This is a genomic window from Qipengyuania sp. MTN3-11 (genome assembly GCF_042851825.1).
Taxonomy (GTDB): domain Bacteria; phylum Pseudomonadota; class Alphaproteobacteria; order Sphingomonadales; family Sphingomonadaceae; genus Qipengyuania.
The window spans coordinates 56,110-381,110 of sequence record NZ_BTGM01000003.1 but is presented as its reverse complement, the minus strand read 5'-3'; the positions used below and the strand labels follow the sequence as shown (position 1 = coordinate 381,110).

General features: G+C 65.1%; 321 protein-coding genes, 10 tRNA genes, 1 other RNA gene and 1 pseudogene (1 of these 333 running past the window's edge). 207 read left to right on the top strand and 126 right to left on the bottom strand.

All coding sequences use genetic code 11. The annotated features are described in order from the left end of the window. The 7 genes from ACGHN1_RS12815 to ACGHN1_RS12785 all read left to right on the top strand — a co-directional run. Nucleotides 1-217, top strand: a 217-nt coding sequence (locus ACGHN1_RS12815) for a hypothetical protein (RefSeq protein WP_390551244.1), incomplete at its 5' end; no start/stop codon positions are given. Beyond that, a complete protein-coding gene (locus ACGHN1_RS12810) occupies nucleotides 217-549 on the top strand; it encodes a hypothetical protein (RefSeq protein ID WP_390551243.1) in 333 nt (110 codons plus the stop codon). The genes ACGHN1_RS12815 and ACGHN1_RS12810, both read left to right, overlap by 1 nt. After that, a complete protein-coding gene (locus ACGHN1_RS12805; RefSeq protein WP_390551242.1) occupies nucleotides 536-784 on the top strand; it encodes a hypothetical protein in 249 nt (82 codons plus the stop codon). The genes ACGHN1_RS12810 and ACGHN1_RS12805 overlap by 14 nt, the downstream gene beginning before the upstream one ends. Nucleotides 785-804: 20 nt before the next feature. Beyond that, entirely contained in the window at nucleotides 805-996 is a 192-nt protein-coding gene (locus tag ACGHN1_RS12800) for a hypothetical protein (RefSeq protein ID WP_390551241.1), read from the top strand. Beyond that, on the top strand, nucleotides 993-1,289 hold the full coding sequence (locus ACGHN1_RS12795; protein WP_390551240.1) for a hypothetical protein: 297 nt from the start codon (nucleotides 993-995) through the stop codon (nucleotides 1,287-1,289). Before ACGHN1_RS12800 ends, ACGHN1_RS12795 begins: the two co-directional genes overlap by 4 nt. Further along, the gene (locus ACGHN1_RS12790) at nucleotides 1,286-1,642 is read left to right on the top strand and encodes a hypothetical protein (protein ID WP_390551239.1); all 357 of its coding nucleotides are present in this window, start codon (nucleotides 1,286-1,288) and stop codon (nucleotides 1,640-1,642) included. The genes ACGHN1_RS12795 and ACGHN1_RS12790 overlap by 4 nt, the downstream gene beginning before the upstream one ends. Beyond that, nucleotides 1,642-1,860, top strand: coding sequence for a hypothetical protein (locus ACGHN1_RS12785; RefSeq protein WP_390551238.1), 219 nt, complete (start codon nucleotides 1,642-1,644; stop codon nucleotides 1,858-1,860). The genes ACGHN1_RS12790 and ACGHN1_RS12785 overlap by 1 nt, the downstream gene beginning before the upstream one ends. Before the next feature lie 141 nt (nucleotides 1,861-2,001). On the opposite strand, the gene ACGHN1_RS12780 is transcribed toward ACGHN1_RS12785, so the two are convergent. Continuing rightward, entirely contained in the window at nucleotides 2,002-3,189 is a 1,188-nt protein-coding gene (locus ACGHN1_RS12780; protein WP_390551237.1) for an RNA-guided endonuclease InsQ/TnpB family protein, read from the bottom strand. Between the two features lie 38 nt (nucleotides 3,190-3,227). Here ACGHN1_RS12780 and ACGHN1_RS12775 point away from each other — a divergent pair, with 38 nt between their 5' ends. The 6 genes from ACGHN1_RS12775 to ACGHN1_RS12750 all read left to right on the top strand — a co-directional run bounded on the left by ACGHN1_RS12775 (nucleotide 3,228) and on the right by ACGHN1_RS12750 (nucleotide 7,241). Beyond that, nucleotides 3,228-3,458 carry a hypothetical protein gene (locus ACGHN1_RS12775; RefSeq protein ID WP_390551236.1) on the top strand — a complete coding sequence of 77 codons (231 nt, stop codon included), beginning with the start codon at nucleotides 3,228-3,230 and terminating at the stop codon, nucleotides 3,456-3,458. Then, nucleotides 3,455-3,670 carry a hypothetical protein gene (locus tag ACGHN1_RS12770; protein ID WP_390551235.1) on the top strand — a complete coding sequence of 72 codons (216 nt, stop codon included), beginning with the start codon at nucleotides 3,455-3,457 and terminating at the stop codon, nucleotides 3,668-3,670. The genes ACGHN1_RS12775 and ACGHN1_RS12770 overlap by 4 nt, the downstream gene beginning before the upstream one ends. Then, nucleotides 3,660-4,418, top strand: coding sequence for a hypothetical protein (locus ACGHN1_RS12765; RefSeq protein ID WP_390551234.1), 759 nt, complete (start codon nucleotides 3,660-3,662; stop codon nucleotides 4,416-4,418). The genes ACGHN1_RS12770 and ACGHN1_RS12765 overlap by 11 nt, the downstream gene beginning before the upstream one ends. Continuing rightward, nucleotides 4,418-4,729 carry a hypothetical protein gene (locus ACGHN1_RS12760; protein ID WP_390551233.1) on the top strand — a complete coding sequence of 104 codons (312 nt, stop codon included), beginning with the start codon at nucleotides 4,418-4,420 and terminating at the stop codon, nucleotides 4,727-4,729. The genes ACGHN1_RS12765 and ACGHN1_RS12760 overlap by 1 nt, the downstream gene beginning before the upstream one ends. A 653-nt stretch (nucleotides 4,730-5,382) precedes the next feature. Beyond that, on the top strand, nucleotides 5,383-5,949 hold the full coding sequence (locus ACGHN1_RS12755) for a DUF1643 domain-containing protein (RefSeq protein ID WP_390551232.1): 567 nt from the start codon (nucleotides 5,383-5,385) through the stop codon (nucleotides 5,947-5,949). 158 nt (nucleotides 5,950-6,107) lie between these two features. Further along, the gene (locus ACGHN1_RS12750) at nucleotides 6,108-7,241 is read left to right on the top strand and encodes a tyrosine-type recombinase/integrase (protein WP_390551231.1); all 1,134 of its coding nucleotides are present in this window, start codon (nucleotides 6,108-6,110) and stop codon (nucleotides 7,239-7,241) included. 9 nt (nucleotides 7,242-7,250) lie between these two features. Here the strand turns inward: ACGHN1_RS12750 and ACGHN1_RS12745 are convergent. The 5 genes from ACGHN1_RS12745 to infA form a co-directional block, all read right to left on the bottom strand. After that, nucleotides 7,251-7,325 (bottom strand) — tRNA-Phe (locus ACGHN1_RS12745). A gap of 84 nt (nucleotides 7,326-7,409) precedes the next feature. Continuing rightward, a complete protein-coding gene (yacG, locus tag ACGHN1_RS12740) occupies nucleotides 7,410-7,598 on the bottom strand; it encodes a DNA gyrase inhibitor YacG (RefSeq protein ID WP_390551230.1) in 189 nt (62 codons plus the stop codon). Beyond that, nucleotides 7,595-8,551: a ribonuclease E/G gene (locus tag ACGHN1_RS12735; protein ID WP_390551229.1), complete on the bottom strand. Its 957-nt coding sequence runs from the start codon at nucleotides 8,549-8,551 to the stop codon at nucleotides 7,595-7,597. Before ACGHN1_RS12735 ends, yacG begins: the two co-directional genes overlap by 4 nt. Further along, complete coding sequence (locus ACGHN1_RS12730) at nucleotides 8,544-9,116, bottom strand: Maf family protein (RefSeq protein ID WP_390551228.1); 573 nt, start codon at nucleotides 9,114-9,116, stop codon at nucleotides 8,544-8,546. Before ACGHN1_RS12730 ends, ACGHN1_RS12735 begins: the two co-directional genes overlap by 8 nt. Before the next feature lie 10 nt (nucleotides 9,117-9,126). Then, entirely contained in the window at nucleotides 9,127-9,384 is a 258-nt protein-coding gene (gene infA / locus ACGHN1_RS12725) for a translation initiation factor IF-1 (protein WP_006833527.1), read from the bottom strand. A 235-nt stretch (nucleotides 9,385-9,619) separates the two neighbouring features. Between infA and ACGHN1_RS12720 the strand changes: the two genes are divergently transcribed. Continuing rightward, nucleotides 9,620-12,532 carry a hypothetical protein gene (locus ACGHN1_RS12720; RefSeq protein ID WP_390551227.1) on the top strand — a complete coding sequence of 971 codons (2,913 nt, stop codon included), beginning with the start codon at nucleotides 9,620-9,622 and terminating at the stop codon, nucleotides 12,530-12,532. On the opposite strand, the gene ACGHN1_RS12715 is transcribed toward ACGHN1_RS12720, so the two are convergent. From ACGHN1_RS12715 to ACGHN1_RS12695, 5 genes are all read right to left on the bottom strand, one after another. Next, complete coding sequence (locus tag ACGHN1_RS12715; RefSeq protein ID WP_390551226.1) at nucleotides 12,529-13,326, bottom strand: esterase/lipase family protein; 798 nt, start codon at nucleotides 13,324-13,326, stop codon at nucleotides 12,529-12,531. The two genes, ACGHN1_RS12720 and ACGHN1_RS12715, sit on opposite strands and share 4 nt — an antisense overlap. After that, nucleotides 13,323-14,870 carry a wax ester/triacylglycerol synthase family O-acyltransferase gene (locus ACGHN1_RS12710; RefSeq protein WP_390551225.1) on the bottom strand — a complete coding sequence of 516 codons (1,548 nt, stop codon included), beginning with the start codon at nucleotides 14,868-14,870 and terminating at the stop codon, nucleotides 13,323-13,325. Before ACGHN1_RS12710 ends, ACGHN1_RS12715 begins: the two co-directional genes overlap by 4 nt. A gap of 142 nt (nucleotides 14,871-15,012) precedes the next feature. Then, nucleotides 15,013-16,197 carry an NAD(P)/FAD-dependent oxidoreductase gene (locus ACGHN1_RS12705; protein WP_390551224.1) on the bottom strand — a complete coding sequence of 395 codons (1,185 nt, stop codon included), beginning with the start codon at nucleotides 16,195-16,197 and terminating at the stop codon, nucleotides 15,013-15,015. A gap of 1 nt (nucleotide 16,198) precedes the next feature. Continuing rightward, on the bottom strand, nucleotides 16,199-17,485 hold the full coding sequence (locus ACGHN1_RS12700; RefSeq protein WP_390551223.1) for an APC family permease: 1,287 nt from the start codon (nucleotides 17,483-17,485) through the stop codon (nucleotides 16,199-16,201). A gap of 146 nt (nucleotides 17,486-17,631) precedes the next feature. Continuing rightward, nucleotides 17,632-18,576, bottom strand: coding sequence for a division plane positioning ATPase MipZ (locus ACGHN1_RS12695; RefSeq protein WP_390551222.1), 945 nt, complete (start codon nucleotides 18,574-18,576; stop codon nucleotides 17,632-17,634). Nucleotides 18,577-18,747: 171 nt separating this feature from the next. Between ACGHN1_RS12695 and uvrC the strand changes: the two genes are divergently transcribed. Further along, nucleotides 18,748-20,721, top strand: coding sequence for an excinuclease ABC subunit UvrC (gene uvrC / locus ACGHN1_RS12690; RefSeq protein ID WP_390551221.1), 1,974 nt, complete (start codon nucleotides 18,748-18,750; stop codon nucleotides 20,719-20,721). A 9-nt stretch (nucleotides 20,722-20,730) separates the two neighbouring features. Here uvrC and ACGHN1_RS12685 read toward each other — a convergent pair whose 3' ends face one another. The 3 genes from ACGHN1_RS12685 to ACGHN1_RS12675 all read right to left on the bottom strand — a co-directional run bounded on the left by ACGHN1_RS12685 (nucleotide 20,731) and on the right by ACGHN1_RS12675 (nucleotide 26,135). Beyond that, the gene (locus ACGHN1_RS12685) at nucleotides 20,731-22,521 is read right to left on the bottom strand and encodes a DEAD/DEAH box helicase (protein ID WP_390551220.1); all 1,791 of its coding nucleotides are present in this window, start codon (nucleotides 22,519-22,521) and stop codon (nucleotides 20,731-20,733) included. A 181-nt stretch (nucleotides 22,522-22,702) separates the two neighbouring features. Continuing rightward, complete coding sequence (locus ACGHN1_RS12680) at nucleotides 22,703-23,437, bottom strand: EcsC family protein (RefSeq protein WP_390551219.1); 735 nt, start codon at nucleotides 23,435-23,437, stop codon at nucleotides 22,703-22,705. Nucleotides 23,438-23,474: 37 nt separating this feature from the next. Beyond that, entirely contained in the window at nucleotides 23,475-26,135 is a 2,661-nt protein-coding gene (locus ACGHN1_RS12675; RefSeq protein WP_390551218.1) for a M14 family zinc carboxypeptidase, read from the bottom strand. A gap of 151 nt (nucleotides 26,136-26,286) precedes the next feature. On the opposite strand from ACGHN1_RS12675, the gene ACGHN1_RS12670 reads away from it, so the two are divergent. Genes ACGHN1_RS12670 through ACGHN1_RS12660 form a run of 3 tightly spaced genes read left to right on the top strand, consistent with a single transcriptional unit; the run spans nucleotide 26,287 to nucleotide 29,857 of the window. After that, the gene (locus ACGHN1_RS12670; RefSeq protein WP_390551217.1) at nucleotides 26,287-27,444 is read left to right on the top strand and encodes a PepSY-associated TM helix domain-containing protein; all 1,158 of its coding nucleotides are present in this window, start codon (nucleotides 26,287-26,289) and stop codon (nucleotides 27,442-27,444) included. After that, nucleotides 27,441-27,653: a hypothetical protein gene (locus ACGHN1_RS12665; protein ID WP_390551216.1), complete on the top strand. Its 213-nt coding sequence runs from the start codon at nucleotides 27,441-27,443 to the stop codon at nucleotides 27,651-27,653. Before ACGHN1_RS12670 ends, ACGHN1_RS12665 begins: the two co-directional genes overlap by 4 nt. Nucleotides 27,654-27,667: 14 nt before the next feature. Beyond that, entirely contained in the window at nucleotides 27,668-29,857 is a 2,190-nt protein-coding gene (locus ACGHN1_RS12660; protein ID WP_390551215.1) for a TonB-dependent receptor, read from the top strand. 30 nt (nucleotides 29,858-29,887) lie between these two features. Here ACGHN1_RS12660 and ACGHN1_RS12655 read toward each other — a convergent pair whose 3' ends face one another. From ACGHN1_RS12655 to hisG, 8 genes are all read right to left on the bottom strand, one after another. Then, nucleotides 29,888-30,820, bottom strand: a complete 933-nt coding sequence (locus tag ACGHN1_RS12655; protein ID WP_390551214.1) for an acyl-CoA thioesterase — start codon at nucleotides 30,818-30,820, stop codon at nucleotides 29,888-29,890. A 25-nt stretch (nucleotides 30,821-30,845) separates the two neighbouring features. Further along, entirely contained in the window at nucleotides 30,846-31,724 is an 879-nt protein-coding gene (locus ACGHN1_RS12650; RefSeq protein WP_390551213.1) for a transcriptional regulator, read from the bottom strand. Next, a complete protein-coding gene (locus tag ACGHN1_RS12645; RefSeq protein WP_390551211.1) occupies nucleotides 31,721-32,893 on the bottom strand; it encodes a GNAT family N-acetyltransferase in 1,173 nt (390 codons plus the stop codon). Before ACGHN1_RS12645 ends, ACGHN1_RS12650 begins: the two co-directional genes overlap by 4 nt. A 140-nt stretch (nucleotides 32,894-33,033) precedes the next feature. Then, nucleotides 33,034-35,190, bottom strand: coding sequence for a sodium-translocating pyrophosphatase (locus tag ACGHN1_RS12640; protein ID WP_390551210.1), 2,157 nt, complete (start codon nucleotides 35,188-35,190; stop codon nucleotides 33,034-33,036). A gap of 126 nt (nucleotides 35,191-35,316) precedes the next feature. After that, nucleotides 35,317-36,189 carry a thiamine-phosphate kinase gene (gene thiL / locus ACGHN1_RS12635; RefSeq protein ID WP_390551257.1) on the bottom strand — a complete coding sequence of 291 codons (873 nt, stop codon included), beginning with the start codon at nucleotides 36,187-36,189 and terminating at the stop codon, nucleotides 35,317-35,319. Then, the gene (nusB, locus tag ACGHN1_RS12630; protein WP_390551209.1) at nucleotides 36,186-36,638 is read right to left on the bottom strand and encodes a transcription antitermination factor NusB; all 453 of its coding nucleotides are present in this window, start codon (nucleotides 36,636-36,638) and stop codon (nucleotides 36,186-36,188) included. The genes thiL and nusB overlap by 4 nt, the downstream gene beginning before the upstream one ends. Further along, nucleotides 36,635-37,924 carry a histidinol dehydrogenase gene (gene hisD / locus ACGHN1_RS12625; protein WP_390551208.1) on the bottom strand — a complete coding sequence of 430 codons (1,290 nt, stop codon included), beginning with the start codon at nucleotides 37,922-37,924 and terminating at the stop codon, nucleotides 36,635-36,637. The genes nusB and hisD overlap by 4 nt, the downstream gene beginning before the upstream one ends. Beyond that, a complete protein-coding gene (gene hisG / locus ACGHN1_RS12620; protein WP_390551206.1) occupies nucleotides 37,924-38,595 on the bottom strand; it encodes an ATP phosphoribosyltransferase in 672 nt (223 codons plus the stop codon). Before hisG ends, hisD begins: the two co-directional genes overlap by 1 nt. A 37-nt stretch (nucleotides 38,596-38,632) precedes the next feature. Here hisG and ACGHN1_RS12615 point away from each other — a divergent pair, with 37 nt between their 5' ends. After that, nucleotides 38,633-39,724, top strand: a complete 1,092-nt coding sequence (locus ACGHN1_RS12615; protein WP_390551205.1) for a DUF2332 domain-containing protein — start codon at nucleotides 38,633-38,635, stop codon at nucleotides 39,722-39,724. Here ACGHN1_RS12615 and ACGHN1_RS12610 read toward each other — a convergent pair. The 3 genes from ACGHN1_RS12610 to ACGHN1_RS12600 are packed head-to-tail and all read right to left on the bottom strand — an operon-like array spanning nucleotide 39,721 to nucleotide 42,361. Further along, nucleotides 39,721-40,638: an alpha/beta fold hydrolase gene (locus ACGHN1_RS12610; RefSeq protein WP_390551204.1), complete on the bottom strand. Its 918-nt coding sequence runs from the start codon at nucleotides 40,636-40,638 to the stop codon at nucleotides 39,721-39,723. The two genes, ACGHN1_RS12615 and ACGHN1_RS12610, sit on opposite strands and share 4 nt — an antisense overlap. Then, entirely contained in the window at nucleotides 40,631-41,437 is an 807-nt protein-coding gene (locus ACGHN1_RS12605) for an SDR family NAD(P)-dependent oxidoreductase (RefSeq protein ID WP_390551202.1), read from the bottom strand. The genes ACGHN1_RS12610 and ACGHN1_RS12605 overlap by 8 nt, the downstream gene beginning before the upstream one ends. Before the next feature lie 12 nt (nucleotides 41,438-41,449). Further along, complete coding sequence (locus tag ACGHN1_RS12600) at nucleotides 41,450-42,361, bottom strand: pirin family protein (RefSeq protein WP_390551200.1); 912 nt, start codon at nucleotides 42,359-42,361, stop codon at nucleotides 41,450-41,452. 27 nt (nucleotides 42,362-42,388) lie between these two features. Between ACGHN1_RS12600 and ACGHN1_RS12595 the strand changes: the two genes are divergently transcribed. Then, entirely contained in the window at nucleotides 42,389-42,994 is a 606-nt protein-coding gene (locus tag ACGHN1_RS12595; protein WP_390551199.1) for a DUF6445 family protein, read from the top strand. A gap of 9 nt (nucleotides 42,995-43,003) precedes the next feature. On the opposite strand, the gene ACGHN1_RS12590 is transcribed toward ACGHN1_RS12595, so the two are convergent. Continuing rightward, on the bottom strand, nucleotides 43,004-43,738 hold the full coding sequence (locus tag ACGHN1_RS12590) for a glutathione S-transferase (protein ID WP_390551198.1): 735 nt from the start codon (nucleotides 43,736-43,738) through the stop codon (nucleotides 43,004-43,006). Between the two features lie 10 nt (nucleotides 43,739-43,748). Beyond that, nucleotides 43,749-44,021, bottom strand: coding sequence for a BolA family protein (locus tag ACGHN1_RS12585; RefSeq protein ID WP_390551197.1), 273 nt, complete (start codon nucleotides 44,019-44,021; stop codon nucleotides 43,749-43,751). A gap of 58 nt (nucleotides 44,022-44,079) precedes the next feature. On the opposite strand from ACGHN1_RS12585, the gene ACGHN1_RS12580 reads away from it, so the two are divergent. Further along, on the top strand, nucleotides 44,080-44,676 hold the full coding sequence (locus ACGHN1_RS12580) for a DnaJ domain-containing protein (RefSeq protein ID WP_390551195.1): 597 nt from the start codon (nucleotides 44,080-44,082) through the stop codon (nucleotides 44,674-44,676). Nucleotides 44,677-44,686: 10 nt separating this feature from the next. On the opposite strand, the gene ACGHN1_RS12575 is transcribed toward ACGHN1_RS12580, so the two are convergent. The 11 genes from ACGHN1_RS12575 to ACGHN1_RS12525 are packed head-to-tail and all read right to left on the bottom strand — an operon-like array spanning nucleotide 44,687 to nucleotide 50,296. Beyond that, nucleotides 44,687-45,388 (bottom strand): DUF899 family protein, encoded by a 702-nt coding sequence (locus ACGHN1_RS12575; RefSeq protein WP_390551194.1) that lies wholly within the window; start codon nucleotides 45,386-45,388, stop codon nucleotides 44,687-44,689. Continuing rightward, nucleotides 45,385-45,585 (bottom strand): DUF4287 domain-containing protein, encoded by a 201-nt coding sequence (locus ACGHN1_RS12570; protein ID WP_390551193.1) that lies wholly within the window; start codon nucleotides 45,583-45,585, stop codon nucleotides 45,385-45,387. Before ACGHN1_RS12570 ends, ACGHN1_RS12575 begins: the two co-directional genes overlap by 4 nt. Nucleotides 45,586-45,595: 10 nt before the next feature. After that, on the bottom strand, nucleotides 45,596-46,255 hold the full coding sequence (locus ACGHN1_RS12565) for a glutathione S-transferase family protein (protein WP_390551256.1): 660 nt from the start codon (nucleotides 46,253-46,255) through the stop codon (nucleotides 45,596-45,598). Next, complete coding sequence (locus ACGHN1_RS12560) at nucleotides 46,255-46,929, bottom strand: dihydrofolate reductase family protein (protein ID WP_390551192.1); 675 nt, start codon at nucleotides 46,927-46,929, stop codon at nucleotides 46,255-46,257. The genes ACGHN1_RS12565 and ACGHN1_RS12560 overlap by 1 nt, the downstream gene beginning before the upstream one ends. Further along, on the bottom strand, nucleotides 46,929-47,411 hold the full coding sequence (locus ACGHN1_RS12555) for a VOC family protein (protein ID WP_390551191.1): 483 nt from the start codon (nucleotides 47,409-47,411) through the stop codon (nucleotides 46,929-46,931). Before ACGHN1_RS12555 ends, ACGHN1_RS12560 begins: the two co-directional genes overlap by 1 nt. Continuing rightward, nucleotides 47,404-48,030, bottom strand: a complete 627-nt coding sequence (locus ACGHN1_RS12550) for a glutathione S-transferase family protein (protein WP_390551190.1) — start codon at nucleotides 48,028-48,030, stop codon at nucleotides 47,404-47,406. The genes ACGHN1_RS12555 and ACGHN1_RS12550 overlap by 8 nt, the downstream gene beginning before the upstream one ends. Before the next feature lie 11 nt (nucleotides 48,031-48,041). Next, a complete protein-coding gene (locus tag ACGHN1_RS12545; protein ID WP_390551189.1) occupies nucleotides 48,042-48,827 on the bottom strand; it encodes a VOC family protein in 786 nt (261 codons plus the stop codon). Between the two features lie 4 nt (nucleotides 48,828-48,831). Next, nucleotides 48,832-49,071, bottom strand: coding sequence for a glutathione binding-like protein (locus ACGHN1_RS12540; protein ID WP_390551188.1), 240 nt, complete (start codon nucleotides 49,069-49,071; stop codon nucleotides 48,832-48,834). A gap of 33 nt (nucleotides 49,072-49,104) precedes the next feature. Next, the gene (locus tag ACGHN1_RS12535) at nucleotides 49,105-49,473 is read right to left on the bottom strand and encodes a glutathione S-transferase N-terminal domain-containing protein (protein WP_390551187.1); all 369 of its coding nucleotides are present in this window, start codon (nucleotides 49,471-49,473) and stop codon (nucleotides 49,105-49,107) included. A gap of 5 nt (nucleotides 49,474-49,478) precedes the next feature. After that, complete coding sequence (locus ACGHN1_RS12530; RefSeq protein WP_390551186.1) at nucleotides 49,479-49,835, bottom strand: DUF1428 domain-containing protein; 357 nt, start codon at nucleotides 49,833-49,835, stop codon at nucleotides 49,479-49,481. 23 nt (nucleotides 49,836-49,858) lie between these two features. After that, the gene (locus ACGHN1_RS12525) at nucleotides 49,859-50,296 is read right to left on the bottom strand and encodes a VOC family protein (protein WP_390551185.1); all 438 of its coding nucleotides are present in this window, start codon (nucleotides 50,294-50,296) and stop codon (nucleotides 49,859-49,861) included. Between the two features lie 152 nt (nucleotides 50,297-50,448). Here ACGHN1_RS12525 and ACGHN1_RS12520 point away from each other — a divergent pair, with 152 nt between their 5' ends. Next, nucleotides 50,449-51,060 carry a winged helix-turn-helix transcriptional regulator gene (locus ACGHN1_RS12520; protein ID WP_390551183.1) on the top strand — a complete coding sequence of 204 codons (612 nt, stop codon included), beginning with the start codon at nucleotides 50,449-50,451 and terminating at the stop codon, nucleotides 51,058-51,060. 147 nt (nucleotides 51,061-51,207) lie between these two features. Continuing rightward, entirely contained in the window at nucleotides 51,208-53,481 is a 2,274-nt protein-coding gene (locus tag ACGHN1_RS12515) for a hypothetical protein (RefSeq protein ID WP_390551182.1), read from the top strand. 89 nt (nucleotides 53,482-53,570) lie between these two features. On the opposite strand, the gene ACGHN1_RS12510 is transcribed toward ACGHN1_RS12515, so the two are convergent. The 4 genes from ACGHN1_RS12510 to ACGHN1_RS12495 all read right to left on the bottom strand — a co-directional run bounded on the left by ACGHN1_RS12510 (nucleotide 53,571) and on the right by ACGHN1_RS12495 (nucleotide 57,067). Then, nucleotides 53,571-54,356, bottom strand: a complete 786-nt coding sequence (locus ACGHN1_RS12510; protein WP_390551181.1) for an oxygenase MpaB family protein — start codon at nucleotides 54,354-54,356, stop codon at nucleotides 53,571-53,573. A 64-nt stretch (nucleotides 54,357-54,420) separates the two neighbouring features. Next, on the bottom strand, nucleotides 54,421-55,230 hold the full coding sequence (locus ACGHN1_RS12505) for an SDR family NAD(P)-dependent oxidoreductase (RefSeq protein WP_390551180.1): 810 nt from the start codon (nucleotides 55,228-55,230) through the stop codon (nucleotides 54,421-54,423). Beyond that, a complete protein-coding gene (locus ACGHN1_RS12500) occupies nucleotides 55,227-56,414 on the bottom strand; it encodes a zinc-dependent alcohol dehydrogenase (RefSeq protein ID WP_390551179.1) in 1,188 nt (395 codons plus the stop codon). Before ACGHN1_RS12500 ends, ACGHN1_RS12505 begins: the two co-directional genes overlap by 4 nt. Then, nucleotides 56,411-57,067 carry an SRPBCC family protein gene (locus ACGHN1_RS12495; protein ID WP_390551178.1) on the bottom strand — a complete coding sequence of 219 codons (657 nt, stop codon included), beginning with the start codon at nucleotides 57,065-57,067 and terminating at the stop codon, nucleotides 56,411-56,413. Before ACGHN1_RS12495 ends, ACGHN1_RS12500 begins: the two co-directional genes overlap by 4 nt. 180 nt (nucleotides 57,068-57,247) lie before the next feature. On the opposite strand from ACGHN1_RS12495, the gene cobS reads away from it, so the two are divergent. After that, the gene (gene cobS, locus ACGHN1_RS12490; protein WP_390551177.1) at nucleotides 57,248-58,240 is read left to right on the top strand and encodes a cobaltochelatase subunit CobS; all 993 of its coding nucleotides are present in this window, start codon (nucleotides 57,248-57,250) and stop codon (nucleotides 58,238-58,240) included. Nucleotides 58,241-58,290: 50 nt separating this feature from the next. Continuing rightward, the gene (locus tag ACGHN1_RS12485) at nucleotides 58,291-60,465 is read left to right on the top strand and encodes a transglycosylase domain-containing protein (protein WP_390551176.1); all 2,175 of its coding nucleotides are present in this window, start codon (nucleotides 58,291-58,293) and stop codon (nucleotides 60,463-60,465) included. Between the two features lie 2 nt (nucleotides 60,466-60,467). On the opposite strand, the gene ACGHN1_RS12480 is transcribed toward ACGHN1_RS12485, so the two are convergent. The 9 genes from ACGHN1_RS12480 to pyrE form a co-directional block, all read right to left on the bottom strand. Further along, nucleotides 60,468-60,881, bottom strand: coding sequence for a PaaI family thioesterase (locus ACGHN1_RS12480; protein WP_390551175.1), 414 nt, complete (start codon nucleotides 60,879-60,881; stop codon nucleotides 60,468-60,470). Then, nucleotides 60,874-61,347, bottom strand: a complete 474-nt coding sequence (locus tag ACGHN1_RS12475; protein ID WP_390551174.1) for a PaaI family thioesterase — start codon at nucleotides 61,345-61,347, stop codon at nucleotides 60,874-60,876. The genes ACGHN1_RS12480 and ACGHN1_RS12475 overlap by 8 nt, the downstream gene beginning before the upstream one ends. An 88-nt stretch (nucleotides 61,348-61,435) precedes the next feature. Beyond that, a complete protein-coding gene (ruvX, locus tag ACGHN1_RS12470; RefSeq protein ID WP_390551173.1) occupies nucleotides 61,436-61,921 on the bottom strand; it encodes a Holliday junction resolvase RuvX in 486 nt (161 codons plus the stop codon). Beyond that, nucleotides 61,900-63,138: a DUF3089 domain-containing protein gene (locus tag ACGHN1_RS12465; protein ID WP_390551172.1), complete on the bottom strand. Its 1,239-nt coding sequence runs from the start codon at nucleotides 63,136-63,138 to the stop codon at nucleotides 61,900-61,902. The genes ruvX and ACGHN1_RS12465 overlap by 22 nt, the downstream gene beginning before the upstream one ends. Next, nucleotides 63,128-64,324 carry an AI-2E family transporter gene (locus ACGHN1_RS12460; RefSeq protein WP_390551171.1) on the bottom strand — a complete coding sequence of 399 codons (1,197 nt, stop codon included), beginning with the start codon at nucleotides 64,322-64,324 and terminating at the stop codon, nucleotides 63,128-63,130. Before ACGHN1_RS12460 ends, ACGHN1_RS12465 begins: the two co-directional genes overlap by 11 nt. Nucleotides 64,325-64,337: 13 nt before the next feature. Continuing rightward, nucleotides 64,338-65,222, bottom strand: coding sequence for a signal peptidase I (gene lepB / locus ACGHN1_RS12455; protein WP_390551170.1), 885 nt, complete (start codon nucleotides 65,220-65,222; stop codon nucleotides 64,338-64,340). Further along, nucleotides 65,219-65,620 carry a holo-ACP synthase gene (acpS, locus tag ACGHN1_RS12450; RefSeq protein WP_390551169.1) on the bottom strand — a complete coding sequence of 134 codons (402 nt, stop codon included), beginning with the start codon at nucleotides 65,618-65,620 and terminating at the stop codon, nucleotides 65,219-65,221. The genes lepB and acpS overlap by 4 nt, the downstream gene beginning before the upstream one ends. A gap of 10 nt (nucleotides 65,621-65,630) precedes the next feature. Beyond that, a complete protein-coding gene (locus ACGHN1_RS12445; protein WP_390551254.1) occupies nucleotides 65,631-66,374 on the bottom strand; it encodes a pyridoxine 5'-phosphate synthase in 744 nt (247 codons plus the stop codon). 8 nt (nucleotides 66,375-66,382) lie between these two features. After that, on the bottom strand, nucleotides 66,383-66,961 hold the full coding sequence (gene pyrE, locus ACGHN1_RS12440) for an orotate phosphoribosyltransferase (RefSeq protein WP_390551168.1): 579 nt from the start codon (nucleotides 66,959-66,961) through the stop codon (nucleotides 66,383-66,385). A 212-nt stretch (nucleotides 66,962-67,173) separates the two neighbouring features. Between pyrE and coxB the strand changes: the two genes are divergently transcribed. The 15 genes from coxB (at nucleotide 67,174) to ACGHN1_RS12365 (ending at nucleotide 79,352) form a co-directional block, all read left to right on the top strand. Beyond that, the gene (gene coxB, locus ACGHN1_RS12435) at nucleotides 67,174-68,274 is read left to right on the top strand and encodes a cytochrome c oxidase subunit II (RefSeq protein ID WP_390551167.1); all 1,101 of its coding nucleotides are present in this window, start codon (nucleotides 67,174-67,176) and stop codon (nucleotides 68,272-68,274) included. 31 nt (nucleotides 68,275-68,305) lie between these two features. After that, nucleotides 68,306-70,033, top strand: coding sequence for a cytochrome c oxidase subunit I (gene ctaD, locus ACGHN1_RS12430; RefSeq protein WP_390551166.1), 1,728 nt, complete (start codon nucleotides 68,306-68,308; stop codon nucleotides 70,031-70,033). 87 nt (nucleotides 70,034-70,120) lie between these two features. After that, nucleotides 70,121-71,080, top strand: coding sequence for an alpha/beta fold hydrolase (locus tag ACGHN1_RS12425; RefSeq protein ID WP_390551165.1), 960 nt, complete (start codon nucleotides 70,121-70,123; stop codon nucleotides 71,078-71,080). Nucleotides 71,081-71,103: 23 nt separating this feature from the next. Continuing rightward, a complete protein-coding gene (locus ACGHN1_RS12420; RefSeq protein WP_390551164.1) occupies nucleotides 71,104-72,024 on the top strand; it encodes a heme o synthase in 921 nt (306 codons plus the stop codon). Between the two features lie 123 nt (nucleotides 72,025-72,147). Continuing rightward, entirely contained in the window at nucleotides 72,148-72,732 is a 585-nt protein-coding gene (locus ACGHN1_RS12415; RefSeq protein WP_390551163.1) for a cytochrome c oxidase assembly protein, read from the top strand. A gap of 76 nt (nucleotides 72,733-72,808) precedes the next feature. Then, the gene (locus ACGHN1_RS12410) at nucleotides 72,809-73,630 is read left to right on the top strand and encodes a cytochrome c oxidase subunit 3 (protein WP_390551162.1); all 822 of its coding nucleotides are present in this window, start codon (nucleotides 72,809-72,811) and stop codon (nucleotides 73,628-73,630) included. Nucleotides 73,631-73,646: 16 nt separating this feature from the next. Next, nucleotides 73,647-74,030 (top strand): DUF983 domain-containing protein, encoded by a 384-nt coding sequence (locus ACGHN1_RS12405; protein ID WP_390551161.1) that lies wholly within the window; start codon nucleotides 73,647-73,649, stop codon nucleotides 74,028-74,030. Beyond that, nucleotides 74,027-74,599 (top strand): SURF1 family protein, encoded by a 573-nt coding sequence (locus ACGHN1_RS12400; RefSeq protein WP_390551160.1) that lies wholly within the window; start codon nucleotides 74,027-74,029, stop codon nucleotides 74,597-74,599. The genes ACGHN1_RS12405 and ACGHN1_RS12400 overlap by 4 nt, the downstream gene beginning before the upstream one ends. Nucleotides 74,600-74,648: 49 nt before the next feature. Further along, entirely contained in the window at nucleotides 74,649-76,040 is a 1,392-nt protein-coding gene (thrC, locus tag ACGHN1_RS12395; protein ID WP_390551159.1) for a threonine synthase, read from the top strand. Continuing rightward, on the top strand, nucleotides 76,040-76,933 hold the full coding sequence (locus tag ACGHN1_RS12390; RefSeq protein WP_390551158.1) for a class I SAM-dependent methyltransferase: 894 nt from the start codon (nucleotides 76,040-76,042) through the stop codon (nucleotides 76,931-76,933). The genes thrC and ACGHN1_RS12390 overlap by 1 nt, the downstream gene beginning before the upstream one ends. Nucleotides 76,934-76,943: 10 nt before the next feature. Then, nucleotides 76,944-77,318 (top strand): dihydroneopterin aldolase, encoded by a 375-nt coding sequence (locus ACGHN1_RS12385; protein ID WP_390551157.1) that lies wholly within the window; start codon nucleotides 76,944-76,946, stop codon nucleotides 77,316-77,318. Nucleotides 77,319-77,320: 2 nt separating this feature from the next. Beyond that, a complete protein-coding gene (locus ACGHN1_RS12380) occupies nucleotides 77,321-77,641 on the top strand; it encodes a Rossmann fold domain-containing protein (protein WP_390551156.1) in 321 nt (106 codons plus the stop codon). 4 nt (nucleotides 77,642-77,645) lie between these two features. Beyond that, nucleotides 77,646-78,635: a GTP 3',8-cyclase MoaA gene (moaA, locus tag ACGHN1_RS12375; RefSeq protein WP_390551155.1), complete on the top strand. Its 990-nt coding sequence runs from the start codon at nucleotides 77,646-77,648 to the stop codon at nucleotides 78,633-78,635. Beyond that, the gene (locus tag ACGHN1_RS12370) at nucleotides 78,635-78,877 is read left to right on the top strand and encodes a MoaD/ThiS family protein (protein WP_390551154.1); all 243 of its coding nucleotides are present in this window, start codon (nucleotides 78,635-78,637) and stop codon (nucleotides 78,875-78,877) included. Before moaA ends, ACGHN1_RS12370 begins: the two co-directional genes overlap by 1 nt. Further along, nucleotides 78,870-79,352, top strand: coding sequence for a molybdenum cofactor biosynthesis protein MoaE (locus tag ACGHN1_RS12365; RefSeq protein WP_390551153.1), 483 nt, complete (start codon nucleotides 78,870-78,872; stop codon nucleotides 79,350-79,352). Before ACGHN1_RS12370 ends, ACGHN1_RS12365 begins: the two co-directional genes overlap by 8 nt. Here the strand turns inward: ACGHN1_RS12365 and ACGHN1_RS12360 are convergent. Further along, a complete protein-coding gene (locus ACGHN1_RS12360) occupies nucleotides 79,349-79,867 on the bottom strand; it encodes a hypothetical protein (RefSeq protein WP_390551152.1) in 519 nt (172 codons plus the stop codon). The two genes, ACGHN1_RS12365 and ACGHN1_RS12360, sit on opposite strands and share 4 nt — an antisense overlap. A gap of 217 nt (nucleotides 79,868-80,084) precedes the next feature. On the opposite strand from ACGHN1_RS12360, the gene rplU reads away from it, so the two are divergent. The 3 genes from rplU to ACGHN1_RS12345 all read left to right on the top strand — a co-directional run bounded on the left by rplU (nucleotide 80,085) and on the right by ACGHN1_RS12345 (nucleotide 81,701). Continuing rightward, on the top strand, nucleotides 80,085-80,654 hold the full coding sequence (gene rplU / locus ACGHN1_RS12355; protein WP_390551151.1) for a 50S ribosomal protein L21: 570 nt from the start codon (nucleotides 80,085-80,087) through the stop codon (nucleotides 80,652-80,654). Between the two features lie 12 nt (nucleotides 80,655-80,666). After that, the gene (gene rpmA / locus ACGHN1_RS12350; protein WP_390551150.1) at nucleotides 80,667-80,936 is read left to right on the top strand and encodes a 50S ribosomal protein L27; all 270 of its coding nucleotides are present in this window, start codon (nucleotides 80,667-80,669) and stop codon (nucleotides 80,934-80,936) included. Nucleotides 80,937-81,143: 207 nt separating this feature from the next. Continuing rightward, nucleotides 81,144-81,701, top strand: a complete 558-nt coding sequence (locus ACGHN1_RS12345; protein ID WP_390551149.1) for a GNAT family N-acetyltransferase — start codon at nucleotides 81,144-81,146, stop codon at nucleotides 81,699-81,701. 64 nt (nucleotides 81,702-81,765) lie between these two features. Here the strand turns inward: ACGHN1_RS12345 and ACGHN1_RS12340 are convergent, their stop codons facing one another. Then, nucleotides 81,766-82,641: a metal-dependent hydrolase gene (locus ACGHN1_RS12340; protein ID WP_390551148.1), complete on the bottom strand. Its 876-nt coding sequence runs from the start codon at nucleotides 82,639-82,641 to the stop codon at nucleotides 81,766-81,768. Between the two features lie 68 nt (nucleotides 82,642-82,709). Then, a complete protein-coding gene (locus ACGHN1_RS12335; RefSeq protein WP_390551147.1) occupies nucleotides 82,710-83,642 on the bottom strand; it encodes a metal-dependent hydrolase in 933 nt (310 codons plus the stop codon). Between the two features lie 30 nt (nucleotides 83,643-83,672). On the opposite strand from ACGHN1_RS12335, the gene ACGHN1_RS12330 reads away from it, so the two are divergent. Next, nucleotides 83,673-84,272: a TetR/AcrR family transcriptional regulator gene (locus ACGHN1_RS12330; protein WP_390551146.1), complete on the top strand. Its 600-nt coding sequence runs from the start codon at nucleotides 83,673-83,675 to the stop codon at nucleotides 84,270-84,272. Here ACGHN1_RS12330 and ACGHN1_RS12325 read toward each other — a convergent pair. Next, a complete protein-coding gene (locus ACGHN1_RS12325) occupies nucleotides 84,238-84,996 on the bottom strand; it encodes a YgfZ/GcvT domain-containing protein (RefSeq protein WP_390551145.1) in 759 nt (252 codons plus the stop codon). The two genes, ACGHN1_RS12330 and ACGHN1_RS12325, sit on opposite strands and share 35 nt — an antisense overlap. 38 nt (nucleotides 84,997-85,034) lie before the next feature. Between ACGHN1_RS12325 and pyrC the strand changes: the two genes are divergently transcribed. Next, complete coding sequence (gene pyrC / locus ACGHN1_RS12320) at nucleotides 85,035-86,072, top strand: dihydroorotase (protein ID WP_390551144.1); 1,038 nt, start codon at nucleotides 85,035-85,037, stop codon at nucleotides 86,070-86,072. Here pyrC and rarD read toward each other — a convergent pair. Next, nucleotides 86,069-86,989, bottom strand: coding sequence for an EamA family transporter RarD (gene rarD, locus ACGHN1_RS12315; RefSeq protein ID WP_390551143.1), 921 nt, complete (start codon nucleotides 86,987-86,989; stop codon nucleotides 86,069-86,071). The two genes, pyrC and rarD, sit on opposite strands and share 4 nt — an antisense overlap. Before the next feature lie 186 nt (nucleotides 86,990-87,175). On the opposite strand from rarD, the gene ACGHN1_RS12310 reads away from it, so the two are divergent. Together ACGHN1_RS12310 and ACGHN1_RS12305 are read left to right on the top strand one after the other, a co-directional pair. Beyond that, on the top strand, nucleotides 87,176-87,634 hold the full coding sequence (locus ACGHN1_RS12310) for a glycine zipper 2TM domain-containing protein (protein ID WP_390551142.1): 459 nt from the start codon (nucleotides 87,176-87,178) through the stop codon (nucleotides 87,632-87,634). 211 nt (nucleotides 87,635-87,845) lie between these two features. Continuing rightward, nucleotides 87,846-88,559: a hypothetical protein gene (locus ACGHN1_RS12305; protein ID WP_390551141.1), complete on the top strand. Its 714-nt coding sequence runs from the start codon at nucleotides 87,846-87,848 to the stop codon at nucleotides 88,557-88,559. A gap of 4 nt (nucleotides 88,560-88,563) precedes the next feature. On the opposite strand, the gene astD is transcribed toward ACGHN1_RS12305, so the two are convergent. Next, nucleotides 88,564-89,979: a succinylglutamate-semialdehyde dehydrogenase gene (gene astD / locus ACGHN1_RS12300; protein WP_390551140.1), complete on the bottom strand. Its 1,416-nt coding sequence runs from the start codon at nucleotides 89,977-89,979 to the stop codon at nucleotides 88,564-88,566. 287 nt (nucleotides 89,980-90,266) lie between these two features. On the opposite strand from astD, the gene ACGHN1_RS12295 reads away from it, so the two are divergent. Continuing rightward, complete coding sequence (locus ACGHN1_RS12295) at nucleotides 90,267-92,744, top strand: YadA-like family protein (protein WP_390551139.1); 2,478 nt, start codon at nucleotides 90,267-90,269, stop codon at nucleotides 92,742-92,744. Nucleotides 92,745-92,818: 74 nt separating this feature from the next. After that, nucleotides 92,819-93,283 carry a hypothetical protein gene (locus ACGHN1_RS12290; protein WP_390551138.1) on the top strand — a complete coding sequence of 155 codons (465 nt, stop codon included), beginning with the start codon at nucleotides 92,819-92,821 and terminating at the stop codon, nucleotides 93,281-93,283. A 10-nt stretch (nucleotides 93,284-93,293) separates the two neighbouring features. On the opposite strand, the gene ACGHN1_RS12285 is transcribed toward ACGHN1_RS12290, so the two are convergent. Continuing rightward, nucleotides 93,294-94,697, bottom strand: a complete 1,404-nt coding sequence (locus ACGHN1_RS12285; RefSeq protein WP_390551137.1) for a protein adenylyltransferase SelO family protein — start codon at nucleotides 94,695-94,697, stop codon at nucleotides 93,294-93,296. Nucleotides 94,698-94,767: 70 nt separating this feature from the next. Here ACGHN1_RS12285 and ACGHN1_RS12280 point away from each other — a divergent pair, with 70 nt between their 5' ends. The 5 genes from ACGHN1_RS12280 to ACGHN1_RS12260 all read left to right on the top strand — a co-directional run bounded on the left by ACGHN1_RS12280 (nucleotide 94,768) and on the right by ACGHN1_RS12260 (nucleotide 100,477). Continuing rightward, nucleotides 94,768-95,631 (top strand): alpha/beta fold hydrolase, encoded by an 864-nt coding sequence (locus ACGHN1_RS12280; RefSeq protein ID WP_390551136.1) that lies wholly within the window; start codon nucleotides 94,768-94,770, stop codon nucleotides 95,629-95,631. Next, complete coding sequence (locus tag ACGHN1_RS12275) at nucleotides 95,628-96,773, top strand: glycosyltransferase family 4 protein (protein ID WP_390551135.1); 1,146 nt, start codon at nucleotides 95,628-95,630, stop codon at nucleotides 96,771-96,773. The genes ACGHN1_RS12280 and ACGHN1_RS12275 overlap by 4 nt, the downstream gene beginning before the upstream one ends. Before the next feature lie 136 nt (nucleotides 96,774-96,909). Beyond that, a complete protein-coding gene (locus ACGHN1_RS12270; RefSeq protein ID WP_390551134.1) occupies nucleotides 96,910-97,692 on the top strand; it encodes a tetratricopeptide repeat protein in 783 nt (260 codons plus the stop codon). Between the two features lie 27 nt (nucleotides 97,693-97,719). Continuing rightward, nucleotides 97,720-99,075, top strand: a complete 1,356-nt coding sequence (locus tag ACGHN1_RS12265) for a PQQ-binding-like beta-propeller repeat protein (RefSeq protein WP_390551133.1) — start codon at nucleotides 97,720-97,722, stop codon at nucleotides 99,073-99,075. 46 nt (nucleotides 99,076-99,121) lie between these two features. Then, nucleotides 99,122-100,477: a methyltransferase family protein gene (locus tag ACGHN1_RS12260; RefSeq protein WP_390551253.1), complete on the top strand. Its 1,356-nt coding sequence runs from the start codon at nucleotides 99,122-99,124 to the stop codon at nucleotides 100,475-100,477. A gap of 1 nt (nucleotide 100,478) precedes the next feature. Here the strand turns inward: ACGHN1_RS12260 and ACGHN1_RS12255 are convergent, their stop codons facing one another. Together ACGHN1_RS12255 and ACGHN1_RS12250 are read right to left on the bottom strand one after the other, a co-directional pair. Beyond that, on the bottom strand, nucleotides 100,479-101,849 hold the full coding sequence (locus ACGHN1_RS12255; RefSeq protein ID WP_390551132.1) for a glutamate--cysteine ligase: 1,371 nt from the start codon (nucleotides 101,847-101,849) through the stop codon (nucleotides 100,479-100,481). A gap of 37 nt (nucleotides 101,850-101,886) precedes the next feature. Next, nucleotides 101,887-102,636, bottom strand: a complete 750-nt coding sequence (locus tag ACGHN1_RS12250) for a 16S rRNA (uracil(1498)-N(3))-methyltransferase (RefSeq protein ID WP_390551131.1) — start codon at nucleotides 102,634-102,636, stop codon at nucleotides 101,887-101,889. 137 nt (nucleotides 102,637-102,773) lie between these two features. On the opposite strand from ACGHN1_RS12250, the gene ubiA reads away from it, so the two are divergent. Beyond that, nucleotides 102,774-103,703 carry a 4-hydroxybenzoate octaprenyltransferase gene (gene ubiA, locus ACGHN1_RS12245; RefSeq protein WP_390551130.1) on the top strand — a complete coding sequence of 310 codons (930 nt, stop codon included), beginning with the start codon at nucleotides 102,774-102,776 and terminating at the stop codon, nucleotides 103,701-103,703. On the opposite strand, the gene ACGHN1_RS12240 is transcribed toward ubiA, so the two are convergent. After that, nucleotides 103,700-104,287 carry a cytochrome b gene (locus ACGHN1_RS12240; protein ID WP_390551129.1) on the bottom strand — a complete coding sequence of 196 codons (588 nt, stop codon included), beginning with the start codon at nucleotides 104,285-104,287 and terminating at the stop codon, nucleotides 103,700-103,702. The genes ubiA and ACGHN1_RS12240 overlap by 4 nt on opposite strands. Nucleotides 104,288-104,367: 80 nt before the next feature. On the opposite strand from ACGHN1_RS12240, the gene ACGHN1_RS12235 reads away from it, so the two are divergent. Beyond that, entirely contained in the window at nucleotides 104,368-105,033 is a 666-nt protein-coding gene (locus tag ACGHN1_RS12235; RefSeq protein ID WP_390551128.1) for a 2OG-Fe(II) oxygenase, read from the top strand. Here the strand turns inward: ACGHN1_RS12235 and ACGHN1_RS12230 are convergent. Next, nucleotides 105,030-106,664 carry a lysine--tRNA ligase gene (locus tag ACGHN1_RS12230; protein ID WP_390551127.1) on the bottom strand — a complete coding sequence of 545 codons (1,635 nt, stop codon included), beginning with the start codon at nucleotides 106,662-106,664 and terminating at the stop codon, nucleotides 105,030-105,032. The two genes, ACGHN1_RS12235 and ACGHN1_RS12230, sit on opposite strands and share 4 nt — an antisense overlap. Before the next feature lie 113 nt (nucleotides 106,665-106,777). Here ACGHN1_RS12230 and ACGHN1_RS12225 point away from each other — a divergent pair, with 113 nt between their 5' ends. From ACGHN1_RS12225 to ACGHN1_RS12215, 3 genes are read left to right on the top strand one after another with little or no spacing between them, the layout of a single operon-like run. Continuing rightward, complete coding sequence (locus ACGHN1_RS12225) at nucleotides 106,778-108,583, top strand: SLC13 family permease (protein WP_390551126.1); 1,806 nt, start codon at nucleotides 106,778-106,780, stop codon at nucleotides 108,581-108,583. 56 nt (nucleotides 108,584-108,639) lie between these two features. Then, nucleotides 108,640-111,396, top strand: a complete 2,757-nt coding sequence (locus ACGHN1_RS12220; protein WP_390551125.1) for an ATP-dependent DNA helicase — start codon at nucleotides 108,640-108,642, stop codon at nucleotides 111,394-111,396. Beyond that, nucleotides 111,393-111,929, top strand: a complete 537-nt coding sequence (locus tag ACGHN1_RS12215; RefSeq protein WP_390551124.1) for a SixA phosphatase family protein — start codon at nucleotides 111,393-111,395, stop codon at nucleotides 111,927-111,929. The genes ACGHN1_RS12220 and ACGHN1_RS12215 overlap by 4 nt, the downstream gene beginning before the upstream one ends. 52 nt (nucleotides 111,930-111,981) lie before the next feature. On the opposite strand, the gene ACGHN1_RS12210 is transcribed toward ACGHN1_RS12215, so the two are convergent. The 4 genes from ACGHN1_RS12210 to ettA form a co-directional block, all read right to left on the bottom strand. Continuing rightward, the gene (locus ACGHN1_RS12210) at nucleotides 111,982-112,956 is read right to left on the bottom strand and encodes an RcnB family protein (protein ID WP_390551123.1); all 975 of its coding nucleotides are present in this window, start codon (nucleotides 112,954-112,956) and stop codon (nucleotides 111,982-111,984) included. A 148-nt stretch (nucleotides 112,957-113,104) separates the two neighbouring features. Then, complete coding sequence (locus ACGHN1_RS12205; protein WP_390551122.1) at nucleotides 113,105-113,371, bottom strand: acylphosphatase; 267 nt, start codon at nucleotides 113,369-113,371, stop codon at nucleotides 113,105-113,107. Nucleotides 113,372-113,411: 40 nt separating this feature from the next. After that, complete coding sequence (locus tag ACGHN1_RS12200; RefSeq protein WP_390551121.1) at nucleotides 113,412-113,849, bottom strand: peptidylprolyl isomerase; 438 nt, start codon at nucleotides 113,847-113,849, stop codon at nucleotides 113,412-113,414. Between the two features lie 210 nt (nucleotides 113,850-114,059). Further along, nucleotides 114,060-115,733, bottom strand: coding sequence for an energy-dependent translational throttle protein EttA (gene ettA, locus ACGHN1_RS12195; RefSeq protein ID WP_390551120.1), 1,674 nt, complete (start codon nucleotides 115,731-115,733; stop codon nucleotides 114,060-114,062). Between the two features lie 111 nt (nucleotides 115,734-115,844). Between ettA and ACGHN1_RS12190 the strand changes: the two genes are divergently transcribed. Together ACGHN1_RS12190 and ACGHN1_RS12185 are read left to right on the top strand one after the other, a co-directional pair. Continuing rightward, nucleotides 115,845-117,224 carry a M20/M25/M40 family metallo-hydrolase gene (locus ACGHN1_RS12190; protein WP_390551119.1) on the top strand — a complete coding sequence of 460 codons (1,380 nt, stop codon included), beginning with the start codon at nucleotides 115,845-115,847 and terminating at the stop codon, nucleotides 117,222-117,224. Between the two features lie 69 nt (nucleotides 117,225-117,293). Beyond that, a complete protein-coding gene (locus tag ACGHN1_RS12185; protein ID WP_390551118.1) occupies nucleotides 117,294-118,472 on the top strand; it encodes a GGDEF domain-containing protein in 1,179 nt (392 codons plus the stop codon). On the opposite strand, the gene ACGHN1_RS12180 is transcribed toward ACGHN1_RS12185, so the two are convergent. The 5 genes from ACGHN1_RS12180 to ACGHN1_RS12160 form a co-directional block, all read right to left on the bottom strand. Beyond that, nucleotides 118,473-119,819, bottom strand: a complete 1,347-nt coding sequence (locus ACGHN1_RS12180; RefSeq protein WP_390551117.1) for an MATE family efflux transporter — start codon at nucleotides 119,817-119,819, stop codon at nucleotides 118,473-118,475. Nucleotides 119,820-119,897: 78 nt separating this feature from the next. Further along, nucleotides 119,898-119,974, bottom strand: a tRNA-Pro gene (locus tag ACGHN1_RS12175). A 45-nt stretch (nucleotides 119,975-120,019) separates the two neighbouring features. Further along, a tRNA-Ile gene (locus ACGHN1_RS12170) sits at nucleotides 120,020-120,093 on the bottom strand. 63 nt (nucleotides 120,094-120,156) lie between these two features. After that, a complete protein-coding gene (locus ACGHN1_RS12165) occupies nucleotides 120,157-121,143 on the bottom strand; it encodes a polysaccharide deacetylase family protein (protein WP_390551116.1) in 987 nt (328 codons plus the stop codon). A gap of 53 nt (nucleotides 121,144-121,196) precedes the next feature. After that, on the bottom strand, nucleotides 121,197-122,885 hold the full coding sequence (locus ACGHN1_RS12160) for a sensor histidine kinase (protein WP_390551115.1): 1,689 nt from the start codon (nucleotides 122,883-122,885) through the stop codon (nucleotides 121,197-121,199). Between the two features lie 241 nt (nucleotides 122,886-123,126). Here ACGHN1_RS12160 and ACGHN1_RS12155 point away from each other — a divergent pair, with 241 nt between their 5' ends. Further along, on the top strand, nucleotides 123,127-123,591 hold the full coding sequence (locus tag ACGHN1_RS12155) for an Lrp/AsnC family transcriptional regulator (RefSeq protein WP_390551114.1): 465 nt from the start codon (nucleotides 123,127-123,129) through the stop codon (nucleotides 123,589-123,591). Nucleotides 123,592-123,627: 36 nt separating this feature from the next. Here the strand turns inward: ACGHN1_RS12155 and accC are convergent, their stop codons facing one another. The 5 genes from accC to ACGHN1_RS12130 all read right to left on the bottom strand — a co-directional run bounded on the left by accC (nucleotide 123,628) and on the right by ACGHN1_RS12130 (nucleotide 126,607). After that, on the bottom strand, nucleotides 123,628-124,977 hold the full coding sequence (gene accC, locus ACGHN1_RS12150) for an acetyl-CoA carboxylase biotin carboxylase subunit (RefSeq protein ID WP_390551113.1): 1,350 nt from the start codon (nucleotides 124,975-124,977) through the stop codon (nucleotides 123,628-123,630). A 7-nt stretch (nucleotides 124,978-124,984) separates the two neighbouring features. After that, on the bottom strand, nucleotides 124,985-125,467 hold the full coding sequence (gene accB, locus ACGHN1_RS12145) for an acetyl-CoA carboxylase biotin carboxyl carrier protein (protein ID WP_390551112.1): 483 nt from the start codon (nucleotides 125,465-125,467) through the stop codon (nucleotides 124,985-124,987). A gap of 72 nt (nucleotides 125,468-125,539) precedes the next feature. Continuing rightward, entirely contained in the window at nucleotides 125,540-125,974 is a 435-nt protein-coding gene (gene aroQ, locus ACGHN1_RS12140) for a type II 3-dehydroquinate dehydratase (RefSeq protein ID WP_390551111.1), read from the bottom strand. A gap of 25 nt (nucleotides 125,975-125,999) precedes the next feature. Then, nucleotides 126,000-126,413, bottom strand: a complete 414-nt coding sequence (locus ACGHN1_RS12135; protein WP_390551110.1) for a holin family protein — start codon at nucleotides 126,411-126,413, stop codon at nucleotides 126,000-126,002. Between the two features lie 117 nt (nucleotides 126,414-126,530). Then, a tRNA-Pro gene (locus ACGHN1_RS12130) sits at nucleotides 126,531-126,607 on the bottom strand. 203 nt (nucleotides 126,608-126,810) lie between these two features. Between ACGHN1_RS12130 and yajC the strand changes: the two genes are divergently transcribed. Genes yajC through secF form a run of 3 tightly spaced genes read left to right on the top strand, consistent with a single transcriptional unit; the run spans nucleotide 126,811 to nucleotide 129,740 of the window. Beyond that, a complete protein-coding gene (yajC, locus tag ACGHN1_RS12125) occupies nucleotides 126,811-127,134 on the top strand; it encodes a preprotein translocase subunit YajC (protein WP_390551109.1) in 324 nt (107 codons plus the stop codon). Between the two features lie 13 nt (nucleotides 127,135-127,147). After that, entirely contained in the window at nucleotides 127,148-128,746 is a 1,599-nt protein-coding gene (gene secD, locus ACGHN1_RS12120; RefSeq protein ID WP_390551108.1) for a protein translocase subunit SecD, read from the top strand. Between the two features lie 13 nt (nucleotides 128,747-128,759). After that, the gene (secF, locus tag ACGHN1_RS12115) at nucleotides 128,760-129,740 is read left to right on the top strand and encodes a protein translocase subunit SecF (RefSeq protein ID WP_390551107.1); all 981 of its coding nucleotides are present in this window, start codon (nucleotides 128,760-128,762) and stop codon (nucleotides 129,738-129,740) included. 5 nt (nucleotides 129,741-129,745) lie between these two features. Here secF and ACGHN1_RS12110 read toward each other — a convergent pair whose 3' ends face one another. Both ACGHN1_RS12110 and ACGHN1_RS12105 read right to left on the bottom strand, forming a co-directional pair. Beyond that, complete coding sequence (locus ACGHN1_RS12110; protein ID WP_390551106.1) at nucleotides 129,746-130,945, bottom strand: glycosyltransferase; 1,200 nt, start codon at nucleotides 130,943-130,945, stop codon at nucleotides 129,746-129,748. Further along, nucleotides 130,942-131,514, bottom strand: a complete 573-nt coding sequence (locus ACGHN1_RS12105) for a helix-turn-helix domain-containing protein (protein ID WP_390551252.1) — start codon at nucleotides 131,512-131,514, stop codon at nucleotides 130,942-130,944. The genes ACGHN1_RS12110 and ACGHN1_RS12105 overlap by 4 nt, the downstream gene beginning before the upstream one ends. 87 nt (nucleotides 131,515-131,601) lie before the next feature. On the opposite strand from ACGHN1_RS12105, the gene ACGHN1_RS12100 reads away from it, so the two are divergent. Together ACGHN1_RS12100 and ACGHN1_RS12095 are read left to right on the top strand one after the other, a co-directional pair. Next, nucleotides 131,602-132,069: a DUF6456 domain-containing protein gene (locus tag ACGHN1_RS12100; protein ID WP_390551105.1), complete on the top strand. Its 468-nt coding sequence runs from the start codon at nucleotides 131,602-131,604 to the stop codon at nucleotides 132,067-132,069. Nucleotides 132,070-132,139: 70 nt separating this feature from the next. Beyond that, a complete protein-coding gene (locus ACGHN1_RS12095) occupies nucleotides 132,140-132,721 on the top strand; it encodes a glutathione binding-like protein (protein ID WP_390551104.1) in 582 nt (193 codons plus the stop codon). Here ACGHN1_RS12095 and ACGHN1_RS12090 read toward each other — a convergent pair. Genes ACGHN1_RS12090 through ACGHN1_RS12080 form a run of 3 tightly spaced genes read right to left on the bottom strand, consistent with a single transcriptional unit; the run spans nucleotide 132,718 to nucleotide 136,720 of the window. Continuing rightward, nucleotides 132,718-133,299: a uracil-DNA glycosylase family protein gene (locus ACGHN1_RS12090; RefSeq protein ID WP_390551103.1), complete on the bottom strand. Its 582-nt coding sequence runs from the start codon at nucleotides 133,297-133,299 to the stop codon at nucleotides 132,718-132,720. The genes ACGHN1_RS12095 and ACGHN1_RS12090 overlap by 4 nt on opposite strands. Then, nucleotides 133,296-135,107 (bottom strand): ABC-F family ATP-binding cassette domain-containing protein, encoded by a 1,812-nt coding sequence (locus tag ACGHN1_RS12085; RefSeq protein WP_390551102.1) that lies wholly within the window; start codon nucleotides 135,105-135,107, stop codon nucleotides 133,296-133,298. The genes ACGHN1_RS12090 and ACGHN1_RS12085 overlap by 4 nt, the downstream gene beginning before the upstream one ends. A gap of 41 nt (nucleotides 135,108-135,148) precedes the next feature. After that, nucleotides 135,149-136,720 (bottom strand): amidohydrolase family protein, encoded by a 1,572-nt coding sequence (locus ACGHN1_RS12080; protein WP_390551101.1) that lies wholly within the window; start codon nucleotides 136,718-136,720, stop codon nucleotides 135,149-135,151. A 119-nt stretch (nucleotides 136,721-136,839) separates the two neighbouring features. On the opposite strand from ACGHN1_RS12080, the gene ACGHN1_RS12075 reads away from it, so the two are divergent. The 5 genes from ACGHN1_RS12075 to ACGHN1_RS12055 all read left to right on the top strand — a co-directional run bounded on the left by ACGHN1_RS12075 (nucleotide 136,840) and on the right by ACGHN1_RS12055 (nucleotide 140,849). Next, nucleotides 136,840-137,568 (top strand): SIMPL domain-containing protein, encoded by a 729-nt coding sequence (locus ACGHN1_RS12075; RefSeq protein ID WP_390551100.1) that lies wholly within the window; start codon nucleotides 136,840-136,842, stop codon nucleotides 137,566-137,568. A gap of 74 nt (nucleotides 137,569-137,642) precedes the next feature. Then, nucleotides 137,643-137,957, top strand: coding sequence for a PepSY domain-containing protein (locus ACGHN1_RS12070; protein WP_390551099.1), 315 nt, complete (start codon nucleotides 137,643-137,645; stop codon nucleotides 137,955-137,957). 111 nt (nucleotides 137,958-138,068) lie between these two features. Beyond that, nucleotides 138,069-138,746: a response regulator transcription factor gene (locus tag ACGHN1_RS12065; protein WP_390551098.1), complete on the top strand. Its 678-nt coding sequence runs from the start codon at nucleotides 138,069-138,071 to the stop codon at nucleotides 138,744-138,746. A gap of 94 nt (nucleotides 138,747-138,840) precedes the next feature. Continuing rightward, nucleotides 138,841-140,154 carry a sensor histidine kinase gene (locus ACGHN1_RS12060; RefSeq protein ID WP_390551251.1) on the top strand — a complete coding sequence of 438 codons (1,314 nt, stop codon included), beginning with the start codon at nucleotides 138,841-138,843 and terminating at the stop codon, nucleotides 140,152-140,154. A 101-nt stretch (nucleotides 140,155-140,255) separates the two neighbouring features. After that, nucleotides 140,256-140,849, top strand: a complete 594-nt coding sequence (locus ACGHN1_RS12055; protein WP_390551097.1) for a hypothetical protein — start codon at nucleotides 140,256-140,258, stop codon at nucleotides 140,847-140,849. A 15-nt stretch (nucleotides 140,850-140,864) separates the two neighbouring features. Here ACGHN1_RS12055 and ACGHN1_RS12050 read toward each other — a convergent pair whose 3' ends face one another. Continuing rightward, on the bottom strand, nucleotides 140,865-141,179 hold the full coding sequence (locus tag ACGHN1_RS12050) for a chorismate mutase (protein WP_390551096.1): 315 nt from the start codon (nucleotides 141,177-141,179) through the stop codon (nucleotides 140,865-140,867). A gap of 65 nt (nucleotides 141,180-141,244) precedes the next feature. Between ACGHN1_RS12050 and ACGHN1_RS12045 the strand changes: the two genes are divergently transcribed. The 9 genes from ACGHN1_RS12045 to ACGHN1_RS12005 all read left to right on the top strand — a co-directional run bounded on the left by ACGHN1_RS12045 (nucleotide 141,245) and on the right by ACGHN1_RS12005 (nucleotide 151,524). After that, nucleotides 141,245-142,264: a polyprenyl synthetase family protein gene (locus ACGHN1_RS12045; RefSeq protein ID WP_390551095.1), complete on the top strand. Its 1,020-nt coding sequence runs from the start codon at nucleotides 141,245-141,247 to the stop codon at nucleotides 142,262-142,264. Nucleotides 142,265-142,317: 53 nt separating this feature from the next. Next, nucleotides 142,318-144,747 (top strand): ATP-dependent helicase HrpB, encoded by a 2,430-nt coding sequence (gene hrpB, locus ACGHN1_RS12040; protein ID WP_390551094.1) that lies wholly within the window; start codon nucleotides 142,318-142,320, stop codon nucleotides 144,745-144,747. A gap of 17 nt (nucleotides 144,748-144,764) precedes the next feature. Continuing rightward, nucleotides 144,765-145,043, top strand: a complete 279-nt coding sequence (locus ACGHN1_RS12035) for an ETC complex I subunit (RefSeq protein WP_390551093.1) — start codon at nucleotides 144,765-144,767, stop codon at nucleotides 145,041-145,043. A gap of 30 nt (nucleotides 145,044-145,073) precedes the next feature. Continuing rightward, nucleotides 145,074-145,168, top strand: an RNA gene (gene ffs, locus ACGHN1_RS12030) — signal recognition particle sRNA small type. 46 nt (nucleotides 145,169-145,214) lie between these two features. Then, the gene (locus ACGHN1_RS12025; RefSeq protein ID WP_390551092.1) at nucleotides 145,215-147,050 is read left to right on the top strand and encodes a DNA polymerase III subunit gamma/tau; all 1,836 of its coding nucleotides are present in this window, start codon (nucleotides 145,215-145,217) and stop codon (nucleotides 147,048-147,050) included. Beyond that, a complete protein-coding gene (locus ACGHN1_RS12020; RefSeq protein ID WP_390551091.1) occupies nucleotides 147,047-147,388 on the top strand; it encodes a YbaB/EbfC family nucleoid-associated protein in 342 nt (113 codons plus the stop codon). Before ACGHN1_RS12025 ends, ACGHN1_RS12020 begins: the two co-directional genes overlap by 4 nt. A gap of 49 nt (nucleotides 147,389-147,437) precedes the next feature. Continuing rightward, the gene (locus ACGHN1_RS12015; RefSeq protein WP_390551090.1) at nucleotides 147,438-148,232 is read left to right on the top strand and encodes a class II aldolase/adducin family protein; all 795 of its coding nucleotides are present in this window, start codon (nucleotides 147,438-147,440) and stop codon (nucleotides 148,230-148,232) included. A 370-nt stretch (nucleotides 148,233-148,602) separates the two neighbouring features. Further along, nucleotides 148,603-151,002 (top strand): endopeptidase La, encoded by a 2,400-nt coding sequence (gene lon / locus ACGHN1_RS12010; protein ID WP_390551089.1) that lies wholly within the window; start codon nucleotides 148,603-148,605, stop codon nucleotides 151,000-151,002. A gap of 231 nt (nucleotides 151,003-151,233) precedes the next feature. Beyond that, entirely contained in the window at nucleotides 151,234-151,524 is a 291-nt protein-coding gene (locus ACGHN1_RS12005) for an HU family DNA-binding protein (protein WP_390551250.1), read from the top strand. Nucleotides 151,525-151,591: 67 nt separating this feature from the next. On the opposite strand, the gene rlmB is transcribed toward ACGHN1_RS12005, so the two are convergent. Both rlmB and ACGHN1_RS11995 read right to left on the bottom strand, forming a co-directional pair. Continuing rightward, on the bottom strand, nucleotides 151,592-152,377 hold the full coding sequence (rlmB, locus tag ACGHN1_RS12000) for a 23S rRNA (guanosine(2251)-2'-O)-methyltransferase RlmB (protein WP_390551088.1): 786 nt from the start codon (nucleotides 152,375-152,377) through the stop codon (nucleotides 151,592-151,594). 44 nt (nucleotides 152,378-152,421) lie between these two features. Next, nucleotides 152,422-152,507: transfer RNA gene (locus ACGHN1_RS11995), tRNA-Tyr, on the bottom strand. Nucleotides 152,508-152,664: 157 nt separating this feature from the next. On the opposite strand from ACGHN1_RS11995, the gene ACGHN1_RS11990 reads away from it, so the two are divergent. The 5 genes from ACGHN1_RS11990 to tsf all read left to right on the top strand — a co-directional run bounded on the left by ACGHN1_RS11990 (nucleotide 152,665) and on the right by tsf (nucleotide 157,812). Beyond that, on the top strand, nucleotides 152,665-153,795 hold the full coding sequence (locus ACGHN1_RS11990) for a beta-ketoacyl-ACP synthase III (RefSeq protein WP_390551087.1): 1,131 nt from the start codon (nucleotides 152,665-152,667) through the stop codon (nucleotides 153,793-153,795). A 70-nt stretch (nucleotides 153,796-153,865) separates the two neighbouring features. Continuing rightward, nucleotides 153,866-154,618 (top strand): phosphatidylserine decarboxylase, encoded by a 753-nt coding sequence (locus tag ACGHN1_RS11985; RefSeq protein ID WP_390551086.1) that lies wholly within the window; start codon nucleotides 153,866-153,868, stop codon nucleotides 154,616-154,618. 41 nt (nucleotides 154,619-154,659) lie between these two features. Continuing rightward, complete coding sequence (locus ACGHN1_RS11980; protein ID WP_390551249.1) at nucleotides 154,660-155,469, top strand: CDP-alcohol phosphatidyltransferase family protein; 810 nt, start codon at nucleotides 154,660-154,662, stop codon at nucleotides 155,467-155,469. A gap of 552 nt (nucleotides 155,470-156,021) precedes the next feature. Beyond that, nucleotides 156,022-156,777, top strand: coding sequence for a 30S ribosomal protein S2 (rpsB, locus tag ACGHN1_RS11975; RefSeq protein WP_390551085.1), 756 nt, complete (start codon nucleotides 156,022-156,024; stop codon nucleotides 156,775-156,777). A 108-nt stretch (nucleotides 156,778-156,885) separates the two neighbouring features. Continuing rightward, a complete protein-coding gene (gene tsf / locus ACGHN1_RS11970; RefSeq protein ID WP_390551248.1) occupies nucleotides 156,886-157,812 on the top strand; it encodes a translation elongation factor Ts in 927 nt (308 codons plus the stop codon). A gap of 96 nt (nucleotides 157,813-157,908) precedes the next feature. Here tsf and ACGHN1_RS11965 read toward each other — a convergent pair whose 3' ends face one another. Next, nucleotides 157,909-158,934, bottom strand: a complete 1,026-nt coding sequence (locus tag ACGHN1_RS11965; protein WP_390551084.1) for a hypothetical protein — start codon at nucleotides 158,932-158,934, stop codon at nucleotides 157,909-157,911. A 181-nt stretch (nucleotides 158,935-159,115) separates the two neighbouring features. On the opposite strand from ACGHN1_RS11965, the gene pyrH reads away from it, so the two are divergent. The 10 genes from pyrH to rpmE all read left to right on the top strand — a co-directional run bounded on the left by pyrH (nucleotide 159,116) and on the right by rpmE (nucleotide 168,562). Continuing rightward, nucleotides 159,116-159,838: a UMP kinase gene (gene pyrH / locus ACGHN1_RS11960; protein ID WP_390551083.1), complete on the top strand. Its 723-nt coding sequence runs from the start codon at nucleotides 159,116-159,118 to the stop codon at nucleotides 159,836-159,838. Further along, nucleotides 159,838-160,395, top strand: coding sequence for a ribosome recycling factor (gene frr / locus ACGHN1_RS11955; RefSeq protein ID WP_390551082.1), 558 nt, complete (start codon nucleotides 159,838-159,840; stop codon nucleotides 160,393-160,395). The genes pyrH and frr overlap by 1 nt, the downstream gene beginning before the upstream one ends. A 19-nt stretch (nucleotides 160,396-160,414) precedes the next feature. Next, on the top strand, nucleotides 160,415-161,101 hold the full coding sequence (gene uppS / locus ACGHN1_RS11950; protein ID WP_390551081.1) for a polyprenyl diphosphate synthase: 687 nt from the start codon (nucleotides 160,415-160,417) through the stop codon (nucleotides 161,099-161,101). Continuing rightward, nucleotides 161,088-161,855: a phosphatidate cytidylyltransferase gene (locus ACGHN1_RS11945; protein WP_390551080.1), complete on the top strand. Its 768-nt coding sequence runs from the start codon at nucleotides 161,088-161,090 to the stop codon at nucleotides 161,853-161,855. Before uppS ends, ACGHN1_RS11945 begins: the two co-directional genes overlap by 14 nt. A 4-nt stretch (nucleotides 161,856-161,859) precedes the next feature. After that, the gene (gene dxr, locus ACGHN1_RS11940; RefSeq protein ID WP_390551079.1) at nucleotides 161,860-163,008 is read left to right on the top strand and encodes a 1-deoxy-D-xylulose-5-phosphate reductoisomerase; all 1,149 of its coding nucleotides are present in this window, start codon (nucleotides 161,860-161,862) and stop codon (nucleotides 163,006-163,008) included. Nucleotides 163,009-163,033: 25 nt separating this feature from the next. Next, the gene (gene rseP, locus ACGHN1_RS11935; RefSeq protein ID WP_390551078.1) at nucleotides 163,034-164,188 is read left to right on the top strand and encodes an RIP metalloprotease RseP; all 1,155 of its coding nucleotides are present in this window, start codon (nucleotides 163,034-163,036) and stop codon (nucleotides 164,186-164,188) included. A gap of 142 nt (nucleotides 164,189-164,330) precedes the next feature. Beyond that, nucleotides 164,331-167,093: an outer membrane protein assembly factor BamA gene (bamA, locus tag ACGHN1_RS11930; protein WP_390551077.1), complete on the top strand. Its 2,763-nt coding sequence runs from the start codon at nucleotides 164,331-164,333 to the stop codon at nucleotides 167,091-167,093. Beyond that, complete coding sequence (locus ACGHN1_RS11925; protein ID WP_390551076.1) at nucleotides 167,093-167,758, top strand: OmpH family outer membrane protein; 666 nt, start codon at nucleotides 167,093-167,095, stop codon at nucleotides 167,756-167,758. Before bamA ends, ACGHN1_RS11925 begins: the two co-directional genes overlap by 1 nt. 21 nt (nucleotides 167,759-167,779) lie before the next feature. After that, nucleotides 167,780-168,241, top strand: a complete 462-nt coding sequence (gene fabZ / locus ACGHN1_RS11920; RefSeq protein ID WP_390551075.1) for a 3-hydroxyacyl-ACP dehydratase FabZ — start codon at nucleotides 167,780-167,782, stop codon at nucleotides 168,239-168,241. Between the two features lie 96 nt (nucleotides 168,242-168,337). Next, nucleotides 168,338-168,562: a 50S ribosomal protein L31 gene (gene rpmE, locus ACGHN1_RS11915; protein WP_390551074.1), complete on the top strand. Its 225-nt coding sequence runs from the start codon at nucleotides 168,338-168,340 to the stop codon at nucleotides 168,560-168,562. Between the two features lie 69 nt (nucleotides 168,563-168,631). Here the strand turns inward: rpmE and ACGHN1_RS11910 are convergent, their stop codons facing one another. Then, entirely contained in the window at nucleotides 168,632-169,267 is a 636-nt protein-coding gene (locus ACGHN1_RS11910; protein WP_390551073.1) for a prolyl hydroxylase family protein, read from the bottom strand. Between the two features lie 202 nt (nucleotides 169,268-169,469). Here ACGHN1_RS11910 and ACGHN1_RS11905 point away from each other — a divergent pair. The 10 genes from ACGHN1_RS11905 to ACGHN1_RS11860 all read left to right on the top strand — a co-directional run bounded on the left by ACGHN1_RS11905 (nucleotide 169,470) and on the right by ACGHN1_RS11860 (nucleotide 177,665). Beyond that, nucleotides 169,470-169,546, top strand: a tRNA-His gene (locus ACGHN1_RS11905). A 60-nt stretch (nucleotides 169,547-169,606) separates the two neighbouring features. Next, on the top strand, nucleotides 169,607-170,671 hold the full coding sequence (locus ACGHN1_RS11900) for a Leu/Phe/Val dehydrogenase (RefSeq protein WP_390551072.1): 1,065 nt from the start codon (nucleotides 169,607-169,609) through the stop codon (nucleotides 170,669-170,671). A 64-nt stretch (nucleotides 170,672-170,735) separates the two neighbouring features. Beyond that, a complete protein-coding gene (gene ccmC / locus ACGHN1_RS11895) occupies nucleotides 170,736-171,461 on the top strand; it encodes a heme ABC transporter permease CcmC (RefSeq protein ID WP_390551071.1) in 726 nt (241 codons plus the stop codon). Beyond that, nucleotides 171,458-171,598, top strand: a complete 141-nt coding sequence (locus ACGHN1_RS11890) for a hypothetical protein (protein WP_390551070.1) — start codon at nucleotides 171,458-171,460, stop codon at nucleotides 171,596-171,598. Before ccmC ends, ACGHN1_RS11890 begins: the two co-directional genes overlap by 4 nt. After that, nucleotides 171,595-172,077 (top strand): cytochrome c maturation protein CcmE, encoded by a 483-nt coding sequence (gene ccmE / locus ACGHN1_RS11885; protein ID WP_390551069.1) that lies wholly within the window; start codon nucleotides 171,595-171,597, stop codon nucleotides 172,075-172,077. Before ACGHN1_RS11890 ends, ccmE begins: the two co-directional genes overlap by 4 nt. Continuing rightward, complete coding sequence (locus tag ACGHN1_RS11880) at nucleotides 172,074-174,026, top strand: heme lyase CcmF/NrfE family subunit (protein ID WP_390551068.1); 1,953 nt, start codon at nucleotides 172,074-172,076, stop codon at nucleotides 174,024-174,026. The genes ccmE and ACGHN1_RS11880 overlap by 4 nt, the downstream gene beginning before the upstream one ends. Next, the gene (locus ACGHN1_RS11875; protein ID WP_390551067.1) at nucleotides 174,023-174,550 is read left to right on the top strand and encodes a DsbE family thiol:disulfide interchange protein; all 528 of its coding nucleotides are present in this window, start codon (nucleotides 174,023-174,025) and stop codon (nucleotides 174,548-174,550) included. Before ACGHN1_RS11880 ends, ACGHN1_RS11875 begins: the two co-directional genes overlap by 4 nt. Next, nucleotides 174,547-174,951: a cytochrome c-type biogenesis protein gene (locus ACGHN1_RS11870; RefSeq protein ID WP_390551065.1), complete on the top strand. Its 405-nt coding sequence runs from the start codon at nucleotides 174,547-174,549 to the stop codon at nucleotides 174,949-174,951. The genes ACGHN1_RS11875 and ACGHN1_RS11870 overlap by 4 nt, the downstream gene beginning before the upstream one ends. Further along, nucleotides 174,948-175,589, top strand: a complete 642-nt coding sequence (locus ACGHN1_RS11865) for a tetratricopeptide repeat protein (protein WP_390551064.1) — start codon at nucleotides 174,948-174,950, stop codon at nucleotides 175,587-175,589. The genes ACGHN1_RS11870 and ACGHN1_RS11865 overlap by 4 nt, the downstream gene beginning before the upstream one ends. A gap of 141 nt (nucleotides 175,590-175,730) precedes the next feature. Beyond that, the gene (locus tag ACGHN1_RS11860; RefSeq protein ID WP_390551063.1) at nucleotides 175,731-177,665 is read left to right on the top strand and encodes a potassium transporter Kup; all 1,935 of its coding nucleotides are present in this window, start codon (nucleotides 175,731-175,733) and stop codon (nucleotides 177,663-177,665) included. A 10-nt stretch (nucleotides 177,666-177,675) separates the two neighbouring features. Here the strand turns inward: ACGHN1_RS11860 and ACGHN1_RS11855 are convergent, their stop codons facing one another. The 5 genes from ACGHN1_RS11855 to ACGHN1_RS11835 form a co-directional block, all read right to left on the bottom strand. Then, nucleotides 177,676-178,317 (bottom strand): inner membrane-spanning protein YciB, encoded by a 642-nt coding sequence (locus ACGHN1_RS11855; RefSeq protein WP_390551247.1) that lies wholly within the window; start codon nucleotides 178,315-178,317, stop codon nucleotides 177,676-177,678. After that, nucleotides 178,314-179,237, bottom strand: a complete 924-nt coding sequence (gene ftsY, locus ACGHN1_RS11850; RefSeq protein WP_390551062.1) for a signal recognition particle-docking protein FtsY — start codon at nucleotides 179,235-179,237, stop codon at nucleotides 178,314-178,316. Before ftsY ends, ACGHN1_RS11855 begins: the two co-directional genes overlap by 4 nt. Continuing rightward, complete coding sequence (locus ACGHN1_RS11845) at nucleotides 179,234-180,421, bottom strand: MiaB/RimO family radical SAM methylthiotransferase (protein ID WP_390551061.1); 1,188 nt, start codon at nucleotides 180,419-180,421, stop codon at nucleotides 179,234-179,236. The genes ftsY and ACGHN1_RS11845 overlap by 4 nt, the downstream gene beginning before the upstream one ends. Then, the gene (gene dapF, locus ACGHN1_RS11840; protein ID WP_390551060.1) at nucleotides 180,418-181,227 is read right to left on the bottom strand and encodes a diaminopimelate epimerase; all 810 of its coding nucleotides are present in this window, start codon (nucleotides 181,225-181,227) and stop codon (nucleotides 180,418-180,420) included. Before dapF ends, ACGHN1_RS11845 begins: the two co-directional genes overlap by 4 nt. A 64-nt stretch (nucleotides 181,228-181,291) precedes the next feature. Further along, nucleotides 181,292-182,959, bottom strand: coding sequence for a putative bifunctional diguanylate cyclase/phosphodiesterase (locus ACGHN1_RS11835; RefSeq protein WP_390551059.1), 1,668 nt, complete (start codon nucleotides 182,957-182,959; stop codon nucleotides 181,292-181,294). A gap of 191 nt (nucleotides 182,960-183,150) precedes the next feature. Here ACGHN1_RS11835 and ACGHN1_RS11830 point away from each other — a divergent pair. Beyond that, nucleotides 183,151-183,537, top strand: a pseudogene (locus ACGHN1_RS11830) (EVE domain-containing protein); the annotation flags it as partial. 142 nt (nucleotides 183,538-183,679) lie between these two features. After that, nucleotides 183,680-183,850: a CsbD family protein gene (locus ACGHN1_RS11825; RefSeq protein WP_390551058.1), complete on the top strand. Its 171-nt coding sequence runs from the start codon at nucleotides 183,680-183,682 to the stop codon at nucleotides 183,848-183,850. A 62-nt stretch (nucleotides 183,851-183,912) separates the two neighbouring features. Here ACGHN1_RS11825 and ACGHN1_RS11820 read toward each other — a convergent pair whose 3' ends face one another. Further along, nucleotides 183,913-185,601, bottom strand: a complete 1,689-nt coding sequence (locus tag ACGHN1_RS11820) for a thiamine pyrophosphate-binding protein (protein ID WP_390551057.1) — start codon at nucleotides 185,599-185,601, stop codon at nucleotides 183,913-183,915. Between the two features lie 149 nt (nucleotides 185,602-185,750). Here ACGHN1_RS11820 and ACGHN1_RS11815 point away from each other — a divergent pair, with 149 nt between their 5' ends. Continuing rightward, entirely contained in the window at nucleotides 185,751-185,942 is a 192-nt protein-coding gene (locus tag ACGHN1_RS11815) for a hypothetical protein (RefSeq protein ID WP_390551056.1), read from the top strand. On the opposite strand, the gene ACGHN1_RS11810 is transcribed toward ACGHN1_RS11815, so the two are convergent. After that, on the bottom strand, nucleotides 185,932-187,254 hold the full coding sequence (locus tag ACGHN1_RS11810) for an MFS transporter (protein ID WP_390551055.1): 1,323 nt from the start codon (nucleotides 187,252-187,254) through the stop codon (nucleotides 185,932-185,934). The genes ACGHN1_RS11815 and ACGHN1_RS11810 overlap by 11 nt on opposite strands. 116 nt (nucleotides 187,255-187,370) lie before the next feature. On the opposite strand from ACGHN1_RS11810, the gene pgsA reads away from it, so the two are divergent. Beyond that, complete coding sequence (pgsA, locus tag ACGHN1_RS11805) at nucleotides 187,371-187,979, top strand: CDP-diacylglycerol--glycerol-3-phosphate 3-phosphatidyltransferase (protein ID WP_390551054.1); 609 nt, start codon at nucleotides 187,371-187,373, stop codon at nucleotides 187,977-187,979. 204 nt (nucleotides 187,980-188,183) lie between these two features. On the opposite strand, the gene ACGHN1_RS11800 is transcribed toward pgsA, so the two are convergent. The 3 genes from ACGHN1_RS11800 to rnd all read right to left on the bottom strand — a co-directional run bounded on the left by ACGHN1_RS11800 (nucleotide 188,184) and on the right by rnd (nucleotide 192,793). After that, nucleotides 188,184-190,469, bottom strand: a complete 2,286-nt coding sequence (locus tag ACGHN1_RS11800) for an EAL domain-containing protein (protein ID WP_390551053.1) — start codon at nucleotides 190,467-190,469, stop codon at nucleotides 188,184-188,186. 231 nt (nucleotides 190,470-190,700) lie between these two features. Continuing rightward, nucleotides 190,701-191,597, bottom strand: a complete 897-nt coding sequence (locus ACGHN1_RS11795; protein ID WP_390551052.1) for a hydrogen peroxide-inducible genes activator — start codon at nucleotides 191,595-191,597, stop codon at nucleotides 190,701-190,703. Further along, nucleotides 191,594-192,793, bottom strand: coding sequence for a ribonuclease D (rnd, locus tag ACGHN1_RS11790; RefSeq protein WP_390551051.1), 1,200 nt, complete (start codon nucleotides 192,791-192,793; stop codon nucleotides 191,594-191,596). Before rnd ends, ACGHN1_RS11795 begins: the two co-directional genes overlap by 4 nt. Before the next feature lie 162 nt (nucleotides 192,794-192,955). Here rnd and aspS point away from each other — a divergent pair, with 162 nt between their 5' ends. Then, the gene (gene aspS, locus ACGHN1_RS11785; protein ID WP_390551050.1) at nucleotides 192,956-194,821 is read left to right on the top strand and encodes an aspartate--tRNA ligase; all 1,866 of its coding nucleotides are present in this window, start codon (nucleotides 192,956-192,958) and stop codon (nucleotides 194,819-194,821) included. Between the two features lie 67 nt (nucleotides 194,822-194,888). Here the strand turns inward: aspS and ACGHN1_RS11780 are convergent, their stop codons facing one another. Then, nucleotides 194,889-196,880: a serine hydrolase domain-containing protein gene (locus ACGHN1_RS11780; RefSeq protein WP_390551049.1), complete on the bottom strand. Its 1,992-nt coding sequence runs from the start codon at nucleotides 196,878-196,880 to the stop codon at nucleotides 194,889-194,891. A gap of 173 nt (nucleotides 196,881-197,053) precedes the next feature. Between ACGHN1_RS11780 and ACGHN1_RS11775 the strand changes: the two genes are divergently transcribed. From ACGHN1_RS11775 to ACGHN1_RS11695, 17 genes are all read left to right on the top strand, one after another. After that, nucleotides 197,054-197,290 carry an acyl carrier protein gene (locus tag ACGHN1_RS11775; protein ID WP_390551048.1) on the top strand — a complete coding sequence of 79 codons (237 nt, stop codon included), beginning with the start codon at nucleotides 197,054-197,056 and terminating at the stop codon, nucleotides 197,288-197,290. Nucleotides 197,291-197,368: 78 nt separating this feature from the next. Continuing rightward, the gene (fabF, locus tag ACGHN1_RS11770) at nucleotides 197,369-198,628 is read left to right on the top strand and encodes a beta-ketoacyl-ACP synthase II (protein WP_390551047.1); all 1,260 of its coding nucleotides are present in this window, start codon (nucleotides 197,369-197,371) and stop codon (nucleotides 198,626-198,628) included. 1 nt (nucleotide 198,629) lies between these two features. Further along, nucleotides 198,630-199,601 carry an endolytic transglycosylase MltG gene (mltG, locus tag ACGHN1_RS11765; protein WP_390551046.1) on the top strand — a complete coding sequence of 324 codons (972 nt, stop codon included), beginning with the start codon at nucleotides 198,630-198,632 and terminating at the stop codon, nucleotides 199,599-199,601. 18 nt (nucleotides 199,602-199,619) lie between these two features. Then, nucleotides 199,620-200,138, top strand: coding sequence for a 2'-5' RNA ligase family protein (locus ACGHN1_RS11760; RefSeq protein WP_390551045.1), 519 nt, complete (start codon nucleotides 199,620-199,622; stop codon nucleotides 200,136-200,138). 23 nt (nucleotides 200,139-200,161) lie between these two features. Next, nucleotides 200,162-200,878, top strand: a complete 717-nt coding sequence (locus ACGHN1_RS11755) for a Crp/Fnr family transcriptional regulator (protein ID WP_390551044.1) — start codon at nucleotides 200,162-200,164, stop codon at nucleotides 200,876-200,878. A gap of 84 nt (nucleotides 200,879-200,962) precedes the next feature. Then, nucleotides 200,963-201,039: transfer RNA gene (locus ACGHN1_RS11750), tRNA-Met, on the top strand. Nucleotides 201,040-201,046: 7 nt separating this feature from the next. After that, nucleotides 201,047-202,555 carry an integrase arm-type DNA-binding domain-containing protein gene (locus ACGHN1_RS11745; protein ID WP_231736599.1) on the top strand — a complete coding sequence of 503 codons (1,509 nt, stop codon included), beginning with the start codon at nucleotides 201,047-201,049 and terminating at the stop codon, nucleotides 202,553-202,555. A gap of 504 nt (nucleotides 202,556-203,059) precedes the next feature. Next, a complete protein-coding gene (locus tag ACGHN1_RS11740) occupies nucleotides 203,060-205,603 on the top strand; it encodes a TonB-dependent receptor (RefSeq protein ID WP_136176541.1) in 2,544 nt (847 codons plus the stop codon). Between the two features lie 86 nt (nucleotides 205,604-205,689). Then, nucleotides 205,690-205,833, top strand: coding sequence for a hypothetical protein (locus ACGHN1_RS11735; protein ID WP_168196078.1), 144 nt, complete (start codon nucleotides 205,690-205,692; stop codon nucleotides 205,831-205,833). 1 nt (nucleotide 205,834) lies between these two features. Continuing rightward, nucleotides 205,835-207,259: an aldehyde dehydrogenase family protein gene (locus tag ACGHN1_RS11730; protein WP_157228455.1), complete on the top strand. Its 1,425-nt coding sequence runs from the start codon at nucleotides 205,835-205,837 to the stop codon at nucleotides 207,257-207,259. A gap of 76 nt (nucleotides 207,260-207,335) precedes the next feature. Beyond that, nucleotides 207,336-208,970 (top strand): GMC family oxidoreductase, encoded by a 1,635-nt coding sequence (locus tag ACGHN1_RS11725; RefSeq protein WP_390551043.1) that lies wholly within the window; start codon nucleotides 207,336-207,338, stop codon nucleotides 208,968-208,970. Between the two features lie 129 nt (nucleotides 208,971-209,099). Next, nucleotides 209,100-210,644 (top strand): class I adenylate-forming enzyme family protein, encoded by a 1,545-nt coding sequence (locus ACGHN1_RS11720; protein WP_026108915.1) that lies wholly within the window; start codon nucleotides 209,100-209,102, stop codon nucleotides 210,642-210,644. A 66-nt stretch (nucleotides 210,645-210,710) separates the two neighbouring features. Further along, on the top strand, nucleotides 210,711-211,505 hold the full coding sequence (locus tag ACGHN1_RS11715; protein ID WP_011415062.1) for an enoyl-CoA hydratase/isomerase family protein: 795 nt from the start codon (nucleotides 210,711-210,713) through the stop codon (nucleotides 211,503-211,505). A gap of 43 nt (nucleotides 211,506-211,548) precedes the next feature. Further along, nucleotides 211,549-212,787: a thiolase family protein gene (locus tag ACGHN1_RS11710; protein WP_011415063.1), complete on the top strand. Its 1,239-nt coding sequence runs from the start codon at nucleotides 211,549-211,551 to the stop codon at nucleotides 212,785-212,787. A gap of 37 nt (nucleotides 212,788-212,824) precedes the next feature. Next, nucleotides 212,825-213,970: an acyl-CoA dehydrogenase family protein gene (locus ACGHN1_RS11705; protein WP_017499968.1), complete on the top strand. Its 1,146-nt coding sequence runs from the start codon at nucleotides 212,825-212,827 to the stop codon at nucleotides 213,968-213,970. A 105-nt stretch (nucleotides 213,971-214,075) separates the two neighbouring features. Then, entirely contained in the window at nucleotides 214,076-214,978 is a 903-nt protein-coding gene (locus ACGHN1_RS11700) for an SDR family oxidoreductase (protein WP_011415065.1), read from the top strand. Nucleotides 214,979-215,174: 196 nt separating this feature from the next. Further along, on the top strand, nucleotides 215,175-217,322 hold the full coding sequence (locus ACGHN1_RS11695; RefSeq protein ID WP_208598043.1) for a TonB-dependent receptor: 2,148 nt from the start codon (nucleotides 215,175-215,177) through the stop codon (nucleotides 217,320-217,322). Between the two features lie 164 nt (nucleotides 217,323-217,486). On the opposite strand, the gene ACGHN1_RS11690 is transcribed toward ACGHN1_RS11695, so the two are convergent. Continuing rightward, complete coding sequence (locus tag ACGHN1_RS11690) at nucleotides 217,487-218,488, bottom strand: LysR family transcriptional regulator (protein WP_017499965.1); 1,002 nt, start codon at nucleotides 218,486-218,488, stop codon at nucleotides 217,487-217,489. 80 nt (nucleotides 218,489-218,568) lie between these two features. Here ACGHN1_RS11690 and ACGHN1_RS11685 point away from each other — a divergent pair, with 80 nt between their 5' ends. The 14 genes from ACGHN1_RS11685 to ACGHN1_RS11620 all read left to right on the top strand — a co-directional run bounded on the left by ACGHN1_RS11685 (nucleotide 218,569) and on the right by ACGHN1_RS11620 (nucleotide 229,839). Then, nucleotides 218,569-219,714 (top strand): CaiB/BaiF CoA-transferase family protein, encoded by a 1,146-nt coding sequence (locus ACGHN1_RS11685; protein ID WP_026108913.1) that lies wholly within the window; start codon nucleotides 218,569-218,571, stop codon nucleotides 219,712-219,714. Between the two features lie 487 nt (nucleotides 219,715-220,201). Continuing rightward, complete coding sequence (locus tag ACGHN1_RS11680; RefSeq protein WP_017499963.1) at nucleotides 220,202-220,528, top strand: helix-turn-helix domain-containing protein; 327 nt, start codon at nucleotides 220,202-220,204, stop codon at nucleotides 220,526-220,528. 86 nt (nucleotides 220,529-220,614) lie between these two features. Beyond that, nucleotides 220,615-221,361 carry a LuxR family transcriptional regulator gene (locus ACGHN1_RS11675; protein ID WP_017499962.1) on the top strand — a complete coding sequence of 249 codons (747 nt, stop codon included), beginning with the start codon at nucleotides 220,615-220,617 and terminating at the stop codon, nucleotides 221,359-221,361. Nucleotides 221,362-221,453: 92 nt separating this feature from the next. Then, nucleotides 221,454-222,068 carry an acyl-homoserine-lactone synthase gene (locus tag ACGHN1_RS11670; RefSeq protein ID WP_390551042.1) on the top strand — a complete coding sequence of 205 codons (615 nt, stop codon included), beginning with the start codon at nucleotides 221,454-221,456 and terminating at the stop codon, nucleotides 222,066-222,068. Nucleotides 222,069-222,073: 5 nt separating this feature from the next. Continuing rightward, the gene (locus tag ACGHN1_RS11665) at nucleotides 222,074-222,955 is read left to right on the top strand and encodes a phytanoyl-CoA dioxygenase family protein (RefSeq protein WP_017499960.1); all 882 of its coding nucleotides are present in this window, start codon (nucleotides 222,074-222,076) and stop codon (nucleotides 222,953-222,955) included. A 30-nt stretch (nucleotides 222,956-222,985) separates the two neighbouring features. Further along, nucleotides 222,986-223,297, top strand: a complete 312-nt coding sequence (locus tag ACGHN1_RS11660; RefSeq protein WP_081095412.1) for a helix-turn-helix domain-containing protein — start codon at nucleotides 222,986-222,988, stop codon at nucleotides 223,295-223,297. Then, nucleotides 223,290-223,811, top strand: a complete 522-nt coding sequence (locus tag ACGHN1_RS11655) for a S26 family signal peptidase (protein WP_017499958.1) — start codon at nucleotides 223,290-223,292, stop codon at nucleotides 223,809-223,811. Before ACGHN1_RS11660 ends, ACGHN1_RS11655 begins: the two co-directional genes overlap by 8 nt. Then, nucleotides 223,799-224,440 (top strand): lytic transglycosylase domain-containing protein, encoded by a 642-nt coding sequence (locus ACGHN1_RS11650; RefSeq protein ID WP_017499957.1) that lies wholly within the window; start codon nucleotides 223,799-223,801, stop codon nucleotides 224,438-224,440. Before ACGHN1_RS11655 ends, ACGHN1_RS11650 begins: the two co-directional genes overlap by 13 nt. Nucleotides 224,441-224,506: 66 nt before the next feature. Beyond that, complete coding sequence (locus tag ACGHN1_RS11645; protein WP_136175471.1) at nucleotides 224,507-224,950, top strand: hypothetical protein; 444 nt, start codon at nucleotides 224,507-224,509, stop codon at nucleotides 224,948-224,950. Nucleotides 224,951-225,465: 515 nt separating this feature from the next. Then, nucleotides 225,466-226,437, top strand: coding sequence for an ArdC family protein (locus ACGHN1_RS11640; protein ID WP_017499955.1), 972 nt, complete (start codon nucleotides 225,466-225,468; stop codon nucleotides 226,435-226,437). Further along, a complete protein-coding gene (locus tag ACGHN1_RS11635; protein WP_017499954.1) occupies nucleotides 226,434-226,868 on the top strand; it encodes a DUF2958 domain-containing protein in 435 nt (144 codons plus the stop codon). Before ACGHN1_RS11640 ends, ACGHN1_RS11635 begins: the two co-directional genes overlap by 4 nt. 85 nt (nucleotides 226,869-226,953) lie before the next feature. Then, nucleotides 226,954-228,765: a ParB N-terminal domain-containing protein gene (locus ACGHN1_RS11630; protein ID WP_017499953.1), complete on the top strand. Its 1,812-nt coding sequence runs from the start codon at nucleotides 226,954-226,956 to the stop codon at nucleotides 228,763-228,765. A 110-nt stretch (nucleotides 228,766-228,875) separates the two neighbouring features. Further along, nucleotides 228,876-229,343, top strand: a complete 468-nt coding sequence (locus tag ACGHN1_RS11625; protein WP_017499952.1) for a hypothetical protein — start codon at nucleotides 228,876-228,878, stop codon at nucleotides 229,341-229,343. Continuing rightward, nucleotides 229,336-229,839, top strand: coding sequence for a hypothetical protein (locus tag ACGHN1_RS11620; RefSeq protein WP_017499951.1), 504 nt, complete (start codon nucleotides 229,336-229,338; stop codon nucleotides 229,837-229,839). Before ACGHN1_RS11625 ends, ACGHN1_RS11620 begins: the two co-directional genes overlap by 8 nt. Nucleotides 229,840-229,892: 53 nt before the next feature. Here the strand turns inward: ACGHN1_RS11620 and ACGHN1_RS11615 are convergent, their stop codons facing one another. Continuing rightward, nucleotides 229,893-230,120, bottom strand: coding sequence for a hypothetical protein (locus ACGHN1_RS11615; protein ID WP_017499950.1), 228 nt, complete (start codon nucleotides 230,118-230,120; stop codon nucleotides 229,893-229,895). A 360-nt stretch (nucleotides 230,121-230,480) separates the two neighbouring features. On the opposite strand from ACGHN1_RS11615, the gene ACGHN1_RS11610 reads away from it, so the two are divergent. The 6 genes from ACGHN1_RS11610 to ACGHN1_RS11585 all read left to right on the top strand — a co-directional run bounded on the left by ACGHN1_RS11610 (nucleotide 230,481) and on the right by ACGHN1_RS11585 (nucleotide 235,734). Then, nucleotides 230,481-230,801 carry a DUF736 family protein gene (locus tag ACGHN1_RS11610; RefSeq protein WP_017499949.1) on the top strand — a complete coding sequence of 107 codons (321 nt, stop codon included), beginning with the start codon at nucleotides 230,481-230,483 and terminating at the stop codon, nucleotides 230,799-230,801. A 332-nt stretch (nucleotides 230,802-231,133) separates the two neighbouring features. Then, nucleotides 231,134-231,295, top strand: a complete 162-nt coding sequence (locus ACGHN1_RS11605; protein WP_168196079.1) for a hypothetical protein — start codon at nucleotides 231,134-231,136, stop codon at nucleotides 231,293-231,295. Nucleotides 231,296-231,641: 346 nt separating this feature from the next. Then, a complete protein-coding gene (gene rlxS / locus ACGHN1_RS11600; RefSeq protein ID WP_017499947.1) occupies nucleotides 231,642-233,606 on the top strand; it encodes a relaxase/mobilization nuclease RlxS in 1,965 nt (654 codons plus the stop codon). 27 nt (nucleotides 233,607-233,633) lie between these two features. After that, nucleotides 233,634-233,858, top strand: a complete 225-nt coding sequence (locus tag ACGHN1_RS11595; RefSeq protein WP_231726911.1) for a hypothetical protein — start codon at nucleotides 233,634-233,636, stop codon at nucleotides 233,856-233,858. Continuing rightward, entirely contained in the window at nucleotides 233,855-235,033 is a 1,179-nt protein-coding gene (locus tag ACGHN1_RS11590) for a nucleoside triphosphate pyrophosphohydrolase family protein (protein WP_017499945.1), read from the top strand. Before ACGHN1_RS11595 ends, ACGHN1_RS11590 begins: the two co-directional genes overlap by 4 nt. After that, complete coding sequence (locus ACGHN1_RS11585) at nucleotides 235,030-235,734, top strand: uracil-DNA glycosylase (protein ID WP_017499944.1); 705 nt, start codon at nucleotides 235,030-235,032, stop codon at nucleotides 235,732-235,734. The genes ACGHN1_RS11590 and ACGHN1_RS11585 overlap by 4 nt, the downstream gene beginning before the upstream one ends. On the opposite strand, the gene ACGHN1_RS11580 is transcribed toward ACGHN1_RS11585, so the two are convergent. Genes ACGHN1_RS11580 through ACGHN1_RS11560 form a run of 5 tightly spaced genes read right to left on the bottom strand, consistent with a single transcriptional unit; the run spans nucleotide 235,701 to nucleotide 238,862 of the window. After that, nucleotides 235,701-236,480, bottom strand: a complete 780-nt coding sequence (locus tag ACGHN1_RS11580; protein WP_017499943.1) for a hypothetical protein — start codon at nucleotides 236,478-236,480, stop codon at nucleotides 235,701-235,703. The genes ACGHN1_RS11585 and ACGHN1_RS11580 overlap by 34 nt on opposite strands. Then, on the bottom strand, nucleotides 236,452-237,132 hold the full coding sequence (locus ACGHN1_RS11575) for a C1 family peptidase (protein ID WP_017499942.1): 681 nt from the start codon (nucleotides 237,130-237,132) through the stop codon (nucleotides 236,452-236,454). The genes ACGHN1_RS11580 and ACGHN1_RS11575 overlap by 29 nt, the downstream gene beginning before the upstream one ends. A gap of 6 nt (nucleotides 237,133-237,138) precedes the next feature. Continuing rightward, complete coding sequence (locus ACGHN1_RS11570) at nucleotides 237,139-238,149, bottom strand: ImmA/IrrE family metallo-endopeptidase (protein ID WP_017499941.1); 1,011 nt, start codon at nucleotides 238,147-238,149, stop codon at nucleotides 237,139-237,141. A gap of 3 nt (nucleotides 238,150-238,152) precedes the next feature. Beyond that, nucleotides 238,153-238,527, bottom strand: a complete 375-nt coding sequence (locus ACGHN1_RS11565; RefSeq protein ID WP_017499940.1) for a helix-turn-helix domain-containing protein — start codon at nucleotides 238,525-238,527, stop codon at nucleotides 238,153-238,155. Further along, nucleotides 238,524-238,862 (bottom strand): hypothetical protein, encoded by a 339-nt coding sequence (locus tag ACGHN1_RS11560; RefSeq protein ID WP_017499939.1) that lies wholly within the window; start codon nucleotides 238,860-238,862, stop codon nucleotides 238,524-238,526. The genes ACGHN1_RS11565 and ACGHN1_RS11560 overlap by 4 nt, the downstream gene beginning before the upstream one ends. A gap of 342 nt (nucleotides 238,863-239,204) precedes the next feature. Between ACGHN1_RS11560 and ACGHN1_RS11555 the strand changes: the two genes are divergently transcribed. The 15 genes from ACGHN1_RS11555 (at nucleotide 239,205) to ACGHN1_RS11485 (ending at nucleotide 253,866) form a co-directional block, all read left to right on the top strand. Continuing rightward, a complete protein-coding gene (locus tag ACGHN1_RS11555; protein WP_038292469.1) occupies nucleotides 239,205-241,232 on the top strand; it encodes a conjugal transfer protein TraG in 2,028 nt (675 codons plus the stop codon). Between the two features lie 2 nt (nucleotides 241,233-241,234). Beyond that, a complete protein-coding gene (locus tag ACGHN1_RS11550) occupies nucleotides 241,235-241,660 on the top strand; it encodes a hypothetical protein (protein ID WP_017499937.1) in 426 nt (141 codons plus the stop codon). Next, the gene (trbB, locus tag ACGHN1_RS11545; protein ID WP_017499936.1) at nucleotides 241,657-242,679 is read left to right on the top strand and encodes a P-type conjugative transfer ATPase TrbB; all 1,023 of its coding nucleotides are present in this window, start codon (nucleotides 241,657-241,659) and stop codon (nucleotides 242,677-242,679) included. Before ACGHN1_RS11550 ends, trbB begins: the two co-directional genes overlap by 4 nt. After that, nucleotides 242,676-243,029, top strand: a complete 354-nt coding sequence (locus ACGHN1_RS11540) for a TrbC/VirB2 family protein (protein WP_017499935.1) — start codon at nucleotides 242,676-242,678, stop codon at nucleotides 243,027-243,029. Before trbB ends, ACGHN1_RS11540 begins: the two co-directional genes overlap by 4 nt. A 50-nt stretch (nucleotides 243,030-243,079) precedes the next feature. Next, on the top strand, nucleotides 243,080-243,310 hold the full coding sequence (locus ACGHN1_RS11535; protein WP_051035683.1) for a VirB3 family type IV secretion system protein: 231 nt from the start codon (nucleotides 243,080-243,082) through the stop codon (nucleotides 243,308-243,310). Then, nucleotides 243,304-245,772, top strand: a complete 2,469-nt coding sequence (gene trbE, locus ACGHN1_RS11530; RefSeq protein ID WP_017499933.1) for a conjugal transfer protein TrbE — start codon at nucleotides 243,304-243,306, stop codon at nucleotides 245,770-245,772. The genes ACGHN1_RS11535 and trbE overlap by 7 nt, the downstream gene beginning before the upstream one ends. A gap of 6 nt (nucleotides 245,773-245,778) precedes the next feature. Further along, nucleotides 245,779-246,531 (top strand): P-type conjugative transfer protein TrbJ, encoded by a 753-nt coding sequence (gene trbJ, locus ACGHN1_RS11525; protein WP_017499932.1) that lies wholly within the window; start codon nucleotides 245,779-245,781, stop codon nucleotides 246,529-246,531. A 136-nt stretch (nucleotides 246,532-246,667) separates the two neighbouring features. Further along, nucleotides 246,668-247,975 (top strand): P-type conjugative transfer protein TrbL, encoded by a 1,308-nt coding sequence (gene trbL / locus ACGHN1_RS11520; protein WP_017499931.1) that lies wholly within the window; start codon nucleotides 246,668-246,670, stop codon nucleotides 247,973-247,975. A 3-nt stretch (nucleotides 247,976-247,978) separates the two neighbouring features. Beyond that, nucleotides 247,979-248,821 (top strand): conjugal transfer protein TrbF, encoded by an 843-nt coding sequence (trbF, locus tag ACGHN1_RS11515; protein WP_026108910.1) that lies wholly within the window; start codon nucleotides 247,979-247,981, stop codon nucleotides 248,819-248,821. After that, a complete protein-coding gene (trbG, locus tag ACGHN1_RS11510) occupies nucleotides 248,818-249,669 on the top strand; it encodes a P-type conjugative transfer protein TrbG (protein WP_006635655.1) in 852 nt (283 codons plus the stop codon). Before trbF ends, trbG begins: the two co-directional genes overlap by 4 nt. Next, entirely contained in the window at nucleotides 249,666-250,904 is a 1,239-nt protein-coding gene (locus tag ACGHN1_RS11505; RefSeq protein ID WP_017499929.1) for a TrbI/VirB10 family protein, read from the top strand. The genes trbG and ACGHN1_RS11505 overlap by 4 nt, the downstream gene beginning before the upstream one ends. Next, a complete protein-coding gene (locus tag ACGHN1_RS11500) occupies nucleotides 250,897-251,109 on the top strand; it encodes a DUF2274 domain-containing protein (RefSeq protein WP_017499928.1) in 213 nt (70 codons plus the stop codon). Before ACGHN1_RS11505 ends, ACGHN1_RS11500 begins: the two co-directional genes overlap by 8 nt. Before the next feature lie 4 nt (nucleotides 251,110-251,113). Beyond that, complete coding sequence (locus tag ACGHN1_RS11495; RefSeq protein WP_051035681.1) at nucleotides 251,114-251,347, top strand: helix-turn-helix domain-containing protein; 234 nt, start codon at nucleotides 251,114-251,116, stop codon at nucleotides 251,345-251,347. 310 nt (nucleotides 251,348-251,657) lie between these two features. After that, nucleotides 251,658-252,695, top strand: coding sequence for a DUF2891 domain-containing protein (locus tag ACGHN1_RS11490; protein WP_390551041.1), 1,038 nt, complete (start codon nucleotides 251,658-251,660; stop codon nucleotides 252,693-252,695). A gap of 4 nt (nucleotides 252,696-252,699) precedes the next feature. Continuing rightward, complete coding sequence (locus ACGHN1_RS11485) at nucleotides 252,700-253,866, top strand: acyl-CoA dehydrogenase family protein (protein ID WP_390551040.1); 1,167 nt, start codon at nucleotides 252,700-252,702, stop codon at nucleotides 253,864-253,866. A 78-nt stretch (nucleotides 253,867-253,944) separates the two neighbouring features. Here the strand turns inward: ACGHN1_RS11485 and ACGHN1_RS11480 are convergent. Both ACGHN1_RS11480 and yghU read right to left on the bottom strand, forming a co-directional pair. Next, nucleotides 253,945-254,019, bottom strand: a tRNA-Gln gene (locus tag ACGHN1_RS11480). A 46-nt stretch (nucleotides 254,020-254,065) separates the two neighbouring features. Beyond that, nucleotides 254,066-254,917, bottom strand: coding sequence for a glutathione-dependent disulfide-bond oxidoreductase (gene yghU, locus ACGHN1_RS11475; RefSeq protein WP_390551039.1), 852 nt, complete (start codon nucleotides 254,915-254,917; stop codon nucleotides 254,066-254,068). A gap of 92 nt (nucleotides 254,918-255,009) precedes the next feature. On the opposite strand from yghU, the gene ACGHN1_RS11470 reads away from it, so the two are divergent. The 8 genes from ACGHN1_RS11470 (at nucleotide 255,010) to ACGHN1_RS11435 (ending at nucleotide 263,734) form a co-directional block, all read left to right on the top strand. After that, nucleotides 255,010-256,014, top strand: a complete 1,005-nt coding sequence (locus ACGHN1_RS11470) for a DNA topoisomerase IB (RefSeq protein WP_390551038.1) — start codon at nucleotides 255,010-255,012, stop codon at nucleotides 256,012-256,014. A gap of 140 nt (nucleotides 256,015-256,154) precedes the next feature. Beyond that, entirely contained in the window at nucleotides 256,155-257,168 is a 1,014-nt protein-coding gene (locus ACGHN1_RS11465; protein WP_390551037.1) for a sensor histidine kinase, read from the top strand. Between the two features lie 27 nt (nucleotides 257,169-257,195). Continuing rightward, nucleotides 257,196-259,529: an NAD(+) synthase gene (locus ACGHN1_RS11460; RefSeq protein ID WP_390551036.1), complete on the top strand. Its 2,334-nt coding sequence runs from the start codon at nucleotides 257,196-257,198 to the stop codon at nucleotides 259,527-259,529. Between the two features lie 40 nt (nucleotides 259,530-259,569). Then, nucleotides 259,570-260,613: a type III polyketide synthase gene (locus ACGHN1_RS11455; protein WP_390551035.1), complete on the top strand. Its 1,044-nt coding sequence runs from the start codon at nucleotides 259,570-259,572 to the stop codon at nucleotides 260,611-260,613. Between the two features lie 22 nt (nucleotides 260,614-260,635). Next, nucleotides 260,636-261,289 (top strand): methyltransferase domain-containing protein, encoded by a 654-nt coding sequence (locus ACGHN1_RS11450; RefSeq protein WP_390551034.1) that lies wholly within the window; start codon nucleotides 260,636-260,638, stop codon nucleotides 261,287-261,289. Continuing rightward, complete coding sequence (locus ACGHN1_RS11445; RefSeq protein WP_390551246.1) at nucleotides 261,253-262,353, top strand: NAD(P)/FAD-dependent oxidoreductase; 1,101 nt, start codon at nucleotides 261,253-261,255, stop codon at nucleotides 262,351-262,353. The genes ACGHN1_RS11450 and ACGHN1_RS11445 overlap by 37 nt, the downstream gene beginning before the upstream one ends. Before the next feature lie 98 nt (nucleotides 262,354-262,451). Then, nucleotides 262,452-263,024, top strand: a complete 573-nt coding sequence (locus ACGHN1_RS11440) for a hypothetical protein (protein ID WP_390551033.1) — start codon at nucleotides 262,452-262,454, stop codon at nucleotides 263,022-263,024. After that, complete coding sequence (locus ACGHN1_RS11435; protein WP_390551032.1) at nucleotides 263,021-263,734, top strand: hypothetical protein; 714 nt, start codon at nucleotides 263,021-263,023, stop codon at nucleotides 263,732-263,734. Before ACGHN1_RS11440 ends, ACGHN1_RS11435 begins: the two co-directional genes overlap by 4 nt. Nucleotides 263,735-263,744: 10 nt before the next feature. On the opposite strand, the gene ACGHN1_RS11430 is transcribed toward ACGHN1_RS11435, so the two are convergent. Together ACGHN1_RS11430 and ACGHN1_RS11425 are read right to left on the bottom strand one after the other, a co-directional pair. Next, nucleotides 263,745-264,824, bottom strand: a complete 1,080-nt coding sequence (locus ACGHN1_RS11430; RefSeq protein ID WP_390551031.1) for a branched-chain amino acid aminotransferase — start codon at nucleotides 264,822-264,824, stop codon at nucleotides 263,745-263,747. A 448-nt stretch (nucleotides 264,825-265,272) separates the two neighbouring features. After that, on the bottom strand, nucleotides 265,273-265,806 hold the full coding sequence (locus ACGHN1_RS11425; RefSeq protein ID WP_390551030.1) for a hypothetical protein: 534 nt from the start codon (nucleotides 265,804-265,806) through the stop codon (nucleotides 265,273-265,275). 34 nt (nucleotides 265,807-265,840) lie between these two features. Between ACGHN1_RS11425 and ACGHN1_RS11420 the strand changes: the two genes are divergently transcribed. The 10 genes from ACGHN1_RS11420 to ACGHN1_RS11375 all read left to right on the top strand — a co-directional run bounded on the left by ACGHN1_RS11420 (nucleotide 265,841) and on the right by ACGHN1_RS11375 (nucleotide 276,348). Then, a complete protein-coding gene (locus ACGHN1_RS11420; RefSeq protein ID WP_390551029.1) occupies nucleotides 265,841-266,587 on the top strand; it encodes a TlyA family RNA methyltransferase in 747 nt (248 codons plus the stop codon). 53 nt (nucleotides 266,588-266,640) lie between these two features. Continuing rightward, nucleotides 266,641-268,173, top strand: coding sequence for an acyl-CoA carboxylase subunit beta (locus ACGHN1_RS11415; RefSeq protein ID WP_390551028.1), 1,533 nt, complete (start codon nucleotides 266,641-266,643; stop codon nucleotides 268,171-268,173). Between the two features lie 12 nt (nucleotides 268,174-268,185). Beyond that, a complete protein-coding gene (gene mce, locus ACGHN1_RS11410; protein WP_390551027.1) occupies nucleotides 268,186-268,647 on the top strand; it encodes a methylmalonyl-CoA epimerase in 462 nt (153 codons plus the stop codon). Nucleotides 268,648-268,664: 17 nt separating this feature from the next. Further along, nucleotides 268,665-269,288 carry a glutathione S-transferase family protein gene (locus tag ACGHN1_RS11405; RefSeq protein WP_390551026.1) on the top strand — a complete coding sequence of 208 codons (624 nt, stop codon included), beginning with the start codon at nucleotides 268,665-268,667 and terminating at the stop codon, nucleotides 269,286-269,288. Then, on the top strand, nucleotides 269,285-271,441 hold the full coding sequence (gene scpA, locus ACGHN1_RS11400) for a methylmalonyl-CoA mutase (RefSeq protein ID WP_390551025.1): 2,157 nt from the start codon (nucleotides 269,285-269,287) through the stop codon (nucleotides 271,439-271,441). Before ACGHN1_RS11405 ends, scpA begins: the two co-directional genes overlap by 4 nt. Before the next feature lie 211 nt (nucleotides 271,442-271,652). Beyond that, the gene (bioB, locus tag ACGHN1_RS11395; RefSeq protein ID WP_390551024.1) at nucleotides 271,653-272,642 is read left to right on the top strand and encodes a biotin synthase BioB; all 990 of its coding nucleotides are present in this window, start codon (nucleotides 271,653-271,655) and stop codon (nucleotides 272,640-272,642) included. Nucleotides 272,643-272,706: 64 nt separating this feature from the next. After that, a complete protein-coding gene (locus tag ACGHN1_RS11390) occupies nucleotides 272,707-273,114 on the top strand; it encodes a hypothetical protein (protein WP_390551023.1) in 408 nt (135 codons plus the stop codon). Then, nucleotides 273,111-273,911 carry a DUF3445 domain-containing protein gene (locus ACGHN1_RS11385; protein WP_390551022.1) on the top strand — a complete coding sequence of 267 codons (801 nt, stop codon included), beginning with the start codon at nucleotides 273,111-273,113 and terminating at the stop codon, nucleotides 273,909-273,911. The genes ACGHN1_RS11390 and ACGHN1_RS11385 overlap by 4 nt, the downstream gene beginning before the upstream one ends. Continuing rightward, on the top strand, nucleotides 273,911-275,977 hold the full coding sequence (locus ACGHN1_RS11380; RefSeq protein ID WP_390551021.1) for a biotin carboxylase N-terminal domain-containing protein: 2,067 nt from the start codon (nucleotides 273,911-273,913) through the stop codon (nucleotides 275,975-275,977). Before ACGHN1_RS11385 ends, ACGHN1_RS11380 begins: the two co-directional genes overlap by 1 nt. Then, on the top strand, nucleotides 275,977-276,348 hold the full coding sequence (locus tag ACGHN1_RS11375; RefSeq protein WP_390551020.1) for a tRNA-binding protein: 372 nt from the start codon (nucleotides 275,977-275,979) through the stop codon (nucleotides 276,346-276,348). The genes ACGHN1_RS11380 and ACGHN1_RS11375 overlap by 1 nt, the downstream gene beginning before the upstream one ends. A 3-nt stretch (nucleotides 276,349-276,351) precedes the next feature. Here ACGHN1_RS11375 and aroB read toward each other — a convergent pair whose 3' ends face one another. Further along, nucleotides 276,352-277,461 carry a 3-dehydroquinate synthase gene (aroB, locus tag ACGHN1_RS11370; RefSeq protein WP_390551019.1) on the bottom strand — a complete coding sequence of 370 codons (1,110 nt, stop codon included), beginning with the start codon at nucleotides 277,459-277,461 and terminating at the stop codon, nucleotides 276,352-276,354. After that, the gene (locus tag ACGHN1_RS11365; protein ID WP_390551018.1) at nucleotides 277,452-278,024 is read right to left on the bottom strand and encodes a shikimate kinase; all 573 of its coding nucleotides are present in this window, start codon (nucleotides 278,022-278,024) and stop codon (nucleotides 277,452-277,454) included. The genes aroB and ACGHN1_RS11365 overlap by 10 nt, the downstream gene beginning before the upstream one ends. Nucleotides 278,025-278,063: 39 nt before the next feature. Here ACGHN1_RS11365 and ACGHN1_RS11360 point away from each other — a divergent pair, with 39 nt between their 5' ends. From ACGHN1_RS11360 to ACGHN1_RS11340, 5 genes are all read left to right on the top strand, one after another. Next, complete coding sequence (locus tag ACGHN1_RS11360; protein ID WP_390551017.1) at nucleotides 278,064-278,258, top strand: hypothetical protein; 195 nt, start codon at nucleotides 278,064-278,066, stop codon at nucleotides 278,256-278,258. After that, complete coding sequence (locus ACGHN1_RS11355; protein ID WP_390551016.1) at nucleotides 278,258-280,078, top strand: hypothetical protein; 1,821 nt, start codon at nucleotides 278,258-278,260, stop codon at nucleotides 280,076-280,078. The genes ACGHN1_RS11360 and ACGHN1_RS11355 overlap by 1 nt, the downstream gene beginning before the upstream one ends. 2 nt (nucleotides 280,079-280,080) lie before the next feature. After that, nucleotides 280,081-280,956 carry a tyrosine recombinase gene (locus ACGHN1_RS11350; RefSeq protein WP_390551015.1) on the top strand — a complete coding sequence of 292 codons (876 nt, stop codon included), beginning with the start codon at nucleotides 280,081-280,083 and terminating at the stop codon, nucleotides 280,954-280,956. Between the two features lie 9 nt (nucleotides 280,957-280,965). Then, a complete protein-coding gene (locus ACGHN1_RS11345; protein WP_390551014.1) occupies nucleotides 280,966-281,910 on the top strand; it encodes an acetyl-CoA carboxylase carboxyltransferase subunit alpha in 945 nt (314 codons plus the stop codon). A gap of 119 nt (nucleotides 281,911-282,029) precedes the next feature. After that, on the top strand, nucleotides 282,030-283,496 hold the full coding sequence (locus ACGHN1_RS11340; RefSeq protein ID WP_390551013.1) for a M48 family metalloprotease: 1,467 nt from the start codon (nucleotides 282,030-282,032) through the stop codon (nucleotides 283,494-283,496). 78 nt (nucleotides 283,497-283,574) lie between these two features. On the opposite strand, the gene ACGHN1_RS11335 is transcribed toward ACGHN1_RS11340, so the two are convergent. Continuing rightward, complete coding sequence (locus tag ACGHN1_RS11335) at nucleotides 283,575-283,745, bottom strand: Flp family type IVb pilin (RefSeq protein WP_390551012.1); 171 nt, start codon at nucleotides 283,743-283,745, stop codon at nucleotides 283,575-283,577. A gap of 119 nt (nucleotides 283,746-283,864) precedes the next feature. After that, on the bottom strand, nucleotides 283,865-284,026 hold the full coding sequence (locus ACGHN1_RS11330) for a Flp family type IVb pilin (RefSeq protein WP_390551011.1): 162 nt from the start codon (nucleotides 284,024-284,026) through the stop codon (nucleotides 283,865-283,867). Between the two features lie 109 nt (nucleotides 284,027-284,135). On the opposite strand from ACGHN1_RS11330, the gene ACGHN1_RS11325 reads away from it, so the two are divergent. Next, nucleotides 284,136-284,624: a (deoxy)nucleoside triphosphate pyrophosphohydrolase gene (locus ACGHN1_RS11325; RefSeq protein ID WP_390551010.1), complete on the top strand. Its 489-nt coding sequence runs from the start codon at nucleotides 284,136-284,138 to the stop codon at nucleotides 284,622-284,624. Next, nucleotides 284,615-284,691, top strand: a tRNA-Arg gene (locus ACGHN1_RS11320). Before ACGHN1_RS11325 ends, ACGHN1_RS11320 begins: the two co-directional genes overlap by 10 nt. Before the next feature lie 94 nt (nucleotides 284,692-284,785). Here the strand turns inward: ACGHN1_RS11320 and ACGHN1_RS11315 are convergent. After that, nucleotides 284,786-285,145 (bottom strand): metallopeptidase family protein, encoded by a 360-nt coding sequence (locus ACGHN1_RS11315; protein ID WP_390551009.1) that lies wholly within the window; start codon nucleotides 285,143-285,145, stop codon nucleotides 284,786-284,788. Between the two features lie 134 nt (nucleotides 285,146-285,279). Here ACGHN1_RS11315 and ACGHN1_RS11310 point away from each other — a divergent pair, with 134 nt between their 5' ends. The 3 genes from ACGHN1_RS11310 to folE all read left to right on the top strand — a co-directional run bounded on the left by ACGHN1_RS11310 (nucleotide 285,280) and on the right by folE (nucleotide 287,943). Continuing rightward, nucleotides 285,280-285,771, top strand: a complete 492-nt coding sequence (locus ACGHN1_RS11310) for a hemerythrin domain-containing protein (protein ID WP_390551008.1) — start codon at nucleotides 285,280-285,282, stop codon at nucleotides 285,769-285,771. Between the two features lie 121 nt (nucleotides 285,772-285,892). Continuing rightward, on the top strand, nucleotides 285,893-287,335 hold the full coding sequence (locus ACGHN1_RS11305; RefSeq protein ID WP_390551007.1) for a phospholipase D-like domain-containing protein: 1,443 nt from the start codon (nucleotides 285,893-285,895) through the stop codon (nucleotides 287,333-287,335). Then, nucleotides 287,332-287,943, top strand: a complete 612-nt coding sequence (folE, locus tag ACGHN1_RS11300; protein ID WP_390551006.1) for a GTP cyclohydrolase I FolE — start codon at nucleotides 287,332-287,334, stop codon at nucleotides 287,941-287,943. The genes ACGHN1_RS11305 and folE overlap by 4 nt, the downstream gene beginning before the upstream one ends. A 61-nt stretch (nucleotides 287,944-288,004) precedes the next feature. On the opposite strand, the gene ACGHN1_RS11295 is transcribed toward folE, so the two are convergent. Beyond that, a complete protein-coding gene (locus ACGHN1_RS11295) occupies nucleotides 288,005-288,484 on the bottom strand; it encodes a peroxiredoxin (RefSeq protein ID WP_390551005.1) in 480 nt (159 codons plus the stop codon). A gap of 190 nt (nucleotides 288,485-288,674) precedes the next feature. Between ACGHN1_RS11295 and ahcY the strand changes: the two genes are divergently transcribed. From ahcY to trxA, 8 genes are all read left to right on the top strand, one after another. Further along, nucleotides 288,675-290,084 carry an adenosylhomocysteinase gene (gene ahcY, locus ACGHN1_RS11290; protein WP_390551004.1) on the top strand — a complete coding sequence of 470 codons (1,410 nt, stop codon included), beginning with the start codon at nucleotides 288,675-288,677 and terminating at the stop codon, nucleotides 290,082-290,084. 69 nt (nucleotides 290,085-290,153) lie between these two features. Next, nucleotides 290,154-292,496, top strand: a complete 2,343-nt coding sequence (locus ACGHN1_RS11285) for a PAS-domain containing protein (RefSeq protein WP_390551003.1) — start codon at nucleotides 290,154-290,156, stop codon at nucleotides 292,494-292,496. Continuing rightward, the gene (gene tsaE / locus ACGHN1_RS11280) at nucleotides 292,493-292,930 is read left to right on the top strand and encodes a tRNA (adenosine(37)-N6)-threonylcarbamoyltransferase complex ATPase subunit type 1 TsaE (protein WP_390551002.1); all 438 of its coding nucleotides are present in this window, start codon (nucleotides 292,493-292,495) and stop codon (nucleotides 292,928-292,930) included. The genes ACGHN1_RS11285 and tsaE overlap by 4 nt, the downstream gene beginning before the upstream one ends. Further along, nucleotides 292,927-293,913, top strand: coding sequence for an aminoglycoside phosphotransferase family protein (locus ACGHN1_RS11275; RefSeq protein ID WP_390551001.1), 987 nt, complete (start codon nucleotides 292,927-292,929; stop codon nucleotides 293,911-293,913). The genes tsaE and ACGHN1_RS11275 overlap by 4 nt, the downstream gene beginning before the upstream one ends. Continuing rightward, nucleotides 293,910-294,632: a nucleotidyltransferase family protein gene (locus ACGHN1_RS11270; protein WP_390551000.1), complete on the top strand. Its 723-nt coding sequence runs from the start codon at nucleotides 293,910-293,912 to the stop codon at nucleotides 294,630-294,632. The genes ACGHN1_RS11275 and ACGHN1_RS11270 overlap by 4 nt, the downstream gene beginning before the upstream one ends. Then, nucleotides 294,625-297,669, top strand: a complete 3,045-nt coding sequence (addB, locus tag ACGHN1_RS11265) for a double-strand break repair protein AddB (RefSeq protein WP_390550999.1) — start codon at nucleotides 294,625-294,627, stop codon at nucleotides 297,667-297,669. The genes ACGHN1_RS11270 and addB overlap by 8 nt, the downstream gene beginning before the upstream one ends. Further along, complete coding sequence (gene addA / locus ACGHN1_RS11260) at nucleotides 297,666-301,148, top strand: double-strand break repair helicase AddA (RefSeq protein WP_390550998.1); 3,483 nt, start codon at nucleotides 297,666-297,668, stop codon at nucleotides 301,146-301,148. Before addB ends, addA begins: the two co-directional genes overlap by 4 nt. Nucleotides 301,149-301,197: 49 nt before the next feature. Then, nucleotides 301,198-301,518, top strand: a complete 321-nt coding sequence (trxA, locus tag ACGHN1_RS11255) for a thioredoxin (RefSeq protein ID WP_390550997.1) — start codon at nucleotides 301,198-301,200, stop codon at nucleotides 301,516-301,518. Here trxA and ACGHN1_RS11250 read toward each other — a convergent pair. Both ACGHN1_RS11250 and argJ read right to left on the bottom strand, forming a co-directional pair. Continuing rightward, nucleotides 301,515-302,294, bottom strand: a complete 780-nt coding sequence (locus ACGHN1_RS11250; protein ID WP_390551245.1) for an inositol monophosphatase family protein — start codon at nucleotides 302,292-302,294, stop codon at nucleotides 301,515-301,517. The genes trxA and ACGHN1_RS11250 overlap by 4 nt on opposite strands. 43 nt (nucleotides 302,295-302,337) lie before the next feature. Then, the gene (gene argJ / locus ACGHN1_RS11245) at nucleotides 302,338-303,561 is read right to left on the bottom strand and encodes a bifunctional glutamate N-acetyltransferase/amino-acid acetyltransferase ArgJ (protein WP_390550996.1); all 1,224 of its coding nucleotides are present in this window, start codon (nucleotides 303,559-303,561) and stop codon (nucleotides 302,338-302,340) included. A 57-nt stretch (nucleotides 303,562-303,618) separates the two neighbouring features. On the opposite strand from argJ, the gene ACGHN1_RS11240 reads away from it, so the two are divergent. The 3 genes from ACGHN1_RS11240 to ACGHN1_RS11230 all read left to right on the top strand — a co-directional run bounded on the left by ACGHN1_RS11240 (nucleotide 303,619) and on the right by ACGHN1_RS11230 (nucleotide 307,541). After that, the gene (locus ACGHN1_RS11240; protein WP_390550995.1) at nucleotides 303,619-303,918 is read left to right on the top strand and encodes a hypothetical protein; all 300 of its coding nucleotides are present in this window, start codon (nucleotides 303,619-303,621) and stop codon (nucleotides 303,916-303,918) included. 91 nt (nucleotides 303,919-304,009) lie between these two features. Then, nucleotides 304,010-306,775 (top strand): preprotein translocase subunit SecA, encoded by a 2,766-nt coding sequence (secA, locus tag ACGHN1_RS11235; protein ID WP_390550994.1) that lies wholly within the window; start codon nucleotides 304,010-304,012, stop codon nucleotides 306,773-306,775. 22 nt (nucleotides 306,776-306,797) lie between these two features. Further along, on the top strand, nucleotides 306,798-307,541 hold the full coding sequence (locus ACGHN1_RS11230) for a sulfite exporter TauE/SafE family protein (protein WP_390550993.1): 744 nt from the start codon (nucleotides 306,798-306,800) through the stop codon (nucleotides 307,539-307,541). Here the strand turns inward: ACGHN1_RS11230 and ACGHN1_RS11225 are convergent. The 3 genes from ACGHN1_RS11225 to ACGHN1_RS11215 form a co-directional block, all read right to left on the bottom strand. Then, entirely contained in the window at nucleotides 307,538-307,687 is a 150-nt protein-coding gene (locus tag ACGHN1_RS11225) for a hypothetical protein (protein WP_390550992.1), read from the bottom strand. The genes ACGHN1_RS11230 and ACGHN1_RS11225 overlap by 4 nt on opposite strands. 140 nt (nucleotides 307,688-307,827) lie before the next feature. After that, nucleotides 307,828-307,902 (bottom strand) — tRNA-Asn (locus ACGHN1_RS11220). A 72-nt stretch (nucleotides 307,903-307,974) separates the two neighbouring features. Next, on the bottom strand, nucleotides 307,975-308,754 hold the full coding sequence (locus ACGHN1_RS11215) for an NAD kinase (RefSeq protein WP_390550991.1): 780 nt from the start codon (nucleotides 308,752-308,754) through the stop codon (nucleotides 307,975-307,977). Nucleotides 308,755-308,914: 160 nt separating this feature from the next. Here ACGHN1_RS11215 and ACGHN1_RS11210 point away from each other — a divergent pair, with 160 nt between their 5' ends. After that, on the top strand, nucleotides 308,915-310,246 hold the full coding sequence (locus ACGHN1_RS11210) for an EAL domain-containing protein (protein ID WP_390550990.1): 1,332 nt from the start codon (nucleotides 308,915-308,917) through the stop codon (nucleotides 310,244-310,246). Between the two features lie 3 nt (nucleotides 310,247-310,249). Here the strand turns inward: ACGHN1_RS11210 and mfd are convergent, their stop codons facing one another. Further along, on the bottom strand, nucleotides 310,250-313,741 hold the full coding sequence (gene mfd / locus ACGHN1_RS11205) for a transcription-repair coupling factor (protein ID WP_390550989.1): 3,492 nt from the start codon (nucleotides 313,739-313,741) through the stop codon (nucleotides 310,250-310,252). A gap of 48 nt (nucleotides 313,742-313,789) precedes the next feature. Continuing rightward, nucleotides 313,790-314,068 (bottom strand): succinate dehydrogenase assembly factor 2, encoded by a 279-nt coding sequence (locus tag ACGHN1_RS11200; protein ID WP_390550987.1) that lies wholly within the window; start codon nucleotides 314,066-314,068, stop codon nucleotides 313,790-313,792. 53 nt (nucleotides 314,069-314,121) lie between these two features. Between ACGHN1_RS11200 and recG the strand changes: the two genes are divergently transcribed. Together recG and ACGHN1_RS11190 are read left to right on the top strand one after the other, a co-directional pair. Then, the gene (recG, locus tag ACGHN1_RS11195; RefSeq protein WP_390550986.1) at nucleotides 314,122-316,182 is read left to right on the top strand and encodes an ATP-dependent DNA helicase RecG; all 2,061 of its coding nucleotides are present in this window, start codon (nucleotides 314,122-314,124) and stop codon (nucleotides 316,180-316,182) included. A 102-nt stretch (nucleotides 316,183-316,284) separates the two neighbouring features. Next, the gene (locus ACGHN1_RS11190) at nucleotides 316,285-316,980 is read left to right on the top strand and encodes an energy transducer TonB (RefSeq protein WP_390550985.1); all 696 of its coding nucleotides are present in this window, start codon (nucleotides 316,285-316,287) and stop codon (nucleotides 316,978-316,980) included. A 15-nt stretch (nucleotides 316,981-316,995) separates the two neighbouring features. Here the strand turns inward: ACGHN1_RS11190 and ACGHN1_RS11185 are convergent, their stop codons facing one another. Then, nucleotides 316,996-317,406 (bottom strand): low molecular weight protein-tyrosine-phosphatase, encoded by a 411-nt coding sequence (locus ACGHN1_RS11185; RefSeq protein ID WP_390550984.1) that lies wholly within the window; start codon nucleotides 317,404-317,406, stop codon nucleotides 316,996-316,998. Between the two features lie 121 nt (nucleotides 317,407-317,527). Here ACGHN1_RS11185 and ACGHN1_RS11180 point away from each other — a divergent pair, with 121 nt between their 5' ends. Beyond that, nucleotides 317,528-319,324 carry a DUF885 domain-containing protein gene (locus tag ACGHN1_RS11180; RefSeq protein WP_390550983.1) on the top strand — a complete coding sequence of 599 codons (1,797 nt, stop codon included), beginning with the start codon at nucleotides 317,528-317,530 and terminating at the stop codon, nucleotides 319,322-319,324. 174 nt (nucleotides 319,325-319,498) lie between these two features. On the opposite strand, the gene ACGHN1_RS11175 is transcribed toward ACGHN1_RS11180, so the two are convergent. The 4 genes from ACGHN1_RS11175 to ACGHN1_RS11160 all read right to left on the bottom strand — a co-directional run bounded on the left by ACGHN1_RS11175 (nucleotide 319,499) and on the right by ACGHN1_RS11160 (nucleotide 323,795). Then, nucleotides 319,499-320,782 (bottom strand): dicarboxylate/amino acid:cation symporter, encoded by a 1,284-nt coding sequence (locus ACGHN1_RS11175; RefSeq protein WP_390550982.1) that lies wholly within the window; start codon nucleotides 320,780-320,782, stop codon nucleotides 319,499-319,501. A gap of 11 nt (nucleotides 320,783-320,793) precedes the next feature. Then, entirely contained in the window at nucleotides 320,794-321,798 is a 1,005-nt protein-coding gene (gene dgcA / locus ACGHN1_RS11170) for an N-acetyl-D-Glu racemase DgcA (RefSeq protein WP_390550981.1), read from the bottom strand. After that, complete coding sequence (gene dgcN / locus ACGHN1_RS11165) at nucleotides 321,798-322,820, bottom strand: N-acetyltransferase DgcN (protein WP_390550980.1); 1,023 nt, start codon at nucleotides 322,818-322,820, stop codon at nucleotides 321,798-321,800. Before dgcN ends, dgcA begins: the two co-directional genes overlap by 1 nt. A gap of 90 nt (nucleotides 322,821-322,910) precedes the next feature. Then, nucleotides 322,911-323,795, bottom strand: a complete 885-nt coding sequence (locus ACGHN1_RS11160; RefSeq protein ID WP_390550979.1) for a LysR family transcriptional regulator — start codon at nucleotides 323,793-323,795, stop codon at nucleotides 322,911-322,913. Nucleotides 323,796-323,971: 176 nt separating this feature from the next. On the opposite strand from ACGHN1_RS11160, the gene ACGHN1_RS11155 reads away from it, so the two are divergent. After that, a protein-coding gene (locus tag ACGHN1_RS11155) for an amidohydrolase family protein (protein WP_390550978.1) crosses the window boundary here: on the top strand, nucleotides 323,972-325,001 show its 5' portion. The gene runs 578 nt beyond the window's last position; 1,030 of the gene's 1,608 nt are visible here — the first part of the coding sequence; the start codon lies at nucleotides 323,972-323,974; the stop codon falls past the right edge of the window.

Genomic DNA, 325,001 nt, shown 5'->3' with positions numbered 1-325,001 from the left:
CGGCGCGGCATCGAACAGCGGCACTTGCGGCGCGGCCATGTCTCATGCCTATGGCGGCAAGGTCATGTGTGAGGGCGACGGGCAGGCGCTTTACTGCTCCGAGTTCAACGATCGCTACGAGCTGGCTTCCAACGCTTGCGGCATCACCGGACGCGACGGCATTAGGGCCGGTGTGTGGTATACTTGCCGTAATGGTAAGCTGGTGGAGGTGGCTTGATGACCTCCCAGAACCCCACCACACAGGGCGTGAAGGTGGAGCAGTGCGACCGCTGGATGGCATCCGAACCCCAAGCTGAGCGCGCAATCCACACTCTGCGCAATGCAATAAAGGCGGCGGAGAACGGCAATCAGAACGGTGAAAACTTCGTCGTGGCTGCGTCGCACGGTCTCATGCTTCGGGAAGCACTTCGGGCAGTCGTGGATGCCGTGCGGGATTACCTGCCACCTGATGGCATTGATGCGCAAGAGTGCCTGAACCGCATCATCGCCGCGACGGACAATCCAGAGATCAACCCTGTCATTGCGGAGATTATTGATGGCCGAGCGTAATATCCCTGCGCAAAAGGTGTTCGTATGCGACGGCTGCAAGGCAGAAGTCGAAGAGCGGATGCCCAGCGACTGGACCAAGCTGCACGTCAAAGCGAACGCACTGGACTTCCAAGGTTGCGCCGTTGCCGACGCCAGCATTTCTCGTGACCTTTGCCCGAAGTGCACAAGGGTCGTTCACAAGGCGATTAACGACAGCATGGCAGCCCTCGCCTCCCATCGGGGAGAAGCGAAATGAGCTGCAACTGCATCGATGAGATGAACGCCAAGCTGGCGGATCACAACACGAAGCTGGGTGTCACGTTCGGTTTCGGTCGTGACGGGGCCGGCTACACCTTTCCGCACCTGATGACGGAGAAGGTCGAGAAGCGCGTCCGGAAGGGGCCTGCGCTGGCGGTCCCTTCGTTCTGCCCCTTTTGCGGCGAAAAGTACGCCCGAGGTGAAGCATGATCCCTCCCACCACTCAGGGCGTGACGGTGCTGCCGTGCGACGCCGATCTGCTCAACTTGCTCGATGTTCCGAAGAGCGCGGACAATCTGCTGATCGTCGCGGCCCACCGCACCAACCAAGTGGCCGAACTGGTGGAGGCGGCATCCCGATTGATCGATGCTTACGATGGTCGGTTAACCGTGGCCGAGCAGATAGTCACTGGTCGCAACGACGATGCATTGCGGAAGCAAGCGAAAGACGCCCTAGACGATCTTCGCACCCTCACCGCCTCCTGCCGGGGAGAATCGAAATGAGCTTCCTCTCCGCCATCCTCCCCGCGCACCCCGATCTGTGCCTGACCTCTTGGGTCGAACGCTGGGAAAAGTGCCGCGACACCCCCCGCGAAACCGCCTGCCTCCGCACTATCGCCTCCGACGCTGACGGTATCGACAACGAGCTGTCCACCTACTGCCACGATGCGGCCAGGGCATCGGGCGAGGACCGTGCGCTGTGGATCGCGGACATCGAGCGCATCTTCGCGGAATACGCGGCGCAGGAGCAGTTCGATCACGACTGCGCGATGTTCGAGCATCGGACCGGCAAGCTCTGGGAATACTCTCCCGAACTGCGCGCCCGTGCTGCCAACTTCATGCCGGGGGTGATGTGATGGGAATGTATGCCCACAAGCTGCCGCCGACCGCACCGACGCTGGAACAGCGCTGGGGTCAGGCGGAGAAGCTGGAACGCGCTGCACGCCGCGCCAGCATGGCCGGGGGCGAATACGCTCTCGAAGAGAACCAGGCTCTCGCTGCGAACGAAGCCTTCTGGACCGAATTGGAGGCCCTGACCGGCCTTTCTCGCAAGCAAGTGGAGGCTCGGCTGTGATGTTCGCTGTGTCCCTAACCATCTTCTTCGCCCTGCTCGGGATGGCTGCTCTGGCTGTGCTCTTGGATGAGGGGGTGCGGTTCGCGAGTGCTTGGGGGAGCACTTCACGGATCAATCGACCCAAAGCGCCTCGGCCTCTCCCTACGCCGCGAGGCGAGGGTGAATAGTTCGCGCTTCAACCGGGGCGCAACCGCCACCGTCCACGCCCGGCAGGCCTTGCCGGAGGATATTCTTCGCCGCGTTGATGTCGGCGTTTTCAGAGTGCCCGCAGCTCGTGCAAACGAAGCGCGCTTGGCTCTCGCGGCTCCCTTTGTCGATGGTGCCGCAGGCGCTGCACGTTTGGGATGTGTAGGCGGGATTGATCTTGATGAGGGTCCCGCCGCGCTCTTCCAGTTTGTAGGTCAGCATCATCTCAATGCTGCCCCAGCCCACGTTGAGAATCGAACGGTTGAGACCTCGTTTCTGGGCCACTCCCTTTTCATGGGCACGGCGCGTCATGCCCTTCGTATTCAGTGCCTCAATCACGACCGTTCCGTAATCTCGGCAGATCGCCGTGGTTGCCTTGTGCTGCCAATCGCGGCGAACTCGCGTCGCCTTTGTCTTCGTCGCAGCCAGTACAGAACGCTGCTTGCGATACCGAGCGGACCCGCGCTTACGGCGACTCAGAACGCGGCCGGCCCTTCGGGCAGCCTTATCCAGATCGACAAGCGAGTGAGGAACGGTGGCAGTGTTGCCGTCCGACATAGCAAGAGCCAGCGTCACGCCCCGGTCGATACCGACAGCAGCCAAGGCAGAGGCAGAGGCCTCATGCTCCGTGCGCACGCCGATGCAGGCGAACCATTTGCCACCCTCGCAGACAACGCGGGTCGAGCGAATGTCGCCGCTGATCGGGCGAGTGTCGCGGTATTTGATCCAACCAATCTTCGGAACGCGAACTTGCGACCACTTTCGGTTGAGAGGTCGGGTTCCGGTATCTGCAGCCTTAACTTCAAAGGTTTCGTGGGTGCCTGCCTTGCGAAACTGAGGGTAGCCACCTCCGCGCCAGAACTTCGCGAACGCTTTGTCGAGGTCCTGCAGCGCGCTGTGCTGACAATTTGCCGGGACTGCCGCGATCCAATCATTCTCAGCTCGAAGCTCGGTAAGCTGGCGACCTTGCGAGACGTAGTTCAAGGATTTGCCAGTTGCTCGCTTAAATTGGCGCCAGAAGTCTCGCCTCTGCTCCAAAGCCAAATTGTAGATAAATCGCACCACGCGCGCGAACTCGGCCAGTTTTTCGGCCTGCTCGGCAGTGGGATAAAGCCTGTATTTTTGAGTGCGAAGCACCTGCATTTCGTAACAGATTTCGCCGCGAAAAGGAACCCCTAGTCATGACTTCAAAACCACAAACCGCCGAGGGGCTGCTGCCGGTAACGCAGGCGGACCCTCGCACGAACAATATCGCCACAGGTATCATCGGCAGTCGAGTGGGTGAGCAACCAACCGACGAAAGCGAACATTTCCTCCAATGTGAGGAGTGTGGCGAGGCGTTCGATTGCCGCGACCTCGGGCAAGTCTTTCATCATCACGAACCGGGTCACCGCCCGCTGGGGGAATCATGACCGATAACGTGATCCACCTCGCTTTCAGCAGTCCGCACACTGAGTCGGACATGATGGCTTTCATCTGCTGCAAACACTGTCGGAACAAGACCTACACCTTGACCGAAGACCGGACCGGCGACTTCCCGCTTATGCGTTGCGCGGCTTGCGGGGCGCACATGGGGCGCATGGGTTGGGCGCACGATGATGAGGAGCAAACCGATGACTCGTGAAAACAAAATGGTTACATTACGCCGCGACAAGACCGGAGAACCAACAGTCTGGTGCGATCCTGAGATCGCCGATCTGGTCGATGCGCTTAATACCGAGGATCTAGCGACGGTCGCATCGTGTAGTGGGCACGGGTATCGCCCTGGAAGCATCGCCCTTTCCGATGGGCGTTACTTGATGGTGTTCGGCAATATGGAACACGCCGCACCTGCCGAAGCCGCATTCCCGCTCGACATTAATGGCAGGCCGTCCACCCGTCACCGCCGCGCAGCCCTATCCCAGCCCCCTGCCGAACCGAGCGGGGATGCCGTAACCGAGCTTCTTGCGATGTTCGATGCTGCGACCCGCGATGATGGCCTGACGATCTTCGACCATACGCCAGAAGAGTTCGGATTGCATATCATGGAAAACCATCTGGCAATCGTCGCAGCCCTCCGCAAACCCGATGCTGCTCCGGCTGCGGATGTGGTGGGGAAGATCATCGGCGAATGCAATCGACAGGCAGACGCTGTGGCAATCTGCGGCGAGAAGTCTGTCGCTTATAGGCAGGCATGGGTGGATGCCGCGCGCATTCTACCCGAGGCCCTCTCCCAGCCCACCCCAAAGCCATCGGACGATGCTGTGGAGTTGCTGCGGGAGGCGCGGGAGCATTTCCAGCAAATCCACGACCTGACCGGCAACCTCGCTTGGAAGGAGGACTTGCGCGACATTTCCGACCGTATCGATCAAATCCTAAACGGGAGAGGGTAATGGGCGACGAAGTTGTCTGGACGGCCGACGAACAAGAACTGATCGACTTTCTTGCCGAAGCCGTCAGCGCCAGTCTCTATGTCGATTGGCAACCACGCGATGCGGCCTTGTCGATCATCGCGGCCATGCATCACGAAGGACTTTGTTTCGCTCGCACCGATGCGAAAACTGAAGGCTGGACCAAGGCCGAACTGGAAAAGTGGGCGCGAGGTTTGAGCAGGACGCCCGCTACTGTCCTCAAAGCCTTCATCGACGCTGGGCTGTGCAGTGACCAAGCGCCAAGCCGCGAAGAAACGCGCCTACCCAGATGAGCAAGAGAACCCGCCAATCGCAGCGCGATGCTAAGCGCCGGAAAGCCAAGGGCCGAGCGGCGCACAAAGCCAAGTATCGGACATGGCTTGATCGCAAGAAGCCATCGGTTCGCATGCAGCCCAGCGTCCTGACCGGCGCGCAGTTGGCCGCCGTTGTCGCGATGATGCACGGAGAAAAGCCATGACCCACTCACCCAAACCCCTGAAACCATCGCAAGCGGCGCGGGATGCTAAGGAACTGCGGGCGCTTGCTGATCGGATAGCTGCGAAACTGGCAGACAATGGCCCTCACTATCGGCTCGGTGCTGCCTTTAGGTGCACGTTTATGCATACCCCCGCCGAGCGACTCTTCCCGTCTGATTTTTTGACGTTCAAAGTGAACGGCCTCGTTGAAGAATACGATGGCAGAGTAGGGCCGCAACTGACCCCTCTGGGGGAAGCCGTAAGAGCCTCTCTCCGCGCCCTCGCCAACCAGGCAGAACCGCAATGAGCCGGGACAGCAACCGCACGGCGCATTCCCGCTGCTTCAACGGCGGCTATGTCGGGCACGGTCCTATCCGAAGCATGGACTACCGCCTGCCGGTTGAGAAGCCGCGGGGGTTGCTGGCGCGCATTCTCGGAAGGATCGCGGCATGAAAGGGGTGGACAGAGTAATGGACGCACTCGATCTTTTTGGCGAACCGATCATACGTAGGTCGGCCTATTTTCCGCGCCCCGGTGTCCGCCGTCGTCTTTCGCGCTCTTGGGGGCAGGGCAAAAGCGCATTCGTCCTTGGGTGCAATCCATCAGACGCTGGTGGCGATAGAGAGGACAATACCTCACGCTGGTGGAACCGGTGGTTCGAGCACTGGGGTTTCGCGCGCTACGACGCAGGCAACCTATCGCCCTTCGTCACCCCTTCGCCAAGTGAAAACAAAGCGCGCGTAGAGCGAGCATTAAACGGCGAGTGGGGGGATCGAGACGAGCTTTTCGCTAATCGAGATGATGTTGTCCGAATGGCAAAAGCGGCGGATCAGGTATTCGTCTGCTTCGGTAACATTGCTTGGGATAGCGATTGGACTGAAAGTGTCCTTGAGGAAATCCAGTCCGGCGAAGCACCTTGGCCCGATCTCTGGTGTTGGGGCAAAACCAAGAGCGGAGCCCCGATACACCCTATGGCTCGCGGCAAGCACAGGATCGATCCTTTAACGCCTGCTGTCTTGTGGCGTTCCGCAGCATGAGCGAGGCTTCAAGATGAGTGCGCCGGCCCGGATCACGCAAGCTGACATCGATCGCGCCACCAAGGCTGCGGCGAAGCTTAAGCGTGCCCGGGTCGTTCTCGACTTTGACAAGCGACGGATTGAGATCATTATCGGTGAATCGGGACCGCCCCCGGGTCATGACGATTGGACCGACGATGACGTTTAAGCTCCCAGACAACGTGCGGCCAGTGAAGGACCGTCACGGCAAAACCCGGTATCGGTTCCGAAAAGCTGGGCACAAAAGCTCCTACCTGAAAGGCAAACCCGGGACAAAAGAGTTTTACGCCTCGCTGGCGAAGGCCCTAGAGGTGAAGGCGGAAGGGCGGGAGATCAAGTCCCAGCAAGCCGTAGAGCCTCGCAGCCTGGACGATCTATTCCGGCGGATGAAAAAATCCCCGGGCTGGAAAAAGAAGGCGGAGCGCACCCGATACGCGCAGACCCGGGTGTATGAACGGTTCTTTGATCGAACTGATCGTAAGGGGAGGCGTTACGGGGCAAGGCCCACGGCCAGCGTTACAGTCGGTTGGCTGGAAACCATATTCGGCGCGATGGATGATCGCCCCGGGGCTGCCGATGACCTCCGAAAAAAGATGGCCGTGCTGCTGCAATACGGGATCGCCCTGCAATGGATCACGTTCAATGCCGCCCGAGAGACAACCCCTTTCGGAAAGCAAAGCGAATTTCATACATGGAGTGAGGAAGAGATCGCGGCATTCCGCCAAGCTCATCCGCTGGGCACGATGGCGCGGTTGACGCTGGAACTAGCGCTCAACACAGCAGCACGGCGCTGCAACGTCGCCACACTGACCCGGGACGACATCAAAGCCGGTCGCATTGTCGTGGCCCATGTGAAGGGCAATAACGAGGCATCGGTGCGCATGCTGCCCACGACCCGGGATGCTTTGGAAGCCTTGCCAGCGGCTCCGATCCGCCACCTAGTCACCACACAATTCGGAAAGCCATTCACCGTCGCAGGACTAGGCAATCGTTTCCGCAAATGGGCCGACGAAGCTGGATTGCCGCATTGCACGATTCACGGCTTACGGCGCGCGCTCGCGAGGCGAACGGCGGACACGGGTTCTACAGACGCAGAGGGGCAGTCGGTCACGGGGCATAAGAAAACGGACACCTTCGTGGGCTACCGCTCCAAGGCGGAGCGGGCAGCACTGTCCGACAAGCTTATGGACCGGATTGAGGCGCTGGAATTGTCCAACCTACACCCCGAGGGGTTTGTCCAACCTTCGGAAAGTGACGCAAATGCAAGCACTTAAAGAAAGTGGTGGTGCCCGGGGGCGGAGTCGAACCACCGACACGACGATTTTCAGTCGTCTGCTCTACCACTGAGCTACCCAGGCGTCGCCACGGCGTCGGCGGACCGAAGGACCACCTGCGAGCGAGCCGCGCCTATGGCCAAGCGCGTCCGCCATTGCAAGGGGGAATTAGTCCGGGTCTTCGCCGCCGGTAACCTCTCGGGCTATTTCGTTGGGCGAAGCTGCGCGGCCGGGGACGGAATATTGATCTCCGAACCAGCGAGCGAGATCGCGATCGCGGCAGCGCGACGAGCAGAACGGAGCGTGTTCCTCTTTGCGCGGCCTACGGCAGATCGGACAGGGCTTGGCGGTGGTCATCGCTCAACCATCTGGGCATGGGCGGCATTCAGTGCAATGCCGGGGTCGCTCTCCACCCGGACCTCCTTCGCCGTACGCCGGGCGAGTTCTGCCAGCCAATCGGGCTTGAATTTGGCAGCTATCGCGGGATGGGCAACGAGTGCCAGGATCGGCCCGGTTCCATTGGTCATTTCCGCCCGGCGGATGGCCATTCGGGCTGCCATGCCCACGCGCGCATTCGCCATCCGCTGGAGCAGCGATGGTCCCTCGAGCCGGGAGACGATCTGGACGAAGCCGAAACCGTTCATCGCCGTGCGCTCGTGCGGCCACCCCGCCAGCGCCTCTCCCAGCGCCGCATCCACGGCCTTGCGATCGCTTTTCCTCTCCAGGCTGGGAAAATCGATCCCCACCGAACCGCCGCAGTCGAACTGACGCAAGGCGCGCGCGATGGGCGCGACCGCAGCCACTGCGAGCTTGGCCGGCGGCAACCCGCCATCGATGTCGATCACGGTCATGGCCGGCGTCACCGCAAACAGAAGGCTGCCGCCCGGGAATGCCACGCTGGCGTCCCATGCCGCGTCCCATACGGCTTCCCAATGCCCTGGCGCGAAACGCGCCACGCGCCGGGCATCGGAAAAGGGGTCCATACCAAGGCTCGGCGATGGTTCGGCTATGCGCCCGAGCGGGCGCTTGTAGCGTCCCCGCTCGGCGATCGCCGCTCGGGTGATTTCGACCGGGAAGGAAGCGCCTTCCGAGGTGTCGCCCGGCAAGCGGTCGAGCAGGATTTCGGTCCCGTCGGCACTTAGCGCCGTGCCCCGCTTGGCGCCGGTGGCTCGCGATACCAACTTCGCCTCGACCGTCTGTCCGGCATGGAGTTCAGCCGGCCAGCGCAGCCGGGATGCGAGCACCGTGTCGCCCTCGACCAGCAGGGCCCGGATCTCGCCGATCCCTTCCTCGACCAGCCATTCAGCCAATCGGAAATCCCGCCGATTTGAGCAGCGAACGCGTTTCGTAGAGCGGCAAACCCATGACCCCCGAATGGCTTCCGCCGAGCCAGGCGACCAGGCCTTCTGCGGCGCCCTGAATGGCGTAGCCGCCAGCCTTTCCCCGCCATTCGTCGCTCGCGAGATAGGCAGCGATTTCCTGGTCCGAGAAGCGCTTGAAACGCACCACGCTCTCGCTGAGCCGTTCCTGCAGGCTGCCATCGGGCGTTTTCAACGCAATCGCGGAGAGAACACGATGGCGGCGGCCCGACAGAAGTTCCAGACACGCCCGCGCGCTCCCCTCGTCCTCAGTCTTGGGCAGGATGCGACGGCCCGCTGCAACCACCGTATCGCCACCCAGCACGAAGCCCTCTGCTTCCAGCGCCATCGCCTTCTCGCGCGCCATCCGGAGCGCGTAGTCGCGGGGAAGCTCGCCCCGGCAGGGGGTCTCGTCGATATCGGCGGGAACGATCGCGTCGGGTACCACGCCGAGCCGCGCCAGCAACTCGCGCCGTCGTGGGCTGGCCGATGCGAGAGTGAGGTGAGGCGCCGTCACCGGCGGATCGTTACTGCGGTCCCGGGCCCTGGCCGGGTCCGCCGCGTCCGGGCATGAAGCGATAGGTGATGCGCGCCTTGGTCAGATCGTAGGGGGTGAGCTCGCACAGCACCTCGTCCCCCACCAGCACTCGGATGCGGTTCTTGCGCATCTTGCCGGCAGTGTGGCCCAGCACCTCATGGCCATTCTCGAGCTCCACCCGGAACATCGCGTTGGGCAGCAGTTCGACCACGCGCCCGCGCATTTCGAGCAGTTCTTCCTTGGCCATGCAGTCTTTCTGTCCTTGAATGTATGTGACTTCGTTAGGCCGCGCGCCATACAGGCGGGCCGATAAAAAGGGAAGGGCGATAGCATTTGCGGGATTGCGCGAGGCTATCCGACGAAAGCGGACACTCGCTCGACCAGCGACATTTCGTTACATCGGGAACCATTGCGCCTCATTGCCGCTTCGCGCAAAGAGCTGCGTCCGGGGGGACGACGAGAAATTCGAGAGGTCCGCTCCCGTGCGCTTTACCACCACCGTTTCCCTGCTGGCGCTGTGCGCAGCTTCGCCCCTGCTCGGTCAGGAAGCCGACGAGCCGACCGCCGACGAGGTTCTGGAAGAAGAGATCCTACAAGAAGGGGAGGTCATCGTGGTGCGCGCCGACCGCTTGCGCGGTCAGCTCGATGTCGAACAGCCCCCGATCGTCGAATACGATGCGGAGGACATCAAGGCCTTCGGCGCCGGTTCGATCGCGGACGTCATCGCTCAACTCGAACCCGCAACGGGCAGCGCCCGGGGGCGCAACGGCGGCGGACGCCCGATCTTTCTGATCAACGGCGTGCGCATCGGCTCCTTCCGTGAATTCCGCTCCTATCCGCCCGAGGCGATCGAGAAGGTCGAAGTGTTCCCCGAGGAGGTTGCTCAGCGCTTCGGCTATTCCCCCGACCGCCGGGTGGTGAACTTCATCCTCAAGAACAATTATTCGAGCAAGGAAATCGAGGTTGGCTACGAGCAGCCGGATCGCGGCGGCTTCTCGCGCAACGAGCAGGAATTCACCCTGCTCCAGATCACCGACGGTGCGCGGATCAATGTCAATCTCGAGGCGAACGACGCTTCGCTGCTGACCGAGAGCGAGCGCGACCTGGTGCTAGTCGCGGGGCAGCAGAGCGATGTCTCAACCGACCCCGACCCGCTGCGTTTCCGCAGCCTCGTCGCCGACAGCGCGAGCTACCAAGCCGAGGCGAACTACGCCAAGGCCTTCATCGACAGCGGCAGCTCGATCAGCCTCAACCTCACCGGCAACCGCGAGGAAAGCCTCAGCCTCTCGGGGATCGATGGCGTGACGTTGACGGCGCCGGACGGCAGCAGTGCCTTCCGCACCTTCAACGCGGAAGACCCGCTGACCCGCGACCGTGTAAGCAATTCGATCGCGTCCTCGGGCAGCTTCGACAAGCCCATCGGCGACTTCCAGTTCACTGCCACCTACGACGCCGGCTGGACCGATACCCGTACGCTGACCGAACGGCGGGTCGACGCCCAGTCGCTCGTCGATGCGGCGGCGGCCGGAATTCTTGCGATCGACGGGCCGCTGCCGGCCCTGGCCGACGCCGGGCGCGACCGCGCGGATTCAACCCTGTGGAATGCCAGTACGCTCGCCACATTGCGGGGCCAGCCGATCCTGCTGCCAGGCGGGGAGGTCAGCACCACCATCGATCTCGGCTACGACTGGAACCGGATCGAGAGCGAGGATACCCGCAGCGCGATCTCGAGCCGCCTGACCCGCGGCGATCTGTCCGGCGGCCTCAGCGTCGTCGTTCCAGTCACCAGCCGCCGCGAGGGTTTCCTCGATGGGATCGGCACGATCTCGCTCAACGGCCAGGCCGGGTTCAACCGGCTGAGCGATTTCGGTACGCTCTACGACTGGACACTGGGTGTCACCTGGGAACCGTTCGACAATCTCAGCCTCTCGGCATCGCGCATCTTCCGCGAAGTGGCTCCCAGCCTTTCGGCGCTCGGCGATCCCGTTATCAGCGAATTCAACGTGCCCGTGTTCGATTACGCAACCGGGCAAAGCGTTCTTGCCGACGTGGTGACCGGCGGCAACCCGAATCTGGTCGCGGAAACGCAAGCCGACTGGAAATTCTCCGCCAATTGGGAGCTGCCCTTCTGGGAGCGCGCGCGGCTGCAGGTCGACTATGCGGTCAACAGTTCGGACGATGTCACGCTGTCGAGCCCGGCCTTTACCTCCGCTTTCGAGGCGGCCTTTCCGGACCGGGTGGTTCGCGATGCGTCGAACCGCTTGCTCGCGGTCGATCGCCGGCCGGTGACTCTGTTCGAGACCCGCAGCAAGACGCTGTCCTTCGGCTTCAACGTCGGCGGTCAGATCGGATCGCCGCCGCCGGAGCGCGAAGAGCGCGGCGGCGGCGGACCCCGTAGCGGCGGCGCACCCGCCGGAGCGGCACCCGCCGGGGGACGGCCAGGCGGCCCGGGCGGCGGCATGTTCGCGATGTCGCCGGAACGAATGGCTGAAATTCGCGAGCGCTTCTGCGCGACGCCCGAGGGCGAGGCGCCCGATCTTTCGGGCCTGCCCGAACAGATGATTGCCCGGCTGCGGAATCCCGACGGCACCATCCCGCCCGAACGTCTGCAGACCTTGCGCGATCGGTTCTGCCGCGCCGATGCTGCCGAGCGGGCCGAGGAATTCGCCCGCATGCGCACACTGATCTGCGCCGAACCGCCTAATCTCGATGCGCTGCCGCCGGAAGTTCTGGCACGGCTGCGCAACGAGGCAGGCGAGATCGATCCCGAGCGGCTCGCGCAATTGCGCCAGCGGATGTGCGCGGCCCGTGGGCAGCAGTCGGACGAGAGTGAGGGCGAACGGCGCGGCGGGGGGCGTGGCGGTCGCGGCGGTGGACCCGGGGCATTCCTCGGCGGCGGCGGCGAGAATACCGACACGCGGCCACGCTATTTCTTGAGCGTCAACCACACTATCGCGCTGGAAAACGAGATCCTGCTGGCCGAGAATGGGCCGCTGTTCGACCAGCTCGACGGGTTCACCATCGCCGGTGGCGCATTGCCGCGCCATACCTCGCGCATCGAGGGCGGCATCTTCTTCCAGGGCTACGGCGTGCGGGCGTCGGCCAATTACATCGGTGAGGCGGTGGTCCGCGGCAACGGCCTGCCGGGCTCGAGCGACCTGTTCTACGGCGATCTGGCGACCGTGGACCTGCGGTTGTTCGCCAATCTCGGCGAGGTGATCGAGAGCGAAGCGGAATGGCTGCAGGATTTGCGCCTGTCGCTGCGCGCCGACAATATCTTCGACGCGCGCCGCCGGGTCGAGGACGAGAGCGGGATCGTTCCGCTCGCCTTCCAGCCTTTCCGAATCGACCCGACCGGCCGCTATCTCGGGATCGAACTCAGGAAACTGTTCTAGTTCAGGCGCGTCCCCGGAAAGAACAGCGCGGCGAGCCCGCGCGGCTTGAACGGGGTCCAATCGCCTTCCGGCTGTGCCAGCCGGTCGGCGATGGCGTAGACCGCCGCCGGGTTGACGCCGAGCCCGCAATGGCTGGCGACGACCTCGATATTCTCGTTGTCCTTGCCATCCGCCTGCACCGATCCGCGCCAATGGACCACGCCGTCCGTGCGGGTCAGGATAGAGGTGGTCGGCACCGGCGGCGCCTCGGCGAGCAGGCGGAAATTGCCGCTGCGCATCGGCTCCGGCTCGTGCCCGTTGAGATATTCGAACAGGCGGCGGGCATTGGTGTGGCCCCGATCGTCGCTGATCGGGCTGCCGAGGCTTATCACCAGCCGCACCTTCTCGGGCGCCTGCTTCGCCAGTTCGCGCGCGAACACGCCGCCAAGGCTCCAGCCGACGATGCTGACCGGGCGGCCGGTGCGCTCGTGAAGCGCGTCCACGCAGGCCATCATCGCCTCGATCCGGGCGTTGTCGACCCGCACGTTGCGCCCAAGGTTCCAGCCCGCGCATTCATAGCCCAGATCGCAGAGCAGCCTGCGCAGCGGCGCGGTCGAGACGTCCGACGCCATGAAGCCGGGCAGGACCAGCACGCCGTGCCCGTCGCCCCTGGGCAACAGGCCCATCAGGGGGCGCAGGGCATAGAAGCTGGCGAGTTCGCCCATGGCGCGGCCCGGCTCGGCCAGCGTCAGCAGGCGGCTGGGCGGGTGGGCGCCGCCGTCGGCGCGGTCGATGGTTGCGGTGGCTGCAGTCATGATTTGGACGATCCTTTCGCCTTGGGAGGCGCTTTTGAACGGCTGCGGGGCTTCTTCGTGCCCGCTTTCTTTGGCGGCGCGCGCTTGTTGGGCGAGGGCTTGGCTTTCGCTTCCGCCGCGCCGCCCCCGTTCACGGCATCGCGCAGCTCCTCGAAGCTCTCCCGGATGCACTGCGCGTAGAATTCCGGGTCGGGCATCATGTCGCGATCGGCGGTGAAGGCGATGGTCGCCTCCTTGTCGTAGGACTGGACCGTGTGCGCGAGGCCCATGCCGTCGGTCAGGCAGATCAGCCCCATCATGCTTTCGAGCCGGGCGCCGGCGGAATAGATCGGCACCGGCGATCCGGGGACATTGGTGACCACGGTGGTGTAGATCGGGCCCACTCCGCGGTTCGCGAGGCTCAGCCTTGTGTAAAGGCGCGCGCCGAGCGCCATGTAGAGCGCCGGCGAGACCTTGCTGATCTCGGTCATGTTCCGCGCACCGATGGCGTCGGTCATCGCCTTGGAATTGACTGTCCGGTCGCGGCAGTAGGCGAGGCGCTCAGCCGGATCGGCGATATGCGTGCCGAGCGGGGCGATCATCGCCGCCACCTGGTTGCCCATGGTGTTCTTCTCGCCCTCCGCGCGGACCGAGATCGGGGCCATCGCGGTCAGCGTGCGCTCGGGGAGCTCGCCCTTCGCCTCGAGATACCGCCGCAACCCGCCGCCGACCACGGCCAAGAACACGTCATTGACCTTGCAGCCATCCGCCAATGCGCGGATCGCCTTGATGTCGGCCAGCGGCACGCTGACCCCCTCGACGACGCGGTGAGGCCCGATCGCCTTGTTGAAGCGGGTCTTCGGCGCGACCATTTCGCGGCTGAGGTCGAACTCCTTGGTGGCGAGGCCACGGATCGCCTTGGCAAGACCGGTGGCTGCCTTCGCTGCCACCTCTAGCTGCTTCATGGGGTTGGTGATCGCATTGAAGTAGCTGCGGCCGAGCAGTTCTGCCGGGTTGGGTACCTTCTCGGGTTTCCAATCGTCCGCGCCGGGCGGGGGCGGTTCCTCGGGCGACAGGGTGTGGGTGGCCGCCATCAGATCGATCCCGCTCATTCCGTCGATCGCGGCGTGGTGGACCTTGGTGATGTAGGCATAGCAGCCCTTGGGCACGCCCTCGACATTGTCGAGGCCTTCCACGATCGTGAATTCCCACGGCGGGCGGTCGAGATCGAGCGGGCGGGCGAAGATGCGCGCCGCCTGGATGCACAGCTGCCGCCAGTCGCCGGGTTCGGGCAGGGCGACGTGGCGGACGTGGTATTCCAGATCGAAATCCGGGTCCTCGATCCAATAGGGATAATCGAGGTCGAACGGCACGCGGACCAGCCGCCGGCGCATGGTGGTCGAAAGCTTCAACCGGCTTTCGAAGAACTCCAGGATGTCCTTGAAGCGCACGAAACCGCCCGGCGCGGTCTCGGGATTGTAGATCAGGATCGAGCCGATATGCATCGGCGAGTTGCGTGTTTCCAGCGCGACGAAACTCGCATCCATCCCCTGGAGCTGCTGCATCCTGTTCTCCCGCCATGCGCTCAAGCAGCGAAGCGTTTGCGCAAATGGAACGCCCCGCTCTTGCGGGTCCGTCTGAACGGGAGTGCTATCATCAAGCAGACCGGCGTCAACTTGACGCGAAGGGAAAGGGCCGACTTAGGGATCAGACCGCTTCGCCCGCGGCCACCCCGCTCGCCCAGGCCCATTGAAAATTGTAGCCGCCGAGCCAACCGGTCACGTCGACCGCTTCGCCGATGGCATAGAGGCCGGGGACCTTGCGCGCTTCCATCGTCTTCGAAGACAGTTCGGTGGTGGCGATGCCGCCCACTGTCACCTCCGCCTTCGCGAAGCCTTCGGTGCCGTTGGGGCGAAACTCCCAGCGCGACAGGCGCTCTCCGGCAGCGCGCAGGGCCTTGTCGGGCTGGTTGCCGAGATCGCGGTCCGGGTCGAGCATCGGACGGAGTTTCTCTGCGAGGATGTCGGCGAGCCGGACGGAGAGGGCTTCGCGCAACATCGATCTTGCGGTGGTTTGCGGCGTCGTCCGCTTGCGTTCGACCAGCCAGCCGGGACCGCGATCGGGCAGGAAGTCGATCGCCACCGCTTTGCCGGGCTTCCAGTAGGACGACGCCTGGAGGATCGCCGGGCCCGACAGGCCGCGATGGGTGAACAGCGCCGCCTCGGCAAAGTGGGCCTTGCCGGCCTCGGCAACGACTGGCGCCGACACGCCGGAAATCTCGCGGAACAGCACTTCCTCGCCGCCCAGCGTCAGCGGCACGAGCGCGGGGCGCGGTTCGACGATCCTGAGGCCGAATTGGCGGGCCAGATCGTAGGCGAAACCGGTCGCACCCATCTTCGGGATCGACGGCCCGCCGGTCGCGATGACGAGAGCCGGTGCCGAGTAGCAGCCACTACGGGTGGTGACGGTAAACGCATCTCCGTGATCGACGTGAGCGATCTCTTCTCCGCACCGCAATTCGGCGCCGCCGCGCGCGCATTCTTCCAGCAGCATGTCGAGGATCTGCCGTGCCGATCCGTCGCAGAACAATTGGCCCAGCGTCTTCTCGTGCCAAGCGATGCCGTATCGCTCGACGAGATCGAGGAAATCGCGGGGGGTGTAGCGCGCCAGCGCGCTCCTGGCGAAATGCGGATTCTGCGACAGATAATGGACGGGCTCTGCGCCGATATTGGTAAAATTGCACCGGCCACCGCCGGAAATCAGTATCTTGCGGCCCGGAGTTTCGCTGCGTTCGAGGATCAGCACCCGGCGCCCCCGTTGCCCGGCCCGCGCGGCGCACATCAGCCCGGCCGCGCCCGCGCCGAGCACGATTGCATCGTAGCGTTCGGGCATTTCAGCCGGCCGGGAGTTCGGTCTGCGGTGTGCGCCGCCCGGCGACGAGATAGAACAGCGTGCCCAGCCCGAGCAGGCTGGCAAGAACCATCACCGCCTGCGTATCGACCTGAGTGGCGACGAACAGGCTGATCCCGATGGCGATTGCCGCGCAGCTGGCGTGAATGGGATTCACGCGCCCCTCCCGATGTTCGAGCACCGGTAGCGCGGCGGCGCAGATGCCATAGGTCACCAGCCGGATCAGCGTGCCCGCCACTGCCAGCACGGCGAAGCCTTCCCACATACCGAACGCGATCGAGGCGGCACCGGTGAACAGGATGGCGTTGGCCGGGGTTCCGAAGCGCGGCGAGACGCTTGCAAACCAGTGCGGCAGCATGCCCCGCTGCGCCATGCCGTAAAGTATCCGCGGCTGAGTGGTCGAACTGTTGAAATTGTTCGCCGCGATCGAGAATGCCGCGGCGACGACGATGGCGACCGCGCCGATCTCGCCCATGCTGTCGAGCGCGGCGCCGGCAAGCGCATTCTCCTCGTTCTCGACCGCCGGGGCGATCGCCAGATAGGCCCAGATCACCGCCATGTAGAGCGCGGTGACCGCGGCGACCATGGTGACGATCGCGCGCGGGATATCGCGGCGCGGATGGCGGATTTCGCCTGCCGGTTCGACCACCGCCTCGAACCCCATGAAAGCGTAGAAGGTCAGCAGCACCACCGTCTCTACGCGGGAGAATTCGGGCAAGGCGAAGCCGATCGCCGGATTGCCCTCGAAGAGCGCGGAGACGGCGAGGGCGACCAATGGGACGACCTTGATCACCGTCATGACGCCAAGCGCCCCCACCGCCCGGCTCATGCCGACGAGATTGATGCCGGTGATGATCGCCAGGATGGTCGCGATCGCGCCTGCCTCAATCACCGGATCGGCCAGCGCCGGCCACAGCGCCGCCATGTAGGCAACCATGACCGAGGTGTTGGCTGCAGCGGTTACAATGGCGCTGGCATAGCGCGCCCAGCCAGCCTGGAAGCCGACGAACCGACCGAACGCCGCCTCGCCGTAAAGCACCGGGCCGCCGCTGTTCTCGAAGCGCCTGGCGAGCCAGGCGTAGCACAGTGCCAGGGGCATGAAGGCGATGCCCCCGGCCAGCATCAGCCAGGGCGCGAAGCTGCCGACTTCAACGGCGAGGACGGCGGGCAGGGCGAAGATGCCGGCGCCGATCATGCCGTTGACCGGGAACAGTGCCGTTCCCCAGAAGCCGACGGTGCGCGGCGGTGCTTGGTCGATCGAATTGCTCACCGCGGCGAGGTGCATGGAAAGCGGATCAAGCGCAAGGGATGCCAAACACTCTTCGCTTGCATTGGAGTGCTGTCCGACCGTCAGATGGCGTCTGAAATTCGGGAATTAAGACACCCAAAGTGCGTTTGTTCAGGCTTCCGGCACCATCAGGCGATCGTCGCCGCCGGCTCTTTCGCCCCGACATGATGCCGCAGCGACTGGCGATAGCGCGCGGCTGATTTCGCCGCTGGGCGCGCTCGCAGGGCGGTCTTCACCGCGCCGTTGGCCGGCCCGTTCAGCGGTGCGATCTCGCCGAGCAATTCGTCGAGGTCGGCGCTGCGCGAAATGCGCATGCCCTTAAGGCCGGGCAGGTCGGCACAGTCGCGATGGGCAAGGCCGAACATGTAGAGATCGCGAAGCGAAACCTGCTCGCTCAGACCGCTGGCGAGCCTCAGGTCGAGCTTCCCCGGCAGCTGTCGGATCGCCTCGTCGAAACGTTCGAGCTGCAGCCGCTCGCAGCGCCGCACCCGGTTCTTGACCAGCACCCATTCGAGGTCCGACATCTGACGCGCGCGGCGCTCCTCCCGCAGTTCCGTCACCATGGCCGAGAAGCTGCGCATGCCCTTGTATCGGCGCGTCGCCGGGCAGAACCGCGCAAGCGCGTCGAGGTCGAGGAAATTGGCGTTGACCGGGGTCACCAGCCGATCGGCGATCGCAATGGCGCGGCGTGCCATTGCGGTATCCTGTCCCGGAAGGTCGATGACGATGGTGGTGCATTCGGTGCCGATGCGCAGGATTTCCTGCATCAGCATGGACCAGCTCTCGTGGGCGAGCACCAGCGAGGTCGGACCGGGCAGGCTTACCGCCAGGCTGCGCGCCGTGGCGGCACGGTTCTCAAGCGCACGGGCGAGGGAGAGCTGCCGCCGGTCGAGATCCACCGCAAGCACCCGTTCGCCCTTGCGCGCCAGCGAAATCGCGATGTGGAAGGCGAGGGTGGATTTGCCCACCCCGCCTTTTTCGTTGGCGAAGACGATGATGTTCGCCTTCGGGCGAGGCCAGCGGCAGATGTCCGACAATACCACCGACGGATGTTCCGCCTGTTCCCTAGCCATCGATCCCGACGCCCCCACCTGACCCGGACGGACCGCTTCCCACCGCGAATCGAAGGGGTAACGGCGCCATTCACCATGCTAGGCTTATCCACAGGTTGTAAAGGGTGCGAATGGGCGGCGTGCCAATGCGTGACGCTTCCAATCCGTGCCCTCGCGCCTATGTTGCACGCGATGTCGCGTACGAAGGCCGGTTCCCCCCACGATCCGCGAGGAAAGGAACGCTTCCACGAGGAGCGCGCGACCTACACCGTCGCCAGTGCCCAACCCGATCTCGAGACGGGACTGACGGCGATCCGCGATACCGTACGGACGTTGAAGCCCCGCCCGGGGGTCTATCGCATGCTCGATGCGAGGGGCGACGTGCTTTATGTTGGCAAGGCGCGGAGCCTCAAGGCCCGGGTGGCGAACTATACGCAGGTGAAGGCGCTTTCCAACCGGCTGCAGCGCATGGTCAGCCAGACGCGGCGAATGGAGATCGTCGTTACCAATTCCGAGGCCGAGGCGCTGCTGCTCGAAGCGCAGCTGATCAAGCGCTACCGTCCGCCGTTCAATGTCCTGCTGCGCGACGACAAGAGCTTTCCCTTCATCCTTCTGCGCGCCGATCATGCCTTTCCCAGGATCATGAAGCATCGTGGCGCACGGCGGGCCAAGGGCAATTACTACGGCCCCTTCGCCAGCGCAGGTTCGGTCAACAAGACGCTGAACGCGCTGCAGAAGCTGTTCCTGCTCAGGAGCTGTACAGACAGTTTCTTCAACAACCGCGACCGGCCCTGCCTGCTCTACCAGATCAAGCGCTGTTCGGCCCCATGCGTCGGCCGGATCGACGAGGAGGGTTATGCCTCGCTGGTCTCGGAAGCGAAGGATTTCCTCTCGGGGAAATCCGGCGCCGTCCAGGCGAATATCGAGAAGAAGATGGCCAAGGCGGCCGAGGATCTGGATTTCGAGACCGCGACGATCCTGCGCGACCGGTTGCGCGCGGCAACATTCATCCAGGGCAGCCAGGCGATCAATGCCAGCGGCATGGGCGATGCGGACGTTTTTGCCCTGGCCAGCAAAGGCGGTCAGGTCGGGGTCCAGGCCTTCTTCATCCGCGGCGGCCAGAACTGGGGGCACCGCGCCTTCTTTCCCAAGAACACCACCGATCTCGATGAACCCGAGGTGCTCGCCGACGTCCTCCTGCAGTTCTACGAGGAAGTGCCACCGCCTCGCACGATCCTGGTCGATCGCGAACTGCCGGAGCAGGAGTTGATCGCCGAGGCGTTGTGCGAAAAGGCCGGGCACGGTGTCGCCATCTCGATCCCACAGCGCGGCACAAGGCGCAAGCTGATGCAGCAGGCGAGCCGCAATGCGGTCGAGGCGCTCGAACGCAGGCTGGCCGAAAGCGGCACCAAGGCGCGCATCTTTCGCGAGATGGCAGAATTTCTCGAGCTGGACGAACCGCCGCGGCGGATCGAGATTTACGACAACAGCCATATCCAGGGGGACAAGGCGCTGGGTGCCATGGTCGTCGCCGGGCCCGAAGGGTTCGAGAAGGGCCAGTACCGCAAGTTCAACATCCGCGAGGCCGCCACCAACGACGATTTCGGCATGATGCGCGAGGTCATGGGCCGTAGGTTTCGAAAACTTGCCGAGACGGCGCCCGATCCGGAGGACGGCGTCCAGTCGGGCAAGAAGGGGCACGAAGCGATCTGGCCCGATTTGCTGCTGATCGACGGGGGCAAGGGCCAGGTCTCGAGCGTGGTGGCAGTCCTGGAGGACCACGGCATCGCCGACAGCGTCCCGGTCATCGGCATCGCCAAGGGCCCGCATCACGGGCGCGAGGGGCGCGAGGTGTTTCACTTCCCCGACGGACGCGAGAAAACCCTGCCGACCAACTCGCCCCTGCTGTTCCACCTCCAGACCCTGCGCGATGAGGTCCACCGCTACGCCATCGGTGCGCATCGGGCCAAACGCAGCCGCGCGATCACGGCGTCACCGCTTGACGAGATTCCCGGTATCGGCCCGTCGCGCAAGCGCGCGCTGTTGCTGCACTTCGGCACCGCGGGGAAGGTGCGGGCAGCGGCACTCGAAGACCTGAAGCGCGCACCGGGCATCAGCGAGGGCGTGGCGCGCCAGATCTACGATTTCTATCACGCGGGCGGGTAGCGCCCGGGCTCAGCCCTTTTTCGGTTTGCCCTTGAAAGGCCTGCCCTTGAACGCGCTGCCGGAGGATTTCTTCGCGCCGTTCTTCCTGCCGTCGAAGCCCGGATTGCCGCGTGTCGGCTTGGGTCTCGGGCCAGAATGCGGGCGCGGTCCCTTGGCGTTGTCGCGACGCTTCTCGCGTGCTTCGAACCTGGGGCCTTCGGGAGAGGCTTCGATGGAAATCGCGTCCTGCTCGTCGTCGGTACCTGCCGTACGCGCCACGGCATCGGCGAAGCGGTCGGCAATCGCGCGCGGCACCTGCGCCCAGCTTTCGTGCTGCCCGATGCGGATCGCGCCGATCTCGTTGCGGGTGATGTGGCCGCGGCGGCACAGCAGCGGCAGCAGCCAGCGCGGTTCGGCATTCTGCCGGCGGCCGATGCCGATGCGGAACCAGATCGTGTCCTCGAAACCGGGGCGATGGCGCTCGGCCTTCGCTTTCTCGCGTCCCTCGGGGGTATTTGCCAGCATTTCCTCGGGAGCCGGCATCTTCGAACGGTGCGCGTGCACCAGCGCCGCCGCGATGTCCTCGGCACCCAGACGTTCGATCAGTTCGCGCCCGAGCTCACGGTCGGCCTCGTCGAATTCGACGGGTGCGGTCAGCTTGTCCATCAGCCGCGCGCGATCCTTCGCCGCGATCTCTTTCGGGCTCGGCGCATCGAGCCATTCGGCTTCGATTCGCGCTCCGCGCAGCATCCCGTCCACCCGCTTGCGGCGGTTGTAGGGCACGACGATCGCCGCAATGCCCTTCTTGCCGGCGCGTCCGGTCCGGCCCGAGCGGTGCTGCAGGGTCTCGGCGTCCCGCGGGATTTCGACGTGGACCACGAGGCTGAGCGTGGGGAGGTCGATCCCCCGTGCGGCGACGTCGGTGGCTACGCAAACCCGCGCGCGGCGATCGCGCAACGCCTGCAATGCCTGGTTGCGCTCGCTCTGCGAATGTTCGCCCGAGAGCGCGACGACGCCGAAGCCGCGGTTCTGGAGGGTCGCGTGCAGCCTTCGCACGCTCTCGCGCGTGGCGCAGAAGCAGATCGCGGTCTCGGCCTCGTGGAAGCGGAGGAGGTTGACCACCGCATTCTCGATTTCAGAAGGGGCTACGGTCACCGCCTGATAGGCGATATCGCCATGTCCGCGATCCTGCCCGGCGAGCGAGAGGCGCAGCGCGTTCGTCTGGTAGCGCTCGGCCAGCCGCACGATGGCGGGCGGCATGGTGGCCGAAAACATCAGCGTCCGGCGTCGATCGGGCGTCGCATCGAGGATCTCTTCCAGATCGTCGCGGAAACCCATGTCGAGCATTTCGTCCGCTTCGTCGAGGACGACGCCCAAGAGGCCGGACAGGTCGAGCGATCCCCGCTCCAGATGATCGCGCAATCGGCCCGGCGTCCCGACGACGATGGCGGGACCGGAACGCAGAGCACGTCGTTCCTTGCTCGCGTCCATCCCGCCCACGCAGGTGGCGATGTGCAGCCCCTGCTTGGCGTAGAGCCAGCCGAGCTCGCGGCTGACCTGAAGCGCGAGCTCGCGCGTCGGCGCGATTACCAGGGCGAGGGGGCTTTCCACCATCGGCAGGGCGCCGATGTCGTGGAGAATTTGTTCCGCGAGCGCAAGGCCGAAGGCGACGGTCTTTCCCGAACCCGTCTGGGCCGAAACGATCAGGTCGCGGTCTCTGGCATCGTCGGCGACGACCGCGGCCTGAACCGGCGTCAGGGCGGAGTAGCCGCGTCCGGCGAGGGCTTCGGCAAGGATCGGTGGAATATTTTCGAAAGGCATGGGACTCACAGTATGAAAATCGCCGACGCGTGGTGCTCAGAGGCACGGGAATGGCGGCGGAATGACTTGGAGCCGTCGAAGGTCCGGCCGATTGTCGGAACGGGGACAGCGATCGCGCGCCCCTAGCCGATAATCGTGCTCTTGCCTTGCAAATTCTGCCGACGTCCGGCGATCACGACTTTCAGCCCGGCGAAGTCTCGAGTTCCCTCAGGCGCCGAGCCTGAAAGGCAAAGCGCGCGGCCTTGCCGACGTCGTTCTGGAAGCTCGAATTGACGATGCCGCCGACCACCGAGCCGACCAAGGGGACGATCATGCCTGCGCGGTTGCGAAAGCTCGCGAAAGCGATGGCGCGGCTAATGCGCTCCACAGCCTGATCGACCACAGGCGTTATGTGCTCGTGGTCCGCCCGTACCAGCTCTCCGTCCGGCCCGATGCCAACTTCGAGATCGGCGATGCGCTGCTTGCGCTCGTCGGGGTCGTCGAGCGCGGCCAGTTCGAGTATCTGCAGGCGAAACAGCTTTTCGGCGGGGCCTTCCCCATCGAAGCCGTAGGCGTGGCCGGTGTCGCGGATGGTACGCAGGGCGATGGCGATGGTCGCGGGGATGTCCGCGCTCATGGAGATCGCGCCGCCGAGGCCGGCTGCGGCGCCGGTTGTGGCGCTGATCGAACGGGCGGTGCGGGCGGCTTTCTCGGCGGCGCGATGGGCGGCGGTCAGGTCCTTGGGGTCATGCTCGAAGCGCACCAGCTGCGGCGCACCCACCGCCTGGTCCAGTCCCTTGAGGACCGCTTCGACCACGCGCTTGGGGACGATGCCCGCCAGCGCCTTCCCGAATGGGTGGGTGAGCCGTTCGATTCCCCGACCGAGGCGGGAGGGCGTGCCCTCCCGAAATTTTCGCTGCTCGCGCTGGATGTCCATGTCTGCCGAATGGGTGGGCGGCAACCCGGTTCCGAAGCTAATGGCGCGCCGGCGCGAAGAGTATGGCGTTGGCGATCAGCAGGTCGAGCCCGTCGAGGTAACCGCGAGTCGCCGGATCGTGGACGAACCCGATGGCCATGCCCTCGCCGTTGGGCTGGGCGATGAGGTAGGGCTTGAAGGCCATTTGCGCGCGGTTTTCTTCCCACACATAGCCGCTCGCCACCAGATCGCCCGGCGCGGCGAAGCGCAGCACGTTGACCCCATCGGCCTCGTTCAGCGGGGCGAGGATGGTGCCACCATCGGCATGGACGACCGGCGCGCCCCCGTTTCCTGCTCCGTATCCGGAGGTCAGATAATGGTCGGGATCGGCCACAGTGGCGAGCAGCGCGCCGGGAAGGGTGTCGGGCGGAGCGCCGGTGTCGGCGATGGCCTCGCGATACTCGGCCTCGCTGGCGATCGCCGCAGCGGCGGTTTCCTCGTTGCCGGCGTCGTCCTTCTCGCCCCCAGAACCCTCGCTTTCTTTCTCAGTCTCGACCTCGCCGAGGGTGTTCTCGGCCCCGGTGGCGAAGAGGCGGGCCCCGCCTTCGAAAAAGTCTTCGGTCCCGGCACCCACGACCACCGCGACGCCGCCACTCTGGACATAGCGCTTGACCGCCATCGCCGCGGGCTTGTCCAGCCTTGCTTCCGGCAGGATAAGCACATCGTATGCGGCAAGGTCCGCGCTTGGCAGCGTATCGGTGCGGATCGGGGTTACCGGCGTCGCCAGCCGCCGCTCGACGACATAGCGCCAGGCACCGGCCGACAGGGGCGAGACCCCGTCGTCCCACGCCATCGCCACCCGAGGGGCTGAAAGTGCGGCGAATCTATCGCTGCCGATGCTCGGCCCGTCCACGATCCAGCTTTCCTCGAGAGGGACGGTCTCTGCACCGATCTCGCGGGCGAGGGCGGTAAGGCGCGCCATCTTCTCCGCTCCGTTGCCATTCGTGCGGAAGACAACCGTTCCCCGCGGGAAGCGGCGCCCGGCGGCGGTAAATTCCTCGCCTGCGGCGCGCGCCGTCAGACCTTCGCGAAGCGCTGCCAGCACGAGCTGGGCCTGGCCGCTGTCGGACCAGGGCACGGCGAGGCCGTAACGCCCCGCAGGCTGCGCTCGGTCGGCCAAGGGGCCGTCGGCGGCGAGCACGCTCCCTGCCGGTGTCGAACCGCACAGCGCGACGTCGACCCCGGCCATGAGTCCCACCGACCAGGCGGTGGTGTCGTAGAGTTCGTGCGGCTGCCCACGGTCGCGACGCGCTTCCTGCCGGGCTACGAAATCGGGTGGCAGCGGAGTGCTTCGGTCGAGCAGAGCGCGCACCAGCCGGCCTGCCGGCTGGTTCTGCGGCACCGCCAGCGCGCCCTCGGGATAGCTCCGTCCGCAGGCCGAGAAGCCGGGGCCGAGACGTTCGACCGCGATGCCCTGATAGGCGAGCCTGCGGCCCAGAATCTCCGCGTTCCAGCGCCGCTGCGAGAGGTCGATCAGGTAGCTGCCGCTGCCCGAACTCGCCGCGCTGCGCCGATATTGCGCGTAGTCCGCGAGGAAGCGATCGGCGTTGCGTGCCACGGTCTCGGCATAGCTCAACGAGGCAACCATGTGATTGCGGACGCCCTCGGCATAGGTCAGCTCGGTGCCGTCGGGCCGTCCCCACACCAGCCCCCGCGCACTCGACTGCTCGAACGTCGCCGCGACCGCGCCCTGCAGTGTTGGCCAGGTATCGCCGTAACCGGGATAGAAGGCGTCGAAGATCTCACGGGTGTAGTAATCGACCCCGAGATCGTCGAACCATGCGGCCACGCCGCGCCCGAGCAGCGCCTGCTTGTCGCGCTGTCCGGCGGTGATGTTGGGATTGAACGGTTCGGCGGCCGGCGGAAAATAGAAGGTGCTGTCGCCCCCCATTTCGTGTGCGTCGACAAGCACCACCGGATTCCAGTCGCGCACCGCGGCGACCTTGCCGCGGGTCTCGGGCTGGGTCAGCGCGAACCAATCGCGGTTGAGGTCGAACAGATAGTGGTTGAAGCGCCCGCCGGGCCATTGCTGGTCATGTTCGGCGGCATGGCGGTCGGGGCTTGGTTCCAGGCCCGCAGCGGTGCGGTAATGCTGCACGAAACGGGCACGCCCGTCCGGGTTCTGGCTCGGGTCGATGACCACGATCGAATTGGAGAGGACGGTGTCGACGCGCTCGTCCCCACGCGCGGCGAGCAGGTGATAGGCGAGCGCCAAGGCGGCGTCGGAACTGGAGATCTCGTCGCCATGTACGCCGTAGGCGAGCCAGGTCACCGGCAGGACCCCGTCGAGCGGCGCGCCAGGCTCGCCGGCGGCGATTCGCGCCATGGCCGCCTTGTTCGCCTCCAACCGCGCCATGTTGGCCGGGGCGGATATCACGAGGTAGTGGAGCGGGCGGCCTTCCCAGCTGGTGGCATATTGCACCAGCCGGGTGCGGTCGGGCGCGGCCTGCGCCAGGACCTCGAGATAGCGCGCAATCTCGTCCGCCGAGGAGATACGTGTGCCGGTGGCATGGCCGAGGCTCTGTTCCAGCGAAGGGATTTCCGGATCGAAATTGCCTGGAAGCGGCGACTGAGCGAATGCGGTTACCGCGAGTGCCGACGCCATCGTTGCCGTGAAGGCAGCGCGGACCGAGCCCCAAAAGCGATTTCCGAGACCCATTGTCCATTCCCCGACCTGTTCGGGCTAAGCAACTAGTCGGAGCAGGTGCCGCGGGCAATGGGGGGACATTCTCGAGGAATTCTTCGCCCGAGAATGCTATTGCGAACTATTCGCATTGACGCTGTACTGCATGATCTCTAGCGCGCCAGACATGAGCCGGCGCACCATCCGCATCTGGTATCTGATCCATCGCTGGAGCAGCCTCGTCTCGACGCTGTTCCTGCTGATGCTGTGCGTCACCGGGCTGCCGCTGATCTTTCACGACGAGATCGACGCGACCTTCGGCACCGATTGGGAAAGCCGGCTTGCGGGCAACCCCTCAGCCACCACCGGACAACCTCTCGACAGCATCGTCGCCGCCGCTCGCGACGAACGGCCGGGGGAGGTGCCGCTGTTCATCGGCTTCAGTCAGGACAGCTCACTGATCACCGTCACCACCGGTCCGACGCCCGATGCCCCGGGCGAGGACATGACCTTGCTGTATTTCGATCGGCTCACCGGGCAGTCGCTCGGCCCGGTGGAAGAAGGCGGAGTCATGGACGTGATCCTCGGTCTCCATACCGACATGCTGCTCGGCTTTCCGGGCATGATCTTCCTAGGTGTGATGGGAATCCTGTTCATCGTCGCGCTGGTCTCGGGCGTGGTGCTTTATGCGCCCTTCATGCGCCGGCTGCGCTTCGGAACGCTGCGGCAAGGGCGATCGCGCCGTGTCCGCACGCTCGACCGGCACAACCTCATCGGCGTGGCAACGCTCGGCTGGGCACTGGTGGTCGGCGGTACCGGGGCGATCAATGCTTTCGCCGATCCGTTGGTCGACGGCTGGCGCGAGGGCGAGCTTGCCGCGATGATCGCCCAGCAGTCCTCGACCGATCCGCTGGCGCCCGAGGACTACGGTTCGCTCGATCGGGCGATGGCGCGCGCACAAGCCGCGCTTCCGGGCCGTTCGCCACAGTTTGTCGGTTTTCCGGGCGGGGCGTGGAGCGGACCGCGCCACTACGCGATCTTCTTCCAGGGCGACCGTCCGCTGACCAGCCATCTGCTCACCCCGGCGCTCCTCGAGGCGGACAGCGGCCGTTTGGTCGATGCGCGCGAGATGCCTGGGCTCAACAAGGCTCTGATGCTCTCCAAGCCGCTCCACTTCGGGGATTACGGCGGGCTGGCGTTCAAGCTGCTTTGGGCAGCGCTCGACCTGCTGACGATCTGGGTGCTGTGGACCGGGCTGGTGCTGTGGATGCGCCGTTCGCCCGGTCGCATCGAGCGCCGGATCGACGAGATCGCCACCGGCGGCGCGCGCGGAGCGACGGCATGAGCGCATCGCGCCTCTCCAAACCCCGCAGCCTGTGGCGCCCGCTGCTGGTTCCTGCCGCGCTCCTTTTCGCGAGCTTGTTTGGACTGATCCTGGCGCTCACCGGCGACGGAGCGACCGACTGGTTCGCCGCGTTCCTTCTCTTCCTCCCGCTACTTGCCATCCTGCGCGCCGGCGCGGGCGGCTCCTCATCCCTCAAGAACACACGATAAAGGATTTGCCTCCCATGTTCCGACTGCTTGCCGCCGCTTCGGCGATCGCCGTTTCCGCCGGGCTATCCGCTCCGCTTCATGCGCAGGAAGCGAGTGAGGACGAGAGCACCATCGTCGTCACCGCGCAGCGTGAGAACCGCACCGAGGTCATCGCCGGCGGCACCGTCGGCGTCCTGGGCGACAAGCCGGCTGAAGATGTTCCCTTCACGGTGCGAACCTTCGACGAAAGCCTGATCCTCAACCAGCAGCCGCAGACGCTGGGCGACGTGCTGGAGAACGACCCCACCGTGCGGACCACCTTGGGCTTCGGCATTGCGGGCGAACAGTTCGTGATCCGCGGTTTCCCGCTCTACGGCGACGATGTCGGGATGAACGGGCTCTATGGCGTAACGCCCCGCCAGCTGATCGCGCCCGAACTCTATAGCGGGGTGCAGGTCCTGAACGGCGCCAACGCCTTCCTTTATGGTGCCGCGCCGGGCGGCACCGGCATCGGCGGCAACGTCAATCTCCAGCTCAAACAGGCGGGCGAGGAAGCACTGACGCGCGCGACGCTAGGCTACACCTCCAGCTCGCATTTCGGCGGTAGCGCCGACATCTCACGCCGCTTCGGAAACGAGGGCCAGTTCGGCGTCCGGGTGAACGGCGTGTTCCGCAGCGGCGACGTCGCGATCGACGACGAATTTCGCGAGACGCTGGCGACCAGTGCCGCCTTCGACTGGCGCAGCGACAATGTCCGCATCTACGCCGATCTCGCCTACCAGCGGATCGAGGTCGACCGGCTGCGCCCGCAGGTCGGCCTCGCCGCCGGTGCCGTGCCCGCCGTTCCGGAAGCGGACGCCAATTACGGGCAGGCCTTCACCAATACCCAGCTCGAAAGCATCTTCGGCATCGCCCGGCTCGAATACGACATCGCCGACAACGCAATGTTCTACATCACCGGCGGCGCGCTGGAGAGCGAGGAGAACGGGATCTACGACAGCATCACGGTGACGGACGCCGCCACGGGCGCGGCCAGCGGCGGCGCCTCGATCATCCCCGCCGAACAGAGCAACCAAGCGCTCGAAGCGGGCCTGCGCGCCAAGATCGGCAGCGCGGTCACGCAGGAATTCAATTTCGGCGCGAACATAAGCTGGCAGGAATTCCGCACCGCCTTCGACTTCCGGACCAATTACGCGACCAATATCTACGACACGCCGCAGGTCGCCATTCCGACCACGGTGTCCTTCGCCAGCGGAAACATGGACGATCCGCTGCCCAATAGCCGCTCGCGCCTGCTAAGCGCCTTCGTATCGGACACGATCGGGTTCTGGGACGATCGTGTGCTGGTGATCGGCGGCCTGCGCATCCAGGAAATCGAAGCGCGCGGTTTCGACATCAACACCGGCGCCGAAACCAGTGGCTACGAGGAAAGCGCGGTCACACCGGTCGCCGGGCTTGTCGTCAAGCCGGTCGAGGGTCTGTCGCTCTTCGCCAACCGTATCGAGGGGCTGCAGCAGGGCCAGACCGCGCCCACCGAGCCGGGGATTGACCCCGACAATCCGGGCGGTCCCGCTCTTCCGGTCAGCAATGCCGGGCAGGTGCTCCAGCCCTTCAAGTCGGTCCAGTACGAGATCGGCGCGAAACTGGCGCTCGGCGCGCTCGATGCCAGCATCGCCGCCTATACGATCGAGCAGCCCAACGCCTTCCTCGGCCCGGATGCCGACCGGCCCGGTTTCCTCGTCTTCGCCCCCTTCGGAGAACAGCGCAATCGCGGGATCGAGGCTTTCGTCGCGGGCGAACCGACCGATGGGCTGCGCCTCATCCTGGGCGGTTCGGTGATCGATGCGGAACTGACCAACACGCCTGGCGGCGTGAACGAGGGCAACGGCGCGCTCGGCGTTCCGGACTATACGATCAACGCCAATGCCGAATGGGACCTGCCCTTCGTTCCCGGCTTCACGCTTACGGGCCGCGTGGTCCATACCGGCGAACAATGGGTCGATCAGGCCAACACGCTCGAACTCGATCCATGGACGCGGGTCGATCTAGGCGCGCGCTACGTCTTCGCCGCGGGCGAGACGCCGGTCACCCTGCGCTTCACGGTCGACAACGTGGCGAACGAGCAGTTCTGGAGCTCGTCCTTCACCGCGTTCGGGGCGTTCGGCGGCCAATTGCTGCAGGGCGATCCGCGAACCTACAAGGCCTCGATCTCGGCCGATTTCTGAAGGTGATTTCCGAGGGTAAGGGGGCGCGGGTCAGTCCGCGCCCTTCTTCCTCGCGCGGCGGATCATGCCCTCCTGTGCGACGCTTGCGACGAGCTGGCCGCCGGCGTCGAATATGCGCCCGCGATTGAAGCCGCGCCCGCCGCCCGACCACGGGCTGTCGGTGGCGTAGAGCAGCCATTCGTCGGCTCTGGCCGGTCGGTGGAACCAGATCGCGTGGTCGAGGCTGGCCCCGTTCAGCTCGCCGCGCATCCACGACAAGCCATGGGGCAGGGCGCTGGTGCCGAGCAGGGCGAAGTCGCTGGCATAGGCGATGACCGCGCGATGCATCGCCGGATCGTCGGGAAGAGGCGCCACGGCGCGGAACCAGCTGTGGCTCCGGGGCTCGCGCGGCTCGCTGTTCATCCAGTGGAGCCGGTCGCTGGTGCGGGTCTCGATCGGCCTTGGGCGCAGGGTCAGCGCGCGCTGTGCCTCGCTCATCCTGTCGCCGTAGAGTTCGACCATCTCGCGGCGAACCTCCGTATCCGGCCGCAGTTCCTCGGGCGTTGGCACGTCGGGCATCGGCTCGTCCTGGTGGGCCAGGCCTTCCTCGGGCCGCTGGAACGAGGCGGTAAGATTGAGGATCGGCTTGTTCGGCCCGCCGCCTTTGGCGGGCTGGCTGGCCACGACCCTGCGATTGGCGAAGCTGCGTCCCGTGAAATCACGCTCCGTCCGGTAGGCGATGTCGAACCCTTCCTCGCCGGCGCGCAGGAAATAGGCGTGCAGCGAATGTGCTTCGAAGCCCTCGGGCGCGGTCGCCTGGGCCGCCTGCAATGCCTGCGCCACGACTTGGCCGCCGAACACCCGGCCGACTCCACCCGGCTGTTGCGACCCGGTGAACCCCTCGTCGCCGTTTCGCTGCACCGTCAACAGGCGCACCAGCTTCGCGGCGAGTTGCTCAGGAGTGGGATCCGGTTCGTCTGCCATAGCGGCAGCGCCTTTCGCCGCTCGCCTAGCTGCTGGCAAGCCCGATCCGGCGGATGGCCCGCTGGGCAAACGCCTTGCCGCGATTGGTTGCGGGCCAGCGATCCGGCGCTTTTGGCGAAAAGCCCAGCGATCGCAAGCGGGCGTTGAAGGCGCGCGCATCGGCCTCGGCATAGCTCCATTCGCTGCGCCAGGTGATCGACAGCGAGATCGAGCTCGCAGGGCCATTGCGAACGAAATGCGGGGCCATGACGGGGACGAACAGGGCATCGCCCGGCGACAGGCGGAATTCGGTGCCGCCCGTCACCAGATCGTCGTTCCAGGCCAGTTCGCGCGCGCCGCCGGTGTGGTAGCTTTCGTGCGTGGTGTCGGGCGCGAAGCGGTCGTCACCGGCGGGAAACTGGGTCATCACCTTGCTGCCGGTGAGCTGCAGGAGGATGTTGTGTTCGGGATCGAAATGATAGGGTGTGACCGCGTTGGGGCTGGAGATGAAAACGAAGCCCTGCGGGGTGAGCATCGCCCCGGTTTTTTCCTCGATCACCGGCCGCAGCTCGCCCAGCAGGTCCATCAGCAGTGCACGGTATTCCGGAACCTGCTCGATGTTCTTGAGGACGGCCCAGCTGTCGGTGCGGGCGATGTGACGGATCGTTTCCTCGATCGACAGGCCGTTCGATCCAGGCTTTCCGGAAACGCCGATCGGCAGATTGCCACGGTTGTACTCGATCGAGCTTTCGGGCAGCGCACTGGCGAGTTCGGCGAGGGCATCGAGTTCGAGGCGCGAGTCCTCGGCGAGCTCGTGGCGCAGAATATGCGGCGTTTCGGGATAGTTCACCGCGAAGGCGGCCCGGGACGTCGGAGGGAACACCGCGCGGGCGGCCGATGGCGTCAGCTTTTCGTGAAGGCTCATGGGGTCGTCTCCAGATTTCGCGCCTCAATCGCGGCGATGGCGGCGCCGATGCTTCGCCGCATCTTGCCGCCGATGCCGATCGTGACGTTGCCGACGGTCCGGCGGTCGCGCCAGAAGTGATCGATCATCGGATGTCCGGGGGCAGCGCAGCTGTCGGACATCACGATCTCCTTGCGCTCCAGGACGCGAAGGTTTTCCACCTGCAGTAACAGCCCGGGGGAAAGCTTCGCCAGCGCATCGTCGAAGGCGGTCTTGTAGCTGAATGCGATCGGCGGAGCGACGAAGCTCGCCAGCATGGCGATGGGCTGGCCGTCGAGGTGGAAGGCCAGCCGCTCGAGCCGTCCTTCCCCCGCGGCGGCAGCGATGCTCTCGCGGAACAGGTTCTCGGTGCGCGGATCGCTGGCGAGGGCGGAGCCGGCCTCGCCCTTCCACCCGGCCTTTTCGAGCGCGAGAAATTCGTCCGTCCACCGCGCGATGCCCCCATCGTCGATCGCGCGGGTGAATTCGAGCAGTCCCATTTCCTCCAGCCGGCGACGCTTGCGGTCGAGTTCCTTTCGACGCTTCTTTACCAGGCATGCGTCGAGATGCTCTTGCGGCGTCGGGCCGGCTTTCAGCGCGGCTCTTTCCTCGCGGTGCACCACGCGCAGGGGTCGGCGGGTCGACCGGCAAACGTCCTCTAGCACAGCAAGCGTGCCGCCCTCGAGCGCCAAGGTGTTGAGGTGGAGAAAAAGGGCGGTCCTCGCCTCGCGGTCGCACCAGGAGAGAAGGCCATTCCAGAAATGTGCTTCGCGATCAGGACGGATCAGCGGCGCGCCGAAGAACTGGTTGGCATGTGTCCAGTTCGCGAGATTGGGAATCGGCCGGTCGTTGTGGCTGCTGCGCCGGACGAGGGGCATCAGTCCCGAGAGCCGACCCTGCTCGACCGTGAACGCCAGCATCACCGCCCTGTCCGGATCGAACTGCCTTAGAGCGGGGAGAAGATACCACGGTTCGTAAAACGGATTGGGGGAGGCGGTGGCGTGCGCGAGTACCTGCCATTGGCGGATCAACGAGGGATCGGCGTGCCGCCAGGCGATTGCATGAAAGCCATCGACCAGAGCCGGCGGGGGCAAGCCTTCCCCGGCGCTGTCGCGCGGTGCGATGCCCGTGAGATCGTCGATATGCGTCACATTGCCCCTCGGATGGCCGGGCGGGGATTAGCAATGCGGATTTTAAAGAGGATTAACGTGCCGGCAAGCAATCGACGAAAAAGAGAGGGCGGCGGGACCGGATAGGTGCCGCCGCCCCAACGTTTTCCAAGACTCGAAAATCAGCCCGCCGCGAGCGCCGCCAGCAGCAACAGGGCGACGATGTTGGTGATCTTGATCATCGGGTTCACCGCAGGGCCGGCAGTGTCCTTGTAGGGATCGCCGACCGTGTCGCCGGTCACCGCGGCCTTATGCGCCTCCGAGCCTTTGCCGCCGTGATGGCCGTCCTCGATATACTTCTTGGCGTTGTCCCACGCGCCGCCGCCGGCGGTCATGGAAAGCGCCACGAAGATGCCGCCGACGATCACGCCGAGCAGCAGCGCACCTAGCGCCGCGAAGCCGTTTTCCTGCCCGGCGAGGAGCGTGATCAAGAAATAGACGACGATCGGTGCGAGCACCGGGAGCATCGAGGGGACGATCATCTCCTTGATCGCTGCCTTGGTCACCAGATCCACGGTGCGAGCGTAATCGGGTTTGCTGGTGCCCGCCATGATCCCGGAATCGCCGGCGAACTGTTCGCGCACGTCCTTGACCACGTCGCCCGCCGCGCGGCCGACAGCGGTCATGCCCATCGCCCCGAAGAGATAGGGCAGCAGCGCGCCGAGCAGCAGCCCGACGATGACGTAGGGATTCTCAAGGCTGAAATCGACGTCCGCATCCGGGAAGAACTCGGCGAGGTCGGTGGTGTAGGCGGCGAACAGCACCAGCGCGGCAAGCCCCGCCGATGCGATGGCATAACCCTTTGTCACCGCCTTGGTGGTGTTGCCCACCGCGTCGAGCAGGTCGGTTTTCTCGCGCACGCTGTCGTCGAGCCCGGCCATTTCCGCGATGCCGCCGGCATTGTCCGTGACCGGGCCGTAGGCGTCGAGCGCCACGACCATGCCCGCCAGCGCCAGCATCGCGGTGGCGGCATAGGCGATGCCCATGAGCCCGGCGAGCTGGAAGGTGGCGATGATGCCGGCGACGATGAGGACCGTCGGCAGCGCGGTCGATTCGAGGCTGATCGCGAGGCCCTGGATCACGTTGGTGCCGTGGCCGGTCTCCGATGCCTTGGCGATCGACTTCACCGGGCGATAGTTGGTGCCGGTGTAGTATTCCGTGATCCAGATGATCAGCCCGGTGATCGCAAGGCCGATCAGCGAACACCAGAACAGCGCCCAGCCAGAGAAGCTGGCGACCTGCTCGGCAGTGCCTTCCTCGGCCACCGGAGCGCCGGGGTCGATATTGACGGGGGCGCCGCCGATGACCGTGTCCATTCCGCCGAGCGCGATGTTGATAACGATCCAGATGAGCGGGATCGAGAGTACGGCGGTGACGATGAAGCCCTTGTACATCGCCCCCATCACGTTGGTGCCGCCCTTGCCGAGCCGCACGAAATAGGTGCCGATGATGCTGGTGACGATGCACGCGCCGCCGATCAGCAGCGGCAATGCCATCAGCGGCAGCAGGAGCTCGCCGAGCCGCTCGCCGAGGAGCAACGCGGTCAGCACCATGGTCGCACCCACGGTGACGACATAGGTCTCGAACAGGTCTGCGGCCATGCCGGCGCAGTCGCCGACGTTGTCGCCGACATTGTCCGCGATCACGGCGGGGTTGCGGGGATCGTCTTCCGGAATGCCCGCCTCGACTTTGCCGACGAGGTCGGCGCCGACGTCGGCCGCCTTGGTGAAGATGCCGCCGCCCAGACGCGCGAAGATCGAGATCAGCGAGGCGCCGAAGGCGAGGCCGACGAGCCCGTCGATCACCTCGCGGCTATTCGCAGCATGGCCGCCGGGGCCGACCAGGTACCAGAAGAAACAGGCGATCGCGAGGAGGGCGAGACCGGCGACGAGCATGCCGGTGATGGCACCGGCGCGGAAAGCGAGAGTGAGGCCCTGCTGCAGACCGCTCTGTGCGGCGGCGGCGGTGCGGACGTTCGATCGAACCGAAATGTTCATGCCGATGAACCCGGCGACGCCGGAAAGCACCGCGCCGATCGCAAACCCGACCGCGGGAATGATGCCAAGGAAGAAGAGGACTAGCACCGCCACGACCAAGCCGACGACCGCGATGGTGGTGTACTGCCGCTTCAGATAGGCCTGCGCGCCCTCCTGGATCGCGGCGGCGATCTCCTGCATTCGTTCGTTACCGGCCCCGCTGCCCAGCACCTGGCGGCTGGTCACGAAACCATAGACGACGGCCAGCAGGCCCAACAAAATGGAAATGAATACAAGATCCACGGAAAACTCCCCCTCCCGTTATGTCATATGCAACCCGACCTCTCCCAAGGCGGAGCCCGCAAGCGGGTATAATGGGCGGGCCCAAGCTGGCAAGCGCTAAGGAGGCGGGAGCTGAGTGCCGGTAGGTCAGCGATGGAGGTAGCCGAGGCGGTCGGTCGAAGCAGGCGGTGCGCCGTCGAGCAGGAGCGGATGTTCGGACGCGGCGATCGCGGTTCCGATCCGGAAGGCTGGTACCGGTAGCGTGGCGCGGGGATCGGCAGCGAACAGCAACTGGTAGTCGTCGCCCCAGCGCAACGCTTCCTCGCGACGGTCTTCGGGAAGGGCGAGCGGAACCGCGGCGGTGTCGATGTCCAGACCGATCCCGCTCGCCTCGGCCATGCGCCGGGCATCGAGCAGCAAACCATCGGATATGTCCATCATCGCGGTCACCAGCGGGGCAAGCGCGCGCCCTTCGTCGACCAGCGGCGTCGGCCGGCGATAGGCTGCGCTATCCGCCCCGGTCCCGTCGCGCAGCGCCTCGAAGCCGGCCAGCGCCGCACCGAGCGGACCGGTAACGAAGAGGGCATCGCCTTGCTTGGCACCGGTTCGCGAAGGCGCCGGACTGTGCGTCGCGCGGCCGATAGCGGTGCAGCCCCATTGCCGGGGACTCTCGGACTTTACCGTGTCCCCGCCGAGCAAGGGAACTTGGTATGTCTCTAGCACTTCGCGCAAGCCTTCGAGGAACCGCTCGTCCCCGTCGCCAAGCGTATGGCCGAGTAGCACGCCGAGCGGTTCTGCGCCCTTGGCAGCGAGATCGGAAAGGTTCACCGCCACCAGTTTCCAGGCGATATCGGCGGGATCCTGTCCCTGGAGGACGTGCACGCCCTCGGCCAGAACGTCGTGGGTCAGGATCAGTGTCTCGCTGCCGATCTCCAGCACCGCGGCATCGTCGGCAAGATCGCGGGCCGCCGAATGCAGCGGCAGGGCACGCAGGGCGGCGATGAATGCCGCTTCGTCTATGACCGCACCGCCTTGGCCACCGCGTCGAGCACGCCGTTGACGAATTTCGCCTCGCGGTCGTCGAAGAAGGCCTTAGCGACATCGACATATTCGCTAATCGCGGCGCCGGTGGGCACGTCGTTGCGAGCGATCAGTTCGAACGTGCCGCAGCGCAGGATCTGCAGCATGGTCTTGTCGAGCCTGGCGAGGGTCCAGCCCTGCGCCAGCCGCGCGGCCAGCAATTCGTCGATCTCGCCGCGGCGGGCATCGACGCCGCCCACCAGATCGTCGAAGAAATCGATCTCGGCCTCGGCGTAGTGTTCGTCCTCGATTATCTGGCCCAGACGATGCCGATGGAATTCATCGAGCAGCCGGGCGAGGGCGGTGCCTTCCATCTGCTGTTGATAGAGCGCCTGCACGGCGCCCAGACGGGCGGCGCTGCGGGCCTGCGAACGAGGATTGCTGTTCATTTCAGCCTCAAGGCTACGGATTTCGCGTGCGCCGGCAGGCCTTCGGCCTCGGCAAGCCGGATCGCGGCGGGTCCGATGGCCGCAAGCGCGGCTTCGCTGGCGTCGATGAAGCTGGTCCGTTTCATGAAATCGAGCACAGATAATCCGCTGGCGAAGCGCGCACGGCGCCCGGTGGGAAGGACATGGTTGGGCCCGGCGATGTAATCGCCGACCGCTTCGGGGGTGTGCCGACCAAAAAAGACGCTGCCGGCGTGGCGGAGCCGGTCGAACAGGGCCTGGGGATCGGCAACGGCAAGCTCGACATGTTCGGCGGCGAGGCGGTCGGCGAGCGGGACCGCATCCTCGATGTTCTCGACCACCACGATCAATCCGTGCGCGTCCCAACTGGCGCGGGCGGTCCGCGCGGTGGGCAGGTTCATGAGCTGGAGATCGATCGTATCTTCAACCATGCGGGCCAGCCCCTTGTCGTCGGTGATCAGGATCGACTGGCTGGTCGGATCGTGTTCTGCCTGGCTCAAGAGATCGGCGGCGATCCATTCGGGATCGTTGTCCTTGTCGGCAATGACCAGAATCTCGCTCGGCCCGGCGACCATGTCGATGCCGACGACGCCGTAGAGCTGGCGCTTGGCCTCGGCGACCCAGGCGTTGCCGGGCCCGGCGATCACGTCGACCTTGGCGATCCGCTCGGTGCCGTAGGCCATCGCCGCGACTGCCTGCGCCCCGCCGACGCGCCAGATTTCGTCCACCCCGGCGATGTGCGCGGCGGCGAGTACGAGCGGGTTGCTCTCGCCCTTGGGCGTCGGCGTGGTGACCACCAGCCTTTCCACCCCGGCGACTTTTGCGGGGATGACATTCATCAGCAAGGAGGAGGGATAGGAGGCGCGGCCGCCCGGGACATACAGCCCCGCCGCATCGACCGGGCGCCAGCGGCTGCCGAGCCGCATGCCGATTTCGTCCGTATGATCGCGATCCGCAGGCAGCTGATGCTCGTGGAAGGCACGGATGCGCTTTGCGGCAAGTTCGAGCGCTTCGCGCAGGTCCGGTTCCAGATCGCGATAGGCCGCCTCGCAAGCCTCGCCGTCGATCGTCCAGTCCGCTTCGTGGGTGAGCCGGTGATCGTCGAAGCGCATGGTGTATTCCACCAGCGCATCGTCGCCGCGCTCGCGCACTTCGTTGAGCATGGTTGCGACATCGCGCGAGACGTCGGCGTCGCTCTCGCGGCGGTTGCGTACGACACGTTCGAAAGCTCGTTCAAAACCCGGGTCGGAGGCGGTGAGGAATTGCATCAGGCGGCCTTGCGCTCCGCCGCGTCGGCGCGGAAGGCCTCGACCAGTGCCCCGACGCGTGGATCGGTCTTCAACGCTGCGCGGTTGACGATCAAGCGGGCGGTGATGTCGAGGATGCGGGCGGTTTCGACGAGGCCATTGTCCTTCAGTGTCTGCCCGGTCGAGACGAGATCGACGATCCGCCCTGCAAGCCCCAGCGCCGGAGCAATCTCCATCGCGCCATTGAGCTTGACGCATTCGGCCTGAATGCCGCGTCGTTCGAAATGGCGGCGGGTCAGGTTCGGATATTTGGTCGCGACGCGCAGGTGGCTGGCGCCGCTCTGCGCGCTGTCCGCGCCCGCAGGTTCGGCAACGGCAAGATGGCAGCGGCCGATTGCGAGATCGACCGGCGCATAGAGTTCGGCATAATCGAATTCCTCGATCACGTCCGATCCGACGATACCCGCCTGCGCTGCACCATGCGCGACGAAGGTGGCGACGTCGAAAGCGCGCACCCGGATCAATCGCAGGTCCTCGCGCGTCGTCGGAAAGGTCAGCGAGCGGTTGGCCTTGTCGTGGAAGGAAGCATCGGGCACCACGCCGGCGCGGGCCATGACCGGCAGGGCTTCCTCAAGAATCCGCCCTTTCGGGATCGCGAACGTAAGCGTGGGAGTTGAAGAGGGGTCGGGCATCGGGCGCGTCAGATAGGCAGCGGTGGAGCAAAGGGCAATGAAAACGGATGAAGCGCGTTACGAGGCGATCGACCCTCAAGCGCGCGGGCCCGAGGCGGTGACGCGGGCTTTCGAGAACCAGATTGCCTATTGCCGCGACAACGGTGCGCCGATCACGGCCGGGGTCAATCGAGGCCTGCGCGAACTGATCGACACCGACCGGGGCGGAACGGTGATGCTGCGGGTTCGCAAATGGGCCGGCGCGCCGCTGGCCGATGCCTTGCCGCTGCGGCTCGCGGGCGGGCTTCACGCGCTGCATCTCACGGGCGCAGAACAGTCGCTCGCGCCCATCTACGACGGGCTCGATCCCAACGACACTGCCGACCTCCTCGCCAATGCGATCGAGCGGCACGAGGCGTTCCTCCTACCCTGGCTCGACGGACCGCCCCAGACCAACGAGGCGGGGCGCAGCTGGGGCTACGCCGCAGCCATGCTGTGGCTGGCGGACAGGGGTCTGCCACGAGATTTCGCGCTGTACGAAATCGGCTCGAGCGCGGGCATCAACCTGATGATGCGGCGCTATCGCTACGATCTCGGCGGTGTGACCGTCGGCCCGGATACTTCGGGCATGCGGCTGAGCCCGGAATGGCACGGGCCGTCGCCATCCGGAGGCGGTTTCGACATCGTCGGCGCGAAGGGCTGCGACATCGCGCCGGTCGACCTTACCGATCCCGACCAGGCGCTGCGCCTCAGGGCCTACGTCTGGCCCGAATTCACCGAACGCTTCCACCGGCTGGACGCCGCGATCGAGGCCGCCAATCGGTACCCGCCGGAGATCGAGCGCAGGGGTGCCGGCGATTTCGTCGACGACATCCTGGCAGCGGAACCGCAGCCCGGGGTGACGCGTGCGCTGGTACATTCGGTGGTGTGGCAATATATCGGCGAAGACGAACGCAGGCGTATCACGCTGGCGATGGAAAGGGCCGGGGAGGCCGCGACGAAGGATTCCCCGCTGGCGTGGATATCGCTCGAAGCCAATCGCGACACCCACAGGCATGAATTGAACGTAAGATACTGGCCCGGCGGCGACCAGTGGCGTCATCTCGGCACCGCGCACCCGCACGGTGCATGGGTGGAGTGGACGGGCTAGGGTCCGCGCGCAAGAAAACCTTCCATCGCCGCATTGACCGCTTCGGGCGCCTCCCAGGGCACGAAATGCCCGCAGTCCGGAACCTCGACCAGGGTCAGGTCCTCGACATGTTCTTGCAGGCCATCGGTGTTCGCCGGAGGCAACGCGCGGTCGTCCTGCCCCCAGATCACCAGCGTGGGGATTTTCAGTTTCGGCAGCGCGGGTGGGTCCCATTCGTCGGGCAATCCCATGGGCGCATCGACAGGCAGAATGTCGACCGGGCTCGCGCGGTACCAGTTCAGCATGGCGAAGGCGGCGTCGCGGTCCTGCCATTCGTCCAGCAGCCGCGCGCGTTCCTCCGGCTCCATCCGGTCCGGCTCGTCCCATTCGATCTCCTGCATCAGCAACCCGCCCAACCCGTGTTCGCGCACCAGCGCATCGTTGGCCGGATCGCGGAAGCCACGCATGTACTGGCTCGCCGCGCGCTGGGTCTCGTCGGTGTAGAGCAGGTTCTGGAAGATCGCCGGATGCGGCGCATTGGCGATGACGCAGCGTGCGACCCGTCCGGTGCCGGTGCCCTTCTGGCCCGTGATGGCCACGCCCCAGGCGATCGCGCCGCCCCAGTCGTGGCCGACGACGGTGAATTCGCCCACGCCCAGTTCGGCAGCGAGCAGGAAGATGTCGCCGATGAGCTTGTCGGGCGTATAGGCATCCACCTCCTGCGGCTTGGACGAGCCGCGATAGCCGCGCTGGTCGGGCGCGATGCAGCGGAAGCGGTCCGAAAAATGCGCGATCTGGTGCCGCCACGTCCGGTGGCTTTCCGGGAAGCCGTGCAGGAAGATCAGCGCCGGCGCATCCCTGGGGCCTTCATCGACGACATCGAGCTCGATCCCGTTCGCCAGCGCGATCCGGCGCTGCTGCCAGAGTTCAACCATCCTCCTTCATCCTTTCCATGTAGCCGCCGGCCACCATCGCGGCGACCTGGTCGAACAGCTGGTCGGGGGTGCGGCGCAGCTCGCCCATCGCCTCTTCCATGCCCTCGGCGACGATGATCTCGCGGCTGTTCAATTCGACTGCATCGACGATCCGCTTCGCCGCCTCGTCGGCCGCGATGCCGTTGTCGATCACCTTGTCGCTGCGGCCGCGCGGAGTGCCGTCGGCGGCCAGCGCATTGCGGCTGACGTTGGTCGCCACCGAGCCGGGGCAGACCACGTGGACGCCGATCCCGCTTTGCGACAGCTCCGCGCGTAAGGCATCGGCATAACCGATCAGCCCGAACTTGGCGGCGCAATAGGCGGTCCGCATGGGCACCCCGACCTTGCCGGCGATGCTGGAGATGAACAGCAGCCGGCCCGATCCGCGTTCCACCATATGCGGCAGCAGCGCCTGGGTCGCGGCGATCTGTGCGGTGAGGTCGATCTCGATGATGTCGCGGTAGACCTGCATGGCGGTATCGACCGCGGCGCTGCGCTGCGAGATGCCGGCATTGGCGACGAAGACATCCACCCCGTGCCAGCCGATCGCCTCACCGGTCGCCGCGCGCATTGCCGCCTCGTCGCGGACATCGAAAGGCAGAACGAGGGTTTCGGTTTCGAGATCGTCCGCGACTTGCCGCAGGCGTTCCTCGTCGCGCGCGGACATCACGATCCGCGCGCCGCGGCCCGCCCATTCGCGCGCCAGCGCTGCCCCGATGCCGCTGCTCGCCCCGGTGATCCAGACGGTCTGATCGCTCATAGCTGCTCCTCTTCAGGGATAGGTAACGGTCTTGGGCGCGCCGTCGGGCAAGGGTATGCGCTCCTCGCTGTCGCCGGGCACCTCCGGGAAGCGTCGTTCCCGCCAATCCGCCTTGGCCTGCTCGATGCGCTCGCGGCTCGAACTGACGAAGTTCCACCAGGCATGGCGCTCGGTCGCAAAGGCCTCGCCGCCGAGCAGCATGATCCGCCCGCCGCTCTCGGAACGCAGCGTCATCGCTACCCCGGGCGCGAGCACGGTGAGCTGGTAGAGTTCGAGCGGAATGCCGTCGATCGCCGCTTCGCCGCCGACCAGCATCACCGCCCGCTCGTCGGCATCCGCTGCGATCGGTACCGATCCTCCGGCATCGAGCGCGATGTCGGCGTAGATCGTGTCCGCATGAGTGGTGGTCTGCGCCTGCGCGCCCCACAGTTCGCCCATTACCACAATCGCCCTGCTGGACCCGTCCTCGACCACGGGCAGATCCTTCACTGCCTCGAAAGCGGGGTCGATTTCCTCCCGGCCGTCGGGCAACGCCAGCCAGGTCTGCATGCCATAGAGCTTCGGTCCGCTCGCGCGCTCTTCCGCCGGGCTGCGTTCGGAATGGACGATTCCGCGCCCCGCTGTCATCAGATTGACCTGTCCGGGGCGGATCGTCGAATAGCTGCCCAGGCTGTCGCGGTGGTCGATCGCGCCCTCGAACAGCCAGGTCACGGTGGCCAGGTTGATGTGCGGGTGGGGCCGCACGTCCATGCCGCTGCCGATGTCGAGTTGCGCCGGCCCGAACTGGTCTACGAAGATGAACGGACCGACCATGCTGCGCGCCTTGCTCGGAAGCGCTCGCCGGACCTTGAACTGGCCAAGATCGTGGGTGGTCGGAGTGATGGTTTGGGCGATCATGCTGCCCGCCGCCTGCGATTGTCCCATACCGTTTCCTCGTCTAGCAGCGCCGGTATGGCGCTATCCTTCCTCGTGTTCGACGACTTCCTCGAACAGCCTGACCAGTTTCGCAAGCAAGCTTTGTCACTCGACTATCCAGATTTGCCAGGACCGTTTCCCGGCCGGAACAGCGTCCAGCGTCTCGAGATACCCGGGCTCGCCCGATATGTCTCGCAGCTTGTCGGCGAGCCGCTCAAGCCTATCGAACCGCGCGAATCCCACGGCAAGTGCCGTGTCACCCTGGCCAGCGATCCTCGCCGCGGAGCCATTCACGTCGACAAGTCGCAGTGGTCGGGCATCCTCTACCTGACCAAGCCGGAAAATTGTCGCGGCGGGACGGAGTTCTTCCGTCACAAGAAAACCGGTCTCGAACGCTCGCCGATCAGCGATGCCGAAGCGGCGGCCATGGGCTTGCCGGGACGCGATGCGGTGCTCGATCAGACGATCGGCCAGGATGGCAACCGGCGCGGGCCGTGGGAAAAGACGATGGACATCCCGATGCGATATAACCGGCTGGTGATGCTTCGACCGTGGTTCTTCCACACGGCCGGCCCGGGTTTCGGCAAGTCGATCGAGGACGGTCGGTTGATCTACGTCATGTTCTTCACGCTGGACAGGTGAAGAGCGGCGTCACCTTCCGTCGAGCTCGGGATAGTGGCGGAAGATCCCGTCCTCGTTGAAGGGGATGCGCCGTTCGCTGCCGCAATAAGCCGCGATGCCTTCGATCCGCGACACGGCATCGCGGCAGGCGACCAGTCTGGGATAGCGCGCCCCGAGCGCCTTCATGCGGCTTGGGAAAGCATAGCGCAGCCCTTCGATCACTTGGAACAAGGAGGTGTCCACGTGGGTCCATCGCGATCCGAGGACGAACGGACCGCCGTTGCGCTTGCCGAGCGCCTTTTCGAAATGATCGAAATATTTCGGCACGCGTTCCTCGCGGAACGCCGCCGCGGCGCGCGCAGCGGCATCCTTCTGATCGTCGTAGTAAAGGCTTCCTGCGATCGGATGGTGGGTGTCGTGGGCCTCCGCCACGATGTCGGCGATGGTCAGTTGCAGCTGGATCAGATGGAGATCGGTCGGCAGGTCGCCAGCCCCGTGGCCGTGTCGATCGGTCAGCCAGGCGAGGATGTGAGCGACTTGGGCGATGGCGAAATCGGTCTCCCGTTCGACAAGATAGGGCGGGGCGTAGGGTGCAAATGCATCGCTCTTCTCGCGTGCCTCCATATCCTCCACCAGCGCCTGTGCATCGGCGGATCGAGCTCGATCGCGGTAGGAAATACCCGCTGCTTCCATAAACAGGCGCACGAATTCGCCCCGACCCTGGATCGAGGGCCAGTACCATAGGTCGTATTGCGCATCGCTCATGGCATTTCCCTCATTCCGTGGGTGCCGATGCCTGGATGGCCAGCGCGTGGACGCGCTCGCCGGGAATATCGACCAGCGCCTTGTTCACCGCGCGCTGGCGTTCGACCCTGCTCATCTCGGCGAAGGCAGGGGCCTCGATGACCACGGTGAAATGCGATTCGCCGCTGCCGTCGTCGCCGGCATGGCCGTGATGCTTGGCGCTGTCGTTGATCACCTCGAGGCGGGTGGGGGCGAAGGCCTCGGTCAAAAGGCGCTCCATTTCCTGCTGGACGGGTCCGGGCACGGGTTCGAATTCTCCTTCGGGGGTTTTCTAAAGCGGATCGCTTCACCATCCTAATGCGATGCGACCGTCGAAGTTTCATGGACGTTACGAGGCCGAGGGGCGAGTGTGCGAGCACCCCGCCTGCACCGAACCGGGAGAGTTCCGCGCGCCGCGGACCGGCGGCCACGGTTTCGACGGTCCGGGCGGATGGCGCTGGCTCTGCCTCGACCATGTCCGCGCGTTCAACGCCGGCTACGACTGGTTCGAAGGGATGAGCGCCGAGGAAATCCTCGATGCGCAGGGCCCGGCGAGCGGCTGGCGCACCGAGAGCCCGAGTTTCCGGGGCGGTATCGGCGGGGTCGACGGCATGCCCCGCTGGGCGGATTACGACGATCCGCTCGATGCCATTTCCGCGCGCGCGAGCGGCATCAAGAGCCGCGCCCGGCGCGAGGCGGAACTGGCGATGGACGGGCGGTTCAGCCGGGCGGAGGCGGAGGCGTTGGAAACCATGGGCCTCGGCAGCGATATCGATCTAAGGCGGTTGCGGCGGCGCTACTCCGAACTCGTGCGCCGCTATCACCCCGACCGCAACGGCGGCGACCGGCAGTACGAGGCACGGCTGAACCGGGTGGTCGAGGCCTATCAGACGCTGCGGAAGAGCGCTGCGATCGCGTGACGCGAAGCCCTCAATACGTCAACTTGGGGTGCCAATCCGTGCCCCGGCCTTCCGGCGTGGTGTCGAGGATGTTCCATAGCGGCGCGAAATCGACCGCGCCGCGCGGGTCCTGTCCCGGATCGGCGGCCTCGGCGGGCATCTCGGCGGCGTAGAAATAACGCACCGTTCCGCCGGCTTCCTTGCGGAAAACGGTGTAGGCGGGAAACTCCCAGCCCTTTTCGGGATCGAGCCCGCCGTGATCGAGCGCAAAATCGTCGCCGACCGTCTGCACGAAGTCGAGATCGCGCCAGCCGCGTTCCAGTGCGAAAGCCTTTTGCCGCTCGACCGGGCTGCGACCGAGGATCTTGAACGCGGCGCGCTGCTTCACATCGGCGGCATTGCCGTTCGCGCCGCCGAGGAAGTTGGTGCACATCGGGCAGGGGCGTTCGCGCTCCGGCCCGTACATCCAGAAATAGGTGACCAGCGTATCGTGTTCTCCGAACAGATCGACGAGCCCGACCTCCTCGCCATTGGCATCTTTGAAGCGATAGTCCTTCTCGACCACCGGCCCCGGCGGCAGTGCCTGCCGCAGCCTGGCCAGCCGGGTGAGCTTGCGGCGCGCCTCGATCTCCTCGGTCAGCAGTGCGGTGCGCGCCTCGGCATAGGCCTCGCTTTCGCCGTGCAGCCCATTGCGCAGGTTGGCGAGATCCGCCGCTGGTTTCAGCTCGCTCATGATTTCAGCGCATAGGCCACGAGAGCATTGGCATGACCGTGTCCCATGCCATGTTCGGATTTGAGCATGTCTACCAGCTCCATGTGTTTCGCGGGTTGCCTAGCCTCGATCAGCTCCACCCAGTGATCCACCGGCTTACCGTATTTCGCTTCGATCGAGGGGAAATAGGAAGCCGGGCCCTTGGTCCTTTCGGTCATCGATTTCCTTTCAATCCCGGTCGGGAGCGCCGGGCGGGAAGTAGTGGCGATAGGCTCGCGCATCGTCGACGCAGCGCGCCACCGCTGGCAGGGCGAGCAATTCGGCGCGGTAGTCGGCGAGCTTGGGGCAGTCCTCCGGAATGCGCTCGATCCAGTCGCCGTAGAAGAGAGACGGGGCCGCCGCGCAGGTGACCAGGCTGACATGCGGGCGAAGCGGCAGGTCGTCGAAACGCTCTTCGATCCAGCGGTAGGCGCGCAGCAGTCCCGTCTTGCCTGCTTCGACCTGCTTTGCGTCGGGATGGTCGCGGTCGGCGATGAATGCGTTTACCACCAACTGGCCGCTGCCCATGACGTAGTTGTCGAACACGCGGTCGACCATCCGCAACCACGCCGCCTCGGCGGGATCGATGGGTATCAGGGGCGCTTGCCCCGGATGATGCACCGCGAGATATTCGATGATCGCCGACGCCTCGATCACCGTCGTATCCCCATCGACCAGAACCGGAAACTTGCCGGCCGGGTGCGCTGCCTGCACGAATTCGGAATTGGCCGGACCGTCCGGTGCGCCGGGATCGACGTCGCGGAACTCGAATCCCGTGCCGTTGGCGTAGAGCGGGATCAGCGCCTTCCACGTGTAGGACGAGAAGCGGTGGCCGTAGAGCGCTAGCATCACCAGCTTCCCTCCTCGATCCGGCGGCGGCGTTCGATCTCGCGTTCGCTGGTGATCGGGATGGGCGCTTCGGGCGGGTAGGGCGGGAGCTCGCCCACGGGGCGATAGGTCGCCACCACCGTGCCCTTGTCGGTCACCCAGTGGTCGGTCATCTCCAGCCGTTCGACCGGCGTGCCCTCGCCGAACATCCGCTTGCCGCGCCCCAGCACGACCGGGAAGGTCATCAGCACCAGCTCGTCGATCAGGCCTGCGGAGAGAAGGCCGGGATAGATCGTGCTCGAGCCCTGGATGACCAGATCGGGACCGTCGGATCGCTTGAGCGCGGCGACATCCTCGATGCCGGCAAGCCGGTGGCTGTTTTCCCACGGCAAGTCCTGATCGCCGCGCGTCAGCACGTATTTCGCCGCCGCGGTGAAGGCTTCGCTCATCGGCTTGTTCTCGCCCTCGGCATAGGGCCAGTAGGCGGCGAAGATGTCGTAGGTCCGCCGGCCGAGCAGCAGATCGTACTCGCCGCCGAACAATTTGCCCAGCGCGGGCTCGATGCCTTCGTCCCACAGCTTGAAAACCCAGCCGGCCTCCTCGAAGCCGCCCTGCGGATCCTCGCCCGGGCCGCCGGGGGCCTGCATCACTCCGTCGAGCGAAAGGAACATACCTCCGACGATCTTGCGCGCCATCAGCCGCGTCCCGCCCGCGCGGCGTCGATCGCGGCGACGTCGATCTTCTGCATCGCGATCATCGCCTCGAAGGCGCGGCGCGCCTCGTCGCCGCCGGCTTGCTGCGATTCGAGCAGGGTGCGCGGGGTGATCTGCCAGCTGAAACCCCATTTGTCCTTGCACCAGCCGCAGGCGCTTTCCTGTCCGCCATTCTCGACGATGGCGTTCCAGTAGCGGTCGGTCTCGGCCTGGTCCTCGGTCACCACCATGAAGCTGACGCTCTCATTGGGCTTGAACATGTCGCCGCCATTGAGGCCCGAGAACGCGCGCCCGCAGACGGTGAATTCGACCGTCAGCGCGTCGCCCTGCTTGCCGCTCGGAAAATCGGACGGGGCGCGAAAGATCGTGCCGACGTGGCTGTCCGGAAAGGTCGAGGCGTAGAAATTCGCCGCGTCCTCGGCATCGCCGTCGAACCACAGCACGGTGGTGAGCTTGTCAGCCATTCTGCATCTCCTCGATCAGCTTGTGGTCGATCGCCTGCGCCTCGCGGCAGGCCGTGCGCGAGGTGGAGCGTTCGGAATAGGTCCGGAAAGCTTCGCGGTCGGGCAGCGTGCCGAATTCCAATCCCCACGATACCTGGCTGGCGACATAGACGTCGGCCATGGTGAAGCGCTCGCCGCAGACATAGTCGCGGCCCACCAGCATCGTCTCCAGCGTGTCGACCGTGCGGTCGTAGGTGCCGAAGCCCGGCATGGCCTGCTTGTCTTGCGGCACGTCCCAGCCCATCGACTTCGCGGTGACCGCCTGTTCCACGGGGCCGGCGGCGAAGAAGAGGTAACGATAATAATCCGCCGATTCCTCGGCCTTCGGGGTCAGTTCGGGTGCCTGCTGCACCGCCAAATAATGGCAGATCGCCGCTGCCTCGGTAACCACGTGCCGGTGCCCGAGGTGGTGGTGGACGAGGGTCGGCACCTTGCCGATCGGATTGGCATCGAGCAGCGCCTGCGGCTTGTCGTCCCACGGCACGAGCACCGGCTCGTAGTCCGCGCCTGCCTCGTGTAGCGCCCAGCGCGCGATCTGCGCCCGGCTCATCGGATTGAAGAAGAAGGTATAGTCGGCCATCGTCGTTTCCTTCAGTTGCGCTTGCCGAGCAGGGCGAACATCGCGCCCTGCGGGTCCATGCCGTTGAGCACGTATTCCCCGCCCGGTATCTCGGCGGGGCCGAACAGGATCTGTCCGCCGTTCGCGGTGGTGTAGGCCGCCGCCGCATCGATATCCGGGACGCGGAAATAATAGTTCCACAGGGACACCGGCATTTCGGCCGATTTCTGGAGGATCGCGCCGAGCATGTTCGTGTGCGGCGGGTTGCGATACATGTCGTAAGGACCCATCTCGCCCATATCCATGCTGTCTCCGAGCTCCCAGCCGAACAGCGCTTCGTAGAATTTCCGGGCCCCTTCGCGGTCGCCGCTGGCAAGCTCGTTCCAGGCGCAGTGCCCGGCCACCGGGCCGTCCTGCGCGAAAGAGGTGCTGTGCTCGTCGGAAAAGCCGCGCATGATGTAGAAGGGTGCGCCGTAGGGATCGGCGCAGAAGGCGAAGCGGCCGACATCGGGAATGTCCTGCGGCTCCATCATCACGCTTCCCTTGGCGTCTTTTACCGCGACGGCAGCCTGGTCGACATCGTCCACGCCGATATACCCCGTCCATAGGGGGCGAGCGCCGTTGTCCTGCATCGCCGACGTAAGCTGCATGAGCCCGCCGACGTCGGGTCCGTCTGCGCGAAACAGGCGATAGTCCATGTCCGATTGCCCGGCGGAATGGAACGTCCAGCCGATCAGTCCGGCGTAGAATTCCTGCGCCGCATCGGCGTCACTCGTCATCAGCTCGTACCAGATGAAATCGCCATGATGATTGGGCACGGTTCTACTCCTTTCGCTCCGCATCGGCTGCTTCGAACTGCGCGATCTGTTCCGCCCGGGCATCCCCGAAGGCGGGGCGGGAAGTGATGCGCTCGATGTAGGCGTCGCTGGACGGGCGACCCCCCCGTTCGCGCAGGAGCGATAGGCGAAGGACGTCGGCCATGAGCAGATTGGCGGCGGTGAAGGTGTCACCCACCAACCATTCGCGCTCCGTCAACACCGCCTCGAGCTGGGTCAGCCGCATGTCGAGCCAATCCGAGATGGCGGAAATGTTCTGCTAGTTCCACGACAGCACCACCCACGGCATCGTCACCATCTCGATCGAATTGAGCGCCGCGACGATCCATTGAACGACTTCGGCCTCCAGAACCGGATCGCGCGGCATCAGACGCTCGCTCCGGCGCGCCAGATGGATCAGACCCGCACCGCTCTCGAACATGCGAATATCGCCGTCTTCCAGCATCGGCACCTGGCCGAAGGGCTGGCGGTCGAGGTGATTGGTCTCGCGGCAATCGAAGGGAACGGTGGCGATGTGGTAGGAAATGCCGGCTTCCCGGCAGGCCCATCGCAGCCGGAGATCGCGGACATAGCCGCGCGGCCCTTCCGGCACCCAGTCGTAGGTCCAGATCGTGACCGGACCGGTCACGCCTTTCAGGCCTCTTTCCAGACCAGCGGTTCGAAGCCGCCGTAGACCATGCGCTTGCCGTCGAACGGCATCTCGCCGAATTGCTCCATCCGCGGGTCTTCCATCATCTTCTTTTCCGCGGCCTCGGCGGTTTGCTTGTCCTTCCAGGTCACCCAGGAGAAGACGATCTTCTCGCCTTCCTCGGCCTTGACCGCGCGGCGGAAATCGGTGGTGTGTCCATCCTTGACGTCCGCCTCCCAGCATTCGACCTGCGAGAGCGCACCGAATTCCTTGGCCAGGTCCCAGAATTTCTCGGCCACCTCCTTGTAGACGTCCTTGTTGCCTTCCGGCACGGCGAGGATGAATCCGTTCACATAGGGCATGGTTTTCTCCTACTCGGGTTGGTTCAGGCAGCGGCGTCCGCATGGCCGGGAGCGCTCTGGAGCGCCGCCTCCATGTCCATCCAGTTGGGCTCCCAGATGTGTCCGTCGGGGTCCTCGAAGCTGCGGCCGTACATGAAGCCGTGATCCTGCTTCGGGTTGGGATCCGCCCGGCCACCGTTTGCAGCGGCGAGATCGACGATGGCATCGACCGCCTCGCGGTCGTCCCGGCTTATCGCCAGCAGCAACTGCGCGCTCTTGCGGGCATCGGGGATGTCCCTGTCGGTGAAGGTCTTCCAGAAGTCATGCTTCAGCAGCATCACGAAGATGGCGTCCGACAGTCTCATGCAGGCGGCATCTTCGTTGGTGAAATCGGGCTGGGTGGCGAAACCGATCGCCTCGTAAAAGGCCTTCGATCGCGCGAGATCGGCGACCGGCAGGTTCACGAAAATCATCTGGGTCATGGCTCTCTCCGGCGACTGGCTCGCGACTCGGCACTTGAAATTTCTGCGCCATTAGGTTACAAAAAGCAACAATGAAGGTACCAAGAGAAACCAAAGCGGGTCGAAGCGTGCATGGAAGGTGGTATGGCGATGCCTGTGGAACGGCTTTCGCCATGGAATTGATCGGCGAGCGCTGGTCGCTGTTGATCGTCAGGGAATTGATATTCGGACCACGCCGCTTTTCCGACCTTCGCGCCAGCCTGCCCGGAATGTCCGCCAAGGTGCTTACCGAACGGCTCGCTACGTTGGAGGGCTCGGGCGTGCTGATGAAGCGCAGGCTTCCGCCCCCCACAGCGGCCCAGGTCTACGAATTGACCGAATGGGGTTATGAGGCCGAGCCGATGATCCAGGAGCTCGGCCGTTGGGCGGCAAAATCGTCGCAACACGATCCGACCCTGCCACTGTCGCCGGTATCCTTCCTGCTATCGCTGCGCACGATGTTCGATCCGCGCAAAGCAGGCAGTTGGCGCACACGCATGGGCTTTCGCTTTCCAGATATCAGCTTCGTAGCCGACCTTGCCGAAGGGAAAATGGCGGTGACCCGCACCGAGCCGGAGGAATGCGACGCGGTGTTCGTCGCTTCGGCAGGTCCCCCGCTCGCAGCTTTGTTCTATGTGGGGATGTCGCCGGATCAGGCGGGTGTGGGGATCGAAGGCGATCCCGGTTCAGCGGCGCGCTTCGTCGAACTGTTCGAATTGCCGGAGAAGATAGGCGGGAGAGATTGATCAGCCCGAGCCGAAGGATTCATGCGGACGACAACCGCCCTTACGAACCGCTTCGCACACCGGACGCCCTAAAGAGCGCTTGCTCAGAATGCCCAGTTGGCTTTAAGTACATGAAATAGCAAAGGCTTGTTATTGGGGGTGTCGCACATGGCCAAGGTGGTACAAGGTACTGACGGGAACGATGTCCTTTCGGGTGATCCGGGCGATACGCTCGTCGGCGGCCAGGGGTCGGATACTTATATCATCTACGACCCGACCACGGTCATAGCAGAGAACGCTCTGCCCAATACGTTCGATTTACTGTATACCTTCGTCAGCTACGTTTCCCGAAATGCGAGTTTGGAGTATATCTCTACCGCAGTCCATTCGGGAACCGATCCCATCAACCTGATCGGCAGTGGGGTCGGCCAGGAAATCATCGGAAATTATGGGGACAACGTCCTCGATGGTCAGGGCGGCGGTGACAGGCTCTACGGTCTTGCCGGCAACGATACCTATATCGCCTCCGCTGGCGACACGATTATCGAGCAGCCAGGCGATGGTTATGACACTCTTTTCGCCAGAAACAGCTTCGTCCTGTCGGAAGGCGTTTCCATCGAATTCTTGTCGCTCGAGCGTGCAGGTGCGCGAAACGCCAGTTTGACTGGCAACGCGTTCGTGCAAACGCTTGTCGGCAACGAAGATGCGAACATCTTGGATGGCGGAGGTGCGGCCGATACCCTGGTAGGCCTCGAAGGCGACGACGTTTATCGCGTTTATGGGATGGGCGAGGTGGTGGTCGAGGCCGTAGGGAGCGGAAATGACACCATCTACACAAGCGGCAACTTCTATCTGACCGCCGGCACTTCAATCGAGACGATTTCCGCGGCCAATCAGGGGGAGTCGTCGGAACTCTACCTCCTTGGCAACGAGCTTTCCCAGCAATTGATCGGCGATTACGGCAACAACACTCTGAACGGTGGCGGGGGGAGCGATACCCTGACGGGTCTTTTGGGTGACGATACCTATCGCATTTACAGTCAGAACGACGCTGTGGTCGAGCAGGCGGATCAAGGCGACGACATAGTCTATACGAGCGGCAATTACCGGCTGGCGGCCGGCGTCTCGGTGGAAACGCTTTCCACTCATTCGCACATTTCGACGCTCGCGATGAACCTGACCGGGAATGAGTTGAACAACACGGTCATTGGGAATTACGGCGTCAACATCCTCGACGGGGGTGGGGGGCAGGACACTCTGATCGGACTGGAAGGCGCCGACGTTTTCCGCTTCACGACTGCACCCACACAGGGCGGCCTGGTTCGGATCGCAGATTACGGCACCGGCGATGATGTAATTCTGCTCGACAGCCAGGTGTTTACCGCGCTGGCCGACGGCGTGCTGCCATCCACAGCCTTTGCCTACGGCACCCAGGCGGGCGATTCCGACGACCGTATCGTATACGATCCGGCTTCCGGCATTCTGTCATACGATGCGGATGGAAGCGGTTCGGAGGCGGCCGTTCAGTTCGCTCAGCTCGCGACCGGAATAGCACAAAACGATTTTCGCATCGTGGCAGCCACGGTTCCGCAGGAGCTCCTCACCATATCAAATCCCGGTACGTTCCTCGTAGGTGGAGCGATTGGGGAAGGCACCCAGATTCCGCCTTCGGTATCCAGCGTCACGTTCGAATTCTTCGGGCCCGGCTATTATCAGAACCTTATTTTCGGACCGGGTACCACCCAGGGCGCCTTGCCTTTCATAAAATTCGAGAACGGAAACACTCCCGGCACATTCGATTTCTCGCAACTAACTCAGGCGGTCGTTGCGGTTCCGGGGCAGGGCTATGCTATTGCCTCGGGTCAGATCATTGTTCCGGACAATCCCTTGGCTTCGTCCGCCAGCACTCTCTTTCCAACCACGCTGATCGGCACGGCTTACGACGATGTATTCGGCGGCTACATCGTCGGTACCGTGCGTGGCGGGGCCGGGAACGACGTTATCCGCGACGCTGCCGTCATGGATGGCGGCGAAGGGGACGATTATCTCGCCGGAAGCATAAATTTGAAGATGACTGGCGGGCCGGGGGCCGACACGTTCGAGCTGCCTATCCGCACGCAAACGCCCGGGACTTTGTTCGGCTCTTCCCCCAATATCATAACCGATTTCGATCCGAGCGAAGACCGCATCACTCTGGTGCTGAACTATACTCGAAACGGCTCGGTAGATTTGGACCCGGGTGCGCTTTCGGCGGCGGAGTTCGATAGCGGTACGGCGCCGGTGAACGACGACGTGCGGATCTTTTACAATGTAGATACCGGCGAATTGAGCTTCCTGATCAACGGCAATGGCCCCACCCCTTCGGGGGAAATCCCGGTGTTTGCCAAGCTTCAACCCGGGCTTGAACTCACCGCAGACAATTTCACCATCATCGTTCCATGAAGGTGCTTCTGGAGGGATGAAGAAGCCCCACCTTCGACACCCGGCCCAGGGTCGATCGAATGGTTCGAGGGTCACCCGGATTTGCGGCTTCACCCCTGCCGGAAGGCCCAGCGCAGGGTCTTGCCCATGCCCAAGGTCGCGGCACGGGCCGGGATGGCACCGAGACCGGGGCGCTCCAGACCCAGCATCGAACGGGCGAAGGGGGGCAGCAGCGCCACCGCTTCCGCCCCCAGCATCGCCTGCACCGCCGGGGGCGCGCCTTCGGGTCGCTGGTTGAGCACGAGATCGGCGACTTCGCGGGCCTGGGGGCTCGCAGACAGGTCCATGCGCAGTTCGCGGAAGATCGTCTCCGCCTCGCGGCGGTCGGTGGGAACCGGATCGGCCCCAAGCGCGTGGGCGATGAGGGCGAATTGACGGTAGTATTCGTCCTGCTCGTGCCCCGGCATGTTCGGGCGGACATGGCGCAAATAAGCGGCGAGGAAGCTGGTCGCCTCGGCAACGTGGACCCAGGCGAGCACGCGGGGATCGGTGGCGGAATAGGGCATCCCGTCGGGAAGGGTGCCGCCCACCTTCGCGTGGATTGCGTTGACCCGCTCGATTGCCTTCCTCGCCTCGTCGCGGTGGCCGAAGGTGGTCACGGCGATGAAGCGGGCAGTCCGCCGCAGCCGTCCATGCATGTCCGAGCGGAAATTCGAATGGTCGAGCACACCCTGCAGTGCATGCGGATGGAGCATCTGCAGCAGCAATCCGCGGATGCCGCCCACCATCATGCTCACCACATCGGAATGGACCATGCGGATCGGGCTGTCGCGCTCGAACAGAGCCTCGTCGGAGGGCGGGACCGGCTTCTGCCCGTGCTCGACGTCGTTGAACACCGAGCGTACGCGCTGCGCTATGCCGTCGCGCAGCGGGTCGAGCGGCGACGACGATGACCTCGCGTCAGGCAGTTTCGCTTTCCTTGTGCCGCTCGGGCTCGGCCAAGCGCCGGTGCATTTGCGCGACGAGATCGTCCGGCAGGATATCGGCGAACATCGTCTGGACCTTGTTCATGAAGCCGCTCACCACCTGCGTATCGCCTTCCAGCAATGCCTCGTAACCGTCCTTCGCCACCTTGGCGGGATCGGCCTTGTCGCCTTGTCCCGCCTCGGTATCCTCCATATCGGCGCGTTCGAAGAAATGGGTGTCGGTGACGCCGGGGAGCAGACAGGTGATCGAGACCTTACTCTCCTTCAGCTCGTTCGCCAATCCGACGCAGAAATCGTCGATGAAGGCCTTGGTGGAGTTGTAGACCAGCTGGAAGGCGCCCGGCATGTGCCCCGCGATCGATCCGGTCACGAGAATGCGGCCCACATCGCGTTCGCGCATTCCCTGTCCCACCTTGTGGATCAGCGAGACGGTGCCGGTGATATTGGTGTCGATGACATGCTTGATGTCGGACCATTGCTGATCGAGGAAGGCGTTGCCCTGACCATGGCCGGCATTGGCCATCAGCACGTCGACCTGCCGGTCGCCGATCCGGCCGACGAGTTCGTCGATCCCGCTTTCGGTGCCGAGATCGCACTTGAGCGTCTCGATCGAACCGGCGCGCATTCCGCGAACCATCGCCTCGGTTTCCGACAGGCCGCGGTCGGCGACCAGCAGCAGGTCGCAGCCGTCCCTGGCGGCCAGCTTGGCCAGTTCCTGGCCGATGCCGCTGGAGGCACCGGTGACGACGCAGAAGCCGCTCAATTTATCGATCGTGTCGCTCATGCGGCTCTCTCCATGTCCGGTTTGAGGACCACCTTGGTCCATGTGTCCTGTTCTTCCTTGAAGCATTCGTAGCCGCGCGGGGCCTCGGTCAGTGGCAGGCGGTGGCTGATGAGGAAGGTCGTATCGAGCGTTCCGTCCTCGATCTTGTCGAGCAGGTCCTTGGTGTAGCGCTGGACATGAGTTTGTCCGGAGCGGACCTGCAGTCCCTTTTCCATCAGCGCGCCGAGCGGAAACTTGTCGGTCATGCCGCCGTAGACGCCCGGGATCGAAACTCGGCCGCCGGGACGAACCGCAAGCAGCGCCTGCTTCAGGGCCGCCGCGCGGTCGGCACCGATGCCGACCTTCTGCTTCACCACGTCGACCATGTTGTCGATTGCGAAACCGTGCGCTTCCATGCCCACCGCATCGATCACCGCATCGACGCCGATGCCGCCCGACATCTCCATCAATGCCTCGCGCACGTAGGTTTCCTTGAAGTTGATGACTTCGGCGCCAAGCTGTTTCGCGAGTTCGAGCCGGTGCGGATAGTGATCGATGGCGATCACCTTGTTCGCGCCCATGACGATCGCCGACTGGATCGCGAACAGGCCGACCGGGCCGCAGCCCCACACCGCGACGGTGTCATCGGGCTGGATCTCGGCGTTTTCCGCGGCCATCCAGCCGGTGGGCAGAATGTCCGAGAGGAACAGCACCTGATCGTCTTCCAGATGATCGGGGATCGCGATCGGGCCGACATCCGAATACGGGACGCGCACATACTCCGCCTGGCCGCCGGAGTAGCCGCCGGTCAGGTGCGAATAGCCGAACAGACCGGCCATGGGATGGCCGTAGAGCTTGGCCGACATGTCCTGCTTTTCGGCCGGGTTGGAATTCTCGCAGGCCGAATATTGCTGGATCCGGCAGTGGAAACAGCCACCGCAACTGATGGTGAAGGGCACCACGACGCGCTGCCCCTTCTCGAGGGTGCTGTCCTTGCCGGTCTCGACGACCTCGCCCATGAATTCGTGGCCAAGCACGTCACCCGGCACTACGCCGGGAATGACGCCATCGTAGAGGTGAAGGTCGCTGCCGCAGATGGCGGTGGACGTGATCTTGAGGATCGCATCGCGCGGATTGACGATCTCGGGATCGTCGACATTGTCGACACGCACGTCATGGGTGCCGTGCCAGGTAAGGGCTTTCATCGTCCGTTCTCCTGCTTGGCGGCTCGGCTCTGGTCGGCGGTACGCGCGGAGGTCGTGATCTCGCCGGTCTCCATCAGCATCTTGAATCGCTTGAGATCGTGCCGGGCCTGGGTCTGGGGTTCGCGAAGGAAGAGCTTGGCGATCGCGCGGCCGGCCTTCCCGGCGGGGGGCTTGTAATGAATGTCGAGAGCCACGCGGGTCCCGCGCTCGCCAGGTGCGTCCTCGAAGGTCACGCGGCCGTAGGTTTCGATGTCCGAACCCTCGACCGATCGCCAGGCGATCTCCTTGTCCTTCTCGTCGCGCGAAACCTCGGTCACGAGGTCGACCGTCGTTCCCGCAGGGGCCTTGATGGTCCACACGCTGCGGTCGCCATCCTGTTTCTCGATCTTTTCTAGGTTCTCCATGAAGGCGGCCAGATTGGAGAAATCGCGCCAGAAGGAATAAAGCTCGGACCGCTCCTTGCGGATCGTCACCGTTCGTCCGACCACGGCGTAGGGACCGTCATGATCGCGTTTGGTGCGAAGCGGCGCGTCGTCTTCGTCGCCTCGATGACGGCTGCTGAGGAACGCGCCGAAAGCAGCCGCGCCCACTGCAAGCCCGATCCCGGTGAGAGCGGCAAAGCCGCCCGCGCCATTACCTTTGTCCGATGTCATGAAATAAACCTGCCTTTCGACCGACCAGCGGTCTCTTCCCACGTACGTTCCACGAATTAGCAAAGGTTAGGACAGGCGACGGCGAGCCGGGTGAGGCTTCCGGAGACCTGTTCCCGAACGCATTCCCCCGGCTTTCCAAGCTTGCGAGCCGGGGGCAGCCCGTATAGTCCGCAAGCCGCAATGAACGACATGACAGACAAGAGCTTCGACGCTTCCGAAAAGACCGCGCTTCCCGCTCCCGACATCGAGGTGAGCGTGCGCGAAACCTTCGGGATCGACGTCGACTGGACCGTGCCCGCCTTTTCCAAGCCCGACGCGCGGACCCCCGATCTCGACGAGGCCTACGTCTTCGACAAGGACACGACGCTGGCGATCCTCGCCGGTTTCGCGCACGACCGGCGGGTGATGGTGCAGGGCTATCACGGCACCGGCAAGTCGACTCATATCGAACAGGTCGCGGCGCGCCTCAACTGGCCCTGCATCCGCATCAATCTCGACGCGCATATCAGTCGTATCGACTTGGTCGGTCGCGACGCCATCGTCCTTCGCGACGGGTTGCAGGTGACCGAGTTCCGCGAAGGGCTGCTCCCTTGGGCGCTGCAGCATCCGGTGGCGCTGGTGTTCGACGAATACGATGCCGGCCGGCCCGACGTGATGTTCGTGATCCAGCGCGTTCTCGAACAGCAGGGCAAGCTGACCCTGCTCGATCAGAACCGCGTGATTCGGCCCGATCCGCATTTTCGCCTGTTCGCCACCGCCAATACCGTGGGCCTCGGCGACACCAGCGGCCTCTATCACGGCACGCAGGCGATCAACCAGGGGCAGATGGACCGCTGGAACATCGTGGTGGGATTGAACTACCTGCCCGCCGAGACCGAGCAGGAGATCGTCGCTTCCAAGAACCCGGACACGGATCCGGCATTGCTGGCGAACATGATCAAGGTCGCGGACATGACGCGGCAGGGTTTCATCAACGGCGATATCTCGACCGTGATGAGCCCGCGCACGGTGATCACCTGGGCGCAGAACCATGCCATCTTCGACGATATCGGCCTCTCCTTCCGTCTCTCCTTCCTCAACAAATGCGACGAGGAGGAACGGATGCTGGTCGCCGAATATTACCAGCGCGTCTTCGGCGAGGACCTGCCGGAGAGCGTCGTCGCCAAGCGTTAAGGCGGCACGGTCTAGAAATGTCCGTGTTAAGCGGGTAACACACTAGGCCGATGGGGATTCTCGATTCCTTCCGCAGACGCGACGCCGAGCGCGAGCCCGAGCCGCACCGCGGCTATTATTCGCTCGCCGACGGTCTCGACGGTTCGCATTACGACGATTGGGACGAGCGGCTCGATCAGGTCGACCGCTATGTCGCCGAGCGCGAGAGCGAAAAGCGCTGGTGGCGGCGGGACTACTGGCGCGACCGGCGCAAGCGCTGGTGGGCGGTACGGATCGTGGCCGGGATCATCGGGCTGTTCATCCTGCTGGTCGCCTGGCTCGCGGTTACCGCGCCGCTCAACAAGTCGCTCGAGCCAATCGCGCCGCCGCAGATCACGCTGCTCGCCGCCGACGGCACGCCGATCGCCCGCAACGGAGCGATCATGGACGAGCCGGTCGATGTCGACACGCTTCCCCCGCATGTCGTCGAGGCGTTCATGGCGATCGAGGATCGCCGATTCTACGACCATTGGGGGATCGATCCGCGCGGCGTCGCGCGCGCTGCCTTCACCGGCGTGGGCGGTGGCAGCACGATCACCCAGCAGCTCGCCAAGTTCACCTTCCTCACGCCCGAGCAGACGCTCACCCGCAAGGCACGCGAGGCGCTGATCGCGTTGTGGCTCGAAAGCTGGCTGACCAAGGACGAGATTCTCGAGCGTTATCTCTCCAACGCCTATTTCGGCGACAACGTCTATGGCCTGCGCGCGGCGAGCATGCATTTCTTCTACCGCCGGCCGGAAAATCTGAAGCCCGAACAGGCGGCGATGCTGGCGGGGCTGTTGCAGGCTCCATCGCGCTACAATCCGGTCAAGCATTACGAGCGGGCCGAGGAGCGCTGGCGGCTGGTCGTCGGGGCGATGGAGGACGCTGGCTATCTGACTTCAACGGAAGTCTCGGCGATGCGCCCGCCACCGCTCGACGTCAGGCTCAAGAACGATCTCCCCACCGGCACCTATTTCGCCGACTGGGCGCTGCCCGAGGCGCGCGAGCGCGAAGTGGGCGAGGGCGGGGCCTATTCGCGCCAGACGCTCACCACCACGCTGGACAGCCGATTGCAGAACATCGCCCGCCAAATCACGTCCAACGCGCCGCTGGGCGAGGCGCAGGTGGCGCTGGTCGCCATGCGCCCGAACGGCGAGGTCGTGGCGATGATCGGCGGCAAGGATTACGAGAAATCGCCGTTCAACCGCGCCACCCAGGCCAAGCGCCAGCCAGGGTCGACCTTCAAGCTGTTCGTCTATCTCGCCGCGCTGCGAAACGGCTGGGATCCCGAAGATCGTATCGCCAACACCGAGATCACCGAGGGCAGCTACCGTCCCGGCAATTCGCGCGGACAGTATTCCGAAAGCCTGACATTGATGGAAGCCTTCGCCCAGTCGAGCAATGTCGCCGCGGTCCGCCTGCTGGGCGAAGTCGGCAGCGAGGCGGTGATCGAGACCGCTCGCGACCTCGGAGTCTCATCGCCGATGACTGCAGGCGATCCCAGCCTCGCGCTCGGCACTTCGACCATGTCGCTGATGGAACTGACCGCCGCCTATGCCGGGATCGCAGGCAACGAATTTCCGGTTCGCCCGCGCGCCTTCGTCCAGCCCGAACAAAACTGGCTCGAACGGTTGTGGGACGGACCCGACAGCCTGTCGTCGCGCACCCATGCGGAAATGGAGGGAATGCTGCGCCACGCGGTCAATGCGGGCACCGGCCGGGCGGCCATGCTCAGCGTCCCCAATTTCGGCAAAACCGGCACGACGCAGGACAATCGCGACGCGCTGTTCGTCGGCTATGCCAACGGGCTGGTGGTCGGCGTCTGGGTCGGCAACGACGACAACTCGCCGCTCGCCGGGGTCAGCGGCGGCGGGCTGCCGGCGCGGATCTGGCGCGACTTCATGCGCCAGGCGACCGGGGCCGCACCGGCCCCGCGGGCCAACCCGACGACCGCCCCCGATCCGGGCGGTCCGGTCGAACCGCTGGACGTCCCCGGCCTCGGCGATATCCCCATCGGCGACAACGGGCGGCTCCGCCTGGGCGAAGGCGAAGTTATCTATTCGACGGATGTCGACGGCACCCCGCTCGACATCACCGTCGGGGAGCAGGGTGTGCGGATCGATTCCGAACGGATCGAGGAAGCGCGTCGCAGGGCGCAGGACAGACGGCCGGAAGAGACGGAACCGGCGGTGCCGGACCAGTAGCGCTACGCGGCGCTCTCGACGATCATCACGTTCATCACCGCACTGGCGATCGGTTTCGCGCGATCGTCCTGCCACGCCTCGACCGAGAGGTTGGCCGTCCGCCGTCCCAGTTTGGCGATCCGGGCGCAGGCGAAACTCGGCTTCTCCTTGCCGCTGCGCAGGAACTGGACGGTGATGTTGATCGGTTTCAACCGCGCCTCGCGTCCCATGTGCGACAATTCGGCACGCAGCGCACCGTAGCCCGCGGTTTCCAGCAACCCGCTGATCGCTCCGCCATGTAGTGCGCCGGGCCGACCCAGCACGGCTTCGGAGAAGCCGACCCGAACCACGGGCGCCATGCCGTCCCAGCTTTCGAGTTCGATTCCCAGCGCGCGGGCATAGGGCGTCAGGATCGGGACCGCGTGCCGATCAACCATCCGCCTGCTCCGAAATGGGCAGGCTCACCGTGCCGGCGTCGATGCCCATGAAAACGGCTTGCATGTGCGCGACGGGGTCTTCGGGATCGCCGTCGTGCGCAACGCCGCGCACGAAGAAGGCCGAACGGGTGGTTCGATAGCATTGCGCCCGGCCGAACACGCTGGCCTGTTCCTTCGCCGGCCTGGTGTAGTCGACCCTGAGATCGAGCGTTGCGATCGCGCGGAAGGCACCCGTCGCGGTCCAGATCGACAGGCCGCTGGCCATGTCCATCAGGCTGATGATGGGTCCGGATGCAAGCACCTCGCGCCCGTCGTCGCCGAGCAGATCGGCGCGCCAGGGCAATTCCAGTTCCACCCAATCCTCGCCGTGTGCATGATAGGTAAGGCCCAGCCAGCCATTGTGCGCCCGTGCCAGCAGGAAGGGTGCCGCCTGGGCCAAATCGAAGGTCGAGGTCGCCTTGGTCATATCGCAGCGTGCCACTGCCGGTCGGCCAAAAGGATTACAATCTCTAAATTCCGATGGCGGTGGTTACCCGGCTCGCGCTCGTCGAGGGCTAGAAAGCAGATCCGGCCAATCGGTCGATCGCCGCCTGCAGAATCACTGCGGCGGCATGGCTGTCGATCCGCGTCGCGCGCTTGGCCCTGCTCATGTCCTGCCCGATCATCGCCGCCTCGGCGCTGGCGGTGGACCAGCGTTCGTCCCACAGCAGCACCGGCAGGCCGAAGGCTTCGGCAAGATTGCGGCCATAGGCGCGGCTGGCCTGGCAGCGGGGACCTTCGCTGCCGTCCATGTTGCGCGGCAGGCCGATGACGATGCCCGCAACCTTTCGCGCCGCGACGATCTCGCGCAGCGCCGCGCTGTCCTTGCCGAACTTGCCGCGCGGCAGGGTCTTGCCCGCGGTGGCGAAACGCCAGCCGACATCGCATGTGGCGACGCCGAGGGTTCTGGTGCCGATGTCGAGCGCCAGCAGCACTCCGCCATCGGGCAGCGCGGCGTCGAATTCGGCGGCGCTGTCGGTTACGAGCCCGCGTTCGCCCACGCCCGCACCCGCTCGACCACGTCCGCCTGCACGTTCGCCCAGAACAGCGGCAGGTCGTAGACGTGATAATTGCTCCCCGGCAGCACGCCCTGGCCAAGCTCCGGAGGATCGCCGATCAGCAGCAGCCCGCGCTCGTCGCAGCGTGCCGGGACCGCGCCGGGCACAAGATCGCCGCGCGTCATATCCTCGTCGGGCACCAGCGTGCCGAGATTGGCCGAGGCCGGGGCCGAACCGCCGACCGCCCCGGTCAGCGGATTGGTGCACAGGATCGGCCCATCGCCGCGCGGCTCGCCGTCGAAGCCGGGCGTGGTCGAATAGCGGCGCATGAGGAAATCGGGATCGCCGTCGTCGGCGAAGGAGGACCAGGATTGCAGGCAGGCGGGCTGGTTCGCCGCGCCGCAGGCGGGCAGCGGAAGTTCGCCGAGATCGTGTTCGACCGAGATCGGCCAGCCGGGGGCGTAGACCGCCGCGATCCGGTCCATCACCGGCGTTCCCTCGACCTCTTCCATCAGCAGCCGGAGCACATGCAGCGCCCCCTGGCTGTGCCCGGCGAGCACGATCGGCTTGTCCGGATCGATGCTGTCGAGGAAGAAACGGAAGGCGTCGCGGACATCGGCGAAGGCCGCGTCGATCGCCATCTGCGCTTCGGGGCGGTCGGTCAGGAAAGCCCCGACCGCGGCTTGGCGGTAGCGGGGCGCCCAGATTTCGTCGGCATGGTTGAAGGGGCTGGCGAGGCCGCGCAGGAATAGGCGCGCGCGGGTGTCGGTCTCCGCATCGTCGAGGCTGGCGTTCCAGTCGCCGCCGGCCTGGATGTAGCTCGTCGGCGGGACGAAGAAGACCGCGAAATCGGGGGTTTCGTCGGCATCGGCGCTGTCGACGCTGCGCGAGGTCTCGGGTTCGAGCGAGGGATCGGCATCGGTCAGGCTGCGCTCCGCCGCTGGCGCCTCGGGCGAGGGCGCGCGGGTCGCCGGATCCTCGGGTGCCTCGGCGATGGCGGGTTGATAGCGCGCCGGGTCGGTGCGGCCGAGCCCGGGGCGCGAATACCACATGGCCGGGTCCTCATAGGCGTTCTCCGCCAGTGGCTGCTGCTCGACGAAATCGCCGCGCGGCACGAAGGCGATCTCGGTCGCCTCGCGCGACCAGATCGCCAGCGCGATCGCCCCGAGGATGAACAGGACGATGACGATGGCGATGAAGTAGAGGAATTTACGCACCATGGGCGGTGGCCTCTCGTCCTTTCGAAGTGGCCGGGGCTGTCGAGGCTTTTTCGCCAGTCGCCTTGCGCCTGCTATCGGTTTCGGCGTTTTCGGCGGCGCGCTGCTCGAGCGCGACCTTGATCATCGCCAGCAGCGGATCGGCCAGAAGAATGCCGATGATGCCGAACAGGATGCCCAGCACGAACTGAGCGGCGAGCACCAGCGCGGGCGCCAGGTCGACCGTCTTCTTGGCGATCATGGGAATGACCACATAGCCGTCGAAATTCTGCACGAAGAGATAGACGACGATGGTGTAGATGCCCATTTCCACCCCGCCGGAGAAACCCACCATCACCATCAGCGCACCGGAAATGATCGCGCCGAGATTGGGAACGAAGGCGAGGAGCCCGGTCAGGATCGCCAACAGGGCTGCCATCGGGACGACACCCACCCCGAACAATTGGCCGCCATAGGCCAGCATCACGTAGGTGAAGACACCCTCGATCGCCATGCCGAGAAGGCGCCCGGCCATGAGGCGGCGCAGGGTCGCGGCCATTTGCTTGACGACGTGGTAGAACCCATCCCGCCGCGCGTGCGGCAACAGCCAGGCGACCCCGCGCTCGTAGAGCTGGGGCTCCAGCGCGACGTAGATGCCGACGATGAGGATGAGCGCGGCAGTGGTCAGTCCGCCGAGGATGCCGCCGAGTGCGCGCGTGACGGTCCCGATCCCGCTGGCGAAAGTACCGACGTAGCTCTGCAGCTGTTCCTGGCTGACCGAGAAACCCTGGTCACTGGCCCAGGCCACCAGTTCGGACAGCTGGCTCTGGATAATCGCCGGGAACTGCGCCGCCTCCTGCGAGATCGTCGAACCGGCGAAATAGCCGAGCCATACGAAGAACAGGACGCTCAGCAGGATGACGATCGCCACGCGCCAGCTGCGTCCGATCGGCAGCACCCGGCCGAGCAGCCGCGCGCCGCCATCGATCATCGCGGCGAAGACCATTGCGCCGAAGATCACCAGCAACGGCTTGGCGATATAGGCGGCCAGGATAATGCCGCCGACCGCCAGAGACCAAACCACTGCGCGAGCAAATTCGAATCGCAGGCGCGGGTCAGAAATGCGCGACGGGCTGGTGCCGAGATCGTCGGCTTCGAGGTCCTCCTGCGCCGCGGCCATCTCGCCGCCGACCTGCGTCGCCTCGCTCATGCCTGTCCCTGTCCTATTCTGCCGCTCTCTGTTCCGAGATGGCCGGGCGCAGGGTCGTCCACGCGCGATCGGGGCGCAGCGAGGTGAACCAGCTCACCGGGTTCCAGTTGGTCGTTCCGTCGAGGCTGAAGGTGATGAATTCGGCCCGGCCGCCGATGTTCTCCAGCGGCACCGGTCCGCCCAGACCCTGGGCGCCGACACTGGCGCGGCTGTCGGCGGAATGGTCGCGGTTGTCGCCCATCACGAAGACGTGATCCTCGGGTACGGTGATTTCGTCGAAATCGTCGAGCATCTGATTGGTGTGGTCGATCACCCGGTAGGTCGCGCCGTTCGGAAGCGTTTCCCGAAACACGGGCATCTCGCACACGGTTTCGCCCTCGGCGTTGCGCACGCGCATGCCGGGGTAATCGTAGGTGCTGCAAGGCGAGTTGATGTCGACCGGCACCCGGATCGCCGGCTCGACCTCCTGCGGCACCGGCTCGCCGTTGAGGACGATCTGGCCGCCGCGCACCGCGATCGTATCGCCGGGCAGGGCGACGACGCGCTTGATGTAATCCTCGTTGCGTTCGGGGTGCACGGGAATCACGATGTCGCCGTATTCGGGGGTCGAGCCGAAGATGCGCCAGTCGCTCCGGCCGAAGAACCGATCCCAGAGGTGGAAGCTGATCGAGGACCAGTTCCAGCCGTAGGGATATTTGCTGACCACCAGCCGGTCGCCCTTGAGCAGGGTCGGCATCATCGATTCCGACGGGATGTAGAACGGCTTGGCAACGAAGCTGTGGAAGGCGAACACCGCGAGCAGCATCAGCGCCAGCCCGCGGATCTCGGCGAGCCAGTTGACCTTCTCGTCGCTCTTTTTCTCTGGGGATTTGGTCACGGGGGCGGTGTCGGAACTCATTGGGGGATGGCCTCGATGATCACGAAGGCCTGCGCCCATGGATGATCGTCGGTGAGAGTGAGATGAATGCGGGCCTCATGGCCCTGCGGCACCATTTCGGCAAGCCTTTCCGCCGCGCCGCCGGTGAGCTTCAGCGTCGGTGCGCCGGACGGGGCGTTGACCACGCCGATGTCCTTCATGAACACGCCGCGGCGAAAGCCCGTGCCGACCGCCTTGGAAAAGGCCTCCTTGGCGGCGAAGCGCTTGGCGTAGGTCCCGGCGATGGTGAAGGGGCGGCGGTGGGCCTTGGCGCGCTCGGTATCGGTGAAGACGCGGTTCTCGAAACGCTCGCCGAAGCGATCGAGAGAGGATTGAATCCGCTCGATATTGCAGAGGTCGGAGCCGGTGCCGATGATCATTTCCCGTCGCTCACCGCGCATCGTCCATCAGCTCGCGCATCTGGCGCACCGCCGCTTCCAGCCCGACGAACACGGCCTCGCCGACGAGGTAGTGACCGATATTGAGCTCGGCGAGCTGCGGGATGGCGGCGATCGGCTGGACGTTTTCGTAGGTCAGCCCGTGCCCGGCATGGGGCTCGATCCCGTTCTTGGCCGCGAGCGCGGCCATGTCGGCGATGCGTTTCAGCTCGCGCGCGGTCCGCTCGGAATCGCCGGCGAGGTGGGCGTGGGCGTATTCGCCGGTGTGGAATTCGACCACCGGTGCGCGCAGCCGCAGGGCGGCATCGAGCTGGCGCTCGTCGGCCTCGATGAACAGGCTGACGCGAATCCCCTCGTCGGCCAGACGCGTGACGATGGGGGCGAGCTGGTTGTGCAGCCCCGCCGCATCGAGCCCGCCTTCGGTCGTGCGTTCCTCGCGCTTCTCGGGAACGATGCAGGCGGCATGCGGGCGGTGGGCGAGCGCGATCGCCAGCATCTCCTCGGTCGCCGCCATTTCCAGATTGAGGGGCAGGTCGGTCGCCTGCTGGATGCGCTTCAGATCGTCGTCGCGGATGTGCCGCCGGTCTTCGCGCAGATGCGCGGTGATGCCGTCGCCGCCGACCGCCGCGACGATTTCCGCGGCGCGGACCGGATCGGGATGCTCCCCGCCGCGCGCGTTGCGGATCGTCGCAACGTGGTCGATATTGACGCCCAATCTGAGCGAACGGGGGCGCAGGGGGCGGACTACTTCCGGCTCCCGGGCTTGGTCACGGGTATCGCCGCCAGTTCATCCGGCACCTCGTCCTCCGCATAGCTCGGGAAGGACAAGCCCAGCAGCGGGAAGAACGGCACGCCCAGATCGACAGAGCCGTTGCTGCGATCGACGAGCGCGCATTCGGCGATCACTTCGCCGCCCTCGCGGCCCACCGCCGCGATGGCTTCGCGACTGGAGAGCCCGGTGGTGACCACATCCTCGACCATCAGCACCTTTTGTCCCGATTCCAATCGGAAACCGCGGCGCAGGTGGAACGTGCCTTCGGGCCGCTCGAGGAAGATCGCATCCTTCTCCATCGCCCGGCCGACCTCGTGACCGATGATGAGGCCGCCCATCGCCGGGCTGACCACCACCTCCACTTCGGCGCGGAGGTCGCGCGGTATCCGCTGAACCATCGCGCGGGCGAGATTGCCGGCCCGCTCGGCGTTCATCAACACGCGGGCGCATTGGAGGTAATGCGCGGAATGGCGCCCGGAAGAGAGCAGGAAATGCCCTTCGAGCAGGGCTTCGCTGGCGCGGAATTCGGCAAGGATAGCGTCGTCGGTCATAACGCGCGGGGTCAAAGCGCCTCGCCGACGATTGTGCAAGTGGCAAAAGCTCTTGCGAATTTTTGTGGGCCGCGCGCTTGAGGCCGGAGCGAGTCCTGCCTATAGGGCAGCGCGAACCGGCCCGCGCCCGCGGCCTTCGGGCCCCTGCGCGGTTCCCGGGGCGGCGGCCCGTCCGCCGGTGAATCGGTCACGGGACAGCGAAGCGGAACAGCATGTCGACAAGCAAGACCTCTAACCTTCACGGCAATGCCATCAGGGCGTTTGCCGCGCTGATGCTGGCGCTCCTCCTGGCCTTCGGCTGGCAGGCGGCAAAGGCGCAGGAGCCGCTGCAACCCGAAGATCTGACGGCCCCCGCACCGGCGGTCACGCCGTCCGCGGCGCTCGAGAACGTGCCCGCCGAACAAGCCGCCGACGTTGCCGATCCCGACGCGGTGGTCGAACCCGCCGGAAGCTACGATCCCATGGCACCCACCGCGGGCAAGGGCATGCCGGTCGACGGCCGGATCGACGTCCAGGAGCAGTTTTCCGACGACGGCCGCTTCGCGCAAGGGTTTCATATCGCACTCGTCTGGGTGATGGCGATCATCAGCGCCTTCGTTCTCGCGCTGCTGATCTGGGTAGTGGTGCGCTACAATCGTCGCGCCAATCCGACGCCTTCGAAGACCACGCACAACACCATGCTCGAAGTGGTGTGGACGCTGCTGCCGGTGCTGATCCTGGTGGCTATCGCGATCCCCTCGATCTCGCTGCTGGCGCGCCAGTACGAGACGCCGCCCGAGGATGCGATCACCGTGAAGGCGACCGGTTATCAGTGGTACTGGGGCTACACCTATCCCGACAACGGCGGGTTCGAGATCATCTCCAATATGATGGACGAGGCCGAAGCGCTGGCCAACGGCGAGCCGCCGCAGCTCGCGGTCGACAACCGCCTGGTGCTTCCGGTCGGCGTGCCGATCCGGCTTCAGACCACCGGCGCGGACGTGATCCATTCCTTCGCCATTCCGAGCCTGTGGTTCAAGATCGACGCCGTTCCGGGCCGCCTCAACGAGCGCCTGCTGCAGATCGAGGAGCCGGGTGTCTATTACGGCCAGTGTTCCGAACTGTGCGGCGCGCGCCATGCCTATATGCCGATCGCGATCGAGGCGCTGCCGATGGAGCAGTGGCGCGAATGGGTGCTGGCCCAGGGCGGCACCTTCGGCGAGGAAGAGGACGCAGCGCCCGAACTCGCGCCGGTGCAGGAACCCGAAAGCGCGGAACCGGGCGCGCCCGGCGCCGGCGCGGCGCCGACCGAAGATACCGCCCCGACTGCCTGATTTGACGATTTAGAGCCCCAGGAAACAGACCATGGCCACTACCGCCGATACCTTCCAGGCCCACGACGACGCCGGGCACGCGCATGACCATCATGCCGATCACAAGCCCGGCTTCTTCGCGCGCTGGTTCATGTCCACCAATCACAAGGACATCGGCACGCTGTACCTGATCTTCGCGATCATCGCCGGCATCGTCGGCGGCGCGATCTCGGGCATCATGCGGATGGAACTGGCGGAACCCGGCATCCAGTACCTGACCTGGTGGGCCGAGTTCATGGGCGGCACGGCGGATTTCGATACCTCGCTGCACATGTGGAACGTGTTCATCACCGCTCACGGCCTGATCATGGTCTTCTTCATGGTCATGCCGGCGATGATCGGCGGATTCGGCAACTGGTTCGTCCCGCTGATGATCGGCGCGCCGGACATGGCCTTCCCGCGGATGAACAACATCAGCTTCTGGCTGACCGTGGCGGGCTTCTTCAGCCTGATGTTCTCGCTCTTCGTCCCCGGCGGCACCGGCCCCGGCGCGGGCGTGGGCTGGACGGTCTACGCCCCTCTTTCCACCACCGGCAGCCAGGGCCCGGCGGTCGATTTCGCGATCTTCTCGCTTCACCTCGCCGGCGCGGGCTCGATCCTTGGCGCGACCAATTTCATCACCACCATCTTCAACATGCGCGCGCCGGGCATGACCCTGCACAAGATGCCGCTGTTCGTGTGGTCGGTGCTGGTCACCGCCTTCCTGCTGTTGCTGGCGCTGCCGGTGCTCGCTGCGGCGATCACCATGCTGATCACCGACCGCAACTTCGGCACGACGTTCTTCGATCCGGCCGGCGGCGGCGATCCGATCCTCTACCAGCACCTGTTCTGGTTCTTCGGCCACCCCGAGGTCTACATCATGATCCTGCCGGGCTTCGGCATGGTCAGCCAGATCGTGGCGACCTTCAGCCGCAAGCCCGTCTTCGGCTACCTCGGCATGGCCTACGCCATGGTCGCGATCGGCGCGGTCGGCTTCATCGTGTGGGCCCACCACATGTACACCGTCGGCCTCGACGTGAACACGAAGATGTATTTCACCGCGGCAACCATGGTCATCGCGGTGCCGACCGGCGTGAAGATCTTCAGCTGGATCGCCACGATGTGGGGCGGTTCGATCGAGTTCAAATCGCCCATGGTCTGGGCGCTGGGATTCATCTTCCTCTTCACCGTCGGCGGCGTGACGGGCGTCTATCTCGCCAACGGCGGGATCGACGACGTGGTCCACGACACCTATTTCGTGGTTGCCCACTTCCACTACGTGCTGTCGATGGGCGCGGTGTTCTCGCTCTTTGCCGGTTTCTACTACTGGTTCCCCAAGATGAGCGGGCGGATGCATTCCGAACTGCTCGCGCATCTGCACTTCTGGGGCTTCTTCGTGGGCGTGAACGTGATCTTCTTCCCGCAGCACTTCCTGGGCCTCCAGGGCATGCCGCGCCGCTATCCGGACTACACCCCGGCCTACGAATACTGGAACCACATCAGTTCGATCGGTTACGAGATCATGGCCGCCAGCATGCTGATCTTCTTCGCCAATCTGATCTACGCCTTCGTCGCCGGCAAGCGCGCCGCGCCGAATTACTGGGGCGAGGGGGCGACGACGCTGGAGTGGACGCTGACGAGCCCGCCGCCCTACCACCAGTTCGAGACGCTGCCGGTGATCGAGGAGCATCACGACTATCACGATCACCTCCCGCGCGAGGAAAAGTCGGCGACGGTCTGAGGCCGGCGTCCACGAGAGATCGAGAGGGGCCGGGCCGCGAGGTCCGGCCCCTTGTCATTTGGAGGAGGTCATTTGGAGGAGCCAGCGATGCCCGAAATGCGCCAGATCGATGTCGGCGAGCTTACCCTGCGCTGCGCCGTCGAGGGTGACGGGCCGCTCGCGGTTATGGTCCACGGCTTTCCGGAAAGCTGGTACAGCTGGCGCCACCAGATCGGCCCGGTCGCCGAGGCCGGCTTCACCGCCTGCGCGATCGACGTCCGCGGCTATGGCGGTTCGGACAAGCCCGATGCGATCGAGGCTTACGCGATGGAGCGGATCGTCGGCGATATCGTCGGGCTCAAGATGGCACTGTCGCCCGACCAGCCGGCGGTGCTGATCGGGCACGACTGGGGCGCTCCGATCGTGTGGAATTCGGCACTGACCCATCCCGAACATTTCCGGGCGGTCGCCGGAATGTCCGTCCCTTTCGCGGGCGTTCCGACGCGGCCCTTCACCGAGGTCTTCCGGGAACATTTCACCAGCCAGGGCAAGTTCTTCTACCAGGAATATTTCCAGGAGCCTGGCGTGGCCGAGGCCGAGGCGGAGCCGGACCCGCGCGGCTTCATCCAGCGGATGATGTATTCGATCAGCGGCGACGTGCCGCCGGGCGACTACTGGACCAAGCCGCTGGGCGCGACCTTCCTGGAAGGCCTGCCCGATCCGCACCCCGTCGGCTGGCTGACCGAGGCCGATCTCGATTTCTACGAAGGCGAGTTCCGGGCCTCGGGCTTCCGCGGTCCGCTCAACCGCTATCGCAACCACGAGCGCGATTACGAATGGCTGCAGGGCTGGAAGGGCGAACGGATCGAGCAGCCCGCGCTGTTCATCGGCGGTACCCGGGATCCGGCGACCACCCTCTTCGGCGCGGTCGCCGACCCGGTCGCGCTGATGCGGATGTTCGCCCCGAAAGTCGAAGGGCATATCCTCGACGGTGTCGGCCACTGGACCCAGCAGGAGCGACCCAAGGAGGTCAATGCGCTGCTGGTCGACTGGCTTGAACGGCTCTGAGCGCCTATAGGACCGCGCACGCCATGGACTCCGCCGCCCAACCCCTGCGCATGCCCGCCGACTGGCGCGATTTCTACGCGCTGACCAAGCCGCGGGTGATGAGCCTGGTGATCTTCACCGGCCTGTGCGGGCTGCTCGCGGCACCGGGCTCCATCCATCCGATCCTCGGTTTCACCGCCATTCTGTGCATCGCGTTGGGTGCAGGCGGCGCGGCGGCGCTCAACCAGTGGTGGGAAGCCGATCTCGACGCCGGGATGAAGCGCACCGCCGCGCGGCCGCTGCCCTCGGGCCGGTTGGAGCGGACCGATGCGCGCGATTTCGGTATCGGCATTTCGGTGGCCTCGGTCGGGATCATGGGTCTCGCGATCGGCTGGCTGGCAGCCGCGATCTTGGCCATTTCGATCCTCTATTACGCGGTCGTCTACACCATCTGGCTCAAGCCGCGCACACCGCAGAACATCGTCATCGGCGGCGGGGCGGGGGCCTTCCCGCCGATGATCGGCTGGGTCGCGGTGACCGGCGACGTGACGCTGATGCCGGTGCTGCTGTTCGCGATCATCTTCATGTGGACGCCGCCGCATTTCTGGGCGCTGGCGCTGTTCGTGCAGAGCGATTACGCCAAGGTCGGCATCCCGATGATGCCTGTGGTCAAGGGCCAGCGCTCGACCCGGCGTCAGATCCTCGTCTATGCCGTCCTCCTGCTGCCGGTCGCGGTCGCGCCGTGGCTGATCGGCGGGACCGGCATGGTCTACGGCGTTGCGGCGCTTGCGCTGTCGCTTGCCTTCCTTGCGCTTTCGCTGCCGGTGGCCTTGCGGCAAAGCGAGGAGGGAGACACGATGCGCCCGGAAAAGCGCTTGTTCGCCTTCAGCATCGTCTATCTCTTCGCCCTGTTTGCAGCGTTGGTGGCGGACCGGATGCTGGCGCAATACGGAGCAATGGCATGACGCCCGAGGAAGAACGCGAATTCAGACGGCGGCAGAAGAGCCGCAATCTCGTGGTGGGCGGGGTACTCCTGTTTCTCGCCTTCCTCTTCTATTTCATCACCATAGCCCGGATGTGATGTCGTCATGACCACCGCCACGCTTGAAAACCGGAACACCCGTACCGCGATATTCGCTGCGCTCGGCGCGCTGGCGATGCTGGGCCTCGGCTATGCCGCGGTTCCGCTCTACGACCTGTTCTGCCGCGTCACGGGCTTCGGCGGAACCACCCAGCGCGCCAGCGAGAGCGATGCCATGCTCGCCGCGCAATTCGCCCGCAGCGCCGGCACGCCGACCATGTCGATCCGCTTCGACGCCAGCACCGGCGTCGGCATGCCCTGGTCCTTCACTCCGGAAAGCCCGACCGACACCGTCCAGATCGGCCAGCGCGACATGGCCTTCTACCTCGCGCGCAACAATTCGGATCAGCCGGTCACCGGCACCGCAACCTTCAATGTCGAGCCCGAGCAGGCGGGGCGCTATTTCAACAAGATCCAGTGCTTCTGCTTTACCGAACAGACCCTGCAGCCGGGGCAGGAGGTGAGGATGCCGGTGCTTTTCTACGTCGATCCGGCTGCGCTCGATGATCCCAACATGGAAGGGGTGGAGCAGATCACGCTCAGCTACACCTTCCACCGTGCCAAGGACGATGGCGGGGAAGGGGCGTCCTAAGCCTCTGGACCCCGCCGCCCGGCCGCTTTAAGGGCCGACGACGAACACGTTCCACACCAGCCACATCGAGAGACCCATGGCCGGCCAGGTAAACCACGAATACCACATTCTCGAACCCGACGTCTGGCCGCTGATCGGCGCTTTTGCGGCGCTGACCTTCACCAGCGGCATGGTGCTCTACATGCACGAGATGGCAAATGCCCATCTGGTGCTGGGACTGGGGATCGCCGGGCTGATCGCGACCTTCTTCGCCTGGTTCTCCAACATCACCAAGGAAGCGCAGCGCGGCGATCACACGCCGGTGGTGCAGCTGCACATGCGCTACGGCATGATCCTTTTCATCGCCTCGGAGGTGATGTTCTTCGTCGGCTGGTTCTGGAGCTGGTTCGACTTCTCGCTGTTCCCCAGCGAATTGTCCGAAGTCATCGGCGGGCAATTCCCGCCCGCCGCGATCGAGGCTGTGATCGACCCGTTCTCGCTGCCGCTACTCAACACGCTGATCCTGTTGTGCTCGGGCACCACCGTCACCTGGGCGCACCATTCGCTGATCCACGGCGATCGCGAAGGGCTGAAGAAGGGTCTGTGGGCCACGATCATCCTCGGCGCGATCTTCACCGCGATCCAGGCCTACGAATACGCGCATGCGCCCTTCGCTTTCGGCGGCAACACCTATTCGTCCGCTTTCTACATGGCGACGGGCTTCCACGGCTTCCACGTCCTGGTCGGCACGATCTTCCTGATCGTCTGCCTGCGCCGCACCTATCTCGGCCATTTCACCCCGCGCCAGCATTTCGGTTTCGAAGCGGCGGCGTGGTACTGGCACTTCGTCGACGTGGTCTGGCTGTTCCTCTTCATCGTCGTCTACGTCTGGGGCGGCTGGGGCGCCGAATTCCACTGATGCCGTCCGGCCCGATATGACGACGCCGGAGACAGAGAAAGGGCGGCCCCCGATCTGGGAGGCCGCCCTTTTCGGTTGCTGCCCGGCCTGCGGGTCGCGGACGTTGTTTTCCGGCGTGGTCCAGTTCGCCGACCGCTGCCGCGCCTGCGGGCTGGACCTGAACCGGTTCAATGTCGGTGATGGGCCCGCCGGTCTTCTGACGCTGGTGATCGGCGCATTGCTGGTGGGACTGGCGCTGCGGCTGGAAGTGGCTGCACAACCGCCCTTCTGGGTCCATGTGATCCTTTGGGTGCCCTTGACGACCCTCTGTGTCCTTCTGGGGCTGCGGGTCGCCAAGGCGCTGCTGCTGACGAGCGAATACCGCAATTCGGCGGGCGAGGCAGGGCGGTCCGGAAAATGAGACGTGTGCCGGTCATCCCGACGATCGTCGTTCTCGCCGCAGCGGCGACGATGGTCGCGCTCGGCTTCTGGCAGCTGCAGCGCTCGGCGGAGAAGGCGACGCTGATCGCCCGCGCCGAACGTTCGCTGCAATCGCCGGCGGAAGTTGCTTATCCCTCCGCGCAGCTCGGGATCGAGACCGCGATGTATCGCCGCACCCGGGTGATTTGCAGCCGCGTCATCGAATCCCGGTCGAGTGCCGGAACCAGCGCGCTGGGCGAAAAGGGCTGGGCCCACGGCGCGGTATGCGCGCTTCCCGATGGGCGGCGGGTCCCCATCGATCTCGGCTTCTCGCGCGAACCCACCTTCGCCGGATGGGCGGGGGGCGAGATCGCCGGCACCATCGCCCCTGGCGGCCGCATCGTGGCTGCCAACCCCCCGGCCGGGCTGACCCGGCTCGCACGCCCGGATCCGCGCGACCTGCCCAACAACCACCTCGCCTATGCCGGGCAGTGGTTCTTCTTCGCGCTGACCGCGCTCGGCATCTACGGCCTGGTGTTGCGCAAGCGCTGGCGGGAACGCGCTCGCTGACACCGCGCTCGCTTGCCGCACCGCGCCCTCGCGGCTAACCGGTCGCCCGATGGAATACGTCTCGACCCGCGGCTCCGCGCCCACGCTCGATTTTGCCGGCGTCACGCTGGCCGGCCTCGCCGAGGACGGCGGGCTCTACCTGCCCCGTGAATGGCCGCGTTTGGCGGCAGCGGACATCGCCGCAATGCGCGGCCTGCCCTATGCCGAGCTCGCCGCGCGGGTCATGCAGCCCTTCGTTGGCGACAGCCTTGCGCCCGATCGGCTGCGCGAACTGTGCGAACAGGCCTACGCCCGCTTCTCCCACCGCGCAGTCACTCCGCTGGTTCAGCTCGACGAGCGCAACTGGCTGCTCGAACTGTTCCACGGTCCGACGCTCGCCTTCAAGGATGTCGCGCTGCAATTGCTCGGCCTGCTGTTCGAGGAATTCCTCGCGCGCGAGGACAGCAAGCTGACCATCGTCGGAGCGACCAGCGGCGACACCGGCAGCGCGGCGATCGATGCCGTGGCGGGCCGCGACAACATCGAGATCTTCATGCTTCACCCGGCCGGCCGGGTGAGCGACGTCCAGCGCCGCCAGATGACCACGGTCCGCGCCGCCAACGTCCACAACATCGCCATCGAAGGTTCGTTCGACGATGCCCAAGCGATGGTGAAGCGCCTGTTCGGCGACCGTCAGGTCACCGCCCGCCATCGCATCGGTGCGGTCAATTCGATCAATTGGGCGCGGCTGATGGCGCAGGTGGTGTACTATTTCGCCGCCGCGCTCCAGCTTGGTGGGCCGGAGCGGAAAATCGGGTTCAGCGTGCCCACAGGCAATTTCGGCGATGTCTTCGCCGGCCATGTCGCCGCCCGGATGGGGCTGCCGATCGAACGGCTGGTGGTCGCCACCAACGTCAACGACATCCTCCATCGCGCGCTTACGGCAGGGGATTACTCGATCGGCGCGGTGACCGCCACCGCATCCCCGAGCATGGACATTCAGGTCAGTTCGAATTTCGAGCGACTGCTGTTCGACATCGGTGGCCGCGACGGCGTCGCTCTTGCCGATCAGATGCGCGGCTTCGATGCGACCCGCGCCATGCGGCTGACCGATGCCCAGCGGGCGGGCGCTCTCGACCTCTTCGCAAGCGTCCGCGCCGATGCCTCGGACATGGCGGCGGCGATGGACTGGGCCGCGCGGCATTGCGACGAGGTGATCGATCCGCACACCGCCGTGGGGCTCCATGCCGCGCGCCAGGTCGATCTGCCTGTCGGGGTGCCAATGGTGACGCTCGCCACCGCCCATCCGGCGAAGTTCCCCGACGCGGTTGAACGCGCCACCGGAATGCGGCCGGCGCTACCGACCCGCGTTGGCGATCTCTTCGAGCGCGAGGAAGCCTTCGTCAGCCTGCCGGGCGAATACGAGGCGGTGCGCGATTTCATCATGGAACACGCCGCCTGATGGCCGATCTGGCGATCGACCCGGTTCTGATGGTAGGCGAGGGCTGGGACGCCTACCGCCTGCTCGACAGCGGAGGTGGGCGCAAGTTCGAGCAATATGGCGCCTATCGGTTCATCCGGCCCGAGCCGCAGGCGATGTGGACCCCGCGCCTCCCCGACTGGGACGCGCATGGCGAGTTCGTGCCCGGCAGCGACGAGGATGGCGGCGGCCGGTGGCAATTGACGCAGGACGTGCCCGAGGCCGGATGGCCGCTCGCATGGAAGGACGGGGTCCGCTTCACCGCGCAGTGCACGCCGTTCCGGCACCTCGGCTTCTTTCCCGACATGGCCCCCGTGTGGGATTGGATGGGGCACTTCCTCGCGGGGCGAGACGATGCGGAGACGCTCAATCTGTTCGGCTACACCGGGGTCGGCAGCCTGGCGCTCAGCCGCTTCGGCCGCGTCACCCATGTCGATGCGAGCAAAAAGTCGGTGGCCCAGGCGCAGGCCAACGCCGCGCTTTCGGGATTGGAGGATCGCCCGGTCCGCTGGCTGGTCGACGACGCGATGAAATTCGCCGCGCGCGAGGTGCGCCGCGGCAATCGCTACGACGGCATCATCCTCGACCCGCCCAAGTTCGGGCGCGGGCCGAAGAACGAGACCTGGCGGCTCGAGGAGGGGCTTCCCGGACTGGTCGGCGATTGCCGCCGGCTGCTCGATACGGACAGCCGCTTCCTCTTCCTCACCGTCTATGCCGTGCGGATGAGCAGCCTCGCGCTTGCCGGCCTGCTGGCCGAGATCTTCGCCGACCTGCCCGGCACCATCGAGCACGGCGATTTGGCGGTGCGGGAAGTAGGCGACGATGCCCGCCTGCTGCCGACCGCGATCTTCGCGCGCTGGTCCAATCCGGGGTAGGGGAGCGCCGATGGACGATTCGCTGATCCTGGAAGTCGCCGATTTCGAGCACGACGTGCTCACCGGTATCTATTCGGAGGAAACCGGCAAGCCGCAGCCGCTGCGCTTCACGATCCGCGCGCGGCTGAAGCCCCTGCATCGATACGAGGCGGACACCTCGCTCGACCATTCGAAGAACTACATGGATCTGAAGTTCGCCGCTTCGCAGGCGCTGCCCGAAGGCGTCCACTTCAAGCTGATCGAGGCGGTGGCGGATCACATCTGCGAGACGCTGTTCCTGCAGGACAGCCGGGTCGAGGCGGTGACGGTGAAAATCGTCAAGCTCGCCATCGCCGAGCGTGGGGAGGAGATCGGCATCACCCTCCACCGCGAGCGCCGCGAGTGAGGGTGATCCGGATCGACGGTCTGCCCGAAGAGCCATTGGCGGCTGCGGGTCTGTTTCACCAGCACTGGCTGGCCCATGTCGAGGAGAAGCTGGGCGAGGGCGACGTGATGGTCGCGCTCGATCCCGCCGATCACCGCCACCGCGACTGGCGCCGTGCGATCGCTCGCGATCTCGCCCGCAAGAATGCCCCGCGGCGGATCAACCTCGTCGCGGGAGACGATGCGGTCTTCGCCGCCTTCGCCGCATATCTCGCAGGAGCCCCGGGGATCACCGGCCAGTATCTGGAAGGGGATGGCCAGGGCGCGGGCGATCCGGCAAGATAGCGCCATGCTCGTCGACGGATTCCAGCGCCGGATCACCTATCTGCGGCTGTCGGTCACCGACCGCTGCGACCTGCGCTGCACCTATTGCATGCCCGAGCGGATGCGGTTCCTTCCCAGGGCCGAGGTGCTGAGCCTGGAGGAACTGCATCGGCTGGCGCTCGCCTTCGTTGATCGCGGCGTGACCAGGATCAGGCTGACCGGCGGCGAGCCGCTGGTCCGGCGCGACATGATCGATCTCGTCCGCGCGCTCGGGCGCAAGCTCGGCGACGGGCTGGAGGAAGTGACCCTCACCACCAACGGCACGCAGCTGGCCCGGCATGCCGAAGCGCTTGCCGCGGCGGGGGTGCGGCGGATCAATGTCTCGCTCGACACGCTCGACCGCGCGCGTTTCGCCAGGCTCTCGCGCCGGGATGCGCTGCCGCAGGTGATCGAGGGGATCGCGGCAGCAAAGGCGGCGGGGCTGAAGGTCAAGATCAACACGGTGGCGCTCAAGGGCGAGAACGAGTCCGAACTTCCCGCGCTGATCGACTGGGCGCACGGCGAAGGGCACGGCATTACCCTGATCGAGGTGATGCCGATGGGCGAGGTCGAAGCCGATCGGGTCGATCAGTATTTGCCGCTCGATGCAGTCCGCGAAGAACTCGAACGACGCTGGACCCTGACCCCGTCGTCCCATCGCACCGGCGGTCCGGCGCGTTATTTCGACATTGCCGAGACCGGCGGCCGGCTGGGGCTCATCACGCCGCTCAGCGAGAATTTCTGCGCCGGGTGCAACCGGATGCGGGTGACGACCTCCGGCCAGCTCTACCCCTGCCTCGGCGGGGGAGAGCGCGTCGATCTGCGCGCCGCGCTGCGCCGCGATCCCGGCCCGGAGGCGCTCGACGCGGCCCTCGACCGGGCGCTGGCGATCAAGCCCGAGCGCCACGCCTTCCGCATCGACCGCCGGGGCGAAGCGCCCGCGCAGCCGCGGACCATGTCGGCGACCGGCGGCTGATGGCGGTCACAATCGTGTTTCTCGGCCCCCTGCGCGATCTCGCCGGGGAGGACGCGAGGGAGGCCACCGGACCGCTCGACTGGGCCGGGCTGCTCGCCGCGGTGGGAGAGGACGTGGCCGATCAATTGCGCGAGGACCGTGTCCATGTCGCCTGCGGGGGCCGTGTGCTTGCCGACAAGACCGCGCTCGACGCGCGCGACGGCGACGAGATCGCGCTGCTTCCCCCTGTCTCCGGTGGCTAGGCTTTCCATCTCCGCTCCGGCCGACGTGCGGCTGCTCGATAACGGCTTGTCGGTCGGGGAGGCGCTGGCCGGGTTCAACGCCGCGCACCCGGAGGCGGGCGCGGTGGCGAGCTTCGTCGGCAAGGTACGGCCCGATGGGGAAGTGAAGGCGCTCGAGCTCACCCACTACGCCCCGCTCACGCTGCCGGGAATGGAGACGCTGGCGACGCGGGCGCTCGAGCGCTTCGCTCTCGACGGCGCGCTGTGCTGGCATCGTATCGGGGTGATGACCCCGGGCCAGCCGATCGTCCTGGTCGCGGCCGCCGCGCGCCATCGCCGCAGCGCCTTCGAGGCGGTCGATTTCCTCATGGACCACCTCAAGTCCGCCGCCTGGCTGTGGAAGCGCGAGCGGCGCCCGAGCAAGGATGCGGATGGCTGGCACTGGATCGAGCCGCGCGAAAACGATCGCGCCGATCTCGCGCGCTGGGGCGGCTAGCGGAGCCGGGCGCGCAGCTCCGCGAGCGTGCGATCCTCTTCGCTCACCAGCGTCAGGACCTCGGCGCGGGCGGCCTCGATCCCGGCCTTGTCCTCCGCCTGCACCTCGGCGGCGATCGCGAGGATGTCGAGATCGGCAAGCGCGATCGCGGTGTCGCTGCGGATCGAATCGAGGTCCGCGAGAGCGACCTGCGCGCTCGCCCAGCTGTCGCTGCCGATCTCCGCGCCCGATGCCGCCGCTGCGAGCTGCGCCGCGCCCTGACGGGCGGAGAGAAAGCGCGCATGCGCCTCGCGCGCCGCGCTCCCGAGAGCGGCGAGCCGCTGCGCGAGAGTACCGGTGTACTCCGTCGGCACGTTCGGCACGTCGAGCGGCGGAGCGGGGGCGGTTTCGAACTGCCCCTCGACCCGCTCGATGTCGCGCACCGCGAGCGAGGGGTAGACGCCTTGCGTGCTCTGGCATCCGGCAAGGGAGAGCGCGAGAAACGCAGCGCCGGCAGGGAGGTGTGGACGAGGCATTCGTCACTCTCTAGCACGGCTTGTCGCGGCTGCCAGCGCTTAGCGCCGGGTAGCGCGCCTCTTGCCCCCCGATCGCCGTTGACTTGATCCCGCGATTCCCCTAACGGCCACCATCTTTCCGCGCCCGCTTCCGGTGGGTTGACGGGTGCGCCGGTCATCTGCCTGAATTCGTTGGGCGGAGGTGTCGGCAAAGCAAATTGAACGAGAGAATAGCACCATGTTCGCAGTCGTGCGTACGGGCGGCAAACAGTACCGGGTTGCCGCCGGAGACAAGATCGCGGTCGAGAAGCTCGCAGGCGAAGCCGGCGACACCGTGACGCTGGGCGATGTCCTGCTCGCGGGCGAGGGCGACAATCTCGCCGATGCCGGCAAGGTCAAGGTTTCGGCCGAGATCATCGCCCAGGCGAAGAGCGAGAAGGTCACCGTCTTCAAGAAGCGCCGCCGGCACAATTATCGCCGCAAGGCCGGTCACCGTCAGCAGATGACGCTGCTGCGGATCGTCCAGGTCGGCGAATCCAAGGTCGAGAAGGCTGCGGCCGCTCCGAAGAAGGAAGCAGCGCCCAAGGCCGACGATGCGCCCAAGGCCGAAGCCAAGAAGGCCGCGCCGAAGAAGGACGACAGCGCCGAGACCGCCGCGCCCAAGGCGAAGAAGGCTGCCCCCAAGAAGGACGCCGCGCCCGCCAAGTCGGCCAAGGACGCCGCCGAGGGCAAGGCCGAAACCAAGAAGCCCGCCGCCAAGAAGGCGCCGGCCAAGAAAGCCGCCGCCAAGGCGGACGACAAGAAGTAAGGAGCACGCACGATGGCACATAAGAAAGCAGGCGGTTCATCCCGCAACGGCCGCGATTCGGCCGGTCGTCGTCTCGGCGTGAAGAAGTTCGGCAGCCAGTCCGTGGTCGCCGGCAACATCATCGTGCGCCAGCGCGGCACCAAGTTCTATCCGGGCAGCAACGTCGGCATGGGCAAGGACCACACGCTGTTCGCGCTGACCGACGGGATCGTACGATTCCACGATGGCAAGCTCAGCCGCAAATATGTGTCGGTCGACATTATGGCGGAAGCTGCCGAATAAGCGGATGATCCGATGACGGGATCGTCCAGACGGGACGGTCCCAGCCGGGTCAACCACCGGCAGATCTAGAGGGAGATGGGACCGACCCGTCTCCCTCTTGTCGTTTCTCCCTCTGAAAAAAACACGGCGAAATTGTCTTTCGTCATCACGCAATCGTCACGCGGCCGGAATAGGAGCCCGGCGCGGGGCGGATCAGGGAGAATGACCATGTTCCACGTCACACCCAGGCTGCTGCTGCGGCCCGCATGGCCCGAGGATGCCGAGGCGATCCACCTCGGTATCGCCGATCGCGGGGGCGATCGCGGGATTGTGCGCAATCTTGCCAGCGCTCCCTGGCCCTATTCCCTCGACGATGCCCGCGCCTTCGTAAAGCGTGTCCAGGATCCCCGACTGCCGAGCTTTCTCGTGACCCTGCCGGGGCCAGGCGGGTCGCAGGTGATCGGCGGCGCCGGGCTCGGCGAGGACGAGAACGGCGTGGAGCTGGGCTACTGGATTGCACGGAAGTTCTGGGGCCGGGGTTATGCGACCGAAGCGGCGCGCGGCGTACTCGACGTGGCGCGCTCGCTCGGTCACGAACGGCTGGTCGCATGCCATTTCCTCGACAATCCTGCCTCGGGCAAGGTGCTGCGCAAGATCGGCTTTCGGCCCACGGGCCGGGTCGTCAAGCGGTTCAGTTGCGGACGGGGCGAGGAATCCGACTGCGTCGAACTGACCATCGATCTTTCTCCGGCTCGCGCGCAGGAGTTGCCGTTGCAGGCGGCGTGACCGCAAAAACAGGGGCCCCCGCAATCGCTTGCGGGGGCCTCTTCGTTTTGGTTTCTGGCAGCGCTTATTCCGCCGGCATCAGCGCATCGGCGAACTCGCCCTCGTAAAGCCCGATCAGCTCGCGATCGTCATGGTCCCAGGGGTGGAAGCCGGGCTTGAAATAGGCGAGCCAGGCGGGGAAGATGCGCCGCACCACACCGGGGCTCACGGTGAGGTATTTGAACATTCCCCAGCGCGCCTTCCAGCCGGTGATGCCGTCTTGGCGGAGCAGCATCATCGCATCGATCCAGCGATTCTTGAAGAAACGCCCGGTGACCAGCAGCATGACGAGGCTGCGGACGCGCCAGCGGCGGAAATCGCTCCAGTCCTTCGTCGCGTGGTTCCAAGTGTCGTAGGCGACGCCCTTGTGCTCGATCTCCTCGACCGCGTGCCAGCGCCACATGTCGCGCACTTCGGGGTCGGAATCGGCGAAATGCTGCGGGTTGGCGAGGAATTCGTGCGCCATCATCGCAGTGTAGTGCTCGAGCGCCATCGTGACCGCGAGATTGGCGATCGCCGGGCGGCCCTTCGTCAGCGCAAGCAGTTCCTCGACGCGCTTGTCGATCGCCTTGATGTCGTAGCCATGGTCTTCGGCCAGACGGTTGAAGGCGATATGCTCGCGCGTGTGGTTGATCTCCTGCTTCACGAAGGCGCGGATTTCGCCCTCGAGCTTGGGATCGGCGCCTTCACGGTGAGCCTTGACCGCCTCGATGAAGAACGCCTCGCCGCGCGGGAAGGTGGCGGAAAGCGCGTTGTGCCACGCGGTGCCGAAGGGCTCGCCCGCCCACCAGCGGCGCGGCGTGGTGCCGCGGTTGAAGCGCTCGTCGCGCACGGTGATGTCCAGCTCCGGCGGAGTGGGCGTGGCGCGGGCAGGGGTGTCGAAATGGGCAGGTGCGTTCATTGGCACGACTCGCATTGGCTACTTACAGCGGTGTAAATAGCCCTTACTTACATCAGTGTCAATAAGGATTACTCGGCCGGCATCACCGCCGCTTCGTAATCGCTCTGGGTCTTGCCGAGCAGGGCGCGGTCGTCGTGCTTCCATGGATGGAAGCCCGGCATCAGGATTGCTGCCCATTCGAAGAACATCCGCCGCATCATTCCCGGTTTCCACCACAGGAAAGCGTTGAGCTTGCGCTTCGCGGTCCGGCGGTCGAACCCGTCCTGCTCCAGCAGCCCGATGGCATCGCGCACGCGGTTGCCGAAATATTTCTTCGTGATCAGCAGCGCGATCAGCGAGCGGGTCTTGTAGCGTTTCCACGCGCTCCAGTCCTTGGTCGCGTGCAGCCAGACGTCGAACACCAGCCCCTTGTGTTCGATTTCCTCCATCGCGTGCCAGCGCCAGATTTCCGCCGCCTCCGGATCGGCGCCCTCGAGATAGCGCGGATCGGACAGCAGGTGGCGGCTGATGATCGCGGCGAAATGTTCGAGCGCGATGGTGATCGCGAGGTTGAATTCCTTTGGCCGCCCCTCGGTCAGGTCGAGCATGGCCTGGATGCCCTCGGCGATGCTTTCGACATTGTAGCCATGATCGGCCACCAGACGGTTGAAGGCGACGTGCTCGCGAGTGTGGATCACTTCCTGCTTGCTGAAGGCCTTGACCTCGGCCCGCAGCTTGGGCGGCAGGCCATCGCGGAAGGGCTTGAGCGTATCGATGAAGAAGGCCTCGCCCCGCGGCAGGCTGGCGCTGACCGAATTGTACCACGCGGTTGCCACCGGGTCGTTCGAATGCCACCAGCGCGGGCTCCTGTGCTGGCGGTCGAAGCGGCGGTCGCGGACGATCAGTTCGTGTTCGGCGGGGGTGGCGCTCCCGCGCGCGAAGCCGAACTCCGCTTCCTCCGATCCGGTGCGGGCCTTGCTGTCGCGATGGTCGCGTTCTAGCTGGTCGGTCGGTGACGTCATGGCGTCTTAAGGTAAATTAAGGATGAATCCGTGGCAAGCAGGAAGCGTTTGAGCCCCGAGGAGTCGCGTCTGGCCGCGCTGGAAGCGGCCCGGCAGTTGCTGATCGAGACTGGGCCGCAATCGGTGACCTTGAAGGCGGTCGCCACGCGGATCGGGCGCACCCATGCCAATCTGCTCCACCATTTCGGCTCCGCAGCGGGGCTCCAGAAGGCACTGGCCGGCTATCTCGCCGGTTCGGTGTGCGAGACCATCGCCGAGGCGGTTCGCGCCAGCCGCGCGGGGCTCGGCTCGCCGCGCGAAGTGGTCGATCTCGCCTTCGACGCCTTCGACAAGGAAGGGGCCGGGGCGCTCGCGAGCTGGATGATCCTGACCGGTAACGAGGATGCGCTGACCCCCATCGTCGAGACCATCCACAATCTGGTCGACGAAATCGCGACGGAGGAAACGGGCCATCACACGGGCATGATGCGGGTCCACGAGGACACTCTGGCGCTGGTGCTGATGGCGATGGGCGATGCGCTGATCGGCGCGGCGCTGGCCCGCTCGCTCGGCCTGCCGGTATCCGCCGCGCGCGAGCGAGCGGAGCGCATGCTGGTCAATTCGCTGGAGGGGATCGCTCCGCCGCGCTGAGCGCGGATGCCTGCCATTGCGGCAGCTGCGCAGGGTCGATATCGTCGACCCGCAGATGGTCCACGGCGAGGCCGAGATCGGGATAGGCGGCCTTGCGCCGCTTCTCCTCCGACCGGTCGAGCGGGACGACGACCAGCCGGCGGTTGACCTTGTGCCGCCAGTTCATCCGCGCGGTGTTCTCCTGACCGATGTAGCACCCCTTGTCGAAGGCGACGCCGTTGAGTTCGACGGCATTGGTCTCCAGCCACAGGATGTCGGCGAGATCGGCTCTGGTTTCTGGCACGCCCAATGACAGGCGGTGCGCGGTCCATTCGGCATCGGCGCTCTCGTCATCCTCGGCCGCCGGGGCGATCCAGCGCTGGCCGAGATCGCCGAGCCGCGGGTCCGCGGCGGCACCATCGCCGAGATGTTTCTGCCAGTGGACCGCGACGCCCGGATCGACGGCGATGTCGAGTTTGCGCCGCAGCCGGTAGAGCGACAACCGCTTCGCCAGATCCTCGGCCGCCGCTGCTTCGCAATCTATCAGGATTTCCCGGTCGCCCGCCGGCCAGACGAGAAAGTCGAACATGGTCTTGCCCTGCGGCGTCAGCAACGCGGCATAGACGGGCAGAGCGCCGCGCACGTCGTTGGTGACGAGGCCCTGGAGAAAGCCGACCGCATCCTCGGTCGGCTCCCGGGGCGCAATACGGACGATGGCACGGTCGAACAGGCGGGTGGCAGTCATGACTGGCAGATAGGTATGGTGCCGCTTAAGGGAACCCCATGGCCGATTCCCTGACCATCCGCCGCCCGGACGACTGGCACCTCCACTTCCGCGACGGCGAGACCATGCGCGCGGTCGTTCCCCACACCGCGCGGCAGTTCGCGCGTGCGATCGTGATGCCCAACCTCTCCCCGCCGGTGACCACCACCGCGCTGGCGGCGGACTATCGCGACCGCATCCTCCAGGCGGTGCCCGAGGGGCTGGACTTCATCCCGCTGATGACCGCCTATCTCACCGACGACAGCGATGCCGGCGATCTCGCCACCGGTCATGCCGACGGGGTGCTGACCGCGGCCAAGCTCTACCCGGCGGGCGCCACGACCAATTCGGCGAGCGGTGTGACCGATGTCGCCAACATCATGGGCGTGCTCGAGCGGATGGCTGAGGTGGGCATGCCGCTGTGCGTCCACGGCGAGGTGGTCGATCACGATATCGATATCTTCGACCGCGAGGCTGTGTTCATCGACCGCGTGCTCGAACCGCTGACCCGGCGCCTGCCCGAACTGAAAGTGATCTTCGAGCACATCACCACCCGCGAGGCGGTCAGCTTCGTCGAGGATGGCGGGACGAACATGGCGGCGACGATCACCCCGCAGCATCTCCACATCAACCGCAATGCCATTCTGGTCGGCGGTATCCGGCCGCACATGTACTGCCTGCCGGTGGCCAAGCGCGAGGAACACCGGCTGGCGCTGCGCAAGGCCGCGACGTCGGGGTCGCCAAGGTATTTCCTCGGCACCGACAGCGCCCCGCACCATCGCGGCGACAAGGAATCGGCCTGCGGCTGCGCCGGCATCTTCAACGCGCCCTTCGCGCTCGAAAGCTATCTGCAGGTGTTCGACGAGGAAAATGCGCTCGACCGGTTCGAGGGCTTTGCCTCGCTCAACGGACCGCGCTTTTACGGCCTGCCGGCGAACGAGGAGCGGATCGTGCTGGAGCGCGCCCCGGTCGAGGTTCCGGCACAGGTCGCGGGCGGGGCGGAGCCGATCGTTCCCTTCCATGTCGGCGAAACGCTCGGCTGGCGGATGGCGCGCTAGACCGGCGGGGCCGCGCGCGGCGCGCGGCTTCGGTGCCACAGATCCCACACGAAGATCGCCGCGGCCACCCAGATGCAGGCGAAACATGCGGCCTGCGCCGGTCGCAGCTCCTCGCGGAACACCGTAAGCCCAAGGACGAAGACGATGCTTGGCGCGAGGAACTGGATGAAGCCGAGCGTCGAATAGGGCAGCCGTCGCGCCGCCACCGCGAACATCAGCAATGGAATCGCGGTGATTATGCCGCCGAGCGCGATCGCGGCGCTGAGGCCCGGTGTAACGAAGAAGGAGGAACCCATGCGCTCGGCGTACCACCAGGCGATGCCTGCCGAGGGGAGCAGCAGCAGCGCCGATTCGATCGTCAGCCCCGGGAGCGAGCCGACGTCGAGCTGCTTGCGCACCAGCCCGTAGGTTCCGAAGCTGATCGCCAGCGTCAGGCTGATCCACAGCGTGGTCAGCGCTCCGGTCGCGAGCAGGGCGACGCCCAAGCCGGCGAGCGCCACCGCGATCCACTGCGCCCGGGTCAACCGCTCCTTGAGCAGCACGGTGCCGAGCAGCACGTTGAACAGCGGGTTGATGTAATAGCCGAGGCTCGCCGCCAGCACATGGCCGCTCTGCACCGCCCAGACGTAAGTGAACCAGTTCACCGCGATGAGCACGGAGGAGAGCAGGAGGCGAACAAGCACCTGCGGATTGCCGAACGCGGCCCGGACCTGCCGCCACTGGCGCCGCACCAACACGATCACCAGGCACACCGGCAGAGTCCAGACGATCCGCCAGGCGACGAACTCGATCGGCGGCACCGCAGCGACCAGCAGCAGGTAGAGCGGGAAGAATCCCCAGATCACATAGGCGCCCAGCGCCGCTCCGAATCCGGTTTGCGATTCGCTTCGCGGATGCGGATGGCCGGTGTCGTTCATCTTCGCGCCGCTAGGCCCCGCGCGGCATCGCCGCAAGCTCACGCATTATCGAGAAAAAACGCCGGAGCGAAAAAAATTTCGTATCTGACAGCGTGGTTGCAGTCCGTTCAGATAAACACGCCTATTGATGAACGTCGACGCAGGGCATTCCCTCCAGCCCCGCCGACCGAAGAAAGGATTGTCGCCATGCTGAAATCGTACAAGACCGCCGGCCTCGCTCTGGCAGCCGGAACCCTGGCTCTTTCGGCCCCCGCCGCCGCTGCTCCGGCCGCCCACGTCGCGCCGCTGCAGAGCAATGCCTGGAGCCAGCAGGCCCCCGTCTACGGCGATACGAGCTTCGACCAGTATCGCGGCCGCGACCGCTACCGCGACCGTCACTACGGCCGCGACTATCGCGACCAACGCCAGTACAATCGCTATCAGGCTCAGCCGGTCTATCGCGACACGCGCGTCTGGCGTGGCAATGACGGCCGCTACTACTGCCGCAAGAACGACGGCACCACCGGTCTTCTGATCGGCGGTGCGGCGGGAGCCCTGCTCGGCCGCGAGATCGCCGGTGACCGCACGCTCGGTGCCATCCTCGGCGCAGCGGGCGGTGCCCTGCTCGGTCGCGAGATCGACCGCGGTGGCAGCCAGTGCCGCTGACCTGATTTGACAGAATCCGGCCGTGCCCACCCGCGGCCGGTACGCGGTACCCACCGGGCCGCGGAAGGCGTCGTTCCCCGCTTTGCTGAAGGGCGGGGGGCGGCGTCTTCAACTTTTGGCGCGATGATTGTCCCGTGCTGGCGCAGTCGGGGGAGGGGGCTGGCCTGACGATGGCGCGACGGTCTATCGGGTTCAGGCAAGGAGATACGACATGCGCCTTTCCCTGATACTCGCCGCCGCGCCCCTCGCGCTGCTCGCCGCCTGTTCCGGTGGCGACGATGCCGCTGACCAGGATGCTGCCATCGACCCGGCCACCGGGGAAGCGCTGAGCGAGGATCTCGCCAGCGATCCGGACCTGGCCCGGGGAAGCGAAGGCAATGCCGCGCTCGGCGGCTCGGGCAGCGGCAGCCTGCCCCGGATCGACACGTCTCCGGAAGCGATCGAGGCGGCTCGCGACCGGGCCTACGAGATGATCGGCGGCGAGGATGCGCTGCGCCGGCCCGGCCAGCCCCGCGAGCTCGCCGGGACCGACAACGTCACGGCAGCCATGCGCCAGGCGGCACAGGCCGCGGTCGAACCGGGCGGTCAGGACTGCGCCGCGCGTGTCGGGTACACTACCGCCTGGGCGGCGAAGCTGCCCGGAGCCTTCCCCGTCTATCCCCGCGCCAGCACGCAGGAAGCCGCCGGAACCGACGAGGGGGCCTGCAATCTGCGCATCGTCACCTTCCGCACCCCGGTTCCGCTCGACGAGGTGCTGGCCTTCTACACCACGCGGGCTCAGGCCGCGGGCTTCGGCAGCGAATACGTCCGTGCCTCGGGCGACAACATCCTGAGCGGGACCAAGGGCCGTTCGGCCTATGTCGTCTACGGCCGCAGGCTGCCCGAAGGGCTGACCGAAATCGACCTCGTCACCAGCATGCAGTGACGCGTCAGCCGTCGCCGAGCCCGATGCCGATACTCGCGCGGGGCTGGTCCATCTCGGTGCTGGCGACCGGATAGGCGCAGTAATCGGCGGCGTAGAATGCCGCGGGTCGGTGATTGCCGGACAGGCCGGTGCCGCCGAAGGGCTGGGCCGAGGATGCGCCATTGGTGGGCCGGTTCCAGTTGATGATTCCGGCGCGGATCTCGTTCCAGAACATCTCGAATTCCTGCGGCCCCCCACCGATCAGCGAAGCCGACAGGCCGTAGCGCGTGGCGTTGGCTTCGGTGATGGCATCGTTGAAATCGGGCACGCGGATCACCTGCAGCAGCGGGCCGAACAGTTCGAGGTCGGGCCGGTCGTGCATCTCGGTCGCATCCAACATCGCCGGGGTCAGGAACGGCAGGTTCTCTTGCGTGCGCCGCATGTGCATGATCGGCTTGCCGCCCCGGCTCATCAGCGCGACGAAGCTGTCGCACAGGAGATCGGCGGTCTCGTTGTCGATCACCGGACCCATGAAGGGCTGCGGATCGGCGAAGGGCTCGTCGACGATCAGCCGGCCGGCGAGCGTCTTCACCGCCTCGACGATCTGATCGTACATCGAATCGACCACGATCAGCCGACGCGCCGCGGTGCAGCGCTGGCCTGCGGTGGTGAAGGCGGACTGGACGATCGTCACCGCCGCATCCTCGATCTTGGGCGTGTCGATGACCACGATCGGGTTGTTGCCGCCCATTTCCAGCGCCACGATCTTGCCGGGCTCGGTCGCCAGCTTGCGGTTGATGGCGATCCCGGCGCGGGCCGAACCGGTGAACAGCACGCCGTCGACAAGCCAATGGCCGACCAGCGCCTTGCCTTCTTCGGGGCCGCCGATCAGGCAATGCACCACGCCTTCGGGCACCCCGGCGGCATGGAAGCATTTGACTAGGAACTCGCCGGTCGCGGGGGTCTTCTCGCTCGGCTTGAAGATCACCGTGTTGCCCGCGATCAGCGCCGGAACGATGTGGCCGTTGGGCAGGTGCGCGGGGAAGTTGTAGGGGCCGAGCACCGCCATCACCCCGTGCGGCTTGTGCCGCACCGCCGCGGTTCCCTGAAGCGCGCTGTTGAGCTTCTTCTGACCGGTGCGCTCCGCATAGGCGGTGATCGAGATCTCGACCTTGCCGATCACCGCCTCGACCTCGGTGCGCGCTTCCCACAGCGGCTTGCCGGTCTCGCGCGCGATCAGCTCGGCGAAGGGGTCGGCCTGCTTGCGGACCTCGTTGGCGAAGCGCCGCATCAGTTCGATGCGCTGGCCGAGCGGCTGCCGCGCCCAGTCGCGCAGGGCTTCGCGGGATTTTTCGATGGCCGGATCGACAGCGCCGATGGAACCGCGCCACAGCTCCCTGCCGGTCGCCGGTTCGGTGGAAATTATCTCTGTTTCGGCCAAGTTACGTTCAGTCCCGTACCAATTGCATTTACCGCTTGGCATCATCGCCAGCCCTCTGCATGAAGGTCGCGCATCTCCGCCAGTCAGTGGTCGGGGGGCTTTGTGGTCCGGATAGTGCGACGGGTCAATTCGCACTTTCTTGCGGAGGGGATTTCAACGATATAAAAAGTCTGCGCTCGGAACGGCTTACGGGGGTTTCTCGGGCCGGGCATCCTCTTCCTTCGGATGAAATGCGGCAACGTCGCCGACGTTGCTTCAGAGTCTTCGGACTCGGAAAGGAAGAATCCATGGAAACCAGACTGAATGTATCGAGACGACTGAGTACCGGTGTCTCCGTATCCGCCCTGGCGATCGCAGGTATCTGCGCCTTCGCCGTAACGCCCGCCTCCGCCCAGGAACTCACCGACGACGGCTATCAGTGCGTTCTCAACGGGAATGCGCCTGCCGGACAAACGACCGCTGGGGCGACATCGAGCGGGGCCGATGCCCTGGCTTGCGGCGAAGATGCCGAAGCGACGAGCCCTTCGACGACCGCCGTAGGCGGTGAATCCCTCGCCACCACGCCGGGCGCCACGGCGCTGGGCTGGCAGGCACGCGCGACGGGTGCGATGGGCACGGCGGTCGGCCATCAGACCACCGCTTCGGGCGATCAAAGCTTCGCCGGTGGCGAAGACGCCGTAGCGAGTGGCTCCAACTCGGTAGCGATCGGCAATCTGGCCAATGCAACCGGCGGGGATTCGATCGCCATCGGCGGCAATCGCGACGGTGCCGCAGGCCGCGCCACGGTCGCCAGCGGACCCTCAAGCACGGTCGTCGGCGGGCAATCCCTCGCCACCGGGGCCGGCACAACCGCTTTCGGCTGGCGCTCGGAAGCCACTGCGGAACGTGCCACGGCGCTCGGTCACCTCGCCACCGCCACGGGCGTGCGATCGCTCGCGGTGGGCGAAAATGCCGACGCACAGACGGACAACGCCAGCGCCATCGGCAATGAATCCATCGCCAACGGGATCGATGCGTTGGCGGTCGGCGACACCTCGATCGCAACCGGCAACTCGACGACCGCTATCGGCGGCGAGAGCTTCGTTGGCCTCGTTGCCGCGGGTACCGATCTCAATGCAGGGGGACTGGTTTCGACCGGAGCCACGCCCGGCGCGTCCGCCTTCGGCTGGCGCGCGACCGCGACTGCGGAACGGGCGACAGCCGTCGGCCACCTCGCATCGGCGAGCGGTGTGCGATCGGTAGCGGTCGGCGAAGATGCCTCGGCCAGTGCCGATCTCGCGATCGCGCAGGGCGACCGGTCCGTGGCCAATGGCGCGGCCAGCATCGCCATCGGCAATTCCTCCAGCGCGACGGGCGTCGACGCCATCGCCATCGGCGGTGACGATGCCGGGACGGGCGCCATCGCCAATGGCAATTCGACCGTCGTGCTCGGTGGCGAAGCCTTCGCCGGAACCGTGGCGGCGGGCACCACGAATGCGCAGCTGAACAACGGCGGGCTCGCCGCGACCGGCGGGACGCCCGGTGCAACCGCCATCGGCTGGCGCTCCACCGCCACCGCCGAACGGGCGACCGCGCTGGGCCATCTGGCCTCGGCAACGGGCGTCCGTTCGACTGCGGTCGGCGAAGACGCCCTTGCCTCGGGCGGCACATCGACCGCAGTCGGCAACCTCTCGCAGGCTACCGGCGAAGATGCGGTAGCGATCGGCGATCTTGCCGTATCTTCCGGCCTGAACTCGGTATCGGTCGGCGCGGAAAGCTCGGCTACGCAGCCGGGGACTTCGGCCTTCGGCTGGCGCGCCAACGCCACCGGAGAGCGCTCGACCGCCTTGGGCCATCTCGCCGACGCCACCGGCTTGCGCTCGGTCGCGGTGGGCGAGGATGCCGATGCGACCGACAGCAACGCCATCGCGGTCGGCAACGGTGCGCGTGCAAACGGCGGAGATGCGATCGCCATCGGCGGCAATCGCGATGCCGGAGCAGTGGGCAGCGCCTTCACCGTCGCCAGCGGAGCCTCGACCACAGTCGTCGGCGGCCAGGCAAGCGCGGTGGGCGCGGGAGCCACGGCCTATGGCTGGCGGTCCAACGCCACGGCAGAGCGGGCCCATGCCTTCGGGCATCTCGCGACGGCGAGCGGCGTCCGGTCGACCGCCATCGGCGAGGCGGCCACGGCGAGCGGAGCGGGTGCGATCGCGCTGGGCAACCAGTCGAGCGCGGCCGGTGCCAATTCGATCGCCATCGGCAACGGCGCGAGCGCCCCGAACGACGGGCAGGTTGTGATCGCCTCGCTCGGCACCAGCACGGCGAGCCAGACCGGCACGATCTTCGCGGTGACGACGGACGCCAACGGCACTCTGGGCCGGTCTTCGCTGGCCACCTCCGCGGCCGTGGCCAACAACACCGCGGCGATCGCTTCGCAGGGCACGGCGATCGCTTCGCAGGGCACGGCGATCACCGCGCTGCAGCAGCTGACCTCGAGCCAGACCGGCCAGATCAACCAGCTGTTCGGCCAGACCGCGGCCAACACCCGCGCGATCGACCGGGCCAACGAGGGTGTCGCCATGGCGCTGGCGATGGAATCGCCAGCGCTTCCGGCCGGGACCAATTTCGGCGTCTCGGGCGGCGTCGGCTATTTCGACGATCAGGGCGCGGGCACGGTGGCCCTGTCCGCCAGGGTTGGCGAATACGCCTCGGTCTCGGCCGGCGTCGGTGTCGGTTTCGACAGCGGCGAAGTCGGGGCACGCGGCGGCTTCCAGATCGCCTGGTAAGCCGCTACACCTGCGATATGACAAGGATCGCACGACTATCGAAGATGCCGGGGCTCCTCGCCCCGGCATTTTTCTTGGGTTTTTCCGCCGTCGCGGCCGCCCAGCAACCGCAGCCGGCAACGCCGAGCGTCCAGCCGCCGCCGTCGGTGCGGCCGACACCCGGCCAGCTCGAGCTTTCCAAGATGATCTGGTCGACCATCGCTGCCGTCGATCATGCCAATCGCTCGGGCAATTACTCGGTCCTGCGCGACATTTCGGCGCAAGGGTTCCAGATCAACAACAACGCCGCGCAGCTCGCCCAAGTCTTCGCCGGCCTGCGGGCGCAGCAGGTCGATCTGGGCAATGCGCTGCTCATTCCGCCGACTTATTCGGTCGCTCCTGAGATGGTCCGGGAAGACGTCTTCCGGGTCCAGGGACTGTTCCAGCTCCGGCCGATCTCGATCGGGTTCGACCTCTATTTCCAGTGGGAGCAGGGAAGCTGGAAGCTGTTCGGGATCGATCTGCAGCCGCTCGAGATGGTAAGCTCGGCGCCGCGCTGAGGGCTGGCCATCAGGCGTGACCGCGAGGGACAGGCGGCGTGCCGTGTGCCTCCCCCATGCGGCGGACTGCAGCGATCTTGGTTTCGAGCGGTCTCCAGTCGTCGCGCTCGTCGATCGCCGACCAGATCGCCTCGACCTCCTCGATCAGCATGGATTGCGGGGCATCCTCTTTCCAATAAGGATGGCTGTCTCCGACCGGCTCGTACCCTGACAGCGCCTCGCCCAGCGCGTCCGAAACGGCGCGGCCGCCACGGTGGCGATGGAAGAAAGCATCGGGCTGGATGCTCGTCTCGGCCATCAGCCGCTCGCTCGCGCCTACCAGTGCGCCATCGGCCTCGCCACCTCGGCTTTCGACCCCGAGCCGCCAGCACCATCGCCGGCCGACCGCGGCCACGTAGAGTTCGCCGAAGCGCTCGAGTGCGGCAATCAGCGGCGGCGCATCGGTCAGCAACCGCAACGCCACGGCCAGCTGGCCGCAATTCCAGTGTACCGCCTCCGGCTGGCGCCCGAAGGCATAAAGACCCGCGTGATCGAAATATGCGGCGGTGAACCCCGGGTCCCAGCGCGGCAGGAAGCGCCACGGGCCGTAGTCGAAGCTTTCCCCGGTGATGTTCATGTTGTCGGTGTTGAGCACGCCGTGGACGAAGCCCGCGACCATCCAGCCCGCCGCGCAATCGGCCAGCCGCTCGACCGCCTGGTGCATCAGCATGACCGCCGGTTCGTTCCGACCCGGCGCGTCCTCGGGCGGGGGAGGGCCGGGGAACTGCTTCAGGCAATAATCGACCAGTTCCGCCATGTGCTCGCGCTCTTCCAGCGCCAGCAGCCGCTGAAATGTGCCGATGCGGATGTGTCCGTGGCTGAGCCGCGTCAGGACTGCCGAACGGGTCGGCGAGGGCTCGTCGCCGCGCTGCAATTCCTCGCCCGTTTCCACGACGGAGAAGGTCTTGGAAGTGTTCACTCCGAGCGCTTCGAGCATCTCGGTCGCGAGGATCTCGCGCACCGCGCCTTTCAGCGTCAGCCGCCCGTCGCCGGCCCGGCTCCACGGCGTACGGCCCGAACCCTTGGTGCCGAGATCGAGCAGTCGTGCGCCCTGGTCCCGCATCTGGGCGAAGAGGAAGCCGCGCCCGTCGCCGATCTCGGGGTTGTACACGCGGAACTGATGGCCGTGGTAACGCAGTGCGAGCGGCTGCGACAGATTGTCCGGCAAAGGCGCGAAGCGGCCGAAGTGCGCGACCCATTCCGCCTCGCTCAGGTGATCCAGTCCCACCGCGCGGGCTGCGCGGTCGTTGCGAAACCGCAGCCGGTGCTTGGGAAACCGTGCGGCCTCCACCGGATCGGCCAGCCATTCGGACAATGCCAGGATCGGAGTTTCGGGGCGATAGTCGGCGGGTTGTTCGATCTCTTTCACCCTCATGACAGTGGCGAGACCCGACGCTTGGCGCAAGGGCTCGCAAAGCGCAGACAAAGCGAGTATCGGCGCGCGGATGGATGCTGCCTTTACCGAACGGACGTGGACCAGCGCGGACGGGCTCGAGCTACATTTTCGCGATTACCCCGGGCCCGACGATCGCCCGCCGGTGATCTGCCTCCACGGACTTACCCGCAACGCGCGCGATTTCGACGCGCTCGCCGAACACCTTTCGCCATCGTGGCGCGTCATCGCTCCGGACATGCGGGGGCGGGGCAAGAGCGACTACGCGCCGGACAGCGCCAGCTATTCTCCCACGACCTATGTCGCCGACCTCATGCGAATGCTCGAGGTCGAAGGGATCGGCCGTTTCGTCGCCATAGGCACGTCGATGGGCGGGCTGATGACGTTGCTGGTCGCCGGTGCGGCCCCCGACCGGATCGCCGGAGCGGTGCTCAACGACATCGGGCCCGAAGTGGATTCGGCGGGACTCGACAAGATCAAGACCTATGTCGGTCAGGGTCGCAGTTTCGCGACATGGATGCACGCCGCCCGCTCGCTCGAGGAAGTGCATGGCGAGGCGCACCCTACCTACACGCTGGACGACTGGCTGGTGATGGCCAAGCGCAGCATGACGCTTTGCAGCAACGGGCGGATCGCCTTCGATTACGACATGAAGATCGCCGAGCCGATCCTGGAAGCGGAGGAGGCGGCGGTTCCGCCCGATTTGTGGCCGCTGCTGGAAGGGCTGCGGGACAAGCCCGTGCTGCTGGTCCGCGGTGAACTGTCGGACATACTGTCCGCGCAGACCCTGGCGCGCATGCAACAGGCACTGCCGCAGGCCCGCACCGTGACCGTGCCGGGCGCGGGTCACGCGCCGACGCTCGACGAGCCGGAGGTGCGCGCGGCGATCGATTCGCTTCTGGCCGAGGTGGCATGAGCGGCAGATCGGTCGTGCCGGCGCGCATTCTGCACCTGCATTCCAGTTTCGCCCCCGGCGGCAAGGAACTGCGCAGCGTTCGCCTGATCAACGCCTTCGGTGCAGCGGCGCACCACACCATCGTATCGGCCGAACCGGACGAGCTGGGCGCGGCGGATCGGATCGCCAAAAACATCAAGGTCGATCTCCAGCCGAAGTTTCCTTCGCTCAAGGGCATGCCCTCGCCGGGCCGCCTGCAAAGGATCGCCAAGGCGATGCGCGGCTTCGATCTTGTGCTGACCTACAATTGGGGCGCGATGGACGCGGTGATGGCGCACACTCTCTTTTCCGAGGTGCATGGCCTGCCGCCGCTCGTCCACCACGAGGACGGCTTCGACGAAAGCGAGCTGCTGCGGCGCAAGGCGCGTCGGACCTGGTATCGCCGCGTCGCGCTCGGCAAGTCTTCCGGCCTGGTGGTGCCTTCCGAAAAGCTCGAGGAAATCGCGCTGGTCGATTGGCAGCAGCCTCTGGGACGGGTCAAGCGCATCCCCAACGGCATCGACACCAAGGCGTTCGCGCGCAAGGCCAGGCCGGATGCGATCCCGCGGCTGCTCAAGCGACCGGGGGAACGCTGGGTGGGCACCATGGCGGGGCTGCGCGCGGTCAAGAACCTGCCGCGGCTGGTCCGCGCATTCGCCGCCATGCCCGAAGACTGGCACCTTCTGATCGCGGGAGAGGGACCGGAAAGGACACGGATCCAGGGGGAGATCGACCGGCTCGGTCTCAACCACCGGGTGCACCTGCCCGGCGCGCTGCCCGATCCTTCGAAGGTGGTCGGCCTGTTCGATATCTTCGCCCTGTCGAGCGACAGCGAGCAATTTCCCCTATCGGTGGTCGAGGCGATGGCCGCGGGCCTGCCGGTGGTCGCCCCCGAGATCGGCGACATCCCCGATATGGTGGCGGAGGAGAACCGGCCGCTCCTCGCCGCCCGCCCTGACGAGGAAGACCTCGCGCGCGGAATGGTCCGCCTCGCCGATGATGCAGGTCTGCGCGAAAGGATCGGCGCCGCCAATCGCGCGAAGGCTCGCAAGCTCTTCGACGAGAAGCAGATGATCGCTACCTATCGACGCCTCTATTCGAGCGCGATGCGGCGCGACCTCTGATCAGCTGGCGGATGGTTTCATCCACCGTTCACCGGCGTCGGGACAGGGTTTTCCCCAAGCATTGAACTTGCCCGCAGCCCGACCTAAAGAACGCCTCCCGAACCCCTGAAAACCCGAACCCGGATCGAGCCTCGACGTGGCCAAAGCCCCCCCGAACCAAACCCGCGAAGAACAGCTCGCCCGCCGCCGGGCGGCCGAGGAAGAGGCGCTGCTGCGCGAAGTCGACGATGCCGTGCGCCAAGGGGACATGGAACATTTCGGCCAACGCTATGGAAAGCCGATTTTGGCCCTGGTGGTGGTCGCCATCCTGGCCTTCGGCGGTTATCTGTTCTGGCAGGCCCGGCTCGACGGGGCTCGCGAGCGCAATGCCGAGACGCTGACCGTGGCGCTCGATCAGATCGAGGCCGGCAACCTCCAGGCGGGCGCCGATGCGCTCGAGGATCTCGCCAGCAATGGCGACGGGATCGCGCGGGTCAACGCGCTTCTCCTCCAGGGCGGAATTGCCAGCCAGCAGGGCAACAGCGAGCGTGCCGCGGAACTTTTCGGCGAAGTGGCGGAGGACGCGGATGCACCGTCGATCCTGCGCGATGTCGCCCGTATCCGCCGGGTGGCGGAGCAATACGAGGGCATGGACAAGGCCGCGGTGGTTCGCGAACTCGCCCCGCTCGCCAAGCCCGGGCAGCCGTTCTTCGGCAGCGCCGGTGAACTCGTCGCCATGGCGCATCTGGAGCAGGGCAACCGCCGCGAGGCGGGCGCGCTTTTCGCCGAAATCGCCAAGGCCGAAGACGTGCCCGACGGCCTTCGCTCCCGTGCCCGCCAGATGGCCGGCGTCCTGGGCGTCGATGCCGTGGTCGATGTCGAGCAACTGCTCGAGGATCAGGGCGTCGAAGCCGAAGTCGCGCCGCCCGCCGGCCAGTGACACCAATCGACAAGCAAAGAGACATTCATGGCTGACAGCAAACCCTACCGCTTTCTCCTTCGCTCGCTGGCAGCGGTCGTCTTGACGACCGGGATTGCCGGTTGCGCGGGGGGACTTTTCGGTGGGGGCGACAAGGGGGATGTCACCCCGACCGTGGGCAACCGGGTTCCGATCCTCTCGCGCGTCGTCAACGATGCCGAGGTCGATCCCGCTCTCGCCAGCGTCAATGTCATCCTGCCGCCGGCCACGGTCAATGCCGAATGGGCACAAGCCGGGGGTACGGCGAACAAGGCTTACGGCCACCTTGCATTGTCGCCGCAGCCGACACGCGCCTGGTCGGCGCAGGTCGCCGGTGCTTCCAATCGCGAGCGGCTCGGTGCAGCCCCGGTGATCGGCGACGGCAAGCTGTTCGTCGTCGACAGCCGCGGCACCATCCATGCCTTCGACGCGGGAACCGGCGCGTCGATCTGGGCGCGCGAGGCGAATGTGGAGCGCGACCTGCGGCCCTCCGCTTTCGGGGGCGGGGCGAGCTATGCCGACGGCCGTCTCTACGCGACCAACGGCGCGGGCGAGGTCATGGCGATCGACGCGGACACCGGCGCGGAAATCTGGAAGGTCACGCCCTCGGGCCCGCTGCGTGGCGCCCCGACCGTGGCCTTCGGCTCGGTCTTCGTGATGAGCCAGGACAATCAGATCTTTGCGCTCGATGCGTCCGATGGGTCGCAGCAGTGGCAGGAAGTCGCTTCCGGCACCCAGGCCGGCGTCTTCGGCGTCGCCGCGCCGGCGGCGGGTCAGGGCACCGTGGTCGCCGGCTACAGCTCGGGCGAACTGGTCGCCTACCGCTACGAGAACGGCCGCAGCCTGTGGGCGGACGCGCTGGCGTTGACCAACATCTCCACCCAGGTCGGCTCGCTGACCGACATCGACGCCGATCCGATCATCCTCGACGGGCGCGTCTATGCGCTGGGCCAGGGCGGACGCATGGCGGCCTACGAATTGCTCACCGGACAGCGGATCTGGGAACTGAGCCTGGCGGGAATTTCCACTCCGGCAATCGCCGGCGAGTGGATCTTCACCCTGACCGACGATGCCCGCATGCTGGCCATTGCCCGGACCACCGGCAAGGTACGCTGGATCACCCAGCTCGCCCGCTATCGCGACGAGGAGGACCGCGAGGATCCGATCTTCTGGCAGGGACCGGTGCTCGCCGGCGATAGCCTCTGGGCAGTGAATTCGCGCGGCGAAATCTGGCGGGTGAGTACAGGCGAAGGATCGGCGAGCCTCGTCACCCGGCTCGAGGATCCGATCAGTCTGCCGCCGGTCGTCGCCAACAACACGCTCTACGTGTTCGACGATGGCGGGAAGGTGACGGCCTTCCGCTGATCACTATCCCGCTGTTAACCCTTATCGCGCTATGCAATCCGCGATGATGGGGACCAGCACTTCGACCACCGGCGTACGCCCGGCGAGCGACGTTTCGGCGATGACCGGTTTCGTCGGGCTTCTCGGCCTGCTCGCATGGATCGCGATCTGCCGCTCCTGGCCCGATATCGCGACCGCTTTGGACCTGCCCGGCCCGCGGGAGCGGATGTCCGGGCCCCACGCTGCACTTATGGGGCTGGTCTTCGCCTGCGTGCCGATGGTGCTGTGGTCCGTCTTCGTCGAGAAGGTCCATCGCAACCCGTCGACCGGGATCGACTGGTCGCTCGCCCGGCGGCGCAAGCGCGACACCTCGGTTACCTGGACCAAACTCGGATCGCTGTGGATCACCTGGATGATCATCGCCGCGCTCTATTGCCTGGGACGCTGGTACTGGACCGACAGCTACGCCTTCGCCATCGACGTGCTCGCCACCGCCGTCGCGCCGCTGGTGCTTTTGTCGGTACCCTATGTCGTCTGGCTCGACCGGGTGATGATCGAACCGCGCGACCACAGCTGGCATTTCGGCGCCATGCTGTCGGGGCAGGCGGGATGGGACCCCGAGCAGGTAAAGAAGCACTGGCGCGCCTGGATCATCAAGGGCTTCTTCGGGGCCTTCATGATCTCGATCGTCCCGCCCGGTTTCGCGCATATCGTCGATGCCGAACTCGCCTCGCTCGCCACCGATCCCGTGGCGCTGGGGGTCCTGACCTTCGAACTGCTGTTCGTGATAGACGTCCAGATCGGCACGGTCGGCTATCTCGTCACCATGCGCCCGCTCGATGCCCATATCCGCAGCGGCAACCCCTTCCTGTCCGGATGGCTGGCGGCGTTGATATGCTATCCGCCCTTCGTCTGGGGCATCGTCGGCAACGGCCTGGTCTTCAATTACGAGCAGAACACGCGCGACTGGGGTTACTGGTTCGCCGGCAACGAGACCTTGCTGTGGATTTGGGCCGGCTGGCTGGTTTTCCTCACTGCCATCTATGCCTGGGCGACGGTCGCCTTCGGCATCCGCTTTTCCAACCTCACCTACCGCGGAGTGATCACCAACGGGCCCTATGCCTTCACCCGCCACCCGGCCTATGTTTCCAAGAACCTGTTCTGGTGGTGTTCGGTGCTGCCCTTCCTGGTCACCAGCGACAGCTATGTGGACGCGATCCGCAACAGCTTCTTCCTCCTGTGCGTCAACGGCATCTACTACTGGCGCGCCAAGACCGAGGAGGCGCACCTGCTGCTCGAGGACGCGAAATACCGTGAATACCATGCCTGGATGAGCGAGCACGGCCTGCTGACGGCCCCGCTCGAACGGCTGCGCCGCGCCATCGTGCCGCGCCCGGCGCCGCTCGCCCAGCCGGCGGAGTAGATCAGAAGCTGTATTTGTAGACGCGCGCGATGTCGCCGTTCCATTCCCCGTGGAACTTGCGCAGCAGCTTTTGCGCCGGAACCTCGCCGCTGGCGACGATCTCGTCGAGCGTTTCGAGAAACCCCGTCTCGTTGTCGCCCGAGGTGTTGAGGCGCGCGCGGGCGGCGAGGCCGGAGCGCGCGATCTTCAGCACTTCGCGCGCCAGATCGTGGAGCGTCCCGCCCCCCGGAACAGGCGCATCGAGCGCCAGCCTGGGCACCGCATTGCGCAGTTCCTCGCGTTCCTCGACGCTCCAGTGCTTGACCAGGTCCCACGCCGCATCGAGCGCGGTCTGGTCGTAGAGCAGCCCGACCCAGAAGGCGGGGAGGGCGCAGATGCGGCTCCACGGCCCGCCATCGGCACCGCGCATCTCGAGGAAGCTCTTGAGCCGTACCTCGGGAAAAGCGGTGGAAAGATGGTCCCACCAGTCGCTCTGCGTCGGTTTCTCGCCGGGGAGCACCGCCAGCCGCCCGTCGAGAAAATCGCGGAAACTGTGGCCCGCCGCGTCGATGTATTTCCCGTCGCGGAAGACGAAATACATCGGCACGTCGAGCATGTAGTCGGTCCAGCGCTCGTAGCCGAAGCCGTCCTCGAACACGAAGGGCAGCATGCCAGTGCGGTGCGGATCGGTGTCCGACCAGATGTGGCTGCGGTAGGAAAGGAAGCCGTTGGGCTTGCCTTCGGTGAAAGGCGAGTTGGCGAACATCGCGGTGGCGAGCGGCTGCAGCGCCAGCCCAGTGCGGAACTTCTTCACCATGTCGGCTTCGGACGCATAGTCCAGATTGACCTGGATCGTGCAGGTGCGCAGCATCATGTCGAGCCCGAGGCTGCCGACCCGCGGCATGTGCCGCATCATGATCTCGTAGCGCCCCTTGGGCATCACCGGGAGCTCTTCGCGGGTCTTGTCGGGCCACATGCCGAGCCCGAGGAAGCCGACGCCGCAGGCTTCGCCCACTTCCTTGACCTGCGCCAGGTGGCGGCCGGTCTCGGCGCAGGTGTCGTGCAGGTTCTCGAGCGGGGCGCCGGAGAGTTCGAGCTGTCCGGCCGGCTCCAGGCTCACGGTCCCGTCGCTGCCGCGCATGGCGATGACCTTGCCGCCTTCCTCAACGGGCTCCCAGCCGAACCGGCGCAAGCTCAAAAGGATATCGCGGATACCGCAGTCCTCATCGTAAGTGGGGGCGCGGTGGTCGGTACGCTTGTAGACGAGCTTTTCGTGCTCGGTGCCGATCCGCCAGTCGGCCGCCACCTTCTCGCCCTGCTGCATCGGCGCAACCAGTTGGTCGCGGCTCTCGATGATCGGATCATCCGTTGCGGACGTGTCGCGCGTACTCATGCGGGTTTCGTTAGAAAACCGATCGTGCGCGCGCCAGTCATTTGTTCCAGTCTCCGGCGAGCGCCATCCACAAGGCGCTTGCGGCGATCGCCGCGGTCTCTCCGCGAAGGATGCGGGGGCCGAGCGAGATCGCGCGGGCCTGGGGCAGGGCGCGCACCGCTTCGCGTTCGGCATCGTCGAAACCGCCCTCCGGCCCCGTCAGTAGCGCTGCCGGACCGGGATGCGCTGCGAAGGCTTCAGCGGCAGGAGCGCCGCCCAATTCGTCGGCGAAGAACAGGACGCGCTCCTCGGGCCAGTCGCGCAGCAGTCCGCCAAGCGGCGTGGGCGCATCGATCCGGGGCAGCGCGGTGCGCGCGCATTGCTCCGCCGCCTCGGTCGCGATGGTCCGGGCGCGTTCCGGATTGAGCTTGTCGGCGACCGAGCGCCGCGCAATTACTGGAGAGATGCGGGCGACGCCGAGTTCGGTCGCCTTTTCCAAGATAAGGTCGAACCGGTCCTTCTTGAGCAGCGCCGGACAGAGCTGGAAATCCGGCACCGCTTCCCGCTCGCGGAGGCGCTCCGTCGGCTCGAGCGTTACGGCGCGCTTGCCGACTTCGGTCACCCGCGCCGCCCATTCGCCGGTCGCATCGTCGCACAGGATCACCGCATCGCCCGGCCCGGCCCGCATCACCCGCGAAAGGTAATGCGCCTGATTGCCCTCGACGCTCACCGGGCTGTTCGCGGCGATGGGCTGCGAGACGAACAGGCGCGGGGCGCTTCTGGGCGGCCAGGCAGGGATTGCGGGCATGATGGGGCGCTGTCCTACATATTCCGATTGTGCCAAGGAAGGGGGATGCAGCGACCGGAATTCCTCCTATTGTACGGGCCACGGGAGCCCGGAAGCGCCACGGAATTTATTTTCCTGGACCGTGTAACACCTGTAACATGTCCAACACGCGCGGCGGCGATGCGATGAGCGAGACGGTCGTCCCCGACAGCGAACATCGCGGCCTTGTCGCGCGCTTGCCGCAATTGCCCCGCGATCTTGCGCAACTGGCCCGGTTCGACCGGCCGATCGGCTGGTGGCTGCTGTTCTGGCCTTGCGCCTGGGGCGTCTGGCTGGCCGGCGCGGGATTGCAGTGGGCGCTGGTCCTCTGGCTGCTGCTCGGGAGCATCGCGATGCGCGGCGCGGGCTGCGTCTACAACGACATCGTCGATGCCGATCTCGACGCCCGCGTGTCGCGCACCGCCAGCCGTCCGGTGGCGAGCGGGCGGGTCTCGCGGCGCGGGGCCTGGCTCTGGCTCGTCGCGCTTTGCCTGGTGGGGCTGCTGGTGCTGCTCCAGCTGCGGCCGACGGCGCAGCTCGTCGCGCTCACGAGCCTCGCCCCGGTCGCGGCCTATCCCTTCATGAAGCGGATCACCTGGTGGCCGCAGGCCTGGCTCGGGCTGGTCTTCACCTGGGGGCTGCTGGTCGGCTGGAGCCAGCTGCGCGCCGACAATTGGGATGCGCTCGCGGCGATGTATGCCGGCGCGGTGTTCTGGGTGGTCGGATACGACACGATCTACGCGCTGCAGGACCGGGAGGACGATGCGCTGGTCGGCATCCGCTCGTCGGCCCTGCGGCTGGGCGGCAGGGTCAGGGGCGGGGTGGCGCTGTTCTACGCTTTAGCGGCGGGCCTGTGGGCGCTCGCCTTCTGGCTCTACCGCGCGGACTGGTTCGCGCTGCTGGCGCTGGTCCCCGCCGCGGCGCACCTGGCCTGGCAGGTCGCGACGCTCGATCCTTCCGACCCGGCCAATCCGCTGGAGCGCTTTCGGGCGAATCGGTGGACGGGGGCACTGGTGGCGGCGGCGTGCTTCGTGGTCGGCAACGCCTAGCGCGGGCTGTCGACCCTGCCGAATGGCAGCATACGGAAGATGCCGCCGTCCCGATCGACGAAGGTGTGCTTGAGCGCGCCGAGGATATGGAGGCCGACCAGATAGATCATGGCCATCGCCCCGGTCCCGTGCAGATCGAAGATCGAGCCGGCCAGATCGGGGTTATCGCCCACCGGCAGCGGCGGAATGGTGAAAAGCCCGAACATGTCGACTTCGCGCCCTGCGAGCGAATTCGCGTACCAGCCGCCGAGCGGCAGCGCGACGAGGAGCACGTAGAACACGATATGCGTGCCCCGCGCCAGCATCCACTCCCACTTGGCGTAGGTGGCGGGGAGGGCGGGCATTCGGTGCGTCAGCCGCCAGGCGATCCGTCCCAGCGTCAGCGCCAGGATGGTGATGCCGATGGCCTTGTGATCGGCGAAGATCGCCATCGCCTGCTCGCGGGTTTCGGCATGCTCGGCGTTCTCGGCCAGGCGCCAGTTCCAGATCACGAGCACGGCGATCGTCCAATGGAAGATCATCGCGCCCGCCGAATAGCGTAACTTGGCGTTGGTGGTGAGGTTCACATCGCTTCTCCTGCCCATGTCCGGGCAGGCTAGAGGTTCGCGGCGCAACCGCAAGCATCCGTCTTGAAACAGGCGATGACGCGACTAGAGATTTGCACATGACCATCACGCGAATCCCCGATCAGGAAGCCTGCAAACGCATCGGCGAGAATGTCCGCAAGCGGTTGAAGGGCGATCCCGGCATCTACCAGCTGCCGACCGACAAGGCCGAGATATTCGCCGTCGGCGATTTCCTCTCGCCGGAGGAATGCGAGCGCTTCATCGCCCTGATCGACAAGATCGCGCGTCCCAGCGAGCTGCACGAATCGGCCTATGTCGCCAAGTTCCGCACGTCCTACTCCGGCAATTTCGACCGCGACGATCCCCTGGTAAAAAGCGTTTCGCGCCGCATCGACGATCTGCTTGGAATGGATTCGGAGAACGGCGAGACCATTCAGGGACAGCGCTACCTCCCCGGCCAGGAATTCAAGCCGCACAACGACTGGTTCTACACCGACCAGGAATATTGGAACATCGAGAAGGATCGCGGCGGCCAGCGATGCTGGACGGCGATGGCCTTCCTCAACCACGTGGAGGAAGGCGGGCACACCCATTTCGTCGAGGTCGGTGCCTCGATCGAGCCGAAGCCGGGCGTGCTGCTGATCTGGAACAACGCGACGGTCGAGGGTCTGCCCAACGAGGGCACCCTCCATGCCGGAACCCCGGTGATCAGCGGTCAGAAATACGTGCTCACGAAATGGTATCGGACGCGCAGGTTCGGCTAATCCGCCCGTGCGAGTGCTTCGGCGATCAGAGCGCGGGTATTCTCCACCCCGTAGAGTGCGATGAAGCTGCCCATGCGGGGGCCCTGTTCGCTGCCCAGCAGCGTCTCGTAGAGCGCGCGGAACCAGTCGCGTAGGTTGTCGAAGCCATAGCTTTCGTCCTTGCCGATCTCGTATACCACCGTCTGGATGTCCTCGGCCGGTGTCGCCGGATCCATGTGCGACAACGCCTGATCGAGGGCTTTTAGCGCCGCCGCTTCGCGCTCGCCGGGAGCCCGCTTGCTCAGTTCCCGCGCCACGAAATCGCGGTTGTAGGCGATCGCCTTGCCGACCAGCTCGTCGAGTTCGGGATGGTGCGCCGGGTCGGGATCGGCGATGTAATTGCCGAGGTACGACCAGACCTGCTCCGCATCCGCATGCGCGCCGAGCACGCCGACGAGATTGAGCAGCAGCGCATAGGTCACCGGTAGGCTGTCACCCGCGCCCGGTGCCTCCGCGCCCCTAAACCCGCCGTTGGCGCGGGCCAGATGCCACACCGGGTTGCCCAACTGCTTGTCGAGGTCCTGCTCCGCCAGTCGCTCGCGAAACTGCCAGTAATCGTCCACCGCGCGCGGGATCACGCCGCCGTGGAGCTGCTTGGCGCTCTTGGGATTGGGGAAGATGTAGAAGCCGAGGCTCTCCTCGCTGCCGTAGTCGAGCCATTGCTCGATGGTCAGCCCGTTGCCCTTGGACTTGCTGATCTTCTCTCCCTTCTCGTCGAGGAACAGCTCGTAGATCAGCCCCTCGGGCTTCCGCCCGCCGAGCACTTTAACAATCTTGCCCGACTGGGTGACGCTGTCGGTCAAATCCTTGCCGCACATTTCGTAATCGACGCCCAGCGCATACCAGCGCATCGCCCAGTCGACCTTCCATTGGAGCTTGGCCTTCCCGCCGAGCGCGGATTGCTCGATCATGCTGCCATCCTCGTCGGTGAAACGCACCAGGCCCGCGTCGGCATCGACGATCTCGACCGGAACCTGCAGCACGCGCCCGCTCGCCGGGCTGATCGGCAGGATCGGCGAATAGGTCCGCCGCCGTTCCTCGCGCAGGGTCGGCAGCATGATGTCGAGGATCGCATCGTTCCGGCGCAGGACCTGTCGCAGCGCATCGTCGAATGCACCCGAATCGTAGCGTTCGCTCGCCGAGACGAATTCGTAGTCGAAGCCGAAGCGATCGAGGAATTCGCGCAGCATCGCGTTGTTGTGGGCGGCGAAGCTGTCATGGGTGCCGAAGGGATCGGGAATGCGCGTCAGCGGCTTGCCGAGATTGTTCTCGAGCACCGTCTTGTTCGGCACGTTGTCGGGCACCTTGCGAAGCCCGTCCATGTCGTCGGAAAAGGCGATCAGCCGCGTCTTGCCATCTTCCGGCGTGGCGCCGATCAGCGTCTCGAAAGCCCGCCGGACCAGCGTGGTGCGCAGCACTTCCTGGAAGGTGCCGATATGCGGCAAGCCGCTGGGGCCGTAGCCGGTTTCGAACAGCACTGGCGATCCGTCGGGTTTCGCGCCGTCGGGATAGCGCTTGAGCAGGCGCTGGGCTTCATGGAATGGCCAGGCCTTGGAGTTGCGGGCGGCGTCGATCAGGTCGGTGGTGCTCATCGCTGGGCCTGTCGCGCAGTGGCGTCTTGGGTGCAAGGCCGAAGGCGTCGTGACGAACGCGATGCGGAATCCGACTTGCCCCGGCCCGGTTCGCGCAGCATCGATCGAAAGACATGACGGGGGTGGGCGCCTTTATCGATTCGCATTCGGCCGTCATCGGGCTGGTGCTGCTCGTGAGCCTTCTCGTCGCCTTCTTCCTCGAGCGGCGGCCTCCGGTCACCATCGCGGTCGCCGGGGCGGTGGTCGTCCATGTCCTGGGCTTCGTCGACCCCGACCAGTTGCTCGGGGTCTTCGGCAACAGCGCGCCGGTGACGATCGGGGCAATGTTCGTCCTCAGTGGCGCGCTGCTGCGCACCGGAGCGCTGGAGGAAATCTCCGGCTGGATCATTCGCCGCACCCAGGAACGGCCGCGCCTGGCGCTGGTCGAGATCGGCGCGGGCACCATCGGCGCCTCGGCCTTCATGAACAACACCCCGGTGGTCATCGTGATGATCCCCATCATGAAGCGCCTTGCGCGGGTTCTCGATGTCGCTTCGACCCGCGTATTGATTCCGCTGTCCTACCTCTCGATTCTCGGCGGTACGATCACGCTGATCGGCACGTCGACCAACCTTCTGGTCGACGGGGTGGCGAGCGAGCAGGGGCTTGCGCCCTTCGGTATCTTCGAGATCACAGGGGTCGGCCTCGTCACGGCCGTATCGGGCGTGGCCATGCTTCTTCTCCTCGGGCCGGCGCTGCTGCCGAACCGCCGCAGTCGCGACGATACCGAGATCGGAGAGAACGACAGCTATCTCAGCCATCTCGTGCTCAACGAGGACAGCGACTACGTGGGTCAAATCCTGGAAAACACGCGCTTCTATCGCCGCCCCGGGGTTCGCGTCCTCGCCATGCGCCGGGGGACCGAACTGCTGCGCCAGGGTTTTCACGACGAGGCTCTGGAGGCGGGCGACCAGCTGGTGGTCGCGGCGAGCCCGACCGAGCTCGCCTCCTTTGCCGAAGGGCTCGACTTCCGGATCGGGCTGACCGGCGTCGGCGGAGGGATAAGCACTTCCGGGCCGGATCGTCCGCGCGACATGCGTTTCGTCAACGCCGTCATTTCGCCCTCGCACCCGATGATCGGGCGACACTTGGCGGAAATCCCGATGCTGTCGCGGCTCAAGGTGCGGGTGCTCGGCCTCGCCCGGCCACGCCATCTCGCCGGTCCCGATCTTGCCAGCGCCCGCGTTCGATCGGGCGACCGCCTGCTGATCGCCACCGGCGAGGATGCGGTGGTCTCGCTCCAGGGCAATGTCGACCTCGTCGAGGTCGGCGACGCCCCTGTCCAGAGCTTCCGCCGCGCCCGCGCGCCAATCGCCATCGGCACGCTGGCGCTGGTCGTGATCGGCGCGGCCCTGTTCGATCTGCCGATCGTGGCCCTCGCCATTGCCGGGGTCGCGGTGGTGCTTCTGGCGCGGTGTATCGAACCCGAAGAAGCCTGGAGCGCGATAGACGGCAGCACGCTGGTACTTATCTTCGCGATGCTCGCCTTCGGTCTTGGGCTGGAAAACGCCGGAACCGTGAGATTGGTGGTCGAAACGCTTCTGCCGGTCCTTTCCAGCGCCTCGCCCTTCGTGCTGTTGGTCCTGGTCTATGCGGTGACCAGCACCCTTACCGAAGTGGTGACAAACAATGCCGTGGCGGTGATCATGACGCCGCTCGTGATCGCGCTGGCCGGCGGATTGGGGGTCGACCCGCGCGGGCTCGTCGTCGCAGTGATGTTCGGGGCCAGCGCAAGCTTCGCGACGCCGATCGGTTACCAGACCAACACGTTGGTGTATGGCGCGGCGAACTACCGCTTCATGGACTTCGTCAAGATCGGACTGCCGATGAACCTGGTCGTCGGCATAGCCTCCTGCCTCGCGATTTCGGCGTTTTTCTGAGACCTTGCGCCGCGCTGCGCTTGGCAAGGGTTCCGGCTTCGTTCTAGGGGCTTGCGATGCCATCGGCGCTCTCCCTCCCGGCCCTGCACGCCAGCCATGCGGGAACATGGCTGCGCGATGCCGGTGGATCGACGCGTGGCTGCGCCAAGGGCGAAGCGGTGATGGCGGTGGCCGACACCCCGCATCTCGTGCTCAATGCGCCGCTGGTCGCCAGCCGGCTCGGCTATCCCGATCTATCCGGGCTCGACCTGCTCGAACTCTTCGCCTTCGTTCATCCGGCGCGGTTTTGTGTGCCGACGCCCAAGGGACTGGCGCATGCGCTGGGACTGGAAGAGGCGGGCAGCGACGATGCGGTGCCCGCACTGCTGCAACGCGCCGCCGCCCGGCTGATGCAGACCTGCGAGGACGAGGGATGGGCCGAACGCGAGGGCGCGTGGTCGACGTTACAGTCGCTCGCCAGAGTCCGCTGGCCCTGGGCGCAGGTGCTTGGCCCTCATGTGCGCAAGCCCGAGCGGGCTGAAAAATGGCTGTTTTCCCGGCTGCCCGAATGGGAAGAAACCCCCGAGCGGCCCCAGCCACAGCAGGTGCTGCTAGACGAGCTGGAGATCGAGGGTCAGCTCGAGCGCCTGACCGGGGAGGGTGCCGAGCGGCGGGAGGGTCAACGCACCTATGCCCGTGGCGCCGGCCGCGTGTTCGCGCCGCGCAGCAAGGAGAAACGCCCGCATCTGCTGCTGGCGCAGGCGGGCACGGGAATCGGCAAGACCCTGGGCTACCTGGCACCGGCCTCGCTGTGGGCGGAGCGTTCGGGCGGCACGGTCTGGGTCTCGACCTACACCAAGAACCTCCAGCGCCAGCTGCGGCAGGAAAGCGCGCGCGCCTGGCCTGCCGCCCGGCCGGACGGTTCCCCGCCGGTGGTGGTGCGCAAGGGGCGGGAGAACTATCTCTGCCTGCTCAATCTGGAAGATGCGCTGCAGGGCGGCTTTTCCGGCCGCCCGGCGATCCTCGCGCATCTCGTGGCCCGCTGGGCCGCCTACAGCCGCGACGGCGACATGATCGGCGGCGATCTGCCCGGTTGGCTCGGGACCCTGTTCCGCCAGCGCGGTATCGCGGCGTTGACCGACCAGCGCGGCGAATGCGTCTATGCCGGCTGCCCGCATTACCGGAAGTGCTTCATCGAAAGGAGCGCCCGCAATTCCGCCCAGGCCGATCTCGTGATCGCCAACCACGCGCTGGTCATGGTCAATGCCGCGCGGGGCCGCGACCACGCCCAGCGTCCGACCCGTATCCTCTTCGACGAAGGGCATCACGTCTTCGACGCTGCCGATTCGACTTTTTCCGCGGCGCTGACCGGGCAGGAAAGCATCGAACTCAGGCGCTGGATCGTCGGTCCCGAGCGCGCCAGCCGCGGCCGCCGCCGGGGCCTCGCCGCGCGGCTGGCGGATATCGCCAGCTACGACGAGGCCGGCGGCGAGGCGATCGAGGCCGCGGTGGAGGCCTCGCAGGTCCTGCCTTCCGAAGGCTGGCTGGCGCGTCTGGCCGAAGGCATGCCAGAAGGACCGGTGGAAGCGTTTCTGGGGCAGGTGCGTGCCCTGACCTACGCCCGCGACGAGAAGGGGCAGGAGGCCGGGTACGGCATCGAGACCGAGGTCGCGCAACTGCCCGGGGAACTGGTCGAGACCGCCGGAGTGGCGGCGCGGGCCCTGGCCGACATCCGGGTGCCGCTGATGAAGCTCGGCGGGCGACTCGAGGCGGTGGTCGAGGATGCGCCCGACTGGCTCGACGGGCAGGGCAGGGCGCGGGTCGAGGGGGCGCGGCATTCGCTCGCCTGGCGGATCGACCTGCTCGCCGCCTGGGAGGCGATGCTCTCGCGCTTGGGCGGCCCGGCGGATAGCGAGTTCGTCGACTGGTTCGCGGTCGACCGCAACGATGCGCGCGAATTCGACGTCGGTCTCCATCGTCATTGGCTCGACCCGATGAAGCCCTTCGCCAAGGTGGTGCTCGAACCGGCGCACGGGGTCATGCTGACCAGCGCCACCCTGACCGACCGGAGCGAGGCGGGGCCCGACTGGCCCGGCGCGATCGCGCGCAGCGGCGCCGCCCATCTCGACCTTCAACCTGCGATCGCGCAGGCGGACAGCCCGTTCGACTATGCCGCCCGTGCCGAGGTGCTGATCGTCACGGACATCGCCCGGGGCGACATCGCCGGGCTCGCCGGAGCCTACGCAAGGCTGATCGAAGCGTCCGGCGGCGGCGTGCTCGGCCTGTTCACCGCGATCCGTCGGATGCGCAGCGTCCACGGGCGCATCGCCGACCGGTTGGCGCGCGCCGGTCTGCCGCTCTACGCCCAGCACGTCGACCCGATCGACACCGGTACGCTGACCGATATCTTCCGCGACGATCCGCGCGCCAGCCTGCTCGGCACCGATGCGCTGCGCGACGGGGTCGACGTGCCGGGGCGCTCGCTTCGTTGCGTGGTGATGGAGAGCGTGCCCTGGCCCCGCCCCACGATACTCCACCGCGCCCGCCGCGCCGCTGCGGCCGAACGGGAGGGCGGGGCGGGGCGCTACGACGATGCGATCATCCGTGCGCGGCTGGCGCAGGCTTTCGGACGGCTGATCCGCACGCGCGAGGATGCGGGCCATTTCGTCGTGCTCTCGCCTGCATTTCCCAGTCGCCTGTTAAGCGCTTTCCCGGAAGGCACCCCCGTCATGCGGGTGAAACTCGCCGAAGCTTTACAGCGCGTCGCTCAGGGTGTTGGTAGCGCCGTGGAGACACACCCGGAAAGCGAGGAAGCAGTGAAGACGCGCCGATGAAGACCTTGGGCCTCTTCCGCCACGCCAAGTCCGACTGGGGCGCGAGCGACAAGCGCGATTACGATCGCGGGCTGAACGCGCGCGGGCGCCGCGGGGCACAACTGATGGGCACTCATATCCGCGACCACGGCGTGGCCTGGGACATCCTGCTGGCGAGCCCCGCGGAACGGGTACGCCTGACCTTGGAGGAAGCACGGATCGGCATTGCACCCGAATGGGACAAGCAGCTCTATCTTGCCGGCACCGACACCATACTCGAAATCCTGCGCGAACAGGGCGGGAGTGGCGACAAGGCAATGATCGCCGGGCACAATCCCGGACTCGGCGACATGATTCTCGAATTGGTCGCACCCGAGGCCGAGAATGCCTTGTTCGACGAGGCAAAAGTCAAGTTTCCGACCGCCGCCTTCGCCGTGCTGGAACTCGATATCGAGGACTGGTCTGATATCGCGCCGGGATCCGGCAGGCTGGTCCACTTCGCCCGTCCGCGCGACCTCGATGCCGCGCTGGGCCCGGAAACGGCGCCGGACTGACCGGGCGAACACGAAAGCCCCCGCCGGCCGAAGCGGGCGGGGGTCTCGTTGCCTACCAGAAGAAGTCGTAGATCACGTCGACCACTTCGCCGCTGTAGATGTCGACCAGCAGCACGTCGTCGTAATAGCGCACCCAGCGATAGGGGCCGTAGACCGGCGGCAGGCGATAGCGATAGGGATCGCTGATCTGGTACCGGCTGCCGAAGAACACGCTGTCGAGATTGAAGCCGATGCTGATCCGGCTGTAACTGTAGTTGCGATAGGGCGAGTAATAGCGCCCGAGCCGGTAGATGTTGCGATTGGCTGCGCGGTAGCCTTGCCAATTGTATCGCTGGTTGTTGCGCCACGAACGCTGGTCCCACCGCCGATGGTCGCGCCGGTCGTAGCGCCCGTTGTCGTAGCGCGATGCATCGCGATAGCCCCGGGCGTAGGACTGCTGGGTCTGGCGGCGATCCTGCCAATTATCGTTCCGACGCTCGTCGCGGCGGCCGTTGCGATAGGCCTGCTGGGACTGCCGGCGATCTTCCCAGCCATCCCGGCGGCGTTCGTCCTGCCGACCGTCGCGGTAGGCCTCGCGGCTGCGATCGGTGTAGCTGCGGTTGCGGGAATTGTCCCGATAGTCGCGGTTGCGCTCGGCAGAGCGCTGCTCCGGCTGCTGGCGGGCCTGCGCGCCACGGTTCCAGTCGCGAGGCGAACGGTCCCGCGCAGGTTCCGCGCGTTGCCCACGGCTCTGCTGCTGCCAGTTTTGCTGCCGGACTTGCGACTGCGCCTGACGACGGGCTGCTCCACGATTTTCGCCGGCGTCCCCCCGATCGAACTGAGCGGGTACTTGCCGCTGGGGGCGCTGGCTTCGCGCTTCGGAACGTTCCGGGCGACTGCCCCGCTCGGCGCGATCGCGCTGACGCTGTTCGGGTTGGACCGTGGCCTCGGCACCGATCGCGGCCGCAGAGGCGGGCATGGCGCTCGCGGCGATGGCTGCTGCAAGTGCGCCGATTGCGCTGCCTTTGAGCAATTTGGGAAAAGTCATGGAGCGTTCGCTTTCCTCATGGATGCCGCTCCACCCGCGGCGATTGTCGATGGACCGGGGTATGCGCGCGGCGGCCTGACGCGAAACTGAATGATCCACAACACCAATTGTTCATCTTTGCGAGAGGAAATATGAACGGAGCGGGGGCTCAGCGTCTTTGGAAGGATGTCATTCCCTGCGGCTGGGCATTGCGAATTCTTATGCGCTCGACCCGTGCACGCAAAGAGCCGGCGTGCATTGCCTCGATCATCCGTCCGACCATCTCGGCATCACCTTCGAAATAGGCCTCCACCGTCCCGTCCGGAAGGTTGCGGACCCATCCACCCAGCCCGAGTTCGGTGGCGGTCTCGACCGTCCAGTCTCGATAGAAAACGCCCTGTACGCGTCCGTGGACGATGACATGGCGGGCGGTCACCGCAGCGTTCCGCTGTCGATGCCCGCCCGCCCCATAGTGATTACGCGGCCTGCTTGATGTCGCGCAGAGTCAGGTCGAAGGTGACGTCTTCGCCCGCGAGCGGGTGGTTGCCGTCGGCCTTCACCGCTTCCTCGCCGACCTCGACCACGAACAGGGTGATCGGCTGACCGTCCTGGCCCTGCGCGTTCAGTTGCATGCCCGGCTGCGGAGCGGGCTCGGGCGGCAGGTTGGCGCGCGGAATGTCGATCACCAGCTCCTCGCGCCGCGGGCCGAAGGCCTTGTCGCAGGGGATATCGACCGACTGCTCGTCGCCGACCTTCATGTCGGTCAGTGCTTGTTCGATCTGCGGGAAGATCTGGCCGCTGCCAAGCGTGATCTGCTGCGGTCCGCTCTGCTGCGTGGAGCCGACCTCCTGCCCGTCGCTGCGCTTGATGGCATAGTCGATGGTCACGGTGTCGCCGTTGCTGGGAGTGGTCATGTGTAATCCTCTGGGATTTCGTGTTCGCGGCGCGAGAATCGCGCCGACAGAATTCGCGGCGCAAGGATGCGCCGACGGGGAACGCGCCCGCGAACCGAGCGCCTCGCAGAGTCATGTGGGGATCGAAGCGGCAGAGTCAAACCGCTTGGGATGACGGGCCGCCGGCTCCGCTACCCGCGAACCGTCCTGTCAGCCCGACTGTGGCGTTCCCTACCTAGTCAGCTTCTTATACTGCAACCGGGTCGGCCGGTCCGCCGCATCCCCCAGCCGCCGCCGCTTGTCTTCCTCGTAGGCTTCGAAGTTGCCTTCGAACCACTCCACGTGGCTGTCGCCTTCGAAGGCGAGGATATGCGTTGCCAGGCGGTCGAGGAAGAAGCGGTCGTGCGAGATGACCACGGCGCAGCCGGCGAAGTTCTCGATCGCTTCCTCCAGCGCGCCAAGCGTCTCGACGTCGAGATCGTTGGTCGGCTCGTCCAGCAGCAGCACGTTGCCTCCCTCCTTCAGCATCTTGGCCATGTGGACGCGGTTGCGTTCGCCGCCGGAGAGCTTGCCGACGTTCTTCTGCTGGTCCTGCCCCTTGAAGTTGAACGCGCCGACATAGGCCCGCGTGCTGGTGTCGTGGCCGTTGACCTTCATGTAGTCGAGCCCGTCGGAAATCTCCTCCCAGACGTTGTTCTTCGGATCGAGATGGTCGCGGCTCTGGTCGACATAGCCGAGATGGACGGTCGAGCCGATCTCGACCGAGCCGCTGTCGGGCTCTTCCTTGCCGGTGAGGATCTTGAAAAGGGTCGACTTGCCCGCGCCGTTGGGCCCGATCACGCCGACGATGCCGCCCGGGGGCAGCATGAAGGACAGGTTTTCGAACAGCAGTTTGTCGCCGTAAGCCTTGGAGATATTGTTCGCCTCGATCACCTTGCCGCCCAGCCGTTCGGGCACCTGGATGACGATCTGCGCCTTGCCCGGCTTGCGGTCGTTCTGGCTCTCCTGCAATTCCTCGAACTTGCGGATACGCGCCTTCGACTTGGTCTGACGCGCGCTGGGCGTTTGCCGGATCCATTCGAGCTCGCGATTGAGCGCCTTGGAGCGGCCGCTCTCCTCGCGGCTTTCCTGTTCGAGGCGCTTGGCCTTCTTTTCCAAGTAGGTCGAGTAATTGCCCTCGTAGGGATAATACGATCCACGATCCAATTCGAGAATCCAGCCCACGACATTGTCGAGGAAATAGCGATCGTGGGTGATCATCAGCACCGCGCCGGCATATTCCTTGAGGTGGTTCTCCAGCCACTGGACGCTTTCGGCGTCGAGGTGGTTGGTGGGTTCGTCGAGCAGCAGGATGCCGGGCTTCTGGATCAGCAGCCGGGTAAGCGCGACGCGGCGCTTCTCGCCGCCCGAAAGCTTGGTCACGTCCCAGTCGCCGGGCGGGCAGCGCAGCGCCTCCATCGCGATCTCGAGCTGGTTGTCGAGCGTCCAGCCGTCGACCGCGTCGATCTTGGTCTGGAGGTCGTTCATCTCCTCGCCCAGCTTCTCGTAATCGGCGTCGGGCTCGGCCATTTCGGCGGCAACCGCGTTGTAGCGATCGACCAGGTCGGCGGTCTCGCGGGCGCCGTCCTTGACGTTTTCGAGAACGGTCTTGTCCGGGTCTAGCTCCGGCTCCTGCGGCAGATAGCCGACGGTGATGTTCTCGCCCGGCCAGGCCTCGCCCGCGAAATCGGTGTCGATCCCGGCCATGATCTTCATCAGGGTGGACTTGCCCGCGCCGTTGGGCCCGACGATGCCGATCTTCGCGCCTTGGTAGAACTGCAGGTTGATGTTGCTCAGCACCGGCTTGGGGGCGCCGGGGAAGGTCTTGGTCATATCCTTCATGACATAGGCGTATTGCGCGGCCATCGGGTGGTCCTCGGATCAGAAAATGGGAATGGAAGCTCGCGGGCGCAGATAGGGGCTGGGCCCCGCGCGGGCAAGCTGGACTTGGAGAGGGCTGGCGGATAGCAGTCGGGCATGAAACTCGCACCCCTGGCGCTCGCAGCGCTTCTCGCCGCCTCCTCGCTATCCGCTACCACGCTTCCGCCGCCAGTGGATGTCGGTGCCGCCGCGGACATGGCGCTCGATAGCGACACGATCGCGTGGGATTTCGTCGAAGGCATCACCACCGAGGTCGGGCCGCGGCAGGCCGGGACCGAGGCGGAAAAGCGCGGGCGCGACTGGGCGGTCGCGTGGTTGAAGCGGACCGGCTTCGCCAATGTCGCCGACGAGCCCTATCAGATGCCGACCTGGGTCCCGGGCGAAGTGCACAAGGCGGAGATCCTCTCTCCATTCCCGCAACCGCTGGTTATTCAGCCGCTCGGCGGCAGCGCCTCGACCGGGCCCGACGGCATCACCGCCGAGGTGGTCGAGTTCGAGACCGTCGATGCCCTGCGCGCCGCGCCCGCCGGCAGCCTCGCGGGCAAGATCGCCTATGTGTCGCATTCGATGACGCCAACGCAGGACGGCTCGCAATACGGCTTTGCCGGGGCCGCGCGCTGGGTCGCCGCCGGGATCGCCGCGAGCAAGGGCGCGGTGGCGACGGTGATCAAGTCGGTCGGCACCGACTATCATCGCAATCCGCACACCGGCGGGACCAGCTTTCCCGAGGGCGTCGCGCCGACCCCGGCTGGCGCGCTGAGCCTGCCCGACGCGGCCAATCTGGAGCGGATGTTCGACCGTGCGAATGGCGAACCGATCCGGATGAAGCTCACCCTCACGCCACGCGATCTCGGCACGACCACCAGTGGTAACGTGGTGGGAGAGATCGTCGGCCGCGATCCGTCCTTGCCGCCGGTGCTGGTCGCCTGCCACATCGACAGCTGGTGGAACGGCACCGGGGCCTTCGACGATGGGGCAGGTTGCGGCATCGTCGCCGCCGCGGCCAAGCATGTTGCAACCGTGGGCCAACCCTTGCGCACCATCCGCGTCCTCATGGCGGGTGCCGAGGAAACCGGGCTGTGGGGGAGCCGCGCCTATTCCGCCGCTCACATCGACGAACCGATAGCCGTCGGGCTCGAGAGCGATTTCGGCGCGGACCGCGTGTGGCAGTTCGAGAGCAATTTCCGCGAGGCCAACCCCGATCTCCACGCGAGAGTCGCCAGCGCGGTCGCGCGCTTCGGTGTCTCCAACGGCACCGGCATCGCCAGCGGCGGGGCGGACATCAACATCGCCCGCGACCAGAAGACCGCCATCATTGATCTCTCGCAGGACGGTACGCGCTATTTCGACCTGCATCACACACCCGACGACACGCTCGACAAGATCGATCCGGAGCAATTGCGCCAGAACGTCGCGGTATGGACCCAGGTCGTCGGCATCCTCGCCAACGAACCGGAGCCGATCCTTCCGCGCTAGGTCGCGATCCTAACCCCGGCTTAACCCCTTTCTGCCTATTGTCGGCGAAGAGGGGGAAGGGCGGAAACCATGCAGAATCAGATACTGCAACTGGTCAATCCGGCGATTGCGCTGATATTCGCGATCGCGTTTGCCGTGCTGTGGTTCGGCGATCGGTCCCGGCGCCACACCGCGCTGCTGTCGGCCGCCCATCTGCTGATGGCGGCGGCTTTCGTGTCCTTCCATTTCGGTCCCGATCCCAACAGCGCGGCCTCCGTACTGGTCATGCATACGCTGTGCTGCGCCGCCATCATCTGCCTGTTGCGGGGCGCGGCAGTTCGGGTGGACGCGCGGTATTCGCTCGCGCTGCCGGCGGTGATCGCGATCGGCTTCGGGGCGATTATCCTTCTGACGACCGAAGGCGACGATCACATGCCGCGCATCATTGCTGGCAACACCTGTTACGGCCTCCTCCTCGCACTCGGCGCGCAGGTCCTGAACCGTGCCGCGAGCGGGCGCGGCATCGATCGGCTGGTGGTCTGGATGTTCGGCCTGACCGCGGCGCAATTCTTCATCCAGCCCTACCTCACAGCCATCTTCGAGGGCGCGATGTCATCTGCCGAATACCGCGCATCGAGCGCCTATGCGCTGGTTTCGCTCAACATCGGTATCTGGTCGCTGATGCTGGCGCTGACGCTGGTCGGGGCCAGCGTTCTCGACCGGGTGGAAGCGATCAAGGCGGATTCCGAGAGCGATCTGCTCACCGGGCTCGTTGCGAGAAAAGCCTTCGAGCGCGATGCGGTCTCACTGCTCGACGAGGCCCAAGGCCAAGGTATATGCGTTTCGGTCATCGTTGCCGACATCGACCATTTCAAGCGGGTCAACGACATGTGGGGTCACCAGGTCGGAGACCAGGCGATCGCCGCCTTTGGAGCTCTTCTGGCGCAGACCGTCCGCGCAAGCGACCGCGTGGGCCGCGTCGGTGGCGAGGAATTCTGCATTCTCGTGTGGAACTGCGAGGGGGACGAGGCGGCCCGTCTCGCCGAGCGCATTCGCGACAGCTTCGCCCGCCTCGTGATCGACGGTCTTCCCGATGGCGTACATCTCAGCGCCAGCTTCGGGGTCGCCGAATGGCTGGACGGGGAGGGCTACGGGCGACTTTTCGCAAGAGCCGATGCCGCGCTCTATGCCGCCAAGAATGCCGGACGCGACCGGGTCGAGGGACCGCGCGAGGTCACCGATCTCAACAAGGTGCGCGCGGTCGCGTGATCACTCGAAGCCGCGAGCCGCGAGCCGCGGCAGCATCGCTGCCTGCAACCCCGCCCGGGCGATCAGGAACAGCGCGAAGGAAAACCACAGTCCTCCGTTCCCCAGCGGCCAGGTCAGCCACAGCGACAGCGCGAAAATCGCCGCCGCGCCTGCCATCGAGACCAGGAGGGCCCGCGTCCAGCTTGCGCCGACGAAGACTCCGTCGAACACGAAGGCGGCCACCCCGGCGATCGGCAGGACCGCGAGCCATAGGGAATGGCGCCGCGCCGTTTCGGCCACGGCCTCGGTCGCGGCGAAGCTGTCGAGGACCGGTCCGGCAAAAAGGAGGAAAGCGAGCGCGACGATCAGCGCGACCCCGATGCCGCGCACAAGGATCGCCGAAACGTAACGCCGGAAACCCGCGCGATCGCGGGCCCCGGCACGCTCGCCGTTGAGGACTTGCGCCGCGTTCTCGAACCCGTCGAGGAGCAGTGCGGTGAAGAGGAAGAGCTGGTGAAAGATGCCATTGGCCGCCAGAACGACCGCGCCCCGTTCCGCCGAGAGCCGGGTCAGTGCCGCCATCGCAATCATCAGCACCAGTGTGCGCAGGAACAGGTCGCGGTTGACCGACAGGAACGGCTGGAGCTTTCGCCACCGCAACGTGTCGTTCCCCCGTAGCGCCTGAAGCACCGAGCGCCCGGTGTCGCCGCGCAGGACGAAGAGCGAGACGGCCGCCAGCTTGGCATATTCGGCGATGAAGCTCGACCAGGCGATGCCGGCGATGCCGGAATTGAGCTCGAGGACGAACCACAGGCCGAGCCCGACGTTGAGTAAATTGTAGGTCACCTCGAACAGCAGCACCGCCGTCATCCGCCTCCGCCCGACGAGAAAGCCGACCAGCGCGAGATTGGCCATCACCGCCGGTGCCGTCCAGTAGCGGATCTCGGCATAGACGCCTGCGGCTGCGAGGACGTCTCCCTCGGCACCGAGCAGGTCGAGCAGCAGCGGCAACAGCACCGGCTTGAACAGCAGCAGCACCGCGGCGATCGCCAGACCGATCGCCAACCCGCGCACGAGCGTTGTCGCCTGCGCAGCCGTTCCGCCGTCGCGTCCCGGTCTGGCACCGCCCTGCGCCACCAGTCCGGTGGTTCCGGTCTTGAGAAAGTTCATGACCGTGAACAGCACCGCGAACAGCCGCGCGCCGATGTCCACCGCCCCCTGGGTCGCGGCATCGTCCAGCCGCCCGACGATCCATATGTCGCCGAGACCGATCATCGCGGTGGCGACATTGGTCACCATCGCGGGCAGGGCAATCGCCCAGATCGCGCGAGTGTCGAGGTTCGAAGATGCCGATCGGGCGTTTGTCATCGAGGCGGTCGGCCCTTCGCTTGCGCTCGGGAGTTTCGGTGGGAAACCGTCCCCCCGACAGCTCCTGCTCATCGAAAGTGGTCGGGGAGACAGGATTCGAACCTGCGACCCTCTGCTCCCAAAGCAGATGCGCTACCAGGCTGCGCTACTCCCCGACACCGATCCTCGGCGGACCGCCCGCATGCCAGTTTCGCGACCGGTGGGCCCGGCAGGACTCGAACCCGCGACCTAGCCGTTATGAGCGGCCAGCTCTAACCAACTGAGCTACAGGCCCCCCGGGTCGTGCGACGACATCTGGGACAGCGCGCCTACCGCGCACCTGGCGGCAGGGCAATGGTCAAACGTCCACCTGCCCGACGATTTCGGCCACCGTGGTAGAGTGCACGCCGCGTGTGCGGAGATAGCTGTAGACGCCTCCGAGCCAGCGATAAAGTTCGTCGAGATCGTCCTCGCTTCGAACGTAGGGCGTTTTGCCGGGCATCAGCGAGGGGCTATGGAAACTGAGCACCAGCACCGGCAGGCCATCGTCGAGAGCGATGTCGATCCCGCGCAATGCATCGGACAGAGGCACGCCTTCGGGAGTCAGCGCGATCCGCTCGAGCAGTCCGGCACGGGCAAGCAATCCGCCGAGGCGGGGGACCTTCTGCACAAGCGGAAACAGTTTCCGGCCGAGTTGGCGCAGCATGCCCCAATAGACGGTCGTCAGCGGCAGTTCGAGCAGGCGGCGATCGTGCCCCACCCAGTAGGGCCACACGGGGTGGGTGCTGTAATTCGGGCCGTCATGCGCACTGTAATCGTAATGACTGCGAACCGACGAATCGACGGCCACCCCGGCATCCGTCAGCATCTGGGCCGATTGCGCGCCCAATCCGTAGCGTCCGGCTCGGTAGATCTGCGGCGTGCAGCCGAAGTTCGCGACGATCGCGTCGCGCAGGCGCCGGAATTTCTCGCGCATGAGATCGGGAGGCAGGTTGCCCGCATAGCTGGTGTAAGCACCGACCTCTTCCTCGTGGGGCGGATTCACCCATGGATGCAGCTGAATTCCGATCTCGGCCTTGCCGCGGCGCGCGGCATCGCCGAGAATGTCCGCCGCCAGCCTGGAATTGGCGATCGGCCAGTCGACCAGATAGACCGGCACCACTGCGATCTCCTCGCAGAACGCCTGGAAATCGGCGAGGTACCCCAGGTGATCGAGGCCATAGTCGAAGGCATGGAATTCGCCGTCCCAGTCGAACTCTTCCTCGGTGTCGACGGTCAGCAGGACGCGCTGGCCGAAATCCCTCGGGAATCTCGCGCGCTGCCCGCTTGCGGGCGGTGTGAGCATGTTGCTGTCGGCGATGCCTGGCCCCCTGTCGCTGCGCGAACGCAGCCTGGACGCTAGCCCGAAGCCCGGTCCGGTTCGCGGCTCTGGCTAGGGTCGACGCCGCTTGCGGTCAAGAGCGGCAGCGTCAGCAGCAGGCGGTCGTCGACGCGAACCAGATCGCCGGCTGCCGCGCGAGCCTCGGCCCGGGCTAACCGGAGGGCAAAACCAGCACCGAATATGCCCGCGCTTACCGCACCGCCGCCCGGTCTGGTCTCCGTGGCGAAGATATCCTCCGCCGCTGCCAGCGATGCCGGGAGGGTGGATGACATTGCCATCGTCTCCTCTTCCACCCGCATTTCGATCGGCAGGGCTTCCCCGGCACCGGCGGTGGAGGCGAGGGTCGCGAGAATGCGCCAGGCGAGGATCTGGGCCTCGTCGTCGGTCACCGGAAGCGTCGCCGGACCATCGGGCCACTGCGGCTCGAACCGCGACACCCGTGCCGAGAGCACATTCTGCAGCTGGTCGACCTGCGCGCGGGCGATCGCGGCGAAATCGCTCCGTCCCGGCTCGAGCCGCAGGGCGTGGCTTTCCAATCGGGCAAGACGGTCGAGCTCGTCGAAGCCGGCGAGCATGCGCGCCGCATCCCCGGCGATCGCAGCGGCAAGCGCCCGGTATTCGTGCGGGGTCGTGCCGAAGATCTGCTGCTGGATGACCTCGGCGAAGCCCTGGATGGCGTTCACCGGCGTGCGCAATTCGTGCAGCAGCTGGCGGATGCGATCGGCGGCGCTTTCGGCCCGCTGGGCGGCACTTTCCTCCACCCGGCGGCGCAATCGCGCGGCGTAGCCGAGAAAACGCCCGTCGGACCGGTTGAAGCGCGGGGTGGCATCGACGAGCCAGGTTCCGGCGATCGCCGGGGCGCCGGCGAGCACGATCTGCGCCTCGCGGATGGGCTGACGTTCGCGAAACGCCATTGCGAAGTCGCTTCCGATCGATCGGATACCGGTTGCGGCGCCGAGAAGATCGGTCCCCACCACCATCGGCGCCACGCCCGCGTCGGCTATCTCCACCCGGCCGCGCACGTCGATCCCTGCGCAAAAGGAATCGACAGAACGCTTCCGTGGGCCTGGCTCTTCGCCGTCGAGGGGCAGGCGCGGTGCATCGCCCGCAGTCTCGCCCGATGCGCGCGCCTTCGTGTAAGCTTGGATCCGCTCGACAAGCGCGCCGATGCTGACGTCGGAACTGCGATCGCTCGGAGAATGGTCTGCGGACGACTTTGCGGGGGCCGGGCTTTCGACGACACCGGGTTCGCGCTTTGTGGTGGCAGGCTCGGGAAGAGCGCGATCCTGAACGCCGAGACGGTCGAGCAGAACGACCGCGCCGGCGGGCAGGTCGCGGCGATGCCGCAGAAAACCCCGCGCGCGCACCGGAAGCTCCGGTATCAGCTGCTGCCATTGTGCGTCGGAGAGGCGGACGCGAGACAGCGCCGCGCCGGCGATGTCCGGTTCGTCCGCGGCCAGCAGTGCGACGAGGTCCGGGCTGCGGATTCTTGCGCCGGCATCGCCCACGAGCCGCGCGCGCTCGCTTGCCGGGATCATACCGGCGAGCGCATGCAATCGCAGCCGGGCCGCGGCAATCAATCCTTCGTCGGCATCGCTCGCGGCGTTGCCCAGCAGGTCCAGCAATTGGCGGAATTGGGTGCGTGCCGCCAGTTCGCCTTGGGCGCGGTGGCGCAATACGGTGGCGAGGCGGTCGTCGAAGAGCATCTGTTTCCTGCAGGACGAGGGCAGAAGCGGAAAGCGGGCCCTCGACTGTTCCTCTCCACTATGGCGCTCTACGGCGTTCAAAGAAACAGGCTGAACGCAGCGTTACCCCGTCGCGTTGCAAAGCGGGACAATTGCTGGCAGAAACAATAATATTGTCGGCATGCGTATCGATCCGTTGCGATCCTTTCGGCGAAAGGCTTCGAAACGCGCGATCTGCCGGTTTTTTTGGGGGACGCGAATTATGGCAAATCTGGATGAGATCGACAGGCGCCTGCTTGCCGAATTGCAGGAAGAGGGCAGGGTCACGAACGTGGAACTGGCCGGACGCGTTGGACTGACCGCGCCGCCGTGCCTGCGCCGGGTCCGCAGTCTCGAACAGGCCGGAGTGATCCGGGGCTACCACGCCGAGCTCGATCCGGCGAAGCTTGGCTTCTCGATCACGGTATTCGCCATGGTCAGCCTCAAGAGTCAGGCCGAGGACGCCTTGCGGGAGTTCGAGGCGGCGGTGCACGATCTTCCCGAGGTGCGCGAAGTGCACATGCTGAACGGCGAGATCGACTTTATCCTCAAGATCGTCAGCCGGGACCTGCAGAGCTTCCAGGAATTCCTCACCAGCAAGCTGACGCCTGCCCCCAATGTCGCGAGCGTCAAGACCTCGCTGACGATCCGGACCAGCAAGCTTCGACCCGGAGTTCCGCTGGAATGACGGTACGCATACGGCCGGCCGCCGCGGGAAGGCCGGTCAGCCCTCGCGCTCCGCGAGCCATTCCTCGAGCCATTTGATCGAATAATCGCCGCTCAGCACGTCGTCCTGCTGCAGCAATTGCTGGTGCAGCGGGATCGAGGTCTTCACGCCTTCGACCACCATTTCCTCCAGAGCCCGCTTCAAACGCATGATGCAGCGTTCGCGGGTGCGGCCGAAGACGATCAGCTTGGCGATCATGGAATCGTAGTAAGGCGGGATCCGGTAGCCGGCGTAGAGCCCGCTATCGACGCGGACATGCATGCCGCCAGCGGCATGGTAATGGGTCACTTCCCCGGGACTGGGAGCGAAGGTCCAGGGGTCTTCGGCGTTGATCCTGCATTCGATCGCGTGCCCGTGAAACTCGATGTCCTCTTGCCGGCAGGAAAGGTCCTTGCCGTCGGCGATGCGGATCTGTTCGCGGACCAGATCGATCCCGGTTATCATCTCGGTCACCGGATGTTCGACCTGCAGGCGCGTATTCATCTCGATGAAGTAGAATTCGCCGTTTTCCCACAGGAATTCGATCGTTCCGGCTCCGCGATAGCCCATGTCGCGCATGGCCTGCGCGCAGATTTCGCCCATGCGGTCTCGCTCTTCGGTGGAGAGCACGGGAGAGGGGGCCTCCTCGAGCACCTTCTGGTGGCGGCGCTGGAGCGAACAATCGCGTTCGCCGAGGTGGATCGCGCCGCCACGCCCGTCGCCGAACACCTGGAATTCGATATGACGCGGATTGCCGAGATATTTCTCGATATAGACGGTCGCGTCGCCGAAGGCTGCCTTCGCCTCGCTGCCTGCCTGGCGCATGAGCGTTTCGAGCTGTTCCTCGGCCTGGCAGACTTTCATCCCGCGCCCGCCGCCACCGCTCGCCGCCTTGATGATCACGGGATATCCGATCTCGGCGGCGATCGCGCGGGCTTGATCGAAATCGGCGACCGCGCCGTCGCTCCCGGGCACCAGCGGCAGGCCAAGCCTGCCCGCGGTGCGCTTGGCCTCGACCTTGTCGCCCATGGTGCGGATGTGTTCGGGCTTGGGCCCGATCCAGGCGATGTCGTGGGCTTCCACGATCTCGGCGAATTTGGCGTTCTCGGACAGGAAGCCGTATCCGGGATGGATGGCGTCGGCATGCGCGATCTCGGCCGCCGAAATGATGTTGGCGACGTTCAGATAGCTGTCGCTCGCCGGAGGCGGGCCGATGCACACGGCATGGTCCGCCAGCCGGACATGCATGGCATCGGCATCGGCGGTGGAGTGCACCGCCACCGTTTCGATGCCCATCTCGTGCGCGGCGCGGTGGATGCGGAGCGCAATTTCTCCGCGATTGGCGATCAATATGCGTTCGATTGCCATGAGAATGTCAGCCGATCACGACGAGCGGCTGGTCGAACTCCACCGGCTGGGCATTGTCGACGAGGATCGCCTTCACCGTACCCGACTTGTCGGCGTTGATCGGGTTCATCACCTTCATCGCCTCGACGATCAGCAGAGTCTCCCCTTCCGCGACGCTGTCGCCGACCTTGACGAAATCCGCCGCGCCCGGCTCGGGGGCGAGATAGACCGTCCCGACCATCGGCGATTTGATCGCGCCCGCCGTGTCTGGAAGCTGGTTCGCAGGTTCCGCCTGAGGCGACGGGGTGGCGGCCGTTGCGGGGGCACTTGCCGGGGCAGGCGCCGCGGCAGCCGCGACGGCACCGCGCGAAACGCGGATCTTGCGCGCGCCGTCCTCTACTTCGATCTCGGTAAGTCCGGTCTCGGCGAGCATGTCGGCGAGCTCGCGCACCAGTTTCGTGTCGACATCCATACCGGGCTTGCGTCCGGCGCTGCGCTTGGTTTCGGCCATGCTGGTCCTTGGTGTTGCGTGGCCGGCGCTATGCTACTGCTACGCGGTGCTGGCAAGGGCTGGTGCGGAGGGTCAGAGCGCGGCGACCTTCTCCAGCGCGACGATGTAGCTCTGTGCGCCCAGACCCTGCACCGTCGCTACCGCGGCGATCGCGACGTAGGAATGGTGCCGAAACGGCTCGCGGGTGCCCGGATCGGACAGGTGGACCTCGATCACCGGAACCGCGATCGCCTTGATCGCGTCGAGCAGCGCGATGGAGGTGTGGGTATAGGCACCGGCATTCAGCAGAACCGCCCTCGCGCCCTCGCGTTGCGCCTCGTGCAGCCAGTCGACGAGATCGCCCTCGTGGTTGGACTGGCGGAAATCCACGGCGAGCCCGAGATCGTTCGCCCTATCCCGGACCATGGCTTCGATGTCGCAGAGCGTCTGCGAACCGTAGATGTCCGGCTCGCGGCTGCCGAGCAGGTTGAGGTTGGGGCCGTTGAGGAGGAAGACGGTGGCGGTCATTTGGTCGCGTTAGCGCGGACCGGGCCTAGGCGTCCACGCCCTTGACCTTGCCCCACTGGCGAGCAGCGGTGTAGCCGAGATACCCGGTGCCGAAGAGAGCATAGAGCGCGTCGGGCAGCGCGCCGAGATAGGCGGTCATCCCCTCGCCGATGGCGCGTGCCGTCATCGGGTCGAAAGCCGCGATGATGCCCATCGGCACGGCGAACAGGATCAGCGCGTACATGACGTAGAGGAAGCTGGGGCGTGCACGGCTGGTCCAGGGGTCGGCGGAATTCGCCTCGGCGACGATCGCCGACAGGCGAGCTTCCACGAGCTTGAGTTCGTGGGTGCCCTCGAGTTCGAGCAGCGCCAGCTTGGCCTTGGCGCGCGCTTCCTTGTCCGGAATGATCTTGTCGATGATCGAGGCGATCGGTCCGATGAGCGATTCGATGAATGCCATGATGGTCTCCCGCTTAGTCTGAAGCGAGATAACCGTATCGGTTAATGTAGGAAAGGCGTCTAACCAAGCCGTCTGTCTCGACAGGGTCGATCCAACAATGGAGGGTAGAAATTCCACTGGTCGGGAAGACAGGATTCGAACCTGCGACCCCCACACCCCCAGTGTGATGCGCTACCAGGCTGCGCTACTTCCCGAGCAGTGGAGCGCGGGCCTATAGGCGCGGTCGTCGGCACTGGCAAGCCGCATACCAGCCCGGTCGCAATCCGTTGCTCCATTCCCGCATTGCTGCTAGGCGCGCGCGGTTTTCCGGCGATACGAGGATCGTGCGCGGCCGCTTGACGCGGACCTTGCCGTTCCCATTTCGCTCCAACTTGGTTTTTCTGGACGGGTTCACCCAATGCTCGATATTCTCGCTGCCGCCTCCGGCGCCGCTCCGCCCCCGTCATGGGTGAGCTGGCTGCCCATAGTCGGCATGATCGCCATCTTCTGGTTCCTGATCATCCGCCCGCAGATGCGCCAGCACAAGGCGCATCAGGAGAAGGTCTCCGGTCTCAAACGCGGCGATCAGGTCGTCACCGCCGGGGGGCTGGTCGGAAAGATCGTCAAGGTCGAGGACGATTACGTTCAGATCGAACTGGCGAAGGGAATGACCGTCAAGGCGGTGCGCAACACCATCGGCGACGTGATTCCGCCCGCCGGCGCCAAAGCCGCGAACGACTGAGGCGGCCCACGCGATGCTCGACTTTCCGACCTGGAAGAAAACCTGGCTGTGGCTGCTCACTGCCATTGCCATCTTCGCTGCGCTGCCGTCGCTCGCTTCGCTGTCCGGCCAGCGCTGGCCCGATGCGCTGCCCGACCCGATGGTCAATCTCGGCCTCGACCTTGCTGGCGGAAGTCACATCCTGCTCGAGGCGGAGCAGTCCCAGGTCGCCGCCCAGCGGCTCGAGAACATGGAGGAGGCGGTTCGCGGCGCGATGCGGCAGGCCGAACCGCGCATCCGTATCGGCGATGTCTCGACCGCCAACGGTCGGCTGAGCTTCATGCTCGACGATCCCTCGGACATCGACCGGGCCCGCGAATTGCTGCTGCCGATGGTCAACGGCACAGGGCTGATCCGGGAATGGGACCTGCAGGTGATGGATGGCAACCGCATCGTCCTCAATCAGACCCAGGCCGGGCTCGACCAGGCGGTGACCGACGCGATGGACAGCGCCACCGAGGTCGTGCGCAAGCGCATCGATGCGCTCGGTACCCGCGAGCCGACGATTATCCGCCAGGGTGATACCCGCATCGTGGTCCAGGTTCCCGGCCTCGAGGACCCCGAGGCACTCAAGGCGCTGCTCGGGCAGACCGCGCGGCTGGAATTCAAGCTGGTCGACCAGACAGCGCTTCCCACCGATGTCGCCGAGGGCCGCGCGCCCCCGGGTAGCGAGATCTTCCCCTATGCCGAGGGAACGGCGAGCGAGGGCCAGTTCCTCGCGGTCCGGCGACTTGGCGGGATACGCGGCGACAATCTCGTCGCGGCGCAGCAGAGCTTCGATCCGCAGAACAACGAACCCGTGGTGTCGATCACCTTCGATCAGCAGGGCGGGGCGCGGTTCGCTCAGTTGACGACCGAGAACGTCAACAAGCCCTTCGCCATCATTCTCGACGACAAGGTGCTTTCGGCGCCCAACATCAACGAGCCCATCCTCGGCGGCAGCGCGCAGATTTCGGGCGGCTTTACCGTCGATACCGCGAACAATCTCGCGATCTCGCTGCGCTCGGGCGCATTGCCGGTCGATCTGGCGGTGATCGAGGAGCGGACGGTCGGCCCCGATCTCGGCGCCGACTCGATCCGCAAGGGCATGATCGCGATGCTGATCGGCACTGTCGCCGTCGTCGTCCTGATGATCGCGACCTACGGCAGGTTCGGGGTCTATGCGACGATCGCGTTGGCGATCAACGTCCTGATGATCCTCGGCATCATGGCGGCGCTCAACACGACGCTGACGCTGCCCGGTATCGCCGGTTTCGTGCTGACCATCGGCGCGGCGGTGGACGCCAACGTGCTGATCAACGAGCGCATACGCGAGGAGCGGAAGCGCGGGCGACGCGTGGTCGCCGCTGTGGAGAACGGCTACAAGGAAGCCAGCCGCGCGATCTACGATGCCAACGTTACCAATTTCATCGCCGGCGTGCTGTTGTTCCTGTTCGGCTCGGGCCCGATTCGGGGCTTCGCGGTGGTGCTGGTCATCGGCCTGTTCACCTCGGTCTTCACCGCTGTCACGTTGACCCGCATGTGGGTCGCGGGCTGGCTGCGCCGGACCAAACCCAAAGACATCCTGCTGTAAGGAGGGCGACGGAATGAAACTGCTCAAGCTCGTCCCCGACGACACCAACCTCAAATTCCTGAAATACCGGATGCCGTTCTTCGTGGTCAGCCTGTTGCTGATCGCGGCGAGCTGGGCGCTGGTGTTCACCAAGGGGCTCAATTACGGTGTCGATTTCGCCGGCGGCCAGGAAATCCGCGCTACTTTCGTGGGCGAGGCCGAGGCTCCGATCGCCGAGGTGCGCGAGAACGTCAGCGCGCTGCCGACGGTGGAAAATCCCACCATCCAGCGCTTCGGCGAGGCGAACCAGATCTCGATCCGCATCAAGCTGCCGCCCGAGGCGGAAGGCGACAAGGAATTCGCCGACCGGATGACCGAGAACATCACCGAGGCGCTGCGCGACGGTCATCCCAACGTCCGCATCGACGGGGTGGATTCGGTGTCCGGCAAGGTCTCGGGCGAGTTCCGCGACGATGCCACGCTGGCACTGATCGCGGCCATGCTCGCCGTGGCGCTGTACATCTGGGTGCGTTTCGAATGGCAGTTCGGCGCCGGAGGCCTGTTCGCGCTGTTCCACGACGTGTCGCTGACGCTGGGGATGTTCGCGCTGTTCCAGATGGAATTCAGCCTTCAGATCATCGCCGCGATCCTGGCGATCATCGGCTATTCGCTCAACGACACGATCGTCGTCTACGATCGCATCCGCGAAAACCTGAAGAAATACCGCAAGATGCCGCTGCCCGAACTGCTCGATCTGTCGGTCAACGAAACTCTGGCGCGAACGGTGATGACGTCGCTGACCCTGCTCATCGCACTGGTCCCGCTGCTGCTGTTCGGCCCGGAAAGCCTGTTCGGGCTGACTGCGGCGATCACCCTCGGTATCTTCGTCGGCACCTACAGCTCGATCTATATGGCCGCACCCATTCTCGTGTGGCTCGGCGTCACGTCGAGCAGCTTCGTGCCGCAGGAAAGCGATATCGACCGGCAGGACAAGCGGGCGCGCGGCGAGGTCTGACCGGTCTATCGACCGGCGATCAGCCGGTCGTAATGGTCCCCCAGCGCGCGGCCGTTTGCCGTCCAGCTGAAGCGTTCGGCCGCCGACGCGACCGTTTCCGGATCGCGGCGCGTATCGAGCACCAGCCGTATCCCCTCGGCCACCGCCTCCGCATCGCGTGCGACGATCACGCCCGCTTCCGGACCGGTGACCACTTCGCGTGCACCGCCGGCGTCGGTAATGACCAGCGGCGTGCCGCAGGCCAGCGCCTCGATCCAGGCATTCGCCAATCCCTCGCTGGCCGAGGGCAGCACCATGGCATCGGCCGCGGACAGGATCAGTGGCAGCAGATCGTGATCGAGCGTGCCCAGAAGGTGCACTCGGTCCGCCACACCCAGACCGGTCGCCAGTTCGCGCAAAGCCGCCTCGTCGGGACCCTTGCCGACCAACAGAAGCCGCGCTTCGGGTAGGCCGGGCAAGGCGCGGATGACCAGGGCCTGCCCCTTGCGAGGAATTAGCGCGCCCACCGTAACCAGCAATTCTTCGTTTTCGCCGATCGACAGGCCCAGCTCCTCGGCGAGGCGGCGGCGGAGGCTGTGATGACCGAGCGGCCGGAAGCGGTCGCGATCGAGGCCGGTGTAGTGCAGTGCGATTTTTGCCCTCTCGAAGCCGATCTCCGCCATGTCTGCGGCCAGCGCCTCGCAGACCGCGAGCAGACCGGCGGCCTGGCGCCCGGCGGTGATCATTGCGCGCCGGGCATATTGCTTACCGCCCCAATAGTGGATGTCCGCCCCCCGCGCCTTGATCGAGAGCGGCAGGCCGAGCGCGTCGGCGATCCGCGCGGCCGCGGGGCCGTCCGGCCAGAAGAATTGCGCATCGACAAGGTCGAAGGGCTGCTCGGCGTGGAGCCGCCGGGCAAGCGGTAGGACGGCCTTGGCGATCGCCGCCGGATTGCGACGCGCACCCACGAGAGGCACGAGGCGGAAGATCGGCCGATGGACCTGAAGTCCGCCCTCTTGCCCGCCGCGCGCCGCATTGGCCATTTCGCGGTATCGACCCAAGGCCAGCGGCGGGATGCCGATCGGATTGACGACCACCGGGGTCCACGCGGTTTCCCGGTTCAGCGCCTTTATCGAGCTTTCGACGAAGGTGCCGAACCGCGGATGGACTGCATTGGGCCAGAGGGTCGAAAGGACGAGGACGCGGTGGGTCTTGTCCGGAATCACAAGCGGCGGACCAGCATCTCGGCGACGGCGATCCAGGCGGGATTCTTCACCACCTCCTGCTTTTGGCCATGGCCGGGTGGCAGAATGCCCACGAGATCGCCTTTCCGATCGATCAACCGACCGAAAGCGAAGTTTCCGCCCTTCTTGGGAATCAGCACGTCGCGGTTGATCGCGCGGGACGACTGCTCGGGCGCGATCTGGCGCAACCACAGCTGATCTCCGGGACGATATTCGCCGTGCGGATATTCGATATCGAGCACCAGCAGTAGGCCGTCGCCGCCGAGGTCGGTGGCGAGGATCGCGTCGCGCGGAGCCGGAAGTGCCTGGGGGCCGGTCTGTGTCAGCCTGGCGACTATCTTGGGATGGTCCGTTTTCTCCGAGCGAACCAGCAGTTCGGGATCGACGTCAAGCGCCGCGGCCAGCCGATCCATCCACTTGAGGGAGAGGTTGCGCATGCCGGTCTCAAGGCGGCCAACGGTCTGCGGTGTCGTCGGCGGACTGCAAGCTTCTGCGAGATCGGCCAGTGTCCAGCCCTTCTGTTGGCGAATGTCGCGGATGCGGTTGATCACGATGTTCCCCTGAATAACCAGATCGGTTTTCACTTTCCTACATGGACAACCATTTTGCAAGCGCTTGCTGGGTAGCGAGGAATGAATATGAAACGGACACTGGTCGAACGCGAACTTACTCAGGAAGGCCCCCGACGCGGCGGAACGGTGCGGCGGCGAAGGCGCAGCGTCACCGTCAATCTCGCCGAACCGCCCCTGTCGTGGCTTCACGCCCGCGGGCATCTCGACGAGCGGCAATTCGATGCCGGGGAGCGTCTGCGGGCCGATTACGAGCGCGCGCAGATCGCCCCGTCGATAACCATGCGCTGGGACCCGGTGCGCGCCAAGACGACGGGAGGCGGTCTTTCCCCCTCCGAAGCGCAGATCGCCGCGCGCGAGCGGTTCGAAGGCGCGATGGCCGAGGCAGGTCGGGGTTTGAAGGACGTACTGTGGCGCGTGGTGTGTGCCTGCGAAAGCCTGCCCGATGCGGAAAGGGCGCTGGCATGGCCCGCCCGCAGCGGCAAGCTGGTGCTGCGGCTGGCACTGGACCGGGTCGGGGATTTCTATCGTCTGTAGACTTTGGGGCGGACCCAATCCCGCCCGCCTCCGTTGGTCGGGCATACCCCATGCGAACCAAGGATACACCATGAAGCTCTATTACTCGCCCGGCGCCTGCAGCCTCGCCAGCCACATCGCCCTGATCGAAGGCGGCATCGAACACGAAACCGTGAAGGTCGATTTGAAGAAACACGAGACCGAGAACGGCGAGGACTTCTACAAGATCAGTCCGCGCGGTTACGTGCCGGCGATCGAGACCGAGGATATGGGGCTGCTCACGGAAAATCCCGCGGTTCTCGCCTATGTGGCCGATCGCATGGGCGCGCCGCCCCAAGGCACGGACCGCTACCGGATGCTCGAATGGATCGGCTTCACCGGCACCGAAATCCACGGCGGCTATCACCCGCTGTTCGGCGGCGACAGCGATGAGCGCCAAGCCAAGGCCAAGGACGGTCTGGCAAAGAAATACCGCCTCGCCGCCGATCTGATGGAAGGCCACGACTGGCTGGTCGGGAACGGTCCGACGGTGGCCGACAACTACCTCTTCGTCACTCTGCTATGGGCCGACAAGTTCGGCATCGAACTGCCGCAGGAAATGAAGGATTTCCGCGAGCGCAACATGCAGCGCGAGGCCGTCAAGCAGGCCATGGCGGACGAGGGGCTCTCCTAACTCACGATACTCGCGACGCGGTCCCGCAGGACCGGCAGAACGTCCTCCGCGAACCACGGATTCTTGCGCATCCAGATCGTCGAGCGCCAGGCCGGGTGGGGGAGGGGCAGGAAGCTCGGGAGGAAGCTCTCGAAGCTTCGCACCCGCTCGGTCATGGTCAGCCTGCGCGCCTCGGGCAGATAGCGCGCCTGCGCATAGGTGCCGACCAGCAGCGTGAGCCGGTCCTCGGGCAGCAGGGCGAGGACCCGCTCGTGCCACAGCGGCGCGCATTCGCGGCGGGGCGGCTTGTCCCCGCCGCTGGCCTTGCCCGGATAGCAGAACCCCATCGGTACGAGCGCGACGCGCGCGGGATCGTACATCGTGTCGCGCGAAAGGCCGGTCCACTCGCGCAGACGGTCGCCACTGGCATCGTCCCAGGGGATCCCGCTTTCGTGGACCTTCGAGCCCGGCGCCTGGCCGATGATCAGCAGCCGCGCGGTGGGCGAGAAGCTTGCCACCGGTCGCACTCCGTGGGGCAGGTGAGCGGCGCAGGCGCGGCAGCCGGCGATTTCGCGGGCGAGCGCCTCTTCGCCGCTCACGCTTCAACCAGTTCGGCGAGCTCCAGCCAGCGTTCCTCGGCCGCATCCTTCTCTGCGCGGGCATTTTCGAGCCCCTTGGAGATGGCGGCGAATTTCTGCGGATCGGCGGCGTAGAGGCCGGGATCGGACAGGATCGCCTCCCCCTTCGCGATCGCGGCCTCCAGTTCCTCGATACGCTGCGGAAGCAGCTCGTAATCGCGCTGGTCCTTGTACGAGAGCTTGGTCGATTTCGGGGAAGGAGGAGGCGCAGGCGAGGGCTTGTCGCCGCTCCCCGTCTTCTCGTTGCGCTCGACGGGCTCGCGGCGCTTCTTCTCCCAGTCCTCGTAGCCGCCCGCGACCACATCGACCTTGCCAGTTCCATCCAGGCCGAGCGTAACCGTGACGGTCCGGTCGAGGAAGTCGCGGTCGTGGCTGACGATCAGCACCGTGCCCTCGTAATCCGCGATGACTTCCTGGAGGAGATCGAGCGTCTCGAGGTCAAGATCGTTGGTCGGCTCGTCGAGCACCAGCAGGTTCGAAGCCTTAGCGAATTCGCGCGCCAGCAGCAGCCGGCTGCGTTCGCCGCCCGAGAGAATGCCGACCTTGGTCTCGACGATCCTGGGGTCGAACAGAAAGTCCTTGAGATGGGCCTGAACGTGCTTGCGATGGCCCTGGACGTCGATCCAGTCGCCACCTTCCGCCAGCACCTCGCGCACCGTCTTGTCGGGCGAGAGCAGCTTCCTCTGCTGGTCGATCATCACGCCGGTGAGCTTGCTGGAGATGTCGACCTTGCCGCTGTCGGGTGCGAGTTCGCCGGTCAGCATCTTGAGCAGCGTGGTCTTGCCCGCGCCGTTGGCGCCGACGATGCCGATCCGGTCGCCGCGCTGGATGCGCAGGCTGAACGGCCTGATGATCGCTCGACCGTCGTAGCTCTTGGCGATGTTTTCCGCGACGATAACGGACTTGCTCTTGAAGTCCTCTTCGGTCGCGAGCTTGAGCTTGGCGGTGCCGCCGCCCGAGATCATCGAAGCGCGCTGGGCGCGCATCTGCCACAGCCTCTCCAGCCGCCCTTGGTTGCGCTTGCGCCGCGCGGTGACGCCGCGCTCGAGCCAGTGCGCTTCGAGCTTCAGCTTGGCGTCGAGCTTTTCCGCCGCGCGCGCTTCCTCGGCATAGACCTGCTCCTCCCACGCTTCGTAGCCGCCGAAGCCGACTTCCTTGCGCCGCATCGTGCCCCGGTCGAGCCACAGCGTGGCGCGGGTCAGGCGCTTCAAAAAGGTGCGGTCGTGGCTGATGACGAGGAAGGCGCCCTTGTAGCGGTCGAGCCAGCTCTCGAGCCAGTCGATCGCGGAGAGATCGAGATGGTTGGTCGGCTCGTCCATAAGCAGCAGGTCGGGGTCTTGCGCCAGTGCGCGGGCGATGGCGGCGCGGCGTATCTCGCCGCCGCTCGCGCCCTCCACCGGCGTCTCCATATCGATGCCGAGCTGGCCGGCGATCGCCTCGATTTCGTGGATCGCGGGCGGATGCTCGCCGGTAAGAGCCCAGTCCATCAGCGTCGCATGGCCGGACAGGTCGGGTTCCTGTTCCAGCAGCACGATCCGCGTTCCGGGCTTGACCTTGCGCGCCCCGCGGTCGGGCTCGATCCGATCCTTGATCAGCCGGAACAAGGTGGTCTTTCCCGCGCCGTTGCGCCCGATCAGCGCCAGCCGGTCACGCGCGCCGATATGCAGATCGAGCGGCGCGGCATCCTCGCCGGGCGCGCCGCCGAACAGCCATTTGCCGCCCTGCTGCAGGGCGATGCCTTCGAGGCTGAGGATCGGGGGCTGGGCCATGGGGCTGGCGAGTTAGGGGCGGGACCTCCGGCCTGCAAGCCTCAGGGAGTGCCGCGCTGGGCCTTCTGCTCCGAAACCATCCGCGCCACGCTTTCCAGCAATGCCGGTGCGTCGTAAACCACGCCGTCCTTCACCGTCCACCGCACGCCGCCGACGCTTTCGATCCGATTGGTCTGTCGGTTCAGCCGCTTGTGGCCGGTGCCGTAGAGGACCTTGAGGTTGGCGAGCGGATTGACGGGAACGATGACCAGATCGGCGAGCTTGCCCACTGCGATCGAACCGAAGGGCGGGGCGATGCCTTTCGGCTCGTAGATTTCCTCCGCCCCTGCCAGTGTCGCCGCGCGGATCACCTCGAGCGGGCTCAGCCCGGCCTCGCGCAGCATCTCGAGCTCGGCGATATAGGCAAAGCCCCAGGTCTGGTAGATGTAGCCGGGATCGGAACCCGCCGTCACCCGGCCACCCTTGCGGTGGAAATTGCGGGTCAGCTCCATCCACGGGCGGTAGAAGCGGCGCCAAGCGGCCTCGTCCTCGGTGGTCCAGTCGTGATAGTAGCTGCCGTGGTTGGTCAGGCTCGGCTCGTAGAAATCCATAAGCGAGGGAATGGTATATTTTTCGTGCCATTCGAGCGTGCGGGCGCGCATCACGTCGCGGCTGGCGGAATAGATGTTGAAGGTGGGGCTGAGCGTGACCCCGCTCTCCACCAGAAAATCGACGTATTCGTCCCATTTCTCGCTGCCTGGTTCCACAATCTGATCGGCGAGCCGCGGGACCCAGGCGAAGCGGGACTGTTCGTCCTGGTAGTTGTAGTCGGCCGGGTACCGGACCAGTGCATTGTCGGCGAGAAGGCTCTCGAGATGACCGTAGAAATGGGTGATCCCGTCCATGCCCATTTCCACCGCCCGGCGGGCATCGACCTGCGCGACACCCATCTGGGCCAGGTGAGCGACGCTGCCCATGTCCTGGGCCTCGATCTCCTCGAGCGCGGCTTCGAGAATGGCGGGCGGCATGGTGAAGAACTTGACGCCGTCGTACCCGGCCTGTTTCGCCCAGCGGACCCAGGCACGCGCCTTTTCCGGGCTGTCGACAGGCCCACCGTCCCATTTATCGCCGAATGCGGCATACGGAACCAAGCGCGGAGCGACGATGGTATTCGCGCGGCTACGCGCCGCATCCTCGAGGTCGGTGTTCGGCCCGAAATAGAGCGAGACACCGCGCACAGTGGTAACGCCGTGCGCGAGCCACAGCCGATAGCCGTAGGAAGGCTGGGCAGCCTTGCCGGGATCGCCGTTGTGGCCGTGGGTGTCGACGAAGCCGGGCAGCACGTACATGCCCTCAGCATCGATCACCCGGTCGGCCCCACCGGCGATCTCCTGCGAGGCACCGCCCGGATAGAGCGCGGCGATCCGGTTGCCTTCCACCAGGATGTCGACCGGTCCCGACGGCGGCGCTCCCGTCCCGTCGATCACGGTCGCGCCCTGGATCAGGAGCCTGCCGTAGGGCCCGGCACCTTCGCCCTCGAAGCGGTCGGGTACGCGTTCCATCGCCGGCTGGGCCAGAGCGGCGCCCGCGAACGAGATGTTCGCCAGCGCGGCGAGGATCGTGCGTATGATCATTCGGAATAACTCCCTCGCCGCTGGTCTAGCGACGGGGTCCTCGCATGGAAAGCACGCCGGCGGCCGGAACCGCCCCGGTCATGATACGTAGCCGCAACACACAGACAGGAGGAATGTCCATGATCCGAAACGTCCTGCTGCCGTTCGCGGCGCTCGGTTTCGCGGCCGCCCCGGCCGGTGCGGCCGAAGTGCAGATCCAGACCGAAGGCCCCGTCGTCGAGCTGTCGGTCTACGAGCAGATCGAGGTCGAGCCCGATGTCGCCACCGTCGGAACCGGAGTGACCACCGATGCCCCCACGGCGGTCGAGGCGCTGCGGCGCAATTCGGCGGAGATGGACCGGCTCGTCAGGCTGATCCGGGCGCTGGGCATTCCGGAGGAGGATATCCAGACCGCACGGATCAATCTCAATGCGCGCTATGACTATCGCAATGGCCAATCTCCACGCTTCCTGGGCTATCAAGCGAGCAACCAGGTCACGGTCAAGCTGCGCGAAATCGACCGGGTGGGCGAAGTTCTCGACGCTTTCGTCGAGGCCGGCGCCACCAATATCAACGGGCCCTATTTCTCCATCGAGAACGACGTCGAGGCCAAGGCCACCGCCCGCCGCCGCGCCCTCGAGCGCGGACAGCGGCAGGCAGAGGACTACGCCCGCATCGCCGGCTACCGCGGGGTGCGCCTGATCCAGGTCGCTGAGGCCATTCGTTCGAGTGGCAGGGAGCGCATGGAAAGCGACGCCATCGTCGTTACCGGCGCGCGTCTGCAGTCCGCTGCGCCGGCGCCACCGGTGGCACCGGGTGTCGTCGCGACCGGAGTGGCGATCGCGCTGACATACGAGATGACGCGCTGAGCCCTGGGCTTGCGCGAAAGCTTCAGCAATATTCACATCTTGTTCAATGCCACGAGCCTAGTCACGGCGGCATCATGAAAGGATTTCTTGTTTCGACCCTCGCCTCGGTGCTGCTGGGCGCGCTCGCGATCACCGGCGCCGCGGTGCCGGCATCCGCGCAGTCGCGTTCCGATCAGGCGGATGCGCGCAAGGAAATGCGCGCGGGCAACATCATGCGCTCGCGCGAGATCGAGGCGCGTATCCTTCCCACGATGCGGGATGCGGAGTATCTCGGCTTCGCCTACGACCCCACCGCCATGGCCTATCGCCTCAAGTTCATCCGCGACGGCCGCGTGGTGTTCATCGATGTCGATGCGCGCACGGGCCGGGTCATCGGCCGCAGCAACTGATCGCCTCTGTCGAAGCGTTCTGTACAGCGGAAACCGCGGTCTGATTGACGCGTTTGCCACAACAGACCACAGCGGTCGCCGACACCAGACCATGAGGGGACAGTCCGGGCCATGCGTATCCTGATCGTCGAGGACGAACCGACACTCGGCAAGCAGCTCAAATCGACACTCGAACAGAACGGCTACGCCGTCGATCTGTCGACCGACGGCGAGGATGGCCATTTCCTCGGCAGCACCGAAGATTACGATGCCGTGATCCTCGACCTCGGCCTGCCGGAGATCGACGGTCTCACAGTGCTCGGCATGTGGCGCAAGGAAGGACGCAAGTTTCCCGTCCTGGTGCTGACCGCGCGCGACAGCTGGTCCGACAAGGTCGCTGGGTTGGATGCCGGGGCGGACGACTATCTCGCCAAGCCGTTCCAGACCGAGGAGCTGATCGCCCGCCTGCGCGCGCTGATCCGCCGCGCCTCGGGCAACACCTCGAGCGAACTGACCGCCGGACCCGTGCGGCTCGACACCCGTTCGGGCCGGGTCACGCTGGAGGGCGAGCCCGTCAAGCTGACCGCGCAGGAATACAAGCTGCTGAGCTACCTCATGCACCACAAGGGCAAGGTGGTCAGCCGCACCGAGCTGATCGAACACATCTACGATCAGGATTTCGACCGCGATTCCAATACGATCGAGGTCTTCGTCACTCGCATCCGCAAGAAGCTGGGCGCGGATGTCATCACCACGATCCGCGGCCTTGGCTACTCGCTCGACGATCCAGCCGACCAGCCGCGCGCCTGACGCGGCGATCCCTACCTCTCCCGCGGGAGACGAGGTGATCGGCGTGGGCAGGACGCCGCCCGCGGCCACGCCCAAGCGCAGCCTGGCCGGGCGGATGATGGCCATCGCCGCCGGCTGGATCGTGATCCTCCTGCTGGCCGGTGGTTTCGCGCTCGACCGGACCCTGACCAACCTGGTCGAGGAAAATTTCGACGATCAGCTCGAATACATGCTGACCGCGATGATCTCTTCCGCGGAGCTCGACAATACGGGCGACGTCTATTTCATCCGTCCGATGGGCGACCAGCGCTTTCTCGAGCCCAATTCGGGGCTTTACTGGCAGATTCGCGGCGAGGGTCGCGAGGACTATCCTTCACGCAGTCTGTGGGACCGCAGTCTCGATGTTCGTGGTTATCATAGCGACGACGGGATGCATCTCTATGATTCGCGACAGTTTTCCGGCGAGCCGCTGCGCATCGCCGAACGTTCGGTCATGCTGCCCGGCAGCAACACGATATGGTCTTTCGCCGTCGCCGCCAGCCGCGAGGAACTCGATTTCCAGATCGCCCGCATTCGCTCGATCCTCATCTGGAGCTTTGCCGTACTCGGCCTCGGTCTGTTCGGCATGGCGGTGCTGCAGAACTGGTTCGGCCTCGGTCCGCTGCGGCGAGTACGCGCGGCGATCCAGAACCTGCGCGCCACCGGTGCCGACCGCATCGAGGAGCCGTTGCCGCTCGAGGTCGAGCCGTTGGTCGAGGAGATCAACGCACTGCTCGCCCATACCAACCGCCAGGCGGAAGAGGCGCGCACCCATGCCGGCAATCTCGCCCATGCGCTCAAGACCCCGCTCACTGTCCTGACCAATGCCGCGACCGCACGGGCCGACGATCTCGCCGACACAACCATCCGCGAGGCGCGCACGATGCAGCGCCATGTCGACCACCATCTTGCCCGCGCGCGCGCGGTTGGCCGCCGCGCGGTCGGCCATGCCCGCACCGCGGTCTGCGAAAGCGCGGAGGCGGTCCGCCGCGCGGTCGAACGTCTCTATCCCGACACCCGATTCGACATCGCCGGAAACCGCGGTGCGATGGTGGCGATCGAGCGCCAGGACCTCGACGAGATTCTTGGCAATCTGATCGAGAACGCCGCAAAATACGGCGGCGGCAGCGTTTTCGTGACGGTCGATGCCGAAGCCGGTTCGCGGCAATGCGTGATCTGGGTCGAGGACGACGGCCTCGGCATTCCCGAGGAAGAGCGCGGCCGTATCTTCGACCGCGGGGCGCGGCTCGACACCGGCAAACCGGGAACCGGACTCGGCCTCGCGATCGTGCGCGACGTCGCCGAGATCTACGGCGGTTCGGTCGAGCTCGACGAGAGCGAGGACCTCGGCGGGTTGATGGTGCTGCTCAGCCTGCCACGCAGCCAATAGGTCGCGTATCGCGCTGTATCGCAATGTATTGCGGGGTTCAGACCTGGTTCAAAGCCGCACGCCTATTTCCGATTCGACAATCGAACGAACCGGAGATCAGGATGCCTTTCCCCTATATACGCCCCGCACTGATGATAGCTGCGGCCATGGGTCTCGGCGCATGCTCGACATCCGGATACGACAATTATTACGGCTCCCGAGTCTCCGTCGGATATGGCGCCGGAAGCTATGCGCCATATTACGGCTGGTATGACGATTACTATTATCCGGGTACCGGATATTATGTCTGGGACCGGCGCGGTTATCGCCATTCATGGTCGGATCGCCAGCGCAATTACTGGATTGCGCGCCGCACCGGACACCGGAACATTCGCGAACAGTGGCGCGGGTACAATTACAATCGCCGGGGCGATTACGTCCGGCGCGATCATCGCGAGGTACGGCGCTATGGCGACGGTCGGCGGAACTGGGACCGGGATGACGAGCGGCGCGAACGTTACGAAAGGGCGCGCGAACGGGGCCGGGACGTGAGGGACCGCAACCGCGCCCGGGCCGAGCGGGGCCGGGACCTGCGCGAGCGCAACCGCGCCCGAATCGAACGTGGGCGCGAGGCTCGCGACCAGCAACGGGCCCGGCGATCCGACCGGCGCGGGGATCGCCGCGACTTCCGGCGGAACCGCCTGCGCGACGATTGATCGGATCGCGTCCGGTCAGCCGTCCCGCGCGCGTTCGTGATGCCGGATGACCTCGTCGATGACGAAGCGCAGAAATTTCTCGCTGAACGCCGGGTCGAGCTCGGCCTCCTCGGCGAGCTGCCGCATCCGGGCAATCTGAGCCTTCTCGCGCGAAGGATCGGCGGGCGGCAGCGCCAGCCGAGCCTTGTGTTCGCCCACCGCCTTGGTGATCCGGAACCGTTCCGCCAGGATGTGAATCAGCGCCGCATCGATGTTGTCGATGCTCTTGCGATAGGTCGCGAGCAAATCGTCGGGGGCTGCGTGCGGCGGCGGGGATGCGGTCTGGGTCACGCGCAAGACCTATCAGCAATTGCGCGCTTGCCAAGAAACATGCGCCCCTTCATTGCCGGGCCGCTATGCCTGCCGACGTGATCCCGCTAGCCCGCCGAGACGCTCCGCCGCCCTCGCTCGAACCGATGCTGGGCTTGACGGCCCAGGGAATGAACGCGGTGAATTCCGTCATCCTCGAGCGGATGCAGAGCGAGATACCGCTGATACCCGCGCTTGCCGGCCATCTCATTTCGGGCGGGGGCAAGCGGTTGCGGCCGATGCTGACGCTCGCGGGGGCCGAACTCGTCGGCTACAACGGGACGCGGCACCACAAGCTCGCCACCGCGGTCGAATTCATCCACACCGCCACTCTGCTCCACGACGATGTCGTCGACGGCAGCGACCTGAGGCGCGGCAAGGCGGCGGCCAACATCATTTTCGGCAATCCGGCCTCGATCCTGGTCGGCGATTTCCTCTTCAGCCGCGCTTTCGAGCTGATGGTAGAGGACGGCAGCCTCAAGGTGCTCAAGATCCTGTCCGGCGCCAGCGCGGTGATCGCGGAGGGGGAAGTCGATCAGCTCACTGCGCAGCGCAAGATCGACACCAGCGAGGAGCATTATCTGCAGATCATCCGCGCCAAGACCGCCGCGCTCTTCGCCGCCGCCGCCCGGGTCGCGGCGGTGGTTGCCGAATGTTCTGAGGAACAGGAACAGGCGCTCGACGAGTACGGCCGCAATCTCGGTGTCGCGTTCCAGCTGGTCGACGATGCGATCGATTACGATTCGGATGCCGCCGCCATGGGCAAGGATCGCGGCGACGATTTCCGCGAAGGGAAGATGACCCTGCCGGTGATCCTCGCCTACGCCCGCGGCGGCGAGGAGGAACGCGCCTTCTGGCGCGCCGCGATCGGCGGACACCGGAGTTCCGATGCCGATCTCGACCACGCGATTTCATTGATAGGTCGTCACGGGGCGGTGGCGGACACGCGCGCGCGCGCTCGTCATTTCGCCCAGCGTGCGATCGACGCGCTGGCGATCTTCCCCGACGGCAGGGCACGCCGGGCGATGGCGCAGGCTGCGGAATTCGCGGTGGCGCGGGGGTACTGAACCTTCGGCCCTCCGGGTTTTGCCAGGATGGCCGAGTGAGCTAGGGCCCGGCGATGCTTTCGGACCTGCCCATCCATGCCGTCCTTCCAGGATTGCTGGCCGCCTTGCGCGAGGGCGCGGGCGCGGTTTTGGTCGCGCCTCCGGGAGCGGGCAAGACCACTTCGGTGGCGCCCGCGCTGATCGGCGAGGGCTGGTGCGGCGGGCAGGTGATCCTGACCAGCCCGCGCCGCGTCGCCGCGCGGGCGGCGGCGGAGCGCATGTCCGAGATGCTGGGTGAAAAGCCGGGCGAAACCGTCGGCTACGTCACCCGGCTAGACAGTCGGACCTCCGCCCGGACCCGCGTCCTCGTCATGACCGAGGCGATCTTCGTCAACCGTATCCTCGACGATCCCGAACTCGGCGGCGTGTCGGCGGTGCTGTTCGACGAGGCTCACGAGCGGAATCTCGACAGCGATCTGGGTCTTGCGCTCGCGCTGGAGACCCGCGGCGTGCTGCGCGAGGATCTGCGGGTGCTCGTGATGTCGGCGACGATCGACGGCGCGCGCTTCGCCGGTCTGCTCGGGCCGGGCACACCTGTGGTCGAAAGCGAGGGCAGGGCGCATCCCCTGAGGATCGAATGGCTGGGTTCAAGGCCTGACCAGCGGATCGACGAAGCGGTCGCGGTGACGGTGCGGACGGTATGGCGTCAGGAAACGGGCGACATCCTCGCCTTCCTCCCCGGCGTCGGCGAGATCGAACGGGTGCGCGAGCGGCTGGAGAGCGGCTTGCCGGAAGCCCTGGTCCTGCCGCTCCACGGGCAGGTCGAGCCGCAAGCCCAGCGCGCCGCGATCCGCCGCGATCCCGAGGGCCGCCGCCGCATCGTCCTCGCGACCGCCATCGCCGAAACTTCGCTGACGCTCGACGGGGTTTCGGTGGTGGTCGACAGCGGTCTCTCTCGCCGCGCCGAATACGATCGCGCGGCGGGCACCACCCATCTCGTCACCGAACGTGCCAGCCAGGCTGCGGCGGCCCAGCGCGCGGGCCGCGCCGCGCGGCAGGGCCCGGGCGTGGCCTACCGCCTGTGGGAGGAGGGCGGACACAGGGGACGCCCGCCCTACGATCCGCCCGAGATCGCGATTGCCGACCTCTCCCCGCTGGTGCTCAAGGCCGCGCAATGGGGCAGCCCGCCGGAGCAACTCCCCTTCCTGGATGCACCGCCCGAAGCCTCGCTGGCGGCAGCGCGCGGCCGGCTGGGATCGCTCGGTGCGCTCGATCCCGATGGGCGATTGACAGCGGCGGGCGAAGAGCTCTCGCAGCTGCCGCTCGATCCGCGGGGGGCAGCGATGGTGCTGTTCGGCGCCCGCCACGGCGCAGGCGAACGCGCGGCGCGGCTGGCGCTGCTGCTGCAGGAACGCAAGCTGGGCGGGACGAGCGAAGACCTCGGCACGCGGCTCGACCGCTGGAACGCCGATCGCTCGCCGCGCGCGCAGGCGTCGCGCCGGCTGGCGCAGGGCTGGGCGGACAAGGCAGCGCGGCTGGTCGGCGGAGAGAAAGGACGGGCCGAAGACCCGCCGCTCGCCGCCATTCTCGCTGCCGGAAGCGCGGAGTTCGTGGCCATGCGGCGGGATACCGGCGGCGAGACTTGGCTGTCGGGCGGCGGGCGCGGCTATGTCCTCGACCCCGCCTCTCCGCTCGCCCGCAGCGAATTTCTCGTGATCGGCGATGCGCAGGGCATGGCCCGGGGTGCGCGCATCACGGCCGCGGCCGCGATGACGCGCGAGGAGGTCGAATTCTGGCTGGTCGAAGCGATCGAAAGCCGCAGCCTGGTCGAATGGCGCGACGATCGCGCCGTCGCACGGCGGGAGCGAAGGCTGGGCGCGGTCAAACTGACGCGCGTCCCCGACCCGGAACCGGACCCGCAGGCCCTCGCCGATCTTTTGCGCGAGAAGGCGCTGGAGAGGCTGGAGGCCCTGCTCCCCGCCGATCTCCTGGCCCGCGCGCGCTTCGCCGGGATCGAGGGGCTGTCGACCGAACGGTTGGAAGCCGATGCGGGCCTCTGGCTGGAGCCGCTGCTCCACGGGCGCCGCGATCTCGCCATCCCCCGGTCCTCCCTGGTCGACAGCCTCCTCGGCCTGCTCGACTGGGACACGCGCCAGCGCCTCGATACCCGCGCGCCGCGCCACTTCGCCTCTCCGGCCGGCACTACGCACAGGATCGACTATACGGCCGACGATGCGCCCAGCGTCGAGGTCCGGGTGCAGGCGCTGTTCGGGCTCGACCGGCATCCGCTGGTCGGCGACACGCCGCTGCTGCTCAAGCTCACCAGCCCGGCCGGCCGCCCAGTCCAGGCGACGCGCGACCTGCCCGGGTTCTGGCGGGGGAGCTGGGCGGACGTGGCAAAGGACATGAAGGGCCGCTATCCCAAGCACCGCTGGCCCGCCGAACCTTGGGCGGAAAAGCCGAGCCTGAAAACCAGGAACGCCTTCCAAAATTCCGGCGGCTGAATTAGGAAGACGGCACTATGGCAGCGCGTATCTACCAGAGGCCGAAATCGGCGATGCAATCCGGCAAGGCCCGGATCGACGAATGGGTGCTCGAATTCGAGCAGTCCGAGGCGCGCCGCGCCGATCCGCTGATGGGCTGGACCGGCAGTTCCGACACGCAGGCGCAGGTGCAGCTCACCTTCGAGAGCAAGGATGCCGCCAGGGCCTATGCGGAAAAGCACGGCATCGCCGCGCGGGTTCATGCGACGCCGCCCAAGCATCTCAAGCTCCAGGCCTACGCCGACAACTTCCGTTGATTTTCGAATCCCGTGCCGCCATATGGCGGACCGGGAGTCGGGTGGACGTTTGCGTTCGCTCACCGGGTCAGGTCCGGAAGGAAGCAGCCCAGGTGAATTGCGACGGGTCGCTCGGCTCCTTTTTCCCATCATCGGCATGACATTCCGCGCGCCAGCCCCTAGCTAGCGGGCATGGCCGATTCACCGGACACTTCCGACTCGCTGCCCTGGGAAACCGGGACCGAAGGCGATGCGGACGATGCCGCCCCCACCGCGTCGGAACTCGAGGAGGCGGGGCAATCGGCGCTGTTCGGCGGTGCGGAGCCACCGCCGCATCCCCAACCGGAACCGCCGGCCGAATCCCCAGCCGAACCAAAACAGGCGCAGGCTCCGGCGGCAGTCCCGGAAACCGCGCAGCCCTATCGCGTGCTCGCGCGCAAATACCGGCCGCAGACCTTTTCGCAGCTGATCGGGCAGGATGCCATGGTCCGCACGCTGGCCAACGCCATCGCGCGCGAGCGGCTGGCCCACGCCTTCCTGATGACCGGCGTGCGCGGGGTCGGCAAGACCTCGACAGCGCGGCTGATCGCCAAGGCGCTCAACTGCATCGGCCCGGACGGGAAGGGCGGCCCGACCATCGATCCCTGCGGCGTGTGCGAGCCCTGCGTGGCGATCGCCGAGGGTCGGCACATCGACGTGATCGAGATGGACGCCGCCAGCCACACCGGTGTCGACGATGTGCGCGAGATCATCGAGGCGGTGCGCTATTCCGCCGTATCGGCGCGCTACAAGATCTACATCATCGACGAAGTCCACATGCTGTCGCGCAATGCTTTCAATGCTTTGCTCAAGACACTTGAGGAGCCGCCTGCGCATGTGAAGTTCCTCTTTGCGACCACCGAGGTCGACAAATTGCCGGTCACGGTGCTCAGCCGCACCCAGCGCTTCGACCTGCGGCGGATCCCGGTCGAGTTGCTCGAAACCCACTTCGCGGAGATCTGCGCCAAGGAAGGCGTCGCGGCCGAGGACGAGGCGATCCATATCATCGCCAATGCCGCGGAAGGATCGGTGCGGGACGGTCTTTCCATCCTCGATCAGGCCATCGCCCATGCCGACATGGGCGAGAACGACAGCGTTACCGCCGAACGGGTGCGCGACATGCTCGGGCTCGCCGACAAGGGCGCGCAGCGGCGGCTGCTCGGCCATCTGCTCGAGGGCGAGTCCGCAGCGTTGCTGGGGGCGGTGGACGAGCAATATGCGCTCGGGGTCGAGCCGCTGGCGATGCTGCGCGCGCTGATGGACCTCACCCACCGGATCACCGTGGCGCAGGTGGCGAACGGAGAGGCCGACGGCCCTTCGGCCGAGGAGCGCGAACAGATTTCGCAATGGGCCCGCGACCTTTCCGTCGGGCAACTCCACCGGTTGTGGCAATTGCTGCTCAAGGGGCACGAGGAAGTGCGCCAGGCGCCCGATCCGCTGGTGTCCGCCCGAATGGCGCTGCTGCGTGTGCTCCACGCCGCGGACCAGCCCGACCCAGGCAAGTTGGCGCGCACGCTCGAAAGCCTGGCCGCCAATCCCCCGGTACAGGGAACGGCTGCCGGCGAGGGCGGAGGCGCCAGCGCCGCGTCCTCTCCTGCGATCGTCTGGGAAGAACTGGTCGAAAAGGTCGAAAATGCCGGGCAGCATCTCGCCGCCAGCATCATGAAGCTGCAGGTCCGCCCGATCTGGGTCGAGCCGGGCACCCTGCGCTACAGCCGCGATCCGAAATATACCGATGACATCGGCCCCGTGCTGCGCGATGCCCTGCATGCCGCGACCGGAATGCGCTGGGTGCTGGAGACGTCCGACGCCGAGGCCGCGCCCTCGATCGCCGAGCGCGCGCAGGCGCGGCGCGCGGCGGAGGAAACCGAAGCCCGCGCGCATCCGTTGGTGGAGGCGACGCTCGCCGCCTTTCCCGGCGCGGAAATCATCGAAGACAGCGACGCGCCGCCCGCGGCGCCGCGCAATTGGAGACGCAACGCATCATGAAATCCATGGAAGAAATGCTCGCCGCCGCGCAGAAGGCGGCCGAAACCATCCAGAGCCAGATGGGCGAGACCCAGGCCAAGCTCGACACCATCGAGGTCGAGGGCAGCGCCGGTGGCGGGCTGGTCAAGGTCCGCGCCACCGCCCGCGGCCGCATCCTCGGCGTCGCCATCGACGACAGCCTGATGAAGCCGGAGGAAAAGCAGATGGTCGAGGACCTCGTCGCCGCCGCCTTCAACGATGCCCGCGACAAGGCGGACCGGAAATCCGCCGACGAAATGCAGAAGCTCCAGGGCGGCATGGGCCTGCCACCGGGCTTCAACCTGCCCGGCATGGGCTGACCGGCGGACGTGCTTTCGCACGCCGCGCACAATTGAAGGAGATCGATCCATGGCCACCGTTATGAACGACAATTCCACCGGCAACGACGCCGATATCCGCGCGCAAGTCAGCGACGAGGAGTGGGCGGTCCGCGTCGATCTCGCGGCGGCCTATCGCCTGGTCGCGCATTACGGGTGGGACGATCTGATCTTCACCCATCTCTCCGCTCGGGTGCCGGGCCCCGAACATCACTTCCTCATCAATCCCTACGACATGATGTTCGAAGAGATAACCGCATCCAGCCTCGTCAAGATGGACGTCGACGGGCAGCCCGTCATTTCCACCAGCCACCCGGTCAATCCGGCTGGCTTCACCATCCATTCGGCGCTCCACATGAATTGCGAGGAAGCGGCCGCGGTGATGCACCTGCACACGCCCGACGGGCAGGCGGTAAGCGCGATGGAATGGGGCCTGCTCGAACACACCCAGACCGGCATGATCGCGCGCAGCGACATCGCCTATCACGACTACGAGGGCATCGCGACCGATCTCGAGGAGCGAGAGCGGCTGGTCGAGGACATGGGCGATTGCCACGCGATGATCCTGCGCAACCACGGCACGCTGGCGATCGGCAAGACGGTGGGCGAATGCTTCCTGCGGCTCTATTTCATCGAGCGCGCGTGCGAGGCGCAGGTGAAGATGCTGAGCGCGGGGCGCGAGAACCTCAACAACCCGCCACAGGGCACGCCCGAGAAGGTCAAGGCGCAGACCCCGCCCGCCGGCATCGGCATGATCGCCAACGCGCTGGCCTGGCCGGCGTTGTTGCGGAAGCTGGATCGGATCGATCCGGGTTTTCGGGACTAAATGCCGTCGAGCCCTCTCACCTTGCGGGAAGGGTTTGGCGACGGGCCTGTAGCGGAGCAGCGACCCTGCACCGGCGCCTCCTCCCGACTTCGGCTGGTGCCGCGGATCAAATCCGGAAGTGAAGGCCAGGGCATCTCTCCCGCAAGGGAAGAGATTTTCCTACATTCATGTTCCTGGGTACGGTTGGCAATACGGCCAAAAAGGCCTTGCCGAACCGATATTTTTTTCAGAATTTGATCCCGTTATTTTCCCTTCTGAACCGTGTAACACCTGTAACATCTCCAACACCGCGCTGCTCCCAAACCCGCTTCCCACAGCTTAGCCCGGGCCGCCCGTTGCACGCCGTCCCGTGGCTTCCCATATCTCGCCCATGACCCAGACATTCCCGCTTCTCCCCCTCCGCGACATCGTCGTCTTCCCCGGCATGGTCGTTCCGCTATTTGTCGGGCGCGACAAGTCGGTGGCGGCGCTCGAAGCCGCGATGGAGGGCGACAAGGACATCGTCCTGCTTGCCCAGCTCGATCCCGGTTGCGACGATCCCGGGCGCGAGGATCTCTACGACATGGGCGCGGTCGCGCAGGTGCTGCAGATGCTCAAGCTCCCCGACGGCACGGTGCGCGTGCTGGTCGAGGGCACCGCACGCGCGCAGCTCGAAAGCCTCGAAGCGAAGGACGATTACGTCGTCGCCGCCGTCACCCTGCGCGAACCCGACACCGCGGCCGGCAGCGAGGTCACCGCGATGATGCGCCAGGTGATCGAGCAGTTCGGCGAATACGCCAAGCTCAACAAGAAGCTGGGCGAGGGCGCGGCAGAGGAGTTGGGTGAGATCGACGATGCCGGCGAACTCGCCGATACCATCGCCGCGGCCGTCGCCGCCAAGGTTTCCGACAAGCAGACCCTGCTCGCCGAATTCGACCCGCTCAAGCGCCTCGAAATGGTCATGTCCTTTATGGAGGGCGAGCTGTCGGTCCTCCAGGTCGAGAAGAAGATCCGCGGCCGCGTGAAGCGGCAAATGGAGAAGACCCAGCGCGAATATTACCTCAACGAACAGCTCAAGGCGATCCAGAACGAACTCGGCGACGGTGACGAGGAGGGTGGCAACGAGATCGCCGAACTGACCGAGAAGATCGCCAAGACCAAGCTGTCGAAGGAAGCGCGCAGCAAGGCCGAGAGCGAACTCAAGAAGCTCAAGACGATGCAGCCGATGAGCGCGGAGGCGACCGTCATCCGCAACTATCTCGACGTGCTGCTCGGCCTGCCCTGGGGCAAGAAGAGCAAGGTCAAGAAGGACATTTCGAAGGCGCAGGAAGTGCTCGACGCCGATCACTACGCGCTGGAGAAGGTCAAGGACCGGATCGTCGAATACCTCGCAGTTCAGGCGCGGACCAACAAGCTCAAGGGCCCGATCCTGTGCCTTGTCGGCCCGCCGGGCGTCGGCAAGACCAGCCTCGGCAAGTCGATCGCCCGCGCCACGGGACGCAAGTTCGTGCGCCAGTCGCTGGGCGGCGTGCGCGACGAGGCCGAAATCCGCGGCCACCGCCGGACCTATATCGGCTCGCTGCCGGGCAAGATCGTCACCAACCTCAAGAAGGCGGGCAAGAGCAACCCGCTGTTCCTGCTCGACGAGATCGACAAGCTCGGCCAGGATTTCCGCGGCGATCCCGCATCGGCCTTGCTCGAGGTGCTCGACCCCGAGCAGAACAGCAAGTTCCAGGATCACTATCTGGAGCTCGACCTCGACCTTTCGGACATCATGTTCGTCACCACCGCGAACAGCCTCAATCTGCCGCAACCGTTGCTCGACCGGATGGAGATCATCCGGCTGGAAGGTTACACCGAGGACGAGAAAGTCGAGATCGCGACGCGCCATTTGCTACCCAAGCAGGTCAAGGACCATGGGCTGAAGAAGGACGAATTCGAGCTGACCGAGGACGGTTTGCGCGATCTGATCCGCTACTACACCCGCGAGGCCGGGGTGCGGACGCTCGAACGCGAACTGGCGCGGCTGGCGCGCAAGAGCTTGCGGCGGATTCTCGAAGGCAAGGCGACGAGCGTCACCATCACGCCCGAGAACCTTTCCGACTTCGCCGGCGTGCGCAAGTTCAAGCACGGCATGGGCGAGGACGAAGCGCAGATCGGCGCTGTCACCGGCCTTGCCTGGACCGAGGTCGGCGGCGAGCTGCTGACGATCGAGAGCGTTACCACGCCTGGCAAGGGCGAGATCAAGACCACCGGCAAGCTCGGCGAGGTGATGAACGAGAGCGTTGCCGCGGCCTTCAGCTTCGTGAAGGCGCGTGCGCCGCATTACGGGATCAAGCCGAGCATCTTCCAGCGTAAGAACATCCATATCCACCTCCCCGAAGGTGCGGTGCCAAAGGATGGGCCGAGCGCGGGTGTCGGCATGGTGACCTCGATCGTTTCGACGCTCAGTGGTGTGGCAGTGCGTCCGGACGTGGCGATGACCGGCGAGGTCACGCTGCGCGGCCGTGTGCTGGCGATCGGCGGGCTCAAGGAGAAACTGCTTGCCGCGCTGCGCGGCGGGATCAAGACCGTGCTCATCCCCGAGGAGAACGTTAAGGACCTCGCCGAGATTCCCGAGAACGTGAAGGAGGGTCTCGAGATCGTGCCCGTGGGCCACGTCGATCGGGTACTCGAAATCGCGCTGACCTCGGTTCCCGAACCGATCGAATGGACCGAGGCCGACGATCTCGCCAGTCAGCCCGTCTCGGTGGTCGCCGCCTCGCAGACCGGTACGCCGACTGCGCATTGAGATGCGATGCTGCGCCGCAGCGACTCGATACACCATATGCGGTAAGGTCGGATCGGGTGGGCCGCCCGTGGCGGCTCGGCGCACGCCACTTTTGGAAGATTCACCATAAGCGGCCCGATTTCGGCCGTTTTTGGGGAGATTTCGCCGGATTTGGCTTTGACAGCGCGGGGAAACTCGGTTCAATTCGCCCCGGCCCAGGCTGATCGATTCCCGATCGCCGCTCGCATTTCCATTAGGGGACAGAAAACGATGAACAAGAACGACCTGATCAGCGCCGTCGCGGATTCCAGCGGGCTTTCGAAGAACGATGCATCGGGCGCCGTGGAAGCGGTTTTCGATTCGATCCAGAAAGCGCTGTCGAAGGGCGACGAGGTGCGATTGGTCGGGTTCGGTTCGTTCTCCGTCGCCAAGCGCAAGGCCTCGACCGGCCGCAACCCCCGCACCGGCGAACCGATGACCATCAAGGCATCCAACCAGCCCAAGTTCAAGGCCGGCAAGGGCCTCAAGGACGCCGTCAACTAAGCCACGGCAGCAAGGATTCGAAACGCCGCGCTGTCCCATTCGGACGGTGCGGCGTTTTCGCGTCCGGTCAGCGCGCCGCGACCGCGTAGAGAGCCACCGCCGCGGCATTCGACACGTTGAGGCTCTCGACGCTCTCGCTGATCGGCAGCCGCGCCAACGCATCGCAATGCGCGGCGATGTTCTGGCGCATGCCGGGGCCTTCTGCTCCCAGCACCAGCGCGACGGGTCCAGCCGGCAGCGCCTCCGCTAGCGTCGCCTCGGCCTCGCCCGCGAGCCCGATCCGCCAGTAGCCAGCCTCCGCCATCTCCTCGAGCGCGCGAGCGAGATTGACGACCCTGACCCACGGGAGCACCTCGAGCGCGCCGCTCGCCGCCTTGGCGAGCACACCGCCCTCGGGCGGAGCATGGCGGTCCTGCGTGACGATCGCGCTGGCACCGAAGGCCGCGGCCGAGCGCATGATCGCCCCGACATTGTGCGGGTCGGTGACCTGATCGAGCACCACCAGCGGCCGATCCGCCTCGCCCGCCATGACATCGGCGAGGAAGACATCCTCCAACGCGGCGCATTCCAGCACCAGACCCTGATGCGGAGCGTCGCGCGCCACCAGGCGATCGAGGTCTGGGTTGTCGGCATATTCCACCGGGAAATCGGGCGGCAACTCCCCGTCGAGCTCGGCGATCGCCTCGCGCGTCGCCCACAGCTTGTGATGCGCCCGCGCCGGGTTCTTCAGGGCAGCCTCGACCGCGTGGTGACCCCACAACCGCACCTGACCGGTGCTCGCCCGGCCGCTGCCCCGTCCGCCCTGCATTCGGCCGGCCCGGCCGCGCAGCGCCTTCTTCCTGTTCTTTGCCATGGGGGGCGCTGTGCCAGTGCCAGCGAAAAAGGAAAAGGGCCGGATGGTGGACAGGGCTGGATTCGAACCAGCGTACGCTTGCGCGGGCAGATTTACAGTCTGCTGCCTTTAACCACTCGGCCACCTGTCCACGAACCGGCTGTCGGAGCGGGTTTCGCCGCTCTGGTTGCGAGGGGCGGTAATGGCCCGCCCCGTGCCGAGACGCGCCCCTTTGGCGAAGGTGCCGCACCCTGTCAACTCGTGCCCGCAGGCTTGCTCCGCGCCGAGCATGGGATTACCCCGCCGCGATGCAAGCGACCCACCGACCCGTCATTTCCGCGACCGGACTGTTCACTCCCGAAGACAGCATTTCGAACGAGGAGCTGGTCGCCAGCTTCAACACCTTCGTCCGACAGCACAACGCCGCAAACGCCGAGGCGATCGAAGCTGGCGAGGTCCAAGCGCTGGAAGAAAGCTCGGTCGAATTCATCGAGAAGGCGAGCGGCATCAAGGCGCGCCACGTGATGGCGAAGGCACCGGTGCTCGATCCCGCGATCATGGCGCCGAGATGGGCCGAGCGGGGCAACGACGAGCTGTCGGTCCTTGCGGAAATCGGCGTCAAGGCGGCACGCGATGCGCTGGCCCGCGCCGGACGCGGCGCGGCGGATGTCGACGCGGTGCTGTGCGCCGCGTCCAACATGGAGCGCCCCTATCCGGCAATGGCCATCGAAATCCAGCAAGAGCTTGGGATCGACGGCTTCGGTTTCGACATGAACGTCGCGTGTTCCAGCGCGACCTTCGGGATCCAGACCGCTGCGGACTATATTCGCTCGGGCAACGCGCGCAGCGTGCTGGTGGTCAGCCCCGAGATCACCAGCGGGCATCTCAATTGGCGTGACCGGGACAGCCATTTCATTTTCGGCGATGTCGCCACCGCGGTGCTGGTCGAGGATGCGGGGATGGCACCGGCGCGGCATTGGGACATTCTGGGCACGAAGCTGAAGACCGTCTTTTCCAACAACATCCGCAACAATTTCGGTTTCCTCAACCGTGCCTACCCGGACAATGCCGGCACGGCCGACAAGCTTTTCGTCCAGGAGGGGCGCAAAGTTTTCAAGGAGGTCGTGCCGATGGTGGCTCAGATGATCATGGAGGAAGCGGATCGTCTCAACATCGAGCCGACTTCGCTGCGCCGGATGTGGCTGCACCAGGCCAATGCGGGAATGAACAGGCTCATCGCGCACAAGGTTCTGGGTCACGAGGCGAGCGAGGACGAGAGTCCGACCGTGCTCGACACCTATGGCAATACCTCGAGCGCAGGCTCCATCATCGCCTTCCATCTCCACAGCGAGGATCTTTCGGCGGGCGACACCGGACTGATATGCAGCTTCGGCGCCGGCTATTCGGCGGGCACGGTGTTCGTACGCAAGGCTGCCTGAGCAGGGATCCGAGCCCGGAATAGGGGTCGCACCGCTTGTGGTCGAGGCGCGGCACGCCTAAACCCGTCCGATGGCAGGTGAACTTCTCGACAACCGGGGCCGGGGCGATGTCGCCTGGTCCTTCCCTCCCATCCATCCCGAGGGGCGAAAGTTCGGACTGATCGCCGTCGGCATCAGCCTGATCTTCCTGCTTCTGCTCGACTGGGAAATCATCGGCTGGCCCCTGCTGGCGCTGTCGGCGGGCGTATTCGCCTTCTTCCGCGATCCCGAGCGCGTCGTGCCGCACTCCGACGGAGCTATCCTCGCGCCGGCGGACGGACTGGTATCGCTGATCGCGCAGGTCGAGCCCCCAGAAGAGCTGAAGATCGACGACGGCAGCGGGATCGAAGGGCTTCCCGCGGGGCCGGTGACGAGAGTGTCGATTTTCATGAGCGTGTTCGACGTCCACATCAATCGCGCACCGATCGGCGGGGTGATCCGCCGACTGGTCTACATTCCCGGCAAGTTTCTCAACGCCGACCTCGACAAGGCCAGCGAGGAGAACGAGCGGCAGCACATTCTGATCGAGCGCGCCGACGGAACGCGAATCGGCTTCACCCAGATCGCCGGCCTCGTTGCGCGCCGGATCGTGCCCTTCGTCAAGGAAGGGGACACGGTGGGAAGCGGTCAGCGGGTCGGGTTGATCCGCTTCGGCAGCCGGGTGGATGTCTATCTGCCCGCAGACACCGATTCCAAGGTGCTGCTCGGACAGCGGGTCATCGCCGGCGAGACGGTCCTCGCCGAGATGGGGCAGGCTCTCCACCTCGAAGGCATCGCGCAGTGAGGCGCGAAAAGACGGGTAAGGATATCGCCGAGCGCCCCCGGATCGGGCCCAAGGCGTCCGAGGACGAAGACGATTTCGCCAGCGGACGCGTGAAGAGCGGACTGACGCTCCGCACGCTTCTTCCGAACGCGGTGACGACCGCCGCGATGTGTTCGGGTCTGACCGGTATCCTCTTCGCGATTTCGGGAACTTGGAGCCTGGCGGTCGGCGCAATCGTGCTGGCGGGGGTGCTCGACGGAATGGACGGCCGGATCGCACGGATGCTGAACGGCCAGTCGCGGTTCGGGGCCGAACTGGACAGTCTTGCCGATTCGCTTTCCTTCGGGACCGCGCCTGCGATCGTGATCTACCTGTGGTCGCTGTCCGCCATCCCGCGGCTCGGCTGGATCGCGGCTCTGGCCTTCGCCGTATGCGCGGCACTGCGTCTGGCACGTTTCAACGCCCGGATCGATGCAGACGACCAACCCCACAAATCGGCGGGCTTTCTTACCGGCATTCCGGCTCCAGTCGGGGCAGGGCTGGCATTTTTGCCGTTCTACCTCTGGACCGAGACGGGGCTGGACATATTGCGGGACCCGCTTTTGGTCGGTCCGTGGGTTGCGCTGATGGCGCTTTTGATGATTTCGAACCTCGCAACACTGAGTTGGGCATCGCTCAAACCGCGGCGAGACATTCGGTTGTGGTTGCTTGTCTTTGCCGGGCTTCTCTTCGCCGGCCTGTTGCTCGAACCTTGGTGGACGCTGGCCGCGATCAGCCTGGGCTATCTGGCGCTCCTGCCGCTCGGATGGATGCGATACGCGCGTGTCAAGCGGCAACGGGCAAAGCGTGCCGCCCCGACGGACGCTGCGTAACAGGCCGTTCGGGACGTGCGGAGCTGCCGCGTGTGACAGGGCGCACCCTAGCGGCCATATGAGTCTCGCTTGCTGACCCGAGTTCGCTCCGCAACCGTCCGAATGCGGACGACCAGCGGAGACCGCTCTCGGCGAGCACCATCACGCTCAAAAGACAAAGAAGGGAAAAGAGAGCTGTCAGGAATATGGCAAACATCGCACCGGTCTTTCTCAACTTTCACTGCTCGCAGAGCGCTTGAAACCCTGTGGACAATGCGTGGAAAACATCGCTTACCCGCCGTAGGTTCCGCGAGTGGCAGTCGTTGTTCTCTATATGTTCTCCTATGTCAATCGAATTCACGGCCGAGTTCCCTTTTCCCGCGATAAAATGAGGCTGGATTTTCTCGCAATCGATCGCTAATTGGCCGCCTGTCCGCCGGGATTCGGCCATTCCGGCATGAGCGAAGGCGGGCAAATCCACATGGATGGCGCATCATACCGGTGCCCGATCGCGGGAAGCTCCGCATCACGGGTTCCAGCCATCCAGAGGTCAAACCGGAAAGGAATATGATTATGGCGGCTCCTACCGTCACGATGCAGCAATTGATCGAGGCCGGATCGCATTTCGGCCACCAGACCCACCGCTGGAACCCGCGGATGAAGCCGTATATCTTCGGCGCCCGCAACGGCATCCACATCATCGACCTGTCGCAGACCGTTCCGCTGTTCGCGCGCGCTCTCGATTTCGTCGCCCAGACTGCGCGCTCGGGCGGCAAGGTGCTGTTCGTCGGCACCAAGCGCCAGGCGCAGGATGCGATCCGCGACGCGGCGCGCGCCAGCGGCCAGCATTTCGTCAATCACCGTTGGCTGGGCGGTATGCTGACCAATTGGAAGACCATCAGCCAGTCGATCAAGCGTCTCAAGACGCTCGAGGAACAGCTTTCGGGTGAAACCCACGGGTTGACCAAGAAGGAAATCCTCCAGCTCACCCGCGAACGCGACAAGCTCGACCTTTCGCTTGGCGGCATTCGCGACATGGGCGGCATTCCCGACGTCATGTTCGTGATCGACGCCAACAAGGAAGACCTGGCGATCAAGGAAGCCAACGTTCTCGGCATCCCGGTCGTCGCCGTACTCGACACCAATGTCGATCCGAGCGGAATCGCTTTCCCGATCCCGGGTAACGACGATGCCGCACGTGCCGTTCGCCTCTATTGCGATGCCATCGGCCAGGCCGCGACCTCCGGTCGCAACGAAGGCGTCCAGGACAGTGGCCGCGACGTCGGTGCGATGGAAAACCCGCCGGCCGAAGCCGAAGCCGCCGCCTAATCACGTAAACGGGCGCGCGTCATGCGCCCGTCACCGAACATGCCTAAGCGCCGGGCCGCCAAGATCGCGGCCCGGCCGCCCATTCCATTCGAACAAGGACACATCACCATGGCGAACTTCACCACCGCCGACATCAAGGCCCTTCGCGAGCGCACCGGCGCGGGCATGATGGATGCCAAGAAAGCGCTGGTCGAAACCGATGGCGATCTCGAGGCGGCGGTCGACGCGCTGCGCGCCAAGGGGCTCGCCACCGCCCAGAAAAAGTCGAGCCGCACCGCGGCCGAAGGTCTGGTCGGCATCGCCGTCGAGGGCACGAAGGGCGTCGCTGTCGAGGTCAATTCCGAAACCGACTTCGTCGCCAAGAACGACAAGTTCCAGGATTTCGTTCGCAAGGTCACCGAGACCGCGCTCGAGGCCGCTTCCGACGACGTCGAAGCACTCAAGGGCATGGACTACCCCGGTGGCGGCAGCGTCTCCGACAAGCTGACCGACAATGTCGCGACCATCGGCGAGAACCAGCAGGTCCGCCGGATGAAGACCGTATCGGTGAACAGCGGCCTTGTGGTGCCCTACATGCACAATGCCGTCGCTCCGAACCTCGGCAAGATCGGCGTGCTGGTCGCGCTGGAGAGCGAGGCGGGGGCCGACGTGCTCGAACCGCTCGGCAAGCAGCTGGCCATGCATATCGCTGCCGCGTTCCCGCAGGCGCTGACCGCCGAGGATCTTGACGCCGAAACGATCGAGCGCGAACGCAAGATCGCTGCGGAAAAGGCGGCCGAGAGCGGCAAGCCGGCCGAGGTGCAGGAAAAGATGGTCGATGGCGCGGTGAAGAAATTCGCCAAGGAGAACGCGCTGCTGAGCCAGGTCTATGTCATCGACAATAAGACCGCGATCAGCGACGTGGTTGCCAAGGCGGGCAAGGATGCCGGTCACGAGATCAGGCTGACGGACTACGTCCGCTTCCAGCTCGGCGAGGGCATCGAGAAGGAAGAGAGCGATTTCGCTGCCGAAGTGGCGGCCGCCGTCAAGGGTTGAGCCCACTATCCTATTTCGATTGAGCAACGGCCGCCGGGCTTCGGTACGGCGGCCGTTTCGCACTATCCGGGGATCGGGTCTGCGACGCAGGTCCGGTTACGCGACGACAGGCTCTCGCGATGCTTGCCCATCCAGGTCCATCGGAATGTCGAGCCGTCTTGCCGTTTCCTCGGCCCACCGTACCAGCAGGTCTATTTCCTTCCCGTGTGTGGTCAGGGCCGCCTCGATTTCCCCACGGCGCTGCCCGGGACTGTACGGCTCACGGGTCTTCGCGTGGACCGACAGAAGCTCCGGAGGCAGTGGCGGAAGCGAAGTCCCTCGATCGTCCAGAAAATCTGCGACCTCCCCGACCGTTCGCTCGGGCCGCTCGAATAGCGCTTCGGACCGCGAAACGAGTAGCTGCTTTGGCCCTCGAACCATGCGGACCCGGTGCATGTGATGGGTGATCGAAAGCCAGCCCATCGCCGCCATCTGCAGGTCGGTCATCGCGGAGAGTTCGGAATCGTTGAGCTCGAGGGGGACCTGGCCCCCATTGTTGAGGCCGATCAGCAGGCGCCGACCCCACAACCGCCCGGCCAAACCCTTTCGTGCCGCAGTCGCCAGCCAGCGGTCGAGCGGCATGATCTGGCAGATGGTTCGCATCGAATGATTGCGGGTCGCTATGTCGGCTAGAAGCGCATTTGCGGGACCGGAAGCCTTGGCTACCACCACTTCCTTGGGAGAAAAAGGCCGAGCCAGCAGAGCAAGGCTAAGGTTCAGCAGGGCCTCGTCGCTGCGGCCGCTCCTTACAGTGTCACCCACCAGATCGTTGAGCAGTGGCGGCTCCTTCAGTACCGTGATGCGCCCAGGCAGGTCGAGCGCATCGGCCAGCAGCGTCGACCCGCCAAGTCCGCAATGAAGAATGGCATGGAGCGGCACGGGCTGTGGAGCATGTGCCATCGCTGCGTCGCGCGGAACGATCGCGCGCTTGACCTTGGCGAGATCGACGTGGGTGAGCAGATGGTATGCCCGCCGTTCTTTTCGAGGCAGATATACGAAGTGAAATGCGCGGCGCGCCCGCTCGTAGCGCAGGGCCATCCAGTTCGGATCGGCAATGATAGAGCGTGCGTCGCTGGTGCTCATCCCTGCCTGCTAGATCGCGCGAACAGGGCTCTTCAGAGCACATCGACAAGCGGCGGACCGTCATCGACCGGCGCCGATCTACGAATGCTGAGACAATCCGGGCAATTCCCTTGGCACCGCGACCCCCCGTTCTATAAGAGCGCAGCAAATCCGTCCCAGGCGCCGAGGAAGCCCTATCCCAATGCTATTGCCGAATACGTCGCGCATTTTGTTGAAGCTGTCGGGCGAAGTGCTGATGGGCGACGCGCCCTTCGGGATCGACCCCGATTTCGTCATGGAATTGGCGGAGGAAGTGAAGCGGGCGAAGGAAACGGGGCTGGAAATCTGCCTCGTGATCGGCGGGGGCAACATTTTTCGCGGCATGGCGGGAGCGGCCAAGGGGATGGACCGGGCCCAGGCCGATTACATGGGCATGCTCGCCACGGTGATGAATGCGCTGGCGATGCAGAATGCGCTCGAGCAGATCGGCGTGCCCACCAGGGTGCAGAGCGCCATCCAGATGGACCAGGTCTGCGAGCCGGTGATCCGCAGACGTGCCGAACGGCATCTGGAAAAAGGGCGTATCGTGATCTTCGCCGCGGGCGTCGGTGCGCCCTATTTCACCACCGACAGCGGGGCGGCGCTGCGGGCGGCGGAAATGCGTTGCGACGCCTTGCTCAAGGGTACCAGCGTCGACGGGGTCTATGATTCCGATCCCAAGAAGAATGCGGGAGCGAAGCGTTTCGATACCGTCGGTTACGACAAGGTTCTCGCAAAAAATCTGAAGGTCATGGATGCTTCCGCAGTGGCCCTGTGCCGCGACAACGACATTCCGATCGTGGTCTTCTCGATCCGCGAGAAGGGCAATCTGGCACGCGTGCTGGCCGGCGAAGGCGTGCAGACCATAGTAAAAGGAGAGGCCTGATGGCCAAATACGACAAATCCGACATCGAACGCCGGATGCATGGCGCGGTCGAGAGCCTCAAGGGCGATCTTTCCGGGCTGCGCACCGGCCGTGCCAATACCAGCCTGCTCGATCCGGTGGTGGTGGAAGTCTACGGCTCGATGATGCCGATCAACCAGGTGGCGACGGTCAATGCGCCCGAGCCGCGAATGCTCGCGGTGCAGGTCTGGGACAAGGCCAATGTCACCGCGGTCGAAAAGGGGATCGCCAAAGCCAATCTCGGCCTCAATCCCATGATCGACGGCCAGACCATCCGCCTGCCCATGCCCGATCTGACCCAGGAGCGACGCAAGGACCTCGCCAAGCTCGCCGGCGAATATGGCGAGAAGGCGAAGATCGCCATCCGGAACGTTCGGCGGGACGGGATGGAAGCGCTCAAGGACGATGAGAAGAAGAAGGAAATTTCCGAGGACGATCGGAAGCGCTCCGAAGACGAGGTGCAGAAACTCACCGATCGCTTCGTGGCCGATACGGACGCGGCCGTAGAGAAGAAGGTGCAGGAGATCCTCACCCAGTAGGGTGGGGCCGATTGCCATCATGGCTGCCGGGGGCGCCAACGCCGCACGTCACGTCGCCATCATCATGGACGGCAACGGTCGCTGGGCGAAGAAGCGCGCACTGCCCCGGGCCCTGGGCCACAAACGCGGTGTCGAGGCGGTGCGAACACTGGTTCGCAGTCTCGAGGACACGGAAATCGAATGCCTGACCCTCTATGCTTTCAGTTCTGAGAACTGGAAGCGGCCCGAGGATGAGGTCGACGATCTGATGAACCTGATGCGCAGCTTCATCAAATCCGATCTCCCCGAATTCATCGAGAACGGCGTGCGTCTCGAGATTGTCGGCGATTGGCAGGCGCTTGCGCCCGATATCGTCGAAATGCTCGAAGACGCTCTCCATCGAACGGCCGGAGGCAAACGGACAGTCGCGGTGGCGCTGAATTACGGCTCGCAGCAGGAGATCGCCCGCGCCGCACAGTTGGCGGCGAACGAGGGCCCGGTAACCGTCGATGCCATCGAAAGGCATTTGCACACGGTCGATCTGCCGCCGCTCGATCTGCTGATCCGCACGAGCGGCGAAGTACGCCTATCCAATTTCCTCTTGTGGCAGGCGGCCTATGCGGAGATGCTGTTCCTCGACGTGCTGTGGCCCGATTTCACTCCCGACCATCTGAAGGATGCGCTGGCGCGGTTTGCGTCGCGCGAGAGGCGATATGGGGGACGCTAAACCGGCGCCGCTGAGGAAACGCGACCGCTTGCGGGCGCGGATGCGGCGCTATGTCGATGTCCCGCTTTCGGTTCGCACCTCGGATCTTCCCAAGCGCGTTGCCTCGGCGCTGGTTATGCTCGCTGCAGTCGCTGTTGCCATCGCGATCGGCGGGGTGGTGCTCGAGACGTTCATCTACCTTGTGGCGTTGGCAGCCTTCTGCGAGTTCGCGCGCCTGGCGCTGCGGGCCGCGCGGACGTTTGCGACACGCGCGATCGGGCTGCTGACGGGGGCAGCCTATATTGGCCTGGCCGCTTACTTCGTCGCTCGGCTCGACCTTTACCATCTGATCGCGGTGCTTGGCGTGGTGATCTTCACCGACACCTGCGCCTATTTCAGCGGGCGAGCGATCGGAGGGCCCAAGATCGCGCCGTCGATCAGCCCGTCCAAGACCTGGGCCGGTCTCTTCGGCGGTATGGCGGGCAGCGGGCTGTGGCTGGCGCTGTTCATGGCCATCACCCACAACAGCGGTGATTACGTGCGCATCGCCGATGATTTCGGGATGGCCCCGGTCGAAGCTGCGGGCTGGGTGATGGTCGGGGCCATGCTGGCAGTGGCGGCGCAGGCGGGCGACTTCTTCGAGAGCTGGCTCAAACGCAAGGCGAAGATGAAGGATTCCTCGAACCTTATTCCGGGGCACGGCGGGGTTTTCGATCGCATCGATGGCATGTTGCCGGTCGTGCTGATCGTCGGCCTCTTGTCGGGCATGGCCTGACGTGATGCGTTCGATCTCCATCCTCGGGGCGACTGGCTCGATCGGATCCTCGACCCTCGACCTGATACGCCGCAACCGGGCCGATTGGCGGGTCGTTGCGCTCACAGCCAATTGTCAGGCGCGCGAACTGGCGGCTCTGGCGCGCGAGTTCGGAGCCGAGCTTGCCGTGGTCGCGGACGAGAGCTGCCTAGGCGAATTGCGCGAGGCGCTGTCGGGAAGCGGGATAGAGGCGGCGGGGGGACGTACCGCGCTGGTCGAGGCGGCGAGTAGGGAGGTCGACCTGACGGTGGCGGCGATCGTCGGCTGCGCGGGGCTCGCTCCGGTCATGGCCGCGGTGGAACGCGGCGGCACGATCGCGCTCGCCAACAAGGAGGCGCTGGTGAGCGCCGGCGAGGTCCTGACCGCCGCGGTGGAGCGCCACGGTGCGACGCTGTTGCCGACCGATTCCGAGCACAATGCGATCTTCCAGTGCCTTGCCGGAAACGACATCTCGGATGTCCGCTCGATCACGTTGACCGCCAGCGGAGGGCCGCTCCGCACGGTTGCGGACCTGTCGACGGTGACACCGGAGCAGGCGGTGGCCCATCCAAACTGGGACATGGGCGCCAAGATCAGCGTGGATTCCGCGACCATGATGAACAAGGGCCTCGAACTGATCGAGGCCTATCATCTGTTTCCCGTCGGGCTCGACCGTTTGAAGATCGTGGTGCATCCGCAGAGCGTCATCCATTCGATGGTCGAATATCGCGACGGGTCGACACTGGCGCAGCTCGGCCCGTCCGACATGCGGGTGCCGATCGCCTCCTGCCTCGCATGGCCGGCGCGGATGGACACGCCGTGCGAACCGCTCGATTTGCCCGCGCTCTCGGAGCTGACTTTCTTCGCGCCCGACGAGGACCGGTTTCCGGCGACCAGGCTGGCTCGCGAAGCGCTGAAGGCGGGAGGGGCCGCCCCGGCGGTGCTCAATGCCGCGAACGAGATCGCGGTCGCGGCCTTCCTCGCGCGTCAGATACCGTTCAGCCGCATCGCGGCAATGGTTGCCGAGACCCTTGCGCGCGGGAACATGCCGCCGGCCCCGCGTTCTCTCGAAGAAGTGTTGCAGGTGGATGCCGCCACGCGCGCGCGGGCGAGCGAAATTTTGGAGTTGGCCTGACTTGGACGGTTCGATCCCCTTTTGGATGTACATCATCGGGTTCCCGCTGCTGCTCGGGCCGCTGGTGACGCTGCACGAGCTCGGCCATTACCTTGTCGGTCGCTGGTTCGGAGTCGGTGCGCAGGCCTTTTCCGTCGGGTTCGGCAAGGAAATTGCCGGTTGGACCGACCGCAGGGGCACGCGCTGGAAGCTTTCCGCCCTGCCGCTTGGCGGATACGTCCAGTTCAAGGGCGACATGAACCCGGCGAGCGTGCCCCAGCGGCAGGATCAGGTCGAGGACGCGACTTTCGGCGTCGCGACCGAGGCCGATCTTGCCGAGGACGACGATCGATCCGTCGTTGGCACGTCGTTCCACAGGGCGGATCTGTGGAAGCGGGCGCTGATCGTCTTCGCCGGCCCGGCAATGAACATCCTCGTCACCCTTGCCATCTTTGCCGCCTTCTTCTCGATCATCGGTCGGCCGGTCGCCGCCGACCCGGCGGAAACCAACGTCGTGCAAAGCTTTGCCGAGGGCTCGGTCGCCGCAGCCGCCGGCGTCGAGGAGGGCGATCGGATCCTGGCGATCGACGGAAGCCCGGTGCGCGAGTTCACCGACATCACCGATCGCGTGGTGATGTACCCCGGTAAGGACATCGTTCTGGCAGTGGAACGGGATGGCGAGCGGTTGCGCATCCCCATGACCATCGGCGAGAGCGTCGAGACCGATCGCTTCGGCAACAGCTCCAAGGTCGGGCGACTGGGTGTCTACTCGTCGCCCTTCGCCTGGCAGGATGTCGGCGTGTTCGCCGCCATCCCTCTGGCGGTGGAACAGAGCGTCGACATGATGCGCATGATGATCGTCGGCATCAAGCAGATCGTAGTCGGCGATCGTTCGGTTCGTGAACTGGGCGGACCGGTCAAGATCGCCAAGTTCTCCGGCGAACAACTCAGCCTCGGGCCCATCGCTTTCGTCAACTTCGTGGCCCTGATCTCGCTTAACTTGGCATTCATCAACCTGCTGCCAATTCCCGCCCTCGACGGCGGGCACCTGGCATTCTACGCGGCCGAAGCGGTCCGCCGGAAGCCGGTCGGACCTCGCGGTCAGGAGGTGGCGTATCGCACCGGCATGGCGCTTGTTCTCATGCTGATGATATTCGTCACGATCAACGATCTGGTCAGCCTGCCGTTCTTTGGCGGCTGATCGGAAAAATACCCGACGAGCCTGCCGACTTCGGCGGTCGGTCGGGGAAAGGAAGCGGTCGGGACCGGGATGGGCAGCCACACAGCTTGATTGCATCGACCGGTTCGGGCAAGGGCGGGCTCGCTTCGCCCGCGTTTTCACGATGCGTCTAGCTGGAACGGCTACCTCGCCGGGTCCGACAGTATTTTTGAGGGACGGGTTCTCCTTGTCGAACACGAACATTTCGAATGCCGCGAAATTGCGCGTCACGCGGCTGACCGGCCCGCTCTTGGTGGGAACGATCCTGACCGGTCTGCCGGTCGCCGCATGGGCTCAGCAGCCGACGAATCCGGCGGCTGTCCAGCCCCAGGAGGCAAATCCGCAACAGAGCCAGACCGCGCCTGCGCAGCAGGTCGAAACCGTGCGGACGATTTCGGTAGCTGGTGCCCAACGGCTCGAGCCTCAGACGATCCTTTCCTACATCCGCCTGCGTCCGGGTGACGCGTGGAATCAGGTCGTCGGGGACGAGGTACTCAAGGATCTCTACGCTACCGAGCTGTTTGCCGATGCCAGCGTCGCCTACGCAAATGGCAACGTCACGATCACGATCGCCGAAAACCCGGTCATCAACCGCATCATCCTCGAAGGCAACGAGCGGATCGACGACGACAAGATTCTGCCCGAAATCAAGCTTGCTCCGCGGCAGATCTTCACGCGTTCGAAGGTCCGCGCCGACGTCGCCCGGATCATCGAGCTCTACAAGCGGCAAGGCCGTTTCGCCGCGACGGTGGAGCCGCAATCGGTCGAGCTGGCGCAGAACCGCGTCGATATCGTTTTCGAGATCGAGGAAGGTCCCAAGTCCAAGATCCGCCAGATCAACATCATCGGCAACGAGGCGTTCTCCGACGGAGAACTGCGCGGCGAGATGGTCACCAAGCAGACCGGCGGGCTGTTCAGCTTCTTGAGCTCGAACACCAGCTACGATCCCGACCGGCTGGCCTTCGATCAGCAGAACCTGCGCCGCTTCTACCTTACCCAGGGCTATGCCGACTTTCGCGTCGTGTCCGCCGTTGCCGAACTGACGCCCGACAAGCGCGATTTCATCGTCACCTACGTCGTCGAGGAGGGCGAACGTTACAAATTCGGCGAGGTCGACGTCGAAAGCCAGTTACGCGATTTCGACAGCACGCGCCTCGCCACGATCCTGCCGATGCGAAGCGGGGATTGGTACGACGCCAAGCAGGTCGAGGACACGGTCGAACAGATGTCGGAACTTGCCGGAACCTTCGGCTATGCCTTTGCCGACGTCCAGCCACAGTTCACCCGCAACCGCGAAACGCTGACGATGGACGTTACTTTCGAGCTCCGCGAAGCGCCGCGTGTCTATGTCGAGCGGATCGACGTCAACGGCAACACGCTGACGCAGGACAAGGTCGTGCGGCGCGAATTCCGTTTGGCCGAAGGCGATGCGTTCAACTCGCTGCAGGTCAAGCGGTCGACGGCGCGGATCAATTCGCTGGGATTCTTCCAGGAAAATTTCGAGATCAACCAGGTCGAAGGCAGTGCCCCCGACCGCATCATCCTCGAGGCCAATGTCGAGGAGCAGGCGACCGGCGAGCTGCAATTGTCCGCCGGTTTCTCCTCGATCGAGAACTTCATCCTTCAGGGCGCTATCCGCCAGCGCAATTTCCGCGGTCGCGGTCAGACGGTCGGTCTCAACGTGAATTATTCGCGCTATTCGAAGTCCGCCCAAGTGAGCTTCACCGAACCCTATGTGTTCGACCGCAACATTTCCGCCGGGATCGACATCTACCGGCGCGATTACAACAGTTTCAATTTTAGTGGCGGAGACAGGGAAACTACCTTCGAGCAGGCTACCACCGGTCTTTCCGTTCGCGCCGGTGTGCCCCTTACAGAATACATGTCCCTGGTCGGCAGCTACACGCTCAATTACGACGATGTCACGCTCGACCAGAATCAATTCTTTGCCGATTTCGATGGCGATGGTGTTCGTACCTGCGAACCGCTTCTTGCCGGGCGTTTCCTGTGCGACGCGATCGGGCAGCGGACGAGTTCGATCGTCGGTCTGACGCTTTCGCTCGATAACACGGACAGCCGGCTGCGTCCGACGCGAGGCCGCAGCATGTCGGTGACGGCCGAGTATGCCGGCCTTGGCGGGTCGGTGAACTTCCTGCGCATTCGCGGCCGCGCCGCGCAGTATTTCCCGCTCCCGGCAGGCTTCATCCTTTCGCTCACCGCCGAGGGCGGAGCGATACGCAGCTTCGAGGATCGTGGCATCGTCGGTACCGACGATGTCCGTCTGACCGACCGCTTTTTCCTCGGCGAACCGCAGATCCGGGGTTTCGACATTCGCGGTGTGGGTCCACGCGTTTTGCGCCAGTCGATCGTGGCCGACGAGGATGGCAATCCGATGGTCGTGACTGACCGCGACCGTGTCAATGACGACGCGATCGGCGGCACGGCCTATTACCTGGGCCGGGCGGAAATCGAGATCCCGCTCGGAACCGGTGCGCGCGAGCTCGGTCTTCGGCCCTCCGTCTTCCTCGATGTCGGCTCGCTGTTCAATGTCACAACTCCGACGTTGCAGAGCAGCCCGTTCCCCGACGGTATCAACCTACCCGTCCGCGATGCGGACGGCAATCCGCTCTACACCGGCGCGGATGGGGCGACCACAACCAACCCGACCGCAGCCGATGGTACGCCGAACACCGCGCTTACCCAGAACATTCCGCCGTTCCAGGAGGTTTTCCTGGGAGACAGCGCCAGCCCCCGCATTTCCGTGGGCATAGGCGTTAACTGGAATTCGCCCTTCGGTCCCTTCCGGATCGATTTCGCCCATGTCCTCAAGAAACAGCCGGGCGACGACACCAAGACCTTTTCCTTCAACGTAGGGACACAATTCTGATGAAAAAGACGATCAACTTGCTCGCTGCCGCGGCCACCGCCGGCGCGGCCTTGGCGGCCACGCCCGGAGCAGCCCAGGTAAACGGCATCGCCACGAGCAGCCCCGAAGCGGTCATCGTGCGCTCGGCGGCGCGGCAGGCGGGGTATCAGCAGATATCCCAGACCTATGCCTCGCAGCTACAGCAGGTGAGCCAGCTCCGTCAGCAGAACCAGCAGGCGCAGCAGAGCCTCGATACCAACAGCGATGGCCAGCTGACCGAGGCGGAAGTCAGCGCCAACCCGACCGTGGTGCAGCAAATTCAACAGCGCGAACAGCAGATCGCGCAAGTCGGACAGCCCATCGCGCTTGCTCAGGCCTATGTCATCCAGCAATTGGTGGACGATTATCAGAACGTCCAGACGCAGGTAGTCCAGAACAAGAACATTCAGCTTATGCTGAGCCCCGACGCGATTCAGTACGCACCTGAGGGCGTCAACGTTACCGACGATCTCGTGGCTGCCCTCGACGCCCGCCTGCCGACCGTCCAGACCACGCCGCCGGCCGGCTGGCAGCCGCGCCAGCAGACCGTGCAGCTGCAGCAGACAGTGCAGCAGATCCTCATCGCCGCCGCGCAGCAACAGGCCGCGCAGCAGCAGCAGCAGCAGGCTCAGCCGAGCGGCCGCTGAGGTCGGTTCGAGGGGGGCGGAATGGCAGAGGAGACCGAGCTCGACATTCGGCAGGTGCTGAAGGCGCTGCCGCATCGCTATCCGCTGTTGCTGGTCGATCGGGTGCGCAGCCTGGAGAAGGGCGAGCGCATCCACGCAGTGAAAGCGGTCAGCTTTAACGAGGAGTACTTCCAAGGCCATTTCCCCGGTGCGCCGATCATGCCTGGCGTGCTTCAGATCGAGGCTTTGGCGCAGGCTGCGGCGATTCTCGGGATTGAGACTCTCGAACTCGCCGGGACGGGCAAGCTGGTGTTCTTCATGGGTATCGAGGGGGCCAAGTTCCGCAGTCCGGTAACGCCAGGCTGCCTGCTCGATCTCGAGGTCGAATTTCTGCAGAAGCGCAGCCGGGTCTACAAGTTCAAGGGCCGGGCGAGCGTCGAAGGCAAGACCACCACCGAATGCGAATTCACCGCGATGATCGCCGATCCGCCAGGCGACGACTGACACTTGCATTTCAGGCGGCGCGCGCTATGTGGCCCGCTTCCCATTCGAACAGCTGGACCGGTCGGAACCGTTCCGAGGCTAGAAGGACACGAGACGATGAAAGCCGAAGGTCATCCCGATTACCACACCATCACGGTCAAGATGACCGATGGCACCGAATTCCAGACGCGCTCCACTTGGGGCAGTGAGGGCGATACGCTGACGCTCGATATCGATCCGACCAGCCATCCGGCCTGGACCGGCGGCAAGCAGCAGATCCAGGAAGGCGGCCGTGTCGCGGCCTTCAACAAGCGCTTCGGTGGGCTCAGCCTCAAGAAGTAAGCGCTTCGCAAGCTTCGCAGCCTCGTGCTGCAAGGGAAGGGCGGTCCGACGGGGCCGCCCTTTTTCGCGTCACCAGCCCCATGCCTTCTCACGATACCATTTGGTGATCACGTATTTCACCCCGCTGCGCACTTTCATTCCGTGGTGGATCGTGTTGGGATTGGGCGATCCGTCGGGCCGCATGTTGTTCCAGCACACCAGCTTCCCGGTTTCGGGCTGGAAGGTCTTGCCGATCGCCTTGAAGCGCGTCGCGCCTCCCGAATCCGGCTCGTTAAGATAGACCATGAAGGTCCAGGTCCGCTGGCCGGAAACCGAGCAATATTTCTCGAAATCCGCCCCGCTCGGATTGAACCAGTCGCAGTGCGACTTGAATTCCTGTCCCACGTCGTAGCGCTGACCCTGGAGAGGCTCGCCGTAAGCCGGGTCGATCCCGCTCAGTTCACGGAGCAGATGTTCGATCTCGCGAGTCGCGGGGTGGTCCGGATCGAGATCGCAGGTCTCGCTGGTTCGGAAATAGCTGTCGCCGTTGTGGTCCGCCAGGGTCGATGGCCGTCGATTGGAATCGATCAGTGCGATCAAGCGCGCGCAGAGATCGTCGCTAGCGAAGCCGCGCAACTGGAACAGTTCCAGCTTGGGCGAAGGCACGCGTTGCACGCCGCCGTGGTCTAGCAATCTCATGCTCGAAGATTCGCCTGGTCCGACCATATGTGGACCACAATAGTGAGCGGAGGCGACGGGACAACGGCAAGATTATTACGTGCTAAGGGCGTAGAGCGATTTTTCGCTTCCCTGTATTCATCCCTTGTGCAACAGGCGCTTCTCGCCCCCGAGGATCACTTGACGATGCCTCGCGGAGCGCTAACAGCCCCGTCGCAGCGCGTGGATATCCCCGCGCCGGGGGCTTGTGGCGATCGTAGCTCAGTCGGTTAGAGCGCCGGTTTGTGGTACCGGAGGTCGCGGGTTCGGATCCCGTCGATCGCCCCATAACCTCCCCATTGCAGGTGCCGTCCCGGGGGCGGCCCGACGAACAGGATCGAACGTGCGATGACGGCTTTCTGGACCGAAGAGGATTACGACGACCACGAGCTGGTCCAGCTGATCCGCGATCCTGCCAGCGGCCTTACCGCGATCATTGCCCTCCATTCCACCCGTTTGGGTCCCGGCGCCGGCGGCACCCGTTTCTGGCACTATTCCGAACCCAAGGACGCGATGCGCGATGCCCTGCGCTTGAGCCGGGGGATGAGCTACAAGAACGCTATGGCCGGACTGCCGATGGGCGGCGGCAAGGCCGTGATCCTGGCCGATCCAGCCGGCACCAAGACGCCGCAGATGATCCATGCGTTCGCCGATGCGGTCGAGCGGCTGGGCGGGCGCTATGTCACCGCAGAGGATGTCGGCATCACCGAGGCCGACATGACGATGGTCGCCGAGCGCACGCAATTTGTTTCGGGTCTGCCGGTCGACGGTGAGGATGCGGCGGGCGGCGACCCTGGACCTTTCACTGCAATGGGCATCTTCCACGGCATCAAGGCCGCCGTACATCACAAGCTCGGCAAGGACAGCCTGGAAGGCGTCAGGATCGCGATCCAGGGCGCCGGCAGCGTAGGGGGCGGGGTCGCGCGGCTGGCGGCGAAGGAGGGTGCGATTCTCACCCTGTCGGACATCGACGAGGACCGGGCGGCTGAACTGGCCGATGAACTGGACGCCGACACCGTAGCGCCGGACGCGATCATGTCGGTTGCCTGCGATGTGTTCAGCCCCAATGCGCTCGGCGCGATCCTCGACGACGAGGGGATCGCCCGGCTCGACTGCGCGATCGTGGCTGGCGGCGCCAACAACCAGCTGAAGCGCGAACATCACGGCGCGATGCTTGCCGAACGCGGCATTCTCTATGCGCCCGATTACGTGATCAACGCCGGCGGTATCATCAGTGTGACGCTCGAGTACCTCTGCCGCCACAAGGGCGAACCCTGCGACATCAACGAGGTACGCAAGCGCATCGCGCAGATCCCCGGGCGGCTCGAGGAAATATGGCGCGAAAGCGAAGCGACCGGGGTCTCGCCCGACCGTGTCGCGGACCGGATGGCCCAAAAGCTGATCGGGCGCTGATTCGCCCCTTGCGACACCTGCCCGAGACTGTCAGAACGCGGCGCGGACGGGACCCTTCTGACAAATGCACGGCTTTGCAAATCCGAAGCGATTTCTGTCGCTGGCGAAGTGGCTGACGCCGCTACTGCTGGGCGGCGGACTGGTCCTTGCCGGCGGGGCGCTGGCGTGGGGATTGCTGGTCGTTCCGCCCGACCGGCTGATGGGCGAGACTGTGCGCATCCTGTTCCTGCATGTACCGGCGGCCTGGCTCGGCATGGGCGGCTGGACTGCTATCGCCCTGTCGAGCCTCGTCTACCTCGTCTGGCGCCATCCGCTGGCGGCCCTGGCGGCGCGTGCCTCGGCGGTTCCCGGCGCGGTCTTTACCGCCATCTGCCTCGTCACCGGATCGATCTGGGGCAGGCCGACCTGGGGCACCTGGTGGGTCTGGGACGGGCGACTTACCAGCATGCTGGTGCTGCTGTTTCTCTTCTTTGCCTATATCGCGCTGGCGCAGGCGGCGGAGCGCGAGGGGGTGAGCCCGCGTATCCCGGCGATCTTCGGCCTGCTCGGCGCAGTCAACATTCCGATCATCAACCGCAGCGTGGTCTGGTGGAATTCGCTCCACCAACCGCCCAGTCTGACCATGGGCAAGAGCGCGATCGATGCTGCATTCCTGGTGCCGCTGCTCGTCGCCGTCCTAGGCTTCTCGCTGATCTTCGGCGGGGTCGTACTCGCGCGGATGCGCGCGCTGCTGGCACAGACGCAGACGGAAGCGCGCTTGCGGCGTCGGGCGATGGAGCTTCCGGCGTGAGGGAAGCGCTCGATCAGTGGGATTTCGTCCTCGCGGCTTATGCCGTCGGCATCGGCGGCACGCTGGCGATGGTCGGTTGGGCCTGGGCGAGCATGATCCATGCCGAGCGCCGGCGGGACGAGGCGCGGCGCAAATGAACGAAGCGCGCCCCCGGATGAAGGCCAAGCATCAGCGGCTGGTGCTGGTGGTCCTCGCGCTGCTGGCATTGGTCGCGGCCGGTCTGCTGGCGGCCTATGCGCTGCGCAACCAGGCGAATTATTTCTACCTCCCCGAACAGATGCGCGACGATCCGCCCGCGGTCGGCCAGGCGGTGCGGCTGGGCGGCATGGTCGAGACCGGGTCGATGCGTACGCTGCAGGATGGGGTGACGATCGCCTTCAACGTCACGGGCCGCGAGAATTCGGTCGTGCCCGTGCGCTTCACCGGTATCGTGCCCGATCTCTTCGTCGAGGGATCAGGCGTGGTGGCCGAAGGTGCCCTGGGCGCGGATGGAACCTTCGTTGCCGACAATCTCCTCGCCAAGCACGACGAGAACTATGTCCCGCGCGAACTGCAGGATATGAGCGAGCACCAGGCGGCCGAGATGGCCGAGGAGACGACGGTGGGTCTGGAATGACCGCCGAACTCGGTCTTGCCGCGCTGTGGCTCGCCGCCGCGCTCGCCGCATTGCAATTGCTGTCCGGCGCGCTTGCGGTGCGGGCGGGGGACGATGGGGGCGAGATCGCCAAGCTCACCCGACCCGCAGCTGTGTTGCAGGGCGTACTCGCCGGGTTCGCATTCCTAATGCTGCTCTGGGTTTTTGCGGTCACCGATCTCTCGGTGAAGCTGGTCGCCAGCAATTCGCATTCGATGAAGCCGATGATCTTCAAGCTTTCGGGTGCCTGGGGCAATCACGAGGGCTCGATGCTGCTGTGGGTGACGGTGATGGCGCTCGCCGGCGCGTTGATCGCGGGTATCGAGCGCCGGCTTCCGGAACGGACCATGCAGGCGACCCTGTCGGCCCAGGGTTTCGTCGCGCTCGGCTTTTACGCCTTCCTGCTGCTGAGCTCCAATCCCTTCGAGCGCCTGCCGGTTCCCGCAGTCGAGGGGCTCGGGCTCAATCCGCTGCTGCAGGACATCGGCCTCGCCTTCCATCCGCCGACGCTCTATTTCGGCTACGTCGGGCTTTCGATCGCCTTCAGCTTCGCCGTCGGCGCGCTGATCACCCGGCAGGTCACCCCCGATTTCGCCAGCGCGATGCGGCCCTGGGTGCTGGGAGCCTGGGTTTTCCTGACGCTCGGAATCACTGCCGGAAGCTACTGGGCCTATTACGAGCTTGGCTGGGGCGGCTGGTGGTTCTGGGATCCGGTGGAGAATGCCTCGCTGATGCCCTGGCTGGCTGCGACGGCGCTTCTGCACTCGGCGAGCGTTCTGGCGGCGCGCGATGCCTTGCGTGCCTGGACGATCATGCTCGGCGTCGTCGCCTTCTCGATGAGCATGGTGGGCACCTTCCTGGTGCGTTCGGGCATCCTTACCAGCGTGCACGCCTTTGCCGTCGATCCGGAGCGAGGGACCTTCATCCTGTTCCTGCTGGCGCTCTACATCGGCGGCGCGCTGCTGCTCTTCGCCCTGCGCGCCGGGACGGTCAGCGAAGGGGAGCGCTTCTCCGTCGCCAGCCGCGAAGGGGCGCTGGTGTTCAACAACGTCATGCTTTCCGCCATCCTCGCGATTGTCCTGCTCGGCACGCTCTACCCGCTGCTGACCGAAGCCTTCGACGTGCGCGTCTCGGTAGGGCCGCCCTATTTCAATCCGGTTGGCGCGATCTTCGTCGTCCCCATGCTGCTGGTGATGGCCGTGGGCCCATTGCTGCGCTGGCGGCAGGACGGGTTCGGACGCATCTCGCGCGAGCTGGCAGCGATCGGGGCGCTGATCCTTGCTGCGCTGATCCTCGTCAGCCTGATCGGCGATGTGGATCTGCTGCCGCTGCTCGGTCTCGCACTGGCGCCGGGCTTGGCGGTAGCGAGCTTCCTGCCGCTGCGGGGGCGCATTCTCAGGCGGCTGCCCATCGCCACCTGGGGCATGGTCGTCGCCCATTTCGGCATCGCCGTCGCGTTGTTCGGCATGGCCAGCGAAAGCGCGTTTTCCGAGGAACGGCTGGCGGCGGTGCAGATCGGAGAACGCACCGATGTCGGGCCTTGGACTATCGAACTCGACGGCGTCGCGCCGGTCGCCGGCCCCAACTGGACGGCAATCGAGGGACGTCTTTCCGCCAGCTACGGTGGTGGCGAGCCCCGCATTCTGCGCCCCCAAGCGCGCAATTTCTGGGCGCCGCCGCAGGAAACCGCCGAGAGCGTCCTCGCTACCCGCTGGAACGGCCAGCTGTATGCCGTCATCGGCAACGAAGCGGGCGATGGCCGTTGGCAGCTGCGGCTGTGGTGGAAACCCTTCGTCACCTTCATCTGGTACGGCGGCATCCTTATCGCGCTCGGGGGTGTGCTCGCGCTGATCGGCCGCGTCGTGGGCGATGTGAAGCGCCGCACCGTGCGCCGCAAGGTGGCCGCGCGCCGCAAGGAAGCTCTGGCGTGAGCTGGCGGCTATGGGTTCCCCTGCTGCTGTTCGCCGGGTTTCTCGGCCTCGCCGGCTATCAGCTCAGCCAGCCCAAGGACGAATTCGTCGAAAGCCGCATGATCGGCGAGGAACTGCCGTTCTTCGAACTGCGTCCCGCTGCGCAGGACCGTCCCGGGATCGCCAGCGCGCAGTTCCGCGACGGCCAGCCGCGGCTGCTCAACATCTGGGCGAGCTGGTGCCTGCCCTGTATCGCCGAGGCACCGCAGCTGGAGCGACTGCAGCGATCGGGCGCGCAGATCGTCGGCATCGCCATCCGCGACCGGCCCGAGGACGTTGCCCGCTTCCTTGCCCAGCACGGCAATCCCTACGCCGCCATCGGGGCCGACGATCTGTCCGAAGTCCAGCTCGGGATCGGCTCGTCCGGCGTCCCCGAAACCTTCGTGATCGATGGCCAGGGGCGGATCACCTACCAGCACATCGGCGACATTCGAGCGGGTGACGTCCCGATGCTCCTCGAAGAATTGCGAAAGACCGGTGCGTGAAGAGCGGGTTTGCCATCCTCGCGCTCCTTTTCGCCGCGCCGCTCCTCGCCCAGCAGTCACTGCCTCCTGCGCCCTATGCGTATCGCCAGCTCGACGATCGGGCGCAGGAGGAGGCCGCACAGGACCTGATGGAGACCCTGCGGTGCCTCAAGTGCCAGTCGCAGAGCATTGCCGACAGCGATGCGCCGATGGCGGGCGACATGCGCCATCAGGTCCGCATCCGCATCGCGTCGGGTGAGAGCCCGGACGCGATCCGAGACTGGCTGGTCCAGCGATATGGAGATTACGTCAGCTATAAGCCTGAAGTCAGCGCCACCACCTGGCCGCTCTTCGCCATTCCCGGTGTGTTCTTCGTGATCGCAGTCGGCCTGCTGCTGCGGCGTTACCGGCGGCGCGCATGACTTGGCTTCCGATCCTGGCCCTCGCGGCTCTGGTGTTCCTCGTGGCGGCCTTCCTGCTGAAGCTGCCGCGCAGCGTGTGGACGTTGTTCGGCGCGGCGCTGCTGTTCGGGCTGGCAGGATATGCCACGCAGGGTTCGCCGGGGCAGGGCGGTTCGCCCAAGCAACTGACCCCGGAGGCTGTCGAGACCGGCGAACTGATCGTCGAGGCACGACGCGAATTTTTCCCGGCGAACGAGATGCCGTCGCGCTTCGTGGTGACCGCGGACGCCTTCGCCCGGCGCGGCGACTTCGCCCAGTCCGCACAGTTCCTGCGCAATGCCGTCGAAGAAAACCCGCAGGACACCGAGGCGTGGATCGCGCTCGGCAATGCGCTGACAGAGCATGCCGATGGGCAGCTGACTGCCGCCGGAATGTATGCCTATTCCCGCGCCGAGCAGCTTGCTCCGCGCAATCCGGCGGCGGGCTATTTTGCCGGGCTCGGCCTGCTGCGATCCGGACAGCCCGGACGCGCCCGGGCGATCTGGGCGGACCTGGTCGCGAGCGCACCCGAGGACGCCGAATGGCGACCGGCGCTTGAGGAAAGACTAGCGCGGCTCGACGCGATGCTGGCTCAGAATCCGCTGGGCGCGCCGCAATGAAACGGCGTGGCGGGGCATCGAGTCGCGATGTTGCGGCTGCGAAATCGGGGTGCTAATGGCCGCGCCCCTGTGCCGCAAAGGCGCCGCAGAGGCGACTATACGCCGCAAGGATCGAACCATGCTCGCGGAAACTACCCTCCGATGACAGAAGGCCAAGTGCCGCAGAAGCACCCTTCCAGCGAGGGGTTGCAGGGTGCGCACGGACAATCCGCCACGAAGACGACGCTCGCCGTCGGAGCGATCGGCATCGTCTTCGGCGATATCGGCACCAGCCCGCTCTATGCCTTTCGCGAAACCTTCCTCGGTGAGCATTCGCTGGCGATCGACAACCTCCATGTCTACGGCGTGGTCAGTCTGATCTTCTGGTCGATGACGCTGATCGTCTCGATCCAGTACGTTTCGATCCTGATGCGTGCGGACAACAAGGGCCAGGGCGGCACGCTGGCGCTGGTGGCGCTGCTCACTCGGCATATCGGCGGATCGTCCTATGGCTGGATCACGATCCTGCTCGGGGTCTTTGCGACCGCGCTGTTCTACGGCGACAGCATGATCACCCCGGCGATCTCGGTGCTCTCGGCGGTCGAGGGGCTGACGGTTGTCAATGCGCAGCTGGAGCCGCTGGTCATTCCCATCGCGCTGATGCTGCTGATCTTCCTGTTTCTGATCCAGCGCCGCGGGACCGAATCGGTGGGCAAGCTCTTCGCCCCGATCATGATCGTTTATTTCGTGACCATCGCGACGCTGGGGGTGATCCACATTGTCGGCAATCCGGATATCCTTCGGGCGCTGAACCCTTGGTACGCAGTGCAGTTTTTCATCACCGACGGCACGATCGCCTTCCTGGCGCTGGGTTCGGTGGTGCTGGCTGTGACGGGATCGGAAGCGCTCTATTCCGACATGGGCCATTTCGGTCGTGGCCCGATGCGGCTGTCGTGGTTCGGTTTCGTCATGCCGTGCCTGCTCCTCAACTATTTCGGGCAGGGAGCGATGATTTCGGGGATGGACCCGGCCGAGACGATGGTCGCGATGCAGAGCCCGTTCTTCAACATGGCGCCCGAGGCGATGAGGCTGCCGTTGGTGCTGCTGGCGACGGCGGCGACCTTCATCGCCAGCCAGGCGGTGATCTCCGGCGCTTTCTCGGTCACCCACCAGGCGGTGCAGCTCGGTTTCATTCCGCGCCTGTCGACCGAGCATACGAGCGCGTCGGAACGGGGACAGATATATATTCCCTTCGTCAACAACGCACTGATGGTCGCGGTCATCCTGCTGGTGCTGTTCTTCCAGAATTCGAGCAACCTCGCTTCGGCCTACGGCATCGCGGTAACCGGCGCGATGTTCATCGACACATTGCTGATGGGCGTCCTGATGTTCGCCGTGTGGAAATGGAAATGGTGGTGGGCGCTGCCGGTCACGTTGCTGTTCGTCTTCGTCGACGGTGCCTATTTCGGTGCCAACCTGCCCAAGGTGCCCGATGGCGGCTGGTTCCCGCTGGTGGTGGGCGTCATCGCCTTCACCCTGCTGACCACCTGGGCCAAGGGCCGCAAACTGATGCGCGAGCGGATGAGCGAAGTGGCACTGCCGATCGAGATCTTCGCCAAGTCGGCGAAGAATTCGGCGACGCGCGTGCCGGGTACCGCGATCTTCATGGCCAGCCAGATCGCCGGCGTGCCCAGCGCGCTGCTACACAACATCAAGCACAACAAGGTGCTGCACGAACGCGTGGTGATTCTCACCGTCCAGATCGCCGACGAGCCCTATGTCGATCCCGATGCGCGGTGCGAGATGCACGATCTCGGCGATGGCTTCTACAAGGCCATCCTTCACTACGGCTTCATGGAAGAGACCGACGTTCCGCAGGGCCTCAAGTCGATGCAGCGCTGCGGCGGCGATTTCGACATGATGAACACCAGCTTCTTCCTCAGCCGCCAGACCCTGATCGCCAGCGACAAGCCGGGAATGGCACTCTGGCGCGAAAAGGTCTTCGCCTGGATGCTCCGGAACGCGGCGACCGCGATGGAATTCTTCCGCCTGCCGACCAACCGCGTGGTCGAACTCGGGAGCCAGGTGGAAATCTGAACAGGACGGCTCAGGCCGTCGGCGGTTCGTCCTTCACCACGTCCTCCTTCTCTTCCAGCGCGAGCCCGTGCCGCATGAGCATGGGGATCTGGGTGAAAGTGAAGAGGAAGCTCAGGGGCATGAACACCCAGAGCTTGGCCCAGAGCCAGCTTTCGAAACTCAGCTGCGCGCGCAGAACCTCGTTCAGCCCGGCCAGCGCAAGGAAGAACACGCCCCAGTTGCGCGACAGCTTGAGCCAACCCTCGCGGTCCAGCCCCTCGAAAGCGGCCTCGAGAAGGGTCTGGAGCAGCGCCTTGCCGCGTATGTAGCCGATCAGCAGGACCACTCCGAAGAACAGGTAGATCGCGGTCGGCTTGATCTGGATGAAGCGTTCATCGCGCAGCCAGATGGTCAGCGCGCCGAAACCGACGATCAGCGCGGTGGAGAGCATCAGCATCGGCGAGATCTTGCCGAACTTCCATTTGCTGAACCCCAGTGCGATCACTGCGGCGATCATGAAGGCGATCGTTCCCTGGATGACCGCCGTGATCTCGCCGAAGGTGCCGCCCCCGTCCGGCGCGGCGAATTTATATACGCCGAGGAAGACCAGCAGCGGCCCGTAATCGACCAAGATGTTGAGCCATCCGGTCTTGGGTTTCTCTTCGGCCACTATGCCACTCCCGCAATTACGCGCGCGACCAGGTCGGGGTCGAAGGGTCGCAGATCGTCGATCTTCTCGCCGACGCCGATCGCGTGGATCGGCAGGCCGTACTGCTCGGCCGCCTGGACCAGCACGCCGCCGCGCGCGGTGCCGTCGAGCTTGGTCATCACCAGACCCGTCACCCCCGCCACCTCGCGGAACACGTCGATCTGCGCCAGCGCGTTCTGGCCGTTGGTGGCATCGAGCACCAGGACCACGTCGTGCGGTGCCTCCGGGTTGAGCCGGCCGAGCACCTTCCTGATCTTCGACAACTCGTCCATCAGTTCGCGCTTGTTCTGCAGGCGCCCGGCGGTATCGACGACGAGCGCGTCGATACCGGTGGCGGTCGCCTGCTTGACCGCGTCGAACACCACGCTAGCCGGATCGCCGCCTTCCGCGCCCCGCACGAGTGGTACGCCGACCCGGTCCGCCCAGGTCTGGAGCTGGCCGATCGCGGCGGCGCGGAAAGTGTCGCCCGCCGCCAGCATTACGCCGTAGTCGTCTTCCTGAAACAGATGGGCGAGCTTGGCGATCGTCGTCGTCTTGCCGCTGCCGTTGACGCCGATAACGAGGATCACCTGCGGGCGCGGAAAGGCAGTGATCTCGAGTGGTCTTGCGACCGGACGCAGGATTTCGGCGATCTCCTCGGCCATCGCCAGCCGCAGCTCCTCCATGGTGATCTCGAGCCCGAAGCGCTTTTCGGCGAGCTTCTCGCGGATCCGCGCGGCAGCGCTCGGCCCCAGGTCGGAGACGATGAGCGCATCCTCGACATCGTCCAGCGTCGCATCGTCGAGGCGGGCGGTGCCGACCACTCCCGTGAGGTTGGTGGAAAGCCGCTCGGACGTCTTGCGGAAGCCCCCGAACAGCCGCTGAGACCAGCTGGTTTCGCTCATTGCAGCAGTCCCTTATCGACTGTCCCGGGAGTTACGGTGACGATCGCCCCGCGCGGTGTGCTCGAGGGCAGCTGCACCCGGGCGAACTCCGGCGAGTAACCGGTTCCGTCGCTTTCGGCGAGAATTTCGAGCGGTTTGCCGACGAGCGCGGCGAGCCAGGCGTTACGCGATGCGGCGACCGCGGTCCGCAATTCCGCCGCGCGCCGCTTGATCTCGCCGTGCGCGACCTGCGGCATCCTGGCTGCGGGAGTGCCCGGTCGCGGGGAATAGGGGAAGACGTGTCCGTGGACGATGCCGAGCTCATGTACGATCGAGAGGTTGGCGGCGTGGTGCTCTTCGCTTTCCGTTGGGAAGCCCGCGATCAGGTCGGCACCGACGGCGAGATCGCGGCGGCGTGTCCGCAAATTCGCGATCAGATCCACCGCATCGCGACGCGAATGGCGGCGCTTCATCCGTTTGAGAATCAAGTCGTGCCCGTGCTGAAGCGAGAGATGGAGATGGGGCATCAGCCGTGGCTCGGATGCAAACAATTCGAGAAGCAGCGGATCGATCTCTACCCCGTCGAGCGACGACATGCGCAGCCGCCTGAGTTCGGGAAAGCGGTCGAGAATCGCCAAGACCAGCGTGCCAAGCAGCGGCCGGTCGGCGAGATCGGTCCCCCAGGAAGTCACGTCCACTCCCGTCAGGACCACTTCGGCGGCGTTCTGAGCCAGGTGAGTCTCGACCTCTCGCAGCACCTGTTCGATCGTCAGCGACCGGCTGGGCCCGCGACCTTGAGGGATCACGCAGAAGGTGCAGGCATGATCGCATCCGTTCTGAACCGCGACGAAAGCGCGGGTATGCAGGGTCGTCTCTGCCCGAGCGGCAGGAGCCGTGTTCCATGCCCGCGGATCGAGCTTGGCGGAATTGGCGACGAGGCCGTCGACCTCGGGCATGGCCGCAATCTGAGCACGTTCGATCTCCGCGGCGCAGCCGGTCACCAGCAAACGGGCATCGGGATGGGCGCGGCGCGCGCGGCGGATCGCCTGGCGGGTCTGGCGCACCGCCTCGCCGGTCACCGCGCAGCTGTTGACGACAACGACATCGCGCTCGCCCGCCAGGATACCGCGTATCCGTTCGCTTTCGGCGAGATTGAGTCGGCAGCCTAGCGATATCACCTGCGGTTCGGCGAGTGTGGCGTTCATGCGAAGTCGCTCCACTCGAACTCGCCCCTGAAGCTCTCGCTCGCGGGGCCGGTCATGACGATTTGCCCGTCCTCGAGCCATTCGATCGTCAGCTCGCCGCCCGGCAAGGCGACCGTGACCGTTCGCTCGACGAGCTTGAGGCGCATCGCAATGATGGCCGTGGCACAGGCCCCGGTACCGCAGGCCCGGGTCAGGCCGGCCCCGCGCTCCCACACCCGCAGCCTGATCCTGCCCGATGCCTCGACGGTGGCGACATTGACGTTGATGCCGTGCGGAAACAGCGCATCGGTCTCGATGCGCGGGCCCAGCTCATCGAGCGCGACCGCGTCGCAATCGTCGACGAAGAACACGATGTGCGGATTGCCTACGTTGACGGCGGCTGGATTCTCCAGCGAGTCCCAACCGATCGGCATCGCAAGCGTATCCATGGCATAGGCTAGTGGGATATCTTCCCAGCCGAAGCGTGGAGCACCCATATCGACGCTCGCGCCGCCCGCCGCCGGGGTCAGGGCGATGATGCCGCCGCCGGTCTCAACCGATGCGGGCTTGCCGTGGAGCAGGGCGACGGCACGGGCGGCATTGCCGCAGGCCTCGACCTCGCCGCCGTCATGATTGAAGATGCGCATGCGGAAATCGGCCCCGCCGCTCGCTTCGAGCAGGATCAGCTGATCGCAGCCGATCCCCGTATGACGATCGGCAAGCGCCCGGACGGTTTCGCGCTCGACCCGCGGCAACCCGGCTTCCCGACCGTCGAGGACGACGAAATCGTTGCCGAGACCGTGCATCTTGATGAAGGGAACGCGCATCGCCGCGCGCATCTAGGCAGGGCGCGCCGCGCCGTCCAGTGTGCGCCGGGCGTGATGCGTCGGTTCAGGCGCCGTGTGCGGCGCGCTGCTCGGACGCCTCGTCTTCCGAAGCTACGAAATTTTCCGCCAGCAGCGACACCTGCGCAAGCCGTTCCCTGACCCGTTCGGCAGGCTCGGGCCGTCCATAGTGATAGCCCTGGCCCTTGATCCGTCCCATCCGCTGCAGGACCTTCAGGATCTCGTCGCTTTCGATCCCTTCGGCGGTGATCGGCATCTTCAACCCATCGCCCATCGACACGATCGCATCGACAAGTTGGCTCCCGGCTCCCGCCTGTCGCAATTCCCGAATGAAGCTGCGATCGATCTTGAGCCGGTCGAATGGCAGCGATCGCAACTGCGCGAGGCTCGAGTATCCGGTGCCGAAATCGTCGAGGCTGACCTTGACGCCCTGGTTGCGCAGCGAGGTGATCATCGTGCGGACCATGCCGATATCGTTGTGCAGACAGCTTTCGGTGATCTCGATCTCCAGCCGCGAGGGAGGGAAGTTGCGCTGTACGAGCATTTTCAGCAGTTTTTGCGAAAACCAGGGATCGCGCAGCTGCACGGGCGAGATGTTGACCGAAAGGGTCAAGCTTGGATGCCAGGCTTTCGCGTCCTCCATGGCCTGGGCGATGAGCCCTTCCGAAAGCTCGGCGATGACGCCGATCTCCTCGGCAATGGGAATGAAGATGTCGGGATTGACCGTCCCAAGGTCGGGCGAGTGCCAGCGGGCAAGCATCTCGAACCCCGCCAGTGCGCCGCTGTCGAGATCGACCTGTTGCTCGTAATAGGGCACGAATTCACCGTTCGCGATCCCCCTGCGAATGCCGCTTTCGAGTTCGTTGCGGAAGCGCAGTTCGTATTCCATCGACGGTTCGAACCAGAAGAAACGGTTCTTGCCGTCCTTCTTGGCCTGATACATCGCGATATCGGCCTTGTGCATCATCTGCGGAGGCGTGGCGTTGCCGCTGCATTCGCGATCGACCGTGTCGCTGCCCGCTATTCCCACCGACATGGTGATTTCCACCGCGACGTCGCCGATCGCGATCGGTTCGGCGACCTGATCGATCAGACGTTGCGTCAGTCGCTCGACGCCTGCGGAATCGGAAGGGTGGAAGAAAACCGAGCAGGCGAACTCGTCGCCGCCGAGCCTTGCGAGGAGAGCGTCGGCAGGCAGCACATCGGCCATCCGATCCGCAGTGACCTGCAAGACCCGATCTCCCACGGAATGCCCGTGGAGATCGTTGACCTGCTTGAAATTGTCGAGGTCCACCTGAATCACCGCGATTGCCCGGCCGCTTGCCCGTGCCTCGGTAAGCTGATCCTCCAATGCCGGGCCCATGCTGCGCCGGTTGTAGCAATTGGTCAGCGGATCGATATCGGCCAGCTTGAGCGCTTCTTCCTCGGATATCCTGCGGATCAGCAATTCCTTCTGAAGTGCCTTGTAACGGCTCGATCCGAGCACGATCAACGCGACGTTCAGGATAAGCGCGTTGGTGAGAAGAATGTCGGGCTGCGACGTCAGACCTCGCCAGGCACCGATCAACTGCGGCAAAACCGATCCTCCGGTGCCAACGAAAAGGATCATCGCCGCGAAGGCGATCCCCAGGGCGACGATGTCGCGTTCGGTGCGGCGCGCACGCGAGAATTTCTCGCTGATCGCCTCTCGGAAAGTCTCTGGCCGTGCGGACAATTCCGCCCCCCTCGGTTGCCAATGAGGTCTTTTGCCCGAAGCTGATAAAAAACCCGTTAACTCGACACCGATGGCGAGGGCCTCGGTGGCGTGGGGGCGGGCCACGGTTGGCACGGCATGTCCGGCTCGTCTATCGCCGCGAAACACTGGCAATTACCAAGGATGATCGAGACGTGGCGCGATACTGGCTGATGAAATCCGAACCTTTCAAATACGGCTGGGATGATCTCGTCGAGCAGGGCGAAGGGGTCTGGGACGGCGTGCGCAACCACCGCGCGAAAAACAATCTCGCGGCGATGGAAGTCGGGGACGAAGCTTTCTTCTATCACTCGCGCGAAGGGCTGGAGATCGTCGGCATCTGCGAGGTCAGCGTCGCCGGGATCACCGACCCGACCGACCCGGAAGGAAAATGGGCGGCTGTGAAAGTGAAGCCCAAGACCAAACTGCCGCAACCGGTCACGCTCAAGCAGGTCAAAGCCGAGCCCAAACTGGCGGAATGCGAACTGGTCAAGTTGTCGCGCCTTTCGGTTGCCGAGATCACACCGAGAGAATGGAAAATCATTTGCGAAATGGGAGGGTTGAAACGCGTTCGCCGGCGGCGATCGGTTGGGCCTATCCAGGGAGCATTTGACCGTGATCGATCGGAACAGGGCACCGTATCGGCCGTTGATTGGTCATAGACGAGCGGATGTCCGCGCGTAGCATCAGAAAGGACCGATCATGGGTGAACTCACCGACAAGATCAAAGGCAATGCCAACGAAGCCGCAGGCAAGCTCAAGCAGCAATCGGGCAATCCCGGCACCCGCGCCGAGGGCCAGGCTCAGGAAGCCAAAGGCAAGGGCCAGCAACTCCGCGGCGAGGTGAAGGGAAAGTTGGGCGACGACATCTGAACTAACCACGGAAATATTGTTGAAGAGGGCCGTTCCGTCTTGGGGCGGCCCTTTTCTTTGCATCAGTGCTTCTTCCCGGCGCCACGCAGGCCGGAAACCGTGGTGCCACTGGCGGCAAGCTGCTCGATGTCTATCCGACAATGAATGAGGCGCAGGCCCATTCGTCCAACAGCCCCTGACAGCGCGTCCCGGAACTCCTCGGTTGTTGTTGCGGTTGTCGACCAACCGCCGAACGCCTTACCAAGTTTCGCAAAATCCGGATTGTTCAGCTGAGTGGCGCTGACACGCTCCGGAAATTCGCGCTCCTGGTGCATTCGGATCGTCCCGTAGGCGGAATTGTCGACGACGATGACGATCATGTCGCAGCCATGTTGAACGGCGCTGGCCAGTTCCTGGCCATTCATCAGGAAGTCGCCGTCGCCGGCCACCGCGACGACGGTTCTTTCAGGATATCGCAGTGCCGCGGCGACTGCCGCCGGAACACCGAAACCCATTGCTCCGGCAGTGGGGGCCAGCTGAGAAGGATAGCCCTCGTACCGCCAGTAGCGGTGCCACCAGCCGGAAAAATTGCCCGCACCGTTGCAGATGATCGTGTCGGCTGGGAGCGTGTCGCGCATGAATTGCACGCAGGCCGCCAGGTCGAGCGGGTACTTGTTGTCGGGGCGGGCGGTGGCCCAGTCGTCCCATTCCGCATGGGCGACGGCACCGGCATCGAACGGGATGACATCACCCTCGTCCCAGAGCGCAGCGCTTTCGGCGAACTCATCCGTGCTGGCGCAGATCGCCAGATCGGTTCGATAGACCCGGTTTAGTTCTTCGGGATCGGGGTGCACATGGATCAGCCGGCAATCGCGGCTCACCGGCGGGGGCAGGGTGTAACCATCCGTGGTCGCTTCGCCGAGCCGCGCACCGACCGCCAGGACCAGGTCCGCGTTGCGCACCCTCTCCACGAGTTTGGGATTGGGTCCGTACCCCAGATTGCCGGCATAGACCGAACTTGCGGGGCTGATCGCGTCCTGCCTGCGAAAAGCGGTGGCGACCGGGAGGCCGATACGTTCTGCGAACAGCTGGAAATGCGCGCGTGCCTTCGCATTCCACCCAGCTCCGCCGACGATCGCCACGGGACTCGCCGCGTCGCCGATCATCGCCATCAGCGCAAGCATCGTGTCGGGGCAGGGGGCTTGTGCGGGCCGCTCGATCCGGGGGCGCGGCGTGCCCTCGACATCCTCGCCGAGCATGTCTTCCGGCAATGCCAGCACCACCGGCCCCGGGCGTCCGGAAATGGCGGTCGCATAGGCGCGTGCGATATATTCCGGAATGCGCGCTGCGCTGTCGATCCGCGCCGCCCATTTGCAGGCCGGACCGAAGAAAGCGGCGAAATCGAGCTCCTGGAAACCTTCGCGGTCGCGCATCTGCGAATCGACGTCGCCGACGAACAGGATCATCGGTTGCGAATCCTGCATCGCGACGTGGACGCCGATGCTCGCGTTGGTAGCGCCGGGTCCGCGGGTCACGAAGCAGACGCCGGGACGCTGTGTCATCGCCCCGTCCGCACAGGCCATGAAGGCTGCGCCGCCTTCCTGACGACAGGTGACGACATTGATGTGCGTTTCGCCATGGAGAGCGTCAAGAACCGGCAGGAAACTCTCCCCCGGCACCGTGAAGATGCGGTCGCAGCCCTGTTCGATCAGGCAGTCGACGAGCAGGCGGGCGGCATTGGGAGTTGGGCGGGAGGTGCGATGCGGTGCCATATTGTAAGCGCCTAATCGCGTGGTGGACCCGTGGCAATCGGGGGTTCGGGTTTCGCGTGAGCAGTCGGGATGTGCATGACCGTCTCGCAACGCGACACCTCACGATTGCGCCGGAGCCCGATGGTTAGTAGTTCGTTAAGACCATTGCCATGAGACGATCCCTGACCCTGACCGATGAAGCCGCGCGGCACCCGTTCCGCGCCAGCCTTCCACCGCATGTCCGTCACGAAAGCGTCGCTGCATACGACAACGCGGTTTGGCGGGTGAGTGCACGGGATGTGCGCGGTGTGGTCACCACCTATTTTGCGTGTCTCGCGGCGGTGCTCGCGTTTATCCTTTAGCGGCGGCGGCCACCGCTTCGCGCTCCACGACGAGCAACTTCCGGCCGAGCCAGGCCGATACCAGGCACATGGCGGCGCTGAGCAGCAATTGCTCGGTCACGGACACCCCGGCCATGCTCAGGCCCATAGCCAGCAACGAGCCGCCGACCATCGCGCCCGAATTGACGATGTTGTTGGCCGCGATGACGCGGGCCGCCTGATCGGGCCGCGCGCGCGTGGTCAGAAAGGCGTAGAGCGGCACGACGAACATGCCCCCCGCCACTGCGATACCAAGGAGGCACAGCAGCAGCACGCTTGCCATCGGCCAGGCGAGGAATTCCATCACGCCGAGCAGTTCCATGGGCTGGTCGGCCTGCCACATGAGACACACGACATAGAAGGCCACCACGAACAGCCCCATCGCCACCACGGATTCGGGTGCGTAACGAGCCGATACCTTGCCCTTCAGAAGCGCGTTGATCGACACCGACCCGATAGCCACGCCGATCGAGAACACCACCAGGAACAGGCTCGCCACTTCCTTGGAGGCCATGATCACGTTCTTGGCCAGCGGTGGAAACTGGATGAACAGCACCGCGCCGATCGTCCAGAAAAAGCTGATCGCGAGGATGGCATAGTAGATTTCGCGATTGTGCATCGTGTCGCGCACGAGTTTGATCGAGGCGCGCAGGATGTGCCAGTCGAGCTTCTCCGCCTCGCCCAAAGGCGGGGCGGGTGGAACCTGGCGACTGACCAGATATCCCACGATCGAGGTGCCGATGATTCCGACGGCGGCATATTCGACCGGGATGATTCCGCCCAGGATGGTGCCGGCGAGAATGGCGATGTAGGTTCCCGCCTCGACCAGGCCGGTGCCCGCGAGCACCTCTTCGCGCTTCAAATGCTGGGGCAGGATCGCGTATTTGATCGGGCCGAGAAAGGTCGACTGCACCCCGGTAAGGAACAGCGCGAACAGCAGCAGCGGAATCGCGAGCGAATGCGTTCCGATCCCGCGCCAGGCGAGATAGAGCCCCACCGCGCCGACCACCATCAGGCCGATCTCGCACATCTTGACGGTGCGGATGATCCGCGCCTTGTCGCGCATGTCGGCAAGCTGCCCCGCGAGCGCGGAGAGAATGAAGAAAGGCAGGATGAACAGGCCCGAGGCAATCGCGCTGAAGGTGCCCTCGGTGCTCTCGTCGTTGTAGACGGAGTAGACCACGAACAGGACCATCGCGGTCTTGTAGAGATTGTCGTTGAAGGCGTTCAGCAATTGGGTGCAGAACAGCGGCAGGAAGCGCCGGCGGCGCAGCAGATGCGTCGTTGTGGTCATGGACCCCCGGCTGGCAACCAATCCGTGCTTCCCCTGTAGAGCCATCGGCCCGGCGGACAAGGAAAGACTGCACCTTTTTCGTCGCTGCGATTGCAGCTAGGGCTCGGAGGATAGCCATGCTGACGCTGCCAAATCTCCTCACCCTGTCGCGGATATTCGCGGTGCCCTTCCTCGGCTTTCTGTTGTGGTGGCCGGGCTGGAATGCGGGCTATGCCATGGCGTTCGTGCTCTATTGCGTGATCGCCTTCACCGACTACCTCGATGGCTATCTCGCCCGCTCGCGTGGAATGGTAAGCCGGCTCGGGCAGTTCCTCGATCCGATCGCCGACAAGATCATGGTCGCTGCGGTGATCCTGATCCTCACGGCCCAGGGTTATCTGCGCGGGCCCTACGTCGGCGATGCGCATGTGATCGCCGGTCTGGTGATCCTGATCCGGGAGATCGCGGTTTCCGGCCTCCGCGAATTTCTCGGTGGCACGCAGGTGTCGGTCCCGGTCAGCAAGCTGGCGAAATGGAAAACGACGTTTCAGCTGGTGGCGCTTGGTGCGCTTATTCTCGGCGGTGCGGTGCACGGACCCCCGCCGGTCTCGATCGAGGATGCTTCGCGCCCACTGGCCGAGCAATGGATCCATGTCACCGGCCTCGCGAGCCTTTGGGCAGCCGCGATACTGACCTGCATCACTGGCTGGGATTATCTGCGGGTGGGACTCAAACACATGGATTGAGCTGTCGTTGCCACCTGCGGCATCGTAAAACCCGCGAAAACCCACGTGTCTGCAGATAAAAGAAAGGCCCCGAAGACGGGGCCTTTCGAAACTCGAGGGTGATCAGCGGCGTCTCGGAAACAGCCATTCCCAAATGTCCCACATCGCGCGTCTCCTTTGTGGTGGAGACTACGAACTACATTAACCATGGTTGTTAGTAAAGCATTAACCATAGGAGTGCTGGAACATCTTGCCCTTCGGGATGTCGAGGGTGGCCACGAAGTGGGAGATCCATTGGGGTTTCGCGATGAAATATCCCTGCCCGACCTTGCAGCCGAGCTCTCTCAAAAGGCGGTACGTTTCGACATCCTCGATACCTTCGGCCACGCTGTTCACGCCTATTCCCTCGCAAATACCGAGCACACCCTCCGCGATGGAGCGGGCCATCTTCGAGCGCGCGAGATCCTTGACGAACATTCGGTCGATCTTCACTTCCTCGAACGGCAATCTGTGCAAGACTTCGAGGTTTGCGCTGCCGACACCGAAATCGTCGAGAGAGAAGCGGATATTTCGATTCCGCAACCGGTCCATGATCTGCTCCGCTATCCTGAAGTCCTCAATGCGGGCGGTTTCCGTGATTTCGAGTTTCAGCCGAGAGGGATCGATTCCGTGCCTTTCGATCCCATCCTCGACGATCCTCGCGATGCGGTCGTCGACGAACTGGACGGCCGAGACGTTCACCGAAATCGAGAGATCGTGACCACGGTTCTGAAGCAGCCGGGAGGTGTCCATGCTCCTGTCCATGATCCGCTTGGTCAGATCGTCCAGGCGGCCCATCTGCTCGCATTGGGAAATGAAGCTCGATGGCGGTATTTCGCGCCCGTCCGTGTCCTGCCATCTTGCCAGAGCTTCGGCGCCGACGATTTCACCGTTGCCGAGTGCCACTTGAGGCTGGAGCTTGATCTTGATCCGGTCCTGCGCGAGGGCCTCCGCCAGCCGGGCTGTGAGAGAATGGTCCCAATCGTCACCGGGGTTAGCGGAGGACGAGATGATGAAAACCGGGCGAAACGCCTCGCGTGCTTGATCGGCAGCGGAGATCGCAGAACTCAGCCGATGCTCTATCGAGGCCTCGAACGAGAAATCCGCGCCTATGGTGATGGCGACGTCTAGCGATCGACCTTCCACCGATACCGGCTGGGACGCGATGGCCCTGAGGCCTGCAAGATGGGCCTGGTTCTCCGTCGTCCCGACATTTTTCGTGAGGAAGGCGAAGTATTTTCCGTCGTCGAAATATATCTTCGCAGTCTGATCGGTGAGACCCAGCCTCTTTGCGATATGCTGGAGATAGAGGCGTTTTTCCCGCAGCGAGAGCCCGGCGAAGATCGCATCGAGCCGCAAAATCTTAACTGCGACGATGCCCGCCGTCGCATGACTGCTGTCCGCTTCCAGGTCGCGCCGTAAAGCGAGGAAGTTCGGCGCTTTGGTGACGGGGTCCACGAACATATGACGCGTTCGATAGTTCGCGATACCCCGCATACCGCCGTAAATCGCGAATATGAGCGTCGTATCGGCGAAGTAACCCCGCAATCCAAATATGGCGAAGAGAACGATCGCGGCACAAAACGCGAAGGTCCATGCGAAATAGAAGGCGCGGCGGTGCCGCCGGCGACGGGCGAAACGCAATGCCGCCAGGAGAGCGACGCCGTTCAAGAGGACGAGTATCCATCCGGAGATGATTAGCCCCCCTCCGCGATCGAGAGTTTCCGCTGCAAGGATGTGGGCCACCGAGGTCGTGTCGTAGCCGTTTTTCCCGATACGAACTTCGTCGCTGAGAAATTTGGTGCCGATGACGAAGGTCCTGTTCTCGGCATCCATCGTGGCCAGCTCAGTGCTCAATTCTTCCCTCGACAATCGGGGGATGGACTTGGCCTCGATCGAGGTGTCGATCGCAACTTTGTCGAGACGGGTGTCCCTGCTGGCAAGTCCGAAGCTCAGCGTCTTTCGACGATCGTCCCCGTAGCGGGGGAACTCCCAAACATAGCCGAGAAAATCCAGTTCGTAGCTACTGTCGAGCGTCTTCAGCCGGTCGGTGAAAAAAGGATCCGATCCGCCTGCAGCAGCAGTCGGCCGTTCGTCACTCACCCCGGGGTGCGCCACGGTTATCCTGTCCGGGTTGGATCGAAGAAGCGCACGCAATCGCTGGTCGGATGCAGCGGAGCTGCTGCGGTTGAGGGGCAGGTTGACGAAGATCCTTCCGACGTCCTGCGCGAGGAGCCGCTCGATCGCGTCCGACAGCGATCGATTGAATTGGCCGGTATCGTCATCGCGAACACGATCCATCTCGACCAGAACGATGTCGCCGCTCGCCTCTCTTTCGACGATTTTAGACTGCAGCGCCCAGATGGCGATATCCAAAGGCTTCATCAATGCGATCGCGCTGGCGAACAGCGCCAGCACGATTGCAATGGTCGCGTGCCTCGCACGCTCGCTCTGGATGAGCCTGAAAAACAAGAGGATTTTGCCCTATCTATCCTGTCGTTCGGACATTAGGGACGAAGCGTAAAAACAGAGTTAGTGACGCTCGCCATGCAAGCGCGGCAGTTTCATCGGTTGCGGATGGAAGATGCTGATAGCAAGGTGTTTTCCTGAACATGTTCGCGGGCGGGGCAGGGGAATTTAATCTTACCGGAGCGCTGGCACCCATTCGCTGTGCCGCGTCCGCGACATCGGCGGATCGATCCTTCAGCCCGCGCGCAATTCCTCGGCCAGCAGTTCAAAATCCTGGCCGCGAGGAGAATTCTTGCGCCAGATCAGGGCGATCTCTCGGCTTGCATGTTTGGCCTTGAGCGGACGCGCGACCACATCCGTTTCATGCAGAATGCCCGCATCGATCGCCATTTGCGGCAGCATGGTCAGCCCCAGGCCATTGTCGACCATCTGGACCAAGGTGTGAAGGCTCGTGCCGATCATCGTCGCCGAGCCCTTCAGTTCGGGACGATTGCAGGCGGCAAGGGCATGGTCGCGCAGGCAATGGCCGTCTTCCAGCAGCAGCAGCCTCCCATCCTCGATCATGCTCGGGGGGACGCTTTCCGGCGGATCGCGAGGATCGTTCTTGGGAAAGGCGACGTGGATCGGGTCGTCGGCGATATGGGCCTGCTCGACTTCGCCGGTGGCAAAGGGGAGGGCGAGGAGTACGCAGTCGACCCGGCCGTGATGCAAGGATTCCACTGCATCGTGGCTCGTTTCCTCGCGGATCAGAAGGCTGAGATCGGGGCGCTCCCGCTTCAGTCGCGGCAGCATCCGGGGCAGCATGAAGGGCGCGATTGTCGGGATCACGCTCATCCGCAACTGCCCCGCCAGCGGTTTGCCGGCCGCCTTGACGATATCGGAAAGTTCCTCCGCCTCGCGAAGAAGCCGATGAGCCTTGTCGACCACCTGATTGCCGAGCGCGGTGAAGCGGACGACCCGACGACTGCGTTCGACCAGCGTCACGCCGAGGAGCGATTCCAGTTCGCGGATACCGGCGGAAAGTGTCGATTGCGACACGAAGCTTGCCTCAGCCGCGCGTCCGAAATGGCCGTGCTCGTGCAGCGCCACGAGATATTGCAGCTGCTTGATGGTGGGGAGGTAGGTGCTCACCCGGTCACCGATGCCTCCTGCTCGGTCTTCTGGTCGTCGATATGGGTCATGGCGAGCCTGCCGTTCCTGACCGCGAAACCGGTGCGCCCTTCCACGAGTTCGAGCGCGTCCTTCCCGAAGACTTCGTAACGCCAGCCTTCGAGCACCGGCAGGTCGCGCACCCCGGCGGCGAGCGCCTCCATCTCGTCGGCCCTGGTCAGCAGGCGGCTGGCGACGTCGATCTCGCGAGCACGTATCTTGAGCAGCAGCTTGAGCAGGTCGGCCACCAGCGCCCCCTCCTTGCCCAGCGGCGCGCCACGCTTGATCTTGGGCGGCATCTCCGCCTTGTCGAGCGGCTCGGCCTTCTCGATCACCTTCATCAACCGCTTGCCGATGTCGTTGTCCTTCCAGGCGTTGGAAAGACCGCGGACCTTGGCGAGATCGGCCTGGGTCTTGGGCGGATGGCCGGCGATGTCGGCCAGGGTCTCGTCCCGCATGATCCGGCCGCGCGGAATGTTCTTGTGCTGCGCCTCGCCCTCGCGCCAGGCGGCGAGCGACTTCAGGCGGCCGAGAACCTGGGCGTTGCGGCCGGGCGAGCGGATGCGCTTCCACGCTTCTCCGGCATTGTTGGCGTAATTGGCCGGATCGGCGAGCTTTTCCATTTCGGCGTTGAGCCAAGCCCCGCGCCCGGTCTTCACCAGCCGGTCCAGGATCTTGGGAAAGATCTTCGCCAGATAGGTGACGTCGCCGATCGCGTATTCGATCTGTCGCTCGGTCAGAGGGCGGCGGCTCCAGTCGGTGAAACGCGCACCCTTGTCGATCGTCTTGTTGAGCCAGCTCTCGACGAGGTTGGCATAGCCGATCTGTTCCGACTGGCTGATCGCCATCATCGCGATCTGGGTGTCGAAGATGGGGTGCGGGGTCTTGCCGGTGAAATTGTAGACGATCTCCACATCCTGTCCGCCGGCGTGGAAGACCTTGAGGACCTCCTCGTTGTCGCAAAGCAGGTTCCACAGCGGCGTCAGGTCGATGCCGTCTGCCAGCGGGTCGATCGCAGCAGCTTCCTTCTCGTCGCCGATCTGGACCAGGCAAAGCTCGGGCCAATAGGTGTTCTCGCGCATGAATTCGGTGTCGACGGCGACGAATTCGGCGTTCGCCAGGCGGTCGCAAAGCGCGGCCAGCGTTTCGGTATCGGTGATCAGATCGTGAATTTTCATGCCCGTCTATTCCATTGTCGGACGGAGTACCGTCCCCGGCAGCGCCTTCGCCTTGACAAAGATGCGGCCATGCCCTGTTAGCGCGCGCGTTTTGCGGCTAGGGGCCGCGCTGCTCGCGGCGCGCCCTTAGCGCCATACTCTCGAAATTGGAAAGACTTCCAGATGCACGCCTATCGTACCCACAATTGCGCCGCGCTCACCAAGAAGGATGTCGGCGAGACGGTCCGCCTGTCGGGCTGGGTGCACAACAAGCGCGATCATGGCGGCGTCCTGTTCGTCGACCTGCGCGATCACTACGGCATTACCCAGGTGGTTGCCGACAGCGACAGCGATGCCCTGCCGATGCTGGAAAAGGTTCGCCTTGAGTCCGTGGTAACCATCGATGGCGTGGTGAAGGCCCGCGACGAAGCAGCGGTAAACCCCAATCTGCCGACTGGCGCGATCGAGGTCTTCGCGCGCGCGGTCGAGGTGCAGAGCCGAGCGGAGGATCTGCCGCTCATCGTCAATTCGGCGGAGGATTACCCGGAAGAGGTGCGCCTGAAGTACCGGTTCATCGATCTCAGGCGCGAGCGGGTCCACGCCAACATCATGCTGCGAAATCGCGTGATAACGTCGCTTCGCAACCGGATGATTGCGCAGGGTTTCTCCGAATTTCAGACGCCCATCCTCGGCGCTTCGAGCCCCGAAGGCGCGCGCGACTATCTGGTCCCCAGCCGGCTCCACCCGGGCCGCTTCTACGCGCTCCCGCAAGCGCCGCAGATGTTCAAGCAGCTCCTGATGGTGGCGGGGTTCGACCGCTATTTTCAGATCGCCCCCTGCTTCCGCGACGAGGACCTGCGCGCAGACCGCAGCCCGGAATTCTACCAGCTCGATTTCGAGATGAGTTTCGTCACCCAGGAGGACGTGTTCCAGGCGATCGAACCGGTGCTCGCAGGGGTGTTCGAGGAGTTCGCGAACGGCAAGAGCGTCACGCCGGCGGGCGAGTTTCCGCGCATCCCCTATGCCGAGGCGATGCTGAAATACGGCAGCGACAAGCCCGATCTGCGCAATCCGCTGGAGATCAGCGATGTCACCGGGCATTTCGAGACGAGCGGCTTCGGCCTGTTCGAGAAGATCGTCGGCGGTGGGGGCAGGGTGCGGGTGATCCCCGCGCCAAACACGCACGAAAAGAGCCGCAAGTTCTTCGACGACATGAACGACTGGGCGCGCAAGGAAGGTTTTGCGGGCCTAGGTTACGTCACCAGAAAAGCCTTCGAGTTCGGCGGCCCGATCGCCAAGAACCACGGCGCCGAGGGGATGGAAAAGCTCTACGCCGAACTCGGCCTCGGCGAGAACGACGGGCTATTCTTCGCAGCGGGCAAGGAGAAGGACGCGGCGAAGCTGGCAGGCGCCGCGCGCACCCGAGTGGCCGAAGAACTCGATCTTATCGAGAAGGATTGCTTCAAGTTCTGCTGGATCGTCGATTTTCCGATGTTCGAGTGGGACGAGGATCTCAAGAAGGTCGATTTCAGCCACAACCCCTTCTCGATGCCGCAGGGCGAGATGGAAGCGCTGGACAGCAAAGACCCACTCGACATCCTCGCCTGGCAGTACGACATCGTCTGCAACGGCTATGAGCTTTCCTCCGGCGCGATCCGGAACCACCGGCCGGACATCATGTACAAGGCTTTCGAAATCGCGGGCTATTCGCAAGCGGAAGTCGACGCGAACTTCTCCGGCATGATCGAGGCGTTCAAGCTCGGCGCTCCGCCGCACGGCGGCTCGGCCCCGGGCATCGATCGTATCGTCATGCTGCTCGCCGATGAGCCGAACATCCGCGAGGTCATCGCCTTCCCGCTCAACCAGCGCGCGCAGGATCTGATGATGGGCGCGCCGAGCGTGGTCGAGGCGAAGCAGCTGCGCGACGTCCACATCCAGCTGACCCCCAAGGCGCGCGAAGCGGTCGAGAATGCGTCCGGTGCCGAGGCGACCGATATGAACAGCAACGCCACGGACCGGGACCAATCACCCGATGCGGACGAAGGCTGAACAGCAATAAGGGGCGCGGCTCGCTCCGCGCCCCCGTTGGGTCCCTTATCTCCGCGAAAACAATATCTCAGTCGGTATCCTCGAGAAAAACATATTCGTGCTGCGCGTCGTTGAGGATCAGCGCACGCTTGCCATCGCGTTCGGCGATGACAAGCGGCAGTCCGAACATGCCAGGCGTGGTCATGACGATGGAATGGGTTCCGTCCTCGTTTGCCATGGTTCCGAGCGCTGTCCGGCCGGATGTCATCGTGCCGTAGGTCATCTCGCCCTCGCGGGTAATCGTCAGCGGGCCAAGCTCGGGATTGGCGTATCGCGGGGCCAGACCCGCGAGAACTTCCGGGTCGCCGTTCTCGCTGATCATCTCGCGGGACTTGGCGCGGGCCTCGGCACCGAGGCTGACGGCGGCAGCCAGGTTTTCCGCAGCTTCTGCCTTCCCGTCGTAGATGATTTCCATCAGCTTGCGCTCGAACAGTCCGAGCAGGGTCTGCCCGGTGTCCGAATTGGTCAGCAAGACCGCACCGATGCGGTCTTCGGGAATGAACCAGAAATTGCTCTTGTAGCCCAGCAGGCTGCCGCCATGCGAATACACCGCCTTGCCGAGGCCGGTGCTTTCCATCAGCCCCATCCCGTACCATGAGTTGTCGCCGGTGGGGACATAGCGCTGACGCCGCTTGAGCAGGCTGTCTTCGGAAACAAGCCTTCCCCCATCGGCAAGTGCACCGCGGTCGAGCTCGTTCAGCGTGTAAAGCGCCATGTCGTGCGCGGTCGACCAGGCTCCGCCCGCGGGTCGGTAGGGGTAGACCATACTGTTCCAGTCCATCGGCGCTTCCTCGACGGGCCCGGCGTAGCCGCGCGAATGGGGACGAGCCCAGTTCTCGGCCATCGCTTCGGAAAAGTCGAAGGTCGTCCGCGTCATGCCCAGCGGTTCGAAAATCCGCTCTTCCATCGCACTGTCGAAGGCTGCGCCCAGTTCCATCTCGGGATGGACCAGATGGCCGCCGATGTAGCCCGCCGCGCTGGCCATCAGATTGTTATACTGGAATACCTCGCCAAATCCGCTGGTCGGTTCCGTCGCGGCGAGCTGGACGAAAGTGTCGCTGGCGGGCGTGGCGGCGCTGGTGTTCATCACCCACTGCATGTCCTTGCGCGGCAGCCCGGTGCAGGCGCAGATCAGGTGTTCGATCAGCACGCTGTCGGTCGTCGCCTCGCTGCCCAGGCGAAACTCCGGATACACCTCGGTGACCTTCTGATCCCATGCGAGCGCCCCGTCGTCGACCAGCGTGGCGAGCAGCAGCGTGGCCATGCCCTTGGTATTGGAGGCAATCATAAAGGAGGTGTTCTCGTTGACGGCCTCGGTTCCGCCCAGCTCCGTAACGCCGAGGCCGCCTTCCCAGACGATCTCGCCGTCCTCGATCAGCGCGAGGCCGACGCCGGGAACCTCCAGCCCGGCCATCGCCTGCTCGACAAAACCTGTGAGTTCCGCGACGCGAGCGGGTGTCAGCGCGTTCGCTTCCTTGCCGGCGAAGCTTTCTTTCTGAAAATCCGCAGGGTGGAGCGAGCCGAAAGCCTGGCCGAGTTGCGCCCCGCGCTTGGCGACGGTGCTCACCGCGCCGCGCAAAAGTATCACGGTCCACTCCTCTCCCTTGCGCAGCGCGATCGCCTGCAAAGCGAGCTTTTCCGCCGGCGAAGTGTCGTAGGAGACCACGGTGTTCGCTTCCCACCCGTCCCGCGCGGGCGGGTCCTGCGCGATCAGCACTTTGCGGTCGAAGCTCGGGTCGAACTTGGCCCAGGCGCGTTCCACGGCCTCGGCCCCGCTGCTCGCCCCCGTCACCGGAACGACTGCCGCGGTGGCATCGCCCTCCGGAGCAGTGAAGACCAGCAAGTCTCCGCGGCGCTCTTGCGCCCAGCCGGGGACCGGGGCCATCACCGCACCGGTGCCGGTCTCGATGACTTCGGCTTCGCTTGGCTGCGAGACCGTCGCCGGTGCTTCCTGGGCCAGCACCGAAAGAGGCGATGCGGTGGCCAGCATCAGCGCGACGAAGCGTGCGAATCTTTTCATAAGAAACCTCCCGATTCGATATTCATCCAAGCTATCGCGCGCTCAGGATGTGTCAAGAGCTCTTTACAGCAAAACCCTCTCCGATCTTGCCAGCGCAGCCCCTTGCGCATGCGCCTCCCGTTCATTAGGGCGAAATGCAATTCAGCAAACCCTGCAGGAAAGAGGGCCCACCTATGAGCGATACTGCCGACCGCGTGCAGAAGATTGTCGTCGAGCATCTCGGCGTCGAGGCCGACAAGGTCACCCAGGATGCCAGCTTCATCGACGATCTGGGGGCGGACAGCCTCGACATCGTCGAACTGGTGATGGCCTTCGAGGAAGAATTCGGCGTGGAAATCCCCGACGATGCGGCGGAAAACATCTCCACCGTGGGCGATGCCACCAAGTACATCGAAGAGCACAAGGGCTGATCCACCCCAAGTGCCCTTTCGGGCTCCGGCAGGCTCGGCCCGGAAGGGTGCGAGCCTGTCTTGCGTTTGGAGACTGATATGCGTCGTGTGGTCGTCACCGGTCTTGGCCTCGTCACCCCCTTGGGCGGCGATGTCGAGACGACCTGGAAAAACCTGATCGCGGGCGAAAGCGGGGCCGGGCCGATCACCCGCTTCGACACCGAGGGGCAGAAATGCACCATCGCCTGCGAGGTCAAGCCTGCCGATCACGAATGGGGTTTCGATCCCAACAAGCGCGTCGATCACAAGGTGCAGCGCCAGGTCGATCCCTTCATCGTCTACGCGATCGATGCGGCCGGGCAAGCGCTGGAAGACGCCGGTCTCGAGGACATGGACGACGCCACCAAGGAGCGTGCCGGGGTCTCGATCGGGTCGGGCATCGGTGGACTGCCGGGTATCGAGAGCGAATCGCTGGTCCTGGCGGAGCGCGGACCGGGCCGGGTGTCCCCGCACTTCGTCCACGGGCGGCTGATCAATCTCACCAGCGGCCAGGTGTCGATCAAGTACGGTCTGATGGGGCCCAACCATTCGGTCGTCACCGCCTGTTCGACCGGGGCCCATTCGATCGGCGATGCGGCGCGGATGATCAAGGACGGCGATGCCGACATCATGTTGGCGGGCGGTGCGGAAAGCACGATCAACCCGCTCGGCGTCGCCGGCTTCGCGCAGGCCAAGGCGCTCAACATGAGCATGAACGACCGGCCCAAGGAAGCCAGCCGCCCCTACGACCGGAGCCGCGACGGCTTCGTGATGGGCGAAGGCGCGGGCGTGGTGGTTCTCGAGGAATACGAGCACGCCAAGGCCCGCGGCGCGAAGATCTATGCCGAGGTGGTCGGCTACGGTCTGTCGGGCGACGCCTACCACGTTACTGCCCCCCACCCGGAGGGCCGGGGCGCGGAACTGGCCATGCGGATGGCGTTGCGCAAGGCCGGGCTCGAGGCCTGCGATATCGACTACGTCAACGCCCACGGCACCTCGACCATGGCCGACACGATCGAACTGGGCGCGGTCAAGCGCGTGCTGGGCGACGATCTGTGCGGCGCCAGCATGAGCAGCACCAAATCCGCCATCGGACATCTGCTGGGTGGTGCAGGTGCTGTGGAAGCAATCTTCTGCATTCTCGCGATCCGCGACCAGATCGTGCCGCCGACGCTCAACCTCGAGGACCCGGACGAGGGCACCGAAGGTGTCGATCTGGTTCCGCTCGAGGCGAAGAAGCGCGAAGTCGAGGCTTGCCTCAACAACAGCTTCGGTTTCGGCGGGACCAACGCTTCGCTGATCGTCAAGAAGGTCGCCTGACATGAAACGCATCGGCTGCCTCGCCGCGGCCGCGCTTGCGCTCGTGCTGGCGCTGGGCGCGCTGTGGCTGGCCGCAGGCTGGTGGGGCTCGGCGCAAATCGAGGAAGAGACCGGCTTCATCGTCCCATCGGGCGCGACGCTCACCTCGGTGGCGGAGAAGCTCGAAGAGGAAGGGATTATCGCCGATTCCGACGACTTCTTGCTGCGCGCAAAAATCCTCGGTTCGGGCGACCCGGTCCAAGCCGGCGAGTTCGCTCTGGCGGCCAATGCCAGCCAGGCATCGATCCTCGATACCCTCCAGCACGGTCAGCCGGTCCGGCGGCTGATCACCATTCCCGAGGGTCTGCCGTCGATCTACGTCTACGAGCGGCTGATGGCCGAGCCGCTGCTGACGGGCGAAATCCCGGTGCCCGAGGAAGGGTCGGTGCTGCCCGACAGCTACGATTTCGAGCGCGGAGAAAGCCGGGCCGCGGTGCTCGCGCGCATGCAGGCGGCGATGCGCAATTTCCTCGCCGAGGCATGGCCTCAACGCAAGCCGGGGATCGCCGTCGACTCGGTCGAAGAGGCGCTGAGCCTTGCCGCCATCGTCGAGAAGGAAACCGGGGTGCCGGAGGAACGGCGCATGGTCGCGGGGCTCTACTCGAACCGCCTGAAGGACGGGATGCTGCTCCAGGCCGATCCGACGATCATCTACCCGATCACGAAGGGCAAGCCGCTCGGTCGGCGTATCCGCCAGTCGGAGATCGCTGCCGTCAACGATTACAACACCTACTCCATGGTCGGCCTGCCCAAGGGCCCGATCACCAATCCGGGACGCGAGAGCATCCGTGCGGTGCTCGACCCGGCGCCGACCGAAGCACGTTACATGGTTGCCGACGGCAGCGGAGGCCACGCTTTCGCGCGCACGCTCGAGGAGCACAACCGCAACGTCCAGAAATGGTTCGCCCTGCGCCGCGAGCGCGGAGAAATGTGAAGCGGATGTCGTTCGGCGATGGCTGACGGCGCTCTGATCGTCACGGCGCTTCTGCCCAAGGATCTCCACGCCTTCGCCACGCGTTTGCGTGATGCGCATTTCCCGCCCGAACGCAATTATCTCGAAGCGCACGTCACCCTATTCCACGCGTTGCCGCCGCAGTGCGAAGGGGAGGCGCGCAGCGTGCTGGCGAGGCTCTGCGCGGAACTTGCACCTGTGGAGGCACATCTGGAAGGGCTGATGAGTCTCGGCGGCGGAACGGCCCTCAAGCTGGCGAGCCCGGGGATGCTCGACCTGCGCGACCTGATCGCCGATCATTTCCACGGAATGCTGACCGGACAGGACCAGCATCGCCCGCGGCTGCACGTGACCATCCAGAACAAGGTCTCTGCGCGCGAGGCGAAGGCGCTCCAGGCCGAACTTGTTGGCGCCATCGAGCCGCGGCAGTTCCGGTTTCGCGGTCTGGGACTTTTCCGATATAGAGGGGGGCCCTGGGACCATCTCGGCGAGTGGTCGTTCCGGGGGCAGGGGCGATGATCAGGCTGTAGGGGACAGCGGTAATGCAGACAGAAACCAGCGAAATGTTGGCCGGCGGGGACATGCTCCTCTGGCTCGCGGGCATCCTCATGTTCGCCGGGGTCCTGATGACCTCGATCCGGGCATTGCGCGTCTTCCTGCTGGGCGGAGGCGTCGCCGCGCTTGCTTACCTCATGCAGAACGATGCGCCCGCGCTCGCATTCCTGCTCGCTCTGCTGTTCGTGCTCGCCAACGGGGTCCAGCTCGCATTGCTGATCCGTAGGGCGCGTCGCGGGGTAATGCTGACCGAAGAACAGGCGCTGTTCGATCACATTCTCCAGATCAGCGACCAGTCGCAGCAACGGCGGTTGCGCGATCTCCTGACCTGGCGCGACATCCGCCAAGGCGAGGTGCTGATGGAACAGGGGCAGCTCGACCCCCCCTTGATCTACATCGCCCGGGGCACGGCAGGCGTCGATGTCTCCGGACGCAAGGTCGGCGAATGCACCGTCGGCGATTTCCTCGGCGAGATGAGCGTGCTGTCGGGCGAGCGTGCGAGCGCCACGGTGGTCGCCGGCGAGCCGATGCGGATCGTCCAGTTCGACCGCGACGCGCTGGGTCAGTTCGCCCGCGAGGTCCCGGAGGTTGGCAGCGCTCTCTCGGGGGCGCTCAATCGCGGCCTGTCGGCCAAGATCGGCCGGATGAACGCCGCCGCCGGCACTGCGGACAATCTCCGCGCAGGAGCAGAAACCAGCAGTTGACCGCCTGCCGGACGCGCCCTAAATGCGCCGCCTGCTCACGCGGCCCCGCGCCCGTTCGAGCATGCCCGCAAAGGCCGACTTTGGGGCGGAGTAGCTCAGGTGGTTAGAGCAGCGGAATCATAATCCGCGTGTCGGGGGTTCGAGTCCCTCCTCCGCTACCAACCCGGATTGTCCACCAGTGACCCACTGAGGCCACTGGCAGACATTTTTCGAGGAAAATCAAATATTTTTCGCGTCCCGTTGCGTACGCCGGCGTCCCGGTGCGACCGGCTGCGGCCACCCACGGCGATTTGGATTGGGGGTATTTTGGGGGTATTTTTCGGCTGTCCCCAAAACAGGCGATACCCCCAGATGGCTTTGAAAGAACTTGAGGTCAAATACGCCACCAAGCGGCAGCGCCCCTACAAGCTGTCCGATGGAGAAGGCCTGCACCTGCTCGTCCAGCCGAACGGATCGAAGCTCTGGCGCCTGAAATACCGCTTCGACGGCAAGGAAAAACTGCTGAGCTTCGGCAAATATCCGACCGTCACGCTGGCGATCGCCCGCGAGAAGCGGACCGAAGCCAAGCGGCTGCTCGATCAGGGTGAGGACCCCGCCGAGGCCAGGAAGCGGGCGAAGAAGCAGAGGGCCGCGCTCAAGCTGTTCGAAGAGATTGCGCGGGCCTGGCACGCCAATCGTATTGAAGGGCTGGACTCGGCCCATGCCCTGCGCGTCATCAACCGGATGGAGCGCGACGTCTTTCCGGTCATCGGGAAGCGTCCGATCACGGAAATCGACCCGCCCGAGATTCTCGAGATGATCCGCGCGGTCGAAGCGCGCGGCGCCCTCGATATCGCCCGTCGCCTCAAGCAGAACGTCAGCCAGATCTATCGCTTCGCGATCGCGAGCGGCTGGGCGACCATCGATCCGACGCTCGGCCTCAACGATGCGCTCAAGCCCAAGCCGCCCGTCAGGCACATGGCGCGCGTGCCGCTCGCGGAGTTTCCGAAGCTGGTGCGAGCGATCTTCGCCTATGACGGCGAGGACACGCCGCGCCGCCGCGAGATCACCCGTGACGCGCTGCTGTTCACCTTGCTCACATGGGTCCGAACCAGCGAAACCCGCTTCGCGGCCAGGGACGAGTTCGAGGATCTCTATGGACCGAACCCGCTATGGCGTCTGTCGCCGGAGCGCATGAAGATGGAACGTGAGCATCTTGTTCCGCTGTCCCGCCAGGCCGCAATGATCGTTCAGCGCCGCTTGCAGGCGACGAACGATGCGTTCCTCTTTCCCGGAGCCAAGCCTGGAAAGTCTATTTCCGAGAACACCATGATCTATGCCTGTTATCGGATGGGGTATCTCCATCGGCAGACGGTACATGGGTTTAGGGGGCTCGGCTCGACCTGGGCGAACGAAGCCGAACGCTACAAGCCGGATTGGATCGAGATGGCGCTCGCTCACGAGGACGAGGATGAGGTGCGCGGCGCTTACAACAGTGCGCTCTATCTCACACCGCGAAGGCGGATGCTCCAAGACTGGGCCGACGTGATCGACGCGGCAACCGCAGTGTCGAATGTCGAGAAGAATCCTATCGAGTTCTCACAATTCATGCGCTGTTCCGCTCCCATCCAGCACCTGCCACCAAGCGACCAGAGACAGCCGTATTGGCAACGCCCCCTTCGGGCGGCTTCGCGATGAGCCTCAAAAGTCAGAACCGCCGATTTAGAGGCGCGGTTTTCTGCCATAGTTGTTAGAAATATCAGCTACTTAGATGCATCCGCGAATAGTAGAATGAACTCCAAGAAACCGTATCTCACTACATCTCATCATAGCTGATTCCCCTTGCAACTCGACAAGGGAAACCGCCGGGACCGCCAATTACGCCGATACATCGTCTGGAAGGGCTCGATTGGGGCGAGCAGAACGCGCGCATCCGTCCCGATGGACGCGCTCAGCGTGACTAATTCAATGAAATATATGGGGTTATTTGCGTCGCCACGAAGCGTCAGCGGTGCAGGCTCATCAGTCCTTAATCAATGAGTGGGAGGAATAGTTCGCCAACAAATTGAATTGGACGATGAGCCCCAAGGCGCGGCAAATGGCGCCACATCAAAAAATGCCGTGGGGAGGACAGTCATGGTCACAGCCTTTAGGACAAATTTGCTTTGTGCCACCGCGCTATCGATCGCGTGTGCGCTTGCAGTGCCGGCACATGCCCAGGACGCTGCATCGCAGGGCGAAAAGCCCGAGGCGCAGGAAGGTGGCCTTGAGACAATCGTCGTCACGGCGCAGAAGCGCGAACAGAATTTGCAGGATGTTCCAGCCGCCGTTTCCGCCATAGGCGGCGAGACGCTGCGCACGCGCGGCATCACGGAGACCTCAGACTTGATGGGCGCGATCCCCAGCCTGCAAGTCACCACTCCCTATGGTCGCACCCAACCGAATTTCTCGCTGCGCGGGATTTCAGTGGCGAACGAATTTTCCGCCTCCACTGCGTCGCCGGTTGGCGTCTATGTCGATGAAGTCTATCAGAGCTTCCGGGCGAGCCATGGCCTGCAACTCTATGACATCGACCGGGTCGAGGTACTGCGCGGACCGCAAGGAACACTCTACGGTCGCAACACCACGGGTGGCGCGATCAGCTTCTTCACGCGCAAGCCGGATCTGGGAGAGGCCAATGGCTATCTGACCGCCGGCTATGCCAATTACGACACTTTCACGGTGCAGGGCGCCGCTGAAGCGACGCTGGTTCCCGACATCTTGGGCGTCCGCGTCGCCGGTACTTTTGCAAAAGGGGATGGTTGGCAGCGCAATGTACTGCCTGGGAATGAGCGCGACCTAGGGACCACCGATACGATCGGCGGTCGCATCTCGATCCGCTTCCGGCCCGATCCCGATCTCGACATCAATTTGAAGCTCTATGCCGCGAAGGACGATCCATGGGGCACCGCGCCCTATGCAGGTGGTCAACTCGCGGGCGGGCAGGATGCGCTCGGCTATTCGCGTTACGATCCGCAACCTTTCCTAGGCGGGCGGTTGCTGCGTGACAATGAGGTCGCAGTTGATCGGGTAGGTAAGAACATCAGCAAGTCGAAAGGGATAGCCCTCAACATCAAATGGGATGTCAGCGACCAATTCTCCGTCACCTCGATTACCGGCTACGACACCGGCGACTATATCAACAATCCTGATGATTGCGATGGCGGCCCAGCCGATCTCTGCTCGATCGGCTACACGTCGACGAGCAAGAATTTCAACCAGGACCTGCGTTTCAGCTATTCGAACGACCGCCTCGATATCATTGCCGGCCTTTATTATGGCAGGGACAAGGTCAAGACGGTCAACTACCCGGACTTTTTCGGGGCGCTGAGGCCGCTGCTGCTTGGCGCCGGTCTTCCGGGCAGCTACAATAACGCCGCAATCGGAACGCCCGACGCGATCCGCTATATCCCAGCCTTTGCCGCCAATCCGGCGTTGGGGCCTGGCGATGCCGGATTCTGCGACGCGATCGAGATCAATCCCAACGGCTTCCTTGATGCACGCTCGCTGATTGCACTCCAGACCGACATCGCGATCAATAATACGGGCAATGGCGGCATGGGGGGTAGCTTTTCGGCGGGCTGCGCCGGGGCAGGCGCGCCTCCGTTCACCCCGATCCTCGGCGAACAGCGTTTTGACGTGTCGCGCCCCTCGAAGGCGATCTACGGCGACGTAACCTGGAAAGCGACCGAGCGGCTGACCGTGGCGGTGGGTGCACGCTACACCCAGGATAAGGTCAATTACCTTAACGGCAGCACTTTCCTCTATGCGCTCGACGGTACGACGCCGGTTGTCAACCTGATCCCCTACAGCAATCCATACAACCCCAATCTCGCGCCGCTTGAGCAGCGCGAAAAGGCAAACAGGCTAACCGGCCGTATCAATGTCAGCTATGAGTTCGCCGATGATATCATGGGCTATCTCCAGTACAGTCGCGGTTACCGCAGCGGCAGCTTCAACGGGCTTGCCTATCAGGGCGTCAATCAAGTCTATTATATCCAGCCTGAAAAGGTGAATGCATATGAGGCGGGGCTCAAAACCCGGCTGTTCGATCGCCGCGTCCAACTTAACCTCGCGGGCTTCTACTACGAGTATTCGAATCACCAAGTAACGCAGGTGGTCGGCGCTACAACCTTCACGCGCAGCGCCAATGGTCGCCTGTTCGGTGGCGAGGCCGAACTCGCCTGGCAGGTGGCCGATACGTTGCGTTTCGATGCTTCGCTGGGCTATCTCAACAGCAAGTACAAAGGCAATGTGATCGATCCGGCAAACCCGGCCAGCCCGACATTGAACGTCAACGGCAATCCCTTCCCGAACGCGCCGGAGGTTACGTTCCAGGCCGGATTCGACTGGGATATGATCGATGACGGCACCAACAAGCTGACCTTGCGCGGTGATGCGTCCTACATGGGCAAGTACTATTTTGATCCGTTCAAGAATTATGGGCAGACACCGTGCGATACACCCCCAGCGGGATCGAACATAACGCTCGCGGGTAAGGCGATTACATGCGCAAATCCGGGCTACTGGCTCGCCAATGCGCGATTAACCTATGCGCACGACAATATGTCGGTTAGCTTGTGGGCGAAGAATCTGTTCGACAAATATTACTACACCTACGGCCTCAACTTGAACGTGTTCGGCTACGATTATCTGAACCGCGGCATGCCGCGCACTTATGGCGTCGAAGCGACAGTCAAGTTCTGATCGCTGCTGCGACGGGGGCGGCGGGCATCCTCTCCCGCCCGCTGCCCCCGATTTTTTCGACCTGACTTTCAGACCGAGGAGCATCCATGATGCGTTCCACCGGCAACGGTCCCTCATTCATCGGCACGGCGTACAGAATCGAGCGCGCTGTGATCACTGAGATCGGCGCAGCTGAAAGCACCGCCCAGGCGAGCAGCGCCGAGCGGCCAGCGCGCCTCCGGACGATTTAACGTGGATGCGTCTCGGAACAGAACTGAGCTGGAACGAATTTTCGCGACCCAACGCGAAGGGACGCGTGAGCAGGTTTCGCGCAGCTACGAAGAACGCATGGACCTGCTCGGGCGCCTTGGCCGGATATTTGAGCAGCACAGAGACGAATTGGTCGATGCCGTTGCCGCCGATTTCGGCATTCGATCCCGCTACGAGACTATCCTGCTCGACCTGATGCTTGGCATATCGGAAATTAAATTTGCGCGCCGCAATCTGAAGACGTGGCTGAGGCCGCGGCGGGTGAAGACTGACATCTTCGGCCTTCCCGGTTCATCGCGCCTGGTCCCCCAGCCCCTAGGTGTGGTGGGCGTTCTCGGCACGTGGAACTATCCGCTCGGCACCATATTCGTTGGCGCGGCCGGTGCATTGGCGGCCGGCAACCGCGTGATCGCAAAGCCGAGCGAAGTTTCCGCCAACGCCGCCGAAGCCAGCGAGCGGCTTGTGCGCCGGTATTTCGCCGAAGAGGAATTCGCGATTGTCCAGGGCGGGCCCGACATGGCACAGGCGATGACGGCCCTACCTTTCGACCATATTCTCTTCACCGGTTCACCCGCGGTTGGCCGCAAAGTCTATGAAGCGGCGGCTGCCAACCTTACACCTGTTACTCTGGAACTTGGCGGCAAATGCCCTGCCATCGTGGGCAAGGGTGCATCGCTTGCACAAGTCTGTGAAAGCTTAGTGTTCGGCAAGCTGCTCAACGCCGGCCAGACCTGCATCGCCGCTGACTATGCCTTCGTCCATGTCGATCAGATGGAAAGCTTCGTCGCCGCACTCCGCGCTCAGGTTGCCAAATGCTACCCCAACGCGGCAAGCAACCCCGATTTCACCAGTATCATCAATGACCGACAGTTCGCGCGGCTCCAAGGTTTGCTCGATGATGCCGAAGCCAAGGGCGCGACGGTGCTCAACCTCTCGGACAACGGCGATGGAACGCTTCCTGAACGGCATCGGATCGTGCCGTTGGCGGTTCTCGACGTTACCGATGACATGGCGATGATGCAGGAGGAGATTTTCGGACCGATCCTGCCGATCATGCCATATCGCTCCGAAGACGAGCTCATTCGCTACGTAAACCGGCATGAGCGCCCGCTGGCGCTCTATTATTTTGGCGACGAAAGTGAGGAACGGCGCAAGATCATTTCCGAAACGCACGCTGGCGGCGTGACTCTCAACGGCACGGTCATGCACGTCTTCCAGCGCCGGCTGCCTTTCGGTGGCATCGGACAGAGCGGCATCGGTGCCTATACCGGCGTCGCCAGTTTCGAGCGCTTCACTCATTACAAGCCGGTGTTCTCTCAGCCGAAACTCAGCCTGCTTGGTCAACTTCTGCCACCCTATTCGAGCAAGACCGAAGGACTACTCAACATCTTCGAAAAGATCCTCTGACGTGGCTGCGGCGGTTGATGCTGGCATGTTGCATGACGCCGGGTCGCCAGCATGGGTCGAATGACAAGGGAAGCAAATGGCTGACTATGTAATTATTGGAGGTGGGTCGTCGGGCGGCGTTATCGCCAGCCGGTTGTCCGAGGACCCCGATGTCACCGTTTGCCTGCTCGAGGCAGGCGGCCCAGGCACCTCGCCGCTTGTGTCCACGCCCGGCGCTTTTGCGGCGCTGATCCAAGACTATCGGATCAATACGCTCAACTGGCGGTTCAACACCGACCCTTCAAAGGCGCTCAACGACCGCCGCCTCTACAATCCGCGCGGGAAGATGCTGGGTGGATCGAGCGGTATGAACGGGATGGTCTATATCCGCGGCGACCGGTCGGATTTCGACCACTGGGCCGAACTCGGCAACGACGGCTGGGGTTACAACGATGTCCTGTCCTATTTCCGCAAGGCTGAGAATAATGAGCGCGGTGAGGATGAGTTTCACGGCTCGTCGGGACCGCTTCACGTATCCAACGGCAAGCGCGAATTCGATGTCTATGATGCTTTCATCGAGGCGGCGACTGGACTGGACCATCAAGCCAATCCGGACTTCAATGGTGCCAGCCAGGAAGGTGTCGGCATCTATCAGTTTACCGTGAAGGACGGGAAGCGCGCCAGCGTGAAGGCGTGTTACCTTGATCCGGTGATGGGCAGGCGCGGCAACCTCCGCGTCGAAGTACATGCCCGCGTCCATCGTATCAGGTTTGAGGGCAACCGCGCGGTGGCAGTCGAGTATTCCCAGGACGGGCAGTTGAAGACGATCCCGTGCGAAAAGGAAGTCATTGTCAGCGGCGGCGCCTATAATTCGCCCCAACTGTTGATGCTTTCCGGTATCGGACCGCGTGATGAGTTGGAGAAGCATGGAATCGAAGTGATTCATGATATTCCCGGTGTCGGCCAGAATCTTCACGACCATCCTGACCTGATGCTGAGCTACCAGTCGAAGAAGCGGCTCGGGATCGCACTCAATGTCGTTGGCGCGCTCAAGACCGTGCGAGACCTATTCCAGTATCTCACGCAAAGGAAAAGCTGGCTGGCATCGCCGCCCACGGCTGCAGGCGGTTTCTTGCGATCCGCGCCGGGGCAGAACCGGGCGGACTGCCAGGTCCATGTCGTGCCGCTCGCCTATCGCGACCATGCGCGCGACTACAAGCTGATGACGAAATGGGGCTATACGATCATTCTCAATATTGGGCGCCCAAAGAGCCGCGGCTGGGTTGCCTTACATGACTCAAACCCCGAATCCGATCCCAAGATGGACCTCAATCTCTTGAGTCATCCCGACGACCTCAAGACGTTGCGCAATGCCTTCCGTGTCGTGCAGGAGATCCTGCATTCGGATCGCATGAAGGCGATGATGAAACGGCCTCTCTATCCTGACCGCTACCTTGAAACTGATGAAGAGATCGACGCCTATATCCGGGCAGAAGCCAATCATGCTTATCATCCGGTGGGAACATGCAAGATGGGCACCGACGAGATGGCGGTGGTCGACAACCGCCTGCGCGTTCACGGCCTCGCAAATATCCGCGTGGCCGATGCCTCGATCATGCCATCAGTCGTCAACGGCAACACCAATGCAACCTGCATCATGATCGGCGAGAAAGCCGCCGACATGATCCGGCACGATAATATGAGCAGCAAGAATAGCATCGCAGAATATTGAATTGGACGATTGGATCAATGCTGCAGACACAGATGCTTACGAAAAGAAGTCCGGAGAGGCCTATCGCATGTCAGTTTATTATGTGTCGACTGCGCCATTGTGGGCGAGCGCCTTAGAGGAGCGCGGCTGATGGACGTCCGTACGCAAATACGTCGCGCCGCACGTTATTTCGCCCAGCAAGAGGCTCTCGTTCACGGCCACAGGCGGTTGACTTTCTCGGAAGCCTGGTTGCGCGGCGTGAAGCTCGCAAATGCTCTTGCGGAGTGCGGCCTTCAACCGGGTGACCGGATTGCTACGCTGGAGAAGAACTCCATCGAGGCCGCCGACATCATACTGGCGGCTGCCATTGGAAACTATACGCGTGTTCCTCTCTATGCGCGCAACCGATGTGAAGCGCACGCCCATATGATCGCGAGTACCGGATCTCGGTTGGCGCTGGTCGATGAGGCATTGGCTTCGGAGTTGGCGGGGCTGGATGCCCAAGCTCCGACGCTTGAGCGGATCATTATCCGCGATCACAACTATGAGAATTGGTTGGCGACAGCCTCGGACCGGGATCCTGATCCCGTCGTCGCGCCGGAGGACTATTGTGTCATCCGCCACACCGGCGGCACGACGGGCAAACCCAAGGGCGTTGCCTATCGGCACCGTTCATGGATGACGATCTCCGCCGCATTTTTCAGCATCGGCCCCCAAGTGGCCCCAGGGGATGCCATTCTGCATGTCGGCCCGTTGTCCCATGCATCGGGCTTCCTGTTCGTGCCGGCCTGGTATTGCGGCGCCCGCAACGTGATGATGGACGGCTTCGATCCAGCGTCCTTTCTTGACACTCTCGAGCAGGAACGGATCAGCCATGCCTTTGTAGCCCCCACCATGCTCAATGCCATAGTGCATCACGACGGGGCATATGGCCGCCACTTTCCGAATTTGAAGTTTCTGCTGAGTGCTTCAGCGCCGATCTCCGAGCCGACGCTTCGCAAGTCGTGCCAGATATTCGGGAATCATGTTCTTCATTCGGGCTATGGACAGACCGAAATCCTGCCCATCGCGTCTATGGGGCCCAACGAGTGGTTCGGCGAATTTGAAGGTTCTGCCCCAATTCGGGCGGTCGGACGTCCCATGAGTGGCGCCGATATCGAAATCCGTAACGAGGACGGAAAGGTGCTGGGACCAAACGAGCCCGGCGAGATCGTCGCACGGTTCGAAAATGGCCAGATGGAGGAATTCTGGAACGATCCGGAGGAAACCGCCCGGCGCATGGAAGATGGCTGGGTCAAAACCGGCGATGTCGGCATGATCGACACAAACGGATTTTTGTATCTGCTCGATCGCAACAACGACATGATCGTGTCAGGCGGCTTCAATATCTATCCCACCGAAATCGAAAACGTAATTGCCGACCATCCCGGTGTACTCGAGGTCGCGGTCTTTGGCGTGCCCCATGAAAAATGGGGTGAAACGCCGCTTGCAATGGTGCGTGTCAAGCCCGGAGCACAAATCACGGAGACCGAGATAATAGATTTGGTGCGCCAGCGTCTGGGCTCCGCAAAAAAGCCAAGCAAGGTCGTTTTTACCGCCGAGCCACTGCCGTTGAGCAATGTCGGAAAGGTGCTTCGTTCAAAGCTTCGAGAGCCCTATTGGGCGGGCCAGGACCGGCGCATTTCGGGGGCATGACCGACGCAGCCATCCTAGCCACATCCTCTATTCCGGTGACCGCCTGCCGGCGCGCGGGAGACTGCAATGGACTATGAATACATCCTGGTTGAGCAACGCGGCCCAGCGCTTTGGGTGACCCTCAACCGGCCGGCAGCGTTGAACAGTCTGTCGTTGGCTTTGGCCGAGGAACTCGCCGCAGCGATCGAGGCAGCGGAAGCAGATGCGACGGTGCGCGCTTGCATTCTTACCGGCGCCGGACGGGCGTTTTGCGCTGGCGCGGATCTGCTCGCAATTGGCGATGGAACAGGCGGACAAACTCTCGCCGAACGCTTAAATCTGTTTCTGCCGCCGCTCGGTCAGGCTTTTAACAGGATCGAGACGTCGCGCCTTCCGATAATTGCGGCGGTCAACGGCCTTACGCTCGCCGGCGGCTTGGAACTGGTGTTGTGCTGTGATCTCGTCATTGCCGCGCACCCGGCCAGATTTGGCGACGCCCATGCAAATTACGGCCTGTTGCCCGGCGGTGGAGGGTCGGTTCGACTCCCTAGGAAGATCGGCGAAGCGCGTGCGAAACATCTGATGATGACCGGCGGGACCATCTCGGCTGCCGAGATGAAGGAAGCCGGACTCGTGACCCAACTGGTTGCTCCCGAGGATCTCATTGCGGCAGCGCAAGCGCTGGTAGAATCTCTTGCAGAAAAGAGCCGGCCAGGGCTCGCCTACATGAAGCAGCTAGTCCGCGCTGCGCAGGATAGCTCGCTCGAAGTCGGGCTGCGTCAGGAACTCGAAACCATGGCTGCTTACGCCTTGTCCAACGACATTGTCGAAGGACTGGCGGCATTCCGGGAGAAGCGGAAGCCCGATTTTTCCGACCGGTGAGACCTGATCGGATGCGGAACACATTGGAAGAATGGATCAACGAATGACCGACATATTCGTCATGGGGGTTGGGATGACCCCGTTCGGAAAACAGTTCGACAAGAGCCTGAAAATGCTCTGCGCCGAAGCTTCGTCGCAGGCCTTTTCCGACGCAGGATGCACCGCCGGCGATGTCGAAGCCATCTTCTTCGGCAATTGCGTCCAGGGGCATATGGAGGGCCAGGACATGATCCGCGGCGAAATCGTGGCGCGAGCGATGGGCATCTCAAGCGTTCCCGTGGTGAATGTCGAAAACGCATGTGCGACGGCTTCCACGGCCTTGCACATGGCCGCCGCCTATGTTCGATCGGGGGCAGCGGATGTCGTACTCGCGCTCGGCGCGGAGAAGATGTACTCGCCCGACAAGGCGCTCATGTTCAGTGCATTCGATGGCGCTTGGGACGTGCATGAAACCGAGTCGGGCCGCGCGCAGCTGCTGGCCATGGGCAATGGCGTCGATGTTCCGGAAGGAACGACATCGAGTCAGCCTTACAGCGTTTTCATGGATGTATACGCCGCGATGGCACGCGCGCACATGAAGACCTACGGCTCGACGCAAGCGCAAATCGCGGCCGTCTCGGCGAAAAATCACATGCATTCGACGCGCAATCTGCTTGCCCAGTATCGCCTCCCATATACCGTCGAAAGTGTACTCGCTGCGCCTCCGATCGTTTACCCGTTCACACTGCCGATGTGCTCCCCGATCAGCGACGGCGCCGCCGCTGCGATCATCTGCAGCGAAGCCGGTCGGCGCAAACTGTCGGCAGCCCCGGACAGGGCGCTAAGAATCCTGGCGTCTGTGCTGCAAACCGGCGCCGCGCGCGATCCCTTTGATTATGACCACCATGTCAGCCGCCTTGCGGCGAACCGGGCCTATGCGATGGCCGGCGTGGGGCCAGAAGATATTGGCGTCGCGGAGGTGCATGACGCCACGGCGGTTGGCGAGATCATTGAAATCGAGGCGCTCGGCCTGACGCCGCCTGGCGAGGGCGGACTCGCGGCAGAGCGCGGTGAGACGGCGCTGGGTGGGCGTATTCCGGTAAACACGTCGGGCGGGCTTGAATGCAAGGGACATCCGATCGGCGCCACCGGGCTCGGCCAAATCTACGAGCTTGCGCTGCAATTGCGCGGCGAGGCGGAAGATCGACAGGTTCCGAATGCCCGGTTCGCGATCGCGCAGAACGGCGGAGGTGTCATCGGGGTGGAAGAGGCGGTGGTCGCCGTCACGATCCTGGGCCGGTAGTTGTCAGAGCGCGCCTAGGGAAACACGGGGTCACGATATGAACTTTGAGCTGTCCGATGAACAACGCATGGCGGTGGAAACCGTCCGCCGCTTTCTCGACAACAAGCTTGAGCCGGAAATCCGCCGGCATGGGGAGCGATTCATCCCCAAACCGCTCATGAAGGAATGGACTCAAGCACTGACCGGCTATGGCCATATTACCGCACCGCATCAGGAGCAATGGGGCGGGCTTGATATGGGATGGCTCACTCATCTGCTCATTTTCGAGGAGATCGCCTATTCCTCGCTCGATGTGGCCATACCCGGCTTCATCAACGCGGTTGGCGCAGAACTCATCCGCCGCTTCGCCCCGGAGACGATCAAGCAACGCTATCTTGCCGACCTCGTCGCGGCCGAGAAGTTCGTTTCGCTCGGCATCTCGGAGCCCGATGTCGGCTCGGACGTCGCCGCCATCAAGACACGCGCCGTACGAGACGGCGATTTCTGGGTCATCAATGGCGAAAAGACCTGGATCACCAACGGAGCCTACTCGGACATCTTCATCTGTACGTGCAAGACTGGCGAAAATGAAGTCACTCACATCCTGGTCGATCGTGACGAGAGTGAGTATGAGGTGCGCGATATCCAGAAGATGGCGCTCAACGGCCAATCGACTGCACAGATATTCCTGTCCGATTGCCGCGTACCGGTGGCAAACACGATCGGCCGGGTCGGCGATGGATTGCGCAATACGTTGCAAGTGTTCGAGATTGCCCGCTGCCATATGGCGATGTGGAGTATCGGCATCGCACGGCGAGCAATGGATGAGGCGATCGCGTACGCTCGCGATCGCGCGCAGCATGGCAAGAAGATCGCCGGCCATCAGCTGATCGCCGACAAGATCGCCATCATGGCGACCAAGATCGACGCAGCCCGTCTGTTGACGCACCGGGCAATATCCCTCGTCCAGGCGGGCACGCGCGCAGAGACGGAATGCTCGATGGCCAAGTGGTACGCCACCGAAATGGCGATCGAAGCGACGCGCGATGCGCTTCAGATCCATGGCGGCAACGGCGTCACCCGCGAATTCATCGTTGAGCGGCTGGTGCGTGAGGCGATCATTTGCCCCATCCCCGATGGCACGACGGAGATTCAAAAGCTTGTTGTTTCGCGCGCCCTGACCGGCATTCAAGCCTTTCGGTAAGGCTCAGACGAAAACGACAGCGTCGACGGAAATGGAGCCGCGTGCCTGACTCGCACAGGATCAAATGCGCAGATGCGTCGCTCAGGTAAAAGAGGCAGACAAGCGATGGACGAAGAGCTTCGTTTCGATGGCAGGGTAGTGGTTGTGACCGGAGCCGGAGGCGGACTTGGGCGCCAGTACGCGCTGATGTTTGGCGGGCGCGGAGCCAAGGTGGTGGTGAATGATCTGGGTGGCGACGAGAAAGGGAGCGGCAGCTGCTCCACAGCCGCTGACAATGTGGTCGACGAAATTCGAGCCACGGGCGGTCAGGCGGTGGCAAATTATGCGTCGGTCGAGGAGGGCGCGCTGATCATCCAAGCCGCGGTTGACAACTTCGGAACCGTTGACGTCGTCATCAACAATGCCGGCATCCTGCGCGATGTGAGCTTCCACAAAATGACCGACGAAGACTGGACACTGCTTCAGCGGGTCCATCTGAATGGGACGCGGGCAGTGACGCAGGCAGCATGGCCGATACTGCGCGACAAGGGCTATGGCCGCATCGTCATGACCACGTCTGCAGCCGCAATCTACGGCAACTTCGGTCAGGCCAACTATGCCGCAGCCAAGCTCGGAATATTGGGGCTTGCGAACGCGCTGGCGGAGGAGGGGCGGTCCAGAAACATCCAGGTTAATACGATCGCCCCAATCGCCGCATCGCGTATGACCGCGACTGCCTTTCCACAAGAGTTTCTCGCCAATCTCAGAGCGGAAGCGATCAGTCCATTGGTCGGTTGGCTTGCGCACGAGAATTGCAGCGAAACCAAAGGGCTTTTTGAAGTTGGAGCCGGCTATATCGCCAAGCTTAGGTGGGAGCGCGCGCTTGGGCACGCCTTCGGAGCGGACAGGGCGTTCACGCTCGATGATGTCGCCCGGCACTGGGGTAGAATTGTCGACTTCACGGATGCCGAGCACCCGCTCGGGCTGAATGACAGCCTTGAGGCGGTAGAACGGGCGCTGAGAGCGTAATCAACCCGATGAATTACCATGATATTTTTGAGCGGCCGTCGGGCTGCCGATGGCGTCGTGCTGCCGCCAGATATCGATGAGCAGCAGGAATAGTTCTGCAGCGAATTGAATTGGACGACGGCCCTCAAATGCCGCCAAACGGCATGAACTACACAATATCTCCTGGGAAGAGAGGATCAGCCATGAGAGGATGTCTATGGCTTCTGCCGCGTTGTTGTGCTCGGGAACAGCATTTGCCCAGGAAGCAACGCCCCAGGCGAACGACCAAACCGGGAGCGCCACGGAAGCGCTGGCTGAGGACATTGTCGTTACCGCCACCAAAAAGGGCTATGGCGAAAGCGTGCAGAAAGTACCGATGGCGGTCACGGCTTTTGGTGAAGCGCAGCTGGATGCCAAGTTCGTCCAGAATCTTCAAAGTCTGAGCTACGACGTTCCCAACGTCCAGCTCGAGGATGTGGGTACGGCACCGGGCTATGCCAATTTCACTATCCGGGGCCTCGGCATCAACAGCACGATCCCATCGATCGACCCCACCGTAGGCGTTTTCACTGACGGTATTTACCTCGGCATCAACGCTGGTGTCGTGCTGGACAACTTCGACCTTGAGGGGATCGAAGTTCTGCGTGGACCGCAAGGCTTGCTTTTCGGTCGCAACGTTACCGGCGGTGCCGTGGTTGTGCGGACCACGCGGCCCAGCTTCGATTTTGGAGCCAAAGCCAAGCTATCCATTGAAACGGGACTGAAAAAGACCGTAAGCGGCACGGTTACCGGACCTATCGTCGATGACGTTTTGGCTGCCAAATTGGCCGTCTACTACAGCGACGACAATGGCTGGTTTCGCAACCGCTTCGACAATCGCAGCTTCGGTAAATCACATGACCTTATCATTCGCCCGGCACTTTCGCTCAAGGGTGGCGACCGCTTCCGAATGGATCTCCGCTATGAGCATGGCGATGTCGAAAGCGATGGAGCCCCTGTCCAGAGTCACGCGCTGTTTCCCCGCGACAGCTTCAGGTTTTCGATCAATTTCCCAGGTTTCTATGATGCCAAATGGGACCAGGCGATCGTGGAAACCAACATCGATGTCGGTCTGGGCGAAGGCGTCTTCACCAACATCGCTGGCTATCGGAAATTCCGATCCTCCGCGGGCGCTGATATCGATGGAACACCACAGTCCTTCTTTCATGCCTTTTTCGAAATCGACCAGGATCAACTCAGCGACGAACTTCGTTATGCCGGAAGGTTCGGTGACGTCGAATTGACAACCGGTCTATACTATTTTTCCCAGGATCTTCGTTACGCCGAGCTGCGGAATCTTTTGGGCGGTGCTCGGATCGTTTCCGGTGGGGGTACGCAAGACCAGACAACATGGGGCATTTTTGCTTCGACCGACTGGCATTTCACCGATACGCTGACCTTGAATCTCGGCGCGCGGTATAGTTGGGAACGCAAAGCCGTTCGGGTCTCGGCCTTACGCGCAAATGGTTGCAATCTAGACACGCTGATCTGTGCAACCAATTTCGCCGACGCGGCAAAATGGCGAGGGTTTACGCCGAAAATCGGCCTTCAGTGGAAGCCGGATGACGACACGCAGATTTATGGCCTTTACACGCGCGGGTTCCGCAGCGGCGGATATAATTTGCGCAACACCGATCCCGCTGTGCCGCCGGGGCCATTCAATCAAGAGACCCAGGACAGTTTCGAACTCGGCGCCAAGAAGCAATTCGGGCGCCACCGGATCAACCTGGCGGCCTTCTACAATCGCATGAAGGACCTGCAGCGCGAGATCAACCTGCCCGGACCGCTTGGCGTCAGCCAGGTCATACGGAACACCGCCGACGCCACAATCAAAGGCGTCGAGGCCGAGGGGCAGTTTTTTCTTTTGTCCAACCTCGTGATTTCGGGTCAGCTCGGCTACGTGAATGGCCAGTATCGCAACGTCCAGTTCGACCTCAGCGGTGATGGCGTCATCAACGATGTGGATCGTGCGCTCAAATTGCCAAGGCTGTCGCCATGGACCTATGGCGTGGGGCTGACTTATGATCAGCAGCTTGGCGAATTGGGGACAGCAACGGCGCGTGTCAGCTTCACGCATCGCGACAAGGCGGCATTCACCGACAACAACGTCGGCTTCCTTCAGGGCGCCGATATGCTCGATGCGAGCCTCACATTGGCGACCGACAACAAGCACTGGCGCTTCTCCATCTATGGCCGAAACCTCCTGAATGAGGTGACGATTGGCGGCGATACACCTTTGCCGGCGGCCTTCGGGGGCACGGGTGCAAGCCTTTCACCGCTAAACAGGGGGCGCGTCATCGGCGGAGAAGTGGCGATTAGCTTCTAGGCCATTTTCGAGGCGAGTGGAATCACCCGCCAACTCGGAAAATGCCCAAGATCAATTTGCTAGAGCATTTCCTGCCGGAAAGCCGGTTCCCACTTCTGCGCGAAATGCTCTAGCTGATCGCGACGGATGCAGCGGATTTCCGATCGCACCCCGCCCCCTTGCCGTTAATCCGATGATGCGGTGCGCCATGCCTGACGAACAAGGCTGACGAGCGCACGGCCAGCCGGTTTTACCTGCCAGCGGCTACGCACAGCATAACAAAGCGTCAATGGATCGAATAAACCGATTCCCTCCAAGGCCACGAAATTGGCGCGAAACCATGAGTTCTCGGTGAACTGTTTTGCAACCATCCCGATAGCATCGGATGTGGCAACGATCCGTCGAACCAATTGAAAATAGTCTGTCATGTGGATCCAGTCAGCGGGACGCTTACCGCTTTTTTCGTACATCTGCTGAATGATCGATGTGTAGGGTTCGGAAGATGAGGGCACTACGAATTCGAACTGGACCAGCGGCTCCTTGCTGGTCGGGTTTATCCCCAGAATGGGATGATTGTTCCGCACAAAAGGCAGTATTTCGATCGAGGCGACCCGCTCGCACTTGAATTCCGGCCAGCGTGCAAAGGCCGCTTCAAGTCCAAAGGCGACATCGATATCGCCGCGCGACAGGAGTCGCACGCCCCTTTCGCTGTTGCCCGAAACGACTTCGACGCGCACTGCCGGATGGCGCCGCAGCAAAGAAACCAGAGGTTGGGTGAGCAACCAGTCGATTGACCCTGGGAACAGTCCGATTCGAAGCGGGCCCGCATAGGCGTCGGCGCGGCGGGCTGTATCTCCGAGTAGTTCAGCTGCGTCGGCAAGCAAGCGCGCTGCGCGATCAATAAATTCGCGTCCCTCCTCTGTCGGCATCGCGCCCCGTGAGGTCCGATGGAAAAGGGAATAGCCAAGATGCCGTTCGAGTTCAGCGACACTCTTGGTCACCGCCGACTGCGTGACACCAACCGCATCCGCTGCCCTGGAGAAGGAACGAAGCTGACCAACCGCGACGGCATGCTTGAGGCGAGAATCGAGCATGGACATGCCCCACAGGAATAATTGCTCCAGAGAATGAATTAGGCGAATCAAGGTCATTTTGCCAATCTTACTTTCGACACTGCCGCCCAGCACGACTGCAACCCGTCTCGAAATCTGGAGCGGCGAAACGGCCTGGATCAAAGCGCCAAGGTCTCAGACGCAGGTATGCCTGAATGACGAAAACTGGTCCGCTTGCAGGCCTCAAAATACTCGAAATTGCGGGCATCGGCCCGGCGCCGTTTTGCGGAATGCTGTTGGCCGACCTTGGCGCCGATGTCGTCGTCATTGAACGCGTAAGCCCTAACTCCGAAAATATCGATCTTGGCAGCGGCGCCATTGTGAACCGCGGGAAACGTGTAATTGCCTTGGATCTGAAGTCCCCCGAAGGCGTCGCGCATGTCCTGGATCTCGTCCAAAGGGGCGATGTACTGATCGAAGGCATGCGGCCTGGGGTGATGGAGAGGCTCGGCCTTGGTCCCGAGGTTTGCCTAGCGCGTAACCCCCGCCTTGTATTCGGTCGCATGACGGGTTGGGGGCAGCAGGGACCTCTCGCCCAAGCGGCCGGCCATGACATCAACTATATCGCGCTGTCAGGAGCCCTTTGGTATGCTGGGCATCCCGGTGAACCGCCAATGGCGCCGCCAAGCCTGGTAGGCGATATTGGGGGTGGAGCGCTCTATTTGGCCATCGGCGTCCTCGCAGCGGCAATGCACGCGCGGGATACCGGGAATGGGCAAGTGGTTGACGCCGCGATCGTCGATGGGAGCGCTCACATGATGAACTTGCTCCTGAGCCTGAAGGCCGCCGGCCAGGTTGCCAGCATACGCGGCTGCAGCATCCTTGACGGCCCTCACTGGTACTCGACCTATCGGTGCGCCGACGGGAATTTCATCTCAGTCGGATCACTCGAGCCCAAGTTCTATGCGCTGCTTTGCAAAAAGCTGGGGTTGGCCGGCGATAGCAGTTTTGACGACGGCTATGATCGTGATGCCTGGCCCGAGCTCAAGCAGCGTTTTAGCGAGATATTCGCCATGCGGACACGGGAAGAATGGCGCACACTGCTGGAAGGCAGCGATGCCTGCTTTGCCCCCGTGCTTGATCCGGACGAAGCGGCGCGCCATCCTCATATGGCAGCGCGAGGCGTCTATCGGGAGATCGACAATATCCTCCAGGCAATGCCGGCGCCACGTTTTTCGGGCTCGTCACTACCGATCCCCGGACCGATCCCGCTGCATCATGAAGATCCGAGTACAATTCGGCGGGGCTGGAGCAAACCGGACCGCTGCGGGATTACCGCCAGAACCGACTGTTGCGAGTAGTCGGTTGGCATGGTGGGCGGCCAGCGGCCCGACACGAACGGTGATTTCATAACTATGAACCAATGCGACGCTCCGCTTCGCTGCGCTGCATTCAAATCAAAGGAGACAACGACACACAGGCACGTCAAACTATCCGATGATTCCTGTACGCCACGCCGGAACGGCGATTGCGGACGTGTCCACGGGACGTTGTTCGCATCGTGATTCGCTCGGCGCTTGAAATCAATGCTCGCCCCGGATGTGACGACGCCGATGGGATTTCCACTGCGGCGTCCACGGCCAATGTCCTGGCGTGAGGGCTTCGGTCATCGACCGATTCGACCGTCCGAATGCGGTCTTTTGGCGCGCCTGAGAATCCGCATCAGAGTTGAGTGCGCGTTGTTCGGGAATCTCATTTAAATATTTGTAAAAACGTAATAATATAGATAATAACTCCAACCTGTATCCAGTGTGGAGTAATGGTCGCAGGGCGTGAACTTACGCCCTTATGGATGCGTCGAAGTCCTTCAGTTTGAATCTCAGGAAATTGCGGCTTGCGATGCGCATCACGCAAGAAGCGCTCGCCCATGATGCGGGCACGAGCAGCTCTTATCTGAGTGCGATCGAAAATGGCCGGTCGAGCCCGACGCTGAAAGCAATGGAGCGGCTCGCGAAGGCACTCGGCGTTAATGCCGTCTATCTCTTGTCCGGCCGGATATCGATCTCGATCGTTTCGGACGACGAACTGGAAATCGGCGCGATACTGGCGCGCCCGGCGGTGACGCTCCGGCGCCATCCGCACAAGCCGACGGGGCGGCCGAGCAAGACCAAGTAAATCATCGGGGGCTGCACGCGCGTGGGCTGGAACCACGCGCCCGATAGACGCGCCCGCAACGCGCGCGTCGAAAGGAGTGCCCCTCGGTGCCGTTTCGCGACCTCGATGCCTATATTAAGCAGGCCAGGCGCGCGAACAGTGATCGCGAGCTGTTCAGTTGCAGCGAGGCCGCCGCACGCCAGCTCGGCCTCCCATGGCTCGCGATCGTCCAGAGCATGGCCTTCTTTCAGCCCGGTGGGCGATATTTCCGCATGGACAATTTCCAGAGCTGGGGCGACGTTTTCGTCGCCGAAGGCTATTACCGCGACGATCCCGCCTTGCTCGCGGCGCGCTCGACAAGCCGGGCGTTCTGCTGGCACGAAATGGAGCGACTGCTGGGCGGCTTCACGCGGCGACAGGCGCGCATCGTGCGCGAAGCCGCGCGTCATGGCCTGCGCAACGGCCTCACCGTTCCGATTGGCGTCGCCGGCGAGCCGCCCGGATGCTGTACGTTCGCAACGCGCGACGGGCAATTGCCGCCATCGCATATCTGCCGGATCGCGACGCTGATGGCGAGCGAGGCGTTTACCGAGGCGCGGCGCTTGCACGGCTTTCCGGCGCGCCCGCTGAAATTACCCCATCTCAGCCCAAAGCGGCTCGAATGCTTTCGCTTGGCGGCGATGGGCAAGAGCGACGTCGAGATCGGGATCATGATGAACATCGCCCCGACGACAGTGCGCACCTACATGCGTGACCTGCGCGAACATTTCGGAATCTATTCCCGCGCGCAGCTCCCGGCGATCGCGCTCGCCTGCGGAATCGTCTGCATCGAGGAGATCGTCCCGCGGTTCTGAGCGGGATCGCCGCATCCTCAATATTGACGACTGTTTGAGCCCTTCATCTCTGCTCCCTTCGCGACTGTTCAATTTGAACGGGAGCTACTGCCATGATCCATATTGTCAAAGGGTGCTCGCTTACCGATGCGCGCGCCGCCTCGATGTTCGAGGACCGCAAGACCCTGTTCGTCGATCTGCTGGGCTGGGATGTTCCGGTCGTCGGCGGCCGCTATGAAATCGACAGCTATGACGGCGACAAGGCGGTCTATCTGATCGCCACCGACGATGGCTGCATTCACCAGGGGTCGATGCGGCTGCTATCGACAGAGGGCGCACATCTTCTCGCCGATCGTTTCGCGTCGCTCTGCGAGTGCGATGCGCCCCGGGGGGAGCAGGTTCGCGAGATTACGCGACTTTGCCTGCCGCAACGATTGGGCGCCCCCGGACGCCTGCGTGTCCGCAACCGGCTCATCTCGGCGATGGTCGATCATGCGCTCGGCAGCGGAATCACCATGCTAACCGGCGTCGTGACCGCTGCTTTTCGCGAGGAGGTTTTGGCGATGGGCTGGCGCGCAGCGCCGCTCGGCCCCGCGCGCCGCATCGATGACGCGTTCCTTGGAGCGTTCCGCATCGAGATCTGCGCCGGTACGCCTGCGCTGCTGGCGTCGAACGGCATCTATGTACCGGGTGCGATCACTCCCGATGCGGCGGCAAGAGCCGCGTGAAGGGAATGGCGATGCACGACCCCGCCCGCCTCGCCGCGATGCTGCTCGCCGACGGTTATGTCATTGTCGATAACGCCGTGCCGACCGAGCTAATCACCGCGCTCGAAGCCGAACTCGCACCGCGCTTCGTCGCCACGCCCTTTTGCGAAGGCGGATTCTACGGAGCCCGCACCAAGCGCTTTGGCGCGTTGTTGCGGCGTTCACGGCATATCGCCGGCCTTGTGCTGCACCCGATCATCCGCGGTATCGCCGAAACGGTGCTCGGGGAATGGTGCGATCGTATCGTTCTCAACCTCACCCAGGCGATCGAAATCCATCCCGGCGCGCTCGCGCAGGTGCCGCACCGCGACCAGGATCTCTGGGGCGGCGTCAAGACCGGGATGCACTATCAGATCAACGTCATCTGGCCGATCGATCCGTTCACGCTGGAGAGTGGCGCGACGCTGGTCTGGCCGGGCAGCCATCACGATGCGGCATCGCAACCGGGCGATGCACGTCCGGTCGCCGCCGAAATGCCACCCGGCTCCGCGCTGCTGTTCCTCGGATCGATCCTGCATGGTGCCGGCGCTAACCAGTCCGATCATGTGCGCCGCGCGGTCATCACCTCCTATTGCCTCGGATGGCTGCGGACGTTCGAGAATCAGTATCTCGTCTATCCGCCCGCCATCGCTCGAGCGTTCGATCCCGATCTGGCCGCGCTCATCGGCTATGCCCAGCATCGCCCCAATCTCGGCAATGTCGAAGGCCAGTGCCCGTCCGTGCTGCTTCACCGGGACGATATCGACGGCCTCCCTGCGATCGACGCGCTGCTCCCCGGCCAGGCCGACATGCTGGATGCCTATGTCGCCGAACAGGAAGCCGCGCGTGCGGGCCTGATCGGCGGGTAACGCGGGTTCGTCGGACCGGGCGCTGCACTCATGACACACGATCCAAACCCCGAAGCAGGCGGCGGCGCGCGAACACGGATCGAGGCGGATTCATCCGCTGTGGACGGTGGAGCCACGGCGTCGTCGGCCGCGGAGCGCGCTCGGCGGGCACGCGAGCATTGCCCGTTTCTGACAACCAAGCAGGCCGCGTTCCATCTCGGTCTCGCGGGGGACACGCTCAAGAAGATGCGCCGGGAGCGGCGCGGCCCGCCGTGCCGAAAGCATGGCACCGTCTGGCGCTACCATATCGACGATATCGAGGCCTGGTCGCGCGCGAACATGCGGGAGGGAGGCAATGGCTAGGCTGCTACCCTCCCGTCTGCCGGCTAAACCCACCGCGCTGATCGGTCTCGGCGCGGCCGCGCTGGCGACCACGATCGCGCTGCCGCCAACGCCGTGGCTGGTCTGGAACGCATCGGCCAGCGCGCCGATCGGTCTCTATGCCGTCAGCGGACGGCAGGACATCGCATCGGGCGACATGGTGCTGGTCCGGGTGCCCGACCGCTGGCGCCGGCTCGCCGCCGAGCGGCGCTACATTCCGATCAATATCCCGCTGGTCAAGCGCGTCGCGGCCGCGCCCGGCGATCGCGTCTGTGCGCGCGGGCGGGAGATCTATGTCAACGGCCACCCGGTGGCCGAACGCCGCGAAGCCGATGGCCGCGACCGTCCGATGCCGTGGTGGAATGGCTGCGTGATGTTGCGTTCGGGCGCATTGTTCCTGCTGATGGACAGCCCGGATTCGTTCGATGGGCGTTATTTCGGACCGACATCGCGCGGCGACGTCATCGGCGAGGTGCGACTGCTGTGGCTGGGCTGAGGGTCGCCATCACCGCCCTGGCGCTGCTGGCGGCGGCACCGGCTGACGCGCAGTCGGTCGTTCACTGGCGGCCCTATATCGAGGCAGCCTCGGCGCGTTTCGGCGTGCCGGTAGAATGGATCGAGCGCGTCATGCGCGCCGAGAGCGGCGGGCGCACGGTGCTGGACGGGCGCCCGATTACCAGCCACGCCGGCGCGATGGGACTGATGCAGCTCATGCCCGGCACCTGGTCCGAAATGCGCGCGCGGCTCGGGCTCGGACGTGATCCCCATAGCCCGCGCGACAACATATTGGCGGGGACGCTCTATCTTCGTCTGATGTATGACCGCTTCGGTTATCCCGGACTGTTCGCAGCCTATAACGCGGGACCGGCACGCTATGCCGAGCACGTGCGGACCGGCCGCGCGCTGCCCGGTGAGACCCGCGCCTATCTCGCGAGCGTCGCCGGAGTGCCCGTCAATTCCCGGTCGGCTGTCACGGCCGCCAGTGCAACGCCGCGTACCGTCAATGCCATCTTCTTCGCGATCGGCGACCGGCCCCCTGCCGGCCGGAGCGAAGCCGGTGCGGCCACGCTGTTCGTCGCGCTGCGATCGACGTCGCCCGAGAAGAACGCGCCAGACCGCCCATAGTGCGAGCCGATCGGGGCTTCATGCCGAATCGTGTTTCTGCTATGTTCCGAGCCTATGGAGTTGGTCGTGATGTTGCTCGGTCTGATCCTGTCCGCCACCGGCATCGTCCTCTTCGCCTGGGCGATGTTCCGGCTCGCCGTCTTCGCACTCCCGGTCGGGCTCGGTGCGGCCGCATTTCTGTGGGCGGGGGGTGGCGAACTGGGGCCGTTGCTCGGTCTGCTTCTCGGCCTCGTCGTCGGCGTCGCGGTCTTGCTGATCGGACGCATGCTCATCGCGTCGCGGTTGCCCGTTCCGCTTCGCGGAGCGATCGCGCTTCTCTTCGCCGTGCCCGCCGGGATCGCCGGCGGCAGTGTCGTCTCCAGCCTGATGCAGCTCGGCGGTGCGGGGCCGACCGCGACCGGCATCGCCGCGGCGGTCGGCGCGATCATCATCGCCGGTGCCGCCATGATGAGCCTGTTGCCCGCGATGACCGCTTGCACCGGTTCGAACGGATCCCCGCTGCACGGTTGATCTGTTGGGGCCAGTGGGCCGAGTGCTCGCTCCTCGTGTCACCGCGCGCATGGCGACCACGACGAGAGTGCTTCAAGACGGCAGGGTCTGACCTGACGCATCCGGGTTTTCAGGCGCCTCGCGCCTGCGGCGCGACCGCCGCTCTATTCCGCTAGGCTCACATCCGTTCGCCAAGCTCCACCGGGCCACGCTTCGCGCGTCCCGGCCAAAGGTGACGATCGGACTGGCGGGATGCCGGAGCCTTGCTCCGGCCTGTCGTCGCCGCGCCTGACCGGCGCGGCGGCATTTTTCGTTGGGCCTTCCCCTCGTCGCGCGGGTGGGCGGCGCTCCCTTCTGGGCCCGGCCCGGCGTCCCGCAAGCCGGCCTTCGACTGCGCTCGGGTCCGGCTCCTCCATTGCATTTCGGCCCTGCGGGTGCGGACCGCCTCCTGGCCGCGCCCGGCAGGTCGCAATTCGCCGCCCACCCCCGCTCCGGGGGAGGCCCTGGGGTTTTTGGGGCGGCATTGGAGGATAGCCATGCACCAGACCGGCAGCCAACGCGCGCGCGCAGAGGGCAGCAAACGCCAGCCCCCGGCGGAGCGCGCCAATCTTTACGACGAGGTGACGGGCCGCATTGTTTCCGAACTTGAGGCGGGCCGCTTCCCTTGGGTCCAGCCTTGGGGCCGCCCCAATGGTCAAGGCTTCTCCGCCGCCCCCGGCCTCCCGCGCAACGGGCTCACCAGCCGCAATTACAGCGGCGTCAATGTCCTGATCCTGTGGGGAGCAGTGATCGAGAACGGCTATCCGTCGCAATCGTGGCTGACCTTCCGCCAAGCCTTGGAGGCGGGCGGCAATGTCAGGAAAGGCGAGCGCGGGACAAGGGTTGTCTATGCCGACCGCTTCACCCCCGAAGCCGAGAAGGAACGCGCGCGCCAGACCGGCGGCGAAGCCCGCGCGGTGCCGTTCCTCAAACGCTTCACCGTGTTCAACGTCGCACAGTGCGAAGGCTTGCGCCCCGGCCTTGCCACCGACCCCGCACCGCTTCCCGAACGCCAAGTCGTGCCGATCGCCGAAGCGGTCATTGCGGCATCGGGCGTCGATTTCCGCATCGGTGGGGACAAGGCCTACTATGTCCCGAGCGCCGACTATGTGCAGGTGCCCCCGCAACCGGCCTTCCACGAACAGATCAATTTCTACCGGACGGCGCTGCACGAACTCTGTCATGCCAGCGGCCACCCGTCGCGCCTCAATCGCAATCTGCGCAATGCGTTCGGCAGCAAGGACTATGCGCGCGAAGAATTGATCGCCGAGATGGGATCGGCCTTCCTTTGCGCCGCGCTCGGCATCGTGCCGACCGTTCGTCACGCCGATTATCTGGCATCATGGCTCGACGTGCTGCGCGAGGACAATCGCGCGATCTTTCGCGCGGCCAGTCAGGCGAGCAAGGCCGCCGATTGGCTGCTTGCCCGCTACGCCGAGACGCAGGACGAAGGGAGGGAAGCGGCATGATTACGCTCCCCCATGCGATCCTTTCGGCGCTGCGCGCGAATGCGCGCGCCAGCCGCCTCCACGAGCAGCGCGACGAACGGTTCGACCCGTTCCCGGTGGTCAAATTCTTCAATCCGGTCGGCGCGGCGACGTGGATCGCCACCGAGCTTTACGACGATGGAGACACGCTGTTCGGCCTCGCCGACTTGGGGTTCGGATGCCCGGAAATGGGCGTGTTCTCGCTTACCGAGATTGCGGGCGTCCGCTTGCCCTTCGGCCTGTTCATCGAGCGCGACGAGCATTTCGAGCCGCTGGCCCCGCTTTCGCTATGGTCCGATACCGCGCGGCGCATGGGTGCAATCGTTCTGGCCGAAGCCGAACTTCGCCGCATCACCGATAGCCGGAACGGCAACGAGCTTCCGCCGCCTCTTGATGATCGAGGGGCCGGATGACGCGCGGCGCGTTTCGCCGCATTGAGTGCCGGTCCCGCCCATCCAGCAAGACAAACGGGACCGGCGCTCCAGAAGGAGCAGACCAATGAAACTCGACTTTATCGACCATAGCAAGCTGGTTCCGTCCAAGGTGAACATGCGGCACGGACCCAAGCCCCCGGACGTGGGCGACATTCTGCCCTCGATCCGCAAGCGCGGTGTCATCGTGCCGCTGATCGTGCGCCCGCAGGCGGGCAACGATAATGGCGTCCACGAAATCGTCGCCGGGCGGCGGCGCTGGACGGCGAACGCCATCGCGCTTGTCGAGGGCATCGACCACGGCCCGCTTCCCGTCGCCATCCTCGACGCCGGGGACGACGCCGACGCCATCGAGGCATCGCTTCTCGAGAACACCCGGCTCGATCCCGACGAGGTGACGCGATGGGAAACCTTCGCACGGCTGGTCAAGGAGGGCCGCGACATTGCGGATATCTCCGCGACGTTCGGCATTCCCGAGCTTGGCGTGAAGCGTATCCTAGCGCTCGGCAACCTGCTTCCGCGCATCCGCGATCTTTACCGCAAGGAGAAGATCAACGCGGCGACCGTCCGGCATCTGACGCTGGCGAGCAAGCAGCAGCAGAAGGCATGGCTGGCGCTCTACGACGATGACGACGCCTATTGCCCGACCGGCCAGCAATTGAAGGCATGGCTGTTCGGCGGGCAGTCGATCAAGGTCGAACATGCCCTGTTCGACGTCGATGCGAGCGGCCTTGCGATCGTCGCCGATCTGTTCGGCGAAGACCGCTATTTTGCAGATGCCGACGCGTTCTGGACCGCGCAGAACGCCGTAATCGACGCGCGCAAGGAGGACTATCTGGATGCCGGATGGTTCGACGTGGTGATCGTCCCGCCCGGCGAATATTTCTACCGCTATGAGTTCGCCAAGGCACCCAAGCGCAAGGGCGGGCGCGTGTATATAGATGTGCGCGAAAGCGGCGAGGTCGAGGTCCACGAAGGCTATGTGACGAGCAAGGAGGCCAAGCGGCTCGAACGCGGCGAGGCAATCGAAACCGGCCCCAAAGTGCCGCGCCCCGAAGTGACGAGCACGATGCAGACCTATATCAACCTGCACCGTCATGCCGCTGTCCGCGCCTCGCTGACCCGTCATCCCAAGGTCGCGCTGCGCTTGATGGTCGCCCATGTCATCGTCGGGTCGCCACTGTGGACGGTCAAGCCCGAGCCGCAGACCGCGCGCAACGACGATGTGCGCGAAAGCGTCGAAACTTGCCGCGCGGAAACCGACTTCGACGCGAAGCGCCGCGCCGTATTGGACCTTCTCGGCTTCTCGCCCGAGGAACCGACCGTCACAGGCGGCAACGGCGACGACTTCGGACTGGTCGGCGTGTTCCTGCGCTTGCTCGACGTGCCCGACCGCGCCGTAATGGACGTGATCGTCATCGTCATGGGCGAAACGCTCGCCAGCGGCAGCGCCGCCATCGAGGCGGTCGGCGGCGAGATCGGCGTCGATATGGCCCGCTACTGGCAGGCCGACGACGCCTTTTTCGAGTGTGTCCGCGACAAGGAGGTGCTGACCCGCATCGTCGCCGAGGTGGCGGGCGAACCTGTCGCCGCCGCCAATGCGAAGGAACCGGGCAAGGTCTTGAAGCGCATCGTCCGCGACCATCTGGAGGGTGCGAACGGGCGGCCCAAGGTCGAGGGTTGGGTGCCGAAATGGATGGCGTTCCCGCCCGCTACCTATACGGCGCGCGGCGGCGTCGGCACCGTCGCGGCTCATGCCAAGGTGCTCGCGGCGCGCCCCGACCGCGAGCCGGAACCGACCGGCCCCGGCGCGGTGATTGCGCTTCCGGCCCCTGCCAAGGCCGAGCCGCAGGAACAGCCCGAGCGCGAAGCCGCATGAAACTGGACGGGCGGCGGCGCACCCGCCGCCCGTTCCGTCCCCCATAAAATCGCCGCGCCGCTCGGCCGCAAGCGGCCCTCGCGGCGCGGATTTCAGACAGGAGACTTGTCATGGCCGACCGTGTTTCGGCATCCATCACCATCGGCGGGACGCTCCCCGCCAGCCAGCTTCCCGCCTTCGCCGAGGCCATCGCGAACGAAGGGCTGTCCACCGAATGGGACGGCGAACCCTTCGCGCTCGGCGATCTGCCCGAGGGCGAGCCCTTGGCGCTCATGGCGCACGAGGTCGCCTGGGGGCGGTTCGAGGGACTCGAAGCCTTCTGCATCGCGCATGGGCTTTTCTTCGCGCGCTGGTCGGGCGCCTATGCCTGCCAGTGGGGTGCGGAACGCACCGTGTTCACCGGCAGCGGCGAACCGCAAAGCTACGCTGCCGACGAGGACGACTATATCCTCATGGGGCGCTGCACCGCCGAGCGATTGGGCAGCTATGCGGCGATCATCGCGCATTTCGATGCGGCCGACTTCGCGGTGCCCCCGCTTGTCATCACGCCCGAACGGGAGGAGGCGAGCAATGGCTGACATCTGGATTCAGGGCAGCTTCGCCTTTCGCTGCACCGCCGCCGAGTGCGCGCTGATCGAGGAAGTCGCAAACGCTGGCTACGCGCTAGCGAATGACGACGCGCCCGATCCGCCGAGCGCGGCGCTGCTCGCAGCCTTTCCGCCGGACGATGCGAACGCGCGGTGGAGCGGGTTTCGCGAGGCGTTCAACGATCCCGAATTTCCCACCATCGGAGCCGATTTCATCGCTGAAACCTGCCCCGACGATCCATCCGCGCGGATCGTGTGTTTCGCCAGCATGGACGATTTCGATGCCGCTGCCATCGCGGTGGTGATCCAGCGATGTTGCCCCGAAACGCTCGCCAAGGGGCCGATCGGCTTTGAATGGGCCATGACCTGTTCCAAGCCCCGCATCGGGGAGTTCGGTGGCGGCTGGTGCGCGATTTTCGCAGACCGCATCGAGATCGACGCGACCAACGAGGCGCTGTCGCGCGCGCTCGCGGGCGACGGCAACTAGCCCAAATCGCGCCGCACTGCGCGCTCGCGTGCCGAAAACCCCTGCCGCCTGACCTACCGGGCGGTGCGGCGGATCACCGTCCGGGCGCTTCCGCATAACGTGCATTCGTCCTTCTGCCGCTCGAATCCGCGCGTGCCGCCGAGCGCGCAGGTGACGACATTGGCCTGTGCGGTAACCGACAGGTTGAGCCGGTCAGTCACGCAGGCATCGCACACCGCCGCGCCGTCCAGCCGCACGATCAGCCGTTCGATCTGCCCCGCAATCGTCGTTCCTTCGTTCATCGCCGTGAGGCTATAGCCGCGGCCTCGTGGCCGCGAAAGCAATCATGGCTTCCCGGAAAGACGCCGGACTGGGCTTCCTGTCCGCGCGCGCATCTCGTCCTTTCGTGTCTCACCAACCCGTCGCCGGCTCCTTGGGCGCATGACCTGGGACGGCCGCGCGCCTCGCGAAACCATCGCGCGGAACTGATTTCCCCGCGCCGCTTTGGCGGCGCTCCTCGCGGCCGCTTCGCTCCAAATCAGCCCCGCGCTTCCGGTCCTCCGCTTCGCTTCGGCCTGCGGTTCGCAGCGCGCTCAAGGGCCGTCCCTTCGGTCCGCCCATCGCCCGGCATCGGGTCGGGCGAATGTGCAAGGAGACGAGAAATGCCCTCAATCGGTCATGTCCAGCGCCAGAACGACGGTTCGTTCCGGGGCGCCTTGAAGACGCTTTCGGTCAATGCCGAGATCGCCATCATCCCCAACCGCAGTAAGACCGGGGACCAGCCCGACTACCGCGTGCTGTCGAACGGCGTCGAACTGGGCGGCGGCTGGATCCGCACCGGCGAGGTGAGCCAGCGCGAATATGTCCGCCTCGCCATGTCGGCCCCCGAACTTGGCGGCCGCACCCTCTACGCCAATCTCGGCCGCGCCGCCGGGCAGGACGACGACGACGCGTTCGCCGTTATCTGGAACCCCGGCGACTGAGCCGGATCGGCCCCGCGCCGGTCACCCGGCGCGGGGCTTTCCTCATGCCTTGAGGGCTTGGCGTGGGCCTTTTCCTGCACCGGAACGCGCTTGCGGGCCTGCAGAGAGGAAGAAATCCGCTCAGCAAGCACCGAGTATCCGGCGGCGAACGGACCGCCTCAACCATCGACGGTTCCCCCAATTTTCACGCCACCTGCGTTCCGCTTCGCTCCACTCCGGCGACGAGAAAATCGGCTCCCCCGTCGCCCGCTTCGCGGCCGCTGCGCGGTGGTTGACCCCGCCCGCTCCCCGCCGGGCGATGGCTCATCTTTCGCTTGTATCAGGAGGATGAGATGTCGGTTGAACAACAGATCGAGGAGCTTCGCGCGGAGCTTTCATGGTGCGATGACGCGGGAGAACGGCGGCAGATCGAAGCCGAATTAAGGGCCGCTGAGAAGAGGCTGAAGCGGTGCAATCGGGCGCTGCGTCAGGCCGAACAGGCAGGCTGGCAATAAGGCGATGCGCTGTTGAAGGGGCAGGTTCGCGGGAGTGGTGCCGCATGGCGCCGCTCCCCTTTTTTGATCGGGAAGGCGGGAAGGCAAAGCGGGCGTCTGGGGCGGCAGGTGGCAGTCGGGCTCGATGGCAAGATAGAGGCAAAATCTCGCGATTTTGTAAGTGTTTGTCTGCACATCGTTTTTTGAAGGCTTTTGCGAGACTCGCCCTTTGAGTGCGAGACAGGGTTACCAGGAGTGGCGGTTTTCTGGGCTTTTCCGATCCCAATCGCGAGACTCCTTGCGCTCTGGCGAGGACGCGCCATTCTTATCGGCGGGGAGCGTCATTCCGGCATGGAAGGACGCCGCTATGCGCGATGATGAGTTCGAACCGCAGCTGGGCCGGATGCGCGGCCGGGGCAAGGAGCAGCGCTACCTGAGCCGCGTCGTGAAAGCGGCAAAGCGGGCCGGCATGAAAACGGGCAGGCGCGGCCGTTTCGACGGCAGCCGGATCGGGCGCGGCGCGAGTGTTGCGCGGGTGCTCAGATCGCGCGACCGATTGGGCGCGTTCCGGTCGCGCCGCGTGATCGTCAAGATACGGCCTGTCGGCCTTGGCGGGAAAGGCATGGGCGGTGCGAAGGCGCACCTTCGCTATATTCAGCGCGACGGCGTGACCCGTGAGGGCGAGGCTGGTGCGCTCTACTCGCCCGACAGCGACGTCGCCGATGGCAAGGCGTTCCTCGAACGGTGTGACGGCGACCGCCGCCAGTTCCGGTTCATCGTGTCGGCCGAGGACGCCGACCAGTATCCCGACTTGAAGCCGTTCGTGCGCCGGCTGATGACGCAGATGGAGCAGGATCTTGGGACAAAGCTCGATTGGGTGGCGGTCGACCATTTCAATACCGGCCATCCGCACACGCATATCGTGGTGCGCGGCGTAAACGATCGGGGTGAGAATCTGCTGATCGCGCGCGAGTATATCTCGCACGGGAGCCGGCAGCGGGCGATCGAGATCGTCAACCTCGACCTGGGGCCGCGCACCGACCTTGAAATCGAAGAGCGGCTTCGCAGCGATACGGGTGCCGAGCGGCTGACCGCGATCGACAGACGGCTGATCCGCGACATGGATACCGCGCGGCTGGTCAGCGCGAGCGATGGCGATCCCTTCCAGCAATCGCTTCGCGTCGGTCGCCTGCAGAAACTCGGGCGCATGGGACTCGCCTCGCATGTCGGCAACGGCACCTGGCGGCTTGAGCCCGACCTTGCGAACACACTGCGCCAGATCGGCGAGCGCGGCGACATCATCCGCACCATGCAGCGCGAGCTGACCGCGCGGAAGCTCGATCGTGCTGCGGTCGATCGCGTCATCTACGACCCGGTCGCGAAGGAGGCGACGCCGATCATCGGCCGCGTCGTGATGCGCGGGCTCGCCGACGAACATGAAGACCGTCATTATCTGCTGGTCGACGGCATCGACGGGCGCACCCATTATGCCGAGATCGGCAAGGGCGAGCTGGTCGACACGATCCCCGAAAATGCCATCGTCCGGATCGCGCCACGCGAGGGCGGCATTCGCGCCGTCGATCGGACGATCGACGAGATCGCGGCGGCGAACGGCGGGCGCTATTCGATCGACGCCCATCTGAAGCACGATCCGACCGCCAGCGAACGCTTCGCCGAAACGCATGTCCGGCGGCTTGAAGCGATGCGAAAAATCTCGGGCGTCGTCGAGCGCGAGCCCGACGGAAGCTGGATCATCGCGCCGGACCATCTCGCCAGGGTCGAGAGGTTCGAAGCCATGCAGTTCCGCGACCACCCCGTTGCCATTGAAACCCTGTCGGCGATCCCGCTCGACAAATTACCGGGAACCGATGCCGCGACCTGGCTCGATCGCGAGCTGGTCGCCGAAGCGCCGGTGCCAGTGCGCGATGCTGGGTTCGGGCACGAGGTTCGTTCAGCGCAGGCGATGCGACGGCAATGGCTGATCACCGAACAGCTTGCAGACGAACAGGATGGGCAGACGGTCTATCGGCGAGGGATGCTCGCCGCGCTCCAGCGGCGAGAATTGCTGCGTGTCGCCCGCCAGCTCTCCGACAAGTTAGGCGTTCCGTTCGCCGAGGCCAGAGAGGGGGAGGCTGTTCAAGGCAGGCTCGTGCGCGCAGTCGAGATGACGAGTGGTCGCCATGCGCTCATCGAACGGTCGCGCGATTTCACGCTGGTGCCGTGGCGCTCTGTTCTCGATCGCCATGTCGGTAAATCGGTCTCGGGCATCATGCGCGACGGCGGGATCAACTGGACACTCGGGCGGCAGCGCAGCGGGCCGAGCGTCTCCTGATCCGGAGGATTCGGGCTTTCTATTTTCATGAAATTATGTTTTCATGGATTCATGAAAAATATCGCAGCGCAAACCGATGTCGGCGACGAGCATCTTCAGGTGCAGATTCCTGCCGTTACGAAACGCGATCTCGGTCAACGGTCGCTCGATTCCCGCGAGCCGATCCGGATGATCGTACTGCGGGCACTTGAAGCCTATGGCGTGAGCGTCCCCGCAGACGCGATATCGGATCGCCGGAAGGGCAGGCGATGAGCGAGGATTTCGAAGCTCTCACTGTTGCGGATTATGCGAAGCAGGCCGCGCGGACTGATCAACGCAGCGGTGGCCGCGCACTGGGCTTCTCGATGCTTGGCCTTTTCGGCGAAGTCGGCAGCTTGCTCAGTGAGGCCAAGAAAAAGCAGCGCGACGATGCCTCCTACCTGGGTTACGCTCACGCCGTCGCGGAAGAGCTTGGTGACGTCCTTTGGTATCTGGCGGCGATCGCACGGCGCAGCCGCATGGCGCTCAGCGACATCGCTGCCGCCGCGGCGACAAACGGCGGACAATGGCAGACGGGCGGCAACGAAACGCTCAGTTTCCATGCGCTGCAGCCGCAGCACATTCCGCTTGCCAAGGCACCGATGCCGCAGTTCGAGCATAGCCTGCTCGCGCTGGCAGGCGACGTTGGGCTGCTCATCAACGATTTCCAGGCGGGCGGTCTTGCGAAGGACCGCGAAGCACTCGCGGGCCGGCTGGTCGCGGTCATGCGCCGGTTGATCCAGGCGGCAAACGAATCCGGTGTTACCATCGAGGCTGCCGCCGTGAAGAATCTTCACAAGATCTTCGATCGCTGGCCGCGCGAGCGCATCTATCCGGCGCCGACCGATGCGGCGCTCGACCCAGAAGAGCAATTGCCGCGGCGGATGGCGATCGACGTCTATGAACGCACCGTTCGCGGGCAGACATTCGTGTATCAACGCTCAAGCGGTGTGTATGTCGGCGACCGGCTCACCGACAACGCGCTCGAACCCGACGACTATCGTTTCCACGATGTCTTTCACTACGCTTATGTCGCGGTGCTTGGCTGGTCGCCAGTGCTGCGTGCGCTGCTCCGTCTCAAGCGCAAGAGCGATCCGAAACTCGACGACGCCGAAGACGGTGCTCGGGCGATTCTCATCGAAGAGGGCATAACTTCCTGGATTTTCGGACAAGCGCAGCAACTCCGGTACTTTGAAAACGTGAAGCGCGGTGGCCTTCCGCTGGACATGCTGAAGCATGTCCGCCAGTTCGTCGCCGGCTACGAATCAGAACGCTGTCCGCTGTGGCTTTGGGAGGAAGCGATCCTCCAGGGCTATACGGCTTTCCGCTTCCTTCAGGAGCATCGGCGCGGCCGCGTCCTGATCGACTTCGCCAATCGCCGCCTGCGTATCAAGGAATTGCCGTCATGACCCCGAAATCCTTTGTGTCCACCCTGGCGGCGACCGAACTTCCCTCAGTGTTCAATCCCTGGCGCGATCGCTGCACGGTCCATGACCGCAGCGACGCCGCCGCCCGGCGCCGCGACAATCTCGAAATGCTGCTCACCGCGGCGCTTGATCATCGCGTCGAAACGATCTGGATCGCGCGTGATCTCGGCTATCGCGGGGGGCGGCGTACGGGCGTACCGCTGACCGACGAAATTCACCTCGGACATGCCGGCACGCTGATGGGCGGCATCGCATTTGAACGTGCGACGCAGGGACCCGCCGTGGCGGAGCGCACCGCGGCGATCGTCTGGCGTGTGCTAGAGCGGATCGGTCAGCCTGTCATGCTCTGGAACGTTTTCCCGTTCCATCCCCATGAAGCGGATGATCCGATGTCGAACCGATGCCACACGCGAAGCGAGCGCGAGGCGACCTGGCCGATATTGCAAGCCCTCGTGTCAATGATCCGGCCCCGCCAGATCGTCGCGATCGGGCGCGACGCTCACCTGGCGCTGGACGGTCTCGACATTCCGACCACCGCGGTCCGCCATCCGAGCTACGGCGGGCAGCGCGAGTTCATCGAGGGCATGTTCAGCCTGTACGGTGTCGCGGATGACAACGATGAGCCGCTAGAACTGCCGTTGGGCGCGCCTCACGCCGCAGCACGGAGATGTGCGCTCGCCTGATCGCAGCGTTCAAAGAGTTGCTTAAGATCGCCGCGGTTCCAGTTGGCGGTGTCGACCGTGGCGTTGGTCGAGACGATCGTGAGCGGACCCAGCGCGACCCCGCCTTCCTTGGCGATGAATTCGAGCAGACGGCCGAGGCCGATCAGATTGCCGAGCAGTTTTTCGATATAGTAGTGATTGCGGTAGAGCGCGGTCATGCCGAGGCGACGATCGTCGCCCTTGCCGATCAGCTTGAGACTGGCAAAGCTCAGGCACTGACCGCCGTAGGGCGAGTCATTCACGTCGCGGGCGGGGTCGAAGATCAGCAGTTCGAATTTGTTGAGCGCTCGGACGTTCGGGTTGCGCAGGCGCTCGACGATGCCCCAGATTTGATTGATTGGCTGGCCGTCGGCGCGGGGCAATTCCATCATCCGTTCGAAATAATAGCCCGACCAAGCGCCCGACCTCCGGACCTTCGGCAGCACGTTGTCGCGAAACCGGTCGAAGAATTGCGGCGCGCCGTAGCGCCTGTACAGCGCTGCCGGAAAAATCGTGTTGGCGACCGTCTCGATGGGCTTCTTGCCATGGCCCGAAAGGAAGGCATCGACTTCCGCCACGACGGGATCGGCGAGTGTTGCGCGCGCAGTCGGCTCGGCCACGGAGATGACGACATTCTGCGCCTGGTGTCCGGTGGCGAGGTCGACGAGCCGGACCGCCTCGCGCCAGCCAGCAACGCAGTCAGGCTGCGGCGGTATGGGAAGATACATCGACTTCCTCCGTCAAATTTGCCGTGGCGAAAAGGCGCGGCGCTAGAAAGCGCTCAGTAAGCCAGGCGTGGCCTTCCAAGCCCCAACCTGGTCCCCAGCTGTTGCGGATGAGAATGGCCGGGGTGCCGTCCACGGTTCCATGCCCGACCGCGACGACCGCGTGCCGTTGCGCTGGCTCGGGGAGTTCGTCGTTCGCCGGATCGACGACGCCATCACCGCGCGGCTGGAAGAAAGACCGTGACAGCATCGTCAGCATGAGCACCGGCGTGTCACGATCCAGCGCGGCAAGGATGGATGACAGGTCGGTTCCATCCCTCTGTCCGTTGCGGCCATAGAGCGGGCCAACGGTCGCCGGCGGCGTCCACAGTCGATGATCGGCTGGAACCGCTGCCAGATACGGCCAGCCTTTCTCGTCGGGTTGGCCATCGAGCCGTAGCGCGTCCAGCATTGTGGATAGCAGTGCGCCGCTCGTCGGCGGTCTGCCCGCCCGTTTCTGCGCGGCATAAAAGGCGAATTCACACGACAGCGGTGCCCAGCCGTCGCGAAGCCCGGCGTGGGTGTCGCTCGCGGCGAATGCGAGGCATGTCGGCCGCGCGCCTTGATCGCGCGCAGGCCCGAACAGCGGCCGAAGGTCACGGACGATATCGATCATGGGGCGTCAGGCGGCCTCGAGCAGGTGCCGCCGTTCGGCGCGCGACAGGCCCGTCTGTTCCGGGCCGGTGAGGTCGAAATCGAGCGTCAGGCTGGTGAGGGCCGGCGCAGGCTGCCACGGCCGCCGCTCGTCGAGCGACATGCGGCCGCGCCGCGGCGCATCGGGCGCCGCGGTGACACGGCGGACAACGGGACCACCGATGCCATCGCCGTCGATTGCCTCACGCTCGTCTCGAACGACGGCGAAGCCGCTGGCGATCAGTTGGTCGAGATCCCAGAGATACCCACCGCCGCTATGTTCTTCGAGCTGCAGCACGAAAAGATCATTGCGACTGCCATCGATCCGCGAGCCGGCATCGCGCTCGGTCAGCAGCCAGACGTCGCCGCGATAGTTGTCGGGCCGATAGTCCTTGAGGAGATCGACCTTCAGGCTGCGCGGCTGCGTCCGGAGCAGGTCGGTCATCACCGATGGCGAAATCAGATTGTAGCGAACCAGGGTGCGGCACGTCGCCTCATAGCTGGCGCCGATCCGCAGCGAGAGCTGATAGACGACATTGGGGCGCCGGAAATGATCGATCTGCCATCCTTGTCGCGCGCTGTGCGCGAGCACCAGCCATTTCGGCATCATGAAGGCGATCGCAAAGGCGTCGGCTTCGGTTTCCTCGAAGTTGTTTCCCGGTTCGGGCGACATCGGCATCCGGCGCAGGATGCTCTCATCGTCGAGGCTCGGCTCGTGTCGCATCGAAAAATGCCCGAGTTCGTGCGCGGCCGTGAAGCGCTGGATGCTCATCGGTCGTTCCGTCGTGACGAGAACGCCAGGAGCAGGTGCGCTGAGATAGGCGCCGAGCAGGCCTTTCAGAGGACGAAGCAGCAAGGGTAGACCCACGGCATGGATCGCGCCGAAGACATCGACGCTGCCGCCTTGGGTCTCGATCAGTGCGCGCGTATCGAGTTCGCGATGCAGGCGGCCCGCTGCCATCGTACCAGCGCGAACCGCGCTCGCATAATCCGACGCCATCGATCAGCTCCGTTCGCCGCCAGACCGCGAGCGGAGATATTCGGCAAACCGGCTCAGCTCGGCCCGGTCCTCAGTCGACAAGGCCGCAACGCGTCGCGCCAGATGGGCGACATCGGCGGGAAGGCTCGCGGAGGCCTCGTCTTCGCCGGTAAAATAGGCCACCGACTGGCGGTAAAGACGGGCAAGCCGCGTCAGTTCGATCGCTTCAACGCGGCGCTGGCCATTCTCGATATCGGTAAGCGCGGTCCGGGGAATCTTGAGATAGGCAGCAACTTCTTCCTGCTTGAGGCCGAGATATTTCCGTGCTTCGCGCAGACGGTCGCCCAAGCGCCGCCGCTCCTGCTCGTCGCCTTCCTGGCGGAGTGCGAGATTGGTCATGGCTTCGACCCTTTCTTCTTAACCCAGACGCGTTCGATCTTAGGGAGGAGGTCGTCAATCGCCTTCTCGATCGAATTGTAGCCGCCGGTGCGGACGATGCTGTCGCGAAGCTCGATGTCGAGGACCTGCTCCACCGCGCAAAGCGTGTCGACCACGGACAAGGAGTCGAGTGGCACGGGCGCCTGGATGATCTTCGGGTTTTCCGGAGGCAGGGCAATTCCGCGCACCTGTGCCTCAGCCCTGGCCACTTGCAGCAGTTCGTCGACCAACGCCCTAATGGCGTCGGCTTTGGGAAACGCGGTTGCCGCGGGCTGCGGAGGAGCGATTGTCGCCATGCATGCCTCGCACGATTTCACTACATTAAATGCGATATAATGTCTGATAATCCGACACGCAAGCCCGAATTTGCAGCTCGGATTTTTGCAGGGTGTAGCGGGTCATCGGCGGTGCGGTGTGGTGGTCAGTGCCACCTCGAGGGACAACGACAGGGCAGAATCATCAACTCGGGTCATAGCTCGATCAAAAGAACAGAGCTGGAATATTGAGTCAGTCGCCGACGAGTGATCTCCTTCGGTCACCCACCAGCCCCCAGCGGCTCCGTTCATTTCGGGCGGCCCATAGCCGAGTCTTGAAGCCGCGCCCCGACCGCATCCGGCGGTATGGGCGGGAGCTTCAACGTGACCCCGACCAAATTGCTCATCGGCCAGATCCTTGTCGTGTTCGCAATCGTGATCGCGGGCCTCTGGGCGGCGACCCAATGGGCGGCGGCGATGCTCGCCTACCAGCCCGAACTTGGTCCGGCCTGGTTCATGGCTGGAAGCACGCCGGTCTATCGTCCCTGGGCGCTCTTCCCCTGGTGGTATCACTACGATGCCTATGCGCCGCATGTTTTCGACAAGGCCGGCGCGCTCGCCGGCGCGAGCGGTTTCATCGGCTGCGGCGCGGCGATCGCAGGCTCGCTCTGGCGCGCGCGGCAGTCGCGTCACGTCACCACCTATGGTTCGGCGCGCTGGGCCAGGCCGAACGAGATCGAGCGGGCCGGCCTTTACGGTGATGCCGGCGTATTCCTGGGCCGCTCGCGCGGCCGCTATCTCCGGCATGACGGCCCCGAACATATCATGGCGTTCGCGCCAACCCGTTCGGGCAAGGGCGTCGGGCTGGTCATACCGACACTGCTTGGCTGGACCGGCAGCGCCGTGGTTCACGACATCAAGGGCGAGAACTGGCAGCTCACCGCCGGCTGGCGCGCGCGCTTCTCCCACGTCCTGCTGTTCAATCCGACCGATCCCGCTTCCGCCAAATACAACCCGCTGCTGGAGGTCCGGCGCGGCGAGCATGAGGTCCGCGACGTCCAGAACATCGCCGACATCCTGGTCGATCCCGAAGGCGCGCTCGAACGGCGCAACCACTGGGAGAAAACCTCCCATTCGCTCCTGGTCGGCGCGATCCTCCACGTCCTTTATGCGGAGGAAGAAAAGACGCTCGCACGGGTAGCCACATTCCTGTCGGACCCGCAGCGGCCGTTCACCGCCACGCTCCGGCGGATGATGACCACCAATCACCTCGGCACGAAGGATGCGCCGCAGATCCATCCCGTCGTCGCCTCGGCGGCGCGCGAGGTGCTCAACAAGAGCGAGAACGAGCGCAGCGGCGTCCTCTCCACCGCAATGTCGTTTCTCGGGCTCTATCGCGACCCGACCGTCGCCGCGGTGACATCGCGCTGCGACTGGCGGATCGCCGATCTCGTCGAGGCCGGCCATCCGGTCTCGCTCTACCTTGTCATCCCGCCATCGGACATCAGCCGCACCAAGCCGCTGGTGCGGTTGGTGCTCAACCAGATCGGCCGCCGCCTCACCGAAAAGCTCGATGCCGATCCCGCCAGGGCGGGCAAGCACAAGCTCCTGATGATGCTCGACGAGTTCCCGGCATTGGGGCGGCTCGACTTCTTCGAGACCAGTCTTGCCTTTCTCGCGGGCTATGGAGTGCGCGCCTTCCTGATCGCGCAGTCCTTGAACCAGATCGAGAAGGCTTATGGCGAGCACAACTCGATCCTCGACAACTGCCATGTCCGCGTCGCGTTTGCGACCAACGACGAGCGCACGGCGCGGCGGATTTCGGACGCGCTCGGCATCGCCACCGAACAGCGCGCGATGCGCAACTATGCCGGCCACCGGCTCGCGCCCTGGCTGGCGCACGTCATGGTCAGCCGGCAGGAGACCGCCCGGCCACTCCTGACCACCGGCGAGGTGATGCAGCTCCCGCCCAAGGATGAGCTTGTCCTTGTCTCCGGCATGGCCCCGATCCGCGCGAGGAAGCTGCGCTATTACGAGGACCGCAATTTCCGCGAGCGGATCGCACCGCCGCCGCAGCCCGCGCCCGGAGACTATCCCGACCGGCCGCAGGCACGCCCCAACGACTGGAGCGGACTGGTCCGCGCGCCCGATACCCGGCTCGGCAAGCCCGATGACGATGCGAAGGCGGATGAGGACGGCGGCTTGCAACAGCAGCGCCACCCCGGCCTCGGCGAAGAACCCGCCAAAAAACCCGAGCCGCCAAAGCAGCTCGACCTGCTCGGCCTGGACAGCGACGACACCGACACGATCGCCGACAAGCACGCGATGGACCGCGCCGGCGCCACCGGCACGCTGATCCGCGCTCACGCGATCAATCAGGGTCGCAGCGCCGACATGCTGCCGGACTTCTGACAATGGCCGCGATCAAACCCAACCGCGTCCGCTACCAGCTCTTCCTGCCCGAAGATCTGAGCCACCGCTTCGAGGCGCTGGCGAGCCAGCCCGGCGCGTCCAAATCGGCGATCCTCACCGACGCGCTCACCGCCTGGCTCAACCGGCAGGCGGCGAGCGAGCTGGAGAACAAGTTCAGCCAGCGGCTCGATCGCATGTCGCTCGCGCTGGGGCGTGTCGAGCGTGACGGGCATGTGCTGCTCGAGAGCCTGGCGCTGTTCATCCGCTATGAACTGATGGTGCAGGCCCCTTTGGCCGAAGCCGACGAAGCGGCGCGTGCGATCGGCCGAGACCGCTTCGAGGCGTTCATTGCCCGCGTCGGCGAAGCGCTCGCCAGCGGCCAGCGCACGCTTGCTGCCTCCGCGAAAGACAATGGAGGTGGGCGATGAGCGACACGCTTTTCGGCTCCGATAATTCCGCAGGGCGTCGGCGCGCGATGCTGCGCACCGCGATGGGGCCGACCATCGCCGCAGCGCTGGCCGATCCGGTGGTCATCGAGATCATGGTGAACCCGGACGGCGTGTTGCGCCTTGATCGACTCGGCGAAGGCCGGATCGATACCGGCACCAAATATGAGCCCGCGCAGGTCGAGCGGATCATCCGCCTGGTTGCCAGCCACGCACGGACAGAGGTTCATGGCAATGCGCCGATCGTGTCAGCCGAGCTGCCACCGCACGGCGAAGGCGCGGGCGAGCGGTTCGAGGGTATCCTGCCGCCGGTCAGCCTCGCGCCGTGCTTCTCGATCCGCAAGCCCGCGGCGCGCATCTACACTTTGCTCGACTATGTGCGGGACGGCATCATGCCCGCCGACACGGCGCGACTGCTGTCGATGGCCGTGGTCGAGCGCAAGAACATCCTGGTCGCGGGTGGCACCAGTTCGGGCAAGACGACGCTTGCCAACGCGCTGCTCGCCGAGATGGCGCACCTCGACGAACGCGTCATCATCATTGAAGACACGCGTGAGTTGCAATGCGCCGCGCCCGACGTGGTGGGGCTGCGCACGCGTACGATTGGCACTGCCGGAGCCGGCGGCGTCACGATGGCTGATCTTGTCCGCTCGACATTGCGGCTCCGCCCCGATCGCATCGTCGTTGGCGAGGTGCGCGGGCGCGAAGCGCTCGACATGCTCAAAGCCTGGAACACCGGGCATCCGGGCGGCATCGCAACCGTCCACGCCAATTCGGCAGTGTCGGCGCTCTACCGGCTCGAGCAGCTCGTGCAGGAAAGCGTCGTCACCGTTCCGCGCCGGCTGATCGCCGACGCCATCGACATGATCGTGTTCATCGCCGGGCGCGGCCTCGCGCGCCGCGTCGACACGATCGCGCGCGTCGCCGGCCTCGATCCCGACGGCGGCTACGCCGTCCTCGACCTTACTCCCGACCACGCCCTCGAACCCCAAGGAGAATGACCATGCGCTTGTCCCGTATTCCTGCCCGTATTCCCGATCGTCGGAGCATCTTCCTCACCGGCGCCGCCATCGGCCTCGGGCTTGCGCTCGCCGCCACCGCGCAGGCCGCCGGCTCGGGCATGCCGTGGGAGGAACCGCTTCAGCAGGTCCTCGAATCGGTCCAGGGTCCTGTCGCCAAGATCGTCGCGGTGATCATCATCATCGTCACCGGTTTGACGCTCGCGTTCGGCGAGACGGCAGGCGGGTTCCGGCGCCTCATCCAGATCATCTTCGGCCTGTCGATCGCGTTTGCGGCGTCGAGCTTCTTCCTCAGCTTCTTCAGCTTCGGCGGCGGGGCGCTCATCTCGTGAACGCGCCAAATTCCTATGGCGCCAGCCATATCGAGGGGTTCGAGGCGCCGATGCACCGCGCGCTTGCCGAGCCGATCCTGCTTGGCGGGGCGCCGCGAGCGATCGCGATCGTCAATGGTACGATCGCGGCCGCGCTCGGACTCGGTCTCCAGCAGTGGATCGCCGGGCTGGCCATGTGGGCGTTCGGGCACACTCTCGCGGTGTTCGCCGCCAAGCGCGATCCCGACTTCGCCCCGGTCCTTGTCCGCCACCTTCGCCAGAAGGGGCATCTGTCATGCTGAATCTGCGCGAATACCGTCAGAAGGCCGACCGGCTCGCCGATCATCTTCCATGGGCGGCGCTTGTCGCGCCCGGCGTGGTGCTCAACAAGGACGGCAGCTTTTTGCGCGTCCTCAGGTTCCGCGGCCCCGATCTAGAATCCGCCACCGAAGCCGAGCTTGTCGCCGCCTGCGCGCGGGCGAACAATGTCCTGAAGCGCTTCGGCTCGGGCTGGGCACTCCATTTCGAGGCCGAGCGGCGCGAAGCGCTGGGTTATCCCGACAGCAGCTTTCCCGATGCGGCGTCGTGGCTGGTCGATGAGGAACGGCGCGCGGCGTTCGAAAGCGCGGGCGCGCATTTCGAGAGCCGCTATTATCTGACGCTCACCCTCCTGCCTCCGCCCGATCAGGCGGACACGGCGGGCCGAGCGCTGATCGAGCGCAGCGACGACGCGAAGGGCCGCGACTGGCGACAAGCGCTTGCCGGCTTCATCGCCGAGACGGATCGTGCGCTTGACCTGTTCAGAGGCTTCATGCCCGAGGTGCGCGCGCTCGGCGACAGCGAAATGCTGACCTTTCTCCACGGTGCGATCTCCGCGCGCCGCCATGTCGTCGCCGTGCCCGAAACGCCCATCTATCTGGACGGGCTGCTCGCCGACACGCCGCTGACCGGCGGGCTCGAACCGATGCTCGGCGACGAGCATCTGCGGACGCTCACCATCCTCGGATTTCCGAACGCGAGCCGTCCCGGCATCCTCGACGGACTCAACCATGAGGATTTTGGCTATCGCTGGGTGACGCGCTTCATTGCGCTCGACAAGACCGACGCAACCAAAGCGCTCACTCGCCTGCGGCGGCAGTGGTTCAACAAGCGCAAGTCGATCACCGCGCTGCTGCGCGAAGTCATCTACAACCAGCCGGTCCAGCTTCTCGACAGCGATGCCGACAACAAGGTGGTCGATGCCGACCTCGCCTTGCAGGCGCTCGGCGGCGATCATGTCGCGTTCGGCTATCTGACGACGACGATCACCGTTGCCGATATCGACCGCGCCCGCGTCGAGGAAAAGGTCCGCGCGGTCGAGCGCATCGTCAACGGGCTCGGCTTCACCTGCATCCGCGAGGGCATGAATGTGGTCGAGGCGTGGCTGTCGAGCCTGCCGGGCCATGTCTATGCGAACGTCCGGCAACCGATCGTCCACACCCTGAATCTCGCGCATCTCATGCCGCTGTCCTCGGTATGGGCAGGACCGGCGCGTAATCCGCACCTCGACGGTCCGCCGCTGCTTTATGCGGAAACCAGCGGCTCGACGCCGTTCCGTCTCAGCACGCATGTCGGCGACGTCGGTCATATGCTGATCGTCGGACCCACCGGGGCCGGAAAGTCGGTGCTGCTCGCAATGCTCGCGCTTCAGTTCCGGCGATATCCAGACTCCCAGGTCTATGTCTTCGACAAGGGATTTTCGGCGCGCGCGGCCGTGCTGGCGATGGGCGGCGCGCATCACGCGCTCGGGCTTGGCGGTGAGAGCGGTCATGCCGATGACGTGGGCGGGCGAACGATCGCCTTCCAGCCGCTGCGCCACATCGATCGCTCCAACGCACGCGCCTGGGCGACCGAATGGATCGGCGCGCTGCTCGCCCATGAGAAAGTACTGGTCACACCCGAGATCAAGGAGGCCGTCTGGTCGGCGCTCACCAATCTCGCGACCGCCCCGATCGAGGAACGCACGCTCACCGGCCTGTCGCTGCTGCTGCAATCGGCACCGCTGCGATCGGCGCTCGCGCCCTATACGCTCGAAGGATCGTTCGGCCGCCTGCTCGACGCCGCCGAAGACGATCTAGCGATCGCCGACGTGCAGTGCTTCGAGACTGAAGCGCTGATGGGGCAGGCGGGCGTCGTTGCGCCCGTGCTGACCTACCTGTTCCATCGTCTCGAGGAGCGCTTCACCGGGCGGCCGACGCTTCTCGTACTGGATGAAGCCTGGGTGTTCCTCGACCACCCGCTGTTCGCCGCGCGCATCCGTGAGTGGCTGAAGGTGCTGCGCAAGAAGAACGTCAGCGTCGTGTTCGCGACACAGAGCCTAGCCGATATCGCCGACAGCACGATCGCGCCGGCCATCATCGAAAGCTGTCCGCAGCGCATCTTGCTGCCCAATGATCGGGCGATCGAGCCGCAGGGCCAGACGGTCTACGTCCGCTTCGGTCTCAACGCGCGCCAGATCGAACTGGTCAGCCGCGCGACGCCCAAGCGGCAATATTATCTGCAATCAGCGCGCGGCAACCGGCTGTTCGAGCTTGGGCTAGGCCCGATCGCGCTGGCGTTGTGCGGCGCGTCCGATCCCGACAGCCAGAAGCGCATAGACGCGGTGCTGGCCGAAAAGGGCCAGGCCGACTTCGCCGCGACCTTTCTCTCCCAAGCCGGCCTCGATTGGGCGGCCGACCTGCTTGGGCGTCACCCTGCCGCCCGCCCCCCAGAAGACAAGGAGTAATTTCCCGTGCCCCGTATCCCTATCCGCAAATATGCGTGCCTCTCCGCTCTCGCGCTCGGCGCCGTCGGCTCGCTCGGTATCGGCATCGCGTTGACCTCGACGCCCGTCGCGGCCCAGCTCAGTGTGTTCGATCCATCGAACTATTCGCAAAACCTGCTCACCGCCGCGCGCACGCTTGCCCAGATCAACAACCAGATCCAGAGTCTCCAGAACGAAGCGCAGATGCTGATCAACCAGGGCAAGAACCTGTCCCGGATCGATTTCCCGCAACTTCAGGAGCTTCGCCAGCGCCTCCAGCAGATCGACCAGCTCATGGGCCAGGCGCAGGGCGTCGACTTCCGCATCGATCAGCTCGACGAGCGCTTCCGCCAGCTCTACCCGCAGGAGTTCGATCAGGTGTTCCGCCGCGATCAGCGTGTGGCTCGCGCACGCGATCAACTCGATACCGCGATGTCCGCGTTTCGCCAGACGATGGGGGTCCAGAACCGCATCGTCGACAACGTACGGAGCGACACGCAGGCGCTCGCCGACATCGTCGCGCGCAGCCAGGGCGCGGAAGGCTCGCTTCAGGCGCAGCAGGCCACGAACCAGCTTCTCGCGCTCACCGCCAAGCAGCAGCTCCAGCTTCAGCAAATGATGGCGGCGCAGTTCCGGGCGGAATCGGTCGAGCAGGCGCAGCGGGGCCAGATCGCGCGCGAGGCACGCGAGTCGACGCGCCGCTTCCTCGGCGACGGCAAGGCTTACACGCCACGCCAATGAGCTGAGGCAGGCGAGGACCGCGCCCCCAGCTCCCCCCGGGTCCGAACCTGTCTCGTCGCGGGGGCCGTAGGGCTTGCCCCTCTCATGGCCGCCGGTCCCCGCGACACCTTTCAACTTCAAGCAGGAACCCGCCCATATGGATGACCTGAATGTCATCGATCAGTTCATGGAGGCCTTCGCCTCCTACATCGACAGCGGGTTCGGCCTGTTGGGCGGTGACGTCGGTTTCCTGACCACGATCCTGATCGGCATCGACATCACGCTCGCCGGGCTGTTCTGGGCGCTCGGCGGCGAAGACGACGTCATCGCCAAGTTCCTCAAAAAGATCCTCTATGTCGGCGTCTTCGCCCTGATCCTCAACAGCTTCTCGACACTGTCCGATATCATCTTTCGCAGCTTCGCCGGCCTCGGCCTCACCGCAGGGGGCAGCGCGATTACGGCTGACGATTTATTGCGACCCGGCAAGCTGGCCGGGACCGGCTTCGAGGCAGCATGGCCGCTCCTCGAGCAGGCGAAGGAGTTGGTTGGCCCGATCGCCTTCTTCGACAATTTCATCGAGATCGCCGTGCTGGTGATCGCCTGGGTCGTCGTCATCGCCGCCTTTTTCATCCTCGCGATCCAGCTTTTCATCACAATCCTCGAATTCAAGCTTACTTCGCTCGCCGGCTTCGTGCTCGTGCCCTTTGCGCTGTGGAACCGCACGTCGTTCCTCGCCGAACGGGTGCTCGGGAACGTCGTCAGTTCGGGCATCAAGGTCATGGTGCTCGCGGTCATCGTCGGCATCGGCTCTAACTATTTCGCCGACTTCACCAGTGCGATCACCGGCGACGAGGTGTCGATCGAACAGGCCGTGTCGCTGATGCTCGCGAGCCTCGCGATCTTTGGCCTCTCCATCTTCGGCCCGGGAATCGCATCCGGCCTCGTCGCCGGCGCGCCGCAGCTCGGCGCCGGATCGGTGATCGCCACTACCGTGCTTGCCGGCGGAGGTCTTGCGATGGCAGGCGCTGGCGCCGTCGGCGCGGCACGCGGTCTCGCGGGGGCCGGTCTCGGCGCGATCCGCGCCGGTACATCGATGGGGTCTGCCGCATCCACTGCCTACAAGCTCGGGCAGGAAACCTCGGGCTCGACCAGCGTCGGCGCGGGCCTCGGCGGCGTTGCGACCGCCATGCGCGGCGCGGCTGCCAACCGGATGAGCGGCGGTCTCGGCGTTAGCGCTGCCGCCGATCGTGGGCAGCGCGCCGCATGGGAAGCAGGAAGCACCCGTGCCGGCGGCGCCGCCCCCGCAGCCGCGCCGATAGGCGCAGCTGAAGGAACACCCGCCTGGGCGCAGAAGCTTCATGCCAGCCAGAATGCTCGCCACCGCCGCCAGATGGCGATCCACGCAATCCAGGGCGGCGACCGCGGCGGCGCTGGCGCCACTCCAGACATCAAGGAAAGGGACTGAGCGATGAAATTTCGACGCGCATTGCAGCGCTATGGGCGAACGCCCGAACCCGAGACACCCTACCAACGAGCGGGCCAGCTTTGGGATGAGCGTATCGGCTCGGCTCGCGCACAGGCGAAGAACTGGCGGCTGATGGCCTTCGGCGGCCTGTTCCTGACCACTGGTCTGTCGGGCGCGCTGGTCTGGCAATCGATGCAAAGCCGCGTCGTGCCCTATGTGGTCGAGGTCGATGCACTCGGGCAAGCACAGGCCGTCGCGCCTGCCGCCAAGGACTATCGGCCGACCGATCCGCAGATCGCATGGTTCCTCGGCCGGTTCATCACCGGCGTTCGAGCGCGCTCGCTCGATCCGGTATTGATGCGTGAAAACTGGCTATCAGCCTATGATTTCGCGACCGAACGTGCGTCACTGTTCCTCGGCGAATATGCCCGCACCTCCAATCCGTTCGCCGATGTCGGGCGCAAGACGGTTTCGGTGCAGGTGACGAGCGTCGTCCGCGCGTCGGATACGAGCTTCCAGGTCAAATGGACCGAGCAGCAATATGAGCGGGGAAGCCTCGCCAGCACGTCACGCTGGACGGCGATGCTCACGGTGAAGATCAAGCCGCCGCGCTTGGCCGATGTGCTCCGAAAAAACCCGCTCGGTCTCTATGTTGACGCGATCGACTGGAGCCGCGAACTGGAAACGCCTCAGGACCGGCCGCCTTCGCCGCAACCATCGGCCGTGCCCGATCCCGCACAATCACTCCCGGTCGCGCCGCCCACCGACATTCCGCTGGGCTCGCCGCTCGATCCGACCCTTGCTCAACCCGCAGCCGCACCATCCCCCGAAAGGACCGACCAATGATCCGTGCCCTCATCCTGGCGGCGAGCGCGATGGCGCTTGCCATGGGCGTCGCTGCGCAGAGCCGCGAACCCGCGTCACCCACCGCGCGCGTCACTGCCGCCAACCGGGCGGCACTGCGCGAGCCGTCGAGCGCGGGATATATATATGCCGTCCAGGTCTATCCCTGGGCGGAAGGCGTGCTCTACCGGCTCTATGCCGCGCCCGAGCGCATCACCGACATTGCCTTGCAGCCGGGCGAAACGATTGTGTCCGTCGCCGCCGGCGACACCGTGCGCTGGACTGTCGGCGATACCACCAGCGGCATCGGCGAAAGCAAGCGCGTGCACATCCTCGTCAAGCCGTTTTCGGCGGGCCTACGCACAAACCTTGTCATTGCTACCGATCGCCGGACCTACCATCTCCAGCTCGAAAGCACGCCCGCGACCGCGATGGCGGCGATCTCCTGGACCTATCCACATGACGAGCTGATCGCGCTCCGGCGTCAGCGCGATGCAGCCGTGGCGGCGACGCCGATCGCGTCGGGCCTCTCGGTCGAAAGCCTCAACTTCAACTATGCGATCTCGGGCGACAAGCCGGCCTGGCGGCCGCTGCGCGCGTTCGACGATGGGCGGCAGACCTACATCGAGTTCTCGCCTGCGATCGCCGTGGGTGAGGCGCCCCCGCTGTTCGTGATTGGCGAGGATGGCGAGGCCCAGCTCGTCAACTATCGCGTCGCCGGCCGCTATTATGTGGTCGACCGCCTGTTCGGTGTCGCCGAGCTGCGCCTTGGCGGCAAGAAACAGCAGATTGTCCGTATCACCGCCGCCCAGCCGAAGAGCCGGCAGCGCAAGGCCGGGAGGGGCGCGTGACCGATCCAACCGCTTCTTCCGCGCCGATCGCGGCGCCCAAAGCCGACCCCGAAACGCTCGTTCTGCGCGCGGCGCCGGGCCGCGTCACCCGTTTTCGCCGCGGTGCGATCGTCGCCATCGCTGCCGCCGGCTCGACCGCGATCATCGGCGTCGCCTGGCTGGCGCTCAAGCCCGCGACCCTGAGCCTGATCGCACGAAGCGATGAAAAGCTGGTTGGCGCGAAGGCGCCGCCTGATGCGCTCGCGGGCGCGCCGACGAGCTATGGCGACGTGCCGAAGCTCGGGCTACCGCTTCCCGGTGATCTCGGGCGGCCGATCCTCGAGCGCCAGCGGCAGCTTGGCGGGATGGTTCCCCCTGACCCCGCTGCCGATGCGGTGAGCCGGGCCGCGCAGGAAGCCGAAGCCGAGCGCCAGCGCATCGCCGCTGAGCAGAAGGCCGCACGCGAGTCTGGCGTCATGCTGCAATTGGCGGGCGGCGGTCGCGCCGCCGCCCCTGCACCGGTGACTACCGATGCAAGTGTTCCGCCAGCATCGGCCGAGACTGCCAAGCCGCTCCTCGACCCTGACCGAGATCCTAACGCCCAGGGGCGCAAGAACGAATTGGTCGGCCACGCCAATCGCGACGACGACATCAATCCGCACGCGCTGGCGCAGTCCGTATCGCCTTGGACCTTGCAGGCCGGCAGCATCATTGCCGCGAGCCTCATAACCGGGCTCAACTCGGATCTTCCCGGGCTCGTCACCGCGCAGATCACGGAGAACGTCTATGACAGTGTGACCGGGCGCGGTCTGCTCATTCCGCAAGGATCGCGGCTGATCGGCAGCTACGACAGCGTTGTAGCGTTTGGGCAGAGCCGTGCGCTGGTCGTCTGGCAGCGGATTATCCTGCCCGACGGCTCGTCGATTCGTATCGACAATGTGCCGGCGACCGATACGCAGGGCTATGCGGGTCTGTCCGACCGGATCGACCGGCATACTTGGCAACTTCTGAAGGGCGTCGCCCTGTCGACACTGCTGGGCGTCGGCACTGAATTGAGCTTCGGCAGCACCGAAAGCGACCTTGTCCGGGCGATCCGCGAGTCAGCGCAGCAGAGCGGCGCGCGCGCCGGCGATCAGCTCGTCACGCGCAATCTCAATATCCAGCCGACCTTGCGCGTGCGTCCCGGCTGGCCGCTACGGGTGGTCGTGCACAAAGACATCATATTGCCCGGACCCTGGGGAGGCCGTCATGGCTGATTTGAAGCTGCCAAGGCTGCCCGATCGGACGCCGGCTAAGATCACGATCAACGTCATGCCGGATCTCATCGAAGCGCTGAACGACTACGCCGAGGCCTATGAGGCGGCCTACGGCCGACGCGAGTCCGTACCGGACCTCATTCCATTCATGCTTAGCGGCTTCCTGGCGAGCGACCGCTCGTTCAGCCGGGCACGTAAGAAATAGTCCGATGTCGGCCCGGCAGCCTGCAACGAATGGCGACGACGCGCCCCCGATTGGGCCGATAAGCGTTCGCATTCCCGACGCAGTACGGATGACGGGGCTCAGCAAATCCAAGATCTACCAGCTCATCGCTTCCGGCGACATCGAGGCAGCCAAGGTCGGCCGTGCAACCGTGGTGTTTGTCGATAGTCTGCGGTCCTTTCTGCGATCACACTGTAAACAGCCGCGTTCTCGGGCGTAGCAGGGATCGCGCATGTCGGCCTGTCGATATTTCGGCACGGCCTGTCGCGAAGGGGTAAAATTGGGGGTGGATTGAGCGGAATTATCGGCACGACGATCAAGAACGTTGTTATAAATCAGTATCTTATGTTTTTCGTGTGAATCCCTCCTCCGCTACCAAGTCGATTCCCACAGCCCGATTTCCGCTATCACTCCGCGCTTGGACAAAGTCCTGTCGGACGATAGGAAACGGTATGTGGAGCAAGGCAAACCTTTCGATAGCCGTTCTGTTTTTGGCGGCTTGTTCAACAGAACCTGCGTCGGACGAACCGATGGAATATCCTGAGGCAAGGGCTGGCAGCGAAACGGATCGCTTCGCCTTGCTGGCGCTCGATTGTGTTCATCGCGAATATCCGAACAAGATCAGCCATGTGCTCGAAGATGACGCCGATGCGCGCCCGCCGCGTGAACTGACCCCGGCCTTCTACGGCTGCTACGACTGGCACAGTTCGGTGCATGGCCACTGGCTGCTGGCGCGGATCGCGCGCACCGATCCCGAAACACCTTTGCGCGACGCTATCCATGCGGCCCTGGAACGAAGTCTGACCGAGGAGAATATCGCGGGCGAACTGGCGTATTACACAGATGGGGACCGGGCATCGTTCGAGCGGCCCTATGGTGTCGCCTGGTTCCTGCAGCTCGTCGCCGAACTGGACGAAAGCGACGATCCCGCAATGCGCGAATGGCGGGAGAACCTTCGCCCGCTGGAAGAGGCGATCGTCGCCAACACGATGGATTGGCTGCCCAAGCTCGCCTACCCGATCCGGATCGGAACCCACAACCAAAGTGCGTTCGCCTTCGGGCTCATGCTCGATTACGCGCGGCAGGTCGGCAACGGCGCGCTGGAGCAGGCACTCATCGCCAAGTCGCGCGAATTCCACGAGGGCGATCGCGATTGCCCGATCGGCTACGAACCGTCGGGCGAAGATTTTCTCTCGCCCTGCCTGATGGAAGCTGACCTGATGCGCCGCGTGCTTCCGCCGCAGCGGTTTGGCGAATGGCTTGCTGCCTTTTTGCCGGGGATCCCTGCGGATGGTTCGGCCGACTGGCTGGAGCCCGGGATCGTGCGCGATCCGACCGATGGAAAGCTGGTCCATCTCGACGGTGTGAACCTGTCGCGCGCATGGGCGATGGAAGGGATCGCCTCGGCGCTTCCCGTTGACGATCCGCGCCGTGCGGCCTTGCGCGCCTCCGCCGATCGGCATCGCGCGGAAGGCATCGTCGCCGTCAGCGCGGAGAATTATGAAGGCAGTCACTGGCTGGGCAGCTTTGCAACCTACCTGATCACCAGACGCGGCATCCAGGGCTGAGAGAATGGGCATACCTGCCGCGCGAAGCGATCATCCCGATATCCGCGGTGCCGTCCGTGCGCTGGTGCGCGAGTTCGGCGACGAATACTTCCGCCGCAAGGACGAGGAGCGCGCCTATCCCGAGGAATTCGTCGACGCCTTGACGCGGGCCGGCTGGATGGCGGCTTTGATACCCGAAGAATACGGCGGGGCGGGTCTGGGGCTCACCGAAGCCTCGATCATCATGGAGGAGATCAACCGCGCCGGCGGCAATTCGGGAGCCTGCCACGGGCAAATGTACAATATGAACACGCTGCTCCGGCATGGGTCGGCGGAGCAGAAACAGCGTTATCTGCCGGCCATCGCCGAAGGGCGCATCCGGTTGCAGAGCATGGCGGTCACCGAGCCCACGACCGGCACCAACACCACCGAACTCAAGACCCGCGCCGTGCGGCGCGGCGATACCTACGTCGTAAGTGGCCAAAAGGTGTGGATCAGCCGGATCCAGCACTCCGACCTGATGATCCTGCTTGCCCGCACCACCCCGCGCGAGGACGTGGCGAAGAAGACCGAAGGCCTGTCGATCTTCCTGGTCGATCTCGACAAGGCGATCGGCAAGGGCATGGACATCCGCCCGATCCGCAACATGGTCAATCACGAGACCAACGAGGTGTTCTTCGACGGGCTCGAACTGCCGGAGGATTCGCTGATCGGCGAGGAGGGGAAGGGGTTTCGCTACATCCTCGATGGCCTCAACGCCGAACGCGCGTTGATCGCGGCGGAATGCATCGGCGACGGCTACTGGTTTGTCGAGAAGGCGGCAGCCTACGGCAACGAGCGGATCGTCTTCGACCGCCCCATCGGGCAAAACCAGGGCGTCCAGTTTCCCATCGCCCAGGCCTATATGGAGGTGCGCGCCGCGGATCTGATGCGCTACGAGGCCTGCCGCTTGTTCGACGCGGGCGAGCCATGCGGGGCCGAGGCGAACATCGCCAAGCATCTCGCCGCCGAAAGCGCATGGAAGGCCGCCAACGCCTGCATGCAGACCTTCGGAGGCTTCGGCTTCGCCGCGGAATACGATGTCGAACGCAAGTTCCGCGAGACGCGGCTCTACCAGATCGCGCCGATCAGTTCGAACCTGATCCTGAGCTACGTGGGGGAGCATGTGCTCGGCATGCCGCGTTCGTTTTAAATACCGGGAGGTTGGCTGGGGTGGCAGGGATCGAACCTGCGCCGCCCGGCCGCACCGGGCAATTTGCCGAAGGAAAATTGGCTGGGGTGGCAGGGATCGAACCTGCGAATGCCGGTACCAAAAACCGGTGCCTTACCACTTGGCTACACCCCAGCAGGCGGCGCTCCTATAGCGCGGCGGCGCGCAATGTGAAGGGTCGCTAGTAGGTCTTGCCCTCGAAATCCGCTGCCGAATGGCGCTCGGCGAGCTGTTCGCCCTTTTCCCCCCAGACCTTGTTGACGATCCTTCCGCGACGGACCGCGGGCCGCGCGGCGATGGACTTCACCCAACGCGCGACGTTCTCGTACTCGTCGATCGAAAGGAAGGTCCTGGCATCGTTGTAGATGCCGCCGAAGACGAAAGGCGCGAGCCAGGGGAATGTTGCGATGTCGGCGACGGTATATTCGCCCCCGCCGAGATATTCGGTCTCTCCAAGCCGCCGGTCGGCGACATCGAACAGCCGCTTGGTTTCCATGGCATAGCGGTTGATCGGGTATTCGTATTTTTCCGGTGCATAAGCATAGAAATGGCCGAAGCCGCCTCCGATCGAAGGTGCGCTGCCGACCTGCCAGAACAGCCAGCTGAGGACCTCGGCACGGGTGTGATCGGTGGGCAGGAAGGCGCCGAACTTCTCCGCGAGATGCATCAGGATCGCGCCGCTTTCGAACACTCGCACGGGCTCCGGGCCGCTGCGGTCGAGCAGGGCGGGAATCTTGGAATTGGGGTTTATATCGACGAAGCCCGATCCGAACTGATCGCCATCGCCGATGTTGATCGTCCAGGCGTCGTATTCCGCATCAGCATGACCGGCCTCGAGCAGTTCCTCGAACATGATCGTCGCCTTTACGCCGTTGGGCGTGGCGAGCGAGTAGAGCTGGAAATCGTGCTCGCCGACCGGCAGGTTCTTCTCCTGGCGCGCGCCGGCGGTGGGCCGATTGATCTTCGCGAACCTGCCGCCGTTCTCGGCGTCGTGGGTCCAGACTTCGGGCGGCGTATAGATCGGGTCGGCCATCATCGGTCTCCAGCTGTGTGGCAGCTAGGTAGGAACTCGCTTCGTCGCAAGCAACGGAACTCGATGTCGCTTTGCAGAGTATAACTCCGGCAATGACCAAGCTCATCTATGTCGACGACGATCTGCCGGGAATTTCCCGCAAGCGAGCAGGCAAGGGCTGGGCCTATTACAATCCTCAAGGAAAGCTCATCGGCGATCAGACGGAAAAAGCCCGTCTCAATGCCATCGCCCTGCCACCTGCCTATGTCGATGCGTGGTTCTGCCCGGCACCGAATGGCCACATCCTGGCGACCGGGATCGATGCGAAGGGGCGCAAGCAATATCGCTATCACCCCGAGTTTCGTACCGCGCGAGAGAGTGAGAAGTTCGACAAGTGCCTCGCCTTCGGAAACTTGCTGCCACTGGTGCGCAAAAGGGTCGATAGCGATCTGCGTGGACGCAAGCTGACCTGGGACCGCGCCGTGGCCAGCGTGGTGCGGCTGCTCGACCTTGGGGCGGTGCGTATCGGCAACGAAGGTTATGCCATGCGCAACAAGAGTTACGGGGCAACCACTCTGCGCCGTCGCCATGCCGAGGTTACCGGAAAAACCCTCAAGCTGAGATACAAGGGCAAGTCGGGTAAGATGCGCGAGGTCACGCTGACCGATGGCAGCCTCGCGCGGATGGTGCGCAACATGCAGGACCTGCCGGGCCAGAACGTTTTCAAATATGTCGACGACGACGGGGATGTCCACGCCGTCGGGTCGGGCGACGTCAACGAATATCTCGAAGCGGCGATGGGCGAGCGCTTCACCGCCAAGAACTTCCGCACCTGGCACGGAAGCGTCCTGGCCTTCGAGTGCCTGCGCGCGGGCGAGGGAAAATTGCCGATGAAGGCGCTGCTCGAATGCGTGGCCGAGCGGCTCGGCAACACTCCGGCGGTTACCCGCAAAAGTTATATCCATCCGGCCGTTTTTGGTCTGATGGAGGATCAGGAACAGTGGCGCACCACTCTCCAGCTCCCCCGTGCGACACGTTGGCTGACGCGGGAGGAGCGTGGTCTCATCGCCTTCCTTCAGGAATGTCCCGGGGCAGAAAGCCTGCTGGCCGCAGCCTGATCTCGCAGACGCTCATTTCGATTCGACCTCATTAAATCTCTGGTATACATGGGGAAGGTCGCGCGCTTGAGGCGGTCGACGGTTCGATCAACCTCGCGGCGGCGATCGGGCGTGAAACAGCTGCCGGGATCGCACGGATCATGCATCGCCTCGCCAATTTCGATGTAAGTCGCCAGTTCCTGAGCCATCGTGGCAAGGTGGCCGCGCAAGTCATATTCGGCGCGATGTGCGGCGGGGCGATGATCGGCCTGCGAACGATGATCGATATCTGGGCGCCGGTTTCGGGGCCATTCGCGCTCATCTATCCCACCATATTGCTGGCCACGCTTTACGGTCACTGGCGTGCGGGCCTTACCGCCTACGCCGTGACCTTTTTCTGGGCCTGGTATTACATTCTGCCTGCGCCCCGGTCGTTCCTTTTCACCGACCCAACGGATCCAGCCCGAGTCCTGCTCAATGCGACGAGCGCGCTGATCGTCCTGTTTTTCGCCGAAGCGTTTCGGCGCGCGGCGCACGCGACGATGGCGCAAATCCGACAGTCTGCGGACCGTCGTCTGACGATGCTGGCGGAACTGGAGCACCGCACGAAGAACAATTTCGCGCTCGTTGCCAGCATGCTCGAAATCCAGAAGCGCCGCATTCCGCATACGGAACTGCACGGGCCGATCGACGATGCGGTAGGCCGTGTCAGGACCTTCGCGGATGCCTATTCGGCGCTGGCGATCGAGCAGAGCGAAGCGGCCGAAGTGTCGATCAAGCCGTACCTCGAACAGTTACTTAAGCGGATCGAGGGCAGCCTGCTGCCACGAGATGTTCGGCTGTTCCGCGAGATCGAGCCCGTCAGCCTGCCGCGCGAAGCCGCGGTGGCGATCGGCCTCTACGTCAACGAGGCTATCGCCAATGCCAGCAAATATGCTTTTCCGGAAGGGCGCAACGGAACCATCGCGGTGTTCTTTCATGTGCGCGACGGGGGCTGGCGGCTGACGATCGAAGACGATGGGGTCGGTTTGGACGCTGCGCCCAGCATGTCGGGCGGGCTCGGCAGCAGCCTGCTAACCGCGTTCGCCCAACAGGCCGGGGCAACCCACCATGCCGGCCCCGTGCTCAACGGTTTCCGCACCGAGATGCGGATGGCGGCGGAAAAGGTTGCCTGACGTATCCTGAAAGGATACTGGCGGGGCATGCATAAGGCGGGAAGCAAGATCAGGGCTTGGCGCGAGGCACAGGATCCACCTCTCAGCGCCGAGGAGTTCGGTCGGCGGTACGGGGTACCCGATGCCTGGGCGAGCAGGACGGTTTATGGGTGGGAAGCCAAGGGGAAGATCGCCCGGCCCTCGGCGCAGAAACGACTGGCCGAACTGGGAATTTGCCGGCCCGAGGACTGGCTCGAAGCGAGCGATCGTCCCTCTTCTCCAGCCGATCCGGCGCCCGGTGAAGAGGCTGGCCGACATCCCTTCTACGACCGACGGACCCACGGCTTCGTTCGGCTCGCCACCAGCACGCCCAAGGTCCGCACCGCAGATGTGGCCTACAACACGGCCGGTATCCTCGAAGAGGCGCGCCGTGCCGATACGCAGGGGGTGGACCTTCTGCTCTACCCCGAGCTCAGCCTGTCCTCCTACGCTATCGACGACCTGCACATGCAGGCGGCGCTGCTCGACGCGGTGGATCGGCACCTGTCGGAGATCGTCGCGGCCAGCGCCGACTTGTCGCCCGTTCTCGTGGTCGGGGCACCGCTGAGACGCAATGGCCGTATCTACAATTGCGCGGTGGTGATCGCCGGGGGGGCGGTGCTCGGTGTCGTGCCCAAGAGCTATCTGCCCAATTACCGCGAGTTCTACGAAAAGCGCTGGTTCGCCCGCGGCCACGAATGTGTCGGTCTGACGATCGACGCGGGCGGGGCAGAGGTGCCTTTCGGGGTAGACCTGATCTTCGCGGCGCGGGACCTGCCCGGTTTCGTCTTCGGCGTCGAGATTTGCGAGGATTTCTGGTCGCCGATCCAGCCCGGCACCCGTGCGGCGCTCGCCGGGGCGACCATCCTTCTGAACCTTTCGGCCAGCAACATCACCATCGGGAAATCCGACGAACGGCACATGCTCAGCCGTGCCAGCTCCAGCCGCAGCGTTTGCGCCTATGCCTATTCCGCAAGTGGTTATGGCGAGAGCACCACCGATCTCGCCTGGGACGGGCAGGGCATGATCTACGAGCTCGGCGACCTGCTGGTCGAGAGCGTGCGCTTCGACCGTGAACCGGAACTGTGCATCGCCGACATCGACACCCAGCGCATTCTCAATGACCGGATGCGGATGGGAACCTTCAACGATGCTGCCGAGGCCGACGGTCGGCCCGAGGACTGGTATCGCCGCATCACTTTCGCGCAGCGGGGCGAGGTTGGCAACACCGGCCTTGTTCGGCCCATCCGCCGCTTTCCCTTCGTCCCCAACCGCGCGCACAAGCTCGACGAGGACTGTTACGAAGCCTTCAACATCCAGGTCGACGGGTTGACCCGCCGGATCGAGGCGACCGGCGCGCAATGCCTGGTGCTGGGGATTTCGGGCGGGCTGGATTCGACCCACGCCCTGCTGATCGCGGCCAAGGCGCTCGACAAGCTAGGCCGCCCGCGCAGCGATATCCGAGGGTATACCATGCCAGGGTTCGCCACGTCGGAGCGAACCAAGGGCAATGCCTGGCGGCTTATGGAAGCCTTCGGCATCACCGCGGAGGAAATCGACATCCGGCCCGCCGCGCGCCAGATGCTCGAGGATATGGATCATCCTTTCGCCGCCAGCGAAAAGGGCGAAGGCGAGCCGGTCTACGACACCACCTTCGAGAACGTTCAGGCCGGGCTGAGGACCGATTACCTTTTCCGGCTCGCCGGCCACCACTCGGGTTTCGTGATCGGGACCGGCGATCTCAGCGAACTGGCGCTCGGCTGGTGCACCTATGGGGTCGGTGACCAGATGAGCCATTACGCGGTCAACGCGGGTGTGCCGAAAACGCTGATCCAGTATCTCATCCGCTGGGCCGAACGGACCAATCAGTTCGATCCCTCGGTCGATGCGGTGCTCGAGGATATTCTTGCGACGGAGATCAGCCCGGAACTCGTGCCAGCCGATGCCGAAGGCGAGATCCAGTCGACGCAATCGATCATAGGCCCGTACGAACTCAACGACTTCTTCCTTCATCACGTCGTTCGCTGGGGGCACAAGCCCAGCCATGTCGCCTTCCTCGCCTGGCATGCCTGGAAGGATGTTGCAGAGGGTCTGTGGCCGATCGGCTTCCCCGAGGAAGGCAAGAACGCCTACGATCTGCGCGCGATCGCCGGCTGGCTTAACAATTTCCTCAAGCGCTTCTTCGCCTTCAGTCAGTTCAAGCGGAGCGCGCTGCCCAACGGCCCCAAGGTCAGTGCCGGCGGGGCGCTGAGTCCGCGGGGCGACTGGCGGGCGCCGAGCGATGCGGTGGCCGAGGTCTGGCTCGCCGAATTGCGCGAAAACGTTCCGATTGAGGACCTATGATCGGTTTGCGGCGTTGGCGCAGCGAAAGGCTGGCCATTCCATGACCGCACGGATCATCGACATCGCGACCGCCATACCGGATTGCGATTTCGAGCAGGAATATCGCGGCTGGGCGATGCGACAGCTTGGCGGAAAGCGCGAGGCGAAGCTGTTCGAGCGCATGGCGGAGCGCTCGGGCATCGAGCATCGCTGGTCGGTCCTGAGCGAAGAGGACGCCCTGCTCGACAGGGGGGAAGGCTTCTACTCGGCAGAAGCGCCCAGCACCGCCCGGCGGATGGCGATCTATGCCGAAGAGGCACCGCGGTTGGCCCTTAAGGCGATCGCCGGATTGGGCGATCTCGGGGAAATCAGCCATCTCGTCGTCGCCAGCTGCACCGGCTTCGTCGCTCCGGGGATCGATCAGATCATCGCCCGCAAGCTCGGGCTCGGCAGCGATGTTGAGCGGGTGCTGGTCGGCTTCATGGGGTGCTACGCTGCGGTCACGGCGCTCCGGACCGCGCGCCATATCGTGCGATCGGAGCCGGACGCGCGGGTTCTAGTCGTTACAGTTGAGCTCTCTTCGCTGCACCATCAGGATACCGCGCAGATCGAACCGCTGCTCGCCGGGGCGCAATTCGGCGACGGCGCGGCCGCGGCGATCGTGACCAGTGCGGGAGCAGGTCTGGCAATCGAGGACGGGATCTCCGCAGCGCTCGAGGAAAGCGACGAGCTTATCACCTGGCGAATCGGCGACACCGGCTTCCACATGCAATTGTCGGGCGAAGTCCCCGGCCGGATCGCGTCCGCCCTGGCTCGCGAGGATGTGCGCGATGCGGTCATGGGCGGCACCAGGCCCGCCAGCTTCGCGGTCCACGCCGGGGGCCGTTCGATCCTCGATGCGGTCGAGCGCGGGCTCACGCTCGAACCGCGTGCGCTCGATCATTCGCGCCGGGTGCTGCGCGAGTTCGGCAACATGTCATCCTCCACCTTGATGTTCGTACTCGAACGGGTCCTTCGGGACCGGCCGGAAAGCGGGGTCGCGCTGGCCTTCGGCCCCGGCCTGGCGATGGAGGGCTTCCGCTACGGCTGGCGCGATGCTGGCTGAGCGGCGCATCGTAGAGGAGATCATGGACGATCCGGCGCTCGACGCGGGCACTTACCGCGCGGTGCTGCGCGATCTCGCGAAGGTGAACACCGTGACCTTGGCGCGACGGCCGACGATGGCCTTTCTGGAACGAGTAGTGGGCGAACGCACCGAATTCTCTCTGCTCGATGTCGGCTTCGGCGATGGCGACATGCTGCGGGAGATTGCTGCTTGGGCGAAAACACGTGGCAAATCGGCGCGTCTCGTCGGTGTCGATCTAAACCTGCATAGCGCCGCCGTCGCACGCGAAAGCACGCCTGACAGTCTGGGAATCGAGTACCGGACCGGGGACTACCACGATTTGGCCGGCGAAGGCTTCGATTGCGTCATTTCCAGCCTCGTCGCCCACCATATGACACGCGGCGAACTCGTCGCGTTCCTGCGCTTCATGGAAGGCGAGGCCGCGCGCGGATGGTTCGTCAACGACCTCCACCGTCACACCGTCGCCTGGCTCGGTTATCCGCTGCTTGCGCGCCTGTTCGGCTGGCATCCGATCGTCCGCCACGACGGCCGCCTGTCCATCGCGCGGTCCTATCGCCCGCGGGAATGGGCTCCCTTATTGGCAGAGGCGGGGATCGAGGATGCTCGGGTCTTTCGAGCATTCCCCTTCCGCCTCTGCGTGGAGCGACTGCGCTGAGCGACCCGATCGTCCTGGGCGCCGGACCGGCCGGCAGCGCCGCGGCAATTCATCTCGCGCGCGCCGGCGCATCGCCCGTGCTGATCGACCGCGATGCAGAGGTCGGCGATTGCCTGTGCGGTGGTTTCCTCAGCTGGAAGACCTCGGCGCAATTGCGGTCGCTGGGATGCGATCCTGCCGCGTTGAGCGCGCATGCGGTGCGCCGGTTGCGGATGTTCGCCGGCGCGCGGGCCGCGGAGACGGAATTGGTTGCGCCCGCCTTCGGTCTTTCCCGTCACGCGCTCGATACTACGCTGCGGGACATGGCTGTGGCGAGCGGGGCGCGGCTGGAAATCGACCGCGCCCGCAGTATCGCACCCGGCTGCATTAACGCAGAGCGCCGGGAATGGCGCTCCGATGCGATCTTCCTCGCGACCGGCAAGCACGACCTTCGCGGGATCGTCCGTCCGCGCGATGCCGACGACGCCGCACTGGGGCTCCGCGTTCGCCTTCCAGCCGCAAGCGGCGCTGCCGAACGGGTCGGCGATGCCATCGAATTGCACCTGTTTTCCGGCGGATATGCCGGGATCGTGGTTCAGGAGAATGGCAGCACCAACGTCTGCCTCGCCCTGCGCAAATCTCTGCTGAGGGAGGCGGGGGGTGACCCGTGGCAGCTCTTGGAGCGGCTCGCGGAGCGCAATCCCGATTTCGCGCAGCGGCTCGAGGGTGCCGATCGCACGCTGCCCGTCGATACCATCGGCGCGGTTCCCTACGGCTGGATCGCGCGCGACACCGCTCCCGGCCTTTACCGGCTCGGCGATCAGGCGGCGGTCATCCCATCGCTCGCCGGAGAAGGAATGTCGATCGCTCTGGCAAGCGCGGCCGATGCGGCGAGTGCCTGGCGCGAGGGGCGGTCGGCTGCCGATTTTCAGCGGCGCTTTGCCCGTCGTGCGAGAGCACCCGTACACGTGGCGGGGTTCGTCTGGAATTACGCTGAGGGGGAGCGCGCCGGGCAATGGCTCGTTCGCCTGGCCGGACTGTTTCCCGGACTGGCACGGGTGGTGATGAGCCTCAGCCGCATCTGAACCGGTTTGCCTTGCGCGGACGGCCTGTGGTATTTGGCAGCGCCTTGAAGAGAGTGCCGTCGATGCCTGATCGTCTCCGTTCTACCGCAGCCGCGATCATGATCGCGCCCCTTGTCGGCCTCGTCATTTCACCGGTTCCGGCGCAGGCCCAGTTTCGCGGCCTGTTGCCTTCCGTCACCCGCGATGCCGTGACCGATGCCCAATCCAGCGACAGCGGCTGCGCGGAAGGGCAGAAGAAATCGACGGCCGGCAAGGTGCTGGGCGGAATGCTCGGGCGCATGGCGCGGGGTGCTGCGGGCCGCGCGGGCATAACGCGCTGGGTGCCGGTCGACGCCTTCACCGATCAGTTGAGCGAAAGTATCGCCTGTCGTCTCGATCCCGAGGAGCAACAGAAAGCCGCCGAGGCGACTCTGGCGGCGACCGGCAGCGTGGACGATGCGGAGGACGCAGCCCCTATCGAGCCTGCACGCGTCGGATCGAGTGCTTCGTGGCAGTCCGCTACCCGCGAGGACGTGTCCGGCACCTCGACCGTCACCGCACGCGTAGCGAGCGTGGGGGACGCCGATTGCATCACCGTCACCGATGTCGTCATCGTCAGGGGCGAAGAGACGACGGCAGACAAGCGCATGTGCCGCCCGCCGGGCCAGCGGCGCTATTCGATCGTCGCATGATGGCCGGTATCCGGTCGTTCGCGGTCCTGCCATGCGCCGCCTTGCTCGTCTCCGCGGCCCCGGGGATGGACCCGGACAATCCCTCCTGCCCTCTGCGCTTCGACTGGGGGCCGCAAGCCGAGATGACGCTGACTCCCGCCGATCGGGATGGCCGCCGGGTGCTGCTGGCCGAAGGGGTGATCGATCCCTTCCTCCCGGCCCGGCTCGAGGAAGCACTCGAGAAGGACGAGACGATCGAGGAGATCTGGCTGCGATCGAGCGGCGGCGATGCGCGGGCGGGGAACGAGGCGGGCAGGTTGATCCGCTCCTATCCCGGGATGCTGACCCGTATTCCTTCGGGTTGGGCGTGTTTTTCGGCCTGCAATTTCGTCTTCATGGGCGGCGACCGACGCCACGTCGATCCGGGCGGGATCTTCATGGTCCACATGTTCACCCACACCGGGGCCCGCAGCGATATCGACCGCTCGGTGAAAGAGGGGACCGACGAGACGATCGAGCTGATCGGCGAGATCGAGCAATCGAGTGCCCTGCTGGCAAGCGAGGACAATGATTTCCTCATCCGCATGGGGGTCAGCCGTAAGTTGTTGACCGACATCATGTACCGCCAGCTCGCCACCGGCGGCGAAGACGGCGCGGGCGAGCGCTATTGCCTCTCGCAGGCAGAGGCGGTGGAATACAACGTGATGCCGGTGGAAACGCCCGCCGGCTGAAGCCGTCCAGCTATAGCTTCGTCACCCAGCCGTGACGATCCTCGATCGTTCCGTTCTGGATGCCCACCAGCCGCTCGCGCAGCTTGGCGGTCAATTGGCCGGTGCCCCCGGACCCCACCTGGAATTCGCCGTCGGGATCGACGACCGTGCCGATCGGCGTGACCACGGCGGCGGTGCCGCAGGCGAGCGTTTCAACCAGCTTGCCGTCGGTGGCATCGGCGCGCCATCTGTCGATGCTGTACGGTTCCTCTCGCACATCGAGCCCCTCTTCACGCATCAGCGCGATCAGGCTGTCGCGAGTGATGCCTGGCAGGATCGTACCCGTCAGCGGCGGAGTTATCACGGTGCCGTCGTCGTAGACGAAGAACACGTTCATTCCGCCCAGTTCCTCGATCCACTTGCGCTCCACCGCATCGAGGAAGATGACCTGGTCGCATTCGTGATCGGCCCCTTCCATCTGCGGTACCAGGCTGGCGGCATAATTGCCTCCGGTCTTGGCCGCACCCGTGCCCCCCGGGGCGGCGCGGACGTAGTTCCGGCTCACCCAGATCTTGAGCGCCTTGGCGCTGGCCTTGAAATAGCCGCCGACGGGCGAGGCAATGAGCACGAATTTGTACTGTTTGGCAGGCCTCACCCCGAGGAAAGCTTCGGACGCGAACATGAAGGGGCGCAGATACAGCGATCCGCCCTCGATCGCGGGCATCCATTCGGCATCCACTGCCAGCAGCCGACGGATGCCTTCGATGAACACGTCTTCGGGCACATGTGGCATCGCCATGCGATCGGCCGAAGCGTTGAACCGCCGCGCATTCTGTTCGGGACGGAACAGCGCCAGGCTGCCGTCGGGATGGCGGTATGCCTTCATCCCTTCGAAGATCTCCTGCGCGTAGTGAAGGACCGCCGCCGCGGGATCGAGAGCGATCGGCTCGCGCGCCTTCAGCCTGGCGCGGTGCCACCCGCCCCTGTCGGCATCGTAGTCGATTTCGATCATGTGGTCGGTGAAGACCTTACCGAAGCCGGGATCGGCCAGCGCCCGTTCGCGCGTGGCGGAAGGGACGGGGGCGGCGTGTGGGATGTGCTCGAATTCCATGGGCAGCGGTTAATTCGAGTTCGCGCATTTCGCAACTGCGCCCTTCGGCATTTCGTCCTCGCGGGGACAGAATTTTCCGATTCGAGTAAGGCAGAAATGAGAAGGGTGGCTTCGGCCGGAGCCGAAACCACCCTTTTCATGGTCAGCGGCGGAAGCGCCGCTCACGAAGCCTCTAAAGGTACTGGATGTTACCGATAGTGCTCCGCGCGGAAACTTGCCGACCTCTCTGCTGAACCATGAGACATCGGATCACCTCCTTTCGCGCTAGTGAGCTAGAGATCCTTTTCAGGGGATCCCAAGATCGCGTTCGCCGCTGATCTTGATTGCCAATTTGATTCGTTGCGCACACAAAAACAAGGCTTGAAAAAAAGTTTTCCCGCGTCAGAATTGTTAGATGTGGCCCGGCAGATTTGCCGGGCCTTTTTCTTCTCTGCACTGCCGACAATCGTCAGCGACAATCCTCGATCACCCTGGTCACTTCCGCCCAGGCGGGGAGGTAGAGCGGGCTCTGGCCTGCGGTCTCCACCGCGAAGCGTCCGCGGGTCAGCGCCATCGCATCGAGCAGGGGATCGCGCGGGGACAGCGTGGCCACCGCGGCGCCATTCCGGCTTTCGGCGGAGACCGCGCGTTCGCTGGTTTCGGTGCGGATGCCGATGCGGCCGGCACTGCCGCCGGGCCGGATCAGCGCGATCTGTTTCGTCGGCGTGCAGATCATCTGGAAGGCGAGCGTGTCGTTCGTCGAAAAGCTGGCACGGCTTTCGCTCCCGCTCGTGCGGTACGCCCAGTCGCCGGGCGTCTGCGGCGCATCGATCCAATTGTCGTAGGCCGGCAGGGCAATCGATGGGGTCGGGGTCGGCGAGGGGGTCGGCGCCGGGCGCTGCACCGGCTCGGGCACGGGTGTCGAATCCGGCGCGGGAATGCAGGCGGCGATGGTGAACGTGAGGGCGAGGGCGGCCCCGGCGTGCGCGTAGATCGGTTTCATGTCCTGACAATGCGCGTTAGGACATGAGTTTCCAATGAAGAAAACCAAAGAGAAGAATCGCATCGACCAGATCCTCGTCGATCGCGGGCTGGCGGAAAGCCGGACGCGGGCGCAGGCGCTGGTCATGGCGGGGCTGGTCTTCTCGGGCGAGACGAAGCTCGCCAAGCCGGGCCAGCAACTGGCCGGAGACGCGCCGATCGAGGTGCGCGGGCGCGATCACCCCTGGGTAAGCCGCGGCGGGATCAAGCTCGCGCACGCGATCCAGCATTTCGCGCTCGATCCCGCCGGCGCGGTAGCGATGGACATCGGCAGTTCCACCGGCGGCTTCACCGACGTGCTGCTGCAGAAGGGCGCGGCGCATGTCTTTGCCGTCGACAGCGGCACCAACCAGCTCGCCTGGAAGCTGCGGCAGGACGAGCGGGTGACGGTGCTGGAGCAGACCAGCGCCCGCATCCTGACCACCGATCTGATCGATCGACCCTGCAGTTGGGTGGTCTGCGATGCGAGCTTCATCGGCCTTGCCAAGGTTCTCGAACGCCCACTTGATCTGGCTGCGAACAGCTGCCGACTGGTTGCACTCATCAAGCCGCAGTTCGAAGTCGGGCGCGAAGAGGTCGGCAAGAAGGGCGTGGTCTCCGATCCGGCCTTGCACCGCCGTGTCTGTGACGAAGTCGGCGCGTGGGTCGAGGGACGGGGTTTCGCGGTGCAGGGCATCGCGAGGAGCCCGATCACCGGGCCGGAAGGCAATGTCGAATTCCTGATAAGCGCCTATCGCGATTGACCTTGCTCGCAACCGCGCTCTAGGCATCCGGCGAACGATTTCAGGGGAATTGCATGTCCGCCAACATCGCCGAGATGGAACGCCGCCGCGCGGCCGCCGAGATGGGGGGCGGACAGAAGCGCATCGACGCCCAGCACGCCAAGGGCAAGCTCACCGCCCGCGAACGGCTCGACGTGCTGCTCGACGAGGACAGTTTCGAGGAGCTCGACACCTATGTCGAGCACGATTGCATCGATTTCGGCATGGAGGAACAGCGCATCCCGGGCGATGGCGTGGTCACCGGGTCGGGGACGATCAACGGCAGGCTGGTCTTCGTTTTCTCCCAGGATTTCACCGTCTTCGGGGGTTCTCTTTCCAAACGTCATGCGGAAAAGATCTGCAAGGTGATGGACATGGCGTTGAAGGTCGGGGCGCCGGTCATCGGCCTCAACGATTCCGGCGGTGCGCGCATCCAGGAAGGCGTCGCATCGCTCGGCGGCTATGCCGAGGTGTTCCAGCGCAACGTGCTCGCGTCTGGCGTGGTGCCGCAGATCAGCCTGATCATGGGTCCCTGTGCGGGCGGGGCGGTCTATTCCCCCGCGATGACCGACTTCATCTTCATGGTGAAGGATTCGAGCTACATGTTCGTCACCGGGCCGGATGTGGTCAAGACCGTGACCAACGAAGTGGTAACCCAGGAGGAGCTGGGCGGGGCGGTGACCCATACCACCAAGACCAGCGTCGCCGACGTCGCCTTCGAGAACGACATCGAGACCCTGCTGGCGACACGGAATTTCGTCGACTTCCTGCCGCTCTCGAACCGCGAGGAGGTGCCCTGCCGCCCCACCGCCGACGCCTGGGACCGCGAGGAGCCCAGCCTCGACACGCTGATCCCCGACAACGCCAACCAGCCCTACTACATGCACGAGGTCATCAGGAAGGTTCTGGACGAGGGCGATTTCTTCGAGGTCCAGCCCGCCCATGCGGCGAACATCCTGTGCGGTTTCGGCCGGATCGAGGGGCGCACGGTCGGCGTCGTGGCGAACCAGCCGATGGTGCTCGCGGGTGTGCTCGACATCAATTCGTCCAAGAAAGCGGCGCGCTTCGTGCGCTTCTGCGATGCCTTCGACATTCCGATCCTGACCTTCGTCGACGTTCCGGGCTTCCTTCCCGGCACGGCGCAGGAGCACAACGGCATCATCAAGCATGGCGCCAAGCTCCTGTTCGCCTATGCCGAGGCGACCGTGCCCAAGATCACCGTGATCACCCGCAAGGCCTATGGCGGTGCCTATGACGTCATGGCGTCGAAGCATTTGCGCGGCGATCTCAACTACGCCTGGCCTACCGCCGAGATCGCGGTGATGGGCGCCAAGGGCGCGGTCGAGATCATCTTCCGCCAGGACCGCGACGATCCGGAAAAGATCGCCGAGAAGACAAAGGAATACGAAGACCGCTTCGCCAACCCCTTCGTCGCGGCCAGTCGTGGCTACATCGACGAGGTGATCTACCCGCACTCGACCCGGCGGCGGATTGCGCTGGGGCTGCGGAAGCTACGCGGGAAGGTGCTGGAGAATCCGTGGAAGAAGCATGACAATATTCCGCTTTAGGAGCGCGATGAAATGAAACTCGGCCGTCTCAACCATATCGGCGTCGCCACTCCCTCGATTGCGGAAAGCATGGCCTATTACCGCGACGTGATGGGCGCGGCGAAGATCCGCGAGCCGTTCGATCTGGAGGAGCAGGGGGTGAAGGTCTGTTTCGTCGACACGCCCGGCGATCCGACCGAGAGCGGGCCGAGCTTCGGGACGCAGATCGAGCTGATCGAGCCGCTTTCCGATGCTTCGCCCATCGCAGGCTTCCTCGCCAAGAACCCGGCGGGCGGGCAGCATCATTTGTGCTACGAGGTCCAGGATATCGACGAGGCGCGCGCCTGGTTCGAGGGACTGGGCAAGCGCATCCTCGGCCCCACGCGCATCGGCGCGCACGGCACGCCCATCTTCTTCCTCCACCCCAAGGACATGATGGGCCAACTGACCGAGATCATGGAGAGGCCGAAGGGCGGCACGCACTGGTCGAATTGACTTGCGAGGAAATACGGATGCTTTTCTACGACAGCCCCGATCCCGCACCCAATCCGCGACGCGTGCGGATCTTTGCGGCGGAAAAAGGCATCGACCTCCCCAGCAGGGAAGTGTCGATCCCCAAACGCGAGCAGAAGGCGCCCGAATATCTCGCCAAAAACCCGCGCGGGCAGACACCGATCCTCGAGCTCGACGACGGCACGGTTATCGCCGAAAGCGTGGCTATCATGCGCTACCTCGAGGCGGTGCATCCGGATCCACCGATGTTCGGCACCACCCCGCTCGAAATCGCCGAAATCGAGATGTGGAGCCGTCGTGTCGAGATGATCGCGATGCCATCCGTGGGCGCAGTCTGGGTCCACACGCATCCTTTTACCGCGAGGCTTCCCGGCCGCAATGCCGAGTGGGGCGAGGCCAATCGCCCGCGCGTTGCCGATGCTTTCCGCTTTTTCGACCAGTCGTTGGCTAACCGCGACTTCCTCGCCGGATCGACCTTTAGCGTAGCCGACATCCTCCTGCTGACGACAGCAGATTTTGCCGAGTTCGTCGGCTGCGGCATGCCGGAGGAGTGCGAAAATCTGCGCGGCTGGCACGAGCGCGTGTCCGCCCGCCCGAGTGCAAAAGCCCGAGTGCGACCATGACAGACAAGACCCCCACCTATGACGACTGGAAACCCCTCGCCGACAAGGAGGTGAAGGGGCGCGACCTGATCTGGCACACGCCGGAGGGGATCGCGGTGAAGCCGCTCTATACCAGCGAGGACACGGCAGACCTCGACCCCGGCGTTCCCGGCATCGCGCCGTTCACGCGCGGGCCCTACGCCTCGATGTACACCGGCCGCCCGTGGACGATCCGGCAATATGCGGGTTTCTCGACTGCCGAGGAATCGAACGCCTTCTATCGCCGCAACCTCGCCGCTGGGCAGAAGGGGCTGAGCGTCGCCTTCGATCTCGCCACCCATCGCGGATACGATTCCGATCATCCGCGCGTGGTGGGCGATGTCGGCAAGGCGGGCGTCGCGATCGATACCGTGCGCGACATGGAAATCCTGTTCGACCAGATCCCGCTCGACACCATGAGCGTCAGCATGACGATGAACGGCGCGGTGATCCCGGTGCTGGCATTCTACATCGTCGCGGCGGAGCTGCAGGGTGTGTCGCAGGACAAGCTTTCGGGGACCATCCAGAACGACATCCTCAAGGAGTTCATGGTCCGCAACACCTATATCTATCCGCCCGAGCCCAGCATGCGGATCGTTTCGGACATCATCGCATATACGTCCGCCAACATGCCGAAATTCAACAGCATTTCGATCTCGGGCTATCACATGCACGAGGCCGGGGCGACGGCGGTGCAGGAGCTCGCCTTCACCATCGCCGACGGCAAGGAATACGCCAAGCGCGCGATGGAAGCGGGGCTGGATATCGACGCCTTCGCGCCGCGCCTGTCCTTCTTCTGGGGCATCGGAATGAACTTCTTCATGGAGATCGCCAAGATGCGCGCCGGCCGCCAGCTGTGGCACGACGTGATGAGCGAGCTGGGCGCGAAATCCGACAAGTCGAAGATGCTGCGCACCCATTGCCAGACCAGCGGCGTTTCCTTGCAGGAGCAGGACCCCTACAACAACGTCATCCGCACCACGGTGGAAGCGATGGCCGCGGTGCTGGGCGGCACGCAGTCGCTCCACACCAATGCGCTGGACGAGGCGATCGCGCTGCCGACCGATTTCAGCGCCCGGATCGCGCGCAACACGCAGCTGGTGATCCAGGAGGAAACCGGCATCACCAATGTCGCCGATCCGCTGGGCGGCAGCTACTACATCGAGAGCCTCACCGCCGCGCTGGTCGAAAAGGCCACGGCCATGCTCGACGAGGTCGAGGCGGCGGGCGGCATGACCCGCTATGTCGCCAGCGGCAAGCCCAAGGCGCAGATCGAGCGCGCCGCCGCCGCCAAGCAGGCCAGCGTCGATCGCGGCGAGACGGTCATCGTCGGCGTCAACAAATACCGCCGCGACAAGGAAGACGAGATCGACACGCTCGATATCGACAACCACGCCGTGCGCCAGAGCCAGATCGCGCGGCTGGAGAAGGTGCGTGCGGGGCGCGACGAGAAGGCGTGCCAGGCGGCGCTGAAGGCGCTGAGCGACGGCGCGAAGGGCGAAGCGAACGTGCTACAGCTCGCCGTCGAGGCTGCGCGCCACGATGCGACGCTCGGCGAGATCAGCGCGGCCATGGAGGATATCTTCGGGCGCTACGACACGCTGCCGACCCCGGTGCGCGGCGTCTATTCCGAAGCCTATGCCGAGGACGATCGCTACGCGCAGGTGGTCGAAGGCGTGAGGGCGGTCGAGCGCCGCTTGGGCCGTGCGCCGAAGCTGATGGTCGCCAAGATGGGGCAGGATGGCCACGATCGCGGCGCGAATGTGATCGCCAGCGCCTTCGCCGATATGGGCTTCGAGGTCGTCTCCGGCCCGCTGTTCCAGACCCCCGCCGAAACGCGCGACATGGCGATCGAAAAGGGTGTGGACGCCATCGGCGCGAGCAGCCTTGCGGCGGGCCACAAGACGCTGATCCCCGAACTGATCGGCCTGCTGAAAGATGCGGGCCGCCCCGACATCAAGGTGATCGCCGGCGGCGTGATCCCGCAGAAGGATTACGACTTCCTGCGCGATGCAGGCGTGCAGGGCATTTACGGTCCTGGCAGCAACGTGGTCGAATGCGCGGCGGATGTGCTGCGCCTGCTCGGCCACAACATGCCGCCTGCGGGCGAGGATCTGGACGAGGCGGCGGAGTGAAGCCTTGGGGCCGATTGCTCGTCGCGATCTTAGGGTCGCTTGCCTACTGGCTATTGGCCGTAATCGCTCTGTTTGCCATTTTACTGCCGTGCGGAATGGGGCCTGACGCGAATTGCGATATGGCCTCCCCACTGACTTTTTGGCTGGCAGTTATCGGCTTATCGCTCATCTACGTCGCCCTGCTGTTGCGGCTAAGAAATTGGAAGAAAAATTGACCCAAATCCGTACCGACTGGACCCGCGACGAAATCGCGGACCTCTTCGACCTTCCCTTTACAGAGCTGCTGTTCCGCGCAGCCACGGTCCATCGCCAGTACCACCCCCCCGAACAGGTCCAGCTCTGCACGCTGCTCTCGATCAAGACCGGCGGGTGTCCGGAGGATTGCGGCTATTGCTCGCAGTCGGTGAAGGCGGACAGCGGCGTAGAAGCGACCAAGCTCATGGACGTGCGCGCCGTCCTGCAATCCGCCGCGCAGGCGAAGGATGCGGGCAGTCAGCGCTTCTGCATGGGCGCGGCCTGGCGCAACCCCAAGGACCGCGACATGCCCGCGATCGTCGAGATCGTGAAGGGTGTGCGCGCCATGGGGCTGGAGACCTGCATGACGCTGGGCATGCTGACGCCGAAACAGGCGGACATGCTGAAGGATGCGGGCCTCGATTACTACAACCACAATGTCGACACCGGACCGGAATATTACGAGCGCGTGATCTCGACCCGCAACTATCAGGACCGGCTCGACACGCTACAGAACGTGCATGATGCGGGGATCAATGTGTGCAGCGGCGGGATCGTCGGCATGGGCGAGACGCGCGCCGATCGCGTCGGCTTCGTCCACACGCTCGCCACGCTGGAGCGGCATCCCGAAAGCGTGCCGGTCAACGCGCTGGTGCCGGTCAAGGGCACGGTGCTGGGCGACATGCTGGCCGACACGCCGCTGGCCAAGATCGACGACATCGAATTCGTCCGCACCGTGGCGGTGGCGCGGATCACCATGCCGATGAGCATGGTGCGCCTCTCCGCCGGGCGAGAGTCGATGTCCGAGGCGATGCAGGCGCTGTGCTTCATGGCAGGCGCGAACTCGATCTTCACCGGCGACAAGCTGCTCACCGCCGCCAATGCGGGCGACGAAAGCGACGCGGCGCTGCTCGCCAAGCTCGGACTGCGGCGCCTCGAAGGGGAGGAGCCGCTCCGCCGGGCGTAGGAGACCGCTTGCAAGGTCGCCGAGCCTGCGGAATAGTCCCCCTCGCGTCAGTGGGGGACCGGAAGTGAGCAGGATCGGCAAGGACGGCGAGGGCAGGACGCTGACCGAACGCCTCGGCGGCACCACCGACCAGCAGCTCCTCGCCGAATTCACCGGGGCCGATGCAGAAAATCTCAGCTACGATTTCTTCAAGAACATGACTTCGCTGTCGGTGCTTACCCTGGGCGGCATACTGACCCTGTCCGAGGGACTGTTCGCAGAGCGCATCGAGTTCTGGCAGATGATGGTGGCGGCAGGCCTGATCGCCGGCGGCGGTGTCGTGGCGCTGCAATGCCAGGCCGACATCGTGCAGATGGCGCGCGGCAAGAAGGTGTCCGCCGCCTGGCTGCGCTTTGGGCACCGTCTCGCGCCCGGCCTGCTCGGGTGCGGCATCGGTGCCTTCCTGGCGCTGATCGGCGGTGCGCTGACTTGAGCCTCGGCTTCTCCGTCGATGCACTGCTTCCCCGCGCGCGGGGCGGGGGCGTGCTCAAGATGGGGCTCGCCAAGCTGGACGAAGCCGGGTGGCTCCAGCCCGATCCCGACATCGCCGCGCGCGCCGAGGGTTTCGCCGCTTATCCCGAAGGCATTCAGCTCAGCTCTGAAGCCGAGGCACCCGGCGCGGAACTAACCTCTACGCTCGGGCTCGACGGCGGCCTCGCCGAGGCGGCCGCCGCGCATCACGAGGACATGTGCTTGCTGACGCTGCGCCCGGGCGAGGGGCAGTACCGCCTCGTCGGCGCGGCGGTTGCCTGGCCTTCCGACTGGGCGCCCGCCGACAAGATCGGCCTGCCGCTGCGCGCATTGCATGCGCCGATCCTGGGCTACGAGGAACAGCTCGCCAGCGGGGTCGACAATTTCATGGCGAAACTCAAACCGGGCGCGATCTACGGCCGTTGCAACTGGTTCATCGCCGCGACCGATGCCCGGCGCTGGGTGGCCGAGCCTCCAGAAGCGGCCTTCGCCCACGTCACCGCGCAGAATGCCGGCGAGACACTGTTCGTCCGCTCCGAGCGCCAGACCCTGCGCCGCCTGCCGGAGACCGGCGCGATCCTGTTCACCATCGGCGTATACGTCTCGCCACTGGGCGAATTGTCGACCGCCAATACCGCCATGCTAGCGAAAGCGATCGGCACGCTGGTGGAGGGCGAGGGCGACCGGCGCGGCGCGGGGGCTTACGCCGACGCGCTAATCGGCTATGCGAACCGCCACAGCGAACCCCAAGAGGCCTGATGTTCACCAAAATCCTCATCGCCAATCGCGGCGAAATCGCCTGCCGCGTGATCACCACTGCCAGGCGCATGGGCATCGCCACGGTTGCGGTCTATTCCGATGCCGATGCGCGGGCGCCCTTCGTGAAGATGGCGGACGAGGCGATACATATCGGCCCGGCGCCTGCGGCGGAAAGCTATCTCGTCGCCGACAAGATCATCGCCGCCTGCAAGCAGACCGGGGCCGAGGCGGTGCATCCCGGCTACGGCTTCCTGTCGGAGCGGGCGAGCTTCGTCGAGGCGCTGGAGGCGGCCGGTATCGCCTTCATCGGCCCGCCGGCCGGCGCGATCGCGGCGATGGGCGACAAGATCGAGAGCAAGAAGCTGGCGATGGAGGCGGGCGTCAACGTGGTCCCCGGCCATGTCGGCGAGATCGACGACACCGAACACGCGGTGACGATCGCAAACGACATCGGCTATCCGGTGATGATGAAGGCCAGCGCCGGCGGCGGCGGCAAGGGCATGCGGCTCGCCTGGAGCGAGAAGGACGTGCGCGAAGGCTTCGAGGCGACCAAGCGCGAAGGCCTCAACTCCTTCGGCGACGACCGCGTCTTCATCGAGAAATTCATCGAGAACCCGCGCCATATCGAGATCCAGATCCTCGGCGACAAGCACGGCAACATCCTCTACCTCAACGAGCGCGAATGCTCGATCCAGCGCCGCCATCAGAAGGTGGTGGAGGAAGCGCCATCGCCCTTCGTCACGCCCAAGATGCGCAAGGCCATGGGCGAGCAATGCGTCGCGCTGGCCCGCGCGGTCGATTATCATTCCGCCGGCACGGTCGAACTGATCGTCAGCGGCGCGGACGAGACCGGGGAGAGCTTCTACTTCCTCGAGATGAACACCCGGCTCCAGGTCGAACATCCGGTGACGGAAGCGATTACCGGGGTCGACCTGGTCGAGCAGATGATCCGCGTCGCCGCGGGCGAGAAGCTCGCGATGACGCAGGAAGATGTGAAGATCGACGGCTGGGCGATAGAGAACCGCGTCTATGCCGAAGACCCCTACCGCGGCTTCCTGCCCAGTATCGGGCGGCTGGTCGAATACGAACCGCCGGTCGAACCTTGGACCGACGATGGCAGCGAGAACGGCCGCCGCGGCGTCGGCGGCATCCGGGTCGACGATGGCGTCTTCGAGGGCGGCGAGGTCTCTATCCACTACGACCCGATGATCGCCAAGCTGGTCACCTGGGGCGAGACCCGCGACGAGGCGGCGGATTTGCAGGTGCAGGCGCTCGACGCCTTCCGGCTCGAAGGTGTCGGCCACAATGTCGATTTCCTCAGCGCGATCATGCAGCATCCGCGCTTCCGCTCGGGCGAGCTCACCACCGGCTTCATCGCCGAGGAATATCCCGAAGGCTTCGAAGGCGCGCCCGCCTCGGACGATCTCACCCACGTACTCGCGGCGGTGGGCGGGGTGATCGCCACTGCCGATGCCGACCGCGCGCGGCGGATCGACCAGAAGCTCCACGAGGAATTCTACGCGCCGGGCGACTGGACCGTCCGCATCGGCGAGCGCGAGGAGAGCTCGACCACCCATCAGGTCCGGCTGGAAGAAGAGCAGGTCACCGTCGATGGCGAACCGGTAACGCTGGCAATGGAATACACCCCGGGCGAGCGCTTCGTGGAGGTCGAGCAGTTCGCACAAGGGGCGGAGGACGATGCCGAGCCGGTCGCAACCTACGGCCTGAAGCTTGCCCCCACCCGCACCGGCTATGCCGTCACCACCCGTGGCGCGACCCATACGCTGCGCATTCTCCAGACCCGTATCGCCGATCTCGCCGGTCACATGATCGAGAAGGAACCGCCCGATCTCTCGAAGCTTCTCATCTGCCCGATGCCCGGCCTGCTGGTGAAACTGCACGTGGCCGAGGGCGATGCGGTCCAGCCCGGCCAGCCGCTCGCCACGGTCGAAGCGATGAAGATGGAGAACATCCTGCGCGCCGAAAAGGAAGCGACGGTGAGCAAGATCAACGCCGGCGAGGGCGACAGCCTTGCCGTCGACGAGGTGATCCTGGAGCTGGAGTGATGCATCTCCACCACGCTCCCGACGCACCGGCCGCGGAAGAGATCGGCTTCGACGATTTTCTCGCGGTTGACATCCGCATCGGCACGATCGTTTCGGCCGAGGATTTTCCCGAGGCGCGCAAGCCCAGCTATCGCCTGCGGATCGATTTCGGCGCCGGGATCGGCGAGAAGAAGAGCTGCGCCCAGATCGCCGCGAACTATACGCCGGCGCAGCTTGTCGGCCGGCAAGTCGCGGCGGTGGTGAACTTCCCGCCGCGCCAGATCGGCCCGGCGATGTCGGAGGTTCTCACGCTGGGCTTTGCTGACGAAAACGGCGAGGTGGTGCTGTTCGCACCCGACCGCAAGGTGCCGAACGGTTCGCGGCTGTTCTGAGGGTCAGTGGGTCTGAAGCTGTTCGTCGAGGAATAGCGCGACGTCCTCCAACGCCACATCCTTCGCTAGAAATGCTGCACCTATGGTGCGCAGCAAAACGAAGGGCAGGGTACCGCCCTGCATCTTCTTGTCGTGCCGCATGTGATCGACCAGCGCCGCCCCGTCGCATTCGAGACCAAGCGCGGAGATTTCCGTGGGGAGCCCGGCTTGCGAGACCGCGCGTGTCACGCGTTCTGCATCGTCCAGCGAACAGTCGTCGCGCCGCGCGGAATAACGCGCCGCGAGGACCATGCCGAGCGCCACCGCCTCGCCGTGGAGCAGGCCCTCGGAAAATCCCGTCGCCGCTTCCAGTGCATGGCCGAAAGTGTGCCCGAGGTTGAGCAGCGCGCGGCGTCCGCTGGTCTCGCGCTCGTCCTCGGCGACGATGCGCGCCTTGGCGGCGATACTGGTGGCGACCGCATGTTCGATGGCGTCCGGCACGAGAGAGAGCACGGCGTCGGCGTTCGCACAAAGCCAGTCGAAGAATTCCGCATCGCCCAGCACGCCGTATTTGAGCACCTCGGCATAGCCGGCGCGCAGCTCGCGTTCCGGCAGGGTCGCGAGCGTGTCGAGATCGGCGAGCACGAGTGAAGGCTGGTGGAACGCGCCGACCAGGTTCTTGCCCGCGGCGGTGTTGATCGCGGTCTTCCCCCCGACCGAGCTGTCGACCTGCGCCAGCAGGGTGGTGGGCAGCTGGACGAAGCCGGTCCCGCGCTTGAGGATGGCGCAGGCGAAACCGGTGAGGTCGCCGACCACCCCGCCGCCCATTGCCAGCACGCGATCGCCGCGTTCGACGCCCTGCGCCAGCAACCAATCGGTCAGGCGCTCGAGTTCGCTCCAGCTCTTCGCAGCCTCGCCGCCGTGGACTTCGTAGACCGCCACAGCGGCGCCGGCCTCCTTCAGGACGTGCAGCAATCGCTCGCCGTGATGCGCCAGTGCGTTGCCGTCGGCGACGAGGCAGAGCCCACCGCCCGGCGACGGCAGCAGACCGTCTGCGACGGCCCGCTCGAGCAGGCCGCGGCCGACATGGACGTCGTAGCTTCGTCCGCCGAGTTCGACCGGGATCACAGCCATGCGTCGAGTGCCTCGATGATCTTGAGCGCGGTGGCGTGGTGCGGGGCGTCGTCGGTCATGATCCGGCAGTGCGCCTCGGCATAGCAGGGGGCGCGGGAATCCCTCAGCGCCGACAGGATCTCGCGCGGATCGCCGTCGCGCAGCAGCGGCCTGGTATCGCGGCGTCCGGTGCGCTCCACCAGCGTGTCGATCTCGCAGTCCAGCCACACCGCGACCGCCTGCTCGAGAATCAGCGCGCGGGTATCCGGATCGACGAACGCGCCGCCCCCGGTAGCGATCACGCCGGGCCGTTCGGCGATGAGGCGCGCGATGACCCGGCGTTCGCCGTCGCGGAAATGCGCCTCGCCGAATTCCTCGAAGATTTCCGCGACCGAACGATCGGCGGCGCGCTCTATTTCCTCGTCGGCGTCGACAAACCCGGTTCCCAGCAATGTCGCGAGACGGCGGCCGACCGTCGATTTTCCCGTTCCCATCAACCCGACGAGCACGACCGGACGATCGAGCCGCCCGGCGATCGCCGAGACATCGGGAGGGGTTCGGTCGTCGGCGGGCGCCTGGGTCATTGCCGCGAGGCGTAGACATGGGCTAACGGGCAGGCAAGCATGACAATTCGGATGCAGGCAATAGACAAGGTGATGCGGGGTAGGCGGGTCGTGGTGACGCTGGCACTGGTGTTTTTGGCGATACTCTTCCTGGCCTGGTTCGATGGCGGGGAAGAGCCGCTGCATCCGATCGAGCAGGCGGTGCCGGTCCCGGCGGAGGTGTCCGGGGCGCAAGCTTCCGGGGTGGTTCGCTGATGCGTGGAGTGATGTTGACCAGCGTCGCGGCGCTTGCGCTCGGTTCGACCCTGGCCTTGGCGCAGGATCGGCCTGCCGACCTCTTGCCGCCCGGCTTCGACCAGCCAGCGCCGACACCGACGCCCAGCCCCACCGCGACCCGTGCGCCGCAAGCGGCCCCCTCTGCGGCACCGACGGGCAGCGGCGGGGAGGTGATTCAGCCGCTTCCGCCATCCTCGAACCCTCCCGCTTCGACCGGTCCGGACGACCTGTCCGGTCTGCCGACGCTTGAGGAGCTCGAATCGCTTTCGACCGACGAGCTCGACGAACTGCTCGGCCTGCGCCCCCGGTTCGACATTCCCCCCGCGGCGCGGCGCTCGACCGATCGTGTCGGCGTCGTCGCCGCATCCGAAGGCGGAATGCCGCCCCGCTCGCTCGCGCGCCAGCCGGCCCGCCTCGTCAGGGCGGTGCTGGCGGGAATTCAGGGGCCCGTGGTCTCGCGCTGGGGACACATCCTGCTGCGCCGCGCGCTCGCCAGCCGTCTCGCTGCGCCGCAGGGGATGGACCCGGTCTATTTCGCCGCGCTGCGGGCCCGCGCGCTCAACGGCCTGGGCGAATTCGCCGCGGCGCGCGCGCTTGTCCAGGATGTCGATACCCAGGAATACAGCCCGGCGCTGACCGATGCGGCGATCGCCGCCTATATCGGCACCTCCGACATCGTCGGCGCGTGCCCGGCGGTGCGGCTGGCGGACAGCCGCGACGAGGGGCAGTGGCGCCTGCTCGCTGGCATCTGCAGTGCCTACGCCGGCGACGGGACGCGGGCGCAGAACGATCTGCGCCGGGCGCTCAATTCGGGCGAGGTCGAGCGGATCGACGCGCTGCTGGCACAGCGTTATGCCGGTGCTGCGGGGCAAGGGCGCCGGGCGGTGACGATCGAGTGGGATGCGGTGGAGGGACTGTCCCCCTGGCGTTTCGCACTGGCCAATGCGCTGGGCGAGGAGGTGCCCGAGGCGCTGCTCGAAGAGGCCGGGCCCTATTACCGGCGTTCGGCTGCGATGACGCCGGCACTGACCGGTCCGCAACGGGTCGAGGCCGCCGATGTCGCTGCTGCTGAAGGCATTCTGTCGAGCCGGGCCATGGTCGACCTCTATTCGCAGATCTACGCCGAGGAGAGCGTCGAGGGCGATGCGGCGATCACTGCCGCCCGGTTGCGCGAAGCCTATGTCGCGCCCGATCCCGCCGCGCGCCTGGCAGCGATACGCGACATCTGGGGCGGGGATCGCGACTACGGTCGTTTCGTGCTGACCGCATATGCCGCCGCCCGGCTCGACCCGCGCGAGGATTTCGCCGGCGATGCCGGGTCCCTCATCGCCTCGATGCTCACCGCCGGGCTGGAGCGCGATGCGCTGCGCTGGTCCGGCGTGGTCGAGGATGGCAGCGAAGGCTGGGCGTTGCTGCTGTTCGCCCAGCCGGGCGAAGGCGTGTCTGCAAGCGATGGCGATTTCTCCACCTTCCTCGACGACCATGGTGAGGAGAAGGCGCGCATGCTGCTGGCGGGGCTCGCCGGACTCGAGAGGATCGGCAGCGGTGACGTCTCGGAATATTCCGGGTCGCTCGGCATCAACCTCGGCCGCCAGACGCGCTGGACCCAGGCGATCGACGGGGCGGCCCGGGCGGGCAATCCGACGCTGGTGGCGCTGCTCGCCGGGCTCGGGATGCAGGGCGCTTCCTGGGATCGGATGACTGCGCTTCACCTCTTTCACATCGTCCGCGCGCTCGCGGCCACCGGGATGGAGGCCGAAGCGCGAATGATCGCGGCAGAGGCGGTCGCGCGCGCCTGACGGTGAGCGACATCGACGACTTCCTCGCCATGCTCGCCGCCGAGCGCGGCGCGGCGCGTAACACGCTGGACGCCTATCGCCGCGATCTCGCGCAGGCCGAGGACATCACCGGCGGGCTTTCTGCCGCGACCCGCGACGATCTCGCTACTCTCGGCAACGCCTGGGCCTCGCTCGCGCCCGCGACCCTGGCGCGCAAGGCATCGGCGCTGCGTCAGTTCTACGGTTTCCTTGTCGACGAAGGCCGCCGCAAGGACGATCCGAGCGCTGCGCTTCCGCGCCCGGCACCGCGCCGGCCGCTCCCGAAGATACTTTCTCACGCCGAAATCGAGCGCCTGTTCGCGCAGGCCGAGGGGGAAGCAGCTTCGGATCGTCCGCCCGCGATCCGGCTGCTGGTCCTGCTCGAACTGCTCTACGGCTCGGGGCTGCGCGCGACCGAACTGGTGTCGCTGCCCGTGGGCGCGGTGCCCCGCGATGCGCCGTTCCTGACCGTCACCGGAAAAGGCGGCCAGGCCCGTATGGTCCCGGTAAGCACGCGCGCGTCCAAGGCGCTGGCGCGCTGGATGGCGGTCCGTCCCTCGGGTTCGCGCCACCTCTTTCCATCGCGAAGGGGCCATCTGACACGTATCCGGCTCTATCAAATGCTGAAGGAGCTCGCGGCTCGCGCCGACCTGGCGCCCGAAAAGCTCAGCCCGCACGTCCTGCGCCACGCCTTCGCCACCCATCTGCTGGAAGGCGGAGCCGATCTGCGGGCGCTCCAGACCCTGCTCGGCCATGCCGACATCGCCACTACGCAGATCTACACCCATGTCGATGCCGCGCGGCTGGTGAAGCTGGTGAACGAGCGCCATCCGCTTGCGCGTGCGCGGCTGAGGGACTAGCGGCTGCTCATGATTTCGTACCTCGATTTCGAGAAGCCGGTCGCCGAGCTGGAAAAGCGCATCGCCGAATTGCGACAGTCGTCGGAAGACGACGGGGTCGACATCGCGGCCGAGCTGGGGCGGCTCGAGCGCAAGAGCGCCGGTCTCCTCAAGAGCACCTACGCCGGGCTTACCCCGTGGCAGAAAACGCAGGTGGCCCGCCATCCCGGTCGCCCACATTTCCGCGACTATGTCGAGCGCGTTTTCGAGGAATTCGTGCCGCTGGGCGGCGACCGGACCTTTGGCGACGATCAGGCGATCCTCGGTGGTTTCGCGCGTTTGAACGGCCGCCGGTTGATGCTGATCGGGCACGAGAAGGGCCACGACACCGAAAGCCGCATCCGGCACAATTTCGGCATGGGCAAGCCAGAAGGCTATCGCAAGGCGATCCGGCTGATGGACATGGCGGGCCGGTTCGGCCTGCCGGTGGTGACGCTGGTGGACACGTCCGGAGCCTTTCCCGGGGTCGAGGCCGAGGAACGCGGTCAGGCCGAGGCTATCGCCCGCGCCACGGAGGCCTGTCTCGCCCTGCCGGTGCCGATGGTCGCGGCGATCGTCGGCGAAGGCGGTTCGGGCGGCGCGGTCGCGCTCGCCAGCGCCGAGCGGGTGCTGATGATGGAGCATTCGGTGTATTCGGTGATCTCGCCAGAGGGCTGCGCCTCGATCCTGTGGCGCACCGCCGACAGAGCGGCGGATGCCGCCGAGGCGATGAAGGTCACCGCGCAGCACCTGCTCGAGCTCGGGGTGATCGACCGGATTGTCGCTGAGCCGGTCGGCGGCGCGCACCGCGACAAGGGTGCCGCGGCGACCGCGCTTGGCGAGGCCCTGGGGGAAGAACTCGACCGTCTCGGCGAGATGGAGCCGGCGGCCCTTCGCCGCATGCGCGAAGATCGCTTCCTTGAGATGGCCGGCTGAGCGGTAAGCGGCGTTCCCGGAAGCCGGGCTCGTTCGGGAACATCGCCGGGCGCGCGGAATTACACACCCGAACGGACATTGCCTGCCTGGTGGGGGTGGGTGCACATCGGGAGAAGACAATGCCGCGCACCAAGACAATCGCCACCGCTTCCACCGCCGCCATCGCCCTTGCGCTGACTGGCTGTGCCGCCACCGGCAACATTCCCAGTTCCAGCGCGCCGATCACGCAGAGCGAGGCGCAGACCGGAGCCGAAGCGCATCCCCAGCTACTGGCCGAATTCGGCGGCGCGATGTCCGGGCCGCAGGCGCAGTACGTCCAGCAGGTCGGCCAGAACATCGCGGTCCAGTCCGGGCTCGGGAATGCGCGCGAGAGCTTTACCGTCTCGCTGCTCAACAGCTCGGTGAACAACGCCTTCGCTATCCCCGGGGGCTATGTCTACACCACCCGCCAGCTCGTGGCGCTGATGAACAACGAGGCGGAACTCGCCGGGGTTCTCGGCCATGAGGTCGGCCATGTCGCCGCGCGGCACTCGCAGCGCCGTCAGGCGCAGGCGCAGCAGAACTCGATCCTGGGTGTGCTCGGCGCAGTCCTGGGTTCGGTCGTCGGCGGCGGTATCGGGCAGCAATTGGGTGAATTCGCCCTGCAGGGCTCGCAACTTCTCACCTTGCGCTTCTCGCGAGAGCAGGAACTCGAAGCGGATGAATTGGGCGTCCGCTACTTGAACAGCGCAGGCTATGACCCGAACGCCATGTCGACGGTATTGGCGAGCCTCGCGGCGCAAAACGCGCTCGACGCGCAGCTTCAGGGCCGCGAAGATGCGGGAATACCCGAATGGGCTTCCACCCACCCCGATCCGGCAAGCCGCGTGCGCACGGCCGCGCAGATGGCGCAAGGGATGACCGGAGTCACCAATCGCGACACCTTCCTGACGCGGATCGACGGATTGCTCTACGGCGACGATCCGGCACAAGGTGTGATCGAGGGCCGCCAGTTCATCCATCCCGAGATGCGTCTGGCGTTCACCGCGCCGAGCGGATATTACATGATCAACGGCACCCGCGCGGTCAGCGTCAACGGGCAGGGCGGTCAGGCGCAACTGACGCTGGCGCCTTACAGCGGCAACATCGAGAACTACGTTGCCAACGTCTTCGCGCAACTGGGCGGGCAACAGACCCAGCTGCGGCCCCAGAGCATCCAGCGCACGACGGTCAACGGGATCCCGGCAGCCTACGGTACGGCCAGGGTGAACTCCGGCCAGGGGCAGGTGGATGTCGTCGTTTTCGCCTATGAATTCGGCAACAACCAGGCCTACCATTTCCAAGCGATCACGCCGGCCGGGAACGCCGACGTCTTCTCGTCGATGTTCAACTCGATGCGGCGTATCAGTGCCAGCGAGGCGGCCAACGTGATCCCGCGCCAGATCGATGTGGTAACCGTGGGCGCGGGCGACACGGTGAACACGCTCGCCAGTCGGATGGCTTATAGCAATGGCCAGGAAGCTCGGTTCCGGGTGCTCAACGGGCTGTCGAGCGGGCAGAACGTGACGCCGGGCCAAAAGGTCAAGATCGTCGTTCGCGGCCGCTAGGGTCGCCAGACTGAATACGCGCAAACGAAAAGCGGCGGGGTTTCCCCCGCCGCTTTCCTGTTCTGTCGATGCGTTCGCTTACGCGGTGGCGGTCATCGAGGTCGAGACCTTGTTGAAGGTCGTCGAGAGGTTGTTGCCGAGGCTCTGCATCGCAGTGATCGCGGCGACCGCGATCAGAGCGGCGATCAGGCCGTATTCGATGGCGGTGGCGCCCTGCTCGTCGCGGGCCAGCTTGTTGAAGAATTTCATTCGTCGTCTCCTGGTTCAGTCTTCGGTACCCGACCTGTCCGTCCCAAAAATTCGAACAGGCTCTGTAATCATCCGTGCAAGAGATTGAGATTTCCCTAACCCCGTCGCTCCTTCACGAATTACCGTGTTGCGCTCGATGCTTCGTTGATCGTCTCCGACGTATCGTTCCACATCGTGGTCGCGTTCTGGCCGAAGGCCTGGACCGCGCCCAGCATCGCAAGAAACACGAGAGCCAGGATCAAACCGTACTCGACCGCAGTCGCGCCCGTTTCATCGCGCACGATTCTGCTGCAGAGTTTGACCATTCCCCGACCCCACTGGATGTCGTCAAAGCGATGCCCGGGAGATAGCCGTCGGCGGGTTAAGAAAAGGTTGAGAGGAGCCGGGGAAGTGGAAAAAAAGCCGACATTCGTCCCGGTGGTCGCGGTGGCGTTGCAGCGCGAGGACGGGCGGTGGCTGATGCATCGCCGACCGGCGGGCAAGGCACATGCGGGGCTGTGGGAGTTTCCCGGCGGAAAGGTCGAAAATGGCGAGATGCCTCGGGATGCGCTGGTGCGGGAGATTGTCGAGGAGCTAGGCGTAGTGCTCGAAAAGACCGAGCCCGAGCCCGTCGGATTCGCGGAATGGGCGGGCGGTGAAGCTTCCAGACCGATCGTCATTCTACTTTACACTTCCCGAAGCTGGACGGGAGAGCCCGCGTCCCTCGAAGGCGGTGCGACGGGCTGGTTCCGACCCGAGGAAATCGCGCGTCTCGAGCGCCCGCCGCTCGACCTGGCGCTCTGTCGGCAGCTTTTCGAAGAGCGCCAGAGCCCCGGGGCAAAGAGGGTTGCCAAGCCAGCAGCCCCCACCTATGTGCGCCGCTCCAATGCGCGCCCGTAGCTCAGCTGGATAGAGTACCTGACTACGAATCAGGTGGTCGGAGGTTCGAATCCTTCCGGGCGCGCCACAAGAGGCCATCCTTGCATCGCAAGGGTGGCCTCTTGTGGTTTCGGCCATCGGTCATTCGGGAAATCCGCGCTCCTGGCGCAGTCCCGGCGCGGCTAGACCTCGTCTTCCAGCCAATGCATGTCGTCGTCGCTGAAGCCGAAATGATGTCCGGCTTCGTGAATCACAACGTGCCGAACCAGTTCCTCCAGCCCGACTCCGGTTTCCCGCATTTCGGCGGCGAGCGGCTGGCGGAAAAGCCATATGCGCGGCGGCATCTCGCCGCTGGACCAGATCGAGCTGTCCGGCACCGGGACGCCCTCGTAGAGGCCGCTCAGCTCCCATTCGTCGTCGAGGTCGACCGATGCGAGCTGTTCTTGGGTGGCGAAATCCTCCACCCGGAGAACCACCCTGCCGAGATGTTCGCGGAACCGATCGGGAAGGGTCTTCAATACCCGTTCCGCGATACGCTGCATTGTCTGTGTGTCCGGCGTGGCAATCCCGTGGTCCATCGCCTCTGCAGATGGGGAATGGCGGGACGCACGGCAAGTGTGGAACATCGTCGCGCTCCGCCTGTTAACATTTCGCAATGCACGACAGGGAGCCGCACATGGCCGATACCAAGGAAATCTTCGACCGCCTCAAGCAGGATCACGACCGCCACCGCGAACTGCTCGACAAGCTTCTGGAAACCAGCGGCGATACCGACGAGCGCGAGAATCTCTTCGAGGAACTCACCAAGGAATTGAAGAGCCATGCCGCCGCAGAGGAACAGGCGCTCTATTCCACCATGCTGCGCAAGCCGCCGACAACCGGCGAGACGCGGCATTCGGTGGCCGAACACCACGAGATCGAGGAAGCTCTCAACGACCTCGCCGCGACCGACATGGGCGCAGGCGGATGGTTGACGAAGTTCAAGAACTTCGACCACCAGTATCGCCATCATATCGACGAGGAGGAGGAAGAGCACTTCCCCGACTTCGCGAATTATCTGGACGAGAAGGACATGGAGCACATGCGTTCGGTTTTCGATCGCCGCAAGAAGGACGAGAAGGACGAGGCCGAAGTCACTCCGGAGAAAAAGGAAGACGCCAAGGAATAGGCCGCACGGAGGGGCACGTCCGATAGACACCGCAGAGGAAAATCCCGCCGACATCACCCGGCTCGACGACAGCGTCGAGCCGGGTGTCTGGCGTTATGCCAAGGTCGATCGCGCACGCGTGGTGATCGATGCCGCGCAGTATTTTTCGGCGATGCAGGCACTGATGCTGAATGCCCGCTTCCGTATCTTTCTGATCGGCTGGGATTTCGACACGCGCATCCATCTGGCGGAAGGCCGGCATTGGTGGCAGCGTGGATGGAAGGACAAATATCCCGCGCGGCTCGGTGGGTTCATCGCCTGGCTCGTCCGCCATCGTCCGACGCTCGAGGTGCGTATCCTCAAATGGAGCTTCGGAGTCTTCAAGTTCACCTTTCGCGGATCGATGTGGTTGGACCTCGCGCGGTGGTTTCGTCACCGGCGGATCGATTTCAAGTTCGACAGCGCCCATCCGGTCGGTTGCAGCCACCATCAGAAGCTCGCAGTCATCGACAGCTCGCTCGCGGTCTGCGGGTGCATCGATATGACCGGCAAGCGCTGGGACACCCGCGATCACGAAGAGGTCCAGCCGCTGCGGCGAACGCCCAACGGGCGTCGCTACGATCCCTGGCACGACGCGTCGATGATCATGGAAGGCGAGGTTGCGGAAGCGCTGAGCGATCTCGGCCGGGACCGGTGGATTCGCGCCGGAGGCAAACCCCTGCTGCCGATCAAGCGGCCGGAGAAGAGCCTGTGGCCCGACGATCTCGACGTGACGTTCGAGAATGTCGAGGTCGGGATCGCCCGAACACGCGCCGCCCATCGCGACTGGGGCAAGGTCAACGAAATCGAGCAGCTGTTCGTGAGCCAGATCAAGCGGGCAAAGCGCTTCATCTATGCCGAAAGCCAGTATTTCGCCTCGCGCGCCATCGCCGAGGCGATCCTGGAGCGTGTGCGCGAGGACGATCCGCCGGAAATCGTCATCGTCCATCCTGCCAATGCCGACGGCTGGCTCGAACGTCAGGCGATGGACCACGCCCGCGCCGAGCTCGTTCGAACCATCGACAAGGCGGACGACAAGGATCGCTTCTCGATCTGGACCCCCTATTCGGGGACGACGCCGATCTATGTCCATGCCAAGATCATGATCGTCGACGACGAGATCTTTCGCATCGGCTCGGCCAATATGAACAACCGCTCGATGGGCCTCGACAGCGAATGCGACGTCTTCGTCGATGCCACCCGATCCGGAAACGAACACGCGCGCCCGGCAATAACGGCGCTGCGCCACTCGCTGCTGGCAGAGCATTGCGGGCTGGACGAGGCCGATATGCCGGAATTGCTGGAACGGCACGGATCGATGATCGCGCTGATCGATCATTCGATCACGCCGGAGGGCGGCCGCAATCTGGTGCGCTATCATCCGCCCGAACTCACCGGGGTCGAGGAGAGCCTGGCAACCAGCGAACTGCTCGATCCCGAAGGTCCCGAACACATGTTCGAGCCGTTTGCCAAGGGCGGCCTTTTTCGCAAGGGAAGCAGGCTTCAACGCTATCGCGACAGGTTCAGAAGGATAAGGGGCAAATGAGCAGTCTGGTCGGGCCCGACGAGGACGATGCGCGGGGCAAGCCGCCAGTGCCGGAAAATGTGAAGGCGGCGATCCGTACGCTGATCGAATGGACCGGCGACGATCCCACCCGCGAGGGTTTGCTGGATACACCGGCACGCGTGGCGCGGGCGTGGAAGGAATATTGCCTCGGCTACACCGAGGACCCGGCCGTCCATCTCTCGCGCGTGTTCGAGGAGGTCGGGGGGTACGACGAGATCGTGCTGCTCAAGGACATCCCCTTCCAGAGCCATTGCGAACATCACATGGCCCCGATCATCGGCAAGGCGGCGATCGCCTATCTGCCGACCGATAGGGTCGTCGGCATTTCCAAGCTGGCCCGCGTCCTTCACGGCTTCGCGCGGCGCCTGCAGGTCCAGGAGCGGCTGACGGCGGAAGTCGCCGACTGCATCTGGAAGCATCTCCAGCCCCAGGGTGTCGCGGTGGTGATCGAGGCCAGTCACGCCTGCATGACCGCGCGCGGCGTCCGAACGCCAGGCGTGGGCATGGTCACCAGCCGGATGATGGGCACGTTCCGCGACGACGAGCGCAGCCGCGAGGAAGTGCTCAAGCTGATGGGATACGGATAAACCGCCTGGTTGATCGGAGACGGAGCGAACGCATCTTCGGCCGCCCCGCCTCTCGCACCTCTTACAGCTGGCCGAGCATGTGCTCCGCGCTGGACACGGAGAAGTCGCCCGGCTGTTCGACGTTCAGCTCCTTGACCACGCCGTCGTCGACGATCATCGAGTAACGCTGGCCGCGCTGGCCCATGCCGAAGCCGCTGCCGTCCATGGTGAGACCGACCGCCTGGGCGAAATCGCCATTGCCGTCCGCCAGCATGGTCACTTCGGAGGCTTCGTTGGCCCCCTGCCAAGCACCCATGACGAAGGCGTCGTTGACTGCGGTGCAGGCGATCTCGTCGACACCCTTGGCCTTGAGCTCGCCGGCCTTTTCGACATAGCCGGGGAGGTGACGCGCCGAGCAGATCGGCGTGAAAGCCCCGGGTACGGAGAACAAGGCGACCTTTCTGCCCTTGAAGAACTCGCTGGATTGCACCTGCTCGGGGCCATCGGCGGTCGCCTTGGTCAAGGTGACGTCGGGAAGTCTGTCGCCTACGGAAATCGTCATTGTCTGCTCCTGTCGGTTGCTTCGGCAGGCGATATAGTTGCGCGCGCCGACAGGACAACGCCTCGGTGCGGCATCAGCATATAAAGATACCTTTATATTTGCCATCGCGACTGGCCGCAGCTAGGGCGCGCCTCATTCGCGTGCCGCCGTTCTCCCCGGCCGGCACCCATCCGCATTCAGGAGAATTTTCGTGGCCGAAGCCAAACAGGATTACGTTATCAAGGATATCGCGCTGGCCGATTACGGGCGCGAGGAAATCCGTATCGCCGAAACCGAGATGCCCGGCCTGATGGCCACGCGCGAGGAATATGGCGAGGCCAAGCCGCTCAAGGGCGCGCGCATCGTCGGCAGCCTGCACATGACGATCCAGACCGCGGTGCTGATCGAGACGCTGGTGGCGCTGGGCGCCGAAGTGCGCTGGGCGACCTGTAATATCTATTCGACCCAGGACCATGCTGCCGCCGCCATCGCCGCGCAGGACATCCCCGTCTTCGCGATCAAGGGCGAGAGCCTGGCGGATTACTGGGACTATGTCGGCCGCATCTTCGACTGGGAGCAGGACGGCGATGGCCAGACCGCGAACCTCATCCTCGACGACGGCGGCGATGCCACGATGTTCGCGCTGTGGGGCGCGCGGGTCGAAGCCGGCGAGGAACTGCCCGAGCCGCAGAACACCGAGGAGATCGAGTTCCAGCGCGCGCTGAAGGCCTTCCTCGCGGACAAGCCCGGCTATCTCACCAAGAGCGTCAAGGCCATCAAGGGCGTCTCGGAAGAAACCACCACTGGTGTCCACCGCCTCTATCACCTCGCCAAGCAGGGCAAGCTGCCGTTCCCGGCGATCAACGTGAACGACAGCGTGACCAAGTCGAAATTCGACAATCTTTACGGCTGCCGCGAATCGCTTGTCGACGCGATCCGCCGCGCCACCGACGTGATGCTTTCGGGCAAGGTCGCGCTGGTTGCGGGCTACGGCGATGTCGGCAAGGGCTCGGCGCAGTCGCTGCGCAACGGCGGCGCGCGCGTTCTCGTGACCGAGATCGATCCGATCTGCGCGCTGCAGGCGGCGATGGAGGGCTACGAGGTCGTGACCATGGAAGAGGGCGTGAAGCGCGCCGACATCTTCGTCACCACCACCGGCAACGAGGACGTGATCACCGCCGAGCACATGAAGGCGATGAAGCCGATGAGCATCGTTTGCAACATCGGCCATTTCGACAGCGAGATCCAGATCGGCGCGCTCGACAATTACGAATGGACCGAGCTCAAGCCCGGCACCGACCTGGTAAAGTTTCCGGACGGCAAGGAGATTATCGTCCTGGCCAAGGGCCGCCTGGTGAACCTCGCCTGCGCCACCGGCCACCCCAGCTTCGTGATGAGCTGTTCCTTCACCAATCAGGTGCTGGCCCAGATCGAATTGTGGAAGAACGAGGCCGATTACGAAAACGACGTCTATGTCCTGCCCAAGAAGCTGGACGAGAAGGTCGCCGCGCTGCACCTCGACAAGCTCGGCGTGCAACTGACCAAGCTCAGCCAGAAGCAGGCCGACTACATCGGCGTGCCGGTTGAAGGGCCGTTCAAGCCCGAACACTACCGGTACTGATCGCGATTTGCTTTCCGATTGCTAGCGTCCCCATTGCCTTGCGCACTGGGGGCGCATAGCTGACCGGCGATGGACATCTCGCCCGCGCTTCTGGTCATGGTGGGCCTGCTGCTGGCTGGCTGGACCGTCGCGGCCGGCTGGCTGATGATCCGCGCCTCGACGCGGGTCCACGCCGCGGAGGCCACGCGCAAGTCCGCGCGCCGGTTGGCACGCATGATCGAGGAAGCGCCGGCGGTGCCGATGCTCGTTCGTGCCGACGGCCGGATCGAGGGCCCCGACCGGCTCGCCAACTGGTTCGGGCTCGAGCGCATGCCCGAATTCATCAGCGAGCTGGGCGGCGAAGGGGTGCGCGGACTGAGCGAGAATCAGGTGGAAAAGCTCACTGCCGCCATCCGGCGCACCCAGCGCACAGCAGCCCCCTTCCACATCGCCGTGACGCCGCCGGGTTCGCTCAAGGCGCTGGCGATGAAGGGCGGGCTCGCCGACCCCGCGGTATCGCCTTCGGGCGCGGCGCTGATCTGGGTCTTCGATTTCACCGAGACCGAGGGCGAGCTCGCTTTGCTGCGCGACGAGGCTACTCGCGCCAAGGAGGATTTCGCTGCGCTCGTCGGCCTGATCGAGGCGGCGCCCATGCCGATGTGGTTTCGCGGCCCCGACATGAAACTGCGGCTGGTCAACCGCGCCTATGTGGCGGCGGTGGGAGCCGAAGGACCGGATGCGGTGGTGGCCGATCAGGTCGAGCTGATCGAGACCGCCAGCGGGGTCAGCGCCGCAGAGGTGGCGCAGCAGGCGCGTGAGAAGCGCAAGCCCGTCGAGCGGATCGTCGCCGCCACGATCAACGGCGCGCGCCGGAGCCTGAGGGTCACCGACCTGCCGCTGGGCAACGAAGGCATTGCCGGATATGCGATCGACATCGAGGAGATGGAGGAACAGGCGCGCGAATTCCGCGCCTTTCGCGAAGCCCAGCGCTCCATGCTGGACCAGCTTTCGGTGGGCGTGGCGCAATTCAACGCCAGTCGCCGCCTGACCTTCGCCAACCAGCCGTTCCACCGGGTGTTCTCCTTGCCGCCGGGTATCGTGAACGAACGTACCGACTTCGAGCAGATGCTGATGGTCGCGCGCGAGAACGGCAAGATCCCCGAGGTGCGGGACTTTCCCGCCTGGCGCCGGGAAGCGGCCGGCTGGTTCCTCTCCGACGAGACGCGACACGAGGACTGGCCACTGCCCGACGGCACCCATCTGCGCGTCGTCGCTCAGCCGATGCCCGACGGGGGCTTGGTGATGATCGCCGAGGACCGGACCGAACAGCTGGCGCTCTCCGCCACCCGCGACACGCTGCTGCGCACCCGGACGGCGACCTTCGACAATCTCTTCGAAGCACTCGCGGTGTTTGCGCCGGACGGTCACATCGAACTGTGGAACCGCGGCTTTTCCGGAATCTGGGGCCTCGAACCCGAGGAGCTCGACGGACATCCGCAGGCCGAGGATCTCCTGACCGCGATCGAGGCGAACCTGACCGATCCCAAGCAGATCGGGGCGCTCAATCACGCGATCCGCGCCGCGACGCTCGATCGCAAGAAGCAGGCCGGCGTGGCGGAACTGAAGGACGGCAGGACGCTGGAATATGCCGGCGTTCCGCTGCCGGACGGCAACGGGCTGCTCACCGTGCTCGACGTGACCGCTTCCCGCCAGGCCGAGGAAGCGCTGCGCGAACGCAATCGGGCACTGGAGGAAGCCGACGCGGTGATGACCCGGTTCCTCGCCAACATGTCCTACGAATTCCGCACGCCGCTGACCTCGATCGGTGGTTTCGCGGAGCTGCTCACCAGCGGCGTCGCGGGAGAGCTCCCGGCGCAGGCGCGCGAATATGCGGAAGCCATCGCCGTCAGCGTTGGCAAGCTCACCGAGCAGGTCGAGAACGTGCTCGACCTGTCGCAGAGCGAGGCCGGTCTGATGCCGCTCAACCGGATCAAGCTCGACTTGCTGCCTTTCCTGACCCAGATCGTCCGTAAGCGCGAACAGAGTATCGTCGATGCCGGGCTGACGCTCGATCTGCGGGGCGATCCGGGCCGCAAGATCGCCGCCGATCCGCAGCAATTGCGGCGGGCGGTGGCGCATCTGCTCGACAACGCCATCGCGGCAACGCCGCGAGAAGGTAGAATCCAGATAACGATCAAGCGCAAGCAGGAAGGCGTCGCGATCATTGTCGCCGACAATGGTCGAGGCATGAGCCAGCACGAACTGGCACGCGCGCTCGAGGGGATCAGACCGACCGTCGACGGCAAGGGGATCGAGAGGCGGCAGGGGCTAGGCATTCCGCTCGCCCGCCGGCTGGTCGAGGCCCATGGCGGCACGCTGGAAATCCACACCCGCAAGGGGGCGGGCACGACCGCCACGATCCAGCTGCCATGACGATCGATCTCCCCGATCTCGAAGCCATGGCGCGGTTCGGGCGGCGCATCGCGCAGAGCCTCGAGGCGGGGGACGTGGTGGCGCTGGAGGGGGACCTGGGAGCCGGCAAGACGACTCTGGCGAGGGCGATCATCGAAGCCGCGGGCCACCAGGGCGAGGTCCCTTCGCCGACCTTCACCATCGTCGAGACCTACGAGGCCGCGAGTCCGCCCTTGGTGCATGCCGATTTCTATCGCCTCCAACACCCTTCCGAAGCCGACGAGCTGGGGCTTGAGGATTACCGTGAGGGCGCAGCGCTGATCGCCGAATGGCCGCAAAGGGCGGGCGGGTTCGCGCACGAGGCCGGCTGCCTGTCGATCCGTCTCGAAAAGCGGGGAGAGGGGCGGCAGGCCATTGTCGAAGCCGGCGCGGATTGGCAGAGCCGCTGGCCATGACTGCGCTTCCCGACGGGATCGACACCTTCCTCCATCAGGCTGGCTGGAGCGACGCGGCGATCGAGCCGCTCCCCGGCGACGCCTCGTTCCGCCGCTACTTCCGCCTGCGCCGACAGGGCGACGGAAGCGGGGAGACCGCCATGCTGATGCATGCGCCGCCCCCCCACGAGGACCCCGGCCCGTTCCTCCACGTCGCCCTCTGGCTCGCGTCGCATGACATGCGCGGCCCCGCGATCCTCGCCCAGAACCCGCGCGAGGGTTGGGTGCTGATCGAGGATTTCGGCGATCGCCGCATGCGCGAATGGATCGACGAGGGGCCGGGGGAGGAACTGCCGATCTACGCGACGGCGATCGACACGCTGGTCGGGCTGCATCGCCACCCGCCCGGGCCCTTCAGCCCCTACGACATGCCGACATACCTGCGCGAGGTCGATCTGTTCACCGAATGGTACTGCGCGGCGGCGGGTCTGGACGTCGACGAGGCTGGCTTTCGTGGCGCATGGGAGGAAGCGCTGGAACCGCTGCTCGTGCGCCAGCATCCCGGTGTGACGGTACTGCGCGACTATCATGCGGAAAACATCATGCTGCCGCCCGACGGGAGCCAGGGACTGATCGATTTCCAGGACGCGGTGGTCGGCCATCCGGCCTACGATCTCGTGAGCCTGCTGCAGGATGCGCGGCGCGACGTTTCGCCCGAGCTCGAACGCGCGATGATCGATCGCTACGTCGCCGCAGCCCAGCCAGGCGAGGATTTCGAGGCCGACTATGCGCGGCTGGGCGCGCAGCGCAACGCCAAGATCGTCGGCATCTTCACCCGCCTCCACCGGCGCGACGGCAAGCCGCGCTATCTGTCGATGATCCCGCGCGTCTGGCGCGCGCTGGAGCGCGACCTGGAGCATCACGCGCTCGCCCCGGTGGCGCGTTGGTTCGACACCAACATTCCGCGCGCCATACGCGAAAGCGACGGCGGGGACATCGCGTGACCGGACTGGTGACCGACACCGCGATGCTGATGGCGGCGGGGCTGGGCAAGCGGATGCGCCCGCTTACCGCCTCGCAACCCAAGCCGCTGGTGCGCGTCGCCGGAAAGCCGCTGATCGACCATGCGCTCGACCGGCTGGAGGATGCCGGGATCGCCAGAGCGGTGGTCAACGTCCACTACCTCGCCGATGCGCTCGAAGCGCATATTCGCGCGCGCAAGCAGCCGAGCGTGTCGTTCTCCGACGAGCGCGAGGAACTGCTCGAGACCGGCGGCGGCATGGTCAAGGCCCGCGAAGCCGGCCAGCTGCCCGATCCATTCTTCTGCACCAATGCCGACAGCATCTGGCTGGACGGCCCGCGCAACGCCTTCCGCGATCTCTCCGCGCATTGGGACGCGGAGCGGATGGATGCGCTGCTGCTGCTCGTGCCGCACGACCAGACACTGAATTTCGACGGCACGGGCGATTTCTACATGGATGGGCGCGGGCGGCTGCGGCGCAAGATCGCGGGGCGGATCGCGCCCTTCATTTACACCGGCATCCAGCTCGTCTCGCACCGCCTGCTGCGCGATGCACCCGCCGGCAAGTTCTCGACCAATCTGCTCTGGGACCGCGCGATCGGGGAAGGGCGGCTCTACGGCCTCGCCTTCAGCGGGGACTGGATCGAGGTCGGGCGGCCGGAGCATATCGCCCGGGCGGAAGAAGCGATCGGGCGTGGCTGAGGCGGGCGCGACCAGACAGGGCCCGACGGTTTATTCCATCGCCGCCCACCGCGGTTTCGCCGATGCTCTCGTTGCGGGGCTGGTCCCCCGTTACCGCGATCCCGAACTCGGCCTCGCCCGGCTCACCTTGCTGCTTCCGAGCACGCGCGCACATCGGGTCGTCGGCGAGGCATTCATCCGCCATGCCGGCGAGACGGGCAGCAAGGGGCTGCTGATGCCGCGCATGGCTGCGATCGGCGATCTCGATCTCGACGAGACGCTCGGCAGCCTGCTCGATCCGCTGGGCGCGAGCGACATTCCGCCCGCCATCGATCCGCAGCGGCGGATGTTCGCGCTCGCCCGGATGATCGGCGAGGAGATGGGGGAAGAGGCGCCGGAAGGCGCGACCTTGCTGCGCCTCGCCCGCGAGACCGGCGCGACGATGGACCGGCTGCTGGTCGAGGACATCGGCCCCGAGCAGCTGCTCGACGAGAAGGTCGTCGGCATCTTTCCCAACCTCTCCGCGCATTGGCAGAAATCGCTCCATCTCTTCGCGACCGTTCAGGCCAGATGGCTGGCGTGGCTCAAAGAGAACAGTGCGCTCGATGCCGCGGCAAGGCGCAACCGGTTGTTCGACCATGCCGCCGAGCGGTGGCGCGCCGACCCGCCGAAAACGCCGATCGTCGCCGCCGGCGTGACCAGCGCCGCGCCCTCGCTCGCGCGCCTGCTGCGCGTCGTATCCGATCTGCCGCAAGGGGCGGTGATCCTCCCCGATCTCGATCTCGCCATGGCGCGCGAGGTCTGGGACGAACTCGGCCGCGCCGGCAACCGCCCCACGCCCCGGGACACCGCGTTTGCGCGCGACGATGCGACGACCCATCCGCAATATCATCTCAAGCTGCTGCTCAACCGCATGGGTGTCGCGCGAGAGGAAGTGCAGCCCTGGCACCGCAAGGGCATGACCGCTGCTCCTCCCGAGCGCAGCCACGCCGTCTCGAACGTGTTCCTGCCGCCGGAGGCGAGCCGCGCCTGGGTCGACCTGCCGGCCGAAAAGCGGCGGATGACCGGCGTGCGGATCATGGAATGCGCCAATCCCGAAGAGGAAGCGCAGGCGATCGCGCTGCTGGTACGCGAAGCGCTGGAGCAACCGGAGCGGCGCGTCGCGTTGGTGACACCCGACCGCGCGCTGGGACGCCGCGTGGTGCATCACCTCGGCCGCTGGAACATACTCGCCGACGATTCGGCGGGCCGGCCGCTGTCGCAAACCGCCGCGGGCCGCGCCTTCCTGCTCGCTGCCGAGGTGCTGGCCGAAGGGGCGCGGGTGGTGCCGTTGATGGCGCTGCTCGGCCATCCGCTGGTCACCGGCGGAATGGAGCGCGGCGCTTGGCTTCGGCATCTGCGCCGGCTCGAGCGCGAATTGCGGGGGCCGCGCCTGCAATCGGGCCTCTCTGCGCTGCGCGCGATCGTCGAAAAGCTGGCGAAGCGATGCGAGGGCACGGCCGAGTGGTGGCAGTCGGTCGAAGCCTCGCTGTCGCCAATCATGACGGACGAGCCCGATCAGCCAGCGCCGCTGGCGGAATCCATCGACCGCGTCGCGCAGAGCTGCGAGGCGCTCTGCGGCGAAGCCGTCTGGGCGCGCGAGGACGGCCGGGCGCTGGCCCAATTCGTGGAGGAGATGCGTCTTCACGCGCGCGACGCGGATTTCGCCATGGCACCCCGCCATGTCTCCGCCGCCCTTGCCGATGCGATGGAACAGCGCGCCGTCCGCCCGCCCTATGGCGGCCATGCGCGGGTGCAGATCCTGGGGCTGCTCGAAGCGCGGATGAACAGGGCCGATCTGGTGCTGTGCGCGGGGCTCAACGAGGGTGTGTGGCCCGCACGCGGGGCGGTCGACGCGCTGCTGGCGCCGGCGGTGCTGCGGACGCTGGGCGTGCCCGGCGCCGACTTCCGTATCGGGCTCGCCGCGCACGATCTCGCCGGGGCGCTCGGCGCGCCGGAGGTGGTGCTGAGCCGTTCGGCCCGCGACGAGGCGGGGCCCGCCATCCCCTCGCGCTTCCTCCTGCGGGTCCAGGCGTTGCTCCACGATCCGCGCGGTCCCGACGATCTGTCGGAGCGGCATCGCGAAACGCGGGCCGTCGACCTTGCAAGAGCGATCACCAGGGCCGATCCCGCCGCGCCCTATCCCAGGCCGCGGCCGATGCCGCCGCCCGAGCGGCGCGCCGTCGACATTTCTGCGACTGCGCTCGACCGGCTGCTCGGCGATCCCTACCAGTTCTACGCCCAGCGCATCCTCCAGCTGGCGCCGCTCGAAGGGCTGGATGCCGAACCGGACGCGCTGTGGCAGGGCAATCTGGCGCACAAGGTGCTGCAGCTCTGGCACGAGGCGCGCGAACGCGATCCCGAAGCGTCGATCCTGCCGATCATGGAACAGGTCCTCGACCGCGAACATGCCGATCCGCTTATCCGCGGACTATGGCAGCCGCGATTGCAGAAGGCGCTCGAATGGATCGAACAGACAGTTTCTTCCTACGAGGATCGCCGGGTGCTGGCGGTTGAGAAAAAAGGGGAGATGCGCTTCGACGGTGTCCGCGTTCACGGCCGCGCCGACCGGATCGACCGGCTGGCGGACGGGGGTCTGGCGATCATCGACTACAAGACCGGTTCGCCGCCGAGCGCGGCGATGGTGGCGGAAGGCTTCGCGCTCCAGCTCGGTATCCTCGGCCTGATCGCAGAGCGGGGCGGTTTCGAAGGCTTGCCGGGCGAGCCCGAGCAGTACGAATACTGGTCGCTCGGCAAGGCCAAGGCCGCGGACAACGCATTCGGGTTCGGTTACGTGGAAACGCCCTTGAAGGTCGGGCAGAAGCGAACCGGGCTCGAACCGGAGGAATTCCTGCCGGAGACCGCCCGCTTCCTGCACAGCGCGATCGTGAAATACATTCTCGGCGATGCGCCATTCATCGCGCGCGAGAACCCGGATTATCCGGCCTACGATACCTACGACCAGCTCATGCGGCTCGACGAATGGCTCCCGCATCTCGATGCGGAGGATGCCGGATGAGCGGCAAGGTCCATCGGCTCGAAGGGGCGCAGCGCGATGCGGTGGACCCGCGCGAGAGCGTCTGGCTGTCGGCAAGCGCGGGGACCGGCAAGACGCAGGTCCTTTCCGCGCGGGTGCTGCGGCTGCTGCTCGAGCCCGGTGCCGATCCCGCGCAGATCCTTTGCCTGACTTTCACCAAGGCGGGCGCGGCGGAGATGGCCGTGCGGGTCAATTCGGTGCTGGCCCGCTGGGTGCGGATGGACAGCGCCGGGCTGGCTGCCGAGCTCGACCATCTCGGGGCGCCGATCGATCCCGACACACAGGCGCGGGCGCGCTCGCTGTTCGCGCGCGTACTCGACTGTCCCGGCGGCGGACTGCGGATCGACACGATCCACGCCTTCGCCCAATATCTCCTCTCGGCCTTTCCGGCGGAGGCGGAGGTCCTGCCCGGTTCGCGAGCCATGGAAGATCGCGACCGCGATCTGCTGAGCCGCGATGTCCTCTCCGAACTGCTGGCGGGCGGCGATGCTCGGGTGCGCGAGGCGATCGCCGAGATGAGCCGGCGCAAGGGGCCGGATGCGGTGATGGGCTGGCTGATGCGCTGCGCGGGCCACATGGATATGTGGGAGCGCCCCTCATGGCAGCAAGCACTGCGGATCCCGGTGCGCCGCTTGCTCGGCGTGCCCGCGGATGCGGGCCCGGAATGGGTCGCGGATGCCTGCGCCGACGAGGTCTTCGACATCGATGCCATGCGGCGCTGCCTTGCGACGCTGCGGGACTGGAACACCAAGGGCGGGCAGGAGGGGAGTGCGGCGATCGAGGAATGGCTCGCGCATTCGCCGCAGGGCCGCGCCGAGGCGATCGGCAGCCTCAACGGCACGCTGTTCGTCGCCGACGGCAGCAAGCCCAAGAACCTCGGCCATCTCGAGAAGCGCGACCCCGACTTTGCCGCTCATGCCGAGCGCGTGCGCGAATGCACGGCCGCGATTTCCAAGCGGCGGGCGTTGCTTGATCTGGCGGATTTCCTCGCGCCGCAATTGGAGGCCGGGCGCGCCTTCGCGTGGCGCTGGAAGCAAGCGAAGGCGCGCGAAGGGCTGGTCGATTTCGACGATCTGATCGTGCGAGCCGCGCGGCTTCTTTCGGACAGCGAGATCGCCGAATGGATACGGTTCAAGCTCGATCGCAGCTTCGATCACATCCTCGTCGACGAGGCGCAGGACACCAACCGCGCGCAGTGGCAGATCATCCGGGCCCTGACCGACGATTTCTTCGCCGGTTACGGCGCACAGGGCGAAGCGATCCGGACGATCTTCACCGTCGGCGACTACAAACAGGCGATCTACGGCTTCCAGGGCACCAGCCCCACCAATTTTCGCGAGGCGCGCGACTGGTTCGAAGAGCGAATGAAGGCGACCGCCGTCGCGGCGGAGGAATCCAGCCGCGAGAGCTTCGTGCGCCGGCTGCGCGAATACGACCTCGGCAGGAGCTATCGCAGCAATGCGACGATCCTGGGTTTCGTCGATCGGGCCATAGCAGCGATCGGGTCGCGCGGGCTGGGCCTGCGGAAGGAAGCGCCGCCGCATGTCGGCAGCGACGATCCGGGGCTGGTGGCGCTGTGGAACACCGTCCACGCCGACAGCGGGATGGAGGAAGGCGAGGGGGATGCGAGCTGGCTCGGCAAGCACGACCGCAAGCTCGCCGACAACATCGCCCGCCAGGTGGCGCGCTGGCTCGATCCCGCCGGGCCCGGCTTCACGCTGGTCAAGGCCGGCAAGCCCCGGCGAGCCCTGGCGGGCGACATCATGGTTCTGGTGCAGAAACGGCGCGATCTGGCCTCGCTGATCGTCGCCCGTCTGCATCGCCACGGAGTTCCGGTGGCGGGCGTCGACCGGTTGCGGCTCGGCAATCCGCTGGCGGTCAAGGATCTGATGGCGGCGATCCGCTTCGCCGCGCAGCCGCTGGACGATCTGACGCTGGCGAACCTGCTGGTTTCGCCGCTGATCGGCTGGAGTCAGGAGGAGCTGCTGGAGCACGGCCTCAGGAACAAGGGTGCGCGGTTATGGGAGCATCTGCGCGAGGGAACTCATCCCCGGGTCGCCGAGACCGTGGCAACCTTGCGCGAAATCCTGCGGCGGGCGGACTTCGACAGCCCCCAGCAATTGCTCCACTGGATCCTCGTAGGCCCGATCGACGGCCGCCGCGCGCTGGTCGCGCGGTTGGGCCGCGAGGCCAACGACCCGATCGACGAACTGCTCAACGCCGCCAGCGCCTATGCCGCCAGCGATGTCGCGAGCCTGCAGGGCTTCATCCGCTGGTTCGACGCCGGCGACGGAGAACTGAAGCGCGAGGCGGGCGAAGGCGGCGACCAGGTTCGGGTGATGACCGTCCACGGCTCCAAGGGGCTGCAGGCGCCGATCGTCATCCTCGCCGATGCGGCGATCCGGCCGGATCCTTCGGGGGATCTCGAACTGACGGACGACCCGCTGGGCGAGGGTGAAGGCCCTGCCGTTCCGCTTCCCGCGCTGTCGAAGGACGAGAAGGTCGGCCCCGTCGCGGCGCTCGACGAAGCAGCGCGGGCGGTGGCGATGGAAGAGCACTGGCGGCTGCTCTACGTCGCGATGACGCGGGCGGAGGAAGCGCTGTTCATCGGCGGCTCTCTCGGCCCGCGCGATGCGCGCAGTGGTCCGCACGAGGACAGCTGGTATGCCCGCCTGCGCACCCTGTTCGACGAGGGCGAGGGGATCGAGGACGACATCTGGGGCTCGCGCTGGGAACTGGGCGAGACAGCGGAGCCGGTGCCCGCCTCGCGCGGCGAGACTGCCAAGGCCGAAGCCGTCGCGCTTCCGGATTGGGCGGTCAGGCCCGTCGGTCCCGAGCCGCGTCCGCCGCGTCCGCTGGCGCCGTCCGGTCTCGGCGAAGAGCAGGGCAGCGCTCCGCCGCTGGCTCCGGAACTCGCCGCCTCTGCGGCGCGGCGCGGCGTGCTGATCCATGCACTGCTCGAGCGCCTGCCCGATATCGTGGAGGATGAGCGACGGGACAGAGGCAGGAAATGGCTGGCGCGCCAGGCAGCCGATTTGCCCGGAGAAGACCGCGAAGAAATCCTCGAACGGGCGCTCTCGGTGCTCGTCCACCCGGATTTCGCACCGGTTTTCGCCCCCGGTGCGCTGGCGGAGGTCCCGTTGGCGGCGATCGTGGAAGGCGCGGTCGTTACCGGTATTGCCGACCGCCTGCTGATCGGTCCGGACTGCGTGACCGTGGTCGATTTCAAGACCGCGCGGCGGCCTCCCGAAACGCTGGAGGAGGTGCCCGAGACGACGCTGCGGCAGATGGCCGCCTATGCCGCCGCGCTGGAGGCGATCTATCCCGGCCGCGAAATCCGCGCCGCAATTCTCTACACCCAGACCCCGAAACTGATCCCGCTGAGCCCCGAAATTCTCGCGCAATGGCGCGGGGGTCTTTCTCCACGTCTGGAAAGTTTCGTTCCGCCACCAGTTGAGTGAATGGCAACACCGCCTAGATAGGCATCGAGAACCCCACAGGAGAAATGCAATGGCCACCGTCGAAGTCACCGATTCCAGCTTCCAGTCGGACGTGCTCGATTCCGACAAGCCCGTGCTGGTCGATTTCTGGGCGGACTGGTGCGGCCCGTGCAAGATGATCGCCCCGGCGCTCGAGGAACTGAGCGACGAGCTTTCCGACCGCGTGACGATCGCCAAGATGGACATCATGGCCAATCCCGACGTGCCCGGAAAGATGGGGGTCCAGTCGATCCCCTACCTCGTCCTGTTCAAGGACGGGCAGCCCGCAGCACAGATGCGCGGCGCGGCGCCCAAGGGTCAGTTGAAGGGCTGGCTCGAAGGCGAGCTCTAATCTGCTTCGTCGGCAAGCGCAGCCAGGCGCGCGACGAGATCGTCCCACAGCCGGGGTGAGGCCGCACCGACGAGTCCCGGCTCGCGCCATTCGTCGACGCGATAGGGCAATCCGCTCGGACGCGCGACCCGGCCGCCCGCCTCGTTGAGCCACAGCGCCCCGGCGGCGTGATCCCAGGGCAGAGTACGCTCGAAGATCGAGACGTCGTTCTCGCCCAGCGCCAGCCGCGGATATTGCTCGGCGGCGCAGCGCGGAATATCGACCAGCCGGTAGTGCGGGGCGATGTGGGTCTTCACCCGCTCGCGCTGCATCCGGGCCATGAACAGCAGCGATATTGCGGCGACGGGCGGCTCCTCGCCAGTCGCGCGCGCGGTGACGCGTTCGCCATCGACAAAGGCGCCGTCGCCCAGATGCGCGGCGCAGAAGCGTCCGCTCAGGCAGTCGTAGATCCAGCCCGATTTCGCCTCGCCGTGCTCGGCCAGGGCGATGAGGATGCCGAAGGGCGGCTTGCCGGCAGCGAAATTGTTGGTCCCGTCGAGCGGATCGATGATCCAGCATGCGCCCGCCAGGCGGTCCATCACCGCCGGGTTCGCTTCGGCCGCCTCCTCGCCGACGATGGCGATGCCGGGATTGAGCTTCGCCAATCCCTCCGCGAGCAGTTCTTCGGAAGCGTGATCGGCGATCGTGACGACATCGTCCGCCGCCTTCTCCCGCACCTGGTCGCCGGACAGCTTACGGTAATGCGGGAGGATCGCCTCCTCGCTCGCGCGCCGCATCAGCGCCAGAATCTCTCGGTCGAGCACGCTCACGAGCGCCCCCTCACGAACGGTAATCCGCGTTGATCGCAATGTACCCGTGGGTGAGATCGCAGGTCCACACGGTCGCGCGCCCATCGCCGAGGCCGAGGTCGACATCGATCCGCACCTCCTGCCCACGCAGATGCTCCGCGACCGGCGCCTCGTCGTAATCGGCTAGCGGCTGCCCGTCGCGTGCGGCCCAGGTCCCGCCGAAGCCGATTGACAGGCGGTCGCGGTCGGCTGGCTCGCCTGCTTTGCCCACCGCCATGACCACCCGGCCCCAATTGGCGTCCTCTCCGGCGATGGCGGTCTTCACCAGCGGCGAATTGGCGATCGACAGGCCGATCCGGCGCGCGCTCTCGTCCGATTGCGCGCCGGTGACGGCGATCTCGATGAACTTGCTTGCGCCTTCGCCGTCGCGGACGACGAGATGCGCGAGATCGCGGCAGACCGCCTGAAGCGCGGCATAGAAGGCATCGGCGCCGGGGCTGTCCCACGAGGTCAGGGCCTCGTTCCCGGCAAGGCCGGTTGCGAAAGCCAGCACCGTGTCGCTGGTCGAGGTATCGCCATCGACGGTGATGCAGGAGAAGGTGTCGGCGTTCGCCCGGAGCAGCATTTCCTGGAGGAAGGCGGGATCGACCGCAGCGTCGGTGAAGATATAGCCGAGCATGGTCGCCATGTCGGGCGCGATCATGCCGCTGCCCTTGACGATGCCGGCGAGTTCGGTCCGCGCCGTGCCGATCATGGCCGATGCGCCCGCGCCCTTGGCGAAGGTGTCGGTGGTGCCGATGGTTTCTGCGGCCACTTTCCAGTCGCAAGGATCGGCCTTGAGCGCGGCGGCCACTCCGGCGCGCGCCTTGTCGAGCGGCAGCGGCACGCCGATCACCCCGGTGGAGGAGACGAACACCTCCCCGGGTGCGCACGCGAGTGAATCCGCGACCTGCGCCACGATCCGCTCGACGGCCTCGCGCCCCCGGTGGCCGGTAAAGGCGTTGGAGTTGCCGGCGTTGACGACCAGCGCCCGCGCGTGGCCGGGCACGTGTTCGCGCCCCATCTCGACCTCGCTCGAAGCGCAGGCGCTGCGAGTGAAGACCCCTGCAGCAGCGGTCCCCGGCGCCAGTTCGATCAGCGTGAGATCGCAGCGATCCCATGTCTTGTAACGCGCTCGCGCAACCCGAAGGGTCACCCCGTCGATCGCCGGGAGGGCGGGGAAGGGCCGGGCGAGGGGAGAACGTTCAAGGTCCATTCACTCGCCGTTAGGGAGTATCACAGCCAAGGTAAACGCGGATTGAGGGTGGACGCGATGGCCGGCAGATCCTATCTCGCAAAGCCGATGCTCCGCCGTCTTCTCGCCTGCCTCGCGCTCGTAACCGGCCTCGCCGCCGTCGGCGCCCCGGCCCATGCGCAGTTGCTGGACGCGCTCGACCAGCTCGAGATTTCGGCCGATCGCAACGATCGGGACAAGCCTGCGGTCACGCCGTGCGAACAGCGGCAGCAGGAGCAGCGCCAGCGGGGCGAAAGGCCTTCGCCCTGTCCGCCGGAACGCACCATCCGGATATATATCCCTTCGGTGATGCTCGGGCCCGACCGCGCGCTCGAATAGGCTGACGCCCTCCACGATTTGGCCCTGCTGTGCCCGGCACCATGCGTGCTCGGGCATTTCCCATTCAAATTCCGCGCGAAAGACCGCACCCATGATGAAATCACTGATGAAGTCGATCTTCGGCTCCTCGAACGAACGCTACGTCGCTTCGATGCAGAAGCATGTGAACCAGGTGAATGCCCTGGAGGAGCAGATCAAGGCGCTCTCCGACGAGGAGCTTTCGGCCCAGACCGAGAAGTTCCGGCGGATGCTGGACGAGGGCACCAAGCTCGACGACCTGCTCCCCGAAGCCTTCGCCACCGTGCGCGAGGCTTCGATCCGCGTCCTCGGGATGCGCCACTTCGACGTGCAGCTGATCGGCGGCATCGTGCTCCACCGCGGCGAGATTGCCGAGATGCGCACCGGCGAGGGCAAGACGCTGGTGGCGACGCTGGCGGTCTATCTCAACGCGCTCGAGGGCAAGGGCGTCCACGTCGTCACCGTCAACGACTATCTCGCGCGTCGCGACGCCGAATGGATGGGCCAGCTCTACCGCTTCCTCGGTCTGACCGTGGGCGTGATCGTGCCCAACCAGAACGAGTTCGAGAAGCGCGACGCGTACAATGCCGATATCACCTACGGCACCAACAACGAATTCGGCTTCGACTATCTGCGCGACAACATGAAGCACGAACGCAGCCAGATGACGCAGCGTCCGTTCAACTATGCGATCGTCGACGAGGTCGATTCGATCCTGATCGACGAGGCGCGCACGCCGCTGATCATATCCGGCCCGACCGAGGACAAGAGCGAGCTCTACGTCCAGATCGATGCGCTGGTGAAGGACCTCGACGACGAATGGTACGAAGCCGACGAGAAGACCAAGAACATCACCTGGACCGAGGAAGGCACCGATGCGATCGAGGCCAAGCTCGCCGAGGCGGGGCTGCTCGAGACCGACAACCTTTACGATGTCGAGAACACGCAGGTGGTTCACCACCTCGACCAGGCGTTGAAGGCGAACATCATGTTCAAGCGCGACACGGACTACATCGTGAAAGACGACAAGGTCGTCATCATCGACGAGTTCACCGGGCGCATGATGGAAGGCCGCCGCTGGTCGAACGGTCTGCACCAGGCGGTCGAGGCCAAGGAGGGCGTGAAGATCGAGCCCGAGAACCAGACCATGGCCTCGATCACCTTCCAGAACTATTTCCGCATGTATCCCAAGCTCGCCGGCATGACCGGCACCGCCGCCACCGAGGCGAGCGAGTTCTGGGACATCTACAAGCTCAACGTCGCCGAGATTCCGACCAACAAGCCGGTCAGCCGCGTCGACGAGGACGACCAGTTCTACAAGAACACGATGGACAAGTTCCAGGCGATCGCCAAGTCGATCCGCGAACACAATGAGAAGGGCCAGCCGGTTCTGGTCGGAACAGTGTCGATCGAGAAGAGTGAACTGCTCAGCAAGTTCCTCGAACAAGAGGGTGTTCGGCACGAAATCCTGAACGCTCGCCAACACGAGCGCGAGGCGCATATCGTCGCCCAGGCCGGCCGCATCGGCGCGGTGACCATCGCCACCAACATGGCCGGGCGCGGCACCGACATCCAGCTCGGCGGCAACCTCGAATTCCGCCTCGAGGACGAGCTTTCCGACATGTCCGAAGGCCCCGAGCGCGACGAGGCGGTGGCCCGGATCAAGCAGGAAATCGCCGAGGAAAAGCAACGGGTGCTCGATGCGGGCGGTCTGTTCGTGCTCGGCACCGAACGCCACGAATCGCGGCGCATCGACAACCAGCTGCGCGGCCGTTCGGGCCGTCAGGGCGACCCCGGCCTCAGCCGGTTCTACCTCTGTCTCGAAGACGATCTGCTGCGCATCTTCGGGCCGGACACGCTGTTCTCGCGCATGATGAACTCCAATCTCGAGGATGGCGAGGCGATCGGTTCCAAATGGCTCAGCAAGGCCATCGAGACCGCGCAGAAGAAGGTCGAAGCGCGCAATTACGAGGCCCGCAAGCAGGTCGTCCAGTATGACGACGTGATGAACGACCAGCGCAAGGTCATCTACGAACAGCGCGCCGAGATCATGGATTCCGAGGCCGTAGACGATGTCGTGGTCGACATGCGCCACGACGCGATCAATTCGATCGTCTCGGAAGCCTGCCCGCCCGGCTCCTATCCCGAACAGTGGAATGTCGCAGCGCTGAAGGAGCGGGTGGAGGACGTGCTGGGCATGAATCCGCCGATCGATGCCTGGCTCGACGAGGATACGGTCGAGCCCGAGATCATCGAGGAACGGCTACGCGCAGAAGCCGACCGGGAAATGGACGCCAAGATCGCCAAGGCCGACGGCCAGCGCTGGCGGGCCTTCGAAAAGAGTCTGCTCCTGCAGAAGCTCGATTTCCAGTGGAAGGAACACCTCGCCACGCTCGACGCCTTGCGGCAGGTGGTCTGGCTCCGGGCGCACGCGCAGAAACAGCCGATCAACGAGTACAAGCAGGAGGCGTTCGGTCTGTTCGAGCGCATGCTCGATACCCTGCGCGAGGATGTCACTCGCGAGCTGATGAAGCTCCAGATCGCCGACAGTGCGCCCGAACCGGTGCCTGCGGATATCCTCGCCGGCCTGCCCGATTTCCTTACCGGCCATATCGATCCGCTCACCGGCCTCGACGATTCCAACGATGGCGATGGATCCTCGCGCCGGCCCGAATTGTTCGGCGCGCTCGCCGGAAGTCCACGAGCCGCGGCAGGGCCGGGTGGAGCATTCGTCGAAGATCCCTACGCCGGCAAGAACGTCAGCCGCAATGCGCCATGCCCTTGCGGTTCGGGCAACAAGTACAAGCACTGCCACGGGGCAATCGCGGCCAAGGTATGATCCGCGCTGACCGGGGCAGCCGATGATCTGGCTCGCCGCCGCCTTTCTGCTTACCGCCCTGCTCTACGCGGGGGTCGGCTTCGGCGGCGGCTCCACCTACAGCGCGCTGCTGGCGCTCGCGGGCGTCGACTATCGCATTCTCCCGATCCTGTCGCTCGCCTGCAATATCGTGGTGGTGGCCGGCGGTACTGTGCGTTTCGCGCGCGCCCGCATCACTCCCTGGCGCGATGCCGGGCTTCTGATCGCGCTGGCGGCTCCGGCGGCGTTCCTCGGGGGGCTGACGCCGATCGGTCGCGAGCCCTTCCTGTTCCTGCTCGGGGTCAGCCTCCTTCTGGCTGGGGTGGCGCTGCTTCTCCGGCGGCCGAGTCCGGAGGAGATCGGACCGCGCGGCCGGTTCGCCAGGCTGATGCCGCTCGCGGCCGCGCCGCTCGGATATCTGGCGGGGCTCGTCGGTATCGGCGGGGGCATCTTCCTCGCTCCGATCCTCCATCTCGTCCGCTGGAACAGCGCACGCGCGATCGCCGCCACCGCCAGCCTCTTCATCCTCGTCAATTCGCTGACGGGCCTGGCCGGCCAGCTGCTCAAGGGCGGCGAGGGCCGGCTGGGCGCGGCGTTCGAACTCGGCCTGCCGCTGCTGGTGGCGGTCGCGGTCGGCGGACAGATCGGCAGCCTGCTGGCGGTCCGGTTCCTGCCGCTGGCGTGGATCCGGCGCCTGACGGCGGCGCTGACGATCGTCGTCGGCGCACGCCTGTTGCTCGGGGTCTAGCGGCCCAGCAGCCTGTCGAGGAGACGGCGCTTTTCGACCATCGGGCGGATCGGACCGTATTTGCGCAGCCGCATCGAGGGATCGCTATAGGCGCGGGGATTGCTCCACTTGTCGGTGGACGAACTCTGGAAACGCAAGGTGGTCATCGCACATCTCCCGTGAAGATGCGGCGAGAATGCCCATTGTGCCAAAAAGCGCAAAGCGCCTTAACTACGAAACGTCCGGCCTGTCCCGGATCAGGGTTAATATCCCCGGCGCCGGCCAGTATCTTCGAGCTGGTGGAAAATGGCTCCCCGAGTTGGATTCGAACCAACGACCAAGTGATTAACAGTCACCTACTCTACCGCTGAGCTATCGGGGAGCAGCCTATCGGCGGAGGCAGGCCTATATGCGGCGTCCGGCAGCATTGCAAGGGCCCGTTCGCATGACCGTTTCAGGTGACGAACTGTTCGGAAACGATCCGCTCGTCGAGCGAATGGCCCGGGTCGAACAGCAGGGTCAGCCGTTCGCCCTCGGCCCGCGCGATGCGCACCTGGGCGACGTCGCGGATTTCCTTCTGGTCGGCGACCACGGACACGGGCCGCTTGTCCGGCTCGTGGACGGTGAAGGTGATGTTGTAGCGATCGGGCAGGATGGCCCCGCGCCACCGACGCGGGCGAAAGGCGCTGATCGGGGTGAGTGCCAGCATCTGCGATTCGAGCGGCAGGATCGGTCCGTTGGCCGAAAGGTTGTACGCGGTCGACCCGGCCGGGGTCGCCACCAGCACGCCATCGCACACCAGCTCCTTGATCCGCACCCGGCGATTGACCTTGACCTCGATCTTCGCGGTCTGGCGGGTTTCGCGCAGCAGCGACACCTCGTTGATCGCGCAGAACCGGCACTCCTCGCCTTCCTGGGTGACCACATCCATCACCAGAGGGGTGATAGTCACGGATTTCGCCTCTTCCAGTCGCTCGAGCAGCTTCTCGATGCTGCGGTGCTTGTTCATCAGGAAGCCGACGGTGCCGAGATTGACCCCGTATACCGGAATGCGATGACCGCTTTCCAGCATCGCGTGGAGGGTCTGGAGCATGAAGCCGTCGCCGCCGAGCACCACCGCGGCATCGGCGTCTTCCAGCGGCACCCAATCGGTCAGGCCGCGGAACATCGGGGCGGCCTCCTGCGCCTTGCCGGAATCCGACACCAGCAGCGCCAGCTTGGTGAAATGCGCCATCTTCCCCCCGGTGGCCGATCTGTGAAAACGGTGTCGAACCCGCGCCCCGATCCCGCGCTCTCGTTCAGCGCTCTGTGGATAAAATAGGCGGCCGCGTCCCGTTTGGCAACGCGCGTGGGAATTAACGGATATGGTTCGCCGGACGGGCTAAGGGGCTGCGATGGATGCCGATGTGACCAAGTCCCGAAGCGTGCCTGCCGATTGGCCGCACGACCGGTTGACCGGGCTGGCCGATCTTGCGTCTGCGAAGGAACTGATCGCCGGGTGGAAGGCCAATTGGCCGGACGACGCCGGCCCGTGTCCGATTCACGTCATGCTGATTTCCGTCGGACGGATCGAGACCGTGAACATTGCCTATGGCGAGACCACCGGCGACAATGCGCTCGTCGAAATAGCTCGAAGGATCAGCGATTTCGCCGGCGACGAGCTGGAAAGCGCTGCCTGGATCGCGGCCCGGGTGAGCGGCGGCACCTTCCTGATCGCCGCCCGTGACCGGTGCAGCCGTGAGCGATGGCAGTGGCTGGGCGAAGCGCTGGCCGATGCGATCGCCACCCCGATCGAGAGCCCGCAGCACGACGGCGCGGTGCGGCTGTGGCCCCGGATCGCGCTGATGCGTGCGGTCGAGGGCGAAACCGCCGAGCAGATGCTCGACCACCTCGCCCAGGCGCTCGACGCGGCGCGGCAGGAGCAGGGCCGACGCGTGGTCTGGGTCGCCGGGGAGACCGCGCGGATCGGCATCAGCAACCAGCAGCTCGAATCCGATCTGCTCGCGGCGATCGACCGCGACGAGATCGCGATCGTCTTCCAGCCGCAATACGCGCTGGCCGATGACCGCTTGACCGGGGCCGAGGCGCTGGCCCGCTGGCAACATCCCGAAATCGGACGCTTGGGCGCCAACACGCTCTTCACCCTCGCCGAACGCACCGACCATGTCGCCCAGCTTTCCCGGCACATCGCCGAACGCGCGCTGGCCGAAGCGGTGCAATGGCAGGGCGACTGGCGGCTTTCGGTCAATGTCACTCCGGCCGACCTTTCATCCGGCAGCTTCGCCCAGGATTTCACCGAGGTCGTCCGCGCATCGGGCTTTCCGGCCGAGCGCGTCACGCTCGAGATTACCGAGCAGGTCCTGCTTGCCGATCTCGAATACATCGCCCGCACGCTGCGACCGCTGAAGGCCGCCGGCATGGCGGTTGCGCTCGACGACTTCGGTGCGGGCTATTCGAATTTTCGCTACCTCAAGCACTTGCCCGTCGACAGCATCAAGCTCGACCGCTCGATGGTCGAGGGCATCGCCGAGGATCCCCGCGACCGCGCCGTCCTCCACGCGATGGTGGCGATGGCGCGGGCGCTGGACATGGCGGTGGTTGCCGAAGGGGTCGAGGAAGAGGCGCAGCGCGCGATTCTCGCCGAAGAAGGCGTCGATACCTATCAGGGTTTCCTGCGGTCGCTTCCCCTGCTGCCGGAGGATTTTCAGAAGATCGCCGCGGGATAGGCGCTAGGCCGCCTTCCTCCCCGCCTTGCGGTCCTTGCGCAGGATCCCGGCGAGCCCCTTGGTAAGCTGCAAAAGGCCGTTCAGCCGGCTTTCGGGCGAGCTCCAGGCGCGGCTGATCACCAGCTTCATGTCGGGTCGCAGCTTGGCCGTTCCGCTCAGGCGGTCGACATAAGCGAGCAAGCCCGCGGGATCGGGGAAATCGTCCTTGTGGAAGGTCACGAGCGTGCCCGCCGCGCCGACATCGATCTTGGAGATGTTGGCCTCGATCGCCTGGAGCTTGATCTGCAGAAGTCGGACGAGATTGGCGGTCGAGTCCGGCAGTTCGCCGAAGCGGTCGATCATTTCCGCCGCCATCGCTTCGATTTCGGCCTTGTCGCCGGCCTCGTTGAGGCGACGGTAGAGACCCATGCGCACCGCGAGATCGGGCACGTAGTCCTCGGGGATCATGATCGGGGCGTCGACCGTGATTTGCGGGCTGATCTTGTCCGGTCGGGCCTCCAGACCCGCTTCCCCGGCCTTGGCGGCGAGAATCGCGTCCTCGAGCATCGACTGGTAGAGTTCGAAGCCCACCTCGCGGATATGGCCCGATTGCTCGTCGCCGAGCAGATTGCCCGCGCCGCGAATGTCGAGATCGTGGCTGGCGAGCTGAAAACCGGCACCCAGGCTGTCGAGATCGCCGAGCACCTTGAGGCGCTTTTCCGCGACCTCGGACAGCGCCACGTCCTTCTCGTAAGTTAGATAGGCATAGGCGCGCAGTTTCGACCGGCCTACCCGCCCGCGCAGCTGGTAGAGCTGGGCAAGTCCGAAGCGATCGGCGCGGTGGATGATTATGGTGTTGGCGCTTGGCAGGTCGAGCCCGCTCTCGACGATCGTCGTCGAAAGCAGCACGTCGTACTTGCCTTCGTAGAATGAGCTCATCCGCTCCTCGATCTCGCCAGCCCCCATCTGGCCGTGCGCGGACACCACCTTCACCTCGGGCACCGCATCGCGCAGCCATTTCTCGATCTCGGGCATGTCGGAGATTCGCGGCACGACGATGAAGCTCTGGCCGCCACGGTGATGTTCGCGCAGCAAGGCCTCGCGCACCACCATCTCGTCCCATTCCATGACGTAGGTCCGCACCGCGAGGCGGTCGACCGGCGGGGTCTGGATGGTCGAGAGTTCGCGCAGGCCGGTCATCGCCATCTGCAGCGTGCGCGGGATCGGCGTGGCGGTGAGGGTGAGCATGTGCACGTCGGCGCGCAACTGCTTGAGTTTTTCCTTGTGCGTCACGCCGAACCGCTGCTCCTCGTCGACGATCACCAGGCCCAGATCCTTGAACTTGGTACTCTTTGAAAGGATCGCGTGGGTGCCGACGACGATGTCGATGTCGCCCGATGTGAGCCCGTCCCGGGTCTCTTTCATCTCCTTGGCCGATACCAAGCGCGAGAGCCGGCCGATCTTGAGCGGAAAACCGGCGAAGCGGTCCGCGAAGTTCTGGAAATGCTGGCGGGCGAGAAGGGTGGTGGGGGCGACCACGGCGACCTGCTGGCCGTTCATCGCCGCGGCGAATGCGGCGCGCATGGCGACCTCGGTCTTGCCGAAGCCGACGTCGCCGCAGACCAGGCGATCCATCGGGCTGCCGCTTTCCAGGTCGCGCAGCACGTCCTCGATCGCGCGTTCCTGGTCATCGGTTTCCTCGTATTGGAAACGGTCCTGGAACTGGTTGTAGGGGCCTTCCTCCACCGCGAAGACCGGAGCCGTCTTGAGCGCGCGGGCGGCGGCGGTCTTCATCAGCTCGCCGGCGATCTCGCGGATGCGTTCGCGCATCTTCGCGCGGCGGCGCTGCCACGCTTCGCCGCCGAGCTTGTCGAGGCTGACCGCTTCCTCGCTGCTGCCGTAGCGCGAGAGGACATCAATGTTCTCGACCGGGATGTAGAGCTTGTCGCCGCCGGCATATTCCAGCATCACGCAATCGTGCGCACTCTTGCCGACGGTGATCGGCTCGAGCCCCAGGTATTTTCCAATCCCATGTTCTACGTGGACGACGAGATCGCCCCGATTGAGCGCCTGGATCTCGGCAAGGAAGGCATCGGAATCCTTGCGCTTCTTGCGCCGGCGGACCAGCCGGTCGCCGAGGATGTCCTGCTCGGTGAGCAGTTCCATCTCGTCGTTGGCGAAGCTCGAATCGAGTGGCAGGATCATGGCCGCCGGTTTGCCCTTCGCGGCCTTCCCGAGCGCGTCCTGCCAGCTTTCGGCGAGCTGCACCGCCACCCCCGCCTCGTCCAGGATCGAGACCATACGCGCCCGGCTGCCCTTGGAGTAGGCGGCCAGCAGCGGGCGCTTGCCTTCCTTGCCTAAAGCCCCGAGGTGCTCGGCGAGAGCGGGATAGACATTGTCGCCCCGTGCGCGTTCGGGGGCGAAGTCGCGGCCCGAACGGAAGCCGAAATCGATCACGCGTTCCGCTTCAGGCTCGGCGAAGATAGAGCTGCGATGGACGGGCCATGTCTCGAGCGCTGTCGCCAGCTCGTCCTGTCCCAAATAGAGCGCAGTCGGTGCCAGGGGACGATAGCTGCCCTTCTTCTGCCCGGCGGAGCTCGTGCGCTGTTCGTAATAATCGGCGATGTCGGACAGCCGCTCCTCGCTTGCCTGGATCGCGCCATTGTCCATCACCAGCACGTCGTTCTTGCCGAGATGATCGAACAGGGTCGACAGCTTGTCCTCGAACAATGGCAGCCAATGTTCCATTCCCGCCAGCCTACGGCCCTCGCTCACCGCTTCGTAGAGCGGGTCCTGGGTGGCATCGGCGCCGAACCGTTCGCGGTACCCGCTGCGGAAGCGCTTGATGCTGTCGTCGTCGAGCAGAGCTTCGCTGGCCGGGAGCAGCAGATGGGAATCGAGCCGACCGGTGCTCATCTGCGTCCCGGGATCGAAGGTGCGCAGGCTCTCCAGCTCGTCGCCGAAGAAATCGAGCCGCAGCCCCTCCCCGAGTCCGCTCGGGAACACGTCGACGATCGATCCTCGAATGGCGAATTCGCCCGCGTCGATCACCGTGTCGGTGCGGGTGTAACCTTGGCGCCGCAGCAGCGCGGCGAGGCTCTCCATCCCGATCTCGGTTCCGGGCGCGAATTCACGCACGCTCTCGCGAACTCGAAATGGGGTGAGGACCCGCTGGGTGAGGGCATTGGCGGTCGTGATCAAAAATTGCTTGCCGGGCTCGCCCTTCTGCAGGCGATGGAGCGCGGCGAGGCGGCGCGCGCTGATCGAAAGGGCGGGGCTGGCTCGATCGTAGGGCAGCGAATCCCAGGCGGGAAATTCGATCACCTCGAGTTCGGGTGCGAAATAGCGTGCCGCGTCTCCGATGTTGCGCATCGCAGTGTCGTCCGGCGCGACGAACACTGCGCGACCTTTCGACGCGCGTGCCAGATCGGCCATGACCAGCGGCTGGGCGCCGCGAGCGACCTGCGCCAGCGTCAGTGGTTTGTCGGCATCGAGGATGCGGGAAAGGTCGGGCATTTCAGGTCCAGCGTCGGGAAGGCGGCGGGGTTCCCGTCTTGTCGGAAGTCAGCGGGGAATGTCGACGTAATCGAGCTGGCGCATCCGTTCCAGCTGCGGCCCGGCGATATGCGGAGGTGCCTCGCGTGCCTGCATCGCCCAAGCGAGCACGTCGACGTCCTCTTCCTCGAGCAGCGCTTCGAACCATGCGAGGTCTTCCCGGTTCCATTCGGCATGGTAGCGATCGAAGAAACCGCCGAACACGTAATCCGCCTCACGCGTGCCCCGATGCCAGGCGCGGAACTTGCAGCGGGCGATACGGCCTTCGAGGGTGAGCGCGTCGGGCATCGGGCGCGGGTAGGCCACTCGCATCGCCCGCGCAACCGGCTATAGGAGGCGCGATGCGGCCCGACATCCTCAACCCGCTTTTCGCCGAGACCGAGACGCTCGAAGGCGTCGGGCCGAAGCTGAAGAAGCCGCTCGAGCGGCTGGGGCTGACGCGGGTACGCGATGTGCTCTACCACCTGCCCGAGCGCTTCGTGACTCGTCGCGCCGTCGCCGACCTCGACGAGGCGGGGGAGGGCGAGAACATCGTCGTCGCGCTGACGCCGGTCGAACACCGCGCCAGCCGCAACGCGCGCGCGCCGTACCGCGTGCTGGCTCAGGATGCGAAGGGCAACGTGCTGGCGCTGACCTATTTCGGCCGGGCCAGCTACACCGCAAAGAAGCAATTGCCGGTTGGCGAGAAGCGTTGGGTCGCGGGCAAGCTCGAACGCTATGGCGACATGCTCCAGATCGTCCATCCCGATCACGTCTTGGAGGAAGGCGGCGAAAACCTGGGCCATCTGTGCGAGCCGGTCTACCGCCTGTCTGAAGGTCTGACCCAGCCCAAGGTCGCGGGGCTGGTGGGTCAGGCTTTGGCGAAGGCACCGGAACTGCCGGAATGGATCGAGGCGGGGCAGGCCGATCGCGAGGGCTGGACGGGCTGGCGCGACGCACTGTATCTTGCGCACAGGGCCGAGAATGCGACGGCCCGCGACCGGCTGGCCTATGACGAATTGCTGGCCAACAGCCTGGCACTGATGCTGGTCCGCGCCGACAACCGGCGGCGCAAAGGCCAACCCCTGAAGGGCGACGGCAGCTATCGCGGCAAGCTCGCCCTGCCGTTCCCGCTGACCGGCGCGCAGCAGCGCTCGATCGCCGAGATCGAAGGCGATCTGGCGCAGGATGCGCCCATGCTGCGGCTGCTCCAGGGCGATGTCGGCGCGGGCAAGACGGTGGTCGCGCTGGAGGCAATGTTGATCGCGGTCGAGGCCGGTGCGCAGGCGGCGATGCTTGCGCCCACCGAATTGCTCGCCCGTCAGCATTTCGAGACTCTGCGCCGGATGGCTGCGCCAACCGGGGCCGAGGTCGCGCTGTTCACCGGGCGCGACAAGGGCAAGGCGCGCGAGAGCATTCTGATGGGTCTCCTCGATGGCAGCATCGACATCGTCGTCGGCACCCACGCGATCTTTCAGGACAAGGTCGCCTACCGGAACCTCGCGCTGGTGGTGATCGACGAGCAGCATCGCTTCGGCGTCGGCCAAAGGCTGATGCTCGCGGGGAAGGGCAAGCGCGCGCCGCATGTCCTGGCGATGACCGCCACCCCGATCCCGCGCACGCTGACGCTCGCGCAATACGGCGAACTCGACGTCAGCAAGCTCGACGAATTGCCGCCGGGCCGCCAGGCGATCGACACCCGCGTGATCGGGATCGAGCGGATGGACGAGGTGGTCGCGGGGGTCGAGCGGCATATCGCGGGCGGGCAGCAGGCCTATTGGGTCTGCCCTATGGTGCGCGACAACGAAACCGACGACACCGCAGCCGCCGAGGCGCGCTTCGCGGCGCTGAAGGCGCGCTTCGGCAACGACGTCGTGATGGTCCACGGCCAGCTCGACCCGGGCCTCAAGGATGCGGCGATGGAGCGGTTCGCCAGCGGCGATGCGAAATTACTGGTTGCCACCACGGTGATCGAAGTCGGGGTCGATGTGCCTGCGGCGACACTGATGGTGATCGAACAGGCCGAGCGCTTCGGGCTCGCTCAGCTCCACCAATTGCGCGGGCGCGTGGGGCGGGGCGCGGAGAAGTCGGTCTGCCTGCTGCTGCGCTCTGGCGAACTGTCGGAAACGGCGCGCGACCGGCTCGCCCTGATGCGCGAGACGCAGGACGGCTTCCGGCTTGCCGAGGAAGACCTGCGCCTGCGCGGCGGCGGCGAGCTGCTCGGCACGCGCCAGTCGGGCGAGGCGGCGTTCCAGATCGCCGATCTCGAGCAGATCACGCGGCTGCTTCCGACCGCGCATGACGATGCCCGCCTGCTGATCGAGCGTGACGGTGGGCTCGAAGGCCCTCGGGGCGAAGCGGCGCGGACCCTGCTCTACCTGTTCGAGCGCGATTTCGGCGTGCGCACCCTGCGCGGCGGCTGATCCGACGACGGTTCACGGCGGATCAATTGGTCCGTCGCCAAACCACGCACCATGTATGTGTCGCGACCTCCTCGCCTGGCCTCCGCGGCGTTCGCGGCCGGCTTGACCGGGCTGGCGCTCGCCGTGCTGATATGGGGAATCGGCATCGCCTTGCCGCTGCGGCCCGAAGCGCCCGCGCTTGCATCCTTCGCTCTCGAAGAACCACTCCCCTTGCCCACGCCGACACCCACTGAGCGGCCCGCCCAGCGCGACGAACGCCGTGCTGCGCCCAAGGACGAGGCTGGCGAGCGCAACCTCCGCAACCGGGCCACGCCGGTCGTCGCACCGCCGGTCGAGCCGTTGATCGTACTGCCGCCGATCATTGCCGCCCCCGAGCCCGACGCCGGGGCGGCAGCGCAAACCGGCGCGTCCGAACGGCCAGGCCCGGGCCGGGGTGCGGGCAATCGCGGTGACGGTCTCGGCGGTGGCGGCACAGGGGGAGAGGGCGACGGCACGGGCAGGGGTGAGGCGGTGATCGGACCGCGCCGCATTTCCGGCACCCTGTCCTACCGCGATCTGCCCGAGGGCGTGCTGACCGATTACGGCACGATGGAGGTCGAGGTCGTCTATACCGTGACGCCTGGGGGAAGGGCGACCGGCTGCCGCGCCGAGCGCTCCAGCGGTAGCGCATTGCTCGACCGAACCGCGTGCCGGCTCATCGAGCAGCGATTCCGTTTCCGACCCGCTCGTGACGCGCGGGGCAGGGCAGTCGAAGCGATGATCGCCGAAACCCACGGCTGGTTCGCGCGTCCGCAATAGTCGCCGCCGGGCGCGTCAGTCCGCCAGTTCGCGAGCGATCGCCGCGGCGGCCATGCAGACATCGTCCCAGGTCGCGACGAAATCCTCTTCACCGCCGTAATAGGGATCGACAAGCGATGCGCCTTCGCGCCCGGGCACGGCGTCGAGCAGCAGCGTGGCGGGTGTCTGCGAGCCCGGAGGCTGCAGTTCCTCGATCGCGCGCAAATTGGCTGCGTCCATCGCGTAAATCCGGTCGAAGCGGGCGAAGTCTTCGGGAACGAGCTGTCTTGCCGCGAGCCCGGAGATGTCGATTCCCCGCTCCGCCATGGCGGCGACGGCGCGCGGATCGGGCGATTTGCCGATGTGGTAGTCGGCGGTTCCGCAGCTATCGACATGCGCCGCGATTCCAGCCTCCGCCAGCGCCGCCCGAAGCGCACCCTCCGCCATCGGCGATCGGCAAATGTTTCCTAGACAGACCAGGAGGATGCGTGGGTGCTGCACGGCTTCGACCTACTGGACCTGCTGCGCGGAGGGCAATAGGGTGCGCGCAAACCGGGGGGACCGATCAATGAAACATGCATTCCATGCCATCGCGCTCGCGCTCGCCGCCACCGCTTTTGCTCCGAACCCTGCACAGGCGCAAGAGACCGAAACCCAGGCCACCGCGGAGCAGAAGCGTTACGAGGCGTTGCGCGAGGAAATCTGGCAGGCCTTTCTCGACAGCTATCCTACGCTCGCGACGTCAATCGGCGATCGGCGAGGGGACGGAAAGCTAGGCGATCTCTCGCTTGCCGAATACGAGCGGCAGACCGCGCTTTCCAAGGCCTGGCTCACGCGGATCGACGCCATCGATACCCAGCGCCTGCCGGAGGACACGAGGGTCGATCTCGCGATACTGCGCAGCAGCCTGGCCGACTCAGTGTCGGCCTCCGAACACGACCACGCCCGCTATGTCCTGTTCGGGCGCGGCGGCGGGTGGTTTTCCGGTCTTGAATCTCTTCCCTACAGTTCGCCCTTTTTTACTCTCGCCGACTACGAATCCTATGTCGGCCGGCTCGAAGCCTATCCGGCTTACAATGCCGATGGCATCGCCCGCAGCCGCGAGGCGGTTAAGCGCGGGCTGACGCAGGCCTGCGGGCCGATGGAAGGCTTCGCCGATCGTGTCTCCGGCCAGATCGTCGATGATCCGGAGGAAAGCGTGTTTTGGCAGCCCTTCGTCGAACGTCCGACGACCATCGCCGCGGTTGACTGGACCCGCCTTCAGGCGCGGGCGCGCGAGGCGCTGACCGGCGGCGTCATCCCCGCCTACCGCGAATTCCTCGCTTTCTACCGCGACGAGTATCTACCGGAATGTCGCACCGGTGTGCCCGGCATTTCGGCCACGCCGGGCGGCGCGGACTATTACGATCATCTCGTCCGCAGCTACACCACCACGGACATGACCGCGGACGAGATCCACCGTCTCGGCCTGTCGGAGGTCGCGCGGATCCGGGCCGAAATGGAAGAGGTCGCGCGCGAGGCGGGTTATCCGACCCGCGAAGCCTTCATCGAACATCTCCGGACCGATCCGCAATATTACGCCAGCACGCCCGAGCAGCTGATGATGGAGGCGGGTGCGCTCGCCAAGTCCATCGACGGCTGGATGCCCAAGCTCTTCGGCACCCTGCCGCGCCAACCCTATACCGTGCTGCCCATTCCCGAAGCGCAGGCGCCGGGTAACACCACCGCCTACTACGAACCGGGTTCGCTGCAAACCGGGCAGCCCGGTATCTATCGCGTCAACACCACCGAACTCGATCAGCGCCCGCTATGGGAGTTGCCCGCGCTCGGCGTGCACGAGGCGGTCCCGGGCCATCACCACCAGATCGCGATCCAGCAGGAACTCGATCTCCATCCGATCCGCCGCAACGGCACCTTCTTCACCGCCTTCGTCGAGGGCTGGGGGCTTTACTCGGAGCGGCTCGGGATCGAGATGGGGCTCTACGACACCCCCGCCAAAGAAATGGGCCGGCTGAGCTACGAGATGTGGCGGGCCACCCGGCTGGTGGTCGATACCGGGCTCCACGCGCAGGGCTGGAGCAAGCAGCGTGCGGTCGACTACATGCTCGACAACACCGCCTTGACCCCGGGAAATGTCGATGCGGAGGTCAACCGTTATATTACCATGCCAGGGCAGGCCCTGGCCTATAAGATCGGGGAACTGAAAATCCGCGAATTGCGCACGCGCGCGGAAAAGGCGCTCGGCAGCCGCTTCGACCTGCGCGCGTTCCATGACACCGTGCTGGAAAACGGGGCGGTCCCGCTGGATGTCCTGGAAACCCACGTCGACCGCTGGATCAGGGCCCAATTGGCGACAGCAAGCTGAGCGCCGTCGCCCTATCGTCCATCGGCGCGGGATTGGAAAAACTGGTCGGGAGATAGGATTCGCGACCAGGTTTCAAAGCCTAGCAGAACTTACAGAAAACCGCTCTTTTCGACGCTCCAGACCGAAACATATCGATCTGGAAAATTCAAAAAGCCATCGAATTTGGTCGCAACGTCAATCGGCTTCATATCCATCGGTACGCGGGATGGGGACATTCGTTTGAATATCCTTTTTCCCGGATTCTCCGCTTTCCCATCTGGCCACCGATGCCGTTACGGTCAGATTGGCGCTGGCGCTCGCCACCGTGCGGGTCATGTCGAGCAGGCGATCGAATGGCAGAACGAAGCCGATCACGAGCGCGGTCTGCGCGGTCGAAACACCGACTGAGGCGAGAACGGCCGCGAGCATGAACAGCGAGGCCGAAGGTATCGGCGCGGTGCCGAAAGCGGCGAGCGCTCCGCTCAGGAAGACAATGCCCAGCATCGGGAGGTCGGGGGCTACGCCCAGTGCCTGGAGACTGAAGACGCTAAGCAGCCCGACATACATCGCCGTTCCGTCCTTGCCGATACTCGCCCCGATCGGCAGCACGGTGGAGGCGACGCCGCGATCGATCCGCATCTTGTCCATCGCCACGCGCAGCGCCACCGGTAGAGTCGCCGCCGACGATGCGGTGGCGAAGGCGACGGCGAGCGCATCCACCGCGGCGCGGTAGAAACGGCCCACATGGCGTTTCGCGAAGAAGGCAAGCAGGGGCACGTGAACCAGCACGATCTGCGCCATCACGCCGATGACGACGCACAGCGCCAGCCATCCGATATTGGCAAACACCGCCACGCCATTCTGCGCCACGGCCACGGCGATCAGCGCGAAGACCCCGTAGGGCGTGAATTCCATCACCAGCGCGACGAGGCGGAACAGGACCCGCGCAGCGGATTGCAGAAGCACTGCGATCGGTCGCCCTTCCTCGCCCGCCAGCACGGTGGCGAAGCCGAAGGCTATCGAGAAAAAGATGATCGCGAGCATGTCCCCCGCGACGAGAGCTTCGACTATATTGACCGGCACGATGCCCATCAACTGATCGTAGACCGGGACGGGTTCGCCCAATCGATATGCCTCGCCCGTGCCGATCGCCGCACCCGCGCCAGGCTCGATCAAGAGGCCAATGGCCATTCCGATCATGACCGCGCAGGCCGTGGTAAAGGCGAACAGGGCGACCGTGCGTCCCCCAACCGCACCGAGCCTGCGCGGATCGGCGAGCGCTGTGACGCCCGATGCAATGCTGATGAAGACGATCGGCACCACCAGCATGCGGATCAGCCGCACGAACAGGTCGCCGAGAAAGGCGATATAGGCGGTTGCGGACGGAGCGATCAGGCCGAAGGCGATCCCGGAGACGAGGCCAACCAGCACGCGCCGCCAGAGCGCCAGCCTCTGCCATCGCCGCAACCATTCTCTCATCGGAACACCTCCTACTCTGCGGCGCCCCAGAAACCGGCGTCGGGCGCGCGCAGCAATCCGTCTGCGAGCGAGACACCGCCCCGGCGATCTTCGGCCAGCCAGAGCGGACCGTCCAGATCGACGAACCCACTATCCGCGGCCAAGGCGAGAGCAGGGGCGATCGAGAGCGACGAGCTGATCATGCACCCCGTCATGAGCCCCAGTCCACGCTCCCGAGCGTGCCGCGTCAAGTCGAGGGCCGCGGTAAGGCCTCCCGCCTTGTCGAGCTTGACGTTGGCGACGGTGTACCCGCTCGGCAAACCTTCGAGATCCGCAACGGTGTGGATCGATTCATCGGCGGCGATCGGGATGCGCGAAAGGAAACCTTCCAAACCCCGATCCTCTTGGGCGGGCAAAGGCTGTTCGAGCAGGTCGACGCGCAGATCGGCCATCAGGTCCTGCAATCCCTCCAACTCCTTCATCGACCAGCTTTCATTGGGATCGACGATCAGGCGCGGATGCGGCGCCGCTTCGCGCACCGCGCGCAATTGCGCTGCCGGATCGCTCGCATCGACCTTGACCTTGATCAGCGCGGTCTGCGCCAGTTCGCGCGCGGCGGCGTGCATTGCAGCGGGCGTGTCGAGGCTGATAGTGAGGGCGGTCGGAATCGGCGCGAGCGGTTCGTTGAGGCCGAGCGTCGCGAACACGCTCGTTCGAGCCAATTGGGCTTCCAGGTCCCAAAGCGCGCAATCCACCGCATTGCGGGCCGCGCCGGCGGGCATTAGACTGAGCAGCTCTTCCCGGCCAACTCCCGCCTCGATCGCGGTTTGCTGCTTTTCGATCGCGGCGAGCGCGCTCGCCACGCTTTCGCCGTAGCGCGGATAGGGCACGCCTTCACCGCGGCCGACGGCACCGTCCTGCGCAATGGCGATCGTTACCACATCCGCCGCCGTCTTGACCCCTCGCGAGATCCGGAATGGTCGCGCCAGCGGGAGGCTTTCATGACGCGCGGAAAGGGTTCTCGGCGGTGTCGCCATCAGGCGCGTGCCGCCCCTTCCGCCGGTCCGAGCAGCGCTTCCAGGATCGGCTCCACGCCCATGCGGTGCGGATCCATGCAAGGCAGGCCGTGCTCGTCCTGCAAGCGCAGGCACAGCGCGACCGCATCGTTGGTATCGAGGGCGGAGGTGTTGAGAGCGATGCCGATCATTTTCACATTGGGGCTGGTCAGCCGCGCGGTCGCGAGATTGGCTTCGATGCACTCGGCGATGCCGGGCAGGGCGCGGCTGGCGAGACCGCGCATCACCCGTCGCGTGGGATCGTGGCACATCACCAGCGCGGCGGGTTGGGCGCCGTGCAGCAATCCGGTCGAAACGCCTGCGAAAGACGGATGGAAGAGCGATCCCTGGCCTTCGATCAGATCCCAGCCATCGTCGTACCGGGCGGGCGCGAGCCGTTCGATCGCACCCGAAATGAAGTCCGCCACCACAGCATCGAGAGGGACTCCCGCGCCCGCAACGAGAATCCCCGTCTGGCCGGTCGCGCGAAAATCGCACGCGACTCCGCGTGCCTGCATCGCGCGGTGCAGCGCGAGGGTCGTATACATCTTGCCAGAGGAACAGTCGGTGCCGACCGTCAGCAGACGGTTGCCCGCTCTCGGCTCGCCCGATCCCACGACGAGGTCCCGGGGCGGATCGCGTACATCGTGGAGTTGGCGCCCGGTCCGCTCCGCCGCTGCCACCAGGCGCGGCTCGTCCTTCAGTCTCTGGTGCAGGCCGGAGGCAAGGTCGAGCCCGGCTTCCATCGCCGCGATCGCATCGTCGATCACGTTATGGTCGAGCGTCCCGCCTGCATTGACGATGCCCAGCACCATTGTACGCGCGCCCGACGCCACCGCGTCCGCGAACCCCAAGCGCGGCAGGTCGAGCGTCAGGGTACAGCGATCGGTGCGATATTCCCCGACGCAGCTTTCCGGTCGGAAAATCGCCAGGCCGCGCGCGGTCTTGATGGCATAGGGATCGGTCGAATTGCCGAGATAGAGAAGATAGGGTGTCGCGATCATGAATTGCCCGCAAGCCAGAGAAAGGGGGATTCTAGGCTAAGCGGGGCGCCGCACCCAGCGAGAGCGTATCATACTGGGCATAGCGTCGGGCTATACCGCGTCGATCACTTCCGCGAGGACATCAAGGAAGTCCGCACCGGCCCGCGAGGGGGGACGTGTCTGGAGATGGACCGCGTTGATGTTGAAGGTGAGCGCGGGTTGCAGGGGACGGCTGGCAAGCCCCGCGGCCAGCGACGAGGCGGCGGTGAAATTGTCCACGATTGCCATGCCGAGGCCCGCCCGCACCAGCGCCGCCGCGATGTAATAGGTTCGCGAGGAGGCGCTTTCGGTCAGATCGACGTCAAGCCGCTCCAGTTCGCTGAGCAGCAATTGGCCGATCGGGCCGTTCTGGATCGGGCTGATGAAATCCCGTCCCACGAGATCGGCGAGGTGGAGGCGCGAAGGCGCGTCGGGCAGGTCTTCCGGCCGGAACAGCACCACCAACTCGCCTTCTCCGATTACCTGATGCGCGACCGGAGCGGCGGGGGGAACTTCGAAGCTGACCGCGATATCGGTCTCGCGCTCGTAGAGCTTGCGCACGATCTCGTCGTGATGCAGCGTCTGGAGATCGAAGCGGATCTCGCCGCGCTTCGCCGTGAACCGCGCCACCGCCTCGGGCAGGGCACCCAGGCCGAGTGATGGCAAGGCGGAAATGCGCAGCAGGCTGCCTTCGCCCTGACGCAAGTTCTGACAGGCTTGGCGCAGGGATCGCACGCGGTCCTGGATGTCGGAGACCTCGCCGAACAGGGTGCGCGCATCCTCGGTAGGAATCAGACGGCCCTTGGTGCGCTCGAACAGGTCAAGCCCGAGCGACTTCTCCGCATGGCGCAATACCTTGGTGACGCTGGGCTGCGAGACGTTGAGCGCGCGCGCCGCGGCGCTGACCGTACCGTGCAGGAACACCGCGTGGAAAACTTCGATCTGGCGCAAATTCATCGGTTGGACGACCTCTTTCGGCAAGCACGCATTCGTCGGGGTTATACGTCCGGCGGGGGTGCGATGGCAAAGGGGTGGACGGATTGGCGGCGATCGTAAATGCCTTTGCCGCCCCGATCCCCCGCACCTTTCCGAACGCGGAGACAATGATCCGCGCAACCGAAGGAGCCTTGCCAATGTCCCCACCCAACGCCCGATGCCTGACTTCGCTCATGGCGCTCGCCTGTTCGCTGGCGCTGGGGGCCTGCGTCACCAGCATGCCGCCGCCGGTCGATGTCGTGATAAAGGGGGGTACCGTTTACGACGGCAGCGAGCACGCGCCGTTTGTCGGCGACATCGCGATCGCCGGCGACAGGATCGCCTATGTGGGGCCACCAAAGCCCATCGCGGCCGAGCGGGTGATCGAGGCAGCGGGCATGATCGTCGCTCCCGGCTTCATCGATCCGCACACCCATGCCGATATCTTTCTACGCTCCGACGATCCGGCCGACCGGGTCAACGCGGCATGGCTTGCTCAAGGCGCCAGTACGGTCGTCATCGGCGTCGATGGCGGCGGCACCCCTGACGTGGCCGAGGATGCGCGGATGCTCGCTTCGTCGGGGATCGGCACCAATGTCGTACCCTTCGTCGGGTTCGGCGCCGTGCGCAGCCGGGTCCTGGGTAATGCTGCGCGCGCGCCCGCCGTGGCCGAACTGGCCAAGATGAAGGAACTGGTGGCAGGCGCGATGTGTGCGGGCGCGACCGGTTTTTCGACCGGTCTGTTCTACGCACCGCAAAGCTTCGCGACCACCGAGGAGGTGATTGCCGTGGCGCGCGAGGCGGGGCGGCGCGGCGGGCTCTACGACACCCATCAGCGGGACGAATCCTCCTACACGATCGGGCTGATGGCTTCGACACGCGAGGCGATCCGGATAGGCGAGGAAGCGGGGGCGCCGGTCCATATCGCCCATATCAAGGCGTTGGGCGTGGACGTGCACGGCCAGGCCCCCGAGCTTGTCGCGCTGATCGACGCGGCGCGCGCGCGGGGCATTCCCGTGACGGCCGATCAATATCCCTGGCTTGCGTCGGGATCGAGCCTGGATGCCTCGCTCCTGCCACGCTGGTCGGTCGATGGAGGCGGCGATGCATTCCTCGCGCGGCTGGCCGAGCCGGATACCGCGGCGCGCATCCGCAGCGAGATGGAAGAGAATCTGCGCCGCAGGGGCG

What these genes read in the sequence shown, in the direction of transcription:
- ACGHN1_RS12810 (WP_390551243.1), top strand. Translation starts at nt 217, where the DNA reads ATGACCTCCCAGAACCCCACCACACAGGGCGTGAAGGTGGAGCAGTGC.
- ACGHN1_RS12805 (WP_390551242.1), top strand. Translation starts at nt 536, where the DNA reads ATGGCCGAGCGTAATATCCCTGCGCAAAAGGTGTTCGTATGCGACGGC.
- ACGHN1_RS12800 (WP_390551241.1), top strand. Translation starts at nt 805, where the DNA reads ATGAACGCCAAGCTGGCGGATCACAACACGAAGCTGGGTGTCACGTTC.
- ACGHN1_RS12795 (WP_390551240.1), top strand. Translation starts at nt 993, where the DNA reads ATGATCCCTCCCACCACTCAGGGCGTGACGGTGCTGCCGTGCGACGCC.
- ACGHN1_RS12790 (WP_390551239.1), top strand. Translation starts at nt 1,286, where the DNA reads ATGAGCTTCCTCTCCGCCATCCTCCCCGCGCACCCCGATCTGTGCCTG.
- ACGHN1_RS12785 (WP_390551238.1), top strand. Translation starts at nt 1,642, where the DNA reads ATGGGAATGTATGCCCACAAGCTGCCGCCGACCGCACCGACGCTGGAA.
- ACGHN1_RS12780 (WP_390551237.1), bottom strand. Translation starts at nt 3,189, where the DNA reads ATGCAGGTGCTTCGCACTCAAAAATACAGGCTTTATCCCACTGCCGAG.
- ACGHN1_RS12775 (WP_390551236.1), top strand. Translation starts at nt 3,228, where the DNA reads ATGACTTCAAAACCACAAACCGCCGAGGGGCTGCTGCCGGTAACGCAG.
- ACGHN1_RS12770 (WP_390551235.1), top strand. Translation starts at nt 3,455, where the DNA reads ATGACCGATAACGTGATCCACCTCGCTTTCAGCAGTCCGCACACTGAG.
- ACGHN1_RS12765 (WP_390551234.1), top strand. Translation starts at nt 3,660, where the DNA reads ATGACTCGTGAAAACAAAATGGTTACATTACGCCGCGACAAGACCGGA.
- ACGHN1_RS12760 (WP_390551233.1), top strand. Translation starts at nt 4,418, where the DNA reads ATGGGCGACGAAGTTGTCTGGACGGCCGACGAACAAGAACTGATCGAC.
- ACGHN1_RS12755 (WP_390551232.1), top strand. Translation starts at nt 5,383, where the DNA reads ATGGACGCACTCGATCTTTTTGGCGAACCGATCATACGTAGGTCGGCC.
- ACGHN1_RS12750 (WP_390551231.1), top strand. Translation starts at nt 6,108, where the DNA reads ATGACGATTGGACCGACGATGACGTTTAAGCTCCCAGACAACGTGCGG.
- yacG (WP_390551230.1), bottom strand. Translation starts at nt 7,598, where the DNA reads ATGACCACCGCCAAGCCCTGTCCGATCTGCCGTAGGCCGCGCAAAGAG.
- infA (WP_006833527.1), bottom strand. Translation starts at nt 9,384, where the DNA reads ATGGCCAAGGAAGAACTGCTCGAAATGCGCGGGCGCGTGGTCGAACTG.
- ACGHN1_RS12715 (WP_390551226.1), bottom strand. Translation starts at nt 13,326, where the DNA reads ATGACTGCAGCCACCGCAACCATCGACCGCGCCGACGGCGGCGCCCAC.
- ACGHN1_RS12710 (WP_390551225.1), bottom strand. Translation starts at nt 14,870, where the DNA reads ATGCAGCAGCTCCAGGGGATGGATGCGAGTTTCGTCGCGCTGGAAACA.
- ACGHN1_RS12705 (WP_390551224.1), bottom strand. Translation starts at nt 16,197, where the DNA reads ATGCCCGAACGCTACGATGCAATCGTGCTCGGCGCGGGCGCGGCCGGG.
- ACGHN1_RS12695 (WP_390551222.1), bottom strand. Translation starts at nt 18,576, where the DNA reads ATGGCTAGGGAACAGGCGGAACATCCGTCGGTGGTATTGTCGGACATC.
- uvrC (WP_390551221.1), top strand. Translation starts at nt 18,748, where the DNA reads ATGTCGCGTACGAAGGCCGGTTCCCCCCACGATCCGCGAGGAAAGGAA.
- ACGHN1_RS12685 (WP_390551220.1), bottom strand. Translation starts at nt 22,521, where the DNA reads ATGCCTTTCGAAAATATTCCACCGATCCTTGCCGAAGCCCTCGCCGGA.
- ACGHN1_RS12680 (WP_390551219.1), bottom strand. Translation starts at nt 23,437, where the DNA reads ATGGACATCCAGCGCGAGCAGCGAAAATTTCGGGAGGGCACGCCCTCC.
- ACGHN1_RS12675 (WP_390551218.1), bottom strand. Translation starts at nt 26,135, where the DNA reads ATGGGTCTCGGAAATCGCTTTTGGGGCTCGGTCCGCGCTGCCTTCACG.
- ACGHN1_RS12670 (WP_390551217.1), top strand. Translation starts at nt 26,287, where the DNA reads ATGAGCCGGCGCACCATCCGCATCTGGTATCTGATCCATCGCTGGAGC.
- ACGHN1_RS12665 (WP_390551216.1), top strand. Translation starts at nt 27,441, where the DNA reads ATGAGCGCATCGCGCCTCTCCAAACCCCGCAGCCTGTGGCGCCCGCTG.
- ACGHN1_RS12660 (WP_390551215.1), top strand. Translation starts at nt 27,668, where the DNA reads ATGTTCCGACTGCTTGCCGCCGCTTCGGCGATCGCCGTTTCCGCCGGG.
- ACGHN1_RS12655 (WP_390551214.1), bottom strand. Translation starts at nt 30,820, where the DNA reads ATGGCAGACGAACCGGATCCCACTCCTGAGCAACTCGCCGCGAAGCTG.
- ACGHN1_RS12650 (WP_390551213.1), bottom strand. Translation starts at nt 31,724, where the DNA reads ATGAGCCTTCACGAAAAGCTGACGCCATCGGCCGCCCGCGCGGTGTTC.
- nusB (WP_390551209.1), bottom strand. Translation starts at nt 36,638, where the DNA reads ATGAACAGCAATCCTCGTTCGCAGGCCCGCAGCGCCGCCCGTCTGGGC.
- hisD (WP_390551208.1), bottom strand. Translation starts at nt 37,924, where the DNA reads ATGCAATTCCTCACCGCCTCCGACCCGGGTTTTGAACGAGCTTTCGAA.
- hisG (WP_390551206.1), bottom strand. Translation starts at nt 38,595, where the DNA reads ATGCCCGACCCCTCTTCAACTCCCACGCTTACGTTCGCGATCCCGAAA.
- ACGHN1_RS12615 (WP_390551205.1), top strand. Translation starts at nt 38,633, where the DNA reads ATGAAAACGGATGAAGCGCGTTACGAGGCGATCGACCCTCAAGCGCGC.
- ACGHN1_RS12610 (WP_390551204.1), bottom strand. Translation starts at nt 40,638, where the DNA reads ATGGTTGAACTCTGGCAGCAGCGCCGGATCGCGCTGGCGAACGGGATC.
- ACGHN1_RS12605 (WP_390551202.1), bottom strand. Translation starts at nt 41,437, where the DNA reads ATGAGCGATCAGACCGTCTGGATCACCGGGGCGAGCAGCGGCATCGGG.
- ACGHN1_RS12600 (WP_390551200.1), bottom strand. Translation starts at nt 42,361, where the DNA reads ATGGGACAATCGCAGGCGGCGGGCAGCATGATCGCCCAAACCATCACT.
- ACGHN1_RS12595 (WP_390551199.1), top strand. Translation starts at nt 42,389, where the DNA reads ATGGCGCTATCCTTCCTCGTGTTCGACGACTTCCTCGAACAGCCTGAC.
- ACGHN1_RS12590 (WP_390551198.1), bottom strand. Translation starts at nt 43,738, where the DNA reads ATGAGCGATGCGCAATACGACCTATGGTACTGGCCCTCGATCCAGGGT.
- ACGHN1_RS12580 (WP_390551195.1), top strand. Translation starts at nt 44,080, where the DNA reads ATGCGACCGTCGAAGTTTCATGGACGTTACGAGGCCGAGGGGCGAGTG.
- ACGHN1_RS12575 (WP_390551194.1), bottom strand. Translation starts at nt 45,388, where the DNA reads ATGAGCGAGCTGAAACCAGCGGCGGATCTCGCCAACCTGCGCAATGGG.
- ACGHN1_RS12570 (WP_390551193.1), bottom strand. Translation starts at nt 45,585, where the DNA reads ATGACCGAAAGGACCAAGGGCCCGGCTTCCTATTTCCCCTCGATCGAA.
- ACGHN1_RS12565 (WP_390551256.1), bottom strand. Translation starts at nt 46,255, where the DNA reads ATGCTAGCGCTCTACGGCCACCGCTTCTCGTCCTACACGTGGAAGGCG.
- ACGHN1_RS12560 (WP_390551192.1), bottom strand. Translation starts at nt 46,929, where the DNA reads ATGGCGCGCAAGATCGTCGGAGGTATGTTCCTTTCGCTCGACGGAGTG.
- ACGHN1_RS12555 (WP_390551191.1), bottom strand. Translation starts at nt 47,411, where the DNA reads ATGGCTGACAAGCTCACCACCGTGCTGTGGTTCGACGGCGATGCCGAG.
- ACGHN1_RS12550 (WP_390551190.1), bottom strand. Translation starts at nt 48,030, where the DNA reads ATGGCCGACTATACCTTCTTCTTCAATCCGATGAGCCGGGCGCAGATC.
- ACGHN1_RS12540 (WP_390551188.1), bottom strand. Translation starts at nt 49,071, where the DNA reads ATGCGGCTGACCCAGCTCGAGGCGGTGTTGACGGAGCGCGAATGGTTG.
- ACGHN1_RS12530 (WP_390551186.1), bottom strand. Translation starts at nt 49,835, where the DNA reads ATGCCCTATGTGAACGGATTCATCCTCGCCGTGCCGGAAGGCAACAAG.
- ACGHN1_RS12525 (WP_390551185.1), bottom strand. Translation starts at nt 50,296, where the DNA reads ATGACCCAGATGATTTTCGTGAACCTGCCGGTCGCCGATCTCGCGCGA.
- ACGHN1_RS12520 (WP_390551183.1), top strand. Translation starts at nt 50,449, where the DNA reads ATGGAATTGATCGGCGAGCGCTGGTCGCTGTTGATCGTCAGGGAATTG.
- ACGHN1_RS12515 (WP_390551182.1), top strand. Translation starts at nt 51,208, where the DNA reads ATGGCCAAGGTGGTACAAGGTACTGACGGGAACGATGTCCTTTCGGGT.
- ACGHN1_RS12505 (WP_390551180.1), bottom strand. Translation starts at nt 55,230, where the DNA reads ATGAGCGACACGATCGATAAATTGAGCGGCTTCTGCGTCGTCACCGGT.
- ACGHN1_RS12500 (WP_390551179.1), bottom strand. Translation starts at nt 56,414, where the DNA reads ATGAAAGCCCTTACCTGGCACGGCACCCATGACGTGCGTGTCGACAAT.
- ACGHN1_RS12495 (WP_390551178.1), bottom strand. Translation starts at nt 57,067, where the DNA reads ATGACATCGGACAAAGGTAATGGCGCGGGCGGCTTTGCCGCTCTCACC.
- cobS (WP_390551177.1), top strand. Translation starts at nt 57,248, where the DNA reads ATGAACGACATGACAGACAAGAGCTTCGACGCTTCCGAAAAGACCGCG.
- ACGHN1_RS12485 (WP_390551176.1), top strand. Translation starts at nt 58,291, where the DNA reads ATGGGGATTCTCGATTCCTTCCGCAGACGCGACGCCGAGCGCGAGCCC.
- ACGHN1_RS12480 (WP_390551175.1), bottom strand. Translation starts at nt 60,881, where the DNA reads ATGGTTGATCGGCACGCGGTCCCGATCCTGACGCCCTATGCCCGCGCG.
- ACGHN1_RS12475 (WP_390551174.1), bottom strand. Translation starts at nt 61,347, where the DNA reads ATGACCAAGGCGACCTCGACCTTCGATTTGGCCCAGGCGGCACCCTTC.
- ACGHN1_RS12465 (WP_390551172.1), bottom strand. Translation starts at nt 63,138, where the DNA reads ATGGTGCGTAAATTCCTCTACTTCATCGCCATCGTCATCGTCCTGTTC.
- ACGHN1_RS12460 (WP_390551171.1), bottom strand. Translation starts at nt 64,324, where the DNA reads ATGAGCGAGGCGACGCAGGTCGGCGGCGAGATGGCCGCGGCGCAGGAG.
- lepB (WP_390551170.1), bottom strand. Translation starts at nt 65,222, where the DNA reads ATGAGTTCCGACACCGCCCCCGTGACCAAATCCCCAGAGAAAAAGAGC.
- acpS (WP_390551169.1), bottom strand. Translation starts at nt 65,620, where the DNA reads ATGATCATCGGCACCGGCTCCGACCTCTGCAATATCGAGCGGATTCAA.
- pyrE (WP_390551168.1), bottom strand. Translation starts at nt 66,961, where the DNA reads ATGACCGACGACGCTATCCTTGCCGAATTCCGCGCCAGCGAAGCCCTG.
- coxB (WP_390551167.1), top strand. Translation starts at nt 67,174, where the DNA reads ATGTCGACAAGCAAGACCTCTAACCTTCACGGCAATGCCATCAGGGCG.
- ctaD (WP_390551166.1), top strand. Translation starts at nt 68,306, where the DNA reads ATGGCCACTACCGCCGATACCTTCCAGGCCCACGACGACGCCGGGCAC.
- ACGHN1_RS12425 (WP_390551165.1), top strand. Translation starts at nt 70,121, where the DNA reads ATGCCCGAAATGCGCCAGATCGATGTCGGCGAGCTTACCCTGCGCTGC.
- ACGHN1_RS12420 (WP_390551164.1), top strand. Translation starts at nt 71,104, where the DNA reads ATGGACTCCGCCGCCCAACCCCTGCGCATGCCCGCCGACTGGCGCGAT.
- ACGHN1_RS12415 (WP_390551163.1), top strand. Translation starts at nt 72,148, where the DNA reads ATGACCACCGCCACGCTTGAAAACCGGAACACCCGTACCGCGATATTC.
- ACGHN1_RS12410 (WP_390551162.1), top strand. Translation starts at nt 72,809, where the DNA reads ATGGCCGGCCAGGTAAACCACGAATACCACATTCTCGAACCCGACGTC.
- ACGHN1_RS12405 (WP_390551161.1), top strand. Translation starts at nt 73,647, where the DNA reads ATGACGACGCCGGAGACAGAGAAAGGGCGGCCCCCGATCTGGGAGGCC.
- ACGHN1_RS12400 (WP_390551160.1), top strand. Translation starts at nt 74,027, where the DNA reads ATGAGACGTGTGCCGGTCATCCCGACGATCGTCGTTCTCGCCGCAGCG.
- thrC (WP_390551159.1), top strand. Translation starts at nt 74,649, where the DNA reads ATGGAATACGTCTCGACCCGCGGCTCCGCGCCCACGCTCGATTTTGCC.
- ACGHN1_RS12390 (WP_390551158.1), top strand. Translation starts at nt 76,040, where the DNA reads ATGGCCGATCTGGCGATCGACCCGGTTCTGATGGTAGGCGAGGGCTGG.
- ACGHN1_RS12385 (WP_390551157.1), top strand. Translation starts at nt 76,944, where the DNA reads ATGGACGATTCGCTGATCCTGGAAGTCGCCGATTTCGAGCACGACGTG.
- moaA (WP_390551155.1), top strand. Translation starts at nt 77,646, where the DNA reads ATGCTCGTCGACGGATTCCAGCGCCGGATCACCTATCTGCGGCTGTCG.
- ACGHN1_RS12370 (WP_390551154.1), top strand. Translation starts at nt 78,635, where the DNA reads ATGGCGGTCACAATCGTGTTTCTCGGCCCCCTGCGCGATCTCGCCGGG.
- ACGHN1_RS12360 (WP_390551152.1), bottom strand. Translation starts at nt 79,867, where the DNA reads ATGCCTCGTCCACACCTCCCTGCCGGCGCTGCGTTTCTCGCGCTCTCC.
- rplU (WP_390551151.1), top strand. Translation starts at nt 80,085, where the DNA reads ATGTTCGCAGTCGTGCGTACGGGCGGCAAACAGTACCGGGTTGCCGCC.
- rpmA (WP_390551150.1), top strand. Translation starts at nt 80,667, where the DNA reads ATGGCACATAAGAAAGCAGGCGGTTCATCCCGCAACGGCCGCGATTCG.
- ACGHN1_RS12345 (WP_390551149.1), top strand. Translation starts at nt 81,144, where the DNA reads ATGTTCCACGTCACACCCAGGCTGCTGCTGCGGCCCGCATGGCCCGAG.
- ACGHN1_RS12340 (WP_390551148.1), bottom strand. Translation starts at nt 82,641, where the DNA reads ATGAACGCACCTGCCCATTTCGACACCCCTGCCCGCGCCACGCCCACT.
- ACGHN1_RS12335 (WP_390551147.1), bottom strand. Translation starts at nt 83,642, where the DNA reads ATGACGTCACCGACCGACCAGCTAGAACGCGACCATCGCGACAGCAAG.
- ACGHN1_RS12325 (WP_390551145.1), bottom strand. Translation starts at nt 84,996, where the DNA reads ATGACTGCCACCCGCCTGTTCGACCGTGCCATCGTCCGTATTGCGCCC.
- pyrC (WP_390551144.1), top strand. Translation starts at nt 85,035, where the DNA reads ATGGCCGATTCCCTGACCATCCGCCGCCCGGACGACTGGCACCTCCAC.
- rarD (WP_390551143.1), bottom strand. Translation starts at nt 86,989, where the DNA reads ATGAACGACACCGGCCATCCGCATCCGCGAAGCGAATCGCAAACCGGA.
- ACGHN1_RS12310 (WP_390551142.1), top strand. Translation starts at nt 87,176, where the DNA reads ATGCTGAAATCGTACAAGACCGCCGGCCTCGCTCTGGCAGCCGGAACC.
- ACGHN1_RS12305 (WP_390551141.1), top strand. Translation starts at nt 87,846, where the DNA reads ATGCGCCTTTCCCTGATACTCGCCGCCGCGCCCCTCGCGCTGCTCGCC.
- ACGHN1_RS12295 (WP_390551139.1), top strand. Translation starts at nt 90,267, where the DNA reads ATGGAAACCAGACTGAATGTATCGAGACGACTGAGTACCGGTGTCTCC.
- ACGHN1_RS12285 (WP_390551137.1), bottom strand. Translation starts at nt 94,697, where the DNA reads ATGAGGGTGAAAGAGATCGAACAACCCGCCGACTATCGCCCCGAAACT.
- ACGHN1_RS12280 (WP_390551136.1), top strand. Translation starts at nt 94,768, where the DNA reads ATGGATGCTGCCTTTACCGAACGGACGTGGACCAGCGCGGACGGGCTC.
- ACGHN1_RS12275 (WP_390551135.1), top strand. Translation starts at nt 95,628, where the DNA reads ATGAGCGGCAGATCGGTCGTGCCGGCGCGCATTCTGCACCTGCATTCC.
- ACGHN1_RS12265 (WP_390551133.1), top strand. Translation starts at nt 97,720, where the DNA reads ATGGCTGACAGCAAACCCTACCGCTTTCTCCTTCGCTCGCTGGCAGCG.
- ACGHN1_RS12260 (WP_390551253.1), top strand. Translation starts at nt 99,122, where the DNA reads ATGGGGACCAGCACTTCGACCACCGGCGTACGCCCGGCGAGCGACGTT.
- ACGHN1_RS12255 (WP_390551132.1), bottom strand. Translation starts at nt 101,849, where the DNA reads ATGAGTACGCGCGACACGTCCGCAACGGATGATCCGATCATCGAGAGC.
- ACGHN1_RS12250 (WP_390551131.1), bottom strand. Translation starts at nt 102,636, where the DNA reads ATGCCCGCAATCCCTGCCTGGCCGCCCAGAAGCGCCCCGCGCCTGTTC.
- ubiA (WP_390551130.1), top strand. Translation starts at nt 102,774, where the DNA reads ATGTCCAACACGCGCGGCGGCGATGCGATGAGCGAGACGGTCGTCCCC.
- ACGHN1_RS12240 (WP_390551129.1), bottom strand. Translation starts at nt 104,287, where the DNA reads ATGGGCAGGAGAAGCGATGTGAACCTCACCACCAACGCCAAGTTACGC.
- ACGHN1_RS12235 (WP_390551128.1), top strand. Translation starts at nt 104,368, where the DNA reads ATGACCATCACGCGAATCCCCGATCAGGAAGCCTGCAAACGCATCGGC.
- ACGHN1_RS12230 (WP_390551127.1), bottom strand. Translation starts at nt 106,664, where the DNA reads ATGAGCACCACCGACCTGATCGACGCCGCCCGCAACTCCAAGGCCTGG.
- ACGHN1_RS12225 (WP_390551126.1), top strand. Translation starts at nt 106,778, where the DNA reads ATGACGGGGGTGGGCGCCTTTATCGATTCGCATTCGGCCGTCATCGGG.
- ACGHN1_RS12220 (WP_390551125.1), top strand. Translation starts at nt 108,640, where the DNA reads ATGCCATCGGCGCTCTCCCTCCCGGCCCTGCACGCCAGCCATGCGGGA.
- ACGHN1_RS12215 (WP_390551124.1), top strand. Translation starts at nt 111,393, where the DNA reads ATGAAGACCTTGGGCCTCTTCCGCCACGCCAAGTCCGACTGGGGCGCG.
- ACGHN1_RS12210 (WP_390551123.1), bottom strand. Translation starts at nt 112,956, where the DNA reads ATGACTTTTCCCAAATTGCTCAAAGGCAGCGCAATCGGCGCACTTGCA.
- ACGHN1_RS12200 (WP_390551121.1), bottom strand. Translation starts at nt 113,849, where the DNA reads ATGACCACTCCCAGCAACGGCGACACCGTGACCATCGACTATGCCATC.
- ettA (WP_390551120.1), bottom strand. Translation starts at nt 115,733, where the DNA reads ATGGCCGCGCAATACGCCTATGTCATGAAGGATATGACCAAGACCTTC.
- ACGHN1_RS12190 (WP_390551119.1), top strand. Translation starts at nt 115,845, where the DNA reads ATGAAACTCGCACCCCTGGCGCTCGCAGCGCTTCTCGCCGCCTCCTCG.
- ACGHN1_RS12185 (WP_390551118.1), top strand. Translation starts at nt 117,294, where the DNA reads ATGCAGAATCAGATACTGCAACTGGTCAATCCGGCGATTGCGCTGATA.
- ACGHN1_RS12180 (WP_390551117.1), bottom strand. Translation starts at nt 119,819, where the DNA reads ATGACAAACGCCCGATCGGCATCTTCGAACCTCGACACTCGCGCGATC.
- ACGHN1_RS12165 (WP_390551116.1), bottom strand. Translation starts at nt 121,143, where the DNA reads ATGCTCACACCGCCCGCAAGCGGGCAGCGCGCGAGATTCCCGAGGGAT.
- ACGHN1_RS12160 (WP_390551115.1), bottom strand. Translation starts at nt 122,885, where the DNA reads ATGCTCTTCGACGACCGCCTCGCCACCGTATTGCGCCACCGCGCCCAA.
- ACGHN1_RS12155 (WP_390551114.1), top strand. Translation starts at nt 123,127, where the DNA reads ATGGCAAATCTGGATGAGATCGACAGGCGCCTGCTTGCCGAATTGCAG.
- accC (WP_390551113.1), bottom strand. Translation starts at nt 124,977, where the DNA reads ATGGCAATCGAACGCATATTGATCGCCAATCGCGGAGAAATTGCGCTC.
- accB (WP_390551112.1), bottom strand. Translation starts at nt 125,467, where the DNA reads ATGGCCGAAACCAAGCGCAGCGCCGGACGCAAGCCCGGTATGGATGTC.
- aroQ (WP_390551111.1), bottom strand. Translation starts at nt 125,974, where the DNA reads ATGACCGCCACCGTCTTCCTCCTCAACGGCCCCAACCTCAACCTGCTC.
- ACGHN1_RS12135 (WP_390551110.1), bottom strand. Translation starts at nt 126,413, where the DNA reads ATGGCATTCATCGAATCGCTCATCGGACCGATCGCCTCGATCATCGAC.
- yajC (WP_390551109.1), top strand. Translation starts at nt 126,811, where the DNA reads ATGCTCGATATTCTCGCTGCCGCCTCCGGCGCCGCTCCGCCCCCGTCA.
- secD (WP_390551108.1), top strand. Translation starts at nt 127,148, where the DNA reads ATGCTCGACTTTCCGACCTGGAAGAAAACCTGGCTGTGGCTGCTCACT.
- secF (WP_390551107.1), top strand. Translation starts at nt 128,760, where the DNA reads ATGAAACTGCTCAAGCTCGTCCCCGACGACACCAACCTCAAATTCCTG.
- ACGHN1_RS12100 (WP_390551105.1), top strand. Translation starts at nt 131,602, where the DNA reads ATGAAACGGACACTGGTCGAACGCGAACTTACTCAGGAAGGCCCCCGA.
- ACGHN1_RS12095 (WP_390551104.1), top strand. Translation starts at nt 132,140, where the DNA reads ATGAAGCTCTATTACTCGCCCGGCGCCTGCAGCCTCGCCAGCCACATC.
- ACGHN1_RS12085 (WP_390551102.1), bottom strand. Translation starts at nt 135,107, where the DNA reads ATGGCCCAGCCCCCGATCCTCAGCCTCGAAGGCATCGCCCTGCAGCAG.
- ACGHN1_RS12080 (WP_390551101.1), bottom strand. Translation starts at nt 136,720, where the DNA reads ATGATCATACGCACGATCCTCGCCGCGCTGGCGAACATCTCGTTCGCG.
- ACGHN1_RS12075 (WP_390551100.1), top strand. Translation starts at nt 136,840, where the DNA reads ATGATCCGAAACGTCCTGCTGCCGTTCGCGGCGCTCGGTTTCGCGGCC.
- ACGHN1_RS12070 (WP_390551099.1), top strand. Translation starts at nt 137,643, where the DNA reads ATGAAAGGATTTCTTGTTTCGACCCTCGCCTCGGTGCTGCTGGGCGCG.
- ACGHN1_RS12065 (WP_390551098.1), top strand. Translation starts at nt 138,069, where the DNA reads ATGCGTATCCTGATCGTCGAGGACGAACCGACACTCGGCAAGCAGCTC.
- ACGHN1_RS12060 (WP_390551251.1), top strand. Translation starts at nt 138,841, where the DNA reads ATGATGGCCATCGCCGCCGGCTGGATCGTGATCCTCCTGCTGGCCGGT.
- ACGHN1_RS12055 (WP_390551097.1), top strand. Translation starts at nt 140,256, where the DNA reads ATGCCTTTCCCCTATATACGCCCCGCACTGATGATAGCTGCGGCCATG.
- ACGHN1_RS12045 (WP_390551095.1), top strand. Translation starts at nt 141,245, where the DNA reads ATGCCTGCCGACGTGATCCCGCTAGCCCGCCGAGACGCTCCGCCGCCC.
- hrpB (WP_390551094.1), top strand. Translation starts at nt 142,318, where the DNA reads ATGCTTTCGGACCTGCCCATCCATGCCGTCCTTCCAGGATTGCTGGCC.
- ACGHN1_RS12035 (WP_390551093.1), top strand. Translation starts at nt 144,765, where the DNA reads ATGGCAGCGCGTATCTACCAGAGGCCGAAATCGGCGATGCAATCCGGC.
- ACGHN1_RS12025 (WP_390551092.1), top strand. Translation starts at nt 145,215, where the DNA reads ATGGCCGATTCACCGGACACTTCCGACTCGCTGCCCTGGGAAACCGGG.
- ACGHN1_RS12020 (WP_390551091.1), top strand. Translation starts at nt 147,047, where the DNA reads ATGAAATCCATGGAAGAAATGCTCGCCGCCGCGCAGAAGGCGGCCGAA.
- ACGHN1_RS12015 (WP_390551090.1), top strand. Translation starts at nt 147,438, where the DNA reads ATGGCCACCGTTATGAACGACAATTCCACCGGCAACGACGCCGATATC.
- lon (WP_390551089.1), top strand. Translation starts at nt 148,603, where the DNA reads ATGACCCAGACATTCCCGCTTCTCCCCCTCCGCGACATCGTCGTCTTC.
- rlmB (WP_390551088.1), bottom strand. Translation starts at nt 152,377, where the DNA reads ATGGCAAAGAACAGGAAGAAGGCGCTGCGCGGCCGGGCCGGCCGAATG.
- ACGHN1_RS11990 (WP_390551087.1), top strand. Translation starts at nt 152,665, where the DNA reads ATGCAAGCGACCCACCGACCCGTCATTTCCGCGACCGGACTGTTCACT.
- ACGHN1_RS11985 (WP_390551086.1), top strand. Translation starts at nt 153,866, where the DNA reads ATGGCAGGTGAACTTCTCGACAACCGGGGCCGGGGCGATGTCGCCTGG.
- rpsB (WP_390551085.1), top strand. Translation starts at nt 156,022, where the DNA reads ATGGCGGCTCCTACCGTCACGATGCAGCAATTGATCGAGGCCGGATCG.
- tsf (WP_390551248.1), top strand. Translation starts at nt 156,886, where the DNA reads ATGGCGAACTTCACCACCGCCGACATCAAGGCCCTTCGCGAGCGCACC.
- ACGHN1_RS11965 (WP_390551084.1), bottom strand. Translation starts at nt 158,934, where the DNA reads ATGAGCACCAGCGACGCACGCTCTATCATTGCCGATCCGAACTGGATG.
- pyrH (WP_390551083.1), top strand. Translation starts at nt 159,116, where the DNA reads ATGCTATTGCCGAATACGTCGCGCATTTTGTTGAAGCTGTCGGGCGAA.
- frr (WP_390551082.1), top strand. Translation starts at nt 159,838, where the DNA reads ATGGCCAAATACGACAAATCCGACATCGAACGCCGGATGCATGGCGCG.
- uppS (WP_390551081.1), top strand. Translation starts at nt 160,415, where the DNA reads ATGGCTGCCGGGGGCGCCAACGCCGCACGTCACGTCGCCATCATCATG.
- ACGHN1_RS11945 (WP_390551080.1), top strand. Translation starts at nt 161,088, where the DNA reads ATGGGGGACGCTAAACCGGCGCCGCTGAGGAAACGCGACCGCTTGCGG.
- dxr (WP_390551079.1), top strand. Translation starts at nt 161,860, where the DNA reads ATGCGTTCGATCTCCATCCTCGGGGCGACTGGCTCGATCGGATCCTCG.
- rseP (WP_390551078.1), top strand. Translation starts at nt 163,034, where the DNA reads ATGTACATCATCGGGTTCCCGCTGCTGCTCGGGCCGCTGGTGACGCTG.
- bamA (WP_390551077.1), top strand. Translation starts at nt 164,331, where the DNA reads ATGCGTCTAGCTGGAACGGCTACCTCGCCGGGTCCGACAGTATTTTTG.
- ACGHN1_RS11925 (WP_390551076.1), top strand. Translation starts at nt 167,093, where the DNA reads ATGAAAAAGACGATCAACTTGCTCGCTGCCGCGGCCACCGCCGGCGCG.
- fabZ (WP_390551075.1), top strand. Translation starts at nt 167,780, where the DNA reads ATGGCAGAGGAGACCGAGCTCGACATTCGGCAGGTGCTGAAGGCGCTG.
- rpmE (WP_390551074.1), top strand. Translation starts at nt 168,338, where the DNA reads ATGAAAGCCGAAGGTCATCCCGATTACCACACCATCACGGTCAAGATG.
- ACGHN1_RS11910 (WP_390551073.1), bottom strand. Translation starts at nt 169,267, where the DNA reads ATGGTCGGACCAGGCGAATCTTCGAGCATGAGATTGCTAGACCACGGC.
- ACGHN1_RS11900 (WP_390551072.1), top strand. Translation starts at nt 169,607, where the DNA reads ATGACGGCTTTCTGGACCGAAGAGGATTACGACGACCACGAGCTGGTC.
- ccmC (WP_390551071.1), top strand. Translation starts at nt 170,736, where the DNA reads ATGCACGGCTTTGCAAATCCGAAGCGATTTCTGTCGCTGGCGAAGTGG.
- ccmE (WP_390551069.1), top strand. Translation starts at nt 171,595, where the DNA reads ATGAACGAAGCGCGCCCCCGGATGAAGGCCAAGCATCAGCGGCTGGTG.
- ACGHN1_RS11880 (WP_390551068.1), top strand. Translation starts at nt 172,074, where the DNA reads ATGACCGCCGAACTCGGTCTTGCCGCGCTGTGGCTCGCCGCCGCGCTC.
- ACGHN1_RS11865 (WP_390551064.1), top strand. Translation starts at nt 174,948, where the DNA reads ATGACTTGGCTTCCGATCCTGGCCCTCGCGGCTCTGGTGTTCCTCGTG.
- ACGHN1_RS11860 (WP_390551063.1), top strand. Translation starts at nt 175,731, where the DNA reads ATGACAGAAGGCCAAGTGCCGCAGAAGCACCCTTCCAGCGAGGGGTTG.
- ftsY (WP_390551062.1), bottom strand. Translation starts at nt 179,237, where the DNA reads ATGAGCGAAACCAGCTGGTCTCAGCGGCTGTTCGGGGGCTTCCGCAAG.
- ACGHN1_RS11845 (WP_390551061.1), bottom strand. Translation starts at nt 180,421, where the DNA reads ATGAACGCCACACTCGCCGAACCGCAGGTGATATCGCTAGGCTGCCGA.
- dapF (WP_390551060.1), bottom strand. Translation starts at nt 181,227, where the DNA reads ATGCGCGTTCCCTTCATCAAGATGCACGGTCTCGGCAACGATTTCGTC.
- ACGHN1_RS11825 (WP_390551058.1), top strand. Translation starts at nt 183,680, where the DNA reads ATGGGTGAACTCACCGACAAGATCAAAGGCAATGCCAACGAAGCCGCA.
- ACGHN1_RS11820 (WP_390551057.1), bottom strand. Translation starts at nt 185,601, where the DNA reads ATGGCACCGCATCGCACCTCCCGCCCAACTCCCAATGCCGCCCGCCTG.
- ACGHN1_RS11815 (WP_390551056.1), top strand. Translation starts at nt 185,751, where the DNA reads ATGAGACGATCCCTGACCCTGACCGATGAAGCCGCGCGGCACCCGTTC.
- ACGHN1_RS11810 (WP_390551055.1), bottom strand. Translation starts at nt 187,254, where the DNA reads ATGACCACAACGACGCATCTGCTGCGCCGCCGGCGCTTCCTGCCGCTG.
- pgsA (WP_390551054.1), top strand. Translation starts at nt 187,371, where the DNA reads ATGCTGACGCTGCCAAATCTCCTCACCCTGTCGCGGATATTCGCGGTG.
- rnd (WP_390551051.1), bottom strand. Translation starts at nt 192,793, where the DNA reads ATGAAAATTCACGATCTGATCACCGATACCGAAACGCTGGCCGCGCTT.
- aspS (WP_390551050.1), top strand. Translation starts at nt 192,956, where the DNA reads ATGCACGCCTATCGTACCCACAATTGCGCCGCGCTCACCAAGAAGGAT.
- ACGHN1_RS11780 (WP_390551049.1), bottom strand. Translation starts at nt 196,880, where the DNA reads ATGAAAAGATTCGCACGCTTCGTCGCGCTGATGCTGGCCACCGCATCG.
- ACGHN1_RS11775 (WP_390551048.1), top strand. Translation starts at nt 197,054, where the DNA reads ATGAGCGATACTGCCGACCGCGTGCAGAAGATTGTCGTCGAGCATCTC.
- fabF (WP_390551047.1), top strand. Translation starts at nt 197,369, where the DNA reads ATGCGTCGTGTGGTCGTCACCGGTCTTGGCCTCGTCACCCCCTTGGGC.
- mltG (WP_390551046.1), top strand. Translation starts at nt 198,630, where the DNA reads ATGAAACGCATCGGCTGCCTCGCCGCGGCCGCGCTTGCGCTCGTGCTG.
- ACGHN1_RS11760 (WP_390551045.1), top strand. Translation starts at nt 199,620, where the DNA reads ATGGCTGACGGCGCTCTGATCGTCACGGCGCTTCTGCCCAAGGATCTC.
- ACGHN1_RS11755 (WP_390551044.1), top strand. Translation starts at nt 200,162, where the DNA reads ATGCAGACAGAAACCAGCGAAATGTTGGCCGGCGGGGACATGCTCCTC.
- ACGHN1_RS11735 (WP_168196078.1), top strand. Translation starts at nt 205,690, where the DNA reads ATGATGCGTTCCACCGGCAACGGTCCCTCATTCATCGGCACGGCGTAC.
- ACGHN1_RS11725 (WP_390551043.1), top strand. Translation starts at nt 207,336, where the DNA reads ATGGCTGACTATGTAATTATTGGAGGTGGGTCGTCGGGCGGCGTTATC.
- ACGHN1_RS11720 (WP_026108915.1), top strand. Translation starts at nt 209,100, where the DNA reads ATGGACGTCCGTACGCAAATACGTCGCGCCGCACGTTATTTCGCCCAG.
- ACGHN1_RS11715 (WP_011415062.1), top strand. Translation starts at nt 210,711, where the DNA reads ATGGACTATGAATACATCCTGGTTGAGCAACGCGGCCCAGCGCTTTGG.
- ACGHN1_RS11710 (WP_011415063.1), top strand. Translation starts at nt 211,549, where the DNA reads ATGACCGACATATTCGTCATGGGGGTTGGGATGACCCCGTTCGGAAAA.
- ACGHN1_RS11705 (WP_017499968.1), top strand. Translation starts at nt 212,825, where the DNA reads ATGAACTTTGAGCTGTCCGATGAACAACGCATGGCGGTGGAAACCGTC.
- ACGHN1_RS11700 (WP_011415065.1), top strand. Translation starts at nt 214,076, where the DNA reads ATGGACGAAGAGCTTCGTTTCGATGGCAGGGTAGTGGTTGTGACCGGA.
- ACGHN1_RS11695 (WP_208598043.1), top strand. Translation starts at nt 215,175, where the DNA reads ATGGCTTCTGCCGCGTTGTTGTGCTCGGGAACAGCATTTGCCCAGGAA.
- ACGHN1_RS11685 (WP_026108913.1), top strand. Translation starts at nt 218,569, where the DNA reads ATGACGAAAACTGGTCCGCTTGCAGGCCTCAAAATACTCGAAATTGCG.
- ACGHN1_RS11680 (WP_017499963.1), top strand. Translation starts at nt 220,202, where the DNA reads ATGGATGCGTCGAAGTCCTTCAGTTTGAATCTCAGGAAATTGCGGCTT.
- ACGHN1_RS11670 (WP_390551042.1), top strand. Translation starts at nt 221,454, where the DNA reads ATGATCCATATTGTCAAAGGGTGCTCGCTTACCGATGCGCGCGCCGCC.
- ACGHN1_RS11665 (WP_017499960.1), top strand. Translation starts at nt 222,074, where the DNA reads ATGGCGATGCACGACCCCGCCCGCCTCGCCGCGATGCTGCTCGCCGAC.
- ACGHN1_RS11660 (WP_081095412.1), top strand. Translation starts at nt 222,986, where the DNA reads ATGACACACGATCCAAACCCCGAAGCAGGCGGCGGCGCGCGAACACGG.
- ACGHN1_RS11655 (WP_017499958.1), top strand. Translation starts at nt 223,290, where the DNA reads ATGGCTAGGCTGCTACCCTCCCGTCTGCCGGCTAAACCCACCGCGCTG.
- ACGHN1_RS11640 (WP_017499955.1), top strand. Translation starts at nt 225,466, where the DNA reads ATGCACCAGACCGGCAGCCAACGCGCGCGCGCAGAGGGCAGCAAACGC.
- ACGHN1_RS11635 (WP_017499954.1), top strand. Translation starts at nt 226,434, where the DNA reads ATGATTACGCTCCCCCATGCGATCCTTTCGGCGCTGCGCGCGAATGCG.
- ACGHN1_RS11630 (WP_017499953.1), top strand. Translation starts at nt 226,954, where the DNA reads ATGAAACTCGACTTTATCGACCATAGCAAGCTGGTTCCGTCCAAGGTG.
- ACGHN1_RS11625 (WP_017499952.1), top strand. Translation starts at nt 228,876, where the DNA reads ATGGCCGACCGTGTTTCGGCATCCATCACCATCGGCGGGACGCTCCCC.
- ACGHN1_RS11620 (WP_017499951.1), top strand. Translation starts at nt 229,336, where the DNA reads ATGGCTGACATCTGGATTCAGGGCAGCTTCGCCTTTCGCTGCACCGCC.
- ACGHN1_RS11615 (WP_017499950.1), bottom strand. Translation starts at nt 230,120, where the DNA reads ATGAACGAAGGAACGACGATTGCGGGGCAGATCGAACGGCTGATCGTG.
- ACGHN1_RS11610 (WP_017499949.1), top strand. Translation starts at nt 230,481, where the DNA reads ATGCCCTCAATCGGTCATGTCCAGCGCCAGAACGACGGTTCGTTCCGG.
- ACGHN1_RS11605 (WP_168196079.1), top strand. Translation starts at nt 231,134, where the DNA reads ATGTCGGTTGAACAACAGATCGAGGAGCTTCGCGCGGAGCTTTCATGG.
- rlxS (WP_017499947.1), top strand. Translation starts at nt 231,642, where the DNA reads ATGCGCGATGATGAGTTCGAACCGCAGCTGGGCCGGATGCGCGGCCGG.
- ACGHN1_RS11595 (WP_231726911.1), top strand. Translation starts at nt 233,634, where the DNA reads ATGAAATTATGTTTTCATGGATTCATGAAAAATATCGCAGCGCAAACC.
- ACGHN1_RS11590 (WP_017499945.1), top strand. Translation starts at nt 233,855, where the DNA reads ATGAGCGAGGATTTCGAAGCTCTCACTGTTGCGGATTATGCGAAGCAG.
- ACGHN1_RS11585 (WP_017499944.1), top strand. Translation starts at nt 235,030, where the DNA reads ATGACCCCGAAATCCTTTGTGTCCACCCTGGCGGCGACCGAACTTCCC.
- ACGHN1_RS11580 (WP_017499943.1), bottom strand. Translation starts at nt 236,480, where the DNA reads ATGTATCTTCCCATACCGCCGCAGCCTGACTGCGTTGCTGGCTGGCGC.
- ACGHN1_RS11575 (WP_017499942.1), bottom strand. Translation starts at nt 237,132, where the DNA reads ATGATCGATATCGTCCGTGACCTTCGGCCGCTGTTCGGGCCTGCGCGC.
- ACGHN1_RS11570 (WP_017499941.1), bottom strand. Translation starts at nt 238,149, where the DNA reads ATGGCGTCGGATTATGCGAGCGCGGTTCGCGCTGGTACGATGGCAGCG.
- ACGHN1_RS11565 (WP_017499940.1), bottom strand. Translation starts at nt 238,527, where the DNA reads ATGACCAATCTCGCACTCCGCCAGGAAGGCGACGAGCAGGAGCGGCGG.
- ACGHN1_RS11560 (WP_017499939.1), bottom strand. Translation starts at nt 238,862, where the DNA reads ATGGCGACAATCGCTCCTCCGCAGCCCGCGGCAACCGCGTTTCCCAAA.
- ACGHN1_RS11550 (WP_017499937.1), top strand. Translation starts at nt 241,235, where the DNA reads ATGGCCGCGATCAAACCCAACCGCGTCCGCTACCAGCTCTTCCTGCCC.
- trbB (WP_017499936.1), top strand. Translation starts at nt 241,657, where the DNA reads ATGAGCGACACGCTTTTCGGCTCCGATAATTCCGCAGGGCGTCGGCGC.
- ACGHN1_RS11540 (WP_017499935.1), top strand. Translation starts at nt 242,676, where the DNA reads ATGACCATGCGCTTGTCCCGTATTCCTGCCCGTATTCCCGATCGTCGG.
- ACGHN1_RS11535 (WP_051035683.1), top strand. Translation starts at nt 243,080, where the DNA reads ATGCACCGCGCGCTTGCCGAGCCGATCCTGCTTGGCGGGGCGCCGCGA.
- trbE (WP_017499933.1), top strand. Translation starts at nt 243,304, where the DNA reads ATGCTGAATCTGCGCGAATACCGTCAGAAGGCCGACCGGCTCGCCGAT.
- trbL (WP_017499931.1), top strand. Translation starts at nt 246,668, where the DNA reads ATGGATGACCTGAATGTCATCGATCAGTTCATGGAGGCCTTCGCCTCC.
- trbF (WP_026108910.1), top strand. Translation starts at nt 247,979, where the DNA reads ATGAAATTTCGACGCGCATTGCAGCGCTATGGGCGAACGCCCGAACCC.
- trbG (WP_006635655.1), top strand. Translation starts at nt 248,818, where the DNA reads ATGATCCGTGCCCTCATCCTGGCGGCGAGCGCGATGGCGCTTGCCATG.
- ACGHN1_RS11500 (WP_017499928.1), top strand. Translation starts at nt 250,897, where the DNA reads ATGGCTGATTTGAAGCTGCCAAGGCTGCCCGATCGGACGCCGGCTAAG.
- ACGHN1_RS11495 (WP_051035681.1), top strand. Translation starts at nt 251,114, where the DNA reads ATGTCGGCCCGGCAGCCTGCAACGAATGGCGACGACGCGCCCCCGATT.
- ACGHN1_RS11490 (WP_390551041.1), top strand. Translation starts at nt 251,658, where the DNA reads ATGGAATATCCTGAGGCAAGGGCTGGCAGCGAAACGGATCGCTTCGCC.
- ACGHN1_RS11485 (WP_390551040.1), top strand. Translation starts at nt 252,700, where the DNA reads ATGGGCATACCTGCCGCGCGAAGCGATCATCCCGATATCCGCGGTGCC.
- yghU (WP_390551039.1), bottom strand. Translation starts at nt 254,917, where the DNA reads ATGGCCGACCCGATCTATACGCCGCCCGAAGTCTGGACCCACGACGCC.
- ACGHN1_RS11470 (WP_390551038.1), top strand. Translation starts at nt 255,010, where the DNA reads ATGACCAAGCTCATCTATGTCGACGACGATCTGCCGGGAATTTCCCGC.
- ACGHN1_RS11465 (WP_390551037.1), top strand. Translation starts at nt 256,155, where the DNA reads ATGCATCGCCTCGCCAATTTCGATGTAAGTCGCCAGTTCCTGAGCCAT.
- ACGHN1_RS11460 (WP_390551036.1), top strand. Translation starts at nt 257,196, where the DNA reads ATGCATAAGGCGGGAAGCAAGATCAGGGCTTGGCGCGAGGCACAGGAT.
- ACGHN1_RS11455 (WP_390551035.1), top strand. Translation starts at nt 259,570, where the DNA reads ATGACCGCACGGATCATCGACATCGCGACCGCCATACCGGATTGCGAT.
- ACGHN1_RS11450 (WP_390551034.1), top strand. Translation starts at nt 260,636, where the DNA reads ATGGACGATCCGGCGCTCGACGCGGGCACTTACCGCGCGGTGCTGCGC.
- ACGHN1_RS11440 (WP_390551033.1), top strand. Translation starts at nt 262,452, where the DNA reads ATGATCGCGCCCCTTGTCGGCCTCGTCATTTCACCGGTTCCGGCGCAG.
- ACGHN1_RS11435 (WP_390551032.1), top strand. Translation starts at nt 263,021, where the DNA reads ATGATGGCCGGTATCCGGTCGTTCGCGGTCCTGCCATGCGCCGCCTTG.
- ACGHN1_RS11430 (WP_390551031.1), bottom strand. Translation starts at nt 264,824, where the DNA reads ATGGAATTCGAGCACATCCCACACGCCGCCCCCGTCCCTTCCGCCACG.
- ACGHN1_RS11425 (WP_390551030.1), bottom strand. Translation starts at nt 265,806, where the DNA reads ATGAAACCGATCTACGCGCACGCCGGGGCCGCCCTCGCCCTCACGTTC.
- ACGHN1_RS11420 (WP_390551029.1), top strand. Translation starts at nt 265,841, where the DNA reads ATGAAGAAAACCAAAGAGAAGAATCGCATCGACCAGATCCTCGTCGAT.
- ACGHN1_RS11415 (WP_390551028.1), top strand. Translation starts at nt 266,641, where the DNA reads ATGTCCGCCAACATCGCCGAGATGGAACGCCGCCGCGCGGCCGCCGAG.
- mce (WP_390551027.1), top strand. Translation starts at nt 268,186, where the DNA reads ATGAAACTCGGCCGTCTCAACCATATCGGCGTCGCCACTCCCTCGATT.
- ACGHN1_RS11405 (WP_390551026.1), top strand. Translation starts at nt 268,665, where the DNA reads ATGCTTTTCTACGACAGCCCCGATCCCGCACCCAATCCGCGACGCGTG.
- scpA (WP_390551025.1), top strand. Translation starts at nt 269,285, where the DNA reads ATGACAGACAAGACCCCCACCTATGACGACTGGAAACCCCTCGCCGAC.
- ACGHN1_RS11380 (WP_390551021.1), top strand. Translation starts at nt 273,911, where the DNA reads ATGTTCACCAAAATCCTCATCGCCAATCGCGGCGAAATCGCCTGCCGC.
- ACGHN1_RS11375 (WP_390551020.1), top strand. Translation starts at nt 275,977, where the DNA reads ATGCATCTCCACCACGCTCCCGACGCACCGGCCGCGGAAGAGATCGGC.
- aroB (WP_390551019.1), bottom strand. Translation starts at nt 277,461, where the DNA reads ATGGCTGTGATCCCGGTCGAACTCGGCGGACGAAGCTACGACGTCCAT.
- ACGHN1_RS11365 (WP_390551018.1), bottom strand. Translation starts at nt 278,024, where the DNA reads ATGACCCAGGCGCCCGCCGACGACCGAACCCCTCCCGATGTCTCGGCG.
- ACGHN1_RS11360 (WP_390551017.1), top strand. Translation starts at nt 278,064, where the DNA reads ATGACAATTCGGATGCAGGCAATAGACAAGGTGATGCGGGGTAGGCGG.
- ACGHN1_RS11355 (WP_390551016.1), top strand. Translation starts at nt 278,258, where the DNA reads ATGCGTGGAGTGATGTTGACCAGCGTCGCGGCGCTTGCGCTCGGTTCG.
- ACGHN1_RS11345 (WP_390551014.1), top strand. Translation starts at nt 280,966, where the DNA reads ATGATTTCGTACCTCGATTTCGAGAAGCCGGTCGCCGAGCTGGAAAAG.
- ACGHN1_RS11340 (WP_390551013.1), top strand. Translation starts at nt 282,030, where the DNA reads ATGCCGCGCACCAAGACAATCGCCACCGCTTCCACCGCCGCCATCGCC.
- ACGHN1_RS11335 (WP_390551012.1), bottom strand. Translation starts at nt 283,745, where the DNA reads ATGAAATTCTTCAACAAGCTGGCCCGCGACGAGCAGGGCGCCACCGCC.
- ACGHN1_RS11315 (WP_390551009.1), bottom strand. Translation starts at nt 285,145, where the DNA reads ATGCAGCGTATCGCGGAACGGGTATTGAAGACCCTTCCCGATCGGTTC.
- ACGHN1_RS11310 (WP_390551008.1), top strand. Translation starts at nt 285,280, where the DNA reads ATGGCCGATACCAAGGAAATCTTCGACCGCCTCAAGCAGGATCACGAC.
- folE (WP_390551006.1), top strand. Translation starts at nt 287,332, where the DNA reads ATGAGCAGTCTGGTCGGGCCCGACGAGGACGATGCGCGGGGCAAGCCG.
- ACGHN1_RS11295 (WP_390551005.1), bottom strand. Translation starts at nt 288,484, where the DNA reads ATGACGATTTCCGTAGGCGACAGACTTCCCGACGTCACCTTGACCAAG.
- ACGHN1_RS11285 (WP_390551003.1), top strand. Translation starts at nt 290,154, where the DNA reads ATGGACATCTCGCCCGCGCTTCTGGTCATGGTGGGCCTGCTGCTGGCT.
- tsaE (WP_390551002.1), top strand. Translation starts at nt 292,493, where the DNA reads ATGACGATCGATCTCCCCGATCTCGAAGCCATGGCGCGGTTCGGGCGG.
- ACGHN1_RS11275 (WP_390551001.1), top strand. Translation starts at nt 292,927, where the DNA reads ATGACTGCGCTTCCCGACGGGATCGACACCTTCCTCCATCAGGCTGGC.
- addA (WP_390550998.1), top strand. Translation starts at nt 297,666, where the DNA reads ATGAGCGGCAAGGTCCATCGGCTCGAAGGGGCGCAGCGCGATGCGGTG.
- trxA (WP_390550997.1), top strand. Translation starts at nt 301,198, where the DNA reads ATGGCCACCGTCGAAGTCACCGATTCCAGCTTCCAGTCGGACGTGCTC.
- ACGHN1_RS11250 (WP_390551245.1), bottom strand. Translation starts at nt 302,294, where the DNA reads ATGCGGCGCGCGAGCGAGGAGGCGATCCTCCCGCATTACCGTAAGCTG.
- argJ (WP_390550996.1), bottom strand. Translation starts at nt 303,561, where the DNA reads ATGGACCTTGAACGTTCTCCCCTCGCCCGGCCCTTCCCCGCCCTCCCG.
- ACGHN1_RS11240 (WP_390550995.1), top strand. Translation starts at nt 303,619, where the DNA reads ATGGCCGGCAGATCCTATCTCGCAAAGCCGATGCTCCGCCGTCTTCTC.
- secA (WP_390550994.1), top strand. Translation starts at nt 304,010, where the DNA reads ATGATGAAATCACTGATGAAGTCGATCTTCGGCTCCTCGAACGAACGC.
- ACGHN1_RS11230 (WP_390550993.1), top strand. Translation starts at nt 306,798, where the DNA reads ATGATCTGGCTCGCCGCCGCCTTTCTGCTTACCGCCCTGCTCTACGCG.
- ACGHN1_RS11225 (WP_390550992.1), bottom strand. Translation starts at nt 307,687, where the DNA reads ATGACCACCTTGCGTTTCCAGAGTTCGTCCACCGACAAGTGGAGCAAT.
- ACGHN1_RS11215 (WP_390550991.1), bottom strand. Translation starts at nt 308,754, where the DNA reads ATGGCGCATTTCACCAAGCTGGCGCTGCTGGTGTCGGATTCCGGCAAG.
- ACGHN1_RS11210 (WP_390550990.1), top strand. Translation starts at nt 308,915, where the DNA reads ATGGATGCCGATGTGACCAAGTCCCGAAGCGTGCCTGCCGATTGGCCG.
- mfd (WP_390550989.1), bottom strand. Translation starts at nt 313,741, where the DNA reads ATGCCCGACCTTTCCCGCATCCTCGATGCCGACAAACCACTGACGCTG.
- ACGHN1_RS11200 (WP_390550987.1), bottom strand. Translation starts at nt 314,068, where the DNA reads ATGCCCGACGCGCTCACCCTCGAAGGCCGTATCGCCCGCTGCAAGTTC.
- recG (WP_390550986.1), top strand. Translation starts at nt 314,122, where the DNA reads ATGCGGCCCGACATCCTCAACCCGCTTTTCGCCGAGACCGAGACGCTC.
- ACGHN1_RS11185 (WP_390550984.1), bottom strand. Translation starts at nt 317,406, where the DNA reads ATGGCGGAGGGTGCGCTTCGGGCGGCGCTGGCGGAGGCTGGAATCGCG.
- ACGHN1_RS11180 (WP_390550983.1), top strand. Translation starts at nt 317,528, where the DNA reads ATGAAACATGCATTCCATGCCATCGCGCTCGCGCTCGCCGCCACCGCT.
- ACGHN1_RS11175 (WP_390550982.1), bottom strand. Translation starts at nt 320,782, where the DNA reads ATGAGAGAATGGTTGCGGCGATGGCAGAGGCTGGCGCTCTGGCGGCGC.
- dgcA (WP_390550981.1), bottom strand. Translation starts at nt 321,798, where the DNA reads ATGGCGACACCGCCGAGAACCCTTTCCGCGCGTCATGAAAGCCTCCCG.
- dgcN (WP_390550980.1), bottom strand. Translation starts at nt 322,820, where the DNA reads ATGATCGCGACACCCTATCTTCTCTATCTCGGCAATTCGACCGATCCC.
- ACGHN1_RS11160 (WP_390550979.1), bottom strand. Translation starts at nt 323,795, where the DNA reads ATGAATTTGCGCCAGATCGAAGTTTTCCACGCGGTGTTCCTGCACGGT.